At 72.1% G+C, this 454,316-nt stretch carries 419 protein-coding genes, 8 tRNA genes, 3 rRNA genes and 5 pseudogenes (2 of these 435 running past the window's edge); 144 read left to right on the top strand and 291 right to left on the bottom strand.

Annotation, left to right across the window (positions count from 1 at the left end; all coding sequences use genetic code 11):
• A protein-coding gene (locus tag OG299_RS31675; protein WP_327363298.1) for a GNAT family N-acetyltransferase crosses the window boundary here: on the top strand, positions 1-487 show its 3' portion. 230 nt of this gene lie to the left of the window's left edge; the window shows 487 of its 717 coding nt (coding positions 231-717); the start codon falls outside the window, past its left edge; the stop codon is at positions 485-487.
• A 99-nt stretch (positions 488-586) separates the two neighbouring features.
• Positions 587-889, top strand: a complete 303-nt coding sequence (locus tag OG299_RS31670) for a WhiB family transcriptional regulator (protein WP_266631191.1) — start codon at positions 587-589, stop codon at positions 887-889.
• A 29-nt stretch (positions 890-918) separates the two neighbouring features.
• Here OG299_RS31670 and OG299_RS31665 read toward each other — a convergent pair whose 3' ends face one another.
• Positions 919-1,374: an Lrp/AsnC family transcriptional regulator gene (locus tag OG299_RS31665; protein WP_030027017.1), complete on the bottom strand. Its 456-nt coding sequence runs from the start codon at positions 1,372-1,374 to the stop codon at positions 919-921.
• Between the two features lie 10 nt (positions 1,375-1,384).
• Positions 1,385-2,854 (bottom strand): amino acid transporter, encoded by a 1,470-nt coding sequence (locus OG299_RS31660; protein WP_266631189.1) that lies wholly within the window; start codon positions 2,852-2,854, stop codon positions 1,385-1,387.
• Between the two features lie 442 nt (positions 2,855-3,296).
• Between OG299_RS31660 and OG299_RS31655 the strand changes: the two genes are divergently transcribed.
• From OG299_RS31655 to OG299_RS31625, 7 genes are all read left to right on the top strand, one after another.
• Positions 3,297-4,310, top strand: a complete 1,014-nt coding sequence (locus OG299_RS31655; protein ID WP_266631187.1) for a GDSL-type esterase/lipase family protein — start codon at positions 3,297-3,299, stop codon at positions 4,308-4,310.
• 124 nt (positions 4,311-4,434) lie between these two features.
• The gene (locus OG299_RS31650; RefSeq protein ID WP_442817602.1) at positions 4,435-5,433 is read left to right on the top strand and encodes an SCO0930 family lipoprotein; all 999 of its coding nucleotides are present in this window, start codon (positions 4,435-4,437) and stop codon (positions 5,431-5,433) included.
• Positions 5,434-5,568: 135 nt separating this feature from the next.
• Positions 5,569-6,393 (top strand): LytR/AlgR family response regulator transcription factor, encoded by an 825-nt coding sequence (locus OG299_RS31645; RefSeq protein WP_327363297.1) that lies wholly within the window; start codon positions 5,569-5,571, stop codon positions 6,391-6,393.
• A gap of 211 nt (positions 6,394-6,604) precedes the next feature.
• Positions 6,605-6,880: a hypothetical protein gene (locus OG299_RS31640; RefSeq protein WP_266631181.1), complete on the top strand. Its 276-nt coding sequence runs from the start codon at positions 6,605-6,607 to the stop codon at positions 6,878-6,880.
• A 116-nt stretch (positions 6,881-6,996) separates the two neighbouring features.
• Complete coding sequence (locus OG299_RS31635) at positions 6,997-8,817, top strand: sodium/solute symporter (RefSeq protein WP_327363296.1); 1,821 nt, start codon at positions 6,997-6,999, stop codon at positions 8,815-8,817.
• Positions 8,814-10,049: a histidine kinase gene (locus OG299_RS31630; RefSeq protein ID WP_327363295.1), complete on the top strand. Its 1,236-nt coding sequence runs from the start codon at positions 8,814-8,816 to the stop codon at positions 10,047-10,049. The genes OG299_RS31635 and OG299_RS31630 overlap by 4 nt, the downstream gene beginning before the upstream one ends.
• 93 nt (positions 10,050-10,142) lie before the next feature.
• A complete protein-coding gene (locus tag OG299_RS31625; protein ID WP_327363294.1) occupies positions 10,143-13,034 on the top strand; it encodes an ATP-binding protein in 2,892 nt (963 codons plus the stop codon).
• On the opposite strand, the gene OG299_RS31620 is transcribed toward OG299_RS31625, so the two are convergent.
• The 29 genes from OG299_RS31620 to OG299_RS31480 all read right to left on the bottom strand — a co-directional run bounded on the left by OG299_RS31620 (position 12,956) and on the right by OG299_RS31480 (position 42,321).
• A complete protein-coding gene (locus OG299_RS31620; RefSeq protein WP_327363293.1) occupies positions 12,956-13,549 on the bottom strand; it encodes a sigma-70 family RNA polymerase sigma factor in 594 nt (197 codons plus the stop codon). The two genes, OG299_RS31625 and OG299_RS31620, sit on opposite strands and share 79 nt — an antisense overlap.
• Positions 13,550-13,746: 197 nt before the next feature.
• Positions 13,747-15,189 (bottom strand): GuaB1 family IMP dehydrogenase-related protein, encoded by a 1,443-nt coding sequence (locus tag OG299_RS31615; RefSeq protein WP_327363292.1) that lies wholly within the window; start codon positions 15,187-15,189, stop codon positions 13,747-13,749.
• A 150-nt stretch (positions 15,190-15,339) separates the two neighbouring features.
• On the bottom strand, positions 15,340-16,494 hold the full coding sequence (locus OG299_RS31610) for an XdhC family protein (RefSeq protein ID WP_266631171.1): 1,155 nt from the start codon (positions 16,492-16,494) through the stop codon (positions 15,340-15,342).
• Positions 16,494-17,822: an IS701 family transposase gene (locus tag OG299_RS31605; RefSeq protein ID WP_327363291.1), complete on the bottom strand. Its 1,329-nt coding sequence runs from the start codon at positions 17,820-17,822 to the stop codon at positions 16,494-16,496. The genes OG299_RS31610 and OG299_RS31605 overlap by 1 nt, the downstream gene beginning before the upstream one ends.
• Before the next feature lie 71 nt (positions 17,823-17,893).
• A complete protein-coding gene (locus tag OG299_RS31600; RefSeq protein WP_266631169.1) occupies positions 17,894-18,541 on the bottom strand; it encodes a TMEM175 family protein in 648 nt (215 codons plus the stop codon).
• 117 nt (positions 18,542-18,658) lie between these two features.
• Positions 18,659-19,000 (bottom strand): nuclear transport factor 2 family protein, encoded by a 342-nt coding sequence (locus OG299_RS31595; protein WP_030656331.1) that lies wholly within the window; start codon positions 18,998-19,000, stop codon positions 18,659-18,661.
• A 15-nt stretch (positions 19,001-19,015) separates the two neighbouring features.
• Positions 19,016-20,530: an ATP-binding protein gene (locus OG299_RS31590; protein WP_266631167.1), complete on the bottom strand. Its 1,515-nt coding sequence runs from the start codon at positions 20,528-20,530 to the stop codon at positions 19,016-19,018.
• Complete coding sequence (locus OG299_RS31585; RefSeq protein WP_266631165.1) at positions 20,527-21,792, bottom strand: MFS transporter; 1,266 nt, start codon at positions 21,790-21,792, stop codon at positions 20,527-20,529. Before OG299_RS31585 ends, OG299_RS31590 begins: the two co-directional genes overlap by 4 nt.
• A 26-nt stretch (positions 21,793-21,818) precedes the next feature.
• Positions 21,819-22,643 (bottom strand): FAD binding domain-containing protein, encoded by an 825-nt coding sequence (locus OG299_RS31580; protein WP_327363289.1) that lies wholly within the window; start codon positions 22,641-22,643, stop codon positions 21,819-21,821.
• Positions 22,640-25,045, bottom strand: coding sequence for a xanthine dehydrogenase family protein molybdopterin-binding subunit (locus tag OG299_RS31575; RefSeq protein ID WP_327363288.1), 2,406 nt, complete (start codon positions 25,043-25,045; stop codon positions 22,640-22,642). The genes OG299_RS31580 and OG299_RS31575 overlap by 4 nt, the downstream gene beginning before the upstream one ends.
• A 5-nt stretch (positions 25,046-25,050) precedes the next feature.
• Complete coding sequence (locus OG299_RS31570; protein WP_327363286.1) at positions 25,051-25,602, bottom strand: (2Fe-2S)-binding protein; 552 nt, start codon at positions 25,600-25,602, stop codon at positions 25,051-25,053.
• Between the two features lie 2 nt (positions 25,603-25,604).
• Complete coding sequence (locus tag OG299_RS31565) at positions 25,605-26,249, bottom strand: NADPH-dependent F420 reductase (protein ID WP_327363285.1); 645 nt, start codon at positions 26,247-26,249, stop codon at positions 25,605-25,607.
• 63 nt (positions 26,250-26,312) lie between these two features.
• The gene (locus OG299_RS31560) at positions 26,313-27,797 is read right to left on the bottom strand and encodes an aldehyde dehydrogenase family protein (RefSeq protein WP_266631156.1); all 1,485 of its coding nucleotides are present in this window, start codon (positions 27,795-27,797) and stop codon (positions 26,313-26,315) included.
• A 32-nt stretch (positions 27,798-27,829) separates the two neighbouring features.
• Positions 27,830-28,570 carry a type 1 glutamine amidotransferase domain-containing protein gene (locus OG299_RS31555; protein WP_266631154.1) on the bottom strand — a complete coding sequence of 247 codons (741 nt, stop codon included), beginning with the start codon at positions 28,568-28,570 and terminating at the stop codon, positions 27,830-27,832.
• A gap of 70 nt (positions 28,571-28,640) precedes the next feature.
• Positions 28,641-29,384 carry a MinD/ParA family ATP-binding protein gene (locus OG299_RS31550; RefSeq protein WP_266631152.1) on the bottom strand — a complete coding sequence of 248 codons (744 nt, stop codon included), beginning with the start codon at positions 29,382-29,384 and terminating at the stop codon, positions 28,641-28,643.
• Positions 29,384-30,649, bottom strand: a complete 1,266-nt coding sequence (locus tag OG299_RS31545; protein WP_266631150.1) for a PP2C family protein-serine/threonine phosphatase — start codon at positions 30,647-30,649, stop codon at positions 29,384-29,386. The genes OG299_RS31550 and OG299_RS31545 overlap by 1 nt, the downstream gene beginning before the upstream one ends.
• Positions 30,631-31,095, bottom strand: a complete 465-nt coding sequence (locus OG299_RS31540) for an ATP-binding protein (RefSeq protein WP_327363283.1) — start codon at positions 31,093-31,095, stop codon at positions 30,631-30,633. Before OG299_RS31540 ends, OG299_RS31545 begins: the two co-directional genes overlap by 19 nt.
• Positions 31,096-31,100: 5 nt before the next feature.
• Entirely contained in the window at positions 31,101-31,412 is a 312-nt protein-coding gene (locus OG299_RS31535; protein WP_030157520.1) for an STAS domain-containing protein, read from the bottom strand.
• 52 nt (positions 31,413-31,464) lie between these two features.
• Complete coding sequence (glgX, locus tag OG299_RS31530; RefSeq protein WP_266631145.1) at positions 31,465-33,600, bottom strand: glycogen debranching protein GlgX; 2,136 nt, start codon at positions 33,598-33,600, stop codon at positions 31,465-31,467.
• Positions 33,597-33,953: an STAS domain-containing protein gene (locus OG299_RS31525; RefSeq protein WP_266631143.1), complete on the bottom strand. Its 357-nt coding sequence runs from the start codon at positions 33,951-33,953 to the stop codon at positions 33,597-33,599. The genes glgX and OG299_RS31525 overlap by 4 nt, the downstream gene beginning before the upstream one ends.
• Before the next feature lie 37 nt (positions 33,954-33,990).
• A complete protein-coding gene (locus OG299_RS31520; RefSeq protein ID WP_327363282.1) occupies positions 33,991-35,811 on the bottom strand; it encodes an AGE family epimerase/isomerase in 1,821 nt (606 codons plus the stop codon).
• 1 nt (position 35,812) lies between these two features.
• Positions 35,813-36,244: a VOC family protein gene (locus OG299_RS31515; protein WP_266631139.1), complete on the bottom strand. Its 432-nt coding sequence runs from the start codon at positions 36,242-36,244 to the stop codon at positions 35,813-35,815.
• The gene (locus OG299_RS31510; protein ID WP_266631137.1) at positions 36,244-36,855 is read right to left on the bottom strand and encodes a DJ-1/PfpI family protein; all 612 of its coding nucleotides are present in this window, start codon (positions 36,853-36,855) and stop codon (positions 36,244-36,246) included. Before OG299_RS31510 ends, OG299_RS31515 begins: the two co-directional genes overlap by 1 nt.
• Positions 36,848-38,467, bottom strand: coding sequence for a GMC family oxidoreductase (locus OG299_RS31505; protein WP_327363281.1), 1,620 nt, complete (start codon positions 38,465-38,467; stop codon positions 36,848-36,850). The genes OG299_RS31510 and OG299_RS31505 overlap by 8 nt, the downstream gene beginning before the upstream one ends.
• A gap of 13 nt (positions 38,468-38,480) precedes the next feature.
• Positions 38,481-38,861, bottom strand: a complete 381-nt coding sequence (locus OG299_RS31500) for a nuclear transport factor 2 family protein (protein ID WP_266631133.1) — start codon at positions 38,859-38,861, stop codon at positions 38,481-38,483.
• Between the two features lie 13 nt (positions 38,862-38,874).
• On the bottom strand, positions 38,875-39,330 hold the full coding sequence (locus OG299_RS31495) for a nuclear transport factor 2 family protein (protein ID WP_266631131.1): 456 nt from the start codon (positions 39,328-39,330) through the stop codon (positions 38,875-38,877).
• A gap of 29 nt (positions 39,331-39,359) precedes the next feature.
• The gene (locus tag OG299_RS31490; protein WP_267000525.1) at positions 39,360-39,791 is read right to left on the bottom strand and encodes a nuclear transport factor 2 family protein; all 432 of its coding nucleotides are present in this window, start codon (positions 39,789-39,791) and stop codon (positions 39,360-39,362) included.
• Positions 39,792-39,844: 53 nt separating this feature from the next.
• On the bottom strand, positions 39,845-41,488 hold the full coding sequence (locus tag OG299_RS31485) for a thiamine pyrophosphate-binding protein (RefSeq protein WP_266631127.1): 1,644 nt from the start codon (positions 41,486-41,488) through the stop codon (positions 39,845-39,847).
• Between the two features lie 8 nt (positions 41,489-41,496).
• Positions 41,497-42,321, bottom strand: a complete 825-nt coding sequence (locus OG299_RS31480) for a type 1 glutamine amidotransferase domain-containing protein (RefSeq protein WP_266631125.1) — start codon at positions 42,319-42,321, stop codon at positions 41,497-41,499.
• Between the two features lie 266 nt (positions 42,322-42,587).
• On the opposite strand from OG299_RS31480, the gene OG299_RS31475 reads away from it, so the two are divergent.
• From OG299_RS31475 to OG299_RS31455, 5 genes are all read left to right on the top strand, one after another.
• Complete coding sequence (locus OG299_RS31475; protein WP_266631123.1) at positions 42,588-42,860, top strand: UBP-type zinc finger domain-containing protein; 273 nt, start codon at positions 42,588-42,590, stop codon at positions 42,858-42,860.
• Positions 42,857-44,578, top strand: coding sequence for an FAD-dependent oxidoreductase (locus tag OG299_RS31470; RefSeq protein ID WP_327363280.1), 1,722 nt, complete (start codon positions 42,857-42,859; stop codon positions 44,576-44,578). Before OG299_RS31475 ends, OG299_RS31470 begins: the two co-directional genes overlap by 4 nt.
• A 54-nt stretch (positions 44,579-44,632) precedes the next feature.
• Positions 44,633-45,160 (top strand): ATP-binding transcription factor AbmR, encoded by a 528-nt coding sequence (locus OG299_RS31465; RefSeq protein ID WP_327363279.1) that lies wholly within the window; start codon positions 44,633-44,635, stop codon positions 45,158-45,160.
• 83 nt (positions 45,161-45,243) lie between these two features.
• A complete protein-coding gene (locus OG299_RS31460) occupies positions 45,244-45,579 on the top strand; it encodes a putative quinol monooxygenase (RefSeq protein WP_323179086.1) in 336 nt (111 codons plus the stop codon).
• Positions 45,576-46,055 carry a group II truncated hemoglobin gene (locus OG299_RS31455; RefSeq protein WP_327363278.1) on the top strand — a complete coding sequence of 160 codons (480 nt, stop codon included), beginning with the start codon at positions 45,576-45,578 and terminating at the stop codon, positions 46,053-46,055. The genes OG299_RS31460 and OG299_RS31455 overlap by 4 nt, the downstream gene beginning before the upstream one ends.
• Before the next feature lie 71 nt (positions 46,056-46,126).
• On the opposite strand, the gene OG299_RS31450 is transcribed toward OG299_RS31455, so the two are convergent.
• From OG299_RS31450 to fmt, 9 genes are all read right to left on the bottom strand, one after another.
• Entirely contained in the window at positions 46,127-46,501 is a 375-nt protein-coding gene (locus tag OG299_RS31450) for a barstar family protein (protein WP_266631118.1), read from the bottom strand.
• Complete coding sequence (locus OG299_RS31445) at positions 46,498-46,944, bottom strand: guanyl-specific ribonuclease (protein ID WP_327363277.1); 447 nt, start codon at positions 46,942-46,944, stop codon at positions 46,498-46,500. The genes OG299_RS31450 and OG299_RS31445 overlap by 4 nt, the downstream gene beginning before the upstream one ends.
• 70 nt (positions 46,945-47,014) lie before the next feature.
• Positions 47,015-47,236, bottom strand: coding sequence for a CarD family transcriptional regulator (locus tag OG299_RS31440; protein ID WP_053788968.1), 222 nt, complete (start codon positions 47,234-47,236; stop codon positions 47,015-47,017).
• A 115-nt stretch (positions 47,237-47,351) separates the two neighbouring features.
• The gene (locus OG299_RS31435) at positions 47,352-48,365 is read right to left on the bottom strand and encodes a sugar-binding transcriptional regulator (RefSeq protein ID WP_432762288.1); all 1,014 of its coding nucleotides are present in this window, start codon (positions 48,363-48,365) and stop codon (positions 47,352-47,354) included.
• 124 nt (positions 48,366-48,489) lie between these two features.
• The gene (gene rpe / locus OG299_RS31430; RefSeq protein ID WP_266631110.1) at positions 48,490-49,176 is read right to left on the bottom strand and encodes a ribulose-phosphate 3-epimerase; all 687 of its coding nucleotides are present in this window, start codon (positions 49,174-49,176) and stop codon (positions 48,490-48,492) included.
• Positions 49,177-49,347: 171 nt separating this feature from the next.
• Complete coding sequence (locus tag OG299_RS31425; protein WP_327363276.1) at positions 49,348-51,075, bottom strand: M48 family metallopeptidase; 1,728 nt, start codon at positions 51,073-51,075, stop codon at positions 49,348-49,350.
• On the bottom strand, positions 51,072-51,554 hold the full coding sequence (locus tag OG299_RS31420; RefSeq protein ID WP_327363275.1) for a hypothetical protein: 483 nt from the start codon (positions 51,552-51,554) through the stop codon (positions 51,072-51,074). The genes OG299_RS31425 and OG299_RS31420 overlap by 4 nt, the downstream gene beginning before the upstream one ends.
• 127 nt (positions 51,555-51,681) lie before the next feature.
• On the bottom strand, positions 51,682-53,142 hold the full coding sequence (locus OG299_RS31415) for an RsmB/NOP family class I SAM-dependent RNA methyltransferase (RefSeq protein ID WP_266631104.1): 1,461 nt from the start codon (positions 53,140-53,142) through the stop codon (positions 51,682-51,684).
• 46 nt (positions 53,143-53,188) lie between these two features.
• The gene (gene fmt / locus OG299_RS31410; RefSeq protein ID WP_266631102.1) at positions 53,189-54,133 is read right to left on the bottom strand and encodes a methionyl-tRNA formyltransferase; all 945 of its coding nucleotides are present in this window, start codon (positions 54,131-54,133) and stop codon (positions 53,189-53,191) included.
• Between the two features lie 297 nt (positions 54,134-54,430).
• On the opposite strand from fmt, the gene OG299_RS31405 reads away from it, so the two are divergent.
• Positions 54,431-54,961 (top strand): hypothetical protein, encoded by a 531-nt coding sequence (locus OG299_RS31405; protein WP_327363274.1) that lies wholly within the window; start codon positions 54,431-54,433, stop codon positions 54,959-54,961.
• A gap of 299 nt (positions 54,962-55,260) precedes the next feature.
• On the opposite strand, the gene OG299_RS31400 is transcribed toward OG299_RS31405, so the two are convergent.
• The 14 genes from OG299_RS31400 to pyrR form a co-directional block, all read right to left on the bottom strand.
• Positions 55,261-57,381 carry a primosomal protein N' gene (locus OG299_RS31400; protein ID WP_327363273.1) on the bottom strand — a complete coding sequence of 707 codons (2,121 nt, stop codon included), beginning with the start codon at positions 57,379-57,381 and terminating at the stop codon, positions 55,261-55,263.
• Positions 57,382-57,631: 250 nt separating this feature from the next.
• A complete protein-coding gene (gene metK, locus OG299_RS31395) occupies positions 57,632-58,840 on the bottom strand; it encodes a methionine adenosyltransferase (protein ID WP_266631096.1) in 1,209 nt (402 codons plus the stop codon).
• A gap of 195 nt (positions 58,841-59,035) precedes the next feature.
• Positions 59,036-60,265 (bottom strand): bifunctional phosphopantothenoylcysteine decarboxylase/phosphopantothenate--cysteine ligase CoaBC, encoded by a 1,230-nt coding sequence (gene coaBC / locus OG299_RS31390; RefSeq protein WP_266631094.1) that lies wholly within the window; start codon positions 60,263-60,265, stop codon positions 59,036-59,038.
• 99 nt (positions 60,266-60,364) lie between these two features.
• Positions 60,365-60,637 (bottom strand): DNA-directed RNA polymerase subunit omega, encoded by a 273-nt coding sequence (rpoZ, locus tag OG299_RS31385; protein ID WP_004948662.1) that lies wholly within the window; start codon positions 60,635-60,637, stop codon positions 60,365-60,367.
• Positions 60,638-60,698: 61 nt separating this feature from the next.
• Positions 60,699-61,262 carry a guanylate kinase gene (gene gmk / locus OG299_RS31380; RefSeq protein WP_266631092.1) on the bottom strand — a complete coding sequence of 188 codons (564 nt, stop codon included), beginning with the start codon at positions 61,260-61,262 and terminating at the stop codon, positions 60,699-60,701.
• A gap of 61 nt (positions 61,263-61,323) precedes the next feature.
• Positions 61,324-61,647 (bottom strand): integration host factor, encoded by a 324-nt coding sequence (locus OG299_RS31375; RefSeq protein WP_008740406.1) that lies wholly within the window; start codon positions 61,645-61,647, stop codon positions 61,324-61,326.
• 312 nt (positions 61,648-61,959) lie between these two features.
• Positions 61,960-62,793, bottom strand: coding sequence for an orotidine-5'-phosphate decarboxylase (gene pyrF, locus OG299_RS31370; RefSeq protein WP_266633695.1), 834 nt, complete (start codon positions 62,791-62,793; stop codon positions 61,960-61,962).
• A 41-nt stretch (positions 62,794-62,834) separates the two neighbouring features.
• Entirely contained in the window at positions 62,835-63,944 is a 1,110-nt protein-coding gene (locus OG299_RS31365) for a quinone-dependent dihydroorotate dehydrogenase (protein WP_266631090.1), read from the bottom strand.
• Positions 63,945-64,027: 83 nt separating this feature from the next.
• Positions 64,028-67,336 (bottom strand): carbamoyl-phosphate synthase large subunit, encoded by a 3,309-nt coding sequence (carB, locus tag OG299_RS31360; RefSeq protein WP_266631088.1) that lies wholly within the window; start codon positions 67,334-67,336, stop codon positions 64,028-64,030.
• A complete protein-coding gene (carA, locus tag OG299_RS31355; protein WP_266631086.1) occupies positions 67,329-68,504 on the bottom strand; it encodes a glutamine-hydrolyzing carbamoyl-phosphate synthase small subunit in 1,176 nt (391 codons plus the stop codon). Before carA ends, carB begins: the two co-directional genes overlap by 8 nt.
• Positions 68,501-69,082, bottom strand: coding sequence for a PH-like domain-containing protein (locus OG299_RS31350; protein WP_266631084.1), 582 nt, complete (start codon positions 69,080-69,082; stop codon positions 68,501-68,503). Before OG299_RS31350 ends, carA begins: the two co-directional genes overlap by 4 nt.
• On the bottom strand, positions 69,079-70,365 hold the full coding sequence (locus OG299_RS31345) for a dihydroorotase (RefSeq protein WP_266631083.1): 1,287 nt from the start codon (positions 70,363-70,365) through the stop codon (positions 69,079-69,081). Before OG299_RS31345 ends, OG299_RS31350 begins: the two co-directional genes overlap by 4 nt.
• A 2-nt stretch (positions 70,366-70,367) precedes the next feature.
• Entirely contained in the window at positions 70,368-71,357 is a 990-nt protein-coding gene (locus tag OG299_RS31340) for an aspartate carbamoyltransferase catalytic subunit (RefSeq protein WP_266631082.1), read from the bottom strand.
• Between the two features lie 104 nt (positions 71,358-71,461).
• Positions 71,462-72,058 carry a bifunctional pyr operon transcriptional regulator/uracil phosphoribosyltransferase PyrR gene (gene pyrR / locus OG299_RS31335; RefSeq protein ID WP_266631081.1) on the bottom strand — a complete coding sequence of 199 codons (597 nt, stop codon included), beginning with the start codon at positions 72,056-72,058 and terminating at the stop codon, positions 71,462-71,464.
• 263 nt (positions 72,059-72,321) lie between these two features.
• Here pyrR and bldD point away from each other — a divergent pair, with 263 nt between their 5' ends.
• Positions 72,322-72,822, top strand: a complete 501-nt coding sequence (bldD, locus tag OG299_RS31330) for a transcriptional regulator BldD (RefSeq protein WP_007263032.1) — start codon at positions 72,322-72,324, stop codon at positions 72,820-72,822.
• A 183-nt stretch (positions 72,823-73,005) separates the two neighbouring features.
• Here bldD and nusB read toward each other — a convergent pair whose 3' ends face one another.
• The 14 genes from nusB to OG299_RS31260 form a co-directional block, all read right to left on the bottom strand.
• Entirely contained in the window at positions 73,006-73,437 is a 432-nt protein-coding gene (gene nusB, locus OG299_RS31325) for a transcription antitermination factor NusB (protein ID WP_266631079.1), read from the bottom strand.
• A 3-nt stretch (positions 73,438-73,440) separates the two neighbouring features.
• Complete coding sequence (efp, locus tag OG299_RS31320) at positions 73,441-74,007, bottom strand: elongation factor P (protein ID WP_266631077.1); 567 nt, start codon at positions 74,005-74,007, stop codon at positions 73,441-73,443.
• Positions 74,008-74,066: 59 nt separating this feature from the next.
• Entirely contained in the window at positions 74,067-75,176 is a 1,110-nt protein-coding gene (locus OG299_RS31315) for an aminopeptidase P family protein (RefSeq protein ID WP_266631075.1), read from the bottom strand.
• A gap of 77 nt (positions 75,177-75,253) precedes the next feature.
• Positions 75,254-76,015 (bottom strand): AAA family ATPase, encoded by a 762-nt coding sequence (locus tag OG299_RS31310; RefSeq protein WP_327363272.1) that lies wholly within the window; start codon positions 76,013-76,015, stop codon positions 75,254-75,256.
• 80 nt (positions 76,016-76,095) lie between these two features.
• Positions 76,096-76,530, bottom strand: coding sequence for a type II 3-dehydroquinate dehydratase (gene aroQ / locus OG299_RS31305; protein WP_327363271.1), 435 nt, complete (start codon positions 76,528-76,530; stop codon positions 76,096-76,098).
• On the bottom strand, positions 76,527-77,618 hold the full coding sequence (aroB, locus tag OG299_RS31300; protein WP_266631069.1) for a 3-dehydroquinate synthase: 1,092 nt from the start codon (positions 77,616-77,618) through the stop codon (positions 76,527-76,529). The genes aroQ and aroB overlap by 4 nt, the downstream gene beginning before the upstream one ends.
• On the bottom strand, positions 77,615-78,133 hold the full coding sequence (locus OG299_RS31295) for a shikimate kinase (RefSeq protein WP_266631067.1): 519 nt from the start codon (positions 78,131-78,133) through the stop codon (positions 77,615-77,617). The genes aroB and OG299_RS31295 overlap by 4 nt, the downstream gene beginning before the upstream one ends.
• Positions 78,130-79,314, bottom strand: a complete 1,185-nt coding sequence (gene aroC, locus OG299_RS31290; RefSeq protein ID WP_266631065.1) for a chorismate synthase — start codon at positions 79,312-79,314, stop codon at positions 78,130-78,132. The genes OG299_RS31295 and aroC overlap by 4 nt, the downstream gene beginning before the upstream one ends.
• A 340-nt stretch (positions 79,315-79,654) precedes the next feature.
• The gene (locus tag OG299_RS31285) at positions 79,655-80,476 is read right to left on the bottom strand and encodes a shikimate dehydrogenase (protein ID WP_327363270.1); all 822 of its coding nucleotides are present in this window, start codon (positions 80,474-80,476) and stop codon (positions 79,655-79,657) included.
• Positions 80,473-82,239, bottom strand: a complete 1,767-nt coding sequence (mltG, locus tag OG299_RS31280; RefSeq protein ID WP_327363269.1) for an endolytic transglycosylase MltG — start codon at positions 82,237-82,239, stop codon at positions 80,473-80,475. The genes OG299_RS31285 and mltG overlap by 4 nt, the downstream gene beginning before the upstream one ends.
• A gap of 124 nt (positions 82,240-82,363) precedes the next feature.
• On the bottom strand, positions 82,364-82,834 hold the full coding sequence (gene ruvX, locus OG299_RS31275; protein WP_266631059.1) for a Holliday junction resolvase RuvX: 471 nt from the start codon (positions 82,832-82,834) through the stop codon (positions 82,364-82,366).
• A gap of 2 nt (positions 82,835-82,836) precedes the next feature.
• Positions 82,837-85,506 (bottom strand): alanine--tRNA ligase, encoded by a 2,670-nt coding sequence (gene alaS, locus OG299_RS31270; RefSeq protein ID WP_266631057.1) that lies wholly within the window; start codon positions 85,504-85,506, stop codon positions 82,837-82,839.
• Entirely contained in the window at positions 85,506-85,847 is a 342-nt protein-coding gene (locus tag OG299_RS31265) for a DUF6167 family protein (protein WP_266631055.1), read from the bottom strand. Before OG299_RS31265 ends, alaS begins: the two co-directional genes overlap by 1 nt.
• Before the next feature lie 8 nt (positions 85,848-85,855).
• Positions 85,856-86,287, bottom strand: a complete 432-nt coding sequence (locus OG299_RS31260; protein ID WP_266631053.1) for a DUF948 domain-containing protein — start codon at positions 86,285-86,287, stop codon at positions 85,856-85,858.
• Positions 86,288-86,434: 147 nt separating this feature from the next.
• On the opposite strand from OG299_RS31260, the gene OG299_RS31255 reads away from it, so the two are divergent.
• On the top strand, positions 86,435-88,654 hold the full coding sequence (locus OG299_RS31255; RefSeq protein WP_327363268.1) for an ATP-binding protein: 2,220 nt from the start codon (positions 86,435-86,437) through the stop codon (positions 88,652-88,654).
• 27 nt (positions 88,655-88,681) lie between these two features.
• On the opposite strand, the gene rpsD is transcribed toward OG299_RS31255, so the two are convergent.
• Positions 88,682-89,293 carry a 30S ribosomal protein S4 gene (gene rpsD, locus OG299_RS31250; protein ID WP_030294564.1) on the bottom strand — a complete coding sequence of 204 codons (612 nt, stop codon included), beginning with the start codon at positions 89,291-89,293 and terminating at the stop codon, positions 88,682-88,684.
• A gap of 295 nt (positions 89,294-89,588) precedes the next feature.
• Between rpsD and OG299_RS31245 the strand changes: the two genes are divergently transcribed.
• Entirely contained in the window at positions 89,589-90,251 is a 663-nt protein-coding gene (locus OG299_RS31245; protein ID WP_406511830.1) for a DUF2470 domain-containing protein, read from the top strand.
• A gap of 69 nt (positions 90,252-90,320) precedes the next feature.
• On the opposite strand, the gene OG299_RS31240 is transcribed toward OG299_RS31245, so the two are convergent.
• Both OG299_RS31240 and OG299_RS31235 read right to left on the bottom strand, forming a co-directional pair.
• Positions 90,321-91,673, bottom strand: coding sequence for a replication-associated recombination protein A (locus OG299_RS31240; protein ID WP_266631046.1), 1,353 nt, complete (start codon positions 91,671-91,673; stop codon positions 90,321-90,323).
• A gap of 63 nt (positions 91,674-91,736) precedes the next feature.
• Positions 91,737-92,351: a vitamin K epoxide reductase family protein gene (locus OG299_RS31235; protein ID WP_327363267.1), complete on the bottom strand. Its 615-nt coding sequence runs from the start codon at positions 92,349-92,351 to the stop codon at positions 91,737-91,739.
• Between the two features lie 136 nt (positions 92,352-92,487).
• On the opposite strand from OG299_RS31235, the gene OG299_RS31230 reads away from it, so the two are divergent.
• From OG299_RS31230 to OG299_RS31215, 4 genes are read left to right on the top strand one after another with little or no spacing between them, the layout of a single operon-like run.
• Entirely contained in the window at positions 92,488-93,369 is an 882-nt protein-coding gene (locus tag OG299_RS31230) for an ABC transporter ATP-binding protein (protein ID WP_266631042.1), read from the top strand.
• Positions 93,366-94,220 (top strand): ABC transporter permease, encoded by an 855-nt coding sequence (locus OG299_RS31225; RefSeq protein WP_327363266.1) that lies wholly within the window; start codon positions 93,366-93,368, stop codon positions 94,218-94,220. The genes OG299_RS31230 and OG299_RS31225 overlap by 4 nt, the downstream gene beginning before the upstream one ends.
• On the top strand, positions 94,178-95,416 hold the full coding sequence (locus OG299_RS31220) for a sensor histidine kinase (protein WP_266631038.1): 1,239 nt from the start codon (positions 94,178-94,180) through the stop codon (positions 95,414-95,416). The genes OG299_RS31225 and OG299_RS31220 overlap by 43 nt, the downstream gene beginning before the upstream one ends.
• Before the next feature lie 13 nt (positions 95,417-95,429).
• The gene (locus OG299_RS31215) at positions 95,430-96,056 is read left to right on the top strand and encodes a response regulator (RefSeq protein WP_327363265.1); all 627 of its coding nucleotides are present in this window, start codon (positions 95,430-95,432) and stop codon (positions 96,054-96,056) included.
• 119 nt (positions 96,057-96,175) lie between these two features.
• On the opposite strand, the gene hisS is transcribed toward OG299_RS31215, so the two are convergent.
• The gene (gene hisS / locus OG299_RS31210) at positions 96,176-97,435 is read right to left on the bottom strand and encodes a histidine--tRNA ligase (protein ID WP_327363263.1); all 1,260 of its coding nucleotides are present in this window, start codon (positions 97,433-97,435) and stop codon (positions 96,176-96,178) included.
• A 10-nt stretch (positions 97,436-97,445) separates the two neighbouring features.
• Positions 97,446-98,156 carry an MBL fold metallo-hydrolase gene (locus OG299_RS31205; RefSeq protein WP_327363262.1) on the bottom strand — a complete coding sequence of 237 codons (711 nt, stop codon included), beginning with the start codon at positions 98,154-98,156 and terminating at the stop codon, positions 97,446-97,448.
• Between the two features lie 163 nt (positions 98,157-98,319).
• Here OG299_RS31205 and OG299_RS31200 point away from each other — a divergent pair, with 163 nt between their 5' ends.
• On the top strand, positions 98,320-99,102 hold the full coding sequence (locus OG299_RS31200) for a peptidylprolyl isomerase (RefSeq protein WP_327363261.1): 783 nt from the start codon (positions 98,320-98,322) through the stop codon (positions 99,100-99,102).
• Between the two features lie 190 nt (positions 99,103-99,292).
• Positions 99,293-100,522 (top strand): DUF349 domain-containing protein, encoded by a 1,230-nt coding sequence (locus tag OG299_RS31195; RefSeq protein ID WP_266631028.1) that lies wholly within the window; start codon positions 99,293-99,295, stop codon positions 100,520-100,522.
• An 88-nt stretch (positions 100,523-100,610) separates the two neighbouring features.
• On the opposite strand, the gene OG299_RS31190 is transcribed toward OG299_RS31195, so the two are convergent.
• The 15 genes from OG299_RS31190 to pgsA all read right to left on the bottom strand — a co-directional run bounded on the left by OG299_RS31190 (position 100,611) and on the right by pgsA (position 115,776).
• Entirely contained in the window at positions 100,611-103,034 is a 2,424-nt protein-coding gene (locus OG299_RS31190; RefSeq protein ID WP_266631026.1) for a RelA/SpoT family protein, read from the bottom strand.
• A 243-nt stretch (positions 103,035-103,277) separates the two neighbouring features.
• Entirely contained in the window at positions 103,278-103,823 is a 546-nt protein-coding gene (locus OG299_RS31185) for an adenine phosphoribosyltransferase (RefSeq protein WP_405706546.1), read from the bottom strand.
• A gap of 2 nt (positions 103,824-103,825) precedes the next feature.
• Positions 103,826-104,884: a protein translocase subunit SecF gene (gene secF, locus OG299_RS31180; protein WP_327363260.1), complete on the bottom strand. Its 1,059-nt coding sequence runs from the start codon at positions 104,882-104,884 to the stop codon at positions 103,826-103,828.
• A gap of 3 nt (positions 104,885-104,887) precedes the next feature.
• A complete protein-coding gene (gene secD / locus OG299_RS31175) occupies positions 104,888-106,672 on the bottom strand; it encodes a protein translocase subunit SecD (RefSeq protein ID WP_266631022.1) in 1,785 nt (594 codons plus the stop codon).
• Between the two features lie 155 nt (positions 106,673-106,827).
• On the bottom strand, positions 106,828-107,331 hold the full coding sequence (gene yajC / locus OG299_RS31170) for a preprotein translocase subunit YajC (protein WP_266631019.1): 504 nt from the start codon (positions 107,329-107,331) through the stop codon (positions 106,828-106,830).
• Positions 107,332-107,495: 164 nt separating this feature from the next.
• Positions 107,496-108,557 (bottom strand): Holliday junction branch migration DNA helicase RuvB, encoded by a 1,062-nt coding sequence (ruvB, locus tag OG299_RS31165; protein ID WP_266631017.1) that lies wholly within the window; start codon positions 108,555-108,557, stop codon positions 107,496-107,498.
• A gap of 110 nt (positions 108,558-108,667) precedes the next feature.
• Entirely contained in the window at positions 108,668-109,288 is a 621-nt protein-coding gene (gene ruvA, locus OG299_RS31160; RefSeq protein ID WP_266631015.1) for a Holliday junction branch migration protein RuvA, read from the bottom strand.
• Positions 109,285-109,815 (bottom strand): crossover junction endodeoxyribonuclease RuvC, encoded by a 531-nt coding sequence (gene ruvC, locus OG299_RS31155; RefSeq protein WP_327363258.1) that lies wholly within the window; start codon positions 109,813-109,815, stop codon positions 109,285-109,287. Before ruvC ends, ruvA begins: the two co-directional genes overlap by 4 nt.
• Before the next feature lie 103 nt (positions 109,816-109,918).
• Positions 109,919-110,671 carry a YebC/PmpR family DNA-binding transcriptional regulator gene (locus OG299_RS31150; protein WP_030765687.1) on the bottom strand — a complete coding sequence of 251 codons (753 nt, stop codon included), beginning with the start codon at positions 110,669-110,671 and terminating at the stop codon, positions 109,919-109,921.
• A gap of 57 nt (positions 110,672-110,728) precedes the next feature.
• The gene (gene pdxT, locus OG299_RS31145; RefSeq protein ID WP_266631011.1) at positions 110,729-111,319 is read right to left on the bottom strand and encodes a pyridoxal 5'-phosphate synthase glutaminase subunit PdxT; all 591 of its coding nucleotides are present in this window, start codon (positions 111,317-111,319) and stop codon (positions 110,729-110,731) included.
• An 8-nt stretch (positions 111,320-111,327) separates the two neighbouring features.
• Positions 111,328-112,245, bottom strand: a complete 918-nt coding sequence (gene pdxS / locus OG299_RS31140; RefSeq protein WP_030294529.1) for a pyridoxal 5'-phosphate synthase lyase subunit PdxS — start codon at positions 112,243-112,245, stop codon at positions 111,328-111,330.
• Positions 112,246-112,417: 172 nt separating this feature from the next.
• On the bottom strand, positions 112,418-112,957 hold the full coding sequence (locus tag OG299_RS31135; RefSeq protein WP_266631008.1) for a hypothetical protein: 540 nt from the start codon (positions 112,955-112,957) through the stop codon (positions 112,418-112,420).
• Positions 112,958-113,045: 88 nt separating this feature from the next.
• Positions 113,046-114,209 (bottom strand): glycosyltransferase family 4 protein, encoded by a 1,164-nt coding sequence (locus OG299_RS31130; RefSeq protein WP_327363256.1) that lies wholly within the window; start codon positions 114,207-114,209, stop codon positions 113,046-113,048.
• Entirely contained in the window at positions 114,206-115,111 is a 906-nt protein-coding gene (locus OG299_RS31125; RefSeq protein ID WP_266631004.1) for a phosphatidylinositol mannoside acyltransferase, read from the bottom strand. The genes OG299_RS31130 and OG299_RS31125 overlap by 4 nt, the downstream gene beginning before the upstream one ends.
• Complete coding sequence (pgsA, locus tag OG299_RS31120) at positions 115,111-115,776, bottom strand: phosphatidylinositol phosphate synthase (protein WP_327363255.1); 666 nt, start codon at positions 115,774-115,776, stop codon at positions 115,111-115,113. The genes OG299_RS31125 and pgsA overlap by 1 nt, the downstream gene beginning before the upstream one ends.
• A 242-nt stretch (positions 115,777-116,018) precedes the next feature.
• Here pgsA and OG299_RS31115 point away from each other — a divergent pair, with 242 nt between their 5' ends.
• Together OG299_RS31115 and OG299_RS31110 are read left to right on the top strand one after the other, a co-directional pair.
• Positions 116,019-118,214: an elongation factor G-like protein EF-G2 gene (locus OG299_RS31115; protein ID WP_327363253.1), complete on the top strand. Its 2,196-nt coding sequence runs from the start codon at positions 116,019-116,021 to the stop codon at positions 118,212-118,214.
• Between the two features lie 148 nt (positions 118,215-118,362).
• Positions 118,363-120,030, top strand: coding sequence for an AbeC-like domain-containing protein (locus OG299_RS31110; RefSeq protein WP_266630998.1), 1,668 nt, complete (start codon positions 118,363-118,365; stop codon positions 120,028-120,030).
• Between the two features lie 48 nt (positions 120,031-120,078).
• Here the strand turns inward: OG299_RS31110 and OG299_RS31105 are convergent, their stop codons facing one another.
• A complete protein-coding gene (locus OG299_RS31105) occupies positions 120,079-120,639 on the bottom strand; it encodes an HIT family protein (protein WP_266630996.1) in 561 nt (186 codons plus the stop codon).
• Between the two features lie 67 nt (positions 120,640-120,706).
• Here OG299_RS31105 and OG299_RS31100 point away from each other — a divergent pair, with 67 nt between their 5' ends.
• Positions 120,707-121,393, top strand: a complete 687-nt coding sequence (locus OG299_RS31100; RefSeq protein WP_266630994.1) for a potassium channel family protein — start codon at positions 120,707-120,709, stop codon at positions 121,391-121,393.
• Between the two features lie 13 nt (positions 121,394-121,406).
• Here OG299_RS31100 and thrS read toward each other — a convergent pair whose 3' ends face one another.
• On the bottom strand, positions 121,407-123,383 hold the full coding sequence (thrS, locus tag OG299_RS31095; protein WP_266630992.1) for a threonine--tRNA ligase: 1,977 nt from the start codon (positions 123,381-123,383) through the stop codon (positions 121,407-121,409).
• A gap of 176 nt (positions 123,384-123,559) precedes the next feature.
• Here thrS and OG299_RS31090 point away from each other — a divergent pair, with 176 nt between their 5' ends.
• The gene (locus tag OG299_RS31090; RefSeq protein WP_266630990.1) at positions 123,560-124,054 is read left to right on the top strand and encodes a GNAT family N-acetyltransferase; all 495 of its coding nucleotides are present in this window, start codon (positions 123,560-123,562) and stop codon (positions 124,052-124,054) included.
• A 34-nt stretch (positions 124,055-124,088) separates the two neighbouring features.
• On the opposite strand, the gene OG299_RS31085 is transcribed toward OG299_RS31090, so the two are convergent.
• Complete coding sequence (locus OG299_RS31085; protein WP_266630988.1) at positions 124,089-125,318, bottom strand: hypothetical protein; 1,230 nt, start codon at positions 125,316-125,318, stop codon at positions 124,089-124,091.
• A complete protein-coding gene (locus OG299_RS31080) occupies positions 125,318-125,908 on the bottom strand; it encodes a DUF4365 domain-containing protein (RefSeq protein ID WP_266630986.1) in 591 nt (196 codons plus the stop codon). Before OG299_RS31080 ends, OG299_RS31085 begins: the two co-directional genes overlap by 1 nt.
• Positions 125,909-126,130: 222 nt before the next feature.
• Here OG299_RS31080 and OG299_RS31075 point away from each other — a divergent pair, with 222 nt between their 5' ends.
• Positions 126,131-126,856, top strand: a complete 726-nt coding sequence (locus OG299_RS31075) for a 3'-5' exonuclease (RefSeq protein WP_266630984.1) — start codon at positions 126,131-126,133, stop codon at positions 126,854-126,856.
• A gap of 68 nt (positions 126,857-126,924) precedes the next feature.
• On the opposite strand, the gene OG299_RS31070 is transcribed toward OG299_RS31075, so the two are convergent.
• Together OG299_RS31070 and OG299_RS31065 are read right to left on the bottom strand one after the other, a co-directional pair.
• A tRNA-Val gene (locus tag OG299_RS31070) sits at positions 126,925-126,996 on the bottom strand.
• A gap of 39 nt (positions 126,997-127,035) precedes the next feature.
• Positions 127,036-127,548: an SRPBCC family protein gene (locus OG299_RS31065; RefSeq protein ID WP_266630982.1), complete on the bottom strand. Its 513-nt coding sequence runs from the start codon at positions 127,546-127,548 to the stop codon at positions 127,036-127,038.
• A 133-nt stretch (positions 127,549-127,681) separates the two neighbouring features.
• Between OG299_RS31065 and OG299_RS31060 the strand changes: the two genes are divergently transcribed.
• Positions 127,682-130,033, top strand: a complete 2,352-nt coding sequence (locus OG299_RS31060) for an SCO7613 C-terminal domain-containing membrane protein (protein WP_327363251.1) — start codon at positions 127,682-127,684, stop codon at positions 130,031-130,033.
• A 63-nt stretch (positions 130,034-130,096) separates the two neighbouring features.
• Here the strand turns inward: OG299_RS31060 and OG299_RS31055 are convergent.
• Together OG299_RS31055 and OG299_RS31050 are read right to left on the bottom strand one after the other, a co-directional pair.
• A tRNA-Val gene (locus OG299_RS31055) sits at positions 130,097-130,168 on the bottom strand.
• A 46-nt stretch (positions 130,169-130,214) separates the two neighbouring features.
• Positions 130,215-130,664, bottom strand: coding sequence for a TIGR02611 family protein (locus tag OG299_RS31050; protein WP_327363250.1), 450 nt, complete (start codon positions 130,662-130,664; stop codon positions 130,215-130,217).
• 177 nt (positions 130,665-130,841) lie between these two features.
• On the opposite strand from OG299_RS31050, the gene OG299_RS31045 reads away from it, so the two are divergent.
• Positions 130,842-131,255, top strand: a complete 414-nt coding sequence (locus OG299_RS31045; protein ID WP_030011909.1) for an SsgA family sporulation/cell division regulator — start codon at positions 130,842-130,844, stop codon at positions 131,253-131,255.
• A gap of 265 nt (positions 131,256-131,520) precedes the next feature.
• Positions 131,521-132,141: a CGNR zinc finger domain-containing protein gene (locus OG299_RS31040; RefSeq protein ID WP_327363248.1), complete on the top strand. Its 621-nt coding sequence runs from the start codon at positions 131,521-131,523 to the stop codon at positions 132,139-132,141.
• On the opposite strand, the gene OG299_RS31035 is transcribed toward OG299_RS31040, so the two are convergent.
• Both OG299_RS31035 and OG299_RS31030 read right to left on the bottom strand, forming a co-directional pair.
• Positions 132,082-132,261: a hypothetical protein gene (locus OG299_RS31035; protein WP_327363247.1), complete on the bottom strand. Its 180-nt coding sequence runs from the start codon at positions 132,259-132,261 to the stop codon at positions 132,082-132,084. The genes OG299_RS31040 and OG299_RS31035 overlap by 60 nt on opposite strands.
• Before the next feature lie 109 nt (positions 132,262-132,370).
• Positions 132,371-132,874 (bottom strand): hypothetical protein, encoded by a 504-nt coding sequence (locus tag OG299_RS31030; protein ID WP_406511838.1) that lies wholly within the window; start codon positions 132,872-132,874, stop codon positions 132,371-132,373.
• Between the two features lie 143 nt (positions 132,875-133,017).
• Here OG299_RS31030 and OG299_RS31025 point away from each other — a divergent pair, with 143 nt between their 5' ends.
• Positions 133,018-133,521: a DsbA family protein gene (locus OG299_RS31025; protein ID WP_266630970.1), complete on the top strand. Its 504-nt coding sequence runs from the start codon at positions 133,018-133,020 to the stop codon at positions 133,519-133,521.
• Here the strand turns inward: OG299_RS31025 and OG299_RS31020 are convergent.
• The 3 genes from OG299_RS31020 to OG299_RS31010 form a co-directional block, all read right to left on the bottom strand.
• Entirely contained in the window at positions 133,518-134,342 is an 825-nt protein-coding gene (locus OG299_RS31020; RefSeq protein WP_327363246.1) for a GNAT family N-acetyltransferase, read from the bottom strand. The two genes, OG299_RS31025 and OG299_RS31020, sit on opposite strands and share 4 nt — an antisense overlap.
• A gap of 70 nt (positions 134,343-134,412) precedes the next feature.
• Complete coding sequence (locus tag OG299_RS31015; RefSeq protein ID WP_327363245.1) at positions 134,413-135,243, bottom strand: aminotransferase class IV; 831 nt, start codon at positions 135,241-135,243, stop codon at positions 134,413-134,415.
• Between the two features lie 16 nt (positions 135,244-135,259).
• Complete coding sequence (locus OG299_RS31010; protein WP_327363244.1) at positions 135,260-136,315, bottom strand: chorismate-binding protein; 1,056 nt, start codon at positions 136,313-136,315, stop codon at positions 135,260-135,262.
• Positions 136,316-136,495: 180 nt separating this feature from the next.
• Between OG299_RS31010 and OG299_RS31005 the strand changes: the two genes are divergently transcribed.
• The 5 genes from OG299_RS31005 (at position 136,496) to OG299_RS30985 (ending at position 136,966) form a co-directional block, all read left to right on the top strand.
• A tRNA-Gly gene (locus OG299_RS31005) sits at positions 136,496-136,568 on the top strand.
• A 38-nt stretch (positions 136,569-136,606) separates the two neighbouring features.
• Positions 136,607-136,680, top strand: a tRNA-Cys gene (locus OG299_RS31000).
• A gap of 1 nt (position 136,681) precedes the next feature.
• A tRNA-Val gene (locus OG299_RS30995) sits at positions 136,682-136,753 on the top strand.
• A 19-nt stretch (positions 136,754-136,772) separates the two neighbouring features.
• Positions 136,773-136,844 (top strand) — tRNA-Val (locus tag OG299_RS30990).
• A gap of 50 nt (positions 136,845-136,894) precedes the next feature.
• Positions 136,895-136,966: transfer RNA gene (locus tag OG299_RS30985), tRNA-Val, on the top strand.
• Between the two features lie 58 nt (positions 136,967-137,024).
• Here OG299_RS30985 and OG299_RS30980 read toward each other — a convergent pair.
• The 4 genes and pseudogenes from OG299_RS30980 to OG299_RS30965 all read right to left on the bottom strand — a co-directional run.
• Complete coding sequence (locus tag OG299_RS30980) at positions 137,025-137,330, bottom strand: TFIIB-type zinc ribbon-containing protein (RefSeq protein WP_030157333.1); 306 nt, start codon at positions 137,328-137,330, stop codon at positions 137,025-137,027.
• 65 nt (positions 137,331-137,395) lie between these two features.
• The gene (locus OG299_RS30975) at positions 137,396-138,478 is read right to left on the bottom strand and encodes a phosphotransferase family protein (protein ID WP_327363242.1); all 1,083 of its coding nucleotides are present in this window, start codon (positions 138,476-138,478) and stop codon (positions 137,396-137,398) included.
• A 201-nt stretch (positions 138,479-138,679) separates the two neighbouring features.
• Positions 138,680-138,865 (bottom strand): hypothetical protein, encoded by a 186-nt coding sequence (locus OG299_RS30970; protein ID WP_030294485.1) that lies wholly within the window; start codon positions 138,863-138,865, stop codon positions 138,680-138,682.
• 317 nt (positions 138,866-139,182) lie between these two features.
• A pseudogene (locus OG299_RS30965) lies at positions 139,183-139,356 on the bottom strand (RNA-guided endonuclease TnpB family protein); the annotation flags it as partial.
• 491 nt (positions 139,357-139,847) lie between these two features.
• On the opposite strand from OG299_RS30965, the gene OG299_RS30960 reads away from it, so the two are divergent.
• Complete coding sequence (locus OG299_RS30960) at positions 139,848-141,101, top strand: serine/threonine-protein kinase (RefSeq protein WP_327363241.1); 1,254 nt, start codon at positions 139,848-139,850, stop codon at positions 141,099-141,101.
• A 107-nt stretch (positions 141,102-141,208) separates the two neighbouring features.
• On the opposite strand, the gene OG299_RS30955 is transcribed toward OG299_RS30960, so the two are convergent.
• From OG299_RS30955 to OG299_RS30920, 8 genes are all read right to left on the bottom strand, one after another.
• Positions 141,209-142,054, bottom strand: coding sequence for a TrmH family RNA methyltransferase (locus tag OG299_RS30955; RefSeq protein WP_266630947.1), 846 nt, complete (start codon positions 142,052-142,054; stop codon positions 141,209-141,211).
• 58 nt (positions 142,055-142,112) lie between these two features.
• On the bottom strand, positions 142,113-143,324 hold the full coding sequence (cobA, locus tag OG299_RS30950; RefSeq protein ID WP_266630944.1) for a uroporphyrinogen-III C-methyltransferase: 1,212 nt from the start codon (positions 143,322-143,324) through the stop codon (positions 142,113-142,115).
• A 302-nt stretch (positions 143,325-143,626) separates the two neighbouring features.
• Complete coding sequence (gene cobT, locus OG299_RS30945; protein WP_327363240.1) at positions 143,627-146,869, bottom strand: nicotinate-nucleotide--dimethylbenzimidazole phosphoribosyltransferase; 3,243 nt, start codon at positions 146,867-146,869, stop codon at positions 143,627-143,629.
• A 276-nt stretch (positions 146,870-147,145) separates the two neighbouring features.
• On the bottom strand, positions 147,146-148,351 hold the full coding sequence (cbiE, locus tag OG299_RS30940; RefSeq protein WP_327363239.1) for a precorrin-6y C5,15-methyltransferase (decarboxylating) subunit CbiE: 1,206 nt from the start codon (positions 148,349-148,351) through the stop codon (positions 147,146-147,148).
• Positions 148,352-148,430: 79 nt separating this feature from the next.
• On the bottom strand, positions 148,431-149,123 hold the full coding sequence (locus tag OG299_RS30935) for a GNAT family N-acetyltransferase (RefSeq protein WP_266630938.1): 693 nt from the start codon (positions 149,121-149,123) through the stop codon (positions 148,431-148,433).
• Positions 149,124-149,277: 154 nt separating this feature from the next.
• A complete protein-coding gene (locus OG299_RS30930; protein WP_327363238.1) occupies positions 149,278-150,141 on the bottom strand; it encodes a MetQ/NlpA family ABC transporter substrate-binding protein in 864 nt (287 codons plus the stop codon).
• A gap of 124 nt (positions 150,142-150,265) precedes the next feature.
• Positions 150,266-150,934 (bottom strand): methionine ABC transporter permease, encoded by a 669-nt coding sequence (locus tag OG299_RS30925; protein ID WP_266630934.1) that lies wholly within the window; start codon positions 150,932-150,934, stop codon positions 150,266-150,268.
• Positions 150,931-151,998 carry a methionine ABC transporter ATP-binding protein gene (locus tag OG299_RS30920; RefSeq protein ID WP_266630932.1) on the bottom strand — a complete coding sequence of 356 codons (1,068 nt, stop codon included), beginning with the start codon at positions 151,996-151,998 and terminating at the stop codon, positions 150,931-150,933. The genes OG299_RS30925 and OG299_RS30920 overlap by 4 nt, the downstream gene beginning before the upstream one ends.
• 584 nt (positions 151,999-152,582) lie before the next feature.
• Between OG299_RS30920 and OG299_RS30915 the strand changes: the two genes are divergently transcribed.
• Both OG299_RS30915 and OG299_RS30910 read left to right on the top strand, forming a co-directional pair.
• Positions 152,583-152,951: a hypothetical protein gene (locus OG299_RS30915; protein WP_327363237.1), complete on the top strand. Its 369-nt coding sequence runs from the start codon at positions 152,583-152,585 to the stop codon at positions 152,949-152,951.
• 7 nt (positions 152,952-152,958) lie between these two features.
• On the top strand, positions 152,959-153,372 hold the full coding sequence (locus tag OG299_RS30910) for a hypothetical protein (RefSeq protein ID WP_327364631.1): 414 nt from the start codon (positions 152,959-152,961) through the stop codon (positions 153,370-153,372).
• A gap of 38 nt (positions 153,373-153,410) precedes the next feature.
• On the opposite strand, the gene OG299_RS30905 is transcribed toward OG299_RS30910, so the two are convergent.
• The 3 genes from OG299_RS30905 to OG299_RS30895 all read right to left on the bottom strand — a co-directional run bounded on the left by OG299_RS30905 (position 153,411) and on the right by OG299_RS30895 (position 155,842).
• A complete protein-coding gene (locus OG299_RS30905) occupies positions 153,411-153,917 on the bottom strand; it encodes a GNAT family N-acetyltransferase (RefSeq protein WP_266630930.1) in 507 nt (168 codons plus the stop codon).
• A 37-nt stretch (positions 153,918-153,954) separates the two neighbouring features.
• Positions 153,955-154,470 (bottom strand): RNA polymerase sigma factor, encoded by a 516-nt coding sequence (locus OG299_RS30900; RefSeq protein ID WP_266630929.1) that lies wholly within the window; start codon positions 154,468-154,470, stop codon positions 153,955-153,957.
• Between the two features lie 139 nt (positions 154,471-154,609).
• Positions 154,610-155,842 carry a glycerophosphodiester phosphodiesterase gene (locus OG299_RS30895; RefSeq protein WP_327363236.1) on the bottom strand — a complete coding sequence of 411 codons (1,233 nt, stop codon included), beginning with the start codon at positions 155,840-155,842 and terminating at the stop codon, positions 154,610-154,612.
• A 301-nt stretch (positions 155,843-156,143) separates the two neighbouring features.
• Between OG299_RS30895 and OG299_RS30890 the strand changes: the two genes are divergently transcribed.
• Complete coding sequence (locus OG299_RS30890; RefSeq protein WP_266630927.1) at positions 156,144-156,773, top strand: lysophospholipid acyltransferase family protein; 630 nt, start codon at positions 156,144-156,146, stop codon at positions 156,771-156,773.
• A 9-nt stretch (positions 156,774-156,782) separates the two neighbouring features.
• On the opposite strand, the gene OG299_RS30885 is transcribed toward OG299_RS30890, so the two are convergent.
• The 3 genes from OG299_RS30885 to OG299_RS30875 all read right to left on the bottom strand — a co-directional run bounded on the left by OG299_RS30885 (position 156,783) and on the right by OG299_RS30875 (position 160,436).
• Positions 156,783-158,258 (bottom strand): membrane-associated oxidoreductase, encoded by a 1,476-nt coding sequence (locus tag OG299_RS30885; protein WP_266630926.1) that lies wholly within the window; start codon positions 158,256-158,258, stop codon positions 156,783-156,785.
• A 73-nt stretch (positions 158,259-158,331) separates the two neighbouring features.
• Positions 158,332-159,879, bottom strand: coding sequence for an MFS transporter (locus OG299_RS30880; RefSeq protein WP_266633689.1), 1,548 nt, complete (start codon positions 159,877-159,879; stop codon positions 158,332-158,334).
• A 5-nt stretch (positions 159,880-159,884) separates the two neighbouring features.
• On the bottom strand, positions 159,885-160,436 hold the full coding sequence (locus OG299_RS30875; RefSeq protein WP_266630925.1) for a TetR/AcrR family transcriptional regulator: 552 nt from the start codon (positions 160,434-160,436) through the stop codon (positions 159,885-159,887).
• 85 nt (positions 160,437-160,521) lie between these two features.
• Here OG299_RS30875 and OG299_RS30870 point away from each other — a divergent pair, with 85 nt between their 5' ends.
• Together OG299_RS30870 and OG299_RS30865 are read left to right on the top strand one after the other, a co-directional pair.
• The gene (locus OG299_RS30870) at positions 160,522-161,037 is read left to right on the top strand and encodes an HAD domain-containing protein (protein WP_327363235.1); all 516 of its coding nucleotides are present in this window, start codon (positions 160,522-160,524) and stop codon (positions 161,035-161,037) included.
• A 97-nt stretch (positions 161,038-161,134) separates the two neighbouring features.
• Complete coding sequence (locus tag OG299_RS30865) at positions 161,135-162,334, top strand: hypothetical protein (RefSeq protein ID WP_327363233.1); 1,200 nt, start codon at positions 161,135-161,137, stop codon at positions 162,332-162,334.
• Positions 162,335-162,403: 69 nt separating this feature from the next.
• Here the strand turns inward: OG299_RS30865 and argH are convergent, their stop codons facing one another.
• On the bottom strand, positions 162,404-163,834 hold the full coding sequence (gene argH / locus OG299_RS30860) for an argininosuccinate lyase (RefSeq protein WP_266630910.1): 1,431 nt from the start codon (positions 163,832-163,834) through the stop codon (positions 162,404-162,406).
• A 137-nt stretch (positions 163,835-163,971) separates the two neighbouring features.
• A pseudogene (locus OG299_RS30855) lies at positions 163,972-164,127 on the bottom strand (argininosuccinate synthase domain-containing protein); the annotation flags it as partial.
• A 183-nt stretch (positions 164,128-164,310) separates the two neighbouring features.
• Between OG299_RS30855 and OG299_RS30850 the strand changes: the two are divergent.
• From OG299_RS30850 to OG299_RS30840, 3 genes are read left to right on the top strand one after another with little or no spacing between them, the layout of a single operon-like run.
• A complete protein-coding gene (locus OG299_RS30850) occupies positions 164,311-165,921 on the top strand; it encodes a hypothetical protein (RefSeq protein ID WP_327363232.1) in 1,611 nt (536 codons plus the stop codon).
• Positions 165,922-165,964: 43 nt separating this feature from the next.
• Positions 165,965-166,540 carry a pyridoxamine 5'-phosphate oxidase family protein gene (locus tag OG299_RS30845; protein WP_327363231.1) on the top strand — a complete coding sequence of 192 codons (576 nt, stop codon included), beginning with the start codon at positions 165,965-165,967 and terminating at the stop codon, positions 166,538-166,540.
• Between the two features lie 6 nt (positions 166,541-166,546).
• The gene (locus OG299_RS30840; RefSeq protein WP_399849666.1) at positions 166,547-167,242 is read left to right on the top strand and encodes a L,D-transpeptidase family protein; all 696 of its coding nucleotides are present in this window, start codon (positions 166,547-166,549) and stop codon (positions 167,240-167,242) included.
• Here the strand turns inward: OG299_RS30840 and OG299_RS30835 are convergent.
• From OG299_RS30835 to argC, 6 genes are all read right to left on the bottom strand, one after another.
• Complete coding sequence (locus OG299_RS30835; protein ID WP_327363230.1) at positions 167,229-168,155, bottom strand: hypothetical protein; 927 nt, start codon at positions 168,153-168,155, stop codon at positions 167,229-167,231. The two genes, OG299_RS30840 and OG299_RS30835, sit on opposite strands and share 14 nt — an antisense overlap.
• 65 nt (positions 168,156-168,220) lie before the next feature.
• Positions 168,221-168,757: an arginine repressor gene (locus tag OG299_RS30830; RefSeq protein ID WP_266630905.1), complete on the bottom strand. Its 537-nt coding sequence runs from the start codon at positions 168,755-168,757 to the stop codon at positions 168,221-168,223.
• 7 nt (positions 168,758-168,764) lie between these two features.
• The gene (locus tag OG299_RS30825; RefSeq protein ID WP_327363229.1) at positions 168,765-170,009 is read right to left on the bottom strand and encodes an acetylornithine transaminase; all 1,245 of its coding nucleotides are present in this window, start codon (positions 170,007-170,009) and stop codon (positions 168,765-168,767) included.
• Positions 170,006-170,944 (bottom strand): acetylglutamate kinase, encoded by a 939-nt coding sequence (gene argB / locus OG299_RS30820; RefSeq protein ID WP_266630902.1) that lies wholly within the window; start codon positions 170,942-170,944, stop codon positions 170,006-170,008. The genes OG299_RS30825 and argB overlap by 4 nt, the downstream gene beginning before the upstream one ends.
• On the bottom strand, positions 170,941-172,101 hold the full coding sequence (gene argJ, locus OG299_RS30815) for a bifunctional glutamate N-acetyltransferase/amino-acid acetyltransferase ArgJ (RefSeq protein WP_327363228.1): 1,161 nt from the start codon (positions 172,099-172,101) through the stop codon (positions 170,941-170,943). The genes argB and argJ overlap by 4 nt, the downstream gene beginning before the upstream one ends.
• On the bottom strand, positions 172,098-173,126 hold the full coding sequence (argC, locus tag OG299_RS30810; RefSeq protein WP_266630898.1) for an N-acetyl-gamma-glutamyl-phosphate reductase: 1,029 nt from the start codon (positions 173,124-173,126) through the stop codon (positions 172,098-172,100). Before argC ends, argJ begins: the two co-directional genes overlap by 4 nt.
• 294 nt (positions 173,127-173,420) lie before the next feature.
• Between argC and OG299_RS30805 the strand changes: the two genes are divergently transcribed.
• Positions 173,421-175,205: an alkyl/aryl-sulfatase gene (locus OG299_RS30805; RefSeq protein WP_327364629.1), complete on the top strand. Its 1,785-nt coding sequence runs from the start codon at positions 173,421-173,423 to the stop codon at positions 175,203-175,205.
• Here the strand turns inward: OG299_RS30805 and OG299_RS30800 are convergent.
• From OG299_RS30800 to OG299_RS30790, 3 genes are read right to left on the bottom strand one after another with little or no spacing between them, the layout of a single operon-like run.
• The gene (locus tag OG299_RS30800; protein ID WP_327363227.1) at positions 175,195-175,974 is read right to left on the bottom strand and encodes an N-acetyltransferase; all 780 of its coding nucleotides are present in this window, start codon (positions 175,972-175,974) and stop codon (positions 175,195-175,197) included. The two genes, OG299_RS30805 and OG299_RS30800, sit on opposite strands and share 11 nt — an antisense overlap.
• A 43-nt stretch (positions 175,975-176,017) precedes the next feature.
• Entirely contained in the window at positions 176,018-176,593 is a 576-nt protein-coding gene (locus OG299_RS30795; protein WP_266630895.1) for a histidine phosphatase family protein, read from the bottom strand.
• 31 nt (positions 176,594-176,624) lie between these two features.
• On the bottom strand, positions 176,625-178,070 hold the full coding sequence (locus OG299_RS30790; protein ID WP_327363226.1) for an aminotransferase-like domain-containing protein: 1,446 nt from the start codon (positions 178,068-178,070) through the stop codon (positions 176,625-176,627).
• Between OG299_RS30790 and OG299_RS30785 the strand changes: the two genes are divergently transcribed.
• Positions 178,069-179,046, top strand: a complete 978-nt coding sequence (locus OG299_RS30785) for a DMT family transporter (protein ID WP_327363225.1) — start codon at positions 178,069-178,071, stop codon at positions 179,044-179,046. The two genes, OG299_RS30790 and OG299_RS30785, sit on opposite strands and share 2 nt — an antisense overlap.
• 61 nt (positions 179,047-179,107) lie before the next feature.
• Positions 179,108-179,305, top strand: a complete 198-nt coding sequence (locus tag OG299_RS30780; RefSeq protein ID WP_266630889.1) for a DUF1918 domain-containing protein — start codon at positions 179,108-179,110, stop codon at positions 179,303-179,305.
• Between the two features lie 30 nt (positions 179,306-179,335).
• Here OG299_RS30780 and OG299_RS30775 read toward each other — a convergent pair whose 3' ends face one another.
• Entirely contained in the window at positions 179,336-180,592 is a 1,257-nt protein-coding gene (locus OG299_RS30775) for a glycoside hydrolase family 10-like protein (RefSeq protein ID WP_266630887.1), read from the bottom strand.
• Between the two features lie 153 nt (positions 180,593-180,745).
• Here OG299_RS30775 and OG299_RS30770 point away from each other — a divergent pair, with 153 nt between their 5' ends.
• A complete protein-coding gene (locus tag OG299_RS30770; RefSeq protein ID WP_266630885.1) occupies positions 180,746-181,639 on the top strand; it encodes a 3-hydroxybutyryl-CoA dehydrogenase in 894 nt (297 codons plus the stop codon).
• A 31-nt stretch (positions 181,640-181,670) separates the two neighbouring features.
• On the opposite strand, the gene OG299_RS30765 is transcribed toward OG299_RS30770, so the two are convergent.
• The 10 genes from OG299_RS30765 to infC all read right to left on the bottom strand — a co-directional run bounded on the left by OG299_RS30765 (position 181,671) and on the right by infC (position 192,688).
• Complete coding sequence (locus OG299_RS30765) at positions 181,671-182,201, bottom strand: NUDIX hydrolase (RefSeq protein ID WP_266630883.1); 531 nt, start codon at positions 182,199-182,201, stop codon at positions 181,671-181,673.
• Between the two features lie 53 nt (positions 182,202-182,254).
• Positions 182,255-183,595 carry an NsdA family TPR-like regulatory protein gene (locus OG299_RS30760; protein WP_327363224.1) on the bottom strand — a complete coding sequence of 447 codons (1,341 nt, stop codon included), beginning with the start codon at positions 183,593-183,595 and terminating at the stop codon, positions 182,255-182,257.
• Positions 183,596-183,937: 342 nt separating this feature from the next.
• Complete coding sequence (locus OG299_RS30755; RefSeq protein ID WP_327363223.1) at positions 183,938-184,963, bottom strand: PP2C family protein-serine/threonine phosphatase; 1,026 nt, start codon at positions 184,961-184,963, stop codon at positions 183,938-183,940.
• Between the two features lie 159 nt (positions 184,964-185,122).
• Complete coding sequence (gene pheT, locus OG299_RS30750; protein WP_327363222.1) at positions 185,123-187,651, bottom strand: phenylalanine--tRNA ligase subunit beta; 2,529 nt, start codon at positions 187,649-187,651, stop codon at positions 185,123-185,125.
• Positions 187,651-188,778 carry a phenylalanine--tRNA ligase subunit alpha gene (gene pheS / locus OG299_RS30745; RefSeq protein ID WP_266630875.1) on the bottom strand — a complete coding sequence of 376 codons (1,128 nt, stop codon included), beginning with the start codon at positions 188,776-188,778 and terminating at the stop codon, positions 187,651-187,653. The genes pheT and pheS overlap by 1 nt, the downstream gene beginning before the upstream one ends.
• 152 nt (positions 188,779-188,930) lie before the next feature.
• Entirely contained in the window at positions 188,931-190,136 is a 1,206-nt protein-coding gene (locus tag OG299_RS30740) for a sensor histidine kinase (RefSeq protein ID WP_266630873.1), read from the bottom strand.
• Between the two features lie 56 nt (positions 190,137-190,192).
• The gene (locus OG299_RS30735) at positions 190,193-191,053 is read right to left on the bottom strand and encodes a TrmH family RNA methyltransferase (RefSeq protein ID WP_266630871.1); all 861 of its coding nucleotides are present in this window, start codon (positions 191,051-191,053) and stop codon (positions 190,193-190,195) included.
• Positions 191,054-191,180: 127 nt separating this feature from the next.
• A complete protein-coding gene (gene rplT / locus OG299_RS30730; protein ID WP_007263143.1) occupies positions 191,181-191,567 on the bottom strand; it encodes a 50S ribosomal protein L20 in 387 nt (128 codons plus the stop codon).
• A 104-nt stretch (positions 191,568-191,671) separates the two neighbouring features.
• A complete protein-coding gene (gene rpmI, locus OG299_RS30725; protein ID WP_030157249.1) occupies positions 191,672-191,866 on the bottom strand; it encodes a 50S ribosomal protein L35 in 195 nt (64 codons plus the stop codon).
• Positions 191,867-191,971: 105 nt separating this feature from the next.
• The gene (infC, locus tag OG299_RS30720) at positions 191,972-192,688 is read right to left on the bottom strand and encodes a translation initiation factor IF-3 (RefSeq protein ID WP_327363221.1); all 717 of its coding nucleotides are present in this window, start codon (positions 192,686-192,688) and stop codon (positions 191,972-191,974) included.
• Between the two features lie 400 nt (positions 192,689-193,088).
• On the opposite strand from infC, the gene OG299_RS30715 reads away from it, so the two are divergent.
• A complete protein-coding gene (locus tag OG299_RS30715; RefSeq protein WP_266630867.1) occupies positions 193,089-193,475 on the top strand; it encodes a DUF1844 domain-containing protein in 387 nt (128 codons plus the stop codon).
• A 61-nt stretch (positions 193,476-193,536) separates the two neighbouring features.
• Here the strand turns inward: OG299_RS30715 and OG299_RS30710 are convergent, their stop codons facing one another.
• The 6 genes from OG299_RS30710 to OG299_RS30685 all read right to left on the bottom strand — a co-directional run bounded on the left by OG299_RS30710 (position 193,537) and on the right by OG299_RS30685 (position 199,474).
• Positions 193,537-194,277 (bottom strand): SseB family protein, encoded by a 741-nt coding sequence (locus tag OG299_RS30710; RefSeq protein ID WP_266630865.1) that lies wholly within the window; start codon positions 194,275-194,277, stop codon positions 193,537-193,539.
• A 2-nt stretch (positions 194,278-194,279) separates the two neighbouring features.
• Positions 194,280-195,464, bottom strand: coding sequence for a type VII secretion-associated serine protease mycosin (gene mycP / locus OG299_RS30705; protein ID WP_327363220.1), 1,185 nt, complete (start codon positions 195,462-195,464; stop codon positions 194,280-194,282).
• Entirely contained in the window at positions 195,461-196,237 is a 777-nt protein-coding gene (locus tag OG299_RS30700) for a hypothetical protein (RefSeq protein WP_266630861.1), read from the bottom strand. Before OG299_RS30700 ends, mycP begins: the two co-directional genes overlap by 4 nt.
• Positions 196,238-196,384: 147 nt before the next feature.
• Positions 196,385-197,089 (bottom strand): gamma-glutamyl-gamma-aminobutyrate hydrolase family protein, encoded by a 705-nt coding sequence (locus OG299_RS30695; protein ID WP_266630859.1) that lies wholly within the window; start codon positions 197,087-197,089, stop codon positions 196,385-196,387.
• Positions 197,090-197,121: 32 nt separating this feature from the next.
• Positions 197,122-198,591 carry an ethanolamine permease gene (eat, locus tag OG299_RS30690; protein WP_267000337.1) on the bottom strand — a complete coding sequence of 490 codons (1,470 nt, stop codon included), beginning with the start codon at positions 198,589-198,591 and terminating at the stop codon, positions 197,122-197,124.
• A gap of 136 nt (positions 198,592-198,727) precedes the next feature.
• Positions 198,728-199,474: a FadR/GntR family transcriptional regulator gene (locus tag OG299_RS30685; protein ID WP_327363219.1), complete on the bottom strand. Its 747-nt coding sequence runs from the start codon at positions 199,472-199,474 to the stop codon at positions 198,728-198,730.
• A gap of 77 nt (positions 199,475-199,551) precedes the next feature.
• On the opposite strand from OG299_RS30685, the gene OG299_RS30680 reads away from it, so the two are divergent.
• The 4 genes from OG299_RS30680 (at position 199,552) to OG299_RS30665 (ending at position 204,581) form a co-directional block, all read left to right on the top strand.
• Positions 199,552-200,916, top strand: a complete 1,365-nt coding sequence (locus OG299_RS30680; protein ID WP_327363218.1) for a glutamine synthetase family protein — start codon at positions 199,552-199,554, stop codon at positions 200,914-200,916.
• Between the two features lie 44 nt (positions 200,917-200,960).
• On the top strand, positions 200,961-202,340 hold the full coding sequence (locus OG299_RS30675; protein ID WP_327363217.1) for an aldehyde dehydrogenase family protein: 1,380 nt from the start codon (positions 200,961-200,963) through the stop codon (positions 202,338-202,340).
• Positions 202,341-202,347: 7 nt separating this feature from the next.
• Complete coding sequence (locus OG299_RS30670; RefSeq protein WP_327363216.1) at positions 202,348-203,139, top strand: 3-oxoacyl-ACP reductase; 792 nt, start codon at positions 202,348-202,350, stop codon at positions 203,137-203,139.
• Between the two features lie 143 nt (positions 203,140-203,282).
• The gene (locus OG299_RS30665) at positions 203,283-204,581 is read left to right on the top strand and encodes a haloacid dehalogenase-like hydrolase (RefSeq protein WP_266630848.1); all 1,299 of its coding nucleotides are present in this window, start codon (positions 203,283-203,285) and stop codon (positions 204,579-204,581) included.
• A 7-nt stretch (positions 204,582-204,588) separates the two neighbouring features.
• Here OG299_RS30665 and OG299_RS30660 read toward each other — a convergent pair whose 3' ends face one another.
• Positions 204,589-205,797 carry an amino acid deaminase/aldolase gene (locus OG299_RS30660; protein WP_327363215.1) on the bottom strand — a complete coding sequence of 403 codons (1,209 nt, stop codon included), beginning with the start codon at positions 205,795-205,797 and terminating at the stop codon, positions 204,589-204,591.
• A 96-nt stretch (positions 205,798-205,893) separates the two neighbouring features.
• Positions 205,894-206,832, bottom strand: coding sequence for a LysR family transcriptional regulator (locus OG299_RS30655; RefSeq protein ID WP_266630845.1), 939 nt, complete (start codon positions 206,830-206,832; stop codon positions 205,894-205,896).
• Between the two features lie 70 nt (positions 206,833-206,902).
• Between OG299_RS30655 and OG299_RS30650 the strand changes: the two genes are divergently transcribed.
• On the top strand, positions 206,903-208,024 hold the full coding sequence (locus tag OG299_RS30650) for a TDT family transporter (protein WP_442817546.1): 1,122 nt from the start codon (positions 206,903-206,905) through the stop codon (positions 208,022-208,024).
• Between the two features lie 27 nt (positions 208,025-208,051).
• Here the strand turns inward: OG299_RS30650 and OG299_RS30645 are convergent, their stop codons facing one another.
• Together OG299_RS30645 and OG299_RS30640 are read right to left on the bottom strand one after the other, a co-directional pair.
• Positions 208,052-208,774: a helical backbone metal receptor gene (locus OG299_RS30645; RefSeq protein WP_327363214.1), complete on the bottom strand. Its 723-nt coding sequence runs from the start codon at positions 208,772-208,774 to the stop codon at positions 208,052-208,054.
• 5 nt (positions 208,775-208,779) lie between these two features.
• Positions 208,780-209,391 (bottom strand): helix-turn-helix domain-containing protein, encoded by a 612-nt coding sequence (locus OG299_RS30640; protein ID WP_051832331.1) that lies wholly within the window; start codon positions 209,389-209,391, stop codon positions 208,780-208,782.
• A gap of 259 nt (positions 209,392-209,650) precedes the next feature.
• Here OG299_RS30640 and OG299_RS30635 point away from each other — a divergent pair, with 259 nt between their 5' ends.
• From OG299_RS30635 to OG299_RS30620, 4 genes are read left to right on the top strand one after another with little or no spacing between them, the layout of a single operon-like run.
• A complete protein-coding gene (locus OG299_RS30635; protein ID WP_327364628.1) occupies positions 209,651-210,556 on the top strand; it encodes a 5'-3' exonuclease in 906 nt (301 codons plus the stop codon).
• Positions 210,557-210,605: 49 nt separating this feature from the next.
• The gene (locus OG299_RS30630) at positions 210,606-211,439 is read left to right on the top strand and encodes a siderophore-interacting protein (protein ID WP_266630841.1); all 834 of its coding nucleotides are present in this window, start codon (positions 210,606-210,608) and stop codon (positions 211,437-211,439) included.
• 48 nt (positions 211,440-211,487) lie between these two features.
• A complete protein-coding gene (locus OG299_RS30625) occupies positions 211,488-213,038 on the top strand; it encodes a serine hydrolase (protein WP_327363213.1) in 1,551 nt (516 codons plus the stop codon).
• 18 nt (positions 213,039-213,056) lie between these two features.
• A complete protein-coding gene (locus OG299_RS30620) occupies positions 213,057-214,016 on the top strand; it encodes an RluA family pseudouridine synthase (RefSeq protein ID WP_266630838.1) in 960 nt (319 codons plus the stop codon).
• 10 nt (positions 214,017-214,026) lie between these two features.
• Here OG299_RS30620 and OG299_RS30615 read toward each other — a convergent pair whose 3' ends face one another.
• The 13 genes from OG299_RS30615 to OG299_RS30555 form a co-directional block, all read right to left on the bottom strand.
• Positions 214,027-214,698, bottom strand: coding sequence for a TetR/AcrR family transcriptional regulator (locus tag OG299_RS30615; RefSeq protein ID WP_266630837.1), 672 nt, complete (start codon positions 214,696-214,698; stop codon positions 214,027-214,029).
• Between the two features lie 149 nt (positions 214,699-214,847).
• Positions 214,848-217,700, bottom strand: coding sequence for a DEAD/DEAH box helicase (locus OG299_RS30610; RefSeq protein ID WP_327363212.1), 2,853 nt, complete (start codon positions 217,698-217,700; stop codon positions 214,848-214,850).
• A gap of 69 nt (positions 217,701-217,769) precedes the next feature.
• Entirely contained in the window at positions 217,770-218,681 is a 912-nt protein-coding gene (locus OG299_RS30605; RefSeq protein WP_327363211.1) for a diacylglycerol kinase, read from the bottom strand.
• 17 nt (positions 218,682-218,698) lie between these two features.
• Positions 218,699-219,664, bottom strand: coding sequence for a twin-arginine translocase subunit TatC (gene tatC / locus OG299_RS30600; RefSeq protein ID WP_266630834.1), 966 nt, complete (start codon positions 219,662-219,664; stop codon positions 218,699-218,701).
• A gap of 73 nt (positions 219,665-219,737) precedes the next feature.
• Entirely contained in the window at positions 219,738-220,034 is a 297-nt protein-coding gene (gene tatA, locus OG299_RS30595; RefSeq protein ID WP_266630832.1) for a Sec-independent protein translocase subunit TatA, read from the bottom strand.
• 202 nt (positions 220,035-220,236) lie between these two features.
• Entirely contained in the window at positions 220,237-220,437 is a 201-nt protein-coding gene (locus OG299_RS30590) for a hypothetical protein (RefSeq protein WP_327363210.1), read from the bottom strand.
• A gap of 26 nt (positions 220,438-220,463) precedes the next feature.
• Positions 220,464-220,736: a hypothetical protein gene (locus OG299_RS30585; protein ID WP_327364627.1), complete on the bottom strand. Its 273-nt coding sequence runs from the start codon at positions 220,734-220,736 to the stop codon at positions 220,464-220,466.
• Positions 220,737-220,886: 150 nt separating this feature from the next.
• Complete coding sequence (locus OG299_RS30580) at positions 220,887-221,855, bottom strand: helix-turn-helix transcriptional regulator (RefSeq protein WP_327363209.1); 969 nt, start codon at positions 221,853-221,855, stop codon at positions 220,887-220,889.
• Between the two features lie 160 nt (positions 221,856-222,015).
• Positions 222,016-222,972, bottom strand: a complete 957-nt coding sequence (locus OG299_RS30575) for a helix-turn-helix transcriptional regulator (protein WP_266630826.1) — start codon at positions 222,970-222,972, stop codon at positions 222,016-222,018.
• Positions 222,973-223,151: 179 nt separating this feature from the next.
• Positions 223,152-223,529, bottom strand: coding sequence for an FKBP-type peptidyl-prolyl cis-trans isomerase (locus tag OG299_RS30570; protein ID WP_030294343.1), 378 nt, complete (start codon positions 223,527-223,529; stop codon positions 223,152-223,154).
• A 42-nt stretch (positions 223,530-223,571) separates the two neighbouring features.
• Entirely contained in the window at positions 223,572-224,510 is a 939-nt protein-coding gene (locus OG299_RS30565) for an FKBP-type peptidyl-prolyl cis-trans isomerase (protein ID WP_266630823.1), read from the bottom strand.
• A gap of 102 nt (positions 224,511-224,612) precedes the next feature.
• Complete coding sequence (pafA, locus tag OG299_RS30560) at positions 224,613-225,974, bottom strand: Pup--protein ligase (RefSeq protein ID WP_327363208.1); 1,362 nt, start codon at positions 225,972-225,974, stop codon at positions 224,613-224,615.
• 58 nt (positions 225,975-226,032) lie between these two features.
• Positions 226,033-227,355 (bottom strand): MFS transporter, encoded by a 1,323-nt coding sequence (locus OG299_RS30555; protein WP_327363206.1) that lies wholly within the window; start codon positions 227,353-227,355, stop codon positions 226,033-226,035.
• Positions 227,356-227,501: 146 nt separating this feature from the next.
• Between OG299_RS30555 and OG299_RS30550 the strand changes: the two genes are divergently transcribed.
• Entirely contained in the window at positions 227,502-228,497 is a 996-nt protein-coding gene (locus tag OG299_RS30550; protein ID WP_327363205.1) for a LacI family DNA-binding transcriptional regulator, read from the top strand.
• A 52-nt stretch (positions 228,498-228,549) separates the two neighbouring features.
• Here OG299_RS30550 and prcA read toward each other — a convergent pair whose 3' ends face one another.
• The 6 genes from prcA to arc form a co-directional block, all read right to left on the bottom strand.
• A complete protein-coding gene (prcA, locus tag OG299_RS30545) occupies positions 228,550-229,317 on the bottom strand; it encodes a proteasome subunit alpha (protein ID WP_266630817.1) in 768 nt (255 codons plus the stop codon).
• A 45-nt stretch (positions 229,318-229,362) separates the two neighbouring features.
• Positions 229,363-230,202: a proteasome subunit beta gene (prcB, locus tag OG299_RS30540; RefSeq protein ID WP_327363204.1), complete on the bottom strand. Its 840-nt coding sequence runs from the start codon at positions 230,200-230,202 to the stop codon at positions 229,363-229,365.
• On the bottom strand, positions 230,154-230,426 hold the full coding sequence (locus OG299_RS30535; RefSeq protein WP_442817601.1) for an endonuclease VII domain-containing protein: 273 nt from the start codon (positions 230,424-230,426) through the stop codon (positions 230,154-230,156). Before OG299_RS30535 ends, prcB begins: the two co-directional genes overlap by 49 nt.
• Positions 230,427-230,780: 354 nt before the next feature.
• Positions 230,781-230,993 carry a ubiquitin-like protein Pup gene (locus OG299_RS30530; protein WP_030016348.1) on the bottom strand — a complete coding sequence of 71 codons (213 nt, stop codon included), beginning with the start codon at positions 230,991-230,993 and terminating at the stop codon, positions 230,781-230,783.
• A gap of 170 nt (positions 230,994-231,163) precedes the next feature.
• On the bottom strand, positions 231,164-232,675 hold the full coding sequence (gene dop / locus OG299_RS30525) for a depupylase/deamidase Dop (protein WP_327363203.1): 1,512 nt from the start codon (positions 232,673-232,675) through the stop codon (positions 231,164-231,166).
• A 248-nt stretch (positions 232,676-232,923) separates the two neighbouring features.
• A complete protein-coding gene (gene arc / locus OG299_RS30520) occupies positions 232,924-234,690 on the bottom strand; it encodes a proteasome ATPase (RefSeq protein ID WP_266630809.1) in 1,767 nt (588 codons plus the stop codon).
• Between the two features lie 265 nt (positions 234,691-234,955).
• On the opposite strand from arc, the gene OG299_RS30515 reads away from it, so the two are divergent.
• Positions 234,956-235,276, top strand: a complete 321-nt coding sequence (locus OG299_RS30515) for a ferredoxin (RefSeq protein ID WP_266630807.1) — start codon at positions 234,956-234,958, stop codon at positions 235,274-235,276.
• Between the two features lie 4 nt (positions 235,277-235,280).
• Here OG299_RS30515 and OG299_RS30510 read toward each other — a convergent pair whose 3' ends face one another.
• From OG299_RS30510 to OG299_RS30500, 3 genes are all read right to left on the bottom strand, one after another.
• Positions 235,281-235,883, bottom strand: a complete 603-nt coding sequence (locus OG299_RS30510; RefSeq protein ID WP_442817545.1) for a hypothetical protein — start codon at positions 235,881-235,883, stop codon at positions 235,281-235,283.
• Between the two features lie 204 nt (positions 235,884-236,087).
• The gene (locus tag OG299_RS30505; RefSeq protein WP_266630805.1) at positions 236,088-236,984 is read right to left on the bottom strand and encodes a tRNA (adenine-N1)-methyltransferase; all 897 of its coding nucleotides are present in this window, start codon (positions 236,982-236,984) and stop codon (positions 236,088-236,090) included.
• 18 nt (positions 236,985-237,002) lie between these two features.
• Positions 237,003-238,499 carry a site-2 protease family protein gene (locus OG299_RS30500; protein WP_266630803.1) on the bottom strand — a complete coding sequence of 499 codons (1,497 nt, stop codon included), beginning with the start codon at positions 238,497-238,499 and terminating at the stop codon, positions 237,003-237,005.
• On the opposite strand from OG299_RS30500, the gene OG299_RS30495 reads away from it, so the two are divergent.
• The gene (locus OG299_RS30495) at positions 238,396-239,304 is read left to right on the top strand and encodes a RecB family exonuclease (protein ID WP_266630801.1); all 909 of its coding nucleotides are present in this window, start codon (positions 238,396-238,398) and stop codon (positions 239,302-239,304) included. The two genes, OG299_RS30500 and OG299_RS30495, sit on opposite strands and share 104 nt — an antisense overlap.
• Before the next feature lie 65 nt (positions 239,305-239,369).
• The gene (locus OG299_RS30490; protein WP_327363202.1) at positions 239,370-240,044 is read left to right on the top strand and encodes a response regulator; all 675 of its coding nucleotides are present in this window, start codon (positions 239,370-239,372) and stop codon (positions 240,042-240,044) included.
• A gap of 99 nt (positions 240,045-240,143) precedes the next feature.
• On the opposite strand, the gene OG299_RS30485 is transcribed toward OG299_RS30490, so the two are convergent.
• From OG299_RS30485 to metH, 4 genes are all read right to left on the bottom strand, one after another.
• Positions 240,144-241,727: an ABC transporter substrate-binding protein gene (locus OG299_RS30485; RefSeq protein WP_266630797.1), complete on the bottom strand. Its 1,584-nt coding sequence runs from the start codon at positions 241,725-241,727 to the stop codon at positions 240,144-240,146.
• A gap of 83 nt (positions 241,728-241,810) precedes the next feature.
• Positions 241,811-243,415 (bottom strand): ABC transporter substrate-binding protein, encoded by a 1,605-nt coding sequence (locus OG299_RS30480; RefSeq protein ID WP_327363201.1) that lies wholly within the window; start codon positions 243,413-243,415, stop codon positions 241,811-241,813.
• A gap of 482 nt (positions 243,416-243,897) precedes the next feature.
• A complete protein-coding gene (locus tag OG299_RS30475; protein WP_266630792.1) occupies positions 243,898-244,599 on the bottom strand; it encodes an HAD family hydrolase in 702 nt (233 codons plus the stop codon).
• A gap of 114 nt (positions 244,600-244,713) precedes the next feature.
• Positions 244,714-248,226 (bottom strand): methionine synthase, encoded by a 3,513-nt coding sequence (gene metH / locus OG299_RS30470; protein ID WP_327363200.1) that lies wholly within the window; start codon positions 248,224-248,226, stop codon positions 244,714-244,716.
• Between the two features lie 252 nt (positions 248,227-248,478).
• Here metH and OG299_RS30465 point away from each other — a divergent pair, with 252 nt between their 5' ends.
• The 5 genes from OG299_RS30465 to OG299_RS30445 all read left to right on the top strand — a co-directional run bounded on the left by OG299_RS30465 (position 248,479) and on the right by OG299_RS30445 (position 254,699).
• On the top strand, positions 248,479-249,246 hold the full coding sequence (locus OG299_RS30465) for an IclR family transcriptional regulator (RefSeq protein ID WP_266630788.1): 768 nt from the start codon (positions 248,479-248,481) through the stop codon (positions 249,244-249,246).
• 312 nt (positions 249,247-249,558) lie between these two features.
• Positions 249,559-250,341 (top strand): MIP/aquaporin family protein, encoded by a 783-nt coding sequence (locus OG299_RS30460; protein ID WP_266630787.1) that lies wholly within the window; start codon positions 249,559-249,561, stop codon positions 250,339-250,341.
• A 75-nt stretch (positions 250,342-250,416) separates the two neighbouring features.
• Positions 250,417-251,943 (top strand): glycerol kinase GlpK, encoded by a 1,527-nt coding sequence (glpK, locus tag OG299_RS30455; protein ID WP_266630785.1) that lies wholly within the window; start codon positions 250,417-250,419, stop codon positions 251,941-251,943.
• A 37-nt stretch (positions 251,944-251,980) separates the two neighbouring features.
• Entirely contained in the window at positions 251,981-253,588 is a 1,608-nt protein-coding gene (locus OG299_RS30450; protein WP_266630783.1) for a glycerol-3-phosphate dehydrogenase/oxidase, read from the top strand.
• Between the two features lie 127 nt (positions 253,589-253,715).
• The gene (locus OG299_RS30445; protein WP_266630781.1) at positions 253,716-254,699 is read left to right on the top strand and encodes a PAC2 family protein; all 984 of its coding nucleotides are present in this window, start codon (positions 253,716-253,718) and stop codon (positions 254,697-254,699) included.
• Between the two features lie 73 nt (positions 254,700-254,772).
• Here the strand turns inward: OG299_RS30445 and mshC are convergent, their stop codons facing one another.
• From mshC to OG299_RS30425, 4 genes are all read right to left on the bottom strand, one after another.
• Entirely contained in the window at positions 254,773-256,002 is a 1,230-nt protein-coding gene (mshC, locus tag OG299_RS30440) for a cysteine--1-D-myo-inosityl 2-amino-2-deoxy-alpha-D-glucopyranoside ligase (RefSeq protein ID WP_266630780.1), read from the bottom strand.
• A 110-nt stretch (positions 256,003-256,112) separates the two neighbouring features.
• A complete protein-coding gene (locus OG299_RS30435; protein ID WP_266630778.1) occupies positions 256,113-256,979 on the bottom strand; it encodes an SCO1664 family protein in 867 nt (288 codons plus the stop codon).
• Positions 256,943-257,533 carry a DUF3090 domain-containing protein gene (locus tag OG299_RS30430; RefSeq protein WP_266630776.1) on the bottom strand — a complete coding sequence of 197 codons (591 nt, stop codon included), beginning with the start codon at positions 257,531-257,533 and terminating at the stop codon, positions 256,943-256,945. Before OG299_RS30430 ends, OG299_RS30435 begins: the two co-directional genes overlap by 37 nt.
• Positions 257,534-257,677: 144 nt before the next feature.
• Positions 257,678-258,415 (bottom strand): histidine phosphatase family protein, encoded by a 738-nt coding sequence (locus OG299_RS30425; RefSeq protein WP_266630774.1) that lies wholly within the window; start codon positions 258,413-258,415, stop codon positions 257,678-257,680.
• 80 nt (positions 258,416-258,495) lie between these two features.
• Between OG299_RS30425 and OG299_RS30420 the strand changes: the two genes are divergently transcribed.
• Positions 258,496-259,488 (top strand): magnesium and cobalt transport protein CorA, encoded by a 993-nt coding sequence (locus OG299_RS30420; RefSeq protein ID WP_327363199.1) that lies wholly within the window; start codon positions 258,496-258,498, stop codon positions 259,486-259,488.
• A gap of 13 nt (positions 259,489-259,501) precedes the next feature.
• On the opposite strand, the gene OG299_RS30415 is transcribed toward OG299_RS30420, so the two are convergent.
• Together OG299_RS30415 and OG299_RS30410 are read right to left on the bottom strand one after the other, a co-directional pair.
• A complete protein-coding gene (locus tag OG299_RS30415) occupies positions 259,502-260,290 on the bottom strand; it encodes a ferritin-like domain-containing protein (protein WP_266630772.1) in 789 nt (262 codons plus the stop codon).
• 189 nt (positions 260,291-260,479) lie between these two features.
• Positions 260,480-261,529, bottom strand: a complete 1,050-nt coding sequence (locus OG299_RS30410) for an LLM class F420-dependent oxidoreductase (RefSeq protein ID WP_327363198.1) — start codon at positions 261,527-261,529, stop codon at positions 260,480-260,482.
• Positions 261,530-261,630: 101 nt separating this feature from the next.
• On the opposite strand from OG299_RS30410, the gene OG299_RS30405 reads away from it, so the two are divergent.
• Entirely contained in the window at positions 261,631-262,623 is a 993-nt protein-coding gene (locus OG299_RS30405) for an aldo/keto reductase (RefSeq protein ID WP_327363197.1), read from the top strand.
• Complete coding sequence (locus tag OG299_RS30400; RefSeq protein WP_327363196.1) at positions 262,620-264,932, top strand: helix-hairpin-helix domain-containing protein; 2,313 nt, start codon at positions 262,620-262,622, stop codon at positions 264,930-264,932. The genes OG299_RS30405 and OG299_RS30400 overlap by 4 nt, the downstream gene beginning before the upstream one ends.
• 68 nt (positions 264,933-265,000) lie before the next feature.
• Here OG299_RS30400 and OG299_RS30395 read toward each other — a convergent pair whose 3' ends face one another.
• Positions 265,001-265,678, bottom strand: coding sequence for a hypothetical protein (locus tag OG299_RS30395; protein ID WP_266630766.1), 678 nt, complete (start codon positions 265,676-265,678; stop codon positions 265,001-265,003).
• A gap of 47 nt (positions 265,679-265,725) precedes the next feature.
• Between OG299_RS30395 and OG299_RS30390 the strand changes: the two genes are divergently transcribed.
• Positions 265,726-265,914: a DUF5703 family protein gene (locus tag OG299_RS30390; RefSeq protein WP_030860319.1), complete on the top strand. Its 189-nt coding sequence runs from the start codon at positions 265,726-265,728 to the stop codon at positions 265,912-265,914.
• Positions 265,915-265,987: 73 nt separating this feature from the next.
• Here the strand turns inward: OG299_RS30390 and OG299_RS30385 are convergent, their stop codons facing one another.
• The 3 genes from OG299_RS30385 to OG299_RS30375 form a co-directional block, all read right to left on the bottom strand.
• Positions 265,988-266,788, bottom strand: a complete 801-nt coding sequence (locus tag OG299_RS30385; protein WP_327363195.1) for a chaplin — start codon at positions 266,786-266,788, stop codon at positions 265,988-265,990.
• Between the two features lie 98 nt (positions 266,789-266,886).
• Positions 266,887-267,120, bottom strand: coding sequence for a chaplin (locus OG299_RS30380; protein WP_327363193.1), 234 nt, complete (start codon positions 267,118-267,120; stop codon positions 266,887-266,889).
• A gap of 129 nt (positions 267,121-267,249) precedes the next feature.
• The gene (locus OG299_RS30375) at positions 267,250-268,575 is read right to left on the bottom strand and encodes a M20/M25/M40 family metallo-hydrolase (protein WP_030294289.1); all 1,326 of its coding nucleotides are present in this window, start codon (positions 268,573-268,575) and stop codon (positions 267,250-267,252) included.
• A gap of 169 nt (positions 268,576-268,744) precedes the next feature.
• Here OG299_RS30375 and OG299_RS30370 point away from each other — a divergent pair.
• Positions 268,745-268,829, top strand: a tRNA-Leu gene (locus OG299_RS30370).
• Positions 268,830-268,925: 96 nt separating this feature from the next.
• Complete coding sequence (locus OG299_RS30365) at positions 268,926-269,285, top strand: zinc ribbon domain-containing protein YjdM (protein WP_323179084.1); 360 nt, start codon at positions 268,926-268,928, stop codon at positions 269,283-269,285.
• 84 nt (positions 269,286-269,369) lie between these two features.
• On the opposite strand, the gene OG299_RS30360 is transcribed toward OG299_RS30365, so the two are convergent.
• The 3 genes from OG299_RS30360 to OG299_RS30350 all read right to left on the bottom strand — a co-directional run bounded on the left by OG299_RS30360 (position 269,370) and on the right by OG299_RS30350 (position 273,589).
• On the bottom strand, positions 269,370-270,806 hold the full coding sequence (locus OG299_RS30360) for an amino acid permease (RefSeq protein WP_266630763.1): 1,437 nt from the start codon (positions 270,804-270,806) through the stop codon (positions 269,370-269,372).
• A gap of 218 nt (positions 270,807-271,024) precedes the next feature.
• Positions 271,025-272,569, bottom strand: coding sequence for an APC family permease (locus OG299_RS30355; RefSeq protein WP_327363191.1), 1,545 nt, complete (start codon positions 272,567-272,569; stop codon positions 271,025-271,027).
• Between the two features lie 72 nt (positions 272,570-272,641).
• A complete protein-coding gene (locus OG299_RS30350; protein WP_266630761.1) occupies positions 272,642-273,589 on the bottom strand; it encodes a hypothetical protein in 948 nt (315 codons plus the stop codon).
• Positions 273,590-273,784: 195 nt separating this feature from the next.
• Here OG299_RS30350 and OG299_RS30345 point away from each other — a divergent pair, with 195 nt between their 5' ends.
• The 3 genes from OG299_RS30345 (at position 273,785) to OG299_RS30335 (ending at position 276,200) form a co-directional block, all read left to right on the top strand.
• A complete protein-coding gene (locus OG299_RS30345; RefSeq protein WP_327363190.1) occupies positions 273,785-274,216 on the top strand; it encodes an ASCH domain-containing protein in 432 nt (143 codons plus the stop codon).
• Between the two features lie 416 nt (positions 274,217-274,632).
• Positions 274,633-275,055 (top strand): universal stress protein, encoded by a 423-nt coding sequence (locus OG299_RS30340; RefSeq protein ID WP_327363189.1) that lies wholly within the window; start codon positions 274,633-274,635, stop codon positions 275,053-275,055.
• 314 nt (positions 275,056-275,369) lie between these two features.
• On the top strand, positions 275,370-276,200 hold the full coding sequence (locus tag OG299_RS30335; RefSeq protein ID WP_327363188.1) for a hypothetical protein: 831 nt from the start codon (positions 275,370-275,372) through the stop codon (positions 276,198-276,200).
• A gap of 144 nt (positions 276,201-276,344) precedes the next feature.
• Here the strand turns inward: OG299_RS30335 and OG299_RS42815 are convergent.
• The 3 genes and pseudogenes from OG299_RS42815 to OG299_RS30325 form a co-directional block, all read right to left on the bottom strand.
• Positions 276,345-276,566 (bottom strand): annotated as a pseudogene (locus OG299_RS42815) (DUF2071 domain-containing protein); the annotation flags it as partial.
• Between the two features lie 102 nt (positions 276,567-276,668).
• On the bottom strand, positions 276,669-276,941 hold the full coding sequence (locus tag OG299_RS30330; protein ID WP_327363187.1) for a hypothetical protein: 273 nt from the start codon (positions 276,939-276,941) through the stop codon (positions 276,669-276,671).
• Between the two features lie 218 nt (positions 276,942-277,159).
• Positions 277,160-278,815 carry an FAD-binding dehydrogenase gene (locus OG299_RS30325; RefSeq protein WP_266630751.1) on the bottom strand — a complete coding sequence of 552 codons (1,656 nt, stop codon included), beginning with the start codon at positions 278,813-278,815 and terminating at the stop codon, positions 277,160-277,162.
• A 76-nt stretch (positions 278,816-278,891) separates the two neighbouring features.
• Between OG299_RS30325 and OG299_RS30320 the strand changes: the two genes are divergently transcribed.
• From OG299_RS30320 to OG299_RS30285, 8 genes are all read left to right on the top strand, one after another.
• Positions 278,892-279,422: an NUDIX hydrolase gene (locus OG299_RS30320; protein WP_266630749.1), complete on the top strand. Its 531-nt coding sequence runs from the start codon at positions 278,892-278,894 to the stop codon at positions 279,420-279,422.
• Between the two features lie 9 nt (positions 279,423-279,431).
• Complete coding sequence (locus OG299_RS30315; protein WP_266630747.1) at positions 279,432-279,830, top strand: YidH family protein; 399 nt, start codon at positions 279,432-279,434, stop codon at positions 279,828-279,830.
• On the top strand, positions 279,830-280,147 hold the full coding sequence (locus OG299_RS30310; RefSeq protein ID WP_266630745.1) for a DUF202 domain-containing protein: 318 nt from the start codon (positions 279,830-279,832) through the stop codon (positions 280,145-280,147). The genes OG299_RS30315 and OG299_RS30310 overlap by 1 nt, the downstream gene beginning before the upstream one ends.
• Before the next feature lie 83 nt (positions 280,148-280,230).
• Positions 280,231-280,527 carry a hypothetical protein gene (locus OG299_RS30305; RefSeq protein WP_266630743.1) on the top strand — a complete coding sequence of 99 codons (297 nt, stop codon included), beginning with the start codon at positions 280,231-280,233 and terminating at the stop codon, positions 280,525-280,527.
• 148 nt (positions 280,528-280,675) lie between these two features.
• Complete coding sequence (locus OG299_RS30300; RefSeq protein WP_327363186.1) at positions 280,676-281,587, top strand: MBL fold metallo-hydrolase; 912 nt, start codon at positions 280,676-280,678, stop codon at positions 281,585-281,587.
• A 132-nt stretch (positions 281,588-281,719) separates the two neighbouring features.
• The gene (locus tag OG299_RS30295) at positions 281,720-282,790 is read left to right on the top strand and encodes a phosphotransferase family protein (RefSeq protein ID WP_266630740.1); all 1,071 of its coding nucleotides are present in this window, start codon (positions 281,720-281,722) and stop codon (positions 282,788-282,790) included.
• 9 nt (positions 282,791-282,799) lie between these two features.
• Positions 282,800-284,029: an acyl-CoA dehydrogenase family protein gene (locus OG299_RS30290; protein ID WP_327363185.1), complete on the top strand. Its 1,230-nt coding sequence runs from the start codon at positions 282,800-282,802 to the stop codon at positions 284,027-284,029.
• 189 nt (positions 284,030-284,218) lie between these two features.
• Entirely contained in the window at positions 284,219-285,418 is a 1,200-nt protein-coding gene (locus tag OG299_RS30285; RefSeq protein WP_327363184.1) for a S8 family peptidase, read from the top strand.
• 28 nt (positions 285,419-285,446) lie between these two features.
• Here OG299_RS30285 and OG299_RS30280 read toward each other — a convergent pair whose 3' ends face one another.
• The 3 genes from OG299_RS30280 to OG299_RS30270 form a co-directional block, all read right to left on the bottom strand.
• Positions 285,447-286,052 (bottom strand): TetR/AcrR family transcriptional regulator, encoded by a 606-nt coding sequence (locus OG299_RS30280; RefSeq protein WP_266630735.1) that lies wholly within the window; start codon positions 286,050-286,052, stop codon positions 285,447-285,449.
• Positions 286,053-286,142: 90 nt separating this feature from the next.
• Positions 286,143-287,804: a class I adenylate-forming enzyme family protein gene (locus tag OG299_RS30275; RefSeq protein WP_327363183.1), complete on the bottom strand. Its 1,662-nt coding sequence runs from the start codon at positions 287,802-287,804 to the stop codon at positions 286,143-286,145.
• Positions 287,801-288,574 (bottom strand): SDR family oxidoreductase, encoded by a 774-nt coding sequence (locus OG299_RS30270; protein WP_327363182.1) that lies wholly within the window; start codon positions 288,572-288,574, stop codon positions 287,801-287,803. Before OG299_RS30270 ends, OG299_RS30275 begins: the two co-directional genes overlap by 4 nt.
• A 77-nt stretch (positions 288,575-288,651) precedes the next feature.
• Here OG299_RS30270 and OG299_RS30265 point away from each other — a divergent pair, with 77 nt between their 5' ends.
• The 4 genes from OG299_RS30265 to OG299_RS30250 all read left to right on the top strand — a co-directional run bounded on the left by OG299_RS30265 (position 288,652) and on the right by OG299_RS30250 (position 293,050).
• On the top strand, positions 288,652-289,920 hold the full coding sequence (locus OG299_RS30265; protein ID WP_266630729.1) for an exo-beta-N-acetylmuramidase NamZ family protein: 1,269 nt from the start codon (positions 288,652-288,654) through the stop codon (positions 289,918-289,920).
• 175 nt (positions 289,921-290,095) lie between these two features.
• On the top strand, positions 290,096-291,457 hold the full coding sequence (locus OG299_RS30260) for a serine-threonine protein kinase (protein ID WP_266630728.1): 1,362 nt from the start codon (positions 290,096-290,098) through the stop codon (positions 291,455-291,457).
• 151 nt (positions 291,458-291,608) lie between these two features.
• Positions 291,609-292,229 (top strand): hypothetical protein, encoded by a 621-nt coding sequence (locus tag OG299_RS30255; protein ID WP_266630726.1) that lies wholly within the window; start codon positions 291,609-291,611, stop codon positions 292,227-292,229.
• The gene (locus OG299_RS30250; RefSeq protein ID WP_327363181.1) at positions 292,226-293,050 is read left to right on the top strand and encodes a 3-keto-5-aminohexanoate cleavage protein; all 825 of its coding nucleotides are present in this window, start codon (positions 292,226-292,228) and stop codon (positions 293,048-293,050) included. Before OG299_RS30255 ends, OG299_RS30250 begins: the two co-directional genes overlap by 4 nt.
• Here OG299_RS30250 and soxR read toward each other — a convergent pair.
• Positions 293,031-293,474 carry a redox-sensitive transcriptional activator SoxR gene (gene soxR, locus OG299_RS30245; protein WP_323179083.1) on the bottom strand — a complete coding sequence of 148 codons (444 nt, stop codon included), beginning with the start codon at positions 293,472-293,474 and terminating at the stop codon, positions 293,031-293,033. The two genes, OG299_RS30250 and soxR, sit on opposite strands and share 20 nt — an antisense overlap.
• Before the next feature lie 113 nt (positions 293,475-293,587).
• Here soxR and OG299_RS30240 point away from each other — a divergent pair, with 113 nt between their 5' ends.
• Entirely contained in the window at positions 293,588-294,049 is a 462-nt protein-coding gene (locus OG299_RS30240) for a MaoC family dehydratase (RefSeq protein ID WP_266630723.1), read from the top strand.
• On the opposite strand, the gene OG299_RS30235 is transcribed toward OG299_RS30240, so the two are convergent.
• The 3 genes from OG299_RS30235 to OG299_RS30225 all read right to left on the bottom strand — a co-directional run bounded on the left by OG299_RS30235 (position 294,040) and on the right by OG299_RS30225 (position 296,287).
• Entirely contained in the window at positions 294,040-294,693 is a 654-nt protein-coding gene (locus tag OG299_RS30235) for a TetR/AcrR family transcriptional regulator (RefSeq protein ID WP_266630721.1), read from the bottom strand. The genes OG299_RS30240 and OG299_RS30235 overlap by 10 nt on opposite strands.
• A gap of 92 nt (positions 294,694-294,785) precedes the next feature.
• The gene (locus OG299_RS30230) at positions 294,786-295,076 is read right to left on the bottom strand and encodes a YiaA/YiaB family inner membrane protein (protein ID WP_266630719.1); all 291 of its coding nucleotides are present in this window, start codon (positions 295,074-295,076) and stop codon (positions 294,786-294,788) included.
• A gap of 59 nt (positions 295,077-295,135) precedes the next feature.
• On the bottom strand, positions 295,136-296,287 hold the full coding sequence (locus OG299_RS30225; protein ID WP_327363180.1) for an acyl-CoA dehydrogenase family protein: 1,152 nt from the start codon (positions 296,285-296,287) through the stop codon (positions 295,136-295,138).
• Between the two features lie 86 nt (positions 296,288-296,373).
• Here OG299_RS30225 and OG299_RS30220 point away from each other — a divergent pair, with 86 nt between their 5' ends.
• The 4 genes from OG299_RS30220 (at position 296,374) to OG299_RS30205 (ending at position 302,301) form a co-directional block, all read left to right on the top strand.
• Positions 296,374-297,018: a TetR/AcrR family transcriptional regulator gene (locus OG299_RS30220; protein ID WP_266630716.1), complete on the top strand. Its 645-nt coding sequence runs from the start codon at positions 296,374-296,376 to the stop codon at positions 297,016-297,018.
• 216 nt (positions 297,019-297,234) lie between these two features.
• Positions 297,235-298,005 carry an SDR family NAD(P)-dependent oxidoreductase gene (locus OG299_RS30215; RefSeq protein ID WP_327364624.1) on the top strand — a complete coding sequence of 257 codons (771 nt, stop codon included), beginning with the start codon at positions 297,235-297,237 and terminating at the stop codon, positions 298,003-298,005.
• A 49-nt stretch (positions 298,006-298,054) separates the two neighbouring features.
• Positions 298,055-301,018, top strand: a complete 2,964-nt coding sequence (locus tag OG299_RS30210; RefSeq protein WP_327363179.1) for an ATP-binding protein — start codon at positions 298,055-298,057, stop codon at positions 301,016-301,018.
• 35 nt (positions 301,019-301,053) lie between these two features.
• On the top strand, positions 301,054-302,301 hold the full coding sequence (locus OG299_RS30205) for an FAD-dependent monooxygenase (protein ID WP_327363178.1): 1,248 nt from the start codon (positions 301,054-301,056) through the stop codon (positions 302,299-302,301).
• 68 nt (positions 302,302-302,369) lie between these two features.
• Here OG299_RS30205 and OG299_RS30200 read toward each other — a convergent pair whose 3' ends face one another.
• The 8 genes from OG299_RS30200 to OG299_RS30165 form a co-directional block, all read right to left on the bottom strand.
• Complete coding sequence (locus OG299_RS30200; protein ID WP_327363177.1) at positions 302,370-303,455, bottom strand: Zn-dependent alcohol dehydrogenase; 1,086 nt, start codon at positions 303,453-303,455, stop codon at positions 302,370-302,372.
• Between the two features lie 40 nt (positions 303,456-303,495).
• The gene (locus OG299_RS30195) at positions 303,496-304,908 is read right to left on the bottom strand and encodes an aldehyde dehydrogenase family protein (RefSeq protein ID WP_266630709.1); all 1,413 of its coding nucleotides are present in this window, start codon (positions 304,906-304,908) and stop codon (positions 303,496-303,498) included.
• Positions 304,909-305,011: 103 nt separating this feature from the next.
• Complete coding sequence (locus OG299_RS30190) at positions 305,012-306,514, bottom strand: CitMHS family transporter (protein ID WP_327363176.1); 1,503 nt, start codon at positions 306,512-306,514, stop codon at positions 305,012-305,014.
• A gap of 73 nt (positions 306,515-306,587) precedes the next feature.
• A complete protein-coding gene (locus tag OG299_RS30185) occupies positions 306,588-308,885 on the bottom strand; it encodes a molybdopterin-dependent oxidoreductase (protein WP_327363175.1) in 2,298 nt (765 codons plus the stop codon).
• A 1,000-nt stretch (positions 308,886-309,885) separates the two neighbouring features.
• The gene (locus OG299_RS30180; RefSeq protein WP_266630703.1) at positions 309,886-310,506 is read right to left on the bottom strand and encodes a TetR/AcrR family transcriptional regulator; all 621 of its coding nucleotides are present in this window, start codon (positions 310,504-310,506) and stop codon (positions 309,886-309,888) included.
• 35 nt (positions 310,507-310,541) lie between these two features.
• Positions 310,542-311,840, bottom strand: a complete 1,299-nt coding sequence (locus OG299_RS30175; RefSeq protein WP_266630701.1) for a hypothetical protein — start codon at positions 311,838-311,840, stop codon at positions 310,542-310,544.
• 235 nt (positions 311,841-312,075) lie between these two features.
• Positions 312,076-312,900 (bottom strand): cupredoxin domain-containing protein, encoded by an 825-nt coding sequence (locus OG299_RS30170; protein ID WP_327364623.1) that lies wholly within the window; start codon positions 312,898-312,900, stop codon positions 312,076-312,078.
• A 295-nt stretch (positions 312,901-313,195) separates the two neighbouring features.
• Positions 313,196-315,325 carry a right-handed parallel beta-helix repeat-containing protein gene (locus tag OG299_RS30165; protein ID WP_327363173.1) on the bottom strand — a complete coding sequence of 710 codons (2,130 nt, stop codon included), beginning with the start codon at positions 315,323-315,325 and terminating at the stop codon, positions 313,196-313,198.
• 207 nt (positions 315,326-315,532) lie between these two features.
• Between OG299_RS30165 and hmgA the strand changes: the two genes are divergently transcribed.
• Positions 315,533-316,855: a homogentisate 1,2-dioxygenase gene (gene hmgA / locus OG299_RS30160; RefSeq protein WP_327363171.1), complete on the top strand. Its 1,323-nt coding sequence runs from the start codon at positions 315,533-315,535 to the stop codon at positions 316,853-316,855.
• A 45-nt stretch (positions 316,856-316,900) separates the two neighbouring features.
• On the top strand, positions 316,901-317,650 hold the full coding sequence (locus tag OG299_RS30155; protein ID WP_266630695.1) for a GntR family transcriptional regulator: 750 nt from the start codon (positions 316,901-316,903) through the stop codon (positions 317,648-317,650).
• A 99-nt stretch (positions 317,651-317,749) separates the two neighbouring features.
• Here OG299_RS30155 and OG299_RS30150 read toward each other — a convergent pair whose 3' ends face one another.
• On the bottom strand, positions 317,750-317,914 hold the full coding sequence (locus OG299_RS30150) for a hypothetical protein (protein WP_266630693.1): 165 nt from the start codon (positions 317,912-317,914) through the stop codon (positions 317,750-317,752).
• A gap of 169 nt (positions 317,915-318,083) precedes the next feature.
• On the opposite strand from OG299_RS30150, the gene OG299_RS30145 reads away from it, so the two are divergent.
• Positions 318,084-319,217, top strand: coding sequence for a type ISP restriction/modification enzyme (locus tag OG299_RS30145; protein ID WP_327364622.1), 1,134 nt, complete (start codon positions 318,084-318,086; stop codon positions 319,215-319,217).
• A gap of 124 nt (positions 319,218-319,341) precedes the next feature.
• Here the strand turns inward: OG299_RS30145 and OG299_RS30140 are convergent, their stop codons facing one another.
• The gene (locus OG299_RS30140; protein ID WP_266630691.1) at positions 319,342-320,076 is read right to left on the bottom strand and encodes a TetR/AcrR family transcriptional regulator; all 735 of its coding nucleotides are present in this window, start codon (positions 320,074-320,076) and stop codon (positions 319,342-319,344) included.
• Positions 320,077-320,139: 63 nt separating this feature from the next.
• On the opposite strand from OG299_RS30140, the gene OG299_RS30135 reads away from it, so the two are divergent.
• The 3 genes from OG299_RS30135 (at position 320,140) to OG299_RS30125 (ending at position 323,280) form a co-directional block, all read left to right on the top strand.
• Positions 320,140-321,147 carry an ATP-binding cassette domain-containing protein gene (locus OG299_RS30135; protein ID WP_327363170.1) on the top strand — a complete coding sequence of 336 codons (1,008 nt, stop codon included), beginning with the start codon at positions 320,140-320,142 and terminating at the stop codon, positions 321,145-321,147.
• On the top strand, positions 321,144-321,932 hold the full coding sequence (locus tag OG299_RS30130) for an ABC transporter permease (RefSeq protein WP_266630687.1): 789 nt from the start codon (positions 321,144-321,146) through the stop codon (positions 321,930-321,932). Before OG299_RS30135 ends, OG299_RS30130 begins: the two co-directional genes overlap by 4 nt.
• Positions 321,933-322,026: 94 nt before the next feature.
• On the top strand, positions 322,027-323,280 hold the full coding sequence (locus OG299_RS30125; RefSeq protein ID WP_327363169.1) for a CaiB/BaiF CoA transferase family protein: 1,254 nt from the start codon (positions 322,027-322,029) through the stop codon (positions 323,278-323,280).
• Positions 323,281-323,318: 38 nt separating this feature from the next.
• On the opposite strand, the gene OG299_RS30120 is transcribed toward OG299_RS30125, so the two are convergent.
• Complete coding sequence (locus OG299_RS30120; RefSeq protein ID WP_266630683.1) at positions 323,319-323,588, bottom strand: hypothetical protein; 270 nt, start codon at positions 323,586-323,588, stop codon at positions 323,319-323,321.
• 270 nt (positions 323,589-323,858) lie between these two features.
• Between OG299_RS30120 and OG299_RS30115 the strand changes: the two genes are divergently transcribed.
• Entirely contained in the window at positions 323,859-325,649 is a 1,791-nt protein-coding gene (locus tag OG299_RS30115) for a serine/threonine-protein kinase (RefSeq protein WP_327363168.1), read from the top strand.
• Between the two features lie 9 nt (positions 325,650-325,658).
• On the opposite strand, the gene OG299_RS30110 is transcribed toward OG299_RS30115, so the two are convergent.
• The gene (locus OG299_RS30110) at positions 325,659-326,462 is read right to left on the bottom strand and encodes an SGNH/GDSL hydrolase family protein (RefSeq protein ID WP_327364621.1); all 804 of its coding nucleotides are present in this window, start codon (positions 326,460-326,462) and stop codon (positions 325,659-325,661) included.
• Positions 326,463-326,659: 197 nt separating this feature from the next.
• Here OG299_RS30110 and OG299_RS30105 point away from each other — a divergent pair, with 197 nt between their 5' ends.
• Positions 326,660-327,769, top strand: a complete 1,110-nt coding sequence (locus tag OG299_RS30105) for a DUF5925 domain-containing protein (RefSeq protein ID WP_266630679.1) — start codon at positions 326,660-326,662, stop codon at positions 327,767-327,769.
• A 71-nt stretch (positions 327,770-327,840) separates the two neighbouring features.
• Here the strand turns inward: OG299_RS30105 and OG299_RS30100 are convergent, their stop codons facing one another.
• Positions 327,841-328,227: a GntR family transcriptional regulator gene (locus OG299_RS30100; protein WP_266630677.1), complete on the bottom strand. Its 387-nt coding sequence runs from the start codon at positions 328,225-328,227 to the stop codon at positions 327,841-327,843.
• 71 nt (positions 328,228-328,298) lie between these two features.
• Between OG299_RS30100 and OG299_RS30095 the strand changes: the two are divergent.
• From OG299_RS30095 to OG299_RS30085, 3 genes and pseudogenes are all read left to right on the top strand, one after another.
• Positions 328,299-329,086 (top strand): annotated as a pseudogene (locus OG299_RS30095) (GNAT family N-acetyltransferase).
• A complete protein-coding gene (locus OG299_RS30090) occupies positions 329,083-329,568 on the top strand; it encodes a ribonuclease FAU-1 family protein (RefSeq protein ID WP_327363167.1) in 486 nt (161 codons plus the stop codon). Before OG299_RS30095 ends, OG299_RS30090 begins: the two are co-directional and overlap by 4 nt.
• Positions 329,569-329,814: 246 nt before the next feature.
• On the top strand, positions 329,815-330,858 hold the full coding sequence (locus tag OG299_RS30085; RefSeq protein WP_266630673.1) for a lytic polysaccharide monooxygenase: 1,044 nt from the start codon (positions 329,815-329,817) through the stop codon (positions 330,856-330,858).
• A 48-nt stretch (positions 330,859-330,906) separates the two neighbouring features.
• Here the strand turns inward: OG299_RS30085 and OG299_RS30080 are convergent, their stop codons facing one another.
• A complete protein-coding gene (locus OG299_RS30080) occupies positions 330,907-331,773 on the bottom strand; it encodes an esterase/lipase family protein (protein WP_266630671.1) in 867 nt (288 codons plus the stop codon).
• 202 nt (positions 331,774-331,975) lie between these two features.
• On the opposite strand from OG299_RS30080, the gene OG299_RS30075 reads away from it, so the two are divergent.
• Entirely contained in the window at positions 331,976-333,115 is a 1,140-nt protein-coding gene (locus OG299_RS30075) for an acyl-CoA dehydrogenase family protein (RefSeq protein WP_327363166.1), read from the top strand.
• A gap of 7 nt (positions 333,116-333,122) precedes the next feature.
• Here the strand turns inward: OG299_RS30075 and OG299_RS30070 are convergent, their stop codons facing one another.
• The 4 genes from OG299_RS30070 to OG299_RS30055 form a co-directional block, all read right to left on the bottom strand.
• Complete coding sequence (locus tag OG299_RS30070; protein ID WP_327363165.1) at positions 333,123-334,112, bottom strand: DNA polymerase Y family protein; 990 nt, start codon at positions 334,110-334,112, stop codon at positions 333,123-333,125.
• Entirely contained in the window at positions 334,109-337,615 is a 3,507-nt protein-coding gene (locus OG299_RS30065) for a DNA polymerase III subunit alpha (protein ID WP_442817544.1), read from the bottom strand. Before OG299_RS30065 ends, OG299_RS30070 begins: the two co-directional genes overlap by 4 nt.
• Before the next feature lie 112 nt (positions 337,616-337,727).
• Positions 337,728-339,395, bottom strand: a complete 1,668-nt coding sequence (locus tag OG299_RS30060) for an amidohydrolase (RefSeq protein WP_266630663.1) — start codon at positions 339,393-339,395, stop codon at positions 337,728-337,730.
• 54 nt (positions 339,396-339,449) lie between these two features.
• Positions 339,450-340,850, bottom strand: coding sequence for a purine-cytosine permease family protein (locus tag OG299_RS30055; RefSeq protein WP_327363162.1), 1,401 nt, complete (start codon positions 340,848-340,850; stop codon positions 339,450-339,452).
• A 221-nt stretch (positions 340,851-341,071) separates the two neighbouring features.
• Between OG299_RS30055 and OG299_RS30050 the strand changes: the two genes are divergently transcribed.
• On the top strand, positions 341,072-341,629 hold the full coding sequence (locus OG299_RS30050) for a TetR/AcrR family transcriptional regulator (protein WP_327364620.1): 558 nt from the start codon (positions 341,072-341,074) through the stop codon (positions 341,627-341,629).
• Positions 341,630-341,719: 90 nt separating this feature from the next.
• Positions 341,720-342,580: an alpha/beta fold hydrolase gene (locus OG299_RS30045; protein ID WP_327363161.1), complete on the top strand. Its 861-nt coding sequence runs from the start codon at positions 341,720-341,722 to the stop codon at positions 342,578-342,580.
• 13 nt (positions 342,581-342,593) lie between these two features.
• Here OG299_RS30045 and OG299_RS30040 read toward each other — a convergent pair whose 3' ends face one another.
• The 4 genes from OG299_RS30040 to OG299_RS30025 all read right to left on the bottom strand — a co-directional run bounded on the left by OG299_RS30040 (position 342,594) and on the right by OG299_RS30025 (position 346,785).
• Complete coding sequence (locus OG299_RS30040) at positions 342,594-343,367, bottom strand: hypothetical protein (RefSeq protein WP_327363160.1); 774 nt, start codon at positions 343,365-343,367, stop codon at positions 342,594-342,596.
• A gap of 102 nt (positions 343,368-343,469) precedes the next feature.
• Positions 343,470-344,345 (bottom strand): S1 family peptidase, encoded by an 876-nt coding sequence (locus OG299_RS30035; protein ID WP_266630655.1) that lies wholly within the window; start codon positions 344,343-344,345, stop codon positions 343,470-343,472.
• Between the two features lie 148 nt (positions 344,346-344,493).
• Complete coding sequence (locus OG299_RS30030; RefSeq protein ID WP_327363159.1) at positions 344,494-345,342, bottom strand: DUF1684 domain-containing protein; 849 nt, start codon at positions 345,340-345,342, stop codon at positions 344,494-344,496.
• A gap of 78 nt (positions 345,343-345,420) precedes the next feature.
• A complete protein-coding gene (locus OG299_RS30025) occupies positions 345,421-346,785 on the bottom strand; it encodes a DUF5685 family protein (RefSeq protein ID WP_327363158.1) in 1,365 nt (454 codons plus the stop codon).
• Between the two features lie 282 nt (positions 346,786-347,067).
• Here OG299_RS30025 and OG299_RS30020 point away from each other — a divergent pair, with 282 nt between their 5' ends.
• Positions 347,068-347,517, top strand: coding sequence for a cell division protein SepF (locus tag OG299_RS30020; protein ID WP_266630653.1), 450 nt, complete (start codon positions 347,068-347,070; stop codon positions 347,515-347,517).
• Between the two features lie 9 nt (positions 347,518-347,526).
• Here OG299_RS30020 and OG299_RS30015 read toward each other — a convergent pair whose 3' ends face one another.
• Together OG299_RS30015 and OG299_RS30010 are read right to left on the bottom strand one after the other, a co-directional pair.
• Positions 347,527-348,696: an acyl-CoA dehydrogenase family protein gene (locus tag OG299_RS30015; RefSeq protein WP_266630652.1), complete on the bottom strand. Its 1,170-nt coding sequence runs from the start codon at positions 348,694-348,696 to the stop codon at positions 347,527-347,529.
• Between the two features lie 100 nt (positions 348,697-348,796).
• Positions 348,797-350,446, bottom strand: a complete 1,650-nt coding sequence (locus tag OG299_RS30010; RefSeq protein WP_266630650.1) for an MFS transporter — start codon at positions 350,444-350,446, stop codon at positions 348,797-348,799.
• Between the two features lie 317 nt (positions 350,447-350,763).
• Between OG299_RS30010 and OG299_RS30005 the strand changes: the two genes are divergently transcribed.
• A complete protein-coding gene (locus tag OG299_RS30005) occupies positions 350,764-351,879 on the top strand; it encodes a putative hexosyltransferase (RefSeq protein ID WP_442817543.1) in 1,116 nt (371 codons plus the stop codon).
• A gap of 286 nt (positions 351,880-352,165) precedes the next feature.
• Complete coding sequence (locus OG299_RS30000; RefSeq protein ID WP_327363156.1) at positions 352,166-353,254, top strand: phosphatase PAP2 family protein; 1,089 nt, start codon at positions 352,166-352,168, stop codon at positions 353,252-353,254.
• Positions 353,255-353,652: 398 nt separating this feature from the next.
• Here OG299_RS30000 and OG299_RS29995 read toward each other — a convergent pair whose 3' ends face one another.
• Both OG299_RS29995 and OG299_RS29990 read right to left on the bottom strand, forming a co-directional pair.
• A complete protein-coding gene (locus OG299_RS29995; RefSeq protein WP_266630644.1) occupies positions 353,653-354,618 on the bottom strand; it encodes a helix-turn-helix transcriptional regulator in 966 nt (321 codons plus the stop codon).
• 110 nt (positions 354,619-354,728) lie between these two features.
• On the bottom strand, positions 354,729-355,556 hold the full coding sequence (locus tag OG299_RS29990) for a LysM peptidoglycan-binding domain-containing protein (RefSeq protein ID WP_406511897.1): 828 nt from the start codon (positions 355,554-355,556) through the stop codon (positions 354,729-354,731).
• Positions 355,557-355,854: 298 nt separating this feature from the next.
• On the opposite strand from OG299_RS29990, the gene OG299_RS29985 reads away from it, so the two are divergent.
• Positions 355,855-356,664: a DUF8842 C-terminal domain-containing protein gene (locus OG299_RS29985; RefSeq protein WP_266630642.1), complete on the top strand. Its 810-nt coding sequence runs from the start codon at positions 355,855-355,857 to the stop codon at positions 356,662-356,664.
• 199 nt (positions 356,665-356,863) lie between these two features.
• Complete coding sequence (locus tag OG299_RS29980; protein WP_327363155.1) at positions 356,864-357,319, top strand: hypothetical protein; 456 nt, start codon at positions 356,864-356,866, stop codon at positions 357,317-357,319.
• A gap of 19 nt (positions 357,320-357,338) precedes the next feature.
• Here OG299_RS29980 and der read toward each other — a convergent pair whose 3' ends face one another.
• The 4 genes from der to OG299_RS29960 form a co-directional block, all read right to left on the bottom strand.
• A complete protein-coding gene (gene der / locus OG299_RS29975; RefSeq protein ID WP_266630638.1) occupies positions 357,339-358,799 on the bottom strand; it encodes a ribosome biogenesis GTPase Der in 1,461 nt (486 codons plus the stop codon).
• Between the two features lie 75 nt (positions 358,800-358,874).
• Positions 358,875-359,462, bottom strand: coding sequence for a lysophospholipid acyltransferase family protein (locus OG299_RS29970; RefSeq protein ID WP_327364619.1), 588 nt, complete (start codon positions 359,460-359,462; stop codon positions 358,875-358,877).
• Positions 359,463-359,518: 56 nt separating this feature from the next.
• Positions 359,519-360,217 (bottom strand): (d)CMP kinase, encoded by a 699-nt coding sequence (gene cmk / locus OG299_RS29965; RefSeq protein ID WP_266630635.1) that lies wholly within the window; start codon positions 360,215-360,217, stop codon positions 359,519-359,521.
• 116 nt (positions 360,218-360,333) lie between these two features.
• The gene (locus tag OG299_RS29960; protein WP_327363154.1) at positions 360,334-361,422 is read right to left on the bottom strand and encodes a prephenate dehydrogenase; all 1,089 of its coding nucleotides are present in this window, start codon (positions 361,420-361,422) and stop codon (positions 360,334-360,336) included.
• A 259-nt stretch (positions 361,423-361,681) separates the two neighbouring features.
• Between OG299_RS29960 and OG299_RS29955 the strand changes: the two genes are divergently transcribed.
• The 3 genes from OG299_RS29955 to OG299_RS29945 all read left to right on the top strand — a co-directional run bounded on the left by OG299_RS29955 (position 361,682) and on the right by OG299_RS29945 (position 363,320).
• Positions 361,682-362,023: a DUF952 domain-containing protein gene (locus OG299_RS29955; protein WP_266630631.1), complete on the top strand. Its 342-nt coding sequence runs from the start codon at positions 361,682-361,684 to the stop codon at positions 362,021-362,023.
• Positions 362,024-362,116: 93 nt separating this feature from the next.
• Positions 362,117-362,584 carry a Rieske (2Fe-2S) protein gene (locus tag OG299_RS29950; RefSeq protein WP_266630630.1) on the top strand — a complete coding sequence of 156 codons (468 nt, stop codon included), beginning with the start codon at positions 362,117-362,119 and terminating at the stop codon, positions 362,582-362,584.
• A gap of 28 nt (positions 362,585-362,612) precedes the next feature.
• Positions 362,613-363,320, top strand: a complete 708-nt coding sequence (locus OG299_RS29945; protein ID WP_327363153.1) for a nucleotidyltransferase domain-containing protein — start codon at positions 362,613-362,615, stop codon at positions 363,318-363,320.
• On the opposite strand, the gene OG299_RS29940 is transcribed toward OG299_RS29945, so the two are convergent.
• The 14 genes from OG299_RS29940 to OG299_RS29875 form a co-directional block, all read right to left on the bottom strand.
• Positions 363,309-364,067 carry a nucleotidyltransferase domain-containing protein gene (locus tag OG299_RS29940; protein WP_327363152.1) on the bottom strand — a complete coding sequence of 253 codons (759 nt, stop codon included), beginning with the start codon at positions 364,065-364,067 and terminating at the stop codon, positions 363,309-363,311. The genes OG299_RS29945 and OG299_RS29940 overlap by 12 nt on opposite strands.
• A gap of 3 nt (positions 364,068-364,070) precedes the next feature.
• On the bottom strand, positions 364,071-365,093 hold the full coding sequence (locus OG299_RS29935) for an ADP-ribosylglycohydrolase family protein (RefSeq protein ID WP_327363151.1): 1,023 nt from the start codon (positions 365,091-365,093) through the stop codon (positions 364,071-364,073).
• Positions 365,090-365,821, bottom strand: coding sequence for an NUDIX hydrolase (locus OG299_RS29930; protein WP_266630623.1), 732 nt, complete (start codon positions 365,819-365,821; stop codon positions 365,090-365,092). Before OG299_RS29930 ends, OG299_RS29935 begins: the two co-directional genes overlap by 4 nt.
• A complete protein-coding gene (locus OG299_RS29925) occupies positions 365,818-366,915 on the bottom strand; it encodes an AAA family ATPase (protein ID WP_266630621.1) in 1,098 nt (365 codons plus the stop codon). Before OG299_RS29925 ends, OG299_RS29930 begins: the two co-directional genes overlap by 4 nt.
• Positions 366,912-367,511, bottom strand: a complete 600-nt coding sequence (pnuC, locus tag OG299_RS29920) for a nicotinamide riboside transporter PnuC (protein ID WP_266630619.1) — start codon at positions 367,509-367,511, stop codon at positions 366,912-366,914. Before pnuC ends, OG299_RS29925 begins: the two co-directional genes overlap by 4 nt.
• Before the next feature lie 127 nt (positions 367,512-367,638).
• Complete coding sequence (locus OG299_RS29915) at positions 367,639-369,135, bottom strand: pseudouridine synthase (protein ID WP_327363149.1); 1,497 nt, start codon at positions 369,133-369,135, stop codon at positions 367,639-367,641.
• Positions 369,135-369,779 carry an SMC-Scp complex subunit ScpB gene (scpB, locus tag OG299_RS29910; RefSeq protein ID WP_327363148.1) on the bottom strand — a complete coding sequence of 215 codons (645 nt, stop codon included), beginning with the start codon at positions 369,777-369,779 and terminating at the stop codon, positions 369,135-369,137. Before scpB ends, OG299_RS29915 begins: the two co-directional genes overlap by 1 nt.
• Positions 369,776-370,792 (bottom strand): segregation/condensation protein A, encoded by a 1,017-nt coding sequence (locus OG299_RS29905; RefSeq protein ID WP_327364618.1) that lies wholly within the window; start codon positions 370,790-370,792, stop codon positions 369,776-369,778. The genes scpB and OG299_RS29905 overlap by 4 nt, the downstream gene beginning before the upstream one ends.
• 342 nt (positions 370,793-371,134) lie before the next feature.
• A complete protein-coding gene (locus OG299_RS29900) occupies positions 371,135-371,626 on the bottom strand; it encodes a hypothetical protein (protein ID WP_266630613.1) in 492 nt (163 codons plus the stop codon).
• The gene (locus OG299_RS29895) at positions 371,611-372,648 is read right to left on the bottom strand and encodes a ParA family protein (protein ID WP_266630611.1); all 1,038 of its coding nucleotides are present in this window, start codon (positions 372,646-372,648) and stop codon (positions 371,611-371,613) included. Before OG299_RS29895 ends, OG299_RS29900 begins: the two co-directional genes overlap by 16 nt.
• 492 nt (positions 372,649-373,140) lie before the next feature.
• Positions 373,141-374,256: an alanine dehydrogenase gene (gene ald, locus OG299_RS29890; protein WP_136233272.1), complete on the bottom strand. Its 1,116-nt coding sequence runs from the start codon at positions 374,254-374,256 to the stop codon at positions 373,141-373,143.
• A gap of 152 nt (positions 374,257-374,408) precedes the next feature.
• Entirely contained in the window at positions 374,409-376,454 is a 2,046-nt protein-coding gene (locus tag OG299_RS29885; RefSeq protein ID WP_327363147.1) for a tetratricopeptide repeat protein, read from the bottom strand.
• 58 nt (positions 376,455-376,512) lie between these two features.
• Positions 376,513-377,142 carry an NUDIX domain-containing protein gene (locus tag OG299_RS29880; protein WP_266630605.1) on the bottom strand — a complete coding sequence of 210 codons (630 nt, stop codon included), beginning with the start codon at positions 377,140-377,142 and terminating at the stop codon, positions 376,513-376,515.
• A 99-nt stretch (positions 377,143-377,241) separates the two neighbouring features.
• Positions 377,242-378,885, bottom strand: a complete 1,644-nt coding sequence (locus tag OG299_RS29875; protein ID WP_327363146.1) for a CTP synthase — start codon at positions 378,883-378,885, stop codon at positions 377,242-377,244.
• A gap of 477 nt (positions 378,886-379,362) precedes the next feature.
• Between OG299_RS29875 and OG299_RS29870 the strand changes: the two genes are divergently transcribed.
• From OG299_RS29870 to OG299_RS29860, 3 genes are all read left to right on the top strand, one after another.
• Complete coding sequence (locus OG299_RS29870; RefSeq protein ID WP_327363145.1) at positions 379,363-381,216, top strand: glycoside hydrolase family 15 protein; 1,854 nt, start codon at positions 379,363-379,365, stop codon at positions 381,214-381,216.
• A 168-nt stretch (positions 381,217-381,384) separates the two neighbouring features.
• Positions 381,385-382,764, top strand: a complete 1,380-nt coding sequence (locus tag OG299_RS29865; RefSeq protein WP_327363144.1) for an FAD-binding oxidoreductase — start codon at positions 381,385-381,387, stop codon at positions 382,762-382,764.
• A gap of 22 nt (positions 382,765-382,786) precedes the next feature.
• On the top strand, positions 382,787-384,406 hold the full coding sequence (locus tag OG299_RS29860; RefSeq protein ID WP_266630597.1) for a PucR family transcriptional regulator: 1,620 nt from the start codon (positions 382,787-382,789) through the stop codon (positions 384,404-384,406).
• A 287-nt stretch (positions 384,407-384,693) separates the two neighbouring features.
• Here the strand turns inward: OG299_RS29860 and OG299_RS29855 are convergent, their stop codons facing one another.
• The 5 genes from OG299_RS29855 to OG299_RS29835 form a co-directional block, all read right to left on the bottom strand.
• Positions 384,694-385,815, bottom strand: coding sequence for a glycosyltransferase family 4 protein (locus OG299_RS29855; protein WP_327363143.1), 1,122 nt, complete (start codon positions 385,813-385,815; stop codon positions 384,694-384,696).
• A gap of 251 nt (positions 385,816-386,066) precedes the next feature.
• On the bottom strand, positions 386,067-387,785 hold the full coding sequence (gene recN / locus OG299_RS29850) for a DNA repair protein RecN (protein WP_266633655.1): 1,719 nt from the start codon (positions 387,783-387,785) through the stop codon (positions 386,067-386,069).
• 97 nt (positions 387,786-387,882) lie between these two features.
• A complete protein-coding gene (locus OG299_RS29845) occupies positions 387,883-388,845 on the bottom strand; it encodes an NAD kinase (RefSeq protein WP_266630593.1) in 963 nt (320 codons plus the stop codon).
• Positions 388,842-389,657: a TlyA family RNA methyltransferase gene (locus tag OG299_RS29840; protein WP_266630591.1), complete on the bottom strand. Its 816-nt coding sequence runs from the start codon at positions 389,655-389,657 to the stop codon at positions 388,842-388,844. The genes OG299_RS29845 and OG299_RS29840 overlap by 4 nt, the downstream gene beginning before the upstream one ends.
• A gap of 7 nt (positions 389,658-389,664) precedes the next feature.
• Positions 389,665-389,994 carry a hypothetical protein gene (locus OG299_RS29835; RefSeq protein WP_266630589.1) on the bottom strand — a complete coding sequence of 110 codons (330 nt, stop codon included), beginning with the start codon at positions 389,992-389,994 and terminating at the stop codon, positions 389,665-389,667.
• A 65-nt stretch (positions 389,995-390,059) separates the two neighbouring features.
• On the opposite strand from OG299_RS29835, the gene OG299_RS29830 reads away from it, so the two are divergent.
• Positions 390,060-390,407 carry an SCP2 sterol-binding domain-containing protein gene (locus tag OG299_RS29830; protein ID WP_266630587.1) on the top strand — a complete coding sequence of 116 codons (348 nt, stop codon included), beginning with the start codon at positions 390,060-390,062 and terminating at the stop codon, positions 390,405-390,407.
• Here OG299_RS29830 and OG299_RS29825 read toward each other — a convergent pair.
• From OG299_RS29825 to OG299_RS29810, 4 genes are all read right to left on the bottom strand, one after another.
• Positions 390,391-391,254 (bottom strand): ABC transporter ATP-binding protein, encoded by an 864-nt coding sequence (locus OG299_RS29825; RefSeq protein ID WP_266630585.1) that lies wholly within the window; start codon positions 391,252-391,254, stop codon positions 390,391-390,393. The two genes, OG299_RS29830 and OG299_RS29825, sit on opposite strands and share 17 nt — an antisense overlap.
• Positions 391,251-392,240 carry a FecCD family ABC transporter permease gene (locus OG299_RS29820; protein ID WP_266633653.1) on the bottom strand — a complete coding sequence of 330 codons (990 nt, stop codon included), beginning with the start codon at positions 392,238-392,240 and terminating at the stop codon, positions 391,251-391,253. The genes OG299_RS29825 and OG299_RS29820 overlap by 4 nt, the downstream gene beginning before the upstream one ends.
• 68 nt (positions 392,241-392,308) lie before the next feature.
• Positions 392,309-393,355: a FecCD family ABC transporter permease gene (locus tag OG299_RS29815; RefSeq protein WP_442817542.1), complete on the bottom strand. Its 1,047-nt coding sequence runs from the start codon at positions 393,353-393,355 to the stop codon at positions 392,309-392,311.
• 42 nt (positions 393,356-393,397) lie between these two features.
• On the bottom strand, positions 393,398-394,429 hold the full coding sequence (locus tag OG299_RS29810) for an HAD hydrolase-like protein (protein WP_327363140.1): 1,032 nt from the start codon (positions 394,427-394,429) through the stop codon (positions 393,398-393,400).
• Between the two features lie 108 nt (positions 394,430-394,537).
• On the opposite strand from OG299_RS29810, the gene OG299_RS29805 reads away from it, so the two are divergent.
• The gene (locus OG299_RS29805) at positions 394,538-395,809 is read left to right on the top strand and encodes a DUF1015 family protein (RefSeq protein WP_266630579.1); all 1,272 of its coding nucleotides are present in this window, start codon (positions 394,538-394,540) and stop codon (positions 395,807-395,809) included.
• A gap of 69 nt (positions 395,810-395,878) precedes the next feature.
• On the opposite strand, the gene OG299_RS29800 is transcribed toward OG299_RS29805, so the two are convergent.
• From OG299_RS29800 to OG299_RS29775, 6 genes and pseudogenes are all read right to left on the bottom strand, one after another.
• Entirely contained in the window at positions 395,879-396,694 is an 816-nt protein-coding gene (locus OG299_RS29800; protein WP_327364616.1) for a tetratricopeptide repeat protein, read from the bottom strand.
• Positions 396,695-396,835: 141 nt separating this feature from the next.
• A pseudogene (locus OG299_RS42810) lies at positions 396,836-398,386 on the bottom strand (hypothetical protein); the annotation flags it as partial.
• A 106-nt stretch (positions 398,387-398,492) separates the two neighbouring features.
• A 5S ribosomal RNA gene (rrf, locus tag OG299_RS29790) occupies positions 398,493-398,609 on the bottom strand.
• A gap of 106 nt (positions 398,610-398,715) precedes the next feature.
• Positions 398,716-401,838, bottom strand: a 23S ribosomal RNA gene (locus OG299_RS29785).
• Between the two features lie 284 nt (positions 401,839-402,122).
• A 16S ribosomal RNA gene (locus OG299_RS29780) occupies positions 402,123-403,647 on the bottom strand.
• The 16S, 23S and 5S rRNA genes sit together here, the layout of an rRNA operon.
• A 541-nt stretch (positions 403,648-404,188) precedes the next feature.
• Positions 404,189-404,830 (bottom strand): DNA-3-methyladenine glycosylase, encoded by a 642-nt coding sequence (locus tag OG299_RS29775; RefSeq protein ID WP_327363139.1) that lies wholly within the window; start codon positions 404,828-404,830, stop codon positions 404,189-404,191.
• A gap of 111 nt (positions 404,831-404,941) precedes the next feature.
• Between OG299_RS29775 and OG299_RS29770 the strand changes: the two genes are divergently transcribed.
• The 3 genes from OG299_RS29770 (at position 404,942) to OG299_RS29760 (ending at position 406,962) form a co-directional block, all read left to right on the top strand.
• The gene (locus OG299_RS29770) at positions 404,942-405,724 is read left to right on the top strand and encodes a sporulation protein (RefSeq protein ID WP_266630575.1); all 783 of its coding nucleotides are present in this window, start codon (positions 404,942-404,944) and stop codon (positions 405,722-405,724) included.
• 51 nt (positions 405,725-405,775) lie between these two features.
• Positions 405,776-406,309, top strand: a complete 534-nt coding sequence (locus OG299_RS29765) for a YbhB/YbcL family Raf kinase inhibitor-like protein (RefSeq protein ID WP_327363138.1) — start codon at positions 405,776-405,778, stop codon at positions 406,307-406,309.
• A 149-nt stretch (positions 406,310-406,458) separates the two neighbouring features.
• Entirely contained in the window at positions 406,459-406,962 is a 504-nt protein-coding gene (locus tag OG299_RS29760; RefSeq protein ID WP_266630572.1) for an HNH endonuclease, read from the top strand.
• A gap of 69 nt (positions 406,963-407,031) precedes the next feature.
• On the opposite strand, the gene OG299_RS29755 is transcribed toward OG299_RS29760, so the two are convergent.
• From OG299_RS29755 to OG299_RS29740, 4 genes are all read right to left on the bottom strand, one after another.
• Positions 407,032-407,808, bottom strand: a complete 777-nt coding sequence (locus OG299_RS29755) for a sulfite exporter TauE/SafE family protein (RefSeq protein ID WP_266630571.1) — start codon at positions 407,806-407,808, stop codon at positions 407,032-407,034.
• 105 nt (positions 407,809-407,913) lie between these two features.
• Entirely contained in the window at positions 407,914-408,897 is a 984-nt protein-coding gene (locus OG299_RS29750) for an SPFH domain-containing protein (protein ID WP_266630569.1), read from the bottom strand.
• A gap of 93 nt (positions 408,898-408,990) precedes the next feature.
• The gene (locus tag OG299_RS29745) at positions 408,991-409,419 is read right to left on the bottom strand and encodes an NfeD family protein (protein WP_327363137.1); all 429 of its coding nucleotides are present in this window, start codon (positions 409,417-409,419) and stop codon (positions 408,991-408,993) included.
• 127 nt (positions 409,420-409,546) lie between these two features.
• Positions 409,547-410,347, bottom strand: coding sequence for an ABC transporter ATP-binding protein (locus OG299_RS29740; protein ID WP_136227123.1), 801 nt, complete (start codon positions 410,345-410,347; stop codon positions 409,547-409,549).
• A 145-nt stretch (positions 410,348-410,492) separates the two neighbouring features.
• On the opposite strand from OG299_RS29740, the gene OG299_RS29735 reads away from it, so the two are divergent.
• Positions 410,493-411,275 (top strand): Rv1486c family protein, encoded by a 783-nt coding sequence (locus OG299_RS29735; protein WP_327363136.1) that lies wholly within the window; start codon positions 410,493-410,495, stop codon positions 411,273-411,275.
• A 92-nt stretch (positions 411,276-411,367) separates the two neighbouring features.
• Here the strand turns inward: OG299_RS29735 and OG299_RS29730 are convergent, their stop codons facing one another.
• From OG299_RS29730 to OG299_RS29720, 3 genes are all read right to left on the bottom strand, one after another.
• Positions 411,368-411,613 carry a chaplin gene (locus tag OG299_RS29730; RefSeq protein ID WP_323179109.1) on the bottom strand — a complete coding sequence of 82 codons (246 nt, stop codon included), beginning with the start codon at positions 411,611-411,613 and terminating at the stop codon, positions 411,368-411,370.
• Between the two features lie 151 nt (positions 411,614-411,764).
• Positions 411,765-412,406, bottom strand: a complete 642-nt coding sequence (locus OG299_RS29725; RefSeq protein WP_266630561.1) for a response regulator — start codon at positions 412,404-412,406, stop codon at positions 411,765-411,767.
• Complete coding sequence (locus tag OG299_RS29720; protein WP_266630559.1) at positions 412,399-413,544, bottom strand: GAF domain-containing sensor histidine kinase; 1,146 nt, start codon at positions 413,542-413,544, stop codon at positions 412,399-412,401. Before OG299_RS29720 ends, OG299_RS29725 begins: the two co-directional genes overlap by 8 nt.
• A gap of 473 nt (positions 413,545-414,017) precedes the next feature.
• On the opposite strand from OG299_RS29720, the gene OG299_RS29715 reads away from it, so the two are divergent.
• Positions 414,018-414,716: a transglycosylase SLT domain-containing protein gene (locus OG299_RS29715; protein ID WP_327363135.1), complete on the top strand. Its 699-nt coding sequence runs from the start codon at positions 414,018-414,020 to the stop codon at positions 414,714-414,716.
• A 106-nt stretch (positions 414,717-414,822) separates the two neighbouring features.
• Here the strand turns inward: OG299_RS29715 and OG299_RS29710 are convergent, their stop codons facing one another.
• Complete coding sequence (locus tag OG299_RS29710) at positions 414,823-417,390, bottom strand: ABC transporter ATP-binding protein/permease (RefSeq protein WP_327363134.1); 2,568 nt, start codon at positions 417,388-417,390, stop codon at positions 414,823-414,825.
• Positions 417,391-417,665: 275 nt separating this feature from the next.
• On the opposite strand from OG299_RS29710, the gene OG299_RS29705 reads away from it, so the two are divergent.
• Positions 417,666-419,186 (top strand): streptophobe family protein, encoded by a 1,521-nt coding sequence (locus tag OG299_RS29705; RefSeq protein ID WP_327363133.1) that lies wholly within the window; start codon positions 417,666-417,668, stop codon positions 419,184-419,186.
• Between the two features lie 217 nt (positions 419,187-419,403).
• On the top strand, positions 419,404-420,603 hold the full coding sequence (serB, locus tag OG299_RS29700) for a phosphoserine phosphatase SerB (RefSeq protein WP_327363132.1): 1,200 nt from the start codon (positions 419,404-419,406) through the stop codon (positions 420,601-420,603).
• A gap of 67 nt (positions 420,604-420,670) precedes the next feature.
• Here serB and OG299_RS29695 read toward each other — a convergent pair whose 3' ends face one another.
• The 4 genes from OG299_RS29695 to OG299_RS29680 all read right to left on the bottom strand — a co-directional run bounded on the left by OG299_RS29695 (position 420,671) and on the right by OG299_RS29680 (position 423,098).
• Positions 420,671-421,192 (bottom strand): SixA phosphatase family protein, encoded by a 522-nt coding sequence (locus tag OG299_RS29695; RefSeq protein ID WP_327363131.1) that lies wholly within the window; start codon positions 421,190-421,192, stop codon positions 420,671-420,673.
• A 111-nt stretch (positions 421,193-421,303) separates the two neighbouring features.
• Positions 421,304-421,519 carry a hypothetical protein gene (locus OG299_RS29690; protein ID WP_327363130.1) on the bottom strand — a complete coding sequence of 72 codons (216 nt, stop codon included), beginning with the start codon at positions 421,517-421,519 and terminating at the stop codon, positions 421,304-421,306.
• A 152-nt stretch (positions 421,520-421,671) separates the two neighbouring features.
• Complete coding sequence (locus tag OG299_RS29685; protein ID WP_266630545.1) at positions 421,672-421,791, bottom strand: SGM_5486 family transporter-associated protein; 120 nt, start codon at positions 421,789-421,791, stop codon at positions 421,672-421,674.
• A 5-nt stretch (positions 421,792-421,796) separates the two neighbouring features.
• Positions 421,797-423,098 carry a CynX/NimT family MFS transporter gene (locus OG299_RS29680; RefSeq protein WP_327363129.1) on the bottom strand — a complete coding sequence of 434 codons (1,302 nt, stop codon included), beginning with the start codon at positions 423,096-423,098 and terminating at the stop codon, positions 421,797-421,799.
• A 72-nt stretch (positions 423,099-423,170) separates the two neighbouring features.
• Here OG299_RS29680 and OG299_RS29675 point away from each other — a divergent pair, with 72 nt between their 5' ends.
• Positions 423,171-423,842: a FadR/GntR family transcriptional regulator gene (locus tag OG299_RS29675; RefSeq protein WP_327363127.1), complete on the top strand. Its 672-nt coding sequence runs from the start codon at positions 423,171-423,173 to the stop codon at positions 423,840-423,842.
• Between the two features lie 27 nt (positions 423,843-423,869).
• On the opposite strand, the gene OG299_RS29670 is transcribed toward OG299_RS29675, so the two are convergent.
• The 3 genes from OG299_RS29670 to fabG form a co-directional block, all read right to left on the bottom strand.
• Positions 423,870-424,301, bottom strand: a complete 432-nt coding sequence (locus OG299_RS29670) for a hypothetical protein (RefSeq protein ID WP_266630539.1) — start codon at positions 424,299-424,301, stop codon at positions 423,870-423,872.
• Between the two features lie 214 nt (positions 424,302-424,515).
• Positions 424,516-425,286: an enoyl-ACP reductase FabI gene (gene fabI, locus OG299_RS29665; RefSeq protein WP_266630537.1), complete on the bottom strand. Its 771-nt coding sequence runs from the start codon at positions 425,284-425,286 to the stop codon at positions 424,516-424,518.
• A 5-nt stretch (positions 425,287-425,291) separates the two neighbouring features.
• Entirely contained in the window at positions 425,292-426,011 is a 720-nt protein-coding gene (fabG, locus tag OG299_RS29660; protein ID WP_266630535.1) for a 3-oxoacyl-[acyl-carrier-protein] reductase, read from the bottom strand.
• A 185-nt stretch (positions 426,012-426,196) separates the two neighbouring features.
• Between fabG and OG299_RS29655 the strand changes: the two genes are divergently transcribed.
• The 3 genes from OG299_RS29655 to tyrS are packed head-to-tail and all read left to right on the top strand — an operon-like array spanning position 426,197 to position 430,436.
• On the top strand, positions 426,197-427,720 hold the full coding sequence (locus tag OG299_RS29655) for a TldD/PmbA family protein (RefSeq protein WP_266630533.1): 1,524 nt from the start codon (positions 426,197-426,199) through the stop codon (positions 427,718-427,720).
• A complete protein-coding gene (locus OG299_RS29650) occupies positions 427,720-429,114 on the top strand; it encodes a metallopeptidase TldD-related protein (protein WP_327363126.1) in 1,395 nt (464 codons plus the stop codon). Before OG299_RS29655 ends, OG299_RS29650 begins: the two co-directional genes overlap by 1 nt.
• 56 nt (positions 429,115-429,170) lie before the next feature.
• Positions 429,171-430,436: a tyrosine--tRNA ligase gene (gene tyrS, locus OG299_RS29645; RefSeq protein ID WP_327363125.1), complete on the top strand. Its 1,266-nt coding sequence runs from the start codon at positions 429,171-429,173 to the stop codon at positions 430,434-430,436.
• Between the two features lie 80 nt (positions 430,437-430,516).
• On the opposite strand, the gene OG299_RS29640 is transcribed toward tyrS, so the two are convergent.
• The gene (locus OG299_RS29640) at positions 430,517-430,795 is read right to left on the bottom strand and encodes a GlsB/YeaQ/YmgE family stress response membrane protein (protein ID WP_327363124.1); all 279 of its coding nucleotides are present in this window, start codon (positions 430,793-430,795) and stop codon (positions 430,517-430,519) included.
• A 233-nt stretch (positions 430,796-431,028) separates the two neighbouring features.
• On the opposite strand from OG299_RS29640, the gene OG299_RS29635 reads away from it, so the two are divergent.
• Positions 431,029-431,307, top strand: coding sequence for a DUF3099 domain-containing protein (locus tag OG299_RS29635; RefSeq protein ID WP_051833067.1), 279 nt, complete (start codon positions 431,029-431,031; stop codon positions 431,305-431,307).
• 146 nt (positions 431,308-431,453) lie between these two features.
• Positions 431,454-431,720 (top strand): hypothetical protein, encoded by a 267-nt coding sequence (locus OG299_RS29630; RefSeq protein WP_266630523.1) that lies wholly within the window; start codon positions 431,454-431,456, stop codon positions 431,718-431,720.
• Between the two features lie 27 nt (positions 431,721-431,747).
• Here the strand turns inward: OG299_RS29630 and moaA are convergent, their stop codons facing one another.
• The 3 genes from moaA to OG299_RS29615 all read right to left on the bottom strand — a co-directional run bounded on the left by moaA (position 431,748) and on the right by OG299_RS29615 (position 434,924).
• Positions 431,748-432,737 (bottom strand): GTP 3',8-cyclase MoaA, encoded by a 990-nt coding sequence (moaA, locus tag OG299_RS29625; RefSeq protein ID WP_327363123.1) that lies wholly within the window; start codon positions 432,735-432,737, stop codon positions 431,748-431,750.
• A gap of 193 nt (positions 432,738-432,930) precedes the next feature.
• Positions 432,931-434,562: a monocarboxylic acid transporter gene (locus OG299_RS29620; protein ID WP_327363122.1), complete on the bottom strand. Its 1,632-nt coding sequence runs from the start codon at positions 434,560-434,562 to the stop codon at positions 432,931-432,933.
• The gene (locus OG299_RS29615; protein WP_266630517.1) at positions 434,559-434,924 is read right to left on the bottom strand and encodes a DUF485 domain-containing protein; all 366 of its coding nucleotides are present in this window, start codon (positions 434,922-434,924) and stop codon (positions 434,559-434,561) included. Before OG299_RS29615 ends, OG299_RS29620 begins: the two co-directional genes overlap by 4 nt.
• Before the next feature lie 263 nt (positions 434,925-435,187).
• On the opposite strand from OG299_RS29615, the gene OG299_RS29610 reads away from it, so the two are divergent.
• Positions 435,188-436,741: a S8 family peptidase gene (locus OG299_RS29610; RefSeq protein WP_266630515.1), complete on the top strand. Its 1,554-nt coding sequence runs from the start codon at positions 435,188-435,190 to the stop codon at positions 436,739-436,741.
• Between the two features lie 91 nt (positions 436,742-436,832).
• Here OG299_RS29610 and OG299_RS29605 read toward each other — a convergent pair whose 3' ends face one another.
• The 3 genes from OG299_RS29605 to OG299_RS29595 are packed head-to-tail and all read right to left on the bottom strand — an operon-like array spanning position 436,833 to position 439,532.
• A complete protein-coding gene (locus OG299_RS29605) occupies positions 436,833-437,876 on the bottom strand; it encodes a zinc-dependent alcohol dehydrogenase family protein (protein WP_266630513.1) in 1,044 nt (347 codons plus the stop codon).
• Positions 437,877-437,904: 28 nt separating this feature from the next.
• Positions 437,905-438,612, bottom strand: coding sequence for a lysoplasmalogenase (locus OG299_RS29600; RefSeq protein ID WP_406511905.1), 708 nt, complete (start codon positions 438,610-438,612; stop codon positions 437,905-437,907).
• Positions 438,609-439,532: a sterol desaturase family protein gene (locus OG299_RS29595; RefSeq protein ID WP_327363121.1), complete on the bottom strand. Its 924-nt coding sequence runs from the start codon at positions 439,530-439,532 to the stop codon at positions 438,609-438,611. The genes OG299_RS29600 and OG299_RS29595 overlap by 4 nt, the downstream gene beginning before the upstream one ends.
• A gap of 113 nt (positions 439,533-439,645) precedes the next feature.
• Between OG299_RS29595 and OG299_RS29590 the strand changes: the two genes are divergently transcribed.
• Positions 439,646-442,738: an NACHT domain-containing protein gene (locus OG299_RS29590; RefSeq protein WP_327363120.1), complete on the top strand. Its 3,093-nt coding sequence runs from the start codon at positions 439,646-439,648 to the stop codon at positions 442,736-442,738.
• A gap of 28 nt (positions 442,739-442,766) precedes the next feature.
• Here OG299_RS29590 and OG299_RS29585 read toward each other — a convergent pair whose 3' ends face one another.
• The 4 genes from OG299_RS29585 to OG299_RS29570 are packed head-to-tail and all read right to left on the bottom strand — an operon-like array spanning position 442,767 to position 446,994.
• Complete coding sequence (locus OG299_RS29585) at positions 442,767-443,984, bottom strand: amidohydrolase family protein (RefSeq protein WP_266630507.1); 1,218 nt, start codon at positions 443,982-443,984, stop codon at positions 442,767-442,769.
• Entirely contained in the window at positions 443,984-445,288 is a 1,305-nt protein-coding gene (locus OG299_RS29580; protein ID WP_327363119.1) for an amidohydrolase family protein, read from the bottom strand. Before OG299_RS29580 ends, OG299_RS29585 begins: the two co-directional genes overlap by 1 nt.
• Positions 445,289-445,300: 12 nt before the next feature.
• Complete coding sequence (locus tag OG299_RS29575) at positions 445,301-446,185, bottom strand: SDR family NAD(P)-dependent oxidoreductase (protein ID WP_327363118.1); 885 nt, start codon at positions 446,183-446,185, stop codon at positions 445,301-445,303.
• Positions 446,185-446,994, bottom strand: coding sequence for an acetoacetate decarboxylase family protein (locus OG299_RS29570; protein ID WP_266630501.1), 810 nt, complete (start codon positions 446,992-446,994; stop codon positions 446,185-446,187). The genes OG299_RS29575 and OG299_RS29570 overlap by 1 nt, the downstream gene beginning before the upstream one ends.
• 122 nt (positions 446,995-447,116) lie before the next feature.
• Between OG299_RS29570 and OG299_RS29565 the strand changes: the two genes are divergently transcribed.
• The 5 genes from OG299_RS29565 to OG299_RS29545 all read left to right on the top strand — a co-directional run bounded on the left by OG299_RS29565 (position 447,117) and on the right by OG299_RS29545 (position 450,772).
• Positions 447,117-447,764, top strand: a complete 648-nt coding sequence (locus OG299_RS29565) for a TetR/AcrR family transcriptional regulator (protein WP_266630499.1) — start codon at positions 447,117-447,119, stop codon at positions 447,762-447,764.
• Positions 447,765-447,804: 40 nt separating this feature from the next.
• Positions 447,805-448,782: a DEDDh family exonuclease gene (locus OG299_RS29560; RefSeq protein WP_266633645.1), complete on the top strand. Its 978-nt coding sequence runs from the start codon at positions 447,805-447,807 to the stop codon at positions 448,780-448,782.
• Between the two features lie 64 nt (positions 448,783-448,846).
• The gene (locus tag OG299_RS29555; protein WP_078613516.1) at positions 448,847-449,080 is read left to right on the top strand and encodes a metallothionein; all 234 of its coding nucleotides are present in this window, start codon (positions 448,847-448,849) and stop codon (positions 449,078-449,080) included.
• 131 nt (positions 449,081-449,211) lie between these two features.
• Positions 449,212-450,006 carry an SURF1 family cytochrome oxidase biogenesis protein gene (locus OG299_RS29550; protein ID WP_266630497.1) on the top strand — a complete coding sequence of 265 codons (795 nt, stop codon included), beginning with the start codon at positions 449,212-449,214 and terminating at the stop codon, positions 450,004-450,006.
• Positions 450,007-450,016: 10 nt separating this feature from the next.
• Positions 450,017-450,772 carry an SDR family oxidoreductase gene (locus tag OG299_RS29545; RefSeq protein WP_327363117.1) on the top strand — a complete coding sequence of 252 codons (756 nt, stop codon included), beginning with the start codon at positions 450,017-450,019 and terminating at the stop codon, positions 450,770-450,772.
• A gap of 6 nt (positions 450,773-450,778) precedes the next feature.
• Here OG299_RS29545 and amaP read toward each other — a convergent pair whose 3' ends face one another.
• Genes amaP through OG299_RS29520 form a run of 5 tightly spaced genes read right to left on the bottom strand, consistent with a single transcriptional unit; the run spans position 450,779 to position 453,019 of the window.
• A complete protein-coding gene (amaP, locus tag OG299_RS29540) occupies positions 450,779-451,354 on the bottom strand; it encodes an alkaline shock response membrane anchor protein AmaP (protein ID WP_327363116.1) in 576 nt (191 codons plus the stop codon).
• A gap of 4 nt (positions 451,355-451,358) precedes the next feature.
• Positions 451,359-451,961 (bottom strand): DUF6286 domain-containing protein, encoded by a 603-nt coding sequence (locus tag OG299_RS29535; protein ID WP_327363115.1) that lies wholly within the window; start codon positions 451,959-451,961, stop codon positions 451,359-451,361.
• Positions 451,958-452,383: an Asp23/Gls24 family envelope stress response protein gene (locus OG299_RS29530; protein WP_327363114.1), complete on the bottom strand. Its 426-nt coding sequence runs from the start codon at positions 452,381-452,383 to the stop codon at positions 451,958-451,960. The genes OG299_RS29535 and OG299_RS29530 overlap by 4 nt, the downstream gene beginning before the upstream one ends.
• A gap of 7 nt (positions 452,384-452,390) precedes the next feature.
• A complete protein-coding gene (locus OG299_RS29525) occupies positions 452,391-452,573 on the bottom strand; it encodes a hypothetical protein (RefSeq protein WP_327363113.1) in 183 nt (60 codons plus the stop codon).
• A 14-nt stretch (positions 452,574-452,587) separates the two neighbouring features.
• On the bottom strand, positions 452,588-453,019 hold the full coding sequence (locus OG299_RS29520) for an Asp23/Gls24 family envelope stress response protein (protein WP_327363112.1): 432 nt from the start codon (positions 453,017-453,019) through the stop codon (positions 452,588-452,590).
• A gap of 194 nt (positions 453,020-453,213) precedes the next feature.
• Between OG299_RS29520 and OG299_RS29515 the strand changes: the two genes are divergently transcribed.
• The gene (locus OG299_RS29515) at positions 453,214-454,167 is read left to right on the top strand and encodes a zinc-binding dehydrogenase (protein WP_327363111.1); all 954 of its coding nucleotides are present in this window, start codon (positions 453,214-453,216) and stop codon (positions 454,165-454,167) included.
• Positions 454,168-454,254: 87 nt separating this feature from the next.
• Here the strand turns inward: OG299_RS29515 and OG299_RS29510 are convergent, their stop codons facing one another.
• A protein-coding gene (locus OG299_RS29510; protein WP_327363110.1) for an enoyl-CoA hydratase/isomerase family protein crosses the window boundary here: on the bottom strand, positions 454,255-454,316 show its 3' end. It continues 718 nt past the right edge of the window; only the last 62 of its 780 coding nucleotides appear in the window; its start codon lies off the right edge, out of view; its stop codon occupies positions 454,255-454,257.

Raw genomic sequence — 454,316 nt, 5'->3', positions numbered from 1 at the left:
GCTGCCGACCCCGCCCGCGGGGTGGACGACGTCGGCCTCGATACCGGGCGTGCAGCTGGACGGCGGGGCGGTACGGGCCGAGGCCGCGCCCGAGGCGGTCCTGCTGGGGCCTGCCGACGTTCCGGAGATGCGGGAGCTGGTCGACCTGACGAAGCCGGGGCCGTTCCTGTCGCGCACCGTCGAGCTGGGCACGTACCTCGGGATCCGGCACGAGGGCCGGCTCGTCGCGATGGCGGGGGAACGGATGCGGCCGCCGGGCTGGTCGGAGATCAGCGCGGTGTGCACGCACCCGGACCACCGGGGCAAGGGGCTCGCCGGCCGGCTGGTCCGGGCGGTGGCCGCCGGGATCCGGGAGCGCGGCGAGCGGCCGTTCCTGCACGCGGCGGCGGACAACACCGGGGCGATCGCGCTGTACGAGTCGATGGGGTTCACGCTGCGGCGCCGGCCGCTGTTCATCGGGCTGCGCACCCCGGACGCCGGGGCCTGACGGAGGGCGGCGCCGTACGGCGGGGACGAAGCGGCAGGTTTCACATGGCGCGGAGCGGTCACACGCGAGGACATGCCGAGGACACCGAAAGGAACTTCCATGTCCGACGTCTCCCGCCTGCCCGGCGCCGCGCACCATCACTGGCAGTGGCAGCTACGGGCCGCGTGCCGGGATCTGGGCACCGGCCGGTTCTTCCACCCGGCGGGTGAGCGGGGTGAGGAGCGGGAGGACCGCGACGAGGCCGCGAAGCGGGTCTGTGCGGTCTGCCCGGTGCGCGCCGCGTGCCTGGAGCACGCGCTGACGACCCGCGAGCCGTTCGGGGTGTGGGGCGGGCTGACCGAAGAGGAACGCCGGGCCCTGTCGGACCCGGCGCACACCGCTGAGGCCCGCACGACGGCGTAGGCCGTGCGCACCGATCGACAAGACACCCCTTAGGCCGGGGCTCCCGAGGTGAAGCGGCGCAGCAGCGGGGAGAGGACCAGCACCGACTTGGTGCGCTCCACGAAGGGCTCGCCCGCGATGCGCTCGAGCACCCGCTCGAAGTGGCGCATGTCGGAGGCGAAGATCTGGACGAGGGCGTCCGCGTCGCCGGTGACGGTCGACGCGGACACCACCTCGGGGTACCGCTCCAACCCCCGCCGGATGTCGTCCGGCGAGGTGTTGTGGCGACAGTAGATCTCGATGAAGCCCTCGGTCTCCCAGCCCATCGCGGCGGGGTCGACGCGGACGGTGAAGCCGGTGATGGCTCCCTCGGCGCGCAGCCGGTCCACGCGTCGCTTCACGGCGGGGGCCGAGAGGCCGACCTCGGACCCGATGTCCGCGTAGGAGCGGCGGGCATCCTCGGCGAGGGCGTGCACGATGCGTTCGTCGAGATCGTTCAGTCGCACTGCGGGTGGATCACTTTTCTGCTGTGGCCACTTCTGCCGTGGCCAGTCGGGAGCGGCGGATGCCGTACAGGAAGTAGACCACGAGGCCGACGGCCATCCAGCCACCGAAAGCGACCCAGGTCGCGCCCGGCAGGCTGTACATCATGTAGGCGCAGGCGAGGAAGCCGAGGATCGGCGTGACCGGGAACAGCGCCACCTTGAAGGTGCGCGGCATGTCGGGCTTGGTGCGGCGCAGGATGACGACGGCGACGTTGACCAGGGCGAAGGCGAAGAGCGTGCCGATGCTGGTCGCGTTCGCGAGCTCACCCAGGGGGATGAACGCGGCGAGCGCGCCGCAGAAGAGGGACACGATCAGCACGTTGGCGCGGGGGGCGCCGGTCTTCTCGTCGACCTTGGCGAAGACCTTGGGGACGAGGCCGTCGCGGGACATCGCGAAGAGGATGCGGGTCTGGCCGTAGAGCACGGCGAAGACGACGGAGAAGATGGCGACGACGGCGCCGGCGGCGAGGACGACGCCCCAGAAGCTGTCACCGGTGACGTTGGTCATGATCTGGGCCAGCGCGGCCTCGGTGCCCTCGAAGTCCTTCCAGGGCAGGGCGCCGACGGCGACGAAGGCGACGAGCACGTACAGGACGGTGACGATGCCGAGCGACAGCATGATCGCGCGGGGCAGGTCCTTCTTCGGGTTCTTGGCTTCCTCACCGGCGGTGGAGGCGGCGTCGAAGCCGATGTACGAGAAGAACAGCGTGGAGGCGGCGGCGCTGATGCCGGTGACGCCGAGCGGGGCCAGCGGGGTGTAGTTGCCGGACTTGATGCCCATGATGCCGATGCCGATGAAGAGCAGCAGGGTGACGATCTTCACCCCGACCATGATCGAGTTGATCGTGGCGCTCTCCTTGGCGCCGCGCATCAGGAAGACCATGGAGAGCAGGACGACGACCAGCGACGGCAGGTTGATGAACCCGCCCTCGCCCAGCGGCGCGGAGACGGCCTGCGGGATGGTGACGCCTATGGTCCCGTCGAGCAGCTCGTTGAGGTACTGGCCCCAGCCGACGGCGACCGCCGCGACGGACACGGCGTACTCCAGGATCAGGCACCAGCCGCAGATCCAGGCGATGAACTCGCCCATGGTGACGTACGAGTACGAGTACGAGGAGCCGGAGACCGGCACCGATCCGGCCAGCTCCGCGTAGGAGAGGGCCGAGAAGAGCGCGGTCAGGCCCGCGATGATGAAGGAGATCGTCACGGCCGGGCCGGCCTTGGGGGCCGCCTCGCCGAGAACGACGAAGATGCCGGTGCCCAGGGTGGCGCCGATGCTGATCATGGTCAGCTGCCACATGGTGAGCGAGCGGCGCAGGGTGCCGCCCTCGCCCTGGCCGCCCTCGGCGACCATCTGCTCGACCGGCTTGCGGCGCAGCAGAGGGTTCACAGGCTTGCGGGGCTCGGTGGCGAGCGGTGGCGCCTGGCCGGTTTCGAGCACGAGGGGACTCCTTTGACACTGCGGATGGGGACTGAGGCATCGACCGCAGCGGTCCGGAGCAGGACACAGACATGAGCCTGGGCATGGGGAGGACCGCCGAGCAGGCGGTCCACGCCACTCCACGTACAGCGAGTGAGCCTACGAGCTGAGAGATACCGCCCGTAATGCACCATCCTTGCACATTGCCGCACGATCGTTGCGCGGATCTGTCCTGGATGGTCCTTTGTTGCGCGCGGATGATCGATCGGTGCGCGCGGCACCTTCACCTCCGTTATTGACACCTCGTCAGATCTGCCGGAGCATGCCGCCTGGCCAGGCCTGATCGCGCGGGTGCGCTCCGCGGCGGTGAACCGGGCCCGCGCGGGGTACGGGTGAACGCGGTGGCATCGGGGGCTGCGGACCCCTCCGACCCCGACACCCCACCGACGAGCGGAGGCGCGCAGTGAACGCCGAGAGCACCGCCAGGCACTGGCTGGATCCGGGCCCGTTCCTGCGCGGGGTCGCCTGGCTCGACAAGGGCCGCCCGGTACGGGCCGACCCGGCGGACAGCATGCGGCTGCCCTGGGACACCGGCGAGCGGGCCACCCTGCCGATAGGGGTGCGTCTGGAGTTCACGGCGCAGGCGGCGCACGCGGTGGAGATCCGCTACCGGGCGACCGTGCCCGGCCCCACCGACGCGCTGCGCGACCTCGCGCACGGCTTCGCCCTGTGGGACCGGCACGGGGTGGTCCGGGAAGTGTGGACCGAACCGGCCGTGGAGGCCGTCGTACGCATCGAACTGCCGGGCGGGCCGGGCCCGTTCACCCTGCACCCGCCCGAAGGGCAGTCCCCGCTGATCCTCGGCCTGCGCGCGGTCGGCGGCTCCGTGGCCCCGGCGCCGCCCGCACCCCGCTGGGTGGTGCACGGCGACTCGATCACCGAAGGCTGGTGGTCCACCCGGCCCGCGCACGGCTGGCCCGCGGTCGCCGGCCGGGCGCTGGGCTGGGACACCGTCAACCTCGGGTACGCGGGCGCCGCCCGCGGGGAACTCGCCACCGCCGAGCAGCTCGCCGGCCTCCCCGCCGATGTCCTCACCCTCGCCTTCGGCACCAACTGCTGGTCCCGCGTGCCCTTTTCGGCGCCCCTGCTGTACGAGACCACCCGCGCGTTCCTCGACCTGGTCCGCCACGGACACCCGCGGACCCCGCTGCTGCTGGTCTCCCCCGTGCTGCGGCCCGACGCCGAACGCACCCCGAACCGGCTCGGCGCCACCCTGGGCGCCCTGCGCGATGCGATGGAGCGGGCCACCCTCGACCGGATCGCCGCCGGGGACGACCGCCTCGCCCTGCTGCCGGGCCGTGACCTGCTGGGTCCGGAGCACCTGGCGGACGGGCTGCACCCCAATGACACCGGACACCAAGTCCTCGGCCTCGCTGTGGTCACGGCTCTGCGGCGGGCCGGGTTCGATGCCGGGTGAGTGAAACAGCCCACAGGAATCCGCTTGAACAGATCGACCCCGACAAGGCGTGTCCTTCGCAGAGTTGCCGACGCACCGGAAACGGGCGGCGGACACGGAGACACCACACGTGGGAGAGATCAAGATGGGCATCAAGCGCGGAACCACCCTCGCCGCCGTGGCAGTTGTCGTCGCCCTCACGGCGACCGCCTGCGGCGGGGACGACAACAAGGCCGGCGACGCGAAGCCGGCCGGGGCCGCGTCCCAGGCTCCCGCCTCCGGAGCCGGCGACTACGGCTCCGATTACGGCGCGGGATCCGCCGCAGGCGCGGGAGACGCCGCCGCAGCCGGCACCAAGGCCGCGGGCCAGCTGGCGATCGCCCAGAACGAGCAGCTCGGCTCGGTCCTCGCCGACAGCGCCGGCTTCACCCTGTACCGCTTCGACAAGGACACCGCCAAGCCGCCGAAGTCCAACTGCGAAGGGGACTGCGCGAAGACCTGGCCGGTCGTCGCGGCCGGCGACGCCACCGCCGCCGCGGGCATGGACCCGTCGATGCTCGGCGAGGTCGCCCGCGCCGACGGCAGCAAGCAGCTGACGGTGGCCGGCTGGCCCGTGTACCGCTACAGCAAGGACACCAAGGCGGGCGAGACCAACGGGCAGGGCGTCGGCGGGACCTGGTTCGCCTTCGCCCCCGACGGCAAGAAGGCCGCGAAGGCGGCCGCCGCGCCCGCCGCACCTGCTGCACCCGCCGCACCCGCCGCACCCGCCGGAGCGGGCCAGGCCGCGGGCGCGCTGACCGTGGCCAAGGACCCCAAGCTCGGCGAGCACATCGTCGACGGCAACGGCATGACGGTGTACCGCTTCAAGAAGGACACCGCCTGGCCGATGGCTTCCAACTGCACCGGCGACTGCGTGGCCAAGTGGCCCGTGGTCCCCCCGGTGGACAAGGCGAACGCCAAGGGCATCGTGGAGAAGGGCTACTCCGTCCTGGACCGCCCCGACGGCATGAAGCAGCAGGCGATCGACTGCTGGCCCGTCTACACCTTCACCGGTGACAAGAAGGCCGGTGACATCAACGGGCAGGGCGTCGGCGGCACCTGGTACGCGGTCTCGCCCGACGGCAAGCTGATCACCACCTCCTGACCACCGCCTCCTGATCACCGCCTCCTGACCCCCTCCTCCCCCCGCTCCCGAACCGCGCGGCCCCCTGCCCTCTCCCCCCGGCAGGCGGGCCGCGCACCGTTCCGCCCCGGCGCACTCGTCCATAGACTCCACCGCATGCTGCGCGTACTGGCCGTCGACGACGAGAAGCCGCTCCTCGAGGAACTGCTCTACCTGCTGCGCTCCGACCCCCGGGTGCTGAGCGCCGAGGGCGCCTCGGACGCCACCGAGGCCCTGCGGCGGATCACCCGGGCCCTGGAGACCGGCCCGGACGGGCCCGACGGCATCGACGTGGTCTTCCTCGACATCCACATGGCGGGGCTGACCGGCCTCGACATCGCCCGGCTGCTGGCCGGGTTCGCACAGCCTCCGCTCATCGTGTTCGTCACCGCCCACGAAGGGTTCGCCGTACAGGCCTTCGACCTCAAGGCCGTGGACTACGTGCTCAAGCCCGTCCGCCCGGAGCGGCTCGCCGAGGCCGTCCGGCGGGCCTGCGCCCAGCTCGGCCGGGCCGCCGCAACGCAGCCGCCCGAACCTGCGGAAGCGGCCGGTCCGGTCGTCCCGGTGCAGCGCCGCCCCGCCCCCGAGGTCACCGTCGCCGACCGCACCGCGGACCAGATCGCCGTCGAACTGGGAGGCGTCACCCGCTTCGTGGCGATCGCCGACATCGCGTACGTCGAGGCCCAGGGCGACTACGCCCGGCTGCACACCGACGAGGGCAGCCACCTCGTCCGCATCCCGCTCTCGACGCTGGAGGAGCGCTGGGCGGCCCGGGGGTTCGTCCGCATCCACCGCCGCCACCTGGTGGCGCTGGGCCGGATCGACGAGCTCCGGCTCGACGCCGGCACCACCAGCGTCCGCATCGGTTCGGCCGAGCTCCAGGTCAGCCGCCGCCACGCCCGGCAGCTGCGGGACCTGCTGATGCGACAGGCGACCGGATAGCCACACGGCCGCACCACCACGCGGCCGACCGCCCGGCGCTCCGACCGTCCGGCGTGCCGGGGCGCCGTTCGTCGCACCGCAAGGGGCGTACGGCGCCCCGCTGCTGCCGTCGGTCGCAGGGCGGGCTCGGGCGCCCGCAGCCGGCCCGGCCCGCGCCTATCGTGGAGCCGCCGGTCCGGAAGGAACAGGCCGGAACGAGCAGGGGGTGCGGATGGCCGAGATCCAGGCGCTGCTCGACGCGCTGGCCGTACTGCCCCGTACCCCGCCCGCCGGCCCCGCCGAGGCGGAGGTGCTGCTCGCCCGGCTGCGCAGCGCCGCCGCGCGCTGGGCCGACGTGCTGTACGAGGCCAACGAGGGGGTCCGGCAGCAGCTGCCGCCCCGCGCGGAGGCGGCCCTGACCCTCGCCTTCCGGCGCGCCGAGGACTCGTACGTGGAGCTGGAGATCGCCCTGCGCGACTGCGCGGAGCATCGCGATCCCGCACGCTGACGCCCCTTTTCGGCCGGTGGGAAGGGTCGGGATCGGCCGGGATCACGCCTGTTGCCCGGTCCGCGCGCGTGCGTAGACTCCGGTACCCCCTGCTCCCCGCGGCGAAGGACCGACCGGTGAACCAGACGTACGCGCTGACCGCGGTCACCGTCGTCGTCCTGGTCACGGTGCTGGTCGGCGCGCTGGGCCTGCGGATATCGCGGACCACCTCCGACTTCTACGTCGCCTCGCGGACGGTGGGGCCCCGGCTCAACGCGGCCGCGATCAGCGGGGAGTACCTCTCCGCGGCCTCCTTCCTGGGGGTGGCCGGGCTGGTGCTGCTCCAGGGGCCCGAGATGCTCTGGTACCCGGTCGGCTACACCGCCGGATACCTGGTGCTGCTGGCGCTGGTGGCGGCCCCGCTGCGGCGCTCGGGGGCGTACACGCTGCCCGACTTCGCCGAGGCCCGGCTGGAGTCGCAGGCGGTGCGCCGGGTCGCGGTGCTGTTCGTGGTGGGGGTGGGGTGGCTGTACCTGCTGCCGCAGCTGCAGGGCGCCGGGCTGACCCTGGAGATCCTGACCGGGGCCCCGCACTGGGTGGGCGGGGTGGTCGTCGCGTTCGTGGTGACCGCCGCCGTCGCGGCCGGCGGGATGCGGAGCATCACTTTCGTGCAGGCCTTCCAGTACTGGCTCAAGCTCACCGCGCTGCTGGTGCCCGCCTTCTTCCTGCTCGCCGCCTGGGCCGGGGACGGCGCGCCGCGGGCCTCCTTCGACGCCCCGGCGGTCTTCCGCGAGCACACCGCCGTCACCCTCGCCGAGGACGTCCGGCTGTCCCTGGACGCGCCGCTGACACTGAAGGTCACCGGGCAGGTGGACGGGCGGTCCTACGCGGCGGCCCCGCTGACGCTGGAGCCCGGGGAGCACTCCGTACGGGCCCGCGCGCGGCTCGAGTTCGCCCCGGACACCCGGGTCCCGCAGACCCGGGCCACGTCCGGGCCCGACGCCTCCCGCTGGTCCGAACCGCCGGACGGGGACCGGCCGGCGCTGGGCCTGTACGCGACGTACGGGCTGGTGCTGGCCACCTTCCTCGGCACCATGGGCCTGCCCCACGTCGCGGTGCGCTTCTACACGAGCCCCGACGGCCGCGACGCGCGGCGCACCACGCTGGTGGTGCTCGGACTGCTCGGCTGCTTCTACCTGCTGCCGCCGGTCTACGGGGTGCTCGGCCGCACGTACGCCCCGGAGCTCGCCCTCACCGGGGACGCGGACGCGGCGGTGCTGGTGCTGCCGGAACGGATGCTGGGCGGGGTGCTCGGCGACCTGCTGGGGGCGCTGCTGGCCGGGGGCGCGTTCGCCGCGTTCCTGTCGACGGCTTCGGGGCTGACCATGGCGGTGGCCGGGGTGCTGCACCAGGACGTGCTGCCGTCGCGCGGGGTGCGGACGTTCCGGATCGCGGTGCTGGTGGCGATGCTGGTGCCGCTGGCCGGGAGCATGGCGCTGACCGACGTGCCGGTGGCGGACGCGGTGGGGCTGGCCTTCGCGGTGTCGGCCTCCTCGTTCTGCCCGCTGCTGGTGCTGGGCATCTGGTGGCGCGGGCTGACCCCGCCGGGTGCGGTGGCGGGGCTGGTCACCGGCGGCGGGGCGGCGCTCGGCGCGGTGCTGGCGACGCGGGCGGGGCTGCCCCCGGCGGGCTGGGTGCACACGCTGCTGGCGTGGCCGGCGGCATGGTCGGTACCGCTGGGGTTCCTGACGATGGTGCTCGTGTCGCTGGCCACCCGGTCGCGGGTCCCGGCGGGGACGGCGGCGACCCTGGCCCGGCTGCACCTGCCGGAGAGCGTGACCGGGGCCGGGGCGGGATCTGCGAGCGGCGCCGGGGCCGGGCTCGGCACCGGGCTCGGCCCTGGCTCCGGGCGCGGCTCCGGCTCCGGCTCCGGCCCCCGTGCGGGCGGTGCTCCATGACCGGAGCGGTGCTCGCGGTTCTGGCCGTGGCGGGCTCGGCTCTGCTGCTCGGCCTGGGCTGGGCCGCCGGCCGGTGGCACGCCCGGCGCGGTGAACGGGCGACCGGCCTGGACCTCGGGACCCCGGTGGAGCGGGCGACCTTCCACACCCTGCACACCGCCTCGCTCGCCGCTCCCCCGCTGCGCGCCGGGCTCACCGAGGACGCCGCCCGCAAGGCCGCCAAGCGGCTGCGCTCCCTGCTGGGCACCGAGGCCCTGTGCCTCACCGACCGGGATGCGGTACTGGCCTGGGACGGTCCGGGCGCCGACCACCACCAGCGGCGGGCGATGGCCCGGGTCACCGTGATGCTGAACTCGGGCCGCAGCCAGAGCGTACGGACCGAGTGCACCCGGCCCGACTGCCCGCTGAAGTGGGCGGTGGTCGCCCCGCTCACCGGCGAGGACGGGATGCTCGGCGCGCTCGTGGCCTACGGTTCGCGCGAGTCGGCGGTGCTGGTGCGGGCCGCGACCGAGGTCGCTCGCTGGGTCTCGGTCCAGCTGGAGCTCTCCGAGCTGGACCGCTCGCGGACCCGGCTGATGGAGGCGGAGATCAAGGCGCTGCGGGCGCAGATCTCCCCGCACTTCATCTTCAACTCCCTCGCCGCGATCGCCTCGTTCGTGCGCACCGATCCGGAGCGGGCCCGGGACCTGCTGCTGGAGTTCGCCGACTTCACGCGCTACTCCTTCCGGCGGCACGGCGAGTTCACCACCCTCGCCGAGGAGCTGCGCTCCATCGAGCAGTACCTGGCCCTGGCCGGGGCCCGGTTCGGGGACCGGCTGAAGGTGACCCTCCAGGTGGCGCCCGAAGTGCTGCCGGTGGCGCTGCCGTTCCTGTGCCTGCAGCCGCTGGTGGAGAACGCCGTCAAGCACGGGCTGGAGGATTCCACCGAGGAGTGCCTGATCACGATCGCCGCCCGGGACGCGGGCGCGGAGGCCGTGATCACCATCGAGGACAACGGGGTCGGGATGGATCCGGCCCTGCTGCGCCGGATCCTGGCCGGGGAGCGGAGCGGTTCCTCGTCGGGCATCGGGCTGACGAACGTGGACGAGCGGATCCGGCAGGTGTACGGGGACGCGTACGGCCCGGTGATCGAGACGGGGGTCGGCGCGGGCATGAAGATCACCCTGCGGATCCCCAAGTACCGTGCGGGCGTGCACAGTTCAGCGCCGGGTGAGCAGCTCCCCCGCTACTGATCGCCCCGTCGGCATGCCATCCTGGCAGAGGCGCGGACCGGCCGGTGGGGTACCCCGGCGGCAGCCGGGAGACGCCCGGGGAGGATCGCCGACGTGCGGGTCGGGCGTGAACGACTGCGTGAAGAGTTACGGGACTGGGTGCGCGGCGGTGCGCGGCGCGGCGGGGGCCGTCTGATCGTGGAGGGCGAGCCCGGCGCGGGCCGGACCGCCCTGGTGCACGAGGCGCTGGCCGAGGCGGCCGCGCTGGGCGGCCGGGTGCGCTACGGGGCCGCCGACGCCTTCACGGCGGAGCTGCCGCTGCGGGCCGCGCTGGACTGCCTGCACCCCGAGGGGCCCGGCCGGGCGGCCGTGGTCGCACTGCTCCGGGAGGCCCGGGAGGCGGCGCAGCCCGGCGGGGCGCTGCTGGCGGCCATGGACCTCATGGTGCGCGGGGTCGAGGAGTGGTGCGCGCGGGGCCCGCTGCTGCTGGTGTTGGACGATCTGCACTGGGCGGACCCGGCCAGTCTGCTGCTGTGGCAGCGCCTGGCCCGGGCGGTGGACCGGCTGCCGCTGCTGCTGGCGGCGACCCGAAGGCCGCTGCCCCGGCGGCCCGAGGTGGAGCAGCTGTGCGCCGAGCTGGGCGCGGGCCCGCACGGGCGCACCGTCCGGCTGGAGCCGCTGACCGGGGCCGAGTCGGCCGAGCTGCTCCGAGGAATGCTGGGGGCGGCGCCCGGGCCGCGGCTGCGCGAGGCCGCCGGGCAGGCGGGCGGCAATCCCCGGCTGCTGCGGGACCTGACCGCGCAGTGGTCCCGGTTCATCGAGATCACCGGCGGGGCCGGGGACGACCGCAGCAGCGACGCCGCGAACACCGGCGCAGCGGCCGCCGTCGCGGTCGCCGAACTGACCCTGCCCGAGCGGGAGTTGCCAGAGCCGCCCGCCACCCTCCCGCGGGGCATCGGCTATCTCTCCCGCCCCGCGTACACGACGCTGCGGCATGCGGCACTGCTCGGCCCGGCCTTCACCCCGCGCGAGCTGGCCCTCGTACAGGCCAGAGCGGCCCGGGAGGTGCTGGCCGAGCTGGAGGAACCGCTCCTGGCCGGGCTGCTGGAGGACACCGGCGAGCGGCTGCGCTTCCGGCAGCCGGCGCTGCGCCGGGCCCTTTACGCGGAGCTGCCCCGGGCCGCCCGGGCCGCCCTGCACCAGGATGCGGGCCGGGCCCTGGGCGAGGCCGGGCACGATCCGGAGCGGACCGCCGAACAGCTGCTGGCCGGCGGGTCGTTGGACCGGTGGGCGGTGCACTGGCTGGCCGACTCGGCGCAGTCCCTGATCGCGGCGGCGCCCGGTACGGCCGCCGAACTGCTGGAACGGGCCGTCGCGCAGGCCGACTGCGGGGACCGGGACGCCCTGGAGGGGAGCCTCGCGGACGCCGCCCTGATGCTGCGCCGGCCCGAGTCGGTGGAGCTCCTGACCACCCTGCACGGGCGGGCCACGGATCCCGGGCACCGGGCGGCGCTGGCCTTCAAGCTGGTGTCGGCGCTGATGATCCAGGGGGACATGGCCCGTTCGCTGGCCGTCACCGAGGACGCGCTGGCGGAGCAGGTCCCCTCCCCCACGCTCCGGCTGCGGCTGGAGGCCTGCCGGGTACTGGCCCTGGCCGATCTGCACTGCCCGGCGCAGGCCCACACGCTGGCCGCGGCGGTGGTGGCGGAGGCGGCCCGGCTGGGCGATCCGCTGTGCGGGGCGGAGGCGCACCACGCGATGGCCTTCGCCCTGTTCCACCTGGGCCGCGGCCGGGAGTCGCTGCGGCACGTCGCCGAGGGGATCGTCTGCGCCCGGCGCAGCCCCGAGGCCAACGACATGCGGCTGCTGCTCCTCGCCAACCAGGCCGAGGCCCACCTGCGGTTCGACGAGCCGGAGGCCGTCGCGGCAGCACTGCGGGAGGCGCGGGAGCTGGCGCTCTCCAGCCGCTCGACGGGGCGGCTGGTGGTCACCGAGGCCCGGCTCGCCGAGTTCCACTACCGGCTCGGCGACTGGGACGCGGCGCTCGCCGGGGCGGCCCGGGCGGACGGGCTGCCGGTCTCGGACGGCTGGCTGCCGGTGGTGGTGCACGGGCTGCGGGCCCTCGTACTCGGCCACCGGGACGAGCGCGAGGCGGCGCAGGCCGAGCTCGCGCTGCTCCCGCCGGACCCGTTCGCGGTCCCGGCGGCCCGCCGCTACAGCGGGCACGTGCTCCTGGCCAGGGCCCTGCTGGCGGAGCGCGCGGGCCGTCCGGCCGAGGCGGTGCGCGAGCTGCTGCCGGCGCTGGCGGACAGCCCGGACGGGGCGGGGGCGTACGAGCGCCCCTGGGTGCTGTCGGAGATCGTCCGCGTGGCCCTGGACAGCGGGGACACGGCGACGGCCCGGGCGGCGGTGGCGGCCTGCGGGCGCGCGGCGGCGGCGCTGCCCGAGTACCCGGGCCCGGCACTGGCGCTGCTGCGCTGCCGGGGGCTGTTCGCGCAGGACCCGCAACTGCTGGCGCAGGCGCTGGAGCGGGCGGAGCGCGGCGGCTGGCCGCTGGTGCTGGGCCATGCGTGGGAGGACCTCGCGGTGGCCCGGGCCTGGCACGGCGACCTGGCGGCGGCGCGGACGGCGCTGACGCGCGCGGCGGCCGCGTACGAGGACCTGGGCGCCCGGTGGGACACCGCCCGGGCCGACGCCCGGCTGCGGAGCCTGGGAGTGCGGCGCGGCAGCCGCTCGGCGCGGCGGCGGCCGGCCAGCGGGTGGGAGGCGCTGACACCCGCGGAGCTGAAGGTGGCCCTGCTCGTCGCGCAGGGCCGGTCGAACCCGGAGATCGCGGGCGCCCTCTTCCTGTCCACGCGGACGGTTCAGACGCACGTGTCGCACATCCTGGCGAAGCTGCAGGTCCGCTCGCGGACGGCGGTGGCCGCTCAGGCGGCGGCGCGGCGGTCGGGCCCTGAGCCGGTGCGGGGGCCGGGAGCGGGGCCGGTGCGGGGGCCGGGACCGTAGCCGGGCATGGCCTCCCGCAGGGCCCGCAGGGCGTAGTAGGTACGCGATTTGACGGTCCCGACGGGAACCCCGAGCGCCTCGGCGGCCTCGCACACCGAGGCCCCGCGGAAGTAGATCTGCACGAGTACGGCGCGGTGCTCGGGGCTGAGCAATCTCAGCGCGTCGCGGACGTCCAGGACGGCGACGGCCTGCTCGGTGCGGTCGTCGGCGACGGGCATGTGGGTGTCCAGGGCGTCCGGCCCGACCTCGGCGGGCCGCACCTGGCGGGCCCGGCGGGCGTCGATGGCGAGGCGCCGGCCGACGGTGTAGAGCCAGGGCCGCATGGACGCGTGGCCGCTCTCCAGCGCTTCGGGGTGCTTCCAGGCGCGGAACAGGGTCTCCTGCAGGAGGTCTTCGGCGCGGTGCCGGTCACCGAAGGTGAGGCCGAGGAGGAAGCCGTAGAGGGCCTTGCCGTGTTCGCTGTGCAGTCGCGCGAGGGCGTGCGCGTCGGTGCGGCGGCGGAGGGTACTGGCCACGGGGTGCCCCTTCCAGGTCGGATGACCCGAGCGTGGCGGACCCGGCGCCCGGAGTTATCCGCCGCTTGGCGTATCCGCCCGCCACCTGCGCCGACCGGTCGAACGGCACGCCGAACGGTCCCCGGGCGCCCCGAGAACGCCGGTGGCCCCGGGCCCGTCCGCGAGGACGGGCCCGGGGCCACCGGCAAAAAGGGGAACTAGCTCCAGCTGGCGTGCAGCGGCTTGCCCTCGGCGTAGCCCGCCGCCGACTGGACGCCGACCACGGCCTTCTCCTCGAACTCGGCGAGGGAGCCCGCGCCGGCGTAGGTGCACGAGGACCGCACACCGGCGATGATCGAGTCGATCAGGTCCTCGACGCCCGGACGGGCCGGGTCCAGGAACATCCGCGAGGTGGAGATGCCCTCCTCGAACAGGCCCTTGCGCGCCCGGTCGTACGCGGACTCCTCGGACGTGCGGTTCTGCACGGCACGCGCCGAGGCCATGCCGAACGACTCCTTGTAGAGACGGCCGTCGGCGCTCTGCTGCAGGTCGCCCGGGGACTCGTACGTCCCGGCGAACCAGGAGCCGATCATCACGTTCGCGGCGCCGGCGGCCAGCGCCATCGCCACGTCGCGCGGGTGGCGGACACCGCCGTCGGCCCACACGTGCTTGCCGTACTTCTTCGCCTCCGCCGCGCACTCCAGCACCGCGGAGAACTGCGGGCGGCCCACGCCGGTCATCATGCGGGTGGTGCACATGGCGCCGGGGCCCACACCGACCTTGATGATGTCGGCGCCGGCGTCGATGAGGTCCTTGACGCCCTCGGCGGCCACGATGTTGCCGGCCACGATCGGGACCCGCGGGTCCAGCGCGCGCACGGCCTTGATCGCGTTGATCATCGACTCCTGGTGGCCGTGGGCCGTGTCGATGACGAGCGTGTCCACGCCCGCGTCGAGCAGCTGCTTGGCCTTCTGCACGAAGTCGCCGTTGATGCCGACGGCCGCTGCGATGCGCAGCTTGCCCTCGGCGTCCGTGGCCGGGGTGTAGAGGGTCGCGCGCAGCGCGCCCTTGCGGGTCAGGAGGCCGACGAGCCTGCCGTCCTTGTCGACGGCCGGGGCCAGCTTGCGGTGGCCGGCGTCGAGCTTGTTGAACGCCTCGCGGGGGTCGATGTCGGCGTCGATGAGCAGGAGCTCCTTCGACATGACCTCGGAGAGCTGGGTGAAGCGGTCCACGCCGGTCAGGTCGTGGTCGGTGACGACGCCGACCGGGCGGCCGTCGGCGTCGACGACGACACCGGCGCCGTGGGCCCGCTTGGGCAGCAGGGACAGCGCGTCGGCGACGGTCTGGCCGGGCGCCAGTGTGATCGGGGTGTCGAGCACGAGGTGGCGGGTCTTCACCCAGGAGATGACGTCGGTGACGACCTCGATGGGGATGTCCTGCGGGATGACCACGATGCCGCCGCGGCGGGCGACCGTCTCGGCCATGCGGCGGCCCGCGATGGCGGTCATGTTCGCGACGACGAGCGGAATGGTGGTGCCGGTGCCGTCGGGCGAGGAAAGGTCCACGCCCTGGCGGGAACCGACCGCGGAGCGGCTCGGCACCATGAATACGTCGTCGTACGTCAGGTCGTACGGCGGCTTCTGGTCATTGAGGAAACGCACGTGCTGAACATCCCAGTCGATCGAAGGATCCGTCTACGGCCTCGACAGGCAGGGCAGCCGAGGAAACGCACGTACTTCATTCTCCCATGACCCGGCATTAATGCCGCCCGGGCTGATCGTCCAGGACATACCGGGCCCCGTGGTCTGTTCCTACGGGACCTTGGTCCCGTAGGCGATCCGGGTGCGCGCGTGCACGGGACCCCGGCGCCGGGCCAGGGGGGCGACGGATCCGCCGTACCGGACGGCCGTGAACTCGGCGGCGATGGACAGGGCCGTCTCCTCGGGGGTGGCGCCGCCCAGGTCCAGCCCGATGGGTGAGCGCAGCCGGGCGAGCGCGGCCTGCGGCACCCCCTCCTCGCGCAGCCGCTGCTCGCGGTCGGCGTGGGTGCGCCGCGATCCCATGGCTCCCACGTAGCCCAGCGGCAGCCGCAGGGCGAGGGCCAGCAGGGGTACGTCGAACTTGGCGTCGTGGGTGAGGACGCAGACCGCCGTACGGGAGTCCAGCCGGCCCGCCTCCCATTCGGCGGCCAGGTGCCGGTGCGGCCAGTCCACGACCACCTCGTCGGCGTCGGGGAAGCGGGCCGGCGTCGCGAAGACGGGCCGGGCGTCGCAGACGGTGACCCGGTGCCCGAGGAAGGCCCCGATCCGGGCCAGGGCGGCGGCGAAGTCGATGGCCCCGTAGACGATCAGCCGGGGCGGTTCGGCGGCGGATTCGACCAGGAGGGTGAGCGGCTGCCCGCACAGCCCGCCCGCCGTGCCGAGCTCAGCGGTCCCGGTGCGCCCGGCCAGCAGCAGGTCCCGTATGTGCCCGGCGGCGGCCCGGTCGAGGGCCGGCTCGCCGCCCAGGCAGCCCTCGTAGGATCCGTCGGGGTGGACGGCGAGGGCCCGGCCGAGCTGTGGCGGCGGGCCGGAGACCACCCGGGCCAGTGCGGCCCGGGCGCCTGCGGCGGCGGCCTCGAGGACGGAGCCGAGGACGGGCCGCACCGGGTCGTGCCCGCGCACCGGGGTGACGAGCACGTCCAGGACTCCGCCGCAGGTCAGGCCGACGGCGAAGGCGTCGTCGTCGCTGTACCCGAAGCGGTGCACGCCGCCTTCGCCGGAGGCGATGGCGTCGAGGCACAGCTCGTGCACGGCGGATTCCACGCAGCCCCCGGAGAGGGAGCCGAGCGCGGTGCCGCCGGCGTCGACGGCCAGGGAGGCGCCCGGGCCGCGCGGCGCGCTCCCGCTGACGGCGACCACGGTGGCCAGGGCGAATTCGCGGTGCGCGGCACACCACGCGCGCAGTTCCTCGGCGATGTCGAGCATCAGCGGATGTACTCGCGTCTCGCGCTCTGGCCGGGGATCAGAGGCCGCGGCGGCAGCACCGGCGGTGGGCCGGTGCGTGCCACGGGGCCGGGTGCTCCGGTACGGGACACGGGCCCGGGCACCCTGCCGAGCGGGGGCCGTACGTGCCCGGGGAAGCCGTCGGGGATCCTGCCGCGCGCACCGAGCAGCATCGACGCATGGGCGACACTCGCGAGCGTGGCGTGGTGGTGCCAGCCACGGAAGGAGCGGCCCTCGAAATCACGGATGCCTACGGGTTCGCAGGTCTCGGTGAAATCGAGGGATACCCGGTCGGTGAGTTTGGCGAGGAGGAAGAGCTGGGCCAGCGGCCGGTCGCCGATGTTGGTGATCCAGAACTCGGAGGGCAGCAGGGCGGCTTCGGTCCAGGCGCCGACGAGCAGCAGCGGGGTGGACGGCAGGGGGAGGGACCGGTCCTCGCCGGGGGTCCCGAGGATGGCGGCCGAGGTCAGCAGGGTCACTGCCCCTTCGGCGCGGCCGTGCCGGGTCCATTCGACGACGCGCCGCTGGGAGCGCAGGGAGTCGATGAGTTCGCGGGCGGGCGCGGTGTGCGGCCCGGGCTTGTGCCGGCCGGCGCCGCCGAAGGAGACGGGCAGCGAGCCGTCGACCTTGAAGACGAAGGGGATGTCCTGCAGGGCGAAGGACTCGATGCTCTGCGGGATGTCGGTGTTGGCGACCTCCATCACCACGGGCCGGCGCTGGAGTTGCCAGCCGGCGGCCATCCGCTGGACGGCGTGTACGGCGTCCTGGGCGGGGGTGAGCGAGCGTGCGGTGTCGGGGATGCCGGCCCGCCGGCGGCGCAGCAGCTCGCTCGTCCAGGGCCCGGGGAGGGTGAGGGTCCATTCGACGGGGAAGCTGGCCTCGCTGGAGGCGAGCCAGATGCCGCTGGCCTGCTGGCAGTTGGCGGTGCGGCCGAGCTGGGGGACGAACTGGCGGCCCACGCCGACCGAGCGGTCGCCGGCCTTCTCTATGACCATGGGCTGGACCACCCAGGCCAGCGGGCGCTGGGCGGTGCGTTCGAGGTACTGGGCGAGGGAGCGGCGTACCGGGGTCCAGTCCCAGGGGGACTTGCTGATGAACTGCTGGAGGCTCTGCTCGACGGAACTGGCCCCTGTTCCGGCGATGTTACGGATTGTTTTCTTCCCGCTGGTCCGCACCAGGCCGTTGAGATAAACGCGGGCCCAGTTTCGCTGGTCCCGCCGGGGTAAGGATTCGAAGAAAAGAGAGATCAGGACGTCGATCAATTCGGAGATTTCCTTCGTGGAATCCTCCGGAAGGACTACGCGAGCCATCTGGGCCTCCCCCGCGACCACTAGATCCAATACCCTACTTGACCGTGCAGAACGGCCGTAGGCCACGGCGGCTACTTCCTGAGGTCGCTGGCAGATTCGAGCCGCTCTTCCTCTACCACGAGGGGGATCGGGATCTGGTTCGCCGCATAGTAGAGCGCGATCAGGAAGTGTGCGACGAGAGTGAGCGGTGCGGAGAAGAAGGACAGGAGAACGGTCAAGGGGTACGCCACGGCGCCGAGGCCGAAGCGTACGCGGGTGGCCCGGGCGCCCTCCTTGTCCACCCGTTCGTGGAACAGGTGGCCGACGCGGGTGACGTACCACCAGAAGGCCAGGAATGCCAGCGCGTAGACGACGGTGACCGAACTGTAGAGGATCGCGGCGGCGTTGGCGGAGCCGCCCTCCTCGACGAGGTGCTCGGCCAGCACGGTGGTGGTGTACGGAATCACCGACACCACCATCAGCACCATGAGATTCAGGAACAACAGCGGCCGGTCCACCCGCTTGAGGTGACTGAAGATGGTGTGGTGATTCACCCACATCACGCCGATGATGAGGAAACTCACCACGTATGCGGCATAGTGCGGCCACTGTTCCCACACGCCGTGCCAGAAGTCCGTTCCCGTTTCCTCCGGAACCTTTAGTTCCAGAACGAGAATCGTGATGACGATGGCGAATACCCCGTCACTGAATGCCTCGACACGCCCGGTTTCGCGTTCCATGACCTCCCCTTTGCCATTTCACCAGCCAGGCCCTCGCCGCGGTCTCCGGCGGGGCCTGCACGTGCGGGGAGGGCGCTGCCTTCGCCCTCCCCGCACACGCTACCCAGATATCGGTGGTCAGCCGCCGAAACCGGCGGTCTGGCGCCAGATCCGGCCATCGCGGACCACAAGTGTCCCGAACGCGTGCTCCGGTTCGCCGTTCAGATTCATGATCGCGCGGTAGAAGATCGTGTCCTCGGTCTCGATGTACTCCTGGAGTTCCACCAGCGTGGGCTTCACCGTGAGGTAGCCCGTGAACGTCTCGCGCACGGCCTCGATCCCGACGGAGACCCCCTCGAAGCGCAGCAGGACGGCGTCGTCGGTGTAGTTCTTCATCACCGCCTCGATGTCCAGGGCGGCCAGCGCCTCCATCTGGCGGACGAACACCGGGTGCAGCTTGGAGATGTCGTACTTGGCCATGTCGACTCCATTCGTTCAACGGGTGGTGGAGCGGGTGGAGGTGGGTTCATCAGGTGTTTCGGCGCAGGCGGCGGACGCGGTGAGCGGCAGCCGTACGACCATCCGGGTCTCGCCGGGACGCGAGCGGGCGGTGATCGAGCCGTGGTGGCGCTGGGTCACGATGCGGTAGCTGAGGTGCAGTCCGAGGCCCGTTCCCTTCCCCACGTCCTTGGTCGTGTAGAAGGGTTCGAAGATCCGCGGCAGGGAGTCCTCGGGGATGCCGCGGCCGGTGTCGGCGATCTCCACGACGAGGCAGACGCCCTCGGCGCGGACCCGCAGGGTGAGCGTGCCGGCGCCCTCCATGGCCTCGGCCGCGTTGTCGACCAGGTTGGTCCACACCTGGTTCAACTCGCTGGGGTAGCCCGTCAGTTCGGGCAGATCCGGCTCGTACGCACGCACGATGGTGATGCCGGCGAGCTTGGAACGCAGCACGACCAGTGTGTTCTCGATCCCGTCGGCCACCGCGAAACGCTGTTCGGGCGCCCGGTCGAGATTGGCGTAATCCCGGGTGGCGGCGACCAGTTGGGAGATCCTCGGGCCGGCCGCGCGCAGTTCCGCGGCGAGCGAGCGGATCTCCAGCAGGGCCGCCAGGTGGTCCAGGGCCACGGGCAGGGCCGGTTCCCCGACCCCTTCCAGCCGCTCCAGCAGCCAGCCCAGTTCCAGCCCGAGGTCCGAGATCCCCGAGCCGAGCAGCCCGGGCCGTTCGGTGCCCGCCTCCTCGGCCCAGTCGGCGATCTCCTCCTCGGCGTCGGCCTGGGCGAGCGGATCGGTGGTGACCGGCGGCGGCAGCTTGTCGAGCTCCTCGGCCAGCCGGTCGAGTACGGCACGCTCCGCGCCCGTCGCGGCGGCGCCCCAGGCCTGGGCGGTCCGGGTGAGCCCGTCCAGGGCCGGTGCCAGCTCCTGGGCGGCCCGGGCCACGGCGGCCGCCGGGTTGTTCAGCTCGTGCGCGAGGCCGGCGGCCAGGGTGCCGAGCGCCTCGACGGTGGCCCGCTTGCGGGCCTGCACCTCGGAGGACTTGATCCGCCAGGCCAGCACCGGGATCAGCACGGCCGCCACCCCGTGGCAGCGGGTCAGCATCTCGAAGAACACCGGCTTCGGGTACGCGACGACGGTGGTCGCCGGCCCGCTCGCTGCGGCGGTGGCCACGTACGCGCCGTCCGTCAGCAGCGGCAGCTCGCCGGTGAAGCGGTGCGCGGCGGAGGGCTTTCCGTCGTGCTCCTCGGCGGCGGCGCTCTCCTCCTCGGTGGAGTGCCGGGTGAGCACCTCCTCCCGGCCGTCGACGACCTTGGTGACGACCAGCCCGCCCGCGAGCAGGACGTGGAAGCCGGTGGCCTCCTCGCCGTCCCGGAAGAGGACCTCCCCGTCGGCGAGCACCCGGGGTTCGGAAACGGAGGCCAGCCAGTCCAGCTGGTCCTCGGTGAGCCCTGCGAAGATCTCCAGCCCGAACAGGGCGGACCGCAGCTCGGCGGCGCTCATGTCGGCAGCCTTCATGTGGTGCTCCCTTCGGCCCGGGTGCGGGCGGCGAGCCGCAGCGTGACGAACAGGGCCAGCGCGCACACCCCGGCGACGGCGGCCATGAAGCCGACCGAGGTGCGGTGCAGTCCGTGGATGTTGGTGAGCATTCCGGCGAGCACCGCCGGCACGCTCATCGCGAGGTACGCGAAGACGTAGACGGCGGCGGTCAGTTCCCCGCGGTGCGCCGGTTCGGCCAGCGCGCTGAGCGCCCGGAAGGAGCCGAGGAACGCCGCGCCCCAGCCGCTGCCGAGGACCGCCGTGGCCACGAGGAACACGGGCGCCGAGCCGAGGCCCAGCGCAAGCAGGACGAGGCCGAGCCCGGCCAGCAGCCCGCACAGGCCCAGGACGGCGGTGCGCAGGGCCTCGGTACGGCCCAGCAGCAGCTGGGCCGCGGTGGCGGCGCCCGCGAGCAGGGCCACGGTGGCCCCGCCGACCAGGTAGTTCGTGCTGTGGAGCAAGGACAGGGCCAGGTGCGGCCCGAGGGAGAGGTAGAAGCCGCCGACCGACCAGACGGCGACGATGGTCAGGACGAGGATCGCGAACCGGCCCCGTACGGCGGCCGGGACATGGATCCGGCGTGCGCTGATCCGCATGAGGCCGCCGGAGCGGGCCTCGGGAGCGCTCTCACGCATCCTGAACACCCCCACCAACGTCACCGCGAAGGCGGCGACCAGCAGCAGGTAGCTGAGCACGGTCGGGGCGGGCGCGTACTGGACGAGCAGCCCGGCCCCGATCCCGCCGAGCCCGATCCCCACCGTCGGCCCCGCGCTGTTGACCTGGGCGCCGAGCGCCGGCCGCGAGCGGGGGGTGAGTTCGAGCAGGGCTGCGCCCATCGCCCCGGTGGCCAGGCCCACCGCGAGCCCCTGCACGGCGCGGGCGGCCAGCAGCAGCCCGAGCCCCTGGGCCCCGGCGAACAGCCCCATGGAGACGATCGCCAGGACCAGGCCGACGCCGAGGACGGGGCGCCGGCCCAGGGTGTCCGAGAGGGATCCGAACAGCAGGAGCCCGATCAGCACGGTGACCGCGTACAGCGCGAAGACCACCGTGATCATGCCGGAGGACAGGCCCCATCTCTCCTGGTAGAGCACGTAGAGGGCGGAGGGTACGGACGAGGAGAGCATCAGCAGGACGAGGACCGCCCCGACCACCCAGAAGCCGGAGCCTCTGGGTGCCGCGGCGGCCGCCTGGGCGGCCGGTGGTGCCGGAACCCCCGTGGTCGTCCTGGACAATTCGGCCACTGCGTCAACTCCCCCGTGGTGGGCGGTCAGGCGAGGGCCTGGTCTGCCCTCTGCAGCGCGCGGGCGGTGAGCACCCCCGCGAGGTGGCCGAGGTATTCGGCCGAGGTACCGCGCCCGGGGACGAACAGCTCCCTGGGCTCGGCGCGGAAGGCCGCGAGCACGGCCTCCGTCGTGTACGGGCCCCCGCGCAGCCGGTCCTCGACCCCGTGCAGCCGCAGCGGGCGGGCGGTGGCCCCGGTGACCGCGATGCGCGGCCCGTCGGGGGTGATCCGTACGGCGGCGGCGCAGACCGGGTAGCGGGTGGCCCGGTCGGCGGTCTTCTCGAAGGCGGCGGCCCGCCCGGCGGCGGGCACCAGCAGTGCGGTGACCACGGCCCCGGCGGGCACCCCGGAGACGGTGAACTCCTCGGCGCCCACGCTCGACCGCCCGCCGGGTCCGGCCAGTTCGACCCGGGCGTCGGCGGCGATGGCCGCGACCGGCAGGTCGGTGGCGCGCCCGCCGGCGGCGAGGTTCCCGCCGGCGGTGCCGAGGTTGCGGACCTGGGGGTCCCCGTTGGCCCGGGCGGCGGCGGCCACCTCCGGGGCCTCGGCGAGGACGCCCGGGTGGGCGGCGAGCTGCGCGAGCGTGGTGAGCGCGCCGATCCGGATCCCGTCGGCGGTCCGCTCGATGCCGCGGAGCTCCTCGAGGTGGCGTACGTCGACGAGGAGCCGGGCGGTGTCCTCACCGGTGCGCAGCCCGGGCAGCAGGCTCTGGCCGCCGGCCAGCACCCGGGCGCCCGGGGTGCCGGAGAGCAGGGTCAGCGCCTCGGCGAGGCCGACGGGCCGTACGTAGTCGAACTCGGTGAGGATCACTCGGCTTCTCCTCGCAGGCGGCGCCAGACCTTCTCGGGGGTGAGCGGCATGTCGATGTGCTGCACGCCCAGGTCGGACAGGGCGTCGACGACCGCGTTGACGACGGCCGCGGCGGGCGGCACGGTGGCGATCTCGCCGGCGCCCTTGGCGCCCAGCGGGTTGTGCGGGCTGGGCGTGGTGGTCTTGTCGAGGGTGAAGAACGGCACGTCCGCGGCGCGCGGCAGGGCGTACTTGGTCAGGTCGGAGCTGACGAGCAGGCCCTGTTCGTCGTAGACGGCGGCCTCCATCAGCGCCTGGCCGAGGCCGTGCGTGATGCTGCCCTCGATCTGCCCGAGGACGATCTTCGGGTTGCCGATGTTGCCGGCGTCGTCGACGGCGGTGTACGCCACCACCTCGGTCTCGCCGGTGAGTTCGTCGACCTCGACGACGGCGACGTGCGTGCCGAAGGGGTAGTTGAAGTCCGGCGGGTCGAAGTGGGTGGTCTCGTCGATGGCGGGTTCGATCTCGTGGGGCAGCCCCCAGCCGTACCACATGGCCATCGCCAGCTCGGCGAACGTCTTGGTGTTCTCCTCGTTGCCCTCTTCGTAGACCTTGCCGCCCGCGTAGACGACCTTCTCCTCGGGGACTCCGAGGAACACGGCCCCGGCCTTGACCAGCTTGGCCTTGATCTTCCGGGCGGTGAGGGCGACGGCGGGCGCGGCCATGCTGTAGGAGCGCGAGCCGTACGTGCCCTGCCCGTACGGGGCCTTGAGGGTGTCCCCCTCGTACACCTGGACCAGGGCCGGGTCGATGCCGAGCTCGTCGGCGGCCACCTGCGCGAAGACCGTGTGGTGGCTCTGGCCGGTGGAGGCGGAGCCGACGGTGACGGTGACCTCGCCGGTCGGGTGGACGCGGATGTTCGCGCTCTCCCAGGTGCCGCCGAGCATGCCCTCCTTGGACATCCGGGTGGAGGGGCCGACGCCGCAGATGGCCACGTAGGTGGCCAGGCCCACGCCGAGCCGCTTGCCGCGGGTGCGGGCCTCGGCCTTGCGGGCGGGCATGTCGGCGTAGCCCGACAGCTCCATCGCCTTGTCGAAGTTCAGCTGGTAGTCCCCGGAGTCGTACGTCCAGCCGAGGCCGTTGTCGTACGGGAACTTCTCCTTCGGCACCAGGTTCATGCGCCGGACGGCCGCCGGGTCCATGCCGATCTCGGAGGCGTACCGGTCGACGAGCCGCTCCATCAAGAAGGCGGCCTCGGCGCGCCCGCTGCCGCGCTGGGCGCCGAGCGAGACGGTGTTGGTGAAGGCTGCGTAAACCTCGCAGAAGGCGGCGGGGATGTCGTACATGCCGCTGATGGAGCGGCCCATCAGGGCGGTGGCGACACCGGGGCCGATGGTGGAGGGGTACGCGCCGAGGTTGGCGTAGCTGGTGGCCCACAGGCCGGTCATCCGGCCGTCGCGGGTGCCGGCGAGCACCACGTGCTGGCGGTGGTCGCGGCCCTGGACGGTGGAGTTCATCAGGCCGGTGCGGGTGTCCACCCACTTCACGGGCCGGCGGAGCGCCTTGGAGAGCAGCAGGACCAGCGCCATGTCGGGGTAGAGGTAGCCCTTGGTGCCGAAGCTGCCGCCGACGGTCGGGGCGATCACCCGGAGCTTGTTGAACGGGATGCCGAGGACCAGCGCGGCGAGCAGGAAGCGGTGGTTGTGCGGGCCCTGGGTGGAGGCGTAGAGCGTGTACTCGTCGGTGGCTGCGTTGTAGTCGCCGACGGCGCCGCGCGGCTCGATGGGGCTGTTGATGGTGCGCTGGTTGACCAGGTCGAGCTCGACGGTGACCTCGGCTTCGGCGAGGGCCGCTTCGGTGCGGTCCTTGTCGCCGCAGGTCCAGTACGCGTTCAGGTTGCCCGGTACGGCCTCGTGCAGCTGGGGCGCGCCCTCGGCGAGTGCGTCGTCGGCCCGGGTGACCACGGGCAGCGGTTCGTACTCGACGGCGATGGCGGCCAGCGCGGCGGCGGCCTGGCGCGGGGTCTCGGCGACGACCACGGCGATCGGGTCGCCGACGTGCCGGACGGCGTCGCCGGTCAGGACCGGGCGGGCGCCGGGAAGTCCGTAGGGGTGGGGCGGGAAGTGGCTCTCGACGCCGCCGGGGATCCAGATGCAGGGCAGCGGCATGACGTCGGTGAAGTCGGCGGCGGTGGCCACCTTGAGCACACCGGGCATCTGCTCGGCGGCCTTGGTCTCGATGGAGAGGATCTTCGCGTGGGCCACCGGGCTGCCGAGGATCGCCATGTGGGCGGTGCCCGGCAGGTCGATGTCGGCCACGTACTTGGCCTCGCCGCGCAGCAGCTGCGGATCCTCGCGGGCGTCCAGCGGCTGTCCGAGCAGGCCCGATCCCTGGAGGGGAACCTCCCCCGTCACTGCGGTCATCTCCCTCACACCTCCTTGCCGGACGCGGAGGCCGAGGCGGACGCGGCGGACGCGGCGGAGGCAGTGACGGCGGCGCCCTCGCTGATCTCCTCGGGGATCTCGGCCCGGGCGGCGGAACAGGCGCGCTGCACGCCCCGTACGACGCTGTGGTAGCCGGTGCAGCGGCACAGGTTGCCCGTGAGCCACTCGCGGATCTCGGGCTCGGTGGGCGCCTCGCGGTCGGCGGTGTTCTCGACGAGCTCGCCGAGGGCCATCACCATGCCGGGGGTGCAGAACCCGCACTGGGTGCCGTGCTCCTGGCGCAGGGCCTCCTGGAGGCCGGTGAGTTCGCCGCCCCGCTCGGTGACGCCCTCGATGGTGGTCACCCGGGAGCCGGCCGCCGACGCGGTGAGGATCAGGCAGCTCTTGACGGACCGGCCGTCGAGCCGGACGACGCAGGTACCGCACTGGCCGGTGTCGCAGCCGACCTTGGTGCCGGTCAGCCCGAGGCCGTCGCGCAGCCGCTCCACCAGCAGCTCGTTCGGCTCGGCCGAGAACTGCTCGGGTCTTCCGTTCACGTTCAGTGAGATATCCATGCCAGCGCCTGCGCTTCCGTGAGCGGCCGGTTGAAAAGGGGCCCGCCGGGCTGCTGGAGAATTCCTCCGGAGTGCAGCGAGCCGGTGTCGACGGGGGCGAATCCCAGATCCGTGATGACTCCCGCGACGATTTCCTTTGCCTTCTCGTCGTCGCCCGCCGTGAAATGGGCCAGGCGTTCGCCCCCCGCGGTGCTCCCCCTGGGCTTCGCCCGGGAGGTGCCCCCAGCGACGGCGAGAGTCTCGAAATGCATGGTGTTCAGGGATTTCACGACGCGGGCGCCGGGATACCACTCGGCGACCAGTTCGCTGGAACTGCGGTCGCCCAGATCCGCGGGTGCGCCCGCGCCGCCGAACGCGTTGGTGGCGTCCACCAGCACCTTGTCCTGCACGGCCGCGGTCGGAAAGAGCCCCTGGATGCTCGCGTACGGCACCATCAGCACCAGCAGTTCGGCCCGGTCGGCGACCTCGGCGGGGTGCGCCGCCGAGGCCGCCGGGCCCAGTTCGGCCAGTAACGGGCCGATGGACTTGGGGCCGCGGGCATTGGCCAATAAGACCTCGTGCCCGGCGGCCACCAGGATCCGCGCGAGGGTGGAACCGATCCGCCCGGTGCCGATGATGCCTGTGCGCATTGCCGCTCCTACTCGGTCGGTCGATCGATCGCGAGTCAGTCGGTCGGTACGTCAGTCAGTCGGTCAGTCCATGCCGATCCAGACCGACTTGGTCTGGGTGTAGCTCTCGAGGGATTCCGGTCCGCATTCGCGTCCGTATCCGGAGGCCTTGTAGCCGCCGTACGGCACCGAGGGGTCGTACTGGTTGTAGCAATTCACCCAGACCGTGCCGGCCTTGATCTGCGAGGCCACCCGGTGGGCGCGCCGCAGGTCCTTGGTGTGGACGCCGGCGGCGAGGCCGTACGCGCTGTCGTTCGCGATCCGGATCGCGTCGTCCTCGGTGTCGAAGGGGATGATCGACAGGACCGGCCCGAAGATCTCCTCCTGGGCGATCCGCATGCTGTTGTCGACGCCGGTGAAGATGGTCGGCAGGAAGTACAGGCCCTGGCTGGAAGCCCCGTCGGGGGTCCAGCCGGAGCCGCCGGTGCGCAGCACGGCGCCTTCCTTCTCGCCGATCTCGATGTACGAGCTGACCTTGTCGAACTGGCCGCGGTGTGCCAGCGGCCCGAACAGGGTCTCCGGGTCGCGCGGGTCGCCGGGCTTGAGGGCGGCGGCGCGCCGGACCAGGCGCTCGACCAGCTCGTCGTGGATGGGGCGCTGGAGCAGCAGCCGGGAGCCGGCGGTGCAGATCTCGCCCTTGTTGTAGTAGATGCCGAAGAAGGCCAGCTCCTCGGCGGCGTCCAGGTCGGCGTCGGCGAAGACGATGTTGGCGGACTTGCCGCCGAGCTCCATCGTCACCTTCTTCAGGGTGCCCGCCGCCTTGCGGATGATCGTCTGGCCGACCGAGGTGGAGCCGGTGAAGGCGATCTTGTCGATGTCGGGGTGGCCGGTGAGGGTCTCACCCAGTTCCACGCCGGGACCGGTGATGACGTTCAGCACGCCGTCCGGGATCTCCGCCTCCTGGAAGAGCTCGGCGATCTTCAGCGCGGTGAGCGGGGTGGCCGGGGAGGGCTTGTGGACGACCGTGTTGCCCGCCGCCAGCGCCGGGGCGATCTTCGTCATCGACAGCAGCAGCGGGAAGTTGAACGGGGTGATCGCGCAGACCACGCCCAGCGGTTCGCGCAGGGTGTACGCGAGCTGCCCGCCGGCCGGGGCCCGCGAGGAGCCGTCGACGCGGGTCACGGCGCCGGCGTAGTAGTGCATGAGCTGGGCGGCCATGGGGGCGTCGACCGTGCTGGAGAAGGCGAACGGCTTGCCCATGTCCACCGTCTCCAGCAGGGCGATCTCCTCGAGGTCGCGCTCGATGAGCTCACCGACCCGGTTCAGCCGCAGCGCGCGTTCCTGGGCGGACAGTCTGCTCCAGGGACCCTCCTCGTACGCCTGGCGGGCGGCGGCCACGGCCGCGTCCGCGTCGGCGGCGGTGGCCTGGGCCACCGGTACGATCTCCTGTCCGTCCACGGGACTGATGTCCGGCTCGGTACGGCCGTCCTGGGCCGAGACCCATGTGCCGCCGATGAACAGTTTCCCGGGGTTGGCCAAGGGCTGGTCGCTGAGCGCGCGCTTGGTCATGGCTGCCTTCCGGTGTCGGATGCGGGGGCTTTCTATCCCTTGGCGAGCTGCTGCAGGAACGTCTCGGCAAGGGCCTTGGAGGAGTACGGGTTCTGGCCGGTGGTGAGCTTGCGGTCCACGACCACGTGCGAGTCCCAGATCGCCTCGGCCTTCTCGTAGCGCGCGCCGAGCCGGGTGAGCTCGGCCTCGAGGATCAGCGGGAGCCGGCCGGCCATGTTGGTGACCATCTCCTCGCTGTGCGAGAAGGCCGTCATCCGGTAGCCCTCGAACGGCCAGTGGCCCTCGCCGTCGCGCAGGGCGAGCAGCGAGGTGTGGCCGTGGCAGACGGTGGCGAGCGGTTTGTCCGCGGCGACGGCCCACCGCAGGATCTGGGCGAGCTCGTCGGACTTGGGCAGGTCCCCGATCGCGCCGTGGCCGCCGCTCACGTAGATGCCGTCGTAGTCGGCGATGTCCTTCTCGGTGAGGGATTCCACGGCGAGGGGGTTCTTGAGCTGGGGGGTGTTCTCGATGACTCTGACGTACTCGGCGGCGTTGGCCGCGTCCTCGTCCGGTGAGCCCTGGGGGCGGACCCACTGGAGGAACTGGGGGTCGATGCTGGTCGGGTCGACGGTGGGGGCCTGGCCCCCGATCGTCGCCACCTCCACGGTGTGGCCTGCGGCCTTGAAGAGGGTGTAGGGAACGACGAATTCCTCGGCCCAGAATCCCGAGGGGTGCTGTTCCCCGTCCAACAGATGGAGCGTTGCCTTGGCCGTCATGACGACGAGAATCTTCATGACTTCTCTCCTTGTTCTGGAATCGCTGCCGATTCAACACGCCCCCCGCAGGGGGCGTAAGGGGGGAGCGTCAGGCGCGCGATACTTCGTGAGGTGCGTCCAACGCGGAGATGATGGTGCGGAATTCACCGACCAGGGGGTGGTCGGGATGAGCTTCTGCGAATATGCGTTCACCGCACAGGGCGGCCATTTCCGGCACATAGGGAAGGATTCCGGCCAGGGGGGCGCCGTACACCTCCTCGCAACGCCGGCGGACCGTTTCCCCGTCGATGCCCTCGGGGGCCATGCTCATGACCAAGGTCCGCCGGCAGGGCAGCCGCCCGGCCAGGGCGATGGTCTCCTCGACTCCCGAGAGGTCGATGCGGTCGGCCCGGGCCATGATCATCAGTACGTCGGCGCTCGCCATGGCGGTCACCGACTCGTTGTTGAGCCCGGCGTGGGTGTCGAGCAGCAGCACGTCGAGCGCGTAGTGCTCGGCCAGCCGGTCGAAGCCCTCCGGCAGCAGCCCCACGTCGTATCCGCTCGTCATGAGCTCGCGCAGCGCCGCCGTCCCGGTCCGGGCCGGTACGACGTACAGTCCGGGCACGCCGGCCTGCTGGGCCGTGGCCTCGATCTCGCAGCGCCCGAGCAGGTAGTCGGCCAGGGAGGGGCCCGGGCCGAGTCGGAAGAGCAGGTCCAGGGTGGGCGACTGGATGTCCGTGTCGACCACCCCCACCCGGCGCCCCTCGCCCGCGATGAGCAGGGCCAGGTTCGCCAGTACCGAGGACTTCCCGGTGCCGCCGCGGTGCGAGTGCACCACGATGGTCCGGGTCATCAGGCCACCGCCGTACGGGCCGCCGCAGGCCGGTCCGCATGCGGCCCCCGCGCCGCACGTGGCCGGTGCAGGGCCAGCATGGTGACGTCGTCGTGCTGTTCGGCCGTGCCCGTGTGCTCCCGCACGGCGGTGTCCATCCGGTCGACCACCTCCTTGCCGCTCACCCGCGGTCCGGCGAGCAGCTCCAGCATCCGCTCGTCACCGAGGAAGTTGCCGGCCGGGCAGCGGGCCTCGGGCACTCCGTCGGTGAACGCGAAGAGGGTGTCCCCGGGGTTCAGCTGGGCGTAGCCGAGGGTGTAGACGCAGTCCGGCAGCACCCCGACGGCCGGCCCCGTGACCTCCAGGGCGAGCGGGTCGCCGCCCTCGGCGCGCAGCAGCAGCGGCGCGTTGTGGCCCCCGTTGATGTACACGAGGCTGCCGGTCAGCGGGTCGAGCACACCGAAGAACAGGGTGGCGAAGTAGCCCTGTCTCAAGTGGTTGCGGGTCAGGTAGCCGTTGGTGGCGGTGACCGCGTTGAGCAGCGGTGTCGCGCCGACCACGGGGACCCGCCGGCTTCCGCCGGCCCGCCCGGCGGCCACCAGGTGCTGCAGTCCGCTGTTCTCCGCGGTGTGCCGCAGCAGAGAGCGGATGAGCGCCATGAACAGCGCGGCGCCGACCCCCTTGTCGCAGACGTCGGCGACGACGAAGGCGAGGCGGCGGCCGCGGGAGATCTCGAAGACGTCGTAGAAGTCCCCGGCGACCTGCCGGGCGGGCCGGAACCGGACGTCGATCTCCCAGCCGTCGGGGACCGGCAGCGATTCGGGCAGGAAGCCGGCCTGGATCTCCCGGCCGATCTCCAACTCCTTTTCGTAGCCCATGAGTTCGGCGCGGGCATCGGCTTCGCGCAGGGTGCGGCCGAGACCGGCGCGCTCCGAGCAGCTGTGCAGCCGGGCCCCGACGAGGGCGGGCAGGAAGGGCGGTACGAGGTAGTCGTGGCCGAGCCGGACGTGCTCCTCCAGGGCGGCGAACTCCGTCACCGTCCAGACGACCACGATGGGGGCCCCGCCCCAGCGGCGCAGCCGCCGTACCGCGAGGCGCACCGACTCCCCGTCGGCCTCGGCCGGGGCGAGCAGCACGTCGGCGGCGGGCAGCCCCTCCAGCGGGCCGGTGCGCAGCTCCGCCAGGGTGCGGGCGACGAGTTCCGCGTCCATCGACTCCAGCGCGTCGAGCAGCTCGAGCGGAGGCGGCGGGTACTCGTCGAGGATGATCACGGTCGTGGAGGGCATGGGTCCGTCCCCTCAGCGTTCACAGTCAGCGTGCTGATGTTGCGGCCGTCCCTGCGTACGTAGCTGAATTCGTCCACGCTGGTCAGCGCCAGGTGGATGCCGAGTCCGCCGACCCGCCGCCGCTCGGGGGGAGTCCCGGGGGCGGGGGGCAGGCAGCCCTCGACGGGGTCGAAGGCGGGTGCGGAGTCCGCGAGGGAGATCTGCACCCGGCCGGGACCGGAGCGGCCGCGGACGGTGATCCGCCCGTCGCCGCCCCGGTACCCGTGCATCACGATGTTCGTGGCCAGCTCGTCCACGGCCAGCCGGATCCGGTACGCGGCGCCCTTGTCCAGGGCCGCCCGGGCGGCCAGCCGCAGGACGAACGAGGCGATGTCGCCCAGTGACCCCACGGTGGCGGGCACCTCCAGTTCGGCGGGCGTCCTCGCCAGTTCGACCATGTCACTCATGCGATTCACTCATCGGAGAGCACGATGCTGCGGTCCAGCCCGGCGGTCCGGATGGTCCGGGACACGGGCTCGATCGCGCCGACCACCTTGATGGTCACGTGGTTCGCCACCTTCTGCTGGGCGAAGACCAGGGACCGCAGACCGGCACTGGCCATGTAGCCGACACCGGCCATCCTGATCTCGACCGTGCCGGTGCCGTGCCCGGCGGCCTTCTCGATGGTCTGGTGGAAGTCCGGAGCGGTCTTGGCGTCCAGCTCGCCCGCCAGCTCGATCACGGTGGTGTCGCCCTCGATGCTCAGGGACACGGAAAGCGGCATGTGAGGTCTCCTTCGGCCGTACGGTGGGAGCGTTGGGTCAGGGCAAGGGCGGCTAGAGCTCGGGATCGGGCGTCCGGCCGACCAGGATCACGACCGAGCGCGGACCGATCAGGTACTTCCCGGCGTTCTCCAGCTCGGGCTCGCCGCCCGGGGTGCGGATGTCGTGCGGGGCCTCGGCCCCGGTGTCCGCGAACAGGTGCCAGCTGCGCCCGTGCGGCAGCGCGGGCAGCTCCAGGTCGTGCGGCTCCCAGTGCGAGTTCATGGCCACGTACACCACGTCGTCGTCCCCGGTGCCGCAGCGGGCCACCGCCAGCAGCCGGCTCTCCGCCGACCAGTCGGGCTGCCAGGCCCGCTCGCCGTGCCAGCTGATGTCGGGCAGTCCGAGGCTTTCGCGGACCTGGCCGGTGGGGTGGGAGGTGGAGCGCAGTTCGCGGTGGTGCCCGCGGAACGCGATCATCTCCCGGGTGAACCGGAGCAGTTCGGCGTTGTCGTCGACCTGGCTCCAGTCGAACCAGGACAGCTCGTTGTCCTGGCAGTACGTGTTGTTGTTGCCCTGCTGGGTGCGGGCGACCTCGTCGCCCGACAGCAGCATCGGGATGCCCTGGCTGGTCATGAGGATGGCCAGGGCGTTCTTCATCTGGCGCATCCGCAGCCGGTTGACCTCGGGGTCGTCCGTCGGTCCTTCGGCCCCGCAGTTCCAGCTGGCGTTGTCGTTGCCGCCGTCGTTGTTGCCCTCGCCGTTCGCCTCGTTGTGCTTGTCGTTGTACGAGACGAGGTCGGCCAGGGTGAAACCGTCGTGGGCGGTGAGGAAGTTGACCGAGGCGGAGGTGCCGCGGCTGGAGTACAGGTCGGGCGAGCCGGCGATCCGGGTGGCGAGCTCACCGGTCACCCCGGGGTCGCCCTTGAGGAAGCTGCGCACCGTGTCGCGGTACTTCCCGTTCCACTCCGCCCAGCGGCCGTACGCCGGGAAGTTGCCGACCTCGTAGAGGCCGCCCGCGTCCCAGGCCTCGGCGATGAGCTTGGTGTGCCGCAGGACGGGGTCGAAGGCGAGCAGCTCCAGCAGCGGCGGGTTGGGCAGCGGAGTGCCGTCCAGGGCCCGGCCGAGGATGGCCGCGAGGTCGAAGCGGAAGCCGTCGATGTGGTAGTCGGCGACCCAGTGGCGCAGGCAGTCGAGCACGAAGTTGCGCACCACGGGGTGGTTGCAGTTGACCGTGTTGCCCGTGCCGCTGAAGTTGAAGTAGTACCCCTCGGGCGTGAGCATGTAGTACGTGGCGTTGTCGAGCCCCTTGAAGGAGATCGTCGGGCCCTGCTCGTTGCCCTCGGCGGTGTGGTTGAAGACGACGTCGAGGATGACCTCGATGCCGGCCGCGTGCAGGTCCTTGATCAGGGTGCGGAACTCGTCGCCCTGCATCCCGTAGCGTCCGGTGGCCGCGTAGCCGGCCTTGGGCGCGAAGAACGAGACGGTGTTGTAGCCCCAGTAGTCGAAGAGGTGCTCGCCCGTCTCCGGGTTGGAGCGCATGTTGTCGCTCTCGTCGAACTCGAACACCGGGAGCAGCTCGATGCAGTTGATCCCGAGCTCCTTCAGGTACGGGATCTTCTCCCGCAGCCCCGCGAAGGTGCCGGGGGCGGTGACCTGCGAGGAGGGGTGCCGGGTGAAGCCGCGCACGTGGGTCTCGTACACGACGAGGTCCTCGGCGGGCAGCCGCAGCGGCGTGTCGTCGCCCCAGTCGAAGTCCTGGAGGCAGACGCGGGAGCGGTACTGGTAGCCGCGGCTGCGGTCCGGCTCCACGCCCCACACGTCGCGGCCGGCGATCAGCCGGGCGTACGGGTCGGAGAGGATCTGCCGGGCGTCGAAGCGGTGGCCGGTCACCGGGTCGTAGGGGCCGTCGGCCCGGTACCCGTACTCGATGTTCTCGTGGTCGAGGCCGAAGACCGTCATGGCGAAGACGCTGCCGGTGCGGAACTCCTCGGGGAATTCCAGCTCGGCCATCGGCTCGGGCTCTCCGCGCTTGAAGATGACCAGGGTCATGGAGGTCGCCTGGTCGGAGAAGACGGAGAAACTGACCCCGCCGGGGACCACGTTGGCCCCGAACGGGAACGGCTTGCCCGCGCGGACGCGGTACCCGCCCACTTCGTGGGTCGGGTACGCGTCGACGCGCAGGACCTGCTCGGACTGGGCCTCGGTCATCGCGCGACCGCACTCTTCAGTGTGGACTTGGACTCCGCGGCCGCTGCTTCGCCGGTCTCGAAGAAGTCGAGGAAGCCGGTGGCCGACATGACGAACCGGACTTCCTCGCTCACCCCGTACAGGGTGACCGCGACCCCGGCGTGCTGGGCCTCGCGGTAGACGACGAGCAGGGTGCGCAGGCCCGCGCTGGACACGTACGTGACGGCCGTGAGGTCGATGCGCAGCGGCCGGCCCTCGCGGACCAGCGGCAGCAGGGACTGCAGCAGCTGGCCGGAGGTCTCACTGTTGATCTCGCCGGTGGCGACGAGGACGGTACCGCCCTTGTTGCGGCGTTCCTTGACGTTCAGAGACATTGCTTTCCCCTCTAGTCGGGGCGCCCCCCGTTGAGCGCTATGAAGTCACCGGGCGCAGCCGGACCTTGACCTTGACCCGCCCCTGGACGTCGGGCAGCCGGACGGTGAGACCGTCGGCGTCGAAGTCCCGGTACGGCTTCTCGTCGATCTCGACGGAAGCGATCTGCACCGAGCCCGCGGGCAGCAGGTCGGGCGAGACGCGCAGCACGCGGTCGGGCAGGTTGGTCGGGTCGGGCTTGAAGTGGAAGTCCATTTCCCGCCCGTTGATGAGCAGGTTGTTGTAGACGGCGGACAGGTAGCAGAGCTCCGCCGAGTGGTACATGGACATCGAGTGGCTGCCCTTGAGCCGCTCCGTGCCGAGCAGGTACGGCGTACCGCTGGCGAGCACGTTGAAGTAGACGGCTCCCTCGTCGTGGTCGAGGAAGAACGTGTTGTAGAAGGCCTCCGCCTGCCGGGCCTCGCGCAGGAAGGCGTCGCCACCGACCGTGCCGTTCAGGATGAGGTAGGCGAGGATCGCCTGCTCCTGCTGCCACCAGGCCTTGCGGTCGTGCCAGGCGAAACGATACGCCTCCTGGTTCCCGTCCTTCACACGCTCCACGACGTCGTACCAGCCGCCGCGCTGGACGTCGCTGCCGACGGCCGGCATGATCTCGCCGATCTTCTTGGCGAGCTCCTCGTACGCCGGCTTGGCCTTCAGCGAGTTCATCCGCATCAGGTTCCAGGCGATCTTCAGGTTGTGCCCGACGACCGCGCGGTTCTGCTGCCAGCTGTGCGCGGTGTCGTGCGACCAGTCGCGGAAGAAGCGCTCCTGGACGAACGGGCTGTTCTTGTAGTCCGGGAACTTGTCCGCGATGGTGTCGAAGGTGTACTCGAGGAAGTCGGCGTACCTCTGGTCGCCGGTCGCCAGGTACAGGTTGATCAGGTACGCGGGCGCGTGGTCGCCGACCGAGTTCCAGTTCTTGCGCTCGGCGTTCTCGCCGAGGGACTCGTGGTCCGCGCTGAACAGGATCGGGTCGATGTGCGAGTAGTAGCCGCCCTGCTCGGGGTCCTTGAAGAACTTGTCGAACAGCCGGATGGTGGCGTCCGCGTCGTTCTTGATCCGGATGTCACCGGTGACGCGGTACGTCTGGATCGGGCCGGCCAGCGCGTAGATCTGCTCGTACATCGGGATCGCGTCGTAGTCGTCGGAGAACTCCGAGGTGAACAGCTTGCGCTCGCTGTCCCCGTCGACGCTGATGCCGTGGTACCAGAAGACCACGTCCTCCTCGCTGTCCACGACGCGCATGTGCTTGCGCAGGTACTCGGTGCCGCGCTCGGCGACCTCCAGGTACTCGTCCTTGCCGGTCAGCAGGTAGGCCGAGGCCATGCCGTAGACCAGGCGGGAGATCGTGTCGGTCTCCTGGACGTGGCTGGCGGTCTTGTCGCCGCCGAGCCGGATCTCGGTGCGGTACTCGGTGAAGTCCACCGGTCCGTCACCGAACTGCGCCCGGATGTAGAAGTCGGCCAGCGACTCGATCTGCTTGACCCACCAGCTGGCCTCCTCGAACCGGTAGTCCTCTGCGCCGCGGCCCAGGAACACCAGGCGCTTCGCCTCGAAGCGGCCCCCGTGCTCCGGGTAGTGGACGCCGTAGACGAAGAGGAACCGGCCCGGCGAGAGCATCTCGTCGATGTGCCCGGAGGCGTCGATGTACGGCTCGTCCAGGTTGCGGACCAGCTCGGCACTCGGGTCCCCGGCGAGGGAGACGTCGAACTCGCGGCCGTCCGAGGTCTTCAGCCGCAGCAGGCGGGACTCGGAGTCGAAGCGGCCGACATAGCCCGCGATGGTGTCGGAGAAGGAGAAGCTCACGGCGTCCGCCATGTCATGCACCGTCCTTGTCGTGTGAGCGGTCGTCCTCGAATCCCTGACTGACCTCGACGATCACCCCGTCGGGATCGCGGACCCACACGGTCCGCCAGCCGCAGATGAAGTCGTCGAAGTCCAGCGGGCCCAGGGTCACTTCGGCCGCGTCGCCCAGCTCGGCCAGGAACGCGTCCACGCTGTCGGTCTGAAAGGCCAGGTGGCGCATCCGGCCCGGGGCCTGCGGGCCGTCCTCGTGCGCCTGCCGGGCCGGTTCGGTGCCGGCCGCGAAGAGCTCCAGGTACGCGTCCCCGCGGCGCAGGAACACGATCTGTGCCTCCCCGAGGTCGACCACCCTGGCCCGGGTGAAGCCGAAGTACCGGGTGTAGAACTCCTCGGTGGTCTTCTGGTCCGTGCAGTTCAGGCCCACGTGCGACCAGACCATCCCGGCCATCAGGCGGCCCCCCGGCCCCGCCCCGCCGCGATCAGCTCGATGATCCGGCGGGCGAACAGGTGGTGGTGGGCGCCGGTGCGGCCGGTGACCAGGTCCCCGTCCACCACCACGTCCTCGTCGACGTACTCGCCGCCCATGTTCCGGACGTCACCGATGAGGTTGTTGTGGCAGACCACCTTGCGGCCGCGCACCTTGCCCGGGATCGAGGCGGCCAGCCACATGCCGTGGCAGATGATCCCCTTGAGGACCGTCGGCTCCTCGAAGGCCCGGCGCAGCAGCTCGGTCGCCGGTGCGAGGACGTCGACGTCCTCGGTGTAGCGCAGCCGGTCGGCCACCATGCCCGAGGGCACGATGATCGCCGCGTACCGGCGCAGGTCCTCGTCGCTCAGCCCCTCCAGGGACTTGTCGGCGGTGAACGGCGCCCGGTACTCGTGCCCGGAGAAGGTGATGGAGTCGTTGCCCCACAGCCGGGTCAGGAAGTCGACCTCGGCGCCCTCCTCGGCGAACCGGTGCTGGTAGTAGAAGATCTCCGGCTCGTAGAAGTCGCTCTCGACCAGGACCGCGATCCGGGTCCCGGACAGCGCACCCTCGCGCAGTACGGCGTCAGGCACGGGACACCCCCCTCAGGAAGTCCGCCGCGCGCTCGGCGATCATCGCGATGGCGGTGTGGCAGTTGCCCGACGGGACCGCGGGCATCACGCTCGCGTCGACGACGCGCAGGTTGCGTACGCCGTGCACCCGCAGCTCGGGGTCGACGACCGAGAGGTCGTCGATGCCCATGCGGCAGGAGCCGGCCTGGTGGTGGTAGCTCTCCGACTTCTGCTTCGCGAAGGTCCGCAGGTCCTCGTCGGATCCGTAGCCGGGACCGGGCTGGAGCTCCTGCTTGTACCAGGGAGAGAAGGCCGAGGTCGCGAAGATCTCGCGGGCCAGTTTGATGCCCTGCACCATCCGCTCCAGGTCCCACCGGTCGCCCAGGTAGTTCGGGTTGATCAGCGGGTGGGCCAGCGGATCGGCGCTCGCGAGCCTGATCCAGCCGCGCGAGACGGGCCGTACGACACCGGGCAGGATGCTCACCGTGTTCGGGTGGTCCTTGCCGACGATCACGTCGAACGGCACGTGGACGAAGGCGATCTGCAGGTCGGGCGCGGGCAGACCGGGCCGGGACGAGAGGAACAGAGCGCTCTCCGACAGGTTCTGCGCCGGCGGCGGGAGTTCCTGGGTGACCTCGGCCATCAGCCCGGTCAGGACGTGGTTGTGGAAGTTCTCGCCGACCCCGGGCAGGGCCGCGACCGTCTCGATGCCGTGCTCGCGCAGCTGCTCGGGGTTCCCGATGCCGGAGAGCAGCAGCAGCTTCGGGGACTCGATCGCCCCGGCCGCCACGATCACCTCCCGGCGGGCCCGTACGGAGCGCAGACCGGGCCCGGCGGTGGCGCTGTGGCCGTCGCGCACGGTCCGGCCGGGGAACTCGGCGGGCGGTGCGAGCTGCGCGTACTCGACGCCCGTGCAGGTGTCGCCGTCGAAGAGCAGCCGGGTGCTCTGGGCGCTGGTGCGCAGCGTCAGGTTGGAGCGCTCCAGCGCGGGCTCCAGATAGGCGGCGAGGGTGCCCTGGCGGCGCCCGTCGGCCACGTCGATGTGGTGCCAGCCGGTGCCGAAGAGGCCGCGCCGGGGCCCGTCGGTGTTGAAGTCGTCGATCTCCTGGTGGCCGAGTTCGACGGCCGCGTCGATGAAGGCGCGGGAGACCGGGTTGGGGCCGTGGTGCCCGGCGTTGGTGATGCGCTGCGGGCCGCGGGTGCCGGTGGTGGGCGCGGTGGCGTCCTCCTGGCCCTCCAGGAGGGCGAAGTACGGCAGGACGTCCTCGTACCCCCAGCCGGCGGCGCCCTGGTAGGCCCAGTTGTCGAAGTCCGAGGCGTGGCCCCGGATGTGCATCATGATGTACAGGTTGCTGCTGCCGCCGGGGGCCTTGCCGCGCGGTTCGTACGTACGGCGGCCGTCGAGCCCGGGCTGCGGGACGCTGGTGTAGCCCCAGTCGACGGGCCCGCCGAGCAGCTTGTACCAGGAGGACGGGTCGTCCACCTCGGGCGGGATGCGGTTGCCGCCCGCCTCCAGGACCAGGACAGAGACGTCCGGGTCCTCGGAGAGCCGGTGCGCGAGGACGCTGCCCGCGGTGCCGGATCCCACGATGACGTAGTCGTACTCTTCTCTCTCGCTCTCGGCGATCGCCACGAGTCGGCCTCCCTCAGCCCTGGCTCAGCACCTGGAAGGGGACGGTGTCGTGGTAGTTCGCCATGTAGGCGATCTTTCCGTCCACGATCCGGAAGAAGTTCATGACCTCGGCCTCGATCGCCTCGCCGGAGGCGCTGACGGCGCTGAGGTGGGAGACGGCCGCGGCCTTCTCCCCGTCGACGAGGAAGTGCACGGGCTCGTTCCGGAAGACCCGGTACATCGTCCCCATGCCCTTCATCATCGAGCGCAGGACCTCCAGGCCCTCGATGTGTCCGGCGAGCTGCTCGTCCATGACCTGGTCGTCGGCGAACAGGTCGCACCAGCGGTCCCAGTCCCCGGCGTTGGCGTACTCGTAGTACTTCTCAAGGATCTGTCGTGCGTCCACAGCGCTCATCGCGCTCCTCCCCCTATCGGTCCCGGCGGGTTCCGTCGGGCGCGAACGGCGCCCAGAACTGGCTGAAGGCGGTAGCCGAGTCCCCGAAGAGCCCGTCGCGGCCCTCGACGATCCGGCCGTCCTGCCACCGCATGAAGTGGAAGACCGGGTAGTCCATCCGCTCGTACGGGGACCGGCTCCCCTGGTCCGCGCCGTCGCGCAGGGCGACGTTGCGGCAGACGTCGGCGCTGCAGTCCTCGCCGACGAGGACGGACTGGATGTCCATGCGGAAGGTGCCGCCCGTGAGCTTGTGCGTCTGCCCCATCAGGTCCAGGAAGGCGTCCAGGCTCTCGTACCAGCCGGCCAGCGGGTGGTTGCCCGGCACCAGCCAGCGCAGGTCCTCGGAGTAGTACTCGAGGATGCGGGCGCGGTCGCCGGAGCCGAGGGCGGCGTACGCCGCCTCGACCCGCTCCCGTGTCACTTCGGTCATCGTCGCTTCTCCTTCGCCGGCGCCCGTGCTCAGAGCGAGCCGGAACCGGGCATCGGGGCCAGGTCGTTGACGGTGTACTGCTTGATCAGCGGTCCGTCGGGACCGGCCACGACCGTCCAGGTCTGGTCGGCATCGAAGCCGAGCCACTGGCTGCGGGCGGCCGGCGGGTCCCAGATCTTGGCCTGCCAGTTGACGAGCACCCGGACGATCGCCCGGTCGCCCTCGATGACGGGCTCCACCTTGGTGACGGTGTGGACCTCGTCGAAGAAGCGGTTCGTGACCGCCGCGTACCAGCGGCCGAAGCCCTGGTGTCCGAGGAAGGTGTCCTCGGGGACCTTGAACTCCAGGTCCTCGGTGATGAGCGGGAGCACCTGGTCCAGCGGAAGGTGCTGGTCCAGGGCCACGTACCAGTTCTCCGCGAAGGTGCGGATCGCTTCCTCGGTCAGCCGCTCGGCGGGCATGCGGTCTCCTCCTGTCCGTGGTGGTGTGCTGTGCGGTGGGTCGCAGCGGTGGGTCAGATCTGTACGTCGACGAGGAACGGACCGGGATGGTCGAGCATCCGGGCCACGGCCGCGACCGCCTCGTCCGGCTTCTCCACCCGCATCCCCTCGGCGCCGAGCGCCCGTGCCAGCCCGGCGAAGTCGATCTCGGGGTGGGAGAGGTCGAAGGAACCCGGGAAGCCGTGCTCCGGGATGTCCCGCTCCCGCCAGTACTGGGCGATGTTGTCGTCGAGCAGCCGGTACTTGCGGTTGTTGCAGACCACGAACTTGGCGTCGATGCCGTGCCGGACCGCGGTCCACAGCGCCTGGTACGTGTACATCGACCCGCCGTCGCCCGCGAACCCGACGACGAGGCGGTCCGGACGGGCCAGCTTGGCGCCGACCGCCCCCGGGAAGCCCACGCCGAGCGAGCCGCCCCGGGTGAGGTGGTAGTCGCCCGGACGCTCCGGCGGCAGGTACCGGGTCACCAGCGGCGAGGTGGTCAGCGCCTCGTCGAAGACGATCAGGTCCCCGCCGGTGCGTTCGGCCAGGGTCCGCAGGAAGACGGCCATCGGCGTGCCGTCCTGCTCGCTCTCCCCTCCCCTGGCGGACAGCGCCCGCTCGCGGGTGCGGGCGTCGAGCCGGGCGGCCGCGGCCGCCCGCCGCTGCGGGGTCAGCAGGCGTTCGAGTACGCCGGCCAGCGCGCGCAGCGCCTGCCGGGGATCGGCGGCCAGGCCCAGGTCCACCGGGTGGTTCTTGGCGATCTCGTACGCGTTCAGGTCGATGTGGACGACCTTCGCGCCGGCCCGGAAGGGGCTCTCCAGCTCGGGGAACACCTCCGGGAAGACGTAGGTGCCGACGATCAGCACCCCGTCCGCGTCGGCGACGAGCTCCTTGCTGTGCGGGCCGAACATGTGGCCCGTCTGACCGCGGCGCAGCGGGTGCGAGGCCGCGATGTTCACCTCGGACGAGTCCACCTCGTACACATCGGCGCCCAGCAGCTCGGCGACGGCGGCCAGTTCGCGCTGGGCCCCGGAGAGCGCGACCCCGTCGCCGACGAGGACCACGGGCCGCTCCGCGGAGGCGAGCAGCTCTGCCGCCCGCCCCACCGAGGCGGGCGAGGGCGCCACGTCCGTGAGGGGCACCGTGGCGGGCAGGACGGGCTCGGAGTTCAGCTCGTCCAGCACGTCCATCGGCAGCGCCACGAACACCGGGCCGCGCGGCGGGGTCAGGGCGATCTTGACCGCCCGGCGGATGGTGCGCAGTACGGAGTGCCGGTCGGTGACCCGGGTCGCGTACTTCGTCACCGGCTTCGCCATCGCCACCAGGTCGGACGCCATCTGCGCGTCCATGGCGTCGTAGCGGACCCCGGCGTCGCCGGCGACCACGACGAGCGGGGTGTGGCCGCGCAGCGACTGGTAGAGCATCCCGATGCCGTTGCCCAGCCCCACTCCGGAGTGCAGCTGGAGCAGGGCCGCGCCCCCGGTGGCCCGGGCGTAGCCGTCGGCGATGCCGGCGGCCACGGTCTCCTGGAGGGCGAGGACGTAGTGGAAGTCCTCCGCCGCGTCCACCGCGTCGAGGAATCCCTGTTCCACCGTCCCCGGATTTCCGAACATCACATTCAGGCCGTCGGCCTTGAACTGCTCGATCAGCCTTTCCCGTCCGGGAGTGGCTTTCATGATTCCCCCTACCACCCGTAACGGGTGAGACCGTCCTCCAGGACTTCCACGATCTTCTGCCCCGTCAGATACGAATCGGGGGTGGAACGGCCGGTCACGAACGGGAAGTCGACTATCACCGAGAGCGGGTGGCCGAAATTCCCGTGATAGGCGCCGCGCGGCCCGGTGGCATCGCGCAGGATGTACTCCAGCGGGTACGGCGGCGGGCCCATGTTGAAGTCGGTACCGAGGAATCCGGTTCCGTCCTTGTAGTCGTACTCCTTGCAGTGGCCGGTGACGTGCTTGCCCCAGATGATGCTCTTGCGGTCGCCCCAGTCCCGGGCGAAGGCCAGGCAGGCCACGCCGTAGCACTCGGCCGCCACGACCTTGCCGGCCTTCTTGAAGGCCAGGATCAGGGCGTGCACGCGCTCGTTGTTGGCGAGGTCGACGATGGGCCCGCTGCCGCCGACGATGAGGACCGCGTCGTAGCCGGCGATGTCGGCCTCGAGCTTGTCCAGATCGCGGTGGTACTGCTCGAGCTTGCGCAGATAGCCCTCGTCGCTCGTGTACGGCCGCTCGGGGACCCACGCCTCGATGTCGAGCGGGGAGTCCAGCCGGCTCGACTGCTCGAACTCCCGGCCCAGCCGGGCGTTCTCCTCGGTGGTGACCGAGCGTCCCAGCGGAGGATCGATGAAGTTCGCGTCGAGGCTCGGCGGAAGAGCGTGCGCACGCTTTCCGGTCGGCGTGGCGAATACGACTTCGTAGCCTCGCTCATCGAACTTCGATACGGGGCCTATCAGTTCTTCGGCCCAGTAACCGTGTTCGGAGACAATGACCAGAATCTTTCTGCTCACGGATTCCTCCAGGCGCCGCCTGTTGTCGTTGGCGTGACCCACACTGCTTGTGCCCGGGGCCTGCGTCAAAGCGCCCGTATGCGACTTCGTGAGGTAGGAAGGCAGGTCGCACGGGCACCTCAGGTAGTCGCTTCCGGAGGTCATGAAGTAGCCGCGGGACTTCCTGACTTCGGCCGAATCAGTGAACCATTACGGGGGCACCGCCCTATGGTCTGGACGCGCCGTGAATCAGGGGTGCACGAAGGACGAGGAGAGGGACGGGGACGATGACGACGGACCTGTTGTGCACACACATCGATCAGATACGTCCGGTGAAGCCGGGCACCGAGGGCTGCGAGGAGTGCCTCGCCCTCGGCGACACCTGGGTGCACCTGAGGATGTGCCTCAGCTGCGGGCACGTCGGATGCTGCGACTCCTCCAAGAACCGCCACGCCACCAAGCACTACCGCACCAGCGAGCACCCCATCGCCGCGTCGCACGAGCCCGGTGAGACCTGGGCCTGGTGCTACGCCGACAAGCTGATGCTGGACGCGGCATGAGTGCGGCCCCGGAGAGCGCCACCGCCCACGCCACGGCGGCCGCGGCCGAGCGCGCGGAGAGCAAGAAGCCCGTCATCCTGGCCGTGGACGACGATCCGCAGGTACTGCGGGCCGTACGCCGCGATCTGCGCAGCGCCTACGGCGACCGCTACCGGGTGCTCGGCGCCTCCTCGGCCGCCGACGCCCTGAAGATCCTGGACTCCCTCGACGAGCGCGGCCACGATCCGGCGCTGTTCCTCGTGGACCAGCGGATGCCCGACGTGACCGGCGTCGAGTTCCTCCTCGAGGCCGTCAGCCGCTTCCCCGACGCCCGCCGGGTGCTGCTCACGGCGTACGCCGAGACGGACGCGGCGATCACCGCCATCAACCGGGTCCGGCTGGACTACTACCTGCTCAAGCCCTGGGACCCGCCGCACGAACGGCTCTTCCCGGTCCTCGACGACCTGCTCTCGGACTGGCTGGCCACCTACCGCCCCGCGTACGACGGCATCATCGTCGCCGGCCACCTCGTCTCCCCCGGCACCCACGCCGTCCGGGACTTCTTCACCCGCAACGGCCAGCCGTTCCGGTTCCTCAACGTCGAGCGGGATCCCGAGGCCCTGACCCTGATCGCCGCCCAGCCCGACGCGACGCTCCCGCTCGTCCGGTTCCCGGACGGGACGGTGCTCTCCGCGCCCGCCGACACGGAGCTCGCCCGGCGGCTGGGGCTGGCCACGACCGCGTCCCGCCCGCACTACGAGTGCGTCATCGTCGGCGCGGGACCCGCGGGTCTGGCGGCCGGCGTGTACGCGGCCTCGGAGGGCCTCTCGACGCTGATGCTGGACTCCCGCGCCCCGGGCGGGCAGGCCGGCACCTCCAGCCTGATCGAGAACTACCTCGGCTTCCCCTCGGGCCTCTCCGGCGGCGACCTGACCCGCCGCGCCACCATCCAGGCCTCGCGCTTCGGCGCCGAGATCCTGCACCCGGTGGAGGTGGTCTCGCTGACCCGGGACGACCCGGCGAAGATCCTGGTCCTGGCCGACGGCACGGAGATCAGCGCCGAGACGGTGCTGCTGGCCACCGGGGTCTCGTACAACCGCCTGGAGGCCCCCGGCGCGGACCGCTTCGAGGGCGCCGGGCTGTACTACGGCGCGGCCACCACCGAGAGCTCGGCGTGCATCTCCCAGCACGTGTTCATCGTGGGCGGCGCGAACTCGGCCGGCCAGGCGGCGGTGCACTTCGCCAAGTACGCGGCCAAGGTGACCATCCTGGTCCGCGCCGAGTCCCTGGACGCGAGCATGTCCCGCTACCTGATCGACGAGATCGACCGCACCCCGAACGTCGAGGTCGTGGTCCGTACGACGGTGGTCCGGCTGGACGGCGACGAACACCTGGAGCAGCTGACCCTCCACGACTCGACGACGGGCGAGGACACGCAGGTCCCGGCCCGGTTCATGTTCACCTTCATCGGGGCCCGCCCCCACACGGACTGGCTGTCGGGCGTGGTCGAGCGCGACGAGTACGGCTTCGTGCTCACCGGGTCCGACCTGATCGCCAACGGCGGGGAGCTCCCGGCGGAGTGGAGCCTGGAGCGCGCCCCGTACCCGCTCGAGACCAGCGTCCCCGGCGTCTTCGCGGCCGGCGACGTCCGGGCCCATTCGGTCAAGCGCGTGGCGTCGGGCGTGGGCGAGGGCGCGATGGCGGTCTCGCTGATCCACCGCTACCGCTCGATGGGCTGAGAGCGAACACGAATCGCTTGCGATCACGATCCCATCGGATGCAACGTTGATTACATGATTACATCCGAGCAGAGCGAGCAGCTTCGCAAGTGGTTCGCGGACCGCCTTCCGGTGGACGTGTACGAGTCCCTGGTCGATGTGGCGGTCGACCGCGAGGAGATCACGGTCGTCGGAGCCATCCCGGCGACCGAGTCGGTCAAGGAGTTCCGCGAGCGCACCCGCGAGCAGCGCATCGAGGTCGCCCGGGAGGCGGAGGAGCTCTACCGCCGCAAGGTCGCCTGGGCCGTCCAGGCCGGCGACGACCGCGTCCTGTTCACGCACCTGGCGGTCCCGGTGATGACGCGCCTGCGCCAGCCGGAGCGCCAGGTCCTCGACACCCTGGTCGCGGGCGGGGTCGCCCGCAGCCGGGCCGACGCCCTCGCCTGGTGCGTCCGCCTCGTCGGCCGCAACACGGACGAGTGGCTGACCGAGCTCCGCGACTCGCTGGCCAAGGTGCAGCAGGTCCGCGCGGCCGGCCCCGACGTTTCGGACGCGTCCGAGGCCTCCGACACCACGGACTCCCAGAAGTCTGGGTCGGAATGAGGAAAGTCCTCCCCACCCGGGCATGATCACGCAAGTCTGACAGCGAGCCGACCGGCACTCGATCACAGGGAGAGGCACGCCCCATGACCACCACCGTCGAATACATCCGCTACCGGATCGCATTGGACGACCAGCAGGCCTTCGAGGACTCGTACCGACAGGCCGCTGAGGCCCTGGCCGCGTCACCCGAGTGCATCGACTACGAGCTGGCCCGCTGCGAGGAGGAGAACGACCGGGAGCGCTACATCCTCCGCATCCGCTGGACGTCGGTCGACGCCCACCTCAACGGATTCCGCAAGGGCGAGCACTTCCCGGCGTTCTTCAACGCGATCCGCCCGTACGTCAAGGCCATCGAGGAGATGCAGCACTACCGCGTCACCGACGTGGCCGGCCCCGGAAAGGCCGCACCCCAGTCATGAGCACCACACCCGGCACCACTCCCACCATCTACGAGTGGATGGGCGGCGCGGAGGCGATGAACCGCCTCACGGACGCCTTCTACGCGCACGCCCTGCAGGACGAGATCCTGGCCCCGGTCTTCGCGGGCATGGACTCGGAGCACCCCCAGCACGTGGCCGTCTGGCTGTCGGAGGTCTTCGGCGGCCCGGCGCAGTACACGGCCCACCACGGCGGCCACCAGCACATGGCCACCAAGCACCTGGGCCGCGGCATCACCGAACAGCAGCGCCGCCGCTGGGTGGACCTGCTGATGGACACGGCCGACGAGGTCGGCCTCCCGGCGGACCCCGAGTTCCGAGCGGTGTTCGCCTACTACATCGAATGGGGCACCCGCATGGCCCTGATCTACTCGGGCCCCAACCCCCCACCGGTGGACGCGGCGAAGATCCCGGTCTGGTCCTGGGGCCAAACGCCCCCTTGGATCCCGAAGAGCTAGGTCGTCTCTTTCGACCCAGTCCCGGTGGGGGCGGAGGCAGAGCCTCCGCCCCCACCGCCGTGTCCGGGTCCTCAGCCGGCGGGCGGCGGCTCGGCCAGAAGGACGGCCAAGGCCCCTTCCCCGGCGTCCCGCCAGTACTCGACCGCCCCCTCCAGAACCTCCTGCAGCGTCTCCCAGTCCGCCGGCCGCGCCTGCGCGTACGAGGACCACGACGTCACCGCCACCAGCCGCCCCGGCGCCTGCGGCAACCACGACAGGTCGATCAGCGCATCGGCCAGCGCGTCCCAGTTCCCCCCGAACCACGCCGGCACGGCCAACGCCGTCCCCCACCGCCGCATCAGCTCGGCCTTGCCGCGTACACCGGCCAGGTCCACCCGTAGGGTCGTCCAGCCCGCCTTCTCGGCGGTGGCGAGCGCCGGGGCGAGCGGCTGCGGGTCCAGGGTCATCGCAGAACCGCCTTGAACGTGTCGTAGTGGTCGTCCGTGTAGAAGAACTCCCCACCCTCACCGGTCACGATCCGCCGGGCCCCGCGGTCGCGCTCACCCGGTGTCTTCACCGTGAACTCGTGGTAGTAGCCGCGCTTCTGCTTCGGCAGGGCCTTCTCGAAGTTCCCGAAGACGGTCCCGTCCTGCCGGTACGGGTACGGCCCGCCCTTGTCGATGAGTACGAGCACGTCCCGCGCCTGAGCAGGCAGCGCATCGGCCCGTACGGTGGCCATCCCCTTGGCCCACAGGGGCGCAGAGGCGTCAGCCCCTGAACTCACCCCGGCCGCGGCGGAGGGCGCGGTCTTCTCTCCACCGCACCCCGCCACGCCGATCAGCGCAACGCAAAGGAACACCGCTCCCACGACAGAACGCAGCAACGACCGGGGCACGTCCCTGAAGATCATGCACCGATCGTGCCAAATATCCGATTCGCTTGCGAATCGCGCGGTAACGGTCTCCGCGACGGCGGCACCCTCAGAGGGCGGCCATCTTGGTGTAAGGGCTCAGAATTCTCTTCTGGACCGACCCGAAGTCGACCAGGACAGCGATCCCCTCCTCGATACCGACGACACGGCCGAGGCCGTGCTCATCGTGAGAGACCCGGTCGCCGACGCTGAACTGCCGGAGCGGCGGTTCCACGGGGGCCTTGAACGGGCTGGACGGCAAATGGCGGCGAGGTACTGCTGACTTTGTCATTGAGACCAGTATGCGCCCCGCGGGCCGCCTCACAGCCCGCTGTTCGGATCTCAATTGCGGCACCATCCGCCCCATGGCGTCCCGCGGCGCCCGCCGCGCGGCCCGCCGCCCCGGATCAGTCGTCCGGGTCGGCCCGCTCCAGCGCCGGACGCAGCCCCGGGGCCGACTCGGTGAGCAGGTAGTCCGCGACCGCCGTGTCGGTGACCAGGCTGGTCACCAGGCCGGAACGGAGCACCGCCCCGATCGCGGAGGCCTTGCGCAGTCCGCCCGCGATCGCCACGACCTCGGGGATCCGGCGCAGCCGGTCCGCCTCGACGGTGATGCAGCGCTCGCCGAGGTCCCGCCCGACGCGCCGCCCTTCAGAGTCGAACAGGTGGGCGGACATTTCGGCGGCGACACCCAGCGAGGCGTAGTGCGCCCGCTCCTCGTCCGTGAGCATGTCGTGGACGGTCGAGATCCCGGGCTCCCAGGAGCCGATCGACACCGCCGCGACGGTCACCTTGTCGAAGTACTCGAAGGCCCGGGCGATTCCCGTCTGGTTCCGCAGCGCGGCCGCGGTCGCCGGGTCGGGGAGCAGCATCGGCGCGTAGATCGGGTGCGCGTCGCCGCCCGAGACCTGGGCGGCCCGCCGTACGGCCTCCACGGACCCGCGCTCGGCCGTACCGGCGTCGTAGACGCCCGTCAGCTGCACCACGGTGCACTGCGGGAGCCGGTGCAGGGAGGCGGCCATGTGGATGGTCGACCGCCCCCAGGCCAGGCCCAGTACGTCGCCCTCGTTGACCAGCTCGCCGAGCAGGTCGGCGGCGACGGCACCCAGGTTCTCCGGATCGGGCGCGTCCTCGGTCGCATCGGCCGGGGATTCGACCACCACCGCGTGGCGCAGCCCGTACCGGGAGCGCAGCGCGTCGGACCGCTCCGCGTCGAGCTCGGCTGGGACCCGGATCTCGATCCGTACGAGGTCGCGCTCGAGGGCGGTCTCCAGGACCCGGGCCACCTTGAAGCGGCTCACGCCGAACTCCTCGGCGATCTGGATCTTGGACTTGCCCTCCAGGTAGAAGCGGCGGGCCATGGCCGCCGCCTGCACCAGCTCCGCGGGTCCCATCCGCAGGGCTGACCGTCCCGCCGACATTGCAGACACCGCGTTCTCCTCACTGCTGTTCACACTCTCGACTCGCCGTTCATCCTGTCAGATCCGGCGGCCGTTGATCAGCCTGGACAGCTTCCGTTCACCGAGCTGTTCACCAACCCTTGTTTCAGTGGTCGCAGGCCCAGGGTGCCGCGGCGATCGCGACGCCCGCCTGCTCCCGCAGGGTACGTACGGCGGAGGAAGGGTCGACCGCCCCGTAGACCGCGCTTCCGGCGACGAACACGTCGGCGCCGGCCTCGGCACAGCGTTCGATCGTCGAGGCCGAGACCCCGCCGTCGACCTGGAGCCACAGCTCCAGGCCGTGCTTGGCGATCAGCTCCCGGGTACGGCGGATCTTGGGGAGCATGATGTCCAGAAAGGGCTGGCCGCCGAAGCCCGGCTCGACCGTCATGATCAGCAGCATGTCGAGCTCGGGGAGGATGTCCTCGTACTGCTCGATCGGCGTGGCGGGCTTGAGCGCCATCGAGGCCCGCGCCCCCTTGGCCCTGATCTCCCGCGCGAGCCGCACGGGCGCGGCGGCGGCCTCGGCGTGGAAGGTGACCGACCCGGCTCCGGCCTCGACGTACTGCGGGGCCCAGCGGTCCGGGTCCTCGATCATGAGGTGCAGATCCAGCGGGATGTCCGTGGCGCGGCTCAGGGACTCCACGACGGGCATACCGAGGGTGAGGTTCGGGACGAAATGGTTGTCCATGACGTCGACATGCAGCCAGTCGGCCCCTTCCACGGCCTTCACCTCTTCGGCGAGGCGTGCGAAGTCGGCGGACAGGATGCTGGGATAAATCTGAGCGGCCATGCCCCAAGCCTGCCATGCCTGCGCGCACTTCCGGCCACGACCCCGGAACTCGAGACGGCCGTAGCGGTGCTTAATCAATCCCGAAGAACAATTAACCTGCCCTTAGAGATCGCCTTCCGGCACGTTCTCTGCATGACACCGGCCACGTGGCCGCACCCCTGGGCGCGGACGTCAGGCGGGCCGGCCGGAGCCGTGCGGGGGCCCCGGCCGGGCCAGGCCACGCGCCCGCAGCCGCCCGGCGAGCGGGATGCCCAGCAGAAGGGCCGCGGCCACGGTGAACCACACGGGATCCGAGAGCTGGTAGGCCGCCACCCCCAGCGTCCACAGCGCCGCGTGCACCGGCCCCGGCAGGGCGGCCAGGTCCTCGCTCATGAACTGGCCCATCTCGATCTGCCACTGCAGTTCGAAGACCGTGGAGGCGGCGAGAACCGCCGCTGCCGCCGCGGCCAGTCCCAGCAGTGCGACGCCGCGGAACTCCGTTCCGGCATGCGCCAGCGGCACGGCCCAGGACCTCGCGAGGAGCTCGCACCACCAGGTGAACCCGAGGCCGATCAGCGCCACCACCAGCCAGCCCGAGGCCTGCACGTCCGGCCGCAGCCCGGGCATCATCGTGTGGTCGACGACGACGCTGGGCGCGACGGCGTATCCCGCGCAGATCCCGACGGCCAGGCCGGTCCGGAAGCGGGCGCGCGGCGGGCGCCTGCCGGATCCGCCGAGGTCGTGCAGGGCGGCCCGCGCCACCGTCAGGAAGAGGACCAGCACGACCAGTGCGGTGATCAGCTCGGCGGGCCACCAGCCCTTGACTCCTCCCCCGACCCGCCACTGCGCGGTGATCGAGGAGACCGGGTCCCACGCGAGCGGAAGGCAGAAGCCCACGACGAAGGCGAAGCCGAAGCCCTGGTACATCAGCCGGGACCGGTCCGCCAGACACTCCTTGCGCTCGGCGAACGAGGGATGCGTACGGGACGGCCGGCGGCTGCGCGGCGCCGTCTGCGCTGCCAGCCCGAAGGCGCCGAGCAGTGGGCGGGGGGATCCGCGCTGCCACTCCACCACCCGGGCATCCGCCAGGAACTCCCTGGTCCGCAGGACGATGCCGCGGGCGGCGCGGATCACCCACCAGAGCGCGAGCGCGTCCAGGATGCGCGCGCCGAAAAAGACGGCTCCGCCCGGTACGAAGAGCACGCCGAACAGGTCCCCGAACACCCGGGGACCCAGGATCAGGACGAAGAAGCAGCGCAGCAGCGAAAGCGTGATCATGGTGATGTCGACGTCGCGGTTGCGCAGATGGGCCAGCTCGTGCAGGACCACGGCACGGAACGCCTCGCGCTGCGCGGCGTCCCCCTCGTACAGCGCGACCAGGCCCCGGCTGAGCACGATGTGGCGGCGTCCCGCGCGGCCGAAGGTGACCCCGTTCACCCCGGAATCGAGGAAGTCGACCAGGACGGTGACGCCTCGGGCCTGCCCGACCCCCGCGGTGAGCCGCTCGATCTCTGCGTGGAGGGCGGGGAAGCGTTCCGCGTCCAACGCGCGGACGCCCCGCTTCCGGGCCCGGCGCGCGGAGCGGAACCAGTAGTGCAGGGCGGTGGCCACGGCGAGCACCGCATACGAGATCAGGATGCCTTCGCTGGTGTGGTCGTCGCTCCCGTCGCAGGAGCCGTCCCGGGGGCCCCTGACGAAGGCGCCGAGTCCCCCGGCCCGCTCGATGGCCGCACGCATGCAGGCGTTGGGTGCGCTCGTCTCGCCCCGGTCGCCCGCCAGGAAGTCGGCGTACGCGGGGTGCAGGATGGTCATCGAGGAGACCACGGCGCAGATCAGCAGGACGAAGGCGACGAGCGTTCCGGAGGGCAGGGGCCGGCCGCCCCGCCTCCCCTCGCCGGTGGGTAAGAGGGGCGCGCTCACCCCTGGTCCCGGCCACTTGCCCTGAGGTGGTCGGCCACGGCCGCCGCCAGCAGGTCCGACCGGTCCGGCGGCAGCCCGAGCAGGAGCGCGGTCCGCCGTGCGACCGCCCCCAGTTCTGCGATGCGGTGCTCCGGCAGAGCGGGTACCGCCTCGTCCGCCGGTGCCGGCGCACGGGAGGGGTCCCGTCGGCCGAACAGCCGCCTGACCCGGTCGCCCAGGCTCTGCCCGATGCCCTCGCCCATCGCCTTGGCGACCTCGTACGCGACCCCGCACGCGATGCTGGTGACGACCAGTTCGGCCGCTCCGCCGAAGGCCAGCGGGTCGTCCTTGCGGCGGGTCCCCGCGCGGCCCCTGCGGCCCTTGCCGTCCAGGCTCGCGACCGTCTCCTCGAAGAACGGCAGCTCGCCCGGCGCGACCCGCGCCACGATGGCGCGGGCCAGCGCGTTGTCAGGGGCCTGCGACGGCACCACGTCAGCCATGGGTCTCCTCCCCGTACGACCCGCCGCAGCGAATCGGCTCGACCAGCAGGGTAGGTGATGCCCAGTCAACTCATGTAGATGTCACGGAAGTTGGGATGCCGGACGGGTGCCCGGGAAGGACCGGCCGCTACCCCGTACGCCGGATCAGTGCCAGGTACATCGCGTCCGTCCCGTGCAGGTGCGGCCACAGCTGGACGTCCGGGCCGTCGCCGAGGGCGGGGACTCCCCCCATGTACGGCCTGGCGTCGATCAGTTCGGCCGCCACCGGCGAGGCGCCCGCGCCGCGGCCCTTGAGTACGTCGTCCACGACCACCCGGGTCTCCGCCAGGTGCGGGGAGCACGTCGCGTAGCCCACGACGCCGCCCACCCGGACGGCGGACAGCGCCTCCCGCAGCAGCGCGCGCTGCAGCGGGGCGAAGCCCTCGAGGTCCTCCGGACGGCGGCGCCACCGGGCCTCCGGGCGGCGGCGCAGCGCGCCCAGGCCGGAGCACGGGACGTCCATCAGGACCCGGTCGAAGGAGCCCGGCCGCCACGGCGGCCGGGTGCCGTCCGCCGCGATGACCTGGTACGGGCCGGGGTTGCCGGCCAGGGCGCGCTCCACGAGCCGGGCCCGGTGCGGCTGCTTCTCGGAGGCCAGCAGGAACGCGCCGCGCTGCGCTGCCAGGGCCGCCAGCAGGGCCGCCTTGCCGCCCGGTCCGGCGCAGCCGTCCAGCCAGCGCTCGTCGCTGCCTTCGACCGGCGCGGCCGCGAGGGCCATCGCCACCAGCTGGCTGCCCTCGTCCTGGACGCCGGCGCGGCCCTCGCGGACGGCCTCCAGCGCTCCGGGCTCGCCGCCCTCGGCCATCCGGACGGCGTACGGCGACCAGCGCCCCGGCAGCGCCGAGTCCTCGCCGACCGCCTCCAGCAGCTCCTCGGGCGTGGACCGCCCGGGCCGCGCCACCAGCGTGACCTCGGGCCGCTCGTTGTCGGCCTCGAGCAGGTCCTCGATGCCGGCCCGGCCGCCGCCGAGCGCGTCCCACAGGGCGCTGACCACCCACCGCGGGTGGGAGTGGTACACCGCGAGGTGCTCCTCTGCGTCCTCCTCGTACGGCGGGGCAACGAGCTCGAGCCAGCCGTCCAGGTCGTGGGCGGCGATCTTGCGCAGCACGGCGTTCACGAACTTGGCGCGCCCGTCGCCGAGCACCACCCTGGCCAGCTCCACGCTCGCCGACACCGCCGCGTGCGTGGGGATCCGGGTCCCCAGCAGCTGGTGGGCGCCGAGGGAGAGCACGTCCAGCACGGGCGGGTCCACCTCCCGCAGCGGCCGGTCGATGCAGGCCTTGATGACCGCGTCGTACGTGCCCTGCCTGCGCAGCGTCCCGTACACGAGCTCGGTGGCCAGTGCCGCGTCCCGGGCCTCGAAGCCCTCCGTCTGGCGGGCCTTGCGCAGCAGCGGGGGCAGGACGAGGTTCGCGTACGCGTCGCGCTCGCCCACCGCCCGCAGCGCCTCGAAGGCCAGCAGCCGGACGGGGTCCTTCTTGGGGCGGCGGTACGGCTTGGCCTGCCGCTGGCCTGCGGCGCCGCGCGGGGGACGGGACTGTTCGCTCACGAGAAAGGTGCTCCGGGTTTACGAGGTGCTGCGGACTGCGTACGGATCAGCCTACGTCCGCGGCGCCGACGCGCTCGCCGGGAGCGATCCGCACCCCGCGGGCCCAGTCGGCGCCGCGCATCGGCTTCTTGCCCTGGGGCTGCACCCAGAGCAGCTCCACGGCGTGCGAGCCGGTGCCGACATACACGTTGTTCTTGGCCGGGGCGAGCTCGCCGGGCGCCAGGTCCGTGCGGTCGGCGACCAGGCCGACGGAGATCAGCTTGAGCCGCTCCCCGCGGAAGACGGTCCAGGCGCCGGGCGCGGGCGTGCAGCCGCGCACCATGCGGTCGGCGCGCATCGCCGGGGCCTTCCAGTCGATCCGGGCGTCCTCGACGGTGATCTTGGGGGCGAGCGAGACCCCGTCGGCGGGCTGCCCGACGGCGCGCAGGGTGCCGTCCTCGATGCCGTCCATGGTGGCGGCCAGCAGGCCGGAGCCGGCGAAGGCGAGGCGGGTCAGCAGGTCGCCGCTGGTGTCGGTGGGCCGGATCTCCTCGGTCAGGTGCCCGTAGACGGGTCCGGTGTCCAGGCCCTCCTCGATGAGGAAGGTGGAGGCGCCGGTGACCTGGTCCCCCGCCATGATCGAGTGCTGGACGGGGGCGGCCCCGCGCCAGGCCGGCAGCAGCGAGAAGTGCAGGTTGACCCAGCCGTGGCGGGGGATCTCGAGGGCGCTCTTGGGGATCAGCGCGCCGTACGCGACGACCGGGCAGCAGTCCGGGTCGATCTCGCGCAGCCGGGCCTGGAACTCCGGGTCGCGGGGCCGGACCGGCTTGAGGACCTCGATGCCGGCCTCCTCGGCGCGCTCGGCGACCGGGCTGGCGATGAGCCGGCGGCCGCGGCCGGCCGGTGCGTCGGGCCGGGTGACGACGGCGGCGACCTCGTGGCGCCCGGAGGCGATCAGGGCGTCCAGGGCGGGCACGGCGACCTCGGGGGTGCCTGCGAAGACGAGCTTCACTGGGGTCCTACCTCGCTATCTCGGCTGTCAGCAGCGCACCAGTCTATGTTCCCGGCGCCGTTGGGGATGCCCGGCCCGATCGCCGGGCGCCCCCGGGGTCCGTTCGGGGGTCCTGGACGCCTCGTCAGGGGGCGTGGGCACACACGCGCGCCTCTCGCATATGCCGACACGCCCCCGGTGCGTGACTTCCGTGCGGTATGGCGCGTTGGTCAAGAGAGATTGACCGAAACCGGGCCGCGCTGAGAACGGTGTCTGCGGCCCGATCCGCTCTTCAGCACCGGTTCGAGAGGCTTCTTCATGGCCGACCACGCCACCCACGACGCCCAAGCACGGGCCAGCCTGCACCTCCTGGTGCGGGACATCGAGCGGGTTCGCCGGCAGGTGGATGCTCTGCGTACGCTCACCGCCCAGCTCGGCAATGTGTACCGCCCGCGCCGCTCCGGTCCCTCCACGGGCTTCGTCGTCTATGGCCGGGCGCCCGCGCCCACCGTACGTCTCGCGCAGGAGCTGCGGGACAGCGTCGAGACGCTGGTGACCGCAGCGGTGGACTTCGACCGCTCGCTCGGCTTCTCGTGGGACGCGGTGGGTTCCGCGCTCGGCGTCACCAAGCAGGCCGTGCACCGGCGGTACGGGGCCCGGCGGGCCCAGGCCGCGGAGTCCGCGGAGCCGCTGGCCGAGGGCACCGCCACCCGGACCCTGGGGCCGCTGCCCACCGTCCCGGCGGCCCGCTCGGTCCCGCCGCAGCCGGTGCGCGAGGAGTCCCAGCCCGCGGCCGCGACCGCGACCGCGACCCGCTCCGCGGCGTTCCCCGGACCCCGCAGCGGCTGACCCGCCACGGCCGGTCCGCCGCGACCTCCGCCACGGCTGATCAGCCGCGCCGCCGGGACGCCGACCTCCGACGGCCGGCCCCCAGCCCTGACCGGGCATCGGCTGAGCCCACGGCTCGTCCGGCACCTGCCGGACGAGCCGTATCTGTGCCCTGGCAGGGCGCGGCACGAGTCCACGCCGTGCCGTGCGCGGCCGGATCAAGCACCGCATCGCCGGGCTCCGCCGGGAGACCGCGGGCGCGGCCCGTCCGACGGCCCCTGCAGGGCACGACGGCAACCCGTCCCACGCCCGGCCAGGGCCTAGCCGATGTCCGGCGGGTCGATCCGGACCCGGACCGCCTCCGCCGCCGGGACTCCGCGCGCCAGCCGGGCCGCCTGGGCCGACTTCAGCGCGGCCGCCAGCGCGGCCCCGCTGCCGGGCGGGACGCGGACCAGGGCCCGGTCCCCCGGCGACGGCTCCCCGCGCCGGCCCGGCACCGGCACCGGGCCCAGCACCTCCGCGTCCGCCGGCAGCCCGGCGCCGGCCAGGAAGGCCTCCACCGCCTCGCCCCGGCCGGCCACGGCCGCCATCCGGGACACGGGCGGGAAGCCGAGCTGGGCCCGCTCCGCGAGCTCCCGTACGGCATGGCCCACCGGATCCCACCGCACGAGGGCCTGGACGGGCCGCAGCGTCGGCTCCGCCACCACGACGACCTGCCCCTCCCCCCGGACCAGCGAGGCGGCCGCGATCCACCGGCGCAGCGCGTCCTCCCCGGCCCGCAGGTCGGGCCGGGTCAGCATCGCCCAGCCGTCCAGCAGCAGCGCCGCCGCGTACCCGGCGCCCGCCGCGACCGGCTCGGCGCCGGGGGTGCACACCACCAGGGCGGGCCGGTCGGGAACCTCGTCCAGGACGTGGTCGCGGCCGGAAGTCCGTACGGGCACGGCCGGGAAGGCGCGTCCGAGCTCCTCGGCGGTCCGCCGGGCGCCCACCACCTGGGCGCGCAGCCGGAACGACCCGCACTCCTCGCAGTGCCAGGCGGTCTCCTGCCGGCCGCACCAGCCGCAGTGCAGATCCCGTGCGTCGGGGGCTTCCAGCGGCCCCGCGCAGACCTTGCAGCGGGCAGGGGCGCGGCACCGCTCGCACGCCAGCCGGGGCGCATAGCCGCGCCGGGGCACCTGGACGAGCACGGGCCCGGACTTCAGCCCCTCCCGTACGGTCTCCCAGGCCAGGCTCGGCAGCCGGGCGGCGCGGGCCGCCTCGTCGCGGGCCAGCAGTTCGTCGCCCACGGTCCGGATCCGGGGCGCGCAGGCCCGTACCGTCTCCCGGTCGGCGACGAGCGGCCGCGCCCAGCCCGTCTCGACCAGCTGCGCGGCCTCCACGGTGCAGCTCGTGCTCCCGGCGAGGAATCCGCAGCCGTCGCCGACGGCGCGCAGCTCCAGCACCTCCCGTACGTGCGGGAACGGCGCGTGGTCGTCGCTGTGGCTGGAGTCGCCGTCGTCCCAGATGGCGACCAGACCCAGGTCCCGTACGGGGGCGAACATCGCGGCGCGGGTGCCGATGACGGCGCGGACGGAGCCCCGGTGCACGGCGAGCCACTGGCGGTAGCGCTTCTCGGGGCCCGATTCGGCGGTCAGCAGCGCGTGCCGCCCGTCGCCGAGCAGGGCGGTCAGCGCGGCGTCGACCCGGGCGGCGGTCCGCCCGTCGGGCAGGACGGCGAGGGCGCCGCGGCCGGAGGCGAGGGTGGCGGCCATGGCCCGGGCCAGCTCGTCGGCCCAGCCGGGGCCGGGCAGGGCGGTCCAGACGGCGCGCGGGGCGCCGCCGCCGGCGAGGGCCCTCAGGAAGGCGGGGCCGGAGCCGTACCGGGACCAGCCGCCCGGTTCGGGTGCGGCGGGCGGGGGCAGCGGCTCGGGTGAGGGCTTGGCCTCGGCGCGTGCGTTGCGCGGGGGCAGGGCGAGCTGGAGTACGTCGGCCAGGCTGCCGGCGTACCGGTCGGCGACGGCCCGGGCCAGGGCCAGCATGCCCGGGGTGAGCACGACCTCGGGCGAGACGACGTGGGCGAGGGCGGCCAGGGCGCCGTTGTAGTCGGTTTCGGCGCGGCGCTCGACGATGAACCCGTCGATGAGGCCGCCGCCCTCGCGGCGGCCGCCGTGGACCTGGTGGGAGCCGGCGCCGAAGCGGACCCGGACGCGGACTCCTGGCCGTGCCGCCTCGGAGAGCTCCTCGGGGACGGCGTAGTCCCAGAGCTGGTCGAGGTGGAGGACGCCCTTGTTGACGAGGATCCGGGCGACCGGCAGCTCCTTGGCGAGGGCGGCGCCCCGCCAGGTGCGCGGCTTGGCCTTGGGCGCCTTGGCCTTCGCCTCGGCGACCATCTCCCGCATCAGCGCGAGCTGCTCGGGCGGGCCGCCCGCCTCGGATTCGCTCTCGCCGTTGTCCCTGCTCACAGCAGCATTCTTACCAAACACCACCGACAGTGGGCGCCCTCCCGAGATCAGGGCGGGCGGCGGCGGGTGGAACCGTCCTTCAACGCCGGGCTCGCGCCCGGCTCCAGATGAAGCCGTCACCCCGCGCACCGGGAGGGCAGGGGCAGCGTAGGCACCGGGGCGCCGGCCGATCAACGCAATTACGGCCCCGGACCAGCAGCGGTCCGGGGCCGTACGTGCCCGCCGTGCGGCGGGGGTGTGCCGAGAGGGCCTAGAGGCCGGCAGCCGTGCGCAGCGCGTCGACGCGGTCGGTGCGCTCCCAGGTGAAGTCCGGCAGCTCGCGGCCGAAGTGGCCGTACGCGGCGGTCTGGGCGTAGATCGGGCGCAGCAGGTCCAGGTCGCGGATGATCGCGGCCGGGCGCAGGTCGAAGACCTGGCCGATCGCGTCCTCGATCTTCTGGACCTCGACCTTGGCGGTGCCGAAGGTCTCGACGAACAGACCGACCGGCTCCGCCTTGCCGATGGCGTACGCGACCTGGACCTCGCAGCGCGAGGCGAGGCCGGCGGCGACCACGTTCTTGGCGACCCAGCGCATCGCGTACGCGGCGGAGCGGTCGACCTTGGACGGGTCCTTGCCGGAGAAGGCGCCGCCGCCGTGGCGGGCCATGCCGCCGTACGTGTCGATGATGATCTTGCGGCCGGTCAGGCCGGCGTCGCCCATCGGGCCGCCGATCTCGAAGCGGCCGGTCGGGTTGACCAGCAGGCGGTAGCCGTCGGTGTCGAGCTTGATGCCGTCCTCGACGAGCTCCTTGAGCACGTGCTCGACGACGAACTCGCGGATGTCCGGAGCGAGCAGCGAGTCCAGGTCGATGTCCGAGGCGTGCTGCGAGGACACGACGACCGTGTCGAGGCGGACGGCCTTGTCGCCGTCGTACTCGATGGTGACCTGGGTCTTGCCGTCGGGGCGCAGGTACGGGATGGTCCCGTTCTTGCGGACCTCGGACAGGCGGCGCGAGAGCCGGTGCGCGATGTGGATCGGGAGCGGCATGAGCTCGGGGGTCTCGTCGCACGCGTAGCCGAACATCAGGCCCTGGTCGCCGGCGCCCTGCTTGTCGAGCTCGTCCTCGTCGCCCTCGACGCGCTTCTCGTACGCGGTGTCGACGCCCTGCGCGATGTCCGGGGACTGCGCGCCGATCGACACCGAGACGCCGCAGGAGGCGCCGTCGAAGCCCTTCTTCGACGAGTCGTAGCCGATCTCGAGGATCTTGTCGCGGACGAGCTGCGCGATCGGCGCGTACGCCTTCGTCGTCACCTCACCGGCGATGTGGACGAGACCGGTGGTGATGAGGGTCTCCACGGCCACACGCGAGGTCGGGTCCTCGGTGAGAAGTGCGTCGAGGATCGTGTCGCTGATCTGGTCAGCGATCTTGTCGGGGTGACCCTCGGTGACGGACTCCGAGGTGAACAGGCGACGGGACACAACGCTCCCTGGGGTTGCAGCGGCTGCTGGCTGATCATTTGGCGGAACCACACCGGGGGCTGCGCCCGATCACGTTCCGAATGCAGTTTATCGGTCGCCACCGTTTGCCGGACCACCTGTCTCGCCCAATGGGAGCCATGTGACCTGCGGCACTCCATTCTGGCTCATGGAATCGGCTACGAGAAGAGCCGTCGCTCAGGCGCGTCGTGGAGCCAGCCGTGGAGCGACCTGGTCCCAAATCACCTCGGCCAGCGCTTCCTTCGGACCATAGGGAACCGGGGTCTCGGCCCCACTGGAGGCAAGGATCACGGCCTCGTTCTCCTCGGAACCGAAGGTCTTGGATGCGCCCACCTCGTTCACGACGAGAAGATCACACCCCTTGCGGAGCAATTTGGCCCGGCCGTTCGCCAGCACATTGTCAGTTTCGGCGGCGAAACCGACGACGACCTGGCCCTCCCGGGCCCGGTCGGCCGAGATCTCCGCGAGGACGTCGGGGTTGCGGACGAGCGCCACGGGCGCCGGATCCTGCCCGTCCTTCTTCTTGATCTTGCCGTCCGCGTACTCGGCCGGCCGGAAGTCGGCCACGGCCGCGGCCATCACCACGGCGTCGGCGTCCGCCGCCGCCTTGAGGACCGCCTCGCGCAGCTGTACGGCCGTCCCGACCCGTACGACGTCCACCCCGGCCGGGTCGGCCAGTGCGGTGTTGGCCGCCACCAGGGTGACCCGGGCGCCGCGGGCGACGGCCGTGCGGGCCAGCGCGTAGCCCTGCTTGCCGGAGGAGCGGTTGCCGAGGAAGCGGACCGGGTCGAGCGGTTCCCTCGTGCCGCCCGCGCTGATCACCACGTGCCGGCCGACCAGGTCGGGCTCGGCCACGCCGCGCGCCAGGCTGTGCCTTCTCAAGACGCTGCGGCACACCTCGTAGATCTCTTCGGGGTCGGGCAGCCGTCCCTTGCCGGTGTCCTTGCCGGTGAGCCGGCCGACGGCGGGTTCGATGACGAGGGCGCCGCGGCGGCGCAGCGTCGCCACGTTCTCCTGGGTGGCGGGGTGCTCCCACATCTCGGTGTGCATGGCGGGGGCGAACACCACCGGGCAGCGTGCGGTGAGCAGCGTGTTGGTGAGCAGGTCGTCGGCGAGGCCGTGGGCGGCCTTGGCGAGCATGTCGGCGGTGGCGGGGGCGACGACGACGAGGTCGGCGCCCTGCCCGATGCGGACGTGCGGGACCTCGTGAACGGTCTCCCAGACCTCCGTGCCGGCCGGGTTCCCGGACAGCGCGGCCCAGGTGGCCTCGCCCACGAAGTTCAGGGACGCCGCCGTGGGCACCACCCGTACGTCGTGTCCGGACTCGGTCAGCCGGCGCAGCAGCTCGCACGCCTTGTAGGCGGCGATCCCGCCGCTGACTCCGAGCACGACCTTCGGCTTATCCACCACACACGCCCCTATCGCTGATCGTCGTACGTGTCTATGACACACCACAGGCCCGGCAGATGTTCTGCCGGGCCTGTGGTGAAAGGAATGCTCGGTGCCTTACTGAGCCGGGGCCTCGATGGCCTCGGAGGTCAGCAGACCCGCGTTGATCTCGCGCAGCGCGATCGAAAGCGGCTTCTCGTGGACGTGGGTGTCCACCAGCGGGCCGACGTACTCGAGCAGGCCCTCACCGAGCTGCGAGTAGTACGCGTTGATCTGACGCGCGCGCTTGGCCGCGTAGATCACGAGGCTGTACTTCGAGTCCGTGGCCTCGAGCAGCTCGTCGATCGGCGGGTTGATGATGCCCTCGGGCGCAGTGATGGAAGAGGACACGCTCTACCTTCCGAAGTTGGGTGAATGATCAAGCATCGATCGATGGAACATCGATCAACGATCAAACAACTTCCATCAAGGCTAGCAGCTCACGCGCTACGTCCTCGACGGAGGTGTTCACCAGGGTGGTGTCGAACTCGGACTCGGCAGCGAGTTCGACCTTGGCGGTCTCCAGCCTGCGCTGGATGACCTCGGGCGATTCGGTGCCGCGGCCGGTGAGCCGGCGGACCAGCTCGTCCCAGCTCGGCGGCGCCAGGAAGACGAGTTGAGCTTCGGGCATCGACTCGCGGACGAGTCGCGCGCCCTGGAGATCGATCTCCAGGAGAACGGGCTCGCCGTTCTCGAGTCGCTCCGCCACCGCGCCGCGCGGTGTGCCGTAGCGGTTGCCCGCGAACTCGGCCCACTCCAGCAGCTCGCCGTTGGCGATCAGCTTGTCGAACTCGTCGTCGTTGACGAAGAAGTAGTGGACTCCGTGTCGCTCACCGGGCCGCGGCTTGCGGGTGGTGGCCGACACCGAGAGCCATACCTCGGGGTGGACCTTGCGCATATGCGCGACGACCGTGCTCTTGCCGACCCCCGAAGGGCCGGAGAGCACGGTCAGCCGCGGACGAACCTCTGCTGCCATAAAGCGATTATCCAGGTTCTCGGGACTGCCTGAGAACGCCGGGAGAACTTCAGGCAACGCGTCAGCCGGCAGGAGTGCCGAACTCACGCTCCAGAGACGCGATCTGGTTGGAACCGAGACCTCGGACACGCCGGGACTCGGAGATGCCGAGGCGCTCCATGATCTGCTTGGCGCGGACCTTGCCCACGCCAGGCAGGGACTCCAGCAGGGCGGAGACCTTCATCTTGCCGATGACGTCGTTCTCCTGGCCCGTCTTGATGACCTCTTGGAGCGAGGCGCCGGAGTGCTTGAGTCGATTCTTCACCTCGGCCCGCTCCCGGCGAGCCGCGGCGGCCTTTTCGAGCGCGGCTGCGCGCTGTTCAGGGGTAAGGGGCGGAAGAGCCACGCCTACGTCACCTCGGATGTCGAACTGTCGGATACGGACCAGTGGGGAACCCTAAGGCGCCACACCAGGCGAATGCCCGAACAGCGGTGGAACTCGTTCGCTGCTCGTTCACTCTGATCGGAGACTAGCGGCCAAGGCGGCTCCAGTCAGCGAGAACGGACGAAAAGTCCTGGTCAGCCTCCACTGAACCGTACATCACGGACAAAACACCCCGGTTTTGTCCGGTGAAAGACGTTCGAATTTCGTCAGACCGTACGACGTGCGGGGCGGCCGGACCGCCCGACGGCACTTCCGAACGGGTTCCGGACCGCCTCAGACGGAGACCGCCTCGCGGATTTCGTCCGCGAACCGGGTGGCCGAGGCACGCAGGGCCGCGGCGTCCGGACCGTGCTTCAGCACGCCCCGCGACACGTTCGGGACCACGTTGCGGACCGCCGCGCCGAAGACCGCCGGCAGATCGGCCGCCGTCGCACCCTGCGCACCGATGCCGGGCGCCAGCAGCGGCCCGTTGATGTCCAGGTCGAAGGACGACAGGTCGCCCAGCGTGGCGCCGACCACGGCTCCGAAGGAGCCCATCGGCGCCGCGCCCGCGTTCTCCGCCGCGAGGTGGCCCAGCATGGTCGCGCCGATCGTGCGGCCGTCCTCGCGCACCGCGCGCTGGACCTCCGCTCCCTCCGGGTTCGAGGTGAGTGCGAGGACGAAGAGGCCCGTGCCCGAACGGCGGGCGAGTTCCACCGCCGGCTGCAGCGAGCCGTAGCCCAGGTACGGGGACACGGTCAGGGCGTCGGAGAACAGCGGCGAGGACGGCGACAGGAAGGTCTGCGCGTACGCGGCCATCGTCGAGCCGATGTCACCGCGCTTCGCGTCCATCACGACCAGCGTGCCCGCGGCCCGCGCGTCGGCCACGGTCTGCTCGAGCACCGCGATGCCCTTCGAGCCGAAGCGCTCGAAGAAGGCCGCCTGCGGCTTGAAGACGGCCACCGAGTCGGCCAGCGCCTCGACGACCGTGCGGGAGAACTTCTCCAGGCCCGCGATGTCGTCGTTCAGGCCCCACGACGACAGGAGGGCCGCGTGCGGGTCGATGCCCACGCACAGCGGGCCGCGGGAGTCCATCGCCGCGCGCAGGCGGGTGCCGAAGGGGGTCACGGCGCTCTCGGTCGAGGCGCTCTCGGTCACGGGGGTCTCGGTCACTGGGCGGCCTTTCGGGTTTCGGCGCCGACGGCCTCGGCGAGGGTCGCGTACGGGCTGACGGCCAGGCGCGCGGCCAGGCCCTTGTGGATCGCGCGGGCGTAGAACGGGCCCTCGTAGATGAACGCGCTGTACCCCTGGATCAGGGTCGCGCCGGCCAGGATCCGCTGCCAGGCGTCCTCGGCGTTCTCGATGCCCCCGACGCCCACGAGCACCAGGCGGTCGCCCACACGGGCGTACAGGCGGCGCAGGACCTCCAGGGAGCGCTCCTTGACCGGGGCGCCCGACAGGCCTCCGGTCTCCTTCACGAGGGAGGGGGCGGACTTCAGGCCCAGCCCGTCGCGCGCGATGGTGGTGTTCGTCGCGATGATGCCGTCCAGGCCGAGCTCCAGGGCCAGGTCCGCGACCGCGTCGACGTCCTCGTCCGCGAGGTCCGGCGCGATCTTCACCAGGAGCGGGACCCGGCGGTCGGTCACCGTGCGGTCCGCGGCCTCCCGTACGGCCGTCAGGAGCGGCCGGAGGGACTCGGTGGCCTGGAGGTTGCGCAGGCCCGGCGTGTTCGGCGAGGAGACGTTCACGACCAGGTAGTCCGCGTGGCGGGCCAGGCGCTCGGTGGAGGCGACGTAGTCCGCCACAGCCTCCTCCTCCGGCACGACCTTGGTCTTGCCGATGTTGACGCCCACGACCGTGTTGAAGACGGGCACGCGGGCCGCCAGGCGGGCCGCCACGGCTGCGGAACCCTCGTTGTTGAAGCCCATGCGGTTGATCAGCGCGCGGTCCGGCACGAGGCGGAACAGCCGCTTCTTGGGGTTGCCCGGCTGCGCCTGCGCCGTGACCGTGCCGATCTCGATGTGGTCGAAGCCGAGCATGGACATGCCGTCGATGGCGACGGCGTTCTTGTCGAAGCCCGCCGCGAGGCCGAAGGGGCCGTGCATGCGCAGCCCGAGCGCCTCGGTGCGCAGCTCCTTGTGGCGCGGGGCCAGGGCCGCCGCCGCGAAGGTGCGCAGCACCGGGGTGCGGGCCGCGAGCCGGATCCAGCGGAAGGCCAGGTAGTGGGCCTGCTCCGGGTCCATCCGCTTGAAGACGAGGTCGAAGAAGAGTTTGTACATGTCGAGAAGATCCCTTGTGCGCTCATGACGAGGGGGACACCGATGCGCATCGCGCATCCGTGTCCCCCTCCTCGTACGGGCTGCTAGTCGCGGGCTGCGGTCAGGTGCTCCGCGTGCTCCTGGAGCGAGCGGACGCCCACGCCGCCGTGGTTGAGCGCGTCGATGCCCTGGACGGCCGCGGCGAGCGCCTGGACCGTGGTCAGGCACGGGACGCTGCGCGCCACGGCCGCCGTGCGGATCTCGTAGCCGTCGAGGCGGCCGCCGGTGCCGTACGGCGTGTTGACGATCAGGTCGACCTGGCCGTCGTGGATCAGCTGGACGATGGTCTTCTCGCCGTTCGGGCCCTCGCCCTCGCTGAGCTTGCGCACCACGGTGGCGTTGATGCCGTTGCGGCGCAGCACCTCGGCGGTGCCGGAGGTGGCCATGAGCTCGAAGCCGTGGGCGACCAGCTCGCGCGCCGGGAAGATCATCGAGCGCTTGTCGCGGTTGGCGACGGAGATGAACGCGCGGCCCTTGGTGGGCAGCGGGCCGTAGGCGCCGGCCTGCGACTTGGCGTACGCCGTGCCGAAGACGGAGTCGATGCCCATGACCTCGCCGGTGGAGCGCATCTCCGGGCCGAGGACGGTGTCGACGCCGCGGCCGTGGATGTCGCGGAAGCGCGACCACGGCATGACGGCCTCCTTGACGGAGATCGGCGCGTCGAGCGGCAGGGTGCCGCCGTCGCCGGTCTTCGGCAGCATGCCCTCTTCGCGCAGCTCGGCGATGGTGGTGCCGAGCGAGATGCGGGCGGCGGCCTTCGCGAGCGGGACCGCGGTCGCCTTCGAGGTGAAGGGGACGGTGCGCGACGCGCGCGGGTTGGCCTCCAGGACGTAGAGGATGTCACCCGCCATCGCGAACTGGATGTTGATCAGGCCGCGGACGCCGACGCCCTTGGCGATGGCCTCGGTGGAGGCGCGCAGGCGCTTGATGTCGAAGCCGCCGAGGGTGATCGGGGGCAGGGCGCAGGCGGAGTCGCCGGAGTGGATGCCGGCTTCCTCGATGTGCTCCATGACGCCGCCGAGGTAGAGCTCGGTGCCGTCGTAGAGGGCGTCGACGTCGATCTCGATGGCGTCGTCGAGGAAGCGGTCGACCAGCACGGGGCGGGTCGGCGAGATCTCGGTGGACTCGGCGATGTACGACTCGAGGCGGGCCTCGTCGTAGACGATCTCCATGCCGCGGCCGCCGAGCACGTACGAGGGGCGGACGAGGACCGGGTAGCCGATCTCGTCGGCGATGGCCTTCGCACCTGCGAAGGTGGTCGCGGTGCCGTGCTTGGGGGCGGGCAGGCCCGCCTCGGCGAGGACCTGGCCGAAGGCGCCGCGGTCCTCGGCGGCGTGAATGGCCTCGGGCGAGGTGCCGACGACGGGGACGCCGTTGTCCTTGAGCGCCTGGGCGAGACCGAGGGGGGTCTGGCCGCCGAGCTGGACGATGACACCGGCGATGGGGCCGGCGAGCGACTCGGCGTGGACGATCTCCAGCACGTCCTCGAGCGTCAGCGGCTCGAAGTACAGGCGGTCGGAGGTGTCGTAGTCCGTCGAGACGGTCTCCGGGTTGCAGTTGACCATCACGGTCTCGTAGCCGGCGTCGCTGAGCGCGAAGGAGGCGTGGACGCAGGAGTAGTCGAACTCGATGCCCTGGCCGATGCGGTTCGGGCCGGAGCCCAGGATGATCACCGCGGGCTTGGTGCGGGGCGCGACCTCGGACTCCTCGTCGTACGAGGAGTAGAAGTACGGGGTCTTCGCGGCGAACTCGGCGGCGCAGGTGTCGACCGTCTTGTAGACCGGGCGGACGCCGAGGGCGTGGCGGACCTCGCGGACGACGTCCTCGCGCAGGCCGCGGATCTCGGCGATCTGGGCGTCGGAGAAGCCGTGCCGCTTGGCCTCGGCGAGGAGCTCGGGCTCGAGCTTCTCGGCGCCGGCCAGCTCGTCGGCGATCTCCTTGATCAGGAAGAGCTGGTCGACGAACCAGGGGTCGATCTTCGTGGACTCGAAGACCTCTTCCTGGGTGGCGCCGGCGCGGATGGCCTGCATGACGGTGTTGATGCGGCCGTCGGTCGGGCGGACCGCGGTGGCCAGCAGCTCGGCCTTGTCACCGGGGTCGCCGACGAAGGTGAACTGCGAGCCCTTCTTCTCGAGGGAGCGCAGGGCCTTCTGGAGGGCCTCGGTGAAGTTGCGGCCGATGGCCATGGCCTCGCCCACCGACTTCATGGTGGTGGTGAGGGTGGCGTCGGCCAGCGGGAACTTCTCGAAGGCGAAGCGCGGGGCCTTGACGACGACGTAGTCGAGGGACGGCTCGAAGGAGGCCGGCGTCTTCTCGGTGATGTCGTTGGGGACCTCGTCGAGCGTGTAGCCGATGGCCAGCTTGGCGGCGATCTTGGCGATCGGGAAGCCGGTGGCCTTCGACGCGAGCGCCGAGGAGCGGGAGACGCGCGGGTTCATCTCGATGACGATGACGCGGCCGTCGACCGGGTCGATCGCGAACTGGATGTTGCAGCCGCCGGTGTCGACGCCGACCTCGCGGATGATCGCGATGCCGATGTCGCGCAGCCGCTGGTACTCGCGGTCGGTGAGCGTCATGGCCGGGGCGACGGTGATGGAGTCGCCGGTGTGGACGCCCATCGGGTCGAAGTTCTCGATGGAGCAGACGACGACCACGTTGTCCTTGGTGTCGCGCATCAGCTCCAGCTCGTACTCCTTCCAGCCGAGGATGGACTCCTCCAGGAGCACCTCGGTGGTCGGGGAGAGCGTGAGGCCCTGGCCGGCGATGCGGCGCAGCTCGTCCTCGTCGTGGGCGAAGCCGGAGCCGGCGCCGCCCATGGTGAAGGACGGGCGCACGACGACGGGGTAGCCGCCGAGGGTGTCGACGCCCTTGATGACGTCGTCCATCGTGTGGCAGATGACCGAGCGGGCGGACTCGCCGTAGCCGATCTTGGCCTTGACGGCTTCGACGACGCCCTTGAAGAGCTCGCGGTCCTCGCCCTTGTTGATGGCCTCGACGTTGGCGCCGATGAGCTCGACGCCGTACTTCTCCAGCACACCCTGCTCGTGCATGGAGATCGCGGTGTTGAGCGCGGTCTGGCCGCCGAGGGTGGGGAGCAGCGCGTCGGGGCGCTCCTTGGCGATGATCTTCTCGACGAACTCGGGGGTGATCGGCTCGACGTACGTGGCGTCGGCGATCTCCGGGTCGGTCATGATCGTCGCCGGGTTGGAGTTCACCAGGATGACCCGCAGGCCCTCGGCCTTGAGGATGCGGCAGGCCTGGGTGCCGGAGTAGTCGAACTCGGCGGCCTGTCCGATGACGATCGGGCCGGAGCCGATGACCAGGACGGACTGGATATCGGTGCGCTTAGGCACGCTCGGCCTCCATCAGGGATACGAAGCGGTCGAAGAGGTACGCGGCGTCGTGCGGGCCGGCAGCCGCTTCGGGGTGGTACTGGACGGAGAAGGCCGGCTGGTCGAGCAGCCGGAGGCCTTCGACGACCTGGTCGTTCAGGCAGACGTGGGAGACCTCGGCGCGGCCGTAGGGGGTCTCGGAGACCTTGTCGAGCGGCGCGTCCACGGCGAAGCCGTGGTTGTGCGCGGTGACCTCGACCTTGCCGGTGGTGCGGTCCTGCACCGGCTGGTTGATGCCGCGGTGCCCGTACTTCAGCTTGTACGTGCCGAAGCCGAGCGCGCGGCCCAGGATCTGGTTGCCGAAGCAGATGCCGAAGAGCGGCGTCTTGCGCTCCAGGACGCCCTGCATGACGGCGACGGGGCCGTCGGCGGTGGCCGGGTCGCCCGGGCCGTTGGAGAAGAACACGCCGTCCGGGGCGACCGCGTACACGTCCTCGACGGTGGCGGTGGCGGGCAGCACGTGCACCTCGATGCCGCGCTCGGCCATCCGGTGCGGGGTCATGCCCTTGATGCCGAGGTCGACGGCGGCGACGGTGAACTTCGCCTTGCCGATCGGGACGGCTCCGCCGTCGGGGCCGATGGCGGGGACGACGTACGTCTCCTTGGTGGCGACCTCGGCGGAGAGGTTCGCACCCTTCATCTGCGGCGCGGCCTGGACCTTCGCCAGCAGGGCCTCGTCGCGGACGTGCGCCCAGGCCTCGCCCGAGAAGATGCCGACGCGCATGGCGCCGCGCTCGCGCAGGTGGCGGGTCAGTGCGCGGGTGTCGATGCCGCAGATGCCGACGACGCCCTGCTTGACCAGCTCCTCGTCCAGCGAGCGCTGCGAGCGCCAGTTGGACGGGACGCGGGCGGGGTCGCGTACGACGTACCCGGCGACCCAGATGCGGGAGGACTCGGGGTCCTCGTCGTTGACGCCGGTGTTGCCCACGTGCGGCGCGGTCATCACGACGACCTGCCGGTGGTACGACGGGTCGGTGAGGGTCTCCTGGTAGCCGGTCATGCCGGTGGAGAACACGGCCTCGCCGAAGGTCTCCCCCACAGCGCCGTAGGCGCGGCCGCGGAAGATCCGACCGTCCTCCAGGACGAGTACGGCGGGAGCTTTGGCTGCTCCCCTGGTGGAGGTCGTCATCGTTCGGCGCCTTCCGTCGTGATGGATTGGTTCATGAGATTGAGTGCTTCGACCCAGGCGGCGTGTTCGGCCGCGCGGTCGGAGCGGAATCCGGAGTCGATCAGCTTGTCGCCGTGCGCCCAGGTGACGACGAGGAGACCGCCCTCGGTGAGTACCTTGCCCGCGATTCCCTTGTCGAGGCGGGCGCCGCGCAGCTGCGCGGCCGGTACGAAGAAGTCGGTGGCACCCGGACGGACCACGTCGAGGCCCGCGTCGGTGAGCGTGAGCTCGACCCGGCTGCGGATGCCCAGCCCGTGGGCGACGATCCGGTCGAGCCACTGCCCGGCGGTGGTGGACCCGTGGTACCGGCCGGTCAGGGCCAGCCGGTGCTCGGGGAGACCGCCGGGGGCGGCGGGCAGCTCCGGCAGATCGCTCTGCAGGGCGCCGCGCCATTTCCAGCCCTGCCGCATCAGCCAGTACACGAACGCGATGAAGACGAGCAGACCGATCACCCACGCGATGCGGGCGCCCCAGTCCGTCACCTCCGCCGACCGTCGTTCGGCGGCCTCGGCGGCCAGTTGGATTACTGCAGGTGTCACGCCAGATTCCCGTCCACGACCGTTGCCCGGCCCCGCAGGAAGGTGTGAGTGACGCGACCCGGCAGCTCACGGCCCTCGTAAGGCGTGTTGCGGCTGCGGGAGGCGAAGTGTGCGGGGTCCACGACACCACGGTACGAGGTATCGACCAGCGTCAGGTTCGCGGGTTCACCTGCCGAGACGGGGCGGCCGTGGTTGTCCAGGCTGCCGATCCGCGCCGGGGCGAAGGACATGCGCTCGGCGACGCCCGCCCAGTCGATCAGTCCGGTCTCCACCATCGTCTGCTGGACGACGGAGAGCGCGGTCTCCAGGCCCACCATGCCCATGGCGGCGGCGGCCCACTCGCAGTCCTTGTCCTCGTGGGGGTGCGGGGCGTGGTCGGTGGCGACGATGTCGATCGTTCCGTCGGCGAGCGCCTCGCGCAGGGCCATCACGTCGCGCTCGGTGCGCAGCGGCGGGTTGACCTTGTAGACCGCGTTGTACGAGCGGACCAGCTCGTCGGTGAGGAGGAGGTGGTGCGGGGTGACCTCGGCGGTGACGTCGATGCCGCGGGACTTGGCCCAGCGGACGATCTCGACGGAGCCGGCGGTGGAGAGGTGGCAGATGTGCACGCGGGAGCCGACGTGCTCGGCGAGGAGGACGTCGCGGGCGATGATCGACTCCTCGGCGACGGCCGGCCAGCCGCCCAGACCCAGCTCGGCGGAGACGACGCCCTCGTTCATCTGGGCGCCCTCGGTGAGGCGGGGCTCCTGGGCGTGCTGGGCGACGACGCCGCCGAAGGCCTTCACGTACTCCAGGGCGCGGCGCATGATCACGGCGTCGTCGACGCACTTGCCGTCGTCGGAGAAGACGGTGACGCGGGCCGCGGACTCGTGCATGGCGCCCAGCTCGGAGAGCTGCTTGCCCTCGAGGCCGACGGTGACGGCGCCGATGGGCTGCACGTCGCAGTAGCCGGACTCCTTGCCGAGCCGCCAGACCTGCTCGACGACGCCGGCGGTGTCGGCGACGGGGAAGGTGTTCGCCATGGCGAAGACGGCGGTGTAGCCGCCGGAGGCGGCGGCGCGGGTGCCGGTCAGGACGGTCTCGGAGTCCTCGCGGCCGGGCTCGCGCAGGTGGGTGTGCAGGTCGACGAGGCCGGGGAGGAGGACCTGGCCCTCGGCCTCGATGACGGTGGCGCCCTCGGCGGACAGGTTCTGACCGACCGCTGCGATCGTCTCGCCGTCGATCAGGACGTCCTGCGCCTCGCCGCCGAGAACCTTCGCGCCACGAATCAGGATCTTGCTCATGGTTACTTGTTCTCCTCGGTACGCGGGGCGGAGCTGGTGGTGACGGCGGGCTCGGAGCCTCCGAGCAACAGGTACAGGACGGCCATGCGGATGGAGACGCCGTTGGCGACCTGCTCGACGACCGTGCAGCGGTCGGAGTCGGCCACCTCTGCGGTGATCTCCATGCCGCGGACCATCGGGCCCGGGTGCATGACGATGGCATCGTCGGGCATCCGCGCCATCCGTGTGGCGTCCAGGCCGTAGCGGCGCGAGTACTCGCGCTCGGTCGGGAAGAAGGCGGCGTTCATCCGTTCGCGCTGCACACGCAGCATCATGACCGCGTCGGACTTCGGCAGCACGTCGTCGAGGCTGTACGAGATCTCGCACGGCCAGGCCTCGACGCCGACCGGCACCAGGGTCGGCGGGGCCACCAGGGTGACCTCGGCGCCGAGGGTGTGCAGCAGGTGGACGTTGGAGCGGGCGACGCGGCTGTGCAGGATGTCGCCGACGATGGTGATGCGGCGGCCGTTCAGGTCCTTGCCGAGGCCGGCGTCGCGGCCGACCAGGCGGCGGCGCATGGTGAAGGCGTCCAGCAGGGCCTGGGTGGGGTGCTCGTGGGTGCCGTCGCCCGCGTTGATGACCGGGGCGTCGATCCAGCCGGAGGTCGCGAGCCGGTAGGGGGCGCCCGAGGCGCTGTGCCGGATGACCACGGCATCGACGCCCATGGCCTCCAGGGTCTGGGCGGTGTCCTTGAGGGACTCGCCCTTGGAGACGCTGGAGCCCTTGGCGGCGAAGTTGATGACGTCGGCGGAGAGGCGCTTCTCGGCGGCTTCGAAGGAGATCCGGGTGCGGGTCGAGTCCTCGAAGAAGAGGTTGCAGATCGTGCGGCCGCGCAGGGTGGGCAGCTTCTTTATCGGCCGGTCCGCGACGCGGGCCATCTCCTCGGCGGTGTCGAGGATGAGGACGGCGTCGTCGCGGGTGAGATCGGCGGCCGAGATGAGGTGGCGCTTCATCTGGGTGCTCCGTAAGTCGGGGAGGGCAGACAGGCGGGCTGGCTGGAGTGCGGGCAGGGCAGGCTTCGGCGCGGACCCCCCGAGGGGGCCCTCACTCGTACGGGCTAGAGCCCGGCTGCCGTGTCGGTCCGCTGGCCGAGCAGCACGGCGTCTCGGCCGTCCTCCTCCTGGAGCTGGACCTTGACGGTCTCCCGCAGCGACGTGGGGAGGTTCTTGCCGACGTAATCGGCGCGGATCGGGAGCTCGCGGTGGCCGCGGTCGACGAGGACCGCGAGCTGTACGGCGCGGGGGCGGCCGAGGTCGCCGAGCGCGTCGAGGGCGGCCCTGATGGTGCGGCCGGAGAAGAGCACGTCGTCGACGAGAACGACGAGGCGTCCGTCGATGTCGTCGCCGGGGATCTCGGTGCGGCCGATCGCGCGGGCGGGCTTCATCCGCAGATCGTCGCGGTACATGGTGATGTCGAGGGATCCGACCGGGATCTTCGTGCCGGTGATCTCTTCGAGCTTGGCGGCCAGCCGGCGGGCGAGGTACACGCCGCGGGTGGGAATGCCGAGGAGCACCACGTCGTCGGCGCCCTTGGCGCGTTCGACGATCTCGTGGGCGATGCGGGTCAGTACCCGCGCGATGTCCTGTGCCTCGAGCACGGGGCGCATCGCCTCGATGCCTTGGGCACCGACGTTCTGAGCAGCTTGAGCGTCCATGAAAAGGACCTCCTTCTCCGCCTCACGGGACGGACCTTAAAGGACGTCTGATGTACGTCTCCCACGGTACCAGGACCCTGGCGGGGAACCGGCACCGGGCCTGTGCGCGCCCCTCGTACGTGGGCGTCGAAGAGCATTCGGCTTGACGCATCCAAGTAACGCTGCGTAACCTCACAGTGAGTTACCAGCCGCGCGGCGGAGCCGCACGTGGTCCATGTCGTCAGCGTCCATGTCGTCACAGCGTCACAGCGTCCGGGAGCGTTATGTCCAGCGAATACGCCAAACAGCTCGGGGCCAAGCTCCGCGCCATCCGCACCCAGCAGGGCCTTTCCCTCCACGGTGTCGAGGAGAAGTCCCAGGGCCGGTGGAAGGCCGTGGTGGTCGGATCGTACGAGCGCGGGGACCGCGCCGTGACCGTCCAGCGCCTCGCCGAGCTGGCGGACTTCTACGGGGTGCCGGTGCAGGAACTCCTGCCGGGCACGACTCCCGGAGGGGCGGCCGAGCCGCCGCCGAAGCTGCGCCTCGACCTGGAGCGCCTCGCGGGCGTGCCCGCCGAGAAGGCCGGTCCGCTGCAGCGGTACGCGGCGACCATCCAGAGCCAGCGCGGGGACTACAACGGCAAGGTGCTGTCGATCCGTCAGGACGACCTGCGCACCCTCGCCGTCATCTACGACCAGTCCCCCTCGGTCCTGACCGAGCAGCTGATCAGCTGGGGCGTGCTCGACGCGGATGCGCGTCGCGCCGTGGCGCACGAGGACATCTAGTCCCCGCGCCCAGGACCAGCAGAAACGTTACCGGCGTGGGCCGGGAGCCGGCCGTGGCTCCCGGCCCACGCCGGTTTTGCGTCTCCGGACGCGGCAGGGGCACGAACGGAAGCGGAAGCAGAAACGGAGGGCCCGCGGCGCATGTGCGCTGCGGGCCCTCCGTTCTCGCCGAACCTCTGCGGGCTACTCGCCCCGGCGCAGGCTCGGCTTCAGGTCCTTGAAGCGGGCCAGCATCCCGTTCACGAACGAGGGGGACTCGTCCGTCGAGAATTCCTTGGCCAGCTGGACGGCCTCGTCGATGGCCACGGCGTCCGGGGTGTCGTCCACCCAGATCAGCTCGTAGGCACCGAGCCGCAGGATGTTCCGGTCCGCGACCGGCATCCGGTCGAGTTCCCAGTCCACGGCGTAGGTGACGATCAGGTCGTCGATGCGGTTCACCTTGTCGGCGTAACCCTCGACGAGATCCATCGTGAAGGCGCTGACCGGCGGCTGCCGGTCGTCCGATCGCGCGTGGCGGATCCAGTCCGCGAGGACCTCGCGCACGGGCACCCCGCGCTGATCGGCCTCGAACAGGATCTGGAAGGCGCGCTTGCGCGCATTGCTCCGAGCAGCCACGGGTTAGTTGCTCTTCCGGCCGAGGTAGTCGCTGGTGCGGGTGTCGACCTTGACCGTCTCGCCGGTGGTGACGAAGAGCGGGACCTGGATCTCGTAGCCGGTCTCCAGGGTGGCGGGCTTGGTGCCACCGGTGGAGCGGTCGCCCTGGACGCCCGGGTCGGTGTGCTCGATCTTGAGCTCGACCGCGGCCGGGAGCTCGACGTAGAGCACCTCGCCCTCGTGCTGGGCGACGGAGGCGGTGAAGCCCTCGATCAGGAAGTTGGCGGCGTCGCCGACAGCCTTCTTGTCCACCATCAGCTGGTCGAAGGTGGACATGTCCATGAAGACGAAGTACTCGCCGTCCATGTAAGAGAACTGCATGTCGCGGCGGTCGATGGTGGCCGTCTCGACCTTCGTGCCGGCGTTGAACGTCTTGTCGACGACCTTGCCGGAGAGCACGTGCTTGAGCTTGGTGCGCACGAAGGCCGGGCCCTTGCCGGGCTTGACGTGCTGGAACTCGACGACGGACCAGAGCTGGCCGCCGTCGAGCTTGAGCACCATGCCGTTCTTGAGGTCGTTCGTGGAAGCCACGGTTGCGGAATCTCCTGCACTGGAAGACCACGGGTGCGCGCACAGCCCGCCGCAGCGGGCTAGAGCGCGAGCAGCTCCTTGGTCGTAATGGTGAGTAGCTCGGGACCGCCGTCCGCCTCGGGGCGTACGACGAGCGTGTCATCGATCCGGACACCTCCCCGGCCCGGGAGGTGAACCCCCGGTTCGACGGTGACCGGCACGCAAGCGTCCAGTTTACCCATTGCCGTAGGTGCAAGCTGCGGGTCCTCGTCGATTTCGAGGCCGACACCGTGTCCGGTCCACGGAGCGAGGGATTCACCGTGTCCTGCGGAGTCCAGTACGGAGCGCGCGGCACGGTCGACCTCGCGGTACGCAGCGCCGGGCAGGAGGGCCTCGCGGCCGGCCCGCTGGGCCGCGAAAACAAGATCGTAGAGCTCGATCTGCCAGTCGGCCGGGCTGGTGCCGATCACGAAGGTCCGGCCGATCTCACAGCGGTAGCCGCGGTAGTTGGCGCCGAGGCAGACGGAGAGGAAGTCGCCCTCCTCGACCCGGCGGTCGGACGGCCGGTGCCGGGAACCGCCCGAGTTCGGCCCGGTGCCGACGGAGGTCGGGAACGCCGGTCCGTCGGCCCCGTGGTCGACGAGGCGGCGCTCCAGCTCCAGGGCGAGGTGGCGTTCGGTGCGGCCCACCAGGATCGACTCCAGCAGTTCGCCGAGCGCCTGGTCGGCGATCTCGGCGGCGATCCGCAGGCAGGCGATCTCCTCCTCGTCCTTGATGAGGCGCTGCTGCTCCACGGAGGTCCCGAGATCCGCGAGCCGCAGCTTGGGCGCGACGGAGCGCAGGGCGCGGTGCCGGGCGACGGTGAGGTGGTGCTCCTCGACGGCCAGCGATTCGGCGCGCAGGGAGCCGGCCATGTCGCCGGCCGCGACGGCGGCGTCGCTTCCGGGGGCGGACAGCACGGAGAGTCTGAGCTGGTCGTCGAGGCGGCCCTCCTCGGCTTCGCCGCTGGGCGGGCCGACCGTGAACAGCATGTCCTCGCCGGCCGGCCCGACGAGCAGGACGGCGCCCGGCGGGGACGCCCCGGCGAGGTAGCGGACGTTCGCCGGACGCGTGATCAGTGCGGCGGCGTTCCCCGCGGCGGCACAGCGGTCGCGAAGCAGGCCCCTGCGGGCCGCGTACACGTCTGACATGTCTTCGAGCGTACGAGCGCCCCACGCATCCGGCCTGGTGAGCACGCCCGTACGAGGGCCCGGCCGGGCGGGAGCGGTCAGAAGGCGGGTGCCGCGATGGCTCGGGCCAGGGCTTCGTCCAGGGCCCGGGACGTGCCTTCCACGTCGAGGTCCGAGTTGTCGATGATCGGCAGGCCGGAGCCGTACCAGCCGGCCATCCGGCCGTGGATGCGGGCGACTTCCTCGTCCGACAGGCGCCGGTTCCCCGAGCGGGCCGCATTGCGCTCCAGGACGATCTCCAGGCCGGGGAGGAGGACGACGGGCAGCAGGGCGGGGCCGACGTGGCGCTTCCAGCCGCCCAGGCCCACCACGGGCCGGTCCGGGAAGACGGCGTCGTCGAGGATGCACGAGATCCCGTTGGCCAGGAAGTTGCGGGCGGCGAAGCCGCAGGTGCGGCGGGCCAGCCGGTACTGGGCCTCGGAGTGGTCGTTCCAGCCGGCCTGCGGGTCCGCGAAGCCCGAGCACACCCATTCCCGGACGTCGTCCAGGCTCACGTGCGCGGTCGGTACCGGCCGGGTGCTGGCCCAGTGCCGGGCCACCGTGGTCTTCCCCGCGCCCGCCGGGCCGATCAGCAGCACGGCCAGCGTGGCGCCGCCGGTGCCGGGCACCGCGGGCGGCAGCGGAATGTGCCCCGTCGTGGCCTCAGGGCCGGACGGCGGCGGTACGTGCGGCGGCGGTGCCTGCGGCGGCGCAGGCACCGGCCACCCCTGCGCAGGGGGTATCGGCGGCTGCGGGGGCGCCGCCGGATGATGTCCCGGCTGCCCCCAGCCCGCGCCGCCGCCCCCTACTCCTTGCTGCATCCGCTGCCACTCCGTCTCGTTCCACCGACTGATGCGAGAACGTTATATGACCGCGGCGGCAGAGCCGCCCACCAGCACCGTCAGACTTCGTCCGCCAGTGCGCGCAGCGCCAGCCGGTACGAGCCGATGCCGAAGCCCGCCACCGTCCCGGTCGCCACCGAGGCGATGACCGACGTGTGCCGGAACTCCTCGCGGGCGTACGGGTTCGAGATGTGCACCTCGATCAGCGGCGCGGTGCGCTGCGCGGCCGCGTCCCGCATGGCGTACGAGTAGTGCGTGAAGGCACCCGGGTTGATCACGACCGGGATCTTGCCGTCCGCCGCCTCGTGCAGCCAGCGTACGATCGCGCCCTCGTCGTTGGTCTCGCGGACCTCGACGTCGAAGCCGAGCTCCTCGCCCAGTGCGCGGCAGCTCTCCACGAGCCCGGCGTACGAGGTGGCCCCGTACACGTCGGGCTCGCGCGACCCGAGCCGGCCCAGGTTCGGACCGTTCAGCACGAGCACCTTGCGGCTCACGCCGACACCTCGCCGTACGCGGCGACCAGGTGCGCCGGGTCGGGGCCCTCGAGGACGGTGGGCTTGGCCAGTCCGTCGAGGACGATGAAGCGCAGCAGGTTGCCGCGGGACTTCTTGTCGACCTGCATGGTCTGGAGCAGCTGGGGCCACTGGTCGCCGCGGTAGGTCAGCGGCAGGCCGACGGCGGCGAGGATCTCCCGGTGCCGGTCGGCCGTCGCGTCGTCGAGCCGCCCTGCGAGCCGGCCGAGTTCGGCGGCGAAGACCATGCCGACGGACACGGCGGCGCCGTGCCGCCACTTGTAGCGCTCGTTCTTCTCGATGGCGTGCGCGAGCGTGTGCCCGTAGTTGAGCATCTCGCGCAGCCCGGCCTCCTTGAGGTCGCTGGAGACCACGTCCGCCTTGACCCGGATGGAGCGCGTGATCAGCTCCGCGGTGTGCGGGCCGTCGGGCGTGCGGGCCGCCGCCGGGTCCGCCTCGATCAGGTCGAGGATCACCGGGTCGGAGATGAAACCGGCCTTGATGATCTCGGCGAGGCCGCTGACGTAGTCGTTGACCGGCAGCGAGTCCAGCGCCGCCAGGTCGCAGAGCACGCCGGCCGGCGGGTGGAAGGAGCCGACCAGGTTCTTGCCCTCGGCGGTGTTGATGCCGGTCTTGCCGCCGACGGCCGCGTCGACCATCGCGAGGACGGTGGTCGGTACGGCGATCCAGCGCACCCCGCGCAGCCAAGTGGCCGCGACGAAGCCCGCGAGGTCCGTGGTGGCGCCGCCGCCGACGCCGACGATCACGTCGGTGCGGGTGAACCCGGACTGGCCGAGCGCCTTCCAGCAGTACGCGGCGACCTCGGCCGTCTTGGCCTCCTCGGCGTTCGGCACCTGGATGGCGACCGCCTCGTAGCCCTGCCCGGCCAGGTCGTCGCGCAGTGCCTCACCGGTCGAGGCCAGCGCCTCGGGGTGGATCACGGCGACCCGCTGGGCCTTCGTACCGATCAGTGCGCCGAGCTCGCCGAGCAGCTGTCGGCCGACCAGCACGTCGTACGCGTCGTGTCCGGCTACGGCGCCGACCTGGATGCGCGTCACCTGGTCTGTCATACGTCCTTCAACTCCAGAGCGTCGAGGACCGCCTGGGCGACCTCTTCGGGGGTGCGGTCGTCGGTGGCCACCACGACGCGCGCGACTTCGGTGTACAGGGGGCGCCGGGCCTCCATCTGCTCGCGCCACTGGCGGCGCGGGTTCACGGCGAGCAGCGGGCGCGCGGCGCCCAGGCCGACGCGCCGGACGGCTTCCTCGACGTCCATCGACAGGTAGGCGACGGGCAGGCCGGCCAGCAGCTCCCGGGTGCCCGCGTCGAGGACGGCGCCGCCGCCGAGGGCGAGGATTCCGGTGTGCTCGGCGAGCGCGGCGGCGACCGCCTGCCGCTCCAGCTCACGGAAGTACGGCTCGCCCTCGTCGACGAAGATGTCCGAGATCTCGCGGCCCTGGGCCGCGACGATGTCGGCGTCGCTGTCCCGGTAGGGGACGCCGAGCCGTTCGGCGAGCAGCGCCCCCACCGTGGACTTGCCGGACCCCATGGGCCCGACGAGGACGACCAGTGGTCCGCCCGTCACCGGATCTGCAGGTTGTCGAGGTACGACTGAACGTTGCGGCGGGTCTCGGGGACGGAGTCTCCGCCGAACTTCTCGACGACCGCGTCCGCGAGGACGAGGGCGACCATCGCCTCGGCGACGATGCCGGCGGCGGGGACGGCACACACGTCGGAGCGCTGGTGGTGGGCCACCGCCGCTTCGCCGGTCGCCACGTCCACGGTCGCGAGGGCCTTCGGCACGGTCGCGATCGGCTTCATCGCGGCCCGTACGCGCAGCAGCTCGCCGGTGGTCAGACCGCCCTCGGTGCCGCCGGAGCGGCCGGAGGTGCGCTTGAGGCCCTCGGGGGTGGAGACGATCTCGTCGTGTGCCTGCGAGCCCGGTACGCGGGCCAGGTCGAAGCCGTCGCCGACCTCGACGCCCTTGATGGCCTGGATGCCCATCAGCGCGGCCGCGAGGCGGGCGTCCAGGCGGCGGTCCCAGTGCACGTGCGAGCCGAGACCGACGGGCACCCCGTACGCGAGGACCTCGACGACGCCGCCGAGGGTGTCGCCGTCCTTGTGGGCCTGGTCGATCTCCGCGACCATCGCCTTCGACGCGTCGGCGTCGAGGCAGCGCACCGGGTCGGCGTCGAGCTTGTCGACGTCGGCGGGGGTCGGGTAGACGCCGTAGGGGGCCTTGGCCGCGGCCAGCTCCACCACGTGCGAGACGATCTCGATGCCCGCGGTCTCCTTGATGAAGGACCGGGCGATCGCACCGAGGGCGACACGGGCGGCGGTCTCGCGGGCGCTGGCGCGCTCCAGGATCGGGCGGGCCTCCGAGAAGCCGTACTTCTGCATGCCCGCGAGGTCGGCGTGACCGGGGCGGGGGCGCGTCAGCGCCGCATTGCGGCCGGTCTCCTTGAGCAGCGAGGGGTCGACCGGGTCGGCCGACATCACGGTCTCCCACTTCGGCCACTCGGTGTTGCCGATCATGACGGCGATCGGGGACCCCTGCGACAGCCCGTGGCGGACGCCGCCGAGGAAGGTGATCTCGTCCTGCTCGAACTTCATCCGGGCGCCACGGCCGTAGCCGAGCCGGCGCCGGGCCAGGTGTTCGGCCACCAGCTCGGTGGTGACCGGAACGCCGGCGGGAAGCCCCTCCAGCGTCGCCACCAGCGCCGGACCGTGCGACTCCCCGGCGGTCAGCCAACGCAACCTGCTCAACGATGCTCCTCATGCTCGCGCCTGGTACTGCTGCGGCGCGGCCGGGTGCGCGGCCCGGACCCGCCTTACCCGATCCTCCCACGTCCGGGCCGGTGCACCGCCCTCCGGTCCAGCTGGCGGACGCCGGTGCACCCTCCCCACCCTGGCGGGTCCGGTTTCACGCGAGCAAGATCAGTGTCCGCAGTGCATCAGGTGTGCCGGCCGGGGCCCAAGGCGGAGGAGGGAAGCGACGCGGTGGGGGCACCTCCCAGCGGTAGCTGGGGGACGTCGGTGACCGACGACAACGCGGCGAGCGTGCGTGCCAGGCCCAGCCAGCCAGACGGGACTTTGACGACACGACCTAGTGGCGGGCGCGCAGCGCGGCCTCGCCGGCGGCCCGTATGGCGGCCAGCGGCGCGGTGTGGCGGCCGGTCATCTGCTCGACCTGGAGCACCGCCTGGTGGACGAGGAGGTCCAGGCCGCCGAGGAGGCGGCCGTCGCGCTGCGACCAGGCAGCTGCGAGGGCGGTCGGCCACGGGTCGTACAGGACGTCGAACAGGGTGCCCGGGCCGGCCGGTACGGCGGCTGCGAGCCAGTCCGTGGCGCTGGCCGGGGTGGTCGCGATGACCAGCGGCGCGCCGAGCCCGTCGGCGGCGTCCGCCCAGTCGGCCGTGCGGACGGCCACGCCGAGGCGCTCTCCCCACTCCTGCATCTCGTCGGCGCGCGCCCGGGAGCGCACGTACACCGTGACCTCGCCGGAGCAGATCCGGGCGAGGGCGGCCAGTGCCGAGGAGGCGGTGGCGCCGGCGCCGAGGATGGTCGCGTTCTCCACCTTGTCGACGCCGCGCTCGTGGAGCGCGGAGACGATGCCGGGGATGTCGGTGTTGTCGCCGAGGCGCCGCCCGTCCTTGGTCAGGACGACCGTGTTGACCGCCTCGACCGAGGCGGCGGTGTCGCTGATGCCGTCGAGCAGCGGGATGACGGCGCGCTTGAGCGGCATCGTCAGGGACAGCCCGGCCCACTCGGGGCCGAGGCCCGCGACGAACTGCGGGAGCGCGGCCTCGTCTATCTCGAAGCGGTCGTAGGACCAGTCGACGAGGCCGAGCTCCTGGTACGCGGCGCGGTGCAGCACCGGTGAGAGGGAGTGCTCGATCGGTGAACCGAGCACGGCTGCGCGTATCACTGCCCTGCCTTCTTCCGTTCCTCTTCGTACTTCTGGCGGTTCTGGTTGTGCTCGGCGTTCGTCACGGCGAAGAGCGTCTCGTTCTCGTTCACCGACACGAAGTAGTACCACGGGCCGGTGGCCGGGTTGATCGCCGACTTGAGTGCGTCGGGGCCCGGGTTTCCGATCGGGCCGGCCGGGAGACCCTTGATCTTGTACGTGTTGTACGGGTCGTCGATCTTGCGGAGGTCGTTGACGGAACCGACGTCCAGGGTGCTCGAACCCTTGATGTAGTTGACCGTGGAGTCGAAGTCGAGCAGACCGTACGTCTCGGTGTTGCCCGGCTTCAGACGGTTGTAGACGACCCGGGAGATCTTGTCGAAGTCGTGCTGGTACTTGCCTTCGGCCTGGACGAGGCTCGCGACGGTGACGAGCTGCAGCGGGTTGGCGAGGCCCAGCTTGGCCGCCTGCCCCTGGAGGTCCGCGCTCGCGTAGGCCTCGTTGGACTTGGCCACCATCTGCTTGAGCAGCGACTGGGGGCTCGCGTCCTTGCTGAGGTCGTAGCGGGCCGGGTAGAGGAAGCCCTCCAGCGGGTCCTTGATGTCCTTGCTGTTGTTGGCCCACTCGGGCAGACCGAGGCTCTTCGCCTCCTTGGAGGCGACGTCCTTGGTCGTGCCCTCCTTGAGCTTGAGCTTCTCGTCGATGGCCTTGTAGACCTGGATGTTCTTCCAGCCAGGGATGACGTCCAGGGCGTTGACCCCGGCGCCGTTCACCATGAGGTCCACGGCGGCCTTGCCCGACATGTGCTCCTTCATCACGTAGGAGCCCGCCTGGATCGCACCGCCCTTGGGGTTGGCCTTGGCGGCCGCGACGAAGGCGTCCGCGCTCTTCACGACGCCGTGCGACTTGAGGATGCGGCCCATCTCACCGACGCCGGTGCCCTTGGGGATGTCGATTTGGACGGAGCCCTCGCCCTCACCGGCGTAGTCCTCGCCGGTGGTGAACTTGGACTTGATGTAGTCGTAGCCGTAGTAGCCGCCACCGCCGATGACGGCGACGATGACCACGGCGGCGATCAGGCAGGCCGCGCCGTTGCGGCGCTTGGGCTTGCCCTTCGAGCGGCCGCGGCGTCCGCCGGCGTTCGGCTCGTCGGGATCGTCGTCGCCTCCGCCGCCGGGCAGGATCGAGGCCTCCTCGGCCTCTTCGTCGGCGTACTCCGCCTCCGCCTCCGCCTCCGGCTCCTGCTCCGTGACCAGGTGCCGCCGGCCCGGGGGCTGCGGCGGCGGGTAGGCCTCGGGGGTGGCGTAGAGGTCGGGGGCCTCGCCCGGGTATCCGCCGACGGGCTGCTGGGCGTACGGGTCCGCGCCGAGGTACGGGTCGGCCTGCGGGACACCGGTGTACTGGCCTTGGCCGGTGTCCCAGCCCTGGCCGTCATAGCCCGGCTGCTGCTGCGGCTGCAGCAGCTGTTGTTGCTGCAGCTGCTGGGTCTGGAGGGGCTGCTGCGGGGCGTAGCCCTGCTGCTGCTCCGGGTACTGCCCCTGCTGCATGTACTGCTGCGGGTACTGGTCCTGCTGGTACTGCGGGTTCTGCTGATACTGCGGGTTCTGCTGGTACTGCTGCGGGTCCTGTTGGTACTGCGGCTCCTGCGGATGCTGCTGCTGCGGGCCACCGGCATAGGGCATCTGAGCCTGCTGGGCCTCGTGCCCGGTCCACCCCTGGTCCCCGTACAGGGGGTCCTCCGGGTGCCACGGTTCGGGGCCACGGCCCCGGCCATACTCAGTCATCGATCCCCTAGAGCCGCGAGACGGAGGCAGCGGCTACATCCGCCGCGGCACCCGGTTCCGCCTCTGAAGTGGGCGACGACTGTTCGAATGCCGCCGCATCGCGCGGAACGTTACCGTATCGCGATCAGACAACCACTTCGACGCACTCACCGGGCGGATTACCTGATACCCGTTCGGTCTCAAGAGCGTTCTGAAGGATCACCACTGCGGCCGCCTGGTCGATCACCGAACGGCCCTTTTTCGCGTTCCTCCCCGAGGCCCGCAGCCCCTGGGCGGCGGTGACCGTGGTCATCCGCTCGTCCACGAGACGGACCGTCACCGGCTTGATTCCCTTGGCGAGTTCCGTGGCGAAGGCGCGCACCTTGGCCGCGGCCGGCCCCTCCCGCCCGCTGAGCGAGCGGGGCAGGCCGACCACGACCTCCAGTGGTTCGTACTCCTCGACGAGCTGCCGCAGCCGCCGGTGGGCGAAGGGGACGTCCCGGCCCGGAACTGTTTCCACCGGTGTGGCCAACACCCCATCGGGGTCGCACGAGGCGACCCCGATACGGGCGTCCCCCACATCGATGGCGAGACGGCGGCCGCGGCGCAGAGTCATGGTCAGACCGTCTCGACGACGAGGCGCTCGACCGCGGCGATGGCGTCGGGAACGGCGGCCGGGTTCTGGCCGCCGCCCTGGGCGACGTCGGGCTTGCCGCCACCGCCGCCGCCGAGGGTCTTGGCGGCGGTGCGGACCAGGTCGCCGGCCTTGAGACCGCGCTCGCGGGCGGCCTCGTTGGTGGCGATGACGGTCAGCGGGCGGCCGCCCGAGGTGGTGAACAGGGCCACGACGGCCGGGCGGTCGCCCTGGATGCGGCCGCGGACGTCGAGAACCAGCTTGCGCAGGTCGTCGGCGCCGGTGCCGTCCGGGACGGTGCCCACGACGAGGGCGACGCCGCGGATGTCCTGGGCGTTCTCGGCGAGACCGGCGGCGGCCTGGAGGACCTTCTCCGCGCGGAACTTCTCGATCTCCTTCTCGGCGTCCTTCAGCTTGCCGAGCATGGAGGCGATCTTCTCCGGCAGCTCCTCCGGACGGCCCTTGACCAGCTCCTGGAGCTGGGCGACGACCGTGTGCTCCTTGGCGAGGAAGTTGTACGCGTCCACGCCGACGAGGGCCTCGACACGGCGCACGCCGGAGCCGATGGAGGACTCGCCGAGCAGCTTCACCAGACCCAGCTGGGCGGTGTTGGCGACGTGCGTGCCGCCGCACAGCTCCTTGGAGAAGTCGCCGATGGTCACGACGCGCACGCGCTCGCCGTACTTCTCGCCGAACTCGGCGATGGCGCCCTGCTTCTTCGCCTCGTCGATGCTCATGATCTCGGCGGTGACGTCGAGCTCACGCGAGAGCACGTCGTTGATCTTCTGCTCGACGTCGGTGAGGACCGTGCCGGGCACCGCGTTCGGCGAGCCGAAGTCGAAGCGGAAGCGGCCGGGCGAGTTCTCGGAACCGGCCTGGGCGGCCGTCGGGCCGAGGGCGTCGCGCAGCGCCTGGTGGGTCAGGTGCGTGGCCGAGTGGGCGCGGGCGATGGCCCGGCGGCGGTTGATGTCGATGGCGGCGTACGCGGAGGCGCCCACCGTCACCTCGCCGACCTGGACGGAGCCCTTGTGCACGGAGACGCCCGGGACCGGCTGCTGGACGTCGCGGACGACGATGACGGCGCCGGAGTCGAGCTTGATGCGGCCCTGGTCGGCGAGCTGGCCGCCGCCCTCGGCGTAGAAGGGGGTGCGGTCCAGGACGACCTCGACCTCGTCGCCCTCGGAGGCGGCGGGCGCGGAGACGCCGTTGACCAGCAGGCCGACGATGGTGGACTCGCCCTGGGTGGTGGCGTAGCCGGTGAACTCGGTGGCGCCGGAGCCGTCGGCGATCTCCCGGTAGGCGGACATGTCCGCGTGGCCGGTCTTCTTGGCCTTGGCGTCGGCCTTGGCGCGGTCGCGCTGCTCCTGCATCAGGCGGCGGAAGCCGGGCTCGTCCACGGAGAGGCCCTGCTCGGCGGCCATCTCCAGGGTGAGGTCGATCGGGAAGCCCCAGGTGTCGTGGAGCAGGAACGCCTTGTCGCCGGAGAGGACCGTGCCTCCGGCGGCCTTGGTCTCGGTCACGGCGGTGTCGAGGATGTTCGTGCCGCCCTTGACGGCCTTGAGGAAGGCGGCCTCTTCGGCGAGCGCGACGGTCTCGATGCGCTTGCGGTCGGTGACCAGCTCCGGGTACTGCTGCCCCATCGTGTTGATCACGACGTCCACGAGCTCCTGGACGACCGGACCAGTGGCACCCATGAGGCGCATGTTGCGGATGGCGCGGCGCATGATGCGGCGCAGCACGTATCCGCGGCCCTCGTTGCCGGGGGTGACGCCGTCACCGATGAGCATCACGGAGGTGCGGATGTGGTCGGCGACCACGCGCATCGAGACGTCGGTGTTCTGGGCGGCGCCGTACTGCACGCCGGTCAGCTCGGTGGCCTTGTCCATGACCACGCGCAGGGTGTCGGTCTCGTACATGTTCTGCACGCCCTGCAGGATCATCGCGAGGCGCTCGAGGCCGAGACCGGTGTCGATGTTCTTCGACGGCAGGTCGCCGAGGATCGGGAAGTCTTCCTTCCCGTCGCCGGCGCCGCGCTCGTACTGCATGAAGACCAGGTTCCAGATCTCCACGTAGCGCTCGTCGTTGACGGCCGGACCGCCCTCGACGCCGAACTCGGGGCCGCGGTCGTAGTTGATCTCCGAGCACGGGCCGCAGGGACCGGGGACGCCCATGGACCAGAAGTTGTCCTTCTTGCCCAGGCGCTGGATGCGCTCGGCGGGGACGCCGACGACGTCACGCCAGATCGTCTCGGCCTCGTCGTCGTCGAGGTAGACGGTGATCCAGAGCTTCTCCGGCTCCAGGCCGTAGCCACCGTCCGCCACGGAGCTGGTCAGCAGCTCCCAGGCGTACTTGATGGCGCCTTCCTTGAAGTAGTCGCCGAAGGAGAAGTTGCCGCACATCTGGAAGAACGTGCCGTGGCGGGTGGTCTTGCCGACCTCTTCGATGTCCGGCGTACGGACGCACTTCTGCACGCTGGTGGCCCGCGGGGCCGGGGGCTTGGTCTCGCCGAGGAAGTACGGCTTGAACGGGACCATGCCCGCGTTGACCAGCAGCAGAGTCGGGTCGTCCGCGATGAGCGACGCCGAAGGGACAACGGCGTGACCGCGCTCCTCGAAGAAGCTCAGCCAGCGGCGGCGGATTTCAGCCGACTCCATCAGTGGTCCTCATTCCGGTCGTACGAAAATTTCGAGTGGGTGGTCTTGTCGTTCTGGATGGCCTGCAGCCGCCGCGGCCCGGGGAGGGCGGTGACGTTGTCGGGCCGGTCGGGATCCTGGTGCAATCCCAGTGCGTCGTTCAGCTCGTCCTCGCGCTGCGACATTCCCGCCTTGACGTCGAGGGCGAAGTCCTTGAGGCGGTGGCCCGCCTCCACGGCCTTGTCGGCGGCCTGGGCGGCGAGGCTCTCCGGTGTCAGCTTCTTGAGCTGGCGGTTGACCTTGGTGGTGGCCCACACGCCGGCGGCTGCGCCGGCGGTGAACCAGAAGGCTCGGCGGAACATCGGAGGTTTCAGCCCTTCTGCTTCCGGCGCCGGGGCGTCGGCACCGTACGGCCGACGATCACGGTGCGTCGGGACGCCTTCTGCGGCGCGTCTTCCGTGGATTTGCCCAGTGCCTTGCGGACCCCGTAGCCGAAGGCCGCGACCTTGACCAGCGGCCCGCCGAAGGTGGAGGCCACGGTGGAGGACAGCGCGGAGGCGTTCGAGGTGACTTCCTGGACGTCGCTCGCGATGGCGTCGACCCGGTCGAGCTGGGTGCGCGCGGAGCGGACGGTGGTGGAGGCGTCAGCCAGCAGCGGGACGGCCTGGTCGGTCACATCGGCCACCAGCTTGGTCGTCGCCTTGAGCACCTGGGCCAGCCTCACCAGCACCACGGCGAGGAAGGAGACCAGAATGGCCCAGAAGACGGCCACGAGGATCCCGGCCACCTCTCCACCGGACACGTTGCACCGCTCTCTGCCTGTTGATCACTACGTAGAAAAGTCGTTCTCCGACCCTATCGCGCCGGAGATCCACCGCCGTACCGGAATTCACGGTCCGGCGGACCCACCTTGTACGCAGCGCATTCGGACCAGTACCCTCCGTGTCCCATGCGACAGAGGCCCGTACGACAGAGGACCTGCGGCAATCTTCCCTCGGAGCTGAGCCGCTTCGTCGGGCGGGGTGCGGAACTCGCCGAGGTGGGGAGGCTGCTGGAGGCCTCCCGGCTGGTCACCGTGACCGGCGTCGGCGGGGTGGGCAAGTCCCGGCTGGCGCTGGCGGCGGCCCGGGATGCGGCCGAAGCGGCCGAGGCAGCCGGTGCTGCGAAGGAACGCTACTGCGACGGCGTATGGCTGGCCGAGCTGTCCTGCGTACGCGATCCGGCGCTGCTCGAACTCACGCTGGCGGAGTCGCTCGGGCTCACCGACCACACCACGCGGCCGCCCCGGAGGGTCCTGGCCGAGCACCTGGCCGAGCGGCAGCTGCTCCTGGTCCTGGACGGGTTCGAGCAGCTGGTCGACGAGACCGCCGAGCTGGTGCGGGAGCTGCTGCGCCGCTCCCCCGGCCTGCGGGTGCTGGCCGCCGGGCGGCGGCCGCTCGACCTCGACGGGGAGCAGGCCTTCCCGCTGGCCCCGCCGGGCCCCGAGGAGGCACTGGAGCTGCTGGCCGAGCGGGCGGCGGCCGCCGTTCCGGGCTTCGCGGTGACCGCGGCCAACCGGCCCGCACTGGTGGAGCTGTGCACCCGGCTCGACGGGATCCCGCTGGCGCTGGAGCTGGCGGCGGGGCGGCTGCGGGCGCTGTCGCCGGAGCAGGTGCTGACCCGGCTGGAGGACCGGTTCGCGCTGCTGACGGGCGGGGTGCGCGGGGCCCTGCCGCGGCACCGGGCGCTGCGTACGGCGATCGGCTGGAGCCATGAGCTGTGCACCGCGCAGGAGCGGCTGCTGTGGGCGCGGCTGTCGGTGTTCGCCGGGCACTTCGACCTCGATGCCGTCGAGTACGTGTGCGCGGGGGCGGACCTGCCGGTGGACTCGGTGCTGGACGTGCTCGGGGAGCTCCTCACCCAGTCGCTGCTGGCCCGGGAGGAGACGGCGGCCGGGGTGCGCTACCGGATGCTGGAGACCGTACGGGCGTACGGGTCGGGGTGGCTGGAGTCGTCGGGCGACGCCGGGCGGCTGCGGCGGCGCCACCGGGACTGGTACGTGGGGCTGGCGACCTGGTGCGAGCTGGACTGGTTCAGCCCGCGCCAGCAGGAGGTGGCCGCGCTGGTGGAGGCGGAGCTGCCGAATCTGCGGCTGGCGCTGGAGTGCTGTCTGGAGGATCCGGACGAGGCCCATCTGGGGCAGTACCTGGCGGGGACGCTGTGGTTCTACTGGGCCGGCTGCGGCCGGCTCACCGAGGGCCGGTACTGGCTGGACCGGACACTGGAACCCGGCCCGGCGGAGTCGGAGCACGCGGGGTCGCGGCTGAAGGCGCTGTGGGTGCTGGGCTACGTGGCGGCCCTGCAGGGCGATGCGGTGGCCTCGATGAGCGCCCTGTACGAGTGCCGGGACGGGGCGGCGCGGACCGGGAACCCGGTGGCGGCGGCGTACGCGGTGCACCGGCTGGGCTGCCTGGCGCTGGTCTCCGACGACATGGCGCGGGCCGGGGAGCTGCTGGGCTCGGCACTGGAGCAGTACCGGGACGCCGGGGAACTGAACAGCAACGTGCTGATGTGCCAGGTGGAGCTGGCGATGGCGCTGGCCTTCCAGGGGGATCTGGCGGGCGCGCTCTCGCTGTGCCGGGAGGTCCGGGACATCTGCGAGGAGCGCGGGGAGCGTTGGACGAAGGCGTACGCCCTGCACGTCCTCGCGTACGCGGCGCTGGACGCGGGGGCCACGGCCGAGGCCCGGCGGCTGCTGAGCGAGTGCGTGACGATCAACCACGCCTTCCGCGACCTGGTCGGGCTGGTGCTGGCGGTGGAGCTGCTGGCCCTGGTCACGGCGGCCGAGGGCCATCCGGCCGAGGCGGCCGTGCTCCAGGGCGCGGCGGAGCCGATGTGGGACGGGGTGGGCCTTCAGCTGTTCGGCTCGGGCTACTTCAACGCCCCGCGGCTGATGTGCCGGGAGCGGGCGGGCGAGCTGCTGGGGGCGGAGCGCTACGAGGCGTGCGCGCAGCACGGCCGGAGCCTGTCGGCGGAGGAGGCGGTCGAGCGGGCGCTGCGGGCGCCGGAGCCGGCGGTGGAACCGCTGGCGCGGCCGAGGGCCGGGGAAGCGTCGGGCACGGCGGGCGGTACGGGCCCGCGGAAAAACAGGAAGCCCGTCGGCTCCCCCAAGGGGGAACCGACGGGCTGACCAGCCTGTGAGGCTACGGCCGCTGGATCAGCGGGCGTAGTACTCGACGACGAGCTGCTCGTCGCAGATGACCGGGATTTCCTTGCGGTTCGGGTCGCGGTCCAGGCGGAAGGCCAGGGCCTTCAGGTTGACCTGCAGGTAGCGCGGGGTCTCGCCCTCGCCTGCGTAGCCACCCTCACGGGCAACCTGGAACGGAACCTTCTCGCGGCTGCGCTCGCGCACGGTGATGACGTCGTCCGGGCGGACACGGAACGACGGCTTGTCGACCTTGCCACCGTTGACCTCGATGTGGCCGTGAACGACCATCTGGCGAGCCTGGTAGATGGTGCGGGCGATGCCCGAACGCAGAACCAGGGCGTCGAGGCGACGCTCGAGCTCGACGACAAGCGCCTCGCCCGTCTTGCCTTCGGCCTTCTTGGCGCGGTCGTACGCGCGGGCCATCTGACGCTCGGAGATGTCGTACTGAGCGCGCAGACGCTGCTTCTCCAGCAGACGAACCTTGTAGTCCGAGTTCTGCTTGCGGCCACGGCCGTGCTCGCCCGGCGGGTAGGGGCGGGCCTCGAAGTACTTGACGGCCTTCGGGGTCAGCGCAATGCCGAGGGCACGCGACTTCTTGACCTTGGGTCGCTTCTGGTTCACGTGGAACCTACCTCCATGTAAGTTAGGTGAGGCTTACCTTAGCGAGGAGGACGTAATGTCTCGACCACATGGGATCCCCCTGCCCAGTGCGCATCGAAGTTCAGATCCAAACGAAACAGGATCTGCTTTCGACGACGGTAGGCAAGGTCAGCCGCGTCCCAGGGAAGGCGTTCGGCAGCTCACCGGAGCCGAACGCGTACGAACCCTCGTAGAGTCCAACGCCTCAGTATCCCTCACGCTGCCGGGTGCTGTTGACCAGCTGCGGTCTCTTGACCAGGCAGAGTTCGGGACAGGGATGCCGGCCGCGCGGACCGTCACCCCGGACGGGGACGTGATTCTCCTGGTGTCAGGGGAATCCGCGGCTGCCAGAGCAGCCGCTCACGCCCAGGACGACGACCTCACTGCCGTGATCGAGATCACGGATGTGGCGCCGGTGTCCGTGCCCCATCGTATCCGAGGCCGTGCGTGGCTCGCCGGGTGGCTGACGCAGGTGCGCGGGGACGACCGCGCGGCCTGCGCGGCGCTGCTGGCGGAGCGCCGGCCGGTGGGTGAACTCCTCGGTCTGCACGGCCGGCCGTCCTTCGTGATGCTGCGCCTGGAGGTCGGCGAGATCTCGGTGGACGACCTGTGGGGCGCGGAGCACGTGGACCCGGAGGACCTGGCCACGGCGGAGCCGGACCCGATGGTGAACCACGAGACCGAGCTCCTCCAGCACCTGGCCGCCGCGCACCGCGACCGGATCGCGGACCTGTGCGCGCTGCTGGGCCCGCGGGAGAGCGCCGCCGCGACCGCGGTCCCCCTGGCCCTGGACCGGCTGGGCCTGCGAGTCCGCTTCACGGGCGACGGCTCCTCCTTCGACGCCCGCTTCGACTTCCCGGCGCCGGTACGCGACGTCTGCGAGCTGCGCCGGGCGATGCACCACCTGTTCGCGGCGGCGGGCCACCAGGGGGTGTCTTAGTTCAGCCCCGCCGGCGTTTGAGGCGCGGGGGTCCGGGGCCGGACCCCGCCGGCGGCGCCGCAGACGGAATCAGGCACCGCCGCGGAGGCGTTCTCGGACCTTCTCCACCACGTCCGCGTACCGCGCTTCCGCGCCGTACCGCGTCGGCTCGTAGTACCGCTTCCCGTGCACCGCATCAGGGGCGTACTGCTGCGCAGCGATCGCGCCCGGCACGTCGTGCGGGTACACGTACCCCACCGCGTGGCCCAGCTTCGCCGCGCCCTTGTAGTGCCCGTCCCGCAGATGCGTCGGCACCGGGCCGGCCAGCCCCGCCCGGACATCCGCCAGCGCCGCGCCGATCGCGGTCGTCGCCGTGTTCGACTTCGGGGCCAGGGCCAGCGCGATCGTCGCGTGCGAGAGGGTCAGCGCCGCCTCCGGGAAACCGATCATCGCCACCGCCTGCGCCGCGGCCACCGCGAGCGGCAGGGCCGTCGGGTCCGCCAGCCCGATGTCCTCGCTCGCCGAGATCATCAGGCGGCGCGCGATGAACCGAGGGTCCTCCCCCGCCTCGATCATCCGCGCCAGATAGTGCAGCGCCGCGTCCACGTCCGATCCGCGGATCGACTTGATCAGCGCGCTCGCCACGTCGTAGTGCTGGTCCCCGTCCCGGTCGTACTTCACCGCCGCCCGGTCGACCGCCTCCTCCACCGTCCGGAGGCTGATCTCGGACTCCCCCTTGGCGATCGCCGAACCGGCACCCGCCTCCAGCGCCGTCAGCGCCCGCCGGGCGTCGCCGCCGGCGATCCGCAGCAGGTGCGCCTCCGCGTCCGCCGGAAGGGTCACCGCCCCGCCCAGGCCCCGCTCCTCCGTCAGCGCCCGCCGCATCAGCGCGCTCAGGTCCTCGTCCGTCAGCGGCTCCAGCGTGAGCAGCAGCGACCGCGACAGCAGCGGGGAGATGATCGAGAAGTACGGGTTCTCCGTGGTCGCGGCGATCAGCGTCACCCAGCGGTTCTCGACGGCCGGGAGCAGCGAGTCCTGCTGGGCCTTGCTGAAGCGGTGGATCTCGTCGAGGAAGAGGACTGTGTCCTTGCCGTACCCGCCGGCCGCCCGCTTGGCGCCCTCGATGACGGCGCGTACCTCTTTCACGCCCGCCGTGATCGCCGACAGCTCCACGAACCGCTTCTGCGTCGCCTGGCTCACCACGTACGCGAGGGTGGTCTTGCCGATGCCCGGCGGGCCCCACAGGATCACGGACGAGGCACCGGCCGGACCGCCCGCCCCGTCCCCGACCAGCCGCCGCAGCGGTGATCCGGGCTTCAGCAGGTGCTGCTGGCCGACGACCTCGTCCAGGGTGCGCGGGCGCATCCGGACGGCGAGCGGAGAGCTCGCCGGATCCTTCTCCCGGCGGTCTTCGGCAGCGGCGGTGAACAGGTCTGGTTCCACACAGGAAGCCTAAGCGAGCCCACCGACAGCCCACCGACAGCGGGCCGCGGGCCCGGGAGGCCCTCAGGAGGTCCAGAAGTCCCACCAGCGCGTCAGGATCAGCATGCCGATGATCCCGACGTGCAGGACCGGCAGCACCCAGGTGAACTCGTCGAGGAAGGAACGCAGCCAGCCCGGGGCGGGCAGCAGGCCCTCCCGCACGTTGTGCGCGGTGACGTACCAGAACATGAAGATCGTGGCGACCCACGCCAGCGAGCACCACAGGCACAGCGAGTTGATGTTGTACAGCGACTGGTACATCAGCCACATGCAGAAGCCGACGCCGAACAGCATGCCCGCGTTGAGGGTCAGCCAGTACCAGGGGCGGAAGCGGGCCCCGGCCAGCACGCTCATGCCGACGCAGACCACGATCCCGTACGCGACCAGCCCCAGCATCGGGTTCGGGAAGCCGAACGCGGACGCCTGCTCGCTCTTCATGATGTTGCCGCAGGAGACGATCGGGTTCAGGCTGCAGCCCGGCGTGAAGTTCGGGTCCTCGAGCAGCTTGAACTTGTCGATCGTGATCACCCAGGCCGCGAGCAGTCCCGCGGCGCCCGTGATCACCAGCAGCAGGGCGAGTGCCCGGCTGGCGCCGACCGTCCGCGGGGCGGTGTCTGCGTCCGTACCTCGTGTCGTCATACCGCCCGCTCCACATCTGCAAGGTCAACAAGCACCGGCCATTGTGCCGTACTGAGCCCGTGTCCACCGTTCGGTGGACATAAGGACGTACGCACGGGGGGACCGGTGGAGCGGGTTCCGCCACACCATTTGAGACATGACACGCAACGCGGTGGAAGTACGGGGGCTTCGCAAGCAGTACGGCGAAGTCACCGCAGTGGACGGACTCGATCTGACGATCCGGCAGGGCGAGGTCTTCGGCCTCCTCGGGCCCAACGGCGCCGGCAAGAGCACGACGGTGGAGATCCTGCAGGGCCACCGGGTACGGGACGGCGGCGAGGTCGCCGTGCTCGGCGCGGACCCGGCCACCGCCGGGCGGGCCTGGCGCTCGCGCGTCGGGATCGTCTGGCAGGACGAGTCGGCGCCCGCGGAACTGACGGTACGGGAGACGGTCGAGCACTTCGCCCGCTACTACCCGGCCCCGCGCGATCCGGCCGAAGTCATCGCCCTGGTAGGCCTGGAGCAGAAGCGCGAGCAGCGGGTGAAGGGCCTCTCGGGCGGCCAGCGGCGCCGGCTCGACGTGGCGCTGGGCGTCATCGGCGGTCCCGAGCTGCTGCTCCTCGACGAGCCGACCACCGGCTTCGACCCGGCGGCCCGCCGCCAGTTCTGGGACCTGATCCGGCTGCTCGCCGCCGAGGGCACCACCATCGTGCTCACCACGCACTACCTGGAGGAGGCCGAGGCCCTCGCCGACCGCCTCGCGGTCATCGCGAGCGGCAAGGTCGTCGCCGAGGGCGAACCGGCCGAGCTGCGCTCCCGCTTCGGAACCGGCGCCACCGTCGAGTGGACCGGGGCCGACGGCACCCCGCAGAGCGTCGCCACCGAGACCCCCACCCGTACGGTCGCCGAGCTCATGGCCCGCTTCGACGGGGAGATCCCGGGGCTGAAGATCGGCCGGCCCACCTTGGAGGACGTGTACCTGCGCCTCACGGGCCAGCTCGTACCCACGCCCGCACAGCAGCTGGAGGACGCACGATGAGCACCGCCACCACCGTGACGACCGGCGACCGGGCCGCCGCGGCCGCGAAGGCGCTGCCCGGCGCCTGGGCCCTGGGCCTGAGCCGCGGGGCCCTGGAGATCAGGCAGTTCGTGCGCCAGCGCGACGCGATGATCTTCACCTTCGCCTTCCCCATCGTCTTCCTCGCCCTCTTCGCCTCGATCTTCGGCGACAGCGTGGAGAACACCGGGGTCACCGCCTCCCAGCTGTACGCGGCCGGCATGGTCGCGGCGGGCATCATGTCCACCAGCTTCCAGTCGCTCGGCATCTCGATCGCCGTCGAACGGGACGAGAAGGTGCTGCGCCGGCTGCGCGGGACGCCGATGCCCCCGGCCGCGTACTTCCTCGGCAAGGTCTGGATGGTGCTGGCCACCGGACTCGCCGAGACCGCGATCCTGCTGCTCGTCGGCTCCACCCTGTTCGACCTCGACCTGCCGACGTCCGCCGCCAAGTGGCTCACCTTCGGCTGGATCTTCGTCCTCGGCCTGACCGGGTGCGCCCTGCTCGGCATCGCGATCAGCAGCCTGCCCAAATCCGGCAAGAGCGCCAGCTCGGTGGTCGTCCTGCCGTTCCTGATCCTGCAGTTCATCTCCGGCGTGTTCATCCCGGTCAACGCGATCCCGGACTGGCTGCTGAACATCGGCGCGCTCTTCCCGCTCAAGTGGATGTGCCAGGGTCTGCGCGGGGTGTTCCTGCCGGAGTCCGCGGCCGTCCTGGAGCAGGCGGGCAGCTGGGAGTACGGAAAGGTCGCCCTGGTCCTGGGGGCCTGGGTCGTCGGAGGATTGGTGCTGTGTCTGCTGACCTTCAAGTGGAAGAACCGCCGCGACGGCTGAACGGCTTCACCGGTACGGCCGGAGCCCGCGAATCCCACGTCTGGGACCGCGCGTTCGGGCCGTGGGACCTCTACTTCGGCGTCGTGTGGGCCGCGACCGTCGCCTTCGTCCTGGGCGCGGACTTCCCGGCGCTGTCGTACCGGGTCCCCGCCGCCGCCCTGCTCGCGCTGCTGATCCCCTGGTACGCGTGGGCCGGCCGGCCCCTGCTCCTGAAGGATCCGGGGGCCGAACCGCGGCTCTCCCTGCGCTACCTGGGCGTGATGCTGGCCCTCTTCCTGCCCGCCGCCTTCCTGGTGGGCGAGACCCGGCTGATCACCTTCGCGCTCGCCCCGCACTGCTTCATGCTGCTGCCCCTGCGCCGGGCGATCGGCGCGATGGCGGTGGTGTCGCTGCTGCCGGTGGCGGGCTGGGCACTGCTGTGGCGGCCGGAGGGCCACATCGTCTTCATCAACGCGGTCGGCTCGTTCGTCACCCTCGCCTTCTCCTCCTTCTTCGGCGCCTGGATCCTCCGGATCATCGAGCAGAGCCAGGAGCGGGCCTCGCTGATCTCCGAACTCGACGCCAGCCGGGAGGAGGTGGCCCGGCTCTCCGCCGCACAGGGCGCCCATGCCGAAAGGGAACGCATGTCCCGCGAGATCCACGACACCCTCGCCCAGGGCTTCACGAGTCTGCTGATGCTGGTCCAGGCGGTGCAGTCGGAGCTGGACACCGACCCGGAGCAGGCCCACCGGCACCTGGAGCTGATGGCCGCCACCGCCCGGCAGAACCTGGCCGAGGCCCGGGCCCTGGTCTCGGGCGGCGCCCCCGCCGACCTGGACGCCGGCTCGCTGCCGGACGCCGTACGCCGCCTCGCGGCCCGGCAGGACCCGCCTGCGGCGGTGTCGGTGACCGGGGAGGCCCGGCCGCTGGCCGCGGCGCTGGAGGTGGTGGCCCTGCGGTCCTGCCAGGAATCCCTGTCGAACGCGTCGAAGCACGCCGGGCCCCGGGCGCAGTGCTCGGTGTCCCTGGCCTACGGTGACTGCGAACTGACCGTCACGGTCCGGGACACCGGGCGGGGCTTCGACCCGGCGGCCCCCGCCTCGGGCCACGGCCTGCGGGGGCTGCGCGCCCGCGCGGCGGAGGTCGGCGCCGCCGCGGCGATCGACAGCGCGGCGCATGCCGGCACCACGGTGACCGTGACACTCCCGATCCGCTGAGGAGCCGTACGACATGATCCGCATCCTGCTGGCCGACGACCACCCGGTGGTACGGGAGGGCCTGCGCGGCATGCTCAGCGCGGAGCCGGACCTGGAGGTCGTCGCGGAGGCCGCGAACGGCCCGCAGGCGGAGGCGCTGGCCGCGCAGCTGGCCCCCGAGCTGGACCTGATCCTGATGGACCTGCGCATGCCGGGCGGTGACGGCGTCGAGTCCATCGCGCGGATCAGCGCGGCCGGGCTGCCGGTCCGGGTGGTGGTCCTGACGACGTACGAGAACGACCGGGACATCCTGCGCGCGGTGGAGGCGGGGGCGGCGGGCTACCTGCTGAAGGACATGGCGCGCGCGGAACTGGCCGAGGCCGTCCGCGCGGCGGTGCGGGGCGAGACGGTCCTGGCCCCGTCGGTGGCGGGCCGCCTGGTGGACCGCCTGCGCACCCGCCCGGAGCGCCCGCGCCTGTCGGACCGGGAGGTCGCGGTCCTCCGGCTGGTCGCGGAGGGTGCGACGAACGCGGAGATCGGCCGCCGCCTGTTCGTGGCGGAGTCGACGATCAAAACGCACTTGCTGCGGATCTTCGCGAAGCTCGAGGTCACGGACCGCACGGCTGCCGTGACGACGGCCATGCGCCACGACTTGCTCTGACGGTGTTTCCAGCCCCGCCGGCGCTTGAGGCGCGGGTCCCGTGAACGGGAGAAGGGCGGGGCGGGGAGCGGCTCCGCGCAGCGGAACGGTCCCGGCCCCGCCCCCAGGGGCGGCTTCCGTCAGGCCAGCTTGGTCCGGAGGACCCCGACCACGTCCGTCACGGCGACCGGGGACTGCTCCCCGGACTCCATGTCCTTCAGCTGGACCACGCCCTCGGCGAGGTCGCGGTCACCGGCGACGATCGCGAACCGCGCCCCGGAGCGGTTGGCGTCCTTCATCGCACCCTTGAGGCCCTTGCCCCCGTACGAGATGTCCGCCGCGACACCGGCCTTGCGGAGCTCCGTGACCAGCCCGAACAGCACCGGCTTCGCCTCGCCCAGCGCCACCGCGAACACCGACGTCGTCGGCGGGATGTCCAGTTCGACGCCCTCCGCTTCGAGCGCCAGCACCGTACGGTCCACGCCCAGCGCCCAGCCCACCGACGGCAGGGCAGGGCCGCCGATCATCTCGGACAGTCCGTCGTAGCGGCCGCCGCCGCCGACCGCGGACTGCGAGCCCAGACCGTCGTGGACGAACTCGAACGTGGTCCGCGTGTAGTAGTCGAGTCCGCGCACCAGCTTCTCGTCGTCCTCGAAGGCGACCCCGGCCGCCGTGATCAGCGCCCGCACCTCCTCGTGGTACGTCTTGCACGCGTCGCACAGGTAGTCCCGCAGCATCGGCGCGCCGACCAGCTGCTTCTGCACCTCGGCCCGCTTGTCGTCGAGGACGCGCAGCGGGTTGATCTCTGCCCGGCGGACGGTCTCCTCGTCCAGGTCCAGCCCGCGCAGGAAGCCCTGGAGCGCCTCGCGGTACACCGGGCGGCACTCCTTGTCGCCCAGCGAGTTCAGCAGGATCCGAAAGTTGCGCAGGCCGAGCGTGCGGTACGCCTGGTCGGCCAGGATGATCAGCTCGGCGTCCAGCGCCGGGTCCTCGGCGCCGATCGCCTCGGCGCCCACCTGCGAGAAGTGGCGGTAGCGGCCCTTCTGCGGGCGCTCGTAGCGGTAGTACGAGCCCGAGTACCAGAGCTTGACCGGCAGGCCGCCGGCCTTGTGCAGGTTCGCCTCCAGGGCCGCGCGCAGCACGGACGCGGTGCCCTCGGGACGCAGCGCGAGGTTGGCCCCGCCCTTCGTCGTGAGGGTGTACATCTCCTTGGTCACGATGTCGGTGGACTCGCCGACGCCGCGCGCGAACAGGTCGACGTCCTCGAAGCCCGGCGTCTCGACGTACCCGTAGCCGGACAGCCGCAGGGGGCCTGAGATGGCGTCGCGGACGGCCAGGTACTTCGCCGAGTACGGCGGGATCAGGTCGTACGTGCCCTTGGGGGCCTTGAAGGTGCTCACGAAACTCTCGTCACATTCCTCGTCGTGGAGCGGCGGTGCCGTCTCCGAGCCCGGCGGCGACTTCCCTCAGGTACGGGTTCGTCGCGCGCTCGCGGCCGATGGTGGTCTGGGGACCGTGACCGGACAGCACCACGGTCGAGTCGTCGAGCGGCAGGCACACGCGGGCCAGCGACTCGAGCATCTCGGCGTGGGAGCCGCCGGGCAGGTCGGTGCGTCCGATGGAGCCGGCGAACAGCAGGTCGCCCGAGAAGAAGACCGGCGGGATGTCGGCCAGCTCGGGCATCCGGAAGGTCACCGACCCCTTGGTATGCCCGGGCGCGTGCGCCACCGAGAAGTCCATGCCGGCCAGCTTCAGCCCGGCGCCGTCCGTCAGCTCGCGGACGTCGTCCGGCTCGCCCACGGTGAGCTCGCCCATCAGCGGCATCCCGATGGAGCGGCCCAGGGCCTTCTCCGGGTCGCTCATCATGTAGCGGTCCTCGGGGTGGATCCAGGCCGGTACGTCGTGTGCTCCGCACACCGGGACCACCGAGGCCACGTGGTCGATGTGGCCGTGGGTGAGGACGACCGCGACGGGCTTGAGCCGATGCTTCTTCAGCGTCTCCTCGACACCCTGGGTGGCCTGGTGGCCCGGGTCGATGATGACGCACTCCTCACCGGCGGCGGGGGCGACCACGTAACAGTTGGTCCCCCAGGCCCCGGCGGGGAACCCGGCAATCAGCACGTTCGTCCTCAATCGTCGTCCGGCGGGAGCTCCAGCAGCGGCCGAGATCGGAATGCTGCTGCTCAGAGCCTACCGGCGCCGCTCGTTACACAGCGAACCCATATACGGTACGGCCTAACCGAGCCCGGACAGCGGTGCCATACACGTACAAGGAGACGACCCGGTGGTCACGAGCGATCAGCGGCGGCGACAGCTCGCCAGGGAGAAGTACGAGCGCCAGCAGAAGCGCCGGGCCGAGGCCCGGCGGAAGTCGCGCCAGCGTGCGGCCGTGATCGGCGCGGCGGTGGCCGTGGTGGTCGCGACGCTGGTCGGCCTCGTGGTGGGCGGCGTCTTCGACAGGGACAAGAAGGACCAGGCGGCGGATCCGGCGGCGAACCCGTCGGCCTCGCCCTCGCCGAAGCAGTCGCCCTCGCCGGCGATGGCGATCGACAAGAACGCGAAGTACGCGTTCGACCTGAAGACCAGCGCGGGCGAGGTCAAGTTCGAGATGGACGCGGCGAAGACGCCGGAGACCGTCAACTCGTTCAAGTCGCTCGCGGACAAGGGCTTCTTCGACAACACCAAGTGCCACCGCCTCACCACGTCCGGGATCTTCGTACTCCAGTGCGGCGACCCGGAGGGCACGGGCATGGGCGGCCCCGGCTACACCATCGCGGACGAGAACCTCGACTCGCTGGGCAAGCCGAACGAGCAGGGCCAGGTGATCTACCCGGCGGGCACGGTGGCGATGGCCAATACCGGCCAGCCGCACAGCGGCGGCAGCCAGTTCTTCCTGGTCTACAAGGACAGCCCGCTGGCGCCTTCGTACACGCCGTTCGGCAAGATCGACGCGGCGGGCCTGAAGGCGCTCGAGGCGGTGGCCAAGGCCGGTACCGCCGACGGCGGCCAGGACGGGGCCCCCAAGACCCCGGTGACCATCGAGAAGGGCGCCGTCACCCGGAACTGACGGGCTCCGGCAGTCCCGGGACCGTCCGCTGTCCGCCCCCTGGGGCGATATTCCGTCGTGCGGGATGCGGACAGCCGGCCCGGCGGTCGCCTATGTTGGCGTTGTGCAGGGCGGGCGCTGCCCGCCCCAGGAAACTGTGGACGATGCCCAGGGGGTGAACCCCTCGCAGGCATCAGGTGGAGGAGGCGCTGTGAGCAGCGACCCGTGGGGCCGCGTCGACGAGACGGGCACCGTGTACGTGCGTACTGCCGAGGGCGAGAAGGTCGTCGGCTCTTGGCAGGCGGGCACCCCTGAGGAGGCCCTGGCCTACTTCGAGCGCAAGTACGAGGGCCTGGTGGTCGAGATCGGCCTCCTCGAACGGCGGGTGCGGACCACCGATCTGTCCGCCAAGGACGCGCAGACGGCCATCGACCACCTGCGCACGCAGGTGGAGGAGCACCACGCCGTGGGCGACCTCGACGCCCTGCGCGTCCGGCTGGACAAGCTGGTCGCGACCGTGGACTCGCGGCGCGAGGAGCGCAAGGTCCAGAAGGCCAAGCAGACGGACGAGGCCCGTGCGGCCAAGGACGCGCTGGTGGCCGAGGCCGAGCAGCTGGCGCAGAGCGACCAGTGGCGCAGTGCGGGCGAGCGGCTGCGGGCCCTGGTGGACACCTGGAAGGGTCTGCCGCGCCTCGACCGCAAGTCGGACGACGAGCTGTGGCACCGCTTCTCGCACGCCCGTTCCGCCTTCTCCAAGCGCCGCAAGGCGCACTTCGCCTCGCTCGACGCGCAGCGCGAGGACGCCCGCAAGGTCAAGGAGAAGCTGGTCGCGGAGGCCGAGTCGCTGTCGAAGTCGACCGACTGGGGTCCGACGGCCGCCCGCTACCGCGAGCTGATGGCGGACTGGAAGGCGGCGGGCCGGGCGCAGCGCGAGTCCGAGGACGACCTGTGGAACCGCTTCCGCGGTGCGCAGGACGTGTTCTTCGCGGCGCGGGGCGAGGTGTTCGCGGAGCGCGACGCCGAGCAGGTGGAGAACCTGAAGCTGAAGGAGGAGCTGGCCGACGAGGCCGAGAAGCTCGTACCCGTAACGGACCTGAAGGCGGCCCGGGCCGCGTTCCGCTCCCTCAACGAGCGCTGGGAGGGCATCGGCCACGTGCCGCGCGACGCCCGTCCGAAGGTCGAGGGCCGGATGCACGCGGTGGAGCGGGCCGTCCAGGAGGCCGAGGAGGGCGAGTGGCGTCGTACGAACCCGGAGGCGCGGGCCCGTGCGGCCGGTCTGACGGGTCAGCTGCAGGCAGCGGTCGACAAGCTGCGTGAGCAGATCGACGCGGCCCGTGCGGCGGGCAACAACGCGAAGGCCGACAAGCTCTCGCGCGAGCTGGAGGGCCGCCAGGCCCTGCTGGACCAGGCCCTGAAGGGCCTGGAGGAGTTCGGCGGCTAGTCAGGGCGCCTGTCCGCGTACGAGGGCCCCGGTACGGAATGTCGTACCGGGGCCCTCGTACGTGCGCTGCGCGCGCTCAGGCGCTCGGCTACGGTCTGCGGGCCGAGGTGACGCGGTAGACGTCGTAGACGCCCTCCACGCCGCGTACGGCCTTCAGGACGTGGCCCAGGTGCTTCGGGTCGCCCATCTCGAAGGTGAACCGGGAGGTGGCCACCCGGTCGCGCGAGGTCTGGACGGCCGCGGAGAGGATGTTCACGTGCTGGTCCGACAGGACCCGGGTGACGTCCGACAGCAGCCGGGACCGGTCCAGCGCCTCGACCTGGATGGCGACCAGGAAGACCGAGGACTGGGTGGGCGCCCATTCGACCTCCAGCATCCGCTCGGGCTCCTGGGAGAGGGAGTCCACGTTGACGCAGTCGGCGCGGTGAACCGATACGCCGCTGCCGCGCGTGACGAAGCCGACGATCGGGTCTCCCGGGACCGGGGTGCAGCAGCGGGCCAGCTTGACCCACACGTCGTCGACGCCCTTGACGACCACGCCCGGGTCGGCGTTCTTGCGGCGCGTGCCCCGGGTCCGGGAGGGCGGGACGCTCTCCTCGATGTCCTCGTTGGCGGCCTCCTCGCCGCCGAGCGCCTGCACCAGCTTCTGTACGACGCCCTGCGCGGCCACGTGGCCCTCGCCGATCGCCGCGTACAGGGAGGAGATGTCGGGGTAGCGCATCTCGTGCGCGAGGGTGACGAGCGAGTCGCCGGTGAGGATGCGCTGGATCGGCAGGTTCTGCTTGCGCATGGCCCGCGCGATGGCGTCCTTGCCGTGCTCGATGGCCTCGTCGCGGCGCTCCTTGGAGAACCAGCCGCGGATCTTGTTGCGGGCCCGCGGGGACTTGACGAAGCCGAGCCAGTCGCGGGACGGGCCCGCGCCCTCGGCCTTGGAGGTGAAGACCTCGACGAGGTCGCCGTTGTCGAGGGTCGACTCGAGCGGGACGAGCCGGCCGTTGACGCGGGCGCCTATGGTCCGGTGGCCGACCTCGGTGTGGACGGCGTACGCGAAGTCCACGGGGGTGGCGCCGGCGGGCAGCGCGATGACGTCGCCCTTGGGCGTGAAGACGAAGACCTCGTTGCGGGAGAGGTCGAAGCGCAGCGAGTCGAGGAACTCGCCCGGGTCCTCGGTCTCCTTCTGCCAGTCCAGCAGCTGGCGCAGCCAGGCCATGTCGTTGACGGTGTCCTGCCCGGCGCTGCCCTTGGCGGCCTGCGGGACGTCGGTGCGGACCTTGGAGGTGCCGGCGACGGTCTGCTGCTTGTACTTCCAGTGCGCGGCGATGCCGTACTCGGCGCGGCGGTGCATGTCGAACGTGCGGATCTGGAGCTCGACGGGCTTGCCGCTGGGTCCGATGACCGTCGTGTGGAGCGACTGGTACATGTTGAACTTGGGCATCGCGATGTAGTCCTTGAACCGGCCGGGGACCGGATTCCATCGCGCGTGGACGGTGCCGAGGGCCGCGTAGCAGTCCCGTACGGTGTCGACGAGGACGCGGATGCCGACCAGGTCGTAGATCTCCGCGAAGTCGCGGCCGCGGACGATCATCTTCTGGTAGACGCTGTAGTAGTGCTTGGGCCGGCCGGTGACGGTGGCCTTGATGCGGGCGGCCCGGAGGTCGGTCTGCACCTCGTCGGTGACGACGGTGAGGTACTCGTCGCGCTTGGGCGCCCGCTCGGCGACGAGGCGGACGATCTCGTCGTACATCTTCGGGTAGAGGATCGCGAAGGCGAGGTCCTCGAGCTCCCACTTGATCGTGTTCATGCCCAGCCGGTGCGCCAGCGGGGCGTAGATCTCGAGGGTCTCGCGGGCCTTCTTCTCCTGCTTCTCCCGCTTGAGGTAGCGCATGGTGCGCATGTTGTGCAGGCGGTCGGCGAGCTTGATGACCAGGACGCGCGGGTCCTTGGCCATGGCGACGACCATCTTGCGGACGGTCTCGGCCTGCGCGGCCTCGCCGAACTTGACCCGGTCGAGCTTGGTGACGCCGTCGACGAGCAGGGCCACGGCGTCGCCGAAGTCGCGGCGCAGGTCCTCCAGCCCGTACTCGGTGTCCTCGACGGTGTCGTGCAGCAGGCCGGCCATGAGGGTGGCCGGATCCATGCCCAGCTCGGCGAGGATGGTGGTCACCGCGAGCGGGTGGGTGATGTACGGGTCGCCGCTCTTGCGCTTCTGACCGCGGTGCCAGCGCTCCGCGACCTGGTACGCCTGCTCGATCTGGCGCAGCGTGGCCGTCTCGATCTTCGGGTCGTTGCTGCGGACTATGCGGAGCAGCGGTTCCAGTACCGGGTTGTACGGGTTGGAACGCTGGACGCCGAGGCGGGCGAGCCGGGCGCGCACGCGGTTGGAGGACCCTGCCGACTTCGCGGGCGCGGGACGCACGGGCGGGGCCGGCGGGGGCGTGGCGGGGGGCGCCGCGGCCTGGTCGGCCTGCGGGTCGGGCTGCGCGGCGGAGAGTGGCTGGACCTCGTCTGGCAAGAGCGCTCCTCTGGGGGTCCCCCCGGACGAAGTTTGGGGGAGGATCCGGTGCCCGTGTCCGGTCCGGATAACCCATGGTAGCGATGGTTCCGGCCCCCCGTTCGCCGAGCCTCCATCCCGCGCAGGTCCGCCATGGGCGCAGGGCGGGTGGGGGACGGCCCCGCGCAGCGGCCGCCGCATACGCAGAAGCGGCGGCCACCCGGGGGATCCCGGACAGCCGCCGCTTCGTGGGCAGCAGCGTCGTCAGACGACGATCAGCGCGTCCAGCGGGGCCCCGCCCAGAGCAGTGCCCAGCTTGGCCCGGCCCGGCAGGAACGACAGCTCCATCAGGACCGCCACACCCGCGACCTCGGCCCCGGCCCGCCGGATCAGCGCCAGCGAGGCGTCGGCGGTACCGCCGGTGGCCAGGACGTCGTCGATGACCATGACCCGGTCACCGGCCGCCAGGTCCTCCGCGTGGACCTCGATCTCCGCCGTGCCGTACTCCAGCTCGTACGACTGCGCGAGCGTGGCGCCCGGCAGCTTCCCGGCCTTGCGCACCGGCACGAAGCCGATGCCCGCCTGGACCGCCACCGGCGCCGCGAGGATGAACCCGCGCGCCTCCAGCCCGACGATCTTCGTCGCGCCGTACTGCCCGGCCAGCTCCACCAGCGCGTCCGTCAGGGCCGCGAAGGCCTTCGGGTCCGCCAGCAGCGGGGTGATGTCCTTGAACATCACGCCCGGCTTCGGGTAGTCCGGGACGTCCTTGATCCGGCTGAGCAGCAGCTCGCGGGCCTCGGGGGACAGCACGCTCACCGGCGCCGTCCCGACCGGCCCTGGGCCACGACCTGCGGAGCGTCGCCCGCCTCGTTGCCCTCGTCGTCCACGGACTCGCCCTTCGCCGCCGCGGCCGCCCGCTTGGCGAGCACCCGCTTCTTCAGGGCCTTCATCGCCGGCTCGCGCTCCTTGAGGTCCACGACCAGCGGGGTCGCGATGAAGATCGAGGAGTACGCACCGGCCGCGAGGCCGACGAACAGCGACAGCGAGATGTCGTTCAGCATGCCGGCGCCCAGGAAGCCGCCGCCGATGAAGAGCAGCGCCCCGACGGGGAGCAGCGCGACGACCGTGGTGTTGATCGAGCGGACGAGGGTGCCGTTGATGCTGCGGTTGGCGACCTCGCTGAACGTGTAGCGGGTCTGCTTGGTGATGTCCTTCGAGCCCTCCTTCAGACCGTCGAAGACGACGACGGTGTCGTAGAGGGAGTAACCGAGGATCGTCAGCAGACCGATCACGGTGCCCGGCGTGACCTCGAAGCCGACCAGCGCGTACACGCCGACGGTGATGGTGAGGTCGTGGATCAGGGCGATCAGTGCGGCGACCGCCATCCGCCACTCGAAGGCGATGGCGAGGTAGATCACCACGAGGACCATGAAGACGGCGAGGCCGGTCCAGGCCTTGTTCGCGATCTGGTCGCCCCAGCTGGGGCCGACCAGGTCCGCGTTGATGTCGGCCTCGGTGACCTTGAGGTCGGTGGCGAGCTGCTTCTTGACGCCCGCCGCGTCGTTCGTGTCCAGACCCGAGATCTGGATGCGCAGGCCGCCCGTGCCGAGCTCCTGGACGATCGCGTCGTGGCCCGAGGCCTTCTGCGCTTCCTCGGTCGCCCTGGCGACGGAGACGGCCGTCTTCGGGGTGGTGAAGACGGCACCGCCCTTGAACTCGATGCCCATGTTGAGGCCCTGAACGGCCAGGGCCACGATCGCCGTGATGGTGATCAGGATGGAAACGCCGTACCAGATGAAGCGCTTGCCGACGAAGTCGTAGCCGACCTCACCGCGGTACAGCCTGGCGCCGAGATCTCCCAGCTTCGACATCTCTCACGCCTCCTTTGCGTCGACGGGAGCGGTGACGGAACCGGAGCCGGTACGGCGGGACCGGCGCAGCGGCGGCTTGGCGCCGAGCCGCTTCGGGTCGAGTCCGGACCAGGGGTGACCGCTGGAGAAGAACTTCGTACGGGCCATCAGCGTCATGACCGGCTTGGTGAAGAGGAACACCACGACCACGTCGAGCACGGTGGTCAGACCCAGCGTGAAGGCGAAGCCCTGCACCTTGCCGACGGTGACGATGAACAGCACCGCGGCGGCCAGGAACGACACGAAGTCGGAGACCAGGATGGTGCGCCGGGCGCGCGGCCAGGCCCGCTCCACGGCGGGACGCAGGGTACGGCCGTCACGGATCTCGTCACGGATGCGCTCGAAGTACACGATGAACGAGTCCGCCGTGATGCCGATCGCGACGATCGCACCGCAGACGGCGGGCAGGTTCAGCGCGAAGCCGATGCCCTTTCCGAGCAGCGCCATGATCGAGTACGTGAGGATCGCGGACACCAGGAGGCTGACGATGGCGATGAAGGCCAGGCCCCGGTAGTACACGAGCAGGTAGATCACCACGAGGATGAGGCCGATGGCGCCGGCGATCAGGCCGGCCTTCAGCTGCTCGCCGCCGAGCGCGGCGGTGACGGTGGTGACGCTGTCCTCGCTGAAGGAGAGCGGCAGGGCGCCGTACGAGAGCATGTTGCCCAGGTCCTGCGCGGACTGCTGGGTGAAGCCGCCGGAGATCTCGGCGTTGCCGCCGGTCAGCGCCTGGCTCACGGACGGGTCGGAGACGACCTCGCCGTCGAGCACGATCGCGAACTGGTTCTGCGGCATCTGCTTGGTGGCGAGCTCACCGGTGATCTTGGCGAACTTGTCGGCGCCCTTGTCGGTGAACTGCATCGTGACGATCCACTGGCCACGCTGCGAGTCGATGACACCCTTGGCGTCCTTGACGTCCGTACCGGCGACACCGGCCGGGCCGAGGATCCACTTGCCCCAGGTGTTGCCGCGCTTGCCACAGGCCAGCGTCGCGTCCTCGGGCTTGGCGCCCTTGCCCGCGGCGGCGCGCTGCGCCTCGTTGGTGCAGTCCAGCGCGGCGAACTTCGCCTGCAGGTCGGCGGCGGCCGCCTCGACGCCCGACGGGGCCGGGGTCGGGGCCGGAGCCTTGTTGTCGTCTGCCTTCTTCGACTCGCTCGCCGAGGGCGAGGGAGTGGCGGTGGCGGCCGGGGCCTTGAGGGCCTCGCTGAGCACACGGCCCTGGGAAGTGGCGCTGGACGACGGGCTGGCCGGGGCGCCGGGCTTGCCGCTGCCCTCGGCCTTCGGGGCGCCGGAGCTGCTCGCGGAGGGGCTCGGCGTGCCCTCGGGGGCTGCCGGGGCGCCGTCCGCGAAGGCCAGGACCGGGCGGAAGTACAGCTGGGCGGTGGTACCGACCTGCTCGCGAGCCTGCTTCTCGTTCGTCCCCTTGGGGATGTTCACGATGATGTGGTCGCGGCCCTGCGTCTGGACCTCGGCCTCCGAGACGCCCAGACCGTTGACGCGGCGCTCGATGATGCCGACCGCCGTGGTCATGTTGGTCTCGTTGATCGCGTCCGGCTTGCCGGGCTCGCTCTTGGCCTTGAGCGTGATGCTCGTACCGCCCGCGAGGTCGATGCCGAGCCGGGGGGTCGTCTGCTTCGTGAGGAACATCCCCGCGGTGAGCGCCACCATCGCGATCAGGATGATGGCCAGGGCGCGCCCCGGCCTCCCCTGAGCCCCCGTGGGCCGCCGGCCCTTCTTCGGTGCTGCCACCTTGTCGTATCTCCCTGTCCAACCGCTCCGCGCCGGGTCAGCGCGGGGACGGCCACGAAAAATGTGTGGTGGGGACCCCTGCCCCCCGCAGAAGTGTCACTGACGGGGACCGTGTCGGCCGCCGGTCGGGCGCCTTCGCGGTCCCCGGCCGCGCGCTACTTCGTGCCGGCCTCACCGTCGGCCTTGCCGTCCTTGGGCTCTGCGTCGTCCGACGCGTCGGCCTTCGGCTCGCCGGCCTCGGGCTCGTCCTTCTTGCCCAGGTCGAGCTTCGGGGCCTCGCCCTCCGGCTTGTCCGCGTCCTTGTCCGCGTCCTTGTCCAGGGTCAGCGAGGAGGCGTCGTCCGGGACGACCGGCGTGTCGATCGTCAGATCATCACCGGTGCCGTGGACGATGCGGTTGTACTCCGCGTCCTCCAGGACGGCGCCGATGGCGTTCTTCGCGAAGATCGCGTGAACACCGGGGGCCACCTCGAGGGTGACGGTGTCGTCGCCGATCTCCTTCACCGTGGCGTACATGCCGCCGATGGTGCGGACACCGGTGCCGGGCACCATGTGGTCACGCATCTGCGCGGCCGCCTGCTGCTTCTTCTTCGCGGAGCGGGTCATCAGGAACATCGCCCCGATGAGCACGATGAACGGGAGGAGTGTCACGAGATTCACGGGACGGAGATCCTTCGCACGACCGCACGGGAGACGGCCTTTTTCTACGGGGGTGGGCATACCGACCTGAAGGGTCGGCATCGGCGGAGTCTAGGCGAGTCCGCACCGATGGAACAACGCCCAGCATGGCACCGCAGTTCCTGAGCGGGCGAACCTCCGCGCCGTCAGGCCCCGAACAAGCCCTGTTGTCCGCTTGATCCGCTCCCGCCGTTCTGCGGCGGGACGAGTCCCAGGTGAGCCCATGCGGCGGGGGTCGCGACCCGGCCCCTGGGAGTACGGGCGAGCAGCCCCTCCCGTACCAGGAACGGCTCGGCGACCTCCTCCACGGTCTCGCGCTCCTCGCCGACGGCGACGGCGAGGGTGGACAGCCCGACGGGACCGCCGCCGAACAGCTTGAGCAGGGCTTCGAGCACGGCCCGGTCGAGCCGGTCGAGCCCGCGCCCGTCCACCTCGTACACCTGCAGGGCGGTACCGGCCACCTCGCGGTTGATCACGCCGTCGGCCCGGACCTGCGCGTAGTCCCGGACCCGGCGCAGCAGGCGGTTGGCGATGCGCGGGGTGCCGCGGGAGCGGCCGGCGATCTCGGCGGCGCCGGCGGTGTCGATCTCCACGTCGAGGAGGCGGGCGGAGCGGTGAATGACGCGTTCCAGCTCCTCGGGGGCGTAGAACTCCATGTGCCCGGTGAAGCCGAAGCGGTCGCGCAGGGGCGGGGGGAGCAGGCCGGCGCGGGTCGTCGCCCCGACGAGGGTGAACGGCGGCAGCTCGAGGGGGATGGCGGTGGCCCCGGGCCCCTTGCCGACGATCACGTCGACGCGGAAGTCCTCCATGGCCATGTACAGCATCTCCTCGGCGGGCCGGGACATGCGGTGGATCTCGTCGAGGAAGAGGACCTCGCCCTCCTGGAGGGAGGACAGGATCGCGGCGAGGTCGCCGGCGTGCTGGATGGCGGGGCCGGAGGTGATCCGGATGGGCGCGCCCATCTCGGCGGCGATGATCATGGAGAGGGTGGTCTTGCCGAGGCCGGGCGCGCCGGAGAGCAGGACGTGATCGGCGGTGGCTCCGCGCTGCCGGGCCGCCTTCAGCACCAGATCGAGCTGCTGGCGGACCTTCTCCTGGCCGACGAACTCGCCGAGGTCCTTGGGGCGCAGGGCCGCCTCGACGGCGGTGTCCTCGCCGTCTGCCGCCGCCGCCACGATCCGGTCGTCGCTCTCGTCATCCCAGTTCACGCTGTCAGTCTGCCTTCTCGGTTCGTACGGTGGTCTCTACCGGCCCGCCGCTTGCCCTGCGGGGGCGGGGACCGGCCCCGGCCGCGGTACCCCGTGCGGCGTCGGCGAGGTCAGCGGGCTCGGTTCAAGGTCTGGAGAGCCGCCCGCAGGAGCTGGGGGACGGGGGCCGATCCGCCGGCGGCAAGGGCGGCCTCCGCCTGCGGGGTCACCGCCGACACCGCTTCCTCCGCCTCCCGGGAGGCGTACCCCAGGCCGATCAGGGCTGCCGAGAGCTGCTCGGTCCAGGGGGCGGGACCGGAGGCGACGGGGGCGCGCTGCGCGCCGACCAGCGGTGCGCCCAGCTTGTCCTTCAGCTCCAGGAGCAGCTTCTGGGCCCCCTTCTTGCCGATCCCGGGGACGGCCATCAGGGCCTTCTCGTCCCCCGTGCCGACGGCCACCCGCAGCGCATCCGGACGGTGCACCCCCAGCATCGCCTGCGCGAGCCTCGGCCCCACCCCGCTCGCGGTCTGCAGCAGTTCGAAGACCTGCCGCTCGTCGTCGTCGGCGAAGCCGTACAGCGTCAGCGAGTCCTCCCGTACGACCAGGGAGGTGGCGAGCCGCGCCGTCTCCCCGGTCCGCAGGCCGGCGATGGTGTTCGGCGTGCACTGCACGGCCATGCCCACTCCCCCGACCTCGATCACGGCCAGGGTGGGGGTGAGCGCGGCGACGGGGCCGCTGACGAAGGCGATCATGAGGGGCGGCCTTTCGAGGCGTGCAGGGCGACCGCCTGCTGGAGGCGGTTGTGGGCGGGGGCCCGCCAGATGTGGCAGATGGCGAGCGCGAGGGCGTCCGCGGCGTCGGCCGGTTTGGGCGGGGCGGAGAGCCGCAGCAGCCTGGTCACCATCGCACCGACCTGTGCCTTGTCGGCCCGGCCGGATCCGGTGACGGCGGCCTTGACCTCGCTGGGGGTGTGCAGGGCGACCGGTATCCCGCGACGCGCCGCGCAGAGCATGGCAACGGCGCTCGCCTGGGCGGTCCCCATCACCGTGCTGACGTTGTGCTGGCTGAACACCCGCTCCACGGCGACGACTTCGGGCCGGTGCTCGTCGAGCCACTGCTCGATGCCGGCCTCGATGGCGACGAGCCGGTTCCCCAACTCCGCGTCCGCGGGCGTCCGTACGACCCCCACCGCGAGCATCGTCAGCGGACGGCCGGCGACGCCCTCGACCACGCCGACACCGCACCGGGTCAGCCCCGGGTCCACACCGAGAACGCGCACCCCACCCCTCCTTCGACAGCCAGTGCGTGCAGGCTAACCGGTGGCACTGACAAAGCGGCGGGCCGACGGGGTGCGTCCCCGTCGGCCCGCCGCTGATGCCCGATCAGGCGTCGACCTTCTCCATGACCTCGTCCGAGACGTCGAAGTTGGCGAAGACGTTCTGCACGTCGTCGCTGTCCTCGAGCGCGTCGATCAGCTTGAAGATCTTGCGCGCGCCCTCCTCGTCCAGCTCGACCTGCATGGTCGGCAGGAAGTTGGAGTCGGCCGAGTCGTAGTCGATGCCGGCGGCCTGGAGCGCGGTACGGACCGCGACCATGTCGGTGGCCTCGCTGATGATCTCGAAGCTCTCGCCGAGGTCGTTGACCTCTTCGGCACCGGCGTCGAGCACCGTCTCCAGGACGTCGTCCTCGGAGAGCTCGCCCTTGGGCAGCAGCACGACACCCTTGCGGTTGAACAGGTACGAGACCGAGCCCGGGTCGGCCATCGAACCGCCGTTGCGGGTCATGGCGACGCGCACGTCGGAGGCGGCACGGTTGCGGTTGTCCGTGAGGCACTCGATGAGCACCGCGACGCCGTTCGGACCGTAGCCCTCGTACATGATCGTCTCGTAGTCGGCGCCGCCGGCCTCGAGACCGCCGCCGCGCTTGACCGCGGAGTCGATGTTCTTGTTCGGGACCGAGCTCTTCTTGGCCTTCTGGATGGCGTCGAAGAGCGTCGGGTTGCCGTCGATGTCGGCACCGCCCATACGGGCCGCGACCTCGATGTTCTTGATCAGCTTCGCGAAGAGCTTGCCGCGCTTGGCGTCAACCACGGCCTTCTTGTGCTTCGTCGTAGCCCATTTAGAGTGGCCGGACATCTGCCTGTCTCCTTCGCGTCACCAACAATGTTCGCCTCAGATCCTACCGGGACGCCGTTACAGCCCCGCGCGCACCATGTCGACGAAGTACGCGTGGACCCGGTCGTCACCCGTCAGCTCGGGGTGGAACGAGGTGGCGAGCACATTGCCCTGGCGCACGGCGACGGTGTGGCCGTCGTACGTGGCGAGCACCTCGGCACAGGCGCCGACGGACTCGACCCAGGGTGCGCGGATGAAGACGCCCTCGACGGGGCCGCCCTCTATGCCGGCGAAGTCGACCTGCGCCTCGAAGGACTCGTTCTGCCGGCCGAAGGCGTTGCGGCGCACGATCATGTCGATGCCGCCCAGGGTCTCCTGGTCGTCACGGCCGTCCAGGAGCTTGTCGGCGAGCATGATCATGCCGGCGCAGGTGCCGTAGACCGGCATGCCGGCCCGCACGCGCTCGCGCAGCGGCTCCAGCATGCCGAACAGCACGGCGAGCTTCGACATGGTCGTGGACTCGCCGCCGGGGATCACCAGGGCGTCGACCTCGGCGAGCTCCTCGGGACGCCGGACCGGCCTGGCCACGGCGTCAGCCGAGGCCAGGGCGATCAGGTGTTCCCGTACGTCGCCCTGGAGTGCCAGGACACCAATCACGGGGGTGGTCATGGTGATGACTACCAGCCGCGGTTGGCGTAGCGCTCGGACTCGGGGAGGGTGTCGCAGTTGATGCCGACCATGGCCTCGCCCAGGTTGCGGGAGGCGTCCGCGATGATCTTCGGGTCGTCGTAGAAGGTGGTGGCCTTCACGATGGCGGCGGCGCGCTTGGCCGGGTCGCCCGACTTGAAGATGCCGGAGCCGACGAAGACGCCCTCGGCGCCGAGCTGGCGCATCAGCGCGGCGTCGGCCGGGGTGGCGACGCCGCCGGCGGAGAACAGCACGACCGGGAGCTTGCCGAGCTCGGCAACTTCCTTGACGAGCTCGTACGGGGCGCGCAGCTCCTTGGCGGCGGCGAACAGCTCGTTGTTGTCGTAGCCGCGCAGGCGGGCGATCTCGTTCTTGATCTGGCGCAGGTGGCGGACGGCCTCGACGACGTTGCCGGTGCCGGCCTCACCCTTGGAGCGGATCATGGCCGCGCCCTCGGCGATGCGGCGCAGGGCCTCGCCCAGGTTGGTGGCACCGCAGACGAAGGGGGTGGTGAACGCCCACTTGTCGGAGTGGTTGACCTCGTCGGCCGGGGTCAGGACCTCGGACTCGTCGATGTAGTCGACGCCGAGGGACTGCAGGACCTGGGCCTCGACGAAGTGGCCGATGCGGGACTTGGCCATGACCGGGATGGAGACGGCCTCGATGATCTCTTCGATCATGTTCGGGTCCGACATGCGCGCGACGCCGCCGTCCTTGCGGATGTCGGCGGGGACCCGCTCGAGGGCCATGACGGCCACGGCGCCGGCGTCCTCGGCGATCTTCGCCTGCTCGGCGTTGACCACGTCCATGATCACGCCGCCCTTGAGCTGCTCGGCCATGCCGCGCTTGACGCGGGAGGTGCCGATCGCGGACTCAGCGGACTGCGGGGTGGAGGGAAGCGTGCTCACGGATTGACCTCACTCGAAGGGAAGACGGGTGCTGCGGCGGTACTGCGCGCAAGTGCTGCGGTGGTACTCCGCCGAGCAAACCGCCCCGGACCAGTCCACCGCAAGGGCCAATGAGGAGCCGGTGGCCTCTTTCGAATTGGCCTTTGGGTACAACTAGAGCCGCCTGAGGCGGCTAGGGCCGGTCTGCAAGATCCACCGGAGGCTCATCGTCCATTTCGAACGCGAGCGGGAACGGGGCATGGCCGGCCAGCCGGAACCAGCGGACCTTGCGGTGGCGGCGCAGCGCCCGGGCGGCCCGGACCGCGTCGTTGTGGAACCGCCGCGCCATGGGCACCCGGCGGACCGCCGCGGCCAGCTCCTCGGCGGCCGCCTCGCCGCCGGGGGCGGCCTTGAGCACCTCGACCTGGGCGGCATCGGAGAACACCGCGCGCAGCGCCTGGCTGAGCTCGCTCTCGGCGACCTCGCGGTGCTCCTCCTCGGCCTGGCGGGCGGCGTGCGCGGCCTCGTACAGGACGATCGAGGAGGCGGGGTCGAGCGCTCCGGAGGCGGCCACCTCGATCACCACCGAGGCGCGCCGCACGAGCTGGGCGTCCAGGGCGGCGCGGGCGGCGTCCATCCGCGAGTGCAGCCGGTCCAGCCGTCCGGCGGTCCAGCTGAGGTAGACGCCGATGACGCCGAGCGCCAGGGCAGTCCAGACAAGGGTTTCGATCACGGCCCGCGACAATACCCCCTCCCCGCTCACGCGCCCCTCGCACGGGTCGGCCCTGACGGGCCGGGAGGGCCCGGAGCGGGGAGCGCGGCTACGCGTCCCGGGTCAGGCCGAGGCGGGTGCGCAGGCTGACGCGCTCGTCCGTGGCCACCGCCGCCGCACCGTCGGTCACCGTTTCGTAGACCGCCAGGATGTCCGCGCCGACCGTCGACCAGTCGAAGCGGCGCACGTGCGCCGAGCCGCGGGCGCTGAGCTCCGCCCGGCGGGCCGGGTCGCGCAGCAGGGCCACCGCGCCGGCCGCCAGCGCGTCCGCGTCCTCGTTGGTGAACAGCTCCCCCGCCGCCCCCTGGTCCAGGACCTGCGCGAACGCGTCCAGGTCGGAGGCGAGCACCGCCGCCCCCGCCGACAGCGCCTCGACCAGGATGATGCCGAAGCTCTCGCCGCCGGTGTTCGGGGCCACGTACACGTCGACGCTGCGCAGCAGCCGCGCCTTGTCCTCGTCGGAGACCATGCCGAGGAACTCCACCCGCGCCCGCAGGTCGGCGGGCAGGGAGGCGACCGCCTCCTCCTCGTCGCCGCGGCCGGCCACGAGGAGCCGTACGTCGGGGCACTGCGCGACGATGCGCGGGAAGGCCGCCATGAGTACCGGCAGGCCCTTGCGGGGCTCGTCGATCCGGCCGATGAACCCGAGGGTCTGCCCGGACCAGTCGGGTTTCGGCTCGGCCTTGGCGAAGAAGTCCACGTCGACGCCGTTGGGGATCACGACCGCGTCCCCGCCCAGGTGCTCGACCAGCGTGCGGCGCGCGTACTCGCTCACCGCGATCCGCGCGCTGATCTTCTCCAGCGCCGGCTGGAGGATCGGGTACGCCGCGATCATGGCGCGCGAGCGCGGGTTCGAGGTGTGGAACGTGGCCACGATCGGGCCCTGGGCCGCCCAGCAGGACAGCAGTCCCAGCGAGGGCGAGGCCGGCTCGTGGATGTGGATCACGTCGAAGACGCCGTCGTGCAGCCAGCGCCGCACCCGGGCCGCCGACAGGAAGCCGAAGTTCAGCCGGGCCACCGACCCGTTGTACGGCACCGGCACCGCCCGCCCCGCCGAGACCACGTACGGCGGCAGCGGCGTCTCGTCGTCCGCCGGGGCCAGCACCGACACCTCGTGGCCGAGGCGGATCAGGTGCTCGGCGAGGTCGCGGATGTGGAACTGGACGCCGCCGGGCACGTCCCACGAGTACGGGCAGACAATGCCGATCTTCACGCGGAGCGCTCCTCCAGGTCGTCCAGCCACAGCCGCTGCAGCATGTGCCAGTCCTCCGGGTGCTCGGCGATCCCCTGCGCGAAGGCATCCGCCACCGCCTGGGCCATGGCGGTGGTCTTCTCGGTCCGGGTCCCGGTCTTCGGCACCTCGACCTCGGGGTGGATCCGGCCGTACATCTTCGGCGTCTCGCCGTAGTGCAGGGTCGCCGGGAGCAGCACCGCACCGGTCTGCTGGGCCAGCAGCGCCGGTCCGGCCGGCATGCGGGCCGTGGAGCCGAAGAAGTCCACCTCGACCCCGGAGGCCGACAGGTCGCGGTCCGCGACCAGGCAGACCAGGCCGCCGGAGCGCAGCCTGCGGGCCAGGGTGCCGAAGGCGGCGCCGCCGCTGTGCGGCAGGACCTCCATGCCCAGGCTCTCGCGGTAGGCGACGAACCGGTCGTAGAGGCTCTCGGGCTTGAGCCGCTCGGCGACCGTGGTGAACGGCGCCTTCATGTGGCCGATGGCCCAGGCCCCGGCGAGGTCCCAGTTGGCGAGGTGCGGCAGCGCCACGACGACCCCGCGCCCGGAGTCGAGGGCCTCGCGCAGCAGGTGCTCGTCCTTGAACTCGACATCGGTGCCGAAGCGCTCCGGGTCCATGGTCGGCAGCCGGAAGGATTCCATCCAGTAGCGCATGTACGAGCGCATGCCGGCCTGCGAGAGCTCCCGCAGCCGCTCAGGCCCGGCGTCCGGCACGACTCGAGCCAGGTTCGACTCCAGCCGCAGCACGCTCTTGCCGCGCCGCTTCCACGCGAAGTCGGCGATGCGGCGTCCGAGGGCCACCGCGGCCGGCTCCGGCAGCTTCTTGACCCCGGCCCAGCCGAGCCCGTACAGGCCGTCGACCAGCTTGTCCTGCGCCCGGCCCATCAGGCCGCGCCGCCCTCGGCCACGGCGGCCGCCGCGTCGGCCTCCGCCGCCTCACGGCGTACGGTGACCACCCGCTGGATCAGCGTGACCAGCGAGCCCACGGCCACGACCCACAGGGCGATCGGCAGCAGCACCCCGATCCAGGACGGCACCCCGAAGGTCTCCAGTCCGGACAGGCCGGCCGCGACCAGCGAGATCACCAGCCGCTCGGCGCGCTCGATGAGCCCGTTGACGGCGACCGGCAGCCCGATCGCCTCGCCGCGGGCCTTCGTGTACGAGACCACCTGGCCGCTGGCCAGGCAGAAGATCGCCACCGCGCACAGCGCGTTGTCGTTCCCGTTGCCCGCGTACCAGAGCGCGAGGCCGCCGAAGATCGCCGCGTCGGCCACCCGGTCGAGCGTCGAGTCGAGGAACGCGCCCCAGCGGCTGGAGACGCCCGCCTGGCGCGCCATGTTCCCGTCCACCAGGTCGGAGAACACGAACAGGGTGATGGTGATCGTGCCCCAGAAGAACTCCCCCCGGGGGAAGAAGACCAGCGCACCCGCCACCACTCCGGCCGTGCCGATCAGGGTGACCGCGTCCGGGCTCACCCCCCGCCGGAGGAGAAAAGCGGCGAATGGCGTGAGAACACGCGTGAAGAATGCACGCGCGTACTTGTTCAGCATGGCCTTCCCGGAGGGTCGCTGGGCCGCACGGCCACATCGGCCACCGGCTGGCCCATCGTAGCCAGCGCCCCGGGCCCCCACTGCCCCGCACCCACCGGTTCGCGCCAGACAATCACCGGTCCATGCCCGCGCCACGCTCCGGACAGTGCCGGGTACTACGTATGGACGCAGTGTGACCCCGGTGCAAAGCTCGAAGGACCCCGATCAACCTCCTCACCGTCACACCGGGAGGCACGAGCACCATGGGAGCCACATCACACCAAGCCGGAGCCGCCGGCAGGGCACCGACGGCCGACCGGCCGTCGTCCGTACGGAACGTCGTGCTGGTCGGCCACAGCGGAGCCGGCAAGACCACGCTGGTCGAGGCCCTCGCCCTGACGGCGGGCGCCGTCAACCGGGCCGGCCGGGTCGAGGACGGCACCGCCGTCTCCGACTACGACGAGATCGAACACCGGCAGCAGCGGTCCGTACAGCTGTCCCTCGTCCCCGTCGAATGGGGCGGGATCAAGATCAACATCCTGGACACCCCCGGATACGCCGACTTCGTCGGCGAGCTCAGGGCCGGTCTGCGCGCCGCGGACGCGGCCCTTTTCGTCGTCTCCTCCTCCGACGGCATCGACGGCGCCACCCGCATGGTCTGGGACGAGTGCGAGGCCGTCGGCATGCCCCGCGCCATCGTCGTCACCCATCTGGAGGCCGCCCGGGCCGACTATGCACAGATGACCACCGTCTGCGGCGAGATCTTCGGAGCCGAGGACCCCGACGCCGTCATCCCGCTCTACCTGCCCCTGTACGGGCCTCCCGGCCCCGACGGGCACACCCCCGTCGCCGGCCTGCTCGGCCTGCTCTCCCAGCGCGTGTACGACTACACCTCCGGGGAGCGCGTGGAGCGCGACCCCGCGCCCGACGAACTCGCCCTGATCGCCGGCGCCCGCTCCCGCCTCATCGAGGGGATCATCGCGGAGAGCGAGGACGAGAGCCTCATGGACCGCTACCTCGGCGGCGAGGACATCGACATCAAGACGCTCGTCGACGATCTCGAGCGCGCCGTGGCCCGCGGTACCTTCCACCCCGTCCTGATGGCCGCCCCCGCCACCGACGGCGCCCGCCAGGGCCTCGGCACCGTCGAGCTCCTGGAACTGGTCACCGGCGGATTCCCCACCCCCCTGGAGCGCGCCGCCGTCGCCGTCACCGCCCCGGACGGCGCCGACCGCCCGGCCGTCACCTGCGACCCCGACGGGCCCCTCGTCGCCGAGGTCGTCAAGACCTCCTCCGACCCCTACGTCGGCCGCGTCTCCCTCGTCCGCGTCTTCTCCGGCACCCTGCGCCCCGAGGAGACCGTGCACGTCAGCGGCCACGGCCTGGCCGACCGCGGGCACGAGGACCACGACGTCGAGGAGCGGATCGGCACCCTCACCTCCCCCTTCGGCAAGCAGCAGCGCACCCTCACCCGGGTCATCGCCGGCGACCTCGCCTGCGTGGCCAAACTCACCCGCGCCGAGACCGGCGACACCCTCTCGGCCAAGGACCGGCCCCTGCTCATGGAGCCTTGGCCGATGCCCGACCCGCTGCTCCCCCTCGCCATCGCGGCCCACAGCAAGGCCGACGAGGACAAGCTCTCCCAGGGCCTGGCCCGGCTCGTCGCCGAGGACCCCACGATGCGGCTGGAACAGAACCCGCACACCCACCAGGTCGTCCTGTGGTGCCTCGGCGAGGCCCACCAGGACGTCGCCCTCGAACGGCTGCGCACCCGCTACGGGGTCCAGGTCGACCCCGTCCCGCACAAGGTGAGCCTGCGCGAGACGTTCGGCGCCAAGGCGGCCGGCCGCGGCCGGCACGTCAAACAGTCCGGCGGACACGGCCAGTTCGCCATCTGCGAGATCGAGGTCGAACCGCTCCCGCCCGGCAGCGGCATCGAGTTCGTCGACAAGGTCGTCGGCGGCGCCGTGCCCCGCCAGTTCATCCCGTCCGTCGAGAAGGGCGTACGCACCCAGGCCGCGCGCGGGGTCGCGGCCGGCTATCCGCTGGTCGACGTGCGCATCACCCTCCTCGACGGCAAGGCGCACTCGGTGGACTCCTCCGACGCCGCCTTCCAGACCGCGGGCGCCCTCGCCCTGCGCGAAGCCGCCGCCGAGGCCCGCATCCACCTCCTCGAACCGGTCGCCGAGCTCGCCGTCCTCGTCCCCGACGAGTACGTCGGCCCCGTCATGAGCGACCTCGCGGGCCGCCGCGGCCGCGTCGTCGGCACCGAACAGGCCGACCCCGGCCGTACGTGCGTGCGCGCGGAGATCCCCGAGATCGAGATCGGCCGGTACGCCGTCGAACTGCGCTCGGTCTCGCACGGCACGGGCCGGTTCACCCGCGCCTACGTCCGGCACGAGCCGATGCCGCCCCAGATCGCCGAAAAGGTGCGGGAACAGGCCGAGAAGGGAACCTGATTGGCATAGCGCCGAAGACGCCTGGGAGCCGCCCACCCAACCCGCTTGCGGTGGGCGGCATTTCCCTGTCCCATGACCATGGGAAGAGATACGCCGATAGGCTCATCTGCGCGGCAAAAGAGCACAACGCACAGCGATGGGGGCAACGGTGGCGGACGACGGATTCGACTTCAGGCCCGGGGCGCAGATCCCCTTGCAGGGGGCCGGCGGCCAGACCGCGGCGACCAACGCCCTCGCCTCGGCCGCGTACCGGGACGGCGGCAGGGACAGCAAGCTGTCCGACATACTCAAAGCCGACAGCGAGTACCACAAGTCAACGATCAAGCCCCCGAAGGTCTCGCTCTTCGAGCCGAACCTCGGAGAGGCCTTCTGCCGGGCCGTCGAGGCCCGCACCCTCGGCGCGGGCCGCAAACCGCTCATCCAGTCCTTCGGCGCCGACCCGCAGACCGTCGTCGAGCACTGTCTGGCCGCCTCACGCATCCGCAAGGAGCGCGACCGCAAACTACGCCTGATCATGCTCGTCGCAGGCGTGGTCTTCCTGCCCGGTCTGCTGCTGTGGCTGGGCCTGTTCCAGCTCCGCAAAACGCTGGCCAAGGGTGACAACAAGCGCTCGTCCTGGCTGGGCACCCTGCTGCTCGTAGGCGTCGCCCTCGTGGTGGCCGTACTCATGTTCCGGCTGCCGTTCACCGGCTTCCTGGGCCTCTACATGCGGGGCATGATCATCGCCCCGGCCCTGGGCTGGCTGCTCGCCCGCCGAATCTGCGAGTCCACCGCGGCCGACCTGCGCTCCCGCTGGGACGGGCTCATCTCGGGCAGCGGGATCGGCGCGAAAATCCCGGAGGCCGTGCCCGGAAACCCGGACGAGAAGGCACGCGAGGACCTTCGCCACTCACTCGCCAAGGTCACGGCCGAGGACCGCAGCAACTCCGTCTTCTATGCCGGTCCCAAAGGCATCCTCGGGATGGGCACCCGCTGGGGCAGCTGGCAGATGGCCGAGGAGCTCGCCCCCAAGACCGAGGGCATGGAGATCCACCCGTTCCGCAGCTGGGACGTCATACGCGCGATCGACACCGAGCTGCGCAAGCTGGAGCGCGGCCCCCTGCACACCGGCGGCTTCCCCCCGGCCTCGATCCAGCACTGGATCGTCACCCCGATCGGCGAGGGCGCCGCAGAGGTCTCCCGCCCCACCGGCGCGGACGTCGACACCTTCCTCATCAAGCCGCACGAGATCACCCGGATCTGCAACGAGCAGCAGTTCAGTGCCGGCAACCGGCACTACCTCGGCATCCAGTACCCGCTCTGGGACGGCCAGCTCGTCATCACGATGCTGATCACGGTCACGGTGCTCTACAAGACGCTGCGCGTCGACGTCACCGCACACGCGCTCGGACCGGTGCACGGCCTGTTCACCACCAAGTCCGCGGCCCCCAAGGTCGAGGTACCGAAGTCCGTCCGGTTCTGGGAGACCGTGGAGCGCACCCTGCCGCTCGTGGACGTCCAGGAAGTGGTGCGCCTCGCCGTCCGCGCCCCGCTGACCTGGTACCCGCCGCTCCTCGACTTCCTCGGCGGCAAGCTGGTCCTGCCTGAGCCCTTCGGCATCCGCCACGTGTGGGCGGGCTCGATGTGGCGCCACCGCTTCATGGCCGACGACGCCCTGCGCACCGTGGCGCCCGTCCTGCGCGCGGTGCACACCGCGACGTTCAAGGTCCTGGAGGAGAACGGCGTCGACACCGACCGCTTCACGAACCGCTCCTCGATCATGAGCGGTCTCATCCAGGAGCCGGCGCCGCGCAAGGCGGACGTGTACGACGCCTAGGCAGGACGCCCCGGGGCCGGCCCGCGGCCCCGGGTGCTCCTGACCGTCCTAGTCCGTGGGCCAGGCGTCGGCGAGCATCTGGCGGGTGTCCGCCAGGAGTTGGGGCAGCACCTTCGTGTGGCCGACGACCGGCATGAAGTTCGTGTCCCCGCCCCAGCGGGGCACGATGTGCTGGTGCAGGTGCGCAGCGATGCCGGCCCCCGCCGCCGCGCCCTGGTTCATGCCGATGTTGAACCCGTGGGCCCCGGACGCCTTGCGCAGCGCGATCATGGCCCGCTTGGTGAGATCGGCCAGCTCGGCCGTCTCCGCCGCGTCGAGCTCCGTGTAATCGGCGACGTGCCGGTACGGTACGACCATCAGGTGGCCGCCGTTGTACGGGTACAGGTTCAGCACGGCGTAGACGTGCTTGCCCCGGGCCACGACCAGGCCGTCCTGGTCGGACATGTCCGGAATCCCGCAGAAGGGACAGCCGTCCCCGGCCTCCGGACCGGTCGGCTTGTTCTCCCCCTGGATGTACGCCATCCGGTGGGGCGTCCACAGACGCTGGAACGCGTCCTGCGTGCCCACACCGATCTGCTGCTCCGGCTCAGTCGTCATGGGATGCAGCATATGACCTTGCCCCTGGCGGGCGTGTCGCCGGGGCGAATACCGGCAGCGGGGCCGCGATGCTGGGCCCATGCACGAAGAAGTCGAGACCCGTGACGCCGCCTGGGAGCACCGTACCGAGCTGCCGCTGTTCTACGCCTCCCTGGTGTTCCTCGCCGGGTACGCGGTCCGCGTGCTCGCCCATGCCGAGGCCGTCTGGCGCAACGTCGCAGGTCTCGTGGTCCTGCTGACCTGGCTCTGCTTCATCGTCGACTACCTGGTGCGGCTCGTGCTGAGCCGGCAGCGACCGCTGCGGTTCATCCGCCACCACTGGCTGGACACCATGATCGTGATCCTGCCGACGCTGCGCCCACTGCGCATGGTCAAGGTCCACGACGCCATCCAGGCCAAGAGGGACCGCCCGCGCCGCGCGCTGTACCCGCGCGTGATCACGTACGCGGGGCTCTCGGCCCTGCTGCTGGGATTCTCCGGCTCGCTCGGCATTTACCACTCCGAGCGGGCGGACCCGCAGTCCCCGATCCAAACCTTCTGGGACTCGGTCTGGTGCGTGTGCCAGACGCTGTCGACCGTCGGCTACGGCGACGCGGCCCCGGTGACCCCGACGGGGCGGCTGATCGCGATCTTCCTGATGGGCTTCGGCGTGGCCCTGCTGGGCGCCGTGACGGGCTCTTTCTCGTCCTGGCTGATCGAGGTCTTCCGCCGGGAGGGCGAAGAGAGGCCCCCGGGGAACGGAAGTTCCCCGGGGGCCTCTCTATGACCTGCTGCGCCGGTCAGACCTGGACGCGGTCCGCGACGACCTTGGCCAGCTTGGCCAGGGCCTCGTCCTTGGCGATGCCGTTCTCCTGCGAACCGTCGCGGTAGCGGAAGGAGACGGTGCCTGCGGCCATGTCCTCGTCACCGACGATGATCATGAACGGGACCTTGAGCTTCTGGTGGTTGCGGATCTTCTTCTGCATGCGGTCGGAGGAAGCGTCCACCTCGACCCGCAGGCCCTGCTTCTTCGCCGCCGCGGCGAACTCCTGCAGGTACTCCACGTGCCCGTCGCCGATCGGGATGCCGACGGCCTGGACCGGGGCCAGCCACGGCGGCATGGCGCCCGCGTAGTGCTCCAGCAGCACGGCGAAGAACCGCTCGATGGAGCCGAACAGCGCCCGGTGGATCATGACCGGCCGCTGGCGGGAGCCGTCGGGCGCGGTGTACTCGAGGTTGAACCGCTCCGGCAGGTTGAAGTCCAGCTGGACGGTCGACATCTGCCAGGTGCGGCCGATGGCGTCGCGCGCCTGCACGGAGATCTTCGGGCCGTAGAAGGCCGCGCCGCCCGGGTCGGGGGTCAGCGGGAGGCCCTGCTTCTCGGCGACCTGCTGGAGGACCGCGGTGGCCTCCTCCCAGACCTCGTCCGAGCCGACGAACTTCTCGGGGTCCTTGGTCGACAGCTCCAGGTAGAAGTCGGTCAGACCGTAGTCGCGCAGCAGGTTCAGCACGAAGGTGAGCGTGCGGTCGAGCTCCTCCGCCATCTGCTCACGGGTGCAGTAGATGTGCGCGTCGTCCTGGGTGAAGCCGCGGGCGCGGGTCAGGCCGTGGACCACGCCCGACTTCTCGTACCGGTACACGGTGCCGAACTCGAACAGGCGCAGCGGCAGTTCGCGGTAGGAGCGGCCGCGCGCGTCGAAGATCAGGTTGTGCATCGGGCAGTTCATGGGCTTGAGGTAGTAGTCGGTACCACCGTCGAGCTGCATGGGGGGGTACATGCCCTCCGCGTACCAGTCCAGGTGGCCGCTCTTCTCGAAGAGCGCGCCCTTGGTGGCGTGCGGGGAGTAGACGAACTCGTAGCCCTCTTCCTCGTGCCGGCGGCGCGAGTAGTCCTCCATGGTCCGGCGGATGATGCCGCCGCGCGGGTGGAAGACGGCCAGGCCGGAGCCGATCTCGTCCGGGATGGAGAAGAGGTCCAGCTCGTTGCCGAGCTTGCGGTGGTCGCGCTTCTCGGCCTCGGCGAGGAAGTCGAGGTGGGCCTTCAGCTCCTCCTTCGACGGCCACGCGGTGCCGTAGATGCGCTGGAGCATGGGGTTCTTCTCGCTGCCGCGCCAGTAGGCGGCCGCGTTGCGCATCAGCTTGAACGCAGGGATGTTGCGGGTGGTGGGCAGGTGGGGACCGCGGCAGAGGTCCTTCCAGCACAGGTCGCCGGTCTTGGCGTCCAGGTTGTCGTAGATGGTCAGCTCGCCGCCGCCCACCTCGACGTTCGCACCGTCGTCGGTCGAAGCGGAGCCCTTGATGCCGATGAGCTCGAGCTTGTACGGCTCGTCGGCGAGCTCCTCGCGGGCCGCCTCGTCGGTGACCACGCGGCGGGAGAACTTCTGCCCGCGCTTCTGGATCTCCTGCATCTTCTTCTCGATGGCCTTGAGGTCCTCCGGGGTGAAGGGCCGGGCCACGTCGAAGTCGTAGTAGAAGCCGTTCTGGACCGGCGGGCCGATGCCCAGCTTGGCCTCGGGGAACAGCTCCTGCACGGCCTGCGCCATGACGTGCGCGGTCGAGTGGCGCAGGATGTTCAGGCCGTCCTCGGAGGAGATCTCCACCGGTTCGACGGTCTCGCCGTCCTTCACCTCGTACGAGAGGTCCTTCAGGTCGCCCGCGACGCGCGCGGCCACGATGGTGCGCTCGCCGGCGAAGAGCTCGGCCGCCGTAGTGCCCGTGGCCACCACGCGCTCGTCCCGCTCGGAATCGCGTTGGATGATCACACGGACGTCTGACACCGGTTTCTCCTGAAGTCTGGTTCACCACCCAGCGGCAGCTGGGGGAGGGTGCGCGAGCGAACGCTACGCGCGCCTGAATCGTACCGAGCCGAGCGCCTCCGCCGCGAAACGGTTATGGCTTCCCGCGTTCGTTACGGTGGACCGGCCGCACCCCCGCCCCCCGCTCCGGAGGAATCATGCCCGTGCCGAGCCCGCTCGAGGTCAGGCCGCTGGACCTGGCCGAGGACGCCACGGCGTCGGCGGTGCACCGGATCGGCCGGGCCGCGTACGGGGTGGAGGCGGAGCTGATCGGCTTCGACGGCATCCCGGCGCTGCGCGAGAGCCTCGCGCAGATGCGGGAGCAGCCGCTGCACTGGCTGGGCGCGGTCGCCCGGGACGGCGGGATCGCCGGCTTCCTGGCGTGGCAGGAGGAGCCGGACGGCAGCGTCTGCATCGACCGCCTCTGTGTGTCCCCGGCCTGGTTCCGCCGCGGCGCCGCCTCGCTCCTGCTCCGCCACCTCCTGTCCGAGCTCCTCCCCGCCCGCCCGGTCACGGTCACGACGGGCGCGGCGAACACCCCCGCGCTGACCCTCTACACCCGTCTGGGCTTCACCCGCGGCCCGGACTTCTCCCCCGCCCCGGGCCTCACGATGGCCTCCTTCACCCGCCGACCCGGCACCGCCGGCGCTTGATGCGCGGGGTCCGGGGCGGAGCCCCGGGCCCCCGTCAGTCGTCCGTCGGGAGGACGTCCGTCGGGTCGAGGGACTCGTCGAGGGACTTCATCAGGCGGTCCCGCTCCACCTCGTCCAGCGGCACCGGCGTCACGTCCGTGGCATCGGTCAGCCGCCGGAACCCGCCCCGGCGCTGCAACCTCCCGCTCACCCGGATCGCCGCGCCCACCAGATGCGCATGCCCCGCCACCCGGTACGCCTCCTCGTCGAGGACGGCCCGTACGTACGGGATCTCCGCCCCGGCGAGGACCCGCAGCCGGATCGTGCCCCCTCCGCCCGGCGCCGAGCGCCGCATCCGGACCACCGCGCCCGCCACCCGCACGGGGACCGCCGGTTCGTCCCGCGTGTAGCGCGCCGCCGCCTCCCGGAGCACCGGCAGGTCCCCCGGCGAGAACTCCACCGGCTCCGGCCGGGCCGCGCACCCCGCCGGGACCCCCGCCGCCGGCGCCCAGGCCAGGGCGATGCGCGCCCCCTCCGAACCCCGCACGAGCGCGATCAGCGCGTCCGCCAGCTCCCGGCTGACCCCGGCCTCGACCGCCGCGTCGAAGGCCTCCATGCCGCCGGTGGCCCGCCGGTAGTCCACGGCCTCCCGCGCCGCGTGCAGGGCGTGGTGCAGCCGGGTCATGGTGCCCCGCCCGCCGTCCACCGGGACGTACGCGGTGAGCCTGCGCCCGCCGGGGGCCGGCCCCACCAGGACCCCGTCCAGGGCGCGTTCGGCCTGTCCGCGGTGCCGGGCCCCGTAGTACCCGGCCCTGGCGCGGTCCGCGAGGGCCCCCGCGAGCAGGAGCTGCCTGGCGGCCGAGCGGAGCTGCTCCTGCACCGTCCACGCCGCCGCGCCCTGGGGCCCGTACGGCCCCTCGGGGCCCTCCGGGATCCGGCGGTCCCAGCGGATCTCGTCGCTGGGCACGCTCAGTCCGTACAGCACCTCCCGCGCGGACGGCAGCGCGCTGCGCGAGAGCGCGGTCAGCGCCTCCTCCAGCAGGTCGGCGCAGTCGGGGAAGGCCCGGCTCTCCGGGACGAGGAGGCTGGTCCCCGAGTATCCGGGCGGCGTCCAGCGCCCGTACCGCCCGGCCGCCCCGCCCCGGCGCTGCCAGCCGTGCCGGTGCAGCAGCGCCCCCAGCACGGCCGGGTCGACGTGTGCGGGGTCGGGCGTCCCCGAGTCGGAGAAGTCCCCGTACTCGGACGGGGACGTCAGTGGTTCGAGGTTCGGTGAGTGCCAGTGCATCAAGGTGTCCCTCCCGACCCGACCCGGGTCATGATCTCGCACAGCGCCCGGTCGTCGAAGATCCGCGTGGTGGGGATCCGTACGGTGGTCCGGCGCCGGCCGGTCACGGGGTGCCCGGCGAGGTTGGTCCAGTAGCAGCAGTGCCGCAGGTCGAGCCGGTCGTGGCCGGCGGCCAGCCACTGGTCGCGTTCTCGCGGGACGAGCATCACGACGAGGATCTTGTGGACGGCGACCGGTGTGCGGGCCAGCTTCGCCAGGTGCTCGTTGTCGAGGGTGAACGCGAACGTGGGCCCGGGCGGTCTGGGCGCCGTCTGGTAGGTCGCCTTCAGCTGCACCTTGATGGTGACCTCGTCGTCGACGACGTGCTCGGGCGCGCCGTGGTTGACCTGCCAGTCGATGCCGTTGTCCGGAAAGGGCTGGGAGAGCGAGCAGCCGGCCGCGGCGGCGACGGCGTGCAGGTATCCCACCTGGAGGGTCTCCATGCAGGCGGTGGTGGCGAGTGTGCCGCGCAGCGGTCCGGTCCGCGCCTCGCTCCGCGGATCGGTCCGCCCCTGCAGCATCCCGCCCGGTTCGGGCTGCGCGAGCGCCATGGCCGGCTCCCCATGCCTTCCGGGCTCTGCCGAATGAGGGTGGTCGGGGTGATGACCGGTCATGTGTGCGGTCCCCCAGGGAAGTTGTCTCCGTACCAGAGGGCCCGCAAACGGCGTACGGCGCAAACAGGCCGGGTATCACCGATGCGGGCGAGGGTGGCACGTTCCGCGGCGGCGGCGCCCGGGTGCCCCCAACTGCCGATCGGGAACGAGGAGTTCGCCATGACGCGCTGGTACGAGGGCCCGCTGGCCGCATTCGACACGGAGACGACCGGAGTGGACGTGGAGCAGGACCGGATCGTGTCCGCCGCTCTCGTCGTGCAGGAGTGTGCGGGCGGCCGGGTCCGCTCCACCCGCTGGCTGGTCAATCCCGGGATTCCGGTGCCCCCGGGAGCCACGGAAGTGCACGGTCTGACCGATGACCACCTCCAGCGCAACGGGCGGTGGCCCGCGCCGGTGGTGGAGGAGATAGCCCGTGCGCTCGGTGAGCAGCAGGTGGCGGGCCGGCCGGTGGTGGTGATGAACGCGCCGTTCGATCTGACGCTGCTGGACCGGGAGTTGCGCCGGCACCGGGCGTCGACGCTGGCACGCTACCTGGACAACCGGCCGCTGACGGTGCTGGATCCGCGGGTGCTGGACAAGCATCTGGACCGGTACCGCAAGGGCCGCCGGACGCTGACGGACCTGTGCGCGCACTACGGGATAGAGCTGGAGGGGGCACATGACGCAGGTGTGGACGCGTTGGCCTCGCTGGAGGTCGTACGGGCGGTGGGGCGCCGCTTCGCGGCGCGGCTGGAGCGGCTGACTCCGGCGGAGCTGCACACGCTGCAGGCGGTGTGGCATGCGGCGCAGGCGCGCGGGCTGCAGGCGTGGTTCGCGCGTCAGGGGACGCCGGAGTCGGTGGATCCGCACTGGCCGCTGCGGCCGGAGCTGCCGGCGGCGGCGTAGGGCGACGACCAACGGCCCCCGGAGATGCGGAAGGCCGGTCCGTCGTGTGACGGACCGGCCTGACCCGGTGGGCGATACTGGGATCGAACCAGTGACCCCTTCGGTGTGAACGAAGTGCTCTCCCGCTGAGCTAATCGCCCGGGAACGAGTTGAACCATACAAGAGGCACGGGGTCTGGTTCAAACCGCTTCCGGCGGGGCCGCCAGACGGGCGGCGAGGGCGCGCCGGCCGGCCCGCATCATCAGGGCGTGGTTGAGCCGGAACGCGGGCCGCGCGGGGACCGCGAGGCGGCGCAGCAGGGGGCTGCGCACCTCGACCTCCTGCTCGTACAGGGCCCGCGTGCCGCGCCCGCCGTCGCCCCGCCGGGCGCGTACGGTCCACCGCGCCCAGCCCTCGATGTCTCCGTGCAGGGCGGCTTCCAGGAGGCCCCGGCCGGGGTCGCGCAGGAGTTCGGTGGCGGTGGTGCGGATCTCGTACGGGAGGACGGAGCGGATGTGCAGGGTGCCGCTGTGTCCGTCGATCCGCTCGACGGCGCGGACCTGGGGCCACCAGTGCGGGTAGTCCCCGGTCTGCTCGAGTGCGGCGTAGACCCGGGCGGGCGGGGCGTCGAGGTCCCACACGCTGCGGAAGCGGTAGCGGTTCCAGCGGTCCCGGTGGCGGCGGTCCGTGTTCCCTGCGCGGCTGCGGTCCATGGCTCGAGTCTGGACCGGCGGGCCTTCGCGCGGGCCCCGCTCGCGCACATCCACTCCTTCCGTGCGTACTCAGGGCGGATCTGAGTACGCACGCCCATGTCCTGACGGCGTGACGGGCACCACACTCCGGAACATGGCGACTCCACCACCCGACACCCCCCTCCCGCCCGACCGGGAGCTCGTGCTCATCGACCGCGAACTGGCCCAACTCGACGCCCGGCGCGGATATCTGCTGGCGCGCCGGGACTGGCTGCTGCGGCTTCCGGCACCGGGCGGGTGGGTGGCGCAGGGCGTTCCCGCCCGCCCGCAGGAGGCCTCGGCCCCGAGTGCGCAGAACGTGCTGCTGATCTTGGGTGCGGTGCTGCTGGCGGTGGCTGCGCTTGCGTTCACGCTGGTCAGTTGGGGGTCCATGGGGATCGCCGGGCGCAGTGCGGCGCTGGCCGTGGTGACGGTGGCCGCGCTGGGCGCGCCGGCGCTGCTGCTGCGCCGGGGGCTGCGGTCGACGGCCGAGTCGGTGGCGGCGGTGGGGCTGCTGCTGACGGTGCTGGACGCGTACGCGGTGTACGCGGTCGCCGCGCCGGACAGTGACGCCGCGGCGTACGCGGCGGGGGCGGCGGCCGTGCTGGCGGCGCTGTGGGCGGGGTACGCCCGGGTGCTGCCGGGGCTGACGGTCCCGCTGCCGGCGGCGGTGCTGACGGCGCAGCTCCCGCTGCCGCTGGCGGCGGTGGCCTCGGCGGCGGACCCGGTGGGGGTCGGCTGGGCGCTGCTGGCGACGGCGGCGCTGGATGCGGCGCTCGTGCTGGCGGCGCGGGGGGTCCGCGCGCGGGCGTCGGTGTCCGTTCCGGCGGCGGTGAGCGCGGCCGTCCTCGCGGCGGGGGCCCTGCTGATCGGGCTGTCGGAGTCGGTGCAGGCCGGCTCGGCGGCCGCGGCGGCCGGTCCGGCGCTGCTGCTGGCGGCCTGCGCGGCGCTGGGCGTCGGGGTGGCCTGGCGGGAGCCTTCTGCGATGGCGGGCGCGGTCGCCGGCGCCCTGGCGGCGGTGGCGGCGCTCGGCGGCCTGGCCCGTCCCGGGTTGTCGCGGGAGTGGGCCGTGGTGGTGTTCCTGCTGCTCGCCCTGCCGCTGCTGGCAGCGGTACGGGCGGGCGCGCTCCCGGTGGCGGTCCGCCGCGGCCTGGCCTGGGCCGGGGCGGGGGTGGCGGCCCTGGCCGCGGTGTCGGCGCTGCCGCCCGCGGTGGGCTCGCTGGTGTCCCGGATCGGGGTGCTGGACGAGGTGTGGGCGGCGACGACACCGTCCCGGGACATGTGCGGGCCGGGCCCGGCGGCCGCGGTGACCCTGCTGGTCGCGGCGGGGGCCGCCGGGTGGCCGGCGCGGGTGCTGCCGCGCCCGGAGCCGGGCGTGATCGCGGTGGTCCTGGCCTGGGCGGGGCTGTTCACGGCGCCGATGGCGTACGGGCTGCCCGTCGCGGCGGCGCTCGCGGCCCAGCTGGCGGTGACGGCGGCCGCCGGGGTGTGCGCGCTGCGGCTCGCACGCGGCCCGGGGTACGCGGCTGCGGTGTGCGCCGCGGTGGGGGCGCTGAACCTGTCGGTGGCCGCGCTGGACGGCCGTGCGGCCACCTTCGCGGTGTTCGGGCTGCTGGGTGCGGGCTGCGCGGCAGGGGCGGCGTACGGGCCCGCCGCGCTGCCCACACGGGCCGGCGGGGCGGTGCTGGCCGTCGGATACGCGGCGGGCACGGTGGCGGCGCTGGGGGCGCTGTGGGGGCTCGCGGTGTCCTGGTGGGCGCTGCCCCTGCTGGCGGTCGTGGCTGCGGTGGCGGCGCTCGGCCCGCGCCTGGGCCGGGTGCGGATCCCGGCGGAGATCGCGGCGGCCGTGGCCGGCGCGGTGGCGCTGCTCCTCCCCGTCCGGGAGCCGGCCCTGTCGGCGCTGGTGTGCGCGCTGGCCGGGGTGGTCTGCGCGGGCGCGGCGGTCCGGGAGGACCGGCGCCGGCTCGGCTGGGCGGCCGGGGCCCTGTTCGTGGCGGCGACCTGGATCCGGCTCGCGGCGTCCGGGGTGGCGGCGCCGGAGGCGTACGCGCTGCCGGTGACGGTGCTCGCCCTCGCGGTGGGCTTCGTGCGCCGCCGGAGGGATCGGCGGGCCTCGTCGTGGACGGCGTACGGGCCGGGGCTGGGGGCGACGCTGCTGCCGAGCCTGGTCGCGGCCTGGGGCGACCCGCACTGGCTGCGGCCGCTGCTGCTGGGCCTGGCGGCGCTCGCGGTGACCCTGCTCGGCGCGCACCGGCGGCTCCAGGCGCCGCTGCTGCTCGGCGGCGGCGCCCTTGCGGCGGTGGCCCTGCACGAGCTCGCCCCGTACGTGGTCCAGGTGGTCGACGCGCTGCCGCGCTGGCTGCCGCCGGCGCTGGCGGGGCTGCTGCTCCTGGTGGTGGGGGCGACGTACGAGAAGCGGCTGCGCGACGCGCGCCGGATGCGGGCGGCCCTCGGCCGGCTCAGGTGACGGCGTCGGGGGTCAACGCCAAGGGCCCGGAGACGGTGAAAGTCTCCGGGCCCTTGGTCCGGGTGGGCGATACTGGGTTCGAACCAGTGACCCCTTCGGTGTGAACGAAGTGCTCTCCCACTGAGCTAATCGCCCGGACGCACCGCAAACATTACCCCATGTCAGCGGTGGTTCCCGACCATCACTGGTCCTTGAGGTCCCACGGCATCGTGAGGCCGTACTTCCACAGGTAGAAGCCGATCAGCGCGCCGGCGATCACGAGTCCGACGCTGGTCAGGATGATGTTGCGGCGGCGGACCTTCGGGTCCAGTGCCTTCTGCGCGGCCTCGGTGACCTTGCGCTTGGTCCAGCGAAGCGCGAGCGAGGCCCAGGCGAACTCGGTGGCCCAGATCGCGAGGCCCGCGAAGATCGCGACCCAGCCGGGGCCGGGCAGGACGAGCATGGCGACGCCGGCACCGATGACGGCGAGTCCGACGACGAAGACGCCGACCTGCCAGCTGAGGTGCAGGGTGCGGCGCGACTTGATGAAGGCGGGAGCCTTCGATACGTGCGGCGCTTCTTCCGTGGTCTGCTGAGTGCTGGTGTCGTCGGCTGCGGACGCTTCGGTCCCGCGGTCACTCCCCGTATTCATGGGCTCGAATCTACCGGAGCCGGAAGCACACGTGAATGGTGGTTTGGATCCGCCGTCCGAGGGACCCAGAGGTCCGCAAAACGGTCAGAGGGGTTTACAACGGCACCGTAGGTGGCATGTCGATTTCGCCGACGTGCGAATCCCCGAGCGCACACTGAGCGAAAGGCCCTGGCGCTTATGAACACCACGGTCAGCTGCGAGCTGCACCTGCGCCTCGTTGTGTCGAGCGAGTCCTCACTGCCTGTCCCGGCGGGCCTGCGGTATGACACGGCCGATCCCTACGCCGTGCACGCCACCTTCCACACCGGCGCCGAGGAGACGGTCGAGTGGGTATTCGCCCGAGACCTCCTCGCTGAGGGCCTCCACCGGCCCACCGGAACCGGAGACGTCCGCGTCTGGCCGTCCCGCAGCCACGGTCAGGGCGTCGTCTGCATCGCCCTGAGCTCACCGGAGGGAGAAGCACTGCTCGAAGCACCCGCCCGCGCACTCGAGTCGTTCCTCAAGCGGACGGACGCCGCGGTTCCACCCGGGACCGAACACCGGCACTTCGACCTCGACAAAGAGCTCTCCCACATCCTGGCCGAAAGCTGAACCAGGCCCACAGGGAGCACCTCCCGGCCTGCGCCGGGGGCCACTCCGCACCGTCCGACTCGGGGCGACGGTGCGGGCTGGACAAAAACCACATACGGCAGTGCCGGCGCTGTTCTTGCGGAAGCCACCCGCGAGGGCGGCGCCGGTGTGCGTGACGCAGTCGGAGCAGAGGCACCTCCCGGTGCCGCCCGGGGACGACTAGAGTCGGCCCCCAGCGGCGGCACTGGTCCGTCGCCGCAGGCCCGGCCCCCAGGGAGCGACCACCGTGCAGATTCCCCACGACACCCGTCGCGCGCTCGACGTCGTCGTCGCGCTGGTGAACACCACGGCCGAGACGGACCAGCCCGACGGGCTGGCGGACGTCGGCTCACTGCGCGAGTTCGTGCGCGAGTACGAGATCAGCGACGTCGGCGAGCTCGGCGTCCGCGACCTCGCCGGAGTGCGCACGGTCCGCGGCAAATTCGCCCAGGTGTTCGGGGCGGTCAACCCCCGCACCGCGGCCGGACTGATCAACGAGCTGGTGGCGACCGCCGGTACCACCCCGCAGCTGACCGACCACGACGGCTACGACTGGCACGTCCACTACTTCGCGCCGGGCGCCTCGCTCGGCGACCACCTCGCGGCCGACGGCGGCATGGCGCTGGCCTTCATCGTGGTCTCCGGGGAGCAGGAGCGGCTGCGCCGCTGCGAGGCCCCCGACTGCCGGCGGGCCTTCGTGGACCTCTCGCGGAACCGCTCGCGGCGCTACTGCGACAGTCGGACCTGCGGGAACCGGCTGCACGTGGCGGCGTACCGGGCCCGGCGCAAGGAGGCCGACGCGGGACCGTCAGAGCAGGAAGAGGTCATGCACGGAAGCCAGCAGCAACAGGGTGCCGATCACCCCTAGGAAGATCATCAGGGGCGGCTGGGAGAGCGCGAAGAGGCAGCCTCGCGGCTCCTCGGCAACGGGGGCGGGGAGCGGGGCCGGCGCGGGAACCGTCGGCTCACCCTGCGATGTGTCGAGCATGTCGGGGCGATGATGGCCCAGGGCGCCCCGATCGGGCCCTCAACACGCCAACGTTCGCGCGGGAGTTCACCCCTTCTTGTCAGGTTCGCGGGATTTCCGTGCGCGGACGTCAGATGCCGTGCTTCTTCAGAATCGCTTCGATGTCGGAGAAGTCATCCGCAGGAGTGGCGGGGGCGGCGCTGCGGCGGGGCTCCGGCTGCGGACGGGCCCCCTCTCCGAGCGACGGGGCGGACGCGGCCGGCGCCACGGCCTCCTGCGCGGGACGCCCCTTCGCGGCCTTCGCCGGCTTGACCGCCTTGGCCGGCTTCTCCCCGCCGCCGAGGCCGCGGCGCTCGACGGCCCGCGTGGTCATGAACAGCACCCAGGACAGCCCGAGCAGCCCGAAGCCCGCCCAGACGGTCGGGTTGAAGACCATCCCGGACACCCACTCCACGAAGCCCGTCATCACCAGGGCGACCGGCACCAGCGCGTACGCCGCGATGCGCGCAGCGGCGAGGAAGCGCTTGCGGTACGCGGTCACCGCGGCGACGCCCAGGCCCGCCGCGGACACCGCGGAACATATGGTCTCGGCAAGCATGCGGTCCTCCAGGGGTGCGCGAACTGTCCCTTCCATCCTGCACCGGGCACCGCCGCAGCGGCCATGTCCCGAGCGGATCCCGGACCGATCTCCGGGAGATCTCGGGGTCGCGCCTCCTCCTCAGGGGCGTCGGGGGGTGCGTTTCGGTGGCGGCGCCCGGCGGCTGGGAGACTGTCCGCATGACCGATTCCGTGATCCTCGACGTCTGGTGCGAACTCCAGTGCCCGGACTGCCACCGCGCCCTGGGCGACGTACACGCCCTGCGGGCCCGCTACGGCGACCGGCTGGACATCCGGCTGCGCCACTTCCCGCTGGAGAAGCACAAGCACGCCTTCGCCGCGGCGCAGGCCGCCGAGGAGGCCGCGGAGCAGGGCCGGGCCTGGCCGTACGTGGAGGCCGTCCTGGCGCGCACCGCGGAGCTCGGCGAGCGCGGCGAGGCCGTACTGCTGGACGTGGCGCGCGAACTCGGCCTCGACGCCGAAGAGTTGGACACCGCCCTGATCGACGGCCGGCACATCCTGATCGTCGACGCCGACCAGGCCGAGGGCAAGGCGCTCGGCGTGAGCGGCACCCCGACGTACGTGATCGGCGGCGAGCGCCTCGACGGCGGCAAGAGCCAGGACGGCCTGCGCGCCCGCATCGAGGAGATCGCGGACCGCCTGCTGGCCGCCGAAACCCCCTAGAGCAGGTCCTTGGCGTAGTTCACGTCGGTGGTCCGGTAGCCGAGGGACTCGTAGAGCCGCAGGGCCGGGGTGTTGCCGGCGAAGACCTGGAGCCCGAGGGTGCGGTGGCCCGCGGCGAGGGCCTCGCGTTCGGCGAGCAGCATCAGGTCTCGGCCGTACCCCCGGCCCCGGTGCTCCTCGGCGACCGCGACGTCGAAGACGTACGCGCCCTCCCCGGCCGGCGCCACCCACACGTGGCCGACCGGGGCGCCCGCCGCCTCCAGGACGCAGAGGGTGGTGCCCTCCGTGGCCAGCCCGTGGGGCAGCTGGCGCTCGTGGTCGGCCACCGACTTCGCCCGCGCGGCCTCCTCCGGCATGCCCCGGCTGGTCCAGTCGGCGGTGTAGCCGTCGATCGCGTCGACGAGCCAGACCTCGTACTCGGCCTGCGTCATGGGGCGACCGAGAACCCCCTCCCGGAGCTCGGGCGGCTCCGCGGGGAGCTCCTTGGCCATGATGCGGCTGTACTCGGCGTACCCGAGCGCCTGCGCCATCCGCAGGCCGCCCGCGCAGGCGGCGGGTACGGAGACCCGGACGCGGCGGCAGCCCCAGCCGCGCAGCACCTCCTCGGCGGCGAGCGCCCCGACCGTGGCCCGGCCGCGCCGCCGGTCGGGTTCGTCGACGGCGAGGTCGCGGATCTCCCCGACCGTCGGCCCGAAGGGCGTGTCGCAGGCGACCAGCAGCGCGCCGACGCGCCTGCTGTTGACCCGGATCTCGTACGGGCGCGACCGCGCGCCCCCGCTGCTCTGCTGAAGCGGCCCGCTCGGCCGCAGGGTGGTGGTCATCAGTCGAGTTCTACCCTGCCCTGCGGCCCGTGCGACAGCCTTTAACGGGGCAGTCCGGGCGCCGGGAGCCTCACGGGTCCAGGTCCTCGCCGGAGCGCGCGTCGAAGATCCGCATCGCCTCGGCCGTGACGTGTCCCGGCGCGGCCGCGGCCGCGGCCGTCGTACGGTCGTCGACCCGGTGGACGGCCTGCACATCGCGCAGCGTGGAGGTCAGGAAGATCTCCTCGGCCTGCTCGAGCGCCTCGAAGGGCAGGTCCGTCTCCTTGGCCCCGGCCCACTCCACGACGAGGGCGCGGGTGATGCCGGCCAGGCAGCCGGAGGCGACGGGCGGCGTGTGCAGCTCCCCGTCGAGTACGACGAACACGTTGGAGCCGGTGCCCTCGCAGAGCCGCCCGACGGTGTTCGCGAACAGGGCTTCGGAGGCCCCGGCCCGGTGGGCGGCGGCCAGCGCGACGACGTTCTCCGCGTATGAGGTGGTCTTCAGGCCGGTCACGGCGGAGCGCTCGTTGCGCACCCAGGGCACGGTGATCACGGCGGTGGAGTCCGGCCGGCGGGCGGTCTCGCCGAGGGCCACGATCAGGGTGGGGCCGGACTCCCCGCGGTCGGAGCCGAGCGGGGAGACGCCGCCGGTGTACGTGATGCGCAGCCGGCCGAGCGGCATCGGATTGGCCTCCAGGACGGCCGCGCAGGCCCGGCGCACCTCGTCCGGGTCGGGGTCGGGCAGCCCGAGACCGCGGGCCGAGCGGGTCAGCCGGTCCAGATGCCGGGTGAGCGCGAAGGCCGTGCCCTGCTCCGCCTTCAGCGTCTCGAACACACCGTCGCCCACGGTCAGCCCGTGGTCGAACACGGACACCTGTGCGCTGTCGGCGTCCCGCAGCGCGCCGTCGAGCCAGATCCTCACCGTACGATCCCTCCGCTCACCCAGGGGTACCAGTCACCTCATGGGCTCCTGACGCTACCCGCAGCAGCCGGGCGGCCTTCAGTTCGGTCTCGGCCCATTCGCGCTCGGGGTCGGAGCCCCAGGTGATGCCGGCGCCGGTGCCCAAGAGCAGGCGCGGGCCGCCCGGACCCTGGCGGTCGATCCAGAAGGTGCGGATGCCGACGGCGAGCTCGGCGGTGCCGCGGTCGGCGTCGACCCAGCCGATGCCCCCGCAGTAGGGGCCGCGGGGGGCGGTCTCGAGGGCTTCGATGATCCGCAGCGCGGAGGACTTGGGGGCGCCGGTGACGGAGCCGGGCGGGAAGGTGGCGGCGAGCAGCTCGGGCCAGCCGGCGCCGTCGGCGAGTTCGCCGCTGACGGTGGAGACGAGGTGGACCAGGCCCGGGTGCTCCTCGACGGCGCACAGTTCGGGGACGGCGACGGAGCCGGTGGCGCAGACCCGGCCGAGGTCGTTGCGTACGAGGTCCACGATCATCACGTTCTCGGCGTGGTCCTTGGGCAGGAGGTCGGCGGCGGTGCGGCCGGTGCCCTTGATGGGGCCGGACTCCACGTGGCGACCGGCCCGGCGGAGGTACAGCTCGGGGGACGCGGTGGCGATCTCGACGCCGTGGGCCGGGAGGCGAATCGTTCCTGCGTAGGGGGCCGGGTTGCCGCGGGCGAGCAGCGCCGTGAGGGCGTCGACGTCGGCGCGGTCCGGGTCGGGCAGCGGCGCGGACATCACGCGGCAGAGGTTGGCCTGGTACACCTCGCCGGCGGCGATGTATTCGCGGATGCGGCGTACGCCGGCCGTGTAGGCGGCGCGGTCCAGGGAGGAGGACCACCGGTCCGCGGCGGGGCCGCGCCAGGCTCCCGCGACGGGCGCCGGGACGGGGTCGGGGCGGATGTCGCCGAAGCGCGCGCAGACCAGACGCCCCTCGAAGTCTGCGGACACCGCCCAGAAGCCGGTGGAGTCGAGGGCGGAGGGGTCGCTGGTGACGTCTCGGAGGTCGGTCGCGAGGAGGCCGCCGAAGCGGGCCAGGGGGAGCAGGTCGTGCACGGCTGCGAGTCTATGACCGGTGACGCCGCGGCGCCGGTGAGGTGACTGCCGGGTGACCGGTGGTGATCGAGCGGCAGCACGCTGCGGAAACGCGTTTTTGAGCTGGCCCGGGAATCCGCTAGAGTTCAACACGTCGCCAGGGAGCGAAGGGGGAAAACCCCGGAGCGAACACGGTGACCTGCGGACGTAGCTCAGTTGGTAGAGCACCACCTTGCCAAGGTGGATGTCGCGAGTTCGAGTCTCGTCGTCCGCTCGAAGTGGGGGATCTTCCCGAGAACCCCTGCAGCTCCGGGTGGAGTGGCCGAGAGGCGAGGCAACGGCCTGCAAAGCCGTCTACACGGGTTCAAATCCCGTCTCCACCTCCAAGGACGATTAGCTCAGCGGGAGAGCGCTTCCCTGACACGGAAGAGGTCACTGGTTCAATCCCAGTATCGTCCACTGGTCCGCAAGGATCCCCGCGCGATTAGCTCAGCGGGAGAGCGCTTCCCTGACACGGAAGAGGTCACTGGTTCAATCCCAGTATCGCGCACGCAGTACACGCACCACCTTGTTCGAACTGCGGTTTCGTACCGCGGTCCCGCGCGATTAGCTCAGCGGGAGAGCGCTTCCCTGACACGGAAGAGGTCACTGGTTCAATCCCAGTATCGCGCACCGCCTCCGGAAGCCCCGGCCGTTCCCACGGCCGGGGCTTCCGCGTTGCCGGGGCGGCTCAGGAGGAGAAGAGCATCCGGCCGAAGCCGCCCTTGTGGTGGCCGTGGTGACCGTGGCCGTGGCCGCCGTGGTGCGGGGCACCCCAAGCGGGGGCGGGGGCGTGCGCCGCCGGGTAGGGGGCCGGGGGCGCGGCGGGCGGCGGGACCTGGCCGTACTGGCCGCCGGTGTACTGGGACTCCAGGCGGGTCAGCGCCTCCAGCTCGCCGTAGTCGAGGAAGATGCCGCGACAGTTGCTGCACTGCTCGATCTGGACACCGTTGCGGTTGTAGGTGTGCATCATCGCGTGACACTTCGGACACTGCATGACCGGATCAACTCCTCGCCGTCTGCTTCGACACCGGATGCATGCCCGGTGGCGTGAAGCTCACCCTACGACGGAGCCTGCGGCTCCAAGTCGGGCGGGAGGGCGGCGATTCGGGCACAAGAGTCCACCATCAGCCGTTCCACGTCATCGAGTCGGCGGTGGTTTTCCACCGATTTGGCCAGAGCCAGGGCGGCAGTCTGCACGGTCAGGGCCCGCGCGGCGAGGTCCAGTTTCGGCCAGGGGTCGGAGCCCGTCGGCCCGGCCGCGGGGCCGCCGGCCGCGCGGTACGAGTCGAGGAAGCGGACCCAGGTGCCGGTGTCGAGCAGCCCGGCGGCGTACCAGGCGGCGGGCCGGGCCAGATCCCAGGCGGGGGTCCCGATCCCGAGGTCGTCGACGTCGATGAGCCGCCAGCCCCCGCCGGGTCCGGGGCCGCGGACCAACTGCCCGAGGTGCAGGTCGCCGTGGCACAGCGCCCCGCCCCGGGGCGCCGGAGCCTCCCCCCGCACCCAGGCGGGCAGGGTCCGCGCGGCGGCCCGTACGAGGTCGCCGGCGGGGCGGCCCTCGGCGGGGCTCGGCACGAGGGCGGACCCGGTACGGGACCCGGCCGGGCCGGCGGAACCGGCCGCGCCGGGGGCAGCGGGGACACCCACGGGCCCGGCCGCCCCGCCGGGACCCCCGCCAGCGCCACCGGCAGCCCGGCCGGGAGCCGTCGCCCGCGCCAGGCGGCGCAGGGCCCGGGCGAGTTTGGCCGGACCGCGCATCGGCGGGACCGGGCCCGGCAGCCGGTGCACGGGGACCTGGTGCAGGGCCGCCAGCAGCCGGGCGGCCGCCTCCCAGGGGGCGTCCTCGGGGCGCTCCGGGTCGACCGGGGCCCCGTACGGCCACAGGGACACGGGCCGGCCCCCGAGATAGCCGACCTCGGGGCGCAGCGGGGCCAGGAGCACCCCGGCCAGCGCCTCGTCCGCCGCGATCCGCATCCGCACGGCGAGGCCCGCCCGGTCGCTGTCCCCGGCATGCGCCTTGGCCACGATCTCGCCGCAGCGCACGACGGTCCCGTCCTCCCGCTCGGCGAGGAGTTCGTAGGGGGCGTCCCACTCCCCCGCGCCGGCGTACGCCGCGAGGGCGGCGGGCAGTGGCTCCTGGTTCATCGCGGCTCCACGGCTCCCGTCGCTGGCGTCTCGGGAGCAGGTTACGGAACTGCGGGACGGCATGAAAAAGGGTGCTGCCCGTCCGACTCCCCAGTCGGACGGGCAGCACCCTTCTCCTGCCGTCCGTCGCGCCCCCGTCCCCACGGGGTGCAACAGGCCGATGTCCCGGTCCGGGCCGCTCTCCCGGACCCGGGGCGCCGCTCAGCGCCCCAGCATCACGCCCACGGACGACGCCTGTACCGCCACCTGGTCGAATCCTCCGAAGAGGAAGAGCAGGAGGGCGGCCAGGGGGAGCACCATGGCCGCGGCCACCAGTGGATGGCGCGTGCCGGACTCATGGCCGTTGAACGCGAATGCCTTGCGTCCCTGCCGTGCGATGTCCGCCATGGTCCTCTCCCTGTCGGTTGCAGCGGCGGGCTCGTGACCTCGGGGGACGAGTGCGCCACCCGCCGCTTGTCTTCAACACTAGGCGGGCGCACGGCCCCTGGCGTCCTGCCCTCGTACCCTTCGGCAGGCCTCCAGGAGGATGACGGGGCCACCCCTGTGTACTCCCCTGGGTGGAGACCGCTCCCCCCGGATTGGGGGTCTTCCCGGAGGGGATGACCGGAGGGTATTGACTCCTCCCCCTCGTAAACGAGGGGGGATTCCTGGCTCACTTCGCCTGGCACCTGGCAGGTGGCGGGTCTTACAAGATCAGCACCAGCGATGCTCGACGGGGCGGCCGGAAGATCCCGCGACCACACCACCGTCGACACGATCCCGCCCGCCAAGTGCAGACGGCCGTCCTTGATGTCCTTCTGCGCCTTGGCGCGGGACGTGGCGAAGTCCCGGATGACCTGCTGCCGGGGAACCGAAGCCCCGCCGCACAGCCAGGCCATGGCGGTGCGGGCACCGGTCAGCGACCCTCACCCCGCCCACTGACAATCAACTGAAAGTACAGGTCAGAGCAGATGCCCAGAGAACTCCGCCGCTTGGCGGCGCCACTCCAAGGACCCATTCCTCCCCGGGCTGAAGCCCAAGGCCTTCGCGAAAATTCCGGTGAGTTCGCTCACTTCCTTCACTCCCCGTGCATGCGTGTCCGCCTACGGGGTACGCACAAGATCCCCTTGCCCGCAGGCCCCGCGCACGCGCTCCCCGCGCGCCGTGCGCCCGGCGCACCACCCTTGCGGGTGCCTCAATCCCCTTGGCGCCAGGGCCGTTTGGCCGAACCGGCAAGTGCCGTACGGACAGGGGTCCGTGTGGGTGAGGAACCCTCAAGTGGGCTGTGCCGCACTGACGATCGAATCCTCGGGCGAGGGCGCGGCCTCTGAGCGCTCGTGGCGGATGGTCCGTAAGCTGTGGCACGTCAACAGGACGACCGGTCAGCGGGGTGGACATGGCGATGATGCGGCTCCGGCGCGAGGACCCGCGTGTCGTCGGCTCATTCAGGCTGCACCGACGGCTCGGTGCCGGCGGTATGGGCGTGGTCTACCTGGGATCCGACCGGCGCGGCCAGCGTGTCGCGCTCAAGGTGATCCGGCCGGATCTGGCCGAGGACCAGGAGTTCCGCTCGCGCTTCGCGCGCGAGGTGTCCGCCGCCCGGCGGATCCGGGGCGGGTGCACGGCCCGCCTCGTGGCCGCGGACCTGGACGCGGAGCGGCCGTGGTTCGCCACCCAGTACGTGCCCGGCCCGTCCCTGCACGACAAGGTGGCCGAGGAGGGTCCCCTCACGGCCGCACAGATCGCCGCGATCGGCGCCGCGCTCTCCGAGGGACTGGTCGCCGTGCACGAGGCGGGGGTCGTCCACCGCGATCTCAAGCCCTCGAACATTCTTCTGTCTCCCAAGGGCCCCCGGATCATCGACTTCGGGATCGCCTGGGCCACCGGTGCGAGCACCCTCACCCATGTGGGCACGGCCGTCGGCTCCCCCGGCTTCCTCGCGCCCGAGCAGGTGCGCGGGGCTGCCGTCACCCCGGCCACCGACGTCTTCGCGCTGGGCGCCACCCTCGCCTACGCGGCGACCGCCGACTCGCCCTTCGGGCACGGCAGTTCCGAGGTCATGCTGTACCGCGTGGTGCACGAGGAGCCGCATCTGGTCGGGGTCCCGGATGCGCTCGCGCCCCTCGTACAGGCCTGCCTGGCCAAGGATCCCGAGGAGCGGCCCAGCACGCTGCAGCTGTCGATGCGGCTGAAGGAGATCGCGGCCCGCGAGGCGCAGGGGCTGTCCGACGGGCGCCCGCCGGCGCAGCGCGCGCGGACCGAGCGGCCCACCGGGCGGCTGCCGGAGCGGGCCGATGCCTACGCCGACCAGCGCACGGAGCGCCGTACGGGCGGCACGCCCGTGCCCCAGGCGCCGAACCAGGGCCAGGGGCAGGGCCGGGGCCAGGGCCCGGACAGCGGACCGCACGCCCGGCCCTCCGGCGCACGGCCCGCGTCCTCGCGGCCCTCGTCCTCGCGGAACCCGGGCGGCCCGTCCTCCCGGCCGACGGCGGGGCGTACGGGCGGCCGCCCGGCCCCGCGGACGACGGGCACGGGGCGGCGGTCGTCGCGGCCGGACCCCAGGCTGATGCGGCAGCGGCTGATCGTGTTCGTCGTGGTGACGCTGATCGTCGCGCTGGGCATCGCCGCGGCCCAGAAGTTCTGACGTCCTGAAGTTCTGACGTCCTGAAGTTCTGACGTCTTGGGGTTCTGACGTCTTGGGGTTCTGACGTCTCGGGGTTCTGACGTCTTGGGTTCTGACTGGCTGAGGTTCTAGAGCTCCGGCGGGGTGGGCGCCGGGGCCTGGGGCGGGCGGGTCGCGTAGAAGGCCACCGCCGAGGCCGCGGCCACGTTCAGCGAGTCGATCCCCTCCGCCATCGGGATCCGGACCCACTCGTCGGCGGCCCGCAGCGCGTACGTGGACAGGCCGTGCCCCTCGGACCCGAGCATGATCGCGGAGCGCTCGAAGCGCTCCGGCGGGACCTGGTCCAGCGGCGTGGCCTTCGGGCTCGGCGTCATGGCCAGGATCCGGTAGCCCGCCTCGCGGACCTTCTCGAGGTCGGCGGGCCACTTGTCGAGGCGTCCGTACGGCACCGAGAACACGGACCCCATCGAGACCTTGATGGCACGCCGGTACAGCGGGTCCGCGCAGTCCGGGGAGAGCAGTATCGCGCTGATGCCGAGGGCGGCCGCGCTGCGGAACGCGGCGCCCAGGTTCGCGTGGTCGACGAAGCCCTCGAAGACGGCGATCCGGCGACCCGCCCCCTCCCCCGCGAGCAGTTCGTCGGCCGTCGGGAGCGGCTTGCGCTGCATCGAGGCGAGGGCCCCGCGGTGCACGTGGTAGCCGGTGACGCGTTCGGCGAGCTCCGGAGTGACGGCGTAGACCGGCGCCGGGAGCTCGTCGATGACGTCGCGCATGACGTCGACCCACTTCGCGGAGAGCAGCATCGAGCGCATCTCGTACCCGGCGTCCTTGGCGCGTCTGATGACCTTCTCGCCCTCGGCGATGAACAGGCCTTCTTCGGGCTCGCGCCGACGCCGCAGTTCGACGTCGGTCAGGCCCGTGTAGTCGCGCAGGCGCGGGTCGTCGGGGTCTTCGACGGTGATGAGATCAGCCACAGGGTGATACTGCCTTGTCCGGGGTGTGGTGCCAACGGCCCTGCCGGGCGCGGGCGGTTCAGGCGGTCGGGGTACCGACGTTGACGACCTCGCCGATCACGATGACCGCGGGCGGACGGATCTCCTCCGCCCGTACGGTCTCGCCGACGGTGGCGAGGGTGGCGTCGACGCGGCGCTGGGTGGCGGTGGTGCCCTCCTGGACGACCGCGACCGGGGTGTCGGCGGAGCGGCCGTGCCGGACCAGGGCCTCGGCGATCAGGCCGATCTTGTCGACGCCCATCAGGATCACCAGGGTGCCGGTGAGCTTGGCGAGGGAGGCCCAGTCCACGAGGGAGCGCGGGTCGTCGGGGCCGACGTGGCCGCTGACCACGGTGAACTCGTGCGCCACGCCGCGGTGGGTGACCGGGATGCCGACGGCGCCCGGCACCGAGATGGAGCTGGAGATGCCGGGGACGACGGTGCAGGGGATGCCGGCCTCGGCGAGGGCCTGGAGCTCCTCCATGCCGCGGCCGAAGACGTACGGGTCCCCGCCCTTGAGCCGGACCACGGCCTTGCCGGCCTTGGCGTGCTCGATCAGCGCGTTGTTGATGGCCTCCTGGGCCATGAAGCGGCCGTACGGGATCTTCGCGGCGTCGATGACCTCGACGTGCGGCGGGAGTTCGTCGAGCAGGTCGCGGGGGCCGAGCCGGTCGGCGATGACGACATCGGCCTCGGCGAGGAGGCGGCGCCCGCGGACGGTGATCAGGTCGGGGTCGCCGGGGCCGCCGCCGACGAGGGAGACACCGGGGGTGCGGGTGCGGGCCGTGGCGAGGGAGCCGTCGCGCAGCCCCTCGACGACGGCGTCGCGGACGGCGGCGGAGCGGCGGGGGTCGTTGCCGCTCAGGACGGCGACGGTCACGCCCTCGACGCGGCCGGTGGCCGGGGTCCAGGCGGTGGCCGCCTCGGCGTCGTCCGCGCGCACGCACCAGACGCGGCGGCGCTCGGCCTCGGCGGAGGCCACGTCGTTGGCGGCCCGGTCCCGGGTCGCGATCAGCGCGTACCAGGCGCCGTCGAGGTCGCCGTCCTGGTAGCGGCGGCGCTCCCAGCGGATCTCACCGGTATCCGCCATGGCGTCCACGGAGGGCGTGGCGGAAGGGGAGATCAGCAGGACGTCGGCGCCGGCCGCGACGAGCGCGGGCAGCCGGCGCTGGGCGACCTGGCCGCCGCCGATGACGACGACGCGGCGGCCGGCGAGGCGGAGTCCTACGGGGTACGCGGGGTGTTCGGCCATAGCGGTGCGGCTCCTGATGCGGCGGTGTCTGCAGGCCGCTGCTGCGCTGGAGCGGCTTTCGGAGTGTGACGTGCGGTTTTGGTGTCCGGGTCCACGATACGACCCGGCACGTCCGCCGCTGCGCGGGGCCTTTTCCCCGCCCCGCCCCTTCCCGAAACCGGGGCCCGCGGCCCCGCGCGCGTGCGCTGCGCGCCCGCGCGCTCAGGGCCCCCGGCACGGCGAGGCGGGAGGGTCCGGGGGCGGAGCCCCCGGTTTCGGGAAGGGGCGGGGTGGCGGAAAGGACCCCGCGCAGCGGACCGTGGCTACTTCTCGGTGACGCCCGCCGAGTCGAACGTGGCCACCTCGTGCATCGCGCGGGCCGCGCTCTGGACCAGCGGGAGCGCCAGCAGGGCGCCCGTGCCCTCGCCCAGGCGGAGGTCCAGGTCGACCAGCGGGCGCAGGCCGAGCTTGTTCAGGGCCGCCACGTGCCCCGGCTCCGCACTGCGGTGGCCCGCGATGCAGGCCGAGAGGGACTCGGGGGCGATGGCCCGGGCCACCAGGGCTGCCGCGCCCGCGCTCACGCCGTCCAGGATGACCGGAGTGCGCAGGGACGCTCCGCCCAGGAGCAGGCCGACGATGGCCGCGTGCTCCAGGCCGCCGATGGCCGCCAGGACGCCGATCGGGTCCGCCGGGTCCGGCTGGTGGAGTTCCAGGGCGCGGCGTACGACCTCGACCTTGCGGGCGTGCGTCTCGTCGTTGATGCCCGTGCCGCGGCCCGTGACCTCCGCCGGGTCGACCCCGGTGAAGACCGAGATCAGGGCTGCGGAGACCGTCGTGTTCGCGATGCCCATCTCGCCGGACAGGAGGGCCTTGTTGCCTGCTGCGACGAGGTCGCGGGCCGTCTCGATGCCCACCTCGATGGCCGCGATCGCTTCCTCGCGGGTCATCGCCGGGCCCGTGGACAGGTCGGCCGTACCCGGGCGGACCTTGCGCGGGAGCAGGCCCGGGGTGGCGGGGAGGTCGCCCGCGACACCGACGTCGATGACGCACACCTCGGCGCCCACCTGGTTCGCGAACGCGTTGCAGACCGCGCCGCCGCCCAGGAAGTTGGCGACCATCTGCGTGGTGACCTCCTGGGGCCACGGGGTGACGCCCTGGGCGTGGACCCCGTGGTCGCCCGCGAAGATCGCGACCGCGGCCGGCTCGGGGATCGGCGGCGGGCAGACCCGGGAGAGGCCGCTGAGCTGGGCGGAGATGATTTCGAGCATGCCCAGGGCCCCGGCGGGCTTGGTCATGCGCTTCTGGCGCTCCCAGGCCTCGCCCAGCGCCTTCGCGTCGAGCGGGCGGATGCTGGCGACCGTCTCCGAGAGCAGGTCGTGCGGCTCCTCGCCGGGCAGCGCGCGGCGGCCGTACGTCTCCTCGTGCACGACCCAGGCCAGCGGCCGGCGCTGCGACCAGCCGGCCTGCGCGAGCTCCGGCTCCTCCGGGAACTCGTCGACGTAGCCGACGCACAGGTACGCGACGACCTCGAGGTGCTCCGGCAGGCCGAGTTCGCGGACCATCTCGCGCTCGTCGAAGAAGCTGACCCAGCCGACGCCGAGGCCCTCGGCGCGCGCGGCGAGCCAGAGGTTCTCGACGGCGAGGGCCGAGGAGTACGGGGCCATCTGCGGCTGGGTGTGCCGGCCGAGGGTGTGACGGCCGCCGCGGGTGGGGTCGGCGGTGACGACGATGTTCACCGGGGTGTCGAGGATGGCCTCGATCTTGAGCTGCTTGAACTGCTTCGCCCGGCCCTTGGGCAGCGACTTCGCGTAGGCCTCGCGCTGGCGCTGGGCGAGCTCGTGCATCGTCCGGCGGGTCTCGGCCGAGCGGATGACGACGAAGTCCCAGGGCTGGGAGTGGCCCACGCTGGGCGCGTGGTGCGCGGCCTCCAGGACGCGGAGCAGCACCTCGTGCGGGATCGGGTCGGTGCGGAAGCCGTTGCGGATGTCGCGGCGTTCGCGCATGACGCGCAGCACGGCCTCGCGCTCGGCGTCGGCGTATCCGGGGGCCGCTTCGCCGGCGGAGGGCTCCACGACGGGCTCGGGAGCGGCCTCTGCGACCTGCTCGGCCGCTGCTTCGGCCTCCGGCTCGGCAACCGGCGCGGGGGCGGTCTCGGGAGCGGCTTCGGGCTGCACCGCCACGGCCTCCGGCGCGATCTCCGGTACGGCTTCCAGCGCGGCGGGGGCGGCAGGGGCCTCGGGGACGACCGGCTCGACGGCGACGGGCTCGGCGACGACCGGCTCGACGACGGGCGCCTCGGCGGCGGGCTCGACGGCCTCGGGGGCCGGAACCACCGTTTCCGCAGGCAGGGCCTCCGGCTCCACCACGGCGGCCTCCGCCACCGGTACGTCCACCGGCGCGGCCTCGGCCACGACCGGCTCCGGCTCGACGGCCTGCGCCACCGGGGCCTGGGCGGGCTCCGCGGCGGCAGGCGCGGGCGCCTCGGCGACGGGCTCCGGCGCGGCCTCCACGACCGGCGCGGGCTCCGGCACGGCGACCGGCTGCGGCACGACGACCGGCTCCGGCTGAGCGGCTTCCGGGGCCTCGGGGACTTCGGCGGCCACGGGTGCCATGACGGGCTCGGGCGCCATGACCGGCTCGACGGCCATGACCGGCTCAGGAGCCATGACCGGCTCGGGGGCCACGGCCGGCTCGGCGGCCACCACGGGCTGCGGCACGGCCACGGGCTCGGCGGCGGCCACCACGGGCTCCGCAGCCGCCACGGGCGCCGGCTCCGCCGTCCACGGCTCGCCGGCCTGCGGCGGGGTCTCGCCCGGCTGCGGCGCGGCCGGTACGGCTGCGGCCTCGGGGCGCGGAACGTCGAGGTACTCGGGACCGACGGTCGGCGGCCCGGCCACCTGCACCGGAATCGGAGCCACCGGGGCGCTCACGGCAGCGGCGGCGACGGGCGCGACCGCTGCGACGGGCACCGCGGCGGCCAGGGGAGCCGCCGCCGGACCCCGGTCGGCCAGGGAGCGCACGACTCCGCCGGTGGCCTCGGGCACGGGCGGACCCATGTGCAGCGGCCGACGGGCGGGAGCGGCCGTGGCGACGGGCGCGGCCGGGGCCATCGGGGCGCCCGCCTGCGGCGGGACCATGAGGCCGCTGAGGTCGAGCGCGCCGGAGTCGCGGCCGCCGGCCTCGTGCGCACCCGCGCTGTACGAGGCGTCACCGTACAAGGGGTCGGGGAAGGCGGGCTGTGCGGGGAACGCGGGCTCCGCGTACGCGGCCGGCGCCTCGGGGTACTCGGCGTAGGGCGCGTCGCCGTAGGAGGTCTCGACGGGGAAGACGGGCGCCGGCGGGACGACCTGCGGGTCGCTCCACGCACCCTGGCCGCTCGGCATCAGCAGCAGTTCCTCGTCCTCCGGCTCGGCCGGGTTGTCCACGAGGTCCTGGAAGGCGTAGCCGCCCTGGACGGGAGCGGGGACGGGGCCCGGGATCTCGACCGGAGCGGGAATGCCCTGCTGATCCACCATGCCCGCGTTGTCCGGGAGACCCTCGCCCGGTACCTGGCCGGTGTCAGTCATGCGTACCCCTCGCCCATCGGTTGTGCCTCTTCGATCGCCCGGTCGCCCACGAGGCCGCCTGGCGGCGTTGCCGTGCGGGGTTGCCGTGCGATGCGTTTCGTCTCTCGCACGCCCTGCGCGGCAACCAGTAAGCATTGTCGCGCCCGTTAGCCACCACGGCAGCCATAACTGCCATGGTCCGCTGTGGACTGCGCCACGTCGCGCATCGGGCGGTGCCGTCACCCCCGGACACAGCAGGGCGGTACGACGATCGGCCAGCCTACCGCGGGCTCCGCGCTAGCGGTTCACGGGGCGTTCGGCTGCCAGGAGGAACACGACGGTACGGTCCTGTTCACCCCACGTACGGGTGTCCAGTCCCACGGACTGGAGGAGCGCGCACTCGACGGTGTAGCCGCCCTCGGTGAGCGCGCGGCCGATCGCCTCGGCCTCGTCGCGCGTGGAGGCGTGGCTGACGATCCGTTCGGGGCGGCGGTCGGCCACGGCCCGGGCGGCCTCCGCTCCCCCGCCGCCGATGCGGACGACGTCGGGTTCGGGCAGGTCTTCCAGTACGTGGGGTGCGCGGCCGGCGACGACCTGGAGCTGTACGCCCCGCTTGCGGGCGGCGGCAGTTGCGCGTTCGCAGGCGCGCGGGTCGGCGTCCACCGCGATGACGGCGGCGCCGAACGCGGCGGCTTCCACGGCGAAGGCGCCGGAGCCGGTGCCGATGTCCCAGACGAGGTCTCCGGTGCGCGGGCCGAGGCGGGCGAGCTGGGCGGCGCGCAGCTGGGCCGACTCGCCTTCCCCGGCGTCGGCCAGGGGGTGGGCCCAGCCGCGGGCGCCGCTCTGGGCGGGGCTCTGGCCGAGCAGCCATGCCGGTTCGGCGGTGGCGGAGGAGGAGGCCTGTCCGCCGATGACGATGACGACGTTGGGGTCGCGCCAGCTGTGGTCGGCGGCCCGGTCGGAGGTCAGGACGGTCACCTGTTCCTTGGCGGTGCCGAGCTCCTCGCAGATGACGAAGGTGCGGTGGACCCCGCCGAGCAGGAGGGCGAGTTCGGCGGGGCCGGCGCCGGGCGAGGTGAGGACGGCGACCTTGGCGTGCGCGCGGCAGACGTTGACGGCGCGGCGCAGGGTGCGCGGGTGGGCGACGACGACCTGGGCGTCGTCCCAGGGCATGCCGGCGCGGGCGAAGGCGGCGGCGACGGAGGACACGGCGGGGACGACCTCGACCTCGAGGCCGTGCTCCGGGGCGCGCAGGGTGCGTACGGCGCCGAAGAAGCCGGGGTCCCCGTCGGCGAAGACGACGGCGGTGCCGCGGTGGCCGGCGATGCGGCGGGCGGCGAGCCCGAGGCTGCCGAGCCGGATGCGTTCGGCGGCGGGCGGGACCTCGGGGAGTGCGAGGTGGTGTGCGGCGCCGGCCACGAGGGTGGCGGCGGAGAGCGCGGACCGGGCGGCCGCGGTCAGGGGCGAGCCGTCCCAGCCGATCACCGTGACCCGGTCGGCCATCGTCGTCAGTCTCCTGGGGTGGGGGCGGGCGAGGTTTCGTCGGCAGGGGCGGGCACGGTGAGACTACCTGGTCATCGGGTCAGCTCCAGTCGGCGCCGACGGCGTAGCCGCTCGCGCCCGCCTGTGCTCCGCGGCCGTATCCGTAGTCGTCGTGGCTGTTGTAGCCGTCGTAACCGTCCGGGTCCGCGATGTCGTCGATGTCCTCGGGGAGCAGGCTCCAGACGATGAGGTCGGTGCGGGTGTCCGCCCAGGTGCCGTCGGGGTTCTGGGTGCGCACTATCCCTGCGTTGCGCAGGACGCCTTCGCTGATGCAGCCGATCTTCTGGGCCACCTGCTGCGAGGCGGTGTTGTCGGCGGCGGTGCGCAGTTCGAGGCGTTCGAAGGCCTGGTCGCGGAAGAGCCACTGGACGACGGCGAGTACGGACTCGCTGGCGTAGCCCTCGCCGCGGGCCCAGGGGGCGGTGACGTAGCCGACCTCGGTGCTGCGGGTGCGCCAGTTGGTGTTCTGCAGGTGCACGATGCCGACGAGGCGCTGGGTGAGGAACTCGGTGACGGCGAGGACGATGCCCCTGCCCTCGGTGCGCTCCGCATGGGAGACCCGGGTGGCCCAGTCCTGGGCGTCGGCATGGGTGTAGGGGTGCGGTACGGAGGTCCAGGCGGTGACGTGCTCGTCGTTCATCATCTCGGCGAGCGCGGTGACGTCCTCCCCGTCGAAGGGGCGCAGCACCAGCCGGTCCGTGCTGATGGTGACGTCCGGGAAGGTGGTAGTCATGCGCAGCTCCATGCCGTTGCTGGACCGTTTGTGCGGGTCGTAGGCACAGCATGCAGCATCGACGGCGGGATGTGGCGGCCGGGTTGCCCGGAAGCGGGCAGCGCTCGGCCCCGCACACCCACCCGGGGCGTACGGGGCCGGACGGCTGGGACGATCAGGCCTTCGGGGCGCCGAAGGCGGGGACGACCGAGCCCTGGTACTTGTCCTCGATGAACTTCTTGACCTCGTCGGAGTTGAGGAGCTTCGCGAGCTTCTCGATCCGCGGGTCCTTCTCGTTGCCGGCCTTCACCGCGAGGAAGTTGGCGTACGGGTTGCCCTCTGCCTTCTCCAGGGCCAGCGCGTCCTTGGCGGGCGAGAGCTTGGACTCGAGGGCGTAGTTGCCGTTGATGACCGCGGCGTCCACGTCGTTCAGGGCGCGCGGGACCGTGGCGGCCTCCAGCTCCTTGAACTCCAGGCCCTTCTTGTCGGTGATGTCGGACAGCTTGGCGGCGGTGCCGACGCCTTCCTTGAGGGTGATCAGGTTGTTCGCGGCGAGCAGCTGGAGCGCGCGCCCCTCGTTGGTGGTGTCGTTGGGGACGGCGATGGTCTGGCCGGCCTTGATGTCCGTGAGGGCCTTGAGCTTCTTGGAGTAGAGGCCGAGGGGCTCCAGGTGCACGTTCACGACGGGCACGACGTGGGTGCCGTTCTTCTTGTTGAAGTCGTCGAGGTACGGCTTGTGCTGGAAGTAGTTGCCGTCGACCTGGCCCTGCTCGGTGGCGGTGTTGGGGAGCACGTAGTCCGTGAACTCCTTCACCTCCAGCTTGAGGCCCTCCTTGGCCGCGAGCTTGTCCTTGACGAAGTTCAGGATGTCGGCGTGCGGGCTCGGGGAGGCCGCGATGACGAGGGGCTTGCTCTCGTCGACCTTGCCGCCGTCGGCCTTGGCGGAGGACGGGTCCGAGGAGCTGCCGCAGGCGGTGAGGCCGAGGGCGAGCGCGGCGGAGGCGGCGGTGAGGGCGGTGACCTTGATGTTCTTACGCACGAAGAGTGCCTTTCATAGCGGTGCAAGTGCGCAGGTCGTGCGCGGTTCTTGCGGGTGGTGGCGGCCCAAGCACGACAAGTGCGGGCTTTGTGGGGTGGAGAAGTCTGGTGGCGGCCTGCGCCGGTCAGGCGGTCCGGCCGCGGCGGGCGAGGAGGCGGACCGCGCCGTCGCCGATCAGCTGGATCACCGTGACGATGGCGACCAGGACCACGACGGTGGCGAGCATGAAGCCGGTCTCGAAGCGCTGGAAGCCGTAGGTGATGGCCTTGGAGCCGAGTCCTTCGCCGCCGACCGCGCCGGCCATGGCCGAGTAGCCGATCAGGGTGATCAGGGTGGTGGTGACGGCGGCGACCAGCGAGGGCAGGGCCTGCGGGAGGAGCACCTTGCCGACGAGGGTGGGGACGCCGCCGCCCATGGACTCGACGGCCTCGATCAGGCCGTGGTCCACCTCGCGGACGGCCGTCTCGACGAGGCGGGCGAAGAAGGGGATGGCGCCGATGGCGAGCGGGACGATCATGGCGGTGGGGCCGATGAAGGTGCCGACGACGGCGGTGGTGACCGGGATCAGGGCGATCAGCAGGATGATGAACGGCAGCGAGCGGCCTATGTTCACGATCACGCCGAGGACCTTGTTGAGCGGCCGGTTCTGCAGGAGGCCCCCCTTGTCGGTGAGGACGAGCAGGATGCCGATGGGCAGTCCGCCGAGGACGGTCACCAGGGTGGACCAGAGCACCATGTAGAGGGTGTCGTACGTGCCCTGGGTGAGCAGGGGCTGCATCTCGGACCAGGTCACTGGGCACCATCCTTGACGAGCTGGGCGAGCTCGGCGTCGGCGTCTTCTGTGTTTTCGACGTCGTCGGTGACGACGTCGACCTGCAGGCCCTGCTCGCGCAGGAAGCCGACGGGCACCACGTTGTCCTCGTAGCGGCCGGGCAGTTCGATGCGCATGCGGCCGATCTGGCGGCCGGCGACGGTGTCCATCGCGGCGCCGAGGATCGAGATGTCGATGTTGTACGTCCGCGCCAGCTGGGAGATGACCGGCTGGGCCGCGGCGTCGCCGTGGAAGGTGACGTCGACGACCGTGCGGTCGGGGCCGGTGGCGGCGCCGCTGACGGGGAAGAGTTCGCCGGCGAGCTCGGAGCCGGGGGTGGCGAGCAGTTCGGCGACGGTGCCGGACTCGATGATCCGGCCGCGCTTCATCAGGGCGGCCGAGTCGCAGACGGTCTTGACGACGTCCATCTCGTGGGTGATGAGCAGGACGGTCAGGCCGAGCTGCTGGTTGAGGTCGCGCAGCAGCTGGAGGATCGAGCGGGTCGTCTCGGGGTCCAGGGCGCTGGTGGCCTCGTCGGAGAGCAGCACCTTGGGGTCGCCGGCCAGGGCGCGGGCGATGCCGACGCGCTGCTTCTGGCCGCCGGAGAGCTGGCCGGGGTAGGCCTTGGCCTTGTCGGCGAGGCCGACGAGGTCGAGGAGTTCGAGGGCCTTGCGCGAGCGCTCGCGGCCGGAGACGCCGAGGATCTCCAGGGGCAGTTCGATGTTGCCCTGCACGGTGCGCGAGGACAGCAGGTTGAAGTGCTGGAAGACCATGCCGATGCGGCTGCGGGCCTCGCGGAGCTCCTTGCCGGCGCGGCGGCCGCGGCCGGCCAGCGCCGTGAGGTCGACGCCGTCGACGCTCACGGTGCCGGTGGTGGGGCGCTCGAGCAGGTTCACGCAGCGGATCAGGGAGGACTTTCCGGCGCCGCTCTGGCCGATGACTCCGTAGACCTCGCCCTCGCGGACGTGGAGATCGACGCCGTCCAGGGCGGTGACCTCGCGGCCACGGGACTGGTAGACCTTCGTGAGGCCCGATGTGGTGATCACAGGAATTCCGTCGCTGTCGAGTGCACGGCGCAAGCGGGTGCCGGGCACGGGGCAAACATCTGGGGACGCGATACGGGTCAGATCATCAGAAAATGACGCTGACGGCGCGTGCGCGGGGCAGGAGCGATCCGGTGCTGCTTCGGGGCGGCGGTACGGACGGGCTCGGCCGGTCTCGCTTCGGGGCGCGAGACTGCAAGGAGAGGGGCCCTCAGAAGGCGCACATTCGACACATACAACGAGCACCGGGCGTCATCGTCGCCTCGGTCGCAAGGGTGCGGCTGCTCGTCGTGGTCATGGGCCCCAGTAAAGCAGACCTCTCCCTTCACCGATCAACGATGTCCGCATAGCGGACGAAATCCGATCGCATTCCGGACAGCACCCGTCACGGCCGGTCATCCGCGACCAAGGCCCTGACGTCGGGCTGACCTGCGCGGACACGGCCCGGGAAGCCCGTGCGCGGCGGTGCCCGCGGGGCGGGGCGGGAGCCTGCGCTGTGGCCAAGGCCACGACGTACCGGTGCCGCGGCCGCGCCCGCCCGCAGGGGCGGGCGCGGCCGGTCCGGCGGCCCGTAATACCCTCGCTGCATGCTCGACGCCCTGACCGTCGCCCTCGGCGCGGCCGCACTCGCCCTCGCCGCCTGGTGCGGATACGCCGCCCTGCGGGACCAGCCGACCAAGGACTGGCACTTCATCGGCATGGGCGTGGTGACCCTGCTGGCCCTGGCCCAGCTGGTGGTCGGCGTGGTGAAGCTGGCGCAGGGCGGCAAGCCCGACGAGGGCACGGTGATCTTCGTGGCCTACCTGGTGGGCGCCCTCGCGGCGGTCCCGGCCGCCGGACTGCTGTCGCTGAGCGAGCGGACCAAGTGGGGCTCGGTGACGGTGGCCGCGGGCGCGCTCGTCCTCGCCGTGCTCGAAGTACGCCTCTATGACATTTGGGGAACCCCCGGTGCCTGACACGCAGATGGACGACACGGCCGCCACCCCCGCCGAGCGGGGGCGGCTGGTCTCCGGGCCCGGGCTGCTGCTGGTCTGGCTCTACGGGGTGATCACGGTCGGCGCGGTCTCGCGCTCGATCTACCAGATCTCCACCGAGTTCGACCGGGCCCCGCTGCCCTACACCCTGACCGGCCTGGCCGCACTCGTCTACTGCTTCATCACGTACTCACTGGTGCGCGGCGGGGAGACGGCTCGCAGGGCGGCGCGCGCGTGCTGCGCCGCCGAGCTGGCCGGGGTCCTGGTCGTGGGCACCTGGACCCTGGTACGGCCCGAGTCCTTCCCCGACTCGACGGTGTGGTCGCAGTTCGGGATGGGCTACCTGTTCATCCCGGTGATCCTGCCGATCACCGGGATGCTCTGGCTGCGCGCCAAGCGCTGAGCGCTGGGCCCTCGGCCCTGGGTGTCCGACGTCGAGCGTCAGGCGCTGACCGCGAAGTCGGCCGCGTCGGTGGCCTCCTTCTCCAGGATCACCAGGCGTACGCCGTCGGAAGCCGTACGGCCGCCGACCTGTACGTAGCCGGCCTTGCGGTAGAGCCGCAGGTTGGACTCGCTCTTGTGCCCGGTGTGCAGGCGGAAGCGGGTGGTGTCGCCGTGGCCCGCGAGGGCTTCCTCGACGGCGCGCAGCAGCCGGGCGCCGAGCCCGTGGCCCTGCAGGCGCGGGTGGACGCACAGCTTGGCGATCTTGCCGGTGCCGTCCTCGTCGACCTTGCCGCGCACGGTGCCGACCACTTCGTCGCCGAGCCGGGCCACCAGTACCGTGTCCGCCTCCAGCTCCGCCTTGAGGGAGTCCAGGGTCTGGGTGAGCGGCTGGATGCGGTAGTTGCCGTACAGCTCGGCCTCGCGCTGGAACGCCAGGTACTGCAGTTTGAGGATCTGCTCAGTGTCCTCGGCAGCTGCCGCCGAAATGGTCACGCTCATGCCCATGTGCGCATGCCTCCCGCTCACCTGGTAGCCCATTGGTCTACCGCTCCCTTCCCCGAAGGCGAGGAGCCGCAACCTCTGACGCCAGCATTCTGCGCAGACATCCCAGGCATCGGGAACGGACGGGTCCCAAACTTCCTTGTGAGATACCCAACTCTCCTGCGATTTCACGGTAGGTGAGGTCTCTGGGCGAAAGAAGTGCCCTCATGAGCTCCGGACACCGTCCGGGCAGCCGGGCGACCGCCGACCGCAGGGCGCGGTTCTCCTCCCCGTGCAGCAGGGCGTCTTCGGGTTCGGCGCCCGCGCTCCCGGGCCGGCCGCCGTACGGGATCTCGCGGCGGGCGCGGCGCCGGGCGAGGCGGGCTTCGGCACGCACCGCCCGGCGCAGCCAGCGCGCCGGTTCGGCGGGGGCGGGGTCGTGTTCCAGCAGCCTGACCCAGACGGCTTGTTCCAGGTCGGCCGCTTCCACGCCGGTGCCCGGGGCTTCCGCGGCCGCCTCGGCGGAGAGCAGCGGGCCCAGTTCCTTCAGGAGTTCGGAGTCCTTCAGCAGGTCCATGCCGGGCGGGACGCACGGGCCGTGCCCGGCGGTTTCCCCGCCCGGCACAGCTCACCCGTACGTGATGTTCCGCTTGTCTGTTGACGCGCGGCGGACCGGCGTTGTCCGAAGGGCGCCCCGAGACGACCCGGGACGACCCCTAGCGACCGCGGCCCGGGCGGAAGGCCTCCGCCGCGAGCAGTCCGGTGTCCGCGTTGTCCGTGAAGATGCCGTCGATGCCCTGCTCGAAGTACGTCTTGAAGGCGCCGAAGGCGTCCCCGTAGGCGGCCGGGTCGGTGCCCTTGCGGTACTCGGCCGGCAGGAAGCTGTTCTCGTTGCGCGCGGTGTAGGGGTGCAGCACGAGCCCGCGGGCGTGGGCGTCCTTGACCAGCGTGGTCGGGGTCCCGAGCTTCCCGGCCGCGTCGCGCGGGAGGATGAGGTCCATGGTCGGGCCGATGCCCTGGGCGAATCCGGCGATCCACCTCAGGCCCTCGGGCTTGACCAGGTCCGTCACCGTCCGCGGGTCCTTGGCCTGCTCGAAGTCCCAGGGCCGGGTGCCCGCCGCGGACAGCAGGACCACGCGCGGGGCGGAGACCAGCTTGGAGAGCCGCTGGATGCTGGAGGGCTCGAAGGACTGGAGGAAGAGCGGTGCGTTCCGGCCGTCGCGGCCGTAGCGGCGCAGCAGCTTGGCGAGGGGCTCCTCGAGACCCAGGCCCAGGGACCGGAAGTACGTGGGGTGCTTGGTCTCGACGTGCAGCCAGATGCGCTTGCCGCGCCGCTTGCCCTCGCGGTCGGCCCAGCGCAGCACCTCTTCGAAGGTGGGCACGTCCCACCGGCCGTCGTAGAGCGTGTTGCGCTGGCGGACGGCGGGGATGCGTTCCTTCGCCCGCAGGGTCTTCAGCTCGGCGAGGGTGAAGTCCTCGGTGAACCAGCCCGTGACCGCGACCCCGTCGATCGACTTGGTCGTACGGCGGGAGGCGAACTCGGGGTGGTCGGCGACATCGGTGGTGCCGCCGATCTCGTTCTCGTGGCGGCACACCAGGTGGCCGTCCTTCGTGGGCACCAGGTCCTGCTCGACGACGTCCGCGCCCAGGTCGAGGGCGAGCTGGTACGACCCGAGGGTGTGCTCGGGCCGGTAGCCGCAGGCCCCGCGGTGGCCGATGACCAGCGGGACGGGGAGGTCCCGGTAGTCGCCGCCGTGGCGCGCGTCGGCCGCGAAGGCCGCCTCCGCCGAGTCCGCCGAGTCCGCGGCCTGAGCCGCCTGGCTGGTCCGTGCCGTCTGCACCGTCTGCGCCGCCGAGGCGGATCCCGCCGAGAGTCCGGCCATGCCGCCGCCCGCCGCCAGGACGGCCGCCCCCAGGACCGTGCGCCGTGCTGCCCCACCCTGCGTCATGAGTGCCACTCCTGTCGTATGGAAGGGCCGGCGGCACCCGGGGTCTCCGGGTTCCTGCGGCCCGATTCGGCGTGGCGATCGTAGGCAGCAGCCGGTGGCGCGGGGGTGGGCCCGCGGGGAACATGGCGGAAACGTGCGTCAACACTGTGTATCCACCTCGTGAACCCGATGTGCACTCGGAGCTGACCCACGAGTATCGTCCTCACCTGCACTACCGCCGTGTGGTGCGAAACCGCTTTTCGATGCCGGAGGGCTCACGTTGTTCCGTACATCGCTCATCAAAGCCACTGTCGGACCGGTCATGCGCATGATGTTCCGCACCCGCGTGGAGGGCATCGAGAACATTCCGGGCACCGGGCCGGTGATCCTGGCGGGCAACCACCTCACCTTCATCGACTCCATGATCCTTCCGCTGGTGTGCGACCGCACGGTCCACTTCATCGGCAAGGACGAGTACGTGACGGGCAAGGGCATCAAGGGCCGCGCCATGGCCTGGTTCTTCACCGGCGCCGGCATGATCCCGGTCGACCGTGACGGCGCGAACGGCGGCGTCGCCGCCCTGATGACCGGCCGCCGGATCCTCGAGGAGGGCAAGATCTTCGGGATCTACCCCGAGGGCACCCGCTCCCCCGACGGCCGCCTCTACCGCGGCCGCACCGGCATCGCCCGCCTGACCCTGATGACCGGCGCCCCGGTGGTCCCCTTCGCGATGATCGGCACCGACAAGCTCCAGCCGGGCGGCGCGGGCATGCCGCGCCCGGGCCGGGTCACCGTTCGCTTCGGCGAGCCGATGGAGTTCTCCCGTTACGAGGGCATGGACCGCGACCGCTACGTGCTGCGCGCCGTCACCGACTCGGTGATGGCGGAGGTCATGCGGCTCTCGGGCCAGGAGTACGTGGACATGTACGCCACCAAGGCGAAGGCGGCCTGACCCTCCCGGCTACTGCCGCTGAAGTGACCGGCTGACGCCCGCCGCGGTCGTCGTGGCGAGGATCCAGCCGGTCACGATCAGCACGTACGACAACCACTGGTACCAGCCGCTCGGCGCGTACGCGGACTCCTGGCCGAAGCCGATGATCGGCAGCATCAGGTCGATCGTGTAGAACACGGCGTTGAAGTCGGGCGCCTCCCCCGCCTTCAGCGGCCGGGGCGCGTGCAGGCTGTATGCGATCGAGCCCACGAGCAGCAGCGCCAGCAGCCAGCCCGCGGCGCGCAGCGGCCGGAAGCCGTAACCGACGGTGGCGTCCTGGAGCAGCCCCCAGAGCCTGGCGTGCCGGGGCAGGGTGCGTCGGTGCTCGCGCAGCTTGGCGAGCTGCACGGTGCGGGCGCCCGCCTCGTCCCCGGCCGTACGGTAGGCGGCGGCGAGCTGCTCGTAGGCGTACGGGAGGTACCCGGACTCCTCGCGCTCCAGCGCGGGCAGCCGCCGCTCGGGCGGCAGGTGCGGGGCGAGGGTGCGGTAGGTCAGGCCGTCGATGGCGATCCGCTCGGGCCAGGTGTCCGGATCGATGTGCAGCAGTTCGAAGGTGGAGCGCCGCAGGTTCACCTCGCCCTGGATCGGGGGGCACCGGCGCAGCCACATCTCGCCTATGGCGCAGCTGGAGGCGCGCAGGGCGGTCCCGCCGGGCTTGCCGAGGTCGGCACGGGTGAAGTTCGCCTGGCCGGGTATGCGGGAGCCGGTGAGGTTGACCGTGCCGCGGGCTTGCAGCCGGTGCGCGCGCAGGTCGGTGCCGACGCTCAGCGTCTCGGCGTGGAGGGCGATGCCGCCGGGGGCGAGCAGGCGGGCGCCGTCGAGCTGGACCTGTCCGCCCACGATGGCACCGTTGAGTCGCAGTTGGCCGTGCACCGTCAGGTCGTTGGCGATGATGTCGGTGCCGACCTCGGCGTGGTTGAGCTGGAGCGCCGCCTCGCTCGCCTCCTCGTCGGGGACCGGCCCGATCACGGCTCCCTGGAGGAAGAGCCCTCCGGAGATCCTGGCGCCTTGGAGGCGTACGGGGCCGGTGATCCGGCAGCAGGAGAGCCGCAGGACCAGATCCACGCGCACGTTGGCGGCGGTCATGCCCGGCAGCGTCGAGTAGCCGAGGACGAGTGCCTTCAGCTGGGCGCCGTACAGGAGGGGTTTGCGCTCGAACCAGCAGTCCCGCAGCCGGATGGCGTGGTCGACGACCGCGTACCTGAGGTCGAGTTTGCCTACGATCCTGGCCCCTTTGAGCTTGATCCCGGCGACCTGCCCCTCCTCCGCGCGGCCGGCGCCGAGCAGCAGGGCGCGCAGCACCTCGGCCCGGACGGTGCGCTCAGGCCCCCATCCGGCCCCGTCCACGGAGCTGTCCTCGGGGTGCTCCCGGAAGTCGACGCCGTCGCCGCGCGGGAAGGCGTCCCATACGCGGCGCTCCGCCGGGGTCAGCTCGTTGATCTCCATCGCGGGGATGGTGTCCTGCGCGTCAACGGACTGTCAACTCTGCGCAGGGCACCACCCCTTGGGGGGCGGGCGATCAGTGCCCGACGCCGTCCTGGAGCTTCTGCCCCTTGAGCAGGAACCAGGCCGCCACCGCGGTGGCCAGCAGCACGGCCGCGCCCACGCCGGAGGCGAACCGCAGGCCGTCCACGAAGGCCTCCTGGGCCGCGGCGACCATGGTCTGCGCGGTCGCGGGGTCCACGGCCTTGGCGGCCTCGACGGCGCCGCCCAGCGATGCGTGCGCGGCGTCGGCGACCGGCCCGGGGACCGAGGCCGGGGCGGTGAACCCCTGGTAGACGCCCGTGACGATGGAGCCGAGCAGGGCGATGCCGAGGGCAGCGCCGAGTTCGTACGCGGTCTCGGAGACGGCCGAGGCCGAACCCGCCTGCTCCTTGGGGACGCTGGAGAGGATCACGTCGGCGGTGACGGTGAAGGAGAAGCCGGCGCCGAGGCCGACGACCAGCAGGGCCGCGCCGAGCAGCGGGTAGCCGCTCTCCTTGTGGATCAGGGTGAGCGCGCCGAGCGCGAGTCCGATGGCCGCGAGGCCGCCGGTCACGATCGAGCGTACCGAGTACCGGCGGGCGTACCGGCCTGCGATCAGGCCGGTGACCACCGCGCCGATGGCGGCGGGCAGTTCGGCCAGGCCCGCCTCCAGGGGGTCGCGGCCCTGGACGAGCTGGAGGAACTGGGAGAGGAAGAAGACGAGGCCGGAGAGGCCGAAGACGGTCAGCAGGTCGGCCAGGACCGCACCGGAGAAGCCGCGGTGCCGGAAGAGCCGCATGTCGAGGAGCGGCGACGGCAGGCTGAACTGGCGGCGGACGAAGGCGTACAGGCACGCGGCGCCGATGACGGCGGCGGCCCCGACGCCCCGGGTGACGCCGTGGGTGGCGACTTCCTTGACGGCGTAGACGACGGCGATGACGCCGACGAGGGAGAGGGCGACGCTGACCAGGTCCCAGGGTCCGGCGACCGGGTTCTTGGACTCGGGCAGCAGCTTGATGCCGACGAGGACCAGGGCGATCATCACGGGCAGGTTGATGAGGAAGACCGAGCCCCACCAGAAGTGCTGGAGCAGGGCACCGCCGACGACGGGCCCGATGGCCGCGCCGGCGGAGGCGGTGGCGCCCCAGATGCCGATGGCGAGGCTGCGCTCCTTGGCGTCGTGGAAGATGTTCCGGATCAGCGCGAGGGTGGACGGCATCAGCGTCGCGCCGGCCACGCCGAGCAGGGCCCGGGCCACGATCATCATCTCGGGGCTGGTGGCGTAGGCGTTGAGGACGGAGACGGCGCCGAAGGCGGTCGCGCCGACCAGGAGCAGCTTCTTGCGGCCTATGCGGTCGCCGAGGGAGCCCATGGAGACGAGCAGGCCGGCGATCACGAACGAGTAGATGTCGCCGATCCACAGCAGCTGGGTGCCGGACGGCTTGAGGTCCTCGCTGAGCGAGGGCGTGGCGAGACCGAGTACGGTGGCGTCCACCGCGACCAGCAGAACGGCCAGGACGAGCACGCAGAGCGCCAGCCAGCGCCCCCTGCTCTCCCGGCCCGTGATCGCCTCCGTCCCCTTCTCCTGGGTCAGCTGCTCCATGCGGTTCATTTCTCCACACTCCGTCGGGCGCCACCGAGCAGCAGCTCGATGATCATGTACTGGAAGTCCTTCGCTGCGACCCGGCCGTCCATGACGGCCCAGGCGCAGGTGCCGATGAGGCCGTAGAGGGCCTCGGTGAGCCAGGCGGGGCTCAGGTCGATCCGGATGTCGCCCTGCTCCTGGCCGCGCCGGAAGAGCGCGCTGACGCGGGCGTCGAGCCGGGCCCATCCCTCGTTGACCTGGTCGCCCTCGAAGAGCTGGTTCTCGGTGACGAGGAAGGCCAGCAGCTGGGCGTCGCGCTCGGCCTCGGCGACCAGCCGGCGCAGCGCCTCGACCGCCGTGCCCTCGTCCAGGCGGGCGTTGTCGAAGGCCGTCTCGAACTGGCGGATGCCGAGTTCCTCGAGGGCCCGTACGAGGGCGTCGCGCCCGGCGAAGTGCCGGTGGAGGGTCGCGCGCCCGATGCCTGCGGCGCGGGCGACCTCGTCCATCGTGGCGGTCGATTTGCGGGAGAGCAGGGCTGCGGCGTCGCGGAGCACCTGGTCACGGTCCATGGCCATGAGACAAGCATACCCCGAATGAGACATCCATGTCTCACCCAATAAAAGGGGTGCCCCGGGGCGCCCCGAACGGAAGGCTGCCGAGATGACGCCCAAGCCCTTGCTGCTGATCGACGTGGACGGCCCGCTGAACCCCTATGCGGCCCAGGCCCAGCGCCGCCCCGAGGGGTACTCCACCCACCGGATGCGCCCGACCGGCTGGACCGGGGCGGAGAGCCGCCGGCCCCTGCGGGTCTGGCTGAACCACACCCACGGCGCGCAGCTGCTCGCGCTGGCGCGCTCGTACGAGCTGGTCTGGGCCACCACCTGGAAGGACGAGGCGAACGAGTGGATAGGCCCGCACCTGGGCCTGCCGCGGCTGCCGTACATCGACTGGCCGCAGATGCACGGGCGGGCCCCGCGCGGCACCTTCTGGAAGACGCAGTACATCCTGGAGTACGCGGGCGAGCGGGAGTTCGCGTGGATCGACGACGACATCACGGCGATGGACCGGGAGTACGTGGACCAGCTCCATCCGGCGCGGGCGCTGTTGATGCGCATCGACGAGCGGATCGGCCTGGTCCGGGGCGACTTCGAGCGGCTCGCCGGCTGGGCGGCGTGACGGACCGGGGCCGGACCGCGGTTTTGATCATGCTCACCGGCCCGATCTAGCATGCACATGCCACCCCCGCGATCTTGCCTTCCGACGAAAGCGACCCATGCGCATCCAGCGGATCCTCGCCACGACCGCCGCCCTCACCTGTCTCGCCGCCCTCCCCGCCTGCAAGGGAGACGGCCAGGCGGCCCCGCCGGGCGCGGCCGCCTCCTCCGCGGCCGCCTCCTCCGCCGCCACCGCCGGCGCCGCCACCGCGGGCTCGCTCGCCGAGGCGCAGCAGTACATGCGCCAGCTCACCGGGTGCGAGGACCTGGGGACGAAGCCCGACGACCCGAGGCTGCCGAGCGGCGACTTCCCCAAGGTCGGGCAGTGGTCGGTCACCGAGGTCGGCGTTTGCAGCGACGGGCGCGCGAAGGGCAACATCGCCATCGCCGTCCCCAAGGACATGAAGGCGTTCCAGGCGGGCTACCGGCAGTACGTCATGGACAAGATCGCCGGGGGCGACGGGGCCTACGGGCTCTTCAGCAACGTCCTGGTCGGCAAGGGCTTCGTCGCCTTCCCCACCAAGTCGAAGTCCGCCATGGCCCTGGTCCAGGGGAACATGCGCGTCCTGGTCTGCAACCCGGGCGGCCGCACACCCGAGGGGTACAAGTCCGAGAAGCCGCTGGTGGAGGGCTGCGGCCTGACCGACTTCTTCGCCGCCGAGGACGGCTCCGGCAGCCCGAACTTCGAGACCCCGCAGGACCCGGCGGGCGGTGGCGGCGAGAAGCTCGGCCAGCCGAAGACCGGCAGCCTCGGGCTCGCCCGCGCGGGCAGCATCGCCGAACTGCGCACGCTCGTGGGCAACAGCCTGGACTGCAAGGAGCACTTCTCCACGGACCCCGACGCGGTGGCCATCTCGTCCATCGACTACCAGCCCGCCGTGAAGGGGAACGCGCTGGACTGGGGGATCACGGGCCGCGCGCTGTGCGGTCAGCCCGCGGGGGCGCAGCGCGCCGTCAACCTGAGCTGGCTCGACACCGTCGGCGACATGAAGAAGCTCCAGACCAAGGCGAAGGCCGCCCAGCAGGCCGATCTGAAGGACGACGGCAAGCTGAAGGCGACCGTGAGCATGCTGCTCGTCGGGGAGAACATCGCGGTCGAGACCAACGACCCGTCGGCCCGCTTCGGCCTGTACCAGCTGCAGTTCCTGTACCTGAACTGCGTGCCCGGCTTCTCCGCCCCCTCCGGGTACCGGCTGGAGAAGTCCCAGGTCGAGGGCTGCGTCCTGACCAACTACGAACCGGAGCACCCGGTGCGCTAGCGCGTACGGACACGCCCGCGGGGGCGGTGGGAGCCGGTGCTCCCCCCGCCCCCGCGGGCGTCACGGCCGCTAGTGCTTGTGGGTCGCCCAGGCGTGCTGGATGACCAGGTCGGCCTTCAGCTCCGCGAGCTGCTTGGCGACCGCCGAGGGGGCAGTGCCGCCCCGGCCGTTGCGCGAGGCGAGGGCGCCGGGGACGTTGAGGACCGTACGGACCTCCGGCGTGAGGTGCTCCGAGATCTTCGCGAACTGCTCGTCCGTGAGCTCGTCCAGCTCGATCCCGAGCCCCTCGCACTCCTTCACGCACTCGCCGGCCACCTCGTGCGCCACCCGGAACGGCACGCCCTGCTTGACCAGCCACTCCGCGATGTCCGTGGCGAGCGAGAACCCGGCCGGAGCGAGCTCCTCCATCCGCTCCCGGTTGACCGTGAGGGTGGCCATCATCCCGGTGAAGGCCGGGAGCAGGACCTCGAGGGTGTCGCAGGAGTCGAAGACCGGCTCCTTGTCCTCCTGGAGGTCGCGGTTGTACGCGAGCGGGAGGGCCTTGAGGGTGGCCAGCAGGCCCGTCAGGTTGCCGATGAGCCGGCCCGACTTGCCGCGCGCCAGCTCCGCGATGTCCGGGTTCTTCTTCTGCGGCATGATCGAGGACCCGGTCGAGAAGGCGTCGTGCAGGGTCACGAAGGAGAACTCCTTCGTGTTCCAGATGATGATCTCCTCCGCGATCCGGGACAGGTTGATCCCGATCATCGCGGTGATGAAGGCGAACTCGGCGACGAAGTCGCGGGAGGCCGTGCCGTCGATCGAGTTGCCGACCGAGCCGCGCTCGAAGCCCAGGTCGGCGGCGACCGCCTCCGGGTCCAGCCCCAGCGAGGAGCCGGCCAGCGCGCCGGAGCCGTACGGGGAGACCGCGGTCCGGGTGTCCCACTGCCGCAGCCGCTCCGCGTCCCGGGACAGCGACTGCACGTGGGCCAGTACGTGGTGCGCGAAGAGCACCGGCTGCGCGTGCTGCAGGTGGGTCCGGCCGGGCATCGCCACGTCGTGGTGCGTCTCGGCGAGGCCGACCAGCGCGTCCTGCAGGTCCGCGATCAGGCCGCCGACGATCCGGGCGTGGTCGCGCAGGAACATCCGGAAGAGGGTGGCCACCTGGTCGTTGCGGGACCGGCCGGCGCGCAGCTTGCCGCCGAGGTCGGCGCCGAGCCGCTCCAGCAGGCCCCGCTCCAGGGCGGTGTGCACGTCCTCGTCGGCGATGGTGCCGGTGAAGGAGCCGTCGGCGACGTCGGCTTCGAGCCGGTCGAGGCCGGCGATCATGCGGTCGAGCTCGTCCGCCGTCAGCAGGCCCGCCTTGGCGAGGACGCGGGCGTGGGCGCGGGATCCGGCGATGTCGTACGGCGCGAGGCGCCAGTCGAAGTGGACCGACGCGGACAGCTTGGCGAGGGCCTCGGCCGGGCCGTCGGCGAACCGGCCGCCCCAGAGCCGGACGTCACCACCGTTGTTGCTGCTCACAGCTACTGCTCCTCAAGACTGCATGTGCATGGGCTTCGGATGTGAAACTGCCTCCCCGCCGCGGAGGAAACGGGGAGGCAGTCGGGTACTGCCGGCCTGCTGGTCCGTCAGGCGAGGTCGCGGCGTACCGCGACCGCGTCGATGGAGTACGGGGGCTTCTCGGTGGTCGCGACGGGGAGGTCCTTGGCCTCGTGGAAGGCGATGGCCTTGTCCCGGGTCGTGGCGTGGTCGCGGACCGGGGCCATGCACGTGAGGTCGGGGCCGAGGGCGGCGATGCCGGCCTCGAAGCGGAGCACGACGCGCTCGGTCACGGGTTTCTCCTTCCACGGTGCATCCTCGTAGGCATAACTATGCAGTAGTCCGTATGTTTCGTCAATCGAGTCCGTCGCCGTGCCGCTGACCAGCCCGGATATCAGGCGCGGGACCCGTGGGCGGCCCCCTACGATCAGCGGGCAGGTTGATTCGGGGGAGGACACATGCCGCTCATACGGCAGGACATCGCGCAGGGGCACGACGCGGCGCTCGCGCTGCTGCGGCGGCCGGAGACCGACGTGACCGACGCGGCGCGGGTGCTGCTGCGGCGCCCGGACACCTACGCGTCCGGCAGGTTCCCCTCGCACCGGCCGGACGTCTGGATCGCCTTCGACAGGGAGGTGCGGCGGCTGGCCTCCCGCCCGTACGAGCCCCTGCGCAGCAACCGGCTCGAGGCGCGGCTGTGCGACGCCGACGGGCGGATCCGCGCGTCCGCGCTCGCCGCGTGGCGCAACCCGCCGCTCCTGCTCGTCCTGATCCGGTGCGCCGACTGGGCCCCGGCGGTACGTGAGCGCGCCCGGCGGGTGCTCGGCAGGATCGTGGCCCTGGACCCCGAGAACACGCTCATCGCCCTCGTGCCGCTCGCCCTGCGACTGGGTCGGCGCGAGCACGGCGCCTGGGCGGTGGGCCAGCTGGAGGCCGCACTGAGCGGCCGGTACTCCCTCCTCGCCGCGTGGTGGCGTCCCGGGCGGCCCTCGACCACGTGGAGCTGGAGCTCGCTGACCGCAGAGCAGCGCGCCCGCATCTTGGACCGCCTGCGCGCGACGGCGGACCTTGCGACCCGGCGGTTCGCCGCCCGCCTCACCGTCGCCGACGGGCGGCTCGGCGTGCGCGAGCTCGCCCGGCAGGCCGCCTCGGAGCACGACTCGCCGGCGTGCCGGACGTGGACCGACGCCGCCCTGGCGGCAATGGCCGCCGACGGGCCGGACGACGAGGCGGTCGACACCCTGCTCCGCGGACGCATTCCGATGGTCCGGGCCGCCGGGGTCACCGCCCTGCGCCGGGCCGGCCGGGCGGCGGAGGCCTCCCGGCACCTCACCGACCCGTCCGGTCTCGTACGGGCCTGCGCGCGCTGGCTGCTGCGCCAGGACGGCGGCGACCCGTACACGCACTACCTCGGGCTCCTCGTGGGCCCGGAGCACGTGAGCCGGTATGCGGTGACCGGCTTCTGCGAATGCGCCCCGCGCTCCGACGCCCCGCTGCTGAGCGAGTTGCTGGACCATCCCTCCGGGGTGGTACGGGCCGCGGCCCTGACCGGGCTGCGCCGGCTGGACGCCACCCCCGACGACGCGGCCCTGCTCCCGCTGCTGGACGATCCGTCGGCGTCGGTGGCCCGTGAGGCCGGGCTCTGCCTGCGTCCCGTGGCGCGGCGGCTGGACCCCGAAGGGCTGGCCGCCCGTACCGCCCCCGACCGGCCCGTGCACACCCGGCGCGCCGCGTTCCACCTGCTGCGCGCCCAGGGCGGAATCGCCGCGCTGCGTGCCGCGGTGGCCCTGTCGGCGGACCCCGACCCGGGCCTGCGCCGGGTCGCGGCGGACACGGTGCAAGGGTGGAGCTGGCTCCACGCTCTGCAGGAGAGACAGGCGGAGCGTGCGGAGCTCGGCGCGCTGCTGGCGGCGTCGGCGCACCTGCTCCCCGTCCACCGGCTGCGGTGGTGGCGCGCCCGCCTGGGTCTGCAGGAGAACGACTGCGCGGAACTGGACGCGCTGCTCACACGGTCGCCGCACGACGAGGACCGGCGGCTGTCGCGCTCGCGCCGAGGTCTGTGGGTCTGAAATTCCGCGGCCTGAACCGGCCGTTCCAGCCGATAATCGGATCATGGGAAAGCTCTACGAACGTATCGACGGCCGACTGCGCAAGTTCATCGAGGAGCAGCCGGTCTTCTTCACGGCCACCGCCCCGCTCGCGGGTGACGGCCATGTCAACCTGTCCCCCAAGGGCCGCGCGGGCACGCTCGTCGTCATCGACGAGCAGACCCTCGCCTACCTCGACTTCGGCGGCAGCGGCGCCGAGACCATCGCCCACGTCCGCGAGAACGGCCGGATCACGCTGATGTGGTGCGCGTTCAGCGGGCCGCCCAACATCGTGCGCATCCACGGCGAGGGCGAGGCCGTCTTCCGCGACGACCCCCGCTGGGGTGAACTGATCGGCCTGTTCGGTGACGCCGACGGGCCGTCCGCCCGGGCGGTCATCCTGGTCCACGCCCGCCGGATCGCCGATGTGTGCGGGTACGCCGTTCCCTTCATGGAGTACCAGGGTGAGCGCACCCTCCACGCGGAGTACTTCGGCCGCAAGACGGACGAGGAGTTCGGCGAGTACTGCGAGAAGAAGGTCGCAGTGAGCGTCGACGGCCTGCCTGCACTGCCTGTGCCCCTTCCGCCCCGTACTGTCTGACATGTGCTGCGTACCGCCCTTGTCACCGGCTCACTGATCGTCACCAGCCTGCTGTCGCAGGGCCCGTACGGGCCTGCGCCGCTGCCGGCCCGTCTCGCCGACACGGGCGGCGGCAGCCAGCTGATCACCGCCGTCGCGCCCGCGCCCGGATCCACCACGGGGAGGCTGACCTGGTGGGACCGGCGGGCGGGGCGCTGGTTCGAGGCCGGCAGCGCGCCCGCCCGCTTCGGGGCCAACGGACTCACCGAGGGCGCGACCCGCACGCAGGGCACCAGCACCACCCCGACGGGCCTGTACGAGCTGCCGTACGCCTTCGGGATCGGGCGGGCGCCGGCCGGCACGGAGTACGGCTACCGGCGGGTGACCGCGGACTCCTGGTGGTGCCAGGACAACGCGTCGGCCGCGTACAACCGCTGGGTGGAGCCGCTGCCCGCGGACTGCGCGCCGGGCGAGGCCGAGCACCTGGTCACCTACGAGAAGCAGTACGCGCACGCGCTGGTCATCGGCTTCAACTACGAGCGGCCGGTGCACGGCCGGGGCGCAGGCATCTTCCTGCACGTCAACGGCAAGGGCGCGACGGCCGGTTGCGTGTCGGTGGCCGAGCGGGACATGCGGTCGATCCTGCGCTGGGCCGACCCGGACCGACGCCCGCACATCGCGATCGGCACGCAGGAGGGACCGCTGGCCGTCACCCGTTACTAGGCCGTGTGCCAGGGGGTGCGGCATCGCCGTCGGGCTCGGGCTCGACCTCGTCCTCGTCGGCGGCCCGGTACTCGTACGCGTCCTCCCACCAGACCTTGTCGTCCAGCCACTCGTCGTCCTCGTCCTCGCCCTCGTCGACGACCGCGTCGGCGCCGCGCCACCCGTTGCGGTCACCGATGCTCCGCAGGACGTGGCAGCGCTGCTGTTCGTCCAGCGCCGCGAAGGCCGGATGCGGCTCGGCGCGGACCAGGTCCCCCAGCGGGTCGCCGCACTCCGTCCGCGCCCGGACCTCCCTGCCGGCCCTTTCTGCGAACGCCAGCGCCACCAGGCCGAGCGCGGCCACCGCGGCGCAGGCCCATTCCCGTACCCCGTGCGGCCGCTCGGCCAGCAGCAGCACGCCCGCCAGGCTCCAGAAGAACATCACCAGGACGATGCCGACGCAGCCGCAGCAGGCCGACAGTCGACTCCCCTCGTCGTCCGGCATGCGCGGGAGATCGGGCAGCCGGGCGTCCCTTTCCGTCCCGTACGCGCCGCGCCGCTTCACGTACCCCTCGTCGTACCGGTCGATCCAGCCGATCGAAACGGGCTCGGGATCGTGCCGGCGCACGGCCTCCAGCAGGGCGGCGGGCAGCGGGTGGGCCGGCGTCCGGGCGGGGTCGCGGCCCTCCTCGGTCAAGAACGCCGCTCCCTCCCCGTCGATGCGGAGGTACCTGCCGAGGACGAGTTCGGCGGCAGCCGCCTCCGTCTCCTCGTTCCGCAGCAGGGCGGCGTGGTACGGCTCGAGTTCGAGGGCGGCGACGAGCCGGAGGATCTCGCGCCGGATCCGGGCCCGGCGCCGCCACCGCAGGCCGATGGGCCCGTACACGGCGGCGGTCACGACGAACACCGACAGGGCGAGGACGACTTGAAGCACGGCCCGAGGCTATGTCGGCGGCGCCGGGTCCGGCACCGGATTTCCGGCGCCCCGGACGTCCCCGCTCAGCTCTCCTTCTGGGCCAGCCTCAGCAGGTGGTCCGCGAGGGCCTGGCCGCCGGACGGGTCGCGGCTGATCAGCATCAACGTGTCGTCACCGGCGATCGTGCCCAGGATCTCGCGGAGTTCGGCCTGGTCGATCGCCGAGGCGAGGAACTGGGCCGCACCCGGCGGGGTGCGCAGGACCACGAGGTTCGCGGAGGCCTCCGCCGAGATCAGCAGCTCCCCGGAGAGGCGCCGCATGCGCTCCTCCTTCGCGGACTCGCCGAGCGGGGCCTGCGGGGTGCGGAAACCGCCCTCGCTGGGCACCGCGTAGATCAGCTCGCCGCCGGTGTTGCGGATCTTCACCGCGCCCAGCTCGTCGAGGTCGCGGGAGAGCGTCGCCTGGGTGACGCTCAGCCCGTCGTCGGCGAGCAGTTTCGCCAGCTGGCTCTGGGAGCGGACCGGCTGCCGGTTGAGGATGTCCACGATCCGGCGGTGGCGGGCGGTGCGGGTCTGCGGAACGGACGGGCCGTGCTGCTCGTGGTCCTGCGCCTGGCTCATCGTCGTCTCATTCCCCGGTGTGTCCGTCCCCGTTGGCTGCGTCGAGGATGCCGGGCAGGGCCCGGACGAACGCGTCCGCCTCGGCCTCGGAGAGTACGTACGGCGGCATGAGCCGTACGACGTCGGGGGCGGGCGCGTTGACCAGGAAGCCGGCATCTTGGGCCGCCTGCTGCACCTGCGGTGCGAGCGGTCCGGTCAGCACGATACCCAGGAGAAGGCCCTCACCACGGACATGGGAGACCAGCGGGTGCCCGGCAGCCTCGATTCCGGAGCGCAGCCGCTCCCCGCGCGCCTTGACCCGGTCGAGCAGGCCGTCGGCGGCGATGGTGTCGATGACGGCGAGGCCGGCGGCGCACGCGACGGGGTTCCCGCCGAACGTGGTGCCGTGTTGGCCGGGCTGCAGCAGGTCCGCGGCGGGACCGAAGGCGGCGACGGCGCCGATCGGCAGACCGCCGCCGAGCCCCTTCGCGAGCGTGACGAGATCGGGCTCCACGCCCGCGTGGGCCTGGTGTTCGAACCAGTGGCCGCAGCGCCCGATGCCGGTCTGCACCTCGTCGAGGACGAGCAGGGTGCCGGTGGCCCGGGTGATCTCCCGGGCGGCCGTCAGGTAGCCGGCCGGGGGCACGATGACCCCGTTCTCGCCCTGGATCGGCTCGATGACCAAAAGCGCCGTCTCCTCGGTGACGGCAGCCCGCAGGGCCTCCACGTCGCCGTACGGGACGTGCGTGACATCGCCGGGCAGCGGCAGGAACGGGTCCTGCTTCTTGGGCTGGCCGGTGAGCGCGAGGGCGCCCATGGTCCGGCCGTGGAAGCCTCCGTCGGTGGCGACCATGTGGGTCCGCCCGGTCAGCCGGCCGATCTTGAAGGCGGCCTCGACGGCCTCGGCTCCGGAGTTGCAGAAGAAAATCCGACCGGGCCGACCGAACAGCTGGAGCAGCCGCTCGCCGAGCGCGAGGACCGGCTCGGAGGCGTAGAGGTTGGAGACGTGGCCGAGGGTGGAGATCTGCCGGGTGACGGCCTCGACGATCGCCGGGTGGGCGTGGCCGAGGGCGTTGACCGCGATGCCGCCGACGAAGTCGGTGTACTGCCTGCCGTCCGCGTCCCAGACCTGGGCGCCTTCGCCGCGTACGAGGGCCAGCGCGGGGGTGCCGTAGTTGTTGGTCAGCGTGTCCTGCCAACGGGCGCCGTACCGCTGGTTGCCGGTCTGCCGGCCGCCGGTCCCCTGGTCGCCGGTCTCTTGATGGCCCGTCATGTGCGCACCCCTCCCTGTGCGTCGGGCACGACCATCGTGCCGATTCCCTCGTCGGTGAAGATCTCCAGCAGGATCGAGTGCGGGACCCGCCCGTCGATCACGCGGGCCGTGCTCACGCCGCCGCGGACGGCGTGCAGGCAGCCCTCCATCTTGGGCACCATGCCGCTGGACAGCTCGGGCAGCAGCTTCTCCAGCTCGCTGACGGTGAGGCGGCTGATGACCTCGTCGCTGTTCGGCCAGTCCGCGTAGAGGCCCTCGACGTCGGTGAGCACCATCAGCGTCTCGGCGCCCAGCGCGGCGGCGAGCGCCGCGGCCGCCGTGTCGGCGTTCACGTTGTACACGTGGTGGTCGTCGGCGCTGCGCGCGATGGAGGAGATGACCGGGATCCGGCCGTCCGCCAGCAGCGCCTCGATCGCGCCCGTGTCGATGGCGGTGATCTCGCCGACCCGGCCGATGTCGACGAGCTCGCCGTCGATCTCCGGGGTGTGCCGGGTGGCGGTGATGGTGTGGGCGTCCTCGCCGGTCATGCCGACGGCGAGCGGCCCGTGCTCGTTGAGCAGCCCGACCAGCTCGCGCTGGACCTGCCCCGCCAGGACCATCCGTACGACGTCCATGGCCTCGGGGGTCGTCACGCGCAGGCCGGCCTTGAACTCGCTGACCAGGCCCTGCTTGTCGAGCTGCGCGTTGATCTGGGGGCCGCCGCCGTGCACCACCACCGGCTTGAGGCCGGCCTGGCGCAGGAAGACCACGTCCTGGGCGAAGGCGGCCTTGAGGTCCTCGTCGATCATGGCGTTGCCGCCGAACTTGATGACGACGACCTTGCCGTTGTGGCGGGTGAGCCAGGGAAGGGCCTCGATGAGGATCTGCGCCTTGGGCAGCGCGGTGTGCTTGCGCGCGGTTCCGGTGCCGGGCTGGCCGGCCTTCTCGTCGCTCATGAGCTGTACGCGCTGTTCTCGTGGACGTACTCGGCGGTCAGGTCGTTGGCCCAGATCACGGCGGACTCGGAGCCGGTCGCCAGGTCGGCGGTGATGCGGACCTCGCGGTCCTTCATGGAGACCAGGTCGCGGTCCTCGCCGACCGAGCCGTTCTTGCAGACCCAGACGCCGTTGATGGCCACGTTGAGGCGGTCCGGGTCGAAGGCGGCCCGGGTGGTGCCGATGGCGGAGAGCACCCGGCCCCAGTTGGGGTCCTCGCCGTGGATGGCGCACTTGAGCAGGTTGTTGCGGGCGATGGACCGGCCGACCTCGACCGCGTCGCCCTCGGTGAGCGCGCCGACGACCTCGATGCGGATGTCCTTGCTGGCGCCCTCGGCGTCGCCGATCAGCTGGCGGGCCAAGTCGTCGCAGACGGTCCGTACGGCCTCCGCGAAGGCCTCGTACGCCGGCACCTGGCCGGAGGCCCCGGAGGCGAGCAGCAGCACCGTGTCGTTGGTGGACATGCAGCCGTCGGAGTCGACCCGGTCGAAGGTGGTGCGGGTGGCGGAGCGCAGCGCCTTGTCGAGGGTGCCGCTGTCCAGGTCGGCGTCGGTGGTGAGGACGACGAGCATGGTGGCCAGGCCGGGGGCGAGCATGCCCGCGCCCTTGGCCATGCCGCCGACGGTCCAGCCGTCCTGGGCGGTGACGGTGGCCGTCTTGTGCACGGTGTCTGTGGTCTTGATGGCGATGGCGGCGGCCTCGCCGCCGTCCTCGGACAGTGCCGCGACGGCGGTGTCGATGCCGGGGAGCAGCTTGTCCATGGGGAGCAGGACGCCGATCAGGCCGGTGGACGCGACGGCGACCTCGCCGGCGTTGTGCTCGCCGCCCAGCGCCTGCGCCACCTTCTCGGCGGTGGCGTGGGTGTCCTGGAAGCCCTTGGGTCCGGTGCAGGCGTTGGCGCCGCCGGAGTTGAGGACGACCGCGCTGACGGAGGCGCCTCGCAGGACCTGCTCGGACCAGAGCACGGGCGCGGCCTTGACGCGGTTGGAGGTGAAGACGCCCGCCGCGGCCAGCCGCGGCCCGTGGTTGACCACGAGGGCCAGGTCCGGGTTGCCGTTCGCCTTGATCCCGGCCGCGATGCCCGCGGCCGTGAACCCCTGTGCTGCCGTAACCGTCACGGCGCGACTCCGATCGTGGAAAGCCCGAGTTCTTCGGGGAGCCCGAGGGCGATGTTCATGCTCTGCACCGCGCCGCCGGCGGTGCCCTTGGTGAGGTTGTCGATGGCGCTGATCGCGATGATCCGCTGCGCGGACCCGTCGTACGCGACCTGGATCTGAACGGCGTTGGAACCGTGGACGGACGAGGTCGCCGGCCACTGCCCCGCGGGCAGCAGGTGGACGAAGGGCTCGTCCGCGTACGCCTTCTCGTACGCGGCGCGCACGGCGTCGGCGGTGGTGCCGGGGAGGGCCTTGGCGGAGCAGGTGGCCAGGATGCCGCGCGGCATGGGCACGAGGGTCGGCGTGAAGGAGACGGAGACCTTCTGCCCGGCGATCGGGCTGAGGTTCTGCACCATCTCGGGGGTGTGCCGGTGCCCGCCGCCCACCCCGTACGGGCTCACGGAGCCCATGACCTCGGAGCCGAGCAGGTGCGGCTTGAGCGCCTTGCCGGCCCCCGAGGTGCCGGTGGCGGCGACGATCACGGCCTCCGGCTCGGCCAGCTGCGCGGCGTAGGCCGGGAAGAGGGCGAGGGTGACGGCGGTCGGGAAGCACCCGGGAACCGCGATGCGCTTGGCCCCCTCCAGCGCGGCGCGGCCACCGGGCAGCTCGGGGAGCCCGTAGGGCCAGGTGCCGGCGTGCGGGGCGCCGTAGAACGCGTCCCAGTCGGCGGAGTCCTTGAGCCGGTGGTCGGCGCCCATGTCGATGACGAGGACGCCCTCGCCGAGCTGGGCGGCGACGGCGGCGGACTGTCCGTGGGGCAGGGCCAGGAAGACGACGTCGTGGCCGGCGAGGACCTCGGGCGTGGTCGCCTCAAGGGTCCGGCCGGCGAGCGGCACCAGGTGCGGCTGGAGGCTGCCGAGGAGCTGTCCGGCGTTGGAGTTGCCGGTCAGCGCGCCGATCTCCACCTCGGGGTGGGAGAGCAGCAGGCGCAGGACCTCTCCGCCCGCGTACCCGCTCGCTCCGGCCACCGCTACACGTACCACCATCGGACCCTCCTCCTTGATGGCATGACTATACGTACCGCCGCACTTTTATGCAAAGCTCCGCCGGAATCTGAATGGAGCAGGCTCAGTGGTGCCCCGGACCGCAGGGGCCGAGGGTGGGTGAGGACCCACCGATACCGGCGTCCCCCGGCCCCCCGGGCCGCCGAGAGGGAGGACTGGACCGTGAACGCTTCGTCCGGGGACGCCGAGGCCGTCGTCGCGGAGGCCAACGATGCCGCGCTGCGGCGCCTCCCGTTCGACGACACCCGCGATCCGGAGAACGAGCGCCGCGGATTCATGGGAACGGCCGAACAGAACGAGATCCGGGACGCGGACGGCCGTGTGGTGTGGGATCTGGACGCGTACGGGTTCCTGGACGCCGACTGTCCGCCCACCGCCCATCCGAGCCTGTGGCGCCAGAGCAGGCTGGCCAGGGGGCACGGGCTGTTCGAGGTGGTCCCGGGGATCTACCAGGTGCGCGGGTTCGACCTGTCGAACATGACCGTGGTCGAGGGCGAGCGCGGCGTCCTGGTCGTCGACCCGCTCATCTCGACGCAGACCGCGGCCGCCGCGCTCGCGCTGTACCGCCGCCACCGCGGGGAGCGCCCCGTCACCGGCGTCCTGTACACGCACAGCCACGTCGACCACTTCGGCGGCGTCAAGGGCGTGATCAGCGTCGAGGAGGTCGCGGCCGGCGTGCCCGTGCTCGCGCCGGAGGGGTTCCTGGAGCACGCCGTCAGCGAGAACGTCTACGCCGGCACCGCCATGAGCCGCCGCGCCACGTACATGTACGGCGCCGCCCTGCCCAAGGGTCCTCGCGGGCAGATCGGCTCGGGGCTGGGCCCCACGACCTCCACGGGCACGGTCACCCTCGTCCCGCCGACCGTCCACATCACCCGCACCGGGCAGAGCGAGACCGTCGACGGGATCCGCATGGTGTTCCAGATGACCCCGGGCACCGAAGCCCCGGCCGAGCTCAACATCCACTTCCCCGACCACGCCGCCCTGTGCACCGCCGAGAACGCCACCCACACCCTGCACAACCTGCTCACGCTGCGCGGCGCCCAGGTACGCGACCCGCACGACTGGGCCCGCTACCTGACCGAGGCCGTCCAGCTCTTCGGCGCCGCCACCGACGTCGTGTTCGCCTCGCACCACTGGCCGGTCTGGGGCCGGGAGGAGGCCCTCGCCTTCCTTTCCGAGCAGCGCGACCTGTACGCCTACCTCCACGACCAGACGCTGCGCATGATCAACCAGGGGCTCACCGCGCCGGAGATCGCCGAGCGGATGCAACTGCCCCCGGCGCTGGAGCGCGCCTGGCACACCCACGGCTACTACGGCTCCGTCAGCCACAACGCCAAGGCCGTCTACCAGCGGTACATGGGCTGGTTCGACGGCAACCCGGCCCACCTGTGGGCCCACCCGCCCGCCGAGGCCGCCACCCGGTACGTCGACTTCATGGGCGGCGCCGGGGAGGTGCTGCGCCGCGCCCGCCAGTCCTACGCGCAGGGCGACTTCCGCTGGGTCGCCGAGATCGTCCACCACGTCCTGTTCGCCGACCCGGGCAACACCGAGGCCCGCGCCCTCCAGGCCGATGCCCTGGAGCAGCTCGGCTACGGCAGCGAGAACGGCACCTGGCGCAACTTCTACCTCACCGGCGCACAGGAACTGCGCCACGGATCCGTCGGCACGCCCACCACCACCGCCTCCGAGGACCTGATCAACACCCTGACGCTCGACCAGCTCTTCGACTCCCTCGCGATCCGTGTCGACGGGCCGCGCAGCTGGGACGCCGAGGTCACCGTCCGCTGGCATCTCGGCGACGGCCGGGACCCCAGCACCCTGCGCCTGAAGAACGGCGTGCTCACCCACGTACGGGGCCTCGGGCCGGCCGCCGGTGAACCGGACGTCGAGATCACCCTGGACGAACCGGCGCTGCGCGCCCTGCTGCTCGGCCGGGCCGCGCTCGCGGACCTGGTCGCCCGGGGCCGGGCCCGGGTCTGCGGCGACCCGGCCCGGCTCGCCGAGCTGACCGGCCACCTCACCGAGCCCGACCCGGACTTCGCGATCGTCACGCCCTGACGGGAGCCGCCTGCTCCGGCCGGTCCAGCGCGTGGCGGACCCAGACGTTCGGCTCCACGTACACCGCATAGCCCTGTTCGAGCTCGCAGCGGACCGGGGCCAGGGCTCCGGGCACCCGGACCGGGCCCGTCGCGTCGAAGGGCAGCCCGGTCCACTCCCGCCACTGCGCGAGCGAGCCGGTGATCGTCATCGACAGCGGGGCCACCGAGTCGATCACCGCGCCCGCGCGGGCGTGGACCCGCAGCCACGGGTCGTACGGGAGACCGTCCTCGCGCGTGCGGTACGCGTACTCCCGGATCGGGGTGTCCGGCTCGGCCGGCTTGCCGCTGGGCCGGACGGGGGCCACCACCTCGGCGAACCCGCGGGAGCGGGCGTTGTCCCGCATCGCCGCCAGCATCCGCGCGGACAGGCCCTCGCCCTGCCGGTCGGTGGCGATGGTGATCTCGATGGCGCTCACCGTGTCGGGGGCGATCCCGCGCCGCAGGTCGGAGAAGGCCCACATCAGGACCTGGTCCCAGCCCCGCGCGGGCAGCACCCCGTCCCGGCCCGGCGCGTGCAGGGCGAACGGCACGCTGTACCCGCGGGCGACGACCGCATCGCCGTCGGTGGCGACCAGGACGTAGTCCGCCAGCTCCCGCGTCATCCGGGGGTAGAGGAGCCAGGCGACGGAGTCGTGCTGGGCGAACTCCGGCCAGGGATCCTTCATGTCCCAGAGCCGTTCGGCCAGTTCGGGGCGCTGCGCGAGGGTGGTGATCTGCAGATCGGTCATGGCCGCAGGTTAGGGGGTGTCGTGCCGGTGGGGCTCCGGCTTTTCAGCCGGGTGCCTGGAGCGAGAGGTGCCAGTGGCCCGAGCGGCCCGTCAGGGTGATCGTCGAGAGCGGCCGGACGTCCACGTTCCAGTAGGTCAGCGGGGCCGCCCTCAGTGCGTACACCAGGGCCGCCCGGACCACCGCGGGCTCCGCCACGGCCACGATCGCACCTCCGTCGTCGGCGGGGCGGGTGTCCAGCCAGCTGCCGATGCGGGAGATGAAGGCGAGCAGGGACTCGCCGCCGTGCGGGGCGGCGAGGGGGTCGGTGAGCCAGAGGTCCACCGCTCCGGGCTCGCGCTGCGCCACCTCGGCCAGGGTCAGCCCGCGCCAGCGGCCCATGTCGCAGTCGCGCAGCGCCGGCTGGGCGAGCGGCGCGTATCCGAGGGCCTGCCCGGTGGCCCGGCTGCGCGGGCTGGGCGAGCAGTAGCGCAGCTCGGCGGCGCCCAGGGGGACCAGCCCGCGCGCTGCGGATTCGACCGCGTGCCAGCCCGCCCCGTCCAGCGGGCGGTCGTCGTCGAAGCGCTCGGCAAGCAGCGAGGAACCACGGGCTGCGGCGACGAGCGAGACCCGAACATTCATTCCGCGATGGTGAGCCGCATGCCGCACGGGGTCAAGCGCCTGGACCGATGGCGTTGCCGGCCCCGCTGCGCAGCCGGCGGACGGCCTCGTTCAGCTCGCCCGCGCCGGACACCCCGGCGAAGCTGAGCCGTACGTACGGACCGGGCGGCTCGGCACAGAAGTACGGGCGGCCCGCGGCGACCGCGACCCCGGCGCGCAGGGCCGCCGCCGCGAAGGCCGTGTCGTCGCCGCCCTCGGCCATCCTCGCCCACAACTGGTATCCGCCCTTGGGCAGATGGGACAGGGTGAGTCCCGGCAGCTCCCGGCGCAGCGCGCCCGCGAGGACGTCCCGCCGGTGGCGCAGCTCGGCGGCGACGGCCCGCAGGTGGCGGGGCCAGGCGGGCGCGCCGACCAGCTCCAGGGCGGCCTCCTGCAGCGGCCGGGACACGAAGAAGCTGTCCACGATCTGGATGGCCCGCAGCCGGTCCAGCACCGGACCGCGGGCGGCGAGCGCGCCCACCCGCAGGCTGGGCGAGGTGGCCTTGGTCAGGGAACGGACGTGCACGACCACCCCGTCGTGGTCCTCGGCGGCCAGCGTCGGGGGCAGCGGACCGGCGTCGTCGTGGCCGAGGGCCCGGGCGTAGTCGTCCTCCACGACGAAGGCCCCGGCGGCCCGGGCGATCCGCAGCACCTCGGCCCGCCGCGCGGGGGCCAGCACCGCACCGGTCGGGTTCTGGAACAGCGGCTGGCAGACGAACACCCGCGCCCCGGTCGCTTCGAAGGCGGCGGCCAGCAGCTCCGGCCGGACCCCCTCGCCGTCCACCGGGACGGGCACCGGCCGGCATCCGGAGGCGCGGGCGATGGCCAGCAGCCCGGGGTAGGTCGGGGATTCCACCAGGACGGGCGCCCCGGGCGGCGCCAGCGCCCGCAGGGCGGTGGTCAGCGCACTCTGCCCGGCCGCGGTGACCAGTACGTCGGCAGCCGCGACGGCTCCGCCGATCTCCCGGGCGAACCAGTCGCGCAGCTCGGGCAGCCCCTCCATGGGCGGCCGCTCCCAGGCCCCGGGGCGCCGCCCGGCGCGGGCGAGCGCGGCGGCCATGGCCCGCTCGGGCTGGATGGAGGGGTGCAGGTAGCCGCTGTTGAGCCCGATCACGCCGGACGGCGGTGCGGCCAGACAGGCCAGCACCCCGGAGGCGTCCACCGAGCGCGGCACGATCTCGCCGTCGCCCTCCGCGCTGAGGGCGACCTCCTGCCAGGAGGTGTCCCCGGGCGCGGGCTCCGCCGTCCGGGGCCGGGCGCGGAACACCCCGGCGCCGGGCCGGGTGACGACCAGCCCCTCGGCGGCCAGCTGCGCGAGGGCGCGGGAGACGGTGACGGGGCTGACCCGGAAGCGCTCCACCAGGGCTCGACTCGAGGGGAGCTTTCCACCCACCGAGTAGCGGTTGAGTTCCGATCGCAGGGATTCTGCCAGTTCGGCCACACTGCTACGCTCGTACATGACAGCAAAGAATAGCGCTACTCTCCCCATGTCGATAGCGGTTGAGCGCCCGGTCCGCCGGTTCGGTCGGGGCGGCAAGGGTGTCCGGGGCGGCCGCGGCACCGGCCCGGGCGCTCCTGCCCGCCGGGCCACCGGAGGCACCGCGCTCGCCGCGCTCGGCGTCGTGGCCTTCTCGCTGACCTTCCCCGCCACCGCCTGGGGCCTGGAGAGCTTCGGCCCCTGGTCCTTCGTCGCCGTGCGCTCCGTGCTCGCGGCCCTGATCGCGGGCGCCTTCCTGGTGGCCGGCCGCGTACCGCTGCCCGCCCGCGAGCACCGGGCCGGCCTCGCCGTCGTCGCCGCCGGGGTGGTCGTCGGCTTCCCGCTGCTCACCACGCTGGCACTGACCACCTCCACCACCTCGCACGCCGCCGTCGTGGTCGGCCTGCTGCCGCTCACCACGGCCGCGCTGTCCGCGCTGCGCACCGGCGCCCGCCCCTCGCGCCGGTTCTGGACGGCGGCCGTCGCCGGAGCCGCCGTCGTGCTCGGCTTCACCCTGACCCAGAGCGGCGGCGCCCTCTCGGCCGGCGACGGCTACCTCTTCGGGTCCCTGCTGGTCTGTGCGGCCGGATACACCGAGGGCGGGCGCCTCGCCCGCGTCATGCCCGGCTGGCAGGTCATCGGCTGGGCGCTGGTGCTGTGCCTGCCGCTCGGCCTGGCCGGCTCCGCGCTGGGGCTCGCGTACGAGCCGGTGCACCTGAGCGGCCACGGGCTGGCCGGCCTGCTGTGGGCGGCCGCCGGCTCCACCTTCCTCGGCCTGTACGTCTGGTACCGCGGCATGGCGGAGATCGGCGCCCCGCGGGCCAGCCAGCTCCAGCTCGCCCAGCCGCTGCTGACCCTGGTCTGGTCGGTGGCGCTGCTGGGCGAGCACCTGTCCCCCGCCGCCCCGGCCGCCGCCTGCGCGGTTCTGGTCTGCATCGCCGTGACCCAACGGGCTTAAACCGCACATTCCGCCGTAAACTGCTGTCACCGGATCCAGACCGCCTCCGAGGAGGTCAGCAATGCGCGCGACCGAGGGCGACCAGTTGGTGCAGCACGGCAGGATCGTGGGGCAGCACGACAAGGTCGGTGAAATCACTCAGGTACTCGGCGAGAACGGCACCCCTCCCTACCGGGTCCGTTTCCAGGACGGTCACGAGGCAGTCATGTCCCCGGGCCCCGACTGCGTCGTGAAGCACCCGACGGAGCCCACGCACTGATTCGACGCGGCTGACACGGCCGACGCAGCCTCAGCGCGGCGGCACGGCCGTCGGGTAATGGTCGGCAACGACCTTGGCCATCGCTCCATTGGGGTCCGCGACCACCTGCTTCGCCGAGAAGTAGACGTGGCCGCGGACCTCGGGGTATCCACGGGCGAACGTCAGATGCTTCGACAGCTCCGCCGGATCGCGCCACGCGGCGGTGGAGCTGTTGCGGTCGCAGCGGTACAGCGCCTCGCCCACGTACAGCGCCACGTCGGTGCCGGCGACGGTGTCCGCCCACCAGGGCACGATCTTCGCGTAGTCGGCGGTCGGGTGGCCGATCTGCCAGTACGCCTGCGGCACGATGTAGTCGATCCAGCCCTCCCGGACCCACTTGCGGGTGTCCGCGTACAGGTCGTCGTACGTTTCGACGCCGGCCTGCGTGGGCGAACCCAGCGGGTCCCGGTCGCGGTTGCGCCAGACCGCGAAGGGGCTGACGCCGAAGCGCGCCGCCGGGCGGATCGACCGCAGTCGCGCGGACATCTCGCGGACCAGCGTGTCCGTGTTGTCGCGGCGCCAGTCCGCGCGGGTGGCGAAGGCGCCGCCGTGGCGCGCGTACGCGTCGTCGTCGTCGAAGTACTGCCCCTCGGCGGGGTACGGGTAGAAGTAGTCGTCCCAGTGCACCCCGTCCACCGCGTAGCGCGAGACGGCGTCGAGCATGGCCTCCTGCACGAAGGCGCGCACCTCCGGCAGGCCGGGGTTGTAGTACAGCTTCCCGTTGTACGGGACCGTCCAGCCGGGGTTGCGCCGGGCCGGATGGTCCTCGGCCAGGCGGTCGGGGTCGGTGTGGTTGGCCACCCGGTACGGGTTGAACCAGGCGTGCAGTTCCAGCCCCCGGGCATGGGCTTCGGCGACCGCGGTACCGAGCGGGTCCCAGCCGGGGTCCTCGCCCTGCTCCCCGGTCAGCCACTGCGACCAGGGCTCCCGGGCGGCGGGCCACATGGCGTCGGCGGCCGGGCGGACCTGGAGGATCACCGCGTTCAGGCGGCGGGCGACGGCGGTGTCGAGGAGGCCGGTCAGCTCGTCCTTCTGCTCCTCGGCGTCCAGCCCGCTCTCGGAGGGCCAGTCGACGTTCTCCACAGAGGCGATCCACATCGCGCGGAACTCGGCGGCCGCCCCCCTCCGCCCGCCGCGCCCCCGCGCCGCCCGGGCCGCGTGCGCCGGGCCCGCCCCGCCCGTCGCACCCGCCGCGGCCAGCAGCCCGGCGGCCCCCGCCAGCAGCCCCCGCCGTCCGATGTACGCCATGTGACGACTCCGTTCCGTTGCGTGACATTGCCCTGCGTCTGACAGCATGCCCGCCCCGGCGCCCCGGCACGGTCAAGGTCGGGGGTAACGTCGTGGGGCGTGGCGGGCGCCGGAAGCAGTTACCACTGCGAAGCACGGGGGACCCGCCGACGGATGAGCAGCGAAAGGCACGAAGTGACTGACCTCCCTTCCGACATCACTCGAGTCGGCGTAGTGGGCTGTGGCCAGATGGGCGCGGGCATCGCCGAGGTGTGCGCGCGCAGCGGCCTCGAGGTGAAGGTCGCCGAGACCACCGGCGAGGCCCTGGAGATCGGGCGCACCCGGCTGCACAACTCCCTGACCAAGGCCGCCGAACGCGGCAAGATCAGCGAGGAGGAGCGGGACGCCACCCTGGCCCGCCTCACCTTCACCACCGATCTCGGCGAGTTCGCCGACCGCGACCTCGTCATCGAGGCCGTCGTCGAGAACGAGCAGGTCAAGACGGAGATCTTCCAGGTCCTCGACCAGGTGATCACCAACCCGGACGCGATCCTCGCCTCCAACACCTCCTCGATCCCGCTGGTCAAGCTGGCCGTCACGACCTCCCGGCCGGACCGGGTCATCGGCATCCACTTCTTCAACCCGGCCCCGGTGCAGCAGCTCGTCGAGCTGATCCCGGCGCTGACCACGAGCGAGGAGACCATCAAGCGGGCCGAGGCCCTGGTGGGGAAGGTCCTGGGCAAGCACGCGATCCGCGCCCAGGACCGGTCCGGCTTCGTCGTCAACGCGCTCCTGGTCCCGTACCTGCTGTCGGCCATCCGGATGTTCGAGTCCGGCATCGCGAGCCGCGAGGACATCGACAACGGCATGGAGCTGGGCTGCGCCCACCCGATGGGCCCGCTCAAGCTCTCCGACCTGATCGGCCTGGACACGATCGCCTCGATCGCCGACTCGATGTACGCGGAGTACAAGGAGCCGCTGTACGCCGCTCCCCCGCTGCTCCAGCGGATGGTCGACGCCGGCCGCCTCGGCCGCAAGACGGGCTCGGGCTTCTACCCGTACGGCTGACCCCCGCGGCCTGCGACCCGCGGCCCCCGACCTAGCCGAGCCGCAGATGGTGCAGGAGCAGCAGCCCGGCCGCCATGTTGGCGGCCGGGATCTCGCCGCGCGCGATCATGTCCGGCACCAGCTTGAGCGGCACCCACTCGCGGCGCGAGGACTCGAAATCGTCCTCGGGGTGCCCGATGTACGTCGCGCCGTCCGCCCAGTAGAGGTGGTGGCGGGCGTCGGTCAGCCCGTTGGCCGGCTCGACGGTCATCAGGTGGTGGAGGGGCCCCGGCCGCCAGCCCGACTCCTCCTCCATCTCCCGGGCCGCGGCGGCCGCGATGTCCTCGCCGTCCTCGACCACGCCCGCGGGCAGTTCCCAGCCCCAGCTGTCGGTGATGAACCGGTGCCGCCACAGCAGCAGCACCTCGTTGGCCTCGTTGACGGCCGTGGCGACGGCGACCGGCCGCAGCCGGATCACGAAGTGGTCCAGGTGCCGGCCGTCGGGAAGTTCCACATCGGCGAGGTTCACGTCGAACCAGCGGTTCGTGTACACGGTCTGCTCACTCAGGTTCGTCCACTGCACGGTTGTGCCACCTTCCGTTCGAGTAGGTGGCAACATGGCAGCAGTTCGCGCCGTCACAGGGGAACGCGCAGCGCCCCGTCGATGAGCTGCGCGGTCTCCTCCGCGCCGGAACATCCGCTGGTCAGCAGCTGTTCGCGGACCGCCCGCAGCCGGTCCCGCAGCCGGAGCGACTCCATCCCCTTGGCCCGCTCCGCCATCTCGGCGGCGGCCGCCACCGCCCGGTCCGCCTCGCCCTGGCGCAGCTGGATCTCGCACAGCATCGCCAGCCGGTGGACCCGCCCCCGGTCGTGCGCGGGCGTCCCGACGGCCGCGGTCGCCTGCTCGTGGGCGGCATCGAGATCGCCGAGGCTGAGCAGCGCCTCGGCCACCTGTACGTTGACCAGCCCGGGCTGTACGTACCCGGTCTCGTCGGGCTCCGTACCGGGCCGGATCCGCTCGGCGGCCGCCTCGGCCTGCCGGATGCAGCCCAATGCGGCGGCGGTGTCGCCGAGTTGGGCGTACGCCTTGGCCTGCATGGCGTACAGGTCGGCGGTCAAGGCCGGGGTGGTGTGCCGGCCTGCGGCCCGCAGCGCGGCCTCGGCGAAGGCGACGGCCTGGCGGTACTCCCGCAGGTGCAGCGACTGGTTGACGATCAGCGCGATGACGTAGGCGCCGAGCCCCCGGTCCCCGCTCGCCTTCGCGAGCCGCAGCGCCTGGTGGAAGTACCGCTGGGCGAGCCCGTGGGCGTCCGAGTCGTACGCGCAGATCCCGGCCACCGCCACCAGGGACCCGGTGGCCCGGTGCAGCTGGCGGCCGAGGCCGTCGGGGTAGCTCCCGCGCAGCATGGGCGCGGTCTCGCTGCCGAGGAAGCGGACGATCCGGGCCCGGGTGACCACGCCGCCGGCCCGGCGGTACATCAGCTCGTAGTGCGCGCGGGCGGCCCGCAGGATCTCGATGTGCTCCGGCCCGATCCGGTTCGGCCCGTCGCGGGAGACGTCGGCGTCCTCGGGCGGGTTCTCCCACTCCCAGACCGGGATCACGGCGGGCGTTCCGGTGACGGCCTCGGCGGTGAGCAGCTGGAACCGGCCCTGCTCGTCGGAACGCCACAGGGCGGCGGCCCGGTCGACGAAGCCGCTGAGCGGGGAGCCGTGCGCGGACACGGGCTGGCCCGGCACCCCGAACCCGACGTCGTCCAGCGACACCGGGCGCCGGAGCCGGCCGCCGAGCACTTCGCAGATCAGGTCGGGCACCTGGCCGCGCGGCCGCTGCCCCCTCAACCACCGGGTGACCGCGGTGTGTTCGTAGCGCAGGGCCAGTCCGCGGGACCGGCCTGCCTGGTTCACGTGTGCTGCGAGTCCGGCGTGGGACATCCCCGCCTCGGCGAGGAGGGCGTCGAGCAGGGCATTGGGCTGCATGGGCCCCTCCAAGGGCTCTTCGGTCTCAGGCTAGTGGGTGCGCGGTTCACACGGGGTGCGAACCTAGTACGCGCATAAATGCGATACGCACCCTGCCGCAAGGAGCCCTGGGAGCGGTTCACTTAAGAGCCTCGCCAAAGAGGCAGCCCGGGTCGTCGGCTCCCCCTCGTACAGTGCGACGACCCGCACCGCGCCGCCCGCCCTGCTGTCTGCCCGACACTCCATGGCAGGCGGGCGGCGCGCTCCGGCTCCGCCGGCGCCCGGTTGGTCGCCGGGCCCGGCAGGAGCCGCGGAACGCGCGCCGGGCCCTCCCACCGGGCCCGGTGTGCGGTCCCTTCCGGCTCAGGGGTTGCGGTCGCTGCGGTCGCTGCGCAGCACCAGCAGGGCGACGTCGTCGGCGACTTGGCCGCCGGTGTGGCGAAGCAGTGCGGCGTGCACGCCCGCGACCAGCCGCGCGGGCGTGTCCGCAGGATGCTCCGCGAGCACGCTGCGCAGGGGGAAGAAGCGACCGTCGCGGTCGCGGGCGTCTTCGGCTCCGTCGGTGTGCAGGAACAGGACGTCGCCGGGCCACAGTTGTCCGCAGTCGTCTCCGACCAGCCCGTCGGGCACGGGCACCACTCCGAGGGGCGGCAACGTCTCACCCCCGTCGAGGGTCCGCACGTCCAAGCCCCGCTGCGCGAAGCCTTTCCCCACCCCGCCCCTTCCCGAACCGGGGCTCCGCCCCAGACCCCGCGCCTCGAACACCGCCCCGCAGGGTTCAAGCGGCTGCGGCTCGCGGAGGAGGTACGGCCACGGGTGGCCGCAGTTCAGGGCCAGCACGGACCCGTCCTGCCCGATCTGGAGCAGCAGCACCGTCACGAACTCCTCCGACGGTCCGTCCGCGTCCCGGACGTGCCGGGCCAGGGCCCGCTCCATGCGGATCAGCACCCCGCCCAGCGCGGGTTCGTCGTACGCCGCCTCCCGAAAGGCGCCGAGCACCGCCGCCGCCGCGCCGAGCGCCGGCAGCCCGTGTCCCCGTACGTCCCCGATCACCACCCGGACCCCGTACCCGGTCGGCACGGCCTCGTACAGGTCGCCGCCCACCGCGGCGCCCCGGCTCGCCGACAGCTGCGCCGCAGCCAGCGCCAGGCCCTCGATCCGCCCTGGCAGCGGCCGCAGCAGGGCCCGCTGCGCCGCGCCGGCGATCTCCTGTGAGCGGCGCAGCTCGGCCATCAACCCGCGCCGGACGTGCAGTGCACACCCGGTGGCCAGTAACAGGAACGCCGCGCAGCTGGCCAGGCTCGCCCCGAGCCGCCCGGGGGTGGACAGCTCCCAGGACACCGCGGCGCCGCCCCATGCGAGGATGCACACCCGACGGACCTGGGGCATCTCCCCGCACGTGATCATCGTTCCGGCCTCCCCTCGGCCGCATCGATTCTGTCGACCCGCCGCAGCAATGGACACGGGCCACCTGCGTTCTCACCCAAATGAGTGAGGGGCGTATCCGGTGGTCCGGATACGCCCCTCAGGCATCACGCCGCACAGCGGTTACGCCCCGCGCAGCACCGCGCCCGTGCGCTGGCCGGCCAGCGCCACCGCCGCGTCGCGCGCGGCCGTGGACTCCTCGGCCGTCAGCGTGCGGTCGGCCGCGCGGAAGCGCAGCGCGTACGCCAGGGACTTCTTGCCCTCGCCGACCTGCTCACCGGTGAACACGTCGAACAGCCGCAGGGACTCCAGCAGTTCGCCGGCGCCCTTGCGCAGCGCGGTCTCGACGTCGGCCGCCGGGACCGATGCGTCGACGATCAGCGCGACGTCCTGGGTCGCCACCGGGAAGGTGGAGATCCGGGGCGCCTGCACGGCGCCGCCGCCGGCCGCCGCGAGGCGGTCCAGGTCGAGCTCCATGGCGCTGGTGCGGGCCGGCAGGCCCATGGCCTTGACGACGCGCGGGTGCAGCTCACCGGCGTGGCCGATGACCGTCTCCACCCCGTCCAGGGTGACGATCAGTTCGGCGCACCGCCCCGGGTGCCACGGCCCGTACTGGCCCTGGCGCACGACGAGCTCCACGCCGGCCTCGACGGCCAGCGAGCGCGCGGCCTGGACCGCGTCCGCCCAGTCGGCCGGGTGACCCTTGCCCCACCAGCCGGCCTGCTCGCGCGCACCGGCCAGCACGACCGCGGCGTACCGCGGCTGGGCCGGCAGGGCGGCGTTCAGCGTGGCGATCTCCTCGGCCGTGGGACGCCGGTCGACGGGCAGTCGTACGGCGACGCCCGGCCGCGGGCCGGCCCGGAAGACCGAGCCCGTCTCGAAGAGGGCGAGGTCGTGGCTGCCCCGGCTGTCGTTGCGGCGCAGCGCACCCAGCAGGCCCGGCAGCAGCGTGGTGCGCAGCGCCGGCTCCTCGTCGGAGATCGGGTTGACCAGCTTGACGACCTGGCGGGCGGCGTCGTGCGCGGGCAGCTGGAGCTGGTCGAAGACGCCCTCGCCCACGAACGGGTAGCTGAGCGCCTCGACGTAGCCGGCGCCGGCCAGCGCACGGCCGACCCGGCGGTGCAGCTGCTGCCGGGCGGTCAGACCGCGGCCGGAGGGCAGCTGCGGCAGGGTCGACGGGAGGTTCCCGTAGCCCTCGAGCCGGATGACCTCTTCGGCGAGGTCGTTGGGCTCGGCGAGGTCGGGGCGCCACGACGGGACGGTGACGACGAGCTCGTCCTGGCCGTAGACGTCGCAGCCGACCTCCTGGAGGCGGCGGACGACGGTCTCGCGGCCGTAGTCCATGCCCGCGACCCGGTCCGGGTGGTCCGCGCGCATCGCGATGGTGCGCGGGGCGCCCGGGGCGGTGAGCTCGGTGACGCCGGCCTCGGCGGTGCCGCCCGCGAGCAGCACGAGCAGGTCGACGGTCCGCTGCGCGGCCGCGGAGGCCGCCTGCGGGTCGACGCCGCGCTCGAAGCGCTTGGAGGCCTCGGAGGCGAGCTTGTGGCGGCGGGCGCTGCGCGAGATCGTCAGGGCGTCGAAGTGCGCGGCCTCGATGACGACGTCCGTGGTGCCCGAGACCGCGCCGGTCTCGGGGTCGGTCACGGAGTCGGCGATCTCGGTGTTGGCCCCGCCCATGACGCCGGCGAGGCCGATCGGCCCGCTGTTGTCGGTGATCACCAGGTCCTCGGAGTCCAGCGTGCGCTTGACCCCGTCGAGGGTGGTGAACTTCTCGCCCTGCTCCGCCCGGCGCACGCCGATGGCGCCGTCCAGACGGGAGCGGTCGTAGGCGTGCAGCGGCTGGCCGAGCTCGAGCATCACGTAGTTGGTGACGTCGACGGCGAGCGAGATCGGGCGCATGCCGGCCTTCTGCAGGCGCCGCGTGAGCCAGATCGGGGACTTCGCCTCGGGGTCGAGGCCGGTCACCGTACGGGCGGTGAAGCGGTCGCAGCCGGCCGGGTCGTCGATCTTGACCAGGTAGCCGTACGAGTTCGGCGCGGGCACGTCGAGCAGCGCCGGGTCGCGCAGCGGCAGGCCGAACGCGGTGGCCGTCTCGCGGGCCACGCCGCGCATCGACAGGCAGTAGCCGCGGTCCGGGGTGACGGCGATGTCGAGGACCTCGTCGACGAGCTGCAGGAGCTCGATCGCGTCGGCGGCGACCTCGTGCTCCGGGGGGAGCACGATGATGCCGTGGGTGCCGTCGTCGCCCATGCCCAGCTCGTCGCCGGAGCAGATCATGCCGTGCGAGGTGCGGCCGTACGTCTTGCGCGAGGCGATCGCGAAGTCGCCGGGCAGGACGGCGCCGGGCAGGACCACGACGACCTTGTCGCCGACGGAGAAGTTCCGGGCGCCGCAGACGATCTCCTGCGGCTCGCCGGTGCCGTTGGCCCGGCCGACGTCGACCGTGCAGAAACGGATCGGCTTGCGGAAGCCCTCGAGCTCCTCGATGGTCAGCACCTGGCCGACGACGAGGGGGCCCTTGAGGCCGGCGCCGAGCTGCTCGACCCTCTCGACCTCGAGGCCGGCGTCTACGAGCTTGGCCTGTACGTCACGACCGGTCGTGCCCACGGGCAGGTCGACGTACTCCCGCAGCCAAGAAAGCGGGACCCGCATCAGATCTCCATCCCGAACGGCCGGGTGAACCGGACGTCACCCTCGACCATGTCTCGCATGTCTTCGACGTTGTGGCGGAACATCAGCATCCGCTCGATGCCGAACCCGAAGGCGAACCCGCTGTACTTCTCGGGGTCCACACCGCAGGCGATGAGCACCTTGGGGTTGACCATTCCGCAGCCGCCGAGCTCGATCCAGCCCTCGCTGGAGCAGGTGCGGCACGGGCGGTCGGGGTTGCCCACCGACTCGCCGCGGCACACGTAGCACTGCATGTCCATCTCGGCGGACGGCTCGGTGAACGGGAAGAAGTTCGGGCGCAGCCGGGTGGTCATGTCCTTGCCGAAGAGCGCCTGGACCATGTGGTCCAGGGTGCCCTTGAGGTCGGCCATGGTCAGGCCCTCGTCGACGGCGAGCAGCTCGACCTGGTGGAAGACCGGGGTGTGCGTCGCGTCGAGCTCGTCGGTGCGGAACACCCGGCCCGGGCACACCACGTACACGGGCGGTTCCCGGTCGAGCAGCGAGCGCGCCTGCACCGGGGAGGTGTGGGTGCGCAGCACGACGCCGGACTCGTCGCCCTCGGTGCCCTCGGGCCCCTGGACGAAGAAGGTGTCCTGCATCTGGCGCGCCGGGTGGTCGGGCGTGAAGTTGAGGGCGTCGAAGTTGAACCACTCCGCCTCGACCTCGGGGCCCTCGGCCACCTCGTAGCCCATGGCCGTGAAGACGTCCGCGATACGGTCCATCAGCGTGGTCAGGGGGTGTCGGGCGCCGGCCGGGACGCGGTCGTAGGGCAGCGTGACGTCCACCGCCTCCTCGACCAGCACCCGCTCGTCGCGCTCCGCTTCGAGCTCGACCGTGCGGGCCCCGAAGGCCTTGTTCACGGCGCCGCGGGCCTGGCCCACGCGCTTGCCCGCCTCGGCCTTGGCCTGCGGCGGCAGGGCGCCGATCTCGCGGTTGGCGAGCGCCAGGGGCGAGCGGTCGCCCATGTGCGCGGTCTTCGCCTCACGCAGCGCGTCGAGGTCGCCGGCGGTCGCGAAGGCGGCGAGCGCCTCGTCCCGCATGCGCTCGATCTCTTCCGGTTTCAGTGCCTCGACCTCGACAGGGTCGTACGACTTGTTCGGTGCCGACATCTCTTCCCGTACTTCCGATGGCTGGCTGGTGGGTCCCCCGCGCGACGCGCAGGGCGCGCTCGGCACAAGGACACAAAGGTGCCAAAGGACGAGTCTAAAGGTCGCTGGGGGTGAAGGAGCCCGTGGGCCGCCTGGCGAGACGCTCCGCAGGGTTACTGCGTGAGGTAGGCCGGCGCCCCCACGGGCAGGATAAATCGGAACTCGGCGCCGCCGCCGGGGCCGCGGCCGACCGTGATGGTGCCGCCGTGGGCCTCCACGATGCCCTTGACGATGTACAGGCCCAGGCCGGTGCCGCCGCGCTTGCTCCCCCGCCAGAAGCGGGTGAAGACGCGGCCCATCGATTCCTCGGGGATCCCGGGGCCCTCGTCGGTCACGGTGACGGCGGTTCCCTTCTCGGTCTTGCCCGCAGCGTTCGTCATGCTGGTCGGCGATACGTCGATGGTGACCGTTCCCTCGCCGTGCCGCACCGCATTTTCGAGGAGGTTGCCGAGGATCTGGTCGATCTTGTCCGGATCGGCCCACAGATCGGGGAGCGAGCGGCTGACCCGTACGAGGAAGCGGTCGGGTGCCTGGCCGTTCGCGGTGAGCGCCTGGACGTGGCGGCCGACGGCGGTGGCGATGTCCACCGGCTGGCGCCGCACCTCCAGGCGGCCCGAGTCGATGCGGGAGATGTCGAGGAGCTCGGCGATCAGCCGGGTGACGCGGTTGGCGTCGGCGTCGACGGTCTCCAGCATCAGGCGCTTCTGGTCGTCGGTGAACCGCTCCCACTTGGCGAGCAGGGTCGCGGTGAACCCCTTGACGGAGGTCAGCGGCGAGCGAAGCTCGTGCGCGACGGTGGCGATCAGCTCGGCGTGGCTGCGCTCGGTGCGCCGGCGCGCCTCGGTGCCGCGCAGGGTGACGACGAGGCGGCGCAGCGGGCCGGTGGGGTGCGTACGGACGTAGCTGGCGGAGACCAGCACCTCGCGGCCGCCGGGGAGCAGGAGGTTGCGCTCGGGCTGGCCGCGCCGGGTCGCGAGGCCCCCGTACGGGTCGGTCAGCGTCCACCAGCGGCGGCCGTCGAGGTCCTCGAGCGGCAGCGCCCGCTCGATGCGTGCGCCGAGCGCCTCGCCGGGGGCCAGGGCGGTGATCCGGGCGGCGGCGGAGTTGAAGCAGATCACCCGGCCGGCGTGGTCGGCGACGACGAGCCCGTCGGGCAGGTCGTCGGGATCGACCCCGAGCTGGGCGAAGTCGCAGGGGTCGCAGGGTTCGGGTGCGGCGGCTCCGGCGCGGCCCGCGGCCTGCGCGGGCACGGCCGCCAGGGACTGCGTCCCGGACGACGCCGTAACGGCCCCGGGCGAGCTGTTCGTACCGACGGTCATGTCCCCGTACCCCACATCTCCGAGTAGCGCAGTGGGCCCCCCGGGCCGCCACATTACTAGCTGGGGGTCACGGAGCGGCACCCTCCGGGAGCCCGCTGTGCACGCGCGGACGCGTAGAGGCACACCGCGGCGGCCGTCGCGAGGTTCAGGCTCTCGGCCTTTCCGTGGATCGGGACGCGTACGACGGCGTCCGCGAGCGCCCTGGTCTCCTCCGGCAGGCCCCACGCCTCGTTGCCGAAGACCCAGGCCGAGGGGCCGCCCATGGTGCCCGCGTCGAGCTCGGCGTCCAGGTCGTCCTCGCCTGCCCCGTCGGCGGCGAGGATCCGCACGCCGGCCGCCCGGAGCCCTTCGACGGCCTGCTCCACGGGGACGCCGACCGCCACCGGCAGGTGGAAGAGGGAGCCCACGGAGGCCCGTACGGACTTCGGGTTGTACAGGTCCACGGAGGCGTCGGTCAGGACCACCGCGTCCGCTCCTGCGGCGTCCGCGCAGCGCAGCACCGTGCCGGCGTTCCCGGGGTCGCGGACGTGGGCGAGGACGGCGACGAGCTTCGGCTCGGCCTTGAGGATGTCCTCGAACGGCGAGTCGAGGAAGTGGCAGACGCCGACGAGCCCCTGCGGGGTGACGGTCTGCGAGACCTCGGCGAGCACCTCGTCGCAGGCGTAGTGGACGCGGGCGCCGGCGGCCAGCGCGGCATCGATGATCTCGGCGTAGCGCTCGGCGGCCTCGACGGTCGCGAACAGCTCGATCAGGGTCGACGCGCCGCCCGCGCCCCGGTGCTCGACGGCCTCGCGGACGGCCTGCGGGCCCTCGGCGATGAACCGGCGCTCCTTGGTGCGGAAGTTGCGCCGCGCCAGTCGCCTGGCGGCGGCCACCCGCGGGGATCGGGGGGAGATCAGCTCGGCGGGGGTACCCATGGCGGTCGGCTCGCTTCCGTACGTACAGCGGGTGGAACTCAGTCGAACTCGGTGATCAACGCACCGGACCCGCAGGCGCGAGGCCTGCGGGTCCGGGCAATTACTGCAGCCTTGAAGGGCGTACTGCTTAGGCAGCGGCCTTCGGGGCGTTCACGTCGGCCGGAAGCGCCTTCTGCGCAACCTCGACGAGCGCGGCGAAAGCGTTGGCGTCGTTGACGGCCAGCTCCGCGAGGATCTTGCGGTCCACCTCGATGTTGGCGGCCTTCAGACCCTGGATGAGGCGGTTGTACGTCATGCCGTTCTGGCGGGCAGCGGCGTTGATGCGCTGGATCCACAGCTGACGGAAGTCGCCCTTGCGCTTCTTGCGGTCGTTGAAGTTGTAGACCAGCGAGTGGGTGACCTGCTCCTTGGCCTTGCGGTACAGGCGCGAACGCTGACCGCGGTAGCCGGAGGCCGCCTCGAGGATTGCCCGGCGCTTCTTGTGGGCGTTTACTGCCCGCTTGACGCGTGCCACTTTTTAACTCCTTGTAGCGGGGCCGTGGGTGTCTTCACACGGCCCGAATTCGATGGGGTCCCGGTCTTGACGCTCGTCCGCTCCCGGCGCGGGAGCGGAGAACATCACTTGCCGAGAAGCTTCTTGATCTTCGCGGCGTCGCCGGGAGCCATCTCCGCGGTGCCGGTCAGGCGGCGGGTGACACGGGACGACTTGTGCTCGAGCAGGTGGCGCTTACCGGCGCGCTCACGAAGCACCTTGCCGGAGCCGGTGATCTTGAAGCGCTTCTTGGTACCGCTGTGCGTCTTGTTCTTCGGCATAGCGCCGTTATCTCCTCGTCGGTGGCGCCCCCGCCGGTCCGGTTTGAGGACCGGCGTCCGGGAGCGTCATGTTGTGTCGGTGATCCGAGACAGGCTGCCTCGGAATCAGGCCTCGGCCGGTGCCTCGGGAGAGGCATCCTCGGTGACCTCGGCGACCTCGGCAGAGGCGACCTCGGTGCCTTCCTCGACGGGGGCTTCCTCGGAAGGAGCCTCGTCGGCGGCGACACCCTGGCGCTCGGCCTTACGGGCGGCCTGCGCCTCGCGGGCTTCGGCCATCGCCTCGGTCTTCTTCTTGTGCGGACCGAGGACCATGATCATGTTGCGGCCGTCCTGCTTCGGGTTCGACTCGATGAACCCGAGGTCCTCGACGTCCGAAGCGAGACGCTGCAGCAGTCGGTAGCCGAGTTCCGGCCGGGACTGCTCGCGACCACGGAACATGATCGTGATCTTGACCTTGTCGCCCTGCTTGAGGAACCGAACGACATGACCCTTCTTGGTGTCATAGTCGTGCGGGTCGATCTTCGGCCGGAGCTTCATTTCCTTGATGACCGTGTGCGCCTGGTTCTTGCGCGCCTCACGGGCCTTCATGGCCGACTCGTACTTGAACTTGCCGTAGTCCATGAGCTTGCAGACCGGCGGGCGTGCGGACGCCGCGACCTCGACCAGGTCGAGGTCGTACTCCTGCGCCAGCTCAAGCGCCTTGGCAAGCGGCACGATGCCGACCTGCTCGCCGCTGGGACCGACGAGTCGTACCTCGGGAACGCGAATCCGGTCGTTGATGCGGGGCTCGGTGCTGATGGATCCTCCTCGGTAGCACCACACGGCTGCCTGGCAGACAGCCGCTGACGTCTAATGTCGTCAGACCAACCGCGGCGGAGAACGAAAAATGCCCCGCCGGGCACAGGCAGGGGCTCCAAAACAACCGGAGCACCGCCGCATGCGATCGCGGGGCGCAGACTCGGGCAGCTTTCCATCGTCCGTACGGAACGATGGATGCCGCCTGACCGGTGACCCGCCGCCCCGGAGGGTGGTCGGGTGGGAGAGCGGAGCCTCCACTTGTGGGCCGGGGACATGCGTCTCCGGCCGGTCGTCAGCCCAATATAGCATTCCGCGCCGGGTCCGCTCACCCGGAGGCCGCCCCTCCGGTATCCCCCGGGTGTCCGCACGGTGTCCGCCCGGGGCCCGGTCGGCGGGCCGCGCGTCCCGGCTTATCGTGTGAGGCATGACTGACGCGACCCCCGCCCCCGCCACCGAGGCCGACGCCACGCCGGACGCTCCCGACTACGACGCCATGACCCGCGACATCGCGGACGTGCCCGCCGTCGAGGTGATCACGACGGTGGCCGTGCACCTGCTGAGCGCCGCGGCGGTCAACCTGGGCCTGGACAAGCCGGATTCCGAGCACAAGGACCTCGACGAGGCCCGCAAGCTGATCACGGCCCTGGCCGGCCTGGTCACGGCGAGCGCCACCGAGATCAGCTCCTTCCACGCGGCTCCGCTGCGCGACGGCCTGAAGTCGCTGCAGCTCGCCTTCCGCGAGGCCTCGATCGTGCCGGACGAGCCGGGCCAGGGGCCGGGCGAGAAGTTCACGGGCCCGGTCTTCGGCTGAGCCGTCCGAGCGTACGGGGAAGGGCCGGGGCGATGCCCCGGCCCTTCTTGCACGTCTCGGCTCAGCGGGTGAAGAGCGGCTCGCCGGCCGGGGCCGGGGCCTCCTCCGGGAGCAGGGCCAGGTCCAGCCCGCGCACCAGGCGGGCCCGCAGGGTCTCGTCGGCGGCCAGGGCCTCGGCGACCCGGCGGGCCGCGGCGTGCGCCTGCGCACCGGGGGCCAGGACGATCGCCAGGGTGCCGTCGGAGTCCGCCCCGCCCGGGCCCAGGTGGGCGCGGAGTACGGCCTGTTCGGCGGACACGGCGGCCCGTACGGCCTCCCGCACCGCGGGGTCGGCCAGCGGGCCGGCGTCGGTGCGGCCCTCGGCCAGCGCGAGCAGCGCGGAGCCGGTGAGCTGGTAGGTGACGGGGCCGGCCAGGTCCAGGACCACGGTGTCGGCCTTCTCGTGCGCGGCGGCCGCCAGCGCCTGGTGCAGCGGGACGGCCACCGGCCGGGCCGCCGGGTCCCAGAGCGCCAGCGAGGCGATCGAGGTGAACGCGGGCAGCGCCCGCCGGTCCCCCGCCCGCAGGGTCGGGACGGCCATGTCGCTGGTCTTCTCCCGCTTGAGCCCGGTCTCCGGGTCGGTCTCCACCTCGCCGAGCACGGCGACGACCGGAACCAGCAGACGGGCCCCCTTGAGGGCGGCCAGCACCTCCGGCTCCTTCGCCCGGTCCTCGGCCCAGGCGGCCAGGGCCGCGCTCAGCCGGGGGTCGGCGGACCCGTCGTCGTCGGAGAAGCCGGGGTCGGGAATGTTTTTGTTCGCCACAGTTACCCGACCCTATCCCGATCCCGCCGGGCGCCCCGCGGGCGCCGGGCCAGTACGGCGGCCAGGACGAGCAGCGCCAGCCCGGCGGCCGCGGCCGCCGGGGCGCCCAGGCGGGCACCGCGCCCGCCCGCACGGACCGGCTCGGGGCCGGGGCCGAAGTAGGGGTGCCCGGCCGCGACGGGCGCAGGGACCGGCGGCTCGGCGCGCACCGTGTCGGCGACCTGGAGGGCGGCGACGGGGTCGACCAGTCCGTGGCCGCGGGAGTCGTCCCGGCCGCCGGGCGGGGCGTCGGAGGCGGTGTCCTCCAGGAGCTTCTTGATCTGGGCCGGGGACAGGTCCGGGTGCGTGGCCTTCACGAGGGCCACGACGCCGGAGACGAAGGCCGCGGCGGCGCTGGTGCCCCAGCCCTCGTAGTAGGCGCGGTCGGGGTCGGCGATGACGACGTCGACGCCGGGGGCGCTGACGGTGGCGTACCAGTTGCGGGTGGAGAAGGCGGCCTTCTGCCCGCCGCGGTCGACTGCGGCGACGGCGATGACCCCGGGGTAGGCGGCCGGGTAGGAGGCGTGGTCGCCCTGGCGGCCGCCGTTGCCCGCCGAGGCGACGACGACCACGCCCTTGGCGAGGGCGTACTGGACGGCCTCGTCCTCGGCGGCCTCGTGGTGCGCGGAGTCGCTGTCGTCGCCGAGCGAGAGGTTGATCACGCCCGCGCCGTGGTCGGCGGCCCAGCGGATGCCCTCGGCGAGGGCGCCGCCCTTGTTCTCACGGGCCTTGGCCCGGCCGGGGTCGCCCTCTTCGAGGATCACGCGGATCGGGAGGATCTTCGCCTGCGGGGCGATGCCGAGGACGCCTTGGCGGCGGTTGGCGCCGTGGCCGTGCCCGGCGATGATCCCGGCCATGGCGGTGCCGTGCCGGGCCCAGGCGCGGTCGCCGCGGCCGGCGCCCATGCCGATCAGGTCGGTGCCGTCGAGGACCTGGCCGGCCAGGTCGGGATGGGTGGCGTCGACCCCGGTGTCGAGGACGGCGACGGTGACCCCGTTGCCCCGGGTGGTGCCCCAGGCCTCCTCGGCGCGCAGGGCCGTGAGGCCCCACTGGCGGTCGCGGATGGCGTCGGCGGCCGCCGGCGGCGCGCCGGCGCCGACGAGGAGGGCGCCGAGTACGAGGGCGGCGGTGGACCGGGCCCGGTTCACCGGGCGGTGCCGGCGGGGGCGGCAGGCCCGGCGAGGGTGCGTACGGTGCGCTCCATCCGGTCGGCGACGGCCTTGGCCTCGTGGCCGAGGCCGGCCTGGGCGACGGCTCCGGTGGCGTCCTTGCGCATCACGTCCTCGGCCGGGCGGGGGGCGTCCAGCGTGCGGCCGTCGGTGAAGGCGGAGACGGTGTAGACGACGACGGGGGCCCCGGACGGCACGGACGCGGTCCACGCGGCGCGCTGGCTGTCGGCGAAGCCGTAGCCGGGCGGGGCGGGAAGCCGCCCCTTCAGGGCCGCCATCGCCGGGGCGTCGGCGGGGGTGAAGACCATGCCGACGGTGACGAGGGAGCTGCGGGTGGCATCGGTGTACGTGGCGCGCAGGACCCGGGTGCAGCCGGTGGCGGCGAGGGCCGCCTGCCAGTCGGGGGCGAGCGCGGGTCCGCAGTCGGCGTCGGGGGCGAGCGCGACCCGGGTCCACGTACGGTCGGCTCCGCCGGGGCCGCTCTCCGCCCCGTCCAGGACGGGCGGGAAGAGGGTGTCCACGGGGGTCGCGCGCCAGAGCGAGCCGGCCTTGCGGTAGGCGGCGTCGGCGGCCAAGGGCCGGTGGGCGGCGCGCTGTTCGGCCCAGCCGCTGATGCCGGCCCCGCCGACCAGGCCCACACCCAGCAGGGCGCACAGCGCGGCGGCGACGCCCCGCCCGGACCCGCGGCGACCCGGTCCGGATTCGGGCGCGGGCTCGACCAGGACCGCGGTCTGCGGTGTAGACGCACTCATCCGGCGGCTCCGCCCCCCGTTCCGTACGGCTGCCTCCCCGTACTCTACGCGGCCTCATCCCCCCCCTCGGCGGGCCCGGTCCGGGGGCGCCCCTACCGCCACGACCGCGGGTCCGCTCCGGGGGCGCCCGCACCGAGCCGACCGGAGCTAGGCCAAGACCGCCGAGGTGAGGGCGGCGGCTTCGATCAGGGCGGACATCACGCGGGTGTCCTTGTCGCGTTCCGGGTGCCATTGGACGCCCAGGACCCAGTGCGCGGGGTCGGGGAGTTCGATGGCCTCCACCGTGCCGTCGACCGCGTGCGCCGAGGCGATCAGGCCTCGGCCCAGGCGGTCGACGGCCTGGTGGTGGTAGGTCGGGACCTCCGCCTCCTCCGGCACCAGCGCCGCGTACCGCGTGTCCGGGACCGGCCGGACCGGGTGCCAGGACATGACACCCGGAGCCACCGCATGGCCGTCGATGTGCTGGACCAGCGTGCCGCCCAGGGCCACGTTCAGCGCCTGCATGCCCCGGCAGATGCCCAGCACCGGCAGGCCCGCCGCCAAGGCCGCCTCGATCAGGGCGAGTTCCCACTCGTCCCGCTGCGTCGCGGGGGCGCCCGTACGCGGGTCGCGTTCGGCCCCGTAGCGGAGCGGGTCCACATCGGGGCCGCCCGCGACGACCAGGCCGTCCAGCCGGCTCAGCACCTCCGCCGCCGATCCGGGTTCGTCCGGCGGGAGCAGCACGGCCGCGCCGCCCGCCGCCTGGACGAGTTCGTAGTACCCGGTGGGCACGAGGGACGTCGGGACGTCCCACACCCCGTAGCGGGTGGATTCCTCCACGTAGGTCGTGATGCCGATGAGCGGCCTGGGCACTGTTGCTACCTCCAAGGGGCGAAGAACGACGGTCAGTCTCGGGTGAGTTCGGCCTCGGCCTCCGCCAGCGCCGCGAACTCCTCCTCGGGTGCGGAGGCCACCAGGTGGTGCCGACTGTAGAGCGCGAAGTAGGCGAGGGCGACGGCGTACACACCCAGTGCGATGAACGCCGCGTCCTTGTCCACCAGGAAGGTGGCGACGAGTGCCGACAGGGCGAGGACGAAGGCCACGGAGGAGGTGGCGATGCCGCCCGGCGTGCGGTACGGGCGCTCCAGGCCCGGCTCCCGCTTGCGGAGCACGATGTGGGAGAGGGCCATCAGCGCGTACGAGATGGTCGCGCCGAACACCGCGATGTTGAGCATGCGCGGGCCGTTCCCGGTGGCCGCGGCGAGCGCGAAGCCGATCGCGCCGGGGATGAGCAGGCCGAGGTACGGGGCCTTGCGCTTCGAGGTCAGGGACAGGAAGCGCGGGAGGTAGCCGGCGCGGGAGAGGGCGAAGAGCTGGCGCGAGCCGGCGTAGATGAGGGAGAAGAACGAGGCGACGAGCCCGGCCAGGCCCGCGTAGTTGACGAAGGTCTTCAGCCAGGACAGGCCCGGGTTGCCTTCGAGGGCGACGACCAGCGGGTTTCCGGCGTCCTTGATGGCGTCGGCGCCGCGCGCACCGGTCGAGGCGAGGAAGGTGACCAGCGCGAGCAGGACGAGGATGCCCATGGAGATCGACAGGGCCCGCGGCATGGAGCGCACCGGGTCCTTGGCCTCCTCGGCGGCCAGCGGTACGCCCTCGACGCCGAGGAAGAACCACATGCCGAAGGGGAACGCGGCCCAGATGCCGAGGACGCCCAGCGGCAGCCAGGAGCTGGAGCCGGCGGCGGTGGTGTCCACGGCGATGTTGTCGAGGTTCGAAGGGTCGAACTCGGTGAAGGCGCCCAGTGCGAAGACGATCAGCGCCATCACGGCGATCGCGGTGACGACGAGGGAGAAGCGCAGCGCTTCGCCGACGCCCCACAGGTGGATGCCGATGAAGATCGCGAAGCAGGCGAGATAGACGGGCCAGCCCGAGGTCAGGCCGAAGAGGTTGAGGGATTCGACGTAGTCGCCGATGAAGATGGCGATGGCGGCCGGGGCCAGGATGTATTCGATGAGGATCGCCGTGCCGGTGAGGAAGCCGCCCCAGGTGCCGAGCGCCCGGCGGGCGAAGCCGTAGCCGCCGCCGGCCGTCGGCAGGATCGCGGACAGCTCCGCGAGGGAGAAGACGAGGCAGGCGTACATCGCGCCCATCAGGGCGGTGGCGATGGCGAGCCCGCCGAAGCCGCCCTGGGCGAGGCCGACGTTCCAGCCGGAGAAGTCGCCGGAGACGACGTACGCGACGCCGAGGCCGGTCAGCAGCAGCCAGCCGGCGCTGCCGCGGCGGAGCGTACGGCGTTCCAGGTAGCTGTCGCCGCCCTCGGGGGACGTGGTGGGTTCGGGTACGGCTGCGAGCCGTGCCTCGGTGTCGTCGGCCATGTGCGCTCCTGCCTAGGGCAATGGTTGTGGGGCGTACCTTTGCCGTAGCGGAGTGGAGAGCGCAAGACCCCTGCGTTAAACAAGGGTTACGAAAAGCTCTCGGGCCGCCCCCGCACCACCTCCCACAAGACGCCCCCTAGGCCAGAAACCCGCGCAGCAGCGCGGCCGTTCCGCAGCAGTGCTCGCGCATCACCTCGCGCGCCGCGTCCGCGTTCCGCTCCAGCACCGCCTCCACGAGCGCGGAGTGCTGCTGCTGCGAGTGCTCCAGGTTGCGCACCAGCAGCGGGATGCAGTCCAGCAGGTCGTTCACGGTGGCCCGGACGGCGGCGTACTGGGCCGTGAGGGTGGCGGATCCGGCGAGCTCGCACAGGGTGAGGTGGAAGAGGGTGTCCTGGCGGCGGTAGTCGGGCAGCGGTGCGTCATGGGTGGCGGCCAGCGCGCCGAGCAGCCGCTCGGCGCCCTCCTCGGCGAGCCCCTGGGAGGCGCACAGCCCGGCCGCGCCCACCTCCAGGACCTCGCGGAACCGCAGGGCGTCCTCGATGTCCACGCCCACCACGCGCCGGCGCAGCTCGTCCTCGGTGCCGCCGACGGGGGTGTCGGGGCGGGGGAGCACGAACGTTCCGCCGTACCGCCCTCGCCGGGCCTCGACCAGGCCCTGGTCCTGCAGCACCTTCAGCACCTCGCGCAGGGTGACCCGGCTGATCCCCATCCGCTCCGCCAGCTCCCGCTCGGGCGGCAGCCGCTCCCCGCCCGGCACCAGCCCCAGCCGCACCACCTGGAGGATCTGCTCCAGGGCCTCCTCGAAACCGTTGCCCGCCCGCACCTGTCGCAGCACCGGATTCAGCCGCGCGATCGCGCCGCCTTCGCTCGCCGTGTCGGTCATCTCGGCTCCTCCCCTTCCCAAGCAATGGTTCTATTCAATACCTTAGGGCTTCTCGGCTCACCGAAGGAGAGATTCCAGTGGTAGACCGCAAGCCGCCGCTCGCGCCCGAGGAGCTCCGCGCTCTCGTGGCCAGCGGCGAGATCGACACCGCGGTCCTGGCCTTCCCTGACATGCAGGGGCGACTCCAGGGCAAGCGGTTCGCCGCACAGTTCTTCCTCGACGAGGTCCTCGCCCACGGCACCGAGGGCTGCAACTACCTCCTCGCCGTCGACACGGACATGAACACCGTCGACGGATACGAGATGTCCTCCTGGGACCGGGGCTACGGCGACTTCGCCATGCACCCCGACCTCGCCACCCTGCGCCGGATCCCCTGGAACCCCGGCAGCGCCTTCCTCCTGGCCGACCTCGCCTGGAACGACGGCACGCCCGTGGTCGCCGCGCCCCGGCAGATCCTGCGCCGCCAGCTCGAGCGCCTCGCCGGACACGGCTACACGGCCATGGTCGGCACCGAGCTGGAGTTCATGGTCTTCCAGGACACCTACGAGCAGGCCTGGAACTCGGGCTACCGCGGGCTGACCCCCGCCAACCAGTACAACATCGACTACTCGGTCCTCGGGACCGGCCGCATCGAGCCCCTGCTGCGCCGGATCCGCAACGAGATGCAGGCCGCGGGCCTGATCGTCGAGTCCGCGAAGGGCGAATGCAACCTCGGCCAGCACGAGATCGCCTTCCGCTACGACGAGGCGCTGACCACCTGCGACCAGCACGCCGTCTACAAGACCGGGGCGAAGGAGATCGCCTCCCAGGAAGGCGTCTCGCTCACCTTCATGGCCAAGTTCGACGAGCGCGAGGGCAACTCCTGCCATATCCACCTCTCGCTGGGCGACGCTGACGGGCACAACGCGATGGCCGGTGACGGCCCGGGCGGAATGTCACCGGTGATGCGGCACTTCCTGGCCGGACAGCTGGCCGCGCTGCGCGACTTCTCCCTTCTCTACGCCCCGAACATCAATTCGTACAAGCGTTTCCGGCCGGGATCCTTCGCGCCGACCGCCGTCGCCTGGGGCGTGGACAACCGGACCTGTGCGCTCCGAGTCGTCGGCCACGGCCGTTCCATGCGCTTCGAGAACCGCCTCCCCGGCGGGGACGTCAACCCGTACCTCGCCGTCGCCGGCCTGGTCGCGGCCGGGCTCTACGGCGTCGAGAACCGCCTCGAACTGCCCGAGGCCTGCGCGGGCAACGCGTACACCGCGGACTTCGCGCACGTTCCCACCACCCTGCGCGAGGCCGCGGATCTCTGGGAGAACAGCGAGATCGCCAAGGCCGCCTTCGGGCCCGAGGTGGTCGCCCACTACCGCAACATGGCCCGCGTCGAACTGGACGCGTACGACTCCGCGGTCACCGACTGGGAACTGCGCCGCTCCTTCGAACGCCTGTAGCCACCGCCCGTAGCCACCCTCACCGAACATCTGAGAGGCACCACGTGTCCGATGCGCTGGCCCCCTTCAATCTAAGCGTGCTGAATCCGGCCACCGAGGAAGTCGTCGCCGTCGTCCCGGCCGCCACACGGGACGACGTCGACGCCGCCGTCGCGCGGGCCGCCGCGGCCCAGCGCGGCTGGGCGGCGGCCGCCCCCGCCGACCGGGCCCGGCTGCTGCGCCGCTTCGCCGCGGTCGTCGACGGGCACATCGAGGAACTGGCCCAGCTGGAGGTCCGCGAGGCCGGGCACACCATCGGCAACGCCCGCTGGGAAGCCGGCAACGTCCGTGACCTGCTCGAATTCGCCGCCGGCGGAGTGGAACGGCTCTCCGGCCGCCAGATCCCCGTCGCCGGCGGCATCGACGTCACCTTCCTCGAACCCCTCGGCGTCATCGGCGTGATCGCCCCGTGGAACTTCCCCATGCCGATCGCCGCCTGGGGCCTGGCCCCGGCCCTGGCGGCCGGCAACGCCGTCCTGCTCAAGCCCGCCGAGACGACCCCGCTCACCGCGCTGCGCCTCGCCGAACTCGCCCTCGAAGCCGGGATCCCCGAACACCTCTTCCAGGTGCTCCCCGGCCTCGGGACGGTCGCCGGAGACGCGCTCGTCGAGCACCCGGGCGTCGCGAAGATCGTCTTCACGGGGTCCACCCCGGTCGGCAAGCAGATCATGGCCAAGTGCGCCGACCGGGTGAAGCGGGTCACCCTCGAACTCGGCGGCAAGAGCCCCAACATCGTCTTCGCCGACGCGGACCTGGAGGCGGCGGCCGCCGCGGCGCCGATGGCCTTCCTCGACAACACCGGCCAGGACTGCTGCGCCCGTACCCGGATCCTCGTCCAGCGCTCCGCCTACGACCGGTTCCTGGAGCTGCTCGCCCCCGGCATCGAGGGCGTTGTCGTCGGCGACCCCGCCGACGAGAAGACCCAGATGGGGCCGCTGATCTCCCGCGTACAGCTGGACCGCGTCCGGTCGTACGTCACCGACGACCTCACCGCGATCCGCGGCACCGCCCCCGAGGGCCCCGGCTTCTGGTACCCGCCGACCCTCGTCACGGACGTCGCCCCCACCGCGCCCGTGGCGGCCGAGGAGGTCTTCGGCCCGGTCGCCGTCGTCCTCCCCTTCGAGGACGAGGAGGACGCCGTACGCCTGGCCAACGCGACCGAGTACGGGCTCTCCGGCTCCCTCTGGACCCGCGACATCGGCCGCGCGCTGCGCGTCTCGCGCGCCGTCGCCGCGGGCAACCTGTCCGTCAACTCCCACAGCAGCGTCCGCTACTGGACCCCGTTCGGCGGCTACAAGCAGTCCGGACTGGGCCGCGAGCTCGGACCCGACGCCCTCACCGCATTCACCGAGACCAAGAACGTCTTCATCAGCACGGAGGCCTGAGCCCATCATGACCACTTCTGACACCGAGATCGTCTGCCGCCGCCTGGTCGGCCGAACCGCCGTCATCACCGGAGCCGGCAGCGGCATCGGCCTCGCCACCGCCCGCCGTCTGGCCTCCGAGGGCGCCAACGTGGTCTGCGCGGACATCGACGAGAGCGCCGGCAAGGCCGCCGCCGAGGAGGTCGGCGGCCTGTTCGCGAAGGTCGACGTCACCAGCCCCGAAGAGGTCGAGGCCCTCTTCAAGACCGCGTTCGACACCTACGGCTCCGTCGACATCGCGTTCAACAACGCGGGCATCTCGCCCCCGGACGACGACTCGATCCTCACCACCGGCCTCGAGGCCTGGAAGCGGGTCCAGGACGTCAACCTCACCTCCGTGTACCTGTGCTGCAAGGCCGCCCTGCCCTACATGCAGCGCCAGGGCCGCGGCTCGATCATCAACACCGCGTCCTTCGTGGCCATCATGGGCGCCGCCACCTCGCAGATCTCGTACACCGCCTCCAAGGGCGGCGTGCTCGCGATGTCGCGCGAGCTCGGCGTGCAGTTCGCCCGCGAGGGCATCCGTGTCAACGCGCTGTGCCCGGGGCCGGTCAACACCCCGCTGCTGCAGGAGCTGTTCGCCAAGGACCCGGAGCGGGCGGCCCGCCGCCTCGTGCACATCCCGCTGGGCCGGTTCGCCGAGCCCACCGAGATCGCCGCCGCCGTGGCCTTCCTCGCCAGCGACGACTCCTCGTTCATCAACGCCACCGACTTCCTGGTCGACGGCGGCATCTCGGGCGCGTACGTCACCCCCCTGTAGACCGGCTCCGCCGACGGGCCCTGCACGCCCCGAGCGTTCACCCGTACTCCATCCCCCCGACAGCCGGGCGTCGCACGACGCCCGGCTGTCGTGTTCTACCGTCCGAGATGATCTTCGTTGGAATGTAGGGAGTGTTCACCTCAGTGACCCCACGTAGCACCGCACGGCGGCTCCAGGCCGTCGGCGCCGCCGTCGCGATCACCGCCGGCACCCTCGTCGCCGCCGCGCCCGCCGCACAGGCGGCCCGCCCCGGCGCCCCCTGCACCACCCCGCAGCTCGCGGCCGGCTGGTACGGGGACAACCAGGCCCGGCTCCAGCAGCTGATAGACGAGTACGGAAAGTGCAACCCGTACCGACCGAGCCGCAACAAGCCCGTCGCCGTCTTCGACTGGGACAACACCGTCGTCAAGAACGACGTCGGCGACGCCACCATGTACTGGCTGCTGCGCAGCGGCAAGATCCGCCGGCCGGCCGCCGGGGACTGGACCGCCACCAGCCGCTACCTCACCCCGGCCGCCGCCCGGGCCCTCGCCGACGCCTGCGACGCCCTCGCCCGCCCCGGCTCCCCGCTGCCCACGGGCGCCCCCGAGGGCGCGGGCTGCGCCGACGAGCTCGCCGCCGTCTACGGCACCGCCGCGACCCGCTCCGGCGCCGCCGCCTTCGCCGGCTGGGACCACCGCACCATCGAGCCCGCGTACGCCTGGCTGCCCCAGCTGATGCAGGGCTGGACCGCACGCGAGGTCCGCGGCTTCGCGGCCGCCGCGCAGGCCGAGAACCTGGCCGCGCCGGTCGGCGCCAAGCAGCAGGTCGGCACCGGCACCGCCACCGGCTGGGTCCGCTACTACGACCAGCAGAAGGACCTCATAGCCGGCCTGCAGAAGGCCGGCTTCGACGTCTGGATCAGCTCGGCCTCGCCGCAGCCGGTCGTCGAGGTGTGGGCCAAGGGCGTCGGCGTCGCCGCGGACCACGTCATCGGCATCCGCAACACGACCGCGTCCGGCGGGAAGTTCACCGCGCACCTGCAGGGCTGCGGTTCGGTGAAGGACGGCGCCGACACGATGATCACTTACGTCGACGGCAAGCGGTGCTGGATCAACAAGGAGATCTTCGGCGTCCGCGGCGCGGCCGCCGAGAAGGTCCAGCCGGCCGCCCGCCGCCAGGTGTTCGCCGCGGGCGACTCGGACACCGACATCTCGTTCCTGCGGGACGCGACCGCCCTGCGGCTGGTCGTGAACCGGAACAAGAACGAGCTGATGTGCCGTGCGTACGACAACAGCGACGGCAAGTGGATCGTGAACCCGATGTTCATCGAGCCGAAGAAGCAGAAGAGCACGCCGTACCCGTGCTCGACCACGGGCTACGTCGACCACGACGGCACGGCCGGCCCCGTCCGCCGGGGTGACACCAGCGTCATCCCCGACCAGACGGACAGCGTGTACTGAGCGTGTACTAGAGGAAGGTGCGGCCCTCGCCCCGGTACGTCGGGACGGTGGCCGTCACCCGGTCGCCCTCGATCAGGTGCAACGCCTCGAAGCGCTCGCACAGTTCCCCGGCCTTCGCGTGCCGGAACCAGACCCGGTCGCCGATCAGCAGATCGTCGGCCGGGCTGCCGAGCAGCGGGGTCTGCACCTCGCCGGCCCCCTCCTGGGGGTCGTAGCGCAGGCCCTGCGGCAGGTAAGGCTCCGGGAGCCGGTCCGCACCGGCCGCGCCGGAGGCGGGGTAGCCGCCGCCGAGCACGGTGACCACGCCGACGCCGGGCCTGCGGACCACCGGCTGGGCGAAGAGCGCGGCGGGGCGGCCGCGGAAGGACGTGTAGTTGTCGAACAGCCGCGGTACGTAGAGCCCCGAGCCGGCGGCGATCTCCGTGACGGCGTCCTCGGCGGCGGTCTGCTGGACGCTGCCGGTGCCGCCGCCGTTGACGAACTCCAGGTCCGGGACGACCGCGCGGACGGCCCGTACGGCTTCGGCGCGACGGGCCGCGAGCTCCTTGCGGGCGGTGGCCTGCATGAGCCGGATGGCGCGGGAGCGCAGCGGGCGCCCCGCGAGGGCGTCGCCGACGCCGGCGACGTGGCCCTCGTAGCCCATGATCCCGACGACGCGGAAGCCGGGCCGGGCGCAGACCGTACGGGCGAGGTCCGCGAGCGCGGCGGGATCGCGCAGCGGCGAACGCCGGGCGCCGACGCGTACCCGGCCGCCGAACAGGTGGAGCGCGGTGTCGAGTTCGAGGCAGACGCGGATCTCGTGCGGGCCGGCGCCGTCCCGGGAGGTGTCGATCAGCTCCAGCTGGGCGGGGTCGTCGACCATGACGGTGACGGCGGCGGCCAGTTTGGGGTCGCCCGCGAGCTCGGCGAACCCGGCGCGGTCGGCGGAGGGGTAGGCCAGCAGCACGTCCTCGAACCCCGACCGGGCCAGCCAGATCGACTCGGCGAGGGTGTACGACATGATCCCGGCGAAACCGGTCCGGGCCAGGACCCGTTCGAGGAGCGCGCGGCAGCGGACGGACTTGCTGGCGACGCGGATCGGCTTGCCGCCGGCCCGGCGGACGAGATCGTCGGCGTTGGCGTCGAACGCGGCGAGATCGACGATGGCCAGGGGCGCGTCGAGATGCGCGGTGGCCCGGTCGTACCGGGCCCTGTCTCCACCGGCGGGAAGATTCATGGCGGCAGCCTGCCAGATGCTTCTACCGGTGGGTAGGGGTGTGCGGCCGTGGCCTCCGGGGGCAGCGCCCCCGGAGGCCACGGCGCACCACGGACGTCAGCGGGCGGAGGTCGCGGGGGTGGCCCGGGTCAGGGACAGGAGGTCGCGGGCCGGGCCCGCCGGTCTGGCGCCCACGGGCCAGACCGCCCGCAGTTCCCGCCCCAGCGCCGCCCCCGACACCGGGACCTCGACCAGCCGCCGCGCCGCCAGCTCGTCCCCCAGCGCCAGCTCCGACAGCACGCACGGCCCCGCCCCGCTCACCGCCGCCGCCTTCACCGCCGTCGTCGACGCCAGCTCCAGCAGCGGCGCCGCCAGCCCCCCGCTCCCGGCCAGCGCGGCGTCCAGCACCTGCCGGGTCCCCGACCCCCACTCCCGCAGGATCAGCGGCGTCGCCGCCAGCTCCGCCGCCTCGACCCCCCGCGTCCGCCGCGCCCAGGCGTGCCCCGGGGCCACCGCCACCACCAGCCGGTCCTGCGCGATCACCGCCGAGTCCAGCCCCTCCGGCACCGACAGCCCCTCCACGAAGCCCAGGTCCGCCTCGTGCGCGAGCACCCGCTCCGCGACCACCGCCGAGTTCCCCGCGTGCAGCGACACCGCGGTCCCCGGCCGCTGCCCGCGCAGCGCGATCAGCCACCCCGGCAGCAGGTACTCCGCGATGGTCATGCTGGCGGCCACCCGCAGCCGCGAGTCGCGCCGCCCGCGCAGCGCCTGCGCCCCGGCGTCGAACGCCTCCGCCGCCTCCACCACCCGCCGCGCCCAGTCCGTGACCAGCGCCCCTTCCGCCGTCAGGGTCGACCCGCGCGGCGAACGGTCCACCAGCGCCACGCCCAGCCGGGTCTCCATCGCCCGGATCCGGCTGCTCGCGGCGGGCTGGGTGATGCCCATGCGCTTGGCCGCGCCGCTCAGGCTGCCGACCCGGGCCACCGCGAGCAGCAGCTCCAGCGCTCCCAGGTCCGGTACCCGGTGTGCCAGCGGAACCCACTCCTCGTTACCCATAAAGTCAGTTTATGACCTCATAGAGAGATGGCCTCTGCCGTCCGGCGGGCCCCGCGACGACGCTGGGTCCATGGCCACCACCCTCGTGCGACCCCACGAACACACTTCCCGGACCTCTCGGGCCCACAAGGCCTTCCCGGCGCTCCGTCACCTCGGCCCCAACTGGTACGCGTCCGTCATGGGCACGGCGATCGTCGCCAACGCCGGCGCGACCCTCCCGTACCAGGTGCCCGGCCAGCGCGTGGCCTGCCAGATCGTCTGGGCGCTGTCCGCCGCGGCCCTCGCCCTCGTGCTCACCGCCCGCGCCGGCCACTGGCTCCACCACCGCGACCAGGCCCGCGCCCATCTCCTCGACCCCGCCGTGGCCCCCTTCTACGGGTGTCTCGCGATGGCCCTGCTGGCCGTGGGCGGTGGCACCCTGATCGTCGGCAAGGACCTCATCGGCGTGCCCGCCGCCGTCGCCGTCGACGCCGTGCTGTTCACCGCCGGCACCGCGATCGGCCTGCTCATGGCCGTGGTGGTGCCGTACCTGATGGTGGTCCGGCACAAGGTCGAGGCCGCGCAGGCCACCCCCGTGTGGTTGCTGCCCCTGGTCGCCCCCATGGTCTCCGCCGCCGTGGGCCCCCTGCTGATACCCCACCTGCCCGCCGGCCAGCCCCGCGAGGCGCTCCTGCTGGCCTGCTACGCCATGTTCGGCATCAGCCTGCTCGCCACCCTGCTGATGCTGCCCCTGGTGTTCGGCCGGCTGATCATGAGCGGCCCCCTGCCCCTGCTGCTGACCCCCACGCTGTTCCTGGTGCTGGGCCCCCTCGGCCAGTCCACCACCGCGGTCAACCAGCTCGCCGACATGGCCCCCCGGGCGATCGGCGCCCCCTACGCCGGCGCGCTCGGCGCCTTCGCGGTCGTCTACGGCGTGCCCGTGATGGGGTTCGCCCTGCTGTGGCTGGCCCTCTCCGCCGCGATGCTGGTCCGGGCGGCCCGGGGCGGCATGGGCTTCGCGATGACCTGGTGGGCGCTGACCTTCCCGGTCGGCACCTGTGTCACCGGCGCCGCCGGCCTGGCCCGCCACACCGGCCTGACCGCGTTCGCCTGGCTCGCGGCCGCCTTGTTCCTGGCGCTGCTGACCGCCTGGCTGCTGGCCGCCGCCCACACCCTGCGCGGCCTGTTCACGGGCGCCCTGCTCCCCCGCTGACGCCCCGTCCGCCGGGCCGGCAGCCCCTCAGTGCGCGGCGTGCAGGGCCCGTGCCAGCACCGCCGGGGCCTCGGCCAGCGAGGGGCCGTACCAGGTCAGGTGGCGGCCGCTGACCAGGGCGGACGGACGGTCCGGGAAGGCTTCCGGGCCGTCCTCGCGCGTGAAGCGGTACGGCTCGTCGGGCAGCACCACCAGATCGCACTCGGCGGCGGCCAGCTCCTCCACCGGCACCCGCGGGTACCGCTCGCCGTGGCCGGCGTAGACGTTGTGCACGCCCAGGCGCGCCAGCAGATCGCCCGCGAAGGTGTCCCGGCCCAGCACCATCCAGGGCCGCCGCCACACGGGTACGAAGGCCCGCAGCGGGCCGGCCGGCTCCACCCGCGCCCATGCGTCCTCGGCGTCGTCCAGCCACTGCGGCCTCGCCAGCCCCAGGGCCCCCACCAGCACCCGGTCCAGCTCGGAGAGCGCCTGCGGGAGGTCCCGTACCTCGGTGACCAGCACCTCCACGCCGGCCGCCCGCAGCGCCGCCAGGTCCGGGGCCCGGTTCTCCTCCTCGTTGGCGATCACCAGGTCCGGGCGCAGCTCCGTGATCCGCTCCACGTCGGGGTTCTTCGTACCCCCGATGCGCACCGCGCCCCGCTCCCCGAGGTCCGCGGGATGGGTGCACCAGTCGGTCACCCCGGCGAGCAGCCCGGGGGCGCTCACCGCGACCGCCTCGGTCAGCGACGGCACCAGCGAGACGACCCTCATCCGGCTCAGCGCCCCGGCGAGGGCGGCTCGGAGGTCGCGTGGATGTGCTCCCCGACCGCCACGACCAGGAGCCTGGTGTCCTCGGAGACGGCCCGCCAGCGGTGCCGTACGCCGCCGGACAGGAACAGTGCATCCCCGCTCTCCAGCCGGTACGCCCGCCCCTCGGCCTCCACCTGGCAGGCCCCCGAGACCACGTACATCAGCTCGTCGTTGCGGTGCTGGTACTCGCGGCCGGCGTCCTGGTCCCCGGTGAACTCCAGTGCGTGCAGCTGGTGGTGTCCGCGTACGAGGGGACGCACGCCCGGGACCGGTGTGAGCCCGGATTCGTCGCCGGCCCGTACGAGGTCCACCGTGCGCGCGGTGTCGGACGCGGCCAGCAGCTCCACGGCCGTGGTCTCCAGCGCGTCCGCGACCCGCTCGAGGGACCGCATGCTGGGCCGGGCCCGTTCGTTCTCTATCTGGCTCAGGAAGGGCACCGACAGACCGCTGCGCGCCGATACGGCGGCGAGGGTGAGGTGGAGTGCCCGGCGCCGCTTGCGCACGGCCACACCCACCCGGAGCGGTTCCTTGGCGTCCTTGTCCCGTTCCTTGTCGTCCGAGCCGTCCCTGTCGTCCATGGCGGGGCTGCCCTCCCCTTGTCTGGTCCGTCGGCGTACGTCGGCATCCGTCTCACATCGGTGTGCTGTAAGCACCTTACGCAGCAACCGCCCCCGGTTTCGCGTGCAAGAGCCGACCAGGGTACGCCCCGGGTGAAACTCCCGTGCCATGTCCGATCGCTCTTGCGGCCACTTTCCGTGCCCCCGCCCGTAACCGCCCGCCGCGGGCGCCCCTGAGGGTTGCGGCATCATCGTCACCGTGACGACGACTCGACGCCTGATGCTGCTGGACACCGCCTCCCTCTACTACCGCGCGTACTTCGGCGTGCCGGACTCCGTGAAGGCCCCGGACGGCACCCCCGTCAACGCGGTGCGCGGGCTGCTCGACTTCATCGGGCGCCTGGTCCAGGACCACCGTCCGGACGATCTCGTGGCCTGCATGGACGCCGACTGGCGCCCGCACTGGCGGGTGGAGCTGATCCCCTCCTACAAGGCCCACCGGGTCGCCGAGGAGACCGAGTCCGGGCCGGACGTGGAGGAGACCCCGGACACCCTGGCCCCGCAGGTGCCGATCATCGAGGCGGCGCTGGACGCGTTCGGGATCGCCCGGGTGGGGGTCGCCGGGTACGAGGCCGACGACGTGATCGGCACGCTCACGGCGCGCGCCACCGGCCCGGTGGACATCGTCACCGGCGACCGGGACCTCTACCAGCTGGTGGACGACGCCCGGCAGCGGCGCGTGCTGTACCCGCTCAAGGGGGTCGGCACGCTGCAGGTGACGGACGAAGCGTGGCTGCGCGAGAAGTACGGGGTGGACGGCCCGGGCTACGCGGACCTGGCCCTGCTGCGCGGGGACCCGAGCGACGGGCTGCCCGGGGTTCCGGGGATCGGCGAGAAGACGGCGGCGAAGCTGCTGGACGCGTACGGCACGCTGGCCGGGATCATCGCGGCGATCGACGACCCGAAGTCGAAGCTGACCCCCACCCAGCGCAAGCGACTGGACGAATCCCGGCCTTATCTGGCGGTCGCCCCGAAGGTGGTCCAGGTGGCCGCGGACGTCCCCCTTCCCGCGTTCGACCCCGCGCTGCCGGCGGTCCCCGCGCAGCCGGAACTCGTCGACGCCCTGGCGCGCCGGTGGGGTCTTGGCGGAGCGGTGTCGCGCCTCAGCAGCGCGCTCCACCATTGAGGTGGTAACTTAGGTAATCCTAAGTTTCAGGGGAGCAAGGGGATACGCCGTGGCAGAAGGACGCGCCCGCAAGGTCGGCACCGCAGTGGTCGTGCGCACAGAGCGGCTGACGCCGCACATGGTGCGCGTGGTGCTGGGTGGTGCCGGACTGGTCCGGTTCAGTGCGGGCGAGTTCACCGACCATTACATCAAGCTGCTGTTCGCGCCCGAGGGCGTCACCTACCCCACGCCGTGGGACCTGGACCGGATCCGCGCGGAGTACGCGCGTGAGGCGTGGCCCCGCCAGCGCGCGTACACGATCCGGTCGTGGGACCCGGCGCACCTGGAGCTGACGCTCGACTTCGTCGTCCACGGCGACCAGGGCCTGGCCGGCCCCTGGGCGGCGCGCGCCCAGCCGGGCGAACTGGTCCGTTTCCTCGGCCCCGGCGGCGCCTACGCGCCGGACCCGACGGCCGACTGGCACCTGCTGGTGGGCGACGAGAGCGCGCTGCCGGCGATCGGGGCCGCGATGGAGCGGATGCCGCCGGGCGCGCGGGTGCACGCGATCGTGGAGGTCGAGGGCCCGCAGGACGAGCAGAAGATCGCCACCCCCGACGGCATCGTCCCGGTCTGGCTCCACCGCGGCACCCGGCCGATCGGCGAGACCCTGGTCGAGGCGGTCAGGGCCCTCGAGTTCCCCTCCCGCGACGTCCACGCCTTCGTGCACGGCGAGGCGGGCTTCGTGAAGGACCTGCGCCGCCACCTGCGCCTGGAGCGGGGCATCCCGAAGGAACGCCTGTCGATCTCCGGCTACTGGCGGCTCGGCGAGACGGACGAGGGCTGGCGCGCGATCAAGGGCGACTGGAACGCCAGGGTCCTGGCCGAACAGGAATCCGCGGCCTGACGGAACTCCGAAAGGGCGGGGTCGCCCGTTCGGCGGGACAATGACGCCATGCCTACGCTCCGCGTGCTCGGCGCAGCAGGAGCCGCCGTCGTGTTCGCCGCGACCGGCGTGACCGGCGCTGCCGCCGCCCCCAGCCCGCCCCCCGCGCCGAAGCCCCAGATCACGGACGCGGAGGTGGACACCGCGCTGGCGCGCCTCACCGGGTTCGTCACCGACGCCATGCGCAGCACCGGCGTCCCAGGGATCTCCGTCGCCGTCGTCCACGACGACAAGGTCGTCTACCTCAAGGGCTTCGGCGTCCGCCGCACCGGCGAGAACGGCAAGGTCGGCCCCGACACCGTGTTCCAGATCGCCTCGCTCTCCAAGCCGATCTCGTCCACCGTCGTCGCCGGCACCCTCAAGAACCCGGCCGACTGGGAGCACCGCACCGAGCTCCCCGGGTTCGCCCTCAAGGACCCCTGGGTCACCGACCACCTCACCACCGCCGACCTGTTCTCCCACCGCAGCGGCCTGCCCGACCACGCCGGCGACCTCCTCGAAGACCTCGGCTACGACCAGTCGTACATCCTGGACCACCTCCGCCTGGAGCCCCTCGCCCCGTTCCGCGTGAGCTACGCCTACACCAACTTCGGCCTCACCGCGGCCGCCGAGGCCGTCGCCCGGCAGCACGGCACGAGCTGGCAGAAGCTCGCCGACGACACCCTCTTCAAGCCCGCCGGCATGACCCGCACCAGCACCGAGTTCTCCGCCTTCGCGAACACCCCCGACCACGCCGCCACCCACGTCAAGAACCCCGACGGCACCTGGTCGCCCCGCTTCGTACGCGACCCGGACGCCCAGGCCCCGGCCGGCGGCGTGAGCTCCACCGCCACCGACATGGCCCGCTGGCTGCGGCTCCAGCTGGCCGGCGGCACCCTCGACGGGAAGCGGATCGTCCCCGCCGACACCCTCGCGACCACGCACCTGCCGCAGATCCTGTCGCAGGCGCCGACCCCGCCCCTGGACCACACCGGCTTCTACGGGCTCGGCTGGAACGTCTCGTACGACGACGCGGGCCGGCTGCGCCTGAGCCACTCCGGCGCCTTCGAGCTCGGCGCCAACACCAACGTCACGATGCTCCCGTTGGAGAAGCTCGGCATCATCGTCCTCACCAACGGCGCCCCGGTCGGCGTCGCCGACGCCATCGCCGAGGACTTCTTCGACACCGCCGAGCACGGCAAGCCGACCACCGACTGGCTCCCGCTCTTCGCCGAGCTGTACGCCCAGGCCCTCGACACCGGCCGCTCCACCACCGACTACGCGCACCCGCCCGCAGGCGCCAAGCCGGCCCGCGCCGACAGCGCGTACACCGGCACCTACGTGAGCCCGTACTACGGGAAACTGAGCGTGACGGCGAACGCAGGCGGCAAGGACGGCCTCACCCTCTCCCTCGGCCCGAAGCCGATGCGCTTCCCCCTCACCCACTACGACGGCGACACCTTCAGCTACGTGACCGCCGGAGAGAACGCGGTCGGCCGCACCGGGGTGGTCTTCAAGGACGGCACGGTCCGCATCGAGTACCTGGACGCCACCCACCTGGGCACCTTCACCAAGCAGTAGCCACATAGCCTGGACCCGATGAGACGCAGAGCCCAGGCACCCCCCTCGCCCCTCCCCCAGGTCGCCGGCATCGACCCGGTCCGGCTGCGGCTGCCCGCCGACCCCGACGGGCAGTGGCCCGACCTCGGCCACTACCTCGCCGCGCGCTACGCAGGCACCCGCGGCGCCGGGTCCATCGCGCACCTGCTGCGCACCGGACGGGTGTTCGGCCCCGGCGGGCGGGTCCTGAGTCCGCAGGACCCGTACGAGCCGGGCGCCTACGTCTGGTTCCACCGGGACATGGAGCCGGAGCCGGTCGTGCCGTTCCCCCTCCGGGTCGTCCACCGCGACGCGCACCTCCTGGTGGTGGACAAGCCGCACTTCCTGGCGACCACCCCGCGCGGCAGCCACATCACGCAGACCGCACTGGCCCGGCTCCGCGCGGAGCTCGACCTGCCCGCGCTCAGCCCGGCGCACCGGCTGGACCGGCTGACCGCGGGACTGGTGATGTTCAGCATCCGCCCCGAGGACCGCGGCGCCTACCAGCTGCTGTTCCAGGAGCGGCAGGTCCACAAGGAGTACGAGGCCCTCGCCCGCCACGACCCGGCGGTCGCCCTGCCCCGCACGGTCCGCAGCCACATCGAGAAGACCCGCGGGGTCATGGCCGCGGCCGAGGTCCCCGGCGCCGAACCGAACGCCGAGAGCCTGGTCGAACTCCTCGACACCAGGGGGGAACTGGGCCGGTACCGGCTGACCCCGCACACCGGCCGCACCCACCAGCTGCGGGTGCACATGAACAGCCTGGGGCTGGCGATCCTCGGCGACCCGGTGTACCCGCAGGTCACCGACCCGGCCCCGGACGACTACCGCAGGCCCCTGCAACTCCTGGCCCGCTCGGTGTCGTTCACCGACCCGGTGACCGGCGCCCCGCACCGCTTCGAGAGCGGCCTGGCCCTCCGGGCCTGGGAGGACCTCGCGGCCTGGGAAGCCGGAACCTAGGGGGGTGTCGTCAAAGTCCCGTCCGGCCGGCAGGACCCGCCGCTCCCGCGACCCGCAGCGCCGCGTCGGCGGTGGCCTCCGCGAAGGCATCCACCGGCCGGTCCGGGTCGGCGCGGTGGATCAGCATGACCCCCTCGATGAGCCCGAACACCAGATCGCCCCGCAGCGCCAGCCCGGCCCGGTCCCGCGCCAGTTCGACCCCGGCGGGCGTGGCGGCGAGCAACGCGCGGTAGGCGTCCTTGAGCTCCCCGCGCATCCGCCGGAACCGGGCGAAGCCCGATCCGGCCACCTCGGGCAGCAGATAAAGGGCGCCCAGGTTGTACGGTCCCCCGCACAGCAGCATCACGTCCGAGCGGCACAGCTCCCACAGCCGCCGCGCGGCGGGCCGCCCGGCGTCGGCGAGCAGCCGGCGCGCGAGCACCAGAGAGGGCGCGACCGTGGACTCCAGGAGCTCGGCGAGGAGTTCCTCCTTGCAGCGGAAGTAGTGGTACATCGTGGCCTGGCGCATTCCGGCCCGCTCGGCCACCGTCCGCGTGGTGGTGGCCGCGTACCCCCGGACGGTGAACAGCTCGGCCGCCGCGCAGAGGAGTTCCTCGCGCGGCGGCCGGCCGCTCGCCGGCCGCAGCCGATCGGCACGCGGCCGGCCGACCCGTCTCGGCCCTTCGGCCGCTCCCCCGGTCATGGGGCGATCGTCGCACGGGACACCCCCGAAGTGATCATGGCAAGAGATGAGATCCGGCCATGACCCCCTTCGGAGGAAGCCCCAAAGCACCTAGGCCGTCTCTTCCGGATCTTGCGCGGGCTTGACCGGCAAGATCCGGAAGAGACGGCCTAGCCGACCGAGCTGTAAGCCACTACGCCCCGAAGCAGTGCCTCCACGGCCTTGCGCGCATTGCGGGCCACCGTACTGCCGCCCTGCGAGGAGGGCGGGGCCGAGGAAGCCGGAGCCGCGGCCGCGATCTGCCCCAGCACGTCGATGACCTGCTTGCACCAGCGCACGAAGTCGCCGGCCGGCATCTCCGCCTCGCGCAGCACCTCGTCCAGGCTCTTGTCGGAGGCCCACTGGTACGCCGCCCACGCGAAGCCCAGGTCCGGCTCGCGCTGGCCCACGCCCTCCGCCTGGTTGATGCGGTGCTCCTCCTCCAGCGCGTCGAGCCGGCCCCAGATCCGGACCATCTCGCCCAGCGCCGCCTTCGCCGCGCCGCCCGGCACCTTCGGCGCCACCGCGTCGTCGGACTGCCGCGCCTCGAACACCAACGCCGAGACACAGGCGGCCAGTTCGGCCGGGGACAGCCCTTCCCAGACCCCGGCGCGCAGGCACTCGGAGGCCAGCAGGTCGAGTTCCCCGTACAGCCGGGCGAGCCGCTTGCCGTGCACGGTGACCTCGTCCTCGCGCAGGTAGTCCAGCTCGGTGAGCAGCGCGTGGATCCGGTCGAAGGTGCGGGCGATGGTGTTCGTCCGGCCCTCGATACGGCGTTCCAGCTGCTGGGTGTCCCGCTTGAGCCGGTGGTAGCGCTCCGCCCAGCGGGCGTGGTCCTCGCGCTCGTCGCAGCCGTGGCAGGGGTGCGCCCGCAGCTCGGCGCGCAGCCGGGTGATCTCTCGGTCGTCGGCTGCGGCGGCCCGGCCGCGGCCCCGGCGCTCCGGCGCGATGTGCCCGGCCTTGGCCCGCAGTTGGGACGCCAGATCCCTCCGGGACTGCGGCGAGCGCGCATTGAAGGTCTTGGGGATCCGCATCCGCTCGATGGCCTCGACCGGGACCGGGAAGTCGATCGCGGCGAGCCGCTTGACCTGCCGCTCCGCGGTGAGCACCAGCGGGCGCGGGCCCTCCGCGTACTCGTACCCCCGGTGCCCGTTGACCCGCCCGGCCGGCACGCCCGGGTCCAGGACCAGAGCGAGCCCGGCGAACTTGCCGGTCGGCACGTGGATGATGTCGCCCGGCTTGAGCTTCTCCAGCGAACTCGCCGCCTGCACCCGGCGCTGGGCCGCGCCCTGCTTGGCCAGGTCCGTCTCGCGGTCCTTGAGGTCGCGGCGAAGCTGCGCGTACTCCTCGAAGTTCCCGAGGTGGCAGGTCATGCCCTCCCGGTAGCCGTCCAGGCCCTCCTCGTTGCGCTGCACCTGCCGGGAGATCCCGACGACCGAGCGGTCGGCCTGGAACTGCGCGAAGGAGGTCTCCAGCAGCTCGCGCGAGCGGTGCCGCCCGAACTGCTGGACCAGGTTCACGGCCATGTTGTACGAGGGCCGGAAGCTGGAGCGCAGCGGATACGTACGGGTGCCGGCGAGCCCGGCGAGCGCCGCCGGGTCCATCCCCCGCTGCCAGAGCACCACGGCGTGGCCCTCGACGTCGATGCCGCGGCGCCCGGCCCGGCCGGTGAGCTGCGTGTACTCGCCGGGGGTGATGTCGGCGTGCTGCTCGCCGTTCCACTTGACCAGCTTCTCCAGGATCACCGTGCGCGCGGGCATGTTGATGCCCAGCGCCAGGGTCTCGGTGGCGAAGACGGCCTTGACCAGGCCGCGGACGAACAGCTCCTCCACGACCTCCTTGAAGGTGGGCAGCATGCCGGCGTGGTGCGCGGCGATGCCCCGCTCCAGGCCTTCCAGCCACTCGTAGTACCCCAGGACGTGCAGGTCCTCGGCGGGGATGGAGGCGGTCCGCTCCTCGACGATCTCGCGGACCCTCAGGCGGGCCGTGTCGTCGTTGAGCCGCAGGCCCGCGAACAGGCACTGCTGGACGGCGGCCTCGCAGCCGGCCCGGCTGAAGATGAAGTTGATGGCGGGCAGCAGCCCGTCGCCGTCGAGGCGGGCGATGACCTCGGGGCGGCTCGGGGTCCAGATCCGGCCGCGGGAGCGCCGCTCGCGCTCGCGGTCGGCCTCACGGACCATTTTGCCGCGCCGCCGGTCCTTCGGACTGTACGTGCGGGTGTTCTCCTCGCGCGCCATGCGCAGCAGGTCGGGGTTGACCTCGCGGCGCGCGGAGCCGCGGCCGCCGTGGTCGGACTCTTCCTCGAAGAGGTCGAAGATCCGGCGGCCGGCCATGACGTGCTGCCACAGCGGGACGGGCCGCTCCTCGGAGACGATCACCTCGGTGTCGCCGCGCACGGTGTCGAGCCAGTCGCCGAACTCCTCGGCGTTGGACACGGTGGCCGACAGGGACACCAGCGTCACCGACTCGGGGAGGTGGATGATCACTTCCTCCCAGACGGCTCCGCGGAACCGGTCGGAGAGGTAGTGCACCTCGTCCATCACGACGTACCCGAGGCCGCGCAGCGACTGCGAGCCCGCGTAGAGCATGTTGCGGAGCACCTCGGTGGTCATCACGACCACGGGCGCCTCGGAGTTGACGCTGTTGTCGCCGGTCAGCAGGCCCACCTTGTCGGCGCCGTAGCGCTTGACGAGGTCGGCGTACTTCTGGTTGGACAGGGCCTTGATGGGCGTCGTGTAGAAGCACTTGCGGCCCTGCTCCAGGGCCAGGTGCACGGCGAACTCGCCGACGATGGTCTTGCCCGAGCCGGTGGGGGCGGCGACCAGCACGCCCTTGCCTGCCTCGAGTGCCTTGCAGGCGTCGACCTGGTACGGGTCCAGGTCGAATTCGTACATCTCGCGGAAGGGGGCCAGGGCAGAGGCCTCTTCGGCGGCGCGGATCCGTGCAGCGGCGTACCGCTCGGCGGGTGAGAGTTCTTCGGTCATCTTGTTCTCGAGCCTACCCGCCGCCCCTGACAACAGTCGCGATCATTTATATGGACCGCACAGCCGCCGCTACGCCAGCAGCCGCAGGGCTCCCGGGACGCAGTCGGCGCTCACCGGCAGCGGTCCCAGCGGCTCGCCGTCCGCGTACGCGGTGATCCCGGCGGCCTCGAGCGTGATCTTCGCAGCCCGGTGGACGGTCACCTTCGGGTGGCTCAGGTGCGTCCCCTTGTAGACCTGCGGAAACACCTTCAGCAAAGTGGCCCGGCTGCAGTCGCCCACGACCACGACGTCGAAGAGCCCGTCGTCCGGGACGGCGTCCGCGCAGATCCGCATGCCGCCGCCGTACGAGGACCCGTTGCCGACGGCCACCAGCGTGGCCTCGGTCTCGATCACCGGACCGTCGTCGAGGGTGATCCGGTACGGGAACGGCCTGAAGGCGGCCAGCTCGGCGAGCATCGCCAGGTCGTACTTGAACCGGCCCGCCGGCAGCCGCATCCGGTTGCCGCGGTCGTTGACCCGCGAGTCGAAGCCGGAGCACAGCACGGTCCCGTACCAGGTCCCGCCCTCGGCGCCGGCGCCCGCCTGCGCCACCCGCCCGAGGTCGATCTCGCGGATCCGGCCCCCCTTGAGGGCCTCGGCGGCCAGCCGCCCCGCCCGGGCGGGCTCCCCTACGGGCAGTCCCATGGCCCGCGCGAAGTCGTTCCCGGTCCCGACGGCGACCACCCCGAGCGGCACCAGCGTCCCGGCCAGGGCCTGCAGGGCCAGCGAGACCACGCCGTCGCCGCCGACGGCGATCACCGCCCCGGTGCCCTCGCGCACGGCGGTGCGCAGCCGCGCCAGGGCGTCCCCGGCATCGGCGCCGAGGACCGTCCGCACGCAGAATCCGGCGGCCCGGAGCGCGGAAGCGGCCGGCTGCGCGGCGTGCGCGCCCCGGCCGCGTCCCGCGGTGGGATTGACGAGGAGGGTGATGTCAGCGCTCACGCACCGGAATGTACCTGTCAGGTCGCGTCGTCGTAACCGTTGATCTGCCTGCGGCCTCCGTCGGCCTGCTCGGGCAGGGCGGCCGGGGCCTGGACGGGCTCCATCTCACCGATCGGCGCGGGCGTCAGGTCGAGCTCGGCGGCCTCGTCGTCGTCGAGGAGCGCGTCGGGGTTGTTGCGGCCCCGCCGGCGGTCGTTGACCAGGCAGATCCCGAGCGCGATGAAGTAGAGGGCGACGATCGGCGCGGCCAGCGACAGCATGGTCAGCGGGTCGCCGGTGGGCGTGGCGAACGCGGCGAAGATCGTGATGCCCAGCACCATGACCCGCCACCAGCTCGCCAGCCGCTTCGCGGTGAGGACCCCGGTGAAGTTCAGCAGGATCAGCAGGAGCGGCAGCTCGAAGGCGAGGCCGAAGACGACGACCATGCGCGTGACCAGGTCGAGGTAGTCGTCGACCGGGAGCAGGTTGCGCGCGTTGTCGGGGGTGAATTCGAGGAGGATCTTCGCGGTCTGCGGCAGCAGCTTGTAGGCGAGCACCCCACCGGCGGCGAACAGCGGAGCACCGACGGCCACGAAGCCGACCGCGTAGCGCTTCTCGTGGTTGTGCAGGCCGGGGGCGACGAAGGCCCAGAGCTGGTAGAGCCACACCGGGGCCGAGAGCACCACACCGGCGGTGAGCGAGACCTTGAGGGCGATGGAGAACGGGGCGATGAGGCCGTTCACGGTCATGTCGGCGCAGGGCCGGCCGTTGCGCTGCGAGACCACCCCGTTGGTGCAGCCGACGGAGTCCAGCATCGGCTTCAGCATGAAGTCGATGAGGTTCTTGTAGTAGAAGGCCGCGACGATCGTGATCACCAGGATCGCCAGGACCGACTTCAACAGGCGGTTTCTCAGCTCACGCAGGTGCTCGACAAGAGGCATCCGCCCTTCGGCGTCCTTGGCCTGCTTGTCCTGCTTCTCCTGCTTGCGGGCAGACTTGAGCAACCCACGTCCCTTGTCTCGTTGCAGATGACCGGCGTGATCGCGACCGCGGACCGGCGGCCCGGCGGCCGGGGGATCAGCCCTGGGTGGTGTGGTTCGGCTCGTTGACGGGGCGCGAGCCGGTCACGTCGCCGGGGGCGGCCTTGATGGTGCGCGGGGCGGCGGCCTGCTGCGGGGCCTGGTCGGCGACCGTGGCAGCGGTGGCGTTGTCCTCCGCCGCGCTCTCGGCCTTCATGGCCTTCGCCTCGCTCTTCAGGATCCGGGCCGACTTGCCGAGGGAGCGCGCCATGTCGGGGAGCTTCTTGGCACCGAACAGCAGGAAGATCACGGCGATGATCAGGAGGATCTCAAGAGGCTTCAGATTGCCGATCATGTCTGACTTCCTTCTCACCGGAACGGCTGGTTGTGTGGCGGGCGGCTCCGGCCATGGACCGGACCGCTCAGGAAAGGATCGTAACCCCCGGGGGTTAACGCCCGGCAATCCCCCGGGGTATCCCGCCTTGCGTGCGGCTCCGATCGACGGTACGGGTCCCGTGCCGCACTTTCCATAGGCGCGCGGTCCGCAGACCTGCGGGTCATGGCCCGGCTGCGCCTCCCGCGCGCGCCAGATCCGCGGCCGCTCGCTCCAGGTCCGCCGAGGCGTCCGCGATCCGGCGGCTGGCCCGTGCGACCTGGCCGGACAGCCGCCGTACCGCGAGGTGGACCCGCACGGCGAGGACGGCGAGGACGGCGAGCCCGAGGAAACCCAGGGCGATTGCGAGCATCGGCCACAGCATGGGTCGAGCCTAGGCCACCGGCCGCTTCAGATGCTGCGCAGGGTGCTCACGCCGCCACCGGTCAGCAGTTCCACGATGCGCTCGCCGGCCGGTTTCCTCACGCAGGCCCCGCACTCGGGACAGGTGAAGGAGTAGAAGGTGGTCCGCCGGCTGCCGCCGATCACCAGCCGCAGGGACCCCGCGTCCAGCTCGAAGCGGGCGCGGCAGTCGGAACAGGCCGCCTTGAAGGAGACCGGCCCGACCGTGGCCGACCGCCCCGGCGATCCCGCGGCAGCTTGCACACCCCGTGGCCCAGACATTGGCGACATCGCTCGGCGCTCCCCTCAGCCCACTCGTTCCGTACGGCACGGCTTGCGTACGGCACTGCCTCCGTGCGGTACGGGATGCGTGCGGCACGGCTTCCCGCGGCGCGGCCCCGTACTCGCACGGCCCCGCCGCTTTCCCCTTGGTCAGCCCTGTTCCCCGTACCCGGCGAGGGCCTCGCGGGCCGCCTGCCGCGCGCTGTCCGCCAGCTCGAGGGGCGCCACGATCCGGCCCTCGCGGCCCAGCCGCAGCGCGAGGCGCCGCAGCGAGGCGGGGTCCGGGCTGCGCAGCGTGATCCGCAGGCCTCCGCCGGACAGCTCCTCGGCGCTGTCGTGCGGGTAGTACTCGGCGACCCAGCGGCCGCCCGGCCCGACCTCGACCACGACCTCCGGGTCCTCGGCGGCCGGCTGTACGAGCCCCTCGGACAGGTCGCGCGGCTCGATGGCGGGCGGCTCGGCCCGCTCGTCCAGCAGCCGGATCTCGGCGACCCGGTCGAGGCGGAAGGTGCGCCGGGCCTCGGAGAGGTGGCACCAGCCCTCCATGTACGTGTGGCCCACCGCGAAGAGCCGGATCGGGTCGACCTTGCGCTCGGTCAGCTCGTCCCGCGCCGGCGAGTAGTAGCGCAGCCACAGCCGGCGGCGCTCCGCGATGGCCCGGTCGACGTCCGCGAAGACCCCGCCCTCCGCCTCGAAGGTCACCGACAGCCGGGAGCTGGCCCCGGCCGCCTCGCCCGCGGCCGCCTCCAGCTTCGCGGTGGCCCGCAGCAGCGCGTCCCGGTCGCTCTCGCGCAGCCCGGGCAGCGTGGCCACGGCGCGGGCGGCGACCAGCAGCGCGGTCGCCTCGTCGGCGGCGAGGCGCAGCGGCTCGGCGGTGGACTCCCCCGACGCATCGGGGTTGCGCCACCAGATGCGCTCCCCGTCGGTGTCGATGTCGAGCAGGTCCCCGCCCCGGAAGCTGGTCCCGCACATGGGCAGCACGTCGAGGTCCGAGATCAGCTCGTCCTCCGTGATCCCGAAGGCGCGGGCGACGTCGGCGACGTGCGCCCCGGGGCGCTCGCGCAGGTACGTCACCAGGGACAGCATCCGGCGGGTCTGGTCGATGGCGTTGGCAGCCATGCTGGTACGTCTCCCCCTCAGGGCACGTCTTGCGAACGGTGCGGTGGTGCGGTGGTGCGCTGTGCCGTCATGCGGATCGTGCGGCGGCCGCGACGGCTGCGGCCCGTCGGATCCGGCCCGCCCGCTCCGGTGCGCCCGGTCCGGGTGTGCCGGGTCGGTCTCAGCCCTTGGCCACGGCGCGCAGCCGGTCCACGACGTCCGCCCGCAGGTCGGCGGGCTCAACGACCACCACGTCCGGCCCGAACTCGACCAGCCAGGCGTCCAGCCCGTGCCCGTAGGGGATCTCCAGCTCGTCCCAGCCGTCCCCGCGCTCGCGCACGGCGGTGGCCTTGGCCCGCAGCGGGTACCCGGCGCCGGCCCGCAGCCGGATCAGCGCGGAGCGGTCCGCGCCCTCCCCGGCCCAGCTGGCCACGGTCTCCCGCACGGTGACCACGTCCGGGACCTCGGCGGTGTACTTGGCCGCCCGGGACTTGACCTTGCCGGTGATCCGGGAGAGCCGGAACACCCGCTCCGCCCCGCGGTCGCGGTCGTAGCCGGCCAGGTACCAGTGGCCGCGCCAGCACTCCAGCGCCCACGGTTCGACCTGACGGGTCTCGGGGCGGGCGGCGGTGGACTTGCGGTAGTCGAAGACCACCGGCCGGCGATCGCGGCAGGCCAGCATCAGCGGTTCGAAGGCCGCCTCGTGGACCGGGATGCGCGGCTCGATGGCGCTGTGCTGGCCCTCGTACGGGTCACCCGCCTCCGGCATCCCGCCCGCGCGCAGCTTCTGCAGGGCGCCGCTGGCGGCACCCGCGAGGCGGGCCTGCTGCCAGACCTTGGCCGCGAGCCCGAGGGCGGCGGCCTCCTCGGCGTCGAGGGAGACGGGCGGCAGCCGGTTGCTGTCACGGCGGGCGAGGTAGCCCGTCTCGCCCTCCAGGTTCTCCACCGTCTCGATGACCAGGCCGAGTTCACGCAGATCGTCCTTGTCCCGCTCGAACATGCGGTTGAAGGACTCGTCGTTGCCGGCCTCCATGTACGCCTCGATGGAACCGCGCAGCTCTCGCTTGCTCAGCGGCCGGCGGGTCCCCAGCAGACACAGCGCCAGATTCATCAGCCGCTCGGCCTTGGCAATCGCCATCGACGCCCTTCCGCCCTTCTCCGCTTACAAGTTGCCCGACGCGCAATACATGTACGCCGCGCCCGACACGTACGACGCACACGTCCGTGACCGTTGACCGTACCGCCCCGGCGGGCCCCGGCAAAAGCGAGGGCCCCCGCCTCACGGCGGGGGCCCTTCACCGATCACGGCTTGCCGGATCAGACACCCATCAGGTCACAGACGAAGATCAGCGTCTCGCCCGGCTTGATGGCCGGGGTCGGGCTCTGGTCGCCGTACGCGAGGTGGGCGGGGATCGTCAGCTTGCGACGGCCGCCGACCTTCATGCCCTGGACACCCTTGTCCCAGCCGGCGATGACCTGGCCGATGCCCAGGATGAACTGCAGCGGGGCGCCGCGGTTCCAGGACGCGTCGAACTCCTCACCGGTGGAGAAGGCCACGCCCACGTAGTGGACGGAGACCTTGTTGCCGGCCGTGGCCTCGGCGCCGTCGCCCTCCCAGATGTCCTCGATGACGAGGTCGGCCGGGACCGGGCCCTCGGGGAAGTCGATCTCGGGCTTCTCGAGCTGGTTGCTCACGGAACTGCTCCTCAAAAACGAATCAGGTCAACTGGGACAGTCTTACATCACGGCGAGGATGTCGAGGCTGAAGACCAGCGTCGAGTTCGCCGGGATGGTGCCCTGCTCCTTGTCGCCGAACCCCTGGTCCGGCGGGATGACCAGCAGGATGCGGCTGCCGACCTTCTTGCCGAGCAGGCCGTCCTTGAGACCCTTGACCGAGAGCTGGTCCATCGGCCACGTCACCGTCTGGTCGGTGGCGTACGTGCTTTCGAAGGTCTTGTCGTCCTTCCACGTCTTGCCGTTGAACTTGACGATGACGCTGTCGGTGTCCTTGACGGCCGGGCCGTCAGCCTCCAGCACGTAGTTCGAGACCAGCTTGGCCGGCGGCGTGGTGTCCTTCGGAACGGTCACGGAGACTTCCTTGCCGTCCGTGTTCGTACCGACCTTCGGCAGGTCCTTGTTGTCCTGCGCGACCTCCTTGCCCGTGGCCGAGGCCGGGACCGAGGTGGCCTTGACGATGTCCACGACGAAGACCAGCGTGGCATTCGGCTTGATCTTGTCGCCGGAGCCCTTGTCGCCGTAACCGAGGTCCGGCGGGATCACCAGCTCGAGGCGGCTGCCGACCTTCTTGCCCTCGAGGCCCTGGTCCCAGCCCTTGATGACCATCCCGGCGCCGATGGTCACCTCGAACGGCTTGCCCTTGCCGAAGCTCTGGTCGAACGGCTCCTTGGCGTCCCACACCTGGCCGTAGTAGTTGACCTGGGCGACGTCGCCCTTCTTCAGCACCGGGCCGGTGCCCTCGCTGACGGTCACCACCTTCAGCTCCTTCGGCGGGTCGCCCTTGCCCTTGGACAGGGTCGGGGTCTCACCGAACTTGGCACCCTTGGTGATCGCGGGCGCCCCGTTCTTCATCTCGGCGGAGTCGGAGCCGCTGTCGCCACAGGCTGCTGTCGACAGCAGCAGAAGGGGTACGACAAGCAGGCCGGCAAGTCGGCGCACAGGTTCCTCAGATCTCAGACGGCTGGCGGTCGTCGCCACTCTAAGGCGTGCAGAGGGCCCCGTACGAGATCCGTACGGGGCCCTACCAAGATCGGCGCGATGTCACATCCCGGCGATCAGCTTCTCCACCCGGTCGTCCACCGACCGGAACGGGTCCTTGCACAGCACGGTCCGCTGCGCCTGGTCGTTGAGCTTGAGGTGCACCCAGTCCACCGTGAAGTCCCGCCGCTGCTCCTGCGCCCGGCGGATGAAATCGCCGCGCAGCCGCGCCCGCGTGGTCTGCGGGGGCACCGACTTGCCCTCGAAGATCTTCAGGTCGTTGCAGATCCGCGCCGCCTGCCCCTTGCGCTCCAGCAGGTAGTACAGCCCGCGCCGGCGGTGGATGTCGTGGTACGCGAGGTCTATCTGAGCGACCCGCGGGTTCGACATGGTCATACCGTGCTTGGCCCGGTACCGCTCGATCAGCTGGTGCTTCATGACCCAGTCGATCTCGGTCCCGATCCGGTCCAGGTCCTCCGCGTCGATCGCGTCGAGGGTGCGGCCCCACAGCTCCAGCACCTGGTCCACCGTGCCGGTACGGATCCCCCGGCGCTCGGCGAAGTCCACGGCCTTGTCGTAGTACTCGCGCTGGATCTCCAGCGCCGAGGCCTCCCGGCCGCTCGCGAGGCGCACCTTGCGCTGGCCCGTGATGTCGTGGCTGACCTCGCGGATCGCCCGGATCGGGTTCTCCAGGGTCAGGTCCCGCATCACCGTGCCCGCCTCGATCATGCGCAGCACCAGGTCGGTGGCCCCCACCTTGAGCAGCATGGTCGTCTCGGACATGTTCGAGTCCCCGACGATCACGTGCAGGCGGCGGTACCGCTCGGCGTCCGCGTGCGGCTCGTCCCGCGTGTTGATGATCGGCCGGGACCGGGTCGTCGCGGAGCTGACGCCCTCCCAGATGTGCTCGGCCCGCTGGCTCACGCAGTAGACCGCACCCCGGGGGGTCTGCAACACCTTGCCCGCGCCGCAGATCAGCTGCCGCGTGACGAGGAACGGAATGAGAATGTCCGCCAGGCGGGAGAATTCTCCGTGCCGGGCCACGAGATAGTTCTCGTGACAGCCGTACGAGTTGCCGGCCGAGTCGGTGTTGTTCTTGAAGAGATAGACGTCGCCCGCGATTCCCTCCTCGTGCAGGCGGCGTTCGGCATCGACGAGCAGGCCTTCGAGAATGCGCTCGCCCGCCTTGTCGTGCGTGACCAGTTCGGTCACGTTGTCGCATTCGGGAGTTGCATATTCCGGATGCGAACCCACGTCGAGGTACAGACGGGCGCCGTTCCGCAGGAAGACATTGCTGCTGCGGCCCCATGACACAACACGGCGGAAGAGGTAGCGCGCCACTTCGTCAGGAGACAGTCGGCGCTGTCCCCTGAACGTGCACGTGACGCCGTACTCGTTCTCCAGCCCGAAAATGCGGCGGTCCATGACTGAACATTACGCCTTCTGCACTGTTCTGAAACCGGGTTCGTGAACGCCGTTTCGATCAGTTGTCGACAAGCCGCTCGACCGGGCCGTCCACCCGGCCTTCCGCACCGCCCCCGCCTGCACGCTCGCCCGCGTCCGCACCCGGGCCCGCATCCGCGTCCGCCGCGGATCCCGACGGCGAGCCCGCCACCGTACGGGTCCGGCCGGGAGCGGCCATGACGCGCTGAGTGAGCGTCAGCACCAGCAGCGCCGACGCACCCGCGACACACGCCACGCCGAACCCGCTCGCCGTACCGCCCAGTTCCACCGCCGGCCCCGCCGCAGCCGTACCGATCGCCGCACCCACCCCGAAGAACGTCACCAGCCACGAGAACGCCTCCGTCACCGTCCCCGCCGGAGCATGACGGTCCACGACGATGAACGCACACGCCAGCGCGGGCGCCAGGAACACACCCGCCAGCGCCGACAGCGCCGTCATCGCCACCGGCCCCGGAACCAGCACCAGCGGCAGGTAGCACACCGCCAGCAGCGCCACGATCAGCCGCAGCCGCCGCTCCGGCGCACCCGCCCACTGCCGCGCCCCGTACAGCACCCCGCCGGCCAGCGCGCCCAGACCCAGCGCCGCCATCAGCCAGCCGTACACCGACTGGCCCCCGTGGCCATCGGCGTACGCCAGACCCGCCACCGTGATCGAACCCAGCGCCATGCCCACGAAGAAGAACGCCCCCAGCAGCGCCCGCAGCCCCGGCGAGCGCAGCGCACCCAGCCAGTGCGCCTCGCGCGGCTCCGAACGCCACGTCCGCGAGGGCTCGCAGACCACCACGGACAGCGCCCCCAGGACACCGAGCGCATGGATCACCAGCAGCGCCCCCGCCGGGTCCCACAGCGAGACGCACAGCGTCACGAGCAGCGGCCCGACCGTGTACATGATCTCCTGCGCCACCGCGTCCATCGCGTACGCGGCGTGCACCCGCTCCTCCTTGCCGCCGAGCACCGAAGGCCACAGCGCCCGCAGCCCGCCCTCCAGCGGCGGCGCGAAGAACCCTCCGACGACCACGGCCCCGTACGCGGCCGCCGCCGACCCGGTACCCGCGAACGCGAGCCACGCCATGCCCAGCGCCGAGAGCACCGCGGCCGGCAGCTGCACCCGCGGCTGCCCGAACAGGTCCACGGCGCGGCCGAGCAGCGGCTGGCCCACCGCGTTCGCCACGCCGTAGACCGCGGCGAGGGCGCCCGCGAGGCTGTAGCTGCCCCCTTCGGCCCGCGTGAACAGCACGATCGCGATCGCCGCGGTCGCGTTCGGCAGGCGGCCGACGAGCGTGCCCGCCAGCAGCCTCGCGGCGTGCCGGGTCCTGAGCAGCTCCGCGTATCCCGCGGCCATGTCCGCCCCCTTCTGCCCGGAACCCAGCCGGGAGTCATCCAAGTAATACGTATAACGTTCGACGTCATACGTACCATGGCCACACCACGGGGGTCCAGCCGGACAACGCCCCCACCCCCGCCGACCTCGTACAACAGGAGCACGGTGTGACGAGACCCACCAGCCGCGACGTAGCCACCGCCGCCGGGGTCTCCCAGGCCACCGTCTCCCTCGTCCTCGGCGACAAATGGCGCGGCCGCGTCTCCGAACGCACCGCCGGACTCGTCCGCGAAGCCGCCACCACCCTCGGCTACCGCCCCAACCTCGCCGCCCGCAACCTCCGCCTCGGCTCCACCCGCACCGCCCTCCTCGTCGTCCCCGCCCTCACCAACGAATTCTTCGCCCGCGTCTACACCGGCGCCGCCCGCATCGCCGCCGAACACGGCTTCGGCGTCGTCCTCTACCCCTCCCCCGACGGCACCGGCCCCGCCCGCGACCCCTTCGCCTCCGCCAGCGCCGCCCTCGACGGAGTCATCGCCTCCTCCATGGCCGCCCACGCCCTCGACGCCATCGGCGACGCCGCACTCCCCCTCGTCATGCTCGACAGCGACCCCACCGCCGGCCGGGCCGCCGCCCACGTCAACCTCGCCATGGCCGACGGCATGCGCCAGACCACCGAACACCTCCTCACCCTCGGCCACCGCCGCTTCCTCCACCTCGCCTCCGCCGTCGACTCCTGGACCTTCGACATCCGCGCCGAAGCCCTCGCCGCCCTGCTGGAGCCCCACGCCGAGCTGCGCACCGTACGGGCCCCCCTCACCGTCACCGACGCCCGCACGGCCATGGAAGCCGCCCTGGCAGCCCCCGAGGGCCGACCCACCGCCGTCGTCTGCGACGACGACATCCTGGCCGCCGGCGCCTGCAAAGCCGCCCGCCGCCTCGGCCTGCGCGTCCCCGAAGACCTTTCCGTCACCGGCTTCGACGACCTCGCCCTCGCCACCGCCGTCGAACCCGAGCTCACCACCGTCCACCTGCCCGCCGAACGCGTCGGCGAACAGGGCATGGCCGCCCTCCTCGCCGTCCTCGAAGGCACCCCCTGGACCGCCCCCGACATCCCGGTCGACCTGATCGTCCGCGCCTCCACCGGCCCCGCCCCCGCCTGAAACACGAAAACGCCCCCGGCCACAAGGCCGGGGGCGCCACTCGCGCAGCGATCTACTCCTCGGAATCGTCCTCGGGAGCCTCGTCGTTCGACACGGCATCCGCCTGCACGGCCGCCGTGACATCCGCCTCCAGCAACCGCGAAAGCTGCCGGCCCCGGATCCGCTTGAACTTCCGCTGCTGAGCCCGCGTCCGGTCCAGCACCGCAACCTCCAGCCGCTCCGCCGGAATCGCCTTGTCCGCACTGTTCGCCTGGCTCGACAGCGCCTGCACCGCCAGCTTCAGCGCCTCGGACAACGTCATCCCGTCCCGGTGACGCTGATCCAGGTACGTACTGATCTGCTCGGCATTGCCACCGACGGCCACCGAACCGTGCTCGTCCACGATCGAACCGTCGTGCGGCAGCCGGTAGATCTGGTCACCCGCGGCCGTCGCACCCACCTCGGCCACCACCAACTCCACCTCGTACGGCTTCTCACCGGCAGAGGAGAAGATCGTGCCCAGCGTCTGCGCGTACACGTTGGCCAGCCCACGGGCCGTCACATCGTCACGGTCGTACGTGTATCCACGCAGATCCGCGTAACGCACACCACCGATCCGCAGGTTCTCGTACTCGTTGTACTTGCCGGCGGCCGCGAAGCCGATCCGGTCGTAGATCTCGCTGAACTTGTGCAGCGCACGGGACGGGTTCTCGCCGACGAACACGATGCCGTCGGCGTACTGAATCACGACAAGGCTGCGACCGCGGGCGATGCCCTTGCGGGCGTATTCCGCCCGGTCGGCCATGGCCTGCTGGGGTGAGACGTAGAACGGAGTCGACACCGGCTGTCCGTCCCTTTCTTCTGGGTCCTACAGGACGACGGATGGTCAGAGCAGGGCGGCGCGCGGGCCGTCGGGCTGCTCCAGACGACGGTTGGTGACCGTACGGGCGAGCTCCTGCGACTCCTCGTCGCTGAGCCTGCGGAATCCCTCGTCCGTGATGACGGTGACGATCGGGTAGATGTGGCGGTACAGGTCCGGCCCACCGGTCGCCGAGTCGTCGTCGGCCGCGTCGTACAGGGCCTGTACGACGAGGGTGGTGGCCTGCTCCTCCGTCAGGTCGGGGCGGTACAGCTTCTTCATGGAGCCGCGCGCGAAGATCGAGCCGGAACCGGTGGCGGCGAAGCCGTGCTCCTCGGAGCGGCCGCCGGTCACGTCGTAGGAGAAGATCCGGCCCTTCTCCTTGCCCTCGTCCCAGCCGGCGAACAGCGGCACGACCGCCAGCCCCTGCATGGCCATGCCCAGATTGCTCCGGATCATGGTGGAGAGCCGGTTCGCCTTGCCCTCGAGGGAGAGGGTCGCCCCCTCCACCTTCTCGAAGTGCTCCAGCTCCAGCTGGAACAGCTTCACCATCTCCACGGCCAGGCCGGCCGTACCGGCGATGCCCACCGCGGAGTACTCGTCGGCCGGGAACACCTTCTCGATGTCCCGCTGCGCGATCATGTTCCCCATGGTCGCCCGCCGGTCACCGGCGAGCACGACCCCGCCGGGGAAGGTGGTCGCCACGATGGTCGTCCCGTGCGGCGCCTCGACGACGCCCTCGGGCAGCCTCCGGTTCCCCGGCAGCATCTCGGGCGAGTGCGCCCCAAGGAAGTCCATGAAGGACGAGGACCCCGGCGTCAGGAAGGCTGCCGGTAGACGCCCTGTGCTACGAGTGTTGGGTTCCACAGGTTTCCTTCCACGTAAGCGGCTGCACGTCGCATGACGTCCGGCCGATCCTTGAACTGTCCCAAGGCTGCGTTACAGCTGAAGCACAGTACGCCTCGGACCTTACCCGTCTGATGATCGTGATCAACGTGCTCTGCTGGAGCATCCCGGCAGATCAGACAGACCCCGCCTTGAGCGGCGATCATCTCGTCACGCTCGGCCTCAGTGATGCCGTACTTCCGCATGAAGTAACTCGCCCTGTTGCGCTGCGCCCGACACGACCGGCAATAGCTGGACCACCCGTCGGACGTGGTCTTGTTTGCTTCCCATTCCGAGTACGGCTTGATTTCCTCGCACTGAGGACACCGTTTGTGGCCGGACGGCACGACCACCTTCACCCGCACCGTCCGTCCCTTCGCCTCTTGGCGCGCCTTGTAGTACTCCGCCGAGCACGTGCGGCAATAGGCCTGTAAGCCGTCTGGCGTCGAGCGGTTGCTCGCATAATCCGCCCGCGGCCTGTCCTGCTTACATCGGGAACACCGCTTCGTCCCCTCGGACAACTACCCGCCCCCCACCTTCGATTCGAAGGTCAAATGGCCTTACTGGCCACCCTTCTGCACGAACGACCTCACGAAATCCTCAGCATTCTCTTCGAGTACATCGTCAATCTCGTCAAGTACGGAGTCGACGTCGTCGGAGAGCTTTTCCTGGCGTTCCTTGAGGTCGGTCGATTCCTCGACCGCCGCCTCCTCGACCTCCTCGGTCGAGCGAGTCGCCTTCTGCTGTCCGCCGCCGGTGTCCTTGGTCGCCATGTCTACCTCACCCCGCTCGGTTCGCGCGCTCATGTCGAGAGACCCCGGGATCGGGATCTCTCAAGATCAGACCCTACGTCGGACCCTACAAGGAGGGCCCGGCATTCGTCCCCGCACTTTCATAACGTGCGGCTGACTTCATGATTCCCGGACCGGGGACTTTTCAGCCCTCAGTTCCCGCTGAGTACCCGCACCAGGTCCTCCGCCGTGCGGCAGCGGTCCAGGAGCTCCTTCACGTGCTTGCGGGTACCCCGCAGGGGTTCCAGCGTCGGGACCCGCTGGAGCGAGTCGCGGCCCGGGAGGTCGAAGATCACCGAGTCCCACGAGGCCGCGGCGACGTCGTCCGCGTACTGCTCCAGGCACCGGCCCCGGAAATACGCCCGGGTGTCCTCCGGCGGCTTGCCCTGGGCGCGCTCCACCGCCGGCTCCTCCACCAGCCGCTTCATCTTGCCGCGGGCCACCAGGCGGTTGTAGAGGCCCTTCTCGGGCCGTACGTCCGCGTACTGGAGGTCCACCAGGTGGAGCCGGGCGGCGTCCCAGCCGAGGCCGTCGCGCCTGCGGTAGCCCTCGAGGATCTCGCGCTTCGCGATCCAGTCGAGCTCTCCCGACAGGCTCATCGGGTCGCTCTCGAGCCGGCCGAGCACGTCCTCCCAGCGGATCAGCACGTCCTTGGTCTGCTCGTCGGCGTCGGAGCCGAAACGCTCGTCCACGTACTTCCTGGCCAGCTCGAAGTACTCCATCTGGAGTTGCACGGCGGTCAGGGTGCGGCCGCTGCGCAGCGTGATCAGGTGGTGCAGGTCGGGGTCGTGGGAGACCTGGTGCAGGGTGCGCACCGGCTGGTCCACGGCCAGGTCGACGTTGATGAAGGAGTCCTCGATCATCGAGAGGACGAGGGCGGTGGTGCCGAGCTTGAGGTACGTCGAGATCTCGGAGAGGTTGGCGTCGCCGATGATCACGTGCAGCCGGCGGTACTTCTCGGCGTCCGAGTGCGGCTCGTCGCGAGTGTTGATGATGGGGCGCTTGAGTGTGGTCTCGAGGCCGACCTCGACTTCGAAGTAGTCCGCGCGCTGGCTGATCTGGAAGCCGTGCTCGCGGCCGTCCTGGCCGATGCCCACGCGTCCGGCGCCGGTCACGACCTGGCGGGAGACGAAGAAGGGGGTGAGGTGGCGCACGATCTCCGAGAAGGGGGTTTCCCGCTTCATCAGGTAGTTCTCGTGCGTGCCGTAGGAGGCGCCCTTGTTGTCGGTGTTGTTCTTGTAGAGGTGGATGGGCTGGGCTCCGGGGAGCTGGGCGGCGCGTACGGCCGCCTCGGCCATGATCCGTTCGCCGGCCTTGTCCCAGAGGACGGCGTCGAGCGGGTTGGTGATCTCCGGGGAGCTGTATTCGGGGTGCGCGTGGTCGACGTAGAGCCGTGCGCCGTTGGTGAGGATGACGTTGGCGAGGCCGATGTCCTCGTCGGTGAGCTGGCTGTTGTCGGCGGCCTCGCGGGCGAGGTCGAAGCCGCGGGCGTCCCGCAGCGGATTCTCCTCCTCGAAGTCCCAGCGGGCGCGTCGCGCCCGGTGCATCGCCGCCGCGTAGGCGTTGACGATCTGGGACGAGGTGAGCATGGCATTGGCGTTCGGGTGGCCCGGGACGGAGATCCCGTACTCCGTCTCGATTCCCATTACTCGCCGTACGGTCATGCGGCCCTCCTTGCCCGGCGGCGCTCCCGTTCGGGAGCGGCGCTCAAGTACCGCTGGTGCTCCGGTGCGTGTGCGGTGCCCGTCCCCGCACTGCGCGACCGGCGGTACGGAAGAGCCTAGAACCACTCCGCGCTGGTGGGGAGATCATTTCAGTCATTGACTTTGCCCCGTCACCGGCTGAAAAGAGCAGTCGGTAAAGCAGTCGGCTGCGGGTGCCCGGTGAGGGCACCCGCAGCCGCCCTGTTCGATCAGAGGTACTGACCGGTGTTTGCCACCGTGTCGATGGAGCGTCCGGTGTCTGCGCCCTGCTTTCCGGTGACGAGGGTGCGGATGAAGACGATCCGCTCGCCCTTCTTTCCGGAGATCCGGGCCCAGTCGTCCGGGTTGGTGGTGTTGGGCAGGTCTTCGTTCTCCTTGAACTCGTCCACGCAAGCCTGGAGGAGGTGGGCGACGCGAAGGCCCTTCTGGTTGTGCTCGAGGAAGGCCTTGATGGCCATCTTCTTCGCACGGTCCACGATGTTTTGGATCATGGCGCCGGAGTTGAAGTCCTTGAAGTAGAGGACTTCCTTGTCGCCGTTGGCGTACGTGACCTCGAGGAAGCGGTTCTCCTCGGTTTCGGCGTACATCTGCTCGACGACGGTCTGGATCATGCTGTGCACGGCGACCTCGGGCGAGCCGGAGTGCTCGGAGAGGTCGTCGCTGTGGAGCGGCAGCGAGGCCTTGAGGTACTTGGCGAAGATGTCCCGGGCCGCTTCGGCGTCGGGGCGCTCGATCTTGATCTTCACGTCGAGCCGGCCGGGGCGCAGGATGGCCGGGTCGATCATGTCCTCGCGGTTGGAGGCGCCGATGACGATGACGTTCTCCAGGCCTTCCACGCCGTCGATCTCGGCGAGCAGCTGGGGGACGATGGTGTTCTCCACGTCCGAGCTGACTCCGGATCCGCGGGTGCGGAAGAGGGATTCCATCTCGTCGAAGAAGACGATGACGGGGGTGCCCTCGCTGGCCTTCTCGCGGGCACGCTGGAAGACGAGGCGGATGTGCCGCTCGGTCTCGCCGACGTACTTGTTGAGGAGTTCGGGGCCCTTGATGTTCAGGAAGTAGGACTTCCCGGCGGGCTGGCCGGTCACCTCGGCGACCTTCTTGGCAAGGGAGTTGGCCACGGCCTTGGCGATGAGTGTCTTGCCGCAGCCGGGGGGGCCGTAGAGCAGGATGCCCTTGGGGGGCCGCAGTTCGTGCTCTTTGAAGAGGTCGGGGTAGAGGTACGGGAGCTCGACCGCGTCGCGGATCAGCTCGATCTGGTCGCCCAGGCCGCCGATCTTGCTGTAGTCGATGTCGGGGACCTCTTCGAGGACGAGTTCTTCGACCTCGCTCTTGGGGACGACCTCGTAGACGTAGCCGGAGCGGGGTTCGAGCAGGAGGGCGTCGCCGGGGCGGATGGTGATGTCCAGGAGCGGCTCGGCGAGCCTCACCACCCTTTCCTCGTCGGTGTGCCCGACCACCAGGGCGCGCTCGCCGTCCTCGAGGATTTCCTTGAGGGTGACGATGTCCCCGGCCCGTTCGAACTCCATGGCCTCGACCACGTTGAGGGCCTCGTTGAGCATGACCTCCTGGCCGCGCCGGAGGTCTTCCGGTTCGACGCTGGGGCTGACGTTCACGCGGAGCTTTCGGCCGCCGGTGAAGATGTCGACGGTGCCGTCTTCGTTCGCCTGAAGGAAGACACCGAAGCCGGCCGGCGGCTGTGCGAGCCGGTCGACTTCCTCCTTGAGTGCGATGATCTGGTCGCGGGCCTCACGGAGCGTATTTGCCAGTCGCTCGTTTTGCGCGGAGACGCCGGCCAGGTTTGTCTGGAGCTCGACGATCCGCTCTTCGAGAATCCTCGTGTGTCGCGGAGAGTCGGCGAGCTTACGTCGCAGGACGGCGATTTCCTGCTCGAGATAGGCAACCTGGCCGGCGGGGTCCTCAGACCCTCGCCCCGGCCGGATGCCGCGGTTGTTGTCGTCGTCGTGGGCTGCCACGGTCCTCACCTCCTCCAAGGGGAGCTGGACGCTTCCTGACCCTACCTGGGCTGGTGGTGATTGAAACCCCTAGATCACAAAGACGGTAGGGGTGTGTCCGATCTTCACCCTTGCGTACTCCCTCACGCCAAGGAAATACCCACCCATCAACATCGGAAAGCGGCCGGTTGTAAGGTCGAACTGTTCAACACCCGTCAGGGCTCGCGCGACTTGCCGCGGGCTCGTGGCGGAAACGGATCACTGAGCGCAGGGAACGGCAGGAGATATGACCGTGCAGCAGGAGGCTTCCGCGGGCGGCGGTGGGCAGGCCGGCGAGCCGCTGGAGGTCTGGATCGACCAGGACCTCTGCACCGGTGACGGGATCTGCGTCCAGTACGCGCCAGAGGTGTTCGAGCTGGACATCGATGGTCTGGCGTACGTGAAGAGCCCGCAGGACGAGCTGCTGGTGGACGCGGGGGCGACCACTCCGGTTCCTTTGACGCTGCTGCAGGACGTGGTGGACTCGGCGAAGGAGTGCCCGGGTGACTGCATCCACGTGAGGCGTGTTTCGGACAGGGTCGAGGTGTACGGCCCCGACGCGGAGTGACGGTTCAAACACTCTTGGGGTCTGAGTTCGTCAGCTCCTGGCGGAATTTTCCGCCGCTCCAGCGCCACTTGGCGAGCTGTTTCACGTCGGGGCTGTAGCGCGGTACCTCGGGTGAGGAGTAGCCGAGGAGACTGGCGGTGACGATTCCGTCGCGGATGGTGAGATCGGTGGCGGTCTGTCGTTTTCCGGCCTCGAGGAGGGTGGCGACGACCCTGGGTGCGGCGCCGGGGGTCTTGTCCTGGACCAGTACGTAGATCGCGTGGGGCGGGGTGCCGGAGCCGGCGTCGCAGCGGACGGCTGCGACGGTTTCGGGGCGGCCGTCGCCGTCGAGGTCGCCCTGGGCGGTGGCGGTGACGGCCACGGGGAGGCCCTTGCAGTCCAGGGGGTAGGTGACCCGGGCCGGGTCGGGGGCGGCGGCCTGGGGGGCCCGGGGGCCGTTTGCGGGGGCCGCGGGGTGGCCGGTGGCGGCCGCGTCCGGCTGGACGAGTCCCGCGGCGGCGATGACGGCGGCCATGGCGGTGGCCGTGGCGAGCCAGTGGAGGGGCCCGGCGCTGTTGTGCGCGAGGGTTTCCAGTGTCGGCGTCAGCTCGGCGGGGCGGTGCGGCACGCGGGGTGTCTCCTGTGCGAACGGTGACGGGGAGCCAGCATCGTGCCACACCTCACACGGGGGTGGAACGGCCGGGTCCGCGTCGGCTGGGGCCGGTACCGAGGACAACGAAAAGGCGCTGTGGCGCAGTTCCCGGTTCGTTCGGGGAACTGCGCCACAGCGCCTTGGTGTTGGGTGGGGCCGGGTGGCCGCGGTCGCCGGTGTCTAGGCGGACCGGTCGCTGCCGGGTCCGTCGTAGTCCTCGCCGTACGCGCCCTTGGCGGGGCGGCGGCGGCGCATCGGGGGCTCGACGCCGTCCGCGAGGCGGCGGGCGGTGACGAGGAAGCCGGTGTGGCCGATCATCCGGTGGTCCGGGCGGACGGCGAGGCCTTCCACGTGCCAGTTGCGGATCATCGATTCCCAGGGCTGCGGTTCGGCGAAGCAGCCGATCTCGCGGATGGACTCGACGGTCTTGGACAGCTGGGTGGTGGTGGCCACGTAGCAGCAGAGGATGCCGCCGGGGACGAGGGCCTTGGAGACGGCCTCCAGGCATTCCCAGGGGGCGAGCATGTCGAGGACGACCCGGTCGACGTCGGTGTCGGACAGGTTGTCCTGGAGGTCGCCGACGGTCAGCTGCCACGCGGGGTGGGGGCCGCCGAAGTAGCGCTCGACGTTGGCGGTGGCGATCTCGGCGAAGTCCGCGCGGCGCTCGTAGCTGTGGAGCATGCCCTGGTCGCCGATGGCGCGCAGCAGGAAGCTGCTCAGGGAGCCGGAGCCGACGCCTGCTTCCACGACGCGGGCGCCGGGGAAGATGTCGGCGAAGGCCAGGATCTGGCCTGCGTCCTTGGGGTAGACCACGGCGGCACCGCGGGGCATGGACAGGACATAGTCGGGGAGCAGGGGGCGCAGCGCGAGGTACGCGACGTTCCCCGTGGTACGGACAACACTGCCCTCGGGAGCACCGATCAGCTCGTCGTGCGGGAAGGAACCCTTGTGGGTGTGGAAATTCTTCCCTGCTTCGAGCGTGAACGTGTAGTGGCGGCCCTTGGGGTCGGTGAGCTGAACCTGGTCCCCGACCTCGAAGGGCCCGCGTCGGCGGGCGGCACCGGTCGGTTCGGACATGTGACCAGTGTATTGGCTTCAGGACTGGGGCCGCGCCATGGCCTTCACGAAGGCCCTTTCGACGTCGAGGGTGGAGAGGACTCCGTAGATCTCGCCGCCGGGTTCGAGGACGAGGTACTCGGTGGCGGGGGTGGCGCGGAGGTGGTCGAGGAGTTCTTCGCCTGAGAGTTCCGCGGAAACCTTCATTCCGTCGGTGAGCTCTTGCGCGAGGGTGCTGACGTCGACCCAGGGGCGGCGGTGTTCGGGGACGGAGGCGATGGCGGTCTCGCGGACGATGGAGACGGGGTCGCCGTGGCCGTCGACGATGACGATGGCGCGGGCGCCTGCTGCGACGGCGCGGCGCAGGGCTTCGGAGAGGGGGGTGGTGTGCTCGACGGGGACGGCGCGGCGGGTGAGGGTGCGGGCGCGGAGTTCGGGGAGGTGTTCGCGCAGGCGGGCCATGCGCAGGCTGTTTCCGGCGCCGGTCCAGATGATGGCGGCGAGGATCGCGGCGAGCAGGGCGTCCATGACGGTGTTCATGCCGGTCGACTCGATGGCACCGGTGCCCGAGCCGAGGACGCCGGTGTGGGTGATCATCGGCAGGCCGAGGAGGACGGCGACGGCGAGGGCGCGGCCGACCCAGGCGGCGGCGACGGTGCCGGTCATGGGTTTGCCGGTGATGCCCCAGATGACGGCGCGGAGCATGCGGCCGCCGTCGAGGGGGAGGCCGGGGAGCAGGTTGAAGGCGGCGACGAGCAGGTTGGAGATCATCAGGCCGGCGAGGAGGACGCCGGGGACGCTGGCGGGGTCGACGAGTTCCATGCCGACGTAGAAGGCGCCGGCGAGGAGGAGGGAGAGCAGGGGGCCGACGAAGGCGAGGACGAATTCGCGGCCGGGGGTCTCGGATTCCTTCTCGATCTCGGAGACTCCGCCGAAGAACTGGAGCTGGATGCGTCGCACGGGGAGTTTGAAGCGGAGGGCGGCGACGGTGTGGGCGAGTTCGTGGACGAGGACGGAGGCGTAGAAGGCGACGGCGAAGAAGAGGGAGACGAGGTAGCGGGCGGGGCCGAGGTCGGGCAGGACGCGGTCGAGCTGGTCGCCGAAGACCCAGGTGATGAGGGCGGCGACGAGGAACCAGCTGGGCGAGACGTAGACGGGGACGCCGAAGGGGCGGCCCATGAGGATGCCGCCGCCCGGTCCGGGGCGCTTGGCCGCGCGCTCGCCGGTTTCGTCGGTGTCTGCCACGGGTGTCCTTCGTTCGGTGCTGTCCGGCGGGGTGCGGCCGGCGGTGCTTTCAGTGTGGTTCAGGTGCACGGTCGGTGCGGGGCGGGGTGCGTGGTGGCGCGGTGTGATGCTCCGATCATGCAGTGCGAGGGGGCTCGGCGTCGATGGTATGCGCGCGCTGTCGGTGGCGGGTCGTAGGGTTTTGTCCATGACGACGAGCCCCGGTCCGGTTCCTGGCGCAGCCGATGCCGATGCAGCGCCGAGCGCTGTGGCGCCTTCTTCGCTGTCCCCTTCGCGGGCGAGCGATTTCATGCAGTGCCCGCTGCTGTACCGGTTCCGGGTGATCGACAAGCTGCCGGAGAAGCCGAGTGCCGCGGCGACGCGGGGCACGCTGGTGCATGCGGTGCTGGAGAGGTTGTTCGATCATCCGGCGCAGGAGCGGACGGCGCCGCGGGCGAAGGCGTTGGTTCCGGGGCAGTGGGACCGGCTGCTGGAGTCGAAGCCGGAGCTGGTGGAGCTGTTCCCGGAGGGGGACGAGGGGGCGGGGCTGGCGCGCTGGCTGACGGAGGCCGAGGCGCTGGTGGAGCGGTGGTTCACGCTGGAGGACCCGACGCGGCTGGAGCCGGTGGAGCGGGAGTTCTTCGTGGAGACGGAGCTGGAGTCGGGGCTGCGCCTGCGCGGGATCATCGACCGGGTGGACGTGGCTCCGTCGGGCGAGGTGCGGATCGTCGACTACAAGACGGGCAAGGCTCCGCGGCCGGAGTATGCCGAGGGTGCGCTGTTCCAGATGAAGTTCTACGCGCTGGTGGTGTGGCGGCTGAAGCAGGTGGTGCCGCGGCGGCTGCAGCTGGTGTACCTGGGCAGTGGGGACGTGTTGACCTACGACCCGGTGATCGCGGATCTGGAGCGGGTGGAGCGCAAGCTGCTGGCGCTGTGGGAGGCGATCAAGGAGGCGACGGAGACGGGTGACTGGCGGCCGCGGCCGACGAAGCTGTGCGGCTGGTGTGATCACCAGGCGGTGTGTCCGGAGTTCGGGGGGACTCCCCCGGCCTATCCTCTGATGATCATCCCGAGGCCGGGGGCGGAGGCGGGGGCGGGCCGCCCCGAGGAATCCTGACGGGCCGATCGGGGCAGAATGGGCGGCGTCCGTCGTTGCCGCCGTACGAATTCGAGGTACCCCCTGTGGCGATCCGCGTCCTACTGGTCGACGACCAGCCGCTGCTGCGCACCGGCTTCCGGATGATCCTGGAGGCCGAACAGGACCTGGCGGTCGTCGGGGAGGCCGGGGACGGTCTGCAGGCGCTGGACCAGGTGCGGGCGCTGCAGCCCGATGTGGTGCTGATGGACATCCGGATGCCCCGGATGGACGGGGTGGAGGCGACGCGGCAGATCACCGGTCCGGGCCGGGACGGGCCGGCGAAGGTGCTCGTGCTGACCACGTTCGATCTGGACGAGTACGTGGTGGAGGCGTTGCGGGCGGGGGCGAGCGGGTTCCTGCTGAAGGATGCGCCGGCCGTCGAGCTGGTGCAGGCGATCCGGGTGGTGGCGGGCGGCGAGGCGATGCTGGCGCCGAGCATCACGCGGCGGCTGCTGGACAAGTACGCGGGCCACTTGCCGTCGGGCGAGGACAGCGTGCCGGACACCTTGGGGAGGCTGACCGAGCGGGAGGTCGAGGTGCTGAAGCTGGTGGCGCGGGGCCTGTCGAACGCGGAGATCGCGGCGGACCTGTTCGTGAGCGAGACGACGGTGAAGACGCATGTGGGGCACGTGCTGACGAAGCTGGGGCTGCGCGACCGGGTCCAGGCGGCGGTGTACGCGTACGAGAGCGGTCTGGTGCGGCCGGGCGCGGGGCAGTAGCGCGCCGGGCGGGACCGGGCCGGCCGGGAGCAGCCGAAGGGGCCGGCAGCCGCATCGTGCGGCTGCCGGCCCCTTCGCCGTACCGGTACCGGCTACGGGTCAGCCCTTGCTGATCTCCCAGAAGCGGAAGACGGTGGAGGCGTCCAGCGACCACTGCAGGCCCGTCACGTTCTGGCGGGTGACGGCGTACTGCTTGCCCTGCCAGAGCGGGAGGATCGGGACCTCGTCGGCGACGATGTCCTGGAGGCGGTTGTAGTCGACGGTGGCCGCGGTGCGGTCGGACTTCGTGGAGGTCGACGGGATGATGGTCCCGGTGATCTCCTTGTTGTCGTAGTTGTTGCGCAGGACGTTGTCCGGGCCGAAGAACGGCTGCGTGAAGTTGTCGGCGTCCGGGTAGTCGGGGACCCAGCCCTTCACGTACACGCCGTACTTGCCGTCCTGGATGTCCTTCTCGTACTGCCCGAACTCGACGGACTTGACGTCGGCCTCGAAGAGTCCGCTGTCGTTGAGCTGCTTGGCGATGAGCTGGAATTCCTGGTCCGTGGAGGGGCCGTAGCGGGTGGGCGTCGAGTACAGGGTGATCTTCACCTTGTCCTTGATGCCGGCGGCGCGCAGGACGGCTTCGGCCTTCTTGGGCTGCGGGCTGCCGCCGTAGCGGTCGAAGAAGGCGGTGTTGTGGGAGCCGATGCCGGCCGGGACGATCGAGTACAGCGCGGTCGCGGTGCCGTCGTAGACGTCCTTGACGAGCGCTTCGCGGTCGACGAGGTAGGCGATGGCCTTGCGGATGGGGAGCTTTCCGGCGACCGGGTCGTTCATGTTGAAGACGAGGTGCTCGACTTCGGCGCCGGTGCCCTGGACGACCTCGACCTTGTGGTCCCCGGTCTTGGTGGAGGACATGCTCGCGATGTCCTTGGCGGCGAGGCCGCGGAAGGCGAAGTCGACCTCGCCGCTTTCCAGGACCTTCTTGAGGGCGGCCTGGTCCTCGTTGAAGAACTTGAGGGTGACGCCGGTGTTCTTGGCCTTGGCCTTGCCGCTGTAGGAGTCGTTGACGGAGAAGCTTGCGCTCTTCTCGTTCATCGAGTCCAGCTTGTAGACGCCGGAGCCGACGGCCTTGCCGTCGGCGCGGAGCTTGTCGGCCGGGTACTCGCTGTGGTCGACGATGGAGCCCGCGCCCGATGCGATCTTGCTGGGGAAGGTCGCGTCGGACGTCTTGAGGCGGAAGACGACGGTCTTCTCGTCGGGGGTGTCGATGCCGGCGATCGACGACAGCATCACGGAGGGGCCGTTGGCGTCATTGATCTTCAGCGTGCGCTCGAAGGAGAACTTGACGTCCTTGGAGGTGAGGGCGTGGCCGTTGCTGAACTTCAGGCCTGTGCGCAGGGTGCACTTGTAGAGCTTGCTGTCGCCGCCTTCGAAGTTGCAGGCCTGGGCGGCGTCGGGCTCGGGGGTGGTGCCGCCCTTGGGGAAGCTCAGCAGGGACTGGAAGACGTTGTTGAAGAGCAGCCAGGACCCCGGGTCATAACCCGATGCGGGGTCGGTGGACTTCACCTTGTCGGATATCCCCATGACCACACCCTTGCCGCCGCCGGCGGTGGGGGTGCCGGTCGAACCGCAACCGCTGAGCAGCGCGGCGGCGGTGGCTGCGCCGAGCGGGGCCGCCAACCACTGGTTACGTCGATTCACGCGAACGTCCTTCACAGTCTCACTGTTTCGTTCCGCCGGCCTGCGACACCCGCCGCCGGTTGCTGCCGCTTACTGCCGGTTTCTCAGCCGCTGACACCGCGGCCGAGCTCCCACAGCTGGAGGTCGGAGATGGCGTTGACCGACCACTCCACTCCGGTGATCCCGTCGCGTGCGGCGACGTACTGCTTGCCCTGCCAGAGCGGCAGGACGGGCACGTCCTCGGCGACGATGTCCTGCATCTCCGTGATCGCGGGGACGGCGACGTTGCGGTCGACGGCGCGCCGGGAGTCGGGGATGAGCTTGGTGCGCACCGCGGCGTTGGCGTACGGCGTGCCCAGGAAGTTGTCCTGCTCGAGGAAGGGAGCGAGGAAGTTGTCGGCGTCGGGGTAGTCGGGGAACCAGCCGAGCCCGTAGGCGGCGTAGTCGCCCTTCTTCTGCGCGGGCCGGAAGTCGGACCAGTCGGAGCCCTGGACGGTGACGTCGAACAGCTGGGTGGAGTTCAGCTGGGTCTTGAGGGTCTCGAACTCGGTGGCCGTGCCGTCGCCGTAGTGGTCCTTGGTGTAGTTCAGCGTCAGCTTGACCGGGGTCTTGATCCCGGCGCTCTTCAGCAGGTCGGCGGCCTTCGCGGTGTTGGCTTCGCCGTACTTGTTGAAGAAGGAGTTGACGTGGCCCGTCAGGGTGGTGGGGACCAGTGAGTACAGGGGCTGCGCGGACTTGCCGTACACCTTGTCGATGATCGCGTTGCGGTCGACGGCGGCGGCGAGGGCCTGGCGTACGGCCTTGTCCTTGACGGCCGGGGCCTCGGTGTTGAAGCCGATGTAGCGGATCTCCAGGCCGGGCATCGGGACCAGCTTGACGCCCTTGGGCGGCTTGGCGGCGAACTCGGTGATCTGGGCCGGCGACAGGGTGCGGGAGACCATCTGGATGGACCCGGCGGTCAGTGCCTTGCCCATGGCCGCGGAGTCGTTGAAGGTGCGCAGTTCGACCTTGTCGTTCTGCAGCTTCAGGTCGCCCTTGTAGTGCGGGTTCTTGCTGAAGACGGCGCGGACGAGGTGGCCGTCCTTGACCTCGGCCTTCATCGTGTACGGGCCGGAGCCGTCGACGGCGAAGCCCTCGCGGAGCTTCTTGGCGTCGTAGTTCTTCTCGCTCACGATGCCGGCGGCGGGGGTGGAGAGCTTCTGCGGGAAGGTCGCGTCCGGGGTCTTCAGGTGGAAGACGACGGTGTCGGCGGCCTTCACCTCGACGGTGTCGACGGTGGAGAGCAGCGAGGAGGGGCCGTTCTCGTCCTTGATGGCGAGGACGCGCTCGATGGAGAACTTGACGTCCTTCGCGGTGAGCGGCGTGCCGTCGGCGAACTTGAGGTCGGGCCGCAGGGTGCAGCGGTAGCTCTCGTTGCCGGTGTCGGTGAAGCGGCAGTCGGAGGCTGCTTCGGGGACGGGCTGGCCGCCGCCGCGGGGGGTGTGCATCAGCGTCTGGACGGTCTGCCGCAGGACGTTCCAGGCGCCGGCGTCGTAGGCGTAGGCCGGGTCGAACGGTGCGGGAGCGTATTCGGCTGCCTCGAACCGGTCGGTGGTGCCGACGACGATCGCTCCGGATCCTGCTCCGTCTCCGCTCGTGCTGCCGCATGCGGCGAGCACGGGGGTGAGCAGTCCGGCCGCAGCCGTCAGCACCAGGGTCTTGCGGTTCATGCTGGAAGTACTCCCTTGACCGGCACTTGCTCAAAGCGGCGTAAAGGGCACTTCGCGGCGGTCGCCCGTTCAGGGCGGAACGATCGGGCCGGTGTTGTGACGATCGGTCCACGCGGTCCCGGCACATGGGTGTGTGCGTCCGGGTCTGCAGAGGTGCGGCGTAGTGCCCGCGTCGACATTAGTGGCCTGGGGCGGGATGGCTTGAACTGGCAGGACTTGGGGCGTAATCGCACGGTGATGGGTGCGGACTGCCTGTCCATGTAGGAGTCACCGCAGATTCGGTCAGGAGCTGATCAATCCGGACACAAGGGAAGCTTTCCGGGCTGCCGGACAGGTCCGTGGGGGGCTTGGCGCGTGACAAAGGTCACCCGGGACAACCGCCAGGGAAAGGATGGAATTTCAGCCTCCGGGCCATGGAACGGAAGATCCTTCCGCGGGACCTCAATCCAGCGGGGGTTCCGTTCGGCACTGAGCGTACGCGATCAGTTCATCGGAGTGATGAGGGAGCGCAGGAACGGAAGGTCGACGTCCTCCAGCGAGCGGACGATGGTGCGGCCGGGCGCGGGCGCGATGACGCCGACGGAGGGGACGGCCACGACCCGGCAGCCGGCGGCCTCGGCGGAGGCGACGCCGGTCGCGGTGTCCTCGATGACCGCGCAGCGCGAGGGGTGGGCGCCGAGGGTGCGGGCGGCCAGCAGGTACGGGTCGGGGTGCGGCTTGGTACGGGTCACCTCGTCGCCGGCGACGCTCAGCGCGAACCGCTCGGGGCCCAGCGAGCGCAGCACCCGGTCGATGACGCGGCGGTGCGAGGCGGAGACGAGGGCGGTGGGCACGTTGTGCCGGGCCAGCTCGGCGAGCAGCCGCTCGGCGCCCGGCATCAGCGGGACCTGGTCGGCGATCCGCGCCTCGAAGCGCTCGTTGAGCAGAACGCTCAGCTCCGAAAGGGTGATGGCGGCGCCGGTGGACTCGATGAGGAAGGCGGCGCTGCGGGTCATGGGCCCGCCGACGACGATGTCGCGCCACGCCTCGTCGAGGCGGTGGCCGAGCTCGCCGAAGACGTCCACCTCGATCTCCCACCAGAAACCCTCGGTGTCGACGAGGGTGCCGTCCATGTCGAGCAGCACCGCCTGCAGGGCATGCCCGTCGGCCGTACGGGCGACGGGCGCGGGAACGGTGCTGGTCATCCGGCACACCTCTCTCGGGGGATGAGAAGGCCGGTCACCTCTTCCCCATGGGGCATTCCCCCGGGGAACAGGCGACCGGCCTGTATGGGACCGACAAGTGTACGTCGGTCCGCGTCAACGTGCGTTGAAATACTTCGCTTCGGGGTGGTGGATGACGATCGCGTCGGTGGACTGCTCCGGGTGGAGCTGGAATTCCTCGGAGAGGTGGACGCCGATCCGCTCCGGCTGGAGGAGGTCGGCGATCTTGGCGCGGTCCTCCAGGTCGGGGCAGGCTCCGTAGCCGAGCGAGAAGCGGGCACCGCGGTACTTCAGGTCGAACATGTCCTCCACTGCGGCCGGGTCCTCGCCGCCGAAGCCCAGTTCGGCGCGGACGCGGGCGTGCCAGTACTCGGCCATGGCCTCGGCGAGCTGCACCGACAGGCCGTGCAGCTCCAGGTACTCGCGGTAGGAGTCGGACTCGAACAGCTTGGCCGTGGCCTCGCCGATCTTCGAGCCGACCGTGACGACCTGGAGGCCGACGACGTCCGTCTCGCCGGACTCCTCCGGGCGGAAGAAGTCGGCGAGGCACAGGCGGCGGCCGCGGCGCTGGCGCGGGAAGGTGAAGCGGGTCCGCTCGTTCCCGTCGTCGTCGAGGATGATCAGGTCCTCGCCCTTGGACACGCAGGGGAAGTACCCGTAGACCACCGCGGCCTCGAGCAGGTTCTCGGTGTGGAGCTTGTCGAGGAGGCCGCGCAGCCGCGGCCGGCCCTCGCTCTCGACGAGCTCCTCGTACGTGGCCCCGCCGGCGCGGGCCTGCTTGAGGCCCCACTGGCCCTTGAACAGGGCGCCCTCGTCGAGCCAGGAGGCGTAGTCCTTGAGCGGGATGCCCTTGACGACGCGGGTGCCCCAGAACGGCGGGGTCGGGACCGGGTTGTCGATCGCGACGTCGGAGCGGCCGCCCGGCTCCTCGGGCTCCTCGGCCTGGAGGGCCGCAGTGGGCCGCTTGGCCACCCGGCGCTGCTTCAGCTCGGGCAGGGAGGCCCCCGGCACGCCGCGCTTGACGGCGATCAGGGCGTCCATCAGGCGCAGGCCCTCGAAGGCGTCGCGGGCGTAGCGGACTTCGCCCTCGTAGATCTCGTGGAGGTCCTGTTCGACGTAGGCGCGGGTCAGGGCGGCACCGCCGAGGATGACCGGGTAGTCGGCCGCCAGCTTGCGCTGGTTGAGCTCCTCCAGGTTCTCCTTCATGATCACGGTCGACTTCACGAGCAGGCCGGACATGCCGATGACGTCGGCCTTGTGCTCCTGCGCGGCCTCCAGGATCGCGGAGACCGGCTGCTTGATGCCGATGTTGACGACGTTGTACCCGTTGTTGGTGAGGATGATGTCGACGAGGTTCTTGCCGATGTCGTGGACGTCTCCGCGGACGGTGGCGAGGACGATGGTGCCCTTGCCCTCGTCGTCGGTCTTCTCCATGTGCGGTTCGAGGAAGGCGACCGCCGTCTTCATGACCTCGGCGGACTGCAGGACGAACGGCAGCTGCATCTGGCCGGAGCCGAACAGTTCACCGACGACCTTCATGCCCTCCAGCAGGGTGTCGTTGACGATGTCCAGGGCCGGACGGGTCTGCAGGGCCTCGTCGAGGTCGGCCTCCAGGCCGTTCTTCTCACCGTCGATGATCCGGCGCTGGAGCCGCTCGTCGAGGGGCAGCGCCATGAGCTCCTCTGCGCGGCCGGCCTTCAGCGACTTGGTGTTGACGCCCTCGAAGAGGGCCATCAGCTTCTGCAGCGGGTCGTAGCCCTCGGCGCGGCGGTCGTAGATCAGGTCGAGGGCGGTGCCGACCTGCTCGTCGTCGAACCGGGCGATGGGCAGGATCTTCGATGCGTGGACGATCGCCGAGTCCAGGCCCGCCTTGACGCACTCGTCGAGGAAGACCGAGTTCAGCAGCACGCGGGCGGCCGGGTTCAGGCCGAAGGAGATGTTCGACAGGCCGAGCGTGGTCTGGACGTCGGGGTGGCGGCGCTTGAGCTCGCGGATCGCCTCGATCGTGGCGGTGCCGTCGCCCCGGGACTCCTCCTGACCGGTGCAGATCGTGAAGGTCAGGGTGTCGATGAGGATGTCCGACTCGTTGATGCCCCAGTTGCCGGTCAGGTCGTCGATCAGCCGTTCGGCGATGGCGACCTTGTGCTCGGCGGTGCGGGCCTGGCCCTCCTCGTCGATGGTGAGCGCGATCAGCGCGGCGCCGTGCTCCTGGGCCAGCCGGGTGACCTTGGCGAAACGGGACTCCGGGCCGTCGCCGTCCTCGTAGTTGACGGAGTTGATGACGGCGCGGCCGCCGAGCTTCTCCAGGCCGGCCTGGAGAACGGGAACCTCGGTGGAGTCCAGGACGATCGGCAGCGTCGAGGCCGTCGCGAACCGGCCGGCGAGCTCCTTCATGTCGGCGACGCCGTCGCGGCCCACGTAGTCCACGCAGAGGTCGAGCATGTGCGCGCCCTCGCGGATCTGGTCGCGGGCCATCTCGACGCAGTCGTCCCAGCGGGCCTCGAGCATGGCCTCGCGGAACTTCTTCGACCCGTTCGCGTTCGTCCGCTCGCCGATCGCCATGTACGCGGTGTCCTGGCGGAACGGGACCGTCTGGTAGAGGGAGGACGCGCCGGGCTCCGGCCGGGGCTCGCGGACGGCCGGGCTCAGGGCGCGGACCCGCTCGACGACCTGGCGCAGGTGCTCCGGGGTCGTACCGCAGCAGCCGCCGACGAGGGAGAGCCCGTACTCGCGGACGAAGGTCTCCTGGGCGTCGGCGAGCTCCGGGGCGGACAGCGGGTAGTGGGCGCCGTTCTTGCCGAGGACGGGCAGGCCGGCGTTCGGCATGCAGGAGAGCGGGATGCGCGAGTGCCGCGCCAGGTAGCGCAGGTGCTCGCTCATCTCGGCGGGGCCGGTGGCGCAGTTCAGGCCGATCATGTCGATGCCGAGCGGCTCCAGCGCGGTGAGCGCGGCGCCGATCTCGGAGCCCAGCAGCATGGTGCCGGTGGTCTCGACGGTCACGGAGCAGATCAGCGGGACGGAGACGCCGAGCGCCTCCATCGCGCGCCGGGCGCCGATGACGGAGGACTTGGTCTGCAGGAGGTCCTGGGTGGTCTCGACGAGCAGGGCGTCGGCCCCGCCGGAGATCAGGCCCTCGGCGTTGACCTGGTAGGCGTCGCGGATCGTCGCGTAGCCGATGTGTCCGAGGGTGGGCAGCTTGGTGCCGGGGCCCATGGAGCCGAGGACCCAGCGCTGCTGCCCGCTCTTCGCGGTGTACTCGTCGGCGACCTCGCGGGCGATCCGGGCGCCGGACTCCGACAGCTCGAAATTGCGTTCGGGGATGTCGTACTCGGCGAGTGCCGCGAAGTTCGCACCGAAGGTGTTGGTCTCGACGCAGTCCACGCCCACCGCGAAGTACGCGTCGTGCACCGTGCGCACGATGTCGGGGCGGGTGACGTTGAGGACCTCGTTGCAGCCCTCCAGCTGCTGGAAGTCCTCCATCGAGGGGTCCTGCGCCTGGAGCATCGTTCCCATGGCTCCGTCGGCGACGACCACGCGGGTCGCGAGCGCCTCTCGGAGGGCGTCGGCCCTGGTCTGGGTGTCAGCGGGCGGGTTCGGCAACGAGGCCATGGTTGAGCTCCCTGGGATGCGACGGCTGTCGGCTTTGCACCCTTGCTGTGTCAAGGGTGCACGCGGTCAGGGTAACCGCGCGGCACCAACCCCGGTGGGGGCGTCCCACGTGGCGGACTGCATTCTGTGCGCGGGGGTCTGCCAGGGGTGTCCTGGTCGACGGAGGCCTGAACAGTTGCCCAACCATGCACAAGGTCGACATCGACCGATACTGTTCAGCATTGTCGAACTACGTCAGCAGGAGGCTGCGCGATGGCACGGAACATCCAGTCGCTCGAACGAGCCGCTGCGATGCTGCGACTCCTGGCGGGCGGCGAGCGCCGGCTGGGCCTCTCGGACGTGGCCAGTTCCCTGGGCCTGGCCAAGGGCACGGCCCACGGGATCCTGCGCACGCTGCAGGCCGAGGGCTTCGTGGAGCAAGACCCCGCCTCGGGCCGGTACCAGCTGGGCGCGGAGCTGCTGCGCCTGGGCAACAGCTATCTGGACGTGCACGAGCTGCGGGCCCGTGCGCTGGTCTGGACGGATGATCTGGCCCGCGCGAGCGGCGAGAGCGTCTACGTGGGCGTACTCCACCAGAGCGGGGTGCTGATCATGCACCACGTGTTCCGTCCGGACGACAGCCGTCAGGTGCTGGAGGTGGGCGCGATGCAGCCGCTGCACTCGACGGCCCTGGGCAAGGTCCTGTCGGCGTACGACCCGGTCGCCCACGGCGAGGCTCTGGAGGCGGAGCGCGAGGCGTTCACGCCCCGGACGGTCGTCGACGGCGCGGGCTTCGAGGAGATCCTCGACCTGACCCGGGCGCGCGGCTGGGCCGCGGACATCGAGGAGACCTGGGACGGCATCGCCTCGGTGGCGGCGCCGATCCACGACCGGCGCCGGATGCCGGTGGGCGCGGTGGCGGTCGCGGGGGCCGTGGAGCGGGTGTGCGGGGAGTCCGGGGAGCCCCGGGCGAGCCTCGTGGCGTCCGTACGGGACTGTGCGCGCGCTGTTTCACGCGACCTCGGCGCGGGCCGGTTCTAGGCCCCTTCCGGCGATTTTCAGCCACTGCCTGGCCGCTTTCTGCCCTCTTTTCGCCATATCCCGGCCATCTGATGGCCGGGTTTGGCTGATCGCACCTAGTGGTAACGATCCGACACTTTGGCCTGGCCGACCCTTGACGCGTTCTTCACTTGGGCGGAAAACTGCCGTTCATCGGTCGGCATTGTCGAACACCTACCGGCAATACGCGTTAGGGTGTGGCAAGGCCAAGGACCGGTGAAGCACTCACCGAGTGCGCGGACCACCGGACGGGACCCGGTGTCCGCCCACCCCTGCAAGGCAAAGGAGTCGCGGGTGTCCACCTCCGACATCTTCATCGGCGAGACCATCGGTACCGCCCTGCTCACACTGCTCGGCGGTGGCGTCTGCGCCGCCGTGACACTCAAGAGCTCCAAGGCCCGGAACGCAGGATGGCTCGCCATCACGTTCGGCTGGGGTTTCGCCGTTCTGATCGCCGCCTACGTGTCCGCCCCGCTCTCCGGTGCGCACCTCAACCCGGCGGTCACCGTCGGCCTGGCCATCAAGGACGGCGACTGGAGCAACACTCCGGTCTACTTCGCCGGACAGCTCCTCGGCGCCATGCTCGGCGCGGTCCTGATGTGGATCACGTACTACGGACAGTTCCGGGTGCACCTCTCCGACCCGGAGCACATCAAGGACGCCAAGCTCGGCCCCGAGGACCCGCACCCGCACGACCAGGCCGGCCCGGTGCTCGGTGTCTTCTCCACCGGCCCCGAGATCCGCAACATAGTCCAGAACCTCGTGACCGAGATCATCGGCACGGCCGTCCTGGTCCTGGCGATCCTGACCCAGGGCCTCCAGGACGGCGGCAAGGGCCTCGGCGTCATCGGCGTCCTGATCACCTCCTTCGTCGTCGTCGGCATCGGCCTCTCGCTCGGCGGCCCGACCGGCTACGCCATCAACCCGGTCCGCGACCTCGGTCCGCGCATCGTCCACGCCCTGCTGCCGCTCCCCAACAAGGGCGGCTCCGACTGGGGATACTCCTGGATCCCGGTGGTCGGCCCGCTCGTCGGTGCCGCCCTCGCCGGTGGTCTGTACAACATCGCGTTCGCCTGATCAGCATCGGCACGTATCGCAAGATCCGCACCGCCCCCTGATTCGCCTACTCAGAGACCTGCCAGGAGCAGCCACATGACCAGCAGCACCGGCCCCTTCATCGCCGCGATCGACCAGGGCACCACCTCTTCCCGCTGCATCGTCTTCGACCGCGACGGCCGCATCGTCGCCGTCGACCAGAAGGAGCACGAGCAGATCTTCCCGAAGCCGGGCTGGGTCGAGCACGACGCCACCGAGATCTGGACCAACGTCCAGGAGGTCGTCGCCGGGGCCATCGCCAAGGCCGAGATCACCGCGGCGGACGTCAAGGCCGTCGGCATCACCAACCAGCGCGAGACCACCGTCCTGTGGGACAAGAACACCGGCGAGCCGGTACACAACGCGCTGGTCTGGCAGGACACCCGCACCGACGCCCTGTGCAAGGAGCTCGGCCGCAACGTCGGCCAGGACCGTTTCCGCCGCGAGACCGGCCTGCCGCTGGCGAGCTACTTCGCCGGTCCGAAGGCCCGCTGGCTGCTCGACAACGTCGAGGGCCTGCGCGAGCGCGCCGAGGCCGGCGACATCCTCTTCGGCACCATGGACTCGTGGGTCATCTGGAACCTCACCGGTGGCGCCCAGGGCGGTGTGCACGTCACGGACGTCACCAACGCCTCGCGCACCATGCTGATGAACCTGCACAGCCTGGAGTGGGACCCCAAGATCGCGGAGTCCATGGAGGTGCCGCTCGACATCCTCCCCGAGATCAAGTCCTCCGCCGAGGTCTACGGCCACGTCAAGGACGGCGTCCTCGCCGGTGTCCCGGTCGCCTCGGCGCTCGGTGACCAGCAGGCCGCGCTCTTCGGCCAGACCTGTTTCGCCGAGGGCGAGGCCAAGTCCACGTACGGCACCGGCACGTTCATGCTGATGAACACCGGCGACAAGGTCATCAACTCCTACAGCGGCCTGCTGACCACGGTCGGCTACAAGATCGGCGACCAGAAGCCGGTCTACGCCCTGGAGGGCTCCATCGCCGTCACCGGCTCGCTCGTCCAGTGGATGCGCGACCAGATGGGCATGATCAAGACCGCGGCCGAGATCGAGACCCTCGCGCTCTCGGTCGACGACAACGGCGGCGCCTACTTCGTGCCGGCCTTCTCCGGCCTGTTCGCCCCGTACTGGCGCTCCGACGCCCGCGGTGTGATCGCCGGCCTCACCCGGTACGTCACCAAGGCGCACATCGCCCGTGCCGTCCTGGAGGCCACCGCCTGGCAGACCCGCGAGATCACCGACGCCATGACCAAGGACTCGGGCGTCGAGCTCGCGGCCCTCAAGGTCGACGGCGGCATGACCTCCAACAACCTGCTGATGCAGACCCTCTCCGACTTCGTGGACGCCCCCGTGGTCCGTCCCATGGTCGCGGAGACCACCTGCCTCGGCGCCGCCTACGCCGCCGGCCTGGCCGTCGGCTTCTGGCCCGACACCGACGCCCTGCGCGCCAACTGGCGCCGCGCGGCGGAGTGGACCCCGCGGATGCCCGCCGAGCAGCGCGACCGCGAGTACAAGAGCTGGCTCAAGGCCGTCGAGCGGTCCATGGGCTGGATCGACGACGAAGACGCCAGCTGACGCACCAGCTGAGTCAATCGACGAGGAGCTAAGAGATATGAGCAGCCTGCAGAGCGTCCCCACCCTGGGTACGCACCCGACCGCCGGTTCGAACGCGAGCCGCGCCGAGACCCGTGAGCAGCTGGCCAAGGCCACGTACGACCTGCTGGTCATCGGCGGTGGAATCCTGGGCACCTCGGTGGCCTGGCACGCCGCGCAGTCGGGTCTGCGGGTTGCCATGGTGGACGCCGGCGACTTCGCCGGCGCCACCTCCTCGGCCTCCTCCAAGCTCGTCCACGGCGGTCTGCGCTACCTGCAGACCGGCGCGGTCAAGCTGGTCGCCGAGAACCACCACGAGCGTCGGGTGCTGGCCAAGGACGTGGCCCCGCACCTGGTCAACCCGCTCACCTTCTACCTGCCGGTCTACAAGGGCGGACCGGTGGGTGCGGCCAAGCTGGGCGCGGGCGTCTTCGCCTACTCCGCCCTCTCGGCCTTCGGCGACGGCATGGGCAAGGTCATATCCCCGGCCCGTGCCGCCGCCGACAACCCGGGCCTGAAGACGGACAACCTCAAGGCCGTCGCGGTCTACTACGACCACCAGATGAACGACTCCCGCGTCGCCGTCATGACGGTCCGCGCGGCCGTCGAGTCGGGCGCCGTCGTCCTGAACCACGCCGAGGTCACCGGCCTGCGCATGACGCGCGGCCGGGTCAGCGGTGCCGAGCTCAAGGACCGCCTCGACGGCACCGAGTTCGGCGTCGACGCACGCGTCGTGCTCAACGCCACCGGCCCGTGGGTGGACCACCTGCGGCGCATGGAAGACAAGCACTCGATGCCGTCGATCCGCCTCTCCAAGGGCGCGCACATCGTCATGAAGCGCAAGTCGCCGTGGAAGGCCGCCATGGCCACCCCGATCGACAAGTACCGCATCACCTTCGCCCTCCCGTGGGAGGACCAGCTGCTGCTCGGCACCACCGACGAGAAGTACGAGGGCGACCCGGCGGACGTGCGCGCCACCGAGTCCGACATCCAGCAGATCCTGGACGAGGCCGCATTCTCGGTGAAGGACGCCGACCTCGACCGCTCGCTGATGACGTACGCCTTCGCCGGCCTGCGGGTGCTGCCCGGTGGCCCCGGCGGCGTCGAGAAGGCCAAGCGCGAGACCGTCGTCTCCGAGGGCGCCGGCGGCATGCTGTCGGTGGCCGGCGGCAAGTGGACGACGTACCGGCACATCGGCCGCGTCGTCATGGACAAGCTGGCCAAGCTGCCCGGCAGCCCGCTCACCGACGACATGGAGCCGGTGAAGTCGCTCGTACGCCGGGTGCCGCTGCCCGGTGTCGCCAACCCGAACGCCGTCGCGCACCGCCTGCTGGTGGACCGCGAGCCCGGCACGCGGATGGACCCGCTCACCGCCCGCCACCTGGCCTCGCACTACGGCTCGCTGGCCTTCGACATCGCGCGCCTCGCGAACGAGGACCCGGCGCTGGCCGAGCGGATCCACCCGGACGGCCCGGAGATCTGGGCGCAGGTCGCCTACGCCCGCGACAACGAGTGGGCCGAGACGGTCGACGACGTGCTGCGCCGCCGCACCACGGTGACGGTCCGCGGCCTGGACGACGACTCCGTGCGCGCGCGGGTCGAGGAGATGCTGCGCCGCAAGGCATAGCTCGTACGCAGGTGGGGAAGAGGGGCGGTTCCGAGGGGAACCGCCCCTCTGTCGTGGGCTGTGGCCGGTGTCCCCTCAAGGCTTAGGCTGACCCACGTACGCAAGGGAACTTCGGAAGGAGACCTGGGTGATCGAGCTTGAGGGCGTGCCCGAGCTGATCGACCCGGTCATGGTGGCCGCGTTCGAGGGCTGGAACGACGCGGGTGACGCGGCCTCCGGTGCGGTCGCGCACCTGGACCGGGAGTGGAAGGGCGAGGTCTTCGCGGCGCTGGACGCCGAGGACTACTACGACTTCCAGGTCAACCGGCCGACGGTGTGGCTGGACAACGGGGTACGGAAGATCACGTGGCCGACGACGAGGCTGTCGGTGGTCCGGATCGGCGGCGCGAAGCCGCGTGACCTCGTGCTCGTGCGCGGCATCGAACCGTCCATGCGGTGGCGGTCGTTCTGCAACGAGATCCTGGGCTTCGCCCACGAACTGGGCGTGGAGATGGTCGTGATCCTGGGGGCGCTGCTCGGGGACACCCCGCACACGCGGCCGGTGCCGGTCAGCGGGGTCACCTCGGACCCGGACCTGGCGCGCACGATGGACCTGGAGGAGACGAAGTACGAGGGCCCGACCGGGATCGTGGGCGTCCTGCAGGAGGCCTGCACCCACGCCGGGGTGCCCGCGGTGTCCCTGTGGGCGGCGGTCCCGCACTACGTCTCCCAGCCGCCGAACCCGAAGGCGACGCTGGCCCTGCTGAACCGGCTGGAGGATCTGATCGACATCCGGATCCCGCTGGGCGAACTCCCGGAGGACGCGCGGGCGTGGCAGCTCGGCGTGGACCAACTGGCGGCGGAGGACAGCGAGGTGGCGGAGTACGTCCAGACGCTGGAGGAGGCGCGGGACACGGCGGACCTGCCGGAGGCCTCGGGAGACGCCATCGCGCGGGAGTTCGAGCGGTACCTGCGGCGCCGCGACCCGGCGGGGCCCTCGGCCGAGCCGGGCGACGGCTCCTACCTCCGCGACACGAGCAGCGGCCTGACCCGCCCCCCGAAGCGCAAGCCGGACCCCTCGGGTGAGGAGCCGCCGTCCCCGGACGAGGAGGACACGCCTCCGGAGGCGTAGCCGGCCGGCCCGGAACACGCCGATGCCCCCTGCCCGGAAGGACAGGGGGCATCGGCGGCTTCGGCTGCGGGGGTTACAGGGCCACGCCCAGGAGGGCGTCGACCGTCCGGGAGACCAGGCCCGGCGCCGACTCGTCGTCCCCGTCGGAGGCGTTCTGGGCGTCCGCCCAGCGGTCCACCGCCGCCAGCGCGGCAGGGGCGTCCAGATCGTTAGCCAGCGCCTCGCGGACCTCCTCGACGAGCGCGTCCGCCGGCAGGCCGTCCGGCCGGGACACGGCCGCGCGCCAGCGCTCCAGGCGGGCCACCGCCTGCGCGAGGACCTCGTCCGTCCACTCCCAGTCGGCCCGGTAGTGGTGCGAGAGCAGGGCGAGGCGGATCGCCGCCGGGTCCACCCCGGCGCGCCGCAGCGCGGAGACGAAGACCAGGTTGCCCTTCGACTTCGACATCTTCTCGCCGTGCAGCGCGACCATGCCCGCGTGCACGTACGCCTTGGCCATCGGGAACTCGCCCGTCAGCACCTGCGCGTGCGAGGCGCCCATCTCGTGGTGCGGGAACGCCAGGTCGGAGCCGCCGCCCTGGATGTCGAAGCCCATGCCCAGGTGGTCCAGGGCGATGGCGACGCACTCGATGTGCCAGCCGGGCCGGCCGCGGCCCAGGGTGGCGCCTTCCCAGCTCGGCTCGCCCGGACGCGCCGCCATCCACAGCATCGGGTCCAGCGGGTTCTTCTTCCCCGGGCGCTCCGGGTCGCCGCCGCGCTCCGCGGACAGCAGCCGCATCGCCTCGGCGTCCAGGTTGGAGACCTTGCCGAAGTGCTCGTCGGACTCGACCGAGAAGTAGACGTCGCCGTCCAGCTCGTACGCCGCGCCGGCGTCCCGCAGCCGCTCCACCAGCGGCACGATGCCCGGTATGGCCTCGACGGCGCCGATGTACTGCTGCGGGGGCAGCATCCGCAGGGCGGTCATGTCCTCGCGGAAGAGGGCCGTCTCGCGCTCCGCGAGCTCGGTCCAGTCCAGGTTGTCGCGCAGCGCCCGCTCCAGCAGCGGATCGTCCACGTCCGTCACGTTCTGGACGTAGTGAACCTGCCGCTTGGTGTCGAGCCACACGCGTTGGACGAGGTCGAACGCGTTGTAGGTCGCCGCGTGACCGATGTGGGTCGCGTCGTACGGAGTGATGCCGCAGACGTAGATACGGGCGACGGGACCGGGGGCGAGGGTGATCGTCCCCTGGGTCGCGGTGTCGTGGATCTGGAGGTCGCGGCCCTTGCCAGGCAGGGCGGGGACCTCAGAAGCGGGCCAGGCATGCATGTCTCGAGCCTAACCGGACGCGTGTTCCGAAAACGAACCGGACCTGCACTGTTGGCTTGATCGGCACTCTTGCGATCTGGCCGATTCTGTGCGTGCCCGGTCCGGCCGGTTCAGACCGGCGGCCAGGGGATCGCGGGCCACTGCCCGGACGGCTGCGGATGCACCCCGGTGCGCAGCAGATGGGCCACGCGGGCCCGTACCGCGGCCAGCTCGACCGGTGTGATCAGTTCGGCCAGCCGGGTGGCGAGCGGCTCCCCCTCGGCCAGCCGGGCGGCCAGGGCGGCCAGCACCTCGCGCGCCTCGTCGGTCAGCGGTTCGCCCGCCCAGCCCCACAGCAGGGTCCGCAGCTTGTCCTCGCGGTGGAAGGTCACCCCGTGGTCGATGCCGTAGAGCCGCCCGTCGGGCGCGGGCAGCAGGTGGCCGCCCTTGCGGTCGCCGTTGTTGATCACGGCGTCGAGGACGGCGAGCCGGCGCAGCCGCGGGTCGTCGGCGTGCACGAGCAGCGCGGTGCGGCCCTCCCCGACGTCGGCGAGGGCGACCGGCTTCCAGCCCTCCCCCGCCTCCTCGCCCTCGACGAGGGCCAGCAGGCCGCTCTCGTCCGACTCCGCGGCGTCCTGCGGCCCGTCCTCGGCGGGCGCGGACTCGATCCACTGCTGGACCATGCCTTCGCCGTACGGCCCGTCGCGCAGCACGGTCGGCGGCACCAGGCCCCATCCCATGGCCTCGGAGACCAGGTAGGCGGCGACCTCCCGCTGCGCGAGGTTCCCGTCCGGGAAGTCCCACAGCGGGCGCTCCCCCTTGACCGGCTTGTACACGCAGTCGGCGCTGGCGTCCCCGTACGTCACCGTGCACAGCAGCACGGCGTTGGACGCCTCGCGGATCCGGCCGACGACGGTGAGCTCGCCCTTGGCGAGCAGTTCCTCAAGTTCCCCCGTGACGGTCACGCCTGGCGCCGGTAGCCGTTCTGGCGCGGGCACACGTGGCCCTCGGGATCCAGCGGCAGGCTGCACAGCGGGCACGGCGGCCGGCCGGCGTTGACCACGTCCAGGGCCCGCTTGGCGAAGGCCCGGGCCTGGGCGCCGCTGAGACGGACCCGCAGCATCGGCGGGCCGTTCTCCTCGTCCTGGAGCAGCCGCTCCTCCGCCTCGGCGAGATCCTCTTCCGAGTCGGCGTCGAGTTCCACCAGAGCCTGCGCCTCGACGATCATCCGCTGTTCCTCGCCGTCCCAGGCCAGGGCCATGGTGCCGACGCGGAACTCCTCGTCGACCGGGACGTCCAGCGGCGCGGTGTCGGTGGCCTCGGCGGGGGCGACGGCCGGGACCGGGGCATTGCCCCCGGTGCGCCGTACGACCTCGTCCAGCAGCTCGTCCATCCGCTCGGCCAGCGCCGCGACCTGGGTCTTCTCCAGGGAGACGCTGGTGACGCGGGGGCCGGACGATGCCTGCAGGAAGAACGTACGGCGTCCCGGAAGGCCGACCGTGCCGGCCACGAAGCGGTCCGGCGGGTCGTAGAGGAACACCTGACGGGGCACGTCCAGTCTCCAAGTCTCGGCGGCAGGGGCAGGCTGCACGCGTGTGGCTGCTCTTGTGGCGGTGCTCGTGGCTTTGCTCGCGGAGCCGTGCTCGCCCCGCCGTGCTCGTTTATTTGGGCCAGTCCACCCTACTGCGCCGTTCGATCACGCCGCGCCCGCACCGCCCCCCACGACGGCGTTCCCGCCGTCTTCGGTCGCGCTTTCGAAGGTCTCCGTTTCCGCCGCGGCCGCGTCCGGTGCACGGGCCGGGCGCGGGGCGAGCGAGCCGAAGTCCCCGGTGTCGCCGAGCCGGAGCAGGAACGGGCGTGTCGGCGTGTAGCGGACGGCCGTGACCGAGCAGGGGTCCACGTGGATGCGCTGGAAGAGGTCCAGGTGCATGCCGAGGGCGTCCGCGACAAGGGACTTGATGACGTCGCCGTGCGAGCACATGAGGAAGACGGCGTCGCTCCCGTGCTCCTCCTCGATCCGCGCGTTCCACTCCTGCACGGCGTCCACCGCGCGCGCCTGCATGGCGCGCATGGACTCCCCGCCCGGGAAGGCGGCGGCCGAGGGGCGCTGTTGGACGATCTTCATCAGCGGTTCATCGCCCAGCTCCGAGAGTTTGCGGTTCGACCAGTCGCCGTAGTGGCATTCGCCGATCCGGTCGTCGGTGTGCAGCGCCAGTTCCGGGCGCGCGGCGAGCAGCGGGGCGAGGGTCTCCCGGCAGCGCTGCAGCGGGCTGCTGACGGCTGCGGCGAGCGGTACCGCGGCGAGCCGCCCGGGCAGCGCCGCCGCCTGCTCGGCGCCGCGCTCGTCGAGGGCCACTCCCGGAGTCCATCCGGCGAGCAGCCCTGCGGTGTTGGCGGTGGACCGCCCGTGTCGTACGAGGATCAGCGTGGCCATGACCCAAAGCCTAGGCGTTGGCGGCCGGAACCAGGGGGCGCGGTGCCCGCCGGGTGCGGGCCGGGCGCGGGCAGGGGAGAATGCCCCTCGTGATTGTCGACTGCGCCATGTACCGGGACGGCCGCCGTTCCCCTGCGCCCGAGGACCTCTCGGACGCTCTCGACGAGGCGCGGGCGAGCGGTGACGCCTTCCTCTGGATCGGCATGTACGAGCCGACGGAGGAGGAATTCGAGCACGTCAGCCACGAGTTCCGGCTCCACAAGCTGGCGGTGGAGGACGCGCTGACCGCGCACCAGCGCCCCAAGCTCGAGGTGTACGACGACTCGCTGTTCGTCGTCCTCAAGCCGGTGACGTACGACGACGACACCGACACGGTGACCGCGGGCGAGCTGATGCTCTTCATCGGGGACTCCTTCGTGGTCACGGTCCGGCACGGCGAGGGGGCCGCGCTGGCCGCCGTGCGCCAGCGGCTGGAGCAGGAGCCGGAGGTCCTGCGGCACGGTCCGACGGCGGTGCTGTACGCGGTGTCCGACGCAGTGGTCGACCACTACATCGAGGTCGCGGCCGAGCTCCAGGCCGACCTGGAGGAGGTGGAGGCCGATGTCTTCGCGCCGCAGGCCACGGACACCAAGAACACCGCCGCCCGGATCTACGGTTTCAAGCGGCAGGTGCTGGAGTTCCGCCGGGCGACGAGCCCGCTGCTCCAGCCGATGGACCGCCTCGCCTTCGGGAACGTTCCCTTCGTGCACGAGCACGCGCAGCCGTTCTTCCGCGACGTCGCCGACCACCTGACGAAGGCGAGCGAGTACATCGAGGGCCTGGACCGGCTGCTGTCGGACGCGCTGGCCGCGCACCTGGCGCAGATGGGCGTCCGGCAGAACGACGACATGCGCAAGATCTCGGCCTGGGCGGCGATGGCGGCCGTCCCGACCATGGTGGCGGGGATCTACGGGATGAACTTCCAGCACATGTGGGAGCTGCGGCAGCCCTGGGGCTATCCGGCGGTGCTCCTGGTGATGGCGGGCGTCTGTCTGGGCCTGCACCGCATGTTCAAGACCCGCGGCTGGCTGTAGCGCCGGCGCCCTCCTACGCGTACTCGTGCTCGGTCACCGGTAGGCCGCCCAGCGCGTTGCGCCGCTCCGGCAGGCTCAGGCTGATCATCCGGTGCCAGCCGGCGAACCGCTCGTACGCGTACAGGCCGCGGATCCCGGCGGCCAGCGCGGCCGCCTTGGGCGCGGGCCAGCGCAGCAGCCGGCCCATGTGGCCCATGACGGCGAGGCTCACGTCCCGGTAGACGGAGATCTCGACGAGGGCGCTGTCGCGCAGCACCCGCTGGATGGTCCGGCCGTGCCCCTCGCGCACGAGGCGGAGCAGCTCCTCGTGGCAGTAGGCGAGGTGGTTGTCCTCGTCGTGGCTGATCATCCGGATGGCCTTGCCGACCTCGGGGTGGTCCCCGAACTGCCGCAGGAGCATGACCATCTGGTCGGCGGCGCGCTGTTCGGTGACCCGGCTGTGCGAGAGGTAGACGACGATGTCCCGCTCGGTCAGCGGCTCGGCGCGGCGCAGCTTCTCGTGCGCGAGGCCGATGCCGCGCCGCTCGAGCAGCATCGTGTAGTCGGTCTCGGGCGGCACGGGGACGGGCGGCAGGCCGCGCTTGCGGAGCAGGGCCTGGAAGATCCGGCCGTGCTTGTCCTCGTCGGCGCCGTGCCGGATGATCTTGGGTGCCAGCTCGCGCATGCTGTCGGGCACCAGGGCCGCGATCCGGGCGTTCTCCCAGCCGCCCTGGCTCTCCCCGCTGGCGGCGATGGAGCAGAACAGCTGGAACGAGTCGTCGTTGTCGACGATCTCCTGGAACAGGCTGCGCGCAGAGAGCATGCATCGAGTCAACGGCCGATCCGGGGGCCGGGCAACCGAGGGGTCGCACGGATCGGCCGAATGAACGATGTGAAGGGGTGAATGCGCGGGCGTAACCCGAAGGGTGCCGCCCGCGTTGTTGACTGTGTCGGCCGTGGCGGGGAAGACCCCCGAGCCCCCACCACGGCCGCAGGGCCCGTGCTCGATGCCCTAGGCCAGGCCGGCGCGCTCCATGGCCTCCGTACCCGCCCGCAGGGCGGTGATCCGCTCGTCCAGGGTGAACCCGGCCGGGGCGAGCGTGAGGGTCGTGACCCCGGCCTCGGCGTAGGCCCGCATCCCGTCCGCGATCCGCTCGACGGAGCCGAGCAGGGTGGTGGAGTCGATCAGCGAGTGCGGGACGGCCGCGGCGGCGCCCGTCTTGTCGCCCGCCAGGTACTTGTCCTGGATCTCTGCGGCTTCCTTCTCGTAGCCCATGCGCTGCGCGAGCTGGTTGTAGAAGTTCTGCTTCCGGCTGCCCATGCCGCCGACGTACAGGGCCGTGTACGGGCGGAACATGTCGGCGAGGGCGGTCACGTCGTCGCCGACGGCCAGCGGCACGGTCGGGCAGACGTCGAAGCCCTCCATGGTCAGCCCGACCTTCTCGCGGCCCGCCCGGATGTGGGTGAGCGCGGTGGCCTCCAAGTGCTCGGCGGCCGGGAAGATGAGCAGGGCGCCGTCGGCGATCTCGCCGGTCTGCTCCAGGTTCTTCGGCCCGATGGCGGCGATGTAGAGCGGGATGTGCTCGCGCTCGGGGTGCACGGTGAGCTTGATCGGCTTACCGGGGCCGCCCGGCAGCGGGAGCGTCCAGTGCTCGCCCTCGTAGCTGAGGCGCTCGCGGGTCATCGCCTTGCGGACGATCTCCACGTACTCCCGGGTGCGGGCGAGCGGCTTGTCGAACTTGACGCCGTACCAGCCCTCGGAGACCTGGGGGCCGGAGACGCCGAGGCCGAGGCGGAAGCGGCCCTTGGTGAGGGAGTCGAGGGTGGCGGCCGTCATGGCGGTCATCGCGGGCTGGCGGGCCGGGATCTGCAGGATCGCGGAGCCGACGTCGATGCGCTCGGTCTGGGCGGCGACCCAGGCGAGCACGGTCGGGGCGTCGGAGCCGTAGGCCTCCGCGGCCCAGCAGACGTCGTAGCCGAGGCGGTCCGCCTCCTGGGCCACGGCGAGGTTGTCGGCGTCCATGCCAGCGCCCCAGTAGCCGAGATTGATGCCGAGCCGCATGTGTCGTCCCCTTACCGGTTTACCGATCAGTAACGTAGGTCTGCGGGGGACTGTAGCGCGCCAGGGCTCCCCGCGTCAGTGCCCCAGTAGTCTCAGCGGTCATGGAGCAGAGGCATCTCGGCCGCACCGGACTGCGCGTGTCCCGGATCGGCCTCGGCACCCTGACCTGGGGCCGTTCCGCGGAGGGACCGGACGAGTCGGGCGCTGCCGAGCAGTTGAAGACGTTCTGGGAGGCGGGCGGCACGCTCGTCGACACCGCCGACGTGTACGGGGGCGGTGAGGCGGAGTACCTCCTCGGGCAGCTGGTGGGTGGGCTGGTCCCCCGCCAGGACCTGGTGATCGCCACCAAGTCGGGGTCCGTACGGGACCCGGACCGCCGGTTCAACGGCTCGCGCGGCCATCTCCTGTCGGCGCTGGATACCTCGCTGGCCCGCCTGGGCACCGACTACGTGGACCTCTGGCAGGTCCACGCCTTCGACCCGGGGACCCCGCTGGAGGAGACCCTGCAGGCGCTGGACCTGGCGGTGAGCAGCGGCCGGGTCCGGTACGCGGGGGTGTCGGGCTTCAGCGGCTGGCAGCTGGCGAAGGCGGCGACGTGGCAGCTCGCCGCCCCGGGTGTGCGGACGCGACTGGCGTCGACGCAGATGGAGTACTCCCTCCTCCAGCGGGGCGTGGAGCGCGAGGTCCTCCCCGCGGCGCTGGACCTCGGCGTCGGGCTGCTCCCGTCCTCCCCGCTGGGCCGCGGCGTCCTGACGGGCAAGTACCGGGGCGGCACGCCGGCGGACTCGCGGGGGGCCTCGCCGACCATGGCGGGCTTCGTGGACCCGTACCTGGACGACGCGGCGAGCGGCATCGTGGACGCGGTGGCGACGGCGGCCCACGGCCTGGCCGTGACCCCGCTCCAGGTGGCCCTGGCGTGGATCCGGGACCGCCCGGGGGTGGTCGCACCGATCGTCGGGGCGCGGACGTCCGCGCAGCTCAGCGAGGCGTTGTCGGTGGAGGCCCTTACTCTTCCCGAGGAGATCTGCCGGGCGTTGGACGATGTGTCGGCGCCCGTGCACCGCTACCCCGACCACGACTGGAGCACGCTGTGAGCACGGACCGCCGACCCGCATCCGCGGAGGACCCGGCCACCCCCACCGCCCCGCCGCCCCAGCCCGCCGCCGAAGCCCCCGACTCCGGCGAAGCCGGGGGCGCGGAGGCGACCGACGAGGCGGCCGGCTCCGACGAAGCCGGGAGCCAGGACGGGGGTCCGGGGGCGGAGCCCACGGTTTCGGGAAGGGGCGGGGTGGGGGAAAGCCCCGCAGGGACCACCTCCGGCGAAGTCCACGCCGACCGGACCCCCGCAGCCGAGCCCGAGCCCGGGCCCGATGCGGATCAGCCGGATCAGCCGGATCAGCCCGATCAGGACGGCCCGGCAGAGCCGGGGGCCGACGGCGGCCCGGCGGAGAAGGGCGAGGCCGCGCCCGCGCTCAGCGAGGCCGAGGCCGAGTTGGCCGCGCAGAAGATCGAGCGGGAGCGCATCGCCCGCCGCAAGGCGGAACGGCAGGCCCCGGTCGACGCCGGGGCCAAGCTCAGCGGGAAGGCCGCCGATCTGCTGGCCGCCGTACGGGCCGTGGAGAGCGGGGAGAAGCCCTCTCCTGTGTACTTCGACGAGGCCCCGACCGCGCCCCGCAAACCCGCGGCCCCCGCCGCACCACCGACCCCCCGCCCCACACCCACGCCCGCGCCCCCGGCCCCCACCGCCGCCGGCATCGAGGGCGTGCGCTCCGTACTGGCTCGCGGCGGCGCCCCCGAGGCGCTGGCCGGACCCGCCGCCACCGCCCTTGGCGAAGACGCCGCGGAGCAGCTCGCCCACGACCCCTGGCGGCTCCTCGCCGTCACCGGCGTCCGTCCCACCCAGGCCGACGGCTTCGCCCGGGCCCTGCTCGGCTCCGAGGCCGGTCCCGGTGACGAGCGGCGGGCCGCCGCCCTCGTGGGCTGGCTGCTGGAGCAGGCCGCACTCAAGGGGCACACCGCCCTGGAGGCCCCCACCCTGGAGTCCGCCCTCTCCCAGTACGGCGTCCCGGATCCCGCCGCGTCCCTGGAGCAGGCGATCGGCGAGGGCACCGTCCTCGTCTTCCACGAACCGCTCGGTCCGCCCGTCGCCGAGGGCGAGGAGCAGCCCGTACGCGTCCTCGTCGGCCTCGAGGGCTACGCGCTCGCCGAGGAGAGCCTGGCCGACGGCCTGGCCCGGCTGGCCAACACGTTCGACGACCCGGCGGACTGGGAGAAGGCCGCCACCGGCCCCGGCGCCGACCTGATCCGCGCCGTCTCCGGCCACGGCCTGGTCACCCACACCGGCGGCGAGGCCGCCCGCGCCGAGCCGCTGGCCCTGCTGGCGGCCGCCCGCGACCTGGGCCTGCGCGTCTGCCTGGCCGCGCACACCCCCGCGCAGGGCGCCGTCACCGTGGCCGGGCTGCTCGCCGGCACGGAGGGGCCCGGACGGGACGCGGACGGGCAGTTCGCGCTGGACCTGCTCGTGGTCCTCGACGCCCCGCAGCTGGACGTGGAGACCGCCGCCGCGCTCGTCGAGTCCGTTCCCGACGGGGCCCGGCTGGTGCTGTCCGGGGACCCCGGGGTGCTCGGATCCGCCGGACCCGGGCGGGTGTTCGGCGATGTGCTGGCGGCCCGCGCCTGCCCGCAGCTGGTCTCCCGCACCCCCGACCCCGGCCCGATCGGCGAGCTGGTCTCCGGGGTCGGGATCGGCGAGCTGAACCAGGTCGACGCCCCCGGCAAGGAGGTCGTCATCGTCCCGGTCCAGGGCGCCGGGGAGGCCGTGCACCGCGCCGTGCAGCTGGTGGCCGAGTCCGTGCCGCGCGCCTTCGGGATCCCGGCGGACGCGGTCCAGGTGATCACCCCGGGCCACGGCGGCTCGGCGGGCACCCGGGCGCTGAACGCGGCCCTCAAGGAGCGGCTGAACCCGGGCCCCGGCCGGTTCGGCGGCTTCGACCCCGGCGACCGCGTCGTCCACGTGCCCGCGCCCGGGCGGGCCGTGCCGGCGCTGGTGGTGTCGGCCGATGCGCAGGGGCTGCACCTGGACGCCGCGGGCGCGCGGATCGTCGTACCGAAGGAGCGGGTGGAGTCGCAGGTGCGGCACGGCTGGGCGGTGACCGCGCACCAGGCCGTCGGCGCCCGCTGGCCGGCCGTGGTCGTCGTCCTGCCCGGTGACGCGGCCCAGGCCCTCTCCCGGGACTGGGTGTACACGGCGTTCGGGCGGGCGGAGCGGCATCTGTCCGTGGTGCACGGCGTCGACCAGGCGCTGCCGCACGCGGTCGCGGAGGTGCTGCCGAAGCCGCGTACGACCCGGCTGACCGGCCTCCTGCGCGCCCTCGCGGCGTCGGCGCAGGACCAGCCGGAGTAACCGGCACGCACCGCGGCCCCCGCCCTGTTCGGACGGGGGCCGCGGTTTCGCGTGCCGCGCGGGACGGCCTAGGCGGGCGCCAGGCCGGGCTGGGCCGTCTGGTCGCCCGCTTCCTCCGCGTCTTCCTCGTCGTCGTCGAAATCGTCGGCTTCCTCATCGAAGACGGAGCTGACGTCGAACCGGTGCAGTACGTCCTGGGGATCGGTGTGCCCGAAGGGCGAGCCCAGCCACTCCCCCGGCTCCGCGACCTCCTCCGAGGCCGCGATCCAGAGCGTGGAGTCCCCCTCCTCCAGGCCGAACTCCTTGTAGCGGGAGGCGATCTCGTCGGGCTCGTACTCCCCGAAGAGCACGCCCAGCGCACCGGCCGTGCCGCCGTCGTAGGCGAGCTCGGCTTCCCGGTCGTGCGCGGCGACCCGCTCGGCCTGGGCGATCAGCCTCGGCGGTTCGACGACGGCGTAGTCGCGGCGGATGAGCACGCTGAAGGCGGCGGGCTCGGCGGGCCCGGTGTACGGGACACCGTCCTCGGGCGTGGGGATCTCGAAGGGGGTGACCTCGTCGTACCGGTCGTAGAGGAGTTCGTCGTACTCCTCGGCAGCGGCGGCGAGTTCGTTGAAAGCGGCGTAGACGGCCGGGTCCTCGTCCCCGATCCTGCTCTCGACCGCGGCGAGGTGACGGTCGAGCGCGGCCTTGACCGCCTCGGCGGCGGCGCGTACCTCGGCAACACTGGGCAGAGCGGCATCAGACATAGTGCAGACGCTATCCGTAGCAGGGCTCTGCCCGCACAATAGATGCGATGCCGGAATACGAATTTGTCGACGTGTACGTGCCCCGCGGTGTGCCCCGCAAGGAGGCGACCCGCCTGCTCACCGACCATGCCGAGTACGGGAACTGGGAGATCGACCGGCTGGCGCTGTACCGGGACGGCAGTCGCCGGGTACGGCTGCGCCGGAGGATCATCCGCCAGGTCCGCGCGACCTGGTGACGCGGGCCGGGGACGGCGTGCGAAAAGGCGAACGCGGGCCCCGGGGTCGGGGCCCGCGTCGTGAGGGCGCCTCTCAGGCCGCGTTGCGGGAACGCCGGTAGAGCACGGCACCGGCCAGCAGCGTGCCGGCGGCGAGCGGGAGGCCCACGCCGAGGACGTCTCCTGCCCCGGTGGCAGCGAGCCCCGCGTGCTGCGCGGGCGCGATCCCGGTCCCGGTCCCCTGGCCGGGGTGGGTGCCGGGCGTGACACTGCCGGAACCGGGGCCGGTGGAGCCGCCGGGCGTGCCGGGCATACCCGGAGTGCCGTGCTGACCCGGAGTGCCGGGGTTGCCGGGCGTACCCGGGTTACCGGGCTGACCAGGAGTGCCGGGGTTGCCGGGCTGACCGGGATTGCCGGGCGTGCCCGGGTTACCAGGCTGGCCGGGCGTGCCCGGGTTTCCGGGGGTCCCGGGCGTACCCGGGTGACCCGGAGTGCCGGGGTTGCCGGGCGTACCCGGGTGTCCGGGGTGACCCGGCGTGCCGGGGTTGCCCGGGTGGCTCGGCTCGTCGTCGTCGCACGGCTCGTCCGGCTCCTCGGGCCCGCCCGGGTGGCCGGGATTGCCCGGGTGCCCCGGATTGCCGGGGTGGTGGTCCGGCGTGGCCGAGTCGTTCGAACAGCGGTTCCCGAAGGCCGGGTTCAGCAGTCCCACGACCGAGACGGTGTTGCCGCAGGCGTTCACCGGAACATCCACGGGTGCCTGGACGGTGTTCCCGGACAGCACGCCCGGAGAGTTCGCGGCATGGCCGGACGCGCCGGAGTCCGCGTGTGCGTAGCCCCCACCCAGCGCGAGCACACCCCCCGCGGCCGCCATGGTGATCAGGACTTTGCGTCGCATGTGTTGTCATCCCCCTGCTGTGTACGAACAGCCGGGCCCTGAAGCCCGGCGGCCCCGGAGCGCTGGAATGCGCTCCGGGGCCCAAGACTTCAGATGCGTCAGGCGTTGACGCAGGTGTTGCCGAAAGCCGGGTTCAGCAGGCCGATCACGTTGACGGTGTTACCGCAGACGTTCACGGGCACGTGGACCGGGACCTGGATGACGTTGCCGGACAGGACACCGGGGGACCCGATGGCCGCACCCTGGGCAGACGCGTCGGCGTGGGCCAGGCCCGCACCCGCGAGAACCAGACCACCGGTGGCAGCCACAGCGGCGACAACCTTCTTGAACATTGTTCCTCCTAGTTGGCAATGCGGTCCCAGCCGCGGACCGCACCACCTGTAACGAGGAGGCGTCACCAGGGCTACGAGCGTATGAGTGCATTCACTCTTCTCAGTGGAAAACGCACACCTTCCCGATTCTCAGCAGTTGTCAATGAATCGGTCGAGCACGCGCACGCCGAACTTCAGCCCGTCCACCGGCACCCGCTCGTCCACACCGTGGAACATCCCGGCGAAGTCCAGCTCCGGCGGCAGCTGCAGCGGGGCGAAGCCGAAGCAGCGGATGCCGAGGTCGTCGAAGGACTTGGCGTCCGTGCCGCCCGACAGCATGTACGGGACCGCCCGCGCGATCGGGTCCTCGGCCTTGAGGGCGCCCTGCATGGCGTCGACGAGCTTCCCGTCGAAGTCCGTCTCGAGGGCCTTGTCCCCGTGCACGTCCTCCCGCTTCACGCGCGGGCCGAGGATCCGGTCGAGGTCGGCGAAGAACTCGTCCTCGTAGCCGGGCAGGAAGCGGCCGTCGACGTGTGCGGTGGCCTGGCCGGGGATGACGTTCACCTTGTAGCCGGCGCCGAGCATGGTCGGGGCGGCCGAGTTCCGCAGCGTCGCGCCGACCATCTTGGCGATGCCGCCGAGCTTGGCCAGGGTCGCGTCCATGTCGTCCGGGTCGAGCGGGGTGCCGAGCGCGTCGGAGAGCTCGTCCAGGAAGGACCGTACGGTCTTGGTGACCCTGACCGGCCACTGGTGGCGGCCGAGCCGGCCCACGGCCTCGCAGAGCTCCGTGATGGCGTTGTCGTTGTTCGTCATCGAGCCGTGTCCCGCGGTGCCGTCCACCGTGAGCCGCATCCAGTGCATGCCCTTCTGGGCGGTCTCCACCAGGTACAGCCGCAGGTTCTCGTTGACGGTGAACGAGAAGCCGCCGACCTCGCCGATCGCCTCCGTGACCCCCTCGAACAGCCCGGGGTGCTTGTCCACGAGGTGCCGGGCGCCGTACACGCCGCCCGCCTCCTCGTCGGCGAGGAAGGCCAGCACGATGTCCCGCGGGGGCTTGCGGCCGCTGCGCAGCCGGTCGCGTACGACGGCCAGCGTCATCGCGTCCATGTCCTTCATGTCGACGGCGCCGCGGCCCCACACGCAGCCGTCGGCGATCTCGCCCGCGAAGGGGTCGTAGGTCCAGTCGGCGGCGTTCGCCGGCACGACGTCGGTGTGCCCGTGGATCAGCAGCGCCGGCCTCGACGGGTCCTCCCCCTCGATGCGCGCGACGGTCGAGGCGCGCCCCTTGTGGGATTCGAAGATCTGCGGCTCCAGCCCGACCTCGGCGAGCTTCTCCGCGACCCACTCGGCCGCCTTGCGTTCGCCGGGGCCGGAGTGGTCTCCGTAGTTGCTGGTGTCGATCCGGATGAGGTCCCGGCAGAGGTCGACGACCTCGTCCTCGCCGGAAACGGTCCTGCCCGCGCTCGACTCGCTCACGCTGCTTCCTCCCACTGATCGGTGCCGACTGCCTCCCCATCCTCGCGCGTGGGACGGCTCTCCCCAAGGGCGATCCCCGGCCGTCGGGGGGCGTGATCGAGGACCCCGGAATGTTTGGTAATGTTTTCCACGTCGGAACGGCCCGCGAGGGACGCGAGACAGACACCTTGTCCGGGTGGCGGAATGGCAGACGCGCTAGCTTGAGGTGCTAGTGCCCTTTATCGGGCGTGGGGGTTCAAGTCCCCCCTCGGACACACAGAGCGAGAACCCCACTTCGGTGGGGTTCTTCGCGTTTTGCGGCGTTCCTCTGCGTTTGTTCGACCCGTTCCGGGGCGGGCTACCCTGAAGGTGTGATCGAGAACCTTCCTCCTTGCCCGAAATGCTCCTGTGAGTACACCTATGAGATGAACGCCCTCGTGGTGTGCCCCGAGTGCGGCCACGAATGGGTTCCCGCCGAGGGCGGTGCGCAGGACGGGGCCGGTTCCGGGGAGCGGGTCGTCAAGGACGCCGTCGGCAACGTCCTGAGCGACGGCGACAGCGTGACCGTGGTCAAGGCGCTCAAGGTCAAGGGCAGCCCGTCCGGGATCAAGGCGGGCACGAAGGTGCGCAACATCCGGCTCATCGACGGCGTGGACGGCCACGACATCGACTGCCGGATCGAGGGCTTCGGCGCCATGCAGCTGAAGTCCGGCGTGGTCAAGAAGGCCTGATCCGCAGACTCGTCACGACGAGCCCCGCAACGACGAGAAGGACCCCGCCTCGGGCGGGGTCCTTCTTCGTTCACGGCCGGGCCGTCAGCGGTTCGCGGCGATCTCCGCCACGCGGCGGCGGACCAGGAACCAGCCGCCGACGAGGGCGGCCCCGATGACGGGGACGCACAGGACCGTGGTGCGGCCGACGCCGCCGTCGCACCACATCAGGACCAGCACGGTGAGCAGGAACACCAGCGTGACGATCTGCGTGTACGGGGCCCAGGGCAGGCGGTAGGACGGGCGCTCGAGGCTGCCCTCCTGCGCGCGGCGCCAGAAGAACAGCGAGCAGATCATGACCATGGCCCAGGTGCCGAGGATGCCCAGCGAGGCGAAGTTCAGGACCAGCTCGAAGGCGTCCTTCGGCATCAGGTAGTTCAGGCCGACGCCGGCGAGGCCGAAGGCGGCGGTGAAGAGCACGCCGCCGTAGGGGACCTTGCCCTTGTTCATGCGGGCGGTGAACTTGGGCGCGGAGCCGGACATGGCCATCGAGCGCAGGATGCGCCCGGTGGAGTAGAGGCCGGAGTTCAGGCTGGAGAGCGCGGCGGTCAGGACGACCAGGTTCATGATGCCGGCGGTGCCGGGGATGCCGAGCTTGTCGAAGACGGTGACGAAGGGGCTCTGGTCGGAGGAGTACGCGGTGTACGGCAGGAGCATCGCGAGCAGGACGACGGAGCCGACGTAGAAGAGGCCGACGCGCCACATGATCGAGTTGATCGCCTTCGGCATGATCTTCTCGGGGTTCTCGGTCTCGCCCGCGGCGACGCCGCACAGCTCGACGGAGGCGTACGCGAAGACGACGCCCTGGACCACCAGGAGCATCGGCAGGACCCCGGACGGGAAGATGCCGCCGTTGTCGGTGATGGTGGACAGGCCCGGGGTGTAGCCGCCGATGTCGTGGCTGGTGGCGACGAGGTAGATCGCGACGATCAGGAAGATCGCCAGGGCGGCGACCTTGATGAGGGAGAACCAGAACTCCATCTCGCCGAAGTACTTCACCGAGATCAGGTTCGCGGTGAGGACCACGGCGAGGGCGATCAGGGCGAGGATCCACTGCGGGACGCTGGTGAACAGGGACCAGAAGTGCGCGTAGGTCGCGGCGGCGGTGATGTCGGCCACGGTGGTCGTGGACCAGTTCAGGAAGTACAGCCAGCCGGCCGTGTAGGCGCCCTTCTCCCCCATGAACTCGCGCGCGTACGAGACGAACGCGCCGGAGGAGGGCCGGTAGAGCACGAGCTCGCCCAGGGCCCGGACGACGAAGAAGGCGAAGATGCCGCACACCGCGTAGGCGATCGCGAGGGAGGGGCCGGCGTTCGCGAGCCGGCCTCCGGCGCCGAGGAACAGGCCGGTGCCTATCGCCCCGCCGATCGCGATCATGTTGATGTGGCGGGACTTGAGGTCCTTGCTGTAGCCCTCGTCACCGGCGTCGACGTGGCGGGCGGACGCCGGGGCCGGGGCCTCGGTCAAGGTGCGGTCACTCATGTAGGACTTCGCCTTCGTGGGTGGGACAGGCAGGTCCGGGCCGCCGCGCAGGGGAGCTGGGTGGTGGTCACCTGTGCGAGGTCGGATGGTTTTGTCGACACAGGAGACCATGAGCCCGGGCCACGGCCAAAACCCGCCCTCCTCGCGCAGAAGCCCCCGGCGACCATGGAAACAGGTGCCGGGGGCTTCGTACGAGCTCGAAAGCGAGGCGGAGGGGGTCAGTCGCGGGGGTCGGCCTCCGCGGCCTGGTCGAGGCGGAAGGCCTCGTTCCCGAGCCCGATGCGGGCGTGTACCTCGGGGCGGCTGCGCCGCAGGACGACCCCGTACAGCAGTCCTCCCACCACGGCGGCGCCGATGATCCCGGGCAGGAGCCAGCTGAGGGCGGAGCCCTCCTCGGCGCCGACCAGGACGCCGAAGTCCCTCACGGTGTACCCGGCGATGCCGAGCAGGGCGACTCCGGCGGCGCCGGCCGCGACGAGCCGCCAGACCTGGGCGCCGGCGGTGCCGCGGCGGACGAAGAAGGCGATGACGGCGAAGGAGGCGGCGGCCATGAGAAGGGTCACGCCGAGGGCGCCGACGCTGCCCATCCAGGTGAACAGGTGCAGGACGGGCGTGGTGGGGTCGCCGGCCGGCTTGTCGTCGGTGAAGGCGAAGGCGAGGACGACGAGGGTGGCGATGACGGTCTGCAGGAGGGAGCCGGTGGCGGGGGCGCCGGTGCCCGCGCTGGTGCGGCCGAAGGCGGCCGGGAGCAGGCCCTCGCGGCCCATGGCGAAGGCGTAGCGGGCGACCACGTTGTGGAAGCTGAGCATGGCGGCGAACATGCCGGTCACGAAGAGGACGTGCAGGACGTCGGTGAAGGTGGCGCCGAGGCGGCCCTCGGTGAGCTGGAAGAGCAGGCCGGGGCCGGCTTCGGCGGAGGTCTTGACGACCTCGGAGGGGCCGGTGGCGACGGTGAGGGCCCAGGCGCTGAACGCGAAGAAGAGGGCGACGAAGCCGACGGCGAGGAACATCACGCGGGAGACGACGATGTGGGGCTTGCTGGTCTCCTCGGCGTAGACCGGGGACTGTTCGAAGCCGACGAAGGCGGCGATGCAGAAGCAGAGGGCCGTGCCGAGTCCGGCGCCGCCGAGCGTCTCGGGGTTGAACGCGTGCAGCGAGAGGCCTTCGGGGCCGGGGTCACCCAGGGCGGCGACGTCGAAGACGACGACGAGGGCGCACTCGATGAGGAGGAGGACGCCGAGGACGCGGGCGTTGAGGTCGATCTTGAGCCAGCCGAGCGCGCCGGTGACGGCGACGGCGGCCAGGGCCGGTATCCACCAGGCGACGTTGGTGTGGAGGTACGTGGCGAAGAGGCCGGAGATCTCGAAGCCGAGGATGCCGTAGACGCCGACCTGCATGGCGCTGTACGCGACGAGGGCGACGAGCGAGGCGCCGGCGCCCGCGGTGGGGCCGAGGCCGCGGGCGATGTACGCGTAGAAGGCGCCGGCGTTGTGGACGTGCCGGCTCATCTCGGCGTAGCCGATGCTGAAGAGCGCGAGGACGATGCCGAGGATCACGAACAGCAGCGGCTGGCCGACGACGCCCATGACGCCGAAGGTGGTGGGCATCACGCCGGCGACCACCATCAGGGGTGCGCTGGCGGCCAGTACGGAGAGCAGCAGGCCGGCCGTGCCGAGGCGGTCGGCGCGCAGGGCGCGGTCCTGGCCCTTGTAGGTGCGGATCTCGGGCCCGGTGCTGAGCGTGGTGGATCTGCCCGTCGCCATGGCGGGGTGTCCTTTCGGGGGAGGGTCGAGCGGAGCGGGGTGGGGCGGGGTGCTGTGGAGCGGGGGTGCGCGTCAGGCCGTGCCGAGCGCGGCGCTGCGGGCGGCGAGGAAGGCCTTGTGCGGGTCGAGGTCCGGATAGGACCAGGGGGCGGGCGTGGCGTGGCTGCCGATGCGGTGGAAGAGGGCGGCGGCTTCGGCCGGGCGGCCCTCGCAGAGCTTGGCGTGGGCCAGGAAGTTGAGGTCGACCCGGTTGCGGGGGTGGTCCTCGCGTTCCCATTCGAGCCACCAGTCGAAGGCGGAGCGCAGCGCCTGGCGGGCGCGGCGGCTCGACCAGTGGGCTGCGGCGCCGTCGGGCGTGCGGCCCTCGGTGGCGGCGAGCACGCGGTAGCGCTCGGCGTGGGCGATGACCGGGAGGACGGCGAGCGGAGAGTCGGCCGGGGACTCCTCGGCGGCCCAGGCGGCGAAGTCGTAGACCTCGTGGAGCGGGTCGTGGCCGGCGCCGGGGGTGTGCTCGGCCAGCCTGGCGACCATCAGGTGGTGGGCGTGGTGGTGCTCGCGGTGGCGGGCCCGGACCTGGTCGAAGTGGCGGCTGAACTCCTCCTCGGTGCCGAAGGCGCGGGAGAGCATGAGCAGCCCCAGCCAGGGGGTGGGGTCGGCGGGGAGCAGGGCGGCGGCCCGGCGGCAGGCCTGCTCGGCGGCCTCGGGCGTGCCCTTGCGGCGCAGGGCGGAGAAGACGGCGGCGCAGGCGAGCAGGGTGGCGGCGTCGGGGCTGTCGGGTTCGGCGAGCAGCCATTCGCGGGCCCAGGCGGTGGCCGCCGGGGTCTCGGCGAGTACGACGACGCGGTGGCCGCGGCGGTCCCAGTCGTCGCCGGTGCCGACGAGGAGGGAGCGGGCCTTGGCCCAGCGGCCCTGGGTGAACTGGGCGCGCACGTCGACCAGTTCGGTGTCGCAGAGGGCCGGGTCGAAGAGCTGGGCGTCCCGCTTGCGGGCGCGGCCGAGGGGCGGCGGAGGCGGGGACATCCGCGGGATTCCCTCCAGGGCACGGGCGCGGGCGGACGGTTGGCTGGATGATCACGCACAGCAAAGCGGTAGGCACAGCTCCGCGTCAAGGTCCAGTCCACTGCGTGGCGCGTTTCAACTGGTATGTACATGACGCCAGTTGGGGCGGAACAAATCGGTTCGCGGCCGCCGCGGGATCGGCCCTAGGGTGGGCCCATGACGACCCACGACGATCTCCCGCCCGCCCTGTTCGCCTTACCCGGGCCCCTGCGCGACAGCCTGGTGGCAGCGGTGCTGAACGGCGCGAAGACCACGACGACCGGGTTGCTGACCGAATACGAGGCCACGGGCGACCCCCTGCCGGTGGTGGGCGGGCGGATGGCGGTCATGGACTCCGCGGAGCGTCCGGTGGCCGTCCTGGAGGTGACGGACGTACGCGTTCTACCGCTCGCGGAGGTGGACCTCCGGCACGCCTTGGACGAAGGCGAGGGGTACGCGTCCGTGGCCGAATGGCGTGTTTCCCACGAGCGGTTCTGGCACGGGCCGGAGATCCGCGAGGCGCTCGGGGACCCGGAGTTCACGGTGGCCGACGACACGCTGGTCGTCGCGGAACGCTTCCGGGTCGTCGAACGTCTACGAACGACCTAGTGCCGCATCAGGCAGCGTTTGCCCTGGTCTCGCCGTGGTCGCAGGCCCGTAGCCTCGTGGGATGCACTCTCATCTGCGCTTCGAGAATCCGCCCGCGCTGCCTCACGAGGTGGTGGTCGAGACGTTGGAGCGGGCGCTTCGCAACCGCTCGCACGAGGGTGAGGCGTGGTGGGCCCGCCCCCCGTCAGGAGAGAGCCGGCCGCCCGGCGGGCCTGCCAGGCGAACGTCCGGTGCCGGTGCCCTGCTCCCTCAGGCCCCCTGACCGGGCCCCCGGAACCGTCCGCCCCGGGGTCCGAACGGTGGAGGGCCCGGCCGGGACCGATTCCTACCCTTTTGACATTGGCCTGGCTCAGGGAAGGCGTGATGAACGTGATGCACGAGGGTTACCGGCGGGTCGTCGTGGTGTCAGCGGTTCCATGGGAAGCATCACCGCCCTGCACCGTGCCGTGACCGAGGCCCGGCGCTTCGATGCCGAAGTACTGGCCGTGATGGCGACCACTCCCAACGTCCACAGCGCCGATCACATCATGGTGGAGCGGACCATGGCGGAGCGGGCGCTGGCAGGCGTCCTCGAATCCGTCTTCGGAACGGGCGGCCGCCCTCCCGGTGTCCGCTTCTCGGCCGTCGCCGCCCTGGGCGGCGCCGGACCGGTCCTCACCCGGACCGCCGACCGGGACGGCGACCTCCTCGTCGTCGGCGCCCGGCGACGACGCCTGCTGCCCGGGTTCTCCACCGCACGGTACTGCGCCGCGCACGCGGCGTGCCCCGTCCTCGTCGTCCCCCTCCCGACCCTGCGGACCCAGCCGGACGTCGCCGTGGTCGACACCTCGGAGCTCTGACCGCTCCGGCGCCCGTCAGGCGGCACCGCCCGCCGCCGCGCCGCGCCATCACCCGCTCTGGGCCTTCGCTTCCCTCGGCGACTCGGCTGGACCCCGCCAGCCAGCCGCTGCCCCTGGAACAACTCGCGGCCTACCCGGACCCCCAAGCCGTGGCCGACCTCTGCACCCACCTGACCGGCTGACGCGCTGTCGCCTGCGGTTCCCGTCCTCGAGAAGGTGCGGCTCGCAGTGGCCTTACGAACTCCTTTGCACGGTCCTACCTTTGAGCCATGAGATCTCAGCGTTCTGGCCCGCTGGCGAAAGTTGTGTTACCCGTGAGGGACGGATGGCGGCTGCTGTTCGTCCCCAGCCGGGTCCGCCATCTGGCGTTCGGGGTCGGCGCGAGCATCGTGGTCCCGGCGGTGGTCGCCGCCCCCCTGCTGCTGGGCGTTCTGCTGGGCGCCGTGATCTCGGGGAGTTCCGTCACCTGGGGCGTTCTGTGGGTCCTCCTGGCGCTCACGGTCGTCGGAATGATCCTGCTCATCGTGGCGGTGGTGTGCGTCACGGTGTCCGCGACGGTGCGGTGGGTCGAGTTCCGCCCCCGGGGAACTCCGGCCCAGGTCGTCATCGCCCGCTTTCTGCGTTCGTCGACCATGGCGATGGCTGATCTGCAGCGAGTCGTCGTCATCGAGCGACTCAGTCTCGGGCAGCGAAAGTCGATCAAGGTGATGCTGCATACCCGCGACGAGACGGTGGAGTGCGAACCGGCGACCTTCGCACCGCTCTCTCGGGTCGATGCACAGGTGCTGACCAGCTGGTTGACCGAGCAACTCGCCCCGGCCCAGGTGGCGGTGGAGCGTCGGACGGACGTCAAGCGAGACTTCGTGCGTCCGGACGAGTGGTGGACCCCGTCCCACACCGCCGAGCTGTGGCGGGTACCCATCGGCGAGGTCGACGGCATAGCCGCCCGGCGCCGCGTCGAGAGCTATGGGTACACGCCCCGGGCATCCGCGATGTACAGCCCTGGCACTTCGGTCACCGTCTACGACCCGGGCCGTGCCTACGAGGTCGCCGAAGAACTCCGCGCGGAACGAGCCGCCCGCCAGGCCGCCGGCGGCACGGCAGCTCCCGGCCCGGACGAGGACGACGCAACGGATTCCCGCTGACTCGGTCGGGCCGATCCTGACCGGGCTCAAAGACGCACTCCTGGATCTAGGGCTTGGCGGCCAGGTGACGCCGGCCTGCCCAGGTGGCTCAGGCGGGTCGGGCCGGGCCGGGCCGAGTCTGACCGGTCCGACGCAGGGGGACGTGTGGGTTGTCGGCTCTGTTTCGGGGTCGGGTAGGCCGGCGGCCCGGGTGGGGGTCTGCGTGAGAGCCACCGTCGTCGCGTGGACCAGTGGCCAAGGCTCGTGCCGGACGGGGGTGCGCCACAGGAGGCCCATGCGTGCGGAGTAGGCGTGGAAGCGGTTGGTGAGCCAGTATCGAGGGGGCGGGCGGCCTCGGCCTGCGAGGAGCGCATCGATCTCACGCACCCGCACACGCTCAGCCACGAGGACAGCATGGCGGGCGCTTACCGTCCGGACCTGCACTCCGGACGGCGCGTCACGACAGGGCGAACGTTGCCTGATGCGGCACTAGTGGGCCGCGCGGCAGGCCCCGCTCGCGATGTTCGCGGGGATGCCGGCCTCCTGCAGGCTCGCGGCGCAGCTGGTCTGGTTGCCGATCGAGCCCTCGTAACAGGCCTGCCCGACGGCGTCCGTGACCTCCTTGCCGTGCTGCACGATGTAGTGCTCGCAGTCCTGGATGCCGGTGGGGGCGGCGGTGGCGGCCGGGGCGGCTATGAGGGCGCCGCTGGTGGCGAGGACCAGGCCGGCCAGGATGCCGGGGATACGGGCCGACGGACGCATGCGGATGCACCTGCTCTCTCGGTCGGTCACGCGATCCGCGAGTGCGCCGGACCACGGGCGGGGGCGGCGCGGAGCGGGCACTCCGGGGGGCGACCGGCTCGCGCGGCGGTCACCCTCGCCCTTCCGACGCTAGAGCACGCCACCGGCAGCCGCACGTCCGCCCGCACCCCGACCGAGGGGAGCCGCGGACCGGGCCGGGGCCCGGGCCGGTGTCCGCTTCAGCCCACCGCCTCGGCCGCGGCGCGACCCGCCGCGCGGCCCGAGAAGATGCAGCCGCCGAGGAAGGTGCCCTCCAGGGCGCGGTAGCCGTGGACCCCGCCGCCGCCGAAGCCGGCCGCCTCGCCGGCTGCGTACAGGCCGGGCAGCGGATCGCCGGATGCGGCGAGGACCCGGGAGGACAGGTCGGTCTCCAGGCCGCCCAGGGACTTGCGGGTCAGGACGGAGAGCCGTACGGCGATCAGCGGGCCCGCCTTGGGATCCAGGATCCGGTGCGGGGCGGCGGTGCGGATCAGCTTGTCGCCGAGGTATTTGCGGGCGCCGTGGATGGCCGTCACCTGGAGGTCCTTGGTGAACGGGTTCGCGATCTCCCGGTCCCGGGCGACGATCTCCCGGCGGACGGTCGCCTCGTCGAGCAGGTCCTCCTTGGTGACCGCGTTCATGCCGCGCACCAGCGAGGCGAGATCGCGCTCGACGACGAAGTCGGCGCCGTTGTCCATGAAGGCCTTCACCGGTCCCGGTACCGCCTGGCGCGCCCGGTCGATGACTTCGCGGACGGACTTTCCGGTCAGGTCCGGGTTCTGCTCGGAGCCCGAGAGGCCGAACTCCTTGCCGATGATGCGCTGGTTGAGGACGAACCAGGTGTGGTCGTGGCCGGTCTTCATGATGTGGTCGAGGGTGCCCAGGGTGTCGAACCCGGGGAAGAGCGGTACGGGCAGCCGCTTGCCGGTGGCGTCCAGCCAGAGCGAGGACGGGCCGGGCAGGATGCGGATGCCGTGCCTGGCCCAGATCGGGTTCCAGTTCTCGATGCCCTCGGTGTAGTGCCACATGCGGTCCTTGTTGATGTGGCTGGCGCCGGCCTCCTCGGCGATGCCCAGCATCAGGCCGTCCACGTGCGCCGGGACCCCGGAGAGCATCCGCTGCGGCGGGGTGCCGAGCCGGGCCGGCCACTGCGCGCGCACGAGGTCGTGGTTGCCGCCGATCCCGCCGCTGGTCACGATCACCGCCTGGGCCCGCAGGGAGAAGGCCCCGGCGGCCTCGCGGCCGCTCGCGGTGCCCCGTACGGCGCCGGAGGGCTGCAGGATCTCGCCGGTGACGGTGTCGAGGGCGCCGGCCGTCCGGGCGAGCCCCGTCACCCGGTGGCGGAACCGGAGCCGGACCAGGCCGCGGGCCACCCCGGCGCGGACCCGCCGCTCGAAGGGTTCGACCAGGCCGGGCCCGGTGCCCCAGGTGATGTGGAAGCGGGGGACGGAGTTGCCGTGGCCGTTGGCGTCGTAGCCGCCGCGTTCGGCCCAGCCGACCACCGGGAAGAAGCGGACGCCCTGGGCGTGCAGCCAGGGCCGCTTCTCGCCGGCCGCGAAGTCGACGTAGGCCTCGGCCCAGCGACGCGGCCAGGCGTCCTCCTCGCGGTCGAAACCGGCGGTGCCCTGCCAGTCCTGGAGGGCGAGCTCGCGGCTGTCCTTGATCCGCATCCGCCGCTGTTCGGGCGAGTCGACGAAGAACAGCCCGCCGAAGGACCAGTGCGCCTGGCCGCCGATCGACTGCTCGGGCTCCTGGTCGAGCAGGATGACCTTGCGGCCCGCGTCGACGAGCTCGGCGGTGGCCGCGAGGCCCGCGAGCCCGGCCCCGATCACGATCACGTCTGCGTCGTACGTCATGGCGAACCCGTCCTCCGGTCGGTGGTGGGGCAGATCCTTGGCTACGGAGCGGTAACCAGTCAACAGCGGTGGTTGGATGAGCCGCGTGAGTGCTGCTGATGAAGTACTGGACGTGGTGGACCGGGACGACCGGGTGACGGGACGGGCGCCGCGGGGCGAGGTGTACGCGGGCGGGCTGCTCCACCGGTGCGTGTTCGTGCAGGCCAGGGATGCGCAAGGGCGGATCTTCGTACACCGGCGGACGGCCTCGAAGCTGGTCTTCCCCTCGGCGTACGACATGTTCGTGGGCGGGGTGCTGGGCGCCGGCGAGAGCTACGCGCAGGCGGCTCTGCGGGAGGCCGAGGAGGAGCTGGGCGTGCAGGGGCTGGCGCAGCCCGTGCCGCTGTTCAAGTTCCTGTACGAGGGGCCGGGCGGCGCCTGGTGGTCGTACGTGCACGAGGTGCGCTGCGATCTGCCGGTGCGGCCGCAGGAGTCGGAGGTCGCCTGGCACGCGTGGCTCTCCGAGGAGGAGCTGGCGGAGCAGGTCGCGGACGGGGAGTGGGAGTGGGTGCCGGACGGGCTGGAGGCGTACCGGCGACTGCGCGCGCACCGGGAGTCCGGCCAGTAGATTGATCAGGTGATCGACTTCGTCAAGGACGTGCGCCTCTGGTTCGCGCCGCAGCGGCTGAGGGACGAGGGCGAGACCCCCGACTACCGCTTCTCGCTGGCCAACGAGCGGACCTTCCTGGCCTGGATCCGGACCGCGCTCGCGCTGGTGGGCGGCGGTTTCGCGGTGGACCAGTTCCTGCCGGACCTGCGCTGGGGGGTGCGGGTCGGGATGTCCCTCGCGCTGCTCGCGGTGGGCGCGGCCTGTGCGCTGCGGGCGGTGAACCACTGGGTGCGCTGCGAGCGGGCGATGCGGCGCGGCGAGGATCTGCCGCTGTCCCGGTTCCCGGTGGTGCTGAGCCTGGGGGTGGGGCTGGTCGCGGTGTCGATGGTGCTGGTGGTGCTGCTGGGCTGGACGAGCGGGCCGTGATGTCCTCCGGTACGGCGGGGCGCGACGCGGGCCTGCAGCCCGAGCGGACCCGGCTCGCGTGGCGGCGTACGACGCTGGCGTGCTCGGTGACGGCGGTGCTGGCGCTGCGGCAGGCGCTGCGCGGTTCGGGCTCGCCGGTGGAGGTGCTCGGGGCGGCGGTGATCGTGCTGATCTGGCTGGCGTTCCTGGGGGTCGCGCACGTGCGGATGCGGCAGCTGGCGGCGGTCCGGCCGCCGGGGCTGGCGCCGCGGGCGGCGCTGGCGGCGGTGGCGTGCACGGTGGCGCTGTCGGTCTTCGCGGTGGCGCTCATCTTCTGATCGGCTCGTCGGATGATCCGGCTTGTCCGCGCCACTTGGGACACAACAGGCGATAAGGGGCGTTCCGCATTAACCTCGGCGCCATGACGACCCTGCACCAGGAACACTCCACCCACGAGCACACCCACGGCCCCGACTGCGGCCACACCGAGGTGTCCCACGGCGACCACGTCGACTACGCGCACGACGGCCACCTGCACCGCGAGCACTCCGGGCACTGGGACGAGTGCGAGCCCGCGGGGCACACCGCCCACGACGCCCACGACCACGCCCACGGACCGGCCTGCGGGCACGAGGCCGTGCAGCACGGCGACCACGTGGACTACGTGCACGACGGGCACCGGCACGCCGAGCACGACGGCCACTACGACGACCACTGACGGGCTGCCGGCGGGCTGCTGACGAGCCGCGGACGGGCTGCCGAGCCGCCGCCGAAGAACGGCCGCACCGACCGGCCCCCGCCCTCTCCCGGCGCCGCCGCGACTGGCAGGATGCTGACCGTTCGTCAGAGCGACCCGGGGAGAGCAGATGACCGCCGAAGAGCCGTACCTCGTCCAGCCCGCGAGCGGGGTGTACGCCTACGTCCAGCCGGACGGCGGCTGGTGCCTCAACAACGCCGGCTTCGTGAGCGACGGGGGCCGGACCCTGCTGATCGACACCGCGGCCACCGAGCGGCGGGCGCTGGCCCTGCGCGAGGCGGTCGTGGCGGCCGGGGTCCCGCTGCCGCGCACGGTGGTCAACACCCACCACCACGGCGACCACACGTACGGCAACGGCGTCTTCGCCGCCGAGGCCCTGATCCTCGCGCACGACAACGCACGCACCGAGCAGCTCGCCGCCGGGCACCAGCTGGAGATGATCTGGCCGACGACCGACTTCGGCGCGATCGAGATCACCCCGCCCGACCTCACGTACAACGACCGGACGACCCTCCACCTCGGCGGGACGGAGGTCCAGGTCATCCACCCGGGCGTCGCGCACACCACCGGGGACTCGATCGTATGGCTGCCCGGGCAGCGCACCGTCTTCACCGGCGACCTGGTCTTCGCCGAGGGCACGCCGTTCCTCGCGATGGGCTCGCTGGCCGGTTCGCTGCGGGCGCTGGAGCTGTTGCGCTCGCTGGGCGCGGAAACGGTCGTACCGGGCCACGGGCCGCTGACGGACCCGTCCGCGTACGAGGCCACCGAGCGCTATCTGCGGTACGTGGCCGAACTCGCCCGGGAGGGCAGGCAGAAGGGGCTGACCCCGCTGGAAGTGGCGCGCGAGGCCGACCTCGGCGAGTTCGGGGCGTGGCGGGAGAGCGAGCGGCTGGTGGCGAACCTGCACCGGGCGTACGCGGAACTGGCCGGCGAGCCGGAAGGGGCGCCGCTGAACATACTGGCGGTGCTCCAGGACATGACCGTGATGAACGGCGGGACGCCGATCCTCTGTCACGCGTGAACCACGAGTACGGGCCGGAGGATCCCCTCCGGCCCGTACTCGTGAGCCCTGCGCACTGGACGACATACCGACTGGTCGGCATGATGTCTCTCGTTCGCTCGTCCTCGTCCACTCCGCACGGAGGTGCGCCCCATGACCTCAGCGTCAGAGTCCGCTTCAGCCGGCCCCCGGGGCCTCGATCTGGAGCGGCTGCGCGGTCATCTCGACCGGGCGCGGCCCGGGCTCGTGGCCGGGGCGCTGCGCGGCCGGCTGATCGAAGGCGGCCGCTCGAACCTCACGTACGAGATCACCGACGGGACCGCCCGCTGGGTGGTGCGCCGCCCGCCGCTCGGCCACGTCCTGGCCACGGCGCACGACATGCGGCGCGAGCACCGGGTGATCCGGGCGCTGCACGGTACGGCCGTGCCGGTGCCCGAGCCGCTGCTGCTGTGCGAGGACGAGTCGGTCCTCGGGGCGCCGTTCTACGTCATGGAGTACGTGGACGGGGTGCCGTACAGGACGGCCGGACAGCTGGCCGCGATCGGCCCCGAGCGCACCCGGCGGGCGGTCCTGGGCCTGGTCGACACCCTGGTCGACCTGCATGCCGTGGACCCGGAGGCGGTGGGCCTGGGCGACTTCGGCCGGCCCGAGGGCTTCCTCGACCGGCAGCTGCGCCGCTGGGGCAAGCAGCTCGCGGCCTCCCGGGGGCGCGAGCTGGCGGGCATCGACGAGCTGCACGCCGCGCTCGGCCGCACCCTGCCCGACTCCCCCGCCCCGACCGTCGTGCACGGGGACTTCCGACTGGACAACGTACTGATCGGCGGTCCGGACGACACGATCCGGGCGGTGCTGGACTGGGAGATGTCCACGCTCGGCGATCCGCTGACCGACCTCGGGCTGCTGGTGATGTACAGCTCGGACCTGGGACTGACCGACTCCCCGGTCAGCACGACGAGCGGCGCGCCCGGCCATCCGGCGCCGGCCGAGCTGATCGAGCGGTACGCCGCCCGCTCCGGCCGGGACACCGGCGCGATCGCCTGGTACACGGCCTTCGCCTGGTTCAAGCTCGCGGTGATCCTCGAGGGCATCCACTACCGCTACACGCTCGGGCAGACGGTGGGCGCGGGCTTCGACCGGATCGGCGAGCTGGTCCCGGTCTTCATCGAGCACGGTCTGACCACCCTCCAGGGCCTCCACACATCCGAAAACGGCCAGGAAGGCTGAGGCACACCCATGGACTTCGCATTCGACGCCCGGACCGAGGAACTCCGCGAGCGGCTGCTCGCGTTCATGGACGAGTACGTCTACCCGGCGGAGCCCGTCGCCGCCGAGCAGCGCGCGCGGCTGGCCTCGCCCTGGGACACCCCGGCCGTCTTCGGTGACCTGAAGGCCGAAGCGCGCCGTCAGGGCCTGTGGAACCTGTTCTTGCCCGATGCGGAGCACGGCGCCGGGCTGACCAACCTCCAGTACGCCCCGCTCGCCGAGATCACCGGCCGCAGCCCGCACCTGGCGCCGATGGCGACCAACTGCGCGGCCCCGGACACCGGGAACATGGAAGTGCTCGCGCAGTTCGGCAGCGAGGAGCAGAAGAAGCAGTGGCTCGAGCCGCTGCTGGCCGGGGAGATCCGGTCCGCCTTCGCGATGACCGAGCCCGAGGTGGCCTCCTCGGACGCGACGAACATCGAGACCCGGATCGAGCGTTCGGCGAGCGGTGACGACTACGTGGTCACCGGCCGCAAGTGGTTCATCTCCGGGGCCATGAACCCGGACTGCAAGATCTTCATCGTCATGGGCAAGACGGACCCGGAAGGCGCCGATCCGCGCCGCCAGCAGTCGATGATCCTGGTCCCGCGGGACACCCTGGGCGTCGAGGTGCGCCGGGCGATGACGGTGTACGGGTACGAGGACCACGACCACGGCGGCCACGCCGAGGTGGTCTTCGACGGGGCCCGGGTCCCGGCCGCGAACCTGATCGGCGAGGAGGGCACCGGCTTCGCGATCGCCCAGGCCCGGCTCGGCCCGGGCCGGATCCACCACTGCATGCGGCTGATCGGCATGGCGGAGCGGGCCATCGAGCTGATGTGCCGGCGCGCGGTGGGCCGCAGCGCCTTCGGCAAGGAGCTGGCCGCGCAGGGCGTCGTACAGAACTGGATCGCGGACGCCCGGGTCACGGTGGAGCAGCTGCGCCTGCTGGTCCTGAAGACGGCCTGGCTGATGGACACGGTCGGCAACCGGGGTGCGCACACCGAGATCCAGGCCATCAAGATCGCGACCCCGCGGGCGGTGGTGCGGATCCTGGACGACGCGGTGCAGCTGCACGGCGCGGGCGGGGTGAGCCAGGACTTCCCGCTGGCCGAACTGTGGGCGGCGGCACGGACGTTGCGGCTGGCGGACGGACCGGACGAGGTGCACCAGCGTTCGCTGGCGCACCGGGAGCTGAAGAAGTACACGGGTCGCTCGTGAACGTGTGGGAATCGTGCGGGAGTTCGCATGAACCCATGTGCGAAGTGAAGGCGATGCGGGAGGTCTTTTAAGAAACCTTGTTGAACAACCCCGCCACGCCGAGGCGTTCTTGATTTGCGCCTGTCAATCGGATCAGGGTTCTCCAGAAGGTTTGACGCCCCACACGTCAACATGAGGAGAACCCTCCAGATGGCAACTCACAAGCGTTCGCGCGGTTTCCGGTACGCAGCAGTCGGCGCGGGAGCCGCCACGGCGGCCGCCGTGACCCTGCTCGCCACCCCCTTCGCGGGGGCGGCGGCACCGGCCGAGGGCACGGTCTACGGACTGGGCGCGCCCGGCGCGATCAGCGGAAGCTACGTCGTCATACTCGACGCATCCGCGAACAAGGAACAGCTCGCCAAGAAGTACGGAGGCGAGCTGAAGCGCACTTACAGCTCCGGGGTCAACGGCTTCTCGGCCGCGGGCCTGAGCGAGACCGAGGCCAAGCGGCTCGCCGCGGACCCGGCCGTCGGCAAGGTCGTGCAGAACAAGAAGTTCACCATCAACGCCACTCAGGACAACCCGCCTTCATGGGGTCTGGACCGGATCGACCAGACGGCCAAGGCGGGCGACAAGAAGTACAACTACCCCGACAGTGCCGGCGAGGGCGTGACGGCGTACGTCATCGACACCGGCATACGCACGACGCACAAGGACTTCGGCGGCCGCGCGACGTCCGGCTTCGACGCGGTGGACAACGACGACAGCGCCGACGACGGCAACGGCCACGGCACGCACGTGGCCGGCACCATCGCGGGGACCGCGCACGGCGTCGCCAAGAAGGCGAAGCTGGTCGCGGTGCGGGTGCTGGACGACAACGGCTCCGGCACCACCGAGCAGGTGGTCGCCGGGATCGACTGGGTCACCCAGCACCACTCGGGCCCCTCGGTGGCCAACATGAGCCTGGGCGGCGGCGCGGACGAGGCGCTGGACGAGGCGGTGCGCCGGGCCATCGCCTCGGGTGTCACCTTCGCCGTGGCGGCGGGCAACGAATCGGCCGACGCCGGGAAGGGCTCCCCCGCTCGGGTCCCCGAGGCGATCACCGTGGCGTCGAGCACCATCGACGACGAGCAGTCCTCGTTCTCGAACTTCGGCTCCGTGGTGGACCTGTACGCGCCGGGTTCGGACATCACCTCCGACTGGAAGGACAGCGACACCGCCACCAAGACCATCTCGGGCACCTCCATGGCCACCCCGCACGTTGTGGGCGCCGCGGCGGTCTACCTGGCCGGGCACCCGTCCGCGACCCCGGCGCAGACGGCCGCGGCGCTGACGGCCGCGGCCACGGCGGGCGCGGTGAGCAACCCGTCGCCGGGCACGGCGAACAAGCTGCTGAAGGTGGCCCCGTAACGGGTGACCTGACGCCCTGACCGTGCTCCTACGGTCGCAGCGCGCGCAGCAGCAGGTCGGCGAGGTGATCGGCGACCTGCTGCGGCGTGAGCGGGCCGTCCGTGCGGTACCAGGTGGACAGGTGGTGGACGGAGCCGAAGTGGTAGTCCACCACCAGGTCCGCGGGCGTGGCGGTGGAGAACACTCCGGTGCGCTGGCCTTCCTCGACCAGTGCCCGGAAGCGCTCGTGGTAGCGCCGGCGCTCCGCCCGTACCTGCTTGAACTTCTCCGGGCTGAGCTGGTGCATCGACCGGAAGAAGATCGCCGCGTCGTCCAGGTTCTCGATGGTGGTGACCACCACGTCGGCGGCCGCGGCCCGCAGCCGCTCCTCGACCGGGGCATCGGAATCGGCCACCGCGTCCAGGCGCTGCTGCTGGAGGCGCAGCATCCGCGAGTACACCTCGTGCAGCAGGTCGTCCTTGGACCCGAAGTAGTGGTAGAGCGCACCCTTGGTGACCCCGGCCGCCTCGACGATCTCCTGTACGGAGGTGCGGTCGTAGCCGCGCTCGGCGAACAGCCGGGTGGCGACGGCCAGCAGCCGCTGCGGCACCGGGGCTTCGTTCGTGCCTTCGGGCTCCGTGGTCCTGGCAGCCATGGCGCTGACCTTCCCTTCCCTGTTCTCTGGTCCGTACGACCGGCCGGATGGACCAGCCGTACGACCGGCTGTACGACCGTACGACTATTTTCAGCCGCGGTCGCGCAGTTCCCGTCGCAGGATCTTGCCACTCGTCGTCTTCGGCAGGACAGGCAGGATCTCCACTTGCCGCGGGTATTTGTACGCGGCGATGCGGGCGGCGCAGTATGCGGAAAGCTCCTCCGGCTGCGCCGAGGTGCCGGGGCGCAGGCTCACGTACGCCTTCACGCTCTCCCCGCGGTACGGGTCCGGGACGCCGACCACGGCCGCCTCGCGCACGGCGGGGTGGGTGTAGAGCACGTCCTCGACCTCGCGCGGCCAGACCTTGAACCCGGAGGCGTTGATCATGTCCTTCTTGCGGTCGACGACGTAGAGCCAGCCGTCCGCGTCCATGAACCCGACGTCGCCGGTGCGCAGTTCGCCGTCCGGGAAGGCCTTGGCGGTGTCCGCGGGCAGTCCCCAGTAGCCGGGGACGACCTGGGGCCCGCGGACGGCTATCTCGCCGGTCTCGCCGAAGGGCACCTCACCGCCCTGCTCGTCCAGGATCCGTACGAGCGTGTCCGCGCCGGGCAGGCCGACGGAGAGGGTGCCGGAGGCGGGGTCCACCGGGGCTTCGAGGTGCACGGGCACGGAGGCGCAGGGCGCGGTGCACTCGGTGAGGCCGTAGCCGTTGCGCAGGTAGAAGCCGAAGGTGGCACGGAGGCGTTCGACGAGGGCGGGCGGGAGCGGTGCGCCGCCGGAGGAGATCACCCGGAACGAGGCGAAGTGGTCCGGGGTGACCTCGGGGTGGGCGGCGAGGGCCATGAAGGCGGTGGCCGGGCCGACGGTGTAGGCGGGGCGGTGCTCGAGGAAGGCGTCGAGGACGACGCCGGCGTCGAAGCGGTGGGCGAGGACGAGGGTGCCTGCGTTGACGAAGCAGGCGCCGAGCTCGCAGACCATGCCGGTGATGTGGAACAGGGGCGCGAGGGCGAAGTACGCGGCGCCCTCGGGGAGCGGGTGCCCGGTGACCTGCCGGACGGCGTTGTGGGTGAGCGCGCCGTGCGGGTTCATGGCGCCCTTGGGGGTGCCGCTGGTGCCGGAGGTGTAGCTGATGAGCGCGGTGTCGGCGGCGGTGGGGCCGGGGTCCGGCGGGGCGGGGTGGCCCTGGCGGGCCACGGCGGTCAGGTCGGCCGGGGCGGGGAACCCGGGGGCCGGTTTCGCCGGGGCGAAGACGCGCGGGTCGTTCCGGGTCTGGAAGTCCCGGTCCGAGGCGGTCAGGACGACCCGCACCGCCGTGCCGCGGATGGCCTCGGCCGCGTACTCCGCCCACGCGCGGCCGTCGCAGACCAGCGCGGAAGCCCCCGAGTCCCGCAAAATGTGCCCGATCTCGCCCGATTTGTACATGGGGTTGAGCGGGACGACCACCGCCCCTGCCTTCCAGGCGCCCAGGACGGCGAGCACGAAGTGCGGGGTGTTCTGCAGCATGACGGCGACCCGGTCCCCGCGGCGGACGCCGTGCGCGGCGAGGTGCCCGGCGACGGAGTCGGAGAGCGCGTCGGCCTCCGCGTAGCCGACGCGGCCGTCGAAGTAGGCCAGCGCGGTGCGCTCCGGGGCCCGGGCGACGGCATCGCGGAAGGCGTGCAGCACGCTGGGCGGCGGGGAGACGGGGGCGCGCTGGGCCGGGCTGAGCAGCCCGAGCCACGGCTTGGCGGCATGGCCGGAGGGCCGGGTCACCTGGTCTCCCACTTCTGTTGGAGGTGGTTCATGCTGCCGAGCCAGCGGTCCGGTTCCGTGGCGCGGGCGGCGTAGTAGTCCGCGACCTCGGGGTGCGGGAGGATCAAGAACCGGCCCTTCTCCATGCCGTCGAACAGTGCGTCCGCAACCGCTTCCGGCTCGATCGCGGTCGGCGTGAGGACGAGTTCGCCCGCCGAGCCCGCGGCCGTCAGCATGTCGGTGCGGACCCCCTGCGGGCAGATGGCATGGACCTGCACGCCGCGGTGGCGGTAGGTCAGCGAGAGCCACTCCGCGAAGGCGAGCGCACCGTGCTTGGTGACACTGTACGGCGCGGCCCCGATCATGGTCAGCAGCCCTGCGGCCGAGACGGTGGACACGAAGCGCCCGCTCCCGCGCTCCAGCCAGTCGGGCAGCAGCAGCCGGGCCGCGCGGACGTGCGCCATGACGTTGGTGTCCCACGCCGCCTCCCACACGGCCTCGTCGGCGAACGCGTCGCCGCCCGAGGCGAGTCCGGCGTTCGCGCAGTAGACGTCCACCCGTCCGCCGAGCGCCTCGCGGGCCTGCGCCACGACGGCCGAGGCATCGCCCGGGACCGCGATCGCCCGGCTGCCGATCTCGCCCGCCACGGCGGCGGCCTTGGCGGTGTCGAGGTCGTTGACCACGACCGTGGCCCCCTCGGCGGCGAAGCGGTGGGCGAGGGCGGCGCCGATGCCGCCGCCCGCGCCGGTGACGACGACTCGCTGGTCCTGGTACGCGCTCACGGGGATCACCTTTCATGGCCGGATGCCCGGCATACTAACCAGTCGGTATGCCGGGGTGGAAGGGGGCAGACCCCTAGCGTGGCCGGATGACGCTGTCACGACGGGGGCTGCTGGGACTGGCGGGGACAACGGGGGCTTTGGGGACTCTCGGGGCGGCGGGCGCGGCGCCCGTACGGGCCCCGGACCCGGCGGCGGCAGCCGCCGACCGGGTGCGCACGGGCTTCGAGCAGCTTGCCGTGGACGGCTACGCGGTGCTCGCCGGGCAGCGGATCGGGGTGGTCACCAACCCCACCGGGATCACCGCCGACGCCCGCCACCTGGTCGACGTACTGCACGCGGACGCGCGGGTGAAGCTGGTGGCAGTGTTCGGGCCGGAACACGGGTTCCGCGGGACGGCGCAGGCGGGCGATTCGGAGGCGGCCGGGCGCGATCCGGCGACCGGGCTGCCGGTGTACGACACGTACGGCAAGAGCGGACAGAAGCTCGCGGACGTGTTCACGGCGGCCGGGATCGACACCGTCGTCTTCGACATCCAGGACGTCGGGGCGCGCTTCTACACCTACATCTGGACCCTTTACGACTGCATGCGCGCGGCCGCGCTGGCCGGGAAGGCGGTGGTCGTACTGGACCGGCCGAACCCGGTGGGCGGCCGGCGGGCCGCCGGGCCCGTGCTGGAGCCCGCGTACGCGAGCGGGGTGGGCCGGGAGCCGGTCGCACTCGCGCACGGGATGACGGTGGCCGAGCTGGCCCTGCTGTTCAACGGGGAGTTCCTGGCGGCGCAGCCGGTCAGGCTGAGCACGGTACGGATGACCGGGTGGCGGCGGGACTCCTTCTTCGGGGCGACCGGACTGCCCTGGGTGCCGCCGAGCCCGAACGTGCCGACGCCGGACACGGCCCTCGCGTACGCCGGCACCTGCCTGTTCGAGGGCACCAACCTGTCGGAGGGGCGCGGGACGACCACCCCGTTCGAGGTGGTCGGCGCGCAGGGCGCGGACCGGCGGTGGGCGGAGGCGGCCCAGGCGCTGGGGCTGCCCGGGGTGTGGTTCCGGGAGGCGTACTTCACGCCGACGTTCTCCAAGTTCACGGGCAAGGTGTGCGGCGGGGTCCGGCTGATCGTGCACGACCGGGCGGCCTTCGACCCGGTCCGGGCCGGGATCGGGCTGCTGGTGACCGCGAAGCGGACGTGGAGCGGTTTCGCGTGGCGCACGGACCACTGGATCGACCAGCTGACCGGCTCGGACCGGGTCCGGAAGATGGTGGACGCGGGGGCCGGGGTCGAGGAGATCGCGGCCGACTGGGCGGCGGGGCTCGAGCGGTTCGCGGCGGTGCGGGGGCGGTACCTGCTCTACCCGTGAATCCTTGCGCGGCAGGGGTCTGGCCGGGCGGGGGCCGCAGCAGGATGCTGGACGGCACCGGAGAGGCGGCGCGGAGGGGGACCCCATGTCGGACGGAACGGTCAGAGGTCTCGGTACGGATCTCGGTACGGATCTCGGTACGGATCTCGGTACGGGTACGAGAGCGCGAGCGGGTGTGCGTGAGGGCGTCGGGATCGGGGTCGGGCCGTACGCGGAGCTGACCTTCGACTCCGACGGGGACGTGGACCGGAGCACGCAGGACGCGGTGGCCGCACTGGAGGCCACCGATCTGCTGGTCTTCGCGCACGGCTGGAACAGCGACCGGTCGACGTCGACCCGGCTCTTCGACCGCTTCTACGCCCCCTTCCCGGGGCTGGTGGGGTCGGGGGTGCGGCTGGGGTACGTGGGTGTCGTCTGGCCCTCGATCCGGTTCTCGGACGAGCCGATTCCGGACTTCGACCCCCACGCCACGCTCGCCGCGCCGAGCCACGGGACGGCGCTGGACCCCGCCACGCTGCGGGCGCTCGGGGAGTTCTGGCCGGGGCGGGTGGCGGAGCTGGACCGGGTCGCCGAACTGCTGGAGGACCGGCCGGAGTCGGCGGCGGCCTTCACGGAGTTCGGCGCGCTGGTACGGGAGCTGGCGGGGGTGGACGCGGTGGACGCAGCCGACCCGCCGGAGGCGTCCGACGCTTCCGACGCGGCCGACTCCGGTGTCGCAGCCGTCACGGCCGTCGCGGTCCCTGCCGTGCGGGACGTGCCCGCCGTCTTCACCCACGACGTGCTGGAGGTGTGCCGGGCCTTCACCGAAGGGCTGATCGAGGCGGGCGCCCTGCCCGGGGGCGCGGCCGGGACCGGCTTCTGCGTCGGCGGCGGCCTGCGGGCGCTGTGGAGCGGCGCCAAGGAGCTGCTGCGGCAGGCCACGTACTACCAGATGAAGAAGCGGGCCGGGGTCGTCGGCGAGCGCGGCCTCGGCCCGGTGCTGGCCGAACTGGCGGGCCGCCGCCCGGCCCTGCGGATCCATCTGATCGGCCACAGTTTCGGGGCCCGGGTGGTGTCCTTCTCGCTGCGCGCGGTGCCGGACGGGGCCCGGTACGTGAAATCCGCGACGCTGCTCCAGGGGGCCTTCTCCCACTACGCCTTCGCCGACCGGCTCCCGCACGACAAGGGCAGCGGCGGCGCGCTGCGCGGGATGCAGCGCCGGGTCGACGGCCCGGTGCTCGCCTGCCACTCCCCGTACGATTCCGCTCTCAAGGTCTTCTATCCGCTGGCCTCCCGGATGGCAGGGGATTCGGCCGGTCTGCTCGGTTTCGACGAGCGGTGGGGCGCGATCGGTCACGACGGGGTACAGGCGGTGCCGGGCGCGCCGCGGATCAGCCTCGACACGGCCTTGCGCGAGAGGCTCCCGGAGACCGGTTGCGTCAGTGTGGACACCGGGTCCGTGGTGCGGCGCGGCGGTCCGCCCTCGGGGGCGCACAGCGACATCTGCCACGAGGAGCTGGCCCGGCTCGTGGTTGCTGCGGGGCGCATGGGGCGCTGAGTTCCGGCCATGTGCCACCTGCACGCCTCGACCGCCCCCGCATGCGCCCGCACCTGACCGGGCATGTTGGGCACATCTCACGGTGCGTCGTCGTTCGACGTAGTACGACGCCCCCCGGTGCGGGCGTGGGCGCGACGGAGGTGAAGGTGTGATGGCGGGATTCCGGAGTCTGGCGTACCAGGTGAGGGACGCACGCAATGACCGTGCCCTGCGGCGCCATTCGCTGCGCCGCTGCCTGGAGCGGTTCGCTCCGTACGGGCACCGGGCGACGTGGTGGCATCTGTGCGACCGGCACGGGATCGCCCCCGAGGACCGGGGGGCCGATCCGCTGCGGCTGGTCGCGGCGTTGGAGGAACTGGAGGAGGCGCGGGCGGTCTGGCTGGAGTACGAGCGCCAGTTCGCGGAGCGGCGCCGGCGGGAGAAGTACCACGGGCTGCGCCGCCCGGAGTGGGCGTGGGGCGGCAGCGGGGACGCGGTGGTGCGGTGCGCCGATCCGGGCGTGCGGCCCGACGGGACGCTGGGCGAGGTGCTGCGGCGGCTGGTCGCGGCGCTGGAGTCGGAGCCGGGGACGGGGTGCCCGGTCTGCGGGGAGCAGGAGCTGCGCTGGCCCGCGCACGTGCCGGGGCAGAGACGGGGGCCCCGCGCGGGGCACGGCAATTGGGAGGGGGCGTGGGCCTGGGACGGGCCGGTGTGCGCGGGCTGCGGGATCGTCGTGCCGAGGCCGGCGCTGGCGGACTCGGCCGTGGATCCGGCTTCGGCGGGGGCGGCATGAGCCTGCGGGGGCTTCGGGTGTCGACGCCGGTGTCGGTGTCGGTGTCGGTGTCTCTGAACGGCGGGCGCACTGCCGCCGACGGCGGCGCCGTGCCCCTGTCCCCGCCGGACGTGGTGGAGTCGGCCCTGGGGGCGGTCGCCGCCGGGGCCGGGGAGGTGCTGGTCCATCCGCGGACCCCGTGCGGCCGGGAGAGCCTGTCGCCCCGGGTCGTCGGGCCTCTGCTGGAGGCGGTGCGGGGCGCGGGGGTCTCCGTACCGCTTTCGGTGTCCGCGGGCATCGGGGCCGAGCCGGATCCGGCGGGGCGGCTGGAGCGGGTCCGGTCGTGGACGGTGCTGCCGGACCGGGCGGTGGTGCATTTCGCGGAGCCGGGGGCCGAGGAGCTGGCCGAGGCCCTGCTGGCGCGGGGCGTGGCGGTGGACGCGGTGGTTCCGCTGGGCGGGGAGGGCGCCGGTCCGGGGGCGGTGCCGCGGGCGGAGCCGGGGGCCGTGGAGCCGGAGCCGGGTGCGCTCGCGCGGTTCCTGGCCTGGCCGGTACGGGACCCTGCGCGGATCCGGCTGGCGGTGGAGCTGGCGGTGGCCGATCCGGCGCTGGTGGCGGGGCTGCGGTGGCTTCCGCCGGTGCCGCTGCTGCTGTTCGGCCGGGAGGCCGCCGCCTGGCCGGTGCTGCGGCTGGCCGCGCGGTGCGGTGCGGGCGCGCGGATCGGCGCGGGTGACGTACTGCACCTGCCGGACGGGCGGGCGGCGCGCTCGAATGCCGAGCTGGTGTCGGCGGCCCTCGAGGTGGTCGGTACGCAGAGCGCCGTTACAGCCTGGAGCCGGTGAGCTGGTCGCCGAACTTGTCGTCCGGGTTGGACAGGGCGCAGTTCTTCAGCGAGAGGCAGCCGCAGCCGATGCAGTCGGACAGGTGGTCGCGCAGGCGCATCAGCCGGGTGATCCGCTGGTCGAGCTCGGCGCTCCAGGCCTCCGAAAGCCGGGCCCAGTCCTCACGGTTGGGGGTGCGCCCCTCGGGGAGCTGGGCGAGTGCCTCGCGGATGGCGGCGAGCGGGATGCCGACGCGCTGGGCGGCGCGTACGAAGGCCACCCGGCGCAGTGCGTCGCGGCCGTAGCGGCGCTGGTTGCCGGCGGTGCGACGGCTGCTGATCAGGCCCTTGGTCTCGTAGAAGTGCAGCGCGGAGACGGCCGCGCCGCTGCGGGCGGACAGCTGGCCGACGGTGAGCTCGTGGATTTTCTCGGGAATCTGCGGCACGACGCCGAGGGTAGTCGGCCGGGCCGACATTCGTTGAAAGACGTGTCGTTGACAGATACATGCGGCCCCAGCATGCTGAGCAAGCGCTTATTCGCCCAGGGAGAGGGAGAGGCATGGCCGAGCCGAGGATCTTCACGTCCGCCGAGGAACTGCACGCAGGGATCGGGGAAACGCTCGGCCCGAGCGGGTGGCTGGAGGTGGACCAGAAGCGGATCGACCTGTTCGCCGACGCCACCGGTGACCACCAGTGGATCCACGTGGACCCGGAGCGGGCCGCGGGCGGGCCCTTCGGCTCCACCATCGCCCACGGCTACCTCACCCTGTCGCTGCTGCCGAGCCTGGTGCCGCAGGTCATGCGGGTCGAGGGCATGAAGATGGGCATCAACTACGGCACGAACAAGGTGCGTTTCCCGGCCCCGGTACCGGTCGGCTCGCGGCTGCGCGCCACCGTCGCGATCACGGAGGTCACGGAGGCGGGCGGCGGTGTCCAGGTCGCGGCGACGGTCACGGTCGAGCGCGAGGGCGGCGACAAGCCGGTGTGCGTGGCGGAGTCGGTGTCCCGCTACTACTTCTGAGGCGTTGCGAAGGCGGGAGTGCCGGGCGACCCGCCCACCATGCGCAGGACGAGGTCGGCGTAGAGCGCGCCCACCTCGTCGGGCGTACGGCGGCCGGCCGCGCTGAACCAGCGGGCCACGTCGATGCACAGGGACAGGACGGCGAGCGTGGTGCCGGGGACGTCCGGCACGTCGAACTCCCCCGCCGCGACCCCGTCGGCGAGGATGCGGCGTACGGCGGCGTCGCTCTGCCGGCGCAGCTCCACGATCTCGGAGCGGTGCTCCGGAGCGAGGGCGTCGAGCTCGTACTGGACCACGCGCGCGGTGGTGTGGTGCGCGGCGTGCCACAGCACGAAGGACCGCACGGCGGCGTCGAGCCGCTGCGCGGCGGAGCCCGGGCCCGAAGCGGCGGTCTCCAGGATCTCGAGCGCCTTGTCGTGGCCGATCCGGCTGATCCGGTGGAGCAGCTCTTCCTTGGTCTTGTAGTGGATGTAGAGCGCGGCCGGACTCATCCCGGCCCGCCCTGCGATGTCACGCGTGGTGGTGGCGTGGTACCCGCGCTCCGCGAACGCTTCGACGGCGGCGACGAGCAGCCGCCGCGCGGCGTCGGGGGTGACCTCCGACCACGGCCGGTAGCCGCCGGTCGTCTCCTCCGCGCTGTCCATCGCTCGCTCACCCTCTTCGTCCCCGTGGAAGGAACACCCTACCGGAGGGTGAGCAAGCGCTTAGCGGACTTCGGCGACAGAGCGGCCCGCGGTCAGACCTTCGGCTGGAAGGGGTCGTAGTCGGCCATGATCTTCTCCATCCGGGCCTGGTCGACCCGGCTGACGATCTGGGTGAGCTCCTGGCGGTCGCGGATCACCTTGGCGAGGGTGAAGGCCGAGGTGGTGAGGTAGAGGACGGCGATGCCGAGGAAGGCACGGACCCAGCCGTCCACCTGGAGGTTGTAGATCCCCAGGGCCACGGCGCAGATCGCGATGCCGAAGGCCGCGACGGCCTGGCCGTAGTACGCCGTCGAGTTGCGCTGCTTGACCGGTGTCTCGTTCATGGACCCAGCATCGGGCGGCGTGACCGGGACCACATCCGCACGCGTACTCAGATGCGTACTCAGAAGGCGGAGACCCCGGTGCGGGCGCGGCCGATGAGCAGCTTCTGGATCTGGCTCGTGCCCTCGTACAGGGTCATCACGCGGGCGTCGCGCAGCAGCTTGCCGGCCGGGTACTCGTCGATGTAGCCGTAACCGCCGTGCACCTGGAGGGCGTTGCTCGCGGCCCGCACGGCGGCCTCGGAGGCGAAGAGCTTGGCGGTGGAGGACTCGGTGGCGAAGGGCTGCCCGCGGTCGACGAGGTCGGCCACCCGCCAGGTCAGCATGCGGGCCGCGTCCACGTCGACCGAGATGTCGGCGATCAGCTCCTGGACCAGCTGGTGGTGGGCGATCGGCTTGCCGAACTGCTCGCGCTGGGCGGCGTACGAGACGGCCGCGTCCAGCGCCGCCTGCGCAATGCCGACGCACCCGGCGGCGACCGACATCCGGCCCTTGGCGAGGGCCGACATGGCCACGGAGAAACCTTTGCCCTCGGGGCCGACCATCGCGGAGGCGGGGACGCGGACGCCGTCGAGGGCGAGCTCCGCGGTGGCCTGGCCGCGCAGGCCGAGCTTGCCGTGTATCTCGCGGCGGGTCAGGCCGGGGGTGTCGGTGGGGACGAGGAACGCGGAGACCCCGCGGTGGCCGGGCTCGTCGCCGGTGCGGGCGAAGAGGAGGACCACGTCGGCCCAGGTGCCGTTGGTGATGAACATCTTGCTGCCGCTGAGGACGTACGCGTCCGCCTCGCGCACGGCGCGGGTGGTGAGGTTGCCGGCGTCGGAGCCGGTACCGGGCTCGGTCAGGCCGAAGCAGCCGAGCGCGTCGCCCGAGCAGAGCCGGGGCAGCCAGGAGCGCTTCTGCTCCTCGGTCCCCCAGGCGGCGAGGGTCTTGGCCACCAGGCCGAGGGAGACGGAGACGATGCCGCGCACGGCCGAGTCGCCGCGGCCGAGCTCCTCGGTGACGAGGACGTAGGCGAGGTGGTCGCCGCCGGAGCCGCCGTACTCCTCGGGCACGGTCAGGCCGAGGAAGCCGAGGCCGCCGAGTTTCTTCACGATGGCCCGGTCCACGCTCTCGGCGCGGTCCCACTCGGCGGCGTACGGGGCGATCTCGCGCTCGGTGAACTCGCGGGCGAGCCGGCGTACGGCCTCCTGCTCCTCGCTCAGCTCCAGGTTCACCGGGCACCTCCGGGTGTGGCGGCGTGGACCGGCGCGCTTTAACTAGCACCGGTAGTTTATGGCGGGCAGGCCCTACTATGTGGCGCATGGCCAGACCGCGCAAGCCCCTCCTCAGCCGAGACCGCATCGTGGCGGCGGCGGGTGCGCTGGTGGACGCGGAGGGGCTGGAGGCGGTGTCGACGCGGCGGCTGGCGGCCGCGCTGGGGGTCAGCGGGCCCTCCCTCTACAACCACTTCCGCACGAAGGACGAGATCCTGGACGCGGTCGCGGACGCGGTGAGCGCGCGGGTCGACTTGTCGATGTTCGAGCCGGGGGCGGGCCGGGACTGGCAGGCCGCCCTGCACGACTGGGCGCACTCGTACCGGGACGCGCTGTCCGACCATCCGAACATCGTGCCGGTGCTGGCGCGCGGTCCGGGTCGGCGCCCGGCCGGACTGCGGCTGGCGGACGCGGTGTTCGGCGCCATGACGGCCGCAGGGTGGCCCCCGGCGCAGGCGACCCGGATCGGTGCGCTGATGCGGTACTTCATCCTGGGCTCGGCGGTGGGTTCCTTCGCCCGGGGTTTCGTGGACGACGAGGCGGCGTACGACCCGTCGGACTACCCCCACCTGGGCCAGGCCCACCTGCTGGCCGAGCGTCAGCGCGAGGTGGACGAGGGCGCGTTCGAGACGGGCCTGGCCGCCTTGCTGGACGGGCTGGCCCTCCAGTACGAGGCGCTGCCCAAGGTCTGAGCGGCCCATCGGCGGCGGGTCGGCGGCGACCCGGTGAGCCGGTGAGCCGGTGAGCCGGCGGTGAGCGTGCGGTGAGCCGCCGCCGCCACTGTTGCCCCATCGCCGGATCCACCGAGGACCGGCCGCTGAGGCAGGGGCAGGACCATGGGGACGAACACGGGCACGGGCACAGGCACAGGCACGGGCACGGGCATGGGCACAGGCACGGGCACGGGCATGGGCGCGTTGAACGGCAAGACGGCGCTGGTCACGGGCGGTTCGCGCGGGATCGGCCGGGCGGTCGCACTGCGGCTCGCGGCCGAGGGCGCGCTGGTCGCCGTCCACTACGGCGGCAACGACGCGGCCGCCTCGCAAGCCGTGGCGCAGATCGAGGCGGCGGGCGGTCGGGCGTTCGCGGTCCGGGCCCGGTTCGGCGAGGACGGGGCCGTGGACCGGCTGTTCGAGGGCCTGACCGCGGGGCTGGCGGGGCGCGGGCTGGACATCCTCGTCAACAACGCGGGCATCAGCTCCGGCAACCCGATCGCGCACGTCACCCCCGAGGAACTCGACCGGCTGCTCGCCGTCAACGTCAGCACGCCGTTCTTCGTGGTCCAGCGCGCGCTGCCGCTGCTGAACGACGGCGGCCGCATCGTCAACATGGGGTCGACCGCCAGCCGGTTCGCCGTCTCCACGCAGATCGGCTACACCATCAGCAAGGCGGCGCTGGAGTCGATGACGCCGTCGCTGGCCAACGAGCTCGGCAGCCGGGGCATCACGGTGAACACCGTCGCACCCGGCGCGGTACGGACCGACATGACCGCCGGCTACACCTCCGTCCCCGAGGTGGTCGCCGGACTGGAATCGATCACCGCGCTCGGCCGGCTCGGCGAACCCGAGGACGTCGCCGATGTCGTCGGGTTCCTGGCGAGCCCGCAGGGCCGGTGGGTGACCGGCCAGACGATCGACGTCTCGGGCGGCACCTACCTCGGCCCGATCGCCCACGTCTGATCGGCCGATCAGCTGATCAACTGATCGGCTCCGGTGGATAATCACCGGCATGCTGTTCGGAATCCTCGGTGAGACCCGGGCGTGGCACGACGACGGGGCCGAGGTTCCGCTGGGCGGACCGGCCCGCCGCGCCCTGCTGGCCCTCCTGCTGACCCACCCGGGAGAGGCCGTGTCGGCCGACCGGCTGGCCGACGCCGTCGACCCGGACGGGACGCTCTCGGCGCACGCCCTCCAGTCCCAGGTGTCCCGGCTGCGCAAGGCCCTCGGTCCGGGGGCCTCGATCGAGCAGGCCGGAGCCGGCTACCGGCTCGTGGTTGCGCAGGAGGACGTGGACGCCTGCCGGTTCGAGCGGCTGGCCCGGGAGGGACGGGCCGCGCTGCGCGCCGGCGACGCCGAGCGGGCCGTCACGCTGCTGCGCGAGGCGCTGGGGCTGTGGCGGGGACCGGCCCTGGCCGGCCTCGCCGAGAGCGAGGGCGCCCGACCTGCCGCCGTACGTCTGGAAGAGCGCCGGCTCGGGGCGCTCGAAGACCGGATCGAGGCCGAGGGCCTGCTCGGCGGGCACCCCGGCGCCGTACCCGAGCTGCGCGAACTGGTCGGCCGCCATCCGCTGCGGGAACGGCTGGCGGGGCTGCTGATCCGGGCACTGTTCGCCGAGGGGGGCCCGGCCGCCGCGCTGGTGGCGTACGAGGAGACCCGGCGGCATCTGGCCGACGAGCTGGGCACCGACCCCTCCCCCGAACTGATGGCACTGCACCGCGAGTTGCTGAGCGCCGACCCGGCGCCGGCCCCCACCGCGCCGCCCGCGCAGCTGACGGCGTTCGTCGGGCGCGCCGGCGAGGTGGCCGAGGTCGCGGGTCTGCTGCGGACGGCCCGGCTGGTCACGCTGACGGGTCCCGGCGGCGTCGGCAAGACCCGGTTGTCCGTGGAGGTCGCGGGGGCCGCCGGCACCGGGGCCGCGCCGGACGAGGTGTGCTTCGTGGAGCTGGCCCCGCTGCGCGACGGCGCCGGCCTGCCGCAGGCGCTGCTGAGCGCGCTCGGCCTGCGCACCGCCGGGCTGAGCACGGGCGACAGCGGGCAGACGCCGGTCGACCGCCTGATCGCAGCGCTGTCGGACCGGATGGTCCTGCTCGTCCTGGACAACTGCGAGCACGTCGTCGACGAGATCGCGGCGCTGGCGGCGCGGCTGCTGGCGGCCTGCCCGCGGCTGCGGGTCCTGGCGACGAGCCGGGAGCCGCTCGGCATCATCGGCGAGAGCCTCTGGCCGGTGCGGCCGCTCGACGGCGACGCGGCCGTACGGCTCTTCACCGAGCGGGCCGGCGCCGTACGGCCCGGTTTCACCGCCGACCCCGAGGTCGTGCGGCGGATCTGCGCGGCCCTCGACGACCTGCCCCTGGCCATCGAGCTCGCGGCGGCGCGCATCCGGACGCTGGACGCCGACGAACTCGCCGGACGGCTGGACGACCGGCTCGGGGTCGCGGCCCGCGGCAGCCGGGGCTCCGACGAGCGCCACCGGACGCTGCGCTCGGTCGTCGCGTGGAGCTGGGAACTGCTCTCCGCGCCGGAGCAGCGGGCCGCACGGCGGTTCACGGTCTTCGCCGGCGGCGCGACGGCCGAGTGCGCGATGCGGGTGTGCGACACCGACGGCGAGACGCTGGAAGCGCTGGTCGACAAATCGCTTCTGGAGTTCACGGGCGGCCGCTACCGGATGCTGGAGACGATCGGCGCCTACGGCGGAGAACGGCTGGATGCGGCGGGCGAACGCGATGCGGTACGGCGCGCCCATGCAGGGCGCTTCCTGGAACTGGCGCGGACCGCCGACCCGCATCTGCGGCGGGCCGAGCAGTTGGAGTGGCTGCCCCGCCTCACCGCCGAGCACGGGAACCTCCTGGCGGCCCTGCGCTGGGCGGTCGAGTCGCCGGACGTGCGGGCGGGCCTCGAACTGCTCGCCGCGGCCTCGCACTACCTGTGGATCCGGGGCATCTCCGCCTCGGTGGCGCCGCAGGCGATCAGGCTCCTGGACGCGATGGGCCCGGTGCCGGGCGAGGCGATCGGCGAGGCGATCGGCGGCGGGACGGGTGAGGCGCCGACGGGGGGCGCGCTCGGCGAGGAGTACGTCCTGAGCGTGCTGCTGGCGGCGTCGGGCGCAGCCGGGCGGCCGGTGTGGCAGCGGCACCGGGCGGCGGCCGGGCAGGCGCTGGCCGCCGCATGGTCGGGTGCCCGCCCGGGCCGCTACCCCGTCGGCCTGTTCCTGTGGATGATGCGGAACGCGGGAGAGGCCGACGCGCAGAGCGCCTTCGCGCTCGTCTCCGCCCAGCGCGACTGCCCCGAACCGTGGGCGCGGGCCGCAGCCCGGTACGTGTCGGGCTTCGGGCCCCTCGGCGAGGGGGACGCCGCCCTGGCCGAGGAGACCTTCGGCGCCGCCGCCCGGGGCTTTCGCGCGCTCGGTGACCGCTGGGGCACCGCCCTGGCCCTGGACACCCTCGCCGGTCTGGCGGGCGGGCGCGGTGACCACGTACGGGCCGTCGCGCTCACCGACGAGGCCCTCGCGCTCACCGAGCAGCTCGGCGCCCTGGAGGACAGCGCCGACCTGCTGGTCAACCGGGCCGACCACCGCGTCGGCGAGAACCCGGCGTCGGCCCGCGCCGACTATGCGGAGGCCGCCGCGCTCGCCCGCCGCGCCGGCAGCCCCACCGGCCTGGCGGCGGCGCTGCGCGGACTGGCGGACATGGCCCTGCTGGACGGGGACCCGGCCGGCGCCGAGCGGCTGTACGAGGAGGCACTGGAGCGGGCCGACCCGCACTGGGTCAAGAGCGTCGGCACCCGGGTCCGTACGCTCGCCGGCCTCGGCCGCACCGCCGAGGCGCGCGGCGACCGCGCCGCGGCCCGGGCCCGCTACCGGGCGGCCGCCGAGGCGGCGTCGGGGACGGGGGCCGACACCCGGGAAGCGCTCCACCTGCTGGGCCTGCCCGCGAACGTCGCCGAACGCGTCGTCGAGGCGGTGAGCGCGCGGTGAGCACGCGGTGAGCCCTGCCGTGGAAGCTCACCTGCATGGACACCACAGAGACGAAGAACCTCAGCGTACTGATCTCCGGCGCCTCCGTCGCCGGCCCCGCGCTCGCCCACTGGCTGACCCGGTACGGCTTCACCACCACGATCGTGGAACGCGCGCCCGCCCTCCGCGACGGGGGCTACGCCGTCGACTTCCGCGGCGAGGCCCATCTGTCGGTCCTCCGCGGCATGGGCCTCCTGGACGCCGTCGAACGGGCCCGGACCGGCATGGGCTCCATGGCGTACGTCAACAGCGCGGGCAAGCCGCAGGCACAGCTGCCCGCCGATCTGTTCGCCGGAGACGTCGAGATCCTGCGCGGCGACCTGGCGCGGATCCTCTACGAAGCGACCGCGCCGCACACCGAGTACGTCTTCGGGGACTCCGTCACCTCGCTCACCGAGGACGCCGACGGTGTGAACGTCACCTTCGAGCGCGGCGCGCCGCGCCGGTTCGACCTGGTGATCGGCGCGGACGGGCTGCACTCCACCACCCGCCGCCTGGCGTTCGGGCCGCAGGAGCGGTTCGTACGGCACCTCGGTGTCCACTGCGCGATCTTCACCACGGCCAACCGGCTCGGGCTCGACCACACCGGACACGCCTACCGGACCGCGGGCAGGCTCGTCGCGATGTACAGCGCCCGCCACAACACCGAGGCCAAGGCCGTCTTCTACTTCGCCTCCCCGCTCCTGGACCTCGACCGGCGCGAGGTCGCGCGGCAGCAGGCCGTGCTCGCCGAGCAGTTCGCGGGCAACGGGTGGGAGAGCGACCGGCTGCTGGAGGACATGCGGTACGCGCCCGACTTCTACTTCGACTCGGTCGGGCAGGTCCGCATGGACTCCTGGAGCCGCGGCCGGATCGCCCTGCTCGGCGACGCCGCCCACTGCCCCTCGTCCCTGTCCGGCATGGGTACGGGGCTCGCCCTGGTCGGCGCGTACGTACTGGCCGGCGAGCTGGCCGCGGCGCGCGGAGACCACGGTGTCGCGTTCGCCCGCTACGAGGGCGAACTGCGGGAGTACGCGACGGGCTGCCAGAAGATGGGCGACGGCGTCGCCGGGCTCATGGTTCCCGGGAGCCGCCTGATGGCCACGCTCCTCAACCGCTACTACAAGGTCATGCCGTATCTGCCGGGGAAGGACATGGCGGCCAGGATCGCCCGCAAGACCGCCGAGAACATCACGCTGCGGGACTACAGCCGGTGGGACCGGCTCCGGCCGCGGACGCCCGCCCTCCCGAAGGCGGGAGGGTGAGCGCTCCGCGGCGACGCGGCGCCGTGTCCTACGGCCGGACCCCGTGTCCTATGGCCGGAAGCGGTGTCCTACGGCTGGAAGACGACCAGCGAGCGGCCGCCCTTGCCGGCGATCATCGCGTCGAAGGCGGCCGGTATGCCGTCGAGGGTGATGCGGTCGGTGACCAGGGAGCCGAGATCGAGACGGCCCGCGCGGACGTGGTCCGCGATCACCGGGAGATCGCGGGCGGGGTCGCTGTTCCCGTAGACACAGCCGGTGAGGGTGCGGGCGAAGTGGAAGATCTCCATGGAGTGGAAGGTGACCTGCTGCTTCTTGCCGCCGATGCCGACGACCGTGGTGCGGCCGCCGCGGCGGGTGGAGTCCCAGGCCCCGCGGATGGTCTCCGCCCGGCCGACGCACTCGACGGCGACATCGGCGCCCTGGCCGCCGGTGAGGGCGCGGATCTGCTCGGCGGTGGTGTCGGAGGCGAGCACGAAGTCGGTGGCCCCGGCCGCGCGGGCCAGCTCCTCCTTGGCCGGGGAGACGTCGACGGCCACGATCGGGCCCGCTTCGGCGATCCGCGCGGCCTGGAGGGCGGCCAGGCCGACGCCGCCGACGCCGAAGACGACGACGGACTCGCCGGGACGGACCCGGGCGCTGTTGAGCACGGCGCCGTAGCCGGTGAGCACCGCGCAGCCGAGCAGGGCGGCCTCGGCGAGCGGGATCCCGGCGGGCGCGGGCAGCACGCAGTTGGCCGCGACGACCGTCTCCTCGGCGAACGCGGCCACGTTCAGCCCCGGGTGCAGCGGCGTGCCCTCGGCGTCGTGGGCGTAGACCGCCCCGACCCCGGTGAGCGCGTTGGCGCAGAGCCAGACCTCGCCGATCGAGCAGTGGTGGCACTCCCCGCAGGACGGGGACCAGTTGAGCACCACGCCGTCGCCGGGGGCGACGTGGGTGACGCCCTCACCGACGGCGAGGACCGTGCCCGAGCCCTCGTGGCCGAGGACGGCGGGGACGGGCACCCTCATGGTGCCGTCGGTGAGGGAGAGATCGGAGTGGCAGACACCGGCTGCGGCGAGCCGCACCCGGACCTGGCCGGGGCCGGGATCGGGCAGGACTATCTCCCGTATCTCCAGCGGGGCTCCGACGGCGGGCAGGATGGCGGCGCGGACCATGGTCGATTCCGTCTCTCGGGGCTCAGAACTGCAGGGCGGCTCAGAATTGCAAAGACTTGGTCTGGAGGTACTCGGCCAGACCGTGCGGGCCGAGCTCGCGGCCGACACCCGACTGCTTGTAGCCGCCGAAGGGTGCGAGCGGGTTGAAGCGGCCGCCGTTGATGTCCACCTGGCCCGTGTCCATGCGCCGGGCGAAGGCGACGGCGGTCTCCTCGTCCGCCGCCCACACCGCGCCGCCCAGCCCGTACACGGTGCCGTTGGCGATGCGCAGGGCCTCGTCCTGGTCCTCGTACGGGAGGATCGACAGCACCGGGCCGAAGATCTCCTCCTGCGCGATCGTCATCTCGGGCGTGACGTCGGCGAACACGGTCGGGGCGATGAAGTACCCGTGCTCGTGCGGCGCGTCGGGGCCGCCGGCGACGAGGCGCGCACCCTCCTCGACACCCTTGGCGATGTATCCGCGCACGCGGTCGCGCTGCTTGGCGTTGACGACCGGGCCGAGGCGGGTGCCCGGGTCGCGGGGGTCGCCAGAGGGGTACGAGGCCACGGTGGCCGCCGCGAGCGAGACGGCCTCCTCGTACTGGTCGCGGTGGACGAGCATCCGCGTGAGCGCGTTGCAGCTCTGGCCGGAGTTGTTCATGACGTGGCCCACGCCCGTCGCGACGGCCTTGGCGAGGTCGGCGCCGGGCAGGATGACATTGGCCGATTTTCCGCCGAGCTCGAGGGCGACGCGCTTGACGGCGGCACCGGCCGTGGCGCCGATCTGCTTGCCGACCGCGGTGGAGCCGGTGAAGGAGACGAGGTCGACCCCTTCGTGCGCGGCCAGCGCCTGGCCGGCGACCGGGCCGGTCCCGGTCACCAGGTTGAACACTCCGGCCGGGATGCCCGCCTCGTGCACGGCCTCGGCGAAGAGCTGTGCGGTCAGCGGGGTGTCCTCGGCCGGCTTGAGGACGAGGGTGCAGCCGGCGGCGAGAGCGGGTGCCACCTTGGCAACGATCTGGTGCAGCGGGTAGTTCCAGGGCGTGATGGCGCCGACGACACCGACCGGCTCCATCAGCACGGTGGAGTTGCCGATCCGCTCCTCGAAGGCGTACGAGGCCCCCAACTCGGCGAACGAGGAGGAGACCGCGATCGGCGCCCCCACGTGGACCATCTCCGAGAAGCCCCGCGGAGAGCCGAGTTCGGCGGTGATGATCTCGGCGAACTCGTTCTTGCGGGCGATCAGCACGTCGCGCAGCGCCCCGATCAGAGCGGCCCGCTCGGCCGGAGCCGTGGCCGCCCAGCCGGGGAACGCGGCACGGGCCGCGCGTACGGCCGCGTCCACGTCTTCGGCGTTGCCGGCCGGCACCCCGCCGATGACCTGCTCATCGGCCGGGTTGACCACCTCGATCCGGTCCCGTCCGGCGGCGGGCCGCCATGCGCCGCCGATGTACATCCCGTCATGGGCCTTCATGGCATTCCTCCCGGAGCACGCACGAGCGCGCAGAGACCTGACCTCGTTCGACCACCCTACAAACTAGCGTCGGTAGTTTTCGGCGCGCCAGGGGTGTCCGGGGTCAGATGATGCCGAAAAGCATCCCTGCCGCGAGGACGACGAGGGAGGTGAGGACCGCCCACTTCACGGTGAACCGGGTGTGGTCGCCGAACTCGACCTTGGCCATGCCGACGAGGACGTAGACGGCGGGAACCAGCGGGCTGGACATGTGCAGGGCCTGGCCGACCAGCGAGGCGCGGGCGATCTCGAGCGGGGAGACCCCGTGCGCGGCGCCGGCCTCGGCCAGGACGGGCAGGACGCCGAAGTAGAAGCCGTCGTTGGACATGAAGTAGGTGAGCGGCAGGCTGAGCAGGCCGGTGACCAGGGCCATGTGCGGACCCATGCCCTCGGGGATGGCGCCGACGAGCCAGTCGGCCATGTGCTTGACCATGCCGGTGCCGCTGAGGACGCCGGTGAAGACGGCGGCGGCGAAGACCATGCCGGCGACGTTGAGGACGTTGTCGGCGTGGGCGGCGATCCGCGCCTTCTGGTCGGGCATGTGCGGGAAGTTCACGGTGAGGGCGAGGGCCGCGCCGAGGAGGAAGAGCACGGGGATGGGCAGCAGCTCCATGATCATCGTGGTGAGGAGGGCCACGGTGAGGCCGGCGTTGAACCAGTAGAGGCGCGGGCGGAGGGTCGCACGGCGCGGATCGAGGCCCTGGAAACCGCCTTCCGGCGCGGCGGAATCGGGCACTGGGCCGGAGTCGGAACCGGACCCGGCGCCCGTACCAACGGAGGCGGGGGCGGAGGTGGAGGTGACGGAGGTGGCGGTGGCGGACTGCTTGGCCGGGGCAGCGGTCCCGGCCTCGGCGGACCCGGGGGCGCCGACGAGCAGCCGCTCCTCGGCGGGCTCGGGAGCCTGCCCGGGCACCTCCTCGGACACCTGCTCCGCGTCGCCGGGGAGGACCAGCGTGCCGATCCGGCGGCGTTCCTTGAGCCCGAGGACGTACGCGAGGACGAACACGCACAGCAGGCCGACCGCGAGAGCGGGGATCATCGGGACGAAGACGTCGGAGGCGTCGACCTTGAGGGCGGTGGCGGCACGGGCCGTGGGGCCGCCCCAGGGCAGCGTGTTCATGACGCCGTTCGCGGTGGCGGCGACGCCCGTCATGACCACCAGGCTGAGGCCGAGCCGCTTGTAGAGCGGGTACATCGCCGAGACGGTGATCATGAAGGTGGTCGAGCCGTCGCCGTCGAGGGAGACGATCGCGGCGAGGACCGCGGTGCCGACCACGACCCGCACCGGGTCCGCCTTGCAGAAGCGCAGGATGCCGCGCACGATCGGGTCGAACAGGCCGACGTCGATCATCACGCCGAAGTAGACGATGGCGAACATCAGCATCGCGGCGGTCGGCGCGAGTTTGCCGACTCCGTCGATGACGTAGTCGCCGAGGTGGGCGCCCTTTCCTGCGAACACGCAGAACAGTGCGGGGATGAGGACGAGCGCCGCGATGGGCGACATTTTCTTCATCATGATCAGGACCAGGAAAGTGGCGATCATGGCGAAGCCGAGGAAGGTCAGCATGCAGGGAACGTAGGTGCCGCCTCCTTACGCCAACAAGACGTCGACGCGTGAGCAATACGAGCAAAACCCCAGCTCAGGGCAGGGGTGTCAGTTCGACGGGGAAACCGTTGAGCACCGCCGTGCCGGACAGCGGGTCGAGCCGGGAGCCGTCGAGGAGCTGGTTGACGTTGGCGCCGGGCGCGGCGGAGGCGACGGAGAGCCGGGCCCCGTCGCGGTCGTGGCCCCAGCCGTGCGGCAGGCTCACCACGCCGGTGCGGACGGCGTCGGTGACCTCGACGGGGACCTCCAGGCTGCCGCCGTCGGCGGTGATCCGGGCCAGGCCGCCCGCGGTGAGGCCGAGCCGGTCGGCGTCCTCCGGATGCACCTGGAGGGTGCAGCGGTTGGAACCTCCGGTGAGGGCCGGGACGTTGTGCAACCAGCTGTTGTTGGACCGCAGATGGCGGCGGCCCACGAGCACCAGGGCGGCGGGGCGGTCGGCGAGCGCCGCGCGCAGCCTGGGGAGCTCGGCCGTGATCGGGTCCGGGAGCAGCTCGATCCTGCCGCTGCGCGTCCTCAGCACGCCCGGGAGCCGGGGCCGCAGCGGGCCCAGGTCGATGCCGTGCGGGTGCGCGAGCAGTCGCTCCAGGCTGAGCCCCTCGCCCCCGCCCGCGCCTGTACCTGCTCCCGCGTCGGGGGCTGGGGCGGGGTCGGGCTCGGGGTCGGGGTCGGGGTCGGCGCCGAACCGGTCTCCGTACGGCCCGAGTCGGAGCATCAGGTCGAGCCGGCGCTCGGGGCCGCTCTCCCCGGTGAGCAGGCCGGCCAGGCGCGCCGGGTCCTGCCCGTGCAGGGGGGAACGCGGATCGGCGGTCTCCTTGGCGAGGGCGCCCTGGATGACCATGTCGTCGACGGCGCTCGGGGCGGCGGTGCCGTACATGCCGGAGACGGCCAGGACGAGGCGGGCGTGGATCTCGCACTCGTCGAGCCGGCCTGCTTCGAGCGGGACGGCCGGGCGGGTGTAGCGGACCTGGTTGCGGATGGCGAACCCGTTGAAGGCGAAGTCGTGGTGCGCGCTCTGTGAGGGCGGCGGCGGAGGCAGTACGACGTGGGCGTGGCGGGAGGTCTCGTTGAGGTAGGGATCGATGCTCACCATGAAGTCGAGCCCGGCCAGGGCCGCGTCCAGGCGCCGCCCGTCGGGGGCGGACAGCACCGGGTTCGCTGCGATGGCGATCAGGGCGCGGATCCGCCCCTCCCCCGGCGTCTCGATCTCCTCGGCCAGGGCGGCGATGGGCAGTTCCGCCTTGGCCTCGGGGTGGCCGCTGACCCGGCTGCGCCAGCGGCCGAGGGTGAAGCCCTTGCCGGGCCCGGCAGGGCGCGGCCGCGGGCCGGCGGCCGGGAGCGGGAAGAGGACTCCCCCGGGCCGGTCGAGGTTGCCGGTGAGGGTGTTCAGTACGTCGACCAGCCAGCTGGCGAGCGTGCCGTACTCGACGGTGCAGCTGCCGATCCGCCCGTAGACGGCGGCGGTGGGCGCGGCCGCGAGCTCGCGGGCGAGGTCGCGGATCTCGGCGGCTGTGAGGTCGCAGGCGGGGGCCACGGCCTCAGGAGTGAAACTACCGAGCGCCTCGGCGAGTTCCCCGAGGCCGTCGGTCCGCTCCTCCAGCGCGCCGGGGGCGGCGAGTTTCTCCGCGAGGAGGGTGTGCGCGAGGGCGGCCAGCAGCAGGGCGTCGCTGCCGGGACGCGGCGCGAGGTGCCGGTCGGCGAGCTTGGCCGTACGGGTGCGGCGCGGGTCGACGACGACCAGGGTGCCGCCGCGGGCGCGCAGCGCCTTGAGCCGGCCCGGGAAGTCGGGGGCGGTGCACAAGGAGCCGTTGGACTCGACGGGGTTGGCACCGAGGAGGAGCAGGAAGTCGGTGCGGTCGAGGTCGGGGACCGGGATCGCGAACGGGTCGCCGAAGAGGAGCCCGCTGGAGACGTGCTTGGGCATCTGGTCGAGGGTGCTGGCGGTGAAGAGGTTGCGGGTGCCGAGGGCCTTGAGCAGGAGCGGCGGGTAGAGGGCGCCGGCCATGGTGTGCACGTTCGGGTTGCCGAGGACCACGCCGACGGACTGGGCTCCGTACGTCTGCACGAGAGCCGGGACCGCGGCGGCAATCGCCTCGTACGCCTCCTCCCAGGTGGCCTCCCGGAGCCGTCCGTCGCGGCGGACCAGGGGGGTGCGCAGCCGGTCGGGGTCGGCGTCGAGCGCGCCGAAGGCCGCGCCCTTGGGGCAGATGAAGCCGCGGCTGAAGACGTCGTCGCGGTCGCCGCGGGCGCCGGTGACGGCGGTGCCCTCGATGGTGAGCGTGAGGCCGCAGGTGGCTTCGCAGAGGGGGCAGATGCGCAGGGCGGTGCGGGGCATGGTCCCTCCAGGGACGGCAGGCTGCGGCACGAACACGCGGGCACTCACGAGCATACCGACCGGTAGGCATGGTGGGGAGGGGGGTGCGACGGGCGGCGGCGGATGTCACGTCGCGCCCCGGGCGAGCGGGCCGCACGGCCTCAGGGCCGGGGGGTGGGCACCGGACGAGGCGGGGGGCCGGGCCGGGCCCCGCAGACGCCGGGCTCGGCGGGACGGGCAGGCCCGCGAACGCGGCGGAAGGGGCGGGCGCCCGACGGGTCGCATCGGACCCGGCGGGGCGGGCACCGATGGGCCAGGCCTGTGAACGCGCCCGAGGGGGAGGCGCCGGACGAGTCGGGGGGCGGGCCGGAGCCTCGCGAGCATCCCTCGGCGGGGGGACGCCGGGACGCCGGGGGCGGGCTCTCGAACGTGCCGCAAAGGGCAGGCACCGGGGCAGGGGCCGCGGTTGGGCCTCGTGGGCTCCGGCAGCGCAGTCGGGCAGCCCAAGCCCCGGCCCGTCCGGCGCGTTCGCGGGCCCGCCCCCTCGGCGCCTGTTCGGCGTCGGGACCGTGAAGCCGCGCCCCGTGGGGCGCCCGCCGCTCCTCAGGCGCGCGCGGGCTTGCTTGCCCGGCCGGGCAGCCGGCGCTCGCGATGGCGCGAGGAAGGGGTGGGCGGAGGCACGGCCCCACGGGGCGACGGAGGGCAGGGCCATGGGGGGCGCTGCTGCGCCGACCCCCGGGGAGGGCGTCGAAGTACCGCGCCCTCGCCGACCCCCGGGGAGGGCGTCGAAGTACCGCGCCCGGGCGACGCACCGGCAGGCGTACGGGCGCGGGCGCCAACGGGTGCCACGGGCGGCGGGCGGGGGCGGCGGCGGGCGGGCGCCGGATGGGGCGGCAGGCTCGGACGCCGGGTGGCGGGCGGGAGCGGCAGGCTGGGCGGGAGCGGCAGGCGCGGGCGCCGGGCGCGGGCGGGAGCGGCAGGCGCGGGCGGGGAGCGCGGGCGGGGGTGGCGGCGGGGGTGGTCAGTCCAGGGCGTGGGCGAGGTAGGCGTGCATCATCGTCCGGGTCTCGGCCACGATGCCCGGGTCGCCGGCCGGGTCGGCCCGGAAGGCCAGCTTCGTCAGCGCGTCCGTGGCCTCGACGGCGACCAGGACCGCGCGCTCCAGGGTGGCGTCCGGGGTCAGGCCGAGGTGCGCGCCGAGGAGTTCGGTGAGGCGTACGGCGACCAGCCGGTTGGGGTCGGCGGCCGGGCCCTCGGCGGGCGGGACGGGCACGCCGAAGTCGACGAGCGCGAAACCGGGGACGGTGCGCTTCATGGCCAGGTACTCGTCGAGGACGGCGTCCACGACGGGCCGCCAGTCGCCGGCCGGGAGGGCGGCGAGGCGGTCCGCGATGCCTTCGGTGTACCGGTCCAGGTTCCGGTGCGCGAGGGCGATGGCCATGGCGCGCTTGTTGCCGAAGAAGCGGTAGACCGAACCGATGGGCACGCCGGCGCGCAGGGCGACGGCCCGGGTGCTGAGGTTCTCGTACCCGGTCTCGTCCAGGAGTTCGGCGCAGGCGTCGAGGATCCGGGCGAGCCGGTCGGCGCTGCGCTGCTGGATCGGCGTACGGCGCAAGGGGTGGGCGGGGGGCACGGGGTCCATCATGCCGCTCCTGGCTTCTCGGTACACCGGCAGTCTCAGTTCAGCAGAAGACCGATCCCCCCGATCGTGTAAGTGATCATGAGCGCGAGCAGCGGCAACTGGCCGGCGACGGCCCTGGCGGGCGGGAAGAGCCGTACGGAGCGGTCGTGGGCCGCGATCACGCCGAGTACGTGGCCGGTGACGACGGCGAGGACCTGGAGGGCGGCGAGAGCGCCGGGGCCCAGTGGTGGCAAGGGTTCCGGGGCGTTGTCAGTGCCGAGTGCCATGCTTACTGTGCGTGGTCCTTCGGTTACCAGGAGGGAGAAGTAATGGGCGACGAGATAGCCGAGTGCGATCGGCACGAGTGAGTGCGCGAAGGCGGTCAGCGGGCCCGGGTGCGGGCCGCAGACGAGGCGGGTGGCCGCCGCGCAGAGGCAGTACAGGGTGGCGACGAGGGCGATGGAAGCGAGCAGTCCGAGCGTGGCCGTGGGGGTGCGGCCGAGGGGGGAGGTCTGGAGGGTGTTGATCCAGGACGGATTGTCGGAGTAGCCGTCGTAGGCGGTGGAGCCGAGCAGGACGCAGACGGTGGCGACGAGTCCGGGCCGCTCGGGCGTCGCGTCGAGTCCGTGGAAGGGGTTGCGGAGGACCAGGCGGCCGTCGCTGCGGCGGCCGAGGGGAGAAAGCCGGGCCAGGAGGGCGGAGTACGCCTCGAAGGCGTCCGCGTCGGCGAACCAGCGTTCTCCGAAGCGGGCGGCGAGCGCGAGGTGGGCGGCGGCGTAGACGGCGAGGGCGGTCAGGAGGGTGGTGGTGGATGCGGGATCCGGAGCGGCGAGTTCGAGCCAGGTGAAGCCGAACAGCCCGGCGGCGGCGGGCCATTGGCCGAGTCGGACGGGGAGGGGGGCGGGGGCGGCCTGACGCCGGGCGCGGGGCAACAGGCGGTACAGGCTGCGGAGCGGGTTGAGCAGGCGCCAGACGGGGCCGAGGAGGAGGGAGGCGGGGACGAGTCCGACCCAGAGGAGGACGTAGACGGCGCCGGGTGCGGGGTTGTGCGCGGGGTCGTCGGGGCCGAGGAGGAGGGAGAGGGGGACGGCGAGCGCGGCGGCGAGGCCGAGTCCGCGCAGGGCGGTACGGGTGGCCGGCGCGTCGGCGATCCGCTCGAGGACGGCGGGCAGGGCCAGGCCTGAGCGGTCGCCGCGGAAACGGGAGGAGGACCAGAGCAGACCGAGCGCGAGGAAGGAGACGAACAGCGCGGCGAAGGCACCGGCGAACGCATAGAAGGGAGAGATCGGCAGATCGTGCTGGGACCCGATCCCGTGCGCGAGCACGGTGAGCGGATCGGCCGGGTGAAGGACCACGCCCTGGCCCCCGCCACCGCCGCCCGCGGCGGGTACGGGACCCGGCCCGACCGGGGTCACCGCGGGCCGCCCGCGCGGCCGTGTTCCCCGCCGCGGAGAGGGAACGGGGCCGGGCGGGTCCGGCTCGGGGTGCGCGCGGGCGGGGTGCGCGCGGGCCGGGTGGGCGCGGACGAGGTGCGCGCGGACCGGACGGGCGCGGGCCAGGCGGGCACGGACCGGGTGGGCGCGGGCCGGGTCACCGGACGAGGAGCTGGGTCAGGACGAGGCGGGACTCGTGGGTCTCGACCTCGAAGAGGCCCGTACGGTCGGCCGTCAGGACCAGGGTGGCCTCCTGGCCTGCCGGCAGGGCGAGTTCCTTGTCGTAGCCGTGGACGTGCAGGGTGTCCGCGCGGTCGCTGGTGACGCGCAGGGCGATGCGTTCGCCGCGCCGCAGCTCGGTGCGGCCGGGGGCGGGGGTGACCTTGCCGTCCCGGACGGTGAGGGTGACCGTGCGGTCGGCCTGCGCTTGCGTCGACGGCGGTGCCGGGGGCGACGGTTGCGCCGACGGCGGGGTGTGGCTGTGGCCGGCCTGGCCGGGGGCGGCGGCGGTGAGCTGAGCGGTGCCCTCGATCGGCTTGCCGGTGACGGCCCAGGCGGTGTGGTCGTCCGCGTAGAGGCGGACGGTCAGGGTGTGCGCGCCCTCGGGGACCTGCGCGGCGGGCAGGTGGAACCAGGGGCCGTACAGCCGGGCCAGCTTCCGCCCGTCGAGCTCCAGGTGTGCGTGGCCGGCGCCCGGGAGGGCGGCGCCGCCGGTGCTGTCGGGGGTGAAGCGGAAGTTCTTCACCGTCAGCTGGAGGTTCCAGCCGTCCTCGGAGTCGGGGCGGGCGGTGAGCTGCACCTCCGGCGCGCCCTCGGCCGGGACCTCGCGGAGCCGGTGGCCGGTGTTGTCCTGGGCGTCCAGCAGGGTGCCGACGCTGCCGGTGGCCTGCTCGTGGCTGGTGCCGGGTTTGTGGTGGGTGGTGGCCCGCCCGCCGCAGCCCGTCGCCGCGCCGCCGGCGAGCAGGAGTACCAGCGCGAGCAGGGCTGCGGTTCGGGCACGCCGCCGGGTCCGTACCCCGACGGGCGGCACCCCGCAGCCGTCGCACCGGATGGGGTCTGCGCTCCGGCCGTCGCTCACTGTGCTCCTCCTTCGGTCGGGCCGTCCCCGCCGCGCCCGCTCCGCCCCACCCCGCAGGACGGTTGGGGGTCTGCTTCGGCATGCCCTCGTGCCGGGCCGCGGCTCCGGCGAGTGGTGGCGGCGGGTGCTGCGACCGGGCTCGGGCCGGTCGGGCGGGTGCCGCCGATGTTGTGCAGGGGACCGGGGCGGGGGCGGGGGGTCATGAGGCATCCGGGGTGGGTTCGGCGTGAGGGGCTGGGGCAGGTCCGGCCGGGACCGGGGTGCGGTCGCCTTCGCGGTCTTCCGGGCCTTCGGGGTCTTCCGGGCCGCCCGGGGTCGGGGCTGGGCGGGAGGCGGCGATCGTGGCCCACAGGGCCCAGGGGATCGTGATCAGGGCGCGGAGCCAGGCGGGGCCGAGCGGGATCCAGGGGATCATCAGGACGGCCTTGTCGAAGGCGTCGAGCAGGGTGAGGGCCGCGAGCAGCAGGGTCAGCCGCGCCAGCCAGGGGCGGCCGGGGCGCAGCGCGATGCCCGCACCCGTCCACCACAGGCCCAGCAGGAGCAGGGCCAGGGCCGGTACGAAGGTGCCCACGAGCGGCATCGTGGAGCCGGCCACGTCCAGGGCCAGCCCGGCCAGGCCGAGCACCGAGGCCGCCGTGCCCAGGCGGGACCCGCGCAGGCGGCGCCACCACAGCACCCCGCCCACGAGCAGCAGCACCGCCGCCACGACCAGCGCGATCTGGGTCTCCACCCGCTCCAGGCCGCGCGCCCCGTACCAGTCGCAGCCGGCCGGCAGCTTGCGCGCCTGCACGCTGTAGTCGGCGCAAACCAGCAGCTGGGCGAGTTTCACCGGTTCGCCGACCAGGCGGGAGGACGCGCCCGACACCTCGCCGTGGCGGTCGCCGCAGTGCGGGAGCGTGCCCGGGGTGGAGCCGTCCGGCCCGGACTGCCAGCAGTTCTCGCGGCCCTGGCCGTCCCACCACACGTCCATGCCGTTGGGGCGGGACGCCCCCGACTTGTCCTTGCCGAGGATGTTGGCGGCGTACCGGTTGTGGTGGGAGGTGTCCGCCTGCTTCGACCACTCCTCCTCGCCGCGGATGAACGCCGGGACGGCCGAGAGGAAGAAGCCCGCGCGCCGGTGCCCGTACACCCAGTTGTTCTCGTACACGTTCCAGTTGCCGCCCGCGGTGATGATGCCGGTGCCCGGCGGCATGGAGATCTGCGGGCACACCACCCCCTGCTCGTAGCCGCGCTCGATCGGCGGCTTGGCGCAGGTGCCGTCGGCGACGTACCCGTAGTAGTCGGCGTTGTTGTCGTGGATCAGGTTCCGCTCGAACTTGGCGTGGTTCTGCGGGAGTCCGGGATGCCCGGGGAAGGCGCTGTCCATGGAGGCACCGCCCATGTTCTGGTCGAACTCGTTGTCATGGACCCAGACGGAGTCGCCGGCCGTGCCCGAGTAGCCGACCATGTTGTGATGGCTGTGGCAGCCGGTGATCTCGATGGAGTAGCGCGGGACGTCGTAGCCGCGCCCGTCGTTGATGTTCGAGGCGCTGCCGGGGTAGATGCCGGAGTCGCCGTTCCCGTACGACTCGCAGTTCTTGTAGAGCCCGTGGTCGCTGGCGAAGGTCAGGAAGCCGTACTCGTCGTTCCACCGGGTCAGCACGTCGTCGATGACGAACCCGTCGCCCGCCAGCACGTACAGCGAGTTGAAGGTGGTGCGCTGCGCGGTGAAGTTGCGGAAGTAGATGCCGTTCGACTTGTCGGCGCGGATGGCGTTCAGCTTTTGGTACTTGGCGTCGATGACGACGTCGAGGCGTGAAGCGCCGGTGCCTTCGATCTGCAGGTCCGTCTTCCCGAGGATCGCGACGAGGTTCTGGTTGTGCCGGCACTGCACCTGCTGCTCGTACGTCAGGATCTGGTAGCCGAGCGAGGAGTTGGGGGCCTTCAATGCCGCGCACTCCCCCGTGGGTGTCGGCAGGGAGGGCTCCTCCTCGTACAGGCCGGGGAGGATCGCGATGTTCATGCCGGGCCGGTCCACGGCGTCGACGGCTTCCTGGAGGTGTCGGTAGCCGCTCTTCTCGCACCGCTCGTACAGGGCGAGGTTGCGCTGCTTCAGCTCCTCGGGGAAGGCGGCGGTCCGGCGTTCGAAGGCGGCCCGGTCGGTCTTGCAGACCAGCAGGTCGGGCTCGGCCTTGCGGTACTGCGGCACGGAACCGGAGCCGTCCGGGAGGGCCACGGGGCGCTCCTCGTGCGCGCCGGCGGCGGGCGCGGCGGCGAGGAGGGACAGGAGAGCGAGGAGGGCGGCGAGGAGCGCCGCCGGCACGGCAGGGAACCTGCGGGTCCACGACATGCGCGTGAGAGTAGAGCAATGTTCACCTTTTTGGATCCCCCGCGGCATCGCGTATCGGCGTCTCGCCTCGCCCGTCGCCGCCACCCGACCCGCCCGACCCGCCCGATCCGGCCATGCACCCGGGAAGCCATTGACGCGCGGGCCATGGAATCCTACTGTCGACCATAGGATTCCTTCGATAGCGACAGCGACAGAGCGGGAGCACCCATGAGCGAGCAGGCCGAGCAGGCCAGGAAGACGGCGGAGGCACTGGAGTACCTCACCGGCTTCGGCAACGAGCACAGCTCGGAGGCCGTACCCGGCGCCCTGCCGCCCGGCCGCAACTCGCCCCAGCGCGCCCCCCTCGGCCTGTACGCGGAGCAGCTCAGCGGCAGCGCCTTCACCGAGCCGCGCAGCCACAACCGCCGCTCCTGGCTCTACCGGATCCGCCCCTCGGCGGCCCACCCGCCGTTCGCCCGGATCGACAACGGCGCCCTGCGCTCCGCGCCCTTCACCGAGGCCCCGGCGGACCCCAACCGGCTCCGCTGGAACCCGCTCCCCGACCCGGCGCCCGGCACCGACTTCCTGGCGGGCCTGTGGACCCTCGGCGGCAACGGCGACGCCACCCAGCGCACCGGCATGGCCATCCACCTCTACTCCGCCAACGCCTCCATGACCGACCGGGTCTTCAGCGACTCCGACGGCGAACTGCTGATCGTCCCCGAGCGCGGCGGCCTGCTGCTGCGCACCGAGCTCGGCCTGCTCAGCGCCGGCCCCGGCGAGGTCGCCCTGATCCCGCGCGGCGTGCGCTTCCGCGTCGAGCTCCTGGACGACGACGCCCGCGGGTACGTCTGCGAGAACTACGGCCGCCCCTTCGAGCTGCCCGACCTGGGCCCGATCGGCGCCAACGGCCTCGCCGCCGCACGCGACTTCCGGGCCCCGGTGGCCGCGTACGAGGACAGCGAGCGCCCGACCGAGGTGGTCAACAAGTTCTGCGGCAACCTCTGGGCCGCCGCCTACGACCACTCCCCGCTCGACGTGGTCGCCTGGTACGGCACGCACACCCCGTACGTGTACGATCTGCGCCGCTTCAACGTCCTGGGCTCCATCAGCTACGACCACCCCGACCCGTCGATCTTCACCGTGCTGACCTCGCCGTCCGACACCCCGGGGCTGGCGGGCGTGGACTTCGTCGTCTTCGCCCCGCGCTGGCTGGTCGGCGAGGACACCTTCCGCCCGCCGTACTTCCACCGCAACGTCATGAGCGAGTACATGGGCCTGATCGAGGGCGCCTACGACGCCAAGGCGGAAGGCTTCGTCCCCGGCGGCGGCTCGCTGCACAACATGATGTCCGCGCACGGACCGGACCGGGAGACCTTCGACAAGGCGAGCGCCGCCGAGCTGAAGCCGCAGAAGATCGACGACGGCCTGGCCTTCATGTTCGAGACCCGCTGGCCGATCACCGCCACCCCCCAGGCGGCCGGCGCCGACCACCTCCAGCGCGGATACGACGACGTCTGGCAGGGGCTCCAGCGCCACTTCCGCGCCTAGTATCACCATGCGCGCCCCTCGCCCCGTCCTAACGGAGAACCACCCGTGACCGCCTTCGCCCCCGACTCGCTGGTGCTCAACCGGAAGCTGCCGCTCTGGTACCAGGTGTCACAGTCGCTGCGCGCCTCGATACTGGGGCGCACCCCGGACGCCTCGCTGCGCCTGCCCACCGAGGAGCAGCTCGCCGAGCACTACGGGGTGAGCGTGCTGACCATGCGCCAGGCGCTCAAAGAGCTGGAGGGCGAGGGGCTGATCAGCCGCCACCGCCGGCGCGGCACGTTCATCGAGCCGGGTGCGCGGCGCGGGGCGCCGGTGCGGCTGCTGGGTTCGGTCGACGCGATCGTGGCGCAGCAGTCGGGCGACCGTACGACGATTCTCGGCGTCGAGCGGACGGCGGTGTCCGGGGAGCTGCTGGAGCACTTCCCGGACACGGCCGAGGTGGTCACGTACCGCCGGCTGCGGCACGACGGCGAGAGCGGCGAGCCGACCAACTGGGTCGAGAACGCGGTCCGCCCGGAGGTCGCCGAGGCGGTGGACCTGGCCGATCTGGCCCGCTGGCCGATGACCAAGGTGCTGCGTGACGTGGTGGGCGTGCGGATCAGCCGGATCACGGACACGGTCGAGGCGCGGCTGGCCGACCCGGAGACGGCCGAGCTGCTCCAGGTGCCGCTGCTCAGCCCGATCCTGCACTACACGGGCGTGACGTACGACGAGGACGGCCGGGTCGTGGACGTGGCACGGATCCGGTACCGGGGCGACCGGTTCTCGTTCACGGTGACCGTCGACGCGACCTGACCGTCGACGCGACCTCACCGCCGGCACCCGACCGCCGGACCGACCTCCGCCTGATTCCGCCCGACCCGTGCCTGACCTCTGCGTCGTACCCGCAGGGGGCTACTTCTCCTCGTCGTCCTTGCTGCGCTCGCCCTCCGCCTGCGACGGCGTGGTCCGCATCGTCTGCGGGTGGTGCCGCTGCATCTTCTCCTTCTCGTCCATGTCCTCGTCGAGCCGCTCGCCCTCGGCCTGCGACGGAGTCGAGTATTCGTCGTACTGACTCATGACCGCCTCCTCGACATCGGAACATATCCGTACATAGGGAGCGTAACTCTCCGGCCTGGACACAGCCCGGCCGCGCCCCTCGCCCGCACCCCCGCCCACACCCCGGCCGCCGCCTGCCGTCGCTACCATCTGCCGGGTGAGCGAAGACGTACCGCTGCTGGACGATCTGATGCCCTGGGCCGTGGGCGGCCTGCGCCTGGGCCGGGCCTGGGTGGCGGCCCCCGACCCCGCGGCCCTGCGCGCCCGCTGGGCGGCCCTGACCGTCGCCGAAGCGGCCGAGCGGGACCGGCTGTTCCGCCCGACCCGGACGCGTACGCCCACCACCGGCGCGGCCGCGCTGCCCGGCCGGCGCTCGCCGTCGACCGCCCGCTTCGCCGATGCGCCGGGCTCCTGCCCCGACCCCGTACGGGTGCTGCGCGATCCCTTCGACGAGCAGTGGCTGCTGCCCGACCAGCGGCTCATCGACATGGCCCGCCCGGAGCTGTGGCGGGTGCTGGACGAGCACCAGCTCTTCGCCGTCGAAACCCCGGAGCTGCTGGTCACCGCGCACCTCCCGGTCGGCCGCCTGGGCCGGATCCGCCCGCTGCACCGGCGCCCCGGCGGCGCCGAGCCCAATCTCGCGCCGGGCCTGCTGCAGCTGCTCGGCGAGCGCTACGGCGGCCGGGTCACCCCGCAGGACGTGCTGTGCTGGATCCTCGCGGCGGGCCGCCCCGGGCCCCGGGGGTACGAGGTCCCGCTGACCGGCGACCCCGGGCGTTGGCGGGCCGGGCTGGAGCTGGGGCACCGGCTGCTCACCGTCCAGCTGCGCGGCGGGCCCGGGCCCGGCGCCGAGCCGCCCCGGCTGCCGGGCGGGCGGCGCCCGTACGTCCGCTCGGCGGTCCAGGCCTGGCCGGACGGGCTCGCGTACGACCCGGAGACCGAGGCGCTGAGCCTCGGGGCCGGGACGGTCTCCCCCGTGCCCGCGGGCGCCTGGGAGTACGAGGTGCAGGGCGGTACGCGGGTACTGGAGGCCTGGTTCGCCGCCCGGACCGCCCACCGGGATCCGGAGGCCGACGGGCTGGACGCGCTCGGGCCGGCCGAGTGGCCGCAGGCCTGGACCTCGGAACTGCTGGCGCTGGTGACCACCCTGGCCCTGCTCGCCGATCTGGCCCCGCAGCGGGCCGCATTCACCCCCGGACCGCTGCTGCCGGCCGCCGGGCTGGCGGCTGCGGGCGTGCTGCCGCCGCCGCGCTGGACCCGGCGCCCGGCCTCCGTACTGGACCACCACGAGGAGGGTCCGGGCGGCCAGTTCGCCCTGCTCTGACGGAACCGGACCCCGCGCGACCGACCGCGCGCCGGCGTCGGCCACCGGCCACCGGCCACCGGCCACCGGCCACCGGCCACCGGCCACCGGCCCAGCCTTGCGTCGGCCCCGCGCAGACCCCGCGTCAGCCCTCCGCCGGCCCCCACGCCCCCAGCAGCCGGGACAGCGAGCGGTCGAACACCGCGCCCAGGTCGGAGGCCGCCTCCGTCACCGGGTGCCCGCCGGTCAGCGCCCCCGCCAGCAGCGGGTACTGGCCGGTCGCCAGCCTCGAGCCCAGCCACGCCATCCGTACGCCCTCCTCGGCGGCCTCGCTCCACGGCAGCGAACGGGCCCGCTCGGCCAGGGCCAGCTCGCTCGCCACGAACGTGGCCACCGTGCCGTTGACCGCGGCGACGAGCTCCAGCTTCTCCGCGCCGGAGGCCTCCAGCGGGACCAGGCAGTCCAGGCTGTGCTCCAGGTAGCGCAGGGCGTTCGGGCTGAAGCCGTGGACCGGGGACAGCAGCCGGGGCAGCCACGGGTGGCGGTGCATCAGCTCCCGCGCCTGGCGGGCGAGCCCGAGCAGGTCGGCCCGCCAGTCCCCGGTCGGCGGGGTCAGTTCGTACTCCCCGCTCACCGCGTCGACCATCAGCTCGTACAGGTCCTCCTTGCGCGGCACGTAGTTGTACAGGGACATCGTCCCGGCGCCGATCCCGGCGGCCACGCGCCGCATGGAGACGGCCTCGATCCCCTCCGCGTCCGCGATCCGCACGGCCTCGGCCGCGATCGACTCGCGGGTGTGCGCGGGCCGGGGTCCGCGGCCGGCGCGCCCCGGGCGGGCCCAGATCACTTCGGGTTGGGCGGGTCGCCCGCTGGCTGCCATCACTCATCACCTCGCCCCCATCCTAGTTACGTACAGCGTACGCAGTGAGGTAGGGTCCACCGTATGACAACTACGTACGCTGTACTTAGTGAAGCTCTGGAGAAGCGTTTCGGCGAGGTCCATGCCCTGCGCGGCCTCGATCTGGCCGTGCCGGAGGGCACGGTCTGCGGCCTGCTCGGTCCCAACGGCGCGGGCAAGACCACCGCCGTACGGATCCTCACCACGCTGACCCGGCCCACCGGCGGCCGCGCCCTCGTCGCCGGCCACGACGTCACACGCGATCCGGCCGCCGTACGCCGCACCATCGGGGTCACCGGCCAGTACGCCTCGGTCGACGGGGATCTGACGGGCCGCGAGAACCTGCGGCTCTTCGCCCGCCTCGCCGGACTGCGCGGGCCGGCCGGGCGGGCCCGCGCCGACGAGCTGCTGGAGCGCTTCGGCCTGGGCGAGGCCGCCGACCGGGTGGCCGGCACCTGGTCCGGCGGGATGCGCAGGCGCCTCGACCTGGCCGCCGGGCTCATCACCCGCCCCCGGGTGCTCTTCCTCGACGAGCCCACCACGGGCCTCGATCCGGCAGCCCGCGAGCACATCTGGACGGCGGTTCGAGCGCTCGCCGACGAGGGCACGACGGTCCTGCTCACCACCCAGTACCTCGAGGAGGCCGACCGCCTCGCCGACGACATCGTGGTCGTCGACCACGGCCGGGCCGTCGCCACGGGCACCCCGGCCGAACTCAAGTCCCGGATCGGCGCGTACGCCGAGGTGACCGTCACCGAGGCCGAGGCGCTCCCCGGCGCGGCCGTCGTACTCGACCAGCTGACCGGCGGCCGGCCCGTACTCGACCGAGAAGGCCTCACCGCCGGGGCGACCGTCCTGGACCGGGGGCTCACCCTGCCCCGCATCATCCGCGCGCTCGACCACGCCGGGGTCCCGGTCACCGACGCGAGCCTGCGCCCGCCCACCCTCGACGAGGTGTTCCTGCGCCTCACCGGGAGCCCGCAGGCAGAGCCGGCGGAGACGACGGGGACGACCGAGCCGACCGAGCCGACCGAGACGGAGTACGCGGCATGAGCACCCTGCTGTCGGACGGCGGCGCCGTCCTCACCCGCCAGCTGCAGAAGGCCCGGCACGCGCCCGCGCTGCTGATCCTCACCCAGACCATGCCGATCACGATGCTGCTCTTCTTCGGCTACGTCTTCGGCAGCGCCCTCGCCATGCCGGGTTCCGAGTACCGCGAGTTCCTGGTGCCCGGGCTGCTCGCCGCCACCGCCGCGAACGGCCTGATGACCGGCATGTTCACGGCCGCGCAGGACGCCCACCGCGGGGTGACGGACCGTTTCCGCACCCTGCCGATGAGCCGCGCGGCCGTACCCCTCGGACAGACCGCCGCCGACCTGCTGACCACGGCGGTCTCCATGGTGCCGGTGATGCTGGTGGGGCTCGCGATGGGCTGGCGGATCGAGAACGGGCTCCCGGGCGCGCTGGGGGCGCTCGGCGTGCTGCTGCTGTTCCGCTTCGCCACGGCGTGGGTGGGGACGTACCTCGGCCTGCTGAGCCGGAGCGAGGAGGCGGCGGGCCAGCTCGGCAGCGCCACCTTCGTCCTGCCGATGCTGTCCAGCGCGTACCTGCCGACCGCCGGACTGCCCGGGTGGCTGCGCACGGTCGCCGAGTGGAACCCGATCAGCGCCGTCGCCACGGCGGTGCGCGCCCTCTGCGGCAACGCGGGCGGCGAGGCCGCGGCGGGCGCCGCCTGGCCGGCGGCGCACCCGGTCGCGGGGGCCGTCGCCTGGTCGCTGCTCCTGCTGGTCCTCTTCGCACCGTCGGCCACCCGCAGGTTCGCGGCCGGCCGGGACTGAGACGGGCGCCACAGGCGGACGAACCGCGCACAGCGTGCGATGTCGACCGCCCGTGTGGTGACAGGCCGGGGTCGCAACCGGTAGGCAGGCTGTCATGACAGCCGACTCGCCCGCGCCCGAGCGCCCTGCGCAGCCCCGCCCCGTGCAACGCCGCCCCGTGGAACCCCTGCCCCTGGACGGCATCACCGTCGTCGCCGTCGAACAGGCCGTCTCGGCCCCCTTCGCCACCCGCCAGCTCGCCGACCTCGGCGCCCGGGTGATCAAGGTCGAGCGGCCCGACGGCGGCGACTTCGCGCGTGCCTACGACACCGCCGCGCAGGGACTGGCCTCGCATTTCGTCTGGGCCAACCGCGGCAAGGAGTCCATCGCGCTCGACCTGAAGGACCCGCGCGGCCGGGAGGTCCTGCACGCGCTGCTGGACGGGGCCGACGTCTTCGTCCAGAACCTCGCCCAGGGCGCCGCCGCGCGGCTCGGGCTCGACTCGGCCTCGCTGTGCGCGCGGTACCCGCGGCTGGTCGCCGTCGACATCTCCGGGTACGGGGCCGAGGGCCCGTACGCCCACAAGCGCGCCTACGACATGCTCGTGCAGTGCGAGGCCGGGCTGGTCTCGGTGACCGGCACCCCGGAGCAGCCCGTCAAGGCGGGCATCCCGGCCGCGGACATCGCGGCGGCCATGTACGCCTTCTCCGGGGTCCTCGCGGCCCTGCTGCGCCGCGGGACCACCGGGCGCGGGGGCCGGGTTGAGGTCTCGATGCTGGACGCGCTGGCCGAGTGGATGGGCCATCCGCTGCACCACACGATGCACGGCGGGGAGCAGCCCGTGCGCACGGGCCTCGCGCACGCCGTCATCGCCCCGTACGACGCCTACCCGACGGCGGACGGGGACCGGGTGCTGCTGTCGGTGCAGAACGACCGCGAATGGCGGCGGCTCGCCGAACAGGTGTTGGAGCGGCCGGAGTTGGCCGAGGATCCGGCGTACGCGACGAACGCGGCGCGCACCCGGGGCCGGGAGAAGACCGACGCCGTGGTCGCCGAGGCGCTGGGCCGGCTGGGCGCGGACGAGGCGATCGGGCGGCTGGAGGCGGCGGGCATCGCCTGCGCACGGCTGAACTCGGTGGCCCAGCTCGCGGGACACCCGCAGCTGGCGGCACGGGACCGCTGGCGGGAGGTGGAGTCACCGGCCGGTCCGCTGCGGGCACTGCTGCCGCCGATCGGACTGCCGGGAGGCGCGGCACCGCACATGGGTGCGGTGCCCGCGCTCGGCGAACACACCGAGGCCCTGCTGCGCGCCCTGGGGATGACGGGCGCACAGATCACGACGCTGCGCCGGGATGGTGTGGTTGCGTAGGGCCGGGGGGCGAAACCAGAAGGGGTCGGGGACGGTTGTTACGAGCGGCGGCTGCCGAAGATCGTGCGACGCAGCCGCCGCAGCGGCGCGAAGAGCGAGACGCGCGCGCTCCGGCTCCGCAGACGGTGCGTGTGGTCGCGCGAGGTGAGTTCGCGCATCAGCAGGGTCGCCTCTGCCGTCTCGCGGTGCGGGAGGGCGGGTCCGCCCAGCACGGCGAGGTGGCGGTCGAGGCGCGAGCTCGTCGCGCTGCTGCCGCAGGTGATGGCAGGCACGCGTGGCGGCCTGCTGCGCATTGCTATCTGTTCCATGTTCTCTCCCCACCCGTACGAGGGCACCCGGCCCGGGCAGGTTAACCCTATCGCCCCTGCGTCGTGCTCGGGTATCCCGGTGGTGTGAATTACCCCTATGGCGACGGGGAGTTGACGGTTACTCAGCGGAGTCGACCGTCACTCTCCGCAGGGGAGGCGGCCGTTTGAAGGGTCCCTGCGCGAGTCCCGCGCGGACCGGGGCCACATCGCGCGCACTGCGCTAACTTGGAGTGATCGCCCGCCGACACACGGACACACCTGGGGGCTCGCGTGAGTGACAACATCGGCGGGGCGGGCGGGGAATCCGCCGCCGGCCGTGTCATCTCGGGCCGCTACCGGCTGCTCGACCTGCTGGGCCGGGGCGGCATGGGCATCGTGTGGCGGGCCCGCGACGAGGTCCTGGGCCGTGAGGTGGCCGTCAAGGAGGTACGGCCCCCGGCCGGTCTGGACGGCGCCGAGATCGGGCGGATGTACCGGCGGCTCGAGCGCGAGGCCTGGGCGGCGGCCCGGGTCTCGCACCGCGGGGTCGTCACGGTCTACGACGTGGCCACCGAGGACGGCCGGCCCTGGATCGTGATGGAGCTGGTGCGCGGGCTCTCGCTGGCCGACGTGCTCGAGGCCGAGGGGCCGCTCACCCCGCAGCGGGCCGCGCACCTCGGGGAGCAGGTGCTGGCCGCGCTGCGCGCCGCGCACGAGGCGGGGGTGCTGCACCGGGACGTCAAGCCCTCCAACGTACTGATCGCCAACGACGGCCGGATGGTGCTGAGCGACTTCGGGATCGCCAGCCTGGAGGGCTCGTCGGCGATCACCATGACGGGCGAGGTGGTGGGCTCCCCCGAGTTCCTCGCGCCGGAGCGGGCGCTGGGCCGCGATCCGGGGCCCGCGTCGGACCTGTGGTCGCTCGGGGTGATGCTGTACTCCGCCGTCGAGGGGGTCTCGCCGTTCCGGCAGGACAGCCCGCTGTCCACGCTGCGGGCGGTGGTGGACGAGGAGCTGCCGCCGCCGCGCCGGGCCGGTCCGCTGACGCCGGTGCTGGAGGGGCTGCTGCGCAAGGACCCGGCGGAGCGGCTGCCCGCGGCGGAGGCGGCCCGGATGCTGCGGATCATCGGGGCGGGCGGGATCGTACGGGGCTCCGGCGGGGCGGTGTCGGGTCCGGACTCGCCGACGGCCACGACGCACCACCGGCACGGCGCCCAGGACGCGCAGGGCCGGCCCGAGGGTCCCACCCCGCCGATGCCGGTGCCGCTGCCCGCTCCCGCACCGGGTCCCGCGCCGGCGGGGGCTGCGGGCCCCGGGGCGCCGCCGCGCGAGGGGCGGGCCGGGCTCGTGCTGGCCGCCGGGATCCTGGTGCTGCTGCTGGCGGTGGCCGCCCTGGCGTGGCTGCTGCTCAAGGAGCGCGAGGAGCCGGGCGGGAGCGGCACCGGGCCGACGGGCCCGGCGACCACCTCGGCCGCGGCGTCCGCGAGCTCGTCCGGCCCGGGGTCGCCGTCCGCGTCCCCTTCGGCGTCGCCGTCACCGTCCGCCTCGCCGTCGGCCACGCCCGCGCCGCACTTCGCCGTGTCGGTGCGCGCCGTACGGACGGACTACCGCGGGACCTGCCCGCCGCCCGCCGAGCAGGCGCCCGCCTTCACGGCGACCGTCGATGCGGACCGTACGCCCGCCGTGCTGGAGTACCGCTGGGCAACGCGCAGCGGGGTCACCTCCGACCCCGGCTGGCAGTCCGTCACGTACGCGGCGGACGGCCCCCGGAGCCGGCAGCTGGACCACACCGAGCTCACGTACTACCCGAGCGCGACCTTCGACGACGCGGTCCGGCTGGAGGTGCGGGGGCCGGAGCCGACGGCCTCGGAGTGGGTGGAGTTCTCCGTGACGTGCGAGGAGGGGGAGACCCCGACGGGCGGGACCTCCCCCTCCCCCGGTCCGAGCGGTACGCCGGCCCCGGTGACGGCGGGGCCTGTGCCCGCGGGGCCTGTGCCCGCGGGACCGGCGACGCCGGACGCCGCGGAGCCCGTGGCCACGGACCCGCAGCCCGCTGCGGAGCCCGAAGCGGCTGCCTCGTAGCCGGCCGGATCAGACGGCGTTGGTGAGGACGGGCAGGTAGCCGCCGGACTGTCCGGCGGCGGTGGGGTGGTAGGACTCGCCGATGTTGAGCCAGTTGACGCTGTGCAGCCACGCGTCGGCGGAGCAGATCTCGTGGCCGGTGAAGGCGCCGGCGACCGAGGCGAAGGTGAACCCGTGGTCGGCGGCGCGTTTGGCGATGGCGGCGTTCAGGTAGTCGGCGGCTCCGTTGATGGCGGAGCGCTCGCCCTCCGTCAGCCCGGCGGCGCAGGTGCCGTTGAGCTTGTAGAAGCGGGGATAGCCGAGGACGACGACGTGGGCGGCGGGCGCCCGGCCGTGGATGGCGGTGTAGACCTGGTCGAGCTGGCCGGGGAGGGTGGAGTCGACGTACGCCTTGGCCTGGTTGACGCGGTTGACGCAGGTGGACTCCGACTGGAGCACACAGGTCGTCATGACGTCGGAGAATCCGGCGTCGTTGCCGCCGATGGTGATGCTGACCAGGTCGGTGCCGGAGTTCAGCGGACCGAGCTGGCCGGAGAGGACATCACCCGTACGGGCGCCCGAGCAGGCGGTGAAGGAGAAGGTCTGCGGGGAATGGGCGGCGGCCCACAGGGCCGGATAGGCGCGGGAGGTGCGCTTGCAGTTGCCGCTCCCGCTGTCGTAGTTGCCGGCGCCGACGCCGGAGGAGTACGAGTCGCCGAGGGCGACGTAACCGAAATCGGCCGTGGCGGCGGCCGCCTGTCCCGCGCCGAACAGGGCGGCGCCTGCGGCGAGTAACAGGGAGGAGGTCAGGGCTGCGAAGCGCGACATCTTCATGCTCATGTGTGCGGCTCCTTGTGGGGGTTACTCCTGAGTCCGTGGTACAAGGAGCCGGGGCTGGCTGGAAGTGTTCATGCCAAGAATTTTTGGCGCGAAGTTGCGGCCCGAATCTTCACCACCGGTGCGTTTGAAGAGGGAACTTGGGCACCCGATCCGGCGAAACACGGGTGCACGCGGACACTTCGTGCCGGATCATGGGCGCCATGCCAGCCAACCCGCATGACGCGCTGCCGATCCGGCTCAACGTCGACGACAGCGATTCACCGTCGGATGTCGTGGACGCGCTGTTCCTCGGCCGGTTCGCGTCCGGCGAGCAGCCGTACTCGCACAGCGTGACGATCGAGCGGGTGAAGGCGGAGGCGACCTTGCTGCCGCCCGAGGCCACCGTGCTGCGCTCGGCGCGCGATTCGGACCGCAGCGCCACCCTCGCGGAGGGCGAGGGCTGGACGATGCTCGTCTCGCGCTGGAGCCGGGGCGCGGACGTGACGGTGACGGCGGTCAGCGACGAACTCGCCGCCGGCGTGCTCGGCGAGGCCACGGAGGGGGTGCAGGACGAGCCCGAACCGCAGCCGGAGAACGTCACGATGGGCTTCTGGTACGTCTCCCCGCGCCGCGGCCCGTACCGGACGACCCGCCAGATCGCGGCCGGGACCTGGGCGGAGGTACGGCCCAACTACACGGCGGCGGTGGCAGGGGCGATGGACCGGCTGATGAAGGTGACCCCGGACGACATCGCGGGGCGGCTGCTCCTGCTGCACGGCCCGCCCGGTACGGGCAAGACCTCCGCGCTGCGGACGCTGGCCCGGTCGTGGCGGGACTGGTGCCAGGTGGACTGCGTCCTGGACCCGGAGCGGCTGTTCAACGACGTGGGCTACCTGATGGACATCGCGATCGGCGAGGACGAGGGCACGGCGAAGGGCCGGTGGCGGCTGCTGCTGCTGGAGGACTGCGACGAGCTGATCCGCGGCGAGGCCCGGCACACGGCGGGCCAGGCGCTGTCGCGGCTGCTGAACCTGACGGACGGGCTGCTGGGGCAGGGCCGCAACGTACTGGTGGGCGTGACCACGAACGAGGACCTGGAACGGCTCCACCCGGCGGTGGTCCGGCCGGGCCGCTGCCTGGCGCGGATCGAGGTGGGCCGTCTGACGCACGGCGAGGCGGTGGACTGGCTGGGCACGGACGAGGGGGTTTCGCGCGAGGGCGCCACGCTGGCCGAACTGTTCGCACTGCGCCGGGGCACGGGCCCCTCGGCGCTGCTGCCGCCGCAGGGCCAGCACGGTTCGGAAGCGGGCCTGTACCTGTAGGCGGGACGTACCCGGACCGGGACCCGCGCGCCCACGACCGGGGGAGCCCGACAAGATCCGGAGGAGACGGACTAGCTGCCGTACCGGGCGCGCAGGGCGTCGAGGGCGGCCGACGTCGCCTCGTCGAAGGTCAGGCCCAGCCGCTTGGCGCGCTCCGCATAGGCCTGGGCGGCGGTGGCCGCCTCCCGGGCGGCCCCGTCTCCGGCCGCCGCGATGAAGGTCCCGTTCCGGCCGCGGGTCTCGATCACCCCGTCGCCCTCGAGCGCCCGGTAGGCCTTCGCGACCGTGTTCGCCGCCAGCCCCAGCTCCTCCGCGAGCCCGCGCACCGTCGGCAGCTTGTACCCGACCGGCAGGTCTCCCGCCCGCGCCGCTTCCGAGATCTGGGCGCGCAGTTGCTCGTACGGGGCGGCCGCGCCGGCCGAGCCGTCGATCCGGATCTTCAGGTTCGTCGAGGTCACCCGGCGATTCTCCCCCATCTCCCGGGAAATTCGGAGGCGTCCGCCCCCGCCCCGCGCCTACGGTCGGCTGCATGACCGTTTCGATCCGGGACCTCCGCCCGGGCGACCCCTCGGACGCGGAGTCCGTCGTACGCGTGCGCCGCGCCGCGCTGCCCTTCCTGATCGCCACCGCCGACGGCGTCGCCTTCGAGCTGTCCGGCGCCGCTCCGGCCGAGCGCCACCGCCTCCTCGTCGCCGAGACCGCGGACGGCCTCGTCGTCGGCACCGCCGAGGCCGGCCTCGCGTACGACAGCCCGGAGCCCGGCCGGTCGTTCGTCAACGCGTACGTCGACCCCGCACACCGCGGCAGCGGCGCGGGCACCGCCCTGCTGCGGACGGCCGAGGAGCACCTGGCCGCGGAGGGCGCCGCGAGCACGTACTCCTGGGTGCTGGACGAGCCCGCCCCTCGCGCTTTCGCCGCGCGGCGCGGATACCGCCCGAGCCGCTGCGCGCACTTCCTGCGCCTGGACCTGGCCTCCGCCGCCCTGCCTCCGTACCCGGACGCACTGCCCGCCGGCGTCGAGCTGCGCCGCGCCAGCGCCTTCGCCACCGACCCGCGGCCGCTGTACGAGGCCGACGCGGAGGCCTCCGGCGACGAACCGGGCGACGAACCGGGCGACGTACCGGAGGAGCTGGACGACTACGCGGACTGAAGACGGACTCCCTGCACCGGGCCCGCGCCGGCGGCTGTACGGAGGCGTTCACGGGCAACGACACCGGGAACGGGCCGATGCTCGCCATCAACAAGTGGTTCGGATACGAGATCTGCGCGACCGAGACGCGCTACACGAAGCAACTGAAGGGACCCCAGCAGTCATGAGCAGCACCGGTCTGACCGTCGCCCTCACCAAGGCGGGCCGCACCAAGATCCGCTACCCCGCCGCCCTGGTCGCGGACACGGGCGACCGGATCTCCGTACGCGCCCCCTGGGCGGCCGACGGCGTACGGGACTTCGGGTTCGTGCGCTTCGAACCGGGCGACGTGTTCACCGAGCACTTCTGGCGCACGCGCTGGTACGCGGTCAAGGAGGTGCGGACGGGCGAGGGCGTCCTCAAGGGCTGGTACTGCGACGTCACCCGCCCGGCGGTGGTGCAGGACGGCGAGATCCTCGTCGAGGACCTGGACCTGGACCTGTGGGTGTCGGCGGACGGGTCCGCGGTCCTGCGGCTGGACGAGGACGAGTTCGCCGCGAGCGGGCTCACGGAGAGCGACCCGCAGGCGGCGGCGGAGGCCGTCCGCGCCCTCGACGCCCTGGCCGCCCAGGCCCTCGCGCCGGCCGGTCTGACCGCCCTCCTCACCTGAGCACGGCTGCTCCATCCCCTCTTTCTGTAGGCCCGCTTAGCGGCTCCTTAAGCGGACCCTAAGGATCTTCGGGAGGGCGCCGAAAGGGGTGGAACCGCTGGTGCGGAGGGCTAGCTTGGCGGGGCCAGGGAGGCCTGGGGCGGCGCCGGACCCGACGGGGGGCGGCGCCGCCCGGCCCGGTTCCCGGCGCTCCCTGCGCATCCACGACCGTGGTGCCCGCATCGCCGCTCCGAAGGAGATCCACCCATGCCCGCACGCCGCCGCACCGTGACCCGTATCGCCGCAGTCGGTCTGGCCCCGCTCGCGGTGGCCGCGTACTCCGTCGCGCCGGCGGCCGCCCACGGCTCGATGACGGACCCGGTCAGCCGGGTGGCGGCCTGCTACGCGGAGGGGCCGGAGTCGCCGAAGTCGGCGGCCTGCAAGGCCGCGGTGGCGGCGAGCGGCACGCAGGCGTTCTACGACTGGAACGCGGTGAACATCGCCAACGCGGCCGGCAACCACCGCGCGTTGATCCCGAACGGCCAGCTCTGCTCCGCCGGCAACGACAAGTACCGGGGCCTGGACCTGGCCCGCGGCGACTGGCCGGCCGGCCCGATGTCCGCGGGCGAGCACACGTTCCGGTACAAGGGGACCGCCCCGCACAAGGGCTCCTTCGAGCTGTACATCACGAAGGACGGCTACGACCCGACGAAGCCGCTGAAGTGGTCCGACCTGGAGCCGGCGCCGTTCGCGAAGGCCACCGACCCGGGCATGCAGAACGGGGACTACGTCTTCTCCGGCAGCGTGCCCAACAAGTCCGGGCGGCACCTGATCTACAGCATCTGGCAGCGCTCGGACAGCCCTGAGGCCTTCTACACCTGCTCGGACGTGGTGTTCGGCAAGGACAACGGCGGGAGCGGCGGGAGCGGCGCGAGCGCAGGCACCGGTGGCAGCACCGGCACCGCGCCGAGCACGAAGCCCAGTACGAAGCCGAGCGCCAAGCCTTCCGCCGACCGCCCCGCGGACGCGCCCAAGGCCCCGACGGACCAGCAGATCGCCGACGGCGAGAGCAAGTCCACGGTCGAGCACAACGGCCACGGCGACAACGACCCGAGGACGAACGGCAGCACCGCCCTCGCCCCGGTCCCCTCGGACTCCCCCGCGGGCACCACCAACCTGGCCGAGACGGGCGGCAGCGGCGCCACCCCGGCGATCGCGATCGCCGGGGCCGGCGTGCTGGCCCTCGGTGCGGCCGTGCTGTTCGGCGTGGCCCGACGCCGTGCGACGGCGCCGGGCCGGCACGGCCGCTAGGTCGTCCAGCTCGACCGGTTCACCCGGACTGCCTCTGCGTCGGCATCTTCACTCGAAGACCGACGCGCAGGTGGTCCGGGACGCGTGTGCCGGGTCGAGGGCGTTGACCGCCTCGTGCCAGGCGATCCGGTCGGTGAGCCCGATGGCGACGTGCTCGGAGAGGTCCAGCGGGCACAGGTCCTGGAGCACGACGTTCCGTACGCTGGAGCCCGTCCCCTGGAGGAAGGCGCTCCGGTAGGGCGTGACGACCTCGTCGTACTTGGTCGCGATGACCGTGTACTGGACCCCGGGGACGGTGTCCCCGCCCGCGTTCAGCTTGGTGACGAAGGGGGATCCGGCGATCTGGTCGGCCAGCCCCGGGGTCGCGGAGCTGACCAGGTCCTCGGCTCCGGGGAAGTACGGGAGCAGCTGGGTGAGCCCGCTCAGGGTGGTTCCGTGGTTGTCGGGGGCGAGCCCGACCAGGGCGTTGACCTTGGGGGCGCCGCCGAGGAACTTGAGGTAGTAGTTCGGCATCATGCCGCCCTGCGAGTGGCCGACGATGTCGGTCTTCGCGGCTCCGGTGGAGGCCAGCACCTTGTCGACGAAGACGTCCAGTTGCCCGGCCGACTTGTCGATGGGGCCGAGCCCGTTGAAGAACGGCACGCCGGGCAGTTGCCCGTAGTCGAGCGAGTAGACGCAGTAGCCGCGGTGGACGAGGTAGGGGGCGAATCCGAGCCAGTTGTCGACGGAGTTCCCGAACGTGCCGTGCACGAGGACGACGGGGCGGGGATGGGCGGCAGAGGGCTTGCAGGACCAGTCGTTCCAGCCACTGCTGGGTGCGGACGCGGCCTGCGCGGCGCCGGTGGGGGCGACGAGGGCGGCAGCGGCGAGGGTGAGGACGGCCAGCGGGCGGAGCAGGCGTCGCCAGGGCAGCATCGAGTGATCTCCTTGCTGGGTCAGGGAAAGACGTGGGGGTTCGTCCCGTGATCCGGATCACAAGGGGGTGCTGCTTCGGCCAAATTACGGGCGAGTAGTAAAACTTGGAAGTTACGCGTCAGTAAAAAATGCGTGTCGGCCCCCGCCCCCGCACGCCCTCGGGACAATGGAGTCCCCTACTCCGCGTGAGGTGAGTGATCGGATGCAGTGGGCTCCCGGCGCCGGCACGGCCTTGGCCACCCCGCCCGACCTGGCCGCCGACCCGCTCGTTTCCGCGGTCACCGAGGTCGCCGTGGGCACGCTGGGGCCCGTCGCGGAGGAGACCGCGCAGGAGGGCGTGCCGCGTTCGCACCTCGACGCGCTCGCCCGCTGCGGTGCGTACGGGGCCCTCGGCCACACGCCCCGCCCCGGGAGCGGACTGACCACGCGTCAAGTGGTCCGCGAGGTGACCGAGTTGCTGTCGGCGGCGGATCCGTCCACCTGGTTCGTGCACACCCAGCACTTCGCCCTCGTGAAAGCGCTGCACGCGGCCACCGGGACGGAGGCGGCCGCGCTGCGCGAGCAGTGGGCGCCCGCCCTCGCCTCGGGAGAGCGGCGCGGCACGGCCGGTTTCGCCTTCTTGCGGCACGACCGGCCTCCCGTCACCGCCGAACCGGTGGCCGACGGGTGGCGGTTGCGCGGCCGGGTGCCCTGGATGACCGGCTGGGGCCTCACCGACGTGGTGTACCTGGGCGCCCTCGCCCCGGACGACCGGGTGCTGTCCGCCGCGGTGGCCTGCGGGCCGGACGGCGACCCCGGGCTGGTCGCGGCCGGATCCGCGCCGCTGTGGGCGATGAACGGCACCCGCACGGTGGCGGTGGAGGTACGCGACGTCCTCGTCCCGCGGAGCGCGGTGATCTCCGTACAGCCCCGGGCGGAGTGGGCCCGTGCCTACGATCTCGAGAACGCGAACGCCCACCCCGCCGTGTTCGGCCATGTGCGCGCCGCGGCCGATTTCCTGCTGCGCTCGGCCCCCGCCGCAGGCAGCGCGTACGAGGAGCTCGGCCACCGGGTCGCGCAGGAGGCGGCCCGGCTGCGCGCGCAGGCCTACGCCCTGCGCGACGAACTCCCGCCGGAGGAAAGGGTCGAGGACCGGCTGGCGCTCCGGGCGGCCGCCCTGGAGCTCGGCGTACGGGCGGCCACCGCCTGTGTCGCCGCGACGGGCGGCCGGGCGATCTCGTACGGGAACACCGCCGGCCGCCTCGCCCGCGAGGCCCAGTTCCACCTGATCCAGGCCCAGACCTCCCGGCTCCGCACCGAAATGGCCCGGCGGCTGCTGGGCGGGCTGCAGGAGCCCGCTTAGGCGCCGCTTAGGCGGCCTTGTGGAAGGTGGCGGCCGGGCGGACCGTGCCCGGGCCGAAGCGGGCGTTCGCGCGGTCGATCGCCGCCTCCACCGTCAGGCGGGCCTCGCGGACCGGGTCCAGCGAGATCTGCCGGGACACCCGCTCGGCGCCCGTGAGGTCCTCGGCGCGCAGCACCATGCCGGTCAGCCGGGCCCGTTGCAGCCCGGCCGCGTCCAGCAGGCGGTACGCCGCCGCCCGCAGGTCCTCGTCGTGCGCGGACGCCTCCGTGAGCCGGCGGGTCCGCTCCCAGCGGGTGCCGCCGGCGAACTGCAGGGTCAGCGACAGGGACCGGGCGGCCTGGCGGCGGCCCCGCAGCACCGCGCCCAGCCGGACCACCAGGCCGAGGAGCACGGCCCGGGCGTGCGGGCCGTCCAGCTCGTGCCGGGTGAAGCCGCTGCGGACGGCGGCCGAGGCGGGCAGGTCCTTCGGGGTGACGGGGCGCGGGTCGATCCCGCGGGCGCGCTCCGCGGCCAGCCGGCCCGCCCGCTGCCCCAGGATCCGTTCGACGGTGCCCGGGGAGACGGCCGCGACCGCGCCGACCGTGTGCAGTCCGTACCCGCGCAGCGCCTCCGCCTGCTTGGGGCCGATGCCGTGCAGGGCCTCCACCGGCAGCGGCCCGAGGAAGGCGTCCACCGCGCCCTCGGGCACGGCCAGGACGCCGCCGGGCCCGGGCACCCGGGCGGAGGCCGTCGCCGCCACCGCCCAGGTCCCGGCGACCCCGATCCGTACGTCCGTGCCCAGCCGGGCGACCGCGCGCAGCCGTACCAGCTCGGCGATACGGCAGGCGTCCGCGCCGAAGTACCGCCGCGCGCCGCGTACGTGCACCAGCGCCGCCCGGGGCGGCAGGGCCTGCACCGTCGGGGAGAACTCCCGCAGGAGTTCCAGGACTTCGCGGTACCCCTCCTCGGTCAGCGCCGGGGCGCACCGTACGTGCAGGACGCCGCCCGCCGGGGTCATCCCGCGCTCCCCGGGCTGGAGTGCCACAGCTTGCGGCCGGTGGCGGCGCGGTCGCCGGCCGGCTGGAGGTCGGCCCACGGGTTCATCTCGTACCCGGTGGACAGGTGGATGCGGCGCCCCGCATCAGCGGAACCCGCCGTGCCCCCGGCACCGGGCAGCGGCTCGGCCAGGCGGGCCGCGACCGCGTCCAGGCCGCCCGCGGCCCGCAGTTCCACCAGTTCGGCCAGGTCCCAGGCCGCCGCGCCGACCACGCTCAGGCTCTGCGGTCCGCGCCGCTGTACGACACCCCGGACCAGCAGCAGGAACGAGTGGAAGACGGTGTGCGCGCACGCCTCGTGGCTGTCGTCGAAGAAGGCCAGGTCGACCAGGCCCGTCCCGTCGTCCAGCGTGGTGAAGACGACCCGCTTCCCGGACCGGATCGGCGGGGTCTGGGTGGCCGCCTTGGCCCCCGCGACCAGTACCGTCCGGCCGTGCTCGACCTCGCGGAGCCTGGCGGCCGGGACCGCCCCCAGCTCCGCGAGGAAGGCGTGGTGGTCCTCCATCAGGTGCCGCGAGGCGTCCATGCCGAGCACGCCCAGCTCCGCGCTGAGCCGCTCCGCCTCGTTCAGGTCGGGCAGGCCGACCGGGGCCGTCGACCGGCCGCCGTCCAGCGGGAGCTGGACGCTGCCGGGCCGGGCCCCCGCCGAGCGCTGTGCGCCGTGCAGCTCGGCCACGTGCAGCAGCAGGTCGCGCCGGTTGGCGCCGAAGGCGTCCAACGCCCCGACCTGGGCGAGCCTTTGGGTGACGGGCCGGCCCGGGTGCGCCCGGTCCCAGAAGTCGCGCAGCGATCCGTACGGCTGCCCGTCCTCGATCCGGAGCGCCTCCGCCTCGCTGATGCCGTGGACGTCGGCCAGGGCCAGCCGGAGCCCCCATACCGGCGGGGACCCGGCATCGGACACCAGTTCGATACGGTGGGCGACCGCCGACCGGTTCACGTCCAGCGGCAGCACCGGCACGCCCCGCCGCCGCGCGTCCGCCAGCAGCAGCCGTTTCGGGTACATCCCCGGGTCGTGCGTGAGCAGCCCGGCGTAGAACGCTGCCGGGTGGTGCGCCTTCAGCCACGCCGACTGGTACGTCGGCACGGCGAAGGCCACCGCGTGCGCCTTGCAGAATCCGTACGAGCCGAACGCCTCGACGATCTCCCAGGTCCGGCCGATCACCTCGGCCGAGTAGCCCCGTTCGCCCGCCTTCGCCGCGAACCACACCTTGATCCGCGCTTGCGACTCGGGGTCGGAGAGCCCGCGCCGCACCCGGTCCGCCTCGTCGCGCCCGCAGCCGGTCATGACGTGGACGATCTCGATGATCTGCTCGTGGAAGACCACCACCCCGTACGTCTCGCGCAGCGCCTCCGCCAGGTGCTCGTGCGGGAAGCGGACCGGGGCCCGGCCGTGCCGTGCCTCGATGAACGGCCGCACCATGTCGGCGGCGACCGGGCCGGGCCGGAACAGCGAGATGTCGACGACCAGGTCGTGGAAGGTCGACGGCTGGAGCCGCCCCACCAGGTCGCGCTGGCCCGGCGACTCGATCTGGAAGCAGCCCAGCGTCTCGGCCGAGCGGATCAGTTCGTACGTCGCCCCGTCGCCCGGCGGGACCTGCGCCGGGTCGTCCAGGTCGAGCTCCTCCCCCGTACCGCGCCGGATCTCCGCGACGGCGTGCGCCATCGCGGACTGCATGCGCACGCCCAGCACGTCGAGCTTGAGCAGCCCGAGATCCTCCACGTCCTCCTTGTCGAACTGGGACATCGGGAACCCCTCGCCGCTGGTCGGCACCACGGGGGTGCGGGCGAGCAGCGAGGCGTCGGAGAGCAGCACCCCGCACGGGTGCATGGCGATCCCGCGCGGCAGCGCGTCCAGCGCCTCGACGAGCTCCCACAGCCGCCCGTGCTCCTCCCCGCGCACGTCGCGCAGTTCGGGCAGTTCGGCCAGGGCCGTGCGGGCGTCGCGGGCCCGGATGTGCGGGAAGGCCTTGGCGAGCCGGTCGACGGTGGCCGGGTCCATGGACAGGGCGGCGCCGACGTCGCGGATCGCGTGCCGGACCCGGTAGGTCTCGGGCATGGAGACGGTGGCGACGCGCTCGGTGCCGAAACGGTCGATGATCCGCCGGTAGACCTCCAGGCGGCGGGCGGACTCCACGTCGATGTCGATGTCGGGCAGGACGCGGCGGCGCTTGGACAGGAAGCGCTCCATCAGCAGGCCCTGCTCGACGGGGTCGGCGTGGGCGATGCCGAGGAGGTGGTTGACGAGGGAGCCGGCGCCGGAACCGCGGGCGGCCACCCGGATGCCCATCGCGCGTACGTCGTCCACGACTTGGGCGACCGTCAGGAAGTACGAGGCGTACCCGTGGTAGGCGATGATGTCCAGCTCGTGGTGCATCCGCTCCCAGTACGCGCGGTCGTCGGCGTAGCCGCGCAGCACCATGCCGGCGGAGGCCCGGGAGGCCAGGACCCGCTGGGCGGTGCGGTGGGCCGCGCCGACGAGGTGGGCCTCGGGGAAGTGCACGGAGCCCATGCCCAGGTCGTCCTCGGGGTCCACCGAGCAGGCCTCGGCGGTACGCCGCGTCTCCGCGAGCAGCCGGCGCGCGTCGGCGGGGCCGAGGCCCGCGGCCCGGGCGATCCGGTCGGCGGTCTCGGCCATGGCGGCGGGGTCCTTGAGCCAGCGTTCGCCGCTGTCGAGGGGGCCGCGGGGGTCGACGGGGACGAGGCGGCGGGCCGAGTCGAGGATGTCGGCGACCGGGCCCTGGCCGGGGTCGGCGTACCGGACGGCGTTGGTGAGCACGGCCGGGACGCCCTGCTCGGCGGCGAAGCCGACCGTACGGGCGGCCAGGCGCAGCGAGCCGGGGCCGGTGCCGGTGCGGCCGTGGTGGACGGCCTCCAGGCGCAGGGAGTCCCCGTAGACCTCCCGCCAGGGCGCGAGGAGCCGGGCGGCCCGGTCCGGCCGCCCGGCGGCCAGCGCCCGCCCCACCTCGGACCCGGGCCCGAGCAGGACGTACACCCCGACGCCGCGCAGTTCCGCCCAGGGGACGACGGGCTGGGCCCGGGCCGCGCCGCCGGCGCCCGCATGGGCCGCCGTGACCATCCGGCACAGTTCGGCCCAGCCGGTGGCGCCGTCGCGGGCCAGGAAGGTGACCCGGGGTGCGGACTCGTCGACGAAGGCGCCGCCCGCGACGGGGCTCCGCCGCCGGTAGGACGCCTCCCCGCCACCATGCCCGGGTCCGCCCGGGCCCGCGGGGCCCGCCGTGGGCGCAGGGGCGTGCGATACGGCCAGGTCGGCCCCGAACAGGGGCCGGATCCCGGCCTTCGCGCAGGCCTTCGCGAACCGCACCGCACCCGCGAGGGTGTCGCGGTCTGTCAGGGCGAGGGCGTCCATGCCCCGCTCGACGGCTCGCTCCGCCAGCCGATCGGGGTGGGAGCCTCCGTAGCGCATGGAGAACCCCGAAACGGTGTGCAGATGCGTAAAACCAGGCACCCGCGGCCTCCTGCTTCGCTCGAACGTGAACACCACCCCCGTCTCCACCATAGAGCAATTCGAATATCCGTGCGAAACATTCGTTCGATAACCCGGCCGCCGCCTGCCGGCGCTAGAGAGGGCCGGGCCGGCCCGCCCGGTGGACCACCTCGCCCGCGACCACCACCGTCTCCGCCACCGTGCCCGGGATCCGGTCCGGGGCCACGGCGAGGATGTCCCGGGACAGCACCACGAAGTCCGCCGCCTTGCCCACCGTCAGCGAACCCCGGTCCGCCTCCAGGAAGTTGGCGTACGCCGAGCCCATCGTGTAGCCGTACACCGCCGTCGCCACGTCCACCGTCTCGGCCGGCTGCCACGGGGCGCCGCCGTCCAGCGGGCGGCGGGTGACCGCCGTGTAGATCCCGATCATCGGGTCCATCTCGGCCACGTTCCAGTCGCTGGAGAAGGCCAGCACCGCGTCCGCCTCGGCCAGGCTCCGCATCGGCCAGGCCTTGTGCCAGCGGTCCTCGCCCACGTTCTCCGCCCAGTCCTGGCCCGGCCCGGCGATCTCCGGCGCGCAGTGCCTCGGCTGCATGCAGGCCACCACGCCGAGCGCGGCGAACCGCGGCACGTCCGCCGGGTCCAGGCATTCCACGTGCACCACCTGGTGGCGGGCGTCGCGCGGCCCGTTGACCGTACGGGCGTGCTCGACGGCGTCCAGCACCGTACGGATCCCCCGGTCGCCCGTGGCGTGCACGAAGCACTGGAACCCGCGCGCGTCGAGGCCCGCCAGCAGCTCGGCGAACTCCTCCGCCGGGTAGAAGGTCTCGCCCCGGTGCGCCCCGCAGCCGGTGTACGGCTCCAGCAGCGCGGCCGTGCGCGGCTCCACCACGTCGTCGATGTACAGCTTGAGCGGCCCGACCCGCAGCCGGTCCCCCGCGTACATGCGCGCCGCCGCCGCGAAGGCGTCGAGTTCCTCCTCCGTCGTGCCGCGCGGGTGGAACAGCGCCGCCACGATCCGCGAGCGCAGCCGGCCCTCGGCGCGGGCCCGCTCGTACAGCTCCAGGTCGTCCAGGGAGTTCTGCGGTTCCACGACCGTGGTGATGCCGAAGCCGATCGCGTCGTCCAGGCTCTTGGCAAGGCGCCCGTACTGCCGGTCCGGCGAGGCCCACGGCACGCCGAGCTCGCGCAGCGCCCGGTGGCCGTCCCGCGAGAGCCCCTTGATCGCGAAGTCCTTGACGAAGCCGGTAGGCTCGCCGGTCTCCGGGTCGACGGCCGCGGTGCCGAACGGCAGGTCGGTACGGTCCTTCGCGACCCCGAGCCGGCGCATCGCCGCCGTGTTCAGCCAGGCCGTGTGCACGTCGTACGAGAGCACGATCGCGGGGGTGTCCCCGGTGACCGGGTCCAGGTCGGCGGCGGCGGGCATCCGGCCGCCCGGGATCGCGGAGTAGTCGAAGGCCTCGGCCTCGATCCACTCGGCGTCGGGGTGGGCCTGACGCCAGGCCCCGATCCGGTCGAGGATCGCCTCCAGCGTGCGCACCCCGGCGAGCTGGACGCAGGCGTCGTCGGAGCCGAGCCGGACGTGGTTGTGGGCGTCGACGAAGCCGGGCAGCACCAGCCGGCCGCCCGCGTCGATCCGCTCGGTGTCCGGGCCGGCCCAGGCGGCGGCCTCCGCGTCCGGGCCGAGCCAGACGATCCGGCCGTCGGACACGGCCAGGGCCTCGGCCTCGGGCAGGTCCGGGTCGACGGTGTGGATCCGGGCTCCGGTGAGCAGCAGGTCTGCGGGGACGGGGTGCGGCATGGGCGGTGCTCCTGTGCAGAGGCGGCGGATGGGTGCGGTGCGGGAGGACGGGGGTCAGGCGGCCGGGGCGTACGCGGGCACCCGGCGGGCGGCGAGGGCCCCGTACGTGAGCGCGGAGACGACCGAGCCGAGCAGGGTCAGGTCGGCGCCCCCGAGCGGGGCCACCAGCGGGCCGGTCCACAGCTCGGAATCGCAGGTCAGCGCAGCAAAGGCCATACCGGCCAGCAGGGCTGTCATGCCGGCGGGGTGGTAGCCGGCCCGGTACCAGTAGGCGCCCGCGCTCCCGGCGTGCAGCGCGTCGGAGTCGTAGCGGCAGCGGCGCAGCAGCATGTCGGCGAGGAAGACCCCGCCCCACGGCGCGAACACGATGATCAGCAGCGAGAGGAAGGAGAGCAGCGAGGTGGTGAAGTCGGTCAGGAACAGCGCGGCGAGCGATCCGGCGGCGGTGACCGCGGCGCTGATCACGATGGCGCGGGCGCGGCTCCACGGGATGCCGAGGACCTGGAGGTTCAGGCTGGAGGAGTAGAGGGTGATGATCGAGTTGGTGACGGAGCCGCCGAGGACCAGGGCCAGGAACACCGGCTTGAACCAGCCCGGGAGCAGGCTCTCGGCCCCCGCGACGGCGTCGGTCATGTCGGTCTGGGTGGCGGCGGCGACCCCGGCGACGCCGAGGGCGACGGAGGAGACGAACCCGCCGAGCGCGCCCATCCAGGTGATCGACTTCAGCGAGGTGGTCCGGGGCAGGTAGCGGGTGTAGTCGGCGGGCATCGGCAGGTACGAGAACGGCCCGGCCAGCATCACGACGAACGCCAGGCTCCAGCCGGACAGGCCCGGGGCGGCGGCGCCGGCCGGGGCCCCGGTCTCGGCGCCGGGCAGGAGGAAGACGAGGAGCGCGCCGAAGCCGAGGGCGAGGACGTAGGCCATCCAGCGCTCGGCGAACTGCACGGTGGCGTGGCCCCACATCGCGACGGCGAAGGTGAGCGCGAGGGTGACCCCGAGGGCGAGGGCCCGTGCCGCCGCGCCTTCGCCGAGGCCGACCTCGGCGAAGAACACCTCCAGGGCGAGCGTGCCGACCACGGTGTTGACGATGGTGTAGCCGATGCTCACCACCCAGTTCAGGACGCCGGCCGGGAAGTTCCCGCGGACCCCGAAGGCGGCCCGGGAGATGACGAGGGTGGCGGTGCCGGTGCGGATGCCGCTGAGCCCGGCGGCGCTGACCGCGAAGAAGGACAGTCCGCTGATCACGACCACGGCGGTGGCCTGCCAGAAGGAGAGCCCGAAGGCCACGGCGAGGGCGCCGTTGATCACGTAGGTGAAGGTGAGGTTGGAGCCGAACCAGAGCCAGAACAGGTCCCGGGCGCCGCCGTGCCGCTCGGCGTCGGGGATGGGGTCGATGCCGTGGGTCTCGACCCGGAACACCTCGTCGACGTCGGCCGTCGTCTCCTGCTGCGTCATGCGCCGTACCCCTGACTGTGGACCCGCTGAACCTTGAATGACGTTCTAAGTTCTTGAATGGCATTCAAGATGCGCCGCCGACCGGGACCTCGTCAAGACCCTGTCCGGGATAAGGTCGGGCCACGAAGATCGGGAAGGCGGCAGGGGTGGCGGGAGCAGCCGGGGCAGCCGGAGCAGCGGGGTCGGCACGGCGGCGCGACGGGCGGATCGCCCAGGAGCGGATGCTGGAAGAGGCCATGGCGGCGATCGCCGAGGGCGGGCTGGCGGAGCTCACCATGTCCGCGCTCGCCGACCGGCTCGGCACCAGCGGCGGCCACATCCTCTACTACTTCGGCAGCAAGGACCGGCTGCTGCTGGCCGCACTGCGCTGGAGCGAGGACCGACTCGCCGCCGAGCGGGCTCAGTTGCTGGCCCGCCGGGTCACCGCGCACCGCAAGCTCGCGCTGTTCCTCGAGCTCTACCTGCCGCGCGGCCCGCGCGATCCGCGCTGGACCCTGTGGATCGAGCTGTGGGCCCGCACCCCCGCCAACGAGGACCTGCGCGCCGCCCAGCAGGAGATCGACGACGGCTGGCAGCGGGACCTGGAGGCCCTGCTCGCCAAGGGCGTGGACCAGGGCCGCTTCGCCGCCGCTCTGGACGTGCCCGCCCGCGCCTCGGAGCTGCTCGCGCTGCTGGACGGGCTGAGCACCCGGGTGGTCCTCGGGCAGCGCGGCGCCGACAGGACCGCATCCCTGACCCGGGCCCACTCGGCGGCGGCCCTGCTCATCCCGCACCTCTAGCGGACCTCTCGTTCCCTCGTTTCCCGCTTCCCTCCGAGCGGGCCGTGCTTCCATCGCAGGAGCGGGGCGTCGGAGCGGGAGGGGACCGGGATGCGCATCGAGGTGAGCCGGGGCGACGGACGGAAGCTGATCGCGCAGGAGTGGGGGGCTCCCGACGGCTCACCGGTCCTGCTGCACCACGGCATGCCGGGCAGCCGCCTCGGCGTCGCACTCGACGACGCCGCCGAGCGCCATCCGCACGTCCGCTTCTTCGCCTACGACCGGCCCGGCTACGGGGAGTCCGGCCGGGCACCGGGGCGGCGCGTGGCCGATGCGGCCGCCGACTCCGCAGCCGTCGCGGACGCCCTGGGCATCGGCCGCTTCGCGGTCGTCGGCCGCTCCGGGGGCGGTCCGCACGCCCTCGCCTGCGTGGCCCTGCTCCCCGACCGGGTGACCGCGGCGGCCTGCCTGGTCGGCCTCGCGCCCCGCGACGGCGCCGGACTCGACTGGTACGCCGGCATGACCCCGTACAACGTGGAGCACTACACCCTCGCGGACCGCGACCCGGCGGCCCTGGAGCTGCGCCTCACCCCCCGGGCCGAGGAGATCCGCCGCGATCCGGGCCGGCTGATCGAGGACCTGCGCGCGGACCTCCCCGATGCGGACCTCGCGGTCCTGGCCGACGACCGGGTTCGCCGGTCCGTCCTGGACAACTTCCGCGAGGCGCTGCGCACTTCCGCGTACGGCTGGCTGGACGACTCCCTCGCGTTCTGCCGGCCCTGGGGGTTCGAGCCGGGCGGGATCACCGGCCGGGTCATGCTCTGGCACGGCGCCGAGGACGTGTTCTCGCCGGTGGGCCATTTCCACTGGCTGGCGCAGCACATCGGGCGCAGTACGGCGGTGCTCGCGCCCGGCGCCGGCCATTTCGCGGCCCAGTACGCCCTCGCGGAGGCGCTGGACTGGCTCCGCTGAGGTCACGCCGGGGTCATTCGGCGGGCGGCCCGGTCCGGGGTACGGGCACGGGCGGAGTCGCGCGGGGCGGCTCCACGGGCGCGGCCACCGACTCCCGGGCTCCCTTGAGGCAGTCGATGATCCGCTCGTGCATGTCCCCGACGCTGTCCACGACCTGGATGCGCAGGTGGAACGCCCGCACCTCGTCGATGAACCGCTTCGAGAACACCCCCACCCGTATCGTTTCGTACGTACCGGTCGCCACCAGCGGGAATCCCGCCCCGAGCGTGACGAGGCGGAAGTCCGCCGCCGGCCGCAGACCCGCTGCGCCCAGCCGCTCGCCGACCTCGCGCAGACCCGTCCACGCCTCCCCGGGAATCGGCCGGTCGTGCGGATCGCCGTCCATCACCAGGAAGTAGTCGGCGCGGTGCAGCCCCGCATTGTGCTGGCCGCCGTTGAGGATGCCGGTGACCCAGGCCTGCGACTCGCCCGGCAGCTCCCCCGCCACGTACTCGGAGCGCCACCCCAGCACCGGCCGGACCGTACGGGCGTACTGGGCGCGGGCCAGTACGGCGCCGGCCGCCACGGCCAGCAGGCTGGCCAGGGGTTCCTCGGGCATCAGCTGGAGCCGCCAGGGCCAGTGGGTGCGGGTCGCCTCGGACAGGTTGCCGCGGACGACCTCCCAGACGAGGACGGCGACGAGCAGGCACAGCAGCACCAGGGGCGCGGTGAACAGCCAGGGATTGCGCCGGATGCGTCGCTGCGCATCGGAAACGGGGCCGCCCCGGCCGGATGGTGCACTGCTCATCATGAGCGCCGCCTCACTCCCTCAATCACGGACCCCCGCCCGGGAGTTCGGGCGGGGGTCATGATTGTGCCGGGTCCGGGCGGGCTGCACCCGCCCGTCCCGTCAGTACACGCTCACGCCATAGGCGTTGAGGGCCTCGACGACGGGCTGGAAGAAGGTGGTTCCACCCGAGGAGCAGTCGCCGCTGCCGCCCGAGGTGAGGCCGATCGCGCGGGTGCCGGAGTAGAGCGGGCCGCCGCTGTCGCCGGGCTCGGCGCAGACGTTGGTGCGGATCATGCCGTAGACGATGTCGCCGCCGCCGTAGTTGACGGTGGCGTTGAGGCCGGTCACCGAGCCGCCGTGGGTGCCGGTGGTGGAGCCGCGCCGGGTCACGGACATCCCGACCGTGGCGTTGGCGGCGCTGGTGATGTCCTGGCTGCCGACGGTGCCCGAGTGGGCCAGGGCGGTGTTGTCGTAGCGGATGAGGCCGTAGTCGTTGTTCGGGAAGCTCGAGCCCACGGTCGCGCCGATCGTGGTGGTGTGCGAGGAGTTGGTCCACCAGGTGCCGGCGCCGTCGGTGCAGTGCCCGGCGGTCAGCACGTAGTACGTGTTCCCGCTGCGCACGTTGAAGCCGAGCGAGCAGCGCCAGCCGGAGGTGTAGATGGCGTCGCCGCCGGAGGTCAGCTTGCGCAGCTTGCCGGGGGTGCGCTCGATGCGCAGGGCCGCGGCGTCGGCTCCGGCCTCGGTACGGATCCTGGCGAGGTCCGCGGCGGTGACGGTGGAGTCGGCGGTGACCACGAGGGTCCCGCTGGCGGGGTCGGTGTACCAGGCGGTGCCGGCGACGTCGGCGCGCTGGACGGAGGCGCCGGCCGCAGCGAGCCGTGCTGCGCTGAAGCCGCTGTCCGCGCTCGCCGCGGTGGGGGCGGCGAGCCCGGCGACGGCTGCCAGGCCTGCGGCCACGGCGAGCAGCCGGGTACGGGTGATGCTCTTGATCCTCACTTCTCGTCCTCCCGGGAGGGATCGGGGGCCCGGCGGACAGTGGGGGGCGCCGGAGCCCGTGAGGCGCAGCCGGGGATACGGCGGGCGCACAGGATTTCGTCGTGCCCCTGACAAGCCCCCGGAAGGCGCTGTCGGGAGTGTCTCGGCGTCAGATTCGGGCGGCAAGGGCATCTTTCAGCCTCCGCTCGCCCGCCGCGACCTCGAAGGGCAGGGTGTTCCCAGGTGGCGGGAACGGGCAGATGAAGTGGTCCGCGAAGGCGCAGGGCGGCAGCACGGTCCGGTTGAAGTCAACGGTGATCGAGCCGTCCACCGGATCCGGAACTCCCGGCCTGAGGAAGCGGAAGCGGTAGCCGGAGCTTCCTGCGGTGGCATCGCCCATCACGGCCCAGAGGCTGCCGTCGTCCTCGTCGACGGCGACCTGGAGGGTGTGTTCGGCGCCCCGGTACGCGAAGCTCAGCTCGCCGCCGAGACCGAACCCGCGCGCCCGCCCGTCGGCGTTCGCCACCTGGACGATCCGTTCCTCGCCGTATGGCCGGAAGCGCCCCGGCAGCACGAAGTCCGGGTCGTACGCGGTGGCCTCGATGCCGGCGAAGGCCCGGCGCGCCGCGGAGGCGGGGTCGAAGACCCGTACCGCCCACTCCCCCTCGCGCCGGATCACCGTGATCCGGACGTCCCGGGCAGCGGCGATCCGGGAGCGCGCGGGCGGGGCCTCCTCGGCGGCCAGGACGGCGTCGCCGGTGAAGGGTTCGCCGTCGAGGCTGAGACCGTCCTCGGCGGAGGCGGTCAGCGCCACCCCGCCCTCGGTGGCGCGCCGGCGCCCCGGAACGGCCGGAATTCGACCTTCCGGGTGATCGGAGAGCGTGGGGGTCCCCCCGGACGGAGTCTGGGGGAGGGTGCCGATGAGGGAGAGGGGGCCGTAGGGGGCGGACACGGATGCCACCCGATGCTCGTGCCGTTTCCGCCAGGCTGTCTTCGGATCATCTGCGTCATCGCTCATGCCGCTCACCCCTTCCACACGGGCCCGGACGGGAATCTCCCTGTACGCCGTCCGGCCCCGTGCGCGTCTGACGGGGGCTCAGCAGTCGCAGCCGCAGTCGCACCCGTCGCAACAGCACCCGTCGCAGCTGCAGCAGTCACCGCAGCCGCTGCAGTCGGGGCAGCCGTTTCCGCAGTCGCAGGCATCGCACCACGCGTCCCGCTTCTTGCGGGACCACGGACCCTCGTGGTCGGTGCAGCACAGCTGGCAGGTGCAGAACAGCCCGATGGAGACCGCGCAGCCGGCGAGCAGCCCGCGGCGCGGCTTCTGCGGCGGCAGGCCGCCGCCGGGGCCCATGGGCGGTCCGGGCACCCAGGGCCCGCCGGGGCCGCCCGCGCCGCCGCCGTACGGGTTGCCGCCGTACAGGCCGCCGCCGTACGGGTTGCCGCCCTGGCCGCCCTGGCCGCCCTGGCCGTCGTACGGGGTGCCGGTGTACGGGCCACTGCCGTACGGGGCGCCCTGGCCCGGGCCTTGGCCCTGAGGCGGCGCCCCGTACCCGCCCTGCCCCGCGGCGTTCATGTCCGCGTGCCCGCCCGTGTGCGCGCAGCCGCTGACCCCGAAGGCCCGGTCCACGGAGGTCTTCAGCTCGTGCACGAGCAGCCGGTGGGCCAGCCCGGCGTCCGCGAACTCGACCTCGCGCAGCGCCAGCCTGATGCCGTGCAGGGCGTCGTCGGCCAGCCGCCGGGCCTCGGTGAGCGAGGTCCCGGTGGCCGTCAGCGGGTTCCAGGCGCCCGCCGCGGCGTCCGCGGCCTGGTCCTCGACGGCGTCCAGCAGGTGCGCGAGGCGCCCGAAGTAGCGGCCCGCCTCGGCGAGCGCGGGCGCGTTGCCTGGCCGGCCGGCCAGCTGCGCGGTATGGGCGAAGGCGGCGGCCGTCGCGGTCTCCGTGGGCTCGGTCACGACGAGTACCGGTGTGCCGGGGCCTGCCAGCGTCTCGATGCCCGCCTGCCGGTCCACGGCGTCGACGAGGACCGCCGTGTCGAAGCCGAGCGAGGCCCCGGTACGGGCGCCGGCCCGGTCCCAGCCGCGGGCCACCCTGCGCGCGGCGGCGGCGATGGGCGCGCGGGCCAACAGCCCGTCCCGGTCCGCCACGTGGTCCCGGACCTTCGCCGAGGCGAGCACGAGCGAGACGGCGGCCGCGAGCCGCGCACCCTCGCCCTTGGCCACCGCGGCGGTGCGCATCCCGCGCAGCGGGCAGGGGCCGGCGGTGCGCCGCGCGCCGGGCGCCGGTCCCGACTGAGCCTCCGTCAGAACGGAGACGAGCAACCCGTCGTAGTTGGTCACGATCCGGGCGAACTGCCCGTGGTCCCCGCGAAGTGCCAGGCACAGCCCGCAGAGATGGGCCATCCACTCGGTCTTGAAGCGCTCTCCCAGCCGGTGCGTGCAGGGTCTGACGATGCCGAACAAACCGGTCCCCCGTGTGTCATACGCGTGCGTGATGCGCATCGTATCGAGCCGGATCGTTCACTCGTACGCCGCTGTCGGTCACCCACACGGCAGCAGCAGTCGTATTTTCACTCAGACAGCAGTGGTAGCCATCAGGATCCTTGACGGTGCAACGGATGTTCTGCACCAGTACCGTCACGAAACCCCTGCGCGGCGGCTATCCACTTGGCGCGTTGTCAGCATCATGGACGACCATAGGGGCAGCGGAGAGAAGACAACCGACTGCGGTGAAAGGAGGCGTCCATGGGTTCGGTACGCAAGGCGAGTGCCTGGTTGGGTCTCGTGGAGGACAGCGACGACGAGCGTTACTACGACGACGACTACGCGGAGGCCGCGCAGGGTTCCGTCGCGGGCCCCGGCGACCAGTGGGTCACCGACCCCCGGGTCAGGGTCGCGTCGGACTCGGCCGTCGAGCACGGCCGGCGCATCGCGACGGTCACCCCGGACGGCTTCCGTGACGCGCGCGGCATCGGCGAACTGTTCCGCGAGGGCGTCCCGGTGATCGTGAACCTGTCGTCCATGGACCCGGCCGACGCCAAGCGCGTGGTCGACTTCGCGGCCGGCCTGACCTTCGGCCTGCGCGGTTCGATCGAGCGGGTGGCGACCAGGGTCTTCCTGCTGACCCCGGCCGACACCCAGGTCGTGAGCGGCGAGCCCGCCGGCCGCTCGCGCGACTTCTTCAACCAGAGCTGAGCAGGGGTCTCACCGGAAGGCGTCGAGCCCGGTGAGCGCCTTGCCCAGCACCAACTGGTGCATCTCGACGGTGCCCTCGTAGGTGAGCACCGACTCGAGGTTCGTGGCGTGCCGCATGACGGGGTATTCGAGCGAGATCCCGTTGGCGCCGAGGATGGTCCGCGCGGTGCGGCAGATCTCGATGGCCTCGCGGACGTTGTTGAGCTTTCCGAAACTGATCTGCTCCGGCCGCAGGGTGCCCGCGTCCATCCGCCGCCCCAGGTGGTGGGCGAGCAGGATGCCCTTGTGGAGTTCCAGCGCCATGTCGGCGAGCTTCGCCTGGGTGAGCTGGAAACCGCCGATGGGCTTGCCGAACTGCTCCCGCGTCCGCGCGTAGTCGAGCGCGGCCTCGAAGCTGGCGCGCGCCGCGCCCATCGCCCCCCAGATGATCCCGTACCGCGCATGGCTGAGGCAGCCCAGCGGCCCCTTGAGCCCGGTGACCCCCGGAAGCACCGCATCGGCAGGCAGCCGCACGTCGTCCATGACCAGTTCACTCGTCACGGACGCCCGGAGCGACCACTTGTGCTTGATCTCGGGCGCGGAGAACCCGGCCGCGTCGGTGGGGACGGCGAACCCGCGGATCCCCTCGTCGGTCTGCGCCCACACCACGGCCACGGCCGCGACGCTGCCGTTGGTGATCCACATCTTGCGCCCGTTCAGCACCCAGTCGGTGCCGTCGCGCTTGGCGTACGTGCGCATGGCCGCCGGGTCGGAGCCGACGTCGGGCTCGGTCAGCCCGAAGCAGCCGATCAGCTCGCCGGCCGCCATGCCGGGGAGCCAGCGCTGCTTCTGCTCCTCGGAGCCGTACTTCCAGATCGCGTACATGGCGAGCGATCCCTGCACGGAGACGAGGGACCGGATCCCGGAGTCGGCGGCCTCCAGCTCGAGGCAGGCGAGCCCGTACTGCACGGCGGAGGCCCCGGCGCAGCCGTACCCCTCCAGTGACATCCCGAGCGCCCCGAGCGCGCCGAGCTCTTTCGCCAGCTCCCGGATCCCGGGCAGCTCGCCGCTCTCGTACCAGTCGGCGATGTGCGGGAGCACGCGGTCGGCGGCCCAGCCGCGGACGGTGTCGCGGATGGCGAGGTCCTCGGGCGCGAGGAGCTCGTCGAGCCCGAGCGGATCGGTGGGTACGAAGGGCACGGCGCCTCCTGGTGCGGACCTGCGGTGCGAAACCTAGCGGTGCAAGTTTGTCCGCGCGACCGCCTGCGGTCCACCCCCACCCGACCCCGCGCAGCGGGAGTCAGGCCGGGCGGGCGGCCGCGTCGCGGTCCGGGGCCACCGGAGCCGGGATGCGCGGGGCGTCGGGGGCGGCCTGGGCGGGGAGGCGGACCGGCTCGGCCTCGGGCTCCGCGCACTCCATGGCCCGCGGCAGCTTCAGGGCCATCACGGCACCGGCCAGCAGCAGCCCCGCGCTGACGACGAGCGTGACGTGCAACCCGTGCACGAACGAGTGCCGCGCCGCCGCGTACAGCGACTCACCCGCAGCGCCCCCGAGGGTCCCCGCGATCTGATACGCCTCGCCCAGGGAATTCGCCGCCCCCGCCGCATCCGAAGCCGACACCCCCGGCACGTGCAGCAGCCCCGGCGCATAGGCCGCGTTCATGACACTGCCGAGCAGCGCGATGCCCATCCCCGCGCCCAGCTGGTACGAGGTCTCGCCTATGGAGGCCGCCCCGCCGGCCGTGGCCGCGGGCGCCTCGCTCAGCATCGACTCGTACGCCGCGAACAGCGTGGTCTGCAGCCCGAAGCCGAGCAGGATGAACCCGACCGTGAGGAGCACGGGCCGGTCGTGCTGCCCCATGAACGTCAGCAGCAGGACGGCGAACGCCGTCAGTACGAAGCCGAGCGACACCATCGTGCGCGGCCCGATCCGGGCCAGCGTGTACGACCCGGTGGCGCCTGCGGCCATCGCGGCGAAGGTGAGCGGCAGCAGCCGCAGCCCCGTCTGCAGCGGGCTGAGGTGGAGCACCAGCTGGAGGTACTGGACCGCGATCAGCTCCAGCCCGACCAGCGCCAGCATGGCGAGCACGATGCACCCGACGGACGTCGAGAAGGCGGCGCGCGAGAACATCCGCATGTCGATGAGCGGGTGCGTACGCCGCTTCTGCCGCCGTACGAACAGGAACAGCAGCACCGCGCCCAGCAGCAGCGGCACCAGTGCTTCGGCGTCGAGGAGCCGGCGCTCCGCGCCGATCCGCTTGACCCCGAGGACCACGCCGAGCACGCCGCCGGCGGCCATCAGCGCGCCGAGCACGTCCCAGGGCCCGTCGCAGGACCCCTTGGACTCGGGCAGCAGCCACCGCCCGAGCGGCAGGATCAGGGCCATCAGCGGGATGTTGATCAGGAAGACCGAGCCCCACCAGAAGTGCTGGACCAGGAAGCCGCCGAGCACCGGCCCGCTGGCCGCGCCGATGGCGGCGACGGCGGTCCAGATGCCGATGGCGAGGGCCCGCTCGCGCCGGTCGGGGAAGACCTGCCGCAGGAGCGACAGGGTGGCGGGCATGATCATCGCGCCGCCGACGCCGAGCAGGGCGCGGGCGGCGATCAGGACCTGGGCGTTGTCGGCCAGGGCCGCCAGGGCGGAGGCCGCGCCGAAGAGCCCGTAGCCGAGCAGGAGTATCCGGCGGCGGCCGACCCGGTCGCCGAGGGTGCCGAAGAGGATCAGCAGGGCGGCGCAGACCAGCGGGTAGGCGTCGACGATCCACAGGAGCTCGACCGAGCCGGGGCGCAGGTCCGCGGTGACGGAGGGGACGGCGACGTGCAGGATCGTCGCGTCGAGCGCGACGAGGACCAGGCTGACGCAGAGGACCGCGAGGACGAGCCAGCGGTTGGTCCCGCCGGAGGCGGCGTGCAGCCGCAGCCGGAAGGCGGCCGCGTTCGTCCCCGACATGCATGTACCTCCAGATGATCGCTCGCACTCGGCGGACCAGCGTTTTGCGGAGCCACGGTGGTGGTGGGCACTGTGCGGCGTCCTACGGGGTCCGGCATCGACACGCGAGTGAAGCGTCAGCGTACGCGAGTTCGTCTGCCCGACACGTGGTCAAGCTCTCATAGCGGCGGAGCCCTCGGTGTGGTGTGCGCCACTCGAATCACCCCGCCCTCCCCCTCCTCCCCCGATCCACCGCCGGGAGGTGCCCCCACCACGTACACGCGCGGTCACGACCTGTGGTTCTGCGCCGACGGCATGCACCGGCGCCACCGATAATCATGCCCGTGGAAGATCTTGGATTTCGCCGGGCCGCGCCCGCCCTGGCCGTCTTCGCAGCGGTCCGGCTCCTCGGGCTGGCCGTGCTCGCGGCCTGGGGCGCGGCCGTCGACAGCAGTCCGCACACGCTGCTGTCGGCGCGCTGGGACTCGCTCTGGTACGCCCGCATCGCCGCCGAGGGGTACGGGTACGAGGTGGTGCTCCCGAACGGGCACGTGCACTCGAACCTGGCCTTCTTCCCGCTGCTGCCCTGGCTGGAGCGGCTGGTCGCGGCGCCGACCGGGCTGTCGTACGGCTCCGCGGGCCTCGTGGTCTCGGTGGTGGCCGGGCTCGGCGCGGCCTGGGGGATCTTCGCGGTCGCGGACCTCCTGTACGGCCGCCGGGCCGGGGTGTTCGCCGCCGGGGCCTGGGCCGCGCTGCCGGTCGGGATCGTGCAGTCGATGGCGTACAGCGAGTCGCTGTTCACGGCGCTGGCCGCCTGGGCGCTGTACGGGGCCCTGCGCGGCCGGTGGCTGACCGCCGGCCTCCTCGCGGCCGCGGCGGGGCTGACCCGCCCGGTCGGCGCCGCGGTGGTGGCGGCGGTGTGGGTGGCGGCCGTACTGGCCCACCGGCGCGGGGAGCGGTCCTGGCGGATGGCGGCCGGGATGCTGCTGGCCCCGGCGGGAGCGGCCGCTTACGTGCTGTGGGTCGGGGCGCGCACCGGGGACGGGCTGCTCGGCTACCTGGACGTGCAGGGCGGCTGGGGCAACGGCTTCGACGGCGGCTGGGCCTTCGCCCGGTTCATCGGGGCGAAGCTGGCCTCGTCCGCGTTCCCCGCCGGGGTCGGGCTGATCGCGGGCGTCGTGCTGGTGCTGTGGCTGTACGCGCTGTGCGTGCGGCAGCGCCAGCCGGCCGCGCTCCTCGTCTACTGCGGGATCGTCGTCGCGCTGGCGCTGTGCGCGTCGGGGTACTTCGGCTCCAAGCCCCGGCTGCTGCTGCCCGCGTTCCCGCTGCTGCTGCCGGCGGCGGTGGCACTGGCCCGGTGGCGGACCGGGCGGGCGGTCGCGGTGCTCGGCGCGGTGGCGCTGGCGTCGGCGGCGTACGGGGCCTTCTGGCTGAACGGCTCGGGCCCCCCGTAGGGGCTCCGGCCGCTGCGGCCCGCAGGGGCCGCAGCGGCGCCCACGGAGGGCCAGCATCACGGAATGGATCACTCCGATCCATCTTTGAGCAAAGTGATTGAGCGGCACCGATAAAGCCCGGCCGAGTATGCGAAACAATGGCCGGGTCAATGGACCCGGTACGGCTCCAACTAATGTCTAAATCCGAGGAATTAAGCCGCGCGTGAGACCAACTCCACATCACATGGTCATCACAAAGCCCGTGATTCGACCGGGCCGCCCATCGGCGCGCGGTAACGTCGATTGAGTGCGTACCGACCAAATCCTGACCCGTCCGGAGCGGGTGTTCGCCCGGCTGGACCGGGAACCAGAGCGACCGGCTCATCTGCAAACACCGCAGATGAGCCGGCACCGCGTCGTGCTCCTCGGATCGACCCTCGCGTTCTACCTCGCGATCGTGGTGGCCGTCCTGACCACGTCCTGGCTCGTCCGCCTGGACTGGCAGGTCATGTTCTTCCGGCCCTACGAGCAGTGGCCGCAGCTGCACGCCTTCCTCGACTACCTCGTGGTCCTGGGCCAGCGCGGACCCACCGCGGTCATGGTCGCCGCATGGCTCGGCTGGCGCTCCTGGCGGCAGCACACCCTCCGCCCGCTGATCACCCTCGGCGTGGCGCTGCTCCTGCTCAACATCACCGTCGGCGCCGTCAAGCTCGGCCTCGGCCGGCTCGGCCCGCACTACGCCACGCAGATCGGCTCCGCCGAGCTCTTCGCCGGCGGCGATATATTTCCTTCCGGCCACACCGCCAATGCCGTCGTGACCTGGGGAATCCTGGCCTACCTGGCCTCCACCACCGTCACCCGGCGGGTGCTGTCCGTGGTGTCCGCCGTCGTCTCGCTGAGCGTCGGCGCCACCACCGTGTACCTCGGCACCCACTGGGTCAGCGACGTGCTGCTCGGCTGGTCCGCAGGTCTGCTGATCATGCTGGCGCTGCCCTGGTTCGAGCCGCTGATCGCCGGGGTCGAGGCCCGCGTCTTCGCGCTGCGGGAGCGGCTGCGCCGCCGGCTGGAGACCGGGAGCGTGCCCGTACCGGTCGCCACCGTGCTCACCCCGATGCTCTCCGCGGGCGGCAAGTGGCAGCTCCGGCTCGCCACCGAGGCCGCCGGCCCGCACGAGCCCGCCACCGCGGCCGCACCGGCGTCCGCCCCCGCGACCGTGCCGGTGCCGGCCGGCCAGGCGCACGCCCCGGTGCCCCGGCCCGCCGCGCACGTCTCCGGCCGGCCGCACCTGATCCGGTCCGAGCGGACCCCGGTCACGCCGGCCGGCAGCCGCCGCCCGGCGCACACCGAGCGGCCCGCCGCCGGACGCGCGGCGGCCCGTCCGGCCACCGGCGGCTGAGCCGCCCCCGTACGGGACTTCGCGGGACGGTACGCACCACCTCACCCCGCACCACTGCACCGCGCATCACTTCACCGCGCACCACCGAGGCGGGCCGGATCATCACCGGCCCGCCTCGGCCATTGCGGTGGTCCGCGCCGTACGCACGCCCGGAACGTCAGCTCCGCGCCCGGACGTTCGTCCGTACCGGGTCACGCTTGTGTCACGGAATGTCGACAGTTCTTTGACGGGCCCGGCTTCATGCGCACAGCCGCGGAAGTGAGTGCGGGCCATTCTTTTTCCGGCGCGCGAGATGCGCTCCGCACATCCCGTTCCGCATTCCGCCCGAGAGCCCCGGAATTTCCCCGGGGATTGCCGCGGACCGCCCTGCGCGGTCATGTGAACACCCCTCAGTTTCCTTACATCTTCTCCACGGCTCGCCCGAGAAGGTCCCGGGCCGCTCTGATGCGGTCCGTCAGCTCCGGCGGCTCGATCACCTCGAACTCACAGCCGAGCAGCATGACGTGAATGACGAGTACGTCGAGGTTCACGGCCCCGGTGCGCAGCAGGCAGCTCTCGGCGTCGACCGGCTCCAGGGCCCCGTCGCTCGGCCCCACGATCCCGGCCGCCGCCTCCGCCGACATCTTCAGCCGCAGCACCGCCCGGGCCGCGTACGCGGCCTGCGCCACGCCGCGCGACACGTACGCGGCGAGGTCCTCGGCGGGGGCCGGGCGCGGGGTGAAGCGCGGTCCGTGCGGAGGTCTGGGATCGATCCGGTCGGCGCGGAAGGTCCGCCAGTCCTCCCGGTCCACGTCCCAGGCGACCAGGTACCAGCGGCGCTCGGTGCACACCAGCCGGTGCGGCTCCACCACGCGGCGGCTGACGTTGCCCTCGTGGTCCCGGTACCCGAAGCGCAGCCGCTCGCTGTCCCGGCACGCGGCGGCGAGCTCGGTCAGCACGGAGGGGTCGACGGTGGCCCGGGCCGGCCCGCGCAGCATCGGCACGGTGAACTCGTTGAGGGCCGACACCCGCCGCCGCAGCCGCCCCGGCAGCACCTGCTCGAGCTTGGCGAGCGCCCGTACGGAGGACTCCCCGATCCCCTCGACACCGTTCCCCGCGGCCGTCCGCAGGCCCACCGCGACGGCGACGGCCTCGTCGTCGTCGAGCAGCAGCGGCGGCAGCTCGGCCCCGGCGCCCAGCTGGTAGCCGCCGCCGGTGCCCGGGCTGGCGTTCACCGGGTAGCCGAGCTCCCGGAGGCGGTCCACATCGCGCCGCACCGTCCTCGGGGTCACGCCGAGGCGCTCCGCGAGATCGGAGCCGGTCCATTCGCGGTGGGCCTGCAACAGGGACAGCAGGCGCAGCAGTCGTGCGGAGGTCTCCAGCATGCCGAGCAGTCTGCCTCCCGGCAGCCCGCGTGCCGAACCACCCCCGCACCCGAGCGCACCGGCGGGGGCCGCTCCAAGGCCCCGTCAGGCCGCGGACGCCTTGGCGCCCGTCAAGAACCCGGCAGCGCCGCCGGACTCGGCCTCGGCTTCGGGCCCGGGGGCGTCGCGGCCGGACTCGGCACGGGCTTCGAGCCCGCGGGGGCCTGACTCGGCCTGGGCCTCCGGCCCGGGGGCGTCGCCGCCGGGGCGGACGGTACGGGCCGGGCGGCCGGAGCCACCGGAGCGGTCGGCCCCACCGGCGCGGGCGGGTCCGCCGGGGCCGGCGGAGCCACCGGCGGCGGGTCCGAGGCCGGGAGGGCCAGCAGGGTGCCGACCACCAGCGCCCGCGGCTTCGGCCCGATCACCGCCCGGTTCGCCTCGTACAGCGCCTGCCACCCGCCCGTCACCCGGTACCGCCGGGCGATCCCGTCCAGCGTGTCCCCGGCCCGGACCACGTGCATCCGCCCCGCCAGCCCGTACCGCTTCGAGCACACCGGCCACGCGTCCCACCCCTGGGAACCCAGCACGTGTTCCGCCACCCGGATCTGCTGCTCCCGGCTCGCCAGATCGGCCCGCGCCGCGAACAGCAGCCCCCCGTGGTCCTCCCAGGTCGGCTGCCAGAACTGCAGGCCCCCGTAGAAGCCGTTGCCGGTGTTGACCGCCCAGCGCCCGCTGCTCTCGCAGTCGGCCACGCAGTCCCAGGGCCATTGCCCGCCCGGCCCGCAGTCCCCCGGTCCGGTCCCGATGATCCCGGGCGAGCCGGGGTGGGCGGCCCCCGCGGGCCCGGGCGCGGGGGGCGGCGGGGCCGCGCCGGCCCTCGACGGGAGGACGAGGACGAGAGCCAGCGCGGCGGCGGCAGCGGCCGCCGAGGCGGCCCGCCGGATCCGGAGGTCGGGCATCGCGTCACGCTACGCAGCGCCGCGCCGCCCGCCCGGGCCCGCCACGCGGCCCGTCCCGCACCCCACCCGGTCGGCCGATCCGCCACCCCTCCCGAAACGGCCAGGACCGGCCACCAACTGCACACACCAGGACAACAGTTGGCAGGAAAACAAAGCCCCGGTCCGACCGTTCACCCCTCCGGGGGCCAGGTTCGATTCCGTTCCCTCCAACGGCGTGACCCCGGCAGCCGATGAGCCGTTGAGCCCGGCGAGCCGGGAACCGCCCGGCCCCCGCTCGCCTAGTCCGAGGAGCCAGCCCGTGCCCCGCATGCTCGACGTCAGTGATGAGGTACGTGCCGAGATCGGTGACGAAGAAGCCGAGAGGCTGCTCACCGGCGACGACGCACCGCGCAGCTACGACTGCACCTCGTGCCGCACTCCCGGGGACCCCGAGACCGACCGCACCAGCACGGTGCTGTTCGTCGGCGAGGAGACGGCCGTCCTCGCGTTCGCCCACGCCGGCTGCATCCCCTCGCAGGTGGTCACCGTCTCCGAGGAGCAGCTGCAGGGCGCGGTCCGCAGCATCACCGGCGACAGCCCCGCCTCCGGCGGTTCCGCCGATGCCGCACCGCAGAACGTACCCGGCGGCCAGGCCGTCCTCGGCATCACCAGCGGCCTGGTGCTGATCGGCGGCGATCTGCACCCCGCCCTCGTGGTCGAGCCGACCGCCCCGATCGCCCGCCCCGGCACCGCCGGCCCCGGCGACGACTTCCTACCGCTCCTCATCGAGCAGGGGTTCATCCCGGTCACCGACACCGCCGAGCTGCCCTCCCCGCTCGCCGGCTGGTCGGTGCTGCTCGCCGCGGGCCTGCTGCACGCCGTGCTCCAGCCCGGCGCCGAGGGCGGCGGCCAGGTCGCCTGGTGGCAGGCGCACCAGCCGCTGTCGGTCACCGACGGCTGGCGGGCCGCCGTCAACAAGACCCAGCGCGTCCTCATCTACGCGGCCCCGGTCGGCTCCATCGGCCAGCAGCCCCGCGAGGACCTGCTCCGCGACGCGCTGGACAAGGCCGCCGCCGGCGGCAAGCTCGTGGCGGCCTCGATGCCGCTGGCAGGCACCCCCGGCGCCTGACGCCGGCGAGGATCCCGGAACGGCTGCGCCGCCCCTCCCACCAGGGGCGGCGCAGCCGTGTGCCGGTGGGGACGCCCCCACCGGCCATCTGCGTTTTCTGCCCCCTCCCCCGCATCCGCAGGGCCCCGGGTTCGTTGGCTGATACGTGCATTCATACGACCCCTCCCGCGCCCCTGCCCACGCGAGCACCGTCTCCCCGATGCGCCACGCAAGGGACCGGGACAGCGCTCCGGCCGCCCTCTCGCACACCCCGATCTACGACACGCTGTACTCGGAGTACCTGCGTGCCTTCCGGGCCCTGCCGGGCGACCGCACGGGCGAGGAGGACCACGGGTTCACGGCGTTCTCGTACGGCGGCTCGTTCACGGGCGCAGGCTCCGCGTACAGCGCCGGAGCCGTCGGCAGCGGCTCCGCGTACGGGGGCGGGTCGTACGCAAGCGGCTGGAACGGTTCCGCATGGCAGACGGACCCCTGGCCGGCCGCGTACGCCCCGGCTCCGCAGCCCTCGTACGCGTACGCCGGGTCCTCCGCGGCCGGCAGCGACCACGGCGGCTCCTCCGCCGCCGGCTCCGCATACGGCGGCGGGCGGCAGCACCAGACCGGGATGCAGCACATCCCGGCGGCCCTGCCGCCCGCTCCGCGCCGGGGCTACTGACCCCGGACCGCTGCCGCTGCTACTTCTTCTTGTACTGCGCGCCGCGCTTCTCGCGCACCCGCACGGAGATGTGGATCGGCGTCCCCTCGAAGCCGAACTCCTCGCGCAGGCGGCGCTCGATGAAGCGCCGGTAGCCGTGCTCCAGGAAGCCGGAGGCGAAGAGGACGAACCGCGGCGGCTTGCTCCCCGCCTGGGTGCCGAACAGGATGCGGGGCTGCTTGCCGCCGCGGATCGGGTGCGGGTGGGCCGCGACGACCTCGCCGAGGAAGGAGTTCAGCCGGCCGGTCGGAACGCGCGTCTCCCAGCCCGCGAGGGCAGTCTCGATCGCGGGGACCAGCTTCTCCATGTGGCGGCCGGTGAGCGCCGAGACGTTGACGCGGGGCGCCCAGGCGACCTGCTGCATCTCGGTCTCGATCTCGCGCTCGAGGTAGTAGCGGCGCTCCTCGTCGAGCTCGTCCCACTTGTTGTACGCGATCACGATCGCACGCCCGGACTCGACGGCCATGGTGATGATGCGCTGGTCCTGGACGCTGATCGTCTCGGTGGTGTCGATCAGGATGACCGCGACCTCCGCCTTCTCGACGGCGGAGGCCGTGCGCAGGGAGGCGTAGTAGTCGGCGCCCTGCTGGAGGTGCACCTTCTTGCGGATGCCCGCGGTGTCCACGAACTTCCAGGTGACGCCGCCGAGCTCGATCAGCTCGTCGACCGGGTCGCGGGTGGTGCCGGCCAGCTCGTTGACGACGACCCGGTCCTCCTTCGCGACCTTGTTGAGCAGCGAGGACTTGCCGACGTTCGGGCGGCCGATGAGCGCGATGCGCCGGGGCCCGCCCACCGGGGCGCCGCCGAAGGTCTGCTCGGGCGCCTCGGGCAGCGCCTCGAGGACGGCGTCGAGCATGTCGCCCGTACCGCGGCCGTGCAGCGAGGAGACCGGGTGCGGCTGGCCGAGGCCCAGGGACCACAGGGAGGCCGCGTCGGACTCGCCGCTCTGGCCGTCGACCTTGTTCGCGCACAGGACGACGGGCTTGCCGGCCCGGCGCAGCAGCTTGACCACGGCCTCGTCGCTGTCGGTGGCGCCGACCTTGGCGTCGACGACGAAGACGACCGCGTCGGCGGTCTTGATGGCGTACTCGGCCTGGGCGGCGACGGCGGCGTCGATGCCGAGGACGTCCTGCTCCCAGCCGCCGGTGTCGACGACCTTGAACCGGCGGCCGGCCCACTCGGCCTCGTACGTGACGCGGTCGCGGGTGACGCCGGGCTTGTCCTCGACGACCGCCTCGCGGCGGCCGATGATGCGGTTCACCAGGGTCGACTTGCCGACATTGGGGCGGCCGACGACGGCGAGCACGGGCAGCGGCCCGTGGCCGGCCTCCGCGATCGCGCCCTCGACGTCCTCTGCGTCGAAGCCTTCCTCCGCGGCGAGCTCCATGAACTCCGCGTACTCGGCATCGCCGAGCGCTCCGTGGTCGTGCTGGTCGTTCATGAAGTCCGTTCCTCGTCGTTCGTGGTGGTCGGTGGTACCCGCGCAGCGCGGTTCCACTACTAGGTCAAGTCTCGCTCAGCGCCCGGTGAGGCGCTTGGCATCGGCCAGGTGGGCGGTCAGCCTGCTCTGGATGCGTACGGTGGCCTCGTCCAGGGCCGTACGGGTGCGGCGGCCGGTGCCGTCGCCCGCGTCGAAGGCGGAGCCGAAGACGACGTCGACCCGGCTCTTGAACGGCGGCAGTCCGCGGACCAGCCGCCCTTGGCGCTCGGTGCTGCCGAGCACGGCCACGGGCACGACGGGCGCGCCGCTGCGGACCGCGAAGTACGCGAGCCCGGCGCGCAGCGAGGCGAAGTCGCCCTCACCGCGGGAGCCCTCGGGGAAGATCCCCAGGGCGCCGCCGTTCTCGAGCACCGCGAGCGCCTTGGTGATCGCGCCCCGGTCCGTGCCCGTACGGTCGACCTTGACCTGGCCGATCCCGTCCAGGAACGGGCCGAGCGGGCCGATGTACGCCTCCCTCTTGATGAGGAAGTGCAGCGGCCGCGGAGCGGTGCCCATGACCATGGGGCCGTCGATGTTGTGCGCGTGATTCACGGCAAGGATGACAGGGCCCGAGGCGGGCACGCGCCAGGCGCCCAGTACGCGCGGCTTCCACAGCCCGTACATGAGGCCGATGCCGATCCGCCGACCGAGCGCCGCACCCTTGAGGGAGGGCGTTCCGCTCACGTGCGCGCCGCCCGCTTCTCCTCCACCAGCGTCACGACGCACTCGATCACCTGGTCGAGCGTGAGCTCGGTGGTGTCGACCTCGACGGCGTCGCCGGCCTTGGCCAGCGGGGAGGTCTTGCGGCTCGAGTCGGCGGCGTCGCGCTTGACCAGGGCTTCCTTGGTGGCCGCGAGGTCCGAGGCCTCCTTGCCGCGCAGCTCACCGCTGCGGCGCGCGGCGCGGGCCTCGGGGGACGCGGTCAGGAAGATCTTGAGGTCGGCGTCGGGCAGGACGGTGGTGCCGATGTCCCGCCCCTCGACGACGATCCCGCCCTCGGCCGAGGCCGCGATGGAGCGCTGGAGCTCGGTGATCAGGGTGCGCACCTCGGGGACGGCGCTGACGGCGCTGACCTTGGAGGTGACCTCCTGCGTGCGGATCGGGCCGGAGGCGTCCAGGCCGTCGACCGTGATGGTCGGCGCGGCCGGGTCCGTACCGGAGACGATGCCGGGCTTGCCGGCCGCCACGGCGATGGCGTGCGGGTCCTCGGTGTCGATCCCGTTGGTGATCATCCACCAGGTGATGGCCCGGTACTGGGCACCGGTGTCCAGGTAGCGCAGCCCGAGCTTGGCGGCCACGGCCTTGGAGGTGCTGGACTTGCCCGTGCCGGAGGGACCGTCGATGGCGACGATCACGGCGGACGGAGCTGCGGTTTCCACGGTGCGGGCACCTTCCTGGTTGCGCGTACGTGTCCGGGCGCGCCAAAGCGCCCCTCACCAAGGTTACCGGCCCCCGGCACCGGCGCCGCCCAGTACCGGGGATGCGGCCCGCGCGACTACTGCTGGCGCAGGGCCCAGCCGCGTTCGCGCAGCTCCGCGGTGAGGGCGGCGGCGGCCCTCGGGTCGACCATCAGCTGGACGAGACCGGCCTGCTGGCCCGTGGCGTGCTCGATCCGCACGTCCTCGATGTTGACCCCGGCCCGCCCGGCGTCGGCGAAGATCCGCGCGAGCTCGCCCGGCTGGTCGCTGATCAGCACGGCGACCGTCTCGTACGCGACGGGCGCCGCGCCGTGCTTGCCCGGCACCCGCACCCGGCCCGCGTTGCCCCGCTTCAGTACGTCCTCGATGCCGGCCGCGCCGCCGCGGCGCTTCTCGACGTCCGCCGACTGGAGCCCGCGCAGCGCGTCGACCGTGGCTTCCAGGTCGGACGCGATCCCGGCCAGGACGTCGGCCACCGGGCCCGGGTTCGCCGAGAGGATCTCCACCCACATCCGCGGATCGGAGGCGGCGATCCGCGTCACGTCCCGGATGCCCTGCCCGCAGAGCCGTACCGCCGTCTCGTCGGCCTCCTCGAGGCGCGCCGCGACCATGCTGGACACCAGCTGCGGGGTGTGCGAAACCAGCGCCACCGCCCGGTCGTGCGCGTCGGCGTCCATGACCACCGGTACGGCCTTGCACAGGGCCACCAGCTCGAGCGCCAGGTTGAGCACCTCGTGGTCGGTGTCCCGGGTCGGGGTGAGCACCCAGGGCCGGCCCTCGAACAGGTCGGCCGTCGCGGCCAGCGGCCCCGACTGCTCCTTGCCGGCCATCGGGTGGGTCCCGATGTACGCGGTGACGTCCACGCCCAGGGCCGCCAGCTCCCGGCGCGGCCCGCCCTTGACGCTGGCCACGTCCACGTACGCGCGGGCCGCGCCCCGGCCGATCGCGTCGGCCAGGGTCGCGGCCACGTGGGCCGGCGGTACGGCGACGATCGCGAGGTCGACCTGGCCCTCGGGGGCCTCGTCGGTGCCGGCGCCGAGCGCGGCGGCCGTACGGGCCTGGGCCGGATCGTGGTCGGCGAGGTGGACGGTGATGCCGCGGGCGGCCAGGGCGAGCGCCGCGGAGGTGCCGATCAGTCCGGTTCCGATGACGACGGCGGTTCTCACGGGGCGCTCCAGGGATGCGGGTGCGGGTGCGGGTGCGTAACGGGCAACGGGTAACGGCAAGTCAGGGCCAGGGTAGCCAGCGCACACGGCGCGAGGACCCGGCAGCCCGTCATGTGGGACGGCGGCCGGGCCCTCGGCGCCGGGGCGGGCGCGGGTGTGCCTTTCGAAGAAAGGACGAAACACGATCAATGTCACCCACACCGCCCCAAGCCGCCACTTGGTACGGGAAGTCGGCGGCGGCTGCGGTAAAACCGTCGGCATGATCTTCCACATCGTTCCGCTCGCCGACTGGACCGCCGCGCCCGAGCTTCCGTACGCCCCCTCCTCGCTCGACTCGGAGGGCTTCGTGCACTGCTCGGCCGACCGCCCGACGGTGCTCGAGATCGCGGAAGCGCACTACCGCGACGCACCGGGTCCGCTGCTGGCCGTCGAGCTCGACGAACGGGCCCTGACCTCGGAGGTCCGCCGCGAGGGTGAATCCGGTGGCCGCTACCCGCACGTCCACGGCCCGCTGGACCGGGCGGCCGTGGTCCGCGTCTGGGAGGTCGTCCGTACGCCGGGCGCCCCGGCGGAACTGTCCCCGTGGGGGCAGGGCTCCTGAACCCGGCGGCGCGGGGGCTTCTCCTGCGGCCCGGGACGCGCCAGGATGCTGCTCGCCATCCCCCCATCCCGGACCGCATCGAGGAGCAACCCCATGAGCGACCCCACGCCGACAGCCCGCCGCACGGTACTGGCGGCAGGTGCCGCCGCGCTGGCCGGCGGCACGCTCACCGCGTGCGGCGGCGAGGAGAAGAACCCGAAGAGCGAGCCGGGCAGCGCCTCCAGCCCGCAGGCGGCGCAGTCCCCCTCGCCCTCGTCCGGGACGGCTGCGGGCAAGGCCCTGCTGAAGTCCTCCGCCGTACCGGTGGGCGGCGGCACGATCCTCAAGGAGGAGAAGCTGGTCGTCACCCAGCCGACGGCCGGGTCCTTCCGCTGCTTCACGGCGGTGTGCACGCACCAGGGCTGCATCGTGAACAAGGTGGAGGCCGGCACCATCGACTGCCCCTGCCACGGCAGCAAGTTCGAGATCACGGACGGCGCTGTGGCCCACGGCCCGGCCACCCGTCCCCTGGCGGAGAAGCAGATCACGGTGGCCCCGGACGGCAATATCTCGCTCGCGTAGCGCGGCCGCGCCCGCCTACGCTCCCCGGATGAACGAGCCGACGACGCCCGCGGAAGCCCTGAACCTCGCCCTGGTACGCGACCACACGGTCTACGCGTGCGTCATGGGCTCCCGGGCGTTCGGCCTGGCGACGGAGGCGAGCGACACCGACCGGCGCGGGGTGTACGTCGCCCCGACCCCCCTCTTCTGGCGCTTCGAGAAGCCGCCGACGCATGTGGAGGGCCCGCGGGAGGAGGAGTTCTCCTGGGAGCTGGAACGCTTCTGCGAACTCGCCCTGCGCGCCAACCCGAACATCCTGGAGTGCATGCACTCCCCGCTGGTGGAACGGCTGACCCCGGTGGGCGAGGAACTCCTCTCCCTCCGGGAGGCCTTCCTCTCCCGCCGGGCCCACACCACCTTCACCCGGTACGCGGCCTCCCAGCGCGCCAAACTCGTCGCGGACGTCCGCATCCACGGCGCCCCGCGCTGGAAGCACGCCATGCACCTCCTGCGCCTGCTCCTGTCCTGCCGCGACCTCCTGCGCACGGGCCGCCTGACGATCGACGCCACCGAGCACCGCGACCGCCTCCTGTCGGTCAAACGCGGCGAACTCACCTGGCCCGAGGTCGACACGTGGATGTCCCGCCTGACGGCGGAATCCGAAACGGCCCTGGCCACGACCCCCCTCCCCGAAGCCCCGGACCTGTCCCGCGTGGAGGACTTCCTCCTCCGCACGCGCCGGATGTCAGCCGTCTAGTCTCCGGCGCCGGACGACGAGGTCGTCGAGCGCGTCGTACGCCGACACCTGCGTCGGCAGTGCGGACGCGGCCTGCGCCGCCTCCAGGACCGCGTGCAACGCCTCGAAGTCCCGCTGGGCGCGGGATCCGTCCGTGCCGGCGGCCGGGCCGTGCTCGGCCGCGACCTTGGCCTCGATCAGGTCGGCCAGGTACGCCGGGGACTCCCGTACGTCGCCCAGCAGGGTCGGCAGATGTGCCTGGATCTCGCCGGCGCGCATCAGGTGGATGCCGGTCAGCAGCGCGCGGAAGGCGTAGAGCAGCGGCTTGAGTTCACCGGTCTTCCCGAAGAGGCCCCACTGGGTGTTCGCGAAACCCCGGTAGTGGTGGGCGTGGTGGGAGGTCAGGACGCCCGGGGCCAGTGCGATCAGTTCCTCGTGCGCCGCCGTCGTGTGGACCACCAGCGGGGACAGCAACTGCTCCAGGACGTAGCCGTTGCGGTTGAGCATCAGCCGGACGAACTTGCGCAGGTCGTGCGTGACGAGGTCCATCTCCACGTCGTCCCGGTCCCACATGCGGGTCCGGGTCTTCTGCGGCTCGCGCAGGCCGAGCAGGGCCGACGCAGGCAGGAGGTGGGCACCGCGCAGGTCGATGTCCGAGTCCCGGGAGGGGAAGCCGTACAGGTGGGCGCCCGAGACCGTGGCGAAGAGCAGCGGGTCGGGCTGCTCCGCCACCACGGGGGTCAGGTCGATACTCAGTGCATCCAGCATGGATCAAGCATCCCAGAGGGCTCCGAAGGCCAGGAGTTCGTCGCGGTACTCGATGCGGGCCTCCCAGTCGCGGGGCCAGACGTCCGGGCCCAGGTGGGCGCCCGCGAAGGCGCCGGCCAGGCAGGCGATGGAGTCCGAGTCGCCCCTCGTGCAGGCCGCGCGGCGCAGGGCCGTGAGGGGGGCCTCCGGGAAGAGGAGGAAGCACTGGAGGGCCGTGGCCAGGGCTTCTTCCGCGATCCAGCCGTCGCCCGTCGTCAGGCACGGGTCCGTTTCCGGAGAGGGCGACTTCAACGCCGCCGTCAGGCGGTCCAGGACCGACAGGCACTCGTCCCAGCCGCGGGCGATGAACGACTCCGGGGTCGCGTCCGACGCCGTGCGCATCCAGAGGTCGCCCAGCCAGCGCTCGTGGTAGTGCGTGCGGTGGTGCAGGGCGTACGAGCGGAGTTGGCCGACCAGGCCCGTCACCTCCGTGCCCTGCGCGAGGAGGTACACCGCCCGGGCCGTGAGGTCCGAGGCGGCCAGGGCCGTCGGGTGGCCGTGGGTCAGGGCCGACTGGAGCTGCGCCGCGCCGGCGCGCTCCTCCTCCGTCCAGCCGGGCACCAGACCCACCGGGACCACCCGCATGTTCGCCCCGCAGCCCTTCGACCCGATCTGGCTCGCGTCCCGCCAGTCCCGGGAGGGGTCGTTCAGCAGATTGCACGCCCGCAGGCACGTGTTGCCGGGCGCCCTGTTGTTCTCCGGGGAGTGGTACCAGTCCACGAACTCTTCCCGGACCGGGCGGGCCAGGCGCAGCGGGCCGACCCTGCCGCGATCCATCGCCGTCCGCATGCCGCGCGCCAGGGCCAGCGTCATCTGGGTGTCGTCCGTGACGATCGCCGGGCTCGGCAGCCGCATCTCGCGCCACGGGCCGGTCTTCGCCAGGATCGACGGGACGTCGTTGAACTCCGTCGGGAAGCCCAGCGCATCGCCGAGGGCGAGGCCGATCAGGGCCCCCGTCGCCGGCCGCTTCCTCGGGACCAGGGTCATTTCGCGTTTCCTTCCGTGGGGCGGAGCAGCGGGGGGTGCAGGGTGGTCGCCGGGCCCGCCCGGTACAGCGCGGCCGGTTTGCCGCGGCCTCCGGTCAGCCGGGCGGCTCCCGGCACGGCCTCGACGAAGCCGGGCGTCGCCAGGACCTTGCGGCGGAAGTTGGGGCGGTCCAGGGCGGTCCCCCAGACGGTCTCGTAGACGGCCTGGAGCTCCCCGAGGGTGAATTCGGGCGGGCAGAACCCCGTGGCCAGGCAGGTGTATTCGAGTTTTGCGCCGATGCGGGAGCGGGCGTCGGACAGGATCAGCGCGTGGTCGAAGGCCAGCGGCCCGGTCTTCTCCACCGGCACCCAGCGCGCCCGGTCCGCGTCGCCGCCGCCCTCCGCCGCCGGCTCCGGCATGTCCGGGACCAGGGCGGTGAAGGCCACCGAGACGACCCGCATCCGGGGATCGCGGTCGGGCTCGCTGTACGTGCGCAGCTGCTCCAGGTGGAGCGCGCCGACGACCGCCTCCGGCAGGCCGGTCTCCTCGGCCAGTTCCCGGCGGGCCGCCGTCTCCGCGGACTCCCTGGGCAGCAGGAAGCCGCCGGGCAGCGCCCAGGCTCCCGCGTACGGCTCCTGGCCGCGGCGGATCAGCAGGACGTGCAGCGCCCCGCCGCGGACGGTGAACACCGCCAGGTCGACCGTCACCGCGAAGGGTTCGAACGCGTGCGGGTCGTAGGCCGTCGTCATCGCTTCTCCGGCAGGGGGTCCGCGAAGTGCCGGCCCGCGCGGAGCAGTTCGTCGACCGCCTCGACCGCCGCCTTCAGCCGCGTCTCGTGATCGCCTCGTACGATCAGGAAACGCCGCCCGGTCCGGTCGAGTTCCGCGCGGAAGCGGTCCGTCATCCAGGGCCTCAGGTGCTCGCCGTCGCGCAGGCCGTCGTCCTCGAAGGGCACGTCCGCATGGTCCGTGAGGAGGTACAGGTCCCGGGGCGTCATGGCGGCGATCTTCTCGACCTCCTCGCTGCGCCCTCCCATGTACCGCTCGTGCCAGATGCCGGTCGCGAAGGAGTCGGTGTCGCAGATCAGCACCGGCGAGCCCGTCCGGGCCGCCCGCTCCTCCTCCGCGTCCTGCCGCCGCGCGATCACCGGGAACTCCGCGGCGGTGAACGACACGTCCTCCCAGGTCGCCGCCGGGTCCGCCGCCCGCGCCGCCGCCAGCTTCTCCTCGCTGTACGCGCGCCCGTACTCCGCGACCCAGCCCGTCCCGGCCCAGACCCCACCGCGCGCCCGGTAGTGGGCCGCGAGGGCCCGCGACAGGGTCGTCGTACCGGTCGACTCGGCGCCGAGTACGACGATCCGCCGGGTCAGGGCGGCGCGTACGCCCGGCCCCAGGAACTCCCAGTTCCCGACCGGGTCCGCCCGTACCGCCGTGCCGGAGACGGGGAAGCGGGTCCGCCCCGGGTCCACGCAGACCTCCTCGGCGCCGAACCGCCGGGCGAGCTCGCTCCCGTACTCCTCCGAGGTGAAGACGGCGTCGACCGGCCCGGGCACCGCGCCCCGGAAGACCGCCATGTGCGCCTCCCAGACCGCCGGGTCGTGCAGGTCGACCGGGATGTCGTCGACCGCGCCGACGACCTCCGCCCCCGGGTGCGCCTCGCGCATCCAGGCCACCCGGTCGGCGAGCGGCACCGACTCCACCGAGGCGGCGCACACCAGCACGGTCAGCCGCTCGCACTGCTCCTGGGCGGTGCGCACGAGGTGGTGGTGCCCGGCGTGCGGCGGGTAGAACTTGCCGAGCACGAGCCCGTGCCCGAAGCGCTTCGTCCCGTTCGCGCCGCTCATGCCGCCGCCTGCGCCGCCGCCGTACGGGCGCCCCGCGCCGGCAGCGTGCGCCGCCAGCCGAGCAGCCCGACCACGCAGAGCGCGAGGAAGCCGACGTACAGGGCCGAGGTCAGGTACAGCCCCTTGTAGGCGTAGAGCGGGATGTACACGAGGTCGGCGGCGATCCACAGCCACCACGACTCGACGAGCTTGCGGCACTGGCCGTACGTGGCCATGAGCGAGAGCCCGGTGGTCAGCGCGTCCCAGAACGGGACGGTGGAATCGGTGACCCGGCCGAGCAGGAGCGTCAGCCCGAGCACCCCCACCGCCCCCGCCGCGGCCAGTACGGCCCATTCGGTGCGCGTGGTGCGGCGCACCGGCAGGGCCTCTGCGGATCCTGGTCCACCCCCGTGGGTCCAGGACCACCAGCCGTACGCGGCGAGGGCGATGAAGACGATCTGGAGCCCGGCGTCGGCGTACAGGCCGGACTGGGCGAAGAGCACGATGAAGAAAACGTTGTTGGCGATGCCGATGGGCCAGTTCGCGACGTGCTGGCGGGCGACGAGCCAGACGCACAGCGCTCCGGTGGCGAAGCCCAGAATTTCGGTCCAGCTCATGACGGCCGACCCCTCCTCGTTCTTTAATAGTCATGCTGACTATAAACACGGGACGGGTCCCTGACAAGCGGAAAGCCCGCAGTGCCACGGGGGCACTGCGGGCTTTCGCGTCTCGGGCGCGGAGGGGCTACAGACCGACCTCGCGCATGAGCATGCCGACCTCGGTGTTCGTCAGGCGGCGCAGCCAGCCGGACTTCTGGTCGCCCAGCTCGATCGGGCCGAAGGAGGTCCGGACGAGCTTCTCGACCGGGAAGCCGGCCTCGGCCATCATGCGGCGGACGATGTGCTTGCGGCCCTCGTGGAGGGTCACCTCGACCAGGTAGTTCTTGCCGAGCTGGTCGACGACGCGGAAGTGGTCGGCGCGGGCGTACCCGTCCTCCAGCTCGATGCCGTCCTTGAGCTTCTTGCCGATGTCGCGCGGCAGCGGGCCGGTGATCGCGGCGACGTACGTCTTCTTCACGCCGTACTTCGGGTGCGTGAGGCGGTGGGCCAGCTCACCGTGGTTGGTGAGGAGGATGATGCCCTCGGTCTCGGTGTCGAGCCGGCCGACGTGGAAGAGCCGGGTCTCCCGGTTGGTGACGTAGTCGCCGAGGCACTGGCGGCCGTCCGGGTCCTCCATGGTGGAGACGACACCGGCGGGCTTGTTCAGCGCGAAGAACAGGTACGACTGGGTGGCGACCGTCAGGCCGTCGACCTTGATCTCGTCCTTCGGCTGGACGCGCTTGCCCTGCTCCAGCACGATCTCGCCGTTGACCTCGACGCGGGCCTGCTCGATCAGCTCCTCGCACGCACGGCGCGAGCCCATGCCGGCGCGGGCGAGCACCTTCTGCAGGCGCTCACCCTCCTCCTCGGCACCCGGGAAGGTCTTCGGGGTCTTGATCACGGGCTTGTCGGCGTACCGGTCGCGCACGCGCTCCTCGATCCGCGCGTCCAGCTCGCGGGGGCGGGACTGGCCGCTGCGGCTGCCGGGACCGCGGCGCGGGCCGCCGGCCCCGCCGATGCCGGGGGTCCTGGGGCCGCCCTTGGCGCCGCCGCGCGCCGCGTCGCCGCGGGCACCGCCGCGGTTGCCGTCGGCCGCGCCGCGGGCACCGCCGCCGCCGGCCTTGGCGCCGCCGCGGCCGTTGCGCTCGCCCTCGGGGCCTACGTCGTAGCGACGCTCCTCGGGGCGGGGGTTGCGGATGCGGGGGGCCTGCTCGCGGTCACGGTCGCGAGAGCCGGAGCCGGCGCCCTGGTAACCGCCACCGCTGGAGCTGCCACCGCGGGAGCCGCCGCCCTGGTAACCGCCACCGCTGGAGCTGCCACCGCGGGAGCCGCCGCCCTGGTAACCGCCACCGCTGGAGCTGCCACCGCGGGAGCCACCGCCCTGGTAACCGCCACCGCTGGAGCTGCCACCGCGGGAGCCACCGCCCTGGTAGCCGCCACGGGAGCCTCCGCCCTGGTAGCCACCGCCGGAGCTGCCACCGCGGGAGCCACCGCCCGAGCCGCTGCCACCGCCGGAGCCGCTACCGCGGTAGCCACCACCGCCGCCGCTGGAGCTGCCGCCGCGGGAGCCACCGCGCGCGCCGCCACCACCGCCGCCGCTGTTCCTGTTGCCGCCACCGTTGCCGTTGCCGCTGCTTCGCATCAAAGTTCCGTCGTCTTGTCGTCTTCATCGGTATCCGGTGCATCCGGATCGAACGACGGAACACCCTCTTGCGTCTCAGCTTCGATCGCGTCCGCCTCGGGGAGGAAGGGCGCGAGCTCCGGGAGCTCGTCCAGGCCTCGCAGGCCCATCCGCTCCAGAAAGTAGTTCGTCGTCCTGTACAGGATCGCACCTGTTTCGGGTTCCGTGCCCGCCTCGGCCACCAGACCGCGCTGGAGCAGGGTCCGCATGACCCCGTCGCAGTTCACTCCGCGGACCGCCGAAACCCGCGAGCGGCTCACCGGCTGGCGGTACGCGACGACCGCCAGGGTCTCCAGTGCGGCCTGCGTCAGCCGGGCCTGCTGGCCGTCCAGCACGAAGCGCTCGACGGCGTCGGAGTACTCCGCGCGGGTGTAGAAACGCCAGCCGCCGGCCACGAGCCGCAGCTCGAAGCCCCGCCCCTGGACGGTGTACTCGTCCGCCAGCTCGCGCAGGGCGTCCGCGACCTCGCGCGGGGTGCGGTCCAGCACCTTGGCGAGGTGGGCCTCGGTCGCGGGCTCGTCCACGACCATGAGGACGGCCTCCAGGGCCGGCTTCAGCGCGAGCGCCTGCAGCGGCGGGATCTGCGGCGGAGTGGTTCCGGTCATTCTTTGGCCTCCACGACCTGGTCGAACTCGTCGGTGACGGTCGGCATTCCGTCACCGTCCCCGCCGCTCCAGCGGACGGTGAGCGTCCGCAGGGCCTCCTCCTGGTCGAGGACGACCGCCTTCTCGCGGTAGAGCTCCAGGAGGGCCAGGAACCGCGCGACGACGGTGAGGGTGTCGTCGGCGTCCTCGGTGAGCTCCTGGAAGGTGGCCTCGCCGCGCGCCTTGAGCAGCGCGACCACCACGGCGGCCTGCTCGCGCACGCTGACGAGCGGTGCGTGGATGTGGTCGACGTAGACCTGGGGCTTGGCCTTGGGCTGCATGGCCTTGACCGCGAGCCGGGCGAACCCCTCGGCGCCGATGCTGATGACGACCTCGGGGAGGAGCTCCGCGTGGTGGTCCTCGAGGCCGACGGTACGGGGGTGGCGGCGGCCCTCGGCCTCGGCCCGCTGCTCGAAGATCTCGGCGATCCGTTTGTACGCGCGGTACTGGAGCAGGCGGGCGAAGAGCAGGTCGCGGGCCTCGAGCAGGGCGAGGTCGGCCTCGTCCTCCACCTCGGCGGCGGGCAGCAGGCGGGCGGCCTTCAGATCGAGCAGGGTGGCGGCGACCACGAGGAACTCGGTGGTCTGGTCGAGGTCCCAGTCGGGGCCCATGGCTCGGATGTGCGCCATGAACTCGTCGGTGACCTTGGAGAGGGCGACCTCGGTGACGTCGAGCTTGTGCCGGGAGATCAGCTGGAGCAGCAGATCGAAGGGCCCCTCGAAGTTGGCGAGCCGCAAAGTGAACCGCCCGTCGGCACCTGCCGACGCTCCCGCTCCGCCCTCCACGGGCTCCTGCGGGGCCCCTGCGGGCCCGTCAGCCGTCGCGGGGGGCCGGCCGGGGTCCTCACCCGGCCCGGGGGCCACGGGCCCCTCAGGGGGCACCTGAGCGTCTCGCGGCTCGGACACGGCCGGGGCACCCGGCCCACGACCCAGACTGCGGCGGGCGGGGCGGCCGGGATCGGCGGGAGGGGGCATCACGGTCCAAGGCGGTACGGAGGGGGTCGGCGGCCACCCCCAAGGCTGCCACGCTCCCCCCGCCCACCTCCCCCGGACCCGCCCGGGGACCGGCCCGGGGCCGGAAGCCGCGGGGCGGGACGCGCACCGCAGGGACACGCCCCGCACTCCACCGACACCGCCCGCCAAAACCACCGCCACCACCACCGGGCAACGTCGCGGGCCACCGGCCAGGCAACGCCCGCCGCCCAGCCACCCCGCGCACCGTGGGCAGGCCCCTCCGGGACCAGCGCCCGCCGGCCCGCCGGTCAGCCGCCCCGCCGGGAACAGCGCCCGCCGGTCAGCTGCCAGCCGGTCAGGCGATCAGCGGCCGCGGAGTCTGCGGACCAGGATGCTCGCGTCGCCGCGGGACTCCAGGTCCGCCAGGACCACCGCCACCGCCTCGCGGACGATGCGGCCGCGGTCCACCGCCAGGCCGTGCTCCCCGCGGAGCACCAGCCTCGCGTGCTCCAGGTCCATGAGCTCCTCGGCGGAGACGTAGACCGTGATCTTCTCGTCGTGCCGTTCACGCCCGCTGGGCCTGCGGTTCGCCCCGCGGCCCTGACCCTTGCCCCGCCGGGGTTCCTGACTGACAGAACCTTCCTGCGAGCGCCGGGGTGCAGCCACCACCGGCTCCGTACCGGCCGCGGCCTCCCGGCTGCGACCCTCCCCCGCCGTGCCCTCCGCCGAAGCCGCCGTATGCTCCCCGGCGGGTGTCTCCTCCGGGCCCCGCCTCGGAGAGGACGACTGCAGCGCCATCCCCCCGGTCGTACGGAACAGTTCGTCGGCTCCGGGCAGACTCACTCGGCGGGACACCGGGCGAGCACCTCCCTGGCCAGCTGGCGATAGGCGGCGGCCCCGACGGAGTTGGAGGCGTACGTGGTGATCGGCTCGCCGGCGACCGTGGTCTCCGGGAAGCGCACCGTCCGGCCGATGACCGTGTGGTAGACGTGGTCGTCGAACGCCTCGACGACGCGCGCCAGCACCTCACGGCTGTGCACCGTACGGGAGTCGTACATCGTGGCGAGGATGCCGTCGAGCTCCAGGTCGGGGTTGAGCCGCTCCTGCACCTTCTCGATGGTCTCGGTCAGCAGCGCCACACCGCGCAGCGCGAAGAACTCGCACTCCAGCGGCACGATGACCTTGTGAGCCGCCGTCAGGGCGTTCACGGTCAGCAGACCGAGCGAGGGCTGACAGTCGATCACGATGTAGTCGTAGTCGGCCATCAGGGGCCTCAGCGCCCGCTGCAGCGTCGACTCTCTCGCGACCTCGCTGACCAACTGCACTTCCGCAGCGGACAGGTCGATGTTGCTCGGCAGCAGGTCCATGTTCGGAACCGCGGTCTTGAGCAGCACCTCGTCGGCCGACATGCCCCGCTCCATGAGCAGGTTGTAGACCGTCAGGTCGAGTTCCATCGGGTTCACGCCGAGGCCCACGGACAGCGCGCCCTGCGGGTCGAAGTCGACGAGCAGCACGCGGCGCCCGTACTCGGCGAGTGCGGCGCCCAGGTTGATGGTCGACGTGGTCTTGCCCACGCCGCCCTTCTGGTTGCACATCGCGATGATCTTCGCCGGACCGTGATCGGTCAGCGGACCCGGGATCGGGAAGTACGGCAGCGGCCGTCCGGTCGGGCCGATCCGCTCACGGCGCTGACGGGCAGCGTCGGGAGCGAGGGTGGCCGCGTACTCGGGGTCGGGCTCGTACTCCGCGTCCGGGTCGTAGAAGTGCCCCTCGGGCACATTTTCGTAGTCGGCGAAACCCGCGGGCTTTTCGCCGCTCAGGTCGCCGGCCCTGGAGTTCACGTCTAGGCCGTCCATGCTCTTTCGGGGCGTCGTCATGTGCTGGTGGTTTGCGAAGGTGCGTACTGCGACGGAGCCGACCGCTTCGAGTCCGGCGGGTCCTTGGCCCCGGTCCGGGGGTACCTCCGCGCCTGCAGGGCGCTGGGAGCGCGTCCCTGCGCGACCACCTCCGGGAGCAAATGTCGACTCATTCACAAGTCGTCTTACCTCCTCGGACGTGACCAGGACACTTATCGATAGGTCAGCGTGGCACCATGCCGACGGTTGGCGACTCTATGGCGTGTCACCACTCAGCGGCAACACAATCCGTCGGACCGGCAACGATGTGTCGGCAACCGAACACCACTCTGTCAAGGGCGTCCGGGCTGTCGCTGCGAAGTTTCGCGGGTGTGCGAAAGGGTTAAAGGGTTACGTTCGAGGCGAGTTGAACCGCGCCCGTTCGCCCCTCGCAAACGCGTCCGGCCGAACCTTGCGGGCAAGGTCCGGCCGGATACGTGAGATTGACGTCAGTCGTTGACGGGGTCTGACCGATCAGCCGAGCAGCGTGCTCAGCTCGAGGGTCTCGAGGCCGTGGGCCTCGGCGACCGGACCGTAAACGACCTGGCCGTCATGGGTGTTGAGGCCCAGGCCGAGCGCGGGGTCGCGACGCAGCGCCTCGACCCAGCCGAGGTTCGCGAGCTGCACGATGTAGGGCAGCGTGGCGTTGGTCAGCGCGTAGGTGGAGGTGTTCGGCACCGCGCCCGGCATGTTGGCGACGCAGTAGAAGACCGAGTTGTGGACCTGGAAGGTCGGCTCGGCGTGGGTGGTCGGACGGGAGTCCTCGAAGCAGCCGCCCTGGTCGATCGCAATGTCGACAAGGACACTTCCGGGCTTCATCTTGGCGACGAGCTCGTTGGTGACCAGCTTCGGGGCCTTCGCACCCGGGATCAGCACCGCGCCGATGACGAGGTCGGCCTCGACGACGGCCTTCTCCAGCTCGTAGGCGTTGGAGACGATCGTCTTGATCTTCGTGCCGAAGATCTTGTCGGCCTCGCGGAGCTTGTTGATGTCCCTGTCGAGCAGGGTCACGTGGAAGCCCATGCCGATGGCGATCTGCGCGGCGTTCCAGCCGGAGACGCCGCCGCCGATGACCACGCACTCGCCGGCGTGGGTGCCGGGGACACCGCCGGGGAGCACGCCGCGGCCGCCGGCCGAGCGCATCAGGTGGTAGGCGCCGACCTGCGGGGCCAGGCGGCCCGCGACCTCGGACATCGGGGCGAGCAGCGGGAGCGCGCGGTTGGCGAGCTCGACCGTCTCGTACGCGATGGCGGTGGTGCCGGACTCCAGGAGGGCGTCCGTGCACTCGCGGGAGGCCGCCAGGTGCAGGTAGGTGAAGAGGGTCTGGTCCTTGCGGAGGCGGTGGTACTCCTCGGCGATGGGCTCCTTGACCTTCAGCAGCAGGTCGGCGGTGGCCCAGACCTCGTCGGCGGTGCCGAGGATCTCGGCGCCGGCGGCGACGTACTCCGCGTCCGTGATCGAGGAGCCGACACCGGCGTTCTGCTCGATGAAGACCTGGTGGCCGTTACGGACCAGCTCATGCACGCCGGCAGGCGTGATGGCGACCCGGAACTCGTTGTTCTTGACCTCGCGGGGGATGCCGACCTTCATCGTCGATCACGGTCCTTGGCTCAGGGGATTTTTCGGGGCACTTCCATACATACCCGCCCACAAGAACGCGCAACGGGATGCACCACGGGATGTCGTGGTGAAGCCAGTCTAATGAAGGACGACGCGCTGTCTAGCCTTGCAAACCAATAATCTCAGTCGGAACCACTACGGATTTCGCAGGCTGCGGGGTCGTCTCCCAGCAATCTGTCGGCTGCCGAGCGGTGCAGCCTTGCAGCGGCCGGGTCGCCCAGCCGGTCGAGGGTGTCGGCGAGGCGCACCTGGAGCGCGGCCTGAAGCCGCAGGTCTCCGGCCTTGCGCGCGAGCTCCACCGCCTCGCGGCAGGTGTGCAGCGATTCCTCGGGCCGTCCGGCGTACTCCTGGATTCGCGCCATCTCGCTCAACGCCTTTGCCTGGCCCGGAACATCGGCCAGTTTTCGGTACCCCGCGGCGGCGGTCCGCCAGCTGCGCAGCGCGTCCCCGTAGCGGCCCGCGTACATGTGCACGTTGCCGAGCCGTCCGTACAGCCGGGCCTCGTCCGCCCGCTCCCCGCGCGCGAGGGCCTGGGACAGGGCCCGGCCGAACCAGTCGGCGGCCCGGTGCCAGTCCGCGAGCTCCTGGTAGGCGCCGCCTACGGATTCCATCGCGCGGCCGGTCGCGTACGGGTCGTTCGCCGCCCGTCCCGCGTCCAGCGCGGCCCGGTAGCGCTCCAGCGCCTCCTGGGTGCGGCCCGTCTCGGCGTCCAGGTCGGCCAGGTTCAGCAGGGCCGCGGCCTGCTCCCGGTGCAGGTTGCGGCGCTCGGCCACGTCCAGGACCAGGCGGTGCAGCCCGTACAGCTCGGGGGCGGCCGCGGCGGTGCCGCGGTGCTCCGCGAGGGCCCGTACGAGGGCTGAGACCAGCCGGCGGGCCAGGGTGTCGAGCCCGCCGTCGGCCACGGCCAGGGCGGCGGCGGCGGTCAGCGCGGGCAGCCGGGTGTCGAGCCAGGTGGCGGCGGCCCGCCGGTCGGGGAACCGCAGGGCGCGCGGCAGCCCGTCCAGCTTCTCCCGCACGTCACCCTCGTCGGTCTCGGCCATGACCCGGCAGGAGTGCAGCAGGCGTACGGTGCGCTCCAGCATCCGGGCCCGGGCCAGCTGGACCTCGGCGGCGCGTTCCTTGGTCTCCAGCAGGGCCCGGAGCAGCGGGGCGAGGCAGCCGGGCAGCAGGAAGAGCCCGCCCGCGGCATGGCGGACGAGGCCCAGCCCGACGAAGTCCTCCAGGGTGGACTGGGCGGCGGCCACGGAGCAGCCGGCGAGGGCGGAGGCGGTGTGCGAGTCGACGATCCCGGCGGGGGCGAGCGGCAGCAACCGGAGGGTGCGCTGGGCGGGCTGCGGCAGGGACTCGTAGACGAGCCGGAAGCCGCGGCCGAGCGGGCCGCTGGTGCCGGGGGGCATGTCGTGGAGCTGCTTGGCCACGTCGGAGACGGCGGCCTTGGGGTGCGCGGCGAGCCAGCCGCCGACCAGGGCCAGCGCGGCGGGCTGGCCCCCGCACTCCTCGGCGAGGTCCTCGGCGGCGCGGGGGTCGACGGCGATCCGGGTGTCCCCGATGCGCTGCGCGAGCAGCTGGACCCCGGAGGGGGTGTCGAGCCCGCCGAGGGTGCAGGGGCGGACATCCGGAATGCCGGTGAGGGGTCCTTCGGCGGTGATGACGACGAGGCATTCGGGGGTGTCCGGCAGCAGGGCGTCGACCTGGTACGGGTCGGCGGCGTCGTCGACGAGCAGGATCATCCGCCGGCCGGCGAGGGCGGTGCGCAGGGCGGAGCTGAGCTCGTCCTCGGCGGCGCCGGGGGGCGTGGCCTCCCCCAGCCCCTCCAGCAGGGTCCGGATGGCCCGCTCGGTGGCGACGCTCTCCCCGCCGGGGGCGGTGAGGCGTACCTTGATGACCCCGTCGGGGTAGTCCTCGGCGACTTCGCGGACGAACGCCTCGGCGAGGGCGGTGCGGCCCGACCCCGGCCGGCCGGCGACGAGCAGCACGCGCGCCCTGGGAGACTTGGCCTTGCGGCCCGAGAGGGTGTCGAGCCCGGTCCGTGCGATGTCCTCGCGCAGCTCCTTGAGCTCACGCCGCCGCCCGACGAAATCCGTCACGGATCCGCTCCTCTCCCTGCCTTCGGGTTGCGAGCGTAGTTCACGCAGAGCGACGACCCGTGTGGAGCGCGGCGGACACATCGCCCAATCGGATCAACAGATGGTCACACCACGCCCGAGAGGCGGCGGCCCGTTACCGCTACGCCTCGTACGGGCGGGACGGCCAGGGGGACTGGGGCGGGCGGAGGGCGTCGAGACCGCCCGGTGCGGCGAGCGCGGCGGACAGCGCCAGCGCCCCCGTCACCAGGCCCGGGTTCCCCAACCGGCCTTCCAGGACCCCGCGGACCAGGTCGGCGAGCGGAACACGGGCGATCTCCATGTCCGCCTCCTCCTCGGAGACCTCGTACCGCTCCCCCTCCGCCTCGGAGAGCCCACGGGCCAGGAAGATCCGGATCGCCTCGTCCGACCCGCCGGGGGACGCGAAGAAGTCCGCGAGCACCCGCCAGTCCTCCGCCTTGACGTGGGCCTCCTCGTACAGCTCCCGCTGGGCCGCGTGCAGCGGGTTCTCACCGGGTACGTCGAGCAGCCCGGCCGGGAGCTCCCACAGCTTGTGCCGTACGGGGTGCCGGTACTGGCGCAGGACCAGTACGCCGCCCTCGTCGTCCAGTGCCAGGACGCAGACCGATCCCGGGTGCACCTGGTAGTCCCGGCGCACCACCGAGCCGTCCGGCATGCTCACCTGCTCCGAGCGGACCGCCGTCTTCGCGCCTTCGAACGGGGTCCGCGAGGCGATGACCTCCCACGACTCCCCCGCGTCTGCGATGCCCATGACCATGATCCGTACCCCGTACCCTTCCGAAAACGCGACAGCCGGGGCACGTTCCGTGCCCCGGCTGTCTACGTTATGCGGTCAGGCTGCTGTAGGCCGTCACTTGCCCTCGGCGGCCTGCTGGCGCTCCACCGCCGCCTTGACCAGGCCCGCGAACAGCGGGTGCGGCCGCGTCGGGCGCGAGCGCAGCTCCGGGTGGGCCTGGGTGGCCACCAGGTAGGGGTGCACCTCGCGCGGGTACTCGACGTACTCGACGAGCTTGTTGTCCGGGGAGGTGCCGGAGAAGACGAGGCCCGCCTTCTTCTCCAGCTCGCCGCGGTACGCGTTGTTGACCTCGTAGCGGTGGCGGTGGCGCTCGTCCACGTACGCCTGGTCGCCGTAGACCTCGCGCACGATCGAACCCTCGGCCAGCTTCGCCGGGTACATGCCCAGGCGCATCGTTCCGCCCAGGTCGCCCGCGCCCTCGACGAAGGCCAGCTGCTCCTCCATCGTGGAGATCACCGGGTGCGGGGTGGAGGCGTCGAACTCGGTGGAGTTCGCGTCCTCGATGCCCGCCAGGTTGCGCGCGGCCTCGATGACCACGCACTGCAGGCCCAGGCACAGGCCGAGCAGCGGGATCTTGTTCTCGCGGGCGTAGGTGATCGCGCCGACCTTGCCGTTGACACCGCGGTCGCCGAAGCCGCCGGGCACGCAGATCGCGTCCACGTCGCCGAGCACCTCCGCGGCGCCGGCCGGGGTCTTGCAGTCGTCGGAGGTGACCCACTTGATCTGGACGCGGGCCTTGTTGGCGAAGCCGCCGGCGCGCAGCGCCTCGGTCACCGACAGGTACGCGTCGGGCAGGTCGATGTACTTGCCGACGAGCGCGACCTTGACCTCGTGGTCGGGGTTGTGGACGCGGTCCAGGAGGTCCTCCCAGACCGTCCAGTCGACGTCGCGGAACGGCAGGTCGAGCTTGCGCACGACGTACGCGTCGAGGCCCTCGGTGTGCAGCACCTTCGGGATGTCGTAGATCGACTTGGCGTCGATCGCCGCGACGACGGCCGCCTCGTCCACGTCGCACATCAGCGAGATCTTGCGCTTGATGGAGGTGGGGACGTCACGGTCGGCGCGCAGCACGATCGCGTCGGGCTGGATGCCGATGTTGCGCAGGGCCGCGACCGAGTGCTGGGTCGGCTTGGTCTTCAGCTCGCCGGAGGGGCCGATGTAGGGCAGCAGCGAGATGTGCACGACGAAGACGTTGTCGCGGCCGACCTCGTGGCGGACCTGGCGGACGGTCTCGAGGAAGGGCAGCGACTCGATGTCGCCGACGGTGCCGCCGACTTCGGTGATGACGACGTCGACGTCCTCGGTCGCCATGCGCCGGATGCGGTGCTTGATCTCGTTGGTGATGTGCGGGATGACCTGCACGGTGTCACCGAGGTACTCGCCGCGCCGCTCCTTGGCGATGACCTGCGAGTAGACCTGGCCGGTGGTGACGTTGGCCGAGCCGTCGAGGTCGACGTCGAGGAAGCGCTCGTAGTGGCCGATGTCCAGGTCGGTCTCGGCGCCGTCGTTGGTGACGAACACCTCGCCGTGCTGGAACGGGTTCATCGTGCCCGGGTCGACGTTCAGGTACGGGTCGAGCTTCTGCATCGTGACCCGCAGGCCGCGCGCCTTGAGCAGCGCACCCAGGCTGGAGGCCGTCAGACCCTTGCCGAGGGACGAAGCGACACCCCCGGTGACGAAGATGTGCTTGGTCGTCATGGCTGTGCTGTTTCGAAAAGCAGCGGGCGGCGTCGCCAAGAGGGGGCTCCCGTGGTCGCGAAGTGAGGTGCGTCCGGCGCCGGCCACCATCGAACCGGAGGCTCTCAGGGGGCGCCGAAGCTGCGGTTTCGGGGCTCCTGATTCGCACAGGCAGACCACCGGTCCACGGGGTACCAGCCTATCAGCGCCCGGGGCCGTCCGCCTCCGGCCACGCGCCGCTACGGGTGCTCGACCGAGCGCCACCGCCCGGCCCGCGGCCGGTCACGCCGCCGTTCGTGCTGGTCACCCGTCGGGTCACCCATTTGGTCGAGTCACATTGTCCCCCGGCTTCAGGAGATCACTAGGGTGCCGTCATATCCTGCTCGGATATCGCTTCACATCGCCGCCGAGCAGTCCGGCAGACGGCGTAACCCGGCCGCATCCGGAATCATGAGCTCAGTGCGGGGATCCACACCCACGGGACCGCGCAACCGCGCAATGCAAGCGCCCTTCGGGGCGGACGTGGCCGTTCGACTGGAGATCTACGTGTCCGGGCGCATCGAGGATTACGCACTGATCGGGGACATGCAGACCGCCGCGCTGGTCTGCCGGGACGGCTCGGTGGACTGGCTGTGTCTGCCACGTTTCGACTCCCATGCCGTCTTCGCGGGCCTTCTCGGCACCGAAGACCACGGCTTCTGGCGGATCGGCCCGGCGTTCCCGGGGGACGCCGGGGCCCCCGCCGCGACGCGCCGCCGCTACCAGGGCGATTCGCTGATCCTGGAATCGGAGTGGGAGACGCCGCGCGGCACGGTCCGCGTGATCGACTTCATGCCTCCCCGCGAGGACCACGCACCGCAGCTGGTGCGCATCGTCGAGGGCGTCAGCGGGCGCGTCCCGATGCGCTCCGCGCTGCGCATGCGGTTCAGCTACGGGCGGGTCGTGCCCTGGGTGCACAAGGTCGACGGGCGCACCGTCGCCGTCGCCGGCCCGGACTCGGTCTGGCTGGACACCGACGCGCAGACGTACGGCAAGGACCTGACGACGTACTCCGACTTCACCGTGGGCCCCGGCGACCGGAAGGCCTTCTGCATCAGCTGGCAGCCCTCCCACAAGGGCGCCCCGGAGACCCCCGACGCGCAGGAGGCCCTGGCGACGACCGCCGCGTTCTGGCGCGAGTGGGTCGACCACTGCACGTACCACGGCCCCTACCGCGAGGCCGTGATCCGCTCCCTGATCACCCTCAAGGCGCTCACGTACGGCCCCACCGGCGGCATCGTCGCCGCGCCCACCACCTCCCTCCCGGAGGAGATCGGCGGCGTCCGCAACTGGGACTACCGCTACACGTGGCTGCGCGACGCCGCCATCACCCTCTCCTCGCTGCTGCGCACCGGCTACCGCGAGGAGGCCCAGGCCTGGCGCGAGTGGCTGCTGCGCGCGGTCGCCGGCGACCCGGAGAACCTGCAGATCATGTACGGGATCGCGGGCGAACGGGAACTCGGCGAGACCGAGCTGGACTGGCTGCCCGGGTACGAGAACTCCCGCCCGGTCCGGGTCGGCAACGGCGCCGCGCACCAGCTCCAGCTGGACGTGTACGGCGAGGTCACCGAGGCCCTGCACCTGGGCCACATGACGGGCCTGGCGCGCAACGACTACGCCTCGGTGCTCCAGTTGAAGCTGATCCGCTACCTGGAGGCCCACTGGGACCAGCCGGACGAGGGCATCTGGGAGGTGCGCGGCCCGCGCCGCCACTTCGTGCACTCGAAGGTGATGGCCTGGGTGGCCGTGGACCGCACGATCAAGCTGATCGAGAGCGGGGACGCGGACGGCCCGCTGGACCGGTGGCGCGAACTGCGCGACGAGATCCACGAGGACGTGTGCGAGAAGGGCTACGACAAGGAGCGCAACACCTTCACCCAGTCGTACGGGTCGAAGGAGCTGGACGCCTCCCTGCTGCTGATCCCGCAGATGGGCTTCCTGCCGCCGGACGACAAGCGGGTCATCGGCACCATCGAGGCGATCCAGCGCGAACTGTCCACGCCCGACGGGTTCATCCTGCGCTACCCGACGACCGGCGAGGAGGCCGGCGTGGACGGGCTCGAGGGCGACGAGGGGGCCTTCCTGGCGTGCTCGTTCTGGATGGCCGACGACCTGGCGATGATCGGCCGTGTCGACGAGGCCCGCCACCTGTTCGAACGGCTGCTGTCGCTCCGCAACGACCTGGGGCTGCTGGCGGAGGAGTGGGACCCGCGCCTCCAGCGCCAGGTCGGCAACTTCCCGCAGGCGTTCAGCCACGTCCCCCTGATCGACACGGCCCTGCGCCTGACGGCGAGCGGGGCGTACGGGGGCTGAGGGTCCGCGGGCTGAGGGTCCGCGGGCTGAGGGTCCGGGGGCAGCGCCCCCGGCGACGCCCCCGGCGACGGCGCCGCAACGGCCGGCTCCGGCTCCGCCGCGCCCGGCGGCCGGCCCCCGCCTACGCTGGATAGGTCCTATGCCTCCTCCGGAAGGAGGGCCGCAGCCATGGCTCCCCATTCAAAGGCCGGCCAGGCCCTGGCCGCGCTCCGCGAGGATCTGGCCGGTGAGGTCTTCGCCCCCGACGATCCCGGGTACGACGAGGCCCGGACGGTCTTCAACGCGATGATCGACCGCAGGCCGGCCGTGATCGCCCGCTGCGAGAGCGAGGCGGACGTCGTCACGACCGTCCGTTTCGCCCGCGAGCTGGACCTGCCCGTCGCGGTCCGCGGCGGCGGGCACAGCGTCGCCGGGATGTCCCTCAACGACGGCGGCGTGGTCGTCGACATGCGCCGGATGCAGGAGGTCACCGTCCATCCCGCGGCGAAGGCCGTACGCGTCGGGGGCGGCGCGGTGATGAGCGTGCTGGACCGCGCCTGCCAGCCGTACGGGCTCGCCACGACCGGCGGCCGGGTCTCCACCACCGGAGCCACCGGCTTCGTCCTCGGCGGCGGCTCGGGCTGGCTGGACCGGAAGTTCGGGCTGGCCGTCGACAACCTGCTCGGCGTGGACCTGGTCACCGCCGACGGCGCCGCCGTGACGGCGACCGCACAGGACAACCCCGAGCTGTTCTGGGCCCTGCACGGCGGCGGCGGGAACTTCGGGGTCGCGACCTCGATCACGCTGCGCCTGCACGAGCTGCCGGAGTTCGCGATCTGCATGCTGCTGTACCCGCCCGAGGCCGGGCCCGAGGTGCTGCGCACCTACCGGGACCTCGTCGAGAAAGGCCCCGACGAGGTGGGCGGCGGCATGATCTACATGACCGCCCCGCCGGAGCCCTTCGTACCGGAACACCTCGTCGGAACGCTGATGGCGGGCGCGCTGCTCACGTACGCGGGCGGCGAGGAGGCGCTCCGGGGGCTCGCCGCGCCGCTGCTCGCGCTGCCGCACGAGGTGGAGGTGCTCACCGCCCTCCCGTACGCGGATTTCCAGTGCATGCTGGACGACCCGCCGGGCCTGCGGAACTACTGGTCCGCGGAGTACCTGACCGGCCTGCCGGACGAGCTCGTCGGCGTCTTCTGCGCCCTCGGTGACGTGATGCCGTCGGGCGGAACCCAGCACGTGCTGTTCCCGCTGGGCGGGGCCATCGCGGACGGGCCCTCCGAGTTCCCCGTTCCGTACCGGGACGCGCCCTGGGCCGTGCACCCGTTCGGCATCTGGGAGGACCCGGCCGACGACGAGCGGGCCGTCTCGTGGGTGAAGGACGTCCGCGCCCAGGTGCAGCGGTGGAGCACCGGCGCGGTCTACCTCAACTTCACCGGCGACGAGGGGTCCGAGCGCGTGGTGGCGGGTCTCGGCGCGGAGAATCTGGCCAGGCTGGGCGCGGTGAAGCGCGCGTACGACCCGGACAACGTGTTCCGCTTCAACCACAACATCAAGCCGGCCTGACCCCCTGATAGCGTCCCGCGACATGGACAACCAGGGCGGGATCACCGTTCAGCGGGCACTGGAGCTGCCCGGGCTGCGCAGCGGACTGCCGGAGGTGGTGGCCTGCGCCGACCGCCTGGGCCGGACCGTCCGCTGGGTGCACGCGGGCGAGGTGCCGAACATCGCGTCCCTGCTCAAGGGCGGGGAGCTGCTGCTGACCACGGGGCTGGGCCTCGGCACCCGGCCGGCCGAGCAGCGTGCCTTCGTACGGCGCCTCGCGGACCGGGGGATCGCCGCGCTGGTCGTCGAGCTGGGCCCGCGCTTCACCCGGCTCCCGGCGACGCTGGTCGAGACGGCGCGGACGGCCGGGCTCCCGCTCGTCCAGCTCCACCGCGAGGTCCCGTTCGTGGCGGTGACGGAGGAGATCCACACCGAGATCGTCAACCACCACTACGCGCTGCTCCAGCGGGCCGAGGAGGTCCACCGGCGCTGCACGGAGGCCCTGCTCAGCGGCGGCGGCATACCCCAAGTCCTGCACATCCTGGCCGACTTCACGGGCAATCCGGTGTTCCTGGAGACCACCGACGGCCAACTCCTGTACGCGGCGGGCCCGGTCTCCGGGGAGGCCGCGGCGGACCCGCTCCAGGTCTGGGAGGGCCTGCGCGGCCAGCGCGAGGCGCAGCCGTCGGCGAACGCGGTCCTGATCGACGTCCCCGGCGGCGGCCACGGCACGGGCTCGGTGCGCGCACGGGTGGTCCTGCTGGGCGTGTCGGCGCCGCTGCTGCCCGTCCACCGGATGGCGGCGGAGCGGACGGCGGGCGTACTGGCCGTGGTCCTGATGCAGGCCCGCCAGGAGGACGAACTGGCGGCGCGCGGCCGCGGGGACTTCCTGACGGACCTGGCGGAGGGCCGCATCTCGGCGGAGGACGCCCCGGCGCAGGCCCGCGTACTCGGCTTCAAACCGGGGGCCGGCCCGCTCCTGCCGGTGGTGATGCGCCTGTCCTCGGACCTGGGCCCGTCGGGCAACTGGGCGGTCCTGGCCAGGGCCGTCCTGGAGGAACTGTCGTCAGTCGGCGTCCCGGTGCTCCTGGGCGTCCGCCCGGTGGAGGGCCGAGTACCGCTGCTGGTCTCGCTCCGCTCCGAGTCGGAGCGCACGACGGTGGCCGACCGGGTGGCGGCGGCGCTGCGGGCGGGCGTGGAACGGGCCGGCCTGGACCGCGCGGCGGCCCCGCCGGCGGTCGTCGTGGGCGTGGCCGGCGGCTGGGCGGCGGCCTCCTCGGGCCTGCGCCATGCCGCGGAAACGGCAACGGCGGCCCACGGCCTGCCCGCCCGCCCCTGGTACGACGCCCGCCGCCTGGACATCGACCTGCTCCTCTGGCGGCTGCGTGAACACCCCGACCTGGCGGCGTTCGTGGACCGCGCGATCGGCGCACTCCGCACCCACGACACGACGTCCCGCCCCCCGCTCCTGCCCACCCTGGAGACGTACCTGGCCCACGCGGGCCGCAAGGCGGAGACGGCGCGCGAGCTCCACCTCAACCGCCAGACCCTGTACAACCGCCTGGGCCGCATCTCGGAGCTCCTGGGCACGGACCTGGACGACCCGGAGACGGTCCTCTCTCTGAGCCTGGCCCTCCGCGCCCGCCGCCACACTCCTTCTTGACGCGCCGCTCGCGCGGCTCGGCCCTGGCGGGCCTCTCCTTTTTGACGCTCCCCTCGCACGACTCGGCCCTGGCGGGCAGCGGGCCCGCACCTGTCCGCCGGCATCGGCCAAGTCCAGCCCCGCCGGCGTTTGAGGCGCGGGGTCTGGGGCGGAGCCCCAGAAGGCCGGGCGCAGCCCGGGTCGCCTGCGCAACGGCGCCCCAGCCGCACACCTGGCTCCGGGCAGCTCCAAGGCACGGGGATCCGGGGGCCGGGCCCCCGGCAGCTCCAGCCTCGCCGGCGGTCGGGTCAGGGGCGGCGGCGGTCCATCAGTTCGTCGTAGACCGACAGGATCTGGGCCACCGTGTCGTCCTCCGACGGCCACGTCGCCGCCTGGGCTCGGCCCGCCGCCGCCAGTGCCTCGCGCCGGGGCGGATCCGTCAGGAGGTCCGTCACCGCCGAGGCCAGTGCGGCCGCGTCCCCGTACGGCACCAGGACGCCCGCCTCCCCGACCAGCTCCGGCACGCCGCCGACCGCCGTCGCGACCAGCGGTACGCCCACCCGCAGTGCCTCCTGCACCAGCAGGGACCGCGCCTCCCACCGGCTCGGCAGCACCGCCACGTCCGCCGCCGCCAGCAACTGCGCCGCATCCCGGCGCCGCCCCAGCAGCCGTACGGGCAGTCCTTCGGCCTCGATCCGCCGGGCCAGCTCGGCCCGCTGCGGGCCCTCCCCCGCGATCACCACCAGCGGCAGCGGCTCCAGCACCCGCCACGCCCGCGCCGCGTCCAGCAGTACGGAGTACCCCCGGCGTTCCACCAGGCTGCCGACCGCGATCAGCAACGGCCGCTCCACCGCCCCCAGTTCCGCCCGCACCTTGCCCGGGTCCGCCCCGGTGTCCGCGCCCGCCGGGCCCATCGGCACGGCCACCGGCGCCAGCCGCGCATCCCGCGCGCCCCGCGCCCGGGCCAGGTCCACCTGGTCCGAGGAGGCGCCCAGCACCACCGCCGCGGCCCGCGCCACATGCCGCTCCAGCACCCGGCCCAGCCGCCCGAAGGGCCCCTCGGCCGCCGGCCCGCCTCTGTGCCAGGTCACCACCAGCGGCACCCGGCGCCCGCGCAGCGCCAGCGCGGCCCGCATCCCGGCCCGCACTCCGTGCGCGTGCACCACGTCCGCCCCGGCGCACACGGCCCGCAGCGCACTCGCCGCGTCCGTGGTGAACTGCGCCCCGGCCCCGGTGAAGTCGTACTCTCCCTCCGCCTCCACGGGCGCGCACACCGTGACCCCGACCCCGCGGGCGGCGAGCCCGGTCGTCAGCGACCGTACGTGCGCGCTGCTGCCCGCGCCCGCACCGCCGAGTACTTGGACGGTGCGCAGCGGCGGCCGCCCGTACGGCTGTGCGGGGACCGGGATCGAGACCGGGGAGCTGCTCACGGGCCGAAGCTCCAGGGTGAGGGAGGCAGAGACGTCGCCCAGGATGCCAGTCCGCACGCGCGTTCCGGGACCATACGGGTAGGGATCCCGCAGGAGATACCGCGACACACCCCCGAGGCTCACCCACACGGCGTAGCGCCCGTCACCCCCGGGCACGTGCGAAGGGCCCGGGACGGGACCGTCCCGAGCCCTCATGAGCAACGGCAAGGGCAACGGCAAGGGCAACGGCAAGGGCAACAGCGCCGCAGTCGCTACGCGTCCGCGCGCGCCGCCGCCAGCAGTTCCTCGGCGTGCGCCCGCGCGGACACCGAGTCCTCGTGCCCCGCCAGCATGCGCGAGAGCTCGCGGACCCGGTCCTCGCCCTCCAGGACCTTGACCCCGCTCCGCGTCACCGACCCGTCGTTGGTCTTCTCGACCAGCAGCTGCCGGTCCGCGAAGGCCGCCACCTGCGGCAGGTGCGTGACGACCACGACCTGCGCCGACCTGGCCAGCTTCGCGAGCCGCCGCCCGACCTCGACGGCCGCCTTGCCGCCGACGCCCGCGTCGACCTCATCGAAGAGGTACGTCGGCACCGGGTCGGACCCCGCGAACACGACCTCCACCGCCAGCATCACGCGCGACAGCTCACCGCCCGAGGCGCCCTTGGCGATCGGCCGCGGCTGGGCGCCCGGGTGCGGGGCCAGCAGCAGTTCGACCTCGTCCGTACCCGAGGGCCCGTACGCGACCGGACGGCCGTCGACCTCCACCCCCTCGGGGTCCTCCACCTGCCGGATGTCGATCGTCACCCGCGCGTGCGGCATCGCCAGCGACGCCAGCTCCTCCGTGACGGCCGACGCGAACCGCGTCGCCGCCTCCACCCGCGCGTCCGTCAGCGCCTGTGCCAGCAGCGACAGTTCGGCCCGCAGCCCGTCCCGCTCGGCGGTCAGCTCGGTAATCCGCTCGTCGTCGCCGTCCAGCTCCAGCAGCCGCGCCGAACCCCGCTCGGCCCACTCCAGTACGGAGTCGATCGAGTCGCCGTACTTGCGCGTCAGCTGGGTCAGGGCCGCCCGCCGCTCCTCCACCGCGGCCAGCCGCAGCGGATCGGCGTCCAGGTCGTCGGCGTAGCCCGCCAGCTCCCCCGCCACGTCGGCCAGCAGGATCCCGAGCTCCCCGATCCGCTCCGCGAGCGCGCCGAGCGCCGGGTCGTGCGACCGTACGGCGTCCAGGGCCCGGTGCGCGCCGGCGACGAGCGCGTTCGCGTCGACGCCCTCCGGGTCCTCGACATGGCCGGCCAGCGCCGCGTGCGCGATCTGCGCCGCCGAAGCCAGCGATTCGGCGTGGCCGAGCCGTTCGGCCTCCGCCGCCAGCTCCACGTCCTCGCCGGCCAGCGGCTCCACGGCCGCGATCTCCTCGAGGCCGAAGCGCAGCAGGTCGGCCTCCTGGGCCCGTTCCCGGGCCCGGGTGGTGATCTCGTCGAGCTCGACGGCGACCGCGCGCAGCCGCCGGTAGGCGGCTGCGTACTTCTCCAGCGGTACGGCGACGGCATCGCCCGCGTACCGGTCGAGGGCCTGCCGCTGCCGGGCGGGCCGCAGCAGCCCCTGCTGGTCGGTCTGCCCGTGTACGGCGACCAGGTCGTCCGCGAGCTCGGCGAGCAGGCCGACGGGCACGGAGCGGCCGCCGACGTGGGCGCGCGAGCGCCCCTCGGCGGACACGGTCCGGCTGATCAGCAGGGTGCCGTCCTCGAGCTCGGCCCCGGCCTCCTCCGCGCGTACGGCGGCAGGCGCGCCGGGGCGCATGACGATGCGGCCCTCCACGACCGCCGCCTTGGCCCCGATCCGTACCAGGGCCGGGTCGGCGCGACCGCCGAGCAGCAGGCCGAGGCTGGTGACGACCATCGTCTTGCCCGCGCCGGTCTCGCCGGTCACCGCGGTGAAACCGGGCGACAGCTCGACCACCGCGTCGTCGATGACCCCGAGCGACCGTATCCGCATCTCCTCAAGCACGGGACGACGATACCGAGGTTTCACCGGTGCGATGTGACGTCACCCGTGGAGAGTTTCCCGAACGCATGTGCTATTGGGCGGGCTCCTAGTGGGGCGCCCCACGCCAGCCCGACACCGGCAGCGCGAACTTTGCGACCAGCCGGTCCGTGAACGAAGCGTGGTGCAGCCGGGCGAGCCGCACCGGCACCGCCCCCCGCCGGACCTCCACGCGGGCCCCGGCCGGCAGCTCCAGCATCCGGCGGCCGTCGCACCACAGCACCCCGTGCGGCACCCCCTGCTGGACCTCCACCGCCAGCACCGAGTCCGGCGAGGTCACCAGCGGCTTCGCGAACAGCGCGTGCGCGCTGATCGGCACCATCAGCAGCGCCTCCACCTCCGGCCAGACCACCGGCCCGCCGGCGGAGAAGGCGTACGCCGTCGAACCCGTCGGCGTCGCGCAGACGATCCCGTCGCAGCCGAAGCCCGACACCGGGCGCCCGTCGATCTCCAGGACCACCTCGAGCATCCGCTCGGGGGACACCTTCTGGACGGCGGCCTCGTTCAGCGCCCAGTCCCGGTGGACGACGTCGCCGTTCGTCCGTACGAGCACGTCGAGCGTCATCCGCTCCTCGACCTCGTACGCCCGCGTCACGACCCGGTCCACGACCTTGTCCAGGTCGTCCCGCTCGGCCTCCGCGAGGAAGCCCACCCGGCCCAGGTTCACGCCCAGCATCGGCACCCCGGAGCCGCGCGCGAACTCCGCGCCGCGCAGCAGGGTCCCGTCGCCGCCCAGCACGATGAGCAGCTCACAGCCCTCGAGCACCGCGGGGGTGCATTCGGAGACCAGCTCCACCTCGGGCGGCAGTGGCAGGTCCCGCGCCTCGTACTCCACGACCCGTACGCCCAGCCCGCTCTTGAGCAGGCCCTGCACGACCAGCTCGGCGCTGCGGATGGCCGCAGGCCGCCCCGTGTGCGCGAGCAGGAAGACGGTCCGCCCCGCCGTCGAACCAGACGTCTCCGATGAACCAGACGTCTCCGATGTACCCGGTGTATCCGCTGAATCAGTCACTGCGGCCCCTCCGCCACTGCACGGTCAACATCCGCCGGGTCGAGGGCCGGTGCCCCCGCCCGCAGCCACAGAAAGTACTCGACGTTCCCCGACGGACCCGGCAGCGGACTCGCCGTCACCCCGAGAACGCCGAGCCCCAGCTTCGCCGCGTGGGCCGCCACCTCGCGCACGGCCTCCGCGCGCAGCTCCGGGCTGCGCACGACGCCGCCGCTGCCGAGCCGGTCCTTGCCGACCTCGAACTGCGGCTTGACCATCAGCACCAGGTCCGCGTCCGGGGCGCAGCAGCGCACCAGCGCCGGCAGCACCAGGCCGATGGAGATGAAGGACAGGTCGCCGACGACGAGGTCGACGGGAACCCCGTCGAGCTGCTCGACCGTCAGCTCGCGGACGTTCGTACGGTCCTTGACGGTGACCCGGTCGTCGCTCTGCAGCGACCAGGCGAGCTGCCCGTAGCCGACGTCGACGGCCATGACGTGGGCCACGCCGGTGCGCAGCAGCACGTCGGTGAACCCGCCGGTGGAGGCGCCGGCGTCCAGCGCCCGGCGGCCCTCGACGGCCAGCCCCTGCGGCTGGAAGGCCGCGAGGGCGCCGGCCAGCTTGTGGCCGCCCCGGGAGACGTAGTCGGGGTCGCTGTCGTCCTTGAGGACCACCAGGGCCGCGCTGGTCTCGACCTGGGTGGCCGCCTTGGTCGCGGTGGCGCCGCCGACGGTCACGCGGCCCGCGGCGATCAGCTGGGCGGCGTGCTCGCGCGACCGGGCCATGCTGCGGCGTACCAGTTCGGCGTCCAGGCGGCGGCGTGCCACTCCTGCCACGTTCGGTTCAGCTCCTGTTTTCGTACGGTCCGGGGACGGGCGGTGCGTCCAGCGCGGTCAGCGCGTCGCGCAACCCCCTGTGTACATCCTCGTACACCGCGACGTGTCCGTCCGCCGTGAGGTGGTCGGCGTCGGCCAGCCGCTCCAGGTGCGCGTCGACCCCGCCATGGCCGGTGGGCGTGCGGACGAGGCCGAGGGGCTCGGGCCCGGCGGGCCCGAGCGCAGGCTCGGGAGCCGTCTCCCCGGATACGCCGGGCGCATCGGATGCACCCGCTGCGTCCGGAACATCCGATACGTCCGGTACGCTCGCCACCGCGTCGGCCAAGTCGTCGGTCATGCCCCGACGCTACCCCGAAGCGCCCGGGCGGCCGCGCACGGCTCTGCGGTACGGTCGAGATCACGATGGCTACGATCGATGAGTGCCGAGCCGCACTCGACCGACTCTCCGGCAACCTCGCACAGGCCGACGGCAGCGTGCGCGGCGCTGCCGCGCTGGACCGCTCCCTGAGCTGCCACATCACCGACCTGGACCAGACCTTCACCGGCCGCCTCGACGGCGGCCGGATCCGGGTCGACACGGTCTCCCCCGGCCCGCCCGCCGCCAAGGCCGAGATCCGGCTCGCGATGACCGGCGACGACCTGGTGGCGATGGTCGCGGGCGAGCTGAAGTTCGCCAAGGCCTGGGCCTCCGGCCGGGTCCGCCTGGAAGCCGGGTTCCGCGACCTGCTGCGCCTCAAGAACCTGCTGTAGTACCCGTCAACCGCGTGGCCAGTGGCCTCGGCTTGCGTGCTGCCGGGATCACCAGCGGCGTACCCGTCTCCGGGTCCTCGATGATCTGGCAGCGCAGCCCGAACACCTCCTCCACCAGCTCCGCCGTGACCACCTCGGCCGGCGGCCCCTCCGCGACGACCGTGCCGCCCCGCATCGCGATCAGGTGCGTGGCGTAGCGGGCCGCGTGGTTGAGGTCGTGCAGCACGGCCACCAGGGTCCGCCCCTGCGTCTCGTGCAGCTCCGCGCACAGGTCCAGCACGTCGATCTGGTGCTGGATGTCCAGGTACGTGGTCGGCTCGTCCAGCAGCAGCAGCGGCGTCTGCTGCGCCAGCGCCATCGCGATCCACACGCGCTGCCGCTGCCCGCCCGACAGCTCGTCCACCGACCGGTCCGCGAGCTCGGCGACCCCGGTCGAGGCCATCGACTCGAGGACGATCCGCTCGTCCTCCTGCGACCACTGCCGCAGCAGCCCCTGGTGCGGGTACCGGCCCCGCGAGACCAGGTCGGCGACGGTGATCCCGTCCGGCGCGATCGAGGACTGCGGCAGCAGGCCCAGCGTCTTGGCGACCTTCTTGGCGGGCATCGACCCGATGGCCTGCCCGTCCAGCAGCACCTGCCCGGCGGACGGCTTCAGCATCCGCGACAGGGCCCGCAGCAGCGTGGACTTGCCGCAGGCGTTGGGGCCGACGATCACGGTGAAGGAGTGGTCGGGGATCTCCACCGACAGGTTCTCGGCGATGACCCGCTGCTCGTAGCCGAGGGTCACGTTCTGCGCGGTCAGCCGCTGCACCTGCGTACTCCTTGAGTTGCTCTTGTCCGTGCTCATATACGTCCCGCCCTGCGCTCGGTGACGAGCAGCCAGAGCAGGTAGACACCGCCGACCAGCCCGGTCACCACACCCACCGGCAGCTGGTCGGCGCCGAAGGCGCGCTGCGAGGCCCAGTCGGACACGAGCAGCAGGACGGAGCCCATCAGCGCGCCGGTGAGCAGGTTCGACCCGGGCGAGCGGGTCAGGCGCCGGGCCAGCTGGGGCGCGGCCAGGGCGACGAAGGAGATGGGTCCGGCGGCCGCGGCGGCCGCGGTGGTCAGCAGGACCGCCGCCAGCATCAGCAGCATCCGCGTACGTTCCACCCGTACCCCGAGGGCGTACGCGGCGTCGTCGCCCATCTCCATCATCCGCAGGGCCCGGCCCTGCCCGAGGACCAGCGGGAACAGCACCGCGCAGGTCCCCAGCAGGGGCCAGACCTGGCTCCAGTCCCGGCCGGCGAGCGAGCCGGTCAGCCAGACCATCGCCCGGGTGGCCTCGACGAGCTGGGCCTTGGTCAGCAGGTAGTTGATGACGGCGACGAGCATCGAGGAGGCGCCGATGCCGACCAGCACCAGACGGTAGCCGTGGATGCCGCGCCTGTACGACAGCAGGTAGACGAGCACGCCGGTGAGCAGCCCGCCCACCAGCGCGCCCGCCGCCACCTCGGTCGCGCCGCCCTTGAACAGGACGATCACGGTGAGCGCGCCGACCGCCGAGCCGTAGCTGAAGCCGAGCAGGTCCGGGGAGCCGAGCGGGTTGCGGGAGACGGACTGGAAGACCGAGCCGGCCATGCCGAGGGCGGCGCCGACCAGCAGGGCGACCAGGACCCGCGGCAGCCGCAGGTCGTTGACGATGAAGTCGTGCGCCGGTGTGCCGTTGCCCAGCAGGGTCTGTACGACGTCCCACGGCGCGATCTCGAAGTCGCCGGTGCCGATGAGCACGACGCCCATCGCCAGCGCGGCCACGGTGAGCAGCAGCCCGACCGCCAGCGCACGCGGCTCCATCCGCAGGGACAGCCCGCCGGGGCCGCGCAGGGGGCGGGAGCCGGGCTTGTCCGCCCGAAGGTCGACGGTCACAGCTGGGCCATCCTCTTGCGCCGGACGAGGTAGATGAAGACGGGTCCGCCGATCAGCGCGGTGACGATGCCGACCTGGAGCTCGGCGGGCCGGGTGACGACCCGGCCGATGACGTCCGCTCCCAGCAGCAGCACCGGTGAGAGGACCGCCGAGTAGGCGAGCACCCACCGCATGTCGGGCCCGGTGATGATGCGCACCAGGTGCGGGATCATCAGCCCGATGAAGACGATCGGCCCGCAGGCGGCGGTCGCCGCGCCGCACAGCAGGGTGATGGCGAGCATGGCGCCGATCCGGGTCCGCGTCAGGTGGGCGCCCAGCGCCCGCGCGGTGTCGTCGCCCATGGCCATCGCGTTGAGCGGCCGGCCCAGCGACAGCGCGATCACGGCGCCCACCAGCAGGAAGGGCGCGACCTGCCGGACGGTGTCCATGTTCGCGGAGGCCAGCGAGCCCACGGTCCAAAAGCGCAGCTTGTCCAGCGCCTTGCTGTCCATCAGCTGCACGGCGTTGATGTAGCCGACCAGGGCCGCGCTGGCCGCCGTACCGGCGAGCGCGAGGCGCACCGGCGTCGCGCTGCGGCTGCCGCCGAGCACGTAGACCACGACGGAGACGACGGCGGCGCCGAGGAAGGCCCACCACACGAACGCGCTGAGCGAGGAGGCTCCGAGGAAGGTGATCGCCGAGACCACGGCGGCCGCGGCGCCCGCGTTGACGCCGAGGATGCCCGGCTCGGCCAGCGGATTGCGGGTCAGCGCCTGCATCACCGCACCGGAGAGGCCGAGCCCGAGCCCGACCATCAGCCCTAGGAGGGTGCGCGGGACCCGCAGATCGCCCACCACCACGTCGGAGGGCGTCCCCGCGTAGTGGAACAGGCCGTGCCAGACCTGGTCGAGGGGCATCTGCTTGGCGCCCACGGCGATGCTCGCCACCGCGATCAACGCCAGCACCGCAAGGGCGCCGAGCAGACCGGCGGCGCGCGCCGCATGGCGCGGGCGGATGGCGGCGACCGGCGCCGCGCTCTGTTCGGGGGGACTCTCGACCAACACGGAGGTTAGGTTAGCCTACCCTCCGCCTGATCTTCGATCCGCCTACAGCCCGATCCGGGCCAGCGCCTTCCCCGCGTCCAGCGCGCACGAGCCGTCCCCCGCCTGCGTCCATGCCGCCGCGCACAGCGCACGCAGCCCGTCGACCGGATCGCCCTCGCCCCGCAGCTCCACTGCGCCCGCCGCGGCCACCGCGGTCCAACCCCCGCAGCGGAAGCCCTCCCCGGCCGCCACGACCTCCGGCTGGCCCGTCAGCAGCCCGCGCAGATCCCGGTCCACGTACGTCGGCCGGTGCCGCGGCTCGGCGCGCAGCAGCTGCGCCGCGTCCGTCACCCCGGTCAGCACCAGCAGCGAGTCCACCTCCCCGTTGAAGGCCCCCTCGATGTCCGTGTCCAGCCGGTCCCCGACCACCAGCGGGTGCTGCGCCCCGGTCCGCAGCACCGTCTCCCGGTGCATCGGGGGCAGCGGCTTCCCCGCCACCTGCGGCTCCGCGCCCGTGGCGATCCGTACGACCTCCACCGCGGCCCCGTTCCCGGGCCCGATCCCGCGCGCCCCCGGAATCGTCAGATCCGTGTTCGACGCGTACCACGGCACCCCGCGGTGGATCGCGTACGAGGCCTCCGCGAACCGCGACCACGGCAGATCCGGGCCCCCGTACCCCTGGACGACCGCCGCGAGGCCCTCCTCGTCGGCGGACTCCACCGGCACCAGCCCCCGCTCGCGCAGCGCGACCCGCAGCCCCTCGCCGCCGATCACCAGCACCTTCGCCCCCGGCTCCACCTGCTCCGAGATCAGCCGGGCCACGGCCTGCGCCGAGGTGATCACCTCGCCGGCCTCGGTCGGGATCCCCAGCTCGCCCAGGTGCTCGGCAACCGCGTCGGGAGTGCGCAGCGCGTTGTTCGTGACGTACGCGAGGTGCATCCCGCCCGCCCGGGCCGCGCCGAGGGACTGGGCCGCGTACGCGATGGCCTCGCCGCCCGCGTACACGACGCCGTCCAGGTCCAGCAGGGCCGTGTCGTACGCCTGGTGCAGGCTGCGCTCGCTGCCCGCCGGACTCGTCCTGCTCTGCCGGGTCATCCTGTCGGCTCCCTGTCCGTTCGGTCCTCGATAGACCTCGTTGCATTTGCGCCGAGGTCTTCCTCACCCGATCATCCCGCATCGCGAGACGCGTCTTACCATGCACCAATGACCACATCTGGTACCGCGGACGACGGGCTGCGCCTGATCCCCTTCCATGGACTGCGCTACGTCCCGGAGCGTGTCGGCAGCCTGGCCGCCGTCACCTCACCGCCGTACGACGTGGTCGTACGCCCCGACGGCGTCGACCACCTCGAGTCCGCCGACCCGCACAACATCGTCCGCCTGATCCTTCCGCAGGCCGACACCCCTGCCGCGCGCAACGAACAGGCCGCGCGCACCCTGCACGACTGGCTCGCCAAGGGCATCCTCAGCACCGACCCCGAGCCGGCGCTCTACGTCTACGAGCAGCGCAAGGGCGGCCTGCTCCAGCGCGGCGTCATCGGCGCCCTCGCCCTCACGCAGCCCGACGCGGGCATCGTGCTCCCGCACGAGGACGTCATGCCGGACGTGGTCACCGACCGGGCCGGCCTGATGCGTGCTGCGTCGGCCAATCTCGAGCCCCTCCTCCTCACCTACCGCGGCGACGATCCCGCGGCCGGGGCGGCGGAGGTCGTCGAGCGGACCGCCGGGGGCCCGCCCCTGCTGGCCACCACCACCGAGGACGGCTTCCGGCACCGGCTCTGGGCCATCACCGACCCCGCCGACCTGGCCGCCGTCACCGCCGACCTGGGCCACCGCCAGGCCCTCATCGCCGACGGACACCACCGCTGGGCGACGTACCTGCGCCTCCAGGAGGAGCACCAGTCCCCCACCGCATGGGACTTCGGCCTCGTCCTCCTCGTCGACACGGCCCGCTACCCGCTCCAGGTCCGCGCGATCCACCGGATGCTGCGCCGCCTCCCGCTCGCGGACGCCCTGGCCGCCGTGGAAGGCCGCTTCCGGGTCCGCCCGGTCGAGGGCCCGCTGCCGCTCGCCCTGGAGGCCCTCGCCGACGCCGCGGAGCGCGGCAACGCCTTCCTGCTGACCGGCGACGGGACCTTCCGCCTGGTCACCGACCCGGACCTGGACCTCCTCGAGCGCACCGTACGCCGCGACCGCCCCGAGGCCTGGCGCCGGCTGGACGCGACCGTCCTGCACGCGACGCTGCTCGACGCCCTGTGGCAGATCCCCGACACCCCGGACCAGATCACGTACATCCACGACGCGGCGGCCACCGTCGCCATGGCCGAGCGCCACGGCGGCACCGCGGTCCTGCTGCACCCCGTACGGGAGGAAGTCGTCCGGGACCTGGCCCGCCAGGGCGTCACCATGCCCCGCAAGTCCACCTCCTTCGGCCCGAAGCCGGCCACCGGCCTGGTGCTGCGCAGCCTGGACTGACCCCGGACGCGAAAAAGGGCGGTACCCCCGGAGGGGTACCGCCCTTTCTCAATCGAGCCGGTTCAGCACTCAGCCCTTGTCGAGGGGGTGGCCCTCGTCGTCCCGGTCCTCGTCCTCGACGACGACGATCTCGTCGGTGACGTCGACGTCGGCATCCGCTTCGGACCGCTCGAGGGGCTCGTACTCCTCGTCGTCCTCGTCGTAGTACTCGGCCTGGTCGGACGCGCGCTCGGCGGCGGCCACCTCGGCGTCGTCCTGCTCGTCGTCCTCGTCGGCCTCGTCGGCCTCGTCGTCGATCTCGTCCGGCTCATCGCCGACGAGCGCGTCGACGAACTCGACCCCGTCCAGCTCGGCGAGCCGGTCGGAGGCGTCCATCGCGCCGTCCTTGTCCGCCTCGACCGTCTTGGCGAACCACTCGCGCGCCTCGTCCTCACGACCGGCCGCCAGCAGGGCGTCGGCGTAGGCGTACCGCAGACGCGCGGTCCACGGCTGGATGGAGTGGGAGGCCAGCTCCGGGCTCTGCAGGGTCACGATGGCGGCTTCGAGCTGCCCCATGTCGCGCCGCGCACCGGCGGCGACCAGGCGCATCTCGACCTGGCCGGCCTTGTCCAGCTTCTGCACCTCGGGCTCGCCGGCCATGGCCAGCGCGCGCTCGGGGCGGCCGAGGCCGCGCTCGCAGTCGGCCATGACGGGCCACAGCTCGACGGATCCGGTCATGCGCTTGGCGGCGCGGAACTCCGCGAGCGCCTCGCTGTACTTCGTCGTGGCGTACGCGGCGAAGCCGGCGGCCTCGCGCACGGCGGCGACACGGGAGGCCAGGCGCAGGGCGATGCGCGAGTACGCGTACGCCTGCTCCGGGTCCTCGTCGATCAGGCGGGCGACCATGACGAGGTTCTTGGAAACCTCTTCGGCCAGGCCCTTGGGCAGGCTCAGGAGCTCCTGGCGGACATCGGCGTCGATCTCGAGACCGGTGACGTCCTCGTCGATCGGAAGCCGCTTGACCGGGTCGCGGTCGCGGTCCGCACGGTAGTCGCGGTCACCGCCGCGGTCGTCACGGCCGCCACGGTAGCCACCGCGGTCGCCGCCACGGTCATCGCGGCCGCGGAACCCGCCGCGGTCGCCACCGCGGTCGTCGCGGCGCGGGTAGGACGGGCGGTCGCCACTGCGGTCGTCACGACCGCCACGGAAACCACCGCGGTCGTCATCACGACGCGGGTACGAGGGACGCCCACCACGGTCGTCTTCACGACGCGGGTAGGACGGACGGTCGCCACCGCGGTCGTCACGACGGAAACCGCCGCCACCGCCGCCGGAGGGACGCTCGCCACGGTCGTCACGGCGCGGGTAGGACGGGCGGTCGCCACTGCGGTCGTCACGACCGCCACGGAAACCACCGCGGTCGTCATCACGACGCGGGTAGGACGGACGCGCACCACGGTCGTCATCACGACGCGGGTACGAGGGCCGCTCGCCACGGTCGTCGCGACGGAAGCCGCCGCCGGCCGGGCGGTCACCACGGTCGTCACGACGCGGGTAGCTCGGACGGTCGCCACCGCGGTCGTCGCGGCGCGGGTAGGACGGGCGGTCGCCACCGCGGTCGTCACGACCGCCACGGAAACCACCACGGTCGTCATCACGACGCGGGAAGCTCGGACGGTCGCCACCGCGGTCGTCGCGACGGAAACCGCCGCCGGCCGGGCGGTCACCACGGTCGTCACGACGCGGGTAGCTCGGACGGTCGCCGCCACGGTCGTCACGACGCGGGTACGACGGACGGTCCTCGCGGCCGCGGAAGCCGCCGCCGGTCGGGCGGTCGCCCCGGTCGTCACGGCGGAAGCCGCCGCCGGAGGGACGCTCGCCACGGTCATCGCGGCGCGGGTAGGACGGACGGTCGCCGCCACGGTCGTCGCGACGGAAACCGCCGCCACCGCCGGCGCCACCGGTCGGCCGGCCACCGCGGTCGTCGTCGCGGCGCGGGTACGAGGGACGCCCACCGCGGTCGTCATCACGACGCGGGAAGCTCGGACGGTCGCCACCACGGTCGTCGCGACGGAAACCGCCGCCACCGCCGCCGGAGGGACGCTCGCCACGGTCATCGCGGCGCGGGTAGGACGGACGGTCGCCGCCACGGTCGTCGCGACGGAAACCGCCGCCACCGCCGGCGCCACCGGTCGGCCGGCCACCGCGGTCGTCGTCGCGGCGCGGGTACGAGGGACGCCCACCGCGGTCGTCATCACGACGCGGGTAGGACGGACGGTCGCCACCACGGTCGTCGCGACGGAAACCGCCGCCACCGCCGCCGGAGGGACGCTCGCCACGGTCATCGCGGCGCGGGTAGGACGGACGGTCGCCGCCACGGTCGTCGCGACGGAAACCGCCGCCGCCGCCGGCGCCACCGGTCGGCCGGCCACCGCGGTCGTCGCGGCGGAAGCCGCCACGGTCACCGCCACGGTCGTCACGGCCCCCGCGGTAGCCGCCCCTGTCACCGCCGTCGTTGCGACGAGGCTCGCGCTCCGGACGATCGTCGGGAGAGTTGGACATGGGTGTGACTCCTGTCTTCGGGGTACCGCTAGTCATTCTCGCGCAACCAACCCATGGCCGCGCTTCGGCGTAAAAAGGTGAAAAACAAAAAAGGACCCTTGGTCCAGCGTTGAACGCTGGACCAAGGGTCCTTTGAAAGATTGTTCGGCGGCGTCCTACTCTCCCACAGGGTCCCCCCTGCAGTACCATCGGCGCTGAAAGGCTTAGCTTCCGGGTTCGGAATGTAACCGGGCGTTTCCCTAACGCTATGACCACCGAAACCCTATCGGTTTCGAGCGAACAAGCACACTTTGTAGTTATGTTCTAGCTCTAGAAACCAGCAACTGTTCGTTGCTTCAGAACTAACACAGTGGACGCGAGCAACTGAGGACAAGCCCTCGGCCTATTAGTACCAGTCAGCTCCACCCGTTACCGGGCTTCCACATCTGGCCTATCAACCCAGTCGTCTACTGGGAGCCTTACCCTCTCAAGGAGGTGGGAATACTCATCTTGAAGCAGGCTTCCCGCTTAGATGCTTTCAGCGGTTATCCCTCCCGAACGTAGCCAACCAGCCATGCCCTTGGCAGGACAACTGGCACACCAGAGGTTCGTCCGTCCCGGTCCTCTCGTACTAGGGACAGCCCTTCTCAATATTCCTACGCGCACAGCGGATAGGGACCGAACTGTCTCACGACGTTCTAAACCCAGCTCGCGTACCGCTTTAATGGGCGAACAGCCCAACCCTTGGGACCGACTCCAGCCCCAGGATGCGACGAGCCGACATCGAGGTGCCAAACCATCCCGTCGATATGGACTCTTGGGGAAGATCAGCCTGTTATCCCCGGGGTACCTTTTATCCGTTGAGCGACGGCGCTTCCACAAGCCACCGCCGGATCACTAGTCCCGACTTTCGTCCCTGCTCGACCCGTCGGTCTCACAGTCAAGCTCCCTTGTGCACTTACACTCAACACCTGATTGCCAACCAGGCTGAGGGAACCTTTGGGCGCCTCCGTTACTCTTTGGGAGGCAACCGCCCCAGTTAAACTACCCATCAGACACTGTCCCTGATCCGGATCACGGACCGAGGTTAGACATCCAGCACGACCAGAGTGGTATTTCAACGGCGACTCCACAACCACTGGCGTGGCTGCTTCAAAGTCTCCCACCTATCCTACACAAGCCGAACCGAACACCAATATCAAACTATAGTAAAGGTCCCGGGGTCTTTCCGTCCTGCTGCGCGAAACGAGCATCTTTACTCGTAGTGCAATTTCACCGGGCCTATGGTTGAGACAGTCGAGAAGTCGTTACGCCATTCGTGCAGGTCGGAACTTACCCGACAAGGAATTTCGCTACCTTAGGATGGTTATAGTTACCACCGCCGTTTACTGGCGCTTAAGTTCTCAGCTTCGCACGCCCGAAAGCGCACTAACCGGTCCCCTTAACGTTCCAGCACCGGGCAGGCGTCAGTCCGTATACATCGCCTTACGGCTTCGCACGGACCTGTGTTTTTAGTAAACAGTCGCTTCTCGCTGGTCTCTGCGGCCACCCCCAGCTCACGGAGTAAATCCGATCACCAGTGATGGCCCCCCTTCTCCCGAAGTTACGGGGGCATTTTGCCGAGTTCCTTAACCATAGTTCACCCGAACGCCTCGGTATTCTCTACCTGACCACCTGAGTCGGTTTAGGGTACGGGCCGCCATGAAACTCGCTAGAGGCTTTTCTCGACAGCATAGGATCATCCACTTCACCACAATCGGCTCGGCATCAGGTCTCAGCCTTAATGAGGGACGGATTTGCCTACCCCTCGGCCTACACCCTTACCCCGGGACTACCACCGCCCGGGCTGGACTACCTTCCTGCGTCACCCCATCGCTTACCTACTACAAGTCTGGTTCGTCGGCTCCACCACTTTCCTTTCCCCGAAGGGTCCGGAACGGCTTCACGGACTTAGCATCGCCTGATTCGATATTGGGCGTTTCAAAGCGGGTACCGGAATATCAACCGGTTGTCCATCGACTACGCCTGTCGGCCTCGCCTTAGGTCCCGACTTACCCTGGGCAGATCAGCTTGACCCAGGAACCCTTAGTCAATCGGCGCACACGTTTCTCACGTGTGTATCGCTACTCATGCCTGCATTCTCACTCGTGAACCGTCCACAACTAGCTTCCGCTGCTGCTTCACCCGGCACACGACGCTCCCCTACCCATCACAGCGGGCGTTGGCCCTATTGCTGCAATGACACGACTTCGGCGGTACGCTTGAGCCCCGCTACATTGTCGGCGCGGAATCACTTGACCAGTGAGCTATTACGCACTCTTTCAAGGGTGGCTGCTTCTAAGCCAACCTCCTGGTTGTCTCTGCGACTCCACATCCTTTCCCACTTAGCGTACGCTTAGGGGCCTTAGTCGATGCTCTGGGCTGTTTCCCTCTCGACCATGGAGCTTATCCCCCACAGTCTCACTGCCACGCTCTCACTTACCGGCATTCGGAGTTTGGCTAAGGTCAGTAACCCGGTAGGGCCCATCGCCTATCCAGTGCTCTACCTCCGGCAAGAAACACGTGACGCTGCACCTAAATGCATTTCGGGGAGAACCAGCTATCACGGAGTTTGATTGGCCTTTCACCCCTAACCACAGGTCATCCCCCAGGTTTTCAACCCTGGTGGGTTCGGTCCTCCACGAAGTCTTACCTCCGCTTCAACCTGCCCATGGCTAGATCACTCCGCTTCGGGTCTAGAGCGTGCAACTCAATCGCCCTATTCGGACTCGCTTTCGCTACGGCTTCCCCACACGGGTTAACCTCGCTACACACCGCTAACTCGCAGGCTCATTCTTCAAAAGGCACGCAGTCACGACCGTCATTCCGAAGAATGACGGCGACGCTCCCACGGCTTGTAGGCACACGGTTTCAGGTACTATTTCACTCCGCTCCCGCGGTACTTTTCACCATTCCCTCACGGTACTATCCGCTATCGGTCACCAGGGAATATTTAGGCTTAGCGGGTGGTCCCGCCAGATTCACACGGGATTTCTCGGGCCCCGTGCTACTTGGGAGATTCTTAAGCAAGCCGCTGATGTTTCGTCTACGGGGGTCTTACCCTCTACGCCGGACCTTTCGCATGTCCTTCGACTACATCAACGGTTTCTGACTCGCCGACCGGCCGGCAGACCGATCAAAAGAATTCCCACAACCCCGCATGCGCAACCCCTGCCGGGTATCACACGCATACGGTTTGGCCTCATCCGGTTTCGCTCGCCACTACTCCCGGAATCACGGTTGTTTTCTCTTCCTGAGGGTACTGAGATGTTTCACTTCCCCTCGTTCCCTCCACACTGCCTATGTGTTCAGCAGTGGGTGACAGCCCATGACGACTGCCGGGTTTCCCCATTCGGACACCCCCGGATCAAAGCTCAGTTGGCAGCTCCCCGGGGCCTATCGCGGCCTCTCACGTCCTTCATCGGTTCCTGGTGCCAAGGCATCCACCGTGCGCCCTTAAAAACTTGGCCACAGATGCTCGCGTCCACTGTGTAGTTCTCAAACAACGACCAGCCACCCATCACCCCACCAGACAAGCTGGCGAGTTCACTGGGGCCGGCACTGAAGACATGACCTTACGGCCGTACCTTCAGGACCCAACAACGTGCCAAGCACCAGTCAGTCATCCGTCTCCTCTTTCCACGCCGAAGCAGTACTCGAGAACCATCAGACCGTCTGGTGCCAACTAATCAACGTTCCACCCATGAGCTGACCGTGCAGAACGTTTGTCTGCAATCGGTACTGTGCTCCTTAGAAAGGAGGTGATCCAGCCGCACCTTCCGGTACGGCTACCTTGTTACGACTTCGTCCCAATCGCCAGTCCCACCTTCGACAGCTCCCTCCCTTACGGGTTGGGCCACCGGCTTCGGGTGTTACCGACTTTCGTGACGTGACGGGCGGTGTGTACAAGGCCCGGGAACGTATTCACCGCAGCAATGCTGATCTGCGATTACTAGCAACTCCGACTTCATGGGGTCGAGTTGCAGACCCCAATCCGAACTGAGACCGGCTTTTTGAGATTCGCTCCACCTCACGGTATCGCAGCTCATTGTACCGGCCATTGTAGCACGTGTGCAGCCCAAGACATAAGGGGCATGATGACTTGACGTCGTCCCCACCTTCCTCCGAGTTGACCCCGGCGGTCTCCTGTGAGTCCCCATCACCCCGAAGGGCATGCTGGCAACACAGGACAAGGGTTGCGCTCGTTGCGGGACTTAACCCAACATCTCACGACACGAGCTGACGACAGCCATGCACCACCTGTATACCGACCACAAGGGGGGCACTATCTCTAATGCTTTCCGGTATATGTCAAGCCTTGGTAAGGTTCTTCGCGTTGCGTCGAATTAAGCCACATGCTCCGCTGCTTGTGCGGGCCCCCGTCAATTCCTTTGAGTTTTAGCCTTGCGGCCGTACTCCCCAGGCGGGGAACTTAATGCGTTAGCTGCGGCACCGACGACGTGGAATGTCGCCAACACCTAGTTCCCAACGTTTACGGCGTGGACTACCAGGGTATCTAATCCTGTTCGCTCCCCACGCTTTCGCTCCTCAGCGTCAGTAATGGCCCAGAGATCCGCCTTCGCCACCGGTGTTCCTCCTGATATCTGCGCATTTCACCGCTACACCAGGAATTCCGATCTCCCCTACCACACTCTAGCTAGCCCGTATCGAATGCAGACCCGAGGTTAAGCCTCGGGCTTTCACATCCGACGTGACAAGCCGCCTACGAGCTCTTTACGCCCAATAATTCCGGACAACGCTTGCGCCCTACGTATTACCGCGGCTGCTGGCACGTAGTTAGCCGGCGCTTCTTCTGCAGGTACCGTCACTTTCGCTTCTTCCCTGCTGAAAGAGGTTTACAACCCGAAGGCCGTCATCCCTCACGCGGCGTCGCTGCATCAGGCTTTCGCCCATTGTGCAATATTCCCCACTGCTGCCTCCCGTAGGAGTCTGGGCCGTGTCTCAGTCCCAGTGTGGCCGGTCGCCCTCTCAGGCCGGCTACCCGTCGTCGCCTTGGTGGGCCATTACCCCACCAACAAGCTGATAGGCCGCGGGCTCATCCTTCACCGCCGGAGCTTTCAACCCCCGCCCATGCAGGCAGGAGTATTATCCGGTATTAGACCCCGTTTCCAGGGCTTGTCCCAGAGTGAAGGGCAGATTGCCCACGTGTTACTCACCCGTTCGCCACTAATCCACCCCGAAAGGCTTCATCGTTCGACTTGCATGTGTTAAGCACGCCGCCAGCGTTCGTCCTGAGCCAGGATCAAACTCTCCATGAATGTTTACCCGTAATCGGGTGCACACGCACTTAGAGCGGGTCAATCATGTCGGAATAAGACCGACTGACCACTGCGTCCTCGCTGTGTAATTGCCTGCAAGCATCACGGCGAACCGCGACCTCACAGGTCTTTTTCAAAGGAACCTCATCCACCGAAGTGGACGGGGTATCAACTTTTGGCGTTGATTTTTGGCACGCTGTTGAGTTCTCAAGGAACGGACGCTTCCTTTGTACTCACCCTCTCGGGCTTTCCTCCGGGCTTCGTTCTTCGTTTCCAACTCTACCAGATCATTTCCGTTGTCGTTTCCGACTTGGATTTGAATTCCGGTGGCCGTTGGGGGCCTTTGCCTTTCGGCGTTCCACCACTTTAGCGCTTATCCCTTGCGGCTCATAATCGAGCCACCGGATTCGAATTCGGGCATGCCGAAATCGACCCCGCCAGGGGTACGTCGTAGGTAGTGGGTTGGCCGCTCCGGGGGTCTGCTGACAGCAGTGCCCCGTTCAAGCGGCTCGGGCTACGTTAGGCGTCTGCCAAGGGCGAGTCAAGTTGAGCGACGGCGTGGCGCGTGGGCGCGATACGGGCTCACCGTCGGGTCGTCGGTGATCCAGTAGCGGTAGGGGTGGCCCGCGCCGGCGCCGCCGACGCCCGTGCGGGGACCGTTGCTCACCAGGTCGGCCGAGGTGGCGGTACCCGTCAGGAGTGCCAGGGGGGATTCCGGACCGGCACAGAGGTCGGCGCCGTCCAGGGACCGGTCCACCGCCAGGGCCGTGGCCAGGCGGGCCGGGCCTTTGGCCAGTTCCTTGTCGCTTCTGGCTGAAAGTCGACGTTTGCGAGCCAGGTCCGCACCCACGGTGATCTCGCCCGCGCGCACCAGGACCCCGCTCGCGTGGTCCGGTGGGCCGCACACCAGGTTGAGGCTGAACCACATGCCGTAGATGAAGTAGACGTACGCGTGTCCGGGAGGACCGAACATCGATGCGTTGCGCCGGGTGCGGCCCCGGTAGGCGTGGGAGCCCGGGTCGGCCTCGCCCTCGTACGCCTCCACCTCCGTGATGCGGAGCTCGAGGGGGCCTTCGGGCGTACGGCGGACCAGGGTGCGGCCGAGGAGGTCCGGGGCCACCGTGAGGACCGGCCGGTCGAAGAAGGACCGGGCCAGGGGCGTACGGTCGGGGCGCGCGCTCATCCGGTCGAGCGTAGTGGAACGCGCGCACCTGCAACCGGGGCCTAAGGTTCCGCGTTTGTCAGTGTGTACTCGTAAGCGGTAGTCGCACGAGCCTTCAAGGGGAGTCAGAGCATGGGGTTCAAGAAGCTGTTCGCGGCGCTGGGTGCCGGCGGTGCTTCGGTGGACACGATCATCACCGAGCCGAACGTGGTGCCGGGCGGGATCGTCCAGGGTGAGGTCCGCATCCAGGGCGGTTCCGTGGAGCAGCAGATCGAGGGCCTGTCCGTCGGTCTCCAGGCGCGGGTCGAGGTGGAGGGGAACGACCAGGAGTACAAGCAGGACATCGTCTTCACCAAGCAGCGCCTCGGCGGGGCCTTCCAGGTGCAGGCGGGCGCCCTGCACGTGGTGCCGTTCGGGCTGGAGATCCCGTGGGAGACGCCGATCACCCACTTCGGGGGTCAGCACCTGCACGGGATGAACATCGGGGTCAGCACCGAGCTGGAGATCGCGCGTGCGGTGGACGCGGGCGACCTCGACCCGATCAACGTGCACCCGGTGCCGGCGCAGCAGGCGATCCTGGATGCCTTCCGTCAGCTCGGCTTCGGCTTCCGCAGCGCGGACATGGAGCGCGGTCACATCCGCGGGACGCGCCAGACGCTGCCGTTCTACCAGGAGATCGAGTTCCTGCCGCCGTCGCAGTACCGCGGGCTGAACCAGGTCGAGCTGACCTTCATCTCGGACGGTCGTGAGATGGACGTCGTCCTGGAGATGGACAAGAAGTCCGGGCTGTTCTCCGAGGGCAGTGACACGTACCGCTGCTTCCAGGTGGGTCTGCAGTCCTACCAGGAGACCGACTGGGCGGCTTACCTCAACCAGTGGATCGCGTCCGTGGGTTCGCAGCGCAACTGGTTCTAGGCTCGGGGCCGGTACTGGTTCGGTACCGGTTCGCGATCAGGAGGTTCAGCAGTGGCCGAGCAGAACAGGGCGCCTCTTCCGCACGACTTCCACCCTCAGGTACACGCGTTCTCCGTGGAGAGCGTGGACCTCGAGCCCGGTGCGGACCTGGGTGACGCCCAGGTCCTGCGGGGCGGGAACGTCTCGCCGCATCTGCGGTGGGAGGGGTTCCCGGAGGGGACGAAGAGTTTCGCGGTGACGTGCTTCGACCCGGACGCCCCGACGGGCAGCGGGTTCTGGCACTGGGTGCTCTTCGATCTGCCCGCGTCGGTCACCGAGCTGCCGGCCGGGGCGGGGGGCGGGAAGTTCGAGGGGCTGCCCGCCGGGGCCGTGCACGTACGGAACGACTACGGCACGAGGGACTTCGGCGGGGCCGCTCCGCCGGCCGGGGAGCGGCACCGGTACGTGTTCACCGTGTACGCGGTGGACCAGGAGAAGCTGGGCCCCGGGGCGGACGCCACTCCGGCTGCCGTCGGATTCAATCTGCGTTTCCACTCCTTGGGGCGGGCGCAGTTGATCGGTGAGTACGAGGCCCCCGCGGGCTGATCGTTCGCCGTGCGTTTGCCCGGTCCTGGTCTAAAGACGACCAGGACCGGGCATTTTTATTGCGTTGTCCCGCGTGGCGCGCGCGGCCAGAGTGGTTGCGGGCCCTGCCGCCATGGTGGTCGCGGGCCTGCACACGGGAGGTGGGCGAGATGCGGGACACGCTGGTGCTGAATGCGAGCTTCGAGCCGCTGTCGACGGTGACGCTGAACCGGGCTGTGGTCCTGGTGCTCCAGGACAAGGCCGTCGTCGAGCAGTCGCATCCGGAACTGCGTGTGCGCGGTGCCTCCATGGATCTTCCGCTGCCCCGGGTGATCAGGTTGTGCCGGTACGTACGGGTGCCGTTCCGAAGACATGCTCCCTGGTCACGGAGGGGGGTGTTGGTCCGGGACCAACACCGGTGCGCGTACTGCGGGAAGCGCGCGACGACCGTGGACCACGTACTGCCCCGGGCCCAGGGCGGTGGGGACACGTGGTTGAACACGGTCGCCTCCTGTGCCGAGGACAACCACCGCAAGGCGGCCCGGACTCCGGAGGAGGCGGGGATGCCGCTCCTGCGGAAGCCCTTCGTGCCGTCTCCGGCGGACGCCATGCTGCTGGCCCTGGGGGTGGGGGGCCGCGATGCGCTGCCCGACTGGCTGGAGCGTTCCGCCTAGTCCGGCCGGTCCGGCTCGTCCGGCCACATGATCTCCGGTGCGCTGGGCGACGTAATTCCGCTACGTCGCTCAGCGCAGCAGCAGCTGGACGATCGCGATGACGCCGACCGTCACGATGACCGCGCGGAGCATGGTGGGCGACAGGCGGCGGCCGACCTTGGCGCCGATCTGGCCGCCGAGGGTGGAGCCGACGGCGATCAGGAGCACGGCCGTCCAGTCGAACTCGGCGACGAAGAGGAAGAAGACGGCCGCGATGCCGTTCACGAGGGCGGCGATGACGTTCTTGACGGCGTTGATGCGTTGCATGTCCTCGTGGAGCAGCAGGCCCATCAGGCCGATGTAGAGCACGCCTTGCGCGGCGCCGAAGTAGCCCCCGTACGCGCTGGCGAGCAGCATTCCGGTGAGCAGGGCCGGGCCGCCGTCGGGGTGTCCGGTGTCTCCTCCGGCGGCTTCCTGGCGCTTGCGCAGGGCCGCCGCGAGCCGGGGCTGGAGGATGACGAGCACGAGGGCGAGTCCGATGAGGACGGGCACGATCGTGTCGAAGGAGTCCGACGGCAGGGTGAGGAGCAGGACGGCGCCCGCGAGTCCCCCGACGAGGGAGACCGAGCCGAGCCGGATGATGCGGCCGCGCTGGCCCTGGAGCTCCTTGCGGTAGCCGATGGCCCCGCTGATGGAACCGGGCACCAGGCCGAGGGTGTTGGACACGTTGGCGGTGACCGGCGGGAGTCCGGTGGCGAGCAGCACCGGGAAGGTGATGAGCGTGCCGGATCCGACGATGGTGTTGATGGTGCCGGCGCCGATGCCGGCCGCGAACACCGCCACTGATTCCCAGATGGACATGGACATGGACTGGGCCATCCCCTTTGCATGAGTGAGTCGCCTCCCCGCCATGAAGGTCGAGGGGCCTCACTGATCATGCAGGAGGGGATGCCGGTCCGGGGCGTGCGGGGGTCAGTCGATGGGGGGCTGCTCGCGCCGGTCCGTGCCGTTCGCGCCGTTGCCGGCGCCGTTTCCGTCGGACTTGCCGGAGTTCTGCGGGTTGAAGCCGGAACCGCCGCCCATGGGGCCGAAGTTGCCCATGGCTCCCGAGAGGCCCTTGAGGGCGTCTCCGATCTCGCTGGGCACGATCCAGAGCTTGTTGGCGTCGCCTTCGGCGATCTTCGGGAGCATCTGGAGGTACTGGTAGGCGAGGAGCTTCTGGTCGGCGTCGCCGGCGTGGATGGACTCGAAGACCGTACGGATGGCCTGCGCCTCGCCCTCGGCGCGCAGGGCCGCGGCCTTGGCCTCGCCCTCGGCGCGCAGGATGGAGGACTGCTTCTCACCCTCGGCGCGCAGGATCTCGGACTGCCGGACACCTTCGGCCTGGAGGATCGCGGCGCGCTTGTCGCGGTCGGCGCGCATCTGCTTCTCCATCGAGTCCTGGATGGAGGTCGGCGGCTCGATCGCCTTGAGCTCGACGCGGTTGACGCGGATGCCCCACTTGCCGGTGGCCTCGTCGAGGACTCCGCGCAGGGCCGCGTTGATCTCCTCGCGGGAGGTCAGCGTCCGCTCGAGGTCCATGCCGCCGATGATGTTGCGCAGGGTGGTGACGGTGAGCTGCTCGATGGCCTGGATGTAGCTGGCGACCTCGTACGTCGCGGCGCGGGCGTCGGTCACCTGGTAGTAGATGACCGTGTCGATGTTGACGACCAGGTTGTCCTGGGTGATGACCGGCTGCGGCGGGAACGGTACGACCTGCTCGCGCAGGTCGATGCGGTTGCGGATCGAGTCGATGAACGGGACGACGATGTTGAGGCCCGCGTTGAGGGTGCGCGTGTAGCGGCCGAAGCGTTCGACGATGGCGGCGCTGGCCTGCGGGATCACCTGGATCGTCTTGACCAGTGCGATGAAGACCAGAACCACCAGAATGATCAGGACGATGATGATCGATGACATGCGGTTCCCCGTGCCCTTCCGGCTGTCTGTGCTGCCCCGTTGGGCGAGTCTCGCAGACCTCGCCGCCGCGGGTCGGCTCCTTGGCTCACAAGCTCACATCACGACCGCGGTGGCCCCGTCGATCTCCACGACGTCCACCTGCTGACCCGGTTCGAAGCTGCTCTCCGCGTCGAGGGTGCGGGCGGACCAGATCTCGCCGGCGAGTTTGATCCGGCCTCCGCTGCCGTCGACGCGTTCGAGGACGAGGGCGCTTCTGCCCTTCAACGCGTCGATTCCGGTGCGGTGTTGGGGCCGCTGCTCGCGGTGGTGGTTGGCGATCGAGCGGACGACGGCGACGAGCGCCACCGAGACGATGACGAAGACCAGGACCTGGGCGACGACTCCGCCGCCGAAGGCCGCCGTGACGGCGGCCGCGACCGCGCCGACGGCGAACATGCCGAACTCCGGCATCGCCGTCAGGACGAGCGGGATGCCCAGTCCGACCGCGCCGATGAGCCACCACAGCCACGCGTCGATGTTCACATGGTCATGGTAGGTCCGGCGGGCACGGTCGGGACAGGGTGCGACCGCGCCCGTACGGGCGGTGGCTGCCCGGTACCTGGCCGACTCACCCGGGGGGGGTGTCGTGCCCAGGTCCGGCGGGCACGCCCTAGCGCAGCGGGAGGCCCTGGGCGGTCCAGCGGTCGTGGTCGTTGCGCTCGACGACGAGGGGGAGGCCGAAGCAGAGCGAGAGGTTGCGGGAGGTGAGCTCGAGCTCGATCGGGCCCGCGGTGACGACCTTGCCCTGGCGGATCATCAGGACGTGGGTGAAGCCGGGGGCGATCTCCTCGACGTGGTGCGTGACCATCGCCATGGACGGCGCGAGCGGGTCGCGGGCGAGGCGGCCGAGGCGCCGGACGAGGTCCTCGCGGCCGCCGAGGTCCAGACCGGCGGCGGGCTCGTCGAGGAGGAGCAGCTCGGGGTCGGTCATCAGGGCGCGGGCGATCAGCGTGCGCTTGCGCTCGCCCTCGGAAAGGGTGCCGAACTTCCGGTCGAGGTACTCCGTCATGCCGAGGCGGTCGAGGAAGGCGCGGGCGCGCTGCTCGTCGATCTCCTCGTACTCCTCCTGCCAGGTCGCCGTCATGCCGTAGGCGGCGGTGAGGACGGTCTGCAGGACGGTCTGGCGCTTGGGGAGCTTGTCGGCGAGCGCGATGCCGGCGACGCCGATGCGCGGGCGCAGCTCGAAGACGTCGCTGCCGGGCTTGCCGAGGGTGCTGCCGAGGATGGTGGCGGAGCCCTTGGTGGGGAAGAGGTAGCTGGAGGCGAGGTTCAGCAGCGTGGTCTTGCCGGCGCCGTTGGGGCCGAGGATCACCCAGCGCTCGCCCTCCTTCACCGACCAGGAGACCTGGTCCACCAGAGCCCGGCCCTCGCGGACCACGGATACGTCCACCAGCTCCAGAACATCGCTCATGAGCGTGTTGTCTCCCCTTGCAGTCTCGGTTTCGTCTGTGCACCGGTAGGCGCAGCCCCAGGGGAAAACCTACGCCACTCGGCGAGGGGTCCGGGCGCCAGGTGGGCCGCGGGTACGGATCCGGGGTGATCCGTAAAGTGGGGGGATGCTTTTCGAACCACGTTCAGGGCGGTTGGCCGCCTGGGGGAACGCACTGCTGGCCGGTTTGGTCTCGCCCGACGAGGCCGTGTTGTCGATCGTGGGCGAGGACGCCGTGCACCGGGTGGAGGGGCTGCCGGGCGAGTCGGGTCCGGTGGGCCTCACGCTGGCGCTCGGGCGGATGCGGACGCTGGGGGTGAGCGGGCTGCGGGTGGCGCTGCCGGCGCCGGGGCATCCGCTGGGGCTGAGCGGGCCGGCGGAGTTCAATGCGCGGGCGCTGGATGCCGAGGAGGCGGTGGTCGGGGTGGGTGCGGCGCTGGGCCTGGTGCCGGAGGTGGCGGAGGCCGGTCCGCAGGGGGACGTGCACGTCTCGGTGACCTGGCACTGCCTGCCGGTACGGGAGGCCCCGCCGGCGGACGTGCCGTCGCTCGGTGAGGCGGAGCGGGAGCTGGCGGAGGCGCTGCGCGAGGCGACGGTGGTGCTGACCCGGCTGGACGTGGCGGGGTCGGGGCCGGTGGCGGAGGCCGCGCTGTCGGCGTACCGGGCGCGGGCGGAGGCCGGGCGGGAGGTGCTGGCGCCGGGGTACCCGCCGCGGGCGGTACGGGTGCTGGCGCTGGCGCAGCGCGTGGACCTGCTGGTGTCGCTGGCATACGAGCACGGGCCGGGCGGTGCGGTGGCCGCCTCGGAGATGGCGGCGCGGGCGGAGGCCCTGCGGCCGGTGGAGCGGGTGGCCCGGCGGGCGCTGGTGGCGGCGTACAACTCGGCGGTGGAGGAGCGCGAGCGGGGCTAGGGCCTGGGCCTGGGCCAGGAAGCACCCCTGCACGCGCCGCGGCCCCGCTTCCCGGGGAGAGGTGGGGGGAAGCGGGGCCGGTGGAAGGGGCGTCAGGCGTTGACGCCGGTGTTGCCGAAGGCGCCGTTCAGCAGGCCGATCACCGTGACGGTGTTGCCGACCACGTTCACCGGGACGCTGACGGGGGCCTGGATCAGGTTTCCGGAGACGACGCCGGGCGAGCCCGCGGCCTCGCCCTCCGCCGACGCGCCGCCGTGCGCCGAGGAGACGCCGGCGCCCGCGGCAAGGAGGCCGCCCGCGATCATGGTGACGGCAGTGGCCTTCTTGAAGTTCTTCACGTTCTTGGTCCTCCAGTACGTCTGCCGCGGCCAGCCGCCGCGGCACGTCATGAAGAACGCTCATCCGACGAACGGGATGCGCCATGTGGGCTACATACACCCGACCGTATGAATCTCGGATCGGAGCCGGCCGGTCCGTTCCCGGCCGGGTTCAGTCCGTGATCCCGTGCCTGACCGCCCACAACGCCGCCTGGGTGCGGTCCGAGAGGTCCAGCTTCATCAGGATGTTCGAGACGTGCGTCTTGACCGTCTTCTCGGACAGCACCAGCGCACGGGCGATCTCCCGGTTGGAGCGGCCGTCCGCGATCAGGGACAGGACCTCCCGTTCCCGCTCGGTCAGGGAGCCGCCCCGGCTCGAGGACGGCTGTTCCTCCTGGGAGAGCAGGGCTTCGGCCACCTCCGGCTGGAGCAGCACGTGCCCGGCGTGGACGGAGCGGATCGCTCCGGCCAGGGCGTCGGGGTCGATGTCCTTGTAGACGTATCCCGCGGCGCCGCCCCTCAGGGCCGGCACGACCGTCCGCTGCTCGGTGAAGCTGGTGACGATCAGCACCCGCGCCGGGTTCGCCTGCGCGCGCAGCCTGCGCAGGGCCTCGATGCCGTCGGTGCCCGGCATCTTGATGTCCATGAGGATCACGTCGGGCCGCAGCTCCTCGGCGCGGGCCACGCCCTCCTCGCCGTCGGCGGCCTCCCCGACCACCTCGATGTCGTCCTGGACCTCCAGGAACGTGCGCAGGCCGCGGCGGACCACCTGGTGGTCGTCCACGAGCAGAACGCGGATGGGCGTGTCAGCCACCGGGGACCTCCATCTCGATCGTGGTGCCCGTACCGGGCTCCGAGTGCACGGTGAGGCGGCCGCCGGCGCCGCTCGCCCGGTCCCGCATGGAGACCAGGCCGAGGTGGCGCCCGGCCGCGCGGATCGAGGAAGGGGAGAAGCCGCTTCCGTTGTCCGTGACGGTCAGGACGGCTCCTGCGGACCGGCGGGCGAGGGTGACCTCGACGCGGTCGCCGCCCGAGTGCCGCAGGGCGTTGTGGAGGGCCTCCTGGGCGACGCGGAGCAGCGCCTCCTCCTGGGTCGCCGGGAGGGCCCGTACGCCGTCACAGGTGAAGGTGACGTGCGCGGTGTGGGCCCGGTCGAGTACGTGGACCTGGTCGCGGAGGGTGGCGACGAGGCCGTCCTCGTCGAGGGCGGCCGGGCGCAGCTCGGTCACGGCGGCGCGCAGCTCGTCGGCGGCCTGGGCGGCGAGGGCGGCGACCTGCTGGAGCTCCCCCTTGGCCCGGGCCGGGTCGCGGTCCACGAGGGCGGCGGCGGCCTGGGCGGTCAGGCGGAGCGAGAAGAGCTTCTGGGCCACGGCGTCGTGCAGCTCGTGGGCGAGGCGGGAGCGCTCCTCGGCGATGGTGAGCTCGCGGCTGCGCTCGTAGAGCCGGGCGTTGGTGAGGGCGATCGCCGCGTGCTGGGCGAGGAGGGCGAGGAGCTCCTCGTCCTCCTCGGTGAAGCCGCCGGGGCTGCGTTTGTTCGCGAGGAAGAGGGCGGCGAGGGTCTCCTCGCCGTCGCGGACGGGCTGCCCCAGGAAGTCGGACATCTCCGGGTGGGCGGCGGGCCAGCCCTCGAAGCGGGGGTCCTTGCGTACGTCGGCCAGCCGCTCGGGGCCGTCCTGGTGGAGCATCGCGGCGAGGATGCCGTGCTGGCGGGGCAGCGGGCCGATCCGGCGCCACTGCTCCTCGCTGATGCCGTCCACGACGAACTGGGCGAAGCCGCCGTGGTCGTCCGGGACGCCCAGGGCCGCGTACTCGGCGTCGAGCAGCTCGCGGGCCGAGACGACGATCGTGCGCAGGACGTCGCGGACCTCGAGCCGCCGGCTCATGGCGAGCAGTGCGGTACTCACGGCGGCGAGGCCGCCGCAGGGTCGGCCGTGCACGGGGCTTCCGGTCATGGGCTCACCGTACTAGCGGCTCTGACCTGCGGGATCGGGCGCGAGCCCTAGGGCTGGGGGCGGTGTCTCCTCCTCCTTGGGGAGGGGGTCGCGGGGGTCTTCTCTGCCTTGGGGATGAGGGCCTGCGGGGGGTTGTGGTCCTCAGGGCGGAGAATTCCGTTACAGAATGCATTGCTTCAGCAACGCATGGTGAGACCGTTACGTGGCCGATGTGAGCCCGCACATAGGACCCACGTCACTTACGAAGGCGCCTAGTGGACGTGCAAAGGCGGTGTCAGCACTGCTGCGCCTAGCGCGTGGTCCGAAATTCCGGGCTCGTCCGCGCCCCCTGATCCACTAAGCGGGATCGTACGTCACACCTTTGCCACAAGATTTTGCCGCCGCTAAGAATTGCTCCCGTCGCACAGCACCGCGGATCCCGGATCCCAACGGTGCTTTCCTGCGGCTCCCGCTATTCGAAGAGGTTGCTACGCATGTCCAAGACCAGCACCCCCGGCCAGATTCGTCGTCTGACGAAGGCGCACAAGATGTCCTTCGCCGCCGTCGCCACCATCGGCGCCGCTGCCCTGGCCGCCACCCTCGTCCCCGCCGGCACCGCCGACGCCGGTACGACCGTGGCCGCCGCCCCCGTGGCGTGGACCCAGGCTGTCGAGGGTGTCCAGGCCAAGACCGTGCAGCACCTCTCCGCACAGACCAAGCTGGCCACGGACGCCGCGAAGCTCGAGGCCGCCGTGAAGGCCAAGGCCGCCGCCGCGAAGGCGAAGGCCGACGCCGACGCCGCCGCCAAGGCGAAGAAGGACCGCGAGGCGAAGGCGGCCGCCAGCCGCTCCACCGTCCGCAAGCCGATCTACGCGAACAACCTTGACGGCTGGATCAAGGAGTCGCTGGCGATCATGAAGGCGCACAAGATTCCGGGCACGTACAACGGCCTGTACAAGAACATCATGCGCGAGTCGAGCGGCAACCCGCGGGCGATCAACAACTGGGACATCAACGCCCAGAACGGTGTGCCCTCGAAGGGTCTGCTCCAGATCATCAAGCCGACCTTCCTCGCGTACCACGTCCCCGGCACCCCCATGGACCAGTACCACCCGGTCGCCAACATCGTCGCCTCGGCCAACTACGCCGCCGACCGTTACGGCTCGATCGACAACGTCAACAGCGCCTACTAAGGGCCGCGGGCGTGTAGCAATCCCCCATGCGCCTCAGGGCGGCACCCGGTATCCGGGTGCCGCCCTGAGGCGTTTCGTGGCGTGAGGGTGCGCGCAGCGGTGCCTGCTAGTTGCGCATGACCTCGGGCTCGTGGCGGCGCAGCAGCTTCTGCACGGCGAAGCCGCAGGCGACGCCGATGAGCAGCAGGATCGTGATGTTCACGCCCCACTGCGCGACGGAGTGCTCCCACAGCGGGTCGGTGTTCGTCGGGTTCTGCTGGTCCCACGGCGGCATGAGCCTGCCGAGGTCGAGCGTGGTTCCCGCGGCGGCGACCGCCCAGCGCGACGGCATCAGCCAGGCGAACTGCTCCAGGCCGGGCGAGTCGTACACCTGGAAGAGGATGCCGGTGAACACGACCTGGACGATCGCGAACATGACCAGCAGCGGCATGGTCTTCTCGGCGGTCTTCACGAGCGCGGAGATCACCAGGCCGAACATCATCGAGGTGAAACCGAGCGCGGTGACCGAAAGGCAGAGCTCGACGGCCGGCGGCATGAGCAGGCCGTCGGTCGGCAGGTCGCGCGGGGTGAAGCCGATGGCGCAGATGACCACGCCCTGGATGGCCGTGATGAAGCCGAGGACGATCACCTTCGACATGAGGTACGCCGACCGGGACAGGCCGGTGGCGCGCTCGCGCTCGTAGATGACCCGTTCCTTGATCAGCTCACGGACCGAGTTCGCGGCGCCCGAGAAGCACATGCCCACGCAGAGGATCAGCATGATCGTGCCGGCGTCGCCGTTGAACCGGGACGGCGGCTTCGGCGGCGCGAGGCCGAAGTTCGCGGGGATGACCGTCGAGACCACGCCGAGGACCGCGGGCAGGATCAGCATCAGGGCCATGAAGCCCTTGTCGGACGCAATCACCGAGACGTAGCGGCGGATCAGGGTCCACAGCTGATCGCCCCAGCCCTGCGCCTTCGGCGGCATCATCTGCTGCATCGGCGGCATGGCGACCTGCTGCGGGGCGACCGCGTCGAGGTCGGCGGCGTACAGCTGGTAGTGCTGCGAGCCCTTCCAGCGGCCGGCCCAGTCGTAGTCGCGGTAGTTCTCGAAGGCCGAGAAGACGTCCGCCCACGTGGTGTAGCCGAAGAAGTTCAGCGCCTCGTCCGGCGGGCCGAAGTACGCGACCGAACCGCCCGGGGCCATGACCAGCAGCTTGTCGCAGAGGCCCAGCTCGGCCACCGAGTGGGTGACGACCAGGACCGTGCGGCCGTCGTCGGCGAGCCCGCGCAGCAGCTGCATGACGTCGCGGTCCATGCCCGGGTCGAGGCCGGAGGTCGGCTCGTCCAGGAAGATCAGCGAGGGCTTGGTGAGGAGCTCCAGGGCCACGGACACGCGCTTGCGCTGACCACCGGAGAGCGAGGTGATCTTCTTGTCCTTGTGGATGTCGAGCTTGAGCTCGCGCAGGACCTCGTCGATACGGGCGGCGCGCTCGGCCTGGGCGGTGTCGCCGGGGAAGCGGAGCTTGGCCGCGTACTTGAGGGCCGTGCTGACCTTCAGCTCCTTGTGCAGGATGTCGTCCTGCGGGACCAGGCCGATGCGCTGGCGGAGCTCCGCGAACTGCTTGTACAGGTTGCGGTTGTCGTAGAGGACGTCGCCCTCGTTGGCGGGCCGGTAGCCGGTCAGCGCCTTGAGCAGCGTCGACTTTCCGGAGCCGGAGGGGCCGATGACGCCGATGAGCGACTTCTCCGGGACACCGAAGGTGACGTCCTTGAGGATCTGCTTGCCGCCGTCGACCGTCACCGTCAGGTGGCGGGCCGAGAAGGAGACGTCACCGGTGTCGACGAACTCCTCGAGCCGGTCGCCGACGATGCGGAACGTCGAGTGGCCGACGCCGACGATGTCGTTCGGGCCGAGCAGCGCGGTGCCGGACTTGGGCAGCGGCTGGCCGTTGACGTAGGTGCCGTTGTGGCTGCCGAGGTCGTGGATCTCGAAGCGGCCGTTCGCCGAGCGGAACTCGGCGTGGAGGCGCGAGACCTGGAGGTCCGAGACGACCAGCTCGTTCTCCAGCGCACGGCCGATCCGCATGACGCGGCCGACGGCGATCTGGTGGAACGTCGTCGGGCTGCGGTCACCCCCGTACGCGGGAGCCGCACCCTGTGCGGGCACGCCGGCGCCGCCGCCCTGCTGCTGCTGCTGCTGCGGGAAGTGCGGCTGCTGCGGCTGCTGGTGGGCGGCGGCCTGCTGCGGCTGCTGCTGCCAGGCCTGCTGCTGCTGCGGCTGCTGTGCCTGGGCAGGGGCCTGGTACGCCGGGGCGGCCTGCTGGGCCGGGGCCTGGTAGGCGGGCGCCGGGGCCTGGTAGGCCGGCGCGGCCTGCTGCGGTACGGCCTGCTGCGGCGCGGCGGCGGCGCTCAGATTTAGCCGCGGTCCGTCGGTGGCGTTGCCCAGGTGGACCGGCGTGCCGGGCACGAGCTCGGTCTGCTGGACCCGCGCGCCGTGCACGTAGGTGCCGTTGGTGCTGCCGTGGTCCTCGATGCCCCAACCCCGGCCGTTCCAGGCGATGGTGGCGTGCCGCCACGACACCCGGGCGTCGTCGATCACGATGTCTCCCTGGGGGTCGCGCCCCAGCGAGTACGACCTGGACGGATCGAGCGTCCAGGTCCTTCCATTCAATTCCAGTACGAGTTCCGGCACTCCAGCCCCACTTAGGTCCCCCGAGAATCCCCCTGACGTCAGGGAGTCCGACGTCAGGGAGTCTAGGGATGGCGAACATCCGGGGGAACTATTTCAGGCCTGGGGCCACATGTGGAATCGGGGCCTTCCCGAGGCGTCTACGCCTGCCCGTTGACGGGGTCGAAAGTCACCCGGAGAGTGAGATACGGGACTTCTCGCCCTGGCCGGACCCGTCCCGCCCGGCACGCACACTCGCGACACCCACCGCACACGCTCGGCAGGCATCGGGGGCACGCATGCGCCGCATTCGTTGGGGAGACGTGGTCCTGTCGGGCATCGCCGCCACCGGCTGGGCCCTCGTCGTGATGGCCGGGGTCGCCGCGCTGGGGCTCCATCTGCTGGGCGCCGACGCCGCGGGAGGCTCGCTCGGGGCGGTGACGGCCGCCGTGGTGGTCCTCGCGATCGGCGGCAGGGTGACCCCGTCGGGGGACGTGTCGGTCCTCGGGGTCACCGGGCCGGGTGCGCAGACCTCACTGGACGTCATGCCGCTCGGGGTGGGGCTGGCCGGGGCGCTGGTCCTGGCCGGGATCTTCCTGCGCTCGGTGCGGACCGGGGCGGGGCCGGGGGAACTCGCCGCCCGGGCGGCGTCGGTGGCGGTGCTGCTCGTCGCCGCGGCGGGCGGGCTGGCCCGAGCCGGGCACGACGTGGTCACCCTGGACGGGCCGCGGCTGCCGAGCACCCCGCCGAAGGTGGTGGTCCCCGGGATCGGGGACATCGGCGGGCTGCTCCCGGACCGCATCGGGGACCTGATCGACACCGAGGCCCGGGTGGGGTTCTCGGTGGAGTTCGGGCCGACGCTGCTGGGCGCTGCGGTGTGGGTGCTGGCCGTACTGGCGGTGGCGCTGCTGGCTTCGCGGCGCGGCCCGGCGGCGTTCGCGCGGCTGCGGCCCGCGGTGTCGGCGCTGGTGGTGGCGCTGCTGGTGGCGGTGGCGGCCGGGCTGGTGGCGGCGGTGTGGGCGGCTCTGGGGGACGACCATCCGCGGCGGGTGCTGGGCGCCGCGCTGCTGGGGGCGCCGAACGGGGCCTGGACGGGGATGCTGCTGGGGCTGTTCGTACCGTTCGACGGGCAGGCCACGGGCACGCTGGGCCGGCTGCTGCCGGATCCGCTGGACGATCTGCTGGGGATGTCGGCCCGCGAGCCGGTGACGGTGGCCCGGCTGGCGGAGTACGACGGGCGCCTCTGGCTGCTGGTCGCGGGGGTGGGGCTGCTGCTGCTCTGCGCCGGTGTGCTGGCCGCCGTACGGAGCCCGGGGCGCGGGGTCCTGGGGTGCGCGGTGCGGCTGTCGGCCCTGACCGGGGTGGTGCTGGCAGGGCTGGTGTGGCTGACGGGGGTGTCCGTCGACGGCTCGCTGTCGGTGCTCGGCGTCGACGCGGTGGAGGCCGGGCTGGAGCTGCGGGGCGACGCGCCGTACGCGCTGCTGCTCGGGGCGGCCTGGGGGGCGGCGGCCGGCGGTGCGGGGGCGCTGCTGGCCGGGCGCCGCCGCCCGCCGCGGGCGGTCCCGGCGCCGCCGGGGGCTGCGCCCGATGCGCCGACGGCCCCGTACCGGCCCCCGCCGGGGCGCCCGTACCCGGACCCGAACCCCGGGTCCGGCCCGTACCCCGACCCGTACGCCGAGCCCGACGGCTCCTGGGACGTCACGATCACGCGGCTGCCCCGGAGGCCGTCCGGGCGCCCGGCTCCGCCCCACCGCCCGCCGTTCACCCCGCCCCCGCCGCCGCCACCGCCGCCACCGCCGCCGCTCGGGCCCCCGGGCTGAGCCGTCGGGAAAGGGGCAGGCCACATCAAATCGAACATGGTCGGCCGCCCGTCCGCCCCGCGGGCCCCGTCACTTCCCCGTCGGCTCCCGTTCACCCCGCCGCCGTCCCCCGGGCGCCCGCACCGGGCAGCGCCGGGGAGCCTTCGGCCGGAGAATGGTTCCGCCAGGTGGGACGGGGGTCCAAGCACGGAGGGCGGGAAGATACGGTGAGGGCACCATGAGCGCTTCGCAGACCTCCGACGTCCCCACCCTCCTCGTCAAGATCTTCGGCAAGGACCGTCCCGGGATCACCGCCGGGCTGTTCGACACCCTCGCCGCCTACTCCGTCGACGTCGTCGACATCGAGCAGGTCGTCACCCGTGGCCGCATCGTCCTGTGCGCCCTCGTCACCCAGCCCGCCGGCGGCGCCGAGGGCGAGCTGCGGGCCACCGTCCACGGCTGGGCCGAGTCGCTCAAGATGCAGGCCGAGATCCTCTCCGGTACCGGTGACAACCGGCCGCGCGGCAGCGGCCGTTCCCACGTCACCGTGCTCGGGCACCCGCTGACCGCCGAGTCCACGGCCGCCATCGCCTCCCGGATCACCGCCACCGGCGGCAACATCGACCGCATCTTCCGGCTCGCCAAGTACCCCGTGACGGCCGTCGAGTTCGCCGTGTCCGGCTGCGAGACCGAGCCGCTGCGCACGGCCCTGGCCACCGCCGCCGCGCACATCGGCGTCGACGTGGCCGTGGTCTCGGCCGGCCTGCACCGCCGGGCCCAGCGCCTGGTCGTCATGGACGTGGACTCGACCCTGATCCAGGACGAGGTCATCGAGCTGTTCGCCGCGCACGCCGGCTGCGAGGCCGAGGTCGCCGAGGTGACCGAGCGGGCCATGCGCGGTGAGCTGGACTTCGAGCAGTCGCTGCACGCCCGCGTGAAGCTGCTGGCCGGGCTGGACGCCTCGGTCGTGGACAAGGTCCGCTCCGAGGTGCGGCTCACGCCGGGCGCCCGGACGCTGATCCGCACCCTCAAGCAGCTCGGCTACCAGGTCGGCGTGGTCTCGGGCGGGTTCACCCAGGTGACGGACGATCTGCAGGAGCGGCTGGGGCTGGACTTCGCCTCGGCCAACACCCTCGAGATCATCGACGGGAAGCTGACCGGCCGGGTCATCGGCGAGATCGTGGACCGGGCGGGCAAGGCCCGGCTGCTGCGCCGCTTCGCCGCGGAGGCCGGCGTACCGCTGGCCCAGACGGTGGCCATCGGCGACGGCGCCAACGACCTGGACATGCTGAACGCGGCCGGGCTGGGCGTGGCCTTCAACGCCAAGCCGGTGGTCCGCGAGGCCGCGCACACGGCGGTGAACGTGCCGTTCCTGGACGCGGTGCTGTACCTGCTCGGGGTCACCCGTGAAGAGGTCGAGGCCGCCGGCCTGACCTGAGGCGCCTGCGTACGAGGACGGGCCCCGGCGGATCGATCCGTGCCGGGGCCCGTCCTCGTGGCCGTGCTCAGTGGTCCTTCGGGGTCCAGTAGTCCAGCAGCGTGCCCACCCCGTGCTCCACGGACTTCCAGGAGCCGGTGAAGGAGACGACGGCGAACGCGGCGGTCGGGAACCCGGTACGGGTCATCCGGGCCAGGGTGTCGCCCTCCGCGCGCCCGGCGAGGGCGTCGGCGAGGGCGTGCATGCCCGGGTTGTGGCCGATGACGAGGAGGTCCTTGACCTCGTCGGACGTCTCGTTCAGCAGGGCGATGAGCTCGCCCGGCGAGGCGTCGTACAGCCGTTCCTCGTACGAGGTCCGCGGCCGGTGCGGCAGCTCCTGGACGGCGAGCTTCCAGGTCTCACGGGTGCGGGCGGCGGTGGAGCAGAGGGCCAGGTCGAAGGCGATGCCGGTCTCGGCGAGCTTCAGCCCGGCGGCCGGCGCGTCCTTGCGGCCTCGCTCCGCCAGCGGGCGCTCGTGGTCGGACACCTCGGGCCAATCGGCCTTGGCGTGCCGGAGGAGGACGATCCTGCGGGGTGTTTCGGCGCTCATGGCTCCCAGCTTCGCACGGATCGGGCCATGGGGCGCAGGGTGTTGAGGGGCTGTGCCGCGGGTGCGGGCGGCCCCGGCGCACGCCGGCGCGGGCGGTCGGGGCGTGCCCGGTCAGCCGACGGCGCGCAGGAGCTGTTCGGTGACGTGGAGGAGCGCGGAGGCCTCTCCGGAGGCGGCATGGGCCTCGGCGGAGCCGGCGAGGAGCAGCAGCAGGAGGCCGAAGGCGAGCGCGGGCAGGGCCAGCGCCCACCAGTGCAGCCGGGCGCTCGCGCCGTGGACTCGGGGCCCGGGACCGGGGATGTGCGGGGGAGCTGTGGGGGCCGACATGGGCCGCCTCCGTGGGTGCGCGGGGTGGGACTGGCTCGCTCGCTTCGAATCTATGGATCCGAAGGCGCGGGGCCCATCCGGGGCTCACCCCACTCGACCCTGAACCTGTCCCCCTAAGGGTTGGTGGGGTTAACCCCACCAACGGCCCCCGATCAAGGGGAGACGACGGTCGCGAGCACGGAGATGATCACGGTCACGACGAGCATGGCGCCGAGCACCATGCCGAGCTTCTTGTGGCTGTTCTGCGGGTTCGGTTCCAGTACGGGCGACATGCCGCTCAGTCTCGCATGCCGCATTCGTCCTCGATCGTGCGGTCCCGGCCGGCCAGGACGCCCAGCGCGATCTGCGGGACCAGCAGGCCCGCCATGAGGGTGAGGGGCAGGTCCCAGCCGCCGCTGTGCTGGTAGAGGGCGCCGATGAGGAGCGGTCCGGGGATGGAGATGAGGTAGCCGACGCTCTGGGCGAAGGCGGACAGCTTGACGACGCCGGCCGGGGACTTGGCGCGCAGCCCGATCAGCGTGATGACGAGGGGGAAGGCGCAGTTGGAGACGCCGAGCAGGAGCGCCCAGGCCCAGGCGCCGGCGGCGGGGGCGAAGTGGAGGCCGGTGTACCCGACGAGGCCGAAGAGGCCGAGGGCGACGGCGATGGCCCCCTGGTTCCTCATCCGGCCGGCCAGGTTGGGGATGACGAACGCGAGCGGGACGCCCATGACCATGGTGACGGCGAGCAGGACGCCGGCGGTGGAGGCGGAGACCCCGGCGTCGCGGAAGATCTGCGGGAGCCAGCCCATGGTGATGTACGCGCCGGTGGCCTGGAGGCCGAAGTAGCAGGCGAGGGCCCAGGCGGTACGGCTGCGGACGATCTTCGGGCCGGTGTCCGCCCGTACGTGCGCGGCCGGCTCGGAGGCGGCGGCCCGCTTCTCCCGGCGGGCGGCCGCCGCGACGGGCAGCCACGGCAGTACGGCGACCACCGCGAGCACGGCCCACACCAGCAGGCCGGCACGCCAGTTGCCGCCGAGGGCGGAGGTCATGGGGACGGTCGCGGCGGCGGCGAGCGAGGTGCCGAGGGCCAGGGCCATGGAGTACAGGCCGGTCATGGTGCCGACGCGGTCCGGGAACCAGCGCTTGACGATGACGGGGAGCAGCACGTTGGTCAGCGCTATGCCCGCGAGGGACAGGGCGCTGGCGGCGAGGAAGCCGGCGGCGCCGTGGGTGAAGGGGCGGATCAGCAGGCCCGCCGCGACGGCGGCCATGCCGGCGCAGACGACGGCGGCCGGGCCGAAGCGGCGCGAGAGCCGGGGCGCGGTGATGCCGAAGACGGCGAAGCAGAGGGCGGGGACGGAGGTGATCAGTCCGGCGACGGTGCCGCTCATGCCGAGGCCCGTGCGGACCTCCTCGAAGAGGGCGCCGAGGCTGGTGATGGCGGGCCGCAGGTTGAGGGCGGCCAGCACGATGCCGACGATGAGGACCGGGCCGAGCCAGGTGGGCTGGGGGGGCGCGGGAGCGGCGGGACGGGCCTGTGCGGGTATCGTGCGCGCGGCCTGGGTCCGGTCGATGGTCTGGATTTCTTCGTCGGGCATTACACCATCATAGAATCATGGGATGATTGGTTGTCACCCCCCAGACCGGACCTCCGAGAGGACCCCGTCCGCATGCCGCTGACCTCGCCCCGGCGATCCGCACTGGTCGACCAGGTGATCGCCCAGCTCAGGAACCAGATCACGTCCGGCGAATGGCCCGTCGGATCCCGCATCCCCACCGAGCCGGAGCTGGTGGAGCTGCTGGGCGTCGCCCGCAACACCGTGCGGGAGGCCGTCCGGGCCCTCGCGCACAACGGGCTCCTGGACATCCGGCAGGGCTCGGGTACGTACGTCATCGCCACCAGCGAGCTCGCCGGGGTGATGCACCGCCGCTTCGCGGGCGCCGACCCGCGGCACATCGCGGAACTGCGCTCGACGCTGGAGTCCTCCGCGGCCCGGCTGGCGGCGGAGCGGCGGACCGAGCGGGACCTCGTACAGCTGGACGCGCTGCTGGCGCGGCGCGAGGAGGCCTGGGCGAGCGGGGAGGCGGAGCGGTTCGTGGCAGCGGACGTGGCGCTGCACATGGCGGTGGTGGCGGCCTCGCACAACGAGGTGCTCATCGAGCTGTACGCGGACCTCGGCGATCTGGTGGCGGACTGGCTGCGCACGGACGTGGGCACGGAGCTGGATCCGGCGGCGCACCTGGACCACGCCCGGCTGATCGAGGCGATCCGGCTCGGCGACGGGGACGCGGCGGCGTCCGAGGCGGCGGGCTACCCGTTCGTGTGCCTCGGCAGGAAGTAGCGCGGGTTCGCGAGCAGGCCGGCCGGGTCACGGCCGCTGGTGGGTGACCCAGGCCGAGCGGACTTCCTTCCAGCAGCGGCCGTCGAGCTCGATCCGGCCGGCCGGTCCGACGGCCACGGCGGCGCTGTCCGAGTCCAGGTCCCACCAGCGGTCGCATTCCACGTGCAGGCGGACCAGGTCGGGCTCCGGATAGCCGTTGTGGCAGGTCGCCCTCACCTGCGAGCCCTCGATCAGGGTGTCGCAGTCGGCGCCGAACAGCTCCCGGGCGGCGGGCGGCGCGGGCCGTGCGGGCGGCTCTGCGGGGATCTGGTCGAGGTCCACGACGGCGGGGGCCGCCGCCTCGGGCCCGAGGGCCGGGTCTGCCCCCTCGGGCTGCGCGACGGCTCCCGGGACCAGCAGGCCCGTCAGGACCACCGAGGTGACCAGCAGCGATACCGCTCGACTCCGCCTCCCGCGCACGGCCGTACCTCCTCCCCGCCGGAGCCGGGAAGATCCCGGCCCGGTCAGTTTGCAGGCATCTGTCCCGGTTTACGACTCGGGAAGATCCGGTCGGCGGGCGAAAATCTGATCGAGCGCCCGGCCGCAATCCCGCCCCCACCGGCACGTACGGCGGCGGCCGCGCCTCCCGGAAGGGAGACGCGGCCGCCGCCGTACGGACGTACAGGTGCCTCGCTCAGGCACCCATCGCGTGCAGGCCGCCGTCCACGTGGACGATCTCGCCGGTGGTCTTCGGGAACCAGTCCGACAGCAGGGCCACGACGCCCTTGCCCGCCGGCTCCGGGTCGCTCATGTCCCACTCCAGCATGGAGCGGGAGTTCCAGACGTCGGCCAGCTCCGAGAAGCCCGGGATGGACTTCGCGGCCATCGAGCCGATCGGACCGGCCGAGACCAGGTTGCAGCGGATTTTCTCCTTGCCCAAGTCACGGGCGAGGTAGCGGCTGGTGGCCTCCAGCGCGGCCTTGGCCGGGCCCATCCAGTCGTACTGCGGCCAGGCGTACTGCGCGTCGAAAGTGAGGCCGACGACGGCCGCGCCCTCCGCCGGGAACAGCGGCTTGCACGCCATGGTCAGCGACTTCAGCGAGAACGCCGAGACGTGCATGGCGGTCGCGACCGACTCGAACGGGGTGTTCAGGAAGTTGCCGCCCAGGGCGTCCTGCGGGGCGAAGCCGATGGAGTGCACGACTCCGTCGAGGCCGCCGAGCTCGTCGCGGACGAGGCCTTCCAGGCGGGCCAGGTGCTCGTCGTTGGTGACGTCGAGCTCGATCACCTTGACCGGCTTGGGCAGCTTCTTGGCGATGCGCTCGGTCAGCGTCGGGCGCGGCCACGCGGTGAGGATGACCTCGGCGCCCTGCTCCTGGGCCAGCCGGGCGGCGTGGAAGGCGATGGACGACTCCATCAGCACCCCGGTGATGAGGATGCGCTTGCCGTCGAGAATTCCGCTCATGGTGATCAGTGACCCATGCCCAATCCGCCGTCAACGGGAATGACGGCTCCTGTGATGTACGCGGCGTCGTCGGACGCCAGGAAGCTCACGGCTGCCGCGATCTCCTCGGGCTGCGCGTAGCGGCCCAGGGGCACCTGGCCCACGATGCCCGCGCGCTGCTCGTCGGTGAGCACCTTCGTCATGTCCGTGTCCACGAAACCGGGGGCCACGACGTTGAAGGTGATGTTGCGGGAGCCGAGCTCACGGGCGAGCGAGCGGGCGAAGCCGACCAGCGCGGCCTTGGAGGCGGCGTAGTTGGCCTGTCCCGCCGAGCCCAGCAGCCCGACGACCGAGGAGATCAGGACGACGCGGCCCTTCTTGGCACGCAGCATGCCACGGTTCGCGCGCTTGACCACACGGAAGGTGCCGGTGAGGTTGGTGTCGACGACGGAGGCGAAGTCCTCCTCGGACATGCGCATCAGCAGCGTGTCCTTGGTGATGCCGGCGTTGGCCACCAGCACCTCGACCGCGCCGTGCGCGTCCTCGATCGCCTTGTAGGCCTGCTCCACCTGCTCGGAGTCGGTGATGTCGCAGCGGACCGCCAGGACACCGAGAGCGGTGAGCTCCTGCGGCGGCTCACCCGACCGGTACGTGATCGCGACCTTGTCGCCGGCCTGGGCGAAGGCTCGGGCGATGGCGAGGCCGATGCCCCGGTTTCCTCCGGTGACGAGAACCGAGCGGCTCAACGGATCACCCTTTCCACTAGCGGTCTGAGTACCAAAAACCTATAGGCCAGGTCCCCCATGCGGAGAATCGATCTCCCACAGGGCCTCGGTACGGGCTCTGTCGAGTCCCTACAGAAAGATGTAGGCACAAGCGCCCCGAGCGCGACATGATCGAGGCGACCGGCTCCGACCCCGGGAGGACTTCCGTGCCCCATTCCATCGACGCGGCCTTCACCGCGCTGCCCTTGCGGGCGCTCGCCGACGCGGCGCTCGCCCGGGCCCGCGCGCTGGGCTGCGACCATGCCGACTTCCGGCTCGAGCGGATCCGCAGCGCCTCCTGGCGGCTGCGGGACGCCAAGCCCTCCGGCGGCTCCGACACCACCGACCTCGGGTACGCGGTCCGCGTGGTGCACGGCGGCAGCTGGGGGTTCGCCTCCGGTGTGGACCTGACCATGGACGGCGCCGCCAAGGTGGCCTCGCAGGCCGTGGCCATGGCGAAGCTGTCCGCGCAGGTCATCAAGGCCGCCGGTTCGAACGAGCGGGTGGAGCTGGCCGACGAGCCGGTGCACGCCGACAAGACGTGGATCTCCGCGTACGACGTGAACCCGTTCGAGGTGCCGGACGCCGAGAAGGCGGCCCTGCTCGCCGACTGGAGCTCCCGGCTGCTGGCCGCCGACGGGGTGGCGCACGTGGACGCCTCGCTGCTCGCCGTGCACGAGAACAAGTTCTACGCCGACACCGCGGGCACCATGACCACGCAGCAGCGCGTGCGCATCCACCCGCAGCTCACCGCGGTCGCCGTGGACGCCACCACCGGCGAGTTCGACTCGATGCGCACCATCGCCCCGCCGGCCGGGCGCGGCTGGGAGTACCTGACCGGCACCGGCTGGGACTGGGACGCCGAGCTGGAGCAGATGCCCGTACTGCTCGCCGAGAAGATGCGGGCGCCGAGCGTCGAGGCCGGGCGCTACGACCTGGTCGTGGACCCGTCCAACCTGTGGCTCACCATCCACGAGTCCATCGGCCACGCCACCGAGCTCGACCGGGCGCTGGGGTACGAGGCGGCGTACGCGGGGACCTCCTTCGCCACCTTCGACCAGCTCGGCAAGCTCAAGTACGGCTCCTCGATCATGAACGTGACCGGTGACCGCACCGCCGAGCACGGCCTCGCCACCGTCGGCTTCGACGACGAGGGCGTCCAGGCGCAGAGCTGGGACCTGGTCAAGGACGGCACCCTGGTCGGCTACCAGCTGGACCGGCGGATCGCGAAGCTCACCGACCTGGGCCGCTCCAACGGCTGCGCCTTCGCCGACTCCCCCGGGCACGTGCCCGTCCAGCGGATGGCGAACGTCTCGCTCCGGCCGGATCCGGGCGGGCTGTCCACCGAGGACCTGATCGGCGGGGTGGAGCGCGGCATCTACGTCGTCGGCGACCGCTCCTGGTCGATCGACATGCAGCGCTACAACTTCCAGTTCACCGGACAGCGGTTCTTCCGGATCGAGAACGGCAAGCTGGCCGGGCAGCTGCGCGACGTCGCCTACCAGGCCACGACCACCGATTTCTGGGGCTCGATGGAGAAGGTCGGCGGGCCGCAGACGTACGTGCTGGGCGGCGCCTTCAACTGCGGCAAGGCGCAGCCGGGCCAGGTCGCGGCGGTCTCGCACGGCTGCCCGTCCGCGCTGTTCCGCGACGTGAACATCTTGAACACCACGCAGGAGGCGGGACGCTGATGTCGACGAGTCGCACGAAGCCCCACGAGATCGTCGAGCGCGCGCTGGAGCTGTCCACCGCCGACGGCTGTGTCGTCATCGCCGACGAGGAGTCGACGGCCAACCTGCGCTGGGCGGGCAACGCGCTCACCACCAACGGCGTCACCCGCGGCCGGACCCTGACCGTCATCGCCACGGTCGACGGCAAGGAGGGCACGGCCTCGGGGGTCGTGTCGCGCTCCGCCGTGACCGCCGCGGACCTGGAGCCGCTGGTCCGGGCCGCCGAGGCCGCCGCACGGGGCGCGGGCCCGGCGGAGGACGCCCAGCCGCTGGTCACCGGCACCCCGTCCTCGCCGGACTTCACCGACGCCCCGGCCGAGACCTCCTCGGCGGTGTTCGCGAACTTCGCCCCGGCCCTCGGCGAGGCCTTCGCCCGGGCCCGCGCCGGCGGCCGGGAGCTGTACGGCTTCGCCAACCACGAGCTGGTCTCCACGTACGTGGGCACCTCGACCGGGATGCGGCTGCGCCACGACCAGCCGAACGGCACCCTGGAGCTCAACGCGAAGTCCCCCGACCGGCAGCGCTCGGCCTGGGCCGGCCGCTCCACCCGGGACTTCAAGGACGTGGACCCGACCGTGCTGGACGCGGAGCTCGCCGTACGCCTGGGCTGGGCCGAGCGGAAGATCGAGCTGCCCGCCGGCCGGTACGAGACCCTGCTGCCGCCGACGGCCGTGGCCGACCTGCTGATCTACCAGATGTGGTCCGCGGCGGCCCGGGACGCGGTGGAGGGCCGGACGGTCTTCTCCAAGCCCGGCGGCGGCACCCGGCTCGGCGAGAAGCTGTCCGAGCTGCCGCTGACCCTGCGCAGCGACCCGAACGCGCCGGGCCTGGAGTCCGCGCCGTTCGTGATCGCGCACAGCTCGGGCGACGACGCCTCGGTCTTCGACAACGGCCTGCCGGCCCCGGCGACCGAGTGGATCCGGGACGGGCAGCTGGCCCGGCTGACCACGACCCGGCACAGCGCGGCGATGACCGGGATGCCGGTCGCGCCCGGCTTCGGGAACCTGATCCTGGACGGCGGCGGCGACAAGTCGCTGGAGGAGATGGTGGCCGCCACCGAGCGGGGCCTGCTGCTGACCTGCCTCTGGTACATCCGCGAGGTCGACCCGGCGACGCTGCTGCTCACGGGCCTGACCCGGGACGGCGTGTACCTGGTGGAGAACGGCCGGGTCGTGGGCGAGGTGAACAACTTCCGGTTCAACGAATCGCCGGTGGACCTGCTGTCGCGGGCCTCCGAGGCGGGCCGGACCGAGAAGACCCTGCCGCGCGAGTGGAGCGACTGGTTCACCCGGGCCGCGATGCCCGCGCTGCGGATCCCGGACTTCAACATGAGCTCGGTCAGCAAGGGCGTCTGATCCACCTAGACTGAATCCTTGGCGCGACGCACACCATTCGAAGGAGTCGAGAAACCGTGACGGACATCGTCGACGAGTTGAAGTGGCGCGGGCTCTTCGCCCTGTCCACCGACGAAGAAGCGCTCCGCAAGGCGTTTGCGGACGGTCCGGTCACCTTCTATTGCGGCTTCGACCCGACGGCGGCCTCGCTGCACGTGGGACACCTCGTACAGGTGCTGACCGTACGCCGGCTCCAGCAGGCCGGGCACCGGCCGCTGGCGTTGGTCGGCGGGGCCACCGGGCAGATCGGTGACCCGCGGCCGACCGCGGAGCGGACCCTGAACGACCCGGAGACCGTCGCCAACTGGGTGGGCCGCCTGCGCGCACAGATCGAGCCGTACCTGTCCTTCGAGGGCGAGAACGCGGCAGTCATGGTGAACAACCTGGACTGGACGGCGGGCATGTCCGCCATCGAGTTCCTCCGGGACATCGGCAAGCACTTCCGCGTCAACAAGATGCTGACGAAGGACTCGGTCGCCCGCCGGCTGGAGTCCGACCAGGGCATCAGCTACACGGAGTTCAGCTACCAGCTGCTCCAGGGCATGGACTTCCTGGAGCTGTACCGCCGCCACGGCTGCACCCTCCAGCAGGGCGGGTCGGACCAGTGGGGCAACCTCACCGCCGGTCTCGACCTGATCCACCGCCTGGAGCCGCACGCGAACGTGCACGCCATGGCGACCCCGCTGATGGTGAAGGCGGACGGCACCAAGTTCGGCAAGTCCGAGAGCGGCGCCGTCTGGCTCGACGCGGAGATGACCACGCCGTACGCGTTCTACCAGTTCTGGCTGAACGTGGACGACCGCGACATCTCCACCTACATGCGGATCCTGTCCTTCCAGACCCGCGAGGAGCTGGAGGCGCTGGAGGCGCAGACCGCCGAGCGGCCGCAGGCGCGCGCCGCCCAGCGGGCGCTCGCGGAGGAGCTGACCACGCTGGTGCACGGCGCCGACCAGTGCGCGGCCGTGATCGCCGCGTCGAAGGCGCTGTTCGGCCAGGGCGAGCTGGCGGACCTGGACGAGGCCACGCTGGCCGCGGCCCTGTCCGAGCTGCCGCACGCCCGGGTCGCCGAGCTCGGCCCGGTCGTGGACCTGCTCGCGGAGACCGGGCTGGTCGCCAGCAAGTCGGCCGCCCGCCGGACCGTGAAGGAGGGCGGCGCCTACGTGAACAACGCGAAGGTCACCGCCGAGGACGCGGTCCCCGCCAAGGAGGACCTGCTGCACGGGCGCTGGCTGGTGCTGCGCCGCGGCAAGAAGAACCTGGCGGCGGTCGAGGTCACGGGCTGACGCCCGGGGCCTGACGCCCGAACGCGGCGGAGGGGCCGGTCCGGACACCACGTCCGGCCGGCCCCTCCGTCGTGCCGCCCTCAGGTCATCTGCTTGCTGCCGCCCCTGAGCGACTTGTAGACCATTTCACCGAGAGCCACGATCAGCACCGCTCCGGCAAGTTGCAGCAAGTGCCGGGTCCAGTCGATGCCCCTGGTTTCCCCGACGCCGATCCACACGGCGACGGCGTTGCCGAGGATGCCGCCGATGATGCCGAACAGGGTGGTCAGCCAGAGGGGCTGATGCTGCTTGCCCGGCAGGACGGCCCGGGCGATGAGGCCCAGCACGAAACCGACGATGATCGCCCACAACCATGACATGTCGAGCCTCCTCGTGGCGCGTTGTGCGCATGTGGGCCCAGTTTCAACCCGTCCGGCCTACTGCGCATTTCGGACAGCCCCGTTCGGGGGACACCCCCTCTCCTCGCGAGGGGACCGGCGGCGTACGGTGGGAGGATCCGGACCGGGGAGTGTCCGGCAGGCGGATCGGGCGGTGCAGCGTGGAGCGGAAGAAGCGGAACGGAGCCGAGGTCTTCCGGATCACCGGGGCCCGGATGGGCCTCGACGAGGACGTGCGGGGACGGCAGCGCCGGTACGTCATCTCGATGTCGATCAGGACGCTGTCGGTCCTGGCGACGGTGATCCTGTGGAACGTGGAACGTCATGTGGCGATCGTGACGCTCATCGCGGGCGCGCTGCTGCCGTACGTGGCCGTGGTCATCGCCAACGCGGGGCGCGAGTCGACCCCCTCGCTGCCCTCGCACTTCATCCCGTCACCTGTGCGTCCGGCACTGAACACGGGAAACCTCAATAAAAGCTCAGATCAATCATGAAGTTCCGGTGCACCGCACCGGGTCCTGCGTGACATACTGCCTACGCGCTCCGCATCCCCCGTCGGAGCGACGGACCGACGCCGGGCAGCTCCCCCCGTGGCTGCTCGGCGTCGCCTTTCCGTGACAGGGGTTTGTAGGGTTGAGGCGTGAACTCCCCTGACTCCCCCGACTCCGCCCGTTCCACCGATTCCGTGGACGCGCCCACCTGCTCGGCCAAGGGCTGCCGCGATGCGGCCGTCTGGGTCCTGGTGTGGAACAACCCGAAGCTGCACACGCCGGAGCGCCGCAAGACCTGGCTGGCGTGCGGGGAACACCGCGAACACCTCTCCCAGTTCCTGGGGGTCCGCGGTTTCCTCAAGGACGTCGTGAAGCTCGACGAGTGGGTCCAGCCGGAGGGCTCGGAACGCCTTTAGCGGCGCCCCGCCGTCCGGCCGGGGCCCTCAGCCGCCGATCGCGGACATCGGGCGGTCGGGCTGCATGAAGGACGGGTCGTCGAGACCGGACCCGGCCTTCTTGCCCCACATCGCCACCTTCCACAGGCGGGCGATCTCCTCGTCCTGGGCGCCGGAGCGCAGGGCTCCGCGCAGGTCCGACTCCTCGGTGGCGAACAGGCACGTACGGACCTGGCCGTCGGCGGTGAGCCGGGTGCGGTCGCAGGCACTGCAGAAGGGCCTGGTCACCGAGGCGATCACGCCCACGGTGGCCGGGCCGTCGTCGACCAGCCAGCGCTCGGCCGGGGCGGATCCGCGCTCGCCGGCGCCTTCCTCGGTGAGCGCGAAGCGGGTGCGCAGCGACGCGAGGATGTCCCCGGCGGTGATCATGCCGTCGCGCTTCCAGCCGTGCTGGGCGTCGAGCGGCATCTGCTCGATGAAGCGGAGCTCGTACTCGTTCTCCACGGCCCAGGCGAGCAGGTCGGGGGCCTCGTCGTCGTTCAGGCCCGGCATCAGGACGGCGTTGACCTTGACGGGGGTCAGGCCCGCCTCGCGGGCGGCGGCCATGCCGTCGATGACGTCGCGGTGCCGATCACGCCGGGTGAGGGTCTTGAAGACCTCGGGCCGCAGGGTGTCCAGCGAAACGTTCACGCGGTCCAGGCCGGCGGCCTTGAGCGCCTGTGCAGTGCGCTTGAGGCCTATGCCGTTGGTGGTCAGGGACATCTTGGGGCGGGGCTCCAGGGCCGCGCACTGCTCGACGATCCCGACCAGGCCGGGGCGGAGCAGCGGCTCGCCGCCGGTGAAGCGGACCTCGGTGATCCCGAGCTGCGTGACGGCGATCCGGATCAGCCGGACGATCTCCTCGTCGCTCAGCAGATCCGATTTCCCGAGCCACTGCAGACCCTCCTCGGGCATGCAGTACGTGCAGCGCAGGTTGCACCGGTCGGTGAGTGAGACGCGCAGGTCAGTGGCCACGCGGCCATAAGTGTCGAGAAGCATTTCAGGCCCCCTCCCCTGTCCGGTTCGTAGAGGTTCGCGCCACCTCGGAGAAACGCCTGGCGCCGTAATCGAGCCTACGCGACGCAGGTGAGGCGTAGGGATGCCCGAATGAACGAGACGCGACGTGGCCGCGTCGTAGGGAAATACGACGCGGCCACGCTGTGTGTTCGGCCCATGTCACATGAGCACGGTCTCAGTGCGCGCCGGTTCCGGTAAGGGAGCGGACCTCGAGTTCCGCGAACTTCCGGGGGTCGGCCTTCTCCTTCGCCATGACGGTTCCCAGCCAGCCCAGCAGGAAGCCGAGCGGGATCGACACGATGCCCGGGTTCTCCAGGGGGAACCAGTAGAAGTCGGCGTCCTTGAACATCGAGGTGGGCTTCCCGGAGACGACCGGCGAGAAGAGCACCAGGACGACCGCGGAAACGAGGCCGCCGTAGATCGACCACAGCGCGCCCTGGGTGCTGAACCGCTTCCAGAAGAGGCTGTAGAGGATCGTCGGCAGGTTCGCGGAGGCGGCGACCGCGAAGGCGAGGGCGACGAGGCCGGCGACGTTGAGGTCGCGGGCCAGGGCCCCGAGGCCGATGGCGACGGCGCCGATCACGACCGTGGACCAGCGGGCCGCCCGGACCTCCTCCTGCTCGGTGGCGTTGCCCTTGCGGATCACGTTCACGTACAGGTCGTGGGCGAAGGACGAGGAGGAGGCGAGGGTGAGCCCGGCCACCACCGCGAGGATGGTGGCGAAGGCGACCGCGGAGATCACGGCGAGCAGGACGGCGCCGCCGGTGGAGCCCGCGCCGCCGCCCAGTTCCTGGGCCACCAGCGGGGCCGCGGTGTTGCCGGCCTTGTTGGAGGCGATGATGTCGGTGCGCTTGAGCAGGGCCGCGGCGCCGAATCCGAGGGCGATGGTCATCAGGTAGAAGGCGCCGATGATGCCGATGGCCCAGTTCACGGACTTGCGGGCGGCCTTGGCGTTGGGAACCGTGTAGAAGCGGATCAGGATGTGCGGCAGGCCGGCGGTGCCGAGGACCAGGGCGATGCCGAGCGAGATGAAGTCCAGCTTCGTCGTCGCGTCCTTGCCGTACTTGAGGCCGGGCTCCAGGAACTTGCTGCCCTGGCCGCTGTTCTCGGCCGCCTTGCCCAGCAGGTCGGAAATGTTGAAGTGGAACTTAAGCAGCACGAGGAAGGTGATGAGCAGGGCGCCCGCGATGAGCAGGACGGCCTTGATCATCTGGACCCAGGTGGTGCCCTTCATACCGCCGATGGTGACGTAGAGGATCATCAGTACGCCGACCAGCGCGACGACCGCGACCTTGCCGCCGTCGCTGGTGATGCCGAGGAGCAGCGAGACGAGCACGCCGGCGCCGGCCATCTGGGCGAGCAGGTAGAAGATCGAGACGACGATGGTCGAGGTGCCGGCGGCGGTGCGGACGGGCCGCTGGCGCATCCGGAACGCGAGGACGTCGCCCATCGTGTAGCGGCCGGAGTTGCGCAGCGGCTCGGCGACGAGCAGCAGGGCGACCAGCCAGGCCACGAGGAAGCCGATGGAGTAGAGGAAGCCGTCGTAGCCGAAGAGCGCGATGGCGCCGGCGATGCCGAGGAAGGACGCGGCGGACATGTAGTCGCCGGAGATGGCGAGGCCGTTCTGGAAGCCCGTGAACTGGCGTCCGCCCGCGTAGAAGTCGGCGGCGCCCTTGGTCTGGCGGCCGGCCCAGATCGTGATGATGAGGGTGGCGACGACGAACAGCCCGAACAGGGTGATGATCAGCGGCCGGTGCTCGGTGGCGCCCGCGGCCACGTTCGTCGCGAGGTGGAGGGTGCCGCTCATTCGCCGGCCTCCATCCGCGCCTTGATCGCCGCGGCCTTGGGGTCGAGCTTCTCGGCGGCGTGCCGGGAGTACAGCCAGGCGATGAGGAAGGTCGTCGCGAACTGGGCGAGGCCGAACACGAGGGCGACGTTGATGTTGCCGAAGAGCTTGGTCCCCATGAAGCCGCCGGCGTAGTTGGACAGCAGGACGTAGAGCAGGTACCAGGCGATGAAGGCCACGGTGAGCGGGAAGGCGAAGGAGCGGTAGGAACTGCGCAGTTCGGCGAATTCGGCGCTCTGCTGGACGGCTGTGAACTCTTCGGCCGTGGGGCTCGCCGTGGATGTTCCCGCGCTGCCGTGCGGCGGCGCTGCTTCGGTGGTCACGGGGGGTTCTCCTTGTGACGCGGGTGCGGTGGGGACGACGGACAAAACAACCTCCGTGTGGGGGAACGGTGGCGCTGAGTCCCCCTGCCCAACGGCACGGCCGGCGCGGCGGGACGGTTCAACACCCGTTGATTCTTCGGAAACTGATTTCTCGAACTGATGGCGGAAAGACGAACGGCGGCACTAGGTTCACGTGTCATGAACCCGTCGTCCTGCGCGACCACGCGCGGACGGCTTTCTTTCACGGATGATGTGGAGAACCCATGGCTCAGCTGGGGTCACGATCCCCTAAGAGGCACGGTCGTCTTGCCGTTCCGGTCGGCCTGGCGCTCACCGCCTCGCTCGCCTTCCTGCCCTCGGTCGCGGCCTCCGCCGCCCCGCTGGGCAACACGGCGGGTACGGCGGCCGCGGCGAAGCCGGACACCACCGGCCCCAAGCTCTCGTACGTCGCGAACCTGAACACGTACGCCACGGTGAAGGCCGCGAAGAAGGCCATCGAGCGGGCCGGTGGAACGGTGGTGACGTCCTATGAGCAGATCGGGGTCGTCGTCGCACACTCCCAGAACCCGGACTTCGCCAAGCAGCTGCGCACGCAGCGCGGCCTGTTCGTGTCGGTCGGCGCCACCCGGACGGCCCCCCTCAAGCCGGTGCAGACCACCGAGGAGGGCACGACGCAGAAGCTGAGCGCGACGGACGCCGCCAAGGCGGCATCGGCCGCCACGGACGGTCAGGAGCCGCTGGAGCCCAACCAGTGGGACCTGCGGGCGATCAAGGCCGATCAGGCGCACAAGATCAACGATGGCAGCCGCGACGTCACGGTGGGCGTCATCGACACGGGTGTCGACGACACCCACCCGGATCTCGCGGCGAACTTCTCCAAGAGCCAGTCGGCCAACTGCGTCGGCGGCGTGGCGGACACCACCGAGGGCGCGTGGCGCCCGTACGCCGACGGCAGCGACCACGGCACGCACGTGGCCGGCACCATCGCGGCCGCGCGCAACGGCATCGGCATCTCGGGCGTGGCGCCGGGCGTGCAGGTCGCCGCGATCAAGGTGAGCGAGCCGGGCACCAGCCTGTTCTTCACCGAGGCGGTCGTCTGCGGCTTCATGTTCGCCGCCGAGAAGGGGATCGAGGTGACCAACAACAGCTACTACGTCGACCCCTGGCTCTACAACTGCAAGGCGGACGACGACCAGAAGGCGCTGGTGGAGGCCCTCGGCCGGGCGACCAAGTACGCCGAGCGCAAGGGCGTGCTCAGCGTGGCCTCGGCCGGCAACTCGAACCACGACCTGGCGTCGAACGCGATCGTCGACGACACGAGCCCGGACGACGGCACCCCGGTCCCGCGCACGATCGACCCGCACGACTGCCTGGACATCCCCACGCAGCTGCCGGGCGTGGTCACGGTGAGCGCGACCGGCGACCAGGGCATCCGGTCGTACTACTCCAGCTTCGGCCTGGGCGTCGTCGACGTCGCCGCCCCCGGCGGCGACAAGTGGCAGGTCCCGGCCACGCCGGACGCCAACGGCCGTGTGCTGTCGACCCTGCCGGGCGGCGGCTACGGCTACAAGCAGGGCACCTCGATGGCCGGACCGCACGTCGCGGGCGTGGCGGCGCTGCTCAAGAGCGCGCACCCGAACGCCACGCCGTCGCAGCTCCAGGCCATGCTGAAGGCCCAGGCCACGAAGACGGCCTGCCCGGAGAAGCTCTACGACGCCACGGGCGCGCTGGTCGACGCCACCACCTGCCAGAGCAAGTGGGGCCAGACCGGCTACTACGGCTACGGCGTGGTGGACGCGCTGAAGGCCGTGAAGTAACCGCTCGAACGCCTGAGCGCTCGAACGGGCGGAGGGGCCGGGCTCCGGGGTTTCCCCGGAGCCCGGCCCCTCCTGTCGTTCGCTCGGGCCGTCAGGGCTTGATGAGCACCTTCAGCGCGCTGCGGTCGTCCATCGCGCGGTAGCCGTCCGGGACCTCGTCCAGGGACACGGCGCGGTCGAAGACGGGCGCCGGGTCGATCGCGCCGCTCAGCACGTCCTCCAGCAGCTCCGGGATGTACGCGCGCACCGGGGCGACGCCGCCGCGCAGGGTGATGTTGCGGTCGAACATCACGCCGAGGTCGAGGCCGGTGCCGCTGCCGTGCGGGACGCCGACGTAGCCGATGGCCCCGCCGTCGCGGGTGATGTTGACGGCGGTGCGCATGGACTGCTCGGTGCCGACGGCCTCGATGACCGCGTGCGCGCCCTGGCCGCCGGTGAGCTCACGGACGGCGGCCTCGGCGGCCTCCCCGCGCTCGGCGACGATGTCGGTGGCCCCGAAGAGCTTGGCGATGTCCGTACGGGCGGTGTGGCGGCCCAGTGCGATGATCCGCTCGGCGCCGAGGCGCTTGGCGGCGAGGACCCCGCACAGGCCGACCGCGCCGTCGCCGACGACGGCCACGGTGGAGCCCTTGCGGACGCCGGCGCCGAGGGCGGCGTGGTGGCCGGTGCCCATCACGTCGGACAGGGCCAGCAGGCCGGTCAGCAGCTGGTCGTCGGAGACGGCCTCGGCGGGCAGCTTCACGAGGGTGCCGTCGGCGTGCGGGACGCGGACGGCCTCGCCCTGGCCGCCGTCGAAGCCGACCGAGCCCCAGAAACCGCCGTGCACGCAGGAGGTGTAGAGGCCCTCGGAGCAGTAGTCGCAGGTGCCGTCGGACCACATGAAGGGGGCGACGACGAGGTCGCCGGCCTTCAGGCCGGACACGGCCGAGCCGGTCTCCTCGACGACGCCGAGGAACTCGTGGCCGATGCGCTGGCCTGGCTGGCGCGCGGCCTCGCCGCGGTAGGCCCACAGGTCGCTGCCGCAGATACAGGCACGCAGGACGCGGACGACGGCATCCTCGGGGCGCTGGATCGCAGCGTCGGGCACCTCCTCCACGCGGATGTCGTGCGGGGCGTGGATGACGGTGGCGCGCATGGGTGTGCTGCCCTCCGGATCAGTTGGTTCAGTCTTGTATGACTGTCCTACGGTACGCCTGCCCGGGAGCGGGGAGCGCCCCGGTGGCGAGCAGGTACTGGGCAGCGGCGTAGGTGGCCATGATCCAGAAGTCGGGGCGCGGCAGCTGCGGCCAGTCGGCGACCCCGGTGGCGATCAGGGTGTCGGAAAGCAGGAACAGCGCCCCGCCGAGGCCGGCGCGCAGGCCGAGGGCGCTGGAGCGGTAGGCCATGGCGGTGAGCAGCAGGCTGTACCCGGCCACCGGGATCCGCAGGTCTGCCGGCAGGTCGCCCCAGAGCAGGCCGACGGTCCCGAGCAGGGCGACGGCGTACGCGCCCCCGAGCGCGGGATGCGTCCTGCCCCGGCCGAAGAGCGCGAGGTAGCAGACGTGCCCGGCGGCGAAGGAGCCCATGCCGACGAGGAAGGCGGGGTCGGCGTCGAAGAGCAGCGCCAGGTCCCCGCCCCACCCGAACAGCAGGGCCGCGATCAGCAGGCGGGGGGCCCGTCGGGTGATGACGTACGCGACGAGCAGCGGCATCAGCAGCGGCTTGGCGAGGACGTGCCCGAGGTGCCAGCCGGCCAGCAGCGAGCCGAGATCGACGGCGGTGGCGGCGGCGAAGGCGCCGAGCAGGATCCGGCCGCGCGCCCCGTCGGCGGCGACCGCTGCGGGGCGGGCCCAGGAGGGCGTACGGAACGCACGGGACTCGGTGTCGCTCACGCGGCCTGCTCCGAGGTCTTCGCGGGGGCGGCGGACCCGGCGGCGGACCCGGAGGCGGGCCCGGCGGCGGCGCTCTCGGCCGCCACCGGGACGGCGGGCTGCCAGCCGGGGCCGCGGAAGACGCGTCCGGCGCGCTCGCGCCAGCTGCCGGCGGCGCGGACGTCGCGGGCGATGGCGGCGTACTCGTGGGTGGCGACCCGCAGCGGGTTGTAGGTGCTGATGTTCTTGGTGAGCCCGTAGACGGGCTTGTCGGTCTCGCCCACCCAGGAGCCGAACATCCGGTCCCAGATGATCAGGATCCCGCCGAAGTTGCGGTCCAGGTAGCCGCCCTGGGAGGCGTGGTGGACGCGGTGGTGGGAGGGGGTGTTGAAGACGTACTCGTAGGCCCGCGGCAGCTTGCCGATCCGCTCGGTGTGGACCCAGAACTGGTAGAGGAGGTTGATGCCGTAGCAGAACGGGATCGCGGCCGGGTGCACGCCGAGGGCGACCATCGGCAGGTAGAACCACCAGGTGGTCGCGCTGGTCCAGGGCTGGCGCAGGGCGGTGGTGAGGTTGAAGTTCCGGCTGCTGTGGTGGACGACGTGGCAGGCCCAAAGGATCCGGATGACGTGGTGCCCGCGGTGCTGCCAGTAGTAGAGGAAGTCCTGGGCGAGCAGCATCAGCAGGGCGGTCCACCACAGGAACGGCACGCGCAGCGGGGTCAGCTCGTAGACCGCGGTGAAGACGGCGACGACCGGGAGCTTCCACAGCAGGTCGAAGCCGATGCTGCCGAGCCCCATGGCGACGCTCGTGGCCGCGTCCTTGGTGTCGTAGCCGGCGGCATCCTCGTCGGGATGGAGCCGGTAGCTCACCACCTCGATGACGGTGAGCAGCACAAAGGCGGGTATGGACCACAGCACGACATCGGGCAGGTTCGGCATGCCCGCACCATAGAGCGGGTTCGGGGGCTCCGCTAGGGGTTGTTACCGATCGGTATCCATCGGGGTTACCGCCGGTTCACGCGATGATGTCCAAGCCAAGGGGAGGGCAGGGGATGACGGGCTTCGAGACGGTTCTCTTACGGGTGGCGGGTACGGCGGCGGGGGCGCTGGTGAAGTCCCTGCTGAGCCGGCTGCCGGGGGCGGGGCTGGCGGTGGATCCGGCCGATCCGGCCCCGCGGTGGCGCCGGCCGGCGGAGCTGGGGGCGGCGGAGGTGCGCCGCCTCGCCGAGACCCTGGCGACCAGGCTGGGCGAGGCCACGCGCGGCCTCCCGGAACACGAGCGCCTGGCGGCGCTCGACGCGGTGGGCGACGCCTTCGCGGCGCTGGGCCCGCTGAACGCGGAGTCCCTCTTCGCGGCGGACCTGGACCCGCAGGCACTGGCGGCGGCGCTGCCGCCACCCTCCGGTGCGGGCCTGAGCCGGCCGGCCGAGGCCGTCTACCGCGACCTGGTCCGGCTGTGCTGCGTGCACGCGGTGGAGTACATGACGACCCTGCCGGGCTTCGGGGCCCGGGCGGATGTGGAACTGGTCCGCCGGACGGGCGAACTGGCGCGCGCGGTGGACCGCTTGGGCGAGCGCTCGGACGGAGCCGCCCACGCCTTCGAGGAGCAGTACGCGCGCTACGTCGCCGAAACCCACAGCCGCCTCCAGCTGTTCGGCCTGACCCTCAGCCGCGCTCGCCAGGAGTGGCCGCTGGACCTGGCCTACATCAGCCTGGCGGTGACGGGCGAGCAGCTGCTGGAGGAGCCGGGCCGCCACTCGGCGATGAAGACCGAGCTGGCGCTCGGCACTTCCGAGCGCGTACTGCTGCGCGGCCCGGCGGGCTCGGGCAAGAGCACCCTGGTGCAGTGGCTGGCCCTGAATGCGGCGAGACGGAGCTTCCAGCCCGGCCTGCGCCACTGGAACACGCTCGTCCCCTTCGTCCTGCGGCTGCGTTCGTTCAACTCGCCCGAGGGCCTGCCGATGCCGGAGAACTGGCTGCGCGCCTCGGGGGTGCCGCTGCGGGCCCCGGACGGATGGGTCGAGAACCTGCTGTCCCAAGGACGGGCACTGGTCCTGGTCGACGGCGTCGACGAGGTGCCGTCCAAGCTCCGCAGCCGCACGGAGGAGTGGCTCAGATCCCTGTTCGCGGCCTATCCCCGGGCCCGCTACGTGGTGACCACCCGCCCGTCGGCGGTCCCGGAGGACTGGCTGACCGGGCAGGGCTTCTCCCTCCTGTCCCTGCTGCCGATGGAGCGCGCCGACGTCAGCGCGTTCATCACGCACTGGCACGACTCCGCCCGGGCCGAGTGCGGCTCCGAGGAGGAGCGGGAGAGCCTCGACCGGTACGAGAAGTCGCTGATCCGGTCCGTCGGTTCCCGCCGGGACCTCGGGTGGCTGGCCTCGAACCCCCTCATGTGCGCCCTGCTGTGCGCCCTGAACCGGGACCGCCACATGCACCTGCCGAGGGCGCGCAAGGAGCTGTACGACGCCGCCCTGGACATGCTCCTCGTACGCCGGGACACCGAGCGGGACATCTCCGGTGTCGAGGGCGTGTACCTCAGCCGGGACGAGCAGACCCTGCTGCTCCAGCGGCTCGCGTACTGGCTCATCCGCAACGGCCAGGTGGAGGCGTCCTGCACGGAGGCCGAGGAGATGGTGGGCGAGTGGCTCGGCGCCATGCCCCAGGTACGGGCGCAGGCCGGCGCCGAGCAGGTGTTCCGGCACCTGCTGATCCGCAGCGGGCTGCTGCGGGAGCCGGTACCCGGATCGGTCCACTTCGTGCACCGCACCTTCCAGGACTACCTGGGAGCCAAGGCGGCCGTGGAGGCACGGGACTTCGGCGTACTGGTGGCCAACGCCCACGAGGACGCGTGGGAGGACGTGGTCCGCATGGCGGTGGGGCACGCCCGCCCCGACGAGCGCGCCCGCATGCTCCGGCAGCTGCTGCGGCGGGCCGACAAGGTCAAGCGGGACAACAGCCGGCTGGTGCTGCTGGCTGCGGCCTGCCTCGAACACGCCCCGGAACTGGACCCCGAGGTGTGGCACGAGGTGGAGGCGCGTACGGCGCACTTGCTGCCGCCGCACTCGGTGGGACAGGCCGAGGAGCTGGCCAAGGCGGGCGAGCTGGTCCTGGAGCTCCTGCCCGGCCCGACGGGCCTGGACGAGCAGCAGGCGGCCGCCGTCATCCGTACGGCCGCGCTGGTCGGCGGGGAGCGGGCGCTCCAGGTCATCGCCGGCTTCCGGAGGGACGACCGCTACGACGTGGTCCATGAACTGTCCGACTCCTGGGGGCGATTCCCCACCGATACGTTCGCGGACGCGGTCCTGGCCGACGCCCCCGTGCGCGTCGGGCACCTGCACGTCCGCACACAGGAGCAGCTGGCCGTGCTCGGCCGGATGCCCCACATACAGCGGGTCCACCTCACCTGGAACGGCGCCGTCCCGACGGAGATCTCCGGGCGGCGGGACCTGGAGTGGCTGGTCATCCACCGCAATCCGGCCCTGACCGATCTCGCACCGCTGGCCGGGCATCCGACGCTGCGCCACCTCGGCGTGCTGGACTGCCCGGAGGTCACGGACATCGGGGCGGTCGCCGAGCTGGCGGCGGACAGCCTCGCCTTCGGCTACCTCCGGGAGGGTCTCTCGCTGGCCCCGCTGGCGGCGGTCGACGGGCTCAAGTCCCTGGTCATCGGGTTCGAGCCGGCACAGCGGTGGATCGGGGACGTCCCGGCGGCCGAGGGGCTGACGTCCCTGGCCCTGTGGCAGGGAGTCCGCAGGATGACCCTCGACGGGATCGAGCGGTGGCCCGGGGTGAGGGACCTGACGATCGCGGGCGGCCTGCAGTACCGGCAGCTGGTCCGCTCGCTCCCGCTGCCGGGGCTCGGCTCCCTGCAGATCCGGCACGCCGCACCCGTGTCGGTCGCGGCTCTCGTGCCGTACCGGCAGCTGACCGAACTCGTGCTGATCAGATGCGCGTTCGAGGGGACGCTGGAGCCGCTGACCGAGCTGCCCGGGCTGCGGCTGCTCGCCTTGCGCGAATGCCTCGGGACGGTGGACCTCTCGCCGTTGGCGGAGGTGGACGGGCTGGTCGTCGAGGTGGACCGGCGCACCAGCGTGGTCGGCACCGAGAGCATCCCGCCGGAGCGGCTCGTGTACAAGTACTGAGCCGCCCGGCGGGAGCCGGTCACCGGATTCACCAGACGCGGACCGAGCCCCCCTTGGCGAAGGCCGGGCTCGTGGCCTCGGGGGGGATCCGGGTCAGCGGCTCGGCGATCTCCGAGACGAGGGGGCCGTGCTTGGCGGCCAACGCGTCCAGCAGGGGCAGGTCGAAGCCGTACACGCGGGCCGCGTTGCCGCCGACCATCGCGGCGACCTCCTCCTGCGGGAGGCCTGCGTACGCGATGCGCAGGCCCTCGCGGGAGAACGGGGTGGTGCCCTCGTCGTGGGGGTAGTCGCTGCCCCACATGATCTTGTCGAGGCCGATCCGCTCCCGCAGCGGTACCTCGTGGGGGCGCATGAAGCTCGCCCCCACGAAGCAGTTGTCCCGCCAGACCTCGCTCGGGCCCTTCCCCATGGACTCCGCCAGGCCCGCCCCGAACTTGGCCTCCGCCGTGGCCGACGCCGCGACCAGGCGGCCGTGGTAGTAGTCCAGCATCTCCACGACCCCCGGGATCCAGCCGGAGCCCTGCTCCGTCAGGACCAGCTTCAGGCCGGGGTGGCGGCGGAAGGCCCCGCCGAAGACGAGGTGCCACAGGGCGCGGTGCGAGAACCAGGTCGTCTCCACCATGAAGACGGCCCGGGCGGCCGGCTCGTCGCCGAGCGGCGGGGACGCCGAGCCGCCGTGGTGGTTGACCGGGACGTCCAGCTCGTCGCACACCGCCCAGATCGGGTCGTACACGGCCGAGTACAGCTCGGGGACCGACGAGCCGGGCGGGACGCCGGGCAGCAGGATGCCGCCCGTCAGGCCTGCCTCCCGCGTGCGGCGGATCTCCTTCACCGCCGCGTCCACGTCGTTCAGCAGGATCTGGACCACGCCCGCCCGCCGGCCCGGTGCGTCCGCGCAGAACTCCGCCAGCCAGCGGTTGTGCGCCTGGAGCCCCGCCCAGCGCATCGTGTACTCCGCGGCCGTCGGAGGCTGGGCCATCAGCGAGGCCTTGGGGAAGAACGGCGGGATGGTGTTGGGGAAGAGGACCTCGGCCACGATGCCGTCCGCCTCGAGCTCGGACAGCCGGCGCGCGGAGTTCCAGTTGCGGTCCGCGGTGTCCGCGAGGAGGTCCTCGTACGGGTTCACGTACGTGGCGGCCCAGGCGTCGAACTCCTCGTGGTACCGCTTCTCCAGGTACGGCTTGTAGTCCAGCAGGTCCGCGCCCGCGTGGCAGTCCGCCGAGATGACCGTGTAGCGCTCCGCCATCAGGACACCCCCAGGACGGGGAAGTCGTGGCCCGTCAGCCAGTGGCGGCCCGTCTCCCGCGAGCGGGCCCACGAGGCCTCCACGGAAGCCTGGTCGGCCGGCTGGCCCAGCTCTGCCGGGGTGGGGCCGATCCGGCGGGCGACCGGGGCCAGCTTCCCCGTGTCGAAGCCGAAGACGTCCGCCGCCGCCAGGCCCAGCATCCGGCGGGTCTCGCCGACCGGGATGTCGTGGAAGGTGTTCTTCAGCCAGGTCCGGGTGCTGGGCCAGGTGCCCTCGGGGTGCGGGAAGTCCGAGCCCCACAGGATGTTGTCCACGCCGATCTCGTAGCGCTGCGCGAGCTCGCGCCGCTTGGTGTTCGTCGCGCAGATGAACACCTGGCGGTCCAGGTACTCGCTCGGCGGGCGCTTGAGCTCCTCGAACGGCGACAGCTTCTTGCCGCCGTGCGCGCCGAGGTACAGCCGGTCCATGAACCACAGCTGGTTCGGCAGCCACCAGCAGCCCGATTCGGCGACGCCGAACTTCAGGCCCGGGTGCCGCTCGAAGACCCCGGACCAGAGCAGGAACCACAGCGGGCGGGCCGGCCACCAGGTGACCTCGGAGACGAAGATGCCCAGGTGGTCGCCGTACTCGTGGCGGGGCGAGGACCCGGAGTGGGTGACGATCGGCATCTGCGTCTCGGCCGCGGCCGCCCAGACCGGGTCGTAGCGGCGGTCGTGGTAGGGGGCCTTGTCCACCCACATCGCGGGGATCATCAGCGCGCCGAGCCCGGACTCCTTGGCCCGGTGGATCTCGGCGACGACCTTCGACGGCTCGCCCGTGATGGGCAGCAGGGCGACCCCGCAGTGCCGCTCGGGGGTCTCGGAGACGAACTCCGCCAGCCAGCGGTTGTGCGCCTGGGCGCCCGCCATGCCGAGCTCGGGGTCCTGGTCTCCGGAGAGCCCGAGGCCCACCCCGAAGGGCGCGGCGGTCTGGCTGTCCACGGCGTCGGCGTCGGGGAAGACGACCTCGGCGGCCACCCCGTCGCCGTCGAGCTCCTTCAGGCGCTGCGCCGTGTCCCAGCCGCCCCTGAGGCCCTCCTCGTGGTCGTGGAACCACTTCTCGGCGAAGGCCTCGTTGCGGACGCCGAGGCGCGTGGCCTCGGCGCGGCGGGCGCCCTGCTGGCCGAGGAACTCGTCGAACCGGGGGTGGAAACGGGAGTCGAGGTACGGGCGGTAGTGCTCGGTCGGCAGGCCCGCGTGGCAGTCGGAGGAGATGATCAGGTACGGGTCTTCGTACGCACTGCTGTCGCTCACGGTCTCACTCACTGCAAACGCTCCTCAGTCGAGGATGAAGCTCTCCAGATAGGCGGGATTGGCGCGGTCGAGCATCGACTGCGACCGGGCGCGGATCTGCCGGTCGCTGTGCTCGCTCGCCGGGAGCATCCAGAAGCGGTCGGCGCGGATGCCGTCGACGACGTGCTCGGCGACCTCCTCGACCGGGGTGAAGTTCACCTCGTGGCCGGCCTTCTTCATCGCTGCCTCGTACTGGTCGAGGCTGCGGTAGGGCGACTTGCGCGGCCGCTCCTTCGCGTACCGCTCCGGCCGGTTGCGGTGCGACTCCCACAGTCCGGTGCGCAGCATGTGCGGGCCGGGGAAGAGGACGGAGGCGCCGACGGCCGCGCCCTCCGCCTTGAGGTGCGCGTACAGGGACTCGGTCATGGTGACCACGGCCGCCTTGGTGACGGCGTAGACGGAGGCGGTGGGCAGCGGGGCGATGCCGCCGTCGCCGGAGGAGGTGTTGACGACGTGGCCGGGTCCGCCGGCCGCGATCATGCGGGGGACGAAGGCCTGGATGCCGTGGAAGACGCCCCACACGTTGACGGAGAAGGCCCATTTCCAGTCGTTGGGCTCGTGCTCCCACATCCGGCCCTCGGCGCCGGAGCCGACGCCCGCGTTGTTGCAGAGCGCGTGCACGGCGCCGAAGGCGTCGTACGCGGCGTCGGCCAGCGCGATCACGGAGTCGCGGTCGCTGACGTCGACGAGCCGGGCGAGCACCTGGGCGCCGTCGGCGGTCAGCTCGTCGGCGGCCTTGCGCAGGGCGCCCTCCTCCACGTCGGCGAGGACGACCTTCAGCCCCTCGGCGGCGAAGCGGCGGGCCATGGCGAGGCCGATGCCGCTCGCGGCGCCGGTGACGACGGCCACCTGTCCCGGTTCGAGCCGCATCAGCCCCTCCCCCCTGACGATCCCTCCGGGGGCGCGTCGAGGATCTGCATCGGGTCGTCGTAGCGCTGATGGATGTACGGGAGGAGGGCCTGGGCGCTGACCCGCTCGACGACGCGGCCCTTCTGGTCGGTGGTCTTCTCGCCGATGGTGATCTCCACGATCCGGCGTACGGGGAGGTCGGCCACGGGATCGAACATCGACTCGCGCAGGACCACGTCACCGGTGATGTGCTCCAGCTTGCGGACCTTCTCGTTGCGGGTGACGTGGACGAGCACCGGGTCGGCGTCGAAGCCCGAACCGTCCACCGCCGGCAGGAACTTGAAGTAGAAGTCGGTCTTGGCGGCCGGTTCGGGCAGCGGCAGGACGCGGTCCACCGCCCCGCGCACCTCCACGAAGGCGATCCCGTGCCGGGCCAGGGACGCCCGTACGACGAGGCCGTCGCGCTCGACGCCGACCTCGCCCAGCTTCTTCGGCTCGCCGAAGACCTCGCGGCCGCCGATCAGGGCCCGCTCGTGGGTCATCGGCATGACCAGCGGGTACCAGCCCTCGACCCCGCCGTGCTGCGCGGCGACGGCCACCGAGCCGGCACCGAGGGGGTAGCCGGGCAGGTCGACCTTGCTGATGTTGGCCCGTACGAGGGGCCGCTCGGCGGGCTTGAGCGGTGGCGGCAGGACCGCCGCCACCACGTCCGGGTCGCTCTCCCAGACCGCCACCACACCGGTGGACCAGATGTCGGGGAGCTTGGCGCTCTTCTCGCGCGACGCCGTGATCTCGGCCCCGGTGCGCGCTCCGTACCGTACGCGTGCCATGTCTCGCACCATCCCTCGTCTTGAGCGGATCGGTTCTGTAACACAGTTACACCGCCACCGATGAAGGGTAAAGACCCCTGCACGGACCAGAACTGACGATCCGACAGAATGGCGGGACGGCCATGGCCAGAACCACGCTCACCCGCGAAGAGGTGCTGGAGGCGGCCACCCGCCTGGTCAAGCAGCACGGCCCGGCCGCCCTCACCATGCGCAAACTCGCCGCCGAGCTGGGCACCGCGGTCACCTCCATCTACTGGCACGTCGGCAACCGCGAATCACTGCTCGACGCCCTCGTGGAGCGGACCGTCCGGGACATGGGCGAGATCCGGCCGGCCGGCCGCACCCCCACCGAGCGGATCCTCTCCGTGGCCCGGATCCTGCGCCGCGAACTGCGCGAGCGGCCGCACCTGATCGCGATGGTCCACGAACGCGGGCTCACCGAGCGGATGTTCCTGCCCGCCCAGCAGGCCCTGGTCCACGAGGTGCACGCCGCCGGGCTGCGCGGGGCCCGGGCCGCCGACGCGGTGCGCGCGGTCCAGTTCCAGATCGTCGGCTTCCTCCTCGTGGAGCGCAACCGCGAGCGCTCCCCCGCCCAGTCCCCCGCCGAGAGCGACCTCTGGGACCCACCCCCCGGCTCCGCCGGGGAGACCTCCACCGCCGCCCCCGACGACCCGGAACTCGGCCGCGCCCTGGCCCGCCCGGCGGATCCGGAAAGGCTGTTCCTGCTGTCCGTACGGGCCCTCGTACGCTCCCTGCTGGCCGCCCCCTAGCCCATCGGGCCCCGGGTGTCGGTCCGTGCCGATATCCTCTGTGACCATGCTCGACGACCGTACGACCGCAGAGACGACGTGGCCGACCGCGTACCCAGAGGGGTACGCGGTCGTCGACGTGGAGACGACCGGGCTCGCTCGCGACGACCGGATAATCTCCGCCGCCGTCTACCGGCTCGACGGGCAGGGCAATGTGGAGGACCACTGGTACACCCTGGTCAACCCGCAGCGGGACCCGGGCCCGGTCTGGATCCACGGACTCACCAGCGACGTGCTCCAGGACGCACCGCTCTTCAAGGACATCGCCGAGGAGTTCGCGGGCCGGCTCGCGGACCGGGTGCTGGTCGCGCACAACGCCATCTTCGACTGGCAGATGATCGCCCGCGAGTACGCGCGGGCCGCCGTGACCGCACCGGTCCGTCAGCGGCTGTGCACCATCGCCCTGTCGAAGGAGCTGAACCTCCCGCTGCCCAACCACAAGCTGGAGTCGCTCGCCGCGCACTTCGGCGTGGTCCAGCAGCGCGCCCACCACGCGCTCGACGACGCCCGCGTGCTCGCGGAGGCGTTCCGTCCGTCGCTGCACGCCGCCGCGCGGGACGGCGTACGGCTGCCCCTGCTGGAATGCCGGCCGCTGACGGAGTGGTCGGACTCCCCCGTCACCCCGCGGATCGGGCAGCAGGCCTCGTACGGGAGCGGCAGCTGGCGGCCCTCGCGCAAGCGGCCGCCGTGCCCGCACCCGAACCCGGGGCGCTTCGAGGACGGCAGGCCGCTGAAGCAGGGCATGCGGATCGCCTTCTCGGGTGACACCTCGGTGGACCGGGAGCTGCTGGAGGACCGGGCGATCGAGGCGGGCCTGCACGTCGCGACGAGTGTGTCGCGGCTCACGAGCCTGCTCGTGACGAACGACCCCGACTCGGCCACTTCCAAGACGGTCAAGGCGAAGTCCTTCGGTACGCCGGTGGTCGACGAGGCGGCCTTCACCCAACTCCTGCGGGACGTGGCTGCGGCAGACGGGTGAGCGTCGGGCGACTCGCCCGGCATCCGCTTCCGCGTTCCGCCCGTCCGGTCCCACCCTGTGGCGCATGGCACGTTGTGAGGTCTGCGGAAACGATTACGGCATGTCCTTCGAAGTGCACGCGCAGGGCAGCGTGCACGTCTTCGACTGCTTCTCCTGCGCCATCCACCGCATGGCGCCCATCTGCGAGCACTGCCGTGTGCAGATCATCGGGCAGGGCGTCGAGGTCGAGGGCCAGTGGTTCTGCGGGGCGCACTGCGCCCGCGCGGAAGGGAAGGTGGGCATCGTCGACCGCGTGTGACCCGCCGGCCCTCCGGCCCGTTCTCCTCCGGCCCGTTCCCCTCCGGCCCGTTCCCCTTCCCCGTTCCCCTTCAGACCCCGGACGGCCACCCGGCCACCGGGGTCTTCCCGGCTGGGGGTACCGTCGTGGGCGTGTACCGCTTTGTGCTGACCCGGCAATGGGTGTGCCTCACCCTCATCGCCCTCGCCCTCATCCCCGCGATGATCAAGCTGGGGTTCTGGCAGTACCACCGCCATGAGCACCGGGTCGCGCAGAACGAGCTGATCGCGTCGAACCTGGCCGCGAAGCCGGTCCCGATGACCGAGGTGACCTCCCCCGGCCACCAGGTCCCGCGCGCCGACTACTGGCGTGCCGTCACCGCCACCGGGACGTACGACACCGCGCACGAGGTCGTCGTCCGGATGCGCACCGACAACGACGACAAGGTCGGCGTCCACGTCCTGACCCCGCTGGTGTTGGCCGACGGCCGCGTGGTGCTGGTCAACCGCGGCTGGGTGGCGGGCGGCGACGACCCGCGCGCGTACCCGGCCGTGCCGGCCGCGCCCTCGGGCGAGGTGACGGTCACCGGCCGGCTGAAGGCCGACGAGACGAGCGGCGGCAGCGGCATCAAGAACCGCAAGGGCCTGCCGGACCGCCAGGTGATGCTGATCAACAGCGCCCAGCAGGCGGAGTACCTGGGCAAGCCCGTGCTCGGCGGCTACCTGGAGCTCACCGCTCCGGCCCCGGCGGGCGGCAGCCCGGAGACGGTCGCCGATCCCGACCACGACTCGATCGGCCCGCACATGGCGTACGCCGTGCAGTGGTGGCTGTTCGCCGCTTCGGTGCCGGTGGGCTGGCTGGTCCTCGTACGGCGCGAGAAGCGCGACCGTGCGGCGGCCGCGGCGGCCGGCGCCACCCCGGAGCGGGAGCCGGCGCCGACGGCGTAGCGTATCGGGCATGGATCTTGGACTGAAAGACCGTGTCTACGTCGTCACCGGAGCCACCCGCGGCCTGGGCTTCGCCTCGGCGCGCGAACTGGCGGCGGACGGCGCGAAGGTGATCGTGACGGGCCGCGACGCGGCCCGCGCCGCCGAAGCAGCGGCCTCGCTGGGTCCGGACGCGGTGGGGATCGCCGCGGACAACTCCGACCCGGAGGCGGCGGCCGCGCTCGTCGCCACCGCGAAGGAACGCTTCGGCCGCTTGGACGGCATCCTCATCAGCGTCGGCGGCCCCGCCCCCGGTTCGGCGGCGAGCAACACCGACGAGCAGTGGGCCGCGGCGTTCGAAGCGGTCTTCCTGGGCGCCGTGCGCCTGGCCCGCGCGGCGGCGGCCGAGCTGGGCGAGGGCGGGGTCATCGGCTTCGTCCTGTCGGGCTCGGTCCACGAGCCGATCCCGGGTCTGACGATCTCCAACGGCCTGCGGCCGGGGCTGGCGGGCTTCGCCAAGTCCCTGTCGGTGGAGCTCGGACCGCGCGGCATCCGCGTCGTAGGGCTGCTGCCGGCCCGGATCGACACCGACCGCGTCCGCGAGCTCGACGCCCTGTCGGGCGATGCGGCGACGGCCCGCGCGGCCAACGAGGCCGGCATTCCGCTGCGCCGCTACGGCACCCCGGAGGAGTTCGGCCGCTCGGCGGCGTTCCTGCTGTCGCCCGCGGCCTCGTACCTGACGGGCGTCATGCTCCCGGTCGACGGCGGCTCGCGCCACGGTTTCTGAAGCCCTTCAGGTCACCCGCCGGGCGCGGTGGGAGGTGATCCGGAAGCGGGCCTCCGCGGGCAGTTCGGGGAGGCCCGCCGTCCGGCGGGCGTGGCTGAGCACCGGCCCGGCCAGCCCCGCCAGGGCGTCGGCCGGCACGGCGTGCGGCTCCAGTTCCAGCTCCATCCGCAGCTTCGGGCCCGCGCGCCGGCTCCGGCGGCCCTGCTTGCCCCGCAGGGCCACGCGGCACCGGGCGACCCCGTCCAGCGCCCCCGCCTCCGCGGCCACCGCCTCCTCCAACGCCCGCCCGCGCAGCACCGCGAACGCCCCGTCTCCGGTGTCCACCAACACCGCGGGCAGCCGCGAGCGCCGCAGCTGCGCCAGCAGCCACCACAGCGCGAGCACCACACACACCCCGAGCCCGGCGACCACCGCCCACCACCACCAGCCCTCGGCGTGCCAGTACCGCTCACGGGTCGCCGCGGACAGCAGCGGCTCGTGGCGGCCGCCGAGCGGCCGCAGCGCCGTCAGAACCGCCACCCCGGCGCCGAGCAGCACGGCGCCGATGATCCCGAGCAGGATCCGGTTCACCGTCCCGAGCATCCCCTCACCTCTTCCCGACGGGGGCCCTGGTGACCCGTACCCGCGGCTTCGGCGCGTGCGCGAGGCCCAGTTCCCCGATGCCGACGGCCAGGACCTCCTCCAGGTCGGCCCGTACGTCGTCCAGCTCGCGGAAGTGGGACTGCGCCCGGATCGCGACGCGGGAGCGCCGCACCGCGACCCGAGCCGAACGCACCCCGGACACCTCCATGGCCCGGTCGCGCAGCACCAGCGCGGCGGCCTTGCGGCCGAGCCCGGCCCGTAGCCCGCCGTCCGGGTCCGGCGTCCGCATCGGCAGGAGCCCGCGGAGCCCGGGGGTCAGCGCGAGGAACAGGAGCACCGCCCCGGCCACGGCGAGGACCCCGGCGCCGACGAGCACCCACGGTTCCGCGGCAGTGTGCCGCTCCAGCTGGTGGGCGAGTTCCCCACGCCACTGCATGCCGGGGCGGCCGGCCCGTACTGCGGCGAGGTCGTACAGGAACAGGCCCGCCACCCCGAGCACGGCCAGTGCCGTCAGCGCGGACGGGATCCGCCGGGCGGACCGGAAGCGGCGGACGCGGGCCGGGGCCGCTTCCCGGGGCGGGGCTTGGCCGGGGGCGGGCGCCGTCACCGCGGCTTCCGGTCCCGTAGGGCGGCGGTGCGGGTGTGCGCGGAGTGCAGGTGCTCGATGTCGATGTCCACCTCGGGCACGGACATGCCGGCGTACTCCTCGACGCGGCGGACGACCCGGCTGCGGACGGCAGCGCACCGGGCGGCGAGGTCGCAGGGGTAGTCGAGCTCCAGGCTCACCCGTACCCGGGCGATGTCGTGGTGCACGGTGACGGTGGCGTGCGGGGCGGCCTGCCCGGTGGCGGCCCCGGCGGAACCGGGGGCGCCCGCGGGCCCGACGGCCCGGGGCGGCCCGTCCGGCTGTGCGGCGAGCGCCTCCCGGGCGGCCTGGGCCGCGATCTTGGCGACGACCCGGTCGGCGATCCGGGTGGCCCCCCGTTCGGCGGGGGGCGCGTGTGGGGGAACCACCCGTGGCGTGGTCATCGGGGCCTCACCTGTCGCGGTCGCGGGGGCGGAAGAAGGCGCCGGGCTCCAGATCCCCGTCCAGGAACCGCCCGGCGATGAAGCCGATGGCGCCGAGCGCCGCCACCAGCAGGAAGGCCCCGAATCCGCCGAAGTATCCGGCGAACGCGAGCGCCATGCCGGCGAAGAGGCCGACGACGGCCATCCTCATGGGGGGCTCCTCCTTCACTGGAGTCGGGACTCCGGCTCCTCGTCGGGCTCGTCGGGCAGCTTCACGTCGCTGACCGCGATGTTGACCTCGACGACCTCCAGGCCAGTCATCCGCTCGACCGCCGAGATGACGTTCTCACGGACGGCCCCCGCGACGTCGCGGATCGACACGCCGTAGTCGACGACGATCTCCAGGTCGAGGGCGGTCTGCACTTCGCCGACCTCGGCCTTCACCCCGCGGGTGGCCGATGATTTCGCTCCGCCGGGCACCCGGTCGCGGACGGCGCCGAAGGTGCGGGAGAGGCCGCTGCCGCTGCCCATGGCGTGGACGCCGACCACCTCGCGGGCGGCGAGTCCGGCGATCTTCTCGACCACCCCGTCCGAGATGGTGGTGCGGCCACGGTCGGCCGGGTTGCGTGAGGCACCCCCGGATGTGGATTCGGTCATCGCGTGTCCCTTCGCGCGGATTGGACTCACTCCGCACCACGGTATGCGCGGTGCTCCGGCGGCGCACCGGGACTACGCCGGTCGGCCGGGAACGGATGCCCTTCACCCCTTGACCTCAACTGCGGTTGAGGTCGGAGAGTGGGCAAGTGATCAAGGCCGCGAGGCCGTTTTCGGACAGGGCAGGGGGAAGCGTCATGCGGGCGGTACGGGTGGACGGGTACGGCGGTCCGGAGGTCCTGGTGCCGGTGGAAGTGCCGGATCCGGTGCCGGGGGCGGGCGAGGTGGTGGTCCGGGCCGAGGCCGTGGACACGATCTTCGTGGAGACCCAGATCCGCGGCGGCTGGGGCGAGTCCTTCGGCATCCACCCGCCGTACGTGCCGGGCGGCGCGGCCGCAGGGACGGTCGTCGCGGTGGGCGAGGGGGTGGACCCGGGCTGGCGGGGCCGCCGGGTGGTGGCCGCCCCGGGTACGAAGGGGACGTACGCGGAACTGGTCCGGGTCCCGGTGGAGCTGCTGGTCCCGGTCCCGGAGGGGCTGGAATCGGCGGAGGCGGCGGCGCTGGCGCACGACGGGGTGACCGGCTCGGGCATCGTCGAGGGCGTCGGGATCAAGCCGGGCGACCGGGTGCTGATCCTGGGCGCGGCCGGCGGGATGGGGACGCTGCTGGTGCAGATGGCGGTGGCGGCGGGGGCGTACGTGGTGGGTGCGGCGCGGGGCGAGCGGAAGCTGGCGCTGGTCCGGCAGCTGGGCGCCGACCGGGCGGTGGACTACACGGAACCGGGCTGGACCGAGGCGGTCGGCGGGCCGGTGGACGTCCTGCTGGACGGGGTCGGCGGCGCGCTGGGCCTGGCCGGGTTCGGGCTGGTCCGGGACGGCGGGAGGGTCTCGGCGCACGGCGCCCCCAGCGGCGGCTTCACGGAGCTGGACCCGGCGGAGGTGGAGCGGCGCGCCGTCGCCCTGCGGGGGATCGCGGAGGTCCAGTTCCCGCCGGCGGAGATCACCCGGCTGGCGGGCCACGCCCTGGCCGAGGCGGCGGCGGGGCGGCTCCGCCCGGTGATCGCGCGCACGTTCCCGCTGGCGGAGGCCGCGCAAGCGCACCGCGCCATCGAAGCCCGCGAGATCCCGGGCAAGGCCCTTCTGATCCCCTGACGCATCAGACCCGTCGGCGTTCGAGGCGCTGGGGGCACCCCCGGCCGTAGCCGGCGGAGCCCCCTGGCACCGCGCTCGCCCCGCAGGTCAGTCCGAAAGGCCGGCCAGGTCGCGCAGGCGGCGGGCCTGGGCGGCACGTTCCGCCGAGC

The organism is Streptomyces sp. NBC_01296, from assembly GCF_035984415.1.
Classification (GTDB): domain Bacteria; phylum Actinomycetota; class Actinomycetes; order Streptomycetales; family Streptomycetaceae; genus Streptomyces.
This window is presented reverse-complemented; position numbering and strand designations above follow the sequence as displayed.

Excerpts from the sequence above, each read along its gene's own strand:
- OG299_RS31670 (WP_266631191.1), top strand. The coding sequence starts at position 587 with ATGTCCGACGTCTCCCGCCTGCCCGGCGCCGCGCACCATCACTGGCAG.
- OG299_RS31650 (WP_442817602.1), top strand. The coding sequence starts at position 4,435 with ATGGGCATCAAGCGCGGAACCACCCTCGCCGCCGTGGCAGTTGTCGTC.
- OG299_RS31645 (WP_327363297.1), top strand. The coding sequence starts at position 5,569 with ATGCTGCGCGTACTGGCCGTCGACGACGAGAAGCCGCTCCTCGAGGAA.
- OG299_RS31640 (WP_266631181.1), top strand. The coding sequence starts at position 6,605 with ATGGCCGAGATCCAGGCGCTGCTCGACGCGCTGGCCGTACTGCCCCGT.
- OG299_RS31630 (WP_327363295.1), top strand. The coding sequence starts at position 8,814 with ATGACCGGAGCGGTGCTCGCGGTTCTGGCCGTGGCGGGCTCGGCTCTG.
- OG299_RS31610 (WP_266631171.1), bottom strand. The coding sequence starts at position 16,494 with ATGCTCGACATCGCCGAGGAACTGCGCGCGTGGTGTGCCGCGCACCGC.
- OG299_RS31605 (WP_327363291.1), bottom strand. The coding sequence starts at position 17,822 with ATGGCTCGCGTAGTCCTTCCGGAGGATTCCACGAAGGAAATCTCCGAA.
- OG299_RS31600 (WP_266631169.1), bottom strand. The coding sequence starts at position 18,541 with ATGGAACGCGAAACCGGGCGTGTCGAGGCATTCAGTGACGGGGTATTC.
- OG299_RS31595 (WP_030656331.1), bottom strand. The coding sequence starts at position 19,000 with ATGGCCAAGTACGACATCTCCAAGCTGCACCCGGTGTTCGTCCGCCAG.
- OG299_RS31590 (WP_266631167.1), bottom strand. The coding sequence starts at position 20,530 with ATGAAGGCTGCCGACATGAGCGCCGCCGAGCTGCGGTCCGCCCTGTTC.
- OG299_RS31575 (WP_327363288.1), bottom strand. The coding sequence starts at position 25,045 with ATGACCGCAGTGACGGGGGAGGTTCCCCTCCAGGGATCGGGCCTGCTC.
- OG299_RS31565 (WP_327363285.1), bottom strand. The coding sequence starts at position 26,249 with ATGCGCACAGGCATCATCGGCACCGGGCGGATCGGTTCCACCCTCGCG.
- OG299_RS31560 (WP_266631156.1), bottom strand. The coding sequence starts at position 27,797 with ATGACCAAGCGCGCGCTCAGCGACCAGCCCTTGGCCAACCCCGGGAAA.
- OG299_RS31555 (WP_266631154.1), bottom strand. The coding sequence starts at position 28,570 with ATGAAGATTCTCGTCGTCATGACGGCCAAGGCAACGCTCCATCTGTTG.
- OG299_RS31550 (WP_266631152.1), bottom strand. The coding sequence starts at position 29,384 with ATGACCCGGACCATCGTGGTGCACTCGCACCGCGGCGGCACCGGGAAG.
- OG299_RS31545 (WP_266631150.1), bottom strand. The coding sequence starts at position 30,649 with ATGCCCTCCACGACCGTGATCATCCTCGACGAGTACCCGCCGCCTCCG.
- OG299_RS31540 (WP_327363283.1), bottom strand. The coding sequence starts at position 31,095 with ATGAGTGACATGGTCGAACTGGCGAGGACGCCCGCCGAACTGGAGGTG.
- OG299_RS31535 (WP_030157520.1), bottom strand. The coding sequence starts at position 31,412 with ATGCCGCTTTCCGTGTCCCTGAGCATCGAGGGCGACACCACCGTGATC.
- glgX (WP_266631145.1), bottom strand. The coding sequence starts at position 33,600 with ATGACCGAGGCCCAGTCCGAGCAGGTCCTGCGCGTCGACGCGTACCCG.
- OG299_RS31525 (WP_266631143.1), bottom strand. The coding sequence starts at position 33,953 with ATGTCTCTGAACGTCAAGGAACGCCGCAACAAGGGCGGTACCGTCCTC.
- OG299_RS31520 (WP_327363282.1), bottom strand. The coding sequence starts at position 35,811 with ATGGCGGACGCCGTGAGCTTCTCCTTCTCCGACACCATCGCGGGCTAT.
- OG299_RS31515 (WP_266631139.1), bottom strand. The coding sequence starts at position 36,244 with ATGGCCGGGATGGTCTGGTCGCACGTGGGCCTGAACTGCACGGACCAG.
- OG299_RS31500 (WP_266631133.1), bottom strand. The coding sequence starts at position 38,861 with ATGAGCGCTGTGGACGCACGACAGATCCTTGAGAAGTACTACGAGTAC.
- OG299_RS31495 (WP_266631131.1), bottom strand. The coding sequence starts at position 39,330 with ATGACCGAAGTGACACGGGAGCGGGTCGAGGCGGCGTACGCCGCCCTC.
- OG299_RS31490 (WP_267000525.1), bottom strand. The coding sequence starts at position 39,791 with ATGCCCGCCGAGCGGCTGACCGAGGAAGCGATCCGCACCTTCGCGGAG.
- OG299_RS31485 (WP_266631127.1), bottom strand. The coding sequence starts at position 41,488 with ATGAAAGCCACTCCCGGACGGGAAAGGCTGATCGAGCAGTTCAAGGCC.
- OG299_RS31475 (WP_266631123.1), top strand. The coding sequence starts at position 42,588 with ATGACGACGGACCTGTTGTGCACACACATCGATCAGATACGTCCGGTG.
- OG299_RS31470 (WP_327363280.1), top strand. The coding sequence starts at position 42,857 with ATGAGTGCGGCCCCGGAGAGCGCCACCGCCCACGCCACGGCGGCCGCG.
- OG299_RS31465 (WP_327363279.1), top strand. The coding sequence starts at position 44,633 with ATGATTACATCCGAGCAGAGCGAGCAGCTTCGCAAGTGGTTCGCGGAC.
- OG299_RS31460 (WP_323179086.1), top strand. The coding sequence starts at position 45,244 with ATGACCACCACCGTCGAATACATCCGCTACCGGATCGCATTGGACGAC.
- OG299_RS31455 (WP_327363278.1), top strand. The coding sequence starts at position 45,576 with ATGAGCACCACACCCGGCACCACTCCCACCATCTACGAGTGGATGGGC.
- OG299_RS31450 (WP_266631118.1), bottom strand. The coding sequence starts at position 46,501 with ATGACCCTGGACCCGCAGCCGCTCGCCCCGGCGCTCGCCACCGCCGAG.
- OG299_RS31445 (WP_327363277.1), bottom strand. The coding sequence starts at position 46,944 with ATGATCTTCAGGGACGTGCCCCGGTCGTTGCTGCGTTCTGTCGTGGGA.
- OG299_RS31440 (WP_053788968.1), bottom strand. The coding sequence starts at position 47,236 with ATGACAAAGTCAGCAGTACCTCGCCGCCATTTGCCGTCCAGCCCGTTC.
- OG299_RS31435 (WP_432762288.1), bottom strand. The coding sequence starts at position 48,365 with ATGTCGGCGGGACGGTCAGCCCTGCGGATGGGACCCGCGGAGCTGGTG.
- rpe (WP_266631110.1), bottom strand. The coding sequence starts at position 49,176 with ATGGCCGCTCAGATTTATCCCAGCATCCTGTCCGCCGACTTCGCACGC.
- OG299_RS31420 (WP_327363275.1), bottom strand. The coding sequence starts at position 51,554 with ATGGCTGACGTGGTGCCGTCGCAGGCCCCTGACAACGCGCTGGCCCGC.
- OG299_RS31405 (WP_327363274.1), top strand. The coding sequence starts at position 54,431 with ATGGCCGACCACGCCACCCACGACGCCCAAGCACGGGCCAGCCTGCAC.
- gmk (WP_266631092.1), bottom strand. The coding sequence starts at position 61,262 with ATGGCAGCAGAGGTTCGTCCGCGGCTGACCGTGCTCTCCGGCCCTTCG.
- OG299_RS31365 (WP_266631090.1), bottom strand. The coding sequence starts at position 63,944 with ATGTACAAACTCTTCTTCGACCTCGTCTTCAAGCGGATGGACCCGGAG.
- carA (WP_266631086.1), bottom strand. The coding sequence starts at position 68,504 with ATGACGACCTCCACCAGGGGAGCAGCCAAAGCTCCCGCCGTACTCGTC.
- OG299_RS31345 (WP_266631083.1), bottom strand. The coding sequence starts at position 70,365 with ATGAGCAAGATCCTGATTCGTGGCGCGAAGGTTCTCGGCGGCGAGGCG.
- OG299_RS31340 (WP_266631082.1), bottom strand. The coding sequence starts at position 71,357 with ATGAAGCGCCACCTCATCTCGGCCGCCGATCTCACCCGCGACGACGCC.
- pyrR (WP_266631081.1), bottom strand. The coding sequence starts at position 72,058 with ATGGACGCTCAAGCTGCTCAGAACGTCGGTGCCCAAGGCATCGAGGCG.
- bldD (WP_007263032.1), top strand. The coding sequence starts at position 72,322 with ATGTCCAGCGAATACGCCAAACAGCTCGGGGCCAAGCTCCGCGCCATC.
- OG299_RS31315 (WP_266631075.1), bottom strand. The coding sequence starts at position 75,176 with ATGTCAGACGTGTACGCGGCCCGCAGGGGCCTGCTTCGCGACCGCTGT.
- OG299_RS31310 (WP_327363272.1), bottom strand. The coding sequence starts at position 76,015 with ATGCAGCAAGGAGTAGGGGGCGGCGGCGCGGGCTGGGGGCAGCCGGGA.
- aroB (WP_266631069.1), bottom strand. The coding sequence starts at position 77,618 with ATGACAGACCAGGTGACGCGCATCCAGGTCGGCGCCGTAGCCGGACAC.
- mltG (WP_327363269.1), bottom strand. The coding sequence starts at position 82,239 with ATGACTGAGTATGGCCGGGGCCGTGGCCCCGAACCGTGGCACCCGGAG.
- ruvX (WP_266631059.1), bottom strand. The coding sequence starts at position 82,834 with ATGACTCTGCGCCGCGGCCGCCGTCTCGCCATCGATGTGGGGGACGCC.
- alaS (WP_266631057.1), bottom strand. The coding sequence starts at position 85,506 with ATGGAGTCGGCTGAAATCCGCCGCCGCTGGCTGAGCTTCTTCGAGGAG.
- OG299_RS31265 (WP_266631055.1), bottom strand. The coding sequence starts at position 85,847 with ATGTTCCGCCGAGCCTTCTGGTTCACCGCCGGCGCAGCCGCCGGCGTG.
- OG299_RS31255 (WP_327363268.1), top strand. The coding sequence starts at position 86,435 with ATGCGACAGAGGCCCGTACGACAGAGGACCTGCGGCAATCTTCCCTCG.
- OG299_RS31245 (WP_406511830.1), top strand. The coding sequence starts at position 89,589 with ATGCCGGCCGCGCGGACCGTCACCCCGGACGGGGACGTGATTCTCCTG.
- OG299_RS31235 (WP_327363267.1), bottom strand. The coding sequence starts at position 92,351 with ATGACGACACGAGGTACGGACGCAGACACCGCCCCGCGGACGGTCGGC.
- OG299_RS31230 (WP_266631042.1), top strand. The coding sequence starts at position 92,488 with ATGACACGCAACGCGGTGGAAGTACGGGGGCTTCGCAAGCAGTACGGC.
- OG299_RS31225 (WP_327363266.1), top strand. The coding sequence starts at position 93,366 with ATGAGCACCGCCACCACCGTGACGACCGGCGACCGGGCCGCCGCGGCC.
- OG299_RS31215 (WP_327363265.1), top strand. The coding sequence starts at position 95,430 with ATGATCCGCATCCTGCTGGCCGACGACCACCCGGTGGTACGGGAGGGC.
- secF (WP_327363260.1), bottom strand. The coding sequence starts at position 104,884 with ATGTCGAAGCTGGGAGATCTCGGCGCCAGGCTGTACCGCGGTGAGGTC.
- ruvA (WP_266631015.1), bottom strand. The coding sequence starts at position 109,288 with ATGATCGCCTTCGTCAGCGGCCCCGTCGCCGCGCTCACCCCCACCCTG.
- OG299_RS31150 (WP_030765687.1), bottom strand. The coding sequence starts at position 110,671 with ATGTCCGGCCACTCTAAATGGGCTACGACGAAGCACAAGAAGGCCGTG.
- pdxT (WP_266631011.1), bottom strand. The coding sequence starts at position 111,319 with ATGACCACCCCCGTGATTGGTGTCCTGGCACTCCAGGGCGACGTACGG.
- OG299_RS31125 (WP_266631004.1), bottom strand. The coding sequence starts at position 115,111 with ATGGGCCGGGCGCAGGACAAGCTGGTCGACGGCCTGTACGGGCTCGGC.
- pgsA (WP_327363255.1), bottom strand. The coding sequence starts at position 115,776 with ATGCTGAACAAGTACGCGCGTGCATTCTTCACGCGTGTTCTCACGCCA.
- OG299_RS31115 (WP_327363253.1), top strand. The coding sequence starts at position 116,019 with ATGGGAGCCACATCACACCAAGCCGGAGCCGCCGGCAGGGCACCGACG.
- OG299_RS31105 (WP_266630996.1), bottom strand. The coding sequence starts at position 120,639 with ATGCTGCATCCCATGACGACTGAGCCGGAGCAGCAGATCGGTGTGGGC.
- OG299_RS31100 (WP_266630994.1), top strand. The coding sequence starts at position 120,707 with ATGCACGAAGAAGTCGAGACCCGTGACGCCGCCTGGGAGCACCGTACC.
- OG299_RS31090 (WP_266630990.1), top strand. The coding sequence starts at position 123,560 with ATGCCCGTGCCGAGCCCGCTCGAGGTCAGGCCGCTGGACCTGGCCGAG.
- OG299_RS31085 (WP_266630988.1), bottom strand. The coding sequence starts at position 125,318 with ATGCACTGGCACTCACCGAACCTCGAACCACTGACGTCCCCGTCCGAG.
- OG299_RS31080 (WP_266630986.1), bottom strand. The coding sequence starts at position 125,908 with ATGGCGCTCGCGCAGCCCGAACCGGGCGGGATGCTGCAGGGGCGGACC.
- OG299_RS31075 (WP_266630984.1), top strand. The coding sequence starts at position 126,131 with ATGACGCGCTGGTACGAGGGCCCGCTGGCCGCATTCGACACGGAGACG.
- OG299_RS31065 (WP_266630982.1), bottom strand. The coding sequence starts at position 127,548 with ATGGACCGCAGCCGCGCAGGGAACACGGACCGCCGCCACCGGGACCGC.
- OG299_RS31060 (WP_327363251.1), top strand. The coding sequence starts at position 127,682 with ATGGCGACTCCACCACCCGACACCCCCCTCCCGCCCGACCGGGAGCTC.
- OG299_RS31050 (WP_327363250.1), bottom strand. The coding sequence starts at position 130,664 with ATGAATACGGGGAGTGACCGCGGGACCGAAGCGTCCGCAGCCGACGAC.
- OG299_RS31045 (WP_030011909.1), top strand. The coding sequence starts at position 130,842 with ATGAACACCACGGTCAGCTGCGAGCTGCACCTGCGCCTCGTTGTGTCG.
- OG299_RS31035 (WP_327363247.1), bottom strand. The coding sequence starts at position 132,261 with ATGCTCGACACATCGCAGGGTGAGCCGACGGTTCCCGCGCCGGCCCCG.
- OG299_RS31030 (WP_406511838.1), bottom strand. The coding sequence starts at position 132,874 with ATGGAAGGGACAGTTCGCGCACCCCTGGAGGACCGCATGCTTGCCGAG.
- OG299_RS31025 (WP_266630970.1), top strand. The coding sequence starts at position 133,018 with ATGACCGATTCCGTGATCCTCGACGTCTGGTGCGAACTCCAGTGCCCG.
- OG299_RS31020 (WP_327363246.1), bottom strand. The coding sequence starts at position 134,342 with ATGACCACCACCCTGCGGCCGAGCGGGCCGCTTCAGCAGAGCAGCGGG.
- OG299_RS30980 (WP_030157333.1), bottom strand. The coding sequence starts at position 137,330 with ATGCAGTGTCCGAAGTGTCACGCGATGATGCACACCTACAACCGCAAC.
- OG299_RS30975 (WP_327363242.1), bottom strand. The coding sequence starts at position 138,478 with ATGAACCAGGAGCCACTGCCCGCCGCCCTCGCGGCGTACGCCGGCGCG.
- OG299_RS30970 (WP_030294485.1), bottom strand. The coding sequence starts at position 138,865 with ATGGCGGACATCGCACGGCAGGGACGCAAGGCATTCGCGTTCAACGGC.
- cobA (WP_266630944.1), bottom strand. The coding sequence starts at position 143,324 with ATGGCCGAACACCCCGCGTACCCCGTAGGACTCCGCCTCGCCGGCCGC.
- cobT (WP_327363240.1), bottom strand. The coding sequence starts at position 146,869 with ATGACTGACACCGGCCAGGTACCGGGCGAGGGTCTCCCGGACAACGCG.
- cbiE (WP_327363239.1), bottom strand. The coding sequence starts at position 148,351 with ATGGCCGACCGGGTCACGGTGATCGGCTGGGACGGCTCGCCCCTGACC.
- OG299_RS30935 (WP_266630938.1), bottom strand. The coding sequence starts at position 149,123 with ATGACTACCACCTTCCCGGACGTCACCATCAGCACGGACCGGCTGGTG.
- OG299_RS30915 (WP_327363237.1), top strand. The coding sequence starts at position 152,583 with ATGCTCGACGCCCTGACCGTCGCCCTCGGCGCGGCCGCACTCGCCCTC.
- OG299_RS30910 (WP_327364631.1), top strand. The coding sequence starts at position 152,959 with ATGGACGACACGGCCGCCACCCCCGCCGAGCGGGGGCGGCTGGTCTCC.
- OG299_RS30905 (WP_266630930.1), bottom strand. The coding sequence starts at position 153,917 with ATGGGCATGAGCGTGACCATTTCGGCGGCAGCTGCCGAGGACACTGAG.
- OG299_RS30900 (WP_266630929.1), bottom strand. The coding sequence starts at position 154,470 with ATGGACCTGCTGAAGGACTCCGAACTCCTGAAGGAACTGGGCCCGCTG.
- OG299_RS30895 (WP_327363236.1), bottom strand. The coding sequence starts at position 155,842 with ATGACGCAGGGTGGGGCAGCACGGCGCACGGTCCTGGGGGCGGCCGTC.
- OG299_RS30890 (WP_266630927.1), top strand. The coding sequence starts at position 156,144 with ATGCGCATGATGTTCCGCACCCGCGTGGAGGGCATCGAGAACATTCCG.
- OG299_RS30885 (WP_266630926.1), bottom strand. The coding sequence starts at position 158,258 with ATGGAGATCAACGAGCTGACCCCGGCGGAGCGCCGCGTATGGGACGCC.
- OG299_RS30880 (WP_266633689.1), bottom strand. The coding sequence starts at position 159,879 with ATGGAGCAGCTGACCCAGGAGAAGGGGACGGAGGCGATCACGGGCCGG.
- OG299_RS30875 (WP_266630925.1), bottom strand. The coding sequence starts at position 160,436 with ATGGCCATGGACCGTGACCAGGTGCTCCGCGACGCCGCAGCCCTGCTC.
- OG299_RS30870 (WP_327363235.1), top strand. The coding sequence starts at position 160,522 with ATGACGCCCAAGCCCTTGCTGCTGATCGACGTGGACGGCCCGCTGAAC.
- OG299_RS30865 (WP_327363233.1), top strand. The coding sequence starts at position 161,135 with ATGCGCATCCAGCGGATCCTCGCCACGACCGCCGCCCTCACCTGTCTC.
- OG299_RS30850 (WP_327363232.1), top strand. The coding sequence starts at position 164,311 with ATGCCGCTCATACGGCAGGACATCGCGCAGGGGCACGACGCGGCGCTC.
- OG299_RS30845 (WP_327363231.1), top strand. The coding sequence starts at position 165,965 with ATGGGAAAGCTCTACGAACGTATCGACGGCCGACTGCGCAAGTTCATC.
- OG299_RS30830 (WP_266630905.1), bottom strand. The coding sequence starts at position 168,757 with ATGAGCCAGGCGCAGGACCACGAGCAGCACGGCCCGTCCGTTCCGCAG.
- OG299_RS30825 (WP_327363229.1), bottom strand. The coding sequence starts at position 170,009 with ATGACGGGCCATCAAGAGACCGGCGACCAGGGGACCGGCGGCCGGCAG.
- argB (WP_266630902.1), bottom strand. The coding sequence starts at position 170,944 with ATGAGCGACGAGAAGGCCGGCCAGCCCGGCACCGGAACCGCGCGCAAG.
- argC (WP_266630898.1), bottom strand. The coding sequence starts at position 173,126 with ATGGTGGTACGTGTAGCGGTGGCCGGAGCGAGCGGGTACGCGGGCGGA.
- OG299_RS30805 (WP_327364629.1), top strand. The coding sequence starts at position 173,421 with ATGGGAACGGCCGAACAGAACGAGATCCGGGACGCGGACGGCCGTGTG.
- OG299_RS30800 (WP_327363227.1), bottom strand. The coding sequence starts at position 175,974 with ATGACCGATCTGCAGATCACCACCCTCGCGCAGCGCCCCGAACTGGCC.
- OG299_RS30795 (WP_266630895.1), bottom strand. The coding sequence starts at position 176,593 with ATGAATGTTCGGGTCTCGCTCGTCGCCGCAGCCCGTGGTTCCTCGCTG.
- OG299_RS30785 (WP_327363225.1), top strand. The coding sequence starts at position 178,069 with ATGACAGCAAAGAATAGCGCTACTCTCCCCATGTCGATAGCGGTTGAG.
- OG299_RS30790 (WP_327363226.1), bottom strand. The coding sequence starts at position 178,070 with ATGTACGAGCGTAGCAGTGTGGCCGAACTGGCAGAATCCCTGCGATCG.
- OG299_RS30780 (WP_266630889.1), top strand. The coding sequence starts at position 179,108 with ATGCGCGCGACCGAGGGCGACCAGTTGGTGCAGCACGGCAGGATCGTG.
- OG299_RS30775 (WP_266630887.1), bottom strand. The coding sequence starts at position 180,592 with ATGGCGTACATCGGACGGCGGGGGCTGCTGGCGGGGGCCGCCGGGCTG.
- OG299_RS30770 (WP_266630885.1), top strand. The coding sequence starts at position 180,746 with ATGAGCAGCGAAAGGCACGAAGTGACTGACCTCCCTTCCGACATCACT.
- OG299_RS30760 (WP_327363224.1), bottom strand. The coding sequence starts at position 183,595 with ATGCAGCCCAATGCCCTGCTCGACGCCCTCCTCGCCGAGGCGGGGATG.
- OG299_RS30755 (WP_327363223.1), bottom strand. The coding sequence starts at position 184,963 with ATGCCCCAGGTCCGTCGGGTGTGCATCCTCGCATGGGGCGGCGCCGCG.
- pheT (WP_327363222.1), bottom strand. The coding sequence starts at position 187,651 with ATGCGGGTCCCGCTTTCTTGGCTGCGGGAGTACGTCGACCTGCCCGTG.
- pheS (WP_266630875.1), bottom strand. The coding sequence starts at position 188,778 with ATGTCGGCACCGAACAAGTCGTACGACCCTGTCGAGGTCGAGGCACTG.
- OG299_RS30740 (WP_266630873.1), bottom strand. The coding sequence starts at position 190,136 with ATGACCGTCGGTACGAACAGCTCGCCCGGGGCCGTTACGGCGTCGTCC.
- OG299_RS30735 (WP_266630871.1), bottom strand. The coding sequence starts at position 191,053 with ATGGGTACCCCCGCCGAGCTGATCTCCCCCCGATCCCCGCGGGTGGCC.
- rpmI (WP_030157249.1), bottom strand. The coding sequence starts at position 191,866 with ATGCCGAAGAACAAGACGCACAGCGGTACCAAGAAGCGCTTCAAGATC.
- OG299_RS30715 (WP_266630867.1), top strand. The coding sequence starts at position 193,089 with ATGACTGACGCGACCCCCGCCCCCGCCACCGAGGCCGACGCCACGCCG.
- OG299_RS30700 (WP_266630861.1), bottom strand. The coding sequence starts at position 196,237 with ATGAGTGCGTCTACACCGCAGACCGCGGTCCTGGTCGAGCCCGCGCCC.
- eat (WP_267000337.1), bottom strand. The coding sequence starts at position 198,591 with ATGGCCGACGACACCGAGGCACGGCTCGCAGCCGTACCCGAACCCACC.
- OG299_RS30685 (WP_327363219.1), bottom strand. The coding sequence starts at position 199,474 with ATGACCGACACGGCGAGCGAAGGCGGCGCGATCGCGCGGCTGAATCCG.
- OG299_RS30670 (WP_327363216.1), top strand. The coding sequence starts at position 202,348 with ATGACCACTTCTGACACCGAGATCGTCTGCCGCCGCCTGGTCGGCCGA.
- OG299_RS30660 (WP_327363215.1), bottom strand. The coding sequence starts at position 205,797 with ATGAATCTTCCCGCCGGTGGAGACAGGGCCCGGTACGACCGGGCCACC.
- OG299_RS30655 (WP_266630845.1), bottom strand. The coding sequence starts at position 206,832 with ATGGGTAACGAGGAGTGGGTTCCGCTGGCACACCGGGTACCGGACCTG.
- OG299_RS30650 (WP_442817546.1), top strand. The coding sequence starts at position 206,903 with ATGGCCACCACCCTCGTGCGACCCCACGAACACACTTCCCGGACCTCT.
- OG299_RS30645 (WP_327363214.1), bottom strand. The coding sequence starts at position 208,774 with ATGAGGGTCGTCTCGCTGGTGCCGTCGCTGACCGAGGCGGTCGCGGTG.
- OG299_RS30640 (WP_051832331.1), bottom strand. The coding sequence starts at position 209,391 with ATGGACGACAGGGACGGCTCGGACGACAAGGAACGGGACAAGGACGCC.
- OG299_RS30635 (WP_327364628.1), top strand. The coding sequence starts at position 209,651 with ATGCTGCTGGACACCGCCTCCCTCTACTACCGCGCGTACTTCGGCGTG.
- OG299_RS30625 (WP_327363213.1), top strand. The coding sequence starts at position 211,488 with ATGCCTACGCTCCGCGTGCTCGGCGCAGCAGGAGCCGCCGTCGTGTTC.
- OG299_RS30620 (WP_266630838.1), top strand. The coding sequence starts at position 213,057 with ATGAGACGCAGAGCCCAGGCACCCCCCTCGCCCCTCCCCCAGGTCGCC.
- OG299_RS30615 (WP_266630837.1), bottom strand. The coding sequence starts at position 214,698 with ATGACCGGGGGAGCGGCCGAAGGGCCGAGACGGGTCGGCCGGCCGCGT.
- OG299_RS30610 (WP_327363212.1), bottom strand. The coding sequence starts at position 217,700 with ATGACCGAAGAACTCTCACCCGCCGAGCGGTACGCCGCTGCACGGATC.
- tatA (WP_266630832.1), bottom strand. The coding sequence starts at position 220,034 with ATGATCGGCAATCTGAAGCCTCTTGAGATCCTCCTGATCATCGCCGTG.
- OG299_RS30590 (WP_327363210.1), bottom strand. The coding sequence starts at position 220,437 with ATGCTGTGGCCGATGCTCGCAATCGCCCTGGGTTTCCTCGGGCTCGCC.
- OG299_RS30585 (WP_327364627.1), bottom strand. The coding sequence starts at position 220,736 with ATGTCTGGGCCACGGGGTGTGCAAGCTGCCGCGGGATCGCCGGGGCGG.
- OG299_RS30580 (WP_327363209.1), bottom strand. The coding sequence starts at position 221,855 with ATGGCTGCCAACGCCATCGACCAGACCCGCCGGATGCTGTCCCTGGTG.
- OG299_RS30575 (WP_266630826.1), bottom strand. The coding sequence starts at position 222,972 with ATGGCGATTGCCAAGGCCGAGCGGCTGATGAATCTGGCGCTGTGTCTG.
- pafA (WP_327363208.1), bottom strand. The coding sequence starts at position 225,974 with ATGGACCGCCGCATTTTCGGGCTGGAGAACGAGTACGGCGTCACGTGC.
- OG299_RS30555 (WP_327363206.1), bottom strand. The coding sequence starts at position 227,355 with ATGGCCGCGGGATACGCGGAGCTGCTCAGGACCCGGCACGCCGCGAGG.
- OG299_RS30535 (WP_442817601.1), bottom strand. The coding sequence starts at position 230,426 with ATGCGGAAGTACGGCATCACTGAGGCCGAGCGTGACGAGATGATCGCC.
- OG299_RS30530 (WP_030016348.1), bottom strand. The coding sequence starts at position 230,993 with ATGGCGACCAAGGACACCGGCGGCGGACAGCAGAAGGCGACTCGCTCG.
- dop (WP_327363203.1), bottom strand. The coding sequence starts at position 232,675 with ATGACCGTACGGCGAGTAATGGGAATCGAGACGGAGTACGGGATCTCC.
- OG299_RS30515 (WP_266630807.1), top strand. The coding sequence starts at position 234,956 with ATGACCGTGCAGCAGGAGGCTTCCGCGGGCGGCGGTGGGCAGGCCGGC.
- OG299_RS30505 (WP_266630805.1), bottom strand. The coding sequence starts at position 236,984 with ATGTCCGAACCGACCGGTGCCGCCCGCCGACGCGGGCCCTTCGAGGTC.
- OG299_RS30495 (WP_266630801.1), top strand. The coding sequence starts at position 238,396 with ATGACGACGAGCCCCGGTCCGGTTCCTGGCGCAGCCGATGCCGATGCA.
- OG299_RS30500 (WP_266630803.1), bottom strand. The coding sequence starts at position 238,499 with ATGAAATCGCTCGCCCGCGAAGGGGACAGCGAAGAAGGCGCCACAGCG.
- OG299_RS30480 (WP_327363201.1), bottom strand. The coding sequence starts at position 243,415 with ATGAACCGCAAGACCCTGGTGCTGACGGCTGCGGCCGGACTGCTCACC.
- OG299_RS30475 (WP_266630792.1), bottom strand. The coding sequence starts at position 244,599 with ATGACCAGCACCGTTCCCGCGCCCGTCGCCCGTACGGCCGACGGGCAT.
- metH (WP_327363200.1), bottom strand. The coding sequence starts at position 248,226 with ATGGCCTCGTTGCCGAACCCGCCCGCTGACACCCAGACCAGGGCCGAC.
- OG299_RS30465 (WP_266630788.1), top strand. The coding sequence starts at position 248,479 with ATGGCACGGAACATCCAGTCGCTCGAACGAGCCGCTGCGATGCTGCGA.
- glpK (WP_266630785.1), top strand. The coding sequence starts at position 250,417 with ATGACCAGCAGCACCGGCCCCTTCATCGCCGCGATCGACCAGGGCACC.
- OG299_RS30450 (WP_266630783.1), top strand. The coding sequence starts at position 251,981 with ATGAGCAGCCTGCAGAGCGTCCCCACCCTGGGTACGCACCCGACCGCC.
- mshC (WP_266630780.1), bottom strand. The coding sequence starts at position 256,002 with ATGCATGCCTGGCCCGCTTCTGAGGTCCCCGCCCTGCCTGGCAAGGGC.
- OG299_RS30425 (WP_266630774.1), bottom strand. The coding sequence starts at position 258,415 with ATGGCCACGCTGATCCTCGTACGACACGGGCGGTCCACCGCCAACACC.
- OG299_RS30420 (WP_327363199.1), top strand. The coding sequence starts at position 258,496 with ATGCCCCTCGTGATTGTCGACTGCGCCATGTACCGGGACGGCCGCCGT.
- OG299_RS30415 (WP_266630772.1), bottom strand. The coding sequence starts at position 260,290 with ATGCTCTCTGCGCGCAGCCTGTTCCAGGAGATCGTCGACAACGACGAC.
- OG299_RS30410 (WP_327363198.1), bottom strand. The coding sequence starts at position 261,529 with ATGCGGCTCGGCATCAATCTCGGCTACTGGGGCGCTGGCATGGACGCC.
- OG299_RS30405 (WP_327363197.1), top strand. The coding sequence starts at position 261,631 with ATGGAGCAGAGGCATCTCGGCCGCACCGGACTGCGCGTGTCCCGGATC.
- OG299_RS30395 (WP_266630766.1), bottom strand. The coding sequence starts at position 265,678 with ATGTCTGATGCCGCTCTGCCCAGTGTTGCCGAGGTACGCGCCGCCGCC.
- OG299_RS30390 (WP_030860319.1), top strand. The coding sequence starts at position 265,726 with ATGCCGGAATACGAATTTGTCGACGTGTACGTGCCCCGCGGTGTGCCC.
- OG299_RS30385 (WP_327363195.1), bottom strand. The coding sequence starts at position 266,788 with ATGCGACGCAAAGTCCTGATCACCATGGCGGCCGCGGGGGGTGTGCTC.
- OG299_RS30380 (WP_327363193.1), bottom strand. The coding sequence starts at position 267,120 with ATGTTCAAGAAGGTTGTCGCCGCTGTGGCTGCCACCGGTGGTCTGGTT.
- OG299_RS30360 (WP_266630763.1), bottom strand. The coding sequence starts at position 270,806 with ATGAGTGACCGCACCTTGACCGAGGCCCCGGCCCCGGCGTCCGCCCGC.
- OG299_RS30355 (WP_327363191.1), bottom strand. The coding sequence starts at position 272,569 with ATGGCGACGGGCAGATCCACCACGCTCAGCACCGGGCCCGAGATCCGC.
- OG299_RS30350 (WP_266630761.1), bottom strand. The coding sequence starts at position 273,589 with ATGTCCCCGCCTCCGCCGCCCCTCGGCCGCGCCCGCAAGCGGGACGCC.
- OG299_RS30345 (WP_327363190.1), top strand. The coding sequence starts at position 273,785 with ATGACGACCCACGACGATCTCCCGCCCGCCCTGTTCGCCTTACCCGGG.
- OG299_RS30340 (WP_327363189.1), top strand. The coding sequence starts at position 274,633 with ATGGGAAGCATCACCGCCCTGCACCGTGCCGTGACCGAGGCCCGGCGC.
- OG299_RS30330 (WP_327363187.1), bottom strand. The coding sequence starts at position 276,941 with ATGCGTCCGTCGGCCCGTATCCCCGGCATCCTGGCCGGCCTGGTCCTC.
- OG299_RS30325 (WP_266630751.1), bottom strand. The coding sequence starts at position 278,815 with ATGACGTACGACGCAGACGTGATCGTGATCGGGGCCGGGCTCGCGGGC.
- OG299_RS30320 (WP_266630749.1), top strand. The coding sequence starts at position 278,892 with ATGAGCCGCGTGAGTGCTGCTGATGAAGTACTGGACGTGGTGGACCGG.
- OG299_RS30310 (WP_266630745.1), top strand. The coding sequence starts at position 279,830 with ATGTCCTCCGGTACGGCGGGGCGCGACGCGGGCCTGCAGCCCGAGCGG.
- OG299_RS30305 (WP_266630743.1), top strand. The coding sequence starts at position 280,231 with ATGACGACCCTGCACCAGGAACACTCCACCCACGAGCACACCCACGGC.
- OG299_RS30300 (WP_327363186.1), top strand. The coding sequence starts at position 280,676 with ATGACCGCCGAAGAGCCGTACCTCGTCCAGCCCGCGAGCGGGGTGTAC.
- OG299_RS30295 (WP_266630740.1), top strand. The coding sequence starts at position 281,720 with ATGACCTCAGCGTCAGAGTCCGCTTCAGCCGGCCCCCGGGGCCTCGAT.
- OG299_RS30290 (WP_327363185.1), top strand. The coding sequence starts at position 282,800 with ATGGACTTCGCATTCGACGCCCGGACCGAGGAACTCCGCGAGCGGCTG.
- OG299_RS30285 (WP_327363184.1), top strand. The coding sequence starts at position 284,219 with ATGGCAACTCACAAGCGTTCGCGCGGTTTCCGGTACGCAGCAGTCGGC.
- OG299_RS30280 (WP_266630735.1), bottom strand. The coding sequence starts at position 286,052 with ATGGCTGCCAGGACCACGGAGCCCGAAGGCACGAACGAAGCCCCGGTG.
- OG299_RS30265 (WP_266630729.1), top strand. The coding sequence starts at position 288,652 with ATGACGCTGTCACGACGGGGGCTGCTGGGACTGGCGGGGACAACGGGG.
- OG299_RS30255 (WP_266630726.1), top strand. The coding sequence starts at position 291,609 with ATGGCGGGATTCCGGAGTCTGGCGTACCAGGTGAGGGACGCACGCAAT.
- OG299_RS30250 (WP_327363181.1), top strand. The coding sequence starts at position 292,226 with ATGAGCCTGCGGGGGCTTCGGGTGTCGACGCCGGTGTCGGTGTCGGTG.
- OG299_RS30240 (WP_266630723.1), top strand. The coding sequence starts at position 293,588 with ATGGCCGAGCCGAGGATCTTCACGTCCGCCGAGGAACTGCACGCAGGG.
- OG299_RS30235 (WP_266630721.1), bottom strand. The coding sequence starts at position 294,693 with ATGGACAGCGCGGAGGAGACGACCGGCGGCTACCGGCCGTGGTCGGAG.
- OG299_RS30230 (WP_266630719.1), bottom strand. The coding sequence starts at position 295,076 with ATGAACGAGACACCGGTCAAGCAGCGCAACTCGACGGCGTACTACGGC.
- OG299_RS30220 (WP_266630716.1), top strand. The coding sequence starts at position 296,374 with ATGGCCAGACCGCGCAAGCCCCTCCTCAGCCGAGACCGCATCGTGGCG.
- OG299_RS30215 (WP_327364624.1), top strand. The coding sequence starts at position 297,235 with ATGGGCGCGTTGAACGGCAAGACGGCGCTGGTCACGGGCGGTTCGCGC.
- OG299_RS30210 (WP_327363179.1), top strand. The coding sequence starts at position 298,055 with ATGCTGTTCGGAATCCTCGGTGAGACCCGGGCGTGGCACGACGACGGG.
- OG299_RS30205 (WP_327363178.1), top strand. The coding sequence starts at position 301,054 with ATGGACACCACAGAGACGAAGAACCTCAGCGTACTGATCTCCGGCGCC.
- OG299_RS30200 (WP_327363177.1), bottom strand. The coding sequence starts at position 303,455 with ATGGTCCGCGCCGCCATCCTGCCCGCCGTCGGAGCCCCGCTGGAGATA.
- OG299_RS30195 (WP_266630709.1), bottom strand. The coding sequence starts at position 304,908 with ATGAAGGCCCATGACGGGATGTACATCGGCGGCGCATGGCGGCCCGCC.
- OG299_RS30190 (WP_327363176.1), bottom strand. The coding sequence starts at position 306,514 with ATGCTGACCTTCCTCGGCTTCGCCATGATCGCCACTTTCCTGGTCCTG.
- OG299_RS30185 (WP_327363175.1), bottom strand. The coding sequence starts at position 308,885 with ATGCCCCGCACCGCCCTGCGCATCTGCCCCCTCTGCGAAGCCACCTGC.
- OG299_RS30180 (WP_266630703.1), bottom strand. The coding sequence starts at position 310,506 with ATGGACCCCGTGCCCCCCGCCCACCCCTTGCGCCGTACGCCGATCCAG.
- OG299_RS30165 (WP_327363173.1), bottom strand. The coding sequence starts at position 315,325 with ATGTCGTGGACCCGCAGGTTCCCTGCCGTGCCGGCGGCGCTCCTCGCC.
- hmgA (WP_327363171.1), top strand. The coding sequence starts at position 315,533 with ATGAGCGAGCAGGCCGAGCAGGCCAGGAAGACGGCGGAGGCACTGGAG.
- OG299_RS30150 (WP_266630693.1), bottom strand. The coding sequence starts at position 317,914 with ATGAGTCAGTACGACGAATACTCGACTCCGTCGCAGGCCGAGGGCGAG.
- OG299_RS30145 (WP_327364622.1), top strand. The coding sequence starts at position 318,084 with ATGCCCTGGGCCGTGGGCGGCCTGCGCCTGGGCCGGGCCTGGGTGGCG.
- OG299_RS30140 (WP_266630691.1), bottom strand. The coding sequence starts at position 320,076 with ATGGCAGCCAGCGGGCGACCCGCCCAACCCGAAGTGATCTGGGCCCGC.
- OG299_RS30135 (WP_327363170.1), top strand. The coding sequence starts at position 320,140 with ATGACAACTACGTACGCTGTACTTAGTGAAGCTCTGGAGAAGCGTTTC.
- OG299_RS30130 (WP_266630687.1), top strand. The coding sequence starts at position 321,144 with ATGAGCACCCTGCTGTCGGACGGCGGCGCCGTCCTCACCCGCCAGCTG.
- OG299_RS30125 (WP_327363169.1), top strand. The coding sequence starts at position 322,027 with ATGACAGCCGACTCGCCCGCGCCCGAGCGCCCTGCGCAGCCCCGCCCC.
- OG299_RS30120 (WP_266630683.1), bottom strand. The coding sequence starts at position 323,588 with ATGGAACAGATAGCAATGCGCAGCAGGCCGCCACGCGTGCCTGCCATC.
- OG299_RS30110 (WP_327364621.1), bottom strand. The coding sequence starts at position 326,462 with ATGAAGATGTCGCGCTTCGCAGCCCTGACCTCCTCCCTGTTACTCGCC.
- OG299_RS30105 (WP_266630679.1), top strand. The coding sequence starts at position 326,660 with ATGGGCGCCATGCCAGCCAACCCGCATGACGCGCTGCCGATCCGGCTC.
- OG299_RS30090 (WP_327363167.1), top strand. The coding sequence starts at position 329,083 with ATGAGCAGCACCGGTCTGACCGTCGCCCTCACCAAGGCGGGCCGCACC.
- OG299_RS30085 (WP_266630673.1), top strand. The coding sequence starts at position 329,815 with ATGCCCGCACGCCGCCGCACCGTGACCCGTATCGCCGCAGTCGGTCTG.
- OG299_RS30080 (WP_266630671.1), bottom strand. The coding sequence starts at position 331,773 with ATGCTGCCCTGGCGACGCCTGCTCCGCCCGCTGGCCGTCCTCACCCTC.
- OG299_RS30075 (WP_327363166.1), top strand. The coding sequence starts at position 331,976 with ATGCAGTGGGCTCCCGGCGCCGGCACGGCCTTGGCCACCCCGCCCGAC.
- OG299_RS30070 (WP_327363165.1), bottom strand. The coding sequence starts at position 334,112 with ATGACCCCGGCGGGCGGCGTCCTGCACGTACGGTGCGCCCCGGCGCTG.
- OG299_RS30060 (WP_266630663.1), bottom strand. The coding sequence starts at position 339,395 with ATGCCGCACCCCGTCCCCGCAGACCTGCTGCTCACCGGAGCCCGGATC.
- OG299_RS30055 (WP_327363162.1), bottom strand. The coding sequence starts at position 340,850 with ATGACGCAGCAGGAGACGACGGCCGACGTCGACGAGGTGTTCCGGGTC.
- OG299_RS30050 (WP_327364620.1), top strand. The coding sequence starts at position 341,072 with ATGCTGGAAGAGGCCATGGCGGCGATCGCCGAGGGCGGGCTGGCGGAG.
- OG299_RS30045 (WP_327363161.1), top strand. The coding sequence starts at position 341,720 with ATGCGCATCGAGGTGAGCCGGGGCGACGGACGGAAGCTGATCGCGCAG.
- OG299_RS30040 (WP_327363160.1), bottom strand. The coding sequence starts at position 343,367 with ATGAGCAGTGCACCATCCGGCCGGGGCGGCCCCGTTTCCGATGCGCAG.
- OG299_RS30030 (WP_327363159.1), bottom strand. The coding sequence starts at position 345,342 with ATGAGCGATGACGCAGATGATCCGAAGACAGCCTGGCGGAAACGGCAC.
- OG299_RS30020 (WP_266630653.1), top strand. The coding sequence starts at position 347,068 with ATGGGTTCGGTACGCAAGGCGAGTGCCTGGTTGGGTCTCGTGGAGGAC.
- OG299_RS30010 (WP_266630650.1), bottom strand. The coding sequence starts at position 350,446 with ATGTCGGGGACGAACGCGGCCGCCTTCCGGCTGCGGCTGCACGCCGCC.
- OG299_RS30005 (WP_442817543.1), top strand. The coding sequence starts at position 350,764 with ATGCCCGTGGAAGATCTTGGATTTCGCCGGGCCGCGCCCGCCCTGGCC.
- OG299_RS29995 (WP_266630644.1), bottom strand. The coding sequence starts at position 354,618 with ATGCTGGAGACCTCCGCACGACTGCTGCGCCTGCTGTCCCTGTTGCAG.
- OG299_RS29990 (WP_406511897.1), bottom strand. The coding sequence starts at position 355,556 with ATGCCCGACCTCCGGATCCGGCGGGCCGCCTCGGCGGCCGCTGCCGCC.
- OG299_RS29980 (WP_327363155.1), top strand. The coding sequence starts at position 356,864 with ATGCGCCACGCAAGGGACCGGGACAGCGCTCCGGCCGCCCTCTCGCAC.
- der (WP_266630638.1), bottom strand. The coding sequence starts at position 358,799 with ATGAACGACCAGCACGACCACGGAGCGCTCGGCGATGCCGAGTACGCG.
- OG299_RS29970 (WP_327364619.1), bottom strand. The coding sequence starts at position 359,462 with ATGTACGGGCTGTGGAAGCCGCGCGTACTGGGCGCCTGGCGCGTGCCC.
- OG299_RS29955 (WP_266630631.1), top strand. The coding sequence starts at position 361,682 with ATGATCTTCCACATCGTTCCGCTCGCCGACTGGACCGCCGCGCCCGAG.
- OG299_RS29950 (WP_266630630.1), top strand. The coding sequence starts at position 362,117 with ATGAGCGACCCCACGCCGACAGCCCGCCGCACGGTACTGGCGGCAGGT.
- OG299_RS29945 (WP_327363153.1), top strand. The coding sequence starts at position 362,613 with ATGAACGAGCCGACGACGCCCGCGGAAGCCCTGAACCTCGCCCTGGTA.
- OG299_RS29940 (WP_327363152.1), bottom strand. The coding sequence starts at position 364,067 with ATGCTGGATGCACTGAGTATCGACCTGACCCCCGTGGTGGCGGAGCAG.
- OG299_RS29935 (WP_327363151.1), bottom strand. The coding sequence starts at position 365,093 with ATGACCCTGGTCCCGAGGAAGCGGCCGGCGACGGGGGCCCTGATCGGC.
- OG299_RS29930 (WP_266630623.1), bottom strand. The coding sequence starts at position 365,821 with ATGACGACGGCCTACGACCCGCACGCGTTCGAACCCTTCGCGGTGACG.
- OG299_RS29925 (WP_266630621.1), bottom strand. The coding sequence starts at position 366,915 with ATGAGCGGCGCGAACGGGACGAAGCGCTTCGGGCACGGGCTCGTGCTC.
- pnuC (WP_266630619.1), bottom strand. The coding sequence starts at position 367,511 with ATGAGCTGGACCGAAATTCTGGGCTTCGCCACCGGAGCGCTGTGCGTC.
- OG299_RS29915 (WP_327363149.1), bottom strand. The coding sequence starts at position 369,135 with ATGCGAAGCAGCGGCAACGGCAACGGTGGCGGCAACAGGAACAGCGGC.
- scpB (WP_327363148.1), bottom strand. The coding sequence starts at position 369,779 with ATGACCGGAACCACTCCGCCGCAGATCCCGCCGCTGCAGGCGCTCGCG.
- OG299_RS29905 (WP_327364618.1), bottom strand. The coding sequence starts at position 370,792 with ATGCCCCCTCCCGCCGATCCCGGCCGCCCCGCCCGCCGCAGTCTGGGT.
- OG299_RS29895 (WP_266630611.1), bottom strand. The coding sequence starts at position 372,648 with ATGACGACGCCCCGAAAGAGCATGGACGGCCTAGACGTGAACTCCAGG.
- ald (WP_136233272.1), bottom strand. The coding sequence starts at position 374,256 with ATGAAGGTCGGCATCCCCCGCGAGGTCAAGAACAACGAGTTCCGGGTC.
- OG299_RS29885 (WP_327363147.1), bottom strand. The coding sequence starts at position 376,454 with ATGTGTCCGCCGCGCTCCACACGGGTCGTCGCTCTGCGTGAACTACGC.
- OG299_RS29880 (WP_266630605.1), bottom strand. The coding sequence starts at position 377,142 with ATGGGCATCGCAGACGCGGGGGAGTCGTGGGAGGTCATCGCCTCGCGG.
- OG299_RS29875 (WP_327363146.1), bottom strand. The coding sequence starts at position 378,885 with ATGACGACCAAGCACATCTTCGTCACCGGGGGTGTCGCTTCGTCCCTC.
- OG299_RS29870 (WP_327363145.1), top strand. The coding sequence starts at position 379,363 with ATGCAAGCGCCCTTCGGGGCGGACGTGGCCGTTCGACTGGAGATCTAC.
- OG299_RS29865 (WP_327363144.1), top strand. The coding sequence starts at position 381,385 with ATGGCTCCCCATTCAAAGGCCGGCCAGGCCCTGGCCGCGCTCCGCGAG.
- OG299_RS29860 (WP_266630597.1), top strand. The coding sequence starts at position 382,787 with ATGGACAACCAGGGCGGGATCACCGTTCAGCGGGCACTGGAGCTGCCC.
- recN (WP_266633655.1), bottom strand. The coding sequence starts at position 387,785 with ATGCGGATACGGTCGCTCGGGGTCATCGACGACGCGGTGGTCGAGCTG.
- OG299_RS29835 (WP_266630589.1), bottom strand. The coding sequence starts at position 389,994 with ATGACCGACGACTTGGCCGACGCGGTGGCGAGCGTACCGGACGTATCG.
- OG299_RS29830 (WP_266630587.1), top strand. The coding sequence starts at position 390,060 with ATGGCTACGATCGATGAGTGCCGAGCCGCACTCGACCGACTCTCCGGC.
- OG299_RS29825 (WP_266630585.1), bottom strand. The coding sequence starts at position 391,254 with ATGAGCACGGACAAGAGCAACTCAAGGAGTACGCAGGTGCAGCGGCTG.
- OG299_RS29820 (WP_266633653.1), bottom strand. The coding sequence starts at position 392,240 with ATGGAGCCGCGTGCGCTGGCGGTCGGGCTGCTGCTCACCGTGGCCGCG.
- OG299_RS29810 (WP_327363140.1), bottom strand. The coding sequence starts at position 394,429 with ATGACCCGGCAGAGCAGGACGAGTCCGGCGGGCAGCGAGCGCAGCCTG.
- OG299_RS29805 (WP_266630579.1), top strand. The coding sequence starts at position 394,538 with ATGACCACATCTGGTACCGCGGACGACGGGCTGCGCCTGATCCCCTTC.
- OG299_RS29800 (WP_327364616.1), bottom strand. The coding sequence starts at position 396,694 with ATGGTCGCCCGCCTGATCGACGAGGACCCGGAGCAGGCGTACGCGTAC.
- OG299_RS29775 (WP_327363139.1), bottom strand. The coding sequence starts at position 404,830 with ATGAGCGCGCGCCCCGACCGTACGCCCCTGGCCCGGTCCTTCTTCGAC.
- OG299_RS29770 (WP_266630575.1), top strand. The coding sequence starts at position 404,942 with ATGGGGTTCAAGAAGCTGTTCGCGGCGCTGGGTGCCGGCGGTGCTTCG.
- OG299_RS29760 (WP_266630572.1), top strand. The coding sequence starts at position 406,459 with ATGCGGGACACGCTGGTGCTGAATGCGAGCTTCGAGCCGCTGTCGACG.
- OG299_RS29755 (WP_266630571.1), bottom strand. The coding sequence starts at position 407,808 with ATGTCCATGTCCATCTGGGAATCAGTGGCGGTGTTCGCGGCCGGCATC.
- OG299_RS29750 (WP_266630569.1), bottom strand. The coding sequence starts at position 408,897 with ATGTCATCGATCATCATCGTCCTGATCATTCTGGTGGTTCTGGTCTTC.
- OG299_RS29740 (WP_136227123.1), bottom strand. The coding sequence starts at position 410,347 with ATGAGCGATGTTCTGGAGCTGGTGGACGTATCCGTGGTCCGCGAGGGC.
- OG299_RS29735 (WP_327363136.1), top strand. The coding sequence starts at position 410,493 with ATGCTTTTCGAACCACGTTCAGGGCGGTTGGCCGCCTGGGGGAACGCA.
- OG299_RS29720 (WP_266630559.1), bottom strand. The coding sequence starts at position 413,544 with ATGACCGGAAGCCCCGTGCACGGCCGACCCTGCGGCGGCCTCGCCGCC.
- OG299_RS29715 (WP_327363135.1), top strand. The coding sequence starts at position 414,018 with ATGTCCAAGACCAGCACCCCCGGCCAGATTCGTCGTCTGACGAAGGCG.
- OG299_RS29705 (WP_327363133.1), top strand. The coding sequence starts at position 417,666 with ATGCGCCGCATTCGTTGGGGAGACGTGGTCCTGTCGGGCATCGCCGCC.
- serB (WP_327363132.1), top strand. The coding sequence starts at position 419,404 with ATGAGCGCTTCGCAGACCTCCGACGTCCCCACCCTCCTCGTCAAGATC.
- OG299_RS29695 (WP_327363131.1), bottom strand. The coding sequence starts at position 421,192 with ATGAGCGCCGAAACACCCCGCAGGATCGTCCTCCTCCGGCACGCCAAG.
- OG299_RS29690 (WP_327363130.1), bottom strand. The coding sequence starts at position 421,519 with ATGTCGGCCCCCACAGCTCCCCCGCACATCCCCGGTCCCGGGCCCCGA.
- OG299_RS29685 (WP_266630545.1), bottom strand. The coding sequence starts at position 421,791 with ATGTCGCCCGTACTGGAACCGAACCCGCAGAACAGCCACAAGAAGCTC.
- OG299_RS29680 (WP_327363129.1), bottom strand. The coding sequence starts at position 423,098 with ATGCCCGACGAAGAAATCCAGACCATCGACCGGACCCAGGCCGCGCGC.
- OG299_RS29675 (WP_327363127.1), top strand. The coding sequence starts at position 423,171 with ATGCCGCTGACCTCGCCCCGGCGATCCGCACTGGTCGACCAGGTGATC.
- fabI (WP_266630537.1), bottom strand. The coding sequence starts at position 425,286 with ATGAGCGGAATTCTCGACGGCAAGCGCATCCTCATCACCGGGGTGCTG.
- OG299_RS29650 (WP_327363126.1), top strand. The coding sequence starts at position 427,720 with ATGTCGACGAGTCGCACGAAGCCCCACGAGATCGTCGAGCGCGCGCTG.
- OG299_RS29640 (WP_327363124.1), bottom strand. The coding sequence starts at position 430,795 with ATGTCATGGTTGTGGGCGATCATCGTCGGTTTCGTGCTGGGCCTCATC.
- OG299_RS29635 (WP_051833067.1), top strand. The coding sequence starts at position 431,029 with ATGGGCCTCGACGAGGACGTGCGGGGACGGCAGCGCCGGTACGTCATC.
- moaA (WP_327363123.1), bottom strand. The coding sequence starts at position 432,737 with ATGCTTCTCGACACTTATGGCCGCGTGGCCACTGACCTGCGCGTCTCA.
- OG299_RS29620 (WP_327363122.1), bottom strand. The coding sequence starts at position 434,562 with ATGAGCGGCACCCTCCACCTCGCGACGAACGTGGCCGCGGGCGCCACC.
- OG299_RS29610 (WP_266630515.1), top strand. The coding sequence starts at position 435,188 with ATGGCTCAGCTGGGGTCACGATCCCCTAAGAGGCACGGTCGTCTTGCC.
- OG299_RS29605 (WP_266630513.1), bottom strand. The coding sequence starts at position 437,876 with ATGCGCGCCACCGTCATCCACGCCCCGCACGACATCCGCGTGGAGGAG.
- OG299_RS29595 (WP_327363121.1), bottom strand. The coding sequence starts at position 439,532 with ATGCCGAACCTGCCCGATGTCGTGCTGTGGTCCATACCCGCCTTTGTG.
- OG299_RS29590 (WP_327363120.1), top strand. The coding sequence starts at position 439,646 with ATGACGGGCTTCGAGACGGTTCTCTTACGGGTGGCGGGTACGGCGGCG.
- OG299_RS29585 (WP_266630507.1), bottom strand. The coding sequence starts at position 443,984 with ATGGCGGAGCGCTACACGGTCATCTCGGCGGACTGCCACGCGGGCGCG.
- OG299_RS29575 (WP_327363118.1), bottom strand. The coding sequence starts at position 446,185 with ATGCGGCTCGAACCGGGACAGGTGGCCGTCGTCACCGGCGCCGCGAGC.
- OG299_RS29570 (WP_266630501.1), bottom strand. The coding sequence starts at position 446,994 with ATGGCACGCGTACGGTACGGAGCGCGCACCGGGGCCGAGATCACGGCG.
- OG299_RS29565 (WP_266630499.1), top strand. The coding sequence starts at position 447,117 with ATGGCCAGAACCACGCTCACCCGCGAAGAGGTGCTGGAGGCGGCCACC.
- OG299_RS29555 (WP_078613516.1), top strand. The coding sequence starts at position 448,847 with ATGGCACGTTGTGAGGTCTGCGGAAACGATTACGGCATGTCCTTCGAA.
- OG299_RS29545 (WP_327363117.1), top strand. The coding sequence starts at position 450,017 with ATGGATCTTGGACTGAAAGACCGTGTCTACGTCGTCACCGGAGCCACC.
- amaP (WP_327363116.1), bottom strand. The coding sequence starts at position 451,354 with ATGCTCGGGACGGTGAACCGGATCCTGCTCGGGATCATCGGCGCCGTG.
- OG299_RS29530 (WP_327363114.1), bottom strand. The coding sequence starts at position 452,383 with ATGACCACGCCACGGGTGGTTCCCCCACACGCGCCCCCCGCCGAACGG.
- OG299_RS29525 (WP_327363113.1), bottom strand. The coding sequence starts at position 452,573 with ATGAGGATGGCCGTCGTCGGCCTCTTCGCCGGCATGGCGCTCGCGTTC.
- OG299_RS29520 (WP_327363112.1), bottom strand. The coding sequence starts at position 453,019 with ATGACCGAATCCACATCCGGGGGTGCCTCACGCAACCCGGCCGACCGT.
- OG299_RS29515 (WP_327363111.1), top strand. The coding sequence starts at position 453,214 with ATGCGGGCGGTACGGGTGGACGGGTACGGCGGTCCGGAGGTCCTGGTG.